At 70.8% G+C, this 455912-nt stretch carries 395 protein-coding genes, 8 tRNA genes, 3 rRNA genes, 9 pseudogenes and 2 riboswitches (1 of these 417 only partly in view); of the genes and pseudogenes, 210 read left to right on the top strand and 205 right to left on the bottom strand.

Going from position 1 to position 455912, the window contains the following annotated elements; translation table 11 throughout:
• Positions 1–132: 132 nt before the first annotated feature.
• Complete coding sequence (yaaA, locus tag OHA58_RS25515) at positions 133–939, top strand: peroxide stress protein YaaA (RefSeq protein WP_405481628.1); 807 nt, start codon at positions 133–135, stop codon at positions 937–939.
• Between the two features lie 89 nt (positions 940–1028).
• Positions 1029–1649 carry a bifunctional 4-hydroxy-2-oxoglutarate aldolase/2-dehydro-3-deoxy-phosphogluconate aldolase gene (eda, locus tag OHA58_RS25510; protein WP_405481626.1) on the top strand — a complete coding sequence of 207 codons (621 nt, stop codon included), beginning with the start codon at positions 1029–1031 and terminating at the stop codon, positions 1647–1649.
• Between the two features lie 48 nt (positions 1650–1697).
• Here the strand turns inward: eda and OHA58_RS25505 are convergent, their stop codons facing one another.
• The 4 genes from OHA58_RS25505 to OHA58_RS25490 all read right to left on the bottom strand — a co-directional run bounded on the left by OHA58_RS25505 (position 1698) and on the right by OHA58_RS25490 (position 5709).
• The gene (locus OHA58_RS25505) at positions 1698–2927 is read right to left on the bottom strand and encodes a bifunctional RNase H/acid phosphatase (protein ID WP_405481625.1); all 1230 of its coding nucleotides are present in this window, start codon (positions 2925–2927) and stop codon (positions 1698–1700) included.
• 8 nt (positions 2928–2935) lie between these two features.
• Positions 2936–3679: a zinc ribbon domain-containing protein gene (locus OHA58_RS25500; RefSeq protein ID WP_405485171.1), complete on the bottom strand. Its 744-nt coding sequence runs from the start codon at positions 3677–3679 to the stop codon at positions 2936–2938.
• Positions 3676–4542 carry a Nif3-like dinuclear metal center hexameric protein gene (locus OHA58_RS25495; RefSeq protein WP_405481623.1) on the bottom strand — a complete coding sequence of 289 codons (867 nt, stop codon included), beginning with the start codon at positions 4540–4542 and terminating at the stop codon, positions 3676–3678. Before OHA58_RS25495 ends, OHA58_RS25500 begins: the two co-directional genes overlap by 4 nt.
• A gap of 105 nt (positions 4543–4647) precedes the next feature.
• A complete protein-coding gene (locus OHA58_RS25490; protein WP_405481621.1) occupies positions 4648–5709 on the bottom strand; it encodes an ABC transporter substrate-binding protein in 1062 nt (353 codons plus the stop codon).
• A gap of 700 nt (positions 5710–6409) precedes the next feature.
• Here OHA58_RS25490 and OHA58_RS25485 point away from each other — a divergent pair.
• Together OHA58_RS25485 and OHA58_RS25480 are read left to right on the top strand one after the other, a co-directional pair.
• Complete coding sequence (locus OHA58_RS25485) at positions 6410–7540, top strand: hypothetical protein (protein WP_405485169.1); 1131 nt, start codon at positions 6410–6412, stop codon at positions 7538–7540.
• Positions 7541–7585: 45 nt separating this feature from the next.
• Complete coding sequence (locus OHA58_RS25480; RefSeq protein ID WP_405481620.1) at positions 7586–7744, top strand: hypothetical protein; 159 nt, start codon at positions 7586–7588, stop codon at positions 7742–7744.
• A 55-nt stretch (positions 7745–7799) separates the two neighbouring features.
• On the opposite strand, the gene OHA58_RS25475 is transcribed toward OHA58_RS25480, so the two are convergent.
• Genes OHA58_RS25475 through OHA58_RS25465 form a run of 3 tightly spaced genes read right to left on the bottom strand, consistent with a single transcriptional unit; the run spans position 7800 to position 10765 of the window.
• Positions 7800–8768, bottom strand: a complete 969-nt coding sequence (locus OHA58_RS25475; RefSeq protein ID WP_405481618.1) for a 3-oxoacyl-ACP reductase — start codon at positions 8766–8768, stop codon at positions 7800–7802.
• 19 nt (positions 8769–8787) lie between these two features.
• A complete protein-coding gene (locus tag OHA58_RS25470) occupies positions 8788–9864 on the bottom strand; it encodes a Zn-dependent alcohol dehydrogenase (RefSeq protein ID WP_405481617.1) in 1077 nt (358 codons plus the stop codon).
• Between the two features lie 46 nt (positions 9865–9910).
• Positions 9911–10765, bottom strand: a complete 855-nt coding sequence (locus tag OHA58_RS25465) for a MaoC/PaaZ C-terminal domain-containing protein (RefSeq protein ID WP_326713252.1) — start codon at positions 10763–10765, stop codon at positions 9911–9913.
• A gap of 299 nt (positions 10766–11064) precedes the next feature.
• On the opposite strand from OHA58_RS25465, the gene OHA58_RS25460 reads away from it, so the two are divergent.
• Genes OHA58_RS25460 through OHA58_RS25445 form a run of 4 tightly spaced genes read left to right on the top strand, consistent with a single transcriptional unit; the run spans position 11065 to position 14722 of the window.
• Positions 11065–12036, top strand: coding sequence for an ATP-binding cassette domain-containing protein (locus OHA58_RS25460; RefSeq protein ID WP_405481614.1), 972 nt, complete (start codon positions 11065–11067; stop codon positions 12034–12036).
• On the top strand, positions 12033–12749 hold the full coding sequence (locus OHA58_RS25455; RefSeq protein ID WP_405481613.1) for an ABC transporter permease: 717 nt from the start codon (positions 12033–12035) through the stop codon (positions 12747–12749). The genes OHA58_RS25460 and OHA58_RS25455 overlap by 4 nt, the downstream gene beginning before the upstream one ends.
• A gap of 18 nt (positions 12750–12767) precedes the next feature.
• On the top strand, positions 12768–14051 hold the full coding sequence (locus OHA58_RS25450; protein WP_405481611.1) for a sensor histidine kinase: 1284 nt from the start codon (positions 12768–12770) through the stop codon (positions 14049–14051).
• 38 nt (positions 14052–14089) lie between these two features.
• A complete protein-coding gene (locus OHA58_RS25445; RefSeq protein ID WP_405485167.1) occupies positions 14090–14722 on the top strand; it encodes a response regulator in 633 nt (210 codons plus the stop codon).
• A gap of 15 nt (positions 14723–14737) precedes the next feature.
• Here the strand turns inward: OHA58_RS25445 and OHA58_RS25440 are convergent, their stop codons facing one another.
• The 9 genes and pseudogenes from OHA58_RS25440 to OHA58_RS25400 all read right to left on the bottom strand — a co-directional run bounded on the left by OHA58_RS25440 (position 14738) and on the right by OHA58_RS25400 (position 26017).
• Positions 14738–16177: a DHA2 family efflux MFS transporter permease subunit gene (locus OHA58_RS25440; RefSeq protein ID WP_405481609.1), complete on the bottom strand. Its 1440-nt coding sequence runs from the start codon at positions 16175–16177 to the stop codon at positions 14738–14740.
• A gap of 84 nt (positions 16178–16261) precedes the next feature.
• Positions 16262–17452 (bottom strand): lipid-transfer protein, encoded by a 1191-nt coding sequence (locus OHA58_RS25435; RefSeq protein WP_405481607.1) that lies wholly within the window; start codon positions 17450–17452, stop codon positions 16262–16264.
• A 60-nt stretch (positions 17453–17512) separates the two neighbouring features.
• Positions 17513–18694 (bottom strand): acyl-CoA dehydrogenase family protein, encoded by a 1182-nt coding sequence (locus tag OHA58_RS25430; RefSeq protein ID WP_405481605.1) that lies wholly within the window; start codon positions 18692–18694, stop codon positions 17513–17515.
• A 2-nt stretch (positions 18695–18696) separates the two neighbouring features.
• Positions 18697–19905 carry a CaiB/BaiF CoA transferase family protein gene (locus tag OHA58_RS25425; RefSeq protein WP_405481603.1) on the bottom strand — a complete coding sequence of 403 codons (1209 nt, stop codon included), beginning with the start codon at positions 19903–19905 and terminating at the stop codon, positions 18697–18699.
• Positions 19898–21583 carry an acyl-CoA dehydrogenase family protein gene (locus OHA58_RS25420; RefSeq protein WP_405481601.1) on the bottom strand — a complete coding sequence of 562 codons (1686 nt, stop codon included), beginning with the start codon at positions 21581–21583 and terminating at the stop codon, positions 19898–19900. The genes OHA58_RS25425 and OHA58_RS25420 overlap by 8 nt, the downstream gene beginning before the upstream one ends.
• A gap of 17 nt (positions 21584–21600) precedes the next feature.
• The gene (locus OHA58_RS25415; RefSeq protein ID WP_405485432.1) at positions 21601–21939 is read right to left on the bottom strand and encodes a hypothetical protein; all 339 of its coding nucleotides are present in this window, start codon (positions 21937–21939) and stop codon (positions 21601–21603) included.
• A gap of 248 nt (positions 21940–22187) precedes the next feature.
• Positions 22188–22655 (bottom strand): annotated as a pseudogene (locus OHA58_RS25410) (MFS transporter); the annotation flags it as partial.
• A 207-nt stretch (positions 22656–22862) separates the two neighbouring features.
• Complete coding sequence (locus tag OHA58_RS25405) at positions 22863–23777, bottom strand: LysR family transcriptional regulator (protein WP_376262794.1); 915 nt, start codon at positions 23775–23777, stop codon at positions 22863–22865.
• A 50-nt stretch (positions 23778–23827) separates the two neighbouring features.
• Positions 23828–26017: an acyl-CoA dehydrogenase gene (locus OHA58_RS25400; protein ID WP_405481599.1), complete on the bottom strand. Its 2190-nt coding sequence runs from the start codon at positions 26015–26017 to the stop codon at positions 23828–23830.
• Positions 26018–26238: 221 nt separating this feature from the next.
• Between OHA58_RS25400 and OHA58_RS25395 the strand changes: the two genes are divergently transcribed.
• Complete coding sequence (locus tag OHA58_RS25395; RefSeq protein ID WP_405481598.1) at positions 26239–27996, top strand: MFS transporter; 1758 nt, start codon at positions 26239–26241, stop codon at positions 27994–27996.
• Here the strand turns inward: OHA58_RS25395 and pepE are convergent.
• Both pepE and OHA58_RS25385 read right to left on the bottom strand, forming a co-directional pair.
• Positions 27959–28687: a dipeptidase PepE gene (pepE, locus tag OHA58_RS25390; RefSeq protein WP_405481597.1), complete on the bottom strand. Its 729-nt coding sequence runs from the start codon at positions 28685–28687 to the stop codon at positions 27959–27961. The genes OHA58_RS25395 and pepE overlap by 38 nt on opposite strands.
• Before the next feature lie 121 nt (positions 28688–28808).
• Positions 28809–29630 (bottom strand): IclR family transcriptional regulator, encoded by an 822-nt coding sequence (locus OHA58_RS25385; protein ID WP_405481596.1) that lies wholly within the window; start codon positions 29628–29630, stop codon positions 28809–28811.
• Positions 29631–29778: 148 nt separating this feature from the next.
• On the opposite strand from OHA58_RS25385, the gene OHA58_RS25380 reads away from it, so the two are divergent.
• The 7 genes from OHA58_RS25380 to OHA58_RS25350 all read left to right on the top strand — a co-directional run bounded on the left by OHA58_RS25380 (position 29779) and on the right by OHA58_RS25350 (position 37508).
• Entirely contained in the window at positions 29779–30762 is a 984-nt protein-coding gene (locus OHA58_RS25380) for a DUF1177 domain-containing protein (protein WP_405481595.1), read from the top strand.
• Positions 30759–32126, top strand: coding sequence for a cytosine permease (locus OHA58_RS25375; RefSeq protein ID WP_405481593.1), 1368 nt, complete (start codon positions 30759–30761; stop codon positions 32124–32126). Before OHA58_RS25380 ends, OHA58_RS25375 begins: the two co-directional genes overlap by 4 nt.
• Positions 32123–33448, top strand: coding sequence for a M20/M25/M40 family metallo-hydrolase (locus OHA58_RS25370; RefSeq protein ID WP_405481592.1), 1326 nt, complete (start codon positions 32123–32125; stop codon positions 33446–33448). The genes OHA58_RS25375 and OHA58_RS25370 overlap by 4 nt, the downstream gene beginning before the upstream one ends.
• Before the next feature lie 127 nt (positions 33449–33575).
• A complete protein-coding gene (locus OHA58_RS25365; RefSeq protein ID WP_116502337.1) occupies positions 33576–34226 on the top strand; it encodes a class I SAM-dependent methyltransferase in 651 nt (216 codons plus the stop codon).
• 127 nt (positions 34227–34353) lie between these two features.
• Positions 34354–35367, top strand: coding sequence for an N-acetylmuramoyl-L-alanine amidase (locus tag OHA58_RS25360; RefSeq protein WP_405481590.1), 1014 nt, complete (start codon positions 34354–34356; stop codon positions 35365–35367).
• A gap of 148 nt (positions 35368–35515) precedes the next feature.
• Positions 35516–36385, top strand: a complete 870-nt coding sequence (locus tag OHA58_RS25355) for a hypothetical protein (protein WP_405481589.1) — start codon at positions 35516–35518, stop codon at positions 36383–36385.
• A 112-nt stretch (positions 36386–36497) separates the two neighbouring features.
• Positions 36498–37508, top strand: coding sequence for an LLM class F420-dependent oxidoreductase (locus tag OHA58_RS25350; protein ID WP_405481587.1), 1011 nt, complete (start codon positions 36498–36500; stop codon positions 37506–37508).
• A gap of 44 nt (positions 37509–37552) precedes the next feature.
• Here the strand turns inward: OHA58_RS25350 and OHA58_RS25345 are convergent, their stop codons facing one another.
• On the bottom strand, positions 37553–38125 hold the full coding sequence (locus tag OHA58_RS25345; RefSeq protein WP_405481585.1) for a hypothetical protein: 573 nt from the start codon (positions 38123–38125) through the stop codon (positions 37553–37555).
• Positions 38126–38244: 119 nt separating this feature from the next.
• On the opposite strand from OHA58_RS25345, the gene OHA58_RS25340 reads away from it, so the two are divergent.
• The gene (locus tag OHA58_RS25340; protein WP_405481583.1) at positions 38245–38538 is read left to right on the top strand and encodes a hypothetical protein; all 294 of its coding nucleotides are present in this window, start codon (positions 38245–38247) and stop codon (positions 38536–38538) included.
• On the opposite strand, the gene OHA58_RS25335 is transcribed toward OHA58_RS25340, so the two are convergent.
• The 3 genes from OHA58_RS25335 to OHA58_RS25325 are packed head-to-tail and all read right to left on the bottom strand — an operon-like array spanning position 38535 to position 41736.
• Positions 38535–39620 carry a prenyltransferase gene (locus OHA58_RS25335; RefSeq protein WP_405481581.1) on the bottom strand — a complete coding sequence of 362 codons (1086 nt, stop codon included), beginning with the start codon at positions 39618–39620 and terminating at the stop codon, positions 38535–38537. The two genes, OHA58_RS25340 and OHA58_RS25335, sit on opposite strands and share 4 nt — an antisense overlap.
• Complete coding sequence (locus OHA58_RS25330) at positions 39617–40348, bottom strand: class I SAM-dependent methyltransferase (protein ID WP_266564762.1); 732 nt, start codon at positions 40346–40348, stop codon at positions 39617–39619. Before OHA58_RS25330 ends, OHA58_RS25335 begins: the two co-directional genes overlap by 4 nt.
• A complete protein-coding gene (locus OHA58_RS25325) occupies positions 40342–41736 on the bottom strand; it encodes a glycosyltransferase family 4 protein (RefSeq protein ID WP_405481580.1) in 1395 nt (464 codons plus the stop codon). The genes OHA58_RS25330 and OHA58_RS25325 overlap by 7 nt, the downstream gene beginning before the upstream one ends.
• Before the next feature lie 236 nt (positions 41737–41972).
• Here OHA58_RS25325 and OHA58_RS25320 point away from each other — a divergent pair, with 236 nt between their 5' ends.
• Positions 41973–42593, top strand: coding sequence for a TetR family transcriptional regulator (locus OHA58_RS25320; protein WP_116502331.1), 621 nt, complete (start codon positions 41973–41975; stop codon positions 42591–42593).
• A 67-nt stretch (positions 42594–42660) separates the two neighbouring features.
• A riboswitch (TPP riboswitch) is annotated at positions 42661–42837 on the bottom strand.
• A 61-nt stretch (positions 42838–42898) separates the two neighbouring features.
• On the opposite strand, the gene OHA58_RS25315 is transcribed toward OHA58_RS25320, so the two are convergent.
• Both OHA58_RS25315 and OHA58_RS25310 read right to left on the bottom strand, forming a co-directional pair.
• Positions 42899–43132 (bottom strand): ferredoxin, encoded by a 234-nt coding sequence (locus OHA58_RS25315; protein WP_116502330.1) that lies wholly within the window; start codon positions 43130–43132, stop codon positions 42899–42901.
• Complete coding sequence (locus OHA58_RS25310; protein ID WP_405481579.1) at positions 43132–44613, bottom strand: aldehyde dehydrogenase; 1482 nt, start codon at positions 44611–44613, stop codon at positions 43132–43134. The genes OHA58_RS25315 and OHA58_RS25310 overlap by 1 nt, the downstream gene beginning before the upstream one ends.
• Before the next feature lie 191 nt (positions 44614–44804).
• Here OHA58_RS25310 and OHA58_RS25305 point away from each other — a divergent pair, with 191 nt between their 5' ends.
• The 11 genes from OHA58_RS25305 to OHA58_RS25255 all read left to right on the top strand — a co-directional run bounded on the left by OHA58_RS25305 (position 44805) and on the right by OHA58_RS25255 (position 55916).
• Positions 44805–45203, top strand: a complete 399-nt coding sequence (locus OHA58_RS25305) for a hypothetical protein (RefSeq protein ID WP_405481578.1) — start codon at positions 44805–44807, stop codon at positions 45201–45203.
• Between the two features lie 133 nt (positions 45204–45336).
• Positions 45337–46443 (top strand): trypsin-like serine peptidase, encoded by a 1107-nt coding sequence (locus OHA58_RS25300; protein WP_405481576.1) that lies wholly within the window; start codon positions 45337–45339, stop codon positions 46441–46443.
• A gap of 125 nt (positions 46444–46568) precedes the next feature.
• Positions 46569–47606 (top strand): MBL fold metallo-hydrolase, encoded by a 1038-nt coding sequence (locus OHA58_RS25295; RefSeq protein ID WP_405481574.1) that lies wholly within the window; start codon positions 46569–46571, stop codon positions 47604–47606.
• Between the two features lie 156 nt (positions 47607–47762).
• A complete protein-coding gene (locus OHA58_RS25290) occupies positions 47763–48026 on the top strand; it encodes a hypothetical protein (RefSeq protein ID WP_405481573.1) in 264 nt (87 codons plus the stop codon).
• Positions 48027–48038: 12 nt separating this feature from the next.
• Positions 48039–49193: an SPFH domain-containing protein gene (locus tag OHA58_RS25285; protein ID WP_405481571.1), complete on the top strand. Its 1155-nt coding sequence runs from the start codon at positions 48039–48041 to the stop codon at positions 49191–49193.
• A 150-nt stretch (positions 49194–49343) separates the two neighbouring features.
• Positions 49344–49413, top strand: a riboswitch (cobalamin riboswitch).
• A gap of 137 nt (positions 49414–49550) precedes the next feature.
• Positions 49551–50759 carry a prenyltransferase/squalene oxidase repeat-containing protein gene (locus tag OHA58_RS25280; RefSeq protein WP_405481570.1) on the top strand — a complete coding sequence of 403 codons (1209 nt, stop codon included), beginning with the start codon at positions 49551–49553 and terminating at the stop codon, positions 50757–50759.
• Positions 50756–51427, top strand: a complete 672-nt coding sequence (locus tag OHA58_RS25275; RefSeq protein ID WP_405481568.1) for an SCO2322 family protein — start codon at positions 50756–50758, stop codon at positions 51425–51427. The genes OHA58_RS25280 and OHA58_RS25275 overlap by 4 nt, the downstream gene beginning before the upstream one ends.
• A 22-nt stretch (positions 51428–51449) precedes the next feature.
• The gene (locus OHA58_RS25270; protein WP_405481567.1) at positions 51450–52652 is read left to right on the top strand and encodes an energy-coupling factor transporter transmembrane component T; all 1203 of its coding nucleotides are present in this window, start codon (positions 51450–51452) and stop codon (positions 52650–52652) included.
• Positions 52649–54337 (top strand): ABC transporter ATP-binding protein, encoded by a 1689-nt coding sequence (locus OHA58_RS25265; RefSeq protein ID WP_405481566.1) that lies wholly within the window; start codon positions 52649–52651, stop codon positions 54335–54337. The genes OHA58_RS25270 and OHA58_RS25265 overlap by 4 nt, the downstream gene beginning before the upstream one ends.
• Positions 54334–55179: an ECF transporter S component gene (locus OHA58_RS25260; protein WP_405481564.1), complete on the top strand. Its 846-nt coding sequence runs from the start codon at positions 54334–54336 to the stop codon at positions 55177–55179. Before OHA58_RS25265 ends, OHA58_RS25260 begins: the two co-directional genes overlap by 4 nt.
• Before the next feature lie 329 nt (positions 55180–55508).
• Positions 55509–55916, top strand: a complete 408-nt coding sequence (locus OHA58_RS25255) for a transglycosylase SLT domain-containing protein (protein ID WP_405481563.1) — start codon at positions 55509–55511, stop codon at positions 55914–55916.
• Positions 55917–56017: 101 nt separating this feature from the next.
• Here OHA58_RS25255 and OHA58_RS25250 read toward each other — a convergent pair whose 3' ends face one another.
• Complete coding sequence (locus OHA58_RS25250; protein ID WP_375985985.1) at positions 56018–57187, bottom strand: steroid 3-ketoacyl-CoA thiolase; 1170 nt, start codon at positions 57185–57187, stop codon at positions 56018–56020.
• A 222-nt stretch (positions 57188–57409) separates the two neighbouring features.
• Between OHA58_RS25250 and OHA58_RS25245 the strand changes: the two genes are divergently transcribed.
• The gene (locus OHA58_RS25245) at positions 57410–58654 is read left to right on the top strand and encodes a cytochrome P450 (RefSeq protein ID WP_405481561.1); all 1245 of its coding nucleotides are present in this window, start codon (positions 57410–57412) and stop codon (positions 58652–58654) included.
• Between the two features lie 96 nt (positions 58655–58750).
• On the opposite strand, the gene OHA58_RS25240 is transcribed toward OHA58_RS25245, so the two are convergent.
• Positions 58751–59740, bottom strand: a complete 990-nt coding sequence (locus tag OHA58_RS25240) for a lytic transglycosylase domain-containing protein (RefSeq protein WP_405481560.1) — start codon at positions 59738–59740, stop codon at positions 58751–58753.
• Here OHA58_RS25240 and OHA58_RS25235 point away from each other — a divergent pair.
• Positions 59738–60178 (top strand): annotated as a pseudogene (locus OHA58_RS25235) (helix-turn-helix domain-containing protein); the annotation flags it as partial. The gene OHA58_RS25240 and the pseudogene OHA58_RS25235 overlap by 3 nt on opposite strands.
• An 8-nt stretch (positions 60179–60186) precedes the next feature.
• Here the strand turns inward: OHA58_RS25235 and OHA58_RS25230 are convergent.
• Positions 60187–62235: a bifunctional glycosyltransferase 87/phosphatase PAP2 family protein gene (locus OHA58_RS25230; protein WP_405481558.1), complete on the bottom strand. Its 2049-nt coding sequence runs from the start codon at positions 62233–62235 to the stop codon at positions 60187–60189.
• A gap of 369 nt (positions 62236–62604) precedes the next feature.
• On the opposite strand from OHA58_RS25230, the gene proP reads away from it, so the two are divergent.
• From proP to OHA58_RS25210, 4 genes are all read left to right on the top strand, one after another.
• The gene (proP, locus tag OHA58_RS25225) at positions 62605–64020 is read left to right on the top strand and encodes a glycine betaine/L-proline transporter ProP (RefSeq protein WP_405481556.1); all 1416 of its coding nucleotides are present in this window, start codon (positions 62605–62607) and stop codon (positions 64018–64020) included.
• 84 nt (positions 64021–64104) lie between these two features.
• A complete protein-coding gene (locus OHA58_RS25220; protein WP_405481554.1) occupies positions 64105–64329 on the top strand; it encodes a DUF2330 domain-containing protein in 225 nt (74 codons plus the stop codon).
• Between the two features lie 240 nt (positions 64330–64569).
• Positions 64570–65043, top strand: a complete 474-nt coding sequence (locus OHA58_RS25215; protein WP_405485165.1) for a DUF2330 domain-containing protein — start codon at positions 64570–64572, stop codon at positions 65041–65043.
• A 142-nt stretch (positions 65044–65185) separates the two neighbouring features.
• Positions 65186–65866 carry an O-methyltransferase gene (locus tag OHA58_RS25210; RefSeq protein WP_405481553.1) on the top strand — a complete coding sequence of 227 codons (681 nt, stop codon included), beginning with the start codon at positions 65186–65188 and terminating at the stop codon, positions 65864–65866.
• 30 nt (positions 65867–65896) lie between these two features.
• On the opposite strand, the gene OHA58_RS25205 is transcribed toward OHA58_RS25210, so the two are convergent.
• Positions 65897–66292 (bottom strand): hypothetical protein, encoded by a 396-nt coding sequence (locus OHA58_RS25205; RefSeq protein WP_405481551.1) that lies wholly within the window; start codon positions 66290–66292, stop codon positions 65897–65899.
• A gap of 107 nt (positions 66293–66399) precedes the next feature.
• On the opposite strand from OHA58_RS25205, the gene OHA58_RS25200 reads away from it, so the two are divergent.
• Positions 66400–66813 carry a DUF1992 domain-containing protein gene (locus OHA58_RS25200; protein WP_405481549.1) on the top strand — a complete coding sequence of 138 codons (414 nt, stop codon included), beginning with the start codon at positions 66400–66402 and terminating at the stop codon, positions 66811–66813.
• A gap of 37 nt (positions 66814–66850) precedes the next feature.
• Complete coding sequence (locus OHA58_RS25195) at positions 66851–67165, top strand: antibiotic biosynthesis monooxygenase family protein (RefSeq protein ID WP_405481548.1); 315 nt, start codon at positions 66851–66853, stop codon at positions 67163–67165.
• 12 nt (positions 67166–67177) lie between these two features.
• On the opposite strand, the gene OHA58_RS25190 is transcribed toward OHA58_RS25195, so the two are convergent.
• Positions 67178–67684 (bottom strand): DinB family protein, encoded by a 507-nt coding sequence (locus OHA58_RS25190; protein ID WP_405485163.1) that lies wholly within the window; start codon positions 67682–67684, stop codon positions 67178–67180.
• 194 nt (positions 67685–67878) lie between these two features.
• On the opposite strand from OHA58_RS25190, the gene OHA58_RS25185 reads away from it, so the two are divergent.
• A complete protein-coding gene (locus OHA58_RS25185; RefSeq protein ID WP_405481546.1) occupies positions 67879–68376 on the top strand; it encodes a GNAT family N-acetyltransferase in 498 nt (165 codons plus the stop codon).
• Positions 68377–68410: 34 nt separating this feature from the next.
• Here the strand turns inward: OHA58_RS25185 and OHA58_RS25180 are convergent, their stop codons facing one another.
• The 3 genes from OHA58_RS25180 to OHA58_RS25170 form a co-directional block, all read right to left on the bottom strand.
• Positions 68411–70489, bottom strand: a complete 2079-nt coding sequence (locus tag OHA58_RS25180) for a DHA2 family efflux MFS transporter permease subunit (protein ID WP_405481544.1) — start codon at positions 70487–70489, stop codon at positions 68411–68413.
• Positions 70490–70710: 221 nt separating this feature from the next.
• Positions 70711–71382 carry an HAD-IA family hydrolase gene (locus OHA58_RS25175; protein ID WP_405485161.1) on the bottom strand — a complete coding sequence of 224 codons (672 nt, stop codon included), beginning with the start codon at positions 71380–71382 and terminating at the stop codon, positions 70711–70713.
• A 134-nt stretch (positions 71383–71516) separates the two neighbouring features.
• Positions 71517–72095, bottom strand: coding sequence for a TMEM165/GDT1 family protein (locus tag OHA58_RS25170; RefSeq protein WP_405481543.1), 579 nt, complete (start codon positions 72093–72095; stop codon positions 71517–71519).
• Positions 72096–72567: 472 nt separating this feature from the next.
• Here OHA58_RS25170 and OHA58_RS25165 point away from each other — a divergent pair, with 472 nt between their 5' ends.
• The 4 genes from OHA58_RS25165 to OHA58_RS25150 all read left to right on the top strand — a co-directional run bounded on the left by OHA58_RS25165 (position 72568) and on the right by OHA58_RS25150 (position 77597).
• A complete protein-coding gene (locus OHA58_RS25165) occupies positions 72568–73215 on the top strand; it encodes an HNH endonuclease family protein (protein WP_405481542.1) in 648 nt (215 codons plus the stop codon).
• Positions 73216–73311: 96 nt separating this feature from the next.
• Positions 73312–74991 carry an alkaline phosphatase D family protein gene (locus tag OHA58_RS25160; protein ID WP_405481541.1) on the top strand — a complete coding sequence of 560 codons (1680 nt, stop codon included), beginning with the start codon at positions 73312–73314 and terminating at the stop codon, positions 74989–74991.
• A gap of 122 nt (positions 74992–75113) precedes the next feature.
• Positions 75114–77075, top strand: coding sequence for an FAD/NAD(P)-binding protein (locus tag OHA58_RS25155; protein WP_405485159.1), 1962 nt, complete (start codon positions 75114–75116; stop codon positions 77073–77075).
• A gap of 57 nt (positions 77076–77132) precedes the next feature.
• Positions 77133–77597 carry a DoxX family protein gene (locus OHA58_RS25150; protein ID WP_405481540.1) on the top strand — a complete coding sequence of 155 codons (465 nt, stop codon included), beginning with the start codon at positions 77133–77135 and terminating at the stop codon, positions 77595–77597.
• Positions 77598–77659: 62 nt separating this feature from the next.
• Here the strand turns inward: OHA58_RS25150 and OHA58_RS25145 are convergent, their stop codons facing one another.
• Complete coding sequence (locus tag OHA58_RS25145) at positions 77660–77929, bottom strand: hypothetical protein (RefSeq protein WP_405481538.1); 270 nt, start codon at positions 77927–77929, stop codon at positions 77660–77662.
• Between the two features lie 423 nt (positions 77930–78352).
• Between OHA58_RS25145 and OHA58_RS25140 the strand changes: the two genes are divergently transcribed.
• Positions 78353–78976 carry a DedA family protein gene (locus OHA58_RS25140; RefSeq protein ID WP_405481537.1) on the top strand — a complete coding sequence of 208 codons (624 nt, stop codon included), beginning with the start codon at positions 78353–78355 and terminating at the stop codon, positions 78974–78976.
• 36 nt (positions 78977–79012) lie between these two features.
• On the opposite strand, the gene OHA58_RS25135 is transcribed toward OHA58_RS25140, so the two are convergent.
• The gene (locus OHA58_RS25135; RefSeq protein WP_405481535.1) at positions 79013–79255 is read right to left on the bottom strand and encodes a DUF2277 domain-containing protein; all 243 of its coding nucleotides are present in this window, start codon (positions 79253–79255) and stop codon (positions 79013–79015) included.
• 130 nt (positions 79256–79385) lie between these two features.
• Here OHA58_RS25135 and OHA58_RS25130 point away from each other — a divergent pair, with 130 nt between their 5' ends.
• On the top strand, positions 79386–79730 hold the full coding sequence (locus tag OHA58_RS25130) for a hypothetical protein (RefSeq protein ID WP_405481534.1): 345 nt from the start codon (positions 79386–79388) through the stop codon (positions 79728–79730).
• 58 nt (positions 79731–79788) lie between these two features.
• On the opposite strand, the gene OHA58_RS25125 is transcribed toward OHA58_RS25130, so the two are convergent.
• Positions 79789–79953 (bottom strand): hypothetical protein, encoded by a 165-nt coding sequence (locus tag OHA58_RS25125; RefSeq protein ID WP_165914432.1) that lies wholly within the window; start codon positions 79951–79953, stop codon positions 79789–79791.
• A 218-nt stretch (positions 79954–80171) separates the two neighbouring features.
• Between OHA58_RS25125 and OHA58_RS25120 the strand changes: the two genes are divergently transcribed.
• On the top strand, positions 80172–80810 hold the full coding sequence (locus OHA58_RS25120; protein WP_405481532.1) for a PASTA domain-containing protein: 639 nt from the start codon (positions 80172–80174) through the stop codon (positions 80808–80810).
• A 563-nt stretch (positions 80811–81373) separates the two neighbouring features.
• Positions 81374–81583 (top strand): hypothetical protein, encoded by a 210-nt coding sequence (locus OHA58_RS25115; RefSeq protein WP_405481530.1) that lies wholly within the window; start codon positions 81374–81376, stop codon positions 81581–81583.
• 765 nt (positions 81584–82348) lie between these two features.
• Here OHA58_RS25115 and OHA58_RS25110 read toward each other — a convergent pair.
• Entirely contained in the window at positions 82349–83107 is a 759-nt protein-coding gene (locus OHA58_RS25110) for a GntR family transcriptional regulator (RefSeq protein WP_405481529.1), read from the bottom strand.
• 79 nt (positions 83108–83186) lie between these two features.
• Here OHA58_RS25110 and OHA58_RS25105 point away from each other — a divergent pair, with 79 nt between their 5' ends.
• From OHA58_RS25105 to OHA58_RS25090, 4 genes are all read left to right on the top strand, one after another.
• Positions 83187–83468, top strand: coding sequence for a hypothetical protein (locus tag OHA58_RS25105; protein ID WP_405481527.1), 282 nt, complete (start codon positions 83187–83189; stop codon positions 83466–83468).
• A 519-nt stretch (positions 83469–83987) separates the two neighbouring features.
• On the top strand, positions 83988–84731 hold the full coding sequence (locus tag OHA58_RS25100) for a GntR family transcriptional regulator (protein ID WP_405481526.1): 744 nt from the start codon (positions 83988–83990) through the stop codon (positions 84729–84731).
• A gap of 2766 nt (positions 84732–87497) precedes the next feature.
• Positions 87498–88154 carry a YeeE/YedE thiosulfate transporter family protein gene (locus tag OHA58_RS25095; RefSeq protein WP_405481524.1) on the top strand — a complete coding sequence of 219 codons (657 nt, stop codon included), beginning with the start codon at positions 87498–87500 and terminating at the stop codon, positions 88152–88154.
• Positions 88154–88570 (top strand): YeeE/YedE thiosulfate transporter family protein, encoded by a 417-nt coding sequence (locus OHA58_RS25090; protein WP_405481522.1) that lies wholly within the window; start codon positions 88154–88156, stop codon positions 88568–88570. The genes OHA58_RS25095 and OHA58_RS25090 overlap by 1 nt, the downstream gene beginning before the upstream one ends.
• A 698-nt stretch (positions 88571–89268) precedes the next feature.
• On the opposite strand, the gene OHA58_RS25085 is transcribed toward OHA58_RS25090, so the two are convergent.
• Positions 89269–90711 (bottom strand): calcium-binding protein, encoded by a 1443-nt coding sequence (locus tag OHA58_RS25085; protein ID WP_405481521.1) that lies wholly within the window; start codon positions 90709–90711, stop codon positions 89269–89271.
• Between the two features lie 451 nt (positions 90712–91162).
• Here OHA58_RS25085 and OHA58_RS25080 point away from each other — a divergent pair.
• Positions 91163–91465, top strand: a pseudogene (locus OHA58_RS25080) (DUF664 domain-containing protein); the annotation flags it as partial.
• 209 nt (positions 91466–91674) lie between these two features.
• On the opposite strand, the gene OHA58_RS25075 reads toward OHA58_RS25080, so the two are convergent.
• Together OHA58_RS25075 and OHA58_RS25070 are read right to left on the bottom strand one after the other, a co-directional pair.
• The gene (locus OHA58_RS25075; protein WP_405481520.1) at positions 91675–92139 is read right to left on the bottom strand and encodes a hypothetical protein; all 465 of its coding nucleotides are present in this window, start codon (positions 92137–92139) and stop codon (positions 91675–91677) included.
• A 496-nt stretch (positions 92140–92635) separates the two neighbouring features.
• Positions 92636–93103 carry an NUDIX hydrolase gene (locus OHA58_RS25070; RefSeq protein ID WP_405481518.1) on the bottom strand — a complete coding sequence of 156 codons (468 nt, stop codon included), beginning with the start codon at positions 93101–93103 and terminating at the stop codon, positions 92636–92638.
• A gap of 18 nt (positions 93104–93121) precedes the next feature.
• Here OHA58_RS25070 and OHA58_RS25065 point away from each other — a divergent pair, with 18 nt between their 5' ends.
• The 12 genes and pseudogenes from OHA58_RS25065 (at position 93122) to OHA58_RS25010 (ending at position 100432) form a co-directional block, all read left to right on the top strand.
• Positions 93122–93901 carry a GntR family transcriptional regulator gene (locus tag OHA58_RS25065; RefSeq protein WP_405481517.1) on the top strand — a complete coding sequence of 260 codons (780 nt, stop codon included), beginning with the start codon at positions 93122–93124 and terminating at the stop codon, positions 93899–93901.
• A 138-nt stretch (positions 93902–94039) separates the two neighbouring features.
• Positions 94040–94395, top strand: a pseudogene (locus OHA58_RS25060) (hypothetical protein).
• Positions 94396–94397: 2 nt separating this feature from the next.
• On the top strand, positions 94398–95753 hold the full coding sequence (locus OHA58_RS25055) for an FtsK/SpoIIIE domain-containing protein (protein ID WP_405481515.1): 1356 nt from the start codon (positions 94398–94400) through the stop codon (positions 95751–95753).
• An 86-nt stretch (positions 95754–95839) separates the two neighbouring features.
• Entirely contained in the window at positions 95840–96502 is a 663-nt protein-coding gene (locus tag OHA58_RS25050) for a DUF2637 domain-containing protein (RefSeq protein WP_405481514.1), read from the top strand.
• 23 nt (positions 96503–96525) lie between these two features.
• On the top strand, positions 96526–96708 hold the full coding sequence (locus tag OHA58_RS25045) for a hypothetical protein (protein WP_356007501.1): 183 nt from the start codon (positions 96526–96528) through the stop codon (positions 96706–96708).
• A gap of 5 nt (positions 96709–96713) precedes the next feature.
• On the top strand, positions 96714–96905 hold the full coding sequence (locus OHA58_RS25040) for a mobile element transfer protein (protein WP_405481512.1): 192 nt from the start codon (positions 96714–96716) through the stop codon (positions 96903–96905).
• Between the two features lie 14 nt (positions 96906–96919).
• Positions 96920–97075, top strand: a complete 156-nt coding sequence (locus OHA58_RS25035; protein ID WP_376538747.1) for a hypothetical protein — start codon at positions 96920–96922, stop codon at positions 97073–97075.
• 23 nt (positions 97076–97098) lie between these two features.
• Entirely contained in the window at positions 97099–97425 is a 327-nt protein-coding gene (locus OHA58_RS25030) for a SpdD-like protein (protein WP_405481510.1), read from the top strand.
• An 88-nt stretch (positions 97426–97513) separates the two neighbouring features.
• Complete coding sequence (locus tag OHA58_RS25025) at positions 97514–97702, top strand: hypothetical protein (RefSeq protein ID WP_405481509.1); 189 nt, start codon at positions 97514–97516, stop codon at positions 97700–97702.
• Entirely contained in the window at positions 97699–99090 is a 1392-nt protein-coding gene (repSA, locus tag OHA58_RS25020) for a replication initiator protein RepSA (protein ID WP_405481507.1), read from the top strand. The genes OHA58_RS25025 and repSA overlap by 4 nt, the downstream gene beginning before the upstream one ends.
• Entirely contained in the window at positions 99087–99299 is a 213-nt protein-coding gene (locus tag OHA58_RS25015) for a helix-turn-helix domain-containing protein (protein WP_405481506.1), read from the top strand. The genes repSA and OHA58_RS25015 overlap by 4 nt, the downstream gene beginning before the upstream one ends.
• Complete coding sequence (locus OHA58_RS25010) at positions 99299–100432, top strand: tyrosine-type recombinase/integrase (protein WP_405481504.1); 1134 nt, start codon at positions 99299–99301, stop codon at positions 100430–100432. The genes OHA58_RS25015 and OHA58_RS25010 overlap by 1 nt, the downstream gene beginning before the upstream one ends.
• A gap of 92 nt (positions 100433–100524) precedes the next feature.
• On the opposite strand, the gene OHA58_RS25005 is transcribed toward OHA58_RS25010, so the two are convergent.
• A tRNA-Val gene (locus tag OHA58_RS25005) sits at positions 100525–100599 on the bottom strand.
• 215 nt (positions 100600–100814) lie between these two features.
• On the opposite strand from OHA58_RS25005, the gene OHA58_RS25000 reads away from it, so the two are divergent.
• The 7 genes from OHA58_RS25000 (at position 100815) to OHA58_RS24970 (ending at position 107048) form a co-directional block, all read left to right on the top strand.
• Positions 100815–102155, top strand: a complete 1341-nt coding sequence (locus OHA58_RS25000; RefSeq protein WP_405481503.1) for a hypothetical protein — start codon at positions 100815–100817, stop codon at positions 102153–102155.
• 193 nt (positions 102156–102348) lie between these two features.
• Entirely contained in the window at positions 102349–103017 is a 669-nt protein-coding gene (locus OHA58_RS24995) for a DUF4383 domain-containing protein (RefSeq protein WP_405481501.1), read from the top strand.
• A 36-nt stretch (positions 103018–103053) separates the two neighbouring features.
• Positions 103054–103845, top strand: coding sequence for a FadR/GntR family transcriptional regulator (locus OHA58_RS24990; protein ID WP_405481500.1), 792 nt, complete (start codon positions 103054–103056; stop codon positions 103843–103845).
• Positions 103846–103890: 45 nt separating this feature from the next.
• Entirely contained in the window at positions 103891–105036 is a 1146-nt protein-coding gene (gene dgoD / locus OHA58_RS24985; RefSeq protein ID WP_405481498.1) for a galactonate dehydratase, read from the top strand.
• Between the two features lie 100 nt (positions 105037–105136).
• On the top strand, positions 105137–105757 hold the full coding sequence (locus OHA58_RS24980) for a bifunctional 4-hydroxy-2-oxoglutarate aldolase/2-dehydro-3-deoxy-phosphogluconate aldolase (RefSeq protein WP_405481496.1): 621 nt from the start codon (positions 105137–105139) through the stop codon (positions 105755–105757).
• On the top strand, positions 105754–106794 hold the full coding sequence (locus OHA58_RS24975) for a sugar kinase (protein WP_405481495.1): 1041 nt from the start codon (positions 105754–105756) through the stop codon (positions 106792–106794). The genes OHA58_RS24980 and OHA58_RS24975 overlap by 4 nt, the downstream gene beginning before the upstream one ends.
• Before the next feature lie 32 nt (positions 106795–106826).
• Positions 106827–107048, top strand: coding sequence for a zinc ribbon domain-containing protein (locus tag OHA58_RS24970; protein ID WP_375985923.1), 222 nt, complete (start codon positions 106827–106829; stop codon positions 107046–107048).
• 72 nt (positions 107049–107120) lie between these two features.
• On the opposite strand, the gene OHA58_RS24965 is transcribed toward OHA58_RS24970, so the two are convergent.
• The 3 genes from OHA58_RS24965 to OHA58_RS24955 form a co-directional block, all read right to left on the bottom strand.
• The gene (locus tag OHA58_RS24965) at positions 107121–107873 is read right to left on the bottom strand and encodes an HAD family hydrolase (protein WP_405485157.1); all 753 of its coding nucleotides are present in this window, start codon (positions 107871–107873) and stop codon (positions 107121–107123) included.
• 77 nt (positions 107874–107950) lie between these two features.
• Positions 107951–110485 carry a phosphoribosyltransferase gene (locus OHA58_RS24960; protein ID WP_405481494.1) on the bottom strand — a complete coding sequence of 845 codons (2535 nt, stop codon included), beginning with the start codon at positions 110483–110485 and terminating at the stop codon, positions 107951–107953.
• A 26-nt stretch (positions 110486–110511) separates the two neighbouring features.
• Positions 110512–111678, bottom strand: coding sequence for an HpcH/HpaI aldolase/citrate lyase family protein (locus tag OHA58_RS24955; protein WP_405481493.1), 1167 nt, complete (start codon positions 111676–111678; stop codon positions 110512–110514).
• Between the two features lie 187 nt (positions 111679–111865).
• Between OHA58_RS24955 and OHA58_RS24950 the strand changes: the two genes are divergently transcribed.
• Positions 111866–112849 carry a TerD family protein gene (locus OHA58_RS24950; protein ID WP_405481492.1) on the top strand — a complete coding sequence of 328 codons (984 nt, stop codon included), beginning with the start codon at positions 111866–111868 and terminating at the stop codon, positions 112847–112849.
• Positions 112850–112927: 78 nt separating this feature from the next.
• Here the strand turns inward: OHA58_RS24950 and OHA58_RS24945 are convergent, their stop codons facing one another.
• The 6 genes from OHA58_RS24945 to OHA58_RS24920 form a co-directional block, all read right to left on the bottom strand.
• Positions 112928–113668 (bottom strand): Tellurium resistance, encoded by a 741-nt coding sequence (locus OHA58_RS24945; RefSeq protein ID WP_116502289.1) that lies wholly within the window; start codon positions 113666–113668, stop codon positions 112928–112930.
• Between the two features lie 99 nt (positions 113669–113767).
• Positions 113768–114916 carry a DUF475 domain-containing protein gene (locus OHA58_RS24940; RefSeq protein WP_405481490.1) on the bottom strand — a complete coding sequence of 383 codons (1149 nt, stop codon included), beginning with the start codon at positions 114914–114916 and terminating at the stop codon, positions 113768–113770.
• A 73-nt stretch (positions 114917–114989) separates the two neighbouring features.
• Positions 114990–115565: a TerD family protein gene (locus OHA58_RS24935; RefSeq protein ID WP_100591940.1), complete on the bottom strand. Its 576-nt coding sequence runs from the start codon at positions 115563–115565 to the stop codon at positions 114990–114992.
• Positions 115566–115663: 98 nt separating this feature from the next.
• Positions 115664–116239: a TerD family protein gene (locus tag OHA58_RS24930; protein ID WP_405481488.1), complete on the bottom strand. Its 576-nt coding sequence runs from the start codon at positions 116237–116239 to the stop codon at positions 115664–115666.
• Positions 116240–116419: 180 nt separating this feature from the next.
• Positions 116420–116878, bottom strand: a complete 459-nt coding sequence (locus OHA58_RS24925) for a peroxiredoxin (protein ID WP_100591938.1) — start codon at positions 116876–116878, stop codon at positions 116420–116422.
• A gap of 188 nt (positions 116879–117066) precedes the next feature.
• A complete protein-coding gene (locus OHA58_RS24920) occupies positions 117067–117498 on the bottom strand; it encodes a DUF3052 domain-containing protein (protein WP_405481486.1) in 432 nt (143 codons plus the stop codon).
• A 437-nt stretch (positions 117499–117935) separates the two neighbouring features.
• Between OHA58_RS24920 and aceE the strand changes: the two genes are divergently transcribed.
• Positions 117936–120683, top strand: coding sequence for a pyruvate dehydrogenase (acetyl-transferring), homodimeric type (gene aceE, locus OHA58_RS24915; protein WP_405481485.1), 2748 nt, complete (start codon positions 117936–117938; stop codon positions 120681–120683).
• A 79-nt stretch (positions 120684–120762) separates the two neighbouring features.
• Here aceE and OHA58_RS24910 read toward each other — a convergent pair whose 3' ends face one another.
• Both OHA58_RS24910 and OHA58_RS24905 read right to left on the bottom strand, forming a co-directional pair.
• Positions 120763–121134, bottom strand: a complete 372-nt coding sequence (locus OHA58_RS24910) for a peptidase inhibitor family I36 protein (protein WP_405481484.1) — start codon at positions 121132–121134, stop codon at positions 120763–120765.
• Between the two features lie 271 nt (positions 121135–121405).
• Positions 121406–123016 carry an MFS transporter gene (locus tag OHA58_RS24905; protein ID WP_405481483.1) on the bottom strand — a complete coding sequence of 537 codons (1611 nt, stop codon included), beginning with the start codon at positions 123014–123016 and terminating at the stop codon, positions 121406–121408.
• 115 nt (positions 123017–123131) lie between these two features.
• Between OHA58_RS24905 and OHA58_RS24900 the strand changes: the two genes are divergently transcribed.
• The 7 genes from OHA58_RS24900 (at position 123132) to OHA58_RS24870 (ending at position 130835) form a co-directional block, all read left to right on the top strand.
• Entirely contained in the window at positions 123132–123776 is a 645-nt protein-coding gene (locus OHA58_RS24900; protein WP_405481482.1) for a TetR family transcriptional regulator, read from the top strand.
• A gap of 160 nt (positions 123777–123936) precedes the next feature.
• The gene (locus OHA58_RS24895; RefSeq protein WP_405481481.1) at positions 123937–125145 is read left to right on the top strand and encodes an alpha/beta hydrolase; all 1209 of its coding nucleotides are present in this window, start codon (positions 123937–123939) and stop codon (positions 125143–125145) included.
• A 76-nt stretch (positions 125146–125221) separates the two neighbouring features.
• Entirely contained in the window at positions 125222–126079 is an 858-nt protein-coding gene (locus OHA58_RS24890; protein ID WP_405481479.1) for a DUF4429 domain-containing protein, read from the top strand.
• A gap of 166 nt (positions 126080–126245) precedes the next feature.
• Positions 126246–127610 (top strand): sensor histidine kinase, encoded by a 1365-nt coding sequence (locus OHA58_RS24885; RefSeq protein ID WP_405481478.1) that lies wholly within the window; start codon positions 126246–126248, stop codon positions 127608–127610.
• Positions 127611–127626: 16 nt separating this feature from the next.
• A complete protein-coding gene (locus tag OHA58_RS24880) occupies positions 127627–128304 on the top strand; it encodes a response regulator transcription factor (protein ID WP_116502281.1) in 678 nt (225 codons plus the stop codon).
• A 186-nt stretch (positions 128305–128490) separates the two neighbouring features.
• Positions 128491–129621 carry an alpha/beta hydrolase gene (locus OHA58_RS24875; protein ID WP_405481477.1) on the top strand — a complete coding sequence of 377 codons (1131 nt, stop codon included), beginning with the start codon at positions 128491–128493 and terminating at the stop codon, positions 129619–129621.
• Positions 129618–130835: an acyltransferase gene (locus OHA58_RS24870; RefSeq protein WP_405481476.1), complete on the top strand. Its 1218-nt coding sequence runs from the start codon at positions 129618–129620 to the stop codon at positions 130833–130835. Before OHA58_RS24875 ends, OHA58_RS24870 begins: the two co-directional genes overlap by 4 nt.
• A gap of 69 nt (positions 130836–130904) precedes the next feature.
• Here the strand turns inward: OHA58_RS24870 and OHA58_RS24865 are convergent, their stop codons facing one another.
• Positions 130905–131951, bottom strand: coding sequence for an aldo/keto reductase (locus tag OHA58_RS24865; RefSeq protein ID WP_405481474.1), 1047 nt, complete (start codon positions 131949–131951; stop codon positions 130905–130907).
• A 5-nt stretch (positions 131952–131956) separates the two neighbouring features.
• Positions 131957–132418: a MerR family transcriptional regulator gene (locus OHA58_RS24860; RefSeq protein WP_405481473.1), complete on the bottom strand. Its 462-nt coding sequence runs from the start codon at positions 132416–132418 to the stop codon at positions 131957–131959.
• 155 nt (positions 132419–132573) lie between these two features.
• On the opposite strand from OHA58_RS24860, the gene OHA58_RS24855 reads away from it, so the two are divergent.
• Entirely contained in the window at positions 132574–133383 is an 810-nt protein-coding gene (locus tag OHA58_RS24855) for a serine hydrolase domain-containing protein (RefSeq protein WP_405481471.1), read from the top strand.
• Between the two features lie 57 nt (positions 133384–133440).
• On the opposite strand, the gene OHA58_RS24850 is transcribed toward OHA58_RS24855, so the two are convergent.
• Complete coding sequence (locus tag OHA58_RS24850; protein WP_405485155.1) at positions 133441–134097, bottom strand: pirin family protein; 657 nt, start codon at positions 134095–134097, stop codon at positions 133441–133443.
• Between the two features lie 97 nt (positions 134098–134194).
• On the opposite strand from OHA58_RS24850, the gene OHA58_RS24845 reads away from it, so the two are divergent.
• From OHA58_RS24845 to OHA58_RS24825, 5 genes are all read left to right on the top strand, one after another.
• A complete protein-coding gene (locus OHA58_RS24845) occupies positions 134195–135409 on the top strand; it encodes a CdaR family transcriptional regulator (protein WP_116502275.1) in 1215 nt (404 codons plus the stop codon).
• 89 nt (positions 135410–135498) lie between these two features.
• On the top strand, positions 135499–136437 hold the full coding sequence (locus OHA58_RS24840; protein ID WP_227300322.1) for an ACP S-malonyltransferase: 939 nt from the start codon (positions 135499–135501) through the stop codon (positions 136435–136437).
• Between the two features lie 17 nt (positions 136438–136454).
• Positions 136455–137486 carry a ketoacyl-ACP synthase III gene (locus tag OHA58_RS24835; RefSeq protein ID WP_405481470.1) on the top strand — a complete coding sequence of 344 codons (1032 nt, stop codon included), beginning with the start codon at positions 136455–136457 and terminating at the stop codon, positions 137484–137486.
• A gap of 70 nt (positions 137487–137556) precedes the next feature.
• A complete protein-coding gene (locus tag OHA58_RS24830; RefSeq protein ID WP_100591921.1) occupies positions 137557–137805 on the top strand; it encodes an acyl carrier protein in 249 nt (82 codons plus the stop codon).
• An 83-nt stretch (positions 137806–137888) separates the two neighbouring features.
• A complete protein-coding gene (locus OHA58_RS24825; protein WP_405481469.1) occupies positions 137889–139160 on the top strand; it encodes a beta-ketoacyl-[acyl-carrier-protein] synthase family protein in 1272 nt (423 codons plus the stop codon).
• Positions 139161–139248: 88 nt separating this feature from the next.
• Here the strand turns inward: OHA58_RS24825 and OHA58_RS24820 are convergent, their stop codons facing one another.
• The gene (locus tag OHA58_RS24820) at positions 139249–139743 is read right to left on the bottom strand and encodes a DUF3145 domain-containing protein (RefSeq protein WP_116502271.1); all 495 of its coding nucleotides are present in this window, start codon (positions 139741–139743) and stop codon (positions 139249–139251) included.
• 380 nt (positions 139744–140123) lie between these two features.
• Between OHA58_RS24820 and OHA58_RS24815 the strand changes: the two genes are divergently transcribed.
• Both OHA58_RS24815 and OHA58_RS24810 read left to right on the top strand, forming a co-directional pair.
• Positions 140124–141044 (top strand): SGNH/GDSL hydrolase family protein, encoded by a 921-nt coding sequence (locus tag OHA58_RS24815; RefSeq protein ID WP_405481468.1) that lies wholly within the window; start codon positions 140124–140126, stop codon positions 141042–141044.
• Positions 141045–141075: 31 nt separating this feature from the next.
• The gene (locus OHA58_RS24810) at positions 141076–142068 is read left to right on the top strand and encodes an aldose epimerase family protein (protein WP_405481466.1); all 993 of its coding nucleotides are present in this window, start codon (positions 141076–141078) and stop codon (positions 142066–142068) included.
• A 114-nt stretch (positions 142069–142182) separates the two neighbouring features.
• Here OHA58_RS24810 and OHA58_RS24805 read toward each other — a convergent pair whose 3' ends face one another.
• The gene (locus OHA58_RS24805) at positions 142183–144627 is read right to left on the bottom strand and encodes a glycoside hydrolase family 3 protein (RefSeq protein ID WP_405481465.1); all 2445 of its coding nucleotides are present in this window, start codon (positions 144625–144627) and stop codon (positions 142183–142185) included.
• 93 nt (positions 144628–144720) lie between these two features.
• Between OHA58_RS24805 and OHA58_RS24800 the strand changes: the two genes are divergently transcribed.
• A complete protein-coding gene (locus tag OHA58_RS24800) occupies positions 144721–145356 on the top strand; it encodes a TetR/AcrR family transcriptional regulator (RefSeq protein ID WP_405481464.1) in 636 nt (211 codons plus the stop codon).
• A 19-nt stretch (positions 145357–145375) separates the two neighbouring features.
• Here OHA58_RS24800 and OHA58_RS24795 read toward each other — a convergent pair whose 3' ends face one another.
• From OHA58_RS24795 to OHA58_RS24775, 5 genes are all read right to left on the bottom strand, one after another.
• Positions 145376–145705, bottom strand: coding sequence for a YrdB family protein (locus OHA58_RS24795; RefSeq protein ID WP_405481463.1), 330 nt, complete (start codon positions 145703–145705; stop codon positions 145376–145378).
• A 19-nt stretch (positions 145706–145724) separates the two neighbouring features.
• Positions 145725–146534 carry an NAD(P)-dependent oxidoreductase gene (locus tag OHA58_RS24790; RefSeq protein ID WP_405481461.1) on the bottom strand — a complete coding sequence of 270 codons (810 nt, stop codon included), beginning with the start codon at positions 146532–146534 and terminating at the stop codon, positions 145725–145727.
• A gap of 35 nt (positions 146535–146569) precedes the next feature.
• A complete protein-coding gene (locus OHA58_RS24785) occupies positions 146570–147352 on the bottom strand; it encodes an EI24 domain-containing protein (RefSeq protein ID WP_405481459.1) in 783 nt (260 codons plus the stop codon).
• A gap of 66 nt (positions 147353–147418) precedes the next feature.
• Positions 147419–147841: an organic hydroperoxide resistance protein gene (locus tag OHA58_RS24780; RefSeq protein WP_100591911.1), complete on the bottom strand. Its 423-nt coding sequence runs from the start codon at positions 147839–147841 to the stop codon at positions 147419–147421.
• Positions 147842–147924: 83 nt separating this feature from the next.
• Positions 147925–148956, bottom strand: coding sequence for an NADP-dependent oxidoreductase (locus OHA58_RS24775; RefSeq protein WP_405481458.1), 1032 nt, complete (start codon positions 148954–148956; stop codon positions 147925–147927).
• Between the two features lie 71 nt (positions 148957–149027).
• Between OHA58_RS24775 and OHA58_RS24770 the strand changes: the two genes are divergently transcribed.
• Complete coding sequence (locus tag OHA58_RS24770) at positions 149028–149534, top strand: MarR family winged helix-turn-helix transcriptional regulator (RefSeq protein WP_405481457.1); 507 nt, start codon at positions 149028–149030, stop codon at positions 149532–149534.
• Positions 149535–149612: 78 nt separating this feature from the next.
• Here the strand turns inward: OHA58_RS24770 and OHA58_RS24765 are convergent, their stop codons facing one another.
• On the bottom strand, positions 149613–150293 hold the full coding sequence (locus tag OHA58_RS24765) for a hypothetical protein (RefSeq protein ID WP_405481456.1): 681 nt from the start codon (positions 150291–150293) through the stop codon (positions 149613–149615).
• A gap of 226 nt (positions 150294–150519) precedes the next feature.
• On the opposite strand from OHA58_RS24765, the gene OHA58_RS24760 reads away from it, so the two are divergent.
• The 11 genes and pseudogenes from OHA58_RS24760 to OHA58_RS24710 all read left to right on the top strand — a co-directional run bounded on the left by OHA58_RS24760 (position 150520) and on the right by OHA58_RS24710 (position 161893).
• Positions 150520–151683: a mandelate racemase/muconate lactonizing enzyme family protein gene (locus OHA58_RS24760; protein WP_405481455.1), complete on the top strand. Its 1164-nt coding sequence runs from the start codon at positions 150520–150522 to the stop codon at positions 151681–151683.
• Positions 151680–152696 (top strand): zinc-binding dehydrogenase, encoded by a 1017-nt coding sequence (locus OHA58_RS24755; RefSeq protein WP_405481454.1) that lies wholly within the window; start codon positions 151680–151682, stop codon positions 152694–152696. Before OHA58_RS24760 ends, OHA58_RS24755 begins: the two co-directional genes overlap by 4 nt.
• Before the next feature lie 114 nt (positions 152697–152810).
• Positions 152811–153803 (top strand): hypothetical protein, encoded by a 993-nt coding sequence (locus tag OHA58_RS24750; protein WP_405481452.1) that lies wholly within the window; start codon positions 152811–152813, stop codon positions 153801–153803.
• Between the two features lie 11 nt (positions 153804–153814).
• Entirely contained in the window at positions 153815–154930 is a 1116-nt protein-coding gene (gene chvE / locus OHA58_RS24745) for a multiple monosaccharide ABC transporter substrate-binding protein (RefSeq protein WP_405485153.1), read from the top strand.
• Positions 154931–155001: 71 nt separating this feature from the next.
• On the top strand, positions 155002–156528 hold the full coding sequence (gene mmsA, locus OHA58_RS24740) for a multiple monosaccharide ABC transporter ATP-binding protein (RefSeq protein WP_405485151.1): 1527 nt from the start codon (positions 155002–155004) through the stop codon (positions 156526–156528).
• 5 nt (positions 156529–156533) lie between these two features.
• Positions 156534–157775 (top strand): multiple monosaccharide ABC transporter permease, encoded by a 1242-nt coding sequence (gene mmsB / locus OHA58_RS24735; RefSeq protein WP_405481451.1) that lies wholly within the window; start codon positions 156534–156536, stop codon positions 157773–157775.
• A 58-nt stretch (positions 157776–157833) separates the two neighbouring features.
• Entirely contained in the window at positions 157834–159000 is a 1167-nt protein-coding gene (locus OHA58_RS24730; protein WP_405481450.1) for an aldose epimerase family protein, read from the top strand.
• 108 nt (positions 159001–159108) lie between these two features.
• Positions 159109–159593 (top strand): annotated as a pseudogene (locus tag OHA58_RS24725) (beta-galactosidase); the annotation flags it as partial.
• 25 nt (positions 159594–159618) lie between these two features.
• Positions 159619–160488: pseudogene (locus OHA58_RS24720) on the top strand (RHS repeat-associated core domain-containing protein); the annotation flags it as partial.
• 74 nt (positions 160489–160562) lie between these two features.
• Positions 160563–161285: a hypothetical protein gene (locus OHA58_RS24715; protein ID WP_405481449.1), complete on the top strand. Its 723-nt coding sequence runs from the start codon at positions 160563–160565 to the stop codon at positions 161283–161285.
• A complete protein-coding gene (locus OHA58_RS24710; RefSeq protein WP_405481448.1) occupies positions 161282–161893 on the top strand; it encodes a DUF4291 domain-containing protein in 612 nt (203 codons plus the stop codon). Before OHA58_RS24715 ends, OHA58_RS24710 begins: the two co-directional genes overlap by 4 nt.
• Positions 161894–161918: 25 nt before the next feature.
• Here the strand turns inward: OHA58_RS24710 and OHA58_RS24705 are convergent, their stop codons facing one another.
• The 7 genes from OHA58_RS24705 to OHA58_RS24675 form a co-directional block, all read right to left on the bottom strand.
• Positions 161919–163427 carry an alpha-N-arabinofuranosidase gene (locus tag OHA58_RS24705; RefSeq protein WP_405481447.1) on the bottom strand — a complete coding sequence of 503 codons (1509 nt, stop codon included), beginning with the start codon at positions 163425–163427 and terminating at the stop codon, positions 161919–161921.
• 38 nt (positions 163428–163465) lie between these two features.
• Positions 163466–164446, bottom strand: a complete 981-nt coding sequence (locus OHA58_RS24700) for an arabinan endo-1,5-alpha-L-arabinosidase (RefSeq protein WP_405481446.1) — start codon at positions 164444–164446, stop codon at positions 163466–163468.
• Positions 164443–165312: a carbohydrate ABC transporter permease gene (locus OHA58_RS24695; RefSeq protein ID WP_405481445.1), complete on the bottom strand. Its 870-nt coding sequence runs from the start codon at positions 165310–165312 to the stop codon at positions 164443–164445. Before OHA58_RS24695 ends, OHA58_RS24700 begins: the two co-directional genes overlap by 4 nt.
• Positions 165309–166250, bottom strand: coding sequence for a carbohydrate ABC transporter permease (locus OHA58_RS24690; RefSeq protein WP_405481443.1), 942 nt, complete (start codon positions 166248–166250; stop codon positions 165309–165311). The genes OHA58_RS24695 and OHA58_RS24690 overlap by 4 nt, the downstream gene beginning before the upstream one ends.
• Positions 166247–167602, bottom strand: a complete 1356-nt coding sequence (locus OHA58_RS24685; RefSeq protein ID WP_405481442.1) for an extracellular solute-binding protein — start codon at positions 167600–167602, stop codon at positions 166247–166249. Before OHA58_RS24685 ends, OHA58_RS24690 begins: the two co-directional genes overlap by 4 nt.
• Before the next feature lie 156 nt (positions 167603–167758).
• Positions 167759–168607: an SMP-30/gluconolactonase/LRE family protein gene (locus OHA58_RS24680; protein ID WP_405481440.1), complete on the bottom strand. Its 849-nt coding sequence runs from the start codon at positions 168605–168607 to the stop codon at positions 167759–167761.
• Positions 168604–169380 (bottom strand): IclR family transcriptional regulator, encoded by a 777-nt coding sequence (locus tag OHA58_RS24675; protein WP_405481439.1) that lies wholly within the window; start codon positions 169378–169380, stop codon positions 168604–168606. The genes OHA58_RS24680 and OHA58_RS24675 overlap by 4 nt, the downstream gene beginning before the upstream one ends.
• Positions 169381–169569: 189 nt before the next feature.
• Between OHA58_RS24675 and OHA58_RS24670 the strand changes: the two genes are divergently transcribed.
• Positions 169570–170325 (top strand): SDR family oxidoreductase, encoded by a 756-nt coding sequence (locus OHA58_RS24670; protein WP_405481437.1) that lies wholly within the window; start codon positions 169570–169572, stop codon positions 170323–170325.
• A gap of 49 nt (positions 170326–170374) precedes the next feature.
• Entirely contained in the window at positions 170375–171310 is a 936-nt protein-coding gene (locus OHA58_RS24665) for an RNA polymerase sigma-70 factor (RefSeq protein WP_405481436.1), read from the top strand.
• A gap of 8 nt (positions 171311–171318) precedes the next feature.
• On the opposite strand, the gene OHA58_RS24660 is transcribed toward OHA58_RS24665, so the two are convergent.
• Both OHA58_RS24660 and OHA58_RS24655 read right to left on the bottom strand, forming a co-directional pair.
• A complete protein-coding gene (locus tag OHA58_RS24660; RefSeq protein WP_405481434.1) occupies positions 171319–172608 on the bottom strand; it encodes a helix-turn-helix domain-containing protein in 1290 nt (429 codons plus the stop codon).
• Between the two features lie 3 nt (positions 172609–172611).
• Positions 172612–172764: a hypothetical protein gene (locus OHA58_RS24655; RefSeq protein WP_165914430.1), complete on the bottom strand. Its 153-nt coding sequence runs from the start codon at positions 172762–172764 to the stop codon at positions 172612–172614.
• A 198-nt stretch (positions 172765–172962) separates the two neighbouring features.
• Between OHA58_RS24655 and OHA58_RS24650 the strand changes: the two genes are divergently transcribed.
• The 9 genes from OHA58_RS24650 to OHA58_RS24610 all read left to right on the top strand — a co-directional run bounded on the left by OHA58_RS24650 (position 172963) and on the right by OHA58_RS24610 (position 184139).
• Positions 172963–174027, top strand: coding sequence for a DUF3068 domain-containing protein (locus tag OHA58_RS24650; protein ID WP_405481433.1), 1065 nt, complete (start codon positions 172963–172965; stop codon positions 174025–174027).
• Between the two features lie 271 nt (positions 174028–174298).
• Complete coding sequence (locus tag OHA58_RS24645) at positions 174299–175450, top strand: glycosyltransferase family 4 protein (protein WP_405481432.1); 1152 nt, start codon at positions 174299–174301, stop codon at positions 175448–175450.
• Entirely contained in the window at positions 175447–176196 is a 750-nt protein-coding gene (locus OHA58_RS24640; protein ID WP_405481431.1) for a class I SAM-dependent methyltransferase, read from the top strand. The genes OHA58_RS24645 and OHA58_RS24640 overlap by 4 nt, the downstream gene beginning before the upstream one ends.
• Entirely contained in the window at positions 176193–180299 is a 4107-nt protein-coding gene (locus tag OHA58_RS24635; protein WP_405481429.1) for an alpha-(1->3)-arabinofuranosyltransferase family protein, read from the top strand. Before OHA58_RS24640 ends, OHA58_RS24635 begins: the two co-directional genes overlap by 4 nt.
• The gene (locus OHA58_RS24630; RefSeq protein WP_405481427.1) at positions 180296–181618 is read left to right on the top strand and encodes a condensation protein; all 1323 of its coding nucleotides are present in this window, start codon (positions 180296–180298) and stop codon (positions 181616–181618) included. The genes OHA58_RS24635 and OHA58_RS24630 overlap by 4 nt, the downstream gene beginning before the upstream one ends.
• Positions 181615–182346: a class I SAM-dependent methyltransferase gene (locus OHA58_RS24625; RefSeq protein ID WP_405481425.1), complete on the top strand. Its 732-nt coding sequence runs from the start codon at positions 181615–181617 to the stop codon at positions 182344–182346. The genes OHA58_RS24630 and OHA58_RS24625 overlap by 4 nt, the downstream gene beginning before the upstream one ends.
• A 14-nt stretch (positions 182347–182360) precedes the next feature.
• Positions 182361–183290, top strand: coding sequence for a hypothetical protein (locus OHA58_RS24620; RefSeq protein WP_382476060.1), 930 nt, complete (start codon positions 182361–182363; stop codon positions 183288–183290).
• Positions 183277–183507: a Trm112 family protein gene (locus tag OHA58_RS24615; RefSeq protein WP_100591888.1), complete on the top strand. Its 231-nt coding sequence runs from the start codon at positions 183277–183279 to the stop codon at positions 183505–183507. The genes OHA58_RS24620 and OHA58_RS24615 overlap by 14 nt, the downstream gene beginning before the upstream one ends.
• A 32-nt stretch (positions 183508–183539) precedes the next feature.
• On the top strand, positions 183540–184139 hold the full coding sequence (locus OHA58_RS24610) for a hypothetical protein (RefSeq protein WP_405481423.1): 600 nt from the start codon (positions 183540–183542) through the stop codon (positions 184137–184139).
• On the opposite strand, the gene OHA58_RS24605 is transcribed toward OHA58_RS24610, so the two are convergent.
• A complete protein-coding gene (locus OHA58_RS24605) occupies positions 184129–185031 on the bottom strand; it encodes a RimK family alpha-L-glutamate ligase (protein ID WP_405481422.1) in 903 nt (300 codons plus the stop codon). The genes OHA58_RS24610 and OHA58_RS24605 overlap by 11 nt on opposite strands.
• A gap of 71 nt (positions 185032–185102) precedes the next feature.
• Positions 185103–185813, bottom strand: coding sequence for a FadR/GntR family transcriptional regulator (locus tag OHA58_RS24600; RefSeq protein ID WP_382997973.1), 711 nt, complete (start codon positions 185811–185813; stop codon positions 185103–185105).
• A 168-nt stretch (positions 185814–185981) separates the two neighbouring features.
• Between OHA58_RS24600 and OHA58_RS24595 the strand changes: the two genes are divergently transcribed.
• Both OHA58_RS24595 and OHA58_RS24590 read left to right on the top strand, forming a co-directional pair.
• Positions 185982–187439 (top strand): acyl-CoA synthetase, encoded by a 1458-nt coding sequence (locus OHA58_RS24595; protein WP_405481421.1) that lies wholly within the window; start codon positions 185982–185984, stop codon positions 187437–187439.
• The gene (locus OHA58_RS24590) at positions 187432–188784 is read left to right on the top strand and encodes a carboxyl transferase domain-containing protein (protein WP_405481419.1); all 1353 of its coding nucleotides are present in this window, start codon (positions 187432–187434) and stop codon (positions 188782–188784) included. The genes OHA58_RS24595 and OHA58_RS24590 overlap by 8 nt, the downstream gene beginning before the upstream one ends.
• Positions 188785–189162: 378 nt before the next feature.
• Here OHA58_RS24590 and OHA58_RS24585 read toward each other — a convergent pair whose 3' ends face one another.
• Positions 189163–190035, bottom strand: coding sequence for an LLM class flavin-dependent oxidoreductase (locus tag OHA58_RS24585; RefSeq protein WP_405481418.1), 873 nt, complete (start codon positions 190033–190035; stop codon positions 189163–189165).
• A 387-nt stretch (positions 190036–190422) separates the two neighbouring features.
• The gene (locus OHA58_RS24580; RefSeq protein ID WP_405481416.1) at positions 190423–194097 is read right to left on the bottom strand and encodes a S8 family serine peptidase; all 3675 of its coding nucleotides are present in this window, start codon (positions 194095–194097) and stop codon (positions 190423–190425) included.
• A gap of 279 nt (positions 194098–194376) precedes the next feature.
• On the opposite strand from OHA58_RS24580, the gene OHA58_RS24575 reads away from it, so the two are divergent.
• Together OHA58_RS24575 and OHA58_RS24570 are read left to right on the top strand one after the other, a co-directional pair.
• Entirely contained in the window at positions 194377–194676 is a 300-nt protein-coding gene (locus tag OHA58_RS24575) for a CU044_2847 family protein (RefSeq protein ID WP_405481414.1), read from the top strand.
• A 113-nt stretch (positions 194677–194789) separates the two neighbouring features.
• The gene (locus OHA58_RS24570; protein WP_405481413.1) at positions 194790–195059 is read left to right on the top strand and encodes a hypothetical protein; all 270 of its coding nucleotides are present in this window, start codon (positions 194790–194792) and stop codon (positions 195057–195059) included.
• Here OHA58_RS24570 and OHA58_RS24565 read toward each other — a convergent pair.
• Positions 195011–195421 (bottom strand): hypothetical protein, encoded by a 411-nt coding sequence (locus OHA58_RS24565; protein ID WP_405481412.1) that lies wholly within the window; start codon positions 195419–195421, stop codon positions 195011–195013. The two genes, OHA58_RS24570 and OHA58_RS24565, sit on opposite strands and share 49 nt — an antisense overlap.
• Before the next feature lie 22 nt (positions 195422–195443).
• On the opposite strand from OHA58_RS24565, the gene OHA58_RS24560 reads away from it, so the two are divergent.
• A complete protein-coding gene (locus tag OHA58_RS24560) occupies positions 195444–195710 on the top strand; it encodes a hypothetical protein (protein WP_405481410.1) in 267 nt (88 codons plus the stop codon).
• 97 nt (positions 195711–195807) lie between these two features.
• On the opposite strand, the gene OHA58_RS24555 is transcribed toward OHA58_RS24560, so the two are convergent.
• Positions 195808–197085 (bottom strand): MFS transporter, encoded by a 1278-nt coding sequence (locus tag OHA58_RS24555; protein ID WP_405485148.1) that lies wholly within the window; start codon positions 197083–197085, stop codon positions 195808–195810.
• Between the two features lie 206 nt (positions 197086–197291).
• Between OHA58_RS24555 and OHA58_RS24550 the strand changes: the two genes are divergently transcribed.
• Positions 197292–198329 (top strand): rod shape-determining protein, encoded by a 1038-nt coding sequence (locus OHA58_RS24550; RefSeq protein ID WP_405481409.1) that lies wholly within the window; start codon positions 197292–197294, stop codon positions 198327–198329.
• A gap of 92 nt (positions 198330–198421) precedes the next feature.
• On the opposite strand, the pseudogene OHA58_RS24545 reads toward OHA58_RS24550, so the two are convergent.
• From OHA58_RS24545 to OHA58_RS24520, 6 genes and pseudogenes are all read right to left on the bottom strand, one after another.
• A pseudogene (locus tag OHA58_RS24545) lies at positions 198422–198595 on the bottom strand (hypothetical protein); the annotation flags it as partial.
• 1114 nt (positions 198596–199709) lie between these two features.
• On the bottom strand, positions 199710–200630 hold the full coding sequence (locus OHA58_RS24540; RefSeq protein WP_405481402.1) for a hypothetical protein: 921 nt from the start codon (positions 200628–200630) through the stop codon (positions 199710–199712).
• 619 nt (positions 200631–201249) lie between these two features.
• Positions 201250–201816: a hypothetical protein gene (locus OHA58_RS24535; RefSeq protein WP_405481400.1), complete on the bottom strand. Its 567-nt coding sequence runs from the start codon at positions 201814–201816 to the stop codon at positions 201250–201252.
• Positions 201817–202662: 846 nt separating this feature from the next.
• Positions 202663–202739 (bottom strand) — tRNA-Ile (locus OHA58_RS24530).
• A 185-nt stretch (positions 202740–202924) separates the two neighbouring features.
• Positions 202925–202997 (bottom strand) — tRNA-Asn (locus OHA58_RS24525).
• A gap of 5 nt (positions 202998–203002) precedes the next feature.
• Positions 203003–203075, bottom strand: a tRNA-Asn gene (locus OHA58_RS24520).
• Between the two features lie 136 nt (positions 203076–203211).
• Here OHA58_RS24520 and OHA58_RS24515 point away from each other — a divergent pair.
• The 4 genes from OHA58_RS24515 (at position 203212) to OHA58_RS24500 (ending at position 208842) form a co-directional block, all read left to right on the top strand.
• Positions 203212–203520, top strand: coding sequence for a YtxH domain-containing protein (locus tag OHA58_RS24515; protein WP_405481399.1), 309 nt, complete (start codon positions 203212–203214; stop codon positions 203518–203520).
• Between the two features lie 85 nt (positions 203521–203605).
• Entirely contained in the window at positions 203606–205045 is a 1440-nt protein-coding gene (locus tag OHA58_RS24510; RefSeq protein ID WP_405481397.1) for an FGGY family carbohydrate kinase, read from the top strand.
• 135 nt (positions 205046–205180) lie between these two features.
• Positions 205181–206914, top strand: coding sequence for an ABC transporter ATP-binding protein (locus tag OHA58_RS24505; protein WP_405485146.1), 1734 nt, complete (start codon positions 205181–205183; stop codon positions 206912–206914).
• The gene (locus OHA58_RS24500) at positions 206914–208842 is read left to right on the top strand and encodes an ABC transporter ATP-binding protein (protein ID WP_405481395.1); all 1929 of its coding nucleotides are present in this window, start codon (positions 206914–206916) and stop codon (positions 208840–208842) included. The genes OHA58_RS24505 and OHA58_RS24500 overlap by 1 nt, the downstream gene beginning before the upstream one ends.
• 88 nt (positions 208843–208930) lie before the next feature.
• Here OHA58_RS24500 and OHA58_RS24495 read toward each other — a convergent pair whose 3' ends face one another.
• The 3 genes from OHA58_RS24495 to OHA58_RS24485 form a co-directional block, all read right to left on the bottom strand.
• Complete coding sequence (locus tag OHA58_RS24495) at positions 208931–210316, bottom strand: sigma-70 family RNA polymerase sigma factor (protein ID WP_405481394.1); 1386 nt, start codon at positions 210314–210316, stop codon at positions 208931–208933.
• Between the two features lie 162 nt (positions 210317–210478).
• The gene (gene dnaG / locus OHA58_RS24490; RefSeq protein ID WP_405481393.1) at positions 210479–212377 is read right to left on the bottom strand and encodes a DNA primase; all 1899 of its coding nucleotides are present in this window, start codon (positions 212375–212377) and stop codon (positions 210479–210481) included.
• 34 nt (positions 212378–212411) lie between these two features.
• Complete coding sequence (locus OHA58_RS24485) at positions 212412–213686, bottom strand: NAD(P)/FAD-dependent oxidoreductase (protein WP_405481392.1); 1275 nt, start codon at positions 213684–213686, stop codon at positions 212412–212414.
• 145 nt (positions 213687–213831) lie between these two features.
• On the opposite strand from OHA58_RS24485, the gene OHA58_RS24480 reads away from it, so the two are divergent.
• Positions 213832–214146, top strand: a complete 315-nt coding sequence (locus OHA58_RS24480; RefSeq protein ID WP_405481391.1) for a winged helix-turn-helix domain-containing protein — start codon at positions 213832–213834, stop codon at positions 214144–214146.
• Here the strand turns inward: OHA58_RS24480 and OHA58_RS24475 are convergent.
• Both OHA58_RS24475 and OHA58_RS24470 read right to left on the bottom strand, forming a co-directional pair.
• Positions 214127–215533: a deoxyguanosinetriphosphate triphosphohydrolase gene (locus OHA58_RS24475; protein ID WP_405481390.1), complete on the bottom strand. Its 1407-nt coding sequence runs from the start codon at positions 215531–215533 to the stop codon at positions 214127–214129. The genes OHA58_RS24480 and OHA58_RS24475 overlap by 20 nt on opposite strands.
• Positions 215534–215566: 33 nt before the next feature.
• Entirely contained in the window at positions 215567–216478 is a 912-nt protein-coding gene (locus OHA58_RS24470; protein ID WP_405481389.1) for a sirohydrochlorin chelatase, read from the bottom strand.
• A gap of 240 nt (positions 216479–216718) precedes the next feature.
• Here OHA58_RS24470 and OHA58_RS24465 point away from each other — a divergent pair, with 240 nt between their 5' ends.
• The 3 genes from OHA58_RS24465 (at position 216719) to OHA58_RS24455 (ending at position 220575) form a co-directional block, all read left to right on the top strand.
• A complete protein-coding gene (locus OHA58_RS24465) occupies positions 216719–217333 on the top strand; it encodes a vancomycin high temperature exclusion protein (RefSeq protein WP_405481387.1) in 615 nt (204 codons plus the stop codon).
• A gap of 501 nt (positions 217334–217834) precedes the next feature.
• Positions 217835–219946, top strand: a complete 2112-nt coding sequence (locus tag OHA58_RS24460; protein ID WP_405481386.1) for a molybdopterin oxidoreductase family protein — start codon at positions 217835–217837, stop codon at positions 219944–219946.
• A gap of 77 nt (positions 219947–220023) precedes the next feature.
• Positions 220024–220575 carry a DoxX family protein gene (locus OHA58_RS24455; protein ID WP_405481384.1) on the top strand — a complete coding sequence of 184 codons (552 nt, stop codon included), beginning with the start codon at positions 220024–220026 and terminating at the stop codon, positions 220573–220575.
• Between the two features lie 174 nt (positions 220576–220749).
• Here OHA58_RS24455 and cutA read toward each other — a convergent pair whose 3' ends face one another.
• On the bottom strand, positions 220750–221076 hold the full coding sequence (gene cutA / locus OHA58_RS24450; RefSeq protein WP_405481382.1) for a divalent-cation tolerance protein CutA: 327 nt from the start codon (positions 221074–221076) through the stop codon (positions 220750–220752).
• Positions 221077–221242: 166 nt separating this feature from the next.
• Here cutA and OHA58_RS24445 point away from each other — a divergent pair, with 166 nt between their 5' ends.
• Positions 221243–222883: a M4 family metallopeptidase gene (locus tag OHA58_RS24445; protein WP_405481380.1), complete on the top strand. Its 1641-nt coding sequence runs from the start codon at positions 221243–221245 to the stop codon at positions 222881–222883.
• Positions 222884–222947: 64 nt separating this feature from the next.
• Here OHA58_RS24445 and OHA58_RS24440 read toward each other — a convergent pair whose 3' ends face one another.
• Positions 222948–223586 carry an NADPH-dependent FMN reductase gene (locus OHA58_RS24440; RefSeq protein ID WP_405481379.1) on the bottom strand — a complete coding sequence of 213 codons (639 nt, stop codon included), beginning with the start codon at positions 223584–223586 and terminating at the stop codon, positions 222948–222950.
• A gap of 291 nt (positions 223587–223877) precedes the next feature.
• Between OHA58_RS24440 and OHA58_RS24435 the strand changes: the two genes are divergently transcribed.
• From OHA58_RS24435 to OHA58_RS24405, 7 genes are all read left to right on the top strand, one after another.
• On the top strand, positions 223878–224390 hold the full coding sequence (locus tag OHA58_RS24435; RefSeq protein WP_405481378.1) for a hypothetical protein: 513 nt from the start codon (positions 223878–223880) through the stop codon (positions 224388–224390).
• A 136-nt stretch (positions 224391–224526) separates the two neighbouring features.
• On the top strand, positions 224527–225171 hold the full coding sequence (locus OHA58_RS24430) for a class F sortase (protein ID WP_405481377.1): 645 nt from the start codon (positions 224527–224529) through the stop codon (positions 225169–225171).
• Positions 225172–225269: 98 nt separating this feature from the next.
• A complete protein-coding gene (locus tag OHA58_RS24425; protein ID WP_405481376.1) occupies positions 225270–226493 on the top strand; it encodes an NAD(P)/FAD-dependent oxidoreductase in 1224 nt (407 codons plus the stop codon).
• A gap of 1 nt (position 226494) precedes the next feature.
• The gene (gene nirB, locus OHA58_RS24420) at positions 226495–229041 is read left to right on the top strand and encodes a nitrite reductase large subunit NirB (protein WP_405481375.1); all 2547 of its coding nucleotides are present in this window, start codon (positions 226495–226497) and stop codon (positions 229039–229041) included.
• Positions 229038–229400 carry a nitrite reductase small subunit NirD gene (gene nirD / locus OHA58_RS24415; RefSeq protein WP_405481374.1) on the top strand — a complete coding sequence of 121 codons (363 nt, stop codon included), beginning with the start codon at positions 229038–229040 and terminating at the stop codon, positions 229398–229400. Before nirB ends, nirD begins: the two co-directional genes overlap by 4 nt.
• A 54-nt stretch (positions 229401–229454) precedes the next feature.
• Entirely contained in the window at positions 229455–230039 is a 585-nt protein-coding gene (locus OHA58_RS24410) for a TetR/AcrR family transcriptional regulator (protein WP_405481372.1), read from the top strand.
• A 117-nt stretch (positions 230040–230156) separates the two neighbouring features.
• The gene (locus OHA58_RS24405) at positions 230157–230924 is read left to right on the top strand and encodes an SDR family NAD(P)-dependent oxidoreductase (protein ID WP_405481370.1); all 768 of its coding nucleotides are present in this window, start codon (positions 230157–230159) and stop codon (positions 230922–230924) included.
• A 22-nt stretch (positions 230925–230946) separates the two neighbouring features.
• Here OHA58_RS24405 and OHA58_RS24400 read toward each other — a convergent pair whose 3' ends face one another.
• From OHA58_RS24400 to OHA58_RS24390, 3 genes are all read right to left on the bottom strand, one after another.
• Complete coding sequence (locus tag OHA58_RS24400; RefSeq protein WP_405481369.1) at positions 230947–231816, bottom strand: carbohydrate ABC transporter permease; 870 nt, start codon at positions 231814–231816, stop codon at positions 230947–230949.
• Positions 231783–232652, bottom strand: coding sequence for a carbohydrate ABC transporter permease (locus tag OHA58_RS24395; protein WP_405485144.1), 870 nt, complete (start codon positions 232650–232652; stop codon positions 231783–231785). The genes OHA58_RS24400 and OHA58_RS24395 overlap by 34 nt, the downstream gene beginning before the upstream one ends.
• Before the next feature lie 110 nt (positions 232653–232762).
• Entirely contained in the window at positions 232763–234013 is a 1251-nt protein-coding gene (locus OHA58_RS24390) for an ABC transporter substrate-binding protein (RefSeq protein WP_405481368.1), read from the bottom strand.
• Between the two features lie 212 nt (positions 234014–234225).
• Between OHA58_RS24390 and OHA58_RS24385 the strand changes: the two genes are divergently transcribed.
• A complete protein-coding gene (locus OHA58_RS24385) occupies positions 234226–234783 on the top strand; it encodes a hypothetical protein (protein WP_405481367.1) in 558 nt (185 codons plus the stop codon).
• Between the two features lie 54 nt (positions 234784–234837).
• On the opposite strand, the gene OHA58_RS24380 is transcribed toward OHA58_RS24385, so the two are convergent.
• From OHA58_RS24380 to OHA58_RS24365, 4 genes are all read right to left on the bottom strand, one after another.
• A complete protein-coding gene (locus OHA58_RS24380) occupies positions 234838–235752 on the bottom strand; it encodes an oxidoreductase (protein WP_405481366.1) in 915 nt (304 codons plus the stop codon).
• Between the two features lie 106 nt (positions 235753–235858).
• The gene (locus OHA58_RS24375; RefSeq protein ID WP_405481364.1) at positions 235859–238243 is read right to left on the bottom strand and encodes a discoidin domain-containing protein; all 2385 of its coding nucleotides are present in this window, start codon (positions 238241–238243) and stop codon (positions 235859–235861) included.
• A 234-nt stretch (positions 238244–238477) separates the two neighbouring features.
• A complete protein-coding gene (ppdK, locus tag OHA58_RS24370) occupies positions 238478–241195 on the bottom strand; it encodes a pyruvate, phosphate dikinase (protein WP_266564457.1) in 2718 nt (905 codons plus the stop codon).
• A 394-nt stretch (positions 241196–241589) separates the two neighbouring features.
• Positions 241590–242843, bottom strand: a complete 1254-nt coding sequence (locus OHA58_RS24365) for an ROK family protein (RefSeq protein WP_405481363.1) — start codon at positions 242841–242843, stop codon at positions 241590–241592.
• A 108-nt stretch (positions 242844–242951) separates the two neighbouring features.
• Here OHA58_RS24365 and OHA58_RS24360 point away from each other — a divergent pair, with 108 nt between their 5' ends.
• Both OHA58_RS24360 and OHA58_RS24355 read left to right on the top strand, forming a co-directional pair.
• Positions 242952–244427 (top strand): MGH1-like glycoside hydrolase domain-containing protein, encoded by a 1476-nt coding sequence (locus OHA58_RS24360; protein WP_405481361.1) that lies wholly within the window; start codon positions 242952–242954, stop codon positions 244425–244427.
• Complete coding sequence (locus OHA58_RS24355; RefSeq protein WP_405481360.1) at positions 244424–246394, top strand: glycogen debranching N-terminal domain-containing protein; 1971 nt, start codon at positions 244424–244426, stop codon at positions 246392–246394. The genes OHA58_RS24360 and OHA58_RS24355 overlap by 4 nt, the downstream gene beginning before the upstream one ends.
• A gap of 143 nt (positions 246395–246537) precedes the next feature.
• On the opposite strand, the gene dusB is transcribed toward OHA58_RS24355, so the two are convergent.
• A complete protein-coding gene (gene dusB / locus OHA58_RS24350) occupies positions 246538–247668 on the bottom strand; it encodes a tRNA dihydrouridine synthase DusB (RefSeq protein WP_405481359.1) in 1131 nt (376 codons plus the stop codon).
• A gap of 102 nt (positions 247669–247770) precedes the next feature.
• Here dusB and OHA58_RS24345 point away from each other — a divergent pair, with 102 nt between their 5' ends.
• The gene (locus OHA58_RS24345; protein WP_405481358.1) at positions 247771–249240 is read left to right on the top strand and encodes an MFS transporter; all 1470 of its coding nucleotides are present in this window, start codon (positions 247771–247773) and stop codon (positions 249238–249240) included.
• On the opposite strand, the gene OHA58_RS24340 is transcribed toward OHA58_RS24345, so the two are convergent.
• Positions 249210–250106: a helix-turn-helix transcriptional regulator gene (locus OHA58_RS24340; protein ID WP_405485142.1), complete on the bottom strand. Its 897-nt coding sequence runs from the start codon at positions 250104–250106 to the stop codon at positions 249210–249212. The genes OHA58_RS24345 and OHA58_RS24340 overlap by 31 nt on opposite strands.
• A 158-nt stretch (positions 250107–250264) precedes the next feature.
• Between OHA58_RS24340 and OHA58_RS24335 the strand changes: the two genes are divergently transcribed.
• The 3 genes from OHA58_RS24335 to OHA58_RS24325 all read left to right on the top strand — a co-directional run bounded on the left by OHA58_RS24335 (position 250265) and on the right by OHA58_RS24325 (position 253557).
• Positions 250265–251707, top strand: a complete 1443-nt coding sequence (locus OHA58_RS24335) for an MFS transporter (RefSeq protein ID WP_405481356.1) — start codon at positions 250265–250267, stop codon at positions 251705–251707.
• 209 nt (positions 251708–251916) lie between these two features.
• A complete protein-coding gene (locus OHA58_RS24330; protein WP_405481355.1) occupies positions 251917–252942 on the top strand; it encodes an aldo/keto reductase in 1026 nt (341 codons plus the stop codon).
• 24 nt (positions 252943–252966) lie between these two features.
• Positions 252967–253557, top strand: a complete 591-nt coding sequence (locus OHA58_RS24325) for a TetR family transcriptional regulator (RefSeq protein WP_375990187.1) — start codon at positions 252967–252969, stop codon at positions 253555–253557.
• A gap of 140 nt (positions 253558–253697) precedes the next feature.
• Here OHA58_RS24325 and rrf read toward each other — a convergent pair.
• The 5 genes from rrf to OHA58_RS24300 form a co-directional block, all read right to left on the bottom strand.
• Positions 253698–253814: ribosomal RNA gene (gene rrf, locus OHA58_RS24320) — 5S ribosomal RNA — on the bottom strand.
• A 90-nt stretch (positions 253815–253904) separates the two neighbouring features.
• Positions 253905–257028 (bottom strand): 23S ribosomal RNA (locus tag OHA58_RS24315).
• A 319-nt stretch (positions 257029–257347) separates the two neighbouring features.
• A 16S ribosomal RNA gene (locus tag OHA58_RS24310) occupies positions 257348–258875 on the bottom strand.
• The 16S, 23S and 5S rRNA genes sit together here, the layout of an rRNA operon.
• Before the next feature lie 686 nt (positions 258876–259561).
• Positions 259562–259780 (bottom strand): hypothetical protein, encoded by a 219-nt coding sequence (locus OHA58_RS24305; RefSeq protein ID WP_100594289.1) that lies wholly within the window; start codon positions 259778–259780, stop codon positions 259562–259564.
• Between the two features lie 197 nt (positions 259781–259977).
• Positions 259978–261360 (bottom strand): glycine--tRNA ligase, encoded by a 1383-nt coding sequence (locus OHA58_RS24300; protein ID WP_405481353.1) that lies wholly within the window; start codon positions 261358–261360, stop codon positions 259978–259980.
• A 197-nt stretch (positions 261361–261557) separates the two neighbouring features.
• On the opposite strand from OHA58_RS24300, the gene OHA58_RS24295 reads away from it, so the two are divergent.
• Genes OHA58_RS24295 through OHA58_RS24280 form a run of 4 tightly spaced genes read left to right on the top strand, consistent with a single transcriptional unit; the run spans position 261558 to position 264679 of the window.
• Positions 261558–262514, top strand: coding sequence for a metal ABC transporter substrate-binding protein (locus OHA58_RS24295; RefSeq protein WP_405481352.1), 957 nt, complete (start codon positions 261558–261560; stop codon positions 262512–262514).
• Positions 262515–262531: 17 nt separating this feature from the next.
• Positions 262532–263314, top strand: coding sequence for a metal ABC transporter ATP-binding protein (locus OHA58_RS24290; RefSeq protein ID WP_405481350.1), 783 nt, complete (start codon positions 262532–262534; stop codon positions 263312–263314).
• 1 nt (position 263315) lies between these two features.
• Positions 263316–264212 (top strand): metal ABC transporter permease, encoded by an 897-nt coding sequence (locus OHA58_RS24285; RefSeq protein WP_405481348.1) that lies wholly within the window; start codon positions 263316–263318, stop codon positions 264210–264212.
• 17 nt (positions 264213–264229) lie between these two features.
• Entirely contained in the window at positions 264230–264679 is a 450-nt protein-coding gene (locus OHA58_RS24280; RefSeq protein WP_405485140.1) for a Fur family transcriptional regulator, read from the top strand.
• Positions 264680–264803: 124 nt separating this feature from the next.
• Here the strand turns inward: OHA58_RS24280 and OHA58_RS24275 are convergent, their stop codons facing one another.
• The 5 genes from OHA58_RS24275 to OHA58_RS24255 form a co-directional block, all read right to left on the bottom strand.
• On the bottom strand, positions 264804–265637 hold the full coding sequence (locus tag OHA58_RS24275) for an isoprenyl transferase (protein WP_405481347.1): 834 nt from the start codon (positions 265635–265637) through the stop codon (positions 264804–264806).
• 23 nt (positions 265638–265660) lie between these two features.
• Positions 265661–266410, bottom strand: a complete 750-nt coding sequence (gene recO, locus OHA58_RS24270; RefSeq protein WP_405481346.1) for a DNA repair protein RecO — start codon at positions 266408–266410, stop codon at positions 265661–265663.
• Complete coding sequence (locus tag OHA58_RS24265; RefSeq protein ID WP_405481345.1) at positions 266407–266562, bottom strand: hypothetical protein; 156 nt, start codon at positions 266560–266562, stop codon at positions 266407–266409. The genes recO and OHA58_RS24265 overlap by 4 nt, the downstream gene beginning before the upstream one ends.
• 58 nt (positions 266563–266620) lie before the next feature.
• Positions 266621–266836 carry a hypothetical protein gene (locus OHA58_RS24260; protein WP_389532941.1) on the bottom strand — a complete coding sequence of 72 codons (216 nt, stop codon included), beginning with the start codon at positions 266834–266836 and terminating at the stop codon, positions 266621–266623.
• Positions 266837–267241: 405 nt separating this feature from the next.
• Entirely contained in the window at positions 267242–267985 is a 744-nt protein-coding gene (locus OHA58_RS24255; RefSeq protein ID WP_405481343.1) for a FadR/GntR family transcriptional regulator, read from the bottom strand.
• A gap of 194 nt (positions 267986–268179) precedes the next feature.
• Here OHA58_RS24255 and OHA58_RS24250 point away from each other — a divergent pair, with 194 nt between their 5' ends.
• The 5 genes from OHA58_RS24250 to OHA58_RS24230 all read left to right on the top strand — a co-directional run bounded on the left by OHA58_RS24250 (position 268180) and on the right by OHA58_RS24230 (position 274792).
• Positions 268180–269802 (top strand): ABC transporter substrate-binding protein, encoded by a 1623-nt coding sequence (locus tag OHA58_RS24250; RefSeq protein WP_405481342.1) that lies wholly within the window; start codon positions 268180–268182, stop codon positions 269800–269802.
• A 30-nt stretch (positions 269803–269832) separates the two neighbouring features.
• Positions 269833–270792, top strand: coding sequence for an ABC transporter permease (locus OHA58_RS24245; protein WP_405485138.1), 960 nt, complete (start codon positions 269833–269835; stop codon positions 270790–270792).
• 75 nt (positions 270793–270867) lie between these two features.
• Positions 270868–272859 (top strand): dipeptide/oligopeptide/nickel ABC transporter permease/ATP-binding protein, encoded by a 1992-nt coding sequence (locus OHA58_RS24240; protein WP_405481341.1) that lies wholly within the window; start codon positions 270868–270870, stop codon positions 272857–272859.
• A complete protein-coding gene (locus OHA58_RS24235; RefSeq protein WP_405481339.1) occupies positions 272856–273860 on the top strand; it encodes an oligopeptide/dipeptide ABC transporter ATP-binding protein in 1005 nt (334 codons plus the stop codon). The genes OHA58_RS24240 and OHA58_RS24235 overlap by 4 nt, the downstream gene beginning before the upstream one ends.
• A complete protein-coding gene (locus OHA58_RS24230; protein WP_405481337.1) occupies positions 273857–274792 on the top strand; it encodes a dihydrodipicolinate synthase family protein in 936 nt (311 codons plus the stop codon). The genes OHA58_RS24235 and OHA58_RS24230 overlap by 4 nt, the downstream gene beginning before the upstream one ends.
• A 136-nt stretch (positions 274793–274928) precedes the next feature.
• On the opposite strand, the gene OHA58_RS24225 is transcribed toward OHA58_RS24230, so the two are convergent.
• The 5 genes from OHA58_RS24225 to leuA form a co-directional block, all read right to left on the bottom strand.
• Positions 274929–275609, bottom strand: coding sequence for a response regulator transcription factor (locus OHA58_RS24225; protein WP_326713087.1), 681 nt, complete (start codon positions 275607–275609; stop codon positions 274929–274931).
• Positions 275606–276832, bottom strand: a complete 1227-nt coding sequence (locus OHA58_RS24220) for a sensor histidine kinase (RefSeq protein ID WP_405481335.1) — start codon at positions 276830–276832, stop codon at positions 275606–275608. The genes OHA58_RS24225 and OHA58_RS24220 overlap by 4 nt, the downstream gene beginning before the upstream one ends.
• Positions 276833–276909: 77 nt before the next feature.
• A complete protein-coding gene (locus tag OHA58_RS24215; RefSeq protein WP_405481333.1) occupies positions 276910–279000 on the bottom strand; it encodes an MMPL family transporter in 2091 nt (696 codons plus the stop codon).
• Between the two features lie 177 nt (positions 279001–279177).
• Positions 279178–279849 (bottom strand): TerB family tellurite resistance protein, encoded by a 672-nt coding sequence (locus OHA58_RS24210; protein ID WP_405481332.1) that lies wholly within the window; start codon positions 279847–279849, stop codon positions 279178–279180.
• A 226-nt stretch (positions 279850–280075) separates the two neighbouring features.
• Entirely contained in the window at positions 280076–281794 is a 1719-nt protein-coding gene (gene leuA, locus OHA58_RS24205; RefSeq protein WP_405481331.1) for a 2-isopropylmalate synthase, read from the bottom strand.
• Positions 281795–282086: 292 nt separating this feature from the next.
• Between leuA and OHA58_RS24200 the strand changes: the two genes are divergently transcribed.
• The 4 genes from OHA58_RS24200 (at position 282087) to OHA58_RS24185 (ending at position 286144) form a co-directional block, all read left to right on the top strand.
• Positions 282087–283160 carry a M4 family metallopeptidase gene (locus OHA58_RS24200; RefSeq protein WP_405481329.1) on the top strand — a complete coding sequence of 358 codons (1074 nt, stop codon included), beginning with the start codon at positions 282087–282089 and terminating at the stop codon, positions 283158–283160.
• A 67-nt stretch (positions 283161–283227) separates the two neighbouring features.
• Entirely contained in the window at positions 283228–283494 is a 267-nt protein-coding gene (locus OHA58_RS24195) for a protealysin inhibitor emfourin (RefSeq protein ID WP_405481327.1), read from the top strand.
• Positions 283495–283559: 65 nt separating this feature from the next.
• Positions 283560–284900, top strand: a complete 1341-nt coding sequence (locus OHA58_RS24190) for a GH1 family beta-glucosidase (RefSeq protein WP_116513055.1) — start codon at positions 283560–283562, stop codon at positions 284898–284900.
• Positions 284897–286144 carry an MFS transporter gene (locus OHA58_RS24185; RefSeq protein WP_405481326.1) on the top strand — a complete coding sequence of 416 codons (1248 nt, stop codon included), beginning with the start codon at positions 284897–284899 and terminating at the stop codon, positions 286142–286144. The genes OHA58_RS24190 and OHA58_RS24185 overlap by 4 nt, the downstream gene beginning before the upstream one ends.
• A gap of 23 nt (positions 286145–286167) precedes the next feature.
• On the opposite strand, the gene OHA58_RS24180 is transcribed toward OHA58_RS24185, so the two are convergent.
• Complete coding sequence (locus tag OHA58_RS24180) at positions 286168–287022, bottom strand: NAD-dependent epimerase/dehydratase family protein (RefSeq protein ID WP_405485136.1); 855 nt, start codon at positions 287020–287022, stop codon at positions 286168–286170.
• Between the two features lie 128 nt (positions 287023–287150).
• On the opposite strand from OHA58_RS24180, the gene OHA58_RS24175 reads away from it, so the two are divergent.
• Positions 287151–287981, top strand: a complete 831-nt coding sequence (locus tag OHA58_RS24175) for a helix-turn-helix transcriptional regulator (RefSeq protein ID WP_405481325.1) — start codon at positions 287151–287153, stop codon at positions 287979–287981.
• A 136-nt stretch (positions 287982–288117) separates the two neighbouring features.
• On the opposite strand, the gene era is transcribed toward OHA58_RS24175, so the two are convergent.
• The gene (era, locus tag OHA58_RS24170; RefSeq protein WP_199841793.1) at positions 288118–289080 is read right to left on the bottom strand and encodes a GTPase Era; all 963 of its coding nucleotides are present in this window, start codon (positions 289078–289080) and stop codon (positions 288118–288120) included.
• A gap of 181 nt (positions 289081–289261) precedes the next feature.
• Here era and OHA58_RS24165 point away from each other — a divergent pair, with 181 nt between their 5' ends.
• Complete coding sequence (locus OHA58_RS24165) at positions 289262–290569, top strand: ammonium transporter (protein ID WP_405485134.1); 1308 nt, start codon at positions 289262–289264, stop codon at positions 290567–290569.
• Positions 290566–290904 carry a P-II family nitrogen regulator gene (locus tag OHA58_RS24160; RefSeq protein WP_405481324.1) on the top strand — a complete coding sequence of 113 codons (339 nt, stop codon included), beginning with the start codon at positions 290566–290568 and terminating at the stop codon, positions 290902–290904. The genes OHA58_RS24165 and OHA58_RS24160 overlap by 4 nt, the downstream gene beginning before the upstream one ends.
• A 76-nt stretch (positions 290905–290980) precedes the next feature.
• Here the strand turns inward: OHA58_RS24160 and OHA58_RS24155 are convergent, their stop codons facing one another.
• The 6 genes from OHA58_RS24155 to OHA58_RS24130 all read right to left on the bottom strand — a co-directional run bounded on the left by OHA58_RS24155 (position 290981) and on the right by OHA58_RS24130 (position 295771).
• A complete protein-coding gene (locus OHA58_RS24155) occupies positions 290981–291331 on the bottom strand; it encodes a cytidine deaminase (RefSeq protein ID WP_405481322.1) in 351 nt (116 codons plus the stop codon).
• 32 nt (positions 291332–291363) lie between these two features.
• Entirely contained in the window at positions 291364–291717 is a 354-nt protein-coding gene (locus tag OHA58_RS24150; protein ID WP_405481320.1) for an MmcQ/YjbR family DNA-binding protein, read from the bottom strand.
• A gap of 4 nt (positions 291718–291721) precedes the next feature.
• Positions 291722–293005 carry a hemolysin family protein gene (locus tag OHA58_RS24145; RefSeq protein ID WP_405481319.1) on the bottom strand — a complete coding sequence of 428 codons (1284 nt, stop codon included), beginning with the start codon at positions 293003–293005 and terminating at the stop codon, positions 291722–291724.
• The gene (gene ybeY / locus OHA58_RS24140; protein WP_100594262.1) at positions 293002–293499 is read right to left on the bottom strand and encodes an rRNA maturation RNase YbeY; all 498 of its coding nucleotides are present in this window, start codon (positions 293497–293499) and stop codon (positions 293002–293004) included. The genes OHA58_RS24145 and ybeY overlap by 4 nt, the downstream gene beginning before the upstream one ends.
• Before the next feature lie 10 nt (positions 293500–293509).
• Positions 293510–294547, bottom strand: coding sequence for a PhoH family protein (locus tag OHA58_RS24135; protein WP_405481317.1), 1038 nt, complete (start codon positions 294545–294547; stop codon positions 293510–293512).
• Between the two features lie 132 nt (positions 294548–294679).
• Positions 294680–295771 (bottom strand): carbohydrate kinase family protein, encoded by a 1092-nt coding sequence (locus OHA58_RS24130; RefSeq protein ID WP_405481315.1) that lies wholly within the window; start codon positions 295769–295771, stop codon positions 294680–294682.
• Positions 295772–296120: 349 nt separating this feature from the next.
• Between OHA58_RS24130 and OHA58_RS24125 the strand changes: the two genes are divergently transcribed.
• On the top strand, positions 296121–297497 hold the full coding sequence (locus OHA58_RS24125; RefSeq protein ID WP_405481313.1) for an MFS transporter: 1377 nt from the start codon (positions 296121–296123) through the stop codon (positions 297495–297497).
• On the opposite strand, the gene OHA58_RS24120 is transcribed toward OHA58_RS24125, so the two are convergent.
• The 9 genes from OHA58_RS24120 to hrcA all read right to left on the bottom strand — a co-directional run bounded on the left by OHA58_RS24120 (position 297458) and on the right by hrcA (position 307717).
• Positions 297458–298462: an adenosine deaminase gene (locus OHA58_RS24120; protein WP_405481312.1), complete on the bottom strand. Its 1005-nt coding sequence runs from the start codon at positions 298460–298462 to the stop codon at positions 297458–297460. The two genes, OHA58_RS24125 and OHA58_RS24120, sit on opposite strands and share 40 nt — an antisense overlap.
• A 21-nt stretch (positions 298463–298483) precedes the next feature.
• A complete protein-coding gene (locus OHA58_RS24115) occupies positions 298484–299392 on the bottom strand; it encodes a ribonuclease Z (RefSeq protein WP_405481310.1) in 909 nt (302 codons plus the stop codon).
• Positions 299393–299412: 20 nt separating this feature from the next.
• A complete protein-coding gene (locus OHA58_RS24110; protein WP_383094788.1) occupies positions 299413–299766 on the bottom strand; it encodes a histidine triad nucleotide-binding protein in 354 nt (117 codons plus the stop codon).
• 77 nt (positions 299767–299843) lie between these two features.
• Positions 299844–303140, bottom strand: a complete 3297-nt coding sequence (locus OHA58_RS24105) for a S41 family peptidase (protein ID WP_405481309.1) — start codon at positions 303138–303140, stop codon at positions 299844–299846.
• A 106-nt stretch (positions 303141–303246) separates the two neighbouring features.
• A complete protein-coding gene (locus OHA58_RS24100; protein ID WP_405481308.1) occupies positions 303247–303639 on the bottom strand; it encodes a VOC family protein in 393 nt (130 codons plus the stop codon).
• Positions 303640–303659: 20 nt separating this feature from the next.
• Complete coding sequence (locus OHA58_RS24095) at positions 303660–304403, bottom strand: 16S rRNA (uracil(1498)-N(3))-methyltransferase (protein WP_405481306.1); 744 nt, start codon at positions 304401–304403, stop codon at positions 303660–303662.
• Positions 304400–305473, bottom strand: a complete 1074-nt coding sequence (locus OHA58_RS24090; RefSeq protein WP_405481305.1) for a nitronate monooxygenase — start codon at positions 305471–305473, stop codon at positions 304400–304402. Before OHA58_RS24090 ends, OHA58_RS24095 begins: the two co-directional genes overlap by 4 nt.
• A 90-nt stretch (positions 305474–305563) precedes the next feature.
• Entirely contained in the window at positions 305564–306700 is a 1137-nt protein-coding gene (dnaJ, locus tag OHA58_RS24085) for a molecular chaperone DnaJ (protein ID WP_116513037.1), read from the bottom strand.
• Complete coding sequence (gene hrcA, locus OHA58_RS24080; RefSeq protein ID WP_100594252.1) at positions 306701–307717, bottom strand: heat-inducible transcriptional repressor HrcA; 1017 nt, start codon at positions 307715–307717, stop codon at positions 306701–306703.
• A gap of 121 nt (positions 307718–307838) precedes the next feature.
• Between hrcA and OHA58_RS24075 the strand changes: the two genes are divergently transcribed.
• Positions 307839–308570, top strand: a complete 732-nt coding sequence (locus tag OHA58_RS24075) for an MBL fold metallo-hydrolase (RefSeq protein ID WP_405481303.1) — start codon at positions 307839–307841, stop codon at positions 308568–308570.
• Positions 308571–308604: 34 nt separating this feature from the next.
• Positions 308605–309498 carry a DUF3097 domain-containing protein gene (locus tag OHA58_RS24070; RefSeq protein WP_405481302.1) on the top strand — a complete coding sequence of 298 codons (894 nt, stop codon included), beginning with the start codon at positions 308605–308607 and terminating at the stop codon, positions 309496–309498.
• A 30-nt stretch (positions 309499–309528) separates the two neighbouring features.
• Here the strand turns inward: OHA58_RS24070 and hemW are convergent, their stop codons facing one another.
• The gene (gene hemW / locus OHA58_RS24065) at positions 309529–310761 is read right to left on the bottom strand and encodes a radical SAM family heme chaperone HemW (protein WP_405481301.1); all 1233 of its coding nucleotides are present in this window, start codon (positions 310759–310761) and stop codon (positions 309529–309531) included.
• A gap of 54 nt (positions 310762–310815) precedes the next feature.
• Positions 310816–312771, bottom strand: a complete 1956-nt coding sequence (locus OHA58_RS24060) for a SpoIIE family protein phosphatase (protein WP_405481300.1) — start codon at positions 312769–312771, stop codon at positions 310816–310818.
• Between the two features lie 102 nt (positions 312772–312873).
• Between OHA58_RS24060 and OHA58_RS24055 the strand changes: the two are divergent.
• Positions 312874–313557, top strand: a pseudogene (locus OHA58_RS24055) (HAMP domain-containing protein); the annotation flags it as partial.
• Positions 313558–313645: 88 nt separating this feature from the next.
• On the opposite strand, the gene OHA58_RS24050 reads toward OHA58_RS24055, so the two are convergent.
• Together OHA58_RS24050 and lepA are read right to left on the bottom strand one after the other, a co-directional pair.
• Positions 313646–315535 (bottom strand): AMP-dependent synthetase/ligase, encoded by a 1890-nt coding sequence (locus OHA58_RS24050; protein WP_405481299.1) that lies wholly within the window; start codon positions 315533–315535, stop codon positions 313646–313648.
• 263 nt (positions 315536–315798) lie between these two features.
• Positions 315799–317658: a translation elongation factor 4 gene (gene lepA / locus OHA58_RS24045; protein WP_266670433.1), complete on the bottom strand. Its 1860-nt coding sequence runs from the start codon at positions 317656–317658 to the stop codon at positions 315799–315801.
• Positions 317659–317878: 220 nt separating this feature from the next.
• On the opposite strand from lepA, the gene rpsT reads away from it, so the two are divergent.
• On the top strand, positions 317879–318145 hold the full coding sequence (rpsT, locus tag OHA58_RS24040; RefSeq protein ID WP_100594244.1) for a 30S ribosomal protein S20: 267 nt from the start codon (positions 317879–317881) through the stop codon (positions 318143–318145).
• Between the two features lie 257 nt (positions 318146–318402).
• Here rpsT and holA read toward each other — a convergent pair whose 3' ends face one another.
• Positions 318403–319389, bottom strand: coding sequence for a DNA polymerase III subunit delta (gene holA / locus OHA58_RS24035; RefSeq protein ID WP_405481296.1), 987 nt, complete (start codon positions 319387–319389; stop codon positions 318403–318405).
• A gap of 57 nt (positions 319390–319446) precedes the next feature.
• Here holA and OHA58_RS24030 point away from each other — a divergent pair, with 57 nt between their 5' ends.
• Entirely contained in the window at positions 319447–319692 is a 246-nt protein-coding gene (locus tag OHA58_RS24030; protein ID WP_405481295.1) for a hypothetical protein, read from the top strand.
• Between the two features lie 228 nt (positions 319693–319920).
• On the opposite strand, the gene OHA58_RS24025 is transcribed toward OHA58_RS24030, so the two are convergent.
• The 6 genes from OHA58_RS24025 to leuS all read right to left on the bottom strand — a co-directional run bounded on the left by OHA58_RS24025 (position 319921) and on the right by leuS (position 329919).
• Complete coding sequence (locus tag OHA58_RS24025) at positions 319921–320802, bottom strand: YceI family protein (RefSeq protein WP_405481293.1); 882 nt, start codon at positions 320800–320802, stop codon at positions 319921–319923.
• A 222-nt stretch (positions 320803–321024) separates the two neighbouring features.
• Complete coding sequence (locus OHA58_RS24020; RefSeq protein ID WP_405481291.1) at positions 321025–323655, bottom strand: ComEC/Rec2 family competence protein; 2631 nt, start codon at positions 323653–323655, stop codon at positions 321025–321027.
• Entirely contained in the window at positions 323652–324515 is an 864-nt protein-coding gene (locus OHA58_RS24015) for a helix-hairpin-helix domain-containing protein (RefSeq protein ID WP_405481289.1), read from the bottom strand. Before OHA58_RS24015 ends, OHA58_RS24020 begins: the two co-directional genes overlap by 4 nt.
• Before the next feature lie 679 nt (positions 324516–325194).
• A complete protein-coding gene (locus OHA58_RS24010) occupies positions 325195–326040 on the bottom strand; it encodes a DegV family protein (protein WP_405481288.1) in 846 nt (281 codons plus the stop codon).
• A gap of 63 nt (positions 326041–326103) precedes the next feature.
• A complete protein-coding gene (locus OHA58_RS24005) occupies positions 326104–326850 on the bottom strand; it encodes a hypothetical protein (protein ID WP_405481287.1) in 747 nt (248 codons plus the stop codon).
• Between the two features lie 174 nt (positions 326851–327024).
• On the bottom strand, positions 327025–329919 hold the full coding sequence (gene leuS, locus OHA58_RS24000; RefSeq protein ID WP_405481286.1) for a leucine--tRNA ligase: 2895 nt from the start codon (positions 329917–329919) through the stop codon (positions 327025–327027).
• Positions 329920–330349: 430 nt separating this feature from the next.
• Between leuS and OHA58_RS23995 the strand changes: the two genes are divergently transcribed.
• Entirely contained in the window at positions 330350–331663 is a 1314-nt protein-coding gene (locus tag OHA58_RS23995) for a cytochrome b/b6 domain-containing protein (RefSeq protein WP_405481284.1), read from the top strand.
• Positions 331660–333249, top strand: a complete 1590-nt coding sequence (locus OHA58_RS23990; RefSeq protein WP_405481283.1) for an NADH-ubiquinone oxidoreductase-F iron-sulfur binding region domain-containing protein — start codon at positions 331660–331662, stop codon at positions 333247–333249. The genes OHA58_RS23995 and OHA58_RS23990 overlap by 4 nt, the downstream gene beginning before the upstream one ends.
• Before the next feature lie 88 nt (positions 333250–333337).
• On the opposite strand, the gene OHA58_RS23985 is transcribed toward OHA58_RS23990, so the two are convergent.
• The 10 genes from OHA58_RS23985 to OHA58_RS23940 form a co-directional block, all read right to left on the bottom strand.
• A tRNA-Ala gene (locus OHA58_RS23985) sits at positions 333338–333410 on the bottom strand.
• A 135-nt stretch (positions 333411–333545) separates the two neighbouring features.
• Positions 333546–333779: a hypothetical protein gene (locus tag OHA58_RS23980; protein WP_116513021.1), complete on the bottom strand. Its 234-nt coding sequence runs from the start codon at positions 333777–333779 to the stop codon at positions 333546–333548.
• A 3-nt stretch (positions 333780–333782) separates the two neighbouring features.
• Positions 333783–334007, bottom strand: a complete 225-nt coding sequence (locus OHA58_RS23975; protein ID WP_405481281.1) for a hypothetical protein — start codon at positions 334005–334007, stop codon at positions 333783–333785.
• Positions 334008–334307: 300 nt separating this feature from the next.
• A tRNA-Ala gene (locus tag OHA58_RS23970) sits at positions 334308–334380 on the bottom strand.
• Positions 334381–334477: 97 nt separating this feature from the next.
• The gene (locus OHA58_RS23965; RefSeq protein ID WP_405481280.1) at positions 334478–335155 is read right to left on the bottom strand and encodes a histidine phosphatase family protein; all 678 of its coding nucleotides are present in this window, start codon (positions 335153–335155) and stop codon (positions 334478–334480) included.
• Positions 335152–335610 (bottom strand): ribosome silencing factor, encoded by a 459-nt coding sequence (gene rsfS, locus OHA58_RS23960; protein ID WP_372565968.1) that lies wholly within the window; start codon positions 335608–335610, stop codon positions 335152–335154. The genes OHA58_RS23965 and rsfS overlap by 4 nt, the downstream gene beginning before the upstream one ends.
• Before the next feature lie 124 nt (positions 335611–335734).
• Complete coding sequence (locus tag OHA58_RS23955; RefSeq protein ID WP_405481277.1) at positions 335735–337432, bottom strand: LytR C-terminal domain-containing protein; 1698 nt, start codon at positions 337430–337432, stop codon at positions 335735–335737.
• Positions 337433–337448: 16 nt separating this feature from the next.
• A complete protein-coding gene (nadD, locus tag OHA58_RS23950) occupies positions 337449–338111 on the bottom strand; it encodes a nicotinate-nucleotide adenylyltransferase (protein WP_405481275.1) in 663 nt (220 codons plus the stop codon).
• Between the two features lie 47 nt (positions 338112–338158).
• Positions 338159–338323: a hypothetical protein gene (locus OHA58_RS23945; RefSeq protein WP_405481273.1), complete on the bottom strand. Its 165-nt coding sequence runs from the start codon at positions 338321–338323 to the stop codon at positions 338159–338161.
• Positions 338324–338476: 153 nt separating this feature from the next.
• Complete coding sequence (locus OHA58_RS23940; protein ID WP_227294630.1) at positions 338477–338641, bottom strand: hypothetical protein; 165 nt, start codon at positions 338639–338641, stop codon at positions 338477–338479.
• Positions 338642–338748: 107 nt separating this feature from the next.
• On the opposite strand from OHA58_RS23940, the gene OHA58_RS23935 reads away from it, so the two are divergent.
• Positions 338749–339840 (top strand): M48 family metallopeptidase, encoded by a 1092-nt coding sequence (locus OHA58_RS23935; RefSeq protein WP_405481271.1) that lies wholly within the window; start codon positions 338749–338751, stop codon positions 339838–339840.
• A gap of 9 nt (positions 339841–339849) precedes the next feature.
• On the opposite strand, the gene OHA58_RS23930 is transcribed toward OHA58_RS23935, so the two are convergent.
• The 5 genes from OHA58_RS23930 to proB all read right to left on the bottom strand — a co-directional run bounded on the left by OHA58_RS23930 (position 339850) and on the right by proB (position 344786).
• Positions 339850–340923: a hypothetical protein gene (locus OHA58_RS23930; RefSeq protein WP_405481269.1), complete on the bottom strand. Its 1074-nt coding sequence runs from the start codon at positions 340921–340923 to the stop codon at positions 339850–339852.
• A gap of 101 nt (positions 340924–341024) precedes the next feature.
• Positions 341025–341618 (bottom strand): hypothetical protein, encoded by a 594-nt coding sequence (locus tag OHA58_RS23925; protein WP_405481267.1) that lies wholly within the window; start codon positions 341616–341618, stop codon positions 341025–341027.
• Positions 341619–341696: 78 nt separating this feature from the next.
• Positions 341697–342980, bottom strand: a complete 1284-nt coding sequence (locus OHA58_RS23920) for a glutamate-5-semialdehyde dehydrogenase (protein ID WP_227294634.1) — start codon at positions 342978–342980, stop codon at positions 341697–341699.
• Positions 342981–343042: 62 nt separating this feature from the next.
• The gene (locus OHA58_RS23915; protein WP_116513011.1) at positions 343043–343504 is read right to left on the bottom strand and encodes a hypothetical protein; all 462 of its coding nucleotides are present in this window, start codon (positions 343502–343504) and stop codon (positions 343043–343045) included.
• A 175-nt stretch (positions 343505–343679) separates the two neighbouring features.
• Complete coding sequence (gene proB, locus OHA58_RS23910; protein ID WP_405481265.1) at positions 343680–344786, bottom strand: glutamate 5-kinase; 1107 nt, start codon at positions 344784–344786, stop codon at positions 343680–343682.
• A 368-nt stretch (positions 344787–345154) separates the two neighbouring features.
• Between proB and OHA58_RS23905 the strand changes: the two genes are divergently transcribed.
• Positions 345155–347263 (top strand): hypothetical protein, encoded by a 2109-nt coding sequence (locus OHA58_RS23905; protein ID WP_405481263.1) that lies wholly within the window; start codon positions 345155–345157, stop codon positions 347261–347263.
• Positions 347264–347380: 117 nt separating this feature from the next.
• Here the strand turns inward: OHA58_RS23905 and obgE are convergent, their stop codons facing one another.
• From obgE to OHA58_RS23870, 7 genes are all read right to left on the bottom strand, one after another.
• The gene (obgE, locus tag OHA58_RS23900) at positions 347381–348817 is read right to left on the bottom strand and encodes a GTPase ObgE (RefSeq protein ID WP_405481261.1); all 1437 of its coding nucleotides are present in this window, start codon (positions 348815–348817) and stop codon (positions 347381–347383) included.
• A 190-nt stretch (positions 348818–349007) separates the two neighbouring features.
• Complete coding sequence (rpmA, locus tag OHA58_RS23895; protein WP_161306244.1) at positions 349008–349262, bottom strand: 50S ribosomal protein L27; 255 nt, start codon at positions 349260–349262, stop codon at positions 349008–349010.
• 14 nt (positions 349263–349276) lie between these two features.
• The gene (gene rplU / locus OHA58_RS23890; RefSeq protein ID WP_055566950.1) at positions 349277–349597 is read right to left on the bottom strand and encodes a 50S ribosomal protein L21; all 321 of its coding nucleotides are present in this window, start codon (positions 349595–349597) and stop codon (positions 349277–349279) included.
• A gap of 215 nt (positions 349598–349812) precedes the next feature.
• On the bottom strand, positions 349813–351165 hold the full coding sequence (locus tag OHA58_RS23885; RefSeq protein WP_405481258.1) for a phospholipase D-like domain-containing protein: 1353 nt from the start codon (positions 351163–351165) through the stop codon (positions 349813–349815).
• 219 nt (positions 351166–351384) lie between these two features.
• Positions 351385–355299 carry an Rne/Rng family ribonuclease gene (locus tag OHA58_RS23880; RefSeq protein ID WP_405481256.1) on the bottom strand — a complete coding sequence of 1305 codons (3915 nt, stop codon included), beginning with the start codon at positions 355297–355299 and terminating at the stop codon, positions 351385–351387.
• Positions 355300–355536: 237 nt separating this feature from the next.
• A complete protein-coding gene (locus OHA58_RS23875) occupies positions 355537–356343 on the bottom strand; it encodes a TIGR03936 family radical SAM-associated protein (RefSeq protein ID WP_405481254.1) in 807 nt (268 codons plus the stop codon).
• Positions 356344–356389: 46 nt separating this feature from the next.
• Complete coding sequence (locus OHA58_RS23870; protein ID WP_405481252.1) at positions 356390–357850, bottom strand: hypothetical protein; 1461 nt, start codon at positions 357848–357850, stop codon at positions 356390–356392.
• A 146-nt stretch (positions 357851–357996) separates the two neighbouring features.
• Here OHA58_RS23870 and OHA58_RS23865 point away from each other — a divergent pair, with 146 nt between their 5' ends.
• A complete protein-coding gene (locus tag OHA58_RS23865) occupies positions 357997–361128 on the top strand; it encodes a phosphocholine-specific phospholipase C (RefSeq protein WP_405481250.1) in 3132 nt (1043 codons plus the stop codon).
• 61 nt (positions 361129–361189) lie between these two features.
• On the opposite strand, the gene OHA58_RS23860 is transcribed toward OHA58_RS23865, so the two are convergent.
• The 10 genes from OHA58_RS23860 to OHA58_RS23815 form a co-directional block, all read right to left on the bottom strand.
• Positions 361190–363127, bottom strand: a complete 1938-nt coding sequence (locus OHA58_RS23860; protein ID WP_405481248.1) for a TIGR03960 family B12-binding radical SAM protein — start codon at positions 363125–363127, stop codon at positions 361190–361192.
• A gap of 49 nt (positions 363128–363176) precedes the next feature.
• A complete protein-coding gene (locus tag OHA58_RS23855) occupies positions 363177–364673 on the bottom strand; it encodes a CHAD domain-containing protein (RefSeq protein WP_405481246.1) in 1497 nt (498 codons plus the stop codon).
• 61 nt (positions 364674–364734) lie between these two features.
• Positions 364735–365931 carry a rod shape-determining protein RodA gene (gene rodA / locus OHA58_RS23850; RefSeq protein ID WP_405481244.1) on the bottom strand — a complete coding sequence of 399 codons (1197 nt, stop codon included), beginning with the start codon at positions 365929–365931 and terminating at the stop codon, positions 364735–364737.
• Positions 365932–365937: 6 nt separating this feature from the next.
• Complete coding sequence (mrdA, locus tag OHA58_RS23845; protein WP_405481242.1) at positions 365938–368118, bottom strand: penicillin-binding protein 2; 2181 nt, start codon at positions 368116–368118, stop codon at positions 365938–365940.
• A gap of 46 nt (positions 368119–368164) precedes the next feature.
• Positions 368165–368839 (bottom strand): rod shape-determining protein MreD, encoded by a 675-nt coding sequence (mreD, locus tag OHA58_RS23840; RefSeq protein ID WP_405481240.1) that lies wholly within the window; start codon positions 368837–368839, stop codon positions 368165–368167.
• A gap of 12 nt (positions 368840–368851) precedes the next feature.
• The gene (gene mreC / locus OHA58_RS23835; protein ID WP_405481238.1) at positions 368852–369799 is read right to left on the bottom strand and encodes a rod shape-determining protein MreC; all 948 of its coding nucleotides are present in this window, start codon (positions 369797–369799) and stop codon (positions 368852–368854) included.
• A gap of 145 nt (positions 369800–369944) precedes the next feature.
• The gene (locus tag OHA58_RS23830; RefSeq protein ID WP_059131610.1) at positions 369945–370964 is read right to left on the bottom strand and encodes a rod shape-determining protein; all 1020 of its coding nucleotides are present in this window, start codon (positions 370962–370964) and stop codon (positions 369945–369947) included.
• 315 nt (positions 370965–371279) lie between these two features.
• Positions 371280–371693 (bottom strand): nucleoside-diphosphate kinase, encoded by a 414-nt coding sequence (ndk, locus tag OHA58_RS23825; protein WP_100594213.1) that lies wholly within the window; start codon positions 371691–371693, stop codon positions 371280–371282.
• A gap of 49 nt (positions 371694–371742) precedes the next feature.
• Positions 371743–372096 (bottom strand): DUF4233 domain-containing protein, encoded by a 354-nt coding sequence (locus tag OHA58_RS23820; protein ID WP_116512996.1) that lies wholly within the window; start codon positions 372094–372096, stop codon positions 371743–371745.
• 6 nt (positions 372097–372102) lie between these two features.
• Positions 372103–373614: a bifunctional folylpolyglutamate synthase/dihydrofolate synthase gene (locus OHA58_RS23815; RefSeq protein WP_405481237.1), complete on the bottom strand. Its 1512-nt coding sequence runs from the start codon at positions 373612–373614 to the stop codon at positions 372103–372105.
• Between the two features lie 133 nt (positions 373615–373747).
• On the opposite strand from OHA58_RS23815, the gene OHA58_RS23810 reads away from it, so the two are divergent.
• Positions 373748–374746, top strand: a complete 999-nt coding sequence (locus OHA58_RS23810) for a rod shape-determining protein (protein WP_405485132.1) — start codon at positions 373748–373750, stop codon at positions 374744–374746.
• A 117-nt stretch (positions 374747–374863) separates the two neighbouring features.
• The gene (locus OHA58_RS23805; RefSeq protein ID WP_405481235.1) at positions 374864–375496 is read left to right on the top strand and encodes a hypothetical protein; all 633 of its coding nucleotides are present in this window, start codon (positions 374864–374866) and stop codon (positions 375494–375496) included.
• 143 nt (positions 375497–375639) lie between these two features.
• On the opposite strand, the gene OHA58_RS23800 is transcribed toward OHA58_RS23805, so the two are convergent.
• The gene (locus OHA58_RS23800) at positions 375640–378270 is read right to left on the bottom strand and encodes a valine--tRNA ligase (protein ID WP_405481233.1); all 2631 of its coding nucleotides are present in this window, start codon (positions 378268–378270) and stop codon (positions 375640–375642) included.
• Between the two features lie 185 nt (positions 378271–378455).
• On the opposite strand from OHA58_RS23800, the gene OHA58_RS23795 reads away from it, so the two are divergent.
• Positions 378456–379430, top strand: coding sequence for a hypothetical protein (locus OHA58_RS23795; RefSeq protein ID WP_405481231.1), 975 nt, complete (start codon positions 378456–378458; stop codon positions 379428–379430).
• Positions 379431–379511: 81 nt separating this feature from the next.
• Here OHA58_RS23795 and clpX read toward each other — a convergent pair whose 3' ends face one another.
• The 5 genes from clpX to OHA58_RS23770 all read right to left on the bottom strand — a co-directional run bounded on the left by clpX (position 379512) and on the right by OHA58_RS23770 (position 384181).
• A complete protein-coding gene (gene clpX / locus OHA58_RS23790; RefSeq protein WP_116512991.1) occupies positions 379512–380798 on the bottom strand; it encodes an ATP-dependent Clp protease ATP-binding subunit ClpX in 1287 nt (428 codons plus the stop codon).
• 155 nt (positions 380799–380953) lie between these two features.
• Positions 380954–381613 carry an ATP-dependent Clp protease proteolytic subunit gene (locus tag OHA58_RS23785; RefSeq protein WP_227294656.1) on the bottom strand — a complete coding sequence of 220 codons (660 nt, stop codon included), beginning with the start codon at positions 381611–381613 and terminating at the stop codon, positions 380954–380956.
• A gap of 53 nt (positions 381614–381666) precedes the next feature.
• Positions 381667–382275, bottom strand: a complete 609-nt coding sequence (locus OHA58_RS23780) for an ATP-dependent Clp protease proteolytic subunit (RefSeq protein ID WP_356278867.1) — start codon at positions 382273–382275, stop codon at positions 381667–381669.
• Between the two features lie 284 nt (positions 382276–382559).
• Positions 382560–383954, bottom strand: a complete 1395-nt coding sequence (tig, locus tag OHA58_RS23775; RefSeq protein ID WP_389531966.1) for a trigger factor — start codon at positions 383952–383954, stop codon at positions 382560–382562.
• A gap of 150 nt (positions 383955–384104) precedes the next feature.
• Positions 384105–384181: transfer RNA gene (locus OHA58_RS23770), tRNA-Pro, on the bottom strand.
• Between the two features lie 141 nt (positions 384182–384322).
• Between OHA58_RS23770 and OHA58_RS23765 the strand changes: the two genes are divergently transcribed.
• Positions 384323–384393: transfer RNA gene (locus tag OHA58_RS23765), tRNA-Gly, on the top strand.
• Between the two features lie 99 nt (positions 384394–384492).
• Here the strand turns inward: OHA58_RS23765 and OHA58_RS23760 are convergent.
• Positions 384493–384687, bottom strand: coding sequence for a hypothetical protein (locus OHA58_RS23760; protein WP_100594330.1), 195 nt, complete (start codon positions 384685–384687; stop codon positions 384493–384495).
• A gap of 536 nt (positions 384688–385223) precedes the next feature.
• Between OHA58_RS23760 and OHA58_RS23755 the strand changes: the two genes are divergently transcribed.
• Positions 385224–386372 (top strand): acyltransferase family protein, encoded by a 1149-nt coding sequence (locus OHA58_RS23755; protein WP_405481229.1) that lies wholly within the window; start codon positions 385224–385226, stop codon positions 386370–386372.
• A gap of 81 nt (positions 386373–386453) precedes the next feature.
• Here OHA58_RS23755 and OHA58_RS23750 read toward each other — a convergent pair whose 3' ends face one another.
• On the bottom strand, positions 386454–386900 hold the full coding sequence (locus OHA58_RS23750) for an HD domain-containing protein (RefSeq protein ID WP_405481228.1): 447 nt from the start codon (positions 386898–386900) through the stop codon (positions 386454–386456).
• A 10-nt stretch (positions 386901–386910) separates the two neighbouring features.
• Positions 386911–387072: pseudogene (locus OHA58_RS23745) on the bottom strand (ABC transporter permease); the annotation flags it as partial.
• Positions 387073–387284: 212 nt separating this feature from the next.
• Between OHA58_RS23745 and OHA58_RS23740 the strand changes: the two are divergent.
• Complete coding sequence (locus OHA58_RS23740) at positions 387285–388466, top strand: cation:proton antiporter (protein WP_405481226.1); 1182 nt, start codon at positions 387285–387287, stop codon at positions 388464–388466.
• 221 nt (positions 388467–388687) lie between these two features.
• Here OHA58_RS23740 and OHA58_RS23735 read toward each other — a convergent pair whose 3' ends face one another.
• Positions 388688–389836, bottom strand: coding sequence for a PP2C family protein-serine/threonine phosphatase (locus tag OHA58_RS23735; protein WP_405481225.1), 1149 nt, complete (start codon positions 389834–389836; stop codon positions 388688–388690).
• 137 nt (positions 389837–389973) lie between these two features.
• On the opposite strand from OHA58_RS23735, the gene OHA58_RS23730 reads away from it, so the two are divergent.
• Positions 389974–391212, top strand: coding sequence for a GNAT family N-acetyltransferase (locus tag OHA58_RS23730; protein WP_405481223.1), 1239 nt, complete (start codon positions 389974–389976; stop codon positions 391210–391212).
• A gap of 22 nt (positions 391213–391234) precedes the next feature.
• On the opposite strand, the gene OHA58_RS23725 is transcribed toward OHA58_RS23730, so the two are convergent.
• Positions 391235–392047, bottom strand: a complete 813-nt coding sequence (locus tag OHA58_RS23725; protein ID WP_405481222.1) for an Fpg/Nei family DNA glycosylase — start codon at positions 392045–392047, stop codon at positions 391235–391237.
• A 147-nt stretch (positions 392048–392194) separates the two neighbouring features.
• A complete protein-coding gene (locus tag OHA58_RS23720; RefSeq protein WP_116512982.1) occupies positions 392195–392680 on the bottom strand; it encodes a ribose-5-phosphate isomerase in 486 nt (161 codons plus the stop codon).
• A gap of 174 nt (positions 392681–392854) precedes the next feature.
• Between OHA58_RS23720 and OHA58_RS23715 the strand changes: the two genes are divergently transcribed.
• On the top strand, positions 392855–394318 hold the full coding sequence (locus OHA58_RS23715; protein WP_405481220.1) for an amino acid permease: 1464 nt from the start codon (positions 392855–392857) through the stop codon (positions 394316–394318).
• A 78-nt stretch (positions 394319–394396) separates the two neighbouring features.
• A complete protein-coding gene (locus OHA58_RS23710) occupies positions 394397–395737 on the top strand; it encodes an FAD-binding oxidoreductase (RefSeq protein ID WP_405481218.1) in 1341 nt (446 codons plus the stop codon).
• A 16-nt stretch (positions 395738–395753) separates the two neighbouring features.
• On the opposite strand, the gene OHA58_RS23705 is transcribed toward OHA58_RS23710, so the two are convergent.
• Complete coding sequence (locus OHA58_RS23705; RefSeq protein WP_326713012.1) at positions 395754–396332, bottom strand: biotin transporter BioY; 579 nt, start codon at positions 396330–396332, stop codon at positions 395754–395756.
• A gap of 265 nt (positions 396333–396597) precedes the next feature.
• Between OHA58_RS23705 and OHA58_RS23700 the strand changes: the two genes are divergently transcribed.
• The 4 genes from OHA58_RS23700 to OHA58_RS23685 all read left to right on the top strand — a co-directional run bounded on the left by OHA58_RS23700 (position 396598) and on the right by OHA58_RS23685 (position 400635).
• Entirely contained in the window at positions 396598–397971 is a 1374-nt protein-coding gene (locus OHA58_RS23700) for an amino acid permease (protein WP_405481216.1), read from the top strand.
• 116 nt (positions 397972–398087) lie between these two features.
• Positions 398088–399506, top strand: coding sequence for an amino acid permease (locus tag OHA58_RS23695; protein WP_405481214.1), 1419 nt, complete (start codon positions 398088–398090; stop codon positions 399504–399506).
• 145 nt (positions 399507–399651) lie between these two features.
• On the top strand, positions 399652–400293 hold the full coding sequence (locus tag OHA58_RS23690) for a superoxide dismutase (protein ID WP_405481213.1): 642 nt from the start codon (positions 399652–399654) through the stop codon (positions 400291–400293).
• Between the two features lie 132 nt (positions 400294–400425).
• Positions 400426–400635 (top strand): hypothetical protein, encoded by a 210-nt coding sequence (locus OHA58_RS23685; RefSeq protein WP_405481212.1) that lies wholly within the window; start codon positions 400426–400428, stop codon positions 400633–400635.
• Here OHA58_RS23685 and OHA58_RS23680 read toward each other — a convergent pair.
• Positions 400632–401264, bottom strand: a complete 633-nt coding sequence (locus OHA58_RS23680) for a DsbA family protein (RefSeq protein WP_329057845.1) — start codon at positions 401262–401264, stop codon at positions 400632–400634. The genes OHA58_RS23685 and OHA58_RS23680 overlap by 4 nt on opposite strands.
• Before the next feature lie 153 nt (positions 401265–401417).
• Between OHA58_RS23680 and pepN (OHA58_RS23675) the strand changes: the two genes are divergently transcribed.
• Together pepN (OHA58_RS23675) and OHA58_RS23670 are read left to right on the top strand one after the other, a co-directional pair.
• Positions 401418–404000, top strand: coding sequence for an aminopeptidase N (gene pepN, locus OHA58_RS23675; protein WP_405481211.1), 2583 nt, complete (start codon positions 401418–401420; stop codon positions 403998–404000).
• Between the two features lie 189 nt (positions 404001–404189).
• Positions 404190–405320 (top strand): hypothetical protein, encoded by a 1131-nt coding sequence (locus OHA58_RS23670; RefSeq protein WP_405481210.1) that lies wholly within the window; start codon positions 404190–404192, stop codon positions 405318–405320.
• 42 nt (positions 405321–405362) lie between these two features.
• Here OHA58_RS23670 and OHA58_RS23665 read toward each other — a convergent pair whose 3' ends face one another.
• The 3 genes from OHA58_RS23665 to OHA58_RS23655 form a co-directional block, all read right to left on the bottom strand.
• A complete protein-coding gene (locus OHA58_RS23665; protein WP_405481208.1) occupies positions 405363–406511 on the bottom strand; it encodes a serine hydrolase domain-containing protein in 1149 nt (382 codons plus the stop codon).
• A gap of 143 nt (positions 406512–406654) precedes the next feature.
• Positions 406655–408457 carry a TIGR03767 family metallophosphoesterase gene (locus OHA58_RS23660; protein ID WP_405481207.1) on the bottom strand — a complete coding sequence of 601 codons (1803 nt, stop codon included), beginning with the start codon at positions 408455–408457 and terminating at the stop codon, positions 406655–406657.
• 213 nt (positions 408458–408670) lie between these two features.
• Positions 408671–409126: an NUDIX hydrolase gene (locus tag OHA58_RS23655; RefSeq protein WP_405481205.1), complete on the bottom strand. Its 456-nt coding sequence runs from the start codon at positions 409124–409126 to the stop codon at positions 408671–408673.
• Positions 409127–409402: 276 nt separating this feature from the next.
• Between OHA58_RS23655 and OHA58_RS23650 the strand changes: the two genes are divergently transcribed.
• Entirely contained in the window at positions 409403–412720 is a 3318-nt protein-coding gene (locus tag OHA58_RS23650; RefSeq protein ID WP_405481204.1) for a S8 family serine peptidase, read from the top strand.
• Between the two features lie 69 nt (positions 412721–412789).
• Here the strand turns inward: OHA58_RS23650 and OHA58_RS23645 are convergent, their stop codons facing one another.
• Together OHA58_RS23645 and OHA58_RS23640 are read right to left on the bottom strand one after the other, a co-directional pair.
• Positions 412790–413527, bottom strand: coding sequence for a hypothetical protein (locus tag OHA58_RS23645; protein WP_405481202.1), 738 nt, complete (start codon positions 413525–413527; stop codon positions 412790–412792).
• Position 413528: 1 nt separating this feature from the next.
• Entirely contained in the window at positions 413529–414050 is a 522-nt protein-coding gene (locus OHA58_RS23640) for a sigma-70 family RNA polymerase sigma factor (protein WP_405481200.1), read from the bottom strand.
• A 195-nt stretch (positions 414051–414245) separates the two neighbouring features.
• Here OHA58_RS23640 and OHA58_RS23635 point away from each other — a divergent pair, with 195 nt between their 5' ends.
• Positions 414246–415265 carry an aspartate-semialdehyde dehydrogenase gene (locus tag OHA58_RS23635; protein ID WP_405481199.1) on the top strand — a complete coding sequence of 340 codons (1020 nt, stop codon included), beginning with the start codon at positions 414246–414248 and terminating at the stop codon, positions 415263–415265.
• On the opposite strand, the gene OHA58_RS23630 is transcribed toward OHA58_RS23635, so the two are convergent.
• On the bottom strand, positions 415252–415758 hold the full coding sequence (locus tag OHA58_RS23630) for a DUF1203 domain-containing protein (protein ID WP_405481197.1): 507 nt from the start codon (positions 415756–415758) through the stop codon (positions 415252–415254). The genes OHA58_RS23635 and OHA58_RS23630 overlap by 14 nt on opposite strands.
• Before the next feature lie 124 nt (positions 415759–415882).
• On the opposite strand from OHA58_RS23630, the gene pepN (OHA58_RS23625) reads away from it, so the two are divergent.
• Entirely contained in the window at positions 415883–418453 is a 2571-nt protein-coding gene (gene pepN, locus OHA58_RS23625) for an aminopeptidase N (protein WP_405481195.1), read from the top strand.
• A 73-nt stretch (positions 418454–418526) separates the two neighbouring features.
• Here the strand turns inward: pepN (OHA58_RS23625) and alc are convergent, their stop codons facing one another.
• The 4 genes from alc to OHA58_RS23605 form a co-directional block, all read right to left on the bottom strand.
• Positions 418527–419675: an allantoicase gene (gene alc, locus OHA58_RS23620; protein ID WP_405481193.1), complete on the bottom strand. Its 1149-nt coding sequence runs from the start codon at positions 419673–419675 to the stop codon at positions 418527–418529.
• A gap of 87 nt (positions 419676–419762) precedes the next feature.
• On the bottom strand, positions 419763–420668 hold the full coding sequence (locus OHA58_RS23615; RefSeq protein WP_405481192.1) for a LysR family transcriptional regulator: 906 nt from the start codon (positions 420666–420668) through the stop codon (positions 419763–419765).
• Between the two features lie 4 nt (positions 420669–420672).
• Positions 420673–421638, bottom strand: a complete 966-nt coding sequence (locus OHA58_RS23610) for a DMT family transporter (protein WP_405481191.1) — start codon at positions 421636–421638, stop codon at positions 420673–420675.
• 40 nt (positions 421639–421678) lie between these two features.
• Positions 421679–422665: an EamA family transporter gene (locus tag OHA58_RS23605; protein WP_405481190.1), complete on the bottom strand. Its 987-nt coding sequence runs from the start codon at positions 422663–422665 to the stop codon at positions 421679–421681.
• 156 nt (positions 422666–422821) lie between these two features.
• Here OHA58_RS23605 and OHA58_RS23600 point away from each other — a divergent pair, with 156 nt between their 5' ends.
• Complete coding sequence (locus tag OHA58_RS23600) at positions 422822–423322, top strand: MarR family winged helix-turn-helix transcriptional regulator (RefSeq protein WP_405481189.1); 501 nt, start codon at positions 422822–422824, stop codon at positions 423320–423322.
• A 42-nt stretch (positions 423323–423364) separates the two neighbouring features.
• Here the strand turns inward: OHA58_RS23600 and OHA58_RS23595 are convergent, their stop codons facing one another.
• Positions 423365–424825 (bottom strand): FAD-dependent monooxygenase, encoded by a 1461-nt coding sequence (locus OHA58_RS23595; RefSeq protein ID WP_405481188.1) that lies wholly within the window; start codon positions 424823–424825, stop codon positions 423365–423367.
• 137 nt (positions 424826–424962) lie between these two features.
• On the opposite strand from OHA58_RS23595, the gene OHA58_RS23590 reads away from it, so the two are divergent.
• Positions 424963–425535: a TetR family transcriptional regulator gene (locus OHA58_RS23590; RefSeq protein WP_405481186.1), complete on the top strand. Its 573-nt coding sequence runs from the start codon at positions 424963–424965 to the stop codon at positions 425533–425535.
• A gap of 135 nt (positions 425536–425670) precedes the next feature.
• Here the strand turns inward: OHA58_RS23590 and OHA58_RS23585 are convergent, their stop codons facing one another.
• Genes OHA58_RS23585 through OHA58_RS23575 form a run of 3 tightly spaced genes read right to left on the bottom strand, consistent with a single transcriptional unit; the run spans position 425671 to position 428276 of the window.
• Positions 425671–425910, bottom strand: a complete 240-nt coding sequence (locus OHA58_RS23585) for a hypothetical protein (RefSeq protein WP_405481185.1) — start codon at positions 425908–425910, stop codon at positions 425671–425673.
• 20 nt (positions 425911–425930) lie between these two features.
• The gene (malQ, locus tag OHA58_RS23580; RefSeq protein ID WP_405481183.1) at positions 425931–428030 is read right to left on the bottom strand and encodes a 4-alpha-glucanotransferase; all 2100 of its coding nucleotides are present in this window, start codon (positions 428028–428030) and stop codon (positions 425931–425933) included.
• Positions 428031–428276, bottom strand: coding sequence for a hypothetical protein (locus OHA58_RS23575; protein WP_100594170.1), 246 nt, complete (start codon positions 428274–428276; stop codon positions 428031–428033).
• 319 nt (positions 428277–428595) lie between these two features.
• On the opposite strand from OHA58_RS23575, the gene OHA58_RS23570 reads away from it, so the two are divergent.
• The 6 genes from OHA58_RS23570 (at position 428596) to OHA58_RS23545 (ending at position 435916) form a co-directional block, all read left to right on the top strand.
• Positions 428596–431577: a beta-N-acetylglucosaminidase domain-containing protein gene (locus tag OHA58_RS23570; protein WP_405481182.1), complete on the top strand. Its 2982-nt coding sequence runs from the start codon at positions 428596–428598 to the stop codon at positions 431575–431577.
• Positions 431578–431663: 86 nt separating this feature from the next.
• The gene (locus tag OHA58_RS23565; protein WP_405481180.1) at positions 431664–432287 is read left to right on the top strand and encodes an RNA polymerase sigma factor; all 624 of its coding nucleotides are present in this window, start codon (positions 431664–431666) and stop codon (positions 432285–432287) included.
• Complete coding sequence (locus OHA58_RS23560) at positions 432284–433147, top strand: zf-HC2 domain-containing protein (RefSeq protein ID WP_405481178.1); 864 nt, start codon at positions 432284–432286, stop codon at positions 433145–433147. The genes OHA58_RS23565 and OHA58_RS23560 overlap by 4 nt, the downstream gene beginning before the upstream one ends.
• 5 nt (positions 433148–433152) lie before the next feature.
• The gene (locus OHA58_RS23555) at positions 433153–433947 is read left to right on the top strand and encodes an ABC transporter ATP-binding protein (RefSeq protein ID WP_405481177.1); all 795 of its coding nucleotides are present in this window, start codon (positions 433153–433155) and stop codon (positions 433945–433947) included.
• On the top strand, positions 433944–435317 hold the full coding sequence (locus OHA58_RS23550; protein ID WP_405481175.1) for a hypothetical protein: 1374 nt from the start codon (positions 433944–433946) through the stop codon (positions 435315–435317). Before OHA58_RS23555 ends, OHA58_RS23550 begins: the two co-directional genes overlap by 4 nt.
• On the top strand, positions 435314–435916 hold the full coding sequence (locus OHA58_RS23545) for a hypothetical protein (RefSeq protein WP_405481173.1): 603 nt from the start codon (positions 435314–435316) through the stop codon (positions 435914–435916). The genes OHA58_RS23550 and OHA58_RS23545 overlap by 4 nt, the downstream gene beginning before the upstream one ends.
• A gap of 224 nt (positions 435917–436140) precedes the next feature.
• On the opposite strand, the gene OHA58_RS23540 is transcribed toward OHA58_RS23545, so the two are convergent.
• Both OHA58_RS23540 and OHA58_RS23535 read right to left on the bottom strand, forming a co-directional pair.
• Positions 436141–436320: a DUF397 domain-containing protein gene (locus OHA58_RS23540; RefSeq protein ID WP_405481171.1), complete on the bottom strand. Its 180-nt coding sequence runs from the start codon at positions 436318–436320 to the stop codon at positions 436141–436143.
• A 3-nt stretch (positions 436321–436323) separates the two neighbouring features.
• Positions 436324–437202, bottom strand: coding sequence for a helix-turn-helix domain-containing protein (locus tag OHA58_RS23535; protein WP_405481170.1), 879 nt, complete (start codon positions 437200–437202; stop codon positions 436324–436326).
• A 219-nt stretch (positions 437203–437421) separates the two neighbouring features.
• Here OHA58_RS23535 and OHA58_RS23530 point away from each other — a divergent pair, with 219 nt between their 5' ends.
• Positions 437422–437901, top strand: coding sequence for an ATP-binding protein (locus OHA58_RS23530; protein WP_405481168.1), 480 nt, complete (start codon positions 437422–437424; stop codon positions 437899–437901).
• Positions 437902–437920: 19 nt separating this feature from the next.
• Entirely contained in the window at positions 437921–438274 is a 354-nt protein-coding gene (locus OHA58_RS23525; protein WP_405481166.1) for a hypothetical protein, read from the top strand.
• 234 nt (positions 438275–438508) lie between these two features.
• Here OHA58_RS23525 and OHA58_RS23520 read toward each other — a convergent pair whose 3' ends face one another.
• Positions 438509–439570: a mechanosensitive ion channel family protein gene (locus OHA58_RS23520; protein WP_405481164.1), complete on the bottom strand. Its 1062-nt coding sequence runs from the start codon at positions 439568–439570 to the stop codon at positions 438509–438511.
• A gap of 259 nt (positions 439571–439829) precedes the next feature.
• Here OHA58_RS23520 and OHA58_RS23515 point away from each other — a divergent pair, with 259 nt between their 5' ends.
• From OHA58_RS23515 to OHA58_RS23445, 15 genes are all read left to right on the top strand, one after another.
• Positions 439830–440366, top strand: coding sequence for an HNH endonuclease (locus tag OHA58_RS23515; protein ID WP_100594167.1), 537 nt, complete (start codon positions 439830–439832; stop codon positions 440364–440366).
• Positions 440367–440613: 247 nt separating this feature from the next.
• A complete protein-coding gene (locus OHA58_RS23510) occupies positions 440614–441792 on the top strand; it encodes an ROK family protein (protein WP_405481162.1) in 1179 nt (392 codons plus the stop codon).
• 70 nt (positions 441793–441862) lie between these two features.
• Positions 441863–443200: an ABC transporter substrate-binding protein gene (locus tag OHA58_RS23505; protein WP_405481160.1), complete on the top strand. Its 1338-nt coding sequence runs from the start codon at positions 441863–441865 to the stop codon at positions 443198–443200.
• Between the two features lie 17 nt (positions 443201–443217).
• The gene (locus OHA58_RS23500) at positions 443218–444153 is read left to right on the top strand and encodes a carbohydrate ABC transporter permease (protein WP_100594160.1); all 936 of its coding nucleotides are present in this window, start codon (positions 443218–443220) and stop codon (positions 444151–444153) included.
• Between the two features lie 5 nt (positions 444154–444158).
• A complete protein-coding gene (locus OHA58_RS23495; RefSeq protein WP_405481158.1) occupies positions 444159–445076 on the top strand; it encodes a carbohydrate ABC transporter permease in 918 nt (305 codons plus the stop codon).
• Between the two features lie 8 nt (positions 445077–445084).
• A complete protein-coding gene (locus OHA58_RS23490) occupies positions 445085–446350 on the top strand; it encodes a 6-phospho-beta-glucosidase (RefSeq protein ID WP_405481157.1) in 1266 nt (421 codons plus the stop codon).
• Positions 446341–447315, top strand: a complete 975-nt coding sequence (locus OHA58_RS23485) for an N-acetylglucosamine kinase (RefSeq protein WP_405481156.1) — start codon at positions 446341–446343, stop codon at positions 447313–447315. Before OHA58_RS23490 ends, OHA58_RS23485 begins: the two co-directional genes overlap by 10 nt.
• Before the next feature lie 111 nt (positions 447316–447426).
• Positions 447427–447891, top strand: a complete 465-nt coding sequence (locus tag OHA58_RS23480; protein ID WP_405481154.1) for a DUF3995 domain-containing protein — start codon at positions 447427–447429, stop codon at positions 447889–447891.
• Positions 447881–448393: an RNA polymerase sigma factor gene (locus tag OHA58_RS23475; protein WP_405481152.1), complete on the top strand. Its 513-nt coding sequence runs from the start codon at positions 447881–447883 to the stop codon at positions 448391–448393. Before OHA58_RS23480 ends, OHA58_RS23475 begins: the two co-directional genes overlap by 11 nt.
• Complete coding sequence (locus OHA58_RS23470) at positions 448390–448875, top strand: hypothetical protein (RefSeq protein ID WP_405481151.1); 486 nt, start codon at positions 448390–448392, stop codon at positions 448873–448875. Before OHA58_RS23475 ends, OHA58_RS23470 begins: the two co-directional genes overlap by 4 nt.
• Positions 448876–449110: 235 nt before the next feature.
• The gene (locus OHA58_RS23465; RefSeq protein ID WP_405481149.1) at positions 449111–450553 is read left to right on the top strand and encodes a hypothetical protein; all 1443 of its coding nucleotides are present in this window, start codon (positions 449111–449113) and stop codon (positions 450551–450553) included.
• Positions 450554–450570: 17 nt separating this feature from the next.
• Positions 450571–451575, top strand: a complete 1005-nt coding sequence (locus OHA58_RS23460) for a glutamate ABC transporter substrate-binding protein (RefSeq protein WP_405481148.1) — start codon at positions 450571–450573, stop codon at positions 451573–451575.
• A gap of 83 nt (positions 451576–451658) precedes the next feature.
• Entirely contained in the window at positions 451659–452975 is a 1317-nt protein-coding gene (locus OHA58_RS23455) for a hypothetical protein (RefSeq protein ID WP_405481147.1), read from the top strand.
• Positions 452972–455548: a tetratricopeptide repeat protein gene (locus tag OHA58_RS23450; protein ID WP_405481146.1), complete on the top strand. Its 2577-nt coding sequence runs from the start codon at positions 452972–452974 to the stop codon at positions 455546–455548. The genes OHA58_RS23455 and OHA58_RS23450 overlap by 4 nt, the downstream gene beginning before the upstream one ends.
• A gap of 13 nt (positions 455549–455561) precedes the next feature.
• A protein-coding gene (locus OHA58_RS23445) for a PP2C family serine/threonine-protein phosphatase (protein ID WP_405485129.1) crosses the window boundary here: on the top strand, positions 455562–455912 show its beginning. The gene runs 969 nt beyond the window's last position; 351 of the gene's 1320 nt are visible here — the first part of the coding sequence; its start codon is at positions 455562–455564; the stop codon falls past the right edge of the window.

Below are 455912 nucleotides of genomic sequence, written 5' to 3'. Positions count from 1 at the left end.
GACCGCGGCCCCCAGGACTGCGGCGCCCTGGGATCCGCGGTGCCCCGTGTTCCCCGGCACCCTCTTCTCTTCCGTACGCTTTCGCTGGGGCCGCACCCCCTGTTCCGCATCACTGTCCCGAGGAGTCCGATCGTGCTCGTGCTGCTGCCGCCGTCCGAAGGCAAGGCCCCGTCGGGCCGCGGCGCCCCGCTGAAGCCTGAGTCGCTGTCCCTGGCGGGGCTCGCCGGGGCGCGGCAGGCCGTGCTCGACGAGCTGGTCGAGCTGTGTGCCGCCGACGAGGACAAGGCGCGCGAGGTGCTCGGCCTCAGCGAGGGGCTGCGCGGCGAGATCGCGAAGAACGTGGAGCTGCGCACCGCGGGCGCGCGCCCGGCCGGTGAGATCTACACGGGGGTCCTCTACGACGCGCTCGGTCTCGCCACCCTGGACGCGGCGGCGAAGCGCCGGGCGACGCGTTCGCTGCTGGTCTTCTCGGGTCTGTGGGGCGCGGTGCGGGTGAGCGACCGGATTCCGTCGTACCGCTGCTCGATGGGTGTGAAGCTGCCGGGGCTCGGGGCGCTCGGCGCGCACTGGCGCAAGCCGATGGCCGAGGCGCTTCCCGAGGCGGCCGGGGACGGGCTCGTGCTCGACCTGAGGTCGTCCGCGTACACGGGTGCGTGGAAGCCGAAGGGGGAGGTCGCGGGGCGTACGGCGACGGTGCGGGTGCTGCACGCGCAGACGGATCCGGTGACCGGTGTGGAGAAGCGTTCGGTCGTGTCGCACTTCAACAAGGCGACGAAGGGCCGGATCGTGCGCACGCTCCTGGAGACCGGCACCACGCCCGCGGACCCGGCCGAGCTGGTCGAGGCGCTGCGGGATCTCGGCCATGTGGTGGAGGCGCAGGCGCCCGCGAAGGCGGGGACTGCGTGGGCGCTCGACGTGGTGGTGACGCAGATCCACTGAGTACCGGTCCCGGAGCACCAGTCCCGAGCGCATTGCAGCATGCGCAACGCCCTTTGCGCATGCTGCGCAGCGCGGGGCAGGATGGCCCCATGACTGATTCCTCCGTGCTCGATCTCGCCCCTGTCGTACCCGTCGTCGTCGTGGAGGACGTCGCCGACGCCGTGCCGCTCGCGCGGGCGCTCGTCGCGGGCGGTCTGCGGGCGATCGAGGTGACGCTGCGGACGCCGGCCGCGCTGGACGCGATCCGCGCCATCGCGGACGAGGTGCCGGACGCCGTCGTCGGCGCGGGCACGGTCATCTCACCGCAGAACGTCACCGACTCCGTCGCCGCCGGCGCGCGCTTCCTGGTCAGCCCCGGCTGGACCGACACGCTGCTCGACGCGATGAAGAAGTCCGGTGTGCCGTTCCTGCCGGGCGTCTCCACGACGTCGGAGGTCGTGGCGCTCCTGGAGCGCGGGGTGAGCGAGATGAAGTTCTTCCCCGCGGAGGCCGCGGGCGGTGTGCCGTACCTGAAGTCGCTGGCCGGTCCGCTGCCGCAGGCGCGGTTCTGCCCGACCGGCGGTGTCTCCCTCGGCTCGGCGCCCTCGTACCTGGCGCTCAAGAACGTCGGCTGTGTGGGCGGCAGTTGGATGCTTCCCGCGGACGCGGTCGCGGCGAAGGACTGGGCGCGGATCGAGACGCTGGCCCGCGAAGCGGCCGGCCTCAAGTAGCCCGGGCGTCAGCGCGGCAGTCCGGACGTCAGCGCGGTAGCCCGGACGTCAGCGCAGGTGCGCCGTCTCGTTGAGAAGGCGCACGCTCGCGTTGCCGTCCCCGTAGTACGCGACCGCCGAGAGCGACGCCGCCGAGAGTTCCATCCGGAACAGTGACTCCGGCGGCGCGCCGAGCGCGAGCCGTACGAGCGTCTTGATCGGCGTGACGTGCGTGACCAGGAGGACCGTGCGTCCCGCGTACTGCCCGACGAGCCGGTCCCGCGTCGCGGCGACCCGGCGGGCGACCGCCGCGAAGCTCTCGCCGCCCCCGGTCGGCTCCGCCTTCGACGAGGCCAGCCAGGCGTTCATGTCGTCAGGGAAGCGCTCGCGGACCTCCCCGAAGGTCAGCCCCTCCCACGCCCCGAAGTCCGTCTCGCGCAGGCCCTCTTCGATGTGGACGTCGAGCCCGAGGCGGGCCGCGACGGTCCGCGCCGTCTCCTGGCACCGCTTGAGCGGCGACGAGACGATCGCCTGGACGGTGCCGCGGGCGGCGAGCGCTGCGGCGACCCGCTCGGCCTGCGCGCGCCCCGCCGCGGACAGCTCGGGGTCGGCTCCGCCGGAACCGGAGAACCGCTTCTCGGGCGTGAGCGCGGTCTCGCCGTGCCGCAGGAGTACGAAGGTGGCGGGCGCCCCGAGATCGGGCGCCGCCGACCAGCCCTGGGACGCGGTGCTCGCCACGTTCCCCGCGGCCCGCACGTCCGCGTTCCCGCGCGCTCCCGCGAGCGCGGCCCGCGCCTTCGCCGCCCCGGCCGCCGCGTCCCCGGGCGGACCCGAAGGCTTCGGAGTATCGAGCTCGGCGGTCGAGCGCGAGGCCTCCCACTGCTTGCCCTGCTTGCCCGCGTCCATCGCCTCGTTGGCGAGCCGGTCCGCGTGCTTGTTCCGCTCGCGCGGGATCCACTCGTACGTCACCTGCGACGCCGGCAGCACGGTCGCCGCCTCGGCGGCGAGGGGCTTCATGTCGGGGTGCTTGATCTTCCAGCGGCCCGACATCTGCTCGACGACGAGCTTGGAGTCCATCCGGACGTGCACCGACGCCTGCGGGTCGAGGGCGTGCGCGGCGCGCAGGCCGGCCACGAGTCCCCGGTACTCGGCGACGTTGTTCGTGGCGACGCCGATGTACTCGGCGGCCTCCGCGAGGGTCTCCCCCGTCGCCGCGTCGATGACGACCGAGCCGTAGCCCGCGGGCCCCGGGTTGCCCCGGGAACCGCCGTCGGCCTCGACGATGAACTCCCGCACCACGAAGGCTCCTACAGGCCGGACTCGGACGTGCGCACCAGGATCCGGTGGCAGTTCTCGCAGCGCACCACGGAGTCGGGCGCCGCGGCCCGCACCTCGTTCAGCTCGGTGATGTTCAGCTCCATGTGGCAGCCCTCGCAGCGGCGCTGGTAGAGGCGGGCCGCACCGACGCCGCCCTCCTTGACGCGCAGCTTGTCGTAGAGCTTCAGCAGGTCCTCGGGGACGGAGCCGGCGACGATCCCGCGCTCCTTCGTGGCCGTGGCCGTCTCGCCGTCGAGCTCCTCGAAGGAGGCGTCGCGGCGGGCCGTCGCGGCGTCGATCTTGCCCTGGACGGAGGCGACCCGGCCGGTGAGCTCCTCGAAGCGCTCCTGCGCGGACTCGCGGCGCTCCATGACCTCGAGGACGACGTCCTCCAGGTCACCCTGGCGCTTGGCGAGCGAGGCGATCTCGCGCTGGAGGTTCTCCAGGTCCTTGGGGGACGTGACGGCGCCGGAGTCCAGGCGCTGCTGGTCACGGGCGGCGCGCTGGCGGACCTGGTCGACGTCCTGCTCGGCCTTGGTCTGCTCGCGGGCGCAGTCACTCTCCTCGGTCTGCGCGGCGACGTGCAGGTCGCGCAGCTGCGTGAGGTCCTTGTTCAGCGACTCGATCTCGGCGTGCTCGGGCAGCGACTTGCGCTTGTGCGCGAGCTGCTGGAGGCGGGTGTCCAGAGCCTGGATGTCGAGGAGTCGGATCTGGTCGGCGGGCGCGGCGTTCAGTTGGGGGCTCCAGTTGGGATCGGTGTGGCATTGGACGCCGCGTGGGCGGTCCAGGGGTCGGTGACCGTCTTCGAGACGTGGACGCGAAGTCCCCATCCGTTGCGGTCGGAGATCTCGTCGAGCTGGGCTGCGGCCAGCTCGCACCAGGGCTGCTCGGTGGCCCAGTGGGCGGCGTCGAGCAGCGCCGGCGGGCGATGTTCGCGATCCTCCATGAACTCGGAGGCCGGGTGGTGGCGCAGGTCCGCGGTGAGGAAGGCGTCGACGCCCGCGGCGCGCACGTCGGCGAAGAGGCTGTCGCCGGAGCCGCCGCTGACGGCGATCGTGCGGATCGTCGCGTCGAGGTCGCCGGAGATGCGGATGCCCTGCGCGGTGGCGGGCAGCCGGTCGGCGGCAAGGCCGGCCAGTTCGCGCAGGGTGACGGGGGGTTCGAGTTCGCAGATCCGGCCGAGTCCGCGGCGGCCCGCGGGGTCGGTCGGGTCCGGTACGAGGGGGCCGGTGACGCGGAGGTCGAGGGCTCCCGCGAGCGCGTCGGAGACGCCCGGGTCGGCACGGTCGGCGTTGGTGTGCGCGACGTGCAGAGCGACGTCGTTCTTGATCAGGGTGTGGACGACGCGGCCCTTGAAGGTGGTGGCGGCGACGGTCGTGGTGCCGCGCAGATAGAGCGGGTGGTGCGTGACCAGGAGGTCCGCGCCCAGCATCAGCGCCTCGTCGACGGTCTCCTGGACGGGGTCCACGGCGAACAGGACCCGGGAGACCTCGGCGTCGGGGTCGCCGGCGACCGTGCCGACCGCGTCCCACGACTCGGCCCGCTCGGGGGGCCACAGCTTCTCGAGCGCGGCGATGACTTCAGACAGACGGGGCACGGTGAAAGGCTACCTTCCCTCCATGCCCCGTCGGCCCTGGCGCACGTACGGCCGCGGCCGGGGGCGGTACGGGCTCACGTACCGCTACCGGCCAGCGACAGTCGGCTACTTGACGAGGTAGCGGTGCAGGTCGTCGAGGACCTGGTTCGCGGCCGTGACGCCGAGCCCCAGGTACCAGGTCTCGTCCGGGACGTCCTTGGCCTGTCCGCTCTTCACCGCGCCGAGCTTCTTCCACAGCGGGTTGCCCTCGGCGGTGGCGCGGTCGGTCTTCTTCGCGTCCCCGTAGACACCGGTGAAGATCCAGTCGGCGTCGGCCTGGTCGATCTTCTCCGGGCTGACCTCCGTGGCGAGGTCCACGACCTGCTGATTCTTGGGGCGCGGGATGCCGGCGTCGTCGAGGATCGTGCCGATGAAGGACGCCTTCGCGTAGAGGCGGATCATGCCGGGCATGTAGCGCAGCATCGTGACGGTGGGCTTCTTCTCGCCGATGTCGTCGCCGAGCTTCTTCGCCTTCTTCTCGTACGCGGCGAGGTTCGCCTTGGCCTCGGCGGTCTTGTCGAGGGCGGACGCGTTGAGGAGGTAGTTCTCCTTCCACGTGAAGCCGGGGCGGATGGAGAAGACCGTCGGGGCGATCTTGGAGAGCTGCGGGTAGAGCTTGGCGGCGCGCAGCTCGCTGCCGAGGATCAGGTCGGGGTGGAGATTGGCGATCGCCTCGAGGTTGAGGGAGTTGATCGTGCCGACGTCCTTGGGGGTGCCCGCCGTCTTCTTCAGGTAGGACGGGACGCCGTCGTCGCCCTCGGTGGGGGCGTAGCCGACGGGCTTGACGCCGAGGGACGCGACATTGTCGAGCTCGCCGACGTCGAGAACGACGACCCGCTTGGGCTGCGCCTTTATCTCGGTCTTGCCCATGGCGTGCTCGATGGTGCGCGGGAACTGGCCGGCCTTGGCGGTCGTGCCCATCTTCGCGGTCTGCGAGGCCGCCTTGGCGAAGTCCTCGCCGCCCTGGGCGACGGCCTTGGAGCCGCTGCCGTTGTCGGACTTGCCGGAGCCGGCGGACGAGCCGGAGCCCGAGTCGCCCGACCCGCAGGCCGCGAGCGACAGGGCGGCGGCCACGGCGAGGGCTACGGCGGCGGTGCCGCGGGTGCGAGGGCTTGTTCGCAGGGCCATGGGTGTTCCAGCTCCGAACTTCGTGGCGTCAAGGCCGCCTTAGGTGTGGTTAGGCAAACCTAACATCAGGCACTTCCGGACGTGCCAGCACATCCGACCCACCCCTTTCAGGCAGATACGGACATGGCCACCCTTTGGTGTGAAGCCTGAGCCGCGAGTGCCACGGCAGCGCGTGCGAAAACTAGCTTCGGCTCGGACGAACCGGAGGTGAGTGATCCCCATGACGGCCTTGGCGATCGAGCCCACGACGGAGCCGGACAGCGGACCGGGCCCGGCGCGCGGACCGGCCCCGGACAGCGGAAACGATCCGGAGAACGGAAAGGACCCGGACCCGGAGCCGGGCGGGGCCCCGGAGCGGGAGGACGGGCAGGCGCGGGAGAGCGAGCGCGCCACCGAGTACGGGCGGGCGCCGGAGAGTCGGCCCGCCACGGAGTACGGGCCGGCCGGGGACACCGGCCCCCAGCCAGGCGGCACCCTGGGACCGGCGTACGCGCCGGCCCCGGACACCGGCCCATCCCCAGTGAGCGCGCAGCCCTCTGGCCCCGGCCGAGCCCCGGTGAGCCCGCAACCCCCTGGCCCCGCTCCAGCCCCAGTGAGCGCGCAGCCCTCTAGTCCCGGCCAAGCCCCCGTGAGCCCGCAACCCCCTGGCCCCGCTCCAGCCCCAGTGAGCGCGCAGACCCCCGATCCCGGCTCAGCCCCGGTGAGCGCCCCCGAGCCCGCTCCCCCCACCCCCCGCCCCGCCTGTGTCATCACCGCCGACGGGGCCTACGCCGCGCGGCTCGCGTCCGACGGCACGTCCTGGTTTCCGGAGCGGTGGACCCTGGACGGGCCCGAGCCGTACGCGGTGCCGTTGCCGGGGAACCAGCCGGAGGAGCCCGGGACCGAGGTCGTCCCGATGGGCGACGGGCGCGTCCTCATCCGGCGCATGGTGGACGGCCGGCACTCCTTCTCGCTGCTGTACCCGACGGGCCCGCGAACGGGCGAGGTGCCTCTCGGGGCGGTGAGCGGCGGGGAGTTGACGATGCTTCCGCCGGCGCCGGGCGGCAGATGCGCGTACGCCATCGCCGTGGGCGAGCGGTCGACGGGCGTGTGGATGGTGGCGGGCGGGGCGTTCGGGCCCGAGTTCCTGGCCGAGGTCCCGGGGCGCTGTTCGGGCGGGGTGTGGCTGGACCGTGCGGGCCGGATGCTGGCGCTCGACCGGTCCCTCGACGGGGGTCCTGTCAAGACTGTCGCGGTGGACCTGGGGCGGGGCGGCGAGGTCACGCCGCTGCTCCAGATCGCGGAGTCCAGCGCGGACCGGCTGGTGCTCGCCGATCCGGACAGCGGGCTGCTCCTGATCCGCTCGGACGCGCCGTCGCCCGGCCATGAGCGGCTCGGCTGGGGCGTGTTGGGCTCGACGCTGCCGGTGCGCTTCCCGGAGTGTCTGCGCCTGACCGACTGCGCGGTGACGCCGTTCGCGATCCAGCCGGGTCAGACGCTGATGCCGGAGAGCTGTGCGGTGGCGCTGCGGATCGACGGCGCCGCGGGCACCTGGCTGGGCCTGTGGCGGCCCGCCGAGCGCCAGATGCATCAACTCGCCGCCCCGCAGGGCTGGCTGGCGGGCACGGGCCTTTGGACGCGCGACGGTGAGCTGCAACTCCCGTACGCCACCGAGTCGGTGCCCTGTGGGGTCGCGCGCACGTCGGTCCCGGAACCCGTCGAGGAACGGGCCCCGCAGACGGTGCCCGAGCCGCCCTCGGCGGCCCGTCCCGTCCCGCTCCAGCAGGCTCCTCTCGCCGGTCTCATGCGACGCGCGGCAACCGCCGGGACACGGACGGCACCCGCCGGTTAGACTCGCCCGGCTGTTTGAAGGATCTTGTTACGGGGTGAGTTTTCGATGGCCGAGACGATGAACGCGGAGATGACCACGACGGAGTCCAGGGAGGCGGCGGACCGGTCCGCCGGTCCCGGCCGGCACCGTGGTGGCGTGTCCTCGCGCGATGAGAACGCGGTGCCGCACGGGCGGCACCGAAAGGTCCAGTCCGAGCAGGGCTGAACGGCATGACGGAGGGGCCCGGAACCACATGGTTCCGGGCCCCTCCGTCATGGGGTCAGGCGTGTTTGAGGCCGAGCACCTCGGCCGCGGCGAACGTCTCGTTCGGCGGCCGGTCCGCGTAGTGCGGGGTGAGCAGCGCGTCCAGCTCCTCGTAACTGAACGCGTCCTTCGCGGTGTCGAACTTGGCGGAGACCTTGGGGCGTTCGACGACGGCGACCATGCCGCCGTGCACGACGAGCAGCTGGCCGTTGACGTTCCCGGCGGCCGGGGACGCGAGGTAGCCGACGAGCGGGGCAACGTGTTCGGGTGCCAGCGGGTCGAGCTCGCCGGCGCCGGGCTCCGCACCCCTCTTGATCGGATAAACGGCCGCGAAGACGTCCTCGGTCATACGGGTGCGGGCGCGGGGGCAGATGACGTTGGACGTGACGCCGTACTTGCCGAGGGCGAGGGCCGTGGAGGTCGTCAGGCCGACGATGCCGCCCTTCGCCGCCGCGTAGTTGGGCTGTCCGGCCGAGCCGGCGAGGAACGCCTCGGACGAGGTGTTGACGATGCGGCCGTAGACCGGTGCGCCCGCCGCCTTGGAGCGTGCGCGCCAGTGGACGGACGCGAAGTGGGTCGTGTTGAAGTGGCCCTTGAGGTGGACGCGGATGACCGTGTCCCACTCGTCCTCGCTCATCGAGAAGATCATGCGGTCGCGCAGGATGCCCGCGTTGTTGACGAGGATGTCGAGTTTTCCGTACGTGTCGACGGCCAACTGGACGAGTGTGCGGGCCTGTTCGTGGTCGGCGACGTCGCCGAGGTGGGCGACGGCCTGCCCGCCCGCGGCCCGGATCTCGGCGGCGACCTCCTCGGCCGGGGTGGCGTCGGCGCCGCCGGAGCCGTCGCGGCCCGGCTGTCCGAAGTCGTTGACGACGACGCTCGCGCCGAGCCGGGCGAGTTCGAGCGCCTCCGCCCGGCCGAGGCCGCGGCCCGCGCCGGTGACGATCGCGGACAGGCCCTGAAGCGGCAGTGACTCTGAAGCCATCGGGGATCGGGGTCCTCTCTCAGATTTCGATGCAGGTGCGCAGCGCGGTGCCCGACCGCATCTGGTCGAGGGCTTCGTTGATCTCGGCGAGCTGCACGCGGTGCGTGATGAGGCTCTCCAGGTCGATGCGGCCGGCCCGCCACAGGGAGATGGCCCGCTCGTAGGAGGTCAGGACGTCGCCGCCGCCGTACATGGACGGCAGGATCTTCTTCTCGTCGAAGAACAGCTCGAACATGTTGAGCTGGAGGAAGTCGTCGAGGGCGCCCGCGCCGACGATGCACAGGGTGCCGCCGCGCCGCGTCGTCTCGTAGGCGGTGCGGGCCGTGGCGGACTTGCCGACGACCTCGAAGACGTAGTCGAAGCCCTCGCCCGCGGTGATGCGCTGCTTGGCGTCGCCGAGGGCGTCGGGTGCGACGGCCTCGGTGGCGCCGAACCCGAGGGCAGCCTCGCGGCGTGAGGCGACGGGGTCGACGGCGACGATCTGCGCGGCGCCCTTGAGCCGGGCGCCCTGGATCGCGGAGATGCCGACGCCGCCGCAGCCGATGACGGCGACGGACGAACCGGCTGCCACATCCGCGGTGTTGATGGCGGCGCCGAGCCCGGTGGTGACGCCGCAGCCGATGAGGGCCGCGATGTCGAAGGGCACGTCGTCGGGGATGGGCACGGCGCAGCCCGCGTCGACGACGACCTCCTCGGTGAAGGTGCCGGTGCCGGCGAAGCCGAAGACGTCACCGCCGGGGCGCTTGAAGTTGGGGGTGCCGGCGTTCATGAACCCGGCGAGGCAGAGCTGGGTCTGGCCGCGTTTGCACGCCGGACAGGCGCCGCAGGCCGGGAGCCAGCAGACGAGGACGCGGTCGCCGGGCTTGACGTTCGTGACGCCGTCGCCGACGTCGAGGATCTCGCCTGCGCCCTCGTGGCCGGGGATGAAGGGGGCGGGCTGCGGCAGCACGCCGTTCATCGCGGACACGTCGGAGTGGCACAGTCCGGTGGCCCTGACCCGGATCTTCACCTTGCCGGGGCCGAAGCCCACCGCCTCGACGTCGTCGAGTACCTCGAGTTTGTCCTGGCCTATCTCGTGCAGTACGGCTGCGCGCATGGCGTGCGGCTCCTCTCCCGAAGGGTCCCGATGGGTCTCGAAGGGGTCAGGCGTGTTCGACGATGGTGTCGGCGAGTACGGGTGCCTCGTCCCGCTCGACGGCGGTGACCGTGACCTGGATCCGGCCCTCGGAGCGCCACATCCGGATCCGCAGCGTCTCGCCCGGGAAGACGACTCCGGTGAACCGCGTCGCGTAGGACCGCACGCGGGACACGTCGCCGTCGAGGAGCGTGTCGACGACGGCCTTGAGCGTCATGCCGTACGAGCACAGGCCGTGCAGGATGGGCCTGTCGAAGCCGGCGAGCTTGGCGAACTCCGGGTCGGCGTGCAGGGGGTTCCAGTCGCCGGAGAGCCGGTACAGGAGTGCCTGGTCCTCGCGGACGGGGCGGTCGACGGTGCGGTCGGGTTCGCCGGTGGGTGCTTCGAGGCGGGTGGACGGTCCGCGGTCGCCGCCGAAGCCGCCCTCGCCGCGGACGAAGATCTGCGCGTCGCTGGTCCACAGGGGGCCGTCCGCGTCGGCGACCTCGGTGCGCAGGACGAGGATGGCGGCCTTGCCCTTGTCGTAGACGGCGGCGACACGTGAGGTGGAGGTCGCGCTGCCCTTGACGGGGATGGGGCGGTGCAGTTCGACGGTCTGCCCGCCGTGCAGGACGTGGGCGAGGTTGACGTCGATGCCGGGGGCGGAGAGGCCGCCGACGACGCCCATTCCGGCGCCGGCGACGGTGGCGAAGCTGGGCAGGACGTGCAGCCGGGACTCGAGGGTGTAGCGCAGCTCGTCGGGGTCGGTGGCCGGGGTGCCCGCGCCGAGGCCGAGGTGGTAGAGCTGGATGTCCTTGTGGTCCCAGGTGATCTCGGCGGACCGGGGTTCGGCGGCTACGGCCTTGGCGGCGTCGATCGGCATCAGACAGAGACTCCTTGTGCGGGAAAGACCTCGGTGCGGCCGTCCGCACCGTCGGTCGCACCGAGGTCGTTGCTGGGCCGGAGGAACTCTGGTGGAACGCCACGCGCCCGTTCTAGAACGCGTTCCAGTCCGGCGATCCCATGTATAGCCAAGACCGCGGCAGTTGTGAAGACTCCTGACGCCATGTCAGATCCGGTGCGCGTGCGGCCGGGCGGGCGGGCGGCCGTGACATTTGTACTGCCCGGCTCCGTACAACCGGCATCTGCCGCGCCCGGCCCCCGGCCCATAGCGTCCCTGTCATGACGAAGACAGACGGGACACCGGTGGCCGTGTCCTTCACGGGGGCGGTCAAGACATTCGGCGCGGTGCGCGCCGTCGACGGGGTCGATCTGGAGATACGGCGCGGCGAGACCGTCGCGCTGCTCGGCCGCAACGGCGCGGGCAAGTCCTCCACGATCGCCCTCCTGCTCGGCCTGGACACCCCGGACGAGGGCACGGTCTCGCTCTTCGGCACCACGCCCGAGCAGGCGGTGCGTGCCGGTCAGGTCGGCGCGATGCTCCAGGAGGGCCGCGCGGTCCCCCGGGTCACGGTCCGTGAGCTGGTCTCCTTCGTGGCGGGCCGCTACCCGGCGCCGATGCCCGTCGCCGACGCGCTCGCGCTGGCCGGCATCGAGGAGCTCGCGCAGCGGCGCGTCGACAAGCTGTCCGGCGGACAGACCCAGCGGGTCCGCTTCGCCGTGGCCCTGGCCGGGAACCCGGCCCTGCTCGTGCTCGACGAGCCGACGGCCGCCCTGGACGTGGAGGCACGGCACGCGTTCTGGACGTCGATGCGGGCCTATGCGCGCCGCGGCCACACGGTCCTCTTCTCCACGCACTACCTAGAAGAGGCCGACGCCCACGCCGACCGGATCGTGGTCATCGACCACGGCAGGGTCGTCGCGGTGGGCTCCGGCGAGGAGCTGAAGCGGGCCGCGGGCGGCAGCCTCGTCTCGTTCGACCTGGCCGGGCGCGGCACGGAGGGCCTGTCGCTGCTGCCCGGAGTGACGGCCGTGGAGATCCGGGGGGACCGGGCCAGGCTGCGTACGGACGACTCGGACGCGACGGTGATCGCGCTGGCCGGGCTGGACGCGATCCGGGGCCTCGAGGTCGCGCCGGCCTCGCTCGACGACGCGTTCATGGCGCTGACCAGTGGTTCCGACGGCCGTCCGGGCAGCGGCTCCGACAACCGCACCGGCAGCGGTTTCGACACGGATCTGGAGACGGTTCGATGATCGACTATCTGAGGCTCGAAGTGCGCAGGACCCTGCGCGACACCGGGTTCGTGATCTTCGGGGTCGGGATGCCGGTGATGATGTACCTGCTGTTCACCAACCTCGGCGAGAACGACCCCGAGTGGAAGACGATCTCCATGGTCGGGATGGCCGCGTACGGCGCGGTGGGCTCGGCCCTCAGCACCGGCGGCGGGGTCGCCGAGGACAAGACGATCGGGTGGCTGCGGCAGCTGCGGGTCACCCCGATGACGCCGCGCCAGGTGGTGGCGGGCCGGGCCCTGACGGGGTCCGTGACGGTGCTGCCGTCGATCGCGGCGGTGCTCCTCGCGGGCGGACTGGTCAACGGGGTGCGGCTGGACGTGTGGCAGTGGGCCGCCGTCGCACTGCTGCTGTGGCTCGGCTCGATCCCCTTCACCCTGCTCGGTCTCGGCAACGGCTACCGGCTGACCGCGCAGACCACGGGTGTCGCGAACATGGTGTGCAATCTGGGGCTCTCCGTCCTCGGCGGTCTGTGGTTCCCGATCGCGCTCTTCCCCGGGTGGCTGCAGTCCGTGTCGTCGTACACACCGACGAACCGGTTCGCGCAGCTCGGTACGGCGGTGGCCGACGGGCACGCGCCGTCGGCCGCCGCGGTCGCGGTGCTCGCCGCCTGGCTGCTGGCCTTCGGTTCGTACGCTGTGGTGTCGTACCGCAGGGCCGCGCGGACCGTCTGAACGGGGAGCTGGGGAACCATGTCCTGGAAGCACCGAGTCACCTGCCGGATGGTCGAGCTGCGGGACGCCCGCCAGGAGTGGAAGGCGGACCGGGACGTGTGGAAGGCACAGTGGCGGGCCCGGGACAAGGGCGCGAAGAACAGCGGGGCGGCTGCGGAGGGCGGGCCCATGGGTCCGCCGCCGAACGGATTCGCGCTGCTGCCCTGGCTCCTGATGGGGCTCGGCGCCTTCTCGAACCTCCTCCAGGGCAAGACGGCCAACCCCTGGATCGGCGGCATCGGCCTGTTCGTCTTCAACAGCCTCTACGTCTCGGTCGTGTTCCAAGCCTTCGACAAGAGGCGGCGCGAGGCCCGCTACACGCTCCTGGCGCTGATCGCGATGGGCCTGCTCACCTGCGGGCTCGCCATCGCCTACGGCGGCAGCTGGCTGATGTTCTTCCCGCTGCTCGGCCTCGCGGCGGGCGCGGTCGTGCGGGGCCGCCGCCTCGGCCAGGTCGCCCTCGGCCTGAGCGCGCTCGCCGGGACCATCGGCGGTCTCAAGGAGGGCTGGGACGCGCTCAACATCGCCTACGGCACGTTCCTGTCCACGATGGTGACCGCCGCGATCCTCTCCCTGGCCGAGGCGGTACGTGAACTGCGCGCCGCCCGCGAGGAGTTGGCGCACCGCGCGGTGGAGCAGGAGCGGCTGCGGTTCTCCCGCGACCTGCACGACCTGCTCGGGCACACGCTGTCCGTGATCGTGGTGAAGTCGGAGGCGGCCCGCCGGCTCGCGCACCGCGACCTCGACGCGGCGCTCACACAGGTGTCGGACATCGAGTCCGTCGGCCGGCAGGCGCTGACCGAGATCCGCGAGGCGGTCACCGGCTACCGCGAGGGCAGTCTCACCACCGAGCTCGACCGCGCCCGCTCGGCGCTCACGGCGGCCGGGATCGAGCCCGTCGTACGCCAGTCGGGCCCGCCGCTGGCGGCGCAGACGGAGGCGCTGCTCGGCTGGGTGGTGCGGGAGGCGGTCACGAACGCGGTGCGCCACAGCGGGGCGGCGCGCTGCGAGATCTCCGTGGACGGCACCCCGGAGCGCGTGCGGCTCCGGGTCCACGACAACGGGCGCGGCGCCGCCGCCGAGCCCCCGGAGCCGGGCATCGGCGGTACGGGCCTGCGGGGCCTGACCGAACGCCTCGGCGCGGCAGGCGGCTCCCTGGAGGCGGGCCCGGCCGCGCGCGGCTTCACGGTGACGGCGGAACTCCCGGTCCTGCCGGGCGAAGTGGAGTCGGACGCGATGCTGGAGCCGGAACGCGCAGGGTGACGGCGCGCGGGGCGCTCTACCCTGGGCCCGTGAACGAGATGCCCCAGGACCACCGGCCCGCGAAGTCCGTACGAGTGCTCCTCGCCGAGGACCAGGGCATGATGCGGGGCGCTCTCGCGCTGCTGCTCGGCCTGGAGGAGGACATCGAGGTCGTCGCGCAGGTCGCGAGGGGTGACGCGATCGTCGGGGCGGCGCTGGAGACACGGCCCGACGTGGCGCTGCTCGACATCGAACTGCCAGGCCGCAGCGGCCTGGACGCGGCGGCCGACCTGCGCGAGGAGTGCCCGGACTGTCGGGTCCTGATCCTGACGACGTTCGGCAGGCCGGGCTATCTGCGCCGGGCGATGGAGGCGGGCGCGGCCGGATTCCTGGTCAAGGACGGTCCGGTGGAGGATCTCGCGGAGGCGGTCCGGCGGGTCCTGCGCGGCGAGACGGTCATCGACCCGGCGCTCGCGGCGGCCGCGCTGAGTGCGGGCCCGAACCCGCTGACGGCCCGCGAGTGCGATGTCCTGAAGGCGTCGGTGGACGGCGCGACGGTCTCCGACATCGCGGGCAAGCTGCATCTGTCGGAGTCGACGGTGCGCAACTATCTGTCCTCGGCCATCGGCAAGACAGGGACCCGTAACCGCATGGAGGCGATGCGGGAGGCGCGCCGGCAGGGGTGGCTGTGACGGCCTCCCGGTCCCTCAGCTCGCCGTCTGCCGGGCCTCCTTCGCGCGCGGCATCCACGTCACCAGCAGGACCACCGCCACCAGCAGGATCCCCGCACCCCACTGGAACGCCGCCGCGTACCCGTCGGTGAGGTCCTCGGCCCCGGTTCCCCCGCCGGAGCGGTCGGCCGCCACGGTCGACAGGATCGCGAGGCCCAGCGAACCGCCCAGTGTCCGCGAGGTGTTGACGAGTCCGGACACCAGACCGGCGTCCCCGGGCGCGGCCCCCGATGTGGCGAGTGAGGCCAGGGGCGTCATCGCGAGCCCGGCGCCCGCCATCATCACCATGCCCGGCAGCATGATCGCGGTGACGTAACTGCCGTGCGGGCCCATCGTCGACTGCCAGGTGAACCCGGCGGTCGTGACGAGTACGCCGGACACCGCGACGGCCCGCGCGCCCGCGCGGCGCATCAGGCGCGGGGCGAACTTGGATCCGGCGACGACGGCGAGCGAACTGGGCACGAGGGCGAGGCCGGCCTCGATCGGGGTGTAGCCGAGGACGTTCTGCGCGTAGAGGGTCATGAAGAACCACATCGCGAAGCTGCCCATGCCGCACACGAACATCGCCGCGTTGGCCGCCGCGACCGCGCGGACCCGGAACAGGCCGAGCGGCATCAGCGGCAGCCGCGTGCGCGCCTCGACGGCGAGGAACGTCACGATCAGCGCCAGGGCGACGCCGAGCGGCACCAGGGTCGCGGCGGCGCCCCAGCCCTCGGCCTCGGTCTGCACGACGCCGTAGGCGAGGGTCGCGGTGCCCGCCGTGACGAGGACGGCGCCCGGCAGGTCGAGGCGCCGCTCGCCGCCCGCCTTCGACTCCTGGATCCAGCGGGCGACGGCCGTGAACACCAGGGCGCCCAGGGGGACGTTGATGAGCAGCACCCAGCGCCAGTCGAGGCCCTCGGTGAGCACGCCGCCGACGAGGCCGCCGGCCGCGCCGCCGCCCGCCCCGACGGCGGTCCAGGTCGCGATGGCCCGGGCGCGGGCGGCGCCCTCCGGGACGGCGGACGTCAGGATGGTGAGCGTCGACGGCGCGAGGACCGCGGCACCGAGCCCCTGGACGGCCCGGGCGGCGAGGAGCTGCCAGCCCTCCTGCGCAAGGCCGCCCGCGAGGGAGGCGAGCGTGAAGAGCCCGAGCCCCACGAGGAACATCCGCTTGCGCCCGAACAGGTCGCCGGCCCGGCCGCCGAGCAGCATGAACCCGGCGAACGCGATCGAGTAGGCGTTGACCACCCATTGCAGCCCGGTGGCACTGAGCCCCAGGTCCGCTCGCATGGACGGCAGGGCGACATTGACGACGGAGACGTCGAGGACGACGAGGAACTGTCCGGCGCAGGCGGCGGCCACGACGAGCCAGGTGGGCGGCGCGGCCTTGCGGGCTATCGCGGTGTCGACAGGGGCTTCAAGCATGAGTGTCATGGTCTCAGGCCGCTGTCGGTCCGTACATCAGGATTTCGGCGCATCCGGCGCTGGTCCGCGAGGACTAGGACCTGTCCCCATGGCCTAGGACCTGCGCAGCATCGTGACCACGGCGGCGCCGCCGAGTCCGATGTTGTGGGCGAGTCCGACGCGGGCGTCCGGGACCTGTCGCGCACCGGCCTCGCCCCTCAACTGCCAGGTGAGTTCCGCCGCTTGGGCGATGCCGGTGGCGCCGAGCGGGTGACCCTTGGAGATGAGGCCGCCCGACGGGTTCACGACCCAGCGTCCGCCGTACGTCGTCGCGCCGTCCTCGACGAGCTTGCCGGAGGCTCCCGGCGCGCACATGCCGAGCGCTTCGTAGGTGAGGAGTTCGTTGACGGAGAAGCAGTCGTGCAGCTCGATCACGTCGATGTCCTCGATGCCGAGCCCGGACGCCTCGTAGACGCGGGTGGCGGCGGCGCGTGACATGGGCTGTCCGACGACGTCGATGCAGGAGCCGGAGGCGAAGGACTCCCCCGTGTCGGTCGTCATGGCCTGAGCGGCGATCTCGACGGCCTTGTCGCCGAGGTCGTGGCGTTCGACGAACCGCTCCGACACGACGACGGCCGCCGCCGCGCCGTCCGAGGTGGGTGAGCACTGGAGCTTGGTGAGCGGCGCGTGGATGGTCTTCGCGGCGAGGATCTCGTCGACGGTGTACGGGTCCTGGAACTGGGCGTACGGGTTGTTCACGGAGTGCCGGTGGTTCTTGGCCCCGACGGCGGCGAGCTGGGCCTCGGTCGTGCCGTACTTCTCCATGTGCTCGCGGGCCGCGTCGCCGAAGATCTGGGCGGTGGGCGGGGACATCTCGAAGCCGTGCTTCGCGGCCATGATGCCGTAATGCCGGGCGACGGGGGATGTCTTGAAGTCTCCCCCGTCGGCTCCCCCGCCGAGCGCGCCGCGCTGCATCTTCTCGAAGCCGAGCGCCAGCACGCAGTCGTTGATGCCGCCCTCGACGAACTGCCGGGCGAGCATCAGCGCGCTCGATCCCGTGGCGCAGTTGTTGTTGACGTTGTAGACGGGGACGCCGGTCAGGCCGAGTTCGTAGACCGCGCGCTGCCCGGCCGTCGAGGCCTGGAAGCAGTAGCCGACGGGGACCTGCTCCACGTCCTCGTACCCCACACCGGCGTCCGCGAGGGCGGCCGCGCCCGCCTCCTTCACCATGTCCCAGTACTGCCAGTCACGACTCTCGGGCTTCTCGAACTTGGTCATTCCGACGCCGACTATGTACGACCTCATGGCTGTGGAACCCTCCTGCCACTATCTGACGATGTGTCAGATAGTGGCAGGAGCAGCCTCTTAACGGAAGGCCGCGTGACCCGTGAGCGCCTGACCGAGTGCGAGCGTGTGCATCTCGGTCGTGCCCTCGTACGTGAGCACGGACTCCAGGTTGTTGGCGTGACGGATCACCGGGTACTCCAGCGAGATGCCGTTGGCGCCGAGGATCGTGCGGGCGGTACGGCAGATCTGAATGGCCTCACGGACGTTGTTCAGCTTGCCGAAGCTGATCTGCGCCGGGTGGACACCGGCGGGCGAGTCCTTCAGGTCGGCCAGGCGCAGCGCCGTCAGCGTCGCCTTGTGCAGTTCGAGCGCCATGTCGACCAGCTTCTGCTGCGTGAGCTGGAACGCGGCGATCGGCTTGCCGAACTGCTCGCGCTGGCCCGCGTAGTCGGCGGCCGCCTGCCAGGCCGAGCGCGCGGCGCCGGTGACGCCCCACACGATGCCGTAGCGCGCCTCGTTCAGGCACGTCAGCGGCGCGCCCACGCCCCGCGCCTCGGGCAGCAGGGCGGACGCGGGCAGGCGCACGCCGTCGAGGACCAGCTCGCTGGTCACACTCGCCCGCAGCGACATCTTGTGCTTGATCAGCGGTGCCGAGAAGCCGGGGGTGTCGGTGGGCACGACGAAGCCGCGCACGCCGTCCTCGGTCTGCGCCCACACGACGGCGACGGCCGCGACCGAGCCGTTCGTGATCCACATCTTGCGGCCGTCGAGGATCCAGTCGCCGCCCTCACGCCGGGCGCGCGTCGTCATGGACGACGGGTCGGAGCCGTGGTCGGGCTCGGTCAGGCCGAAGCAGCCGATGGCCTCGCCCGCCGCCATGCGCGGCAGCCACTCCTGCTTCTGCTCCTCGGAGCCGAAGCGGTGGATCGCGAACATGGCCAGCGAACCCTGCACGGACACGAAGGAGCGCAGACCGGAGTCCGTCGCCTCCAGCTCACGGCACGCGATGCCGTACGCGCGGGCCGACATGCCGGCGCACCCGTAGCCCTCCAGGTGCATGCCGAGCAGGCCCATCTTGCCGAATTCGCGGGCGAGTTCGGGCAGGGCGGGCAGCTCCCCGCTCTCGAACCACTCGGCGATGTGCGGCTCGACCTTGTCGTCGAGGTACTGGCGGACCGTGTCGCGCACGGCCCGCTCCTCGTCGGTGAAGAGCGCTTCGAGGTTCAGCGGGTCGACGGGGTCGAGGGCGGCGAACGGCATGATCAGGCTCCTTGAGGGTGGTCGAGCAGGCGGTCGATGGCGGACTCGTCGTAGCCGAGTTCGGTGAGTATGTCCCGGCTGTGCAGGCCGAGGGTGGGCGGGGCGGTGCGCACCGCGGGGCGCTCGCCGCGGAAGGTGACGGGGAACGCGACCTGCTGGAGCGGGCCCACCTCGGGGTGGTCGACCTTCTGCACCATGCCGAGCGCCTCGGTCTGCGGGCAGTCGTAGACCTCGTCGAGGGTGCGGATCGGCGCGACGGGGACGCCGCGCGGCTTCAGCAGGGCGCACCAGTTGGCCACGGTGTCGTCGACGAGGACGGACTCCAGCTTGGCGTTGAGGGCCGTGCGGTGCGTGACGCGGGCGCGGTTGGTGGCGAAGCGCGGGTCGTCGGCCCACTCCGGGTGGCCGAGCGCCTCGCTCAGCTTGCGGAAGAGGCCGTCGCTGCCGACGGCGATCACGAAGTGCCCGTCGGACGCCGGGTAGGCCTGGTACGGGACGAGGCTCGGATGGCCGGAGCCGAGGCGGGTGGGGCGTTCCCCGGTGGCGAAGTAGCCGGTCGCCCAGTTGATGTGCAGGGCGAGCTGGGACTCGTACAGGGAGGTCGTGACGTACTGGCCGTGGCCCGTGCGCTCGCGTTCGACGAGTGCCGCGTTGACGCCGATGAGGCCGAAGAGGGCGGCGCCCAGGTCACCCATCGCGTAGCCGGCCTTCACAGGCGGTCCGTCGGGTTCGCCGGTCAGGGACATCAGGCCGGCCGACGCCTGGGCCACCATGTCGTAGCCGGGCTCGTCGCGCAGCGGGCCCGTGTCGCCGAACGCGGAGATGTGCAGGATGACCAACCGCGGGTAGCGCTCGCTGAGTTCGCGGTAGTCGAAGACGCGGGCGAGCGAGCTGCCGGGGCGGAAGTTCTCCACCATCACGTCCGCGTCGGCGAGCATGCGGTGGACGGCCTCCTGCCCCTCGGGGGACTTGAGGTCGAGGGTGACGGAGCGCTTGTTGCGGTTGGCGGCCAGGTAGTAGGTCGCGTCGGGGCCGTTGAAGGGCGGGCCCCAGGCGCGCGTCGGGTCGCCGCCGTCGGGGTGCTCGACCTTGATGACGTCGGCGCCGAGGTCGGCGAGCGACATGGTGACGTAGGGCCCGGCGAGGATCTTGGACAGGTCCACGACCTTCATACCGGCCAGCGGTGCGGCGGGGCGGGGCTGCTCAGCCATGTGCGGCGGGCTCCTTCACAGTGTTCTCCTTCGCCGGGGTCTCCTGCGCCGGGGTGGGCGCGACCCGTCCACCCTCGGCCAGTTCGGCCAGGTGGTCCAGTGCGGCGCGGGGCGGGGTGTCCGGGTCGTCGAGGAGCGCGGTGCAGGTGCGGGCGACGAGGAGGGCGCGGCCGTTGCCGGTGGTCTCCGTCTCGTGGGCGGCCTGGTCGTACAGGAGGGTCTCCATGACGGCGCGCGTGAGCTCGTCGGCGTACCGGCCGATCCTCATCTCCTGCTCGTCGGCGGGGAGTTCGAGGAGGGCGTCGCCCTTCTTGTGCAGCAGCTCCCAGCGGCCCCGCGTCTCGGCGCGGCCACCGTACGTGTCGGCGAGGGTGCGGTGGGCCCCCTGGCGGCACATGCAGCGCAGCACGTCGAGCGCGATGACGTTCGAGGAGCCCTCCCAGATGGAGCCGAGGTGCGCGTCGCGCACGAGCCGGGGGTTGACCCAGTCCTCGATGTAGCCGTTGCCGCCGCGGATCTCCATGGCCTCGCCGGTGACGGAGCGGGCGCGCTTGCACAGGGTGTGCTTGGCGAGGGGGGTGAGGACACGGACCAGGTCGCGGGCACTCTGGTCGCCCTCGTCGGCGGCGGTGAGCCGGACCGCCGCCTCCAGGACGAGCGCGAGCGCCCCCTCCGTGTCGATGATCATCGGCAGGAGCGTGGCCCGCATCAGGGGCTGCTCGAAGAGCGGCCTGCCGAAGACGCGGCGTACGCGGGTGTGGTCGACGGACTCGCGGACGGCGCGGCGCATCAGGGCCGTGGCGCGCATGGCGTTGGACAGGCGGGAGACGTTGAGCATCTCGGCCATCTGCCGGAATCCGTCGGTGAGTTGGCCGACCGGGGTCGCGTATGCCTCTTCGAGGGTGACCTCGCCGCTCGCGATGGACTTCGAGCCGAGCTTGTCCTTGAGGCGGTCGATGCGGATCGCGTTGCGGGTGCCGTCGGGGCCCAGGCGCGGGACGAGGAACATGCCGAGGCCGCGGGTGCCCTCGCCCTGGCCGGGCACGCGGGCGAGGGTGAGGATCACGTCGGCGCCCGGGTTGGACGCGAACCACTTCTTGCCGGTCAGGGTCCAGTGCGTGCCCTGGTCGGTGGCGACGGTCTCCGTCAGGCCAACGTCGGTGCCGCCCTGCTTCTCCGTCATGAACATCGCGCCGGTGGCCCGCAGTCCGGGGTCGGTGGAGGAGAGCGCGGCGATCTCGGCCGCGTACCGCTCGGGGTCGAACAGGCGCAGGATGCGGGCGGCCGAGTCCGTCATCGACAGGGGGCAGGCCATGCCGAACTCGGACTGCACGTAGAGGTAGGACAGGGCGTACTTGACGGTGTGCGGGACCTTGGACGGCCAGCCGTGGACACCGGGACGGTGCGACATCGCGGCGAGCCCGAACTCCTCGTAGGCGATGGCGGCGGCGCGGTCGTGGGCCGGGTGGTACTCGATCTCGTCGACGCGGTCGCCGCCGGGGGCGTACTGGACGAGGCGGGGCGGGTTGGCGTCGGCGAGTGCGGCCTGCCGGTCGAGGTCGCCGGCCGCGAGCGCGCCGAGTTCGGTCAGGAGCGGCTCGACGCGGGCGCGGTCGTCGGCGGACAGGACACGGTCGAGCAAGGGGCGCAGAGCGGGGTCGCGGTCGGCGTAGTTCATCGGGGGATCACTCCGGGTCAGGCGTGGGAGGCGGTGCGGGTGGTGACGGCGGCCGGCTCCGGCGCAGCGGCGGTGCGGGCGAGCAGCGGCAGGACACCGACGAGGGTCACGAGGGTGTAGCCGAGGCCGAGCGCGACGACGGGCCAGATCGAGCCGGTGGCGTTGAGCAGGTACTGGGAGACGATCGGCGCGGTCCCGGCGAACAGCGTCGTGCACAGCTGGTACGAGAGGGACATGCCCGTGTAGCGGACCTCGACGGGGAAGACCCGCGCGAGGATGCCGGCGAGCGCCGCGTAGTACATGGCGTGCGGGAAGGTGGCGAGGCCCATGCCGAGCGGGCGGGCCTGTACCTGCACGCCTGCGCGCCGTTGCAGGTTGTCGCAGTCAGCGGGCGCGAGTTTCGTCGTGGCTGGTCGCGCAGTTCCCCGCGCCCCTGAGATGCGCACTTCGTGCGCCATCCCAGGGGCACGCGATGGGGCAGCGGCGCCTGGCGCGCGTGAGCGGTCACCCGCATCTCCGGGCTCTCGGCGAGCTTCAGCCGGAGCGTGGCGAGGAGGTTGCCGACCGGCGAGCCCTGCTGGGCGAACGCCCCGTACAGGAACTTGCGCTTGGGCGGGGCGTACTCGGTGGCGATGAGGACGGCGCCGCCCCACTCGCCGCCCATCGCGACGCCCTGGATCATGCGCAGCAGCACGAGGAGGACGGGCGCGGCGGCGCCGATCTGGGCGTAGCCCGGGAGCAGCCCGACGCAGAAGGTGGCGGCGCCCATCATGGTGAGCGTGGTGACGCGGGCCTTCTTGCGGCCGTAGCGGTCGCCGAAGTGCCCGAAGATCAGGCCGCCGAGGGGGCGGGCCAGGAAGCCGACCCAGAAGGTGGCGAAGGCGGCGAGGCTGCCTACGGCCGGCGAGGCCTCGGCGAAGAAGATCTTGCCGAGGACCAGAGCGGATGCGGAGCCGTAGATGTAGAAGTCGAACCACTCGATGGTGGTCCCGACGAAGGCGGTGACACCGGCGCGGCGGGCGTCACGGGCCTGGGTTGCGCTGACCCCGGGGACTGGGGCGTCGTGCTGCATGACGAGCGTCCTCTCGTAGCGGCATCCCGCTGGGGAGGGGACGGGCCGGAGGGGGCGGGGCCACCGAGCGGCCGGGGCCCGTCCACGCTCCACGCCCGGCGCTCATCGCTCCGTCGCGAGACGTGGATCACTCTGCACCCGCTCATTAGGATGTGTCCAAGACCAATACCGGGCTCCAGTCAGACGTCATCCGTCAAGATGGGAGCGTCACGCGCCGGCGTCGGGCGCGTCCGGGGGCGTCGGCAGGACGTCCTCCGCCACGCGCAGGACCGCCTGGAGCGGTGCCGAGCGGTTTCCGGTGCGCCAGCCGAGGGCGATGGGGAGCACCGGCACGTCGTCCCCGACCAGCGGGCGGAACACGACGTGTTCCAGATGGATGGCGCGTGCGGACGCCACGACCACCGCGAGCCCGACGCCCGCCCCGACGAGCGCGAGCATGTTGTACGAGTCCGGCGCCTCCTGCGCGATCCGCGGCGCGAACCCGGCGTCGTGGCAGGCCTGCACCATGGCCTCGCGCACGGCCGAGCCACGGGCGACGGGGAACGTCACGAACGGCTCGTGCGCCAGCTCGGCGAAGTGGACCTCGTCCTGCCGGGCGAGCGGATGGCTGTCGGGCAGCGCGAGGACGAGGCGCTCCATCCGCACGACGCGCGCGGTGATCCCGCGCCGCACCGGGAGCGCCACGAACCCCACGTCGAGGGACCCGTCCGCGATCCTCCCGAGCGCCTCGCCGGTATAGGTCTGGCCCTCCAACACCAGCTCGATACCGGGAAGTTCGGAGTTGACGGCGCGGGTGAGCAGCGGCAGCGCGGAGTAGCTGCTGGCCCCGGCGAACCCGACGGTGACCCGCCCCACCTCCCCGAGGTGCGCGGCCTGCACGGTCCTGCGCACCGCCGAGGCCTCGGCGAGCAGATGCCGGGCGGGCCCGAGCAGCGCGTGCCCGGCGGCGGTGAGCCGCACGGTCCGGGTGGTGCGGTCGAACAGCTTGACGCCCAGATCCCGCTCGAGCAGCTTGATCTGCTGGCTGAGCGGCGACTGCGCGATGTGCAGCCGTTCCGCTGCGCGGCCGAAGTGCAGCTCCTCGGCGACGGCGACGAATCCTGAGAGGTGTCTGAGCTCCACGCGGCGACGATACGGCCCATGGGCGGCCCGGACGCCGGCGAGCCCGGGCCTCAGTCGCGAGGCAGCCCCAGGATCCGTTCCGCCACCACGTTCAGCTGCACCTGCGTCGTGCCGCCGGCGATCGTCAGGCAGCGCGACATCAGGAACCCGTGCAGCGCCCGCTCCCCCGCCCCCTCGCCGAGTGCGCCCTCGGGGCCGAGGAGCTCCAGCGCGAGTTCGGCGACCTTCTGCTGGTGCGGCGTCTGCACCAGTTTCCGTACCGACGCCCCCGGGCCGGGCTCCGCGCCGGCCACCTGCCGCATCGTCGTGCGCAGCCCGATGCAGGCCAGGGCGTGCGCCTCCGTGGCGAGCGCGCCGATCCGCGCCCGGTACGCGCCGTCGAGTGTTCCGGCGCGGGCGATCAGTGCCTCCAGGCCCGTGTCGAAGGTCAACTGGTCGGCCATGTGGACCCGTTCGTTGCCGAGCGTGTTCCGGGCGACGCGCCAGCCGTCGTCCACCTGCCCCACCACGGCGTCCTCGGGGAGCAGCACGTCGTCGAAGTACACCTCGTTGAAGAGCGAGTCCCCGGTGATCTCCTTCAGGGGCCGTACGTCGATGCCCTCGGTCCGCTTCATGTCGACGACGAAATAGGTGAGCCCCTTGTGCTTGGGGGCGTCCGGGTCGGTGCGGGCGAGCAGGATCCCGTGGTCGGCCCACTGGGCGGCGCTCGTCCACACCTTCTGCCCGTTGACGCGCCAGCGCCCGTCCTCGGTGCGCTCGGCCTTCGTCCGGAGTGAGGCCAGGTCGGAGCCGGCGCCGGGTTCGGAGAACAGCTGGCACCACAGGACGTCGCCGCGCAGGGTGGGCAGGAGGTAGCGGTCCCGCTGCTCCGGGGTGCCGTAGGCGAGGAGCGAGGGGACGACCCAGGTCCCGATACCGAGGTCGCTGACGCGGACGCCCGCGGCGGCGAGCTCCTGCTGGACGGCGAGCTGCTGGACGGGGCCCGCGCCGAGGCCGTACGGCTGCGGCAGGTGCGGCGCGGCGTAGCCGGTGGGTGCGAGGGCGCGGCGGGCCGCGGCCGGGTCGAGGCCGCGTATCCCCTCGACGGCCTCGCGGGCCCGCGCCCGGAACGCCTCCGCCTCCGCGGGCAGCTCCAGGCGCAGCTCGCGCCGCGCCCCGCCCTCCGCGAGCCGCACCGCCCGCAGCCGGTGCGCGTCCCCCGCGCCCAGCAGCTGCCGCGCGACGACGGCCCGCCGCAGATACAGATGCGCGTCGTGCTCCCAGGTGAACCCGATCCCGCCGAGGACCTGCACACAGTCCTTGGCGCAGGAGTACGCGGCATCGAGCGCGGCCCCGGCGGCGAGAGAGACGGCCAGCTCACGCGCCGCGACACCGTCCGGCCCGTCAGCGGCTCCCTCCGCCGCCCGTGCCGCGTCCCACACCAGCGCCCGCGCCTGCTCGACCCGCACCAGCATGTCCGCGCACAGGTGCTTGATGCCCTGGAACTGCCCGATCGGCCGGCCGAACTGTTCCCGGACCTTCGCGTACTCCGCCGCCGTGTGCAGCGCCCACGCCGCGACGCCGCACGCGTCGGCCGCGAGGACGACGGAGGCCAGGTCACGGACGGTGGCCGTGTCGACTGCGAGGATCCGGGCGGCCGGCACCAGGGCGCCCCGGGCGGTGATCTCCGCGGTGGGGCGTGTGGGGTCGGCGCTCTCGTGGACGCGGCTACTGAGTCCGGCGGTGCCCGTGTCGACGGCGACCCACACGGTCCCGGTCGCGGACTCGGCGGCCAGGAGGAGCAGGTCGGCGTCGCCCCCGGACAGGACGGGCGGCGCCGCCCCGTCGAGGACGAGCCCGTCGGACACGGTGACGGCGGTCAGCGTTCCCGTACCGAGGGCGACGGCGCCGATGCGGTCTCCGGACGCGAGGGACGCGGCGAGGCCGGCGGCCCCCGCGTGGCGCAGGACCAGCGAGGCGGCGGCGTTGGCCGCGAAGGGGCCGGGCAGCGCGGCCCGTCCCGCCTCTTCGAGGACGACCGCCAGGTCGACGAGGTCGCCGCCCCCGCCGCCGCACTCCTCGGGGAGATGGAGGCCGAGCAGCCCCTGGCCGGCGAGTCCGTCCCAGTGGGCGGGGCGGCCCACGGGGGCCGCGGGGGCGTCGAGCAGTTTGCGCACTTCCTCGGGCGGTACGGCGCGCGCGAGCCAGCCGCGCACGGCGTCCGACAGCTCCTCTTGCTCCTGCGTGATCGCGATGCCCATGCGGCGCACGGTAGAACACGTTTCAATCTGACGGAAGGTCAGAAGCAGATTCCGCGAGACCCGGGCGCGTAATCAAAAGGTAAAGACCGTCAAGACTTCCCCTTGTACGACGCCCGTCGGAATAGTCGCCCCAGGTAACGGGTTCAGCTTGCACGTACCCGACGCGCGAAACCCGCCGCCCGCGCGACGCCTGAACTCTCTGCCTCCGGAGGCACTACGTAATGACGCAGACGACCCAACGGCCGACCGCGCAACGCGGAATACGCGGAGTCGTCCCCGTACTCGCCTTCGCCGGCATCACCGTCGCGGTGATGCAGACGCTTCTCGTACCGGTCATCAAGGACCTCCCGGTCCTGCTCGGCACCGCCCCCTCCAACGCGACCTGGGTCATGACCTCGACCCTTCTCGCGGGCGCCGTCGCCACGCCGATCATGGGCCGCCTCGGCGACCTCTACGGCAAGCGCCGGATGCTCCTCACGAGCCTCGCGGTCATGGTCGTCGGCTCGCTCGTCGCGGGCTTCACCAGCGATCTCCTCGTGATGATCGTGGGCCGCGCCCTCCAGGGCTTCGCCATGGGCGCCATCCCCCTCGGCATCGGCCTGATGCGCGACGAGCTGCCGCGCGAGAAGCTCGGGTCCGCGATGGCCCTGATGAGCTCCTCCATCGGCGTCGGCGGCGGACTCGCGCTCCCACTGGCGGCCCTCGTGGCCCAGCACGCCGACTGGCACGCCCTCTTCTTCGGCGCGGCGGGCCTCGGCGTCGTCTCGATCCTGCTCACCCTGTTCTTCGTCCCGGAGAGCTCCGTCAAGGCCGAGGGCAGTTTCGACGTCCTCGGTGCGCTCGGCCTGTCCGCCGGACTCGTCCTCTTCCTGCTGCCGATCACCAAGGGCAGTGACTGGGGCTGGACCGACCCGATGACGCTCGGCCTGTTCGGCGCGGCCTTCGTCGTGCTCGTGCTGTGGGGCGTGATGGAGCTGAAGCTCAAGGCCCCGCTCGTGGACCTGCGCACCACGGCCCGGCGCGAGGTGCTCCTCACCAACCTCGCCTCGATCATGGTCGGTGTCGCGTTCTACGCGATCTCGCTCGTCCTGCCGCAGCTCCTCCAGCTACCGAAGGCGACCGGCTACGGCCTCGGCCAGTCGATGGTCGTCGCGGGTCTGTGCGTGGCGCCGCTCGGCCTCACGATGATGTTCACGGCCCCCGTGTACGCGCGCCTCTCGGCGAAGTACGGCCCGAAGACCACCCTGATCCTCGGCATGCTGATCATCGCGATCGGCTACGGCGCCGGCCTCGGCCTGATGAGCGCCGCCTGGCAGACCATCGTCATCTCGGTGGTCGTGGGCGCCGGCATCGGACTCGCGTACTCCTCGCTGCCCGCCCTGATCATCGGCGCCGTCGACGCGTCCGAGACGGGTGCGGCCAACGGCCTCAACACCCTGATGCGGTCCATCGGCACCTCGGTGTCGAGCGCCGTGATCGGCATGGTCCTCGCCAACACGGCGAACCACGTCGGCGGCGCGGCCGTGCCCACCATGCACGGTTTCCGCGTCTCGTTCCTGATCGCCACCGCCGCGGTCGCGATGGGTGTCCTGCTCGCCGTCTTCCTGCCGAAGCAGCGCCAGGCGACCAAGCCGCAGCTGCGCGCCAGCAGCGAGGAGGACGCGGCGCTGGAGCGCGCCGAGGAGGAGCTTGGGGGATTCCGCGGCCAGGTCCTCGACGCGGCGGGCCTGCCCGTCGCCCGGGCCAAGGTCACGCTGATCGACCGGCGCGGCCGCCAGGCGGGCGCCGCGCTCACGGACCACGAGGGCCGTTACGCCCTGGAGGTCCCGGCCGGCGGCTCGTACGTACTGGCCGCCACCGCCTCCGGGCACGCGCCGCGGGCCTCCGCGGCGACGCACCACGGCGAGGACCGGCCGGTCGACGTCGACCTGGCCCTTGAGCTCATCGCACAGGAGAGTCGAACCGCGGCTCGCAGCTGAGCAGTTCGGAGACATCGGAGCCGACCGGCAGCTCCTTCGGGGACGCGTCGCGGGTGAAGAGGCGGGCAGCACGCTCGCCCTGAACCGCGGCGCGTTCGCCGTTCACCCGCAGCCAGGACCCCTCGCGCAGGCCGAGCACCGGCACGTCGTTCTCCTCGAGGAACTCGGTGAGGCGCTCCTCGCGGGTCTCGCCCTTGTGCGTGGAGGCCGGGTCCGGGTCCAGGTAGTGCGGGTTGATCTGGAAGGGCACGAGGCCGAGCGCCTCGAACGACGGGGGCTGCACGATGGGCATGTCGTTGCTCGTGCGCAGGCTGGGCGCCGCCATGTTCGTGCCGGCGCTCGCACCCATATAGGGCAGGCCACCGCCGACCGCCTTGATCAGGGCGTCGCGCAGGCCGGTGCGGTACAGCGCGCTCAGCAGCCGGAAGGAGTTGCCGCCCCCGACGAACACGGCGTCGGCGGCGGTGAGTTCGGCCACCGGGTCGTCGCCCTCGTGCACACCGCGCACGCCGATCCCGGCGCCTTCGAGCGCGCCGCGCACCCGGCCCGTGTACGTGTCGTGGTCCGCGAGGGCGTACGGCACGAACGCGAGACGGGCCTTCGGGGGCAGGAAGCCGCTGACGGTGTCCAGGGCGTGGGCGAGGTAACCGCGGCCGTACTGGGTGGAGTTGGAGAGCAGCAGCAGGTTCAAGGGAGTAACTCCTCGGGGGTGGCTCGGCACTTCAGGGCCGGGGGGCAGGGCTGGAGGGCTTCAGGGCCGGGGGGGGCAAGGCTGGAGGGCCTCAGGACCGGGGGCTTCAGAACTGGGGTCTTCAGGACTGCGGGGCGCGCGGCTTGCGCGTGCGCTGCGGGGGATGGGTGAGCCGCTTCTCCAGGAGGCGGGCCGCCTTGCGCAGGGCGTCGAGCCGGCCCTCGGGCCCGTCGGCGAAGCGCTCCTTGGCGCCGCCGAGGCTGAGGCTGCCGTAGGGCTCGCGGCCCAGGAAGACCGGCACGGCGACCGTCGCGATCCCGGCGTCGTACTCGCCGACCGTCCAGGCGTAACCCTGGGCACGCACCTGCACCAGCTCCCGCTCCAGCTCGTCCGGGTCGGTGACCGTGCGGTCGGTGAAGCGGGCCATGGGCCGGCCGCGGAAGAGCCGGTGGCGCTGCTCGTCGGGCAGGAACGCGTAGAACGACTTGGCTGTGGCTCCGGCGTGCGCCGGATACAGCTCGCCGACCAGCGGGTAGTAGCGCAGCGGCCCGGACTCGCCCTCGACGGCCGCGACGCAGCGCATGTGGAAGCTGTCCGGCAGACAGAACAGGACCGTGTCGCCGGTCGCCCGGCCCAGCTCCTCCAGGACGGGCGCGGCGAGCAGTTCGAGCGAGCCCGAGCGCTCCCAGAGCCGGCCGAGCCGGAGCACGGCGGGCCCGATGCGGTAGCGCCGGGTGGCCGGGTCGGAGACCAGGAAGCCACGTCCGGCGAGCGTCGAGAGCAGCCGCTGGGCGACCGAGGTGTCCCAGCCGAACTCCGCCGCCACCTCGGTCACGCCCCAGTCGGGCCGCGTCCGCTCGAAGGCGAGCAGCACCAGCAGGGCGCGGTCGACGGTCTGCAGCGCGCCGGTGGGCGTCCGCCGGTCCAGCGGGATCTCACTCATCGCCACACCTCTCAAGATCTGCGCATCTCACCATTCAGACCTGAATTGCAGATAACGGGAAACAGTTGCCGACAACGCTAACCGATCCCGAATCTGCTGTCAGCACCACCCGACCTGGAGTGAGTGTCGGGAGCGAGAGAGGCCGCCCATGCTGAAGTACGTCCTTGACATCGTCGAACTCCTCGACGACCCCAACGCCGACGGCAAACGCGCCGTGGAGTACCTCGACTCGGTGGCGGGCCCGGAGGGCTCCGGCGCCGAGGTCACCACCGTCACCGGCGAGCGCGGCTCGACCGACTTCGTGCTGGTACGGATCCCGGGCAGCACGGGACGTACGAGCGGCGGTTCGTCCCGCACGCTCGGCGTGGTCGGCCGCCTCGGCGGCGTCGGCGCCCGGCCCGAGATGACGGGCCTGGTCTCCGACGCGGACGGCGCCGCCGCCGCGCTCGCCACCGCGGCCAAGCTGCTCGACATGCGCCGCAAGGGCGACGTGCTGCCGGGTGACGTCATCGTCGCCACGCACATCTGCCCGGACGCGCCCACCGCGCCGCACGACCCGGTCCCCTTCATGGACTCCCCGGTCGACATCGCCACGATGAACCGGCACGAGGTCACCGGCGAGATGGAGGCCGTGCTCTCCATCGACACCACCAAGGGGAACCGGATCATCAACCACAAGGGCCTGGCCCTGTCCCCCACCGTCAAGGAGGGGTGGGTGCTGCGGGTCAGCGAGGCGCTCGGCGAGCTGCTCGCGGTCGTCACGGGTGAGCCCTTGGTCACATATCCGGTGACCACGCAGGACATCACGCCGTACGGTAACGGCGTACATCACATCAATTCGATTCTTCAGCCGGCCACGGCGACCCCCGCTCCGGTCGTCGGCCTCGCGGTCACCTCGGCCGCCGCGGTCCCCGGCTGCCAGACCGGCGCGAGCCATGAGACCGACATCGCCAGTGCCGCACGCTTCGCCGTCGAGACGGCCAAGGCGTACGGGGGCGGCCGCCTCGACTTCCACGACGAGGCGGAGTTCGACAACCTCCTGAGCCGCTACGGCTCCCTGTCCCACCTTCAGACGCTCGGCCGCGAGAACCGCGAGAGCCGTGTCAGCCGTACGCCCCAGGAGTCCTCATGACCACCACCGGCACCGAGACCAAGCAGCTCGGCAGTGACGACTACTCGCTCTCCCGCGTGCCGCGCGAGAAGCGCCTCGGCTTCTGGACGATGCTGCTGCAGTGGCTCGCGCAGTCGGGATCCATCTCGCAGTTCACGCTGGGCGCCACCATCGGCGTCGGCATGACATTCGCCGACGCGTTCCTCGCCTTCACGCTCGGCGCGGTCATCCTCGAAGTGGTGATCTTCGCGATCGGCCTGGCCGGCATGCGCGAGGGTCTCGCGACCCCGATGCTGACCCGCTGGATCGGCTTCGGCCGCAACGGCTCCGCGCTGGTCAGCTTCGTCATCGCGGTCAGCCTCGTCGGCTGGTTCGGCGTGCAGAACACGATCTTCGGCAACAGCGTGTCCGCGCTCGTCGGCGGCCCGGCGTGGATGTGGTGCGTGGCCGCGGGCCTCGCCATCACCGTCCTGGTCATCTTCGGCTTCCGCTACATGGCGCTCTTCGCGAAGATCGTCACGCCGCTGTTCTTCGCCCTGGTCGCCTGGTCGGTCGCGAGCACCCTGATGGACCACTCCATCGGCGACCTGATCAGCTCCCCCGCGCCCGGCCAGACGATCCCGCTGGCCGTCGCGGCCACCGCCATCGCGGGCGGCTACATGACGGGCGCGATCGTCTCGCCCGAGATGACCCGCTACAACCGCAAGGGCTCGCACGTCTTCCTGCAGAGCGCCTCGTCGATGATCCTCTCCGAGTACATCGTCGGCCTCACGGGCGTGCTGCTCGGCCACCTGGTGAAGTCCAACGAGGTCTCGCACATCGTGCTCTCCACCTCGGGCGCCATCGGTGTGATCGTGGTCCTGATGGGCACTGCGAAGATCAACGACTGGAACCTGTACGGCTCCTCGCTCGGCGTCGTCAACTTCTTCCAGGTCGTCTTCGGCAAGCGCCTGCACCGCGGCGCCGTCACCATCGTGCTCGGCCTCGCCGGCACCCTGCTCTCGGCCGTCGGCATCATGACCCACTTCACCGAGTTCCTGTCCGTGCTCGGCGTCGCCATCCCGCCCATCGGCGGCATCATCGTGGCCGAGTACTGGGTCGTACGGCGCATGCGCAAGCCGCTCGACGAGACCCGCGAGGCCGGAACACTGCCCGCGTCGTCGCCGACCTGGGTGCCCCTGTCGATCGTGATCTGGATCGCCGCGTTCTGCGTCGGCAAGTACGTGACCGTCGGCATCCCGGCGCTCAACTCGCTCGCCACCGCCTTCGTCCTGTACTCCGCCCTCGGCCTCCTCGGCCTCGTGCGGCCGTACGGCACCTCCACCCTGGACGACGAGGACACCGTCCCCGCCGCCCCCGAAGCGACCCCCGTGGGAGCGGCATGAACACCCCCAGCGCCCCGACCCCCGCATCCGAAGAGGCCCAGGCCGAGGTCGTCGGACTGTGCGCGGAGCTGATCCGCTTCGACACGTCCAACCCGACGAGCGACGAGCGCGCCTGCGCCGACTGGGTCGTGGCCCGCCTCGCCGAGGCCGGCATTGAATCGACCCTCCTCGAGAGCGCGCCGGGCCGGGCGAACGTCATCGCCCGTATTCCCGGCGCGGACAGCACCCGCGGCGCCCTCCTCGTGCACGGCCACCTCGACGTCGTGCCCGCCGACGCCGCCGAGTGGCAGGTGCCGCCCTTCTCCGGCGAGATCCGCGACGGCTACCTGTGGGGCCGCGGCGCGATCGACATGAAGGACACGGTGGCCGTGATGCTGGCCACCGCCCGCCACTTCGCCCGCACCGGCACCCGCCCCTCGCGGGAGATCGTCCTCGCGTTCCTCGCCGACGAGGAGGCGGGCGGCAAGTTCGGCGCGCACTGGCTCGTCGAGCACCACCCGGAGCTCTTCGCGGGCGTCACCGAGGCGATCGGCGAGGGCGGCGGCTTCTCGTACGCACTCGACGACACACAGCGCATCTACCCGATCGAGAACGCCCAGCGCGGCATGGCCTGGATGGAGCTCACGGCGACGGGCCGGGCCGGCCACGGCTCGTCCCCCAACGACGAGAACGCGGTCACCGACCTCTCCGAGTCCCTCACCCGCATCGGCCGCCACACGTTCCCCATCCGCCTCATCGAGCCCGTACGGGCGCTGCTGGCCGAGGCCGCCGAACTCAAGGGCGTGAAGATCGACTTCGAGGCCGACGACCTCGACGCCGAACTCGCCAAACTGGGCCCGGTCGCCGACTTCATGCAGGTGGTGCTCCGCAACTCCGCGAACCCCACCATGTTCACCGCCGGCTACCAGACCAACGTCATCCCCGGTAAGGCCACCGCCCGCGTCGACGGCCGCTTCCTGCCCGGCCACGAGCAGGAACTCGTCGACACCATCGACGAGTTGCTCCTGCCGTCCGTGCGGCGCGAGTGGGTCAACCACGACATCGCCATGGAGACGACGTTCGACGGCCCGCTCGTCGACGCCATGTGCGAGGCGGTGCGTGCTGAGGACCCCGACGGCCACCCGGTCCCGTACTGCAACCCGGGCGGCACCGACGCCAAGGCCTTCACCAAGCTGGACATCCGCTGCTTCGGTTTCAAGGGCCTCAAGCTGCCGCACGACCTGGACTACGGCCGCCTCTTCCACGGCGTCGACGAGCGCGTCCCGCTGGAAGGCCTGCGGTTCGGCGTCCGCGTCATGACCCGCCTCTGGCAGAGCTGCTGACTTCCGGCTCAGCCCTCCGATCGCCCCTGACCCGGGCTCACCCCCCGTACGCCCCCGCCGCACCCAGCGACGGGGGCGTACGGCAGCATGGGCGGACCACATATACGTACGACCTACAGGGGAACCCATGAGCGCGGCGCCCAAGCCGGAGATCCTCGCCGCCTTCGAGGCCGCCAAGGGGTTCATGCCTCTCGGCGAAGGGCTGGCGCTCTACGCGGCCGCCGCCGAGGCCGCCACGCTCGGGCTCCCGCTCCTGGAGGTCGGCACGTACTGCGGGCGCTCCACGATCCTGCTCGCCGACGCGGCCCGCCAGGCCGGGGTGAGCGCGCTCACCGTGGACCACCACCGCGGCAGCGAGGAGCAGCAGCCGGGCTGGGACTACCACGACCCGGAGACCGTCGACCCGGTCGTCGGCCGCATGGACACCCTCCCCACGTTCCGGCGCACGCTGCACGCGGCCGGTCTGGAGGACCACGTCATCGCCCTGGTGGGCCGCTCCCCGCAGGTCGCCGCCGTCTGGGGCGGCCCCCTCGGCCTCGTCTTCATCGACGGCGGCCACACCGACGAGCACGCCACCGCCGACTACGAGGGCTGGGCCCCGCACGTCGCCGAGGGCGGCCTCCTCCTCATCCACGACGTGTTCCCGGTCAAGATCGACGAGTGGACGGGCCAGGCCCCGTACCGCGTCTACCTCAGGGCCCTGGAATCCGGCGCGTTCACCGAGGTCTCGGCCACCGACTCCCTCCGCGTCCTGCGCCGAACAGGCCCCGGGATCTGACAGGAGCCTGTGTCCGAGCCCCGGACCAGCGCGCGACGCCTGGCACGCACGCTCGCGGCATTGCCGAAACGCCACGCCCTGGTCCGACCGGGGCTCGGACACAGGCTCCGACCGTTAGGCTCACCCCGTGTCATACGTAGGTCCGGACAGCGACGGTTTCTTCGACGGCGACGGGGACGGCCCCCGGCGGCCGCGCCGGTTCAGCGGCGGTCCGCTGACCGTGGCGCTCGCCGCGCTCGTGCCCACGGCTCTCGCCGGGTGGCTGATCTGGCAGGTGGTGGGCGGCCCGGGCGAGAACGAGCCCGCGAAGACGCTGCCCGCCGCGAGCCAGTCGTCGACGGCGGGGGCGGACAGGACGTCCCCCTCCCCGTCGAAGTCCGACGACGGCAAGAAGGGCGACGGGTCGCCGAGCGCCACCCCGTCGAAGTCGAAGCCGCCCGCCTCCTCCTCGAAGCCCGCCGGATCCGGCCCCCTCAAGGGCAAGGTCGTCGTCATCGACCCGGGTCACAATCCGGGCAACTTCCAGCACACCGCGGAGATCAACCGGCTCGTCGACATCGGGACGAACCGCAAGGAATGCGATACGACGGGCACGTCGACCAACGCCGGTTACACCGAGGCCCAGTTCACCCTCGACGTCTCGCGCCGGCTGCGCACCCTGCTCCAACAGCAGGGCGCCACCGTCGAGTTGACCCAGAACGGCGACCGCTCCTGGGGCCCGTGCGTGGACGAGCGCGCCCGGATCGGCAACAAGGCGCACGCGGACGCGGTGATCTCCGTGCACGCCGACGGCTCCACGGCGGGCAACCGCGGCTTCCATGTGATCCTTCCCGCATCCGTGAACGCGGGTTCCGCCAACACCACGGCGATCGCGGGCCCCTCGCGCGACCTCGGCGAACGCGTCGCGGGCAACTTCCTGCGCGCCACGGGCTCGGCCCCCTCCAACTACATCGGCGGCGGCACCGGCCTCGACGTGCGCAAGGACCTGGGAGGCCTCAACCTCTCCACCGTGCCGAAGGTGTTCATCGAGTGCGGCAACATGCGCGACGCGAAGGACGCGGCCCTGCTGACGAGCGGCGCGTGGCGGCAGAAAGCGGCGCAGGGGATGTCTGACGGAATCGTGAGTTTCCTGCGCGGGTAGTTCTCACCCTGCGGATCGCGGCAGACACCCCCGCCGCGCGGACGATAGTGTCTCCCTACGATGGGGCCACCCCCGCGCTTCGCACGGCACAGCAGCGACAGCGACGCCTCCGCCGACGACCGGACGACTGACGAAGGACCGACCTGAAGTGAATATCCGCTCCCTCACTCGAGGCGACGGCGTGGTGATCGGAGCAGCGGTGTTGCTGTTCATCGCCTCGTTCCTCGACATCTATTCGATCGACGGGATCTCCAACAGCGCAGACCTCCCGAACGCGTGGGGGAGCGCACCGCTCCTGTTCAGCGTCTTCCTCGCGGGCATCTTCGCCGCGGTGTTGATCGTCGTCGCCCGGGGGCTGCCCACCGTGCCGAAGGTCGCCGGTCTCGACCTCGGCCAGTTCGGTATCGCTCTCGCCGTCTTCTCGGCGTGGAGTGCGCTCGGGAACATCTTCGACCCGGCCGGTGGCTTCAACAACACCGGCGGCAGCTCGGACAGCGGACTGAACGCCGGCACTGGCGCCATCCTCGGCCTGATCGCCGCTCTCGTGCTCGCCGGTGCCGCTGTCGCGACGCCGCTCGTGCCCGCGCTGAAGGGTGCCCTCGTCGGCGCCCCGCGTCCGCAGGCCCCGCAGCCGTACGGCGCACAGCCTGCCGGTGCCTACGGCTACCCGGGTGCCCAGCAGCCGGGCCAGCCCTACGGCGCCCAGCCCGGTCAGCCGGGTCAGCCGGGTCAGCCGGGTCATCCCGGTCAGCCTTACGGTGCCGCCGCCCAGCCGCAGCAGACGGCGCCCGCGCCGCAGGCCGCGCAGGCCCCGGCCGGCGACTTCTCGCCGTTCTGGTTCGCGGTGCCGGTGCCGCGTCCGCTGTACGCCGAGGACGGCTCCCCGACGCCGATCGCCGAGCTGGCGCCCGGCACGTGGTACCTGGCCGTCGAGCAGCGCGGCCCCGGCCTGGTGGCCCAGACGCAGGACGGCCGCCGCGGCGTCCTCCAGGACACGACGGGGATCCAGCGCGGCTGATGTCGCCCGGCCTTTCCGTCACGGCCCCTCACCCGTCTTCCGGGTGGGGGGCCGTTGTCGTACAGTCGCCCCCGAACCACTAACTGACACTGCGTCAGAAATGGGAGCGGCCATGCGACTCGGACTCGCGCTCGGCTACTGGGGCCGCGGTCCCGACCCGCGCCACCTCGAACTCGCCCAGGAGGCCGAGCGGTTGGGTTACGACTCGGTGTGGACCGCCGAGTCCTGGGGCAGCGACGCGTTCACGCCGCTGACCTGGATCGCGGCGCACACCTCACGTATCCGCCTGGGTACGGCGATCGCGCAGATGGCGGCCCGCTCCCCCACGACGACGGCGATGCACGCGCTCACCCTCGACCATCTGTCCGGCGGCCGCATGATGCTGGGGCTCGGCCTGTCGGGGCCGCAGGTGGTGGAGGGCTGGTACGGGCGGCCGTTCCCGAGGTCGCCGCTCACCGCGACGCGCGAGTACGTCGACGTGGTGCGGCAGGTGCTGCGGCGCGAGGGCCCGGTCGAGACGGACGGCCGCTTCCACGCGCACCCGTATCGCGGCGAGGACGCCACCGGCCTCGGCAAGCCGCTGAAGCCGATCACGCATCCCCTGCGCGCCGACCTGCCGGTCCTGCTCGGCGCCGAGGGCCCGAAGAACATCGCGCAGACGACCCGCATCGCGGACGGCTGGCTCCCGCTGTACTGGTCGCCGACGCGCACGGACGCGTACGAGGCCTCCCTCACCGACCTCCCCGAGGACTTCGTGATCGCGCCCATGGCCCGCGTCACGGTCTGCGACGACGTCGCCGAGGGGCTGCTGCCGGTGAAGGCGATGCTGGGCTTCTACATCGGCGGCATGGGCCACGCGAAGAGCAACTTCCACGCGGACCTGATGGCGCGCATGGGGTACGCGGACGAGGCCCGCCGGGTCCAGGAGCTCTTCCTCGCGGGACGGCGCGAGGAGGCCGTGCTGGCCGTGCCGGACGCCTTCGCCGACGAGATCTCACTGGTCGGCCCGCGCGGGCGCATCGCCGAACGGCTGGAGCTGTGGCGCAAGGGCCCGGTCACCGACCTGCTCGTCCTGGCCCCGGACCCGCACACACTGCGGGTCCTGGCCGAGCTCAACTCGTAGCGGGAGAAGTCCGGTTGGAGGGCGGGCGCTAGGACCGGCGGGGGCTAGGAGCCCGAGGACAGTTCCTTGGCCGACGGCACCTTGTCCTTCACCTCGGCGCCCGCGCTCTTGCCCGCGTCCTTCACCGAGTTGATGGTGTCGTCGAAGGAGTTGACGGCGGCGCCGTCGCCCTTGCGCAGCTTGGACGGCAGGTCCTTCAGCTTCTCGATGCCCGCCGTGAGCGGCGCGACGGCCTTGGAGAGCAGCGGATCACCCTTCGCGTTCTTCACGGCCGCCTTCAGCCTGTTGTACGTGAACGCGCCCGCGACACCCGCCTTGACGAGGGCGAGCTTCCGCCCGTGGGCGCCCTTCTTGAACTTGCCCTTGCGGTACGGCTTCACGATCCACTGGTAGGTCGCGCCGGCCGCGAGCCCCGCGTTGGCGACGAAGCGCGTCTTGGCGAACTTCTGCTTCTCGGCGGAGCTGCTGGCGCTCGGTTCAGCCACCGCCGCGGCCACAGTGCGCGACGGCTTGGCCTTCGTGTCGTTGCTGCTGCACGCCGTCCCGCCCACGAGGAGCGCGGCGCTGACGGTGAGCGCGACGACGGCGCGGCGCAGGGGCAGGGTGGAACCGGTCACGACAAACCTCCAGGGCACGGTGGATCCGCTCCCTGGCAGCGTCCCCCGGCCCCTACGACTGCGCGACCCGGGCGGGCCCGTACGGGTTTCACCCGCTGTGGAGCGGTAACCAGTGCTTCATGTCTCCCAGCCAAGCAACGCGAGGCACCAACCAAGCCGCGATGATCGTGATGGTCGTCGCAGACATCCTGGCCGCCATCCTCGGCCTGTGGATCCTGATGTACCTGCTGGAAGCCAACCGCGCCAACTCCCTGGTGCAGTTCATCCACGACGCGGCCCTGTGGCTCGCCGGCTGGTCGCACGACCTGTTCACGTTCGACGACGAATGGGCGCGGGTGGTCGCGGGCTACGGCCTGGCGGCGCTGGTGTACCTGTTCGTCGGGCACGCCGTCGCGGGCCGGCTGCGCCGCTAATGAGCGGGGCTTCCCTCGCAGCAGTCCGGTTCGAAGCCCGCCGGGAGGCGGCCGCCGAACACCGAGCAGGTGGCCTCGTCGCCGCCGAGCGCGGCGACGGCGAGCAGCACCGAACCGGCCGTCCACGCGGTCAGCTCCCTCGGCCAGACCGCCCGGTCGTCGAAGACGTAGCCGGTCCAGTAGAGGCCCGACTCCGGGTCGCGCAGGTGCTGGATCGACTGGAGGATCTCCAGAGCGCGGTCGGACTCGCCCACTGCCCACAGGGCGAGGGCGAGTTCGGCGCTCTCGCCGCCGGTGACCCACGGGTTGGGGACGACGCAGCGCACACCGAGTCCGGGGACGACGAAGCGGTCCCAGGACGCCTGGATGCGCTCCTCGGCCTCTGAGCCGGTGAGGGCGCCGCCGAGGACGGGGTAGTACCAGTCCATCGAGTAGCGGTCCTTGTCGAGGAACCGCTCGGGGTGGCGGCGGATCGCGTGCCGCAGGCTGCCGGCCGCCAACTCCCAGTCGGGCTGGGGCTCTTCGCGCTGTTCGGCGATCGCGAGGGCGCACCGCAGCGCGTGGTGCACGGACGAACTGCCGGTCAGGAGCGCCTCGTCGACGGGCGTCCCGTCCGGCTCGCGCTTCCAGCCGATCTGCCCGCCGGGCTGCTGGAGCCGCAGCACGAACTCCATGGCCGCGTACACGGTGGGCCATATCCGGTCGAGGAAGGCGTCGTCGCCGGTGGAGAGGTAGTGGTGCCAGGCGCCCACGGCGACGTAGGCGACGAAGTTGGTCTCGCGCCCGTGGTCGGTGACGTCACCGGCGTCGCCGTCGGCGTAGGCCGCGTACCAGGAGCCGTCCTCGTTCTGGTGGCGTGCGAGCCAGTCGTAGGCGCGTTGGGCGGCTTCGTGCTCGCCGGCCGCGTCGAGGGCCATCGCGGCCTCGGTGTGGTCCCACGGGTCCAGGTGGTGGCCGCGGAACCACGGTATGGCGCCGTCCTCGCGCTGCACGGCGAGGAGTCCGCGGACGGTCGCGGCGGCCTGCTCGGCGGTCAGTACGCCGGGCAGGACGAGGTGTTCGGTCTTCTCCGGGCTCGTCACGCCTCGGCCTTGGGCAGGTGCGGCTTGGTGGCGTAGGCGACGAAGCTCTTGCCGACGACCGGGTTGAGGAGCTGCTCGGTGACGCGGGTGAGCGCCGGCTTCTTCATGATGTCCCAGACCAGGAGCTTGTGGTACGCCCGCACGGGCAGCGCCTTGTCGTTGTCGACGCCGAAGGCGCACTTGAGCCACCAGTACGGCGAGTGCAGGGCGTGCGCGTGGTGGGTGCCGTACGGCTTGAGGCCCGCCTCGCGCATCTTGGCGAGGAGTTCGTCCGCCTTGTAGATGCGGATGTGGCCGCCCTCGACCTCGTGGTAGGCGTCGCTGAGGGTCCAGCAGACCTTCTCGGGGCCGTAGCGGGGCACGGTCACGGCGATGCGGCCGCCCGGCTTGAGGACGCGGACCATCTCGGCGAGCACGCCCTTGTCGTCGGGGATGTGCTCCATCACCTCGGAGATGATCACGACGTCGAACGAGGCGTCCGGGAAGGGGAGGTTGAGGGCGTCGCCCTCCATGGCCGTGGCCGTGGCGCCGGCGGGGGCCTCACCGGCCTCCTTCATCGCGGCGAACCACTTGGCGACCTCGCGGATCTCCTCGCCGTTCTGGTCGAGGGCGACCACCTGGGCCCCGCGCCGGTAGCACTCGAACGCGTGCCGCCCGGCTCCGCAGCCGAGGTCGAGGACGCGGTCGCCTGCGGCGAGCGGGAAGCGGGTGAAGTCGACGGTCAGCACGTGGCCCTGCTTTCGCGGTCGGATCCTGCACGTTCGAGGGGGGTGGTGGCCGCGGCGCCGATGGTCCGGGCCGCCGAGCGGGCGATGGACTCGCGGTAGAGCTCGGCGGTGCCGAGCGCCGCGCGGGCCCAGGTGAAGTTCCTCAGGACGCGTTCGCGTCCGGCGGCGCCGAGCCGCGCCCGCAGCTGCGGGTCGTCCAGGAGTCTGCCGAGCGCGGTGGCCAGCGCGCCCGCGTCGCCGGTGGGCACCGCGAGGCAGGTCTCCCCGTCGGGCCCGGCGACCTCGGGGATCGCTCCGCCGGTGGTGGCGACCAGGGGGGTGCCAGTGGCCATGGCCTCCGCCGCGGGCAGCGAGAAGCCCTCGTACAGGGAGGGCACACAGGCGACCTCCGCCGACCGTATGAGGTCGACGAGTTCGGCGTCGGTGATGCCCTTGACGAAGGACACGGCGCCTTCGAGGCCGTACTTCTCGATGGCCGCGGCGACGGGCCCGTCCTCGGCGCGCTTGCCGACGACGACGAGGTGGGCGGCCGGGTTCTCGGTGCGGACCTTGGCGAGGGCCTCGACGAGGAAGACGAGTCCCTTGAGGGGGACGTCGGCGCTGGACGTCGTCACGATGCGGCCGGGCACCTCGGCGACCGAGGGGTCCGGCGAGAAGAGGCCGGTGTCGGCGCCGATGTGCACGACGCGGATCCGGTCCTGGCGTACGCCGAGGTGGTCGACGATCTCCTGGCGCGAGGTCCCGGAGACGGTGAGCACGGACGGCAGGCGGCGGGCGACGCGCTTCTGCATCCGCGTGAACGCGTACCAGCGGCGTACGGACGCGCGGCGCTTCCAGTCGGGCGCTGCGTCGATCTCCAGCTGCCGGTCGACGGTGATGGGGTGGTGGATCGTGGTGACGAGGGGGGCGCCGAGCGCGGCGGGCCCGCCCAACAGGCCGTAGCCCAGCGTCTGGTTGTCGTGCACGATGTCGAACTCGCCGCGCCGCGCCCGCAGATGGCGCCGGGCGCGCAGCGAGAACGTGAGGGGTTCGGGGAAGCCGCCGGTCCACATCGTGCCGACCTCGAGCGCGTCGACCCAGTCGCGGTACTCGTCGCGCTTGGGGGTGCGGAACGGGTCGGGGCTGCGGTAGAGGTCGAGGCTGGGCAGCTCGGTGAGCCTGAGCCCCTTCAGGTCGTCGCCCTCGTCGAGGACGGGGTAGGGCTGGGATCCGATGACCTCGACCTGGTGCCCGAGCCGGGCGAGTTCGCGGGACAGATGACGTACGTAGACGCCCTGTCCGCCGCAGAACGGGTTCCCCTTGTACGTAAGGAGAGCGATACGCAACGGACGGTCACCGTCGGCGGAGGAACCGGCCCGAGGGCCCGCCTCCATGGCCTCAGCGGTCACTCGTGGCCCCCTTCTCGCGGCACGTTCACGCGAGACTACGCGTGGGCGGTAATCTAGAACAAGTTTCAGAGTTGCCGGCTCTTTGATCGTTCAAGGAGCACAGAATCTACCGGCAGGTAGCCTCGCTGTAACGCTCGGATCAGGTGATTCGCGCCACGACGGAGCCCCCGCTCCCCTGCCATGATGAGCCTCTCGAAAGCACCGGATTACGGCTTGACAGCCACGGAACGGGACACATGACAGCGGAAGCGAAGACAGCACATCCGGCGTCGCCGCCCCTCACCGAGCGCCAGGAGGCGCGCCGCCGCCGCATCCTGCACGCGAGCGCCCAGCTGGCCAGCCGCGGCGGCTTCGACGCCGTGCAGATGCGCGAGGTCGCCGAGTCCTCACAGGTCGCTCTCGGCACGCTGTACCGGTACTTCCCGTCCAAGGTGCATCTCCTCGTGGCCACGATGCAGGACCAGCTCCAGCACATGCACGCGACGGTCCGCAAGCGCCCGCCCTCGTCCGACCTGCCCTCGGAGCGGGTCGCGGAGACCTTGATGCGGGCCTTCCGCGCGCTCCAGCGCGAGCCGCACCTCGCCGACGCGATGGTGCGCGCCCTCACCTTCGCCGACCGCAGCGTGAGCCCCGAGGTCGACCAGGTCTCCCGGCAGACGACGGCGATCATCCTGGACGCGATGGAGCTGGACGACCCGACCCCGCAGCAGCTCTCCGCGGTCCGCGTCATCGAGCACACCTGGCACTCGGCGCTCATCACCTGGCTGTCGGGGCGCGCGTCGATCGCACAGGTGAAGATAGACATCGAGACGGTGTGCCGGCTGATCGACCTCACCACGCCGGACGCCCGTAAGTAGGCGGCCCCGCGGAGTACCGGTGCCCCGGGGCGTGAGCGGCACCGGGGCACAGAAGAGAGCACGGAAAAGACCTACGAGACGGGTTCCCTGCGCCGGCATGGTCCGGATCAGGTATTGGGGGTCGCCTTCCGGCTCTGCTACTGCCTTCAGGCCTCTCAGCCCTACCGTCGACGTCGGCCACGGCGGATGCCGTTTGCGTCGCGCCACAGTCGGCTACTCCGGTGGGACTCCCTCACTCGCCTCATAGGCCAATACCAGAATAGACCGCCCACACCGTGACGCAACCCTTCAAAGGGGACTTTTCTTCAGTCTTCCGGCGGGAAGACCGGCTCCCCACTGCCCAGCAGCGTGATCATGACGGCTTCCACGGGGCAGCCCTCCGCCGCGGCCAGGATCTTCTCGTTGGCGTCGGCCTCCGCCTCGAGGGGCCGGGACTGCCTGCCGGAGTCGAGACGGAAGGCGCCCGGGGCGTGGTGAACGCACTGGGCCGAGCCGATGCAGACGCCCCGGTCGACCTCGACGTGCCAGCGGTCCCCCATCACGCCTCCCAGCCGGCCGGCAGATGGATCATCTTGTGCTCCAGGAAGGCGCTGAACCCCTCGGGCCCGAACTCCCGGCCGAGACCGGAGTTCTTGTAGCCGCCGAACGGGCCGAGCATGTCGAGGCTGAAGGTGTTCACGTTGTACGTGCCGGTGCGCACCTGCCGCGCGACGTCGATGCCGTGCGCGACGTCAGCCGTCCACACGCTGCCGCTGAGCCCGTAGTCGGAGTCGTTGGCGATCTTCACCGCCTCGGCCTCGTCGCCGTACGGGAGCAGGCAGATGACCGGGCCGAAGATCTCCTCGCGGGCGATGCGCATCGAATTGTCGACGTCGCCGAAGAGGGTCGGCTCCACGTACCAGCCGCGGTCGAGCCCGGCGGGACGGCCGCCGCCGGTGAGGATCTTGGCGCCTTCCTCCTGGCCGATGCGGATGTAGTCGAGGGAGCGGCGCTGCTGGCGTTCGGCGACCAGCGGGCCGACCTGGGTCGCCGGGTCGAGCGGGTCGCCGACGACGAGCGCGGCCGCCGCCTCCGTGAGTGCTCCGGCGAACTCGTCGTAGCGCGAGCGGGGCAGGAGGATGCGGGTCTGGGCGACGCAGGCCTGGCCGTTGTTCATCCAGGCGGACTGGACGAGGCCGGGGACGGTCGTCGCGAGGTCCGCGTCCGGCAGGACGACCGCCGCGGACTTGCCGCCGAGTTCGAGGGTGACGTGGGTGAGGTTGCGCGAGGCGACCTCCATGACGCGCCTGCCCGCGGCCACGGATCCGGTGAAGGAGACCTTGTCGACGCCGGGGTGCCCGACGAGGTACTCGCTGACCTCGCGGTCCGCGGGAAGGATGGACAGGACCCCGTCCGGCAGCCCCGCCTCCTTCGCGATCTCGCCGAGCAGATACGCGTCGAGCGGCGATTCCGGCGACGGCTTGAGGACGACGGTGCAGCCGGCGAGCAGCGCGGGCGCCAGCTTGGCCGCGGCCACGAACTGCGGGACGTTCCACGGGACCACGGCCGCCACGACGCCGACCGGCTCGCGGCGCACGAGGATCTTCCCGAGCGCGCCGTCGCGCGTCTCCTCGTACGTGAAGTTCTTCGCGACGGTGATCGCGGAGTCCCACACCATCATCGCGCCGAGGGCCTGCGCGAGGACGCTCCACGAGTACGGGGAGCCGTTCTCCGAGGAGATGAGGCGGGCGATCTCCTCGTGCCGTACGGCGATCGCGTCCTTGATGCGGGTGACGACCGCGATCCGCTCGTCGAGGGAGGCCCGTGGCCAGGGCCCCTCGTCGAAGGCTTTGCGGGCGGCGGCGACGGCCCGGTCCACATCGGCGGGCGCGGCGTGCGGCACGCGCCCGAAGACCTCGCCGGTGTGCGGGGAGATCACCTCGATGACGTCCGTGCCGACGGGATCGGTCAACTCCCCGCCGATGAACAGCTGTCCATGCTCCACGAACTCTTCCGCGAGCCGTTCCTCATGCCCGGCCATGGCCGACCGCCTTCCGCGGGACGTTTTCTGACGCAGTATCAGAACCTTAGAAACTGATACCAGTTCCAGTTCCAGTAGTCCACGGGCGGGCAGCATGCGGGCCGGCGAGGCATCACCGATCCCACACCGGGCAAACACATTTGGTCACATTCTCCCGGCTACCATGATCATCCTCAGGGGAGGGGTGGGGGATGAACAAGGACACGGGCGAGCACCCGTTAGACAGCACTGACCGACGGGCCCGCAGGCCGCTGCGCAGCCGTGGCGCGCGGATCGCCGTCGTCGTCGCCGTCGCGGCCGTGACCGCGGGCGGCACCGCGTCCGCGCTCGCCGCACGCGCGGACGAACCGGCCGTGACCGTACGGGAGGCGGGGCCTCCGCCCACCCGGGACGCCATGATCCGGCAGTGGCGCACCCTTCTCTCCCAGCACGGACGGAAGTTGCCCGACACCTCGTCGATGGACACGGCGCAGATCCGCGAGGGCTGGGAGCAGGCCCGCACGCGCTACGCCGAACCGGACGACGCCATGGGCGTGAGCGTCTGCGACACGTCCGTGACGCACCAACTCCTCGACCCTGCCTGCTGGTAGCGGCGGCCGACCTCTCCCCACCCCCAAGAACCCGCTGGGCGATCTCGCTCAGCGCTGACATGCGCATGCCATCACGCCATCACGCACGCGCATGGTCACCACATCACCATCACCCTCACCCAGAAGGAACTGCATGAACATCCAGCGCATAGCCGCGACCGCGGCCTGTGCCGCCGCTCTCGTGGGCGGCCTCCTCAGCCCCACCGCGGCGGCCGCGACCGGTCAGCACCAAGGCCTGCCGGGCGTGGACGTCCACACTGTCAAGGAATCCGCGGCACAGATCGACGCGCACTGGACCCCGGAGCGGATGAAGCGGGCCCTCGCCCACCCGGAGCCCCTGCTCAAGACCGACGCCCGCCGCAAGGGCTCGTCACGCGCGCCCCAGCAGCAGGACCGCCACGCCACCGCCACCGCGGACGCCGTCCAGCCCAAGGCCGTCTCCGGCCGTACGGCACCGAGTTCGGCCACCACCCTGGCCGCCGCCGCCACCGAGATCTCCGTCGCGCAGGAGGTCCCGTACTCGACCTCGTTCCCGAACGTCATGGTCGGCAAGCTGTTCTTCGACAAGCCGAACGGCGACCCCTTCAGCTGCACCGCCTCCGTGATCGTCTCCAACAACAAGCGCACCCTGTGGACCGCGGGCCACTGCGTGCACCTGGGCGACGGCAGCGGTGACGCCGGCTGGTCGAAGAACGTCGAGTTCGTCCCCGGCTACAAGGACGGGCAGGAGCCCTGGGGCCGCTGGTACGGGGACAAGATGTTCGCGCCCAACGCCTGGACGGCGAGCCACGACTCGGAGAACGCCGACCTGGCGGCGATCGTGCTCAAGTCCGATGCCACGTACGGCAATCTGCAGGACAACGTGGGCGGCCTCGGCTATGTCTTCGGCTCGGTGACCGACTACTCGGACGCCGCCACCTACGGCTACCCGGGCGACGGCTACCACCGCACGGACATGACCGGTCAGCGGATGATGTTCTGCTACGGCAACACCGAGGACGCCGACCCGTGGTGGCCCACGGACGACCGTCTGAAGATGGACTGCGACATGGGCCACGGCGCCAGCGGCGGCCCCATGTTCATCGGTGCCCTGAACTACAACCCGCAGATCGTCGGCGCCAACAGCCACTACGAGTCGGACGCGACGACGGGTGAGCGGCTCAACGACGACCTGTTCTCCTCGCTCCACGACGACCAGGCCGTGGCCGTGATCAACCAGGCGAACACGATCACCTCCTGACCCACCCGATGTGCCCGGCGCCCGTTCCCAGGGCGCCGGGCACATCGGTCACCTCGGGCGACCATTGGAACAAGTTCTATTACAGTGACGGGAGTTCGAGGTCGTCGTACGAGAGGTGGGGCCCGATGACGCAGGTGACCGATCACGGCGGAGGCGTCTGGTCCCTTCGGGTGCCCATCCCCGACAACCCGCTCGGCTTCACCCTGGTCCACCTCCTCGACACCGACCGCGGGCCCGTCCTCATCGACACGGGCTGGGACGACCCGGAGTCCTGGGACGCGCTCAGCGAGGGCCTCACCGCGTGCGGAACGAGCGTCGGCGAGGTGACGGGAGTCCTGATCACCCATCACCACCCCGACCACCACGGCCTGTCCGCCAAGGTGCGCGAGGCGTCCGGCGCCTGGATCGCCATGCACGAGGCGGACGCGGCCGTGGTGCGCCGCACGCGCGAGAACCCGCCGTCGCGCTGGTACGCGTTCATGGCGGCGAAGCTCGCGGCGGCCGGCGCACCCGAGGACCACGTGGCCCCGCTGATCGCGGCCCGTGACGAGGGCCGCCCCCGCAAGCTCCCCGGCCTCGACCCCGCGCTGCCCGACCGCACCATCACCCCCGGCGACCTGCTCGACCTGCCGGGCCGCCGCCTGCGCGCGATCTGGACGCCCGGCCACACCCCTGGCCATGTCTGCCTGCACCTGGAGGAGGACCACCCCGCCGGACTCGCGGGCAACGGCCGCCTCTTCTCCGGCGACCATCTGCTCCCCGGGATCACCCCGCACATCGGCCTGTACGAGGACCCGGACGACGCCACGGTCACCGATCCGCTCGGCGACTACCTGGACTCGCTGGAGCGCGTCGGCCGCCTGGCCCCCGCCGAGGTGCTCCCGGCCCACCAGCACACGTTCACCGACGCCCCCGCCCGCGTACGGGAGCTGCTCGACCACCACGAGGAGCGCCTGACCGGCCTGCTCACCCTGCTCGCCACCCCGCTCACCCCCTGGCAGCTCGCCGAGCGGATGGAGTGGAACCGGCCCTGGGCGCAGATCCCGTTCGGGTCGCGCACCATCGCCGTCTCGGAGGCCGAGGCCCATCTGCGCCGGCTTGTGAAGCTGGGGCGCGCGGAGGCCGTGGCCGGGAGCGACCCCGTGACGTACGTGGCCGTCTGACCCGGCTGCTTGACCCCGCCTTTACCCGCCTTGCGTGATCTTTACCGGGCGTACGAAGGGGCCGGTCCGACAAGGCTTCCGGCGCATAGTCCGCCGGTCCCAACCGGCGTAATGTCAGTCACCTCAGAACCGGAAACAACAAGGGGGCGGCCACCGATGGCGCCGGACGAGGCCGTGGTCGGCTGTACGGGGAAGCTGGTCATCGGCACGCGCGGATCGGAGGGCCCGGGCGAGGTACTGGTGAGGGTCAGGGGCGGTAGCGAGACGTTCTTCGCGTGGTCCGACGAGCCCCTGCAACGCGGGACGACCGTCCTCGTGATCGAGTCCCGCGGCACCCGCCAGGTCGTCGTCATGGCCTGGACCGATCCGTCGCTGGACGAGCCCGACGACGGCTCCGGCAGCACGGGTGGCTCCCGCTAAGGAGACTCAAGGATGTTCGGATATCGCGTTCCCGCTCCCGATGAGGCGATGCTGATCTCGGGTGGCAGGCGGGGACTTGGGGGAGCGCCGTTCCGGGTCGTGACCGGTCACGGAAAGTTCGTCCTGCCCATATTCCGCAAGACCCGTTTTCTCTCGCTGGCCATGTCTGAGGCCGAGGTCGTCGAGAAGTGCGTGACCCGGCAGGGCATCGCCCTGACCGTGCGCGCCGTCATCGCGTTCAAGGTCGGCAACGACACGGAGAGCATCGTCAACGCCGGCCAGCGGTTCCTGTCCGACCAGGATCAGATGTCGATCCTGACCGGCCGGATCTTCGCCGGTCACCTGCGCTCCATCATCGGCTCGATGACGGTCGAGGAGATCGTCACGGAGCGGCAGAAGCTCGCCGCCGAGGTGCTCGACACCTCGAAGGCCGAGATGGCCAAGATCGGACTGACCGTGGACTCGCTCCAGATCCAGTCCATCGACGACGGCAACACGGGCTACATCGACGCGATGTCCGCCCCGCACAAGGCGGCCATCCAGCGGCAGGCCCAGATCGCCCAGGCGGCGGCCACCCAGGCCTCGACCCAGGCGCAGCAGGAGGCCCAGCGCAACCAGGCCGAGTACGCCCGGCACACCGCCGTCGTCCAGGCCGAGTACAAGGCCGAGGTGGACCGCGCGCAGGCGGCGGCCGCACAGGCCGGGCCGCTGGCCCAGGCGCACGCCGAGCAGGAGGTCCTCGCGGCGCGCACCGAACTGGCCGAGCGGGCCGCCGAACTGCGCCAGCAGCAGCTGGTGGCCGAGGTCGTGAAGCCCGCGGAGGCGGACGCCGAGCGGATCCGCGTGATGGCCATCGCCGAGGCCGAGCGGATGAAGATCCAGGCCGCGGCGGCTGCGTCGTACGACCGGGTCGCGCTCGACCGGATGCTGATCGACCAGCTGCCGCAGATCGTGAAGGAAGCGGCCGGCGGTCTCGCGGGCGCCAACGTCAACGTGCTCAACGGCGCGGACGGCCTCGGTGAGATCGCGGCCGGCCTCGTCGGCCAGGGTCTGACCATCCTGGACTCGGTCCGTCGCAACCTCGGCACGCCGGACCCCGACGCCAAGAAGGCCGGCGGCGAGCTGGAGCGCCGCCAGGGCGACAACGGGTCCATCGACATTCGCTAGCCCACGGCGGCGTCGGGAGACATCACGTCCACGAGCCGGGCCGGCTTCCCCCACGGGGGGCCGGCCCGGCTTCGTGATCCCTGCCTCACGCCCCGAGAGCGGCCCCCTACGGGCCGGTACAGTGGGCGGGTCGTCATCATGCGCGCACGGGGGGAAGCCGGTGCGAATCCGGCGCTGACCCCGCAACCGTGAACCACATAGGTGGTGAGCCGGACTGCCCCGTGCGGCGCGTGACCGGCTCGTGTCATCGGCCCCCGCCGGTGGCCGGCACCGTCGAGGCATACGGAGCCGGAGCCGCCCGGTGCCCGCGTGTGCCGTGCCGCCCGGCTCCCCGCAGGGAGAGGCACCCGCCCCACCATGAACATTCGCCGCAGCGCCGCGCTCGTGGCGGCCACCGCCGTCATCGGCATGGCCACCGCCCCGGCCGCCCTCGCGGACGACTCCGCGCCCTCCGCGTCCCCTTCGGTGGCGATCCCCTCCGGGCTCTACGGGAAGGCCGACCCGACGTACGACGGTGTCTGGCGCCAGTCACTCTCGCTGCTCGCCCAGCACACTGCCGGTGTGAAGCCCGCGGCGAAGGCCGTGGACTGGCTGACCGGGCAGCAGTGCGCGAACGGCGGGTTCGCCGCGTTCCGCGCCGACGCGGGCAAGGCGTGCGACGCCAAGACGCCTCTCGACTCCAACAGCACGGGCGCCGCGGTGCAGGCGCTCGCCGCGCTCGGCGGGCACGACGCCGAGGTCGGCAAGGCCGTGAAGTGGCTGGAGTCCGTCCGGGGCGACGACGGTGGCTGGGGCTACAACCCGGGCGGCGCGAGCGACGCGAACTCCACGTCCGTGGTGATCGGCGCGCTCGCCGCGGCGGGCGAGAAGGTGACGTCGGCGCAGGCCGCGCTCGTCAAGCTGTCCATCCCGTGCGGCAAGGACGGCGGGGGCGCGTTCGCGTACCAGCCGGACAAGAAGGGGAAGCTCGCGGCCAACGCGGACGCGACGGCGGCCGGTGTGCTCGGCGGGCTCGGCAAGGGCCTCGCCGCGGACGGCGCGAAGCAGGCCGGGGCCCCGTCCTGCAAAGGCTCGGGCACCCCCGACGCGGCGCAGGCCGCCCAGAACGGCTCCGCCTACCTGACCGAGGCGCTGGCCAAGGACCACCACCTCATGTCGTCGATGCCGGGCGCCAAGGACCAGCCGGACTACGGCAACACGGCCGACGCGGTCACCGCGCTCTCGGCTGCGGGCCACGGCGACCAGGCCGCCCCCGCGCTGAGCTGGCTTGAGAAGAACGCCACGCAGTGGGCCGCGCAGAGCGGTCCCGCCGCCTACGCCCAGCTCGTCCTCGCCTCGCACGCGGCCGGCGCCGACCCCCGTGACTTCGGCGGCACCGACCTCGTGAAGGCCCTGAACGCGACCGGTCCCGCGCCCTCCTCCACGAAGGCCGCGGCCGACGAGAAGAAGGACGAGAAGAAGGACGGCGGCGGTATCAGCGTCTGGTACGTCGTCGCCGTCGCGGCCGTCGCCGGCATCGGCATCGGGTTCCTGTTCAGCGGCGGCCGCAAGAAGCAGCAGCTGTGACCACGTACCGCCGCCGCGGTCCGGCCGTCACCGTCCTGGGACTGCTGGGCGTGCTGTGCGCGCTCCTTGCGGGGGCGGGCCAGGCGCAGGCCACCGGCTATCGCTACTGGTCGTTCTGGGACCGCGACGGCTCCGCGTGGGTGTACGCCTCGCAGGGCCCGTCGACGGCCCGCCCGTCGGACGGCGACGTACAGGGGTTCCGGTTCTCCGTGAGCGAGGACTCGCAGGACTCGGCGAAGCCGCGAGGGGCCGCGTCCTTCGACTCCATCTGCGCGGATACTCCGGCGCGGGGCGGCGAGAAGCGGGTCGCGCTCGTCATCGACTTCGGCACGGCGCAGGACGCGCCGTCCGGTGAGACGCCGCCGAAGCCGCGTACGGCGTGTGCGCGCGTCGCGGACGACGCGACCAGCGCGGAGGCGCTCGCCGCCGTCGCCAAGCCGCTGCGCTACAACAACCAGGCGCTGCTGTGCTCCATCGCCGGCTACCCGAAGACGGGCTGCGGCGAGCAGGTGTCTTCTTCCAAGGACACCGAGTCCAAGGACACCGAGAAGGACAGCGCGGTGGCGTCCGACGGCGGTGGCCCCTCCGTCGGTCTGATCGCGGGCGGCGCCGCTGTCGTCGTGCTCGGCGCGGCCGCGGTCTGGCAGACCCGCCGCCGGCGCGGCTGACGGACGCGGACACGACGACACGATGAGCAGCACCGGCGCAGGCCCACCGCACCCCGCCCCGCGTCCGCGCCTCGCGCGTGGCCCGGGGACGGGGCCGTCCGCGCGCCGTCGTCCCCTCGCCGCGCCCCGGGCCCACCGCTCGAACGCGCTGCATCCCGGCGCCTGGTGGCTCTGGGCGCTCGGGCTCGGCACGGCGGCGTCGCGGACGACGAATCCGCTGCTGCTCGCGCTGCTCATCGGGGTGGCCGGGTATGTGGTGGCCGCGCGGCGCACGTCGGCGCCGTGGGCGCGCTCGTACGGGGCGTTCGTGAAGCTGGGGCTCGCGGTGATCGGGATCCGGCTGCTGTTCGCGGTGTTCCTCGGGTCGCCGATCCCGGGCACGCACCTGCTCGTCACTCTGCCCGAGGTGCCGCTTCCCGAGTGGGCGCAGGGGGTGCGGATCGGGGGCCGGGTCACGGTCGAGGGCCTGGTGTTCGCGCTGTACGACGGCCTGAAGCTGGCCGCGCTGCTGATCTGTGTGGGCGCGGCGAACGCCCTCGCGAGCCCGGCCCGCCTCCTCAAGTCCCTGCCGGGCGCGCTGTACGAGGCCGGGGTCGCCGTCGTCGTCGCGATGACGTTCGCGCCGAACCTGATCGCCGACGTACGGCGGCTGCGGGCCGCGCGCCGGCTGCGCGGCCGGCCCGACAAGGGGCTTAGGGGCCTGGCGCAGGTCGGTCTGCCGGTCCTTGAGGGCGCCCTTGAGCGGTCGGTGGCGCTGGCCGCCGCGATGGACGCGCGCGGGTACGGACGTACGGCCGAGGTCCCGGCCGCCGTGCGCCGGGTCACCGCGGTGCTGACGCTGGGCGGCCTGGTCGGGGTGTGCGCGGGTACGTACGGGCTGCTGACCGCGGACGGCGCGCGGTACGGGCTGCCCGTGCTGCTCGCCGGGGTGGCGGCCGCGCTCGGCGGGCTCTGGCTCGGCGGGCGCCGCTCGGTCCGCACCCGGTACCGGCCCGACGTGTGGGGCGTACGGGCGTGGCTCGTCGCCGCGTCGGGGGCGGCCGTCGCCGCCGTGATGATCCGGGCCGGTTCCTACGATCCCTCGGCCCTGGCGCCCGGCGTCGTGCCGCTGGCCGCGCCGACGCTGCCGCTGTGGCCCGCGGCCGGGGTGCTGCTCGGGCTGATTCCCGCGTTCGTGGCGCCCGCGCCGCCGCTCGCCGAAACACCCTCGAAGGAGGCTTCATGATCCGGTTCGAGGACGTCTCGGTGACGTACGACGGGGCCGCGACACCCACGGTGCGCAACATCGGACTCGACGTACCCGAAGGCGAGTTGGTGCTGCTCGTGGGGCCGTCCGGCGTCGGCAAGTCGACGCTGCTCGGTGCGGTGAGCGGGCTCGTGCCGCACTTCACCGGGGGCACGCTGAGCGGGCGCGTCACGGTCGCGGGGCGCGACACCCGTACGCACAAGCCGCGCGAACTCGCCGACGTGGTGGGCACGGTGGGGCAGGACCCGCTCTCCCACTTCGTCACCGACACGGTCGAGGACGAGCTCGCGTACGGCATGGAGTCGCTCGGCCTCGCGCCCGACGTGATGCGGCGCCGCGTCGAGGAGACCCTCGACCTGCTCGGCCTCGCCGACCTGCGCGACCGTCCCATCGCGACGCTGTCCGGCGGGCAGCAGCAGCGCGTCGCCATCGGCTCCGTCCTCACCCCGCATCCAAGGGTCCTGGTCCTCGACGAGCCGACGTCCGCGCTCGACCCGGCCGCCGCGGAGGAGGTCCTCGCGGTGCTGCAGCGCCTCGTGCACGACCTCGGCACGACGGTCCTGATGGCCGAGCACCGGCTCGAGCGGGTCGTGCAGTACGCGGACCAGGTCGCGCTCCTCGCAGGTCCCGGCGAACCCGTGCTGCTCGGCGCCCCCGCCGAGATCATGGCCGTGTCGCCGGTGTTCCCGCCGGTCGTGGACCTGGGCCGCCTCGCGGGCTGGTCACCGCTGCCGCTGACGGTGCGGGACGCACGGCGCAGGTCCGGGGAGTTGCGGGAGCGCCTGGCGGGGCACGAGCCGCGCGAGCCTCATGAGCAGCCGCAGGCCGCCGCCTCCCCCGCCTCCCGCCGGTCGCTGCTGCGTTCCGGCAGGCAGCCCGAGGTGCCCGCCGTCGCCGAGGTCGCGGGGCTCGCGGTGCGGCGGGGGCGTGTCGAGGCGTTGCGGCACGTCGACCTCTCGGTCGGGCCCGGCGAGATCGTCGCCCTGATGGGCCGCAACGGCGCCGGGAAGTCCACCCTCCTGTCCACCCTGGTCGGCCTGGTCCGCCCGTCGTCCGGCACGGCCCTGGTGGGCGGCGCGGTCCCGCACCGCACGGGCCCGCGCGAGCTGATCCGCCGGGTCGGCCTGGTCCCGCAGGAACCGCGGGACCTCCTGTACGCGGACACGGTGGCCGCCGAGTGCGCGGCCGCCGACCACGACGCGGGCGCGGATCCGGGCACCTGCCGCGAGCTGGTCTCGCGGCTCCTGCCCGGCATCGCGGACGACACCCACCCCCGTGACCTCTCGGAGGGCCAGCGCCTCACCCTCGCCCTGGCGATCGTGCTGACGGCCCGCCCTCCGCTGCTCCTGCTCGACGAGCCGACGCGCGGTCTCGACTACGCGGCGAAGGCCCGCCTGGTCACGGTCCTGCGCGGCCTCGCGGCCGACGGGCACGCCGTCGTCCTGGCCACGCACGACGTGGAACTGGCCGCCGAGCTGTCCCACCGCGTCGCCGTCCTGGCCGACGGCGAGATCGTGGCGAACGGTCCCACCTCCGAGGTGGTCGTGGCCTCCCCCGCCTTCTCCCCCCAGGTCGCCAAGGTGCTGGCCCCGGGCAAGTGGCTCACGGTGGCCCAGGTCCGCGAGGCCCTTGAGGCCGCGGGACCGACGCAGGACGGGGCATGAAGACCGCACCCGGGACCGGGCGCCCCGACCGCCAGGCCCGCGCCGTGCGCCTCGGCCCTCGCTCCGTGGTGGCCCTGCTCCTCGTCAGCGCCGTAGGGGTGGCCGCCTTCGGGTGGCCGCTGCTCGCGGGCCCTTCGTCGCAGGTCAGCGCGCATGCGCAGGACGCGCCCTGGCTGTTCGCGGGGCTGCTCGTCCTGCTGGTGGGCGTGGTGGCGGCCGCCGTGTCCGAGGGCGGGGTCGGGCCCAAGGCGGTGGCGATGCTCGGGGTCCTTGCCGCGACGGGCGCGGCGCTGCGGCCGATCGGGGCGGGGACCGCCGGGATCGAGCCGATGTTCTTCCTGATGGTGCTGAGCGGGCGCGTCCTCGGGCCCGGCTTCGGGTTCGTGCTGGGGTCCGTGACCATGTTCGCGTCCGCGCTGCTCACCGGCGGGGTCGGTCCGTGGATGCCGTTCCAGATGCTGTCGATGGGCTGGTTCACGATGGGCGCGGGCCTGCTGCCAGGACCGGACCGGCTGCGCGGCCGCGCCGAGGTGCTGATGCTGGCGGCGTACGGGTTCCTGGCCGCGTTCGCGTACGGCACCGTCATGAACCTGGCCGGCTGGCCGTTCCTGGACTCGCTGTCGTCGAGTGTCGCGTTCCAGGCGGGCGCCCCGCTGCACGAGAACCTGGTCCGCTTCCTCGCCTACTGCCTGGCCACGTCGCTGGGCTGGGACCTGGGCCGGGCGGCCCTGACCGTCGTCCTCACCGTCACCGTCGGCCCGGCGCTCCTGAGGGCGCTGCGGCGGGCCACGCGCCGGGCCGCGTTCGAAGCCCCCGTCACATTCGAGGCCACCGAGCCGTAGGGGTTCACGCGCGCTGCGTCACCGAAACGTGCCCGCGCCGTGAAGCACCCCACATGACCCAGGTCACCTACGAGGCGTGGCCGTAGACGCGATCTCTTGACGCGTCCCCACCAAAACAGCCCCCGACCTGGGTAATGAGAGCCAGGTCACGCGAGGGACATTTCCACCACATGCGACCTCAACTAGTAAAAGGGGCAATTGCCACGGGGGTCCGGGCCTGTTTCTCTGGAGGAGTCGCAAGGCGCCGACGGCCCCCACCAGGGCCCCGGCGCCTCTGTACGCCGCAGGGCGTGCGAAGCGGCCCCTGACCCCGACGGAAGGTTCACGCTTTGTCCGCCACCATCCTCCGCCGCATCGCCGCTCCGAAGAAGGCCCTCGCCGGTGTCGCCCTGGCTGCCGCCACGGCCGGCATGGTCATGGCCGCCGCCCCGGCGTCGAACGCCGCTGCCACCTCTTCGCCGAAGGCGATCGCCCAGCAGAAGATGAGCGCCGCACAGTTCGCGTGCTTCGACAAGATCGTGTCCCACGAGAGCGGCTGGAACCCCCACGCGACGAACGCGTCGTCCGGCGCCTACGGCCTGGTCCAGGCCCTGCCCGCCAACAAGATGGCCGCGGCCGGCGGCGACTGGAAGAGCAACCCCGAGACCCAGATCAAGTGGGGCCTCAACTACATGAACGAGCGCTACGGCAGCCCCTGTGCCGCCTGGACCCACTGGCAGTCCGCCGGCTCGTACTGAGCCCGGCCGGCCCACAGCTGACCCGAGAAGGCGGCATCCTCCCCCCGTGGGAGGGTGCCGCCTTCGTCGTGCGTTCCGGCCAGCCCCGGCGCGGGCCCCCGCTACAGCCGCTGGATGATCGTGCCCGTCGCCACCGCGCCGCCCGCGCACATCGTGATGAGCGCGAACTCCTTGTCCTGGCGCTCCAGTTCGTGCAGGGCGGTGGTGATGAGCCGGGCGCCGGTGGCGCCGACGGGGTGGCCGAGGGCGATGGCCCCGCCGTTCACGTTGACCTTCTCGAGGTCCTGCTCGAAGACCTGCGCCCAGCTGAGCACGACGGACGCGAACGCCTCGTTGATCTCGACGAGGTCGATGTCCTTGAGCGACATGCCCGCCTTGCCGAGCACGGCGCGCGTGGCGTCGATCGGCCCGTCCAGATGGAAGTGCGGGTCGGCGCCGACGAGCGCCTGGGCGACGATCCGGGCCCGCGGCTTGAGCTTCAGGGCACGCGCCATCCGCTTGGACGCCCACATGATCGCCGAGGCGCCGTCGGATATCTGCGAGGAGTTCCCCGCAGTGTGCACGGCGGTCGGCATGACCGGCTTGAGCCCGCCGAGCCCCTCCATGGTCGTGTCGCGCAGGCCCTCGTCCCGGTCCACGAGCCGCCACATGCCCTGCCCGGCGGCCTGCTCGTCCTCGTTCGTGGGCACCTGCACGGCGAACGTCTCGCGCTTGAAGCGCTCCTCGGCCCAGGCGGTCGCGGCACGCTCCTGCGAGATGAGGCCGAGCGAGTCGACGTTCTCGCGGGTCAGTCCGCGGTGGCGCGCGATGCGCTCGGCGGCCTCGAACTGGTTGGGCAGGTCGACGTTCCACTCCTCGGGGAACGGCTTGCCGGGCCCGTGCTTGGAGCCGGAGCCGAGCGGCACCCGCGACATCGCCTCGACCCCGCAGCTGATGCCGATGTCGATGACACCGGCGGCGATCATGTTGGCGGTCATGTGCGCGGCCTGCTGCGAGGAGCCGCACTGACAGTCGACGGTCGTCGCCGCCGTCTCGTAGGGCAGGCCCATGGTGAGCCAGGCCGTGCGCGCCGGATTCATGGACTGTTCGCCCGCGTGGGTCACCGTGCCGCCCACGATCTGCTCGACGCAGTCGGCGTGAATGCCGGTCCTGCCGAGCAGTTCCCGGTACGTCTCGCCGAGGAGATACGCGGGATGAAGATTGGCGAGCGCGCCTCCGCGCTTGCCGATGGGCGTACGTACGGCTTCGACGATGACGGGTTCCGCGGCCATGAGCTCGTCCTCTCCACACATTCCCGGACCGAACCAGAAGACGTAAGAACTAGAACGCGTACCAGTTCTCCGTGCAGTCTCGACGGTGCTACTCCCGGTACGCAAGGGTCGTGCACGTACCGCGCGCGTAATCGGGCGTACCACGGGTCTTGCCACTTGTAGAACCCGTTACTACCGTGCCAACAAGCTGACGCCCCGTCAGACCGTCACCGGGAGTTGCCCATGCCGTGCCCAGCGCTGCCCGAAGGGTTCGACTTCACCGACCCCGACCTCCTCCAACACCGTGTCCCTTTCCCCGAGTTCGCCCAGCTGCGGCAGACGGAACCGATCCGGTGGATCGCCCAGCCGACCGGCATCTCCGGCTTCGGCGACTCGGGCTACTGGGCCGTGACCCGGCACGCGGACGTCAAGTACGTCTCCACGCGCCCGGAGCTCTTCTCCTCGAACCTCAACACCGCCGTCATCCGCTTCAACGAGTCGATCAGCCGTGACCAGATCGAGGTCCAGAAGCTGATCATGCTCAACATGGACCCGCCGGAGCACACCCGGGTCCGGCAGATCGTCCAGCGCGGCTTCACGCCCCGCGCCATCCGCTCGCTCGAGGACGCCCTGCGCAACCGTGCGGGCTCCATCGTCGAGACGGCGCTCGCGAACGCCGCGCCCGACGGCTCCTTCGACTTCGTCACGAACGTCGCCGTCGAACTCCCGCTCCAGGCCATCGCCGAGCTGATCGGCGTCCCTCAGGACGACCGCACCAAGATCTTCGACTGGTCCAACAAGATGGCCGCGTACGACGACCCGGAGTACGCGATCACCGAGGAGGTCGGCGCCGAGGCGGCCATGGAGATCGTCAGCTACGCGATGAACCTGGCCGCCGCCCGCAAGGAGTGCCCGGCCAAGGACATCGTGAGCCAGCTGGTGGCGGCCGAGGACGAGGGGAACCTCTCCTCGGACGAGTTCGGCTTCTTCGTGATCCTGCTCGCCGTGGCCGGCAACGAGACGACGCGCAACGCCATCACCCACGGCATGCACGCCTTCCTGACCAACCCCGACCAGTGGGAGCTGTTCAAGCGGGAGCGCCCGGAGACGACGGCGGAGGAGATCGTCCGCTGGGCGACCCCCGTGGTCTCCTTCCAGCGCACCGCGACCCAGGACACCGAGCTCGGCGGCGCCCAGATCAAGAAGGGCGACCGGGTCGGCATCTTCTACTCGTCGGCCAACCACGACCCCGAGGTCTTCGACCGCCCCGACGAGTTCGACATCACCCGCGACCCGAATCCGCACCTCGGATTCGGCGGCGGAGGCCCGCACTTCTGCCTCGGCAAGTCGCTGGCCACGCTCGAGATCAACCTCATCTTCAACGCCGTGGCCGACGCCATGCCCGATCTGCGCCTGACCGGCGACCCGCGCAGGCTCCGCTCGGCCTGGCTCAACGGCGTCAAGGAACTCCAGGTCAGCACCGGCTGACCGCGGGCGGCCGCACGCCGGCCCAGGGAGGCAGGGGCCATCCCCTACGCCACGCCCCTGCCTCCCTGCCTCCCTGCCTCCCTGCACCGCGCTGCTTTACGCGCCCGGTTCCGGGCACTCCGACGGCGAGGGACTGGGTGTCGGGGAAGGCGAGGGGGACTCGCCCGGGTCGGGCGACGGGGACGTCGTGTCCGTGGGGCAGCCCGTCGGCGGGGTGGGGCTGCCGGGGCCGGAGGGGGTGCCAGGGTCCTGCGGCGACGGGGGGGCGCTCGGGTCGGGTGACTGGGTGGGCGGGTCCGACGGGTCACCGCTCGGGTCCGGGCCGGGGCTGGGGTCCGGGCTGCCGCCGTCCGAGGGCCCGGAAGGGGTCGGATCGGGCCCGATGATGATCCCTCCGCCCCCGCCCCCGCCCTTGCCGGGGCCTTTGCCGCCGCCGACCGGGCTGGTCGCCGGGGTGTCGCCGCCCGCGCCGGGGCTCTTCGGGATCACACCCTTGCCGTCGGGCACGGTGTGCACGCCCTCCCGGTAGAACTCCATCCAGTACAGGACCAGTTGGAGATAATCGCGCGAGTAGTTGTAGCTGAGGACGGCACGTTCGAGGCCGGACGGCCGGCCTACGTCCCGGCTGCCGGCACACAGGTAGTGGCCCGCCGCCAGCGCCGCGTCGAAGATGTTGTTGGGGTTCCTCTCCCCGTCGCCGTTGCCGTCGGCGCCCGAGCGCCGCCACGTCCCCGGCAGGAACTGCATCGGGCCGACGGCCCGGTCGTAGACCGTGTCACCGTCCCAGGCACCGCCGTCCGAGTCCCTGATCAGGGCGAACCCCTGGCCGTTGAGGGCGGGTCCGGTGATACGTCCCAGGGTCGTGCCGTGCGCGTCGACGGCGCCGCCGCGCGCCTGGCCCGACTCGACCTTGCCGATGGCGGCGAGCAGCTCCCAGGGCAGATTGCAGCCCGCGTCGGTACGGGCGATCGCCGACTCGGCCCTGCGGTACGCGGCCAGGACGGTGGCCGGGATGCCGGACTGGGCGCGGATCTGGGCGGGCGGGTAGACGTGCGGGGGCGCGTCCGGGCTGTTCAGGGGCGGCATGGCCTCACCGTGCCCACCGCGCGGGCCTGCGACTCGATCCGCTGGGCCCGCCGGCTCCTGGACCTCGTCGACGAACAGGTCATCGCCGACGCCCCCGCGGTGCGCTGCGCGGACCATCTCACGACGCTGTGGCTGCTGTCGGACCCGGCGCTCCTCGACCGGCTCGCCGCCCGCGAACTCGCCCCGCTGTCCAAACTGACCGGCAGCCGCCGGGCGCGGCTGATCGACACGCTGCGGGTGTGGCTGACCACGCGGGGCACGGCCGACCACGTCGGCGACATCCTGGGTGTGCACGCCCAGACGGTCCGTTACCGGCTGCGCAATCTGGACGCGCACTTCGGGGACCGGCTCACCGACCCGGAGCACCGCTTCGCCACGGAGGCGGCGCTGCGGGCCCGGCATCTTCAGGGTCACCGGCACCAGTCGGAAGACGCCTGACCCGCGACTCAGGACCGGTTGTGTTCGGCCGGCAGCCGCGCGTGGTCGGGCTCGGCCTTCGGCTGCTCGGGGACGGTCCCGCCGGTGAGACGGGCGCGCGGGCCGCTCAGCAGGTAGGTGAGTCCGAAGCCCGCGCCGACGACCGTCGCTCCGCCCACGGCGTCGAGTACCCAGTGGTTACCGGTCGCGACGATCGCAGAGATGGTGAACAGGGGATGCAGCAGCGCGATCGCCTTCATCCACCACTTCGGGGCGAGGATCGCGATGACGAGCCCGCACCACAGGGACCAGCCGAAGTGCAGTGAGGGCATGGCCGCGTACTGGTTGGTGAGCGCGGTCAGTGTGCCGTAGTCCGGCTTGGAGAAGTCCTGGACGCCGTGCAGCGTGTCGATGAAGCCGAGCGCCGGCATCAGCCGCGGCGGCGCCAGCGGGTAGAACCAGAAGCCGATCAGGGCGAGCACCGTGGCGAAGCCGAGCGCCGAGCGGGCCCAGCGGTACTGGGCGGGCCTGCGGACGTAGAGAATGGCGAGGACGCTCAGCGGCACGATGAAGTGGAACGACTCGTAGTAGAAGTTGAAGAACGACTTGAGCCACGGGACCTGCGCCACCGCGTGGTTGACCCAGTGCTCGATGTCGATGTGGAGGAACTTCTCCAGGGAGTGGACCTGCGTGCCGTGCGCCTCGGCGGTGGCCCGGCCCCCGGAGTTCGTACCGCCCGTCGCGGCGAGCCTGACCTGCTGGTACGCGTAGTAGCCGACGCGGATCAGCAGCATTTCGAGCAGCAGGTTCGGGCGGGTCAGGACCCGGCGCCAGAACGGCATGAGCGGGACCCGGGACCAGCGCGCCGGGACGGGCGTCGCGTACTCGGTGGGAGTGGGCGCCCGGTACTCGGGCGCGGTGCGGGACAGGAACGGGACGAGCGTGGCCGCGGCGATGGCGGCGATCAGCACGACGTTGTCGCGCAGCGGATCCGCGAGCATCGTGCCCGGCAGCAGCATCCTCGCGGGGAGCGTCATCACGAGGACGACCGCGACCGGCCACACGTACCGGTCGGACGCCTTCTTGCCGACGCGGCCGACCACGGCGAGGAGCACCCACAGGAGCTGGTGCTGCCAGGTCGTCGGCGACACGGCGACGGCGACGCAGCCGGTGAGGGCGACGGCGAGCAGGAGCTGTCCGTCCTGCGCGTAGCGCACCGCGCGCCGCAGTCCGAGCACCGCGACGGCGGAGCCCAGGACCAGGAAGAGCCCGATCTCGAGGGGGCCCGCCAGGCCGAAGCGCAGGAGCGCGCCGTGCAGCGACTGGTTGGCGAGCCCGTCGGGGCTCGAGCCGAGGCCCGCTCCCGCGACGTGGTGCACCCAGTACGTCCACGAGTCGTGCGGCATCGCGGCCCACGCGAGGAGCGTGCACGCCGCGAACGTGACGCCCGAGGAGACGGCGGCGCGACGTCGCCCGGTGAACCACAGGAGCGGCGCGAAGAGGAGGACGGTCGGCTGGAGCGCGGCGCCGATGCCGATGAGCAGACCCGAGCTCTTCTCGCCGCGGGCGGCGAAGCAGCCGAGCAGGACGAGAAGGACCGGGATGATGCTGGTCTGGCCGAGATGGAGGGTGTTGCGCACCGGCAGCGACAGCATCAGGAGGCTGATCGCGACGGGGGCGGCGAGCAGCGAGGTGCGCCGGGTGACGGGCTTGGGCAGGGCGCGGGCGGCGACGAGACCGAGAACGACGACGAGGCCGAGCGTGCCGAAGGTCCAGGCCCAGCCGAGCGCCTGTTCGGCGCCCCGGGCCAGAGGCTTCAGCACCAGTCCCCCGAACGGGGTACCGGTGAACCGGTCGGCGTCGTAGAGGGAGCCCGTCACGTGGAGGACACCTTCAGGACCGATCCAGGTCTCCAGGTCCGTGAGCCGCTCACCGCTGGGGGTGCTCAGGACGGCCACGACCTGCCGCACCGCGAGCACCGCGGCGATCAGCCAGAGGCCCGCCCGGACCATGCCCAACCGCGCTGTCGCGGCCCCCGCCACCAAGGCTTTGCCCGGTCCATGCTCCACGTTTGCCACGCGCCGTCGGCCCTCCCGCCATACGTACCGTCCCCAGAGGCTCGCACCACCCCCGGGGTGAGACGCAGGCAACCCCTGCTTCACCTGCCTGTCCACCGGCATTTGACCGGATGACGATGATGCGGGGTCTGCGTGGTTGCGGTCGAGGGCCGCGACATAGGTCACAGATTTGTCCGTTTGCGACGCGCCGAGGCCGGGGCGTCATGCCAGGCCGGACCCGCTTTTCCCACGCTTCGTAACGATTCGCACACTACCCGTAATGATCGCGGATGCCCCTATGGTCGGTTTCTGGCCGCCCCGCCGTGGGCGGCTTCGTCCGTCCCCACGCGGACATGTCCCTGTCCCCGTCGAAAGCAGGCGAGCAGACCCTTGTCGAGTGCTCCGACCGTCGCACCCAGGACCACCGCCCCCGCGAAGGGCGCCTCCCCCGACGTCACCGTCACCGATCCAGCGCTGGTCAAGCGCGCGGTCAAGGCGGCGGCGCTCGGCAATGCGATGGAGTGGTTCGACTTCGGTGTCTACAGCTACATCGCCGTCACCCTCGGCAAGGTCTTCTTCCCGTCGGGCAACCCCACCGCCCAGCTCCTGTCGACGTTCGGCGCCTTCGCCGCGGCGTTCCTCGTCCGTCCGATCGGCGGCATGGTCTTCGGACCGCTCGGCGACCGCGTCGGCCGGCAGAAGGTCCTCGCCGTCACCATGATCATGATGGCGGCGGGCACGTTCGCGATCGGCCTGATCCCGTCGTACGCGACGATCGGCGTCTGGGCGCCGATCCTGCTGCTCCTGGCCCGTCTGGTGCAGGGCTTCTCGACCGGCGGTGAGTACGGCGGCGCGTCCACCTTCATCGCCGAGTACGCGCCCGACAAGAAGCGCGGCTTCTTCGGCAGCTGGCTGGAATTCGGCACCCTCGCCGGATACATCGGCGGCGCGGGCCTCGTCACCCTGATGACGGCGATGCTCTCCTCGGACGACCTGCTCTCCTGGGGCTGGCGCATCCCGTTCCTGATCGCGGGCCCGATGGGCATCATCGGCCTCTATCTGCGGATGCGGCTCGAAGAGACTCCCGCGTTCGCCGCGGCCGCGGCGGCCGCCGAGAAGTCGGAGAAGTCCCGCCCCAAGGTGCGGGTGCGCGAAATGGTGACCGGACAGTGGAAGGCGATGCTCCTCTGCATCGGGCTCGTCCTCGTCTTCAACGTCACCGACTACATGCTGCTCTCGTACATGCCGAGCTACCTGACCGGCCAGCTCCACTACAACGAGACGCACGGACTCCTGCTGATCCTCGGCGTGATGGCGCTGATGATGATCGTCCAGCCCTTCGCGGGCAAGCTGACCGACAGCCTCGGCCGCCGCCCCGTGATCGCGGCGGGCTGCGTCGGCTTCTTCGCCCTCTCGATCCCGGCCGTGCTCCTCATCCGCCAGGGCGACCTGTGGGCGGTATCCCTGGGCCTGGGCGCGCTCGGCCTGCTCCTCGTCTGCTTCACCTCGGCGATGCCGTCCGCACTGCCCGCGCTCTTCCCGACCCGGGTGCGCTACGGCTCCCTGTCGATCGGCTTCAACGTCTCCGTCTCGGTCTTCGGCGGCACGACCCCGCTCGTCGTCACGGCGCTCGTCGGGGCGACCGGGAACATGATGATGCCCGCGTACTACATGATGGGCGCGGCCGTCGTCGGCGGTGTCGCGGTGTGGTTCATGACCGAGTCGGCCCGCCGCCCGCTGCCGGGCTCGCTGCCCGCGGTCGAGCCCTGCGACCTGCCGCAGCCCGTGACCGCTACAGCCGCGTAACACCCGGAACCGCGCTCCCCCGCGCCCCGTCTGCTCCTTCGCCGCACACGGCACGGAACACAGGGCGCGACATCGGGGGCCGGCATGGGAACCGCACCACCACTGACCATGAGGGCCAGGGGCGCTACTGACCGCCCTGACCCTCGTGGTCAGTGGTGGTGCGGATGCGGGGCGATGGTGCCGCCCGCGGGCACGGACCTCACCGTGTACGACGAGACGTCCGCGGTGCGCTGGGACGGGCACGGCGAGCAGATCGTGATGAGCGTCTCTGGCTGGCTAAGTGACCCCCAGTGTTGCTCAGAGATGTAAGCCAATCGTCTTCGCGCCCTGGTACCGACGGACGAATCCGTCGGCCCGCGTGGCACGTCCCTCCGGACGCTGACCGATCAGGCACACAGGTCCTGACCGGGGAGGATGCCCGACGTCGCCTGGGCGCCGGGCGTGCACGTCACGCTCTGCCACAGGATCGCTACGGTCGGCTAATCCGACTGGTGAGCCCATCGGCTCGACCAGAACGGCTTCCAGCTCCCCGACCGCCTCGACACTGCGCTGCGCCCGTACGTCGACCAGGGCTGGGAGTACGTGGCGATCCGCCTCGCGCCCGCCGACGGCGACAGCGTGCTCGGCGGCGCCCTCGACCCGCTCCACCTCACCTTCGCCAGCGACCGCCTCGTCTACCCGATGCGGCTGTCGAAGCTCGCCCGCACCGAACAGCATCTGCGCCTGTACGTGCTCGCCGCCCACCGCATGGAGCCGCGTTCCACGATCGGCGGCGGCACACCGAAGGTCACGTACGCGGGCCCGATCCCGGCGAAGTCCGGCGGACCACTGCCCGAATTCGCCGGCGGCGAGCGGTACTTGACCGCGCTCACCCAGGATTTCCCCAGCCGTCGCGCATCTACGACGACCACGAGCTGCGGCGCACCGCGAGCGACGCCACGCACCGCACCGTCGTGTGGGACGACGAACTCCTCACCGCCGGGGGCGTCCCGGTATGGCTGCTCACCGTTCCGCTGCCCCTGACCCTGCTCCTGATGGCGGCCGCCGTCCTGTGGTTCCGCCGGCGCTCCCGTCGGCCGGTGCCGCCCCCGCCGCCCGTGCACGCCCCGCCGCCGTTGGGCTGAATCCCACCCGGGCCGCCGCAGCGTGAGCCCATGATGGGGCCATGGCTGAGCACGCATCCGAAGACCAGTGGACCGCCGTCGACGACTACCTGACCGGCCTCCTCGCTCCCGGCGACGAGGCCCTGACGGCGGCCCTCGCGGACAGCGAGGCGGCGGGCCTCCCGCACATCGCCGTCGCCCCGAACCAGGGCAAGTTCCTCCACCTGATCGCACAGATCCAGGGCGCCCGCCGCGTCCTGGAGATCGGCACGCTCGGCGGGTACAGCACGATCTGGCTGGCCCGCGCCCTCCCCGCCGACGGCGTCCTCGTCACCCTCGAGTACGACCCCCGGCACGCCGAGGTGGCCCGCGGCAACCTCGCCCGCGCCGGCCTCGACAAGATCGCCGAGGTGCGGGTAGGCCCCGCCCTCGACTCGCTGCCCGGCGTCGCGGCCGACCACCCCGACCCCTTCGACCTCGTCTTCATCGACGCCGACAAGGCCAACAACCCGCACTACGTCGAGTGGGCGCTGCGCCTGACCCGCCCCGGCAGCGTGATCATCGTCGACAACGTGGTGCGCGGCGGCCACGTGACGGACGACTCCGGCGCGGCCCCCGACATCCGCGGCACCCGCGCCGCGCTCCAGATGATCGCCGACCACCCGAAGCTGGACGGGACGGCGGTCCAGACGGTGGGCGTCAAGGGCTACGACGGATTCGCGCTGGCCCGCGTACTCCCGTAGCGCCCGTTCCCGGTACTGCCTGACGGACCGTCACAACTCGTGGTAGAAACCCACGTTCACGCTGCGGGGCGCATTGCGGTCCAGGACCACGACCTCGCCGGACGCACCCGGAGCGAGAGCCGCAGCCCCTCCGTACACGAGGGGCTGCGGCTCCCCGCCGGTCAGCGTGAGACGCACCTCGGACGAGGGCTCGTCGTGCGAGCCGCGCAGCCAGAAGACGGACCAGGCGCCGTCCTGTCCGCACCGGAATTCGAGATGGACGCGCGAGACGAACAGCCAGTCGTCGGGCGTCGCCAGCCGGCACACGTTCCGGTCGCGCCCCACGCGCAGCACGGCTCCCGGCTCGCTCGGCGCGTCGGCCATCAGCATCCCGGCCGTCGCCCCCGCGTCCGCCCCCGCGACGGAGGCCATGGTCAGCTCCAGCACCCGCACAGCTCCTTCGGTCTTTGACGGCCCTTCGGCACCGGGTCCGCCGACGCCGCATCCTAAGTTGTCCCCTGCCCGTGCGGGATGCCCTCTGGGACAATGGCCCCATGACCGAACGCAAGCCACCCGCCGTCAGCTTCGAGTCATGGGTCGACAAGCAGATCCGCGACGCGGAGCGCGCAGAAGACTTCTCCCACCTCCCCGGAGCCGGCAAGCCGCTGCCGAGCACGGCCGACACGACGTACGACGAGAACTGGTGGATCAAGCAGAAGATGGCCCGCGAGGGCTTCTCCGTGCTGCCCCCGTCACTCGCCCTGCGCAAGGAGGCCGAGGACGCGCTCGCCGAGGCGGCACAGGCCCCTTCCGAACGGATCGTCCGCAAAATCGTCACCGACATCAACGACAAGATCCGCGACATGATGTTCAAGCCCCCGCCGGGCCCGCCCCTCGGCCTGAAGCCGTACGACGTCGAGGAGATCGTCCGCGACTGGCAGGAGCGGCGCGGGGCACCGGGGTCCTGACGCCGATCTCACGCGGTGGTGAGCGAGGATGGGCGCCATGAGCATCGTGAAGATCAACGTCCTGACCGTCCCGGCGGAACAGCGGGAGACCCTGGAGAAGCGCTTCGCCTCGCGCGCGGGCGCGGTGGAGAACTCGGACGGCTTCGAGTGGTTCGAGCTGCTCCGCCCCATCGAGGGGACTGACGATTACCTGGTGTACACGCGGTGGCGTGACGAGGCGTCGTTCACCGCGTGGATGGAGGGCTCCATGAAGGAGGCCCACCAGGGCGGCGCGGACCGCCCGAAGCCTGCGGCCAGCGGGTCCTCGGTGTGGTCGTTCGAGGTCGTGCAGCAGGCTTCGCCCAAGTCGTAGTGGAGTAGTGGACTAGAGGCGATCCGCCTCGCCGTCCTCGGTGAGCACCAACCAGCGCCGCCCGTCGATGAGTTCGCGGGCGGCGTCCAGGTGCCCGGCGTGGCAGGCGGTCTCCGTGATGACGTGCAGCAGGACGTCCCGGTGGCTGTGCAGGTGCGGCGGCCCGAAGAGGTGGTGCGGCCACCAGGCCAGGGGCGCGTCCGCGGGCGTGGCGGCGATGATCCCGTCCGCGCGGTCCGTCTCGCGGCGGTACCGCTCCAGGACGTCGGCCGCCGGCAGCTCCGGGGCGACCTGCCAGGCGTCCTCAATGGCGTCGAGGCTGTCGATGACTGCCTGATCACCCGTCAGGACGGCCTGGAACCAGAAGCGTTCGACGTCGAGCGCCAGGTGCTGGACCAGCCCCAGACACGTCCAGCCGGACGGCAGCACGGGCCGCCGCAGCGCCTCGGGGCCGAGCCCGTCGATGATGCCCAGGATGTGGCGGCGCTGGCCGCGCAGGGCGTCGAGCAGCGCCTTGATCTCGCCGGTCTCGGGGCTGGTTTCGGCGCTGGTTTCGGCGCTGGTTTCGGCGCTGCTCTCGGCACCGGTCTCACCAGGGGTCTCGTCGGTCGCAGATACGTCGGTCACAGGTACCGAGGATGTCCGAACCCCGGGTGCCTGTACAGGTCGAAACCACTTGCGCCCGGCGCCGCACCTTCGCCGACAATGCCCCCATGACTTCGCCGTGGACCGTCACCCCTGAGCCGTTCGACTCCGCCGTCGCCGCGGAGCTGTGGCGCGCGTACTACACGGAGGTCAGCGACCGCTGGTACCTGCTGCACGAGGGGCGCACCACCGACCCCGACGAGCTGGAGCGCGAGGTCGCCGCCGACACGGGTGCCTATCTCGCGGCGCCGGGCGGGGTGTTGCTGGTCGCGCGGTACCGGGGCGAGCCCGCCGGGACCGCGGGCGTGCGGATGATCGACGCCTCGACCGGCGAGCTGAAGCGCGTCTTCGTACGGCCCGAAATGCGCGGGAAGGGCGGCGGCTCCGTGCTGCTCGCGCAGGTCGAGAGCGCCGCGCGGGATCTCGGCGCCGAGCGGGTCGTCCTCGACACCCGGGGCGACCTGGTGGAGGCCCGGATGCTGTACGCGCGCCACGGCTACCAGGAGACGTCCCCGCACAACGACGAGGAGTACGCCGAGCACTGGTTCACCAAGAAGCTCGCCTGAGGAGCGAAAGCCTGACGCACATGGGCAGGCAGCGTCAGGCGCCGGCCGCCAGTCCGTCGTGCGGGCGCTCCGCGTCGGACCCGCACAGCTCCGCGTTGAGCTCCTCCACGAGTTTCACCAGGTCCGTCGGCCGGTCCGGGGCCCACCAGTCGCCCAGCAGTTCGGCGAGCGACTCCTCGCGGGACGCGGACAGCCGGGCGGCGACCTCGCGGCCCTCGTCGGTGAGGACGAGGTCGACGCCCACGCGCGTGGCGAGGCGCCTCCCCTCCACCTGCCGGGTCGCCGCGATGATCACGGGCAGCGGTACGGCGCTGTGTTCGGCGAGTGCCGACGGCTCCGCCCACCCGTAGCGCTTGATGCGCAGCAGGAGCCAGCTCGAGGCGGGCAGCAGGTCGTAGCCGGCCCGTTCGGTGATCTTCTCGTAGATCTCGCGGCGCCCCTCCCGGGTACCGAGCACCGACAGGGCCCGGCACACTTCGTCGTGCGATGAGCGCTGTACGGGGTTGCTGGCCAGGGTCTCTGTCCCGTCCGGGGCGGTGACCGAGCCGCGCAGCTTGTCCTCGCGCAGGAACCAGGCCAGCACGAAGGCGACGAGGGCGACCGGGGCGGCGTAGAGGAAGACGTCCGTGATGGACGACGAGAAGGCGTGCAGGACCGGTCCGCGTACGGCGGGCGGCAGGCCCCCGATGCCTCTCGGGTCCGACTGGAGCGCGCTCACGTCGACGCCTGGAGGCAGGCTGCGGCCGGCGAGGGCATCCGTGAGTTTGTCGCCGAGTCGGCTCGCGAAGATCGTGCCGAAGATCGCGACGCCGAATGAGGCGCCGATGGAGCGGAAGAACGTCGCGCCGGAGGTGGCGACACCCAGGTCCTCGTACGAGACGGCGTTCTGCACGATCAGGACGAGTACCTGCATGACGAGTCCGAGACCCAGGCCGAAGACGAAGAAGTAGGCGCTCATCTCGCCGGTCGAGCTGTTCTCGTCGAGCTGGTGCAGGAGGAGCAGGCCGAGGGCGGTGACGCCGGTGCCGACGACGGGGAAGACCTTCCAGCGGCCGGTACGGCTGACGATCTGGCCGGACGCCGTCGAGGAGAGCAGCAGTCCGATGACCATCGGCAGCATGTGCACGCCCGACATCGTCGGCGAGACGCCCTGGACGACCTGGAGGAAGGTCGGCAGATACGTCATCGCGCCGAACATGGCGAAGCCGACGACGAAGCTGATCACCGCGGAGAGCGTGAACGTACGGATGCGGAACAGCTTCAGCGGCAGGACCGGCTCGGCGGCCCGTTGCTCCACCTGGACGAACACGACCGCGAGGCCGACGCCGAGTACCGCGAGGCCGATGATCTGCGCCGAGTCCCAGTCCCAGGTCGTCCCGCCGAGCGAGGCGACCAGGACCAGGCAGGTCGCCACGGAGGCGATCAGGAACGTGCCGAGGTAGTCGATCGTGTGCTTGGCGGAGCGTACGGGGATGTGGAGCGTGGTCGCGATGACGACGAGCGCGACGACGCCGATCGGCAGGTTGACGTAGAAGACCCAGCGCCAGCTGAGGTGTTCGGTGAACAGCCCGCCGAGCAGCGGGCCCAGCACGCTCGTCGCGCCGAAGACCGCGCCGAACAGACCCTGGTACCTGCCCCGGTCACGCGGCGGCACGATGTCGCCGACGATCGCCATGGACAGGACCATCAGGCCACCGCCGCCCACTCCCTGGAGTGCGCGGAAGCCGATCAGCTGCGGCATGTTCTGCGCCATGCCGCACAGCGCCGAGCTGATCAGGAAGATCACGATGGCGATCTGGAAGAGCTTCTTGCGGCCGTACTGGTCACCGAGCTTGCCCCACAGGGGCGTGGCGGCCGTCGACGCCAGCAGGTACGCGGTCACGACCCAGGACAGGTGTTCAAGGCCGCCGAGGTCGCTCACGATGGTCGGCAGCGCCGTCGAGACGATCGTCTGGTCGAGCGCCGCGAGGAGCATGCCGAGCAGCAGCGCACCGATCGAGACCATCACGCTGCGGGGCGCGTGGCCGCCGCCGATCGTGGATCCTGTGCGGTCAACGCCCGGGCCTGCCGTCAGGTCCGTACGGGGAAGGCCCCCGCTAGCGTCCTGGGTCATGGACACCTCCTGAGACACCACGCCGGACACGGCCGGCGGGGGCTCTGCCATCTACCAGAATGGTCGGTGCGTCCAGGTTTGGCCTGTTGAGGCCGGGGACTCAGGAGGGATACGGCGGCGCGGGCCCGGGAGGGGTGCGGGTTGGGCCCGGCGGACGGTGCGGCGCTAGGCTCGCCGATACAGGGCTGCGGGACTCGCCTCGCCTGTATATGGGGTGCGGGTCAGCCGATGTGCAGCAGGATCTCGCCGGCGGCGCCCGCCTCGACCCGTACCTGCGTCAGGTCGTCCACGACCACCGTGGGGCCGTGCGCGCCCGCGCGGGGGCCGACGCCGACGACGCGCATCCCGGCGGCTCGGCCGGCCGCGATCCCGGCCTCCGAGTCCTCGAAGACGACGCAGTCCGCGGGGTCGATGCCGAGCTCGGCGGCGCCCTTGAGGAACCCCTCGGGGTCGGGCTTGCTGGCGCCGACGCTCTCGGCGGTGATGCGCAGGTCGGGCTGGGTGAGGCCGGCGGCGGCCATGCGGCGGGTGGACAGGGCCACGTCGGCCGAGGTCACCAGGGCGTGCGCGAGGCCACCGTCACGCAGGGAGGCCATGAATGCGGCGGCGCCCGGCACGGGGACGACGCCGTCGATGTCGGCGGTCTCCTCGGCGAGCATGCGCGCGTTCTCGGCATAGTTCTCGGCCATGGGGCGGTCGGGCAGGAGGAGCGCCATGGACGCGTAGCCCTGGCGACCGTGGACGACCTTCATGACCTCGACGGCGTCGAGCCCGTGGAGGTCTGCCCAGCGCTGCCAGCAGCGTTCGACCACCGCGTCGGAGTTGACCAGCGTGCCGTCCATGTCGAGCAGAAGGGCGCGGGCGGACAGAACAGTGGTGGCCGTCATCGGCAGGGTCCTCCAGGCGTAGGAACAAGGTGACCCCGCCCACCGGTCAGGGTGAGTGGGCGGGAGCCACTTTGTTCCTCAACTGTACAAAACGGGGTGGCGACTACGCCAGCGGCCCTGGTCAGGGCCGGATCCACGGCTTACACCACCGCTTCGTAGAGGCTCCAGACGCCCATGCCCAGCATCAGGACCGCGGCGATCTTCGTGATGAGCGCCAGTGGCACCCGCTTCATCAGGGCCTTGCCGCCGACGATGCCGAGGCCCCCGACGGCCCACAGTGCGAGGACGGCGCCGAGGCCGACGGAGAGCGGGTCGTCGTAGCGGGCGGCGAGGTTCGCCGTCATGATCTGCGTCAGGTCACCGAACTCCGCGACCAGGATGAGCATGAAGCCCGCGCCGGAGACCTTCCAGAAGCTCTGGTCCTTGGGGTTGCGGACCTCTTCCTCCTCCTCGTCCTTCTTCATCAGGAGGACGGCCGCGCCACCGAGGAACAGCACACCGGTCAGGGCGTGCACGAGCTGCTGCGGCAGCAGGGTCAGGATGCTGCCCGCCGCGACGGCGAGCGCGACATGGACGGCGAAGGCGGCGGCGACACCGGCGAAGACGTACGAGGCGCGGTAGCGGGTGCCGAGGACGAGTCCGGCGAGCGCGGTCTTGTCGGGGAGTTCGGCGAGGAAGACGATGCCGAAGACGACCGCCATGACGCTGATGCTGATCAAGATTCCTCAATCGGTCGGGCTGCCCCGCCGAGAGTTCCGTAAGTCCTGTACGACACCTCGGCACGGCAGCGCTCAGGTGCGTACACGGGTGTGCACGCAGGTGAATCACTGCTTTGCCGAAGGTCTCGCTGGCCGGACCGGGTGTACGGGTCCTGCCTCCGGGCGCCGGCTCAGAACGAGCTGAGCAGTATGTCGACGGTCCGGCGAAGAGCTACTCCCCTTCTGCGCCGCCCATCGTACGCGAACTGCTGAGCGAATCGGCATGACCCGCGTCACGCCCGAACGCGCCACCCCGGTACCACCGGCCCGCACCCGAAGTCCCGCCCGCTCCACCAGAAGTCACGTCCGCCCTCTTGATGTGTACGCGTCGTTGACGCGACCCTGTCACTCGGCGCACATCTCCCGGAAACCCCGGAGCGCCAGCATGGCCGGGCCCGCTCGGCCAACTTCCCCCCACTTCAAGGGAGTTCACATGCGCATGTTCTACGCGCGTCGACGCGCCGCCGCACTCGGCGCCGTCACCGCCGTCGTCTCCGCCCTCACTCTGCTGAACGGCCCGGCCGCGCAGGCCTCTCCCCCCACCCCGGTCAGCGGGGCCACCGCCCGCACGTACCTCTCCGAGCTCACGGTCAAGGCCGAGGGCTCCTCCGACGGCTACAGCCGCGACCTCTTCCCGCACTGGATCACCCAGTCCGGCGCCTGCAACACCCGCGAGGTCGTCCTCAAGCGCGACGGCACGAACGTCACGCAGGACTCCAGCTGCGCGGCCACGTCCGGCAGTTGGTACTCGGAGTACGACGGCGCGACCTGGAGCGCGGCGGCCGACGTCGACATCGACCACATCGTCCCGCTCTCCGAGGCCTGGAAGTCCGGCGCCAACGCCTGGACGACCGCCCAGCGCCAGGGCTTCGCCAACGACCTCACGCGGCCCCAGCTCATCGCCGTCACCGACAACGTCAATCAGTCCAAGGGCGACCAGGACCCGGCCAAGTGGATGCCGTCGCGCGCCGCGTACAAGTGCACCTATGTCCGCATGTGGGTGCAGGTGAAGCACTACTACAACCTCACGGTGGACTCCGCCGAGAAGAGCGCGCTGACGTCGTACCTCAGCGGCTGCTGAACTCTCGTGCCGCGGATCTGAATTCCGGCCTGCCGGAACCTCCCCGCCGGCCTCCGTCGTTCCGTACCGTACGGGGCGACTGAGGAGGCTGATCACGTGGCACGGCTGCGACTTGGACCGCTGCTGAGATACGTGGACGAGTCGTCGGCGACCGTCTGGGTCGAGGCGAGCCGTCCGTGCACCGCCGAAGTGCGCTGCGCGGACGGCTCGTCAGGCCGTGCCCGCACGTTCCAGATCTGCGGCCACCACTACGCGCTGGTCCCGGTGACGGGCCTCACGCCGGGCAGCGCGACGGCCTACGAGGTGCTGCTCGACGGCGCCCCCGTCTGGCCGCTCGCCGACTCGCCCTTTCCGCCGAGCACGATCCGCACGCCCGCGTACGACGACGCGGCACGCCCCGTCCGTATCGCGTTCGGCTCGTGCCGGTGGGCCGCGCCGCCCGCCGACGAACACGATCCCGTCGGCCCCGACGCCCTGGGTACGCTGGCCACCGAGCTCGCCTCCGCACCTGATGCCGGGCGCCGCCCCGATGTACTGCTCCTGCTCGGCGACCAGGTCTACGCGGACGAGACCTCACCGGCCACCCGCCGCTATCTCGCCGCCCGCCGCGACCTGCGCGACGCCCCGGGCAACCAGGTCGCGGACTACGAGGAGTACACCCGGCTCTACTACGAGTCTTGGCTCGACCCCGATGTGCGCTGGCTGCTGTCCACGGTCCCCAGCTGCATGATCTTCGACGACCACGACGTCATGGACGACTGGAACACCAGCGCCTCCTGGCTCGCGGAGATACGGGCCACCCACTGGTGGAACGAGCGGATTCTCAGCGGCCTCATGTCGTACTGGGTCCATCAGCACCTGGGCAATCTGGCACCCGCCGAACTGGCCGCCGACACCGTGTACGCGGCGGTGCGCGCGGACCCCGACGGGACGGACGAGCTCAGGGAGTTCGCCGCCCGCGCCGACGCCGACGCGACCTCCGCCCGCTGGAGCTACCGGCGCGACTTCGGCCGCATACGGCTCCTGATGGTCGACACGCGGGCCGCCCGCGTCCTGGCCGAGACGGACCGGTCGATGCTCGACCCGTCGGAGGCGGCATGGCTGCGGGAGCAGGCGCTGGAGGGGACGGGGGCGTCACCGGACGGCACCTCGGGGGCGTACGACCACCTCCTGATCGGGACCTCGCTGCCCTGGCTGCTGCCGCATCTCGTGCACGACGCCGAGGGGTGGAACGCCGCGCTGTGCCGGGGTGAGCGCGGTGCGCGCTGGGCCCGGTTCGGCGAAAAGCTCCGCAGGCGGGCCGACTTGGAGCACTGGGCCGCGTTCCCCGCGTCGTTCGACGCGCTGACGGCGCTGATCGCCGAGGCGGGCGGCGGTGAGGGCGCACCGTCGACGGTGTGCGTACTCTCCGGCGACGTCCACCACGCATACGTAGCCGAACCCGCCTGGCCCGAGGGCGCAGCGGCCCCGGCCGCGCGCGTCCTCCAGCTGACCTGCTCGCCGGTGCACAACTCGATCCCCGGCTCGATAAAGGTCGGATTCCGCTTCGGCTGGAGCCGCTTCGGCCGCGCTCTCGGACGGCGCTTCGCCCGACACGGCCGCCTCGCCGCTCCCCCGGTCTCCTGGCGCAAGACGGGCGGACCCTGGTTCGGCAACCAGCTGATGACGCTGACCCTGCGCGGGCGCACGGCACGGCTACGCCTCCAGCAGGCGCAGGCGGCGCCGGGCGAAAAGGCCGGGCTGCGGGAGGCGGCGGACACCGTGCTGAGTGAATGACCGTACTGAGTGAATGTCGTGAATGACCGTGCGTGACCAGGGCTGTCGCCCACGGGGCCGCCGGGTGAAGATACGGCGCACACCCGGACTCCGCTCTTCCCTTGACAGGGCGACCCGGCATGATGAGCGGACGTTCCGCTTCCAGCAGCCCCACATGCCCCTGGAGTCCCTCTTTGTCCGCAGTGTGCTCGGCGCCGGCCGCAGCGATAGTCGGCGCGGGCCCGCGCGGCACCAGTGTCCTCGAACGACTCTGTGCCTCCGCCGGCGAGCTCCTGCCGCCCGGCGCCCGCCTCACCGTCCACGTCGTCGATCCGGCGCCGCCGGGAGCCGGCAGCGTCTGGCGGACCTCGCAGGCGCCCGAACTCCTGATGAACACCGTCGCCTCACAGGTCACGCTGTTCACCGACGACAGCGTGGACTGCTCGGGCCCGATACTCCGGGGGCCGAGCCTGCACGAGTGGGCCCAGCGCCAGGACCTCACCCTCGGCCCCGACGACTACCCGACCCGCGCCCTCTACGGCCGGTACCTGGAGTGGGTGTTCGCCGAAACCGTGGGCTGCGCGCCCGACGCGGTACGCGTCGAGGTCCATCGCGCGCGAGCCGTGCGCCTCGACGACGCGGACGACGGCCGCCAGACCCTCGTACTCGACAACGGGCGCGAACTGACCGGCCTGTCCGCCGTCGTCCTCGCCCAGGGCCATCTGCCCACCGCCGCGAGCCCCGCCCAGACGCGCCTCACCGAGTACGCGCGGCAGCACGGCCTGCGCCACATCCAGCCCGCGAACCCGGCCGACCTGGACCTCTCCCCCATCTCCCCGGGCGAACCCGTGCTGCTGAGGGGCCTCGGCCTCAACTTCTTCGACCACATGGCGCTGCTCACCGAGGGCCGCGGCGGACGCTACCGCCGCACATCCTCGGGGGAGTTGCGGTACAAGCCCTCGGGCCGCGAGCCGCGCCTGTACGCCGGTTCGCGCCGCGGCATCCCGTACCAGGCGCGCGGCGACAACGCCAAGGGCCCGTACGGGCGCCACGAACCCGCCGTTCTCACCCCCGAGGTCATAGCCCGCTTCCGCAAGCGCGCGGACTCGGGGGACGCGCCGGACTTCCTGGGCGAGATCTGGCCACTCGTCGCGAAGGAGGTGGAGACCGTCTATTACGAGACCCTGCTGCGCCGCGCGGGAGCGGGGGACGCCGGTTTCCGCGAAGGTTTCCTCGCCGCGCCGCACCAGAGCTCCGAAGAGGCCGACGTCCTGTACGAGTTCGGGATTCCGGAGGTTCTCCGCTGGTCCTGGGACCATGTCTCCCGGCCGCACGCGGAGCTCTCCTTCGGCTCGCCCGCCGCGTGGCGGACCTGGCTCCTGGCCCATCTGCGTGAGGACGCGGCGCACGCCGCGCTCGGCAACGCGGACGGTCCCGTGAAGGCCGCCCTGGACGTGCTGCGCGACCTGCGCAACGAACTGCGCCAGGCCGTCGACCACGGCGGGATCGGCGGCGCATCGCGCCGCGACCACCTCGACCGCTGGTACACCCCGCTCAACGCCTTCCTGTCGATCGGCCCGCCCCGGCGGCGCATCGAGGAGATGACCGCGCTCGTCGAGTCCGGCCTCCTGACCGTGGTCGGGCCGCGCCTGGACGTGCGGGCCGAGGACGGCGCGTTCGTCGCGCACTCGCCCGATGTGCCCGGATCATCCGTGAGAGCCACCACACTCGTCGAGGCGCGGCTGCCGGAGACGGACGTGTCGCGCACCGGCGACCAACTGCTCGCCGGGCTCCTGAAGACGGGCCACGCCCGGCCGCACACGCTCGACGGTTACGCGACGGGTGGGGTGGACGTAACACCGCGCCCGTACCGTCTGATCAACCGTCAAGGAAGGCCGCACGCAAGGCGGTTCGCGATCGGTGTGCCCACGGAGGGGGTGCACTGGGTGACCGCGGCGGGGGCCCGGCCGGGGGTCGATTCGGTGACCCTTTCGGACGCGGACGCGGTCGCGCGAGCGGCTCTGCGGACGGCTGCCGGGGAGCGCGCGGAACCCGGCGCGGAGCAGCACTCCTGGCCAAATGTTGAACTTGCAAGCGTTGATTAGGGTCCCCTAACCTTTGGCCTCCATCGGTTCGTCCCCAACCGACACAAGGAGTCCCCCATGACTGGACGTCTCAACAGCGCCCAGCCCTACGCCCTCGGCCTGTTCCGCATCATCGTGGGCCTGCTCTTCGCCTGCCACGGCGCCGCCTCGCTCTTCGGCGTCCTCGGCGGAGCGATGGGCGGCGGCACCGTCCCCGCCGGCACCTGGCCCGGCTGGTACGCGGCCGTCATCCAGCTCGTCGGCGGCGCCCTCGTCGCCCTCGGCCTCGGCACCCGCGCCGCGGCCTTCATAGCCTCCGGCTCGATGGCCTACGCATACTTCAAGGTCCACCAGCCGGAGGCCCTGTGGCCGCTCCAGAACGGCGGCGAACCGTCCGCAATGTTCTGCTGGGCCATGCTGCTCCTGGTCTTCACCGGCTCCGGCGCACTCGGCCTCGACCGGCTGTTCACCGCCCGCGGCGAGAGCGCGGAGCGCCCGGCCGCCTCGGCGTCCGCCGGGGAGCGGGAGCCCGCCGCGGCTTGATGGTGTGACTGCTTGAGGGGGGTGCCGGTGCGCGCCGCGTGCCGGTATCCCCTCCCCGCCGCTCACCTCCCCCGGTGAACCGGCACCTCGACCGTCACCGGCTCGACCGACACCCGTTCGAACGGCATCGTCTCGACCGGCGCTCGTTCGACCGGCACTCGTTCGACCGCCGCCGGTTCGAACGGCACCGTGAAGCACGCGATCCGGGCGCCCGCTCCGCCCGGCATCCCGTGCAGCACGACGGACCGCGCCTCGCCAGGCCTGAACTCCCAGCCCTGCCGCGCGGTCGCCGCCCCCGCACCGTGCGCGTCCGTGGTGAACCCCGTACCCACCCAGATGCACCGTCGCGCTGCCGGCCCTCCCCCTAGGCCGTCCCGCCGCCATCGGTCCCGCTGCCTGCCGCCCCGCTGCCTGCCCCCCGCTACCTGCCGCCCCGCTGCCTGCCGCGAGCACGGCCGCCGCCACTGCTCCCGCCACGATTCCTGCCACCATCGTCCGCTCCTCCAGCTTTCGGCCACCCGCTCCGGGCCGGCTCTCCCGCCCCGTCGTTCGTACGGGGTTACCGGGGCATAGCGCGCGCGACGCGGCACCCGGGTGAACCTGACCTCGAGAACACCTGAGCCCCTGGTGGCCCTCCAGCCACAACTGAGGCGTACGCTGTACAGCTGTCATCAGCCGCCCCTGCCGCTCCCCGCGACACCGCGGCGTCAGTCGCCGACCGGGGAATTCACGAACACGGATCACGGGGGGTCGCGGTGCTGGAGAGTGTGGGGTCGCTGACCGGCGGTCCGTGGATCTACGCGGTGGTGGCCCTCTCGGTACTGCTCGACGTGTTCCTCCCCGTCCTGCCGAGCGGTGTCCTGATCATCACCGCGGCCACCGCCGCGGCGGCCGGCACGGGGGCGGCGGCCGGACAGGTGACGCACGAGGTGCCGTCCATCCTGGCGCTGATCCTCTCGGCGGCCACAGCGTCGGTACTGGGTGACCTGGTCGCGTACCGCATCGCCTGGCGCGGCGGCGAACGCCTCGATCGCGCGATCGCCCGCTCCCGCCGCCTGACCAGCGCGCAGGAACGTCTCGGCGGGGCACTGGCGCGCTCCAGCGGCGGCATCCTCGTGGTCATCGCCCGCTTCGCCCCGGCGGGCCGCTCGATCGTCTCGTTCGCGGCGGGCACGGCTCATCGCCGGGTCCGCGAGTTCCTGCCGTGGTCCGCCCTCGCGGGCGTGGCCTGGGCGGGCTACAGCGTGGCCCTCGGCTACTTCGGCGGCCAGTGGCTCGGCGCGAGCTGGCTGGCCACGGGGGTGTCGCTGCTCGCGCTGTTCGCGGCGGGGGCGGGGGCGGCGTTCCTCATGCGGCGACCGACGGAACGGGCGAGCTGACCCACCCCAGGCCCACGCCGGGGCCCGGCCCGTCCCCTAAGCGGCGGACTCCGGGGCCAACTGGCGTCCCTGGCCACGGATTTCGAGCCCGTCGAGCAGCTCGGCGGTCGCCTGGGCGACGACGTCCACGGCCCGGTCGAACACCTCCTTGTTGTGCGCGGCGGGCGCCCGGAAGCCGGACACCTTGCGTACGTATTGCAGGGCTGCGGCCCGGACCTCCTCCTCGGTGGCCTCTTCGGGGAGGACGGGCGGGCGAAGGGTCTTGATGCTGCGGCACATGCCTCCAGTCTCGCGCGCTCCCCCACCCCCGCGCACGCCTTCGGAAAGAACGTACGTTCGAAACACACGTACGAATGAACACGCCCCTCATCGCTCGCCTCAAGAAATCGAACAGGCGTAGCATTGCCGCGTGGCAGCGACCTATGACTTCCCGAGTGACCTCCTGGCGGGCCAGGAGGAGCTGCACCAGGTCAGGGCGGAGCTCCTGACCCTCCTGAAGCGGCTTCCCTGGTCGGTGGACCCCCTCGACGGGTTCAGCGACGACCACGGCTGGCGCAAGCGCGAGCGCCCCGCATCCCCCGGCTGGACCCCGGACGAACAGGCCGAGGTCGAAAAGCTCCGTCAACGGGAGCGCGAGCTGGCGGTCTTCGTGACGTGCCACCGCTACTGGAAGGACGTATCGGGCCCGGACACGGTGGACGCCCGCATGCACCTCAAGCGGGCCCACGAGGCGGACATCCCCACCCTGGAGTAACCGAACTCCGGCCGCCCCCTCATGCGGGGCGACGCTCAAGCCTCATGCGGGGCGACGCTCAAGCGGCCTCACGCATGGCGGCGGCCCACTCGACCACGAGCGCCTCGTACTCCACCCGTTCCTCCGCGCTCAACCGCCCCCCGGCGCGCAGCCAAAGGGCACGTATCTGCTCGTTCACCTCGGCGGCAGGCCGCACGGTCGCGGGTTCGGAAGTCGTGGCCATAACGTGAAGCCTACGTCCACGCACGTGAAGGCCACGTGAAACCCCCTCGGAGTGACGGAAGTTACGGCGTCAAGCACACCGCCCGCCGACAACACACCCACTCCACACGGACATTCCATCCTCCTCTGGGCCCACATAACGGAAGACCCCTTCACGCCCCCTTCACATGTCGCATAATGCCCTTTCTGCATACACACCACCCCAGGGGGGACTACGACATGGGCACGCGCACGACCGTCGCCGCACTCGCCGGCACCGCACTTCTCGCACTCACGGGCTGCGGAGCCGCAACGGTCAGCGACAAACCGGCAGCACCTCAGACCACGCCCGGAACCCCCACCCCGGCCACCACCGCCACCCCGAGCAAGGCCACCGCCACCGAGACGGCAAGCCTGCCGAGCATGACCGGCAAGGGCCTCCAGTACGCCCAGGACCAGGCACAGGCCGCGGGCTTCTACGGACTCACATCCCACGACGCCCTCGGCCGAGGCCGCATGCAGGCGTTCGACCGCAACTGGAAGGTGTGCTCGCAGACCCCGGCGGCCGGGAAGCACGCCACGGACACCAAGATCGACTTCGCCACGGTCAAGCTGGAGGAGGAGTGCCCGTCGAAGGACGCGGGCACGCCGCAGCCGGCCGGGTCGACAATGCCCGACTTCCAGGGCAAGTCGGTAAAGGCAGCGCGCGAGGCCCTCGACAGCGGCTACAGCATCACGGTGAACGACGCGACCGGCCAGAACCGCATCGTGTTCATGGAGTCCAACTGGCAAATCTGCACCCAGAACCCGACGCCAGGCACCAAACTCGACGGCCGGCCGGTGAAGTTCAACGCCGTGAAGTTCAACGAGCCCTGCTGACACAGACCACTGACAAGACCGCGGCCGCTGGGGTGCGGAATCGTCGGGATATGGCCGTTCCTTCTCACCGCCCCCACTTCCTTGCTGGCGGCAGGGGTCGTCGGGGCGGATTGGGGTGTGGAGGCGCCCGTCTGGTATCTGGGCGTTGATGTCAGCCCTGGATGTCAAAGACCCCCGGCCGAAAACGGCCGGGGGTCTTCTCCCAGGTGGGCGCGGACGGTTTCGAACCGCCGACATCTGCCTTGTAAGGGCGGACGTGGCCGGTGGCGAGAGTGCTCAGGTCAATCCGGCTGTAGCGGCAGCCCAGGTGAACGGCGTATCTCGACTGCGCCGAGCCGTCATTGACCGTGGTTGACCGCACGATGTGGCACGGCTGTGGCACGCGGCCTTCTGATCCGTAGCTCTATGTGGATCGGTCATCGGCGGTCGTATCGGCCACGCATCGGTCCGGTGCGGCTGCCACCGCCAGATACTGGTCGTTGCGGTTGCTGTATTTCGCTGCTGTACAGCCGGAGCCCAACAAGCCTTGCCAAAAGACTCATCGTCCGGCTTCGATCGCAGCCATGACCAACGGCGCAACCGTCAGCCTCGCCGACGACCAGATTCTCAGCAACCAGATCCTCCGCGGCATCAAGATCCTGCGTGACCATCTGGGCTGCTCGCTCCATGAGGCTCTGGACGCCTTTGCCGCCCGGTACGAAGTGTTGAGGGTAGAGCGGCCAGAGGCCTTCGCGTGTGGTCATGACGAGTACTGGGCCGGCTTCTACTCGTGAGGCTCCATGCCCATCCCCGGCCTTCCGCAAGCGATCGCAACTCGGACTGTGGCAGGTGACCTCTTCGTCCCGAAGCAACTTGGTCGTGCGCTCCACCTTGGGTCGGTGTGTCTCTCACCTGCTGTGACGCTCCGCAGATTTGCGCGGCTGTTCGCTGCTATGCGTCGGCGTTGTCACGCACTTAGACACTCACCCGGGTTCGCTAGGAGGACTCGCCACTCTGTCCGTAGGCCATGGCTGCGCGGCACGCATCTAGATGTTCAGTGCAACCGAAGTACTCCTTGGGTCGCTTGAACAGCCCCGCTCTCTTGGTCACTCGGTAGCTAGGCAGTTCAGTGCAACCCTTCACGTCGCATGAGGGCCCACGGTCCGCGTCAGGGATTCGGTACCAGTCCATAGAGATCACATCGCGCGTTCTGATGCTGGCAGCACTCAGGTCAGCATCAGTGCCGTAGAGGATCCGTTGGGTGCGGATCATCTGGCCGTTGATGAGTTCGCGGTGCTGCTCCATGCGGGGACCCTACTGAAGACGGCTGCCCTCATGGGCCCACTCGGCGATAGGCAACCTGACCCAACCCGGTGGAGAGAAACACCCCAACTTGCCTGACGTCCATCCCTGGATGGAAACCCGTATGCGCCTGAGGCCCTGAACTGGGCGTTCGACCCCAGTCCGCCACAGCAGAGCCGTCACTGTTGGTCGCCATTGGTCGCCATTGGTCACCCTCGGGCAACCTCGCACGGCCCAGGGACGGCCCGGGAACGATCTCACTGACGCCCGATGGGAACCTCGTAGACGATCTCGCACAGGGCAGCGGGCACGACGATGTCGGCCGTCTCGACGGGCCGCCCTTGATCGCTGTAGTACGTGCGCCGGATGTGCGTCACGAGGGCGGACTTCTGAATGCCGAGGAGTGACGCCTCCTCGGCGCTCGCCTGGCGCGGCTCCGGCTGCTCGACGGCGTGGCTGACGGTGACGCCGATCGCCGCCATCCGATTCACGACTCCCGCCCCCGCATGTGGCCCACCTTCGGGGAGAACGACGAGCGTCCCGGCGGTGAGGTCGTACGGCTCCCAACTCGTGGACAGTTGCACGGGCCTGCCGTCGGCCAGGAACTCGTAAACAGTACGGACGCACAGATCACCCTCAGAGACGCCAAGTCGCCCCGCGATCTCGGCGGGCGCCGGCACCTTGGCTTCGGTACGACTCTCCCAGTCGCCCTGCTTGCCAGCGGCCCTCATGTCCGCGCGGAACGGGGAGCCGTCGGGCTGCTCACGCGCTGAAGATCGGACGACACGCACGCGCTGACGTAGTGCGGCGACATACGTTCCGGATCCCGCACGGCCTTCCAGTACTCCCTGGGAGATCAGCAACTCCTGGGCCCGGCGGATCACGTTCTCACCGACGCCGCACTCTTCGGCGATCTGGGCGCGGGAGGGAAGCCGGTCCCCCGGCGCCCATTCCTGGTCCGCGATCCGACGTCGGAGCACGTCAGCGATGCGGAGGTACGGCGGCTGCTCAGACATATGGAAAATCTAGTCCACTAGCTCTAATCTAGTTAACTAGCTTTACCGAGAGTGATTGACGAGTGACGGGGGCGGAGCTGTGTCTGCTGCTTCGGGTGCAGGCGCCGAAAACATCGCCGCCCGACTGACCGCGCTCGGACTTACTCCCCGCGTGACAGAGCACGCCCGTCACCTGGTGATCGAAGCGGAGGTACCGGATTCGCTCCCCGCCGAGAAGTGGCGGGTGGCCCTGGAAGCAATGGCGGAGGCCGACCGATTCGGGCTCCTGGCCAACAGCCTCAACGGCCGCACGTTATGGGCCGCCGTACATACAGAGACCCCCGCGACGGGTGAGGTCCGGGGGCCTGGCAGTCAGCGATAGGAGCTGATCAGCGTGTTCAACCGTAGCTGCAGTACCGGTTACCGCACCGGTGCCTGGCCCATCCCGCCTATGGCCTTCGCACCGGCAGCGACCGTCTGATGCCGCCCGGCTGGCCCTCTGGCATCACGCACGAAGCGACCGTTCCCTACAGGTCGCCAGCGTGCTGGATCGGCACCCACGGTGCGTGTACGCAATCCTCACCGACCGCCCCGGCGATCGACTCACCTCTGATCTATGAGACGTGCAGTTGTGCTTGCCATTCGAGGATCGACGGGGGCAGCGCGAAGGAGGTGACCCGGTGAGGGCGTGGGCACCGAGGGGCGTGATGCCTGCTCCTGTCGAGATCACCGTGGCCACCGTCCGACGCGGTGACGTCATCGAGATCGGCAGCACCCCGCACCGCGTAGCCGATCTGGTTCAACTCCCCGGAGGAGCTAAGCAACTCCGGTTCGAGTCTGGGGAGCTCCTGACCATGCACTCGCGGAGTCGGCTGATCGCCCTCCGAGTACTGAGAAGGCGGTGACTGACACCGTGCCCTCCCGTCGCCAAGTCATCGCCGACGACATGCGAAGTCAGATCACGACCGGCCAACTCAAAGCAGGCGAACGCCTCCCGTCCGAGACAAGACTCGCCTCCCGGTACGGGGTGAGTACGTCGACGCTGCGGAACGCTCTGGCACTCCTCCAGAGCGAAGGCCTCATCGAGAAGACCCACGGCAAGGGGAACTTCGTCGCCCTCACGTCCCGCCGTCTCACGTACGTCGGCGGTGGTCGAAAACCCCTTGAGGCCAGCCCAATCGACTCGGGGCTTCGGGTCACCGTCCACGCCACCCACCTCCAGGCGCAAGGACATCTGATCCCTCTTCTGCGGGTGCCGGCCAACACCGAACTCACTCAGTTCCTCTGCGTCCGCAACGAGGGGACCTCCCCACACAGCCTTGCCCGGATCTACGTGCCGCGCGATCTGCAGGAGAAGAACCTGCCCTGCGAGCCGCCTTCGTGCGCGAACTTCGAGGCGAGACTGGCGGGTCCCTGCCCACCACTGGCAGAGATCCGAGAACGCCTGACAGCACGCCTGCCGACGCCCGAGGAAGTGGAAATCCTTCAGATCAGTTCCACCCTCGCCGTCCTCGACATCACTCGCGTAGCGATCGACGGAACGGGTCGCGTGGTCGAGGCAGCGCTCCTGGTCCTCCCCAGCCACCGCACAGACGCGTACTTCATCACCCACCCCGTGCCCGTAGAGAGGAAGAGGGAACGATGATGTCACCGAACGAACTGCGACTCCTCCCCTGGTCGGACCCTGAGGGCAGGGCCTGCTACTTGAGCACTGACGACGCCAATGGCTACTTGTCCCGTCTGGCCGACAACACCGAAGCCATCCAGCTGGGGATGGCTGCCGAACTTCTGGAGCAGGCATCAGACTTACTCGCCGCGGAGAAGGTGGCATCGGGCGACTTGCGCGCCGTGGCGACGGACCTCGCGGGAGCTCTGAGGACAACTCTCAGAGTTGCTGCAAGCCGGGGCCAGCGCTTGTCGCAGCCGGACACCGGAGACCCAGAGCGAGGCGATGAAGGCCCCCGGCTGCCGGCATCGGCATTCGTCTAGCCAACCCACGCACGGACGACGGAGAGCATCGGGAGCAGCCCGGGCTCTCCGTCAACTGCTGTCTTGCCCCACCGGTCGACGAAGAGGCCGCCGACCAGGTGCTTAGACGGCGCTTGGCGTGTTTGCCTGGGACCCGTCCCTGACCTGGGCAGTTACGTCTTCCTTCGGCCGCATGTCTCCTGCAGTCGACACGGCCAATGGGTGGCCTGTGGGCCTCAGATTTACGGCCGGGTCGTGGGGGAGCAAGAGTTTCACAGCAATCGGTCTGCCAAGCGTCTCGTCGAAGGCCCGCCAGACCTCCCCCATCGCGCCCCGCCCGATGGTGTCTCGCAGCCGGTATCGGGCCCGCCATCAGCACTTGTTCTTCATCCTCATGCCCAGAGACGTCTTGATCGCCGCAAGCCATGACTCACCGTGGGCGCGGATCAAGGTGTGGGGTGCCGCAGCGGCCCCAGCGTGCCGGCCCTGCAACCTCGTCTTTCCGGGCGGCGCAGAGCCCAGCTGCTACGGGCAGCCCTGCCGGGGATGAGGATGCGCACATGGTTAGCGGACGAGTCGTGATGGCTTTGAGCCGCTCTATTCACAAGAGAGCTGGATTGGTGACCGTCTCTCGCCACCAGTGACATTCCAGGGGCACAGCGCGCTGGAAGGAGTGACCCGATCATGAGGGTCGAGGCGCTCGCTCTCCTGGGGAGGTACGCGGGCGCCGACCGCAGGAGCGGGCTGGTTCCCCCCGTGCTGGCCCGCTCCTGCGCGCATACGGCAGCCCGGGCGTCCACGTGGCAGTGGCACCCGGGCTGCCGTCATCGGCGAATCCCTCAAAGGCCATCGGGTGGCACCGGCGGCCAGAATGGCCCTCTCGCACGCGTCCACGACAGCCTGCCCGGCATTCACGCCGGCGACAAGCGACTGTCAGTTCTACATCCGGAGCATCATCGCGCTCGGGCATTCTTGGGTGCGCCGGGCGCGCAGAAAGTGGATGAGGCCATCAGAAGAAGCGCATGCTGTCATGCGGAGCGCCTATGCCGTTCGCCGCGAGACGCGGGTGTAGGTGCTGGCTCCGCACTCGGTGTCACTTGGCACCCCGGAGTTCTGAAATCCGGGTTCTCATGGCCCAATAACCAACGCCTTGGACTCATGGGACCCAAAGCGAGCACACCCAGATGATTACCTCATGCCGGGCTTTTCACCCAATCAATGAGCCGAGCCCACCAGCCGCCCCTCGATCGGCCCGGCGGGCCCCCTGTGTACCCAGGAGTGTGCGTGCGTCGCGACGGCCCGCCCTGTCGGGCTGGCATCGATTCCGATCGAGTCGTCACCTCCGCTGGGCGTGCACCCTTGCGTTCCGCAGGGGGCTCACACATGCACCGCTGAGCCGTTGGCACACCCATGAGCACTTGGTCCACATGCCTCCCGCACCCCTCATAGGTCAACTTTCGGCACGTCCGACAGGCAGCACGTTGACACATGACTACTCTCCCTTAGCTCTTCGTTTGATATCCACGATATTCACGCGATCACCACAAGGAACTCCAGGATTTACACTCCCCTCCATAAACAGCTGGCTTGCACCGGTGTGGGCCGCGATCGCGAAGTCGAATCACGATCCAAATAGTCTCGCTAACGGGCCCAAATGTCCGGATATGAGAGGCAAGAACCGCATATCCGTCGCGGAGAATATCTCGCTAAGTAGTGCCAAGTGATCCGTTTAGGAAAATTCCCTGAGTTGCTCGGGACGCCGAAACAATGGTTGCATCGCGCGCGGTCGATGAATGGAGGCATAGCGCCCTATTGTCACTGCCCGTCACCGCATTGCTTTTCAGACCGTCGACCGTGCCCAGCGAGGGCAGCAATCGAGAACGGCAACCGCTCTCCCCGAACGGGTGGTGCGCCGGTCAGGAGGGAGCAACGTGAGTTGCTCGCACGCCGCAGGATGCCCCCTTTTCCCCCTACTTAGGGCGAGCTTGCAAGGTTGGCGCGACCACTACTGCGACAGCGCGGATCGATGGCTCGGCTGTGCGCGCTACCAGATGTCACTCACCGGCGAGCGCGTACCGATCAGCCTGCTGCCCAACGGAGCCCGCGCGCGGCACCTCGAAGCCCCGGCCGAGGTGGACCGATCCGGCGCCACCAGCCCGATCGCGGTCCCCCAACAGCCCCCGCCGCCACGGCCCGCTCCGGGGTCACCGGAGACCGCGTCCTGGCCCCAGCCACATGAGCAGTCAGGACCTGGAACCGCAACACCGGAAGCCATGGCCCAGTTCGGGGCAACACCTCCGCCAGCAGCTGTCTGGCATCACCAACCGTCACCGCCCTCACAGGTTGCCCGACCTTCGGACAACCTCGCTCAACACACGCGGCAAGCGCCCAGCTCGAAGCGCGGCTGGTGGGCTCGATTCGCCGATTGGATGAGAGGACCCGCATGAGTACCTACTGGCCCTGGTGGGCGGGCGCTATCGGACTCGCTCTGGTCACCATCAACCACACCCTCATCACCGATCGGTCTCTCGGGGTGTCGGCCGCATGGGATCGCGTATTGCACTGGCGTCGCGAACGCCAGCTCGAACGGATGGACGAGGAGTTCACCGACGATCAAGCTCTCGCTGAGGCACTTGCCGCAGCTACAGCGGAGCACTTCGGCACCGGCACCGGCGCGTCTACCGTGCCGCAGGATCCGTACGGGAAGTCGCAGCCGCTCGAAGCCGATGCCGAATCGGCAGGGAGTGAGCGCCCGCCAGCCACGAGCCTGCGCCCGGCCCCGCTGGTCACTCAGGCTGCCCTGCTGATGTCGATCTTCCTCGGTGGATTCATCGCCGCGGTCACCTCCGGGCGGTTCCACCTCCGCTACGACATGGGCCCGGCTTTTCGGCACCTGGTCACCGCCGATTCGATCACCATGATCGCCGTGCTGTTCGTGGGAGGTGTGCTGGTCGGCTTCGGCACTCGGCTGGCCGGTGGGTGCAGCTCCGGCCACGGACTCAGCGGCTGCGGTCGGCTACGCCCGGTCAGCATTGTCGCGACTGCCGTGTTCTTCGGCACCGCCGTCGCGGTGTCGTTCCTCCTGTGGAAGGTGATCTGATGCGCACCCGGGGCGCGATTCTGCTGGCCAGCATCATCACCGGACTGGCCCTCGGTTATACCGTCACCAACATCGGCTTCGGTGACTACGCTGAGCTGAACCGCATGTTCACCTTCCAGGACCTGCGCATGTTCCTCTCGTTCGCGGGTGCTGTGGTGATCATCGTGTGCGCGTTCGCTCTGCTGCGGGTCCGCCGCACCCCAGGGCGCATCCACGTCGGCGTGATCCCCGGCGCGGTGTTGTTCGGTACAGGCTGGGCGATCTCAGGTGGGTGCCCTGCAATCCCGATCATCCAGGTCGCCAGCGGATACCTGCCTGCCCTGGTCACGATCGTCGGCGTCATCGTCGGTATCCGGCTGTGCCGCTGGGCCAACGCCCGATACTTCCATCTCGACCGCGGCTCCTGCGGGCTGTAACCAAGCACGCTCACCGACTCGAGCCATGAAGGTTGGGGCTCTCGCTTTGACGATCTCCCCGACGGCCTGCGCCAGCCCATGCACACCAGGGACTGGGCAGCGCGGAGCCCGGCTGCTAGCCAGCCCTGGGCATGCCGTGACGAGCGGTTCCGGACACCGCTTCGGTGTCCGGAACCAACGGGTCAGAACATGTGCCGCGCGCATCAGCACGCTTCCCCCTTCGGGTGGCCTCCTCCACGGCGCGGGGTACCTGCGGCAGGATTCGAACCTGCGACACCCGCTTTAGGAGTTCGATCCGAGCCTGCTCGGGCGGTTGTCGTCGACTGGTGCGACGGCCGGACAGGGGTGCTGGTGTACGCCTCCGTCCGGCGTCGTTGATGTCAGCCGTGGATGTCAGAAGACTTCAGATCCGTAGCTCTATGGGGATCGCCCATCGAGGGTCATACCGGGCGTGCGACGGGCCTGTATGGACGGTGTCGAGCGGGGGCGGCTGCTGTGGTTGCTGTACTTCACTGCTGTACCGCCACCAGTAGTCAACTCCGTCCTTGCCGGGCTGGTCTCGCAGGTCCCCTGGTGCATGTTGGGGACGCTTGCGCTGACCCGAGCCCAACACCTGCAGGCATGAGGGACGGAGGTGTGGTCACGCCTCCGTAACCCACGATTCTGCAAGGTCACCAGGGCTTGGTGTTGGTGGCATTTCAGCAGTTAGTTGCGCCGAGTTGTCCACGGCTGGGGTTCAAGCAAGCGTTGTTGCCCGGGCCGCCGTCGTTGGTGTTGCTGTCCTGCTGGCCGTTAAGGGAGTCGTTGCCGGCTTCGCCGAAGCTGTTGTCGTTGCCGGTGCCGCCGAGGATGGCATCGTTGCCGGCATCTCCGTGGAGAGTGTCGTCGCCGGCGTTGCCGTTGATGGTGTCGTTGCCGTTGCCGCCTTCGATGCGTTCGTTGCCGTCACCGCCGCTGAGAGCGTCGTTGCCGTCGCCGCCGCACAGCAGGTCGTTGCCGCCGAGGCCGTTGATGACGTCGTTACCGCCGAGACCGAAGATCGCATCGGGTCCGGAGGTTCCGTTGAGCACGTCCGAGCGGCTGGTACCGGTGATGACGTTGAACCCTCGAGGGTTGGCCGGGGTGACGTTCGCACAGGTGGGCGGGGTCGCCGTGTAGGAGAAGGTGAGTGTCGGGAGCTCGGTAGCGTCGGTGGTTGCAGCCGCACCGGACACGGCGGACGACGCGAACGACGATCCCGCACCACCGCCTCCGGCGTTGCCGGCGCCACCGCCACCGAAGTAGCCGCCGCCACCACCACCTCCTTGTAGGTTCCCGGCGCCGCCGGCACCGGCGACCCCAGAAGACCCGTTGCCTGAGGGGTGAATGCCGCCGCCGCCGCCGGTGGAGCCGCCGCCACCGCCGCCACCACTGGTGGCGCCGCCGCCACCTCCACCGCCGGCGGTGGAGAGGCTGGCACTGCCGCCGGCGCCCGGAGCGGACCCTGCTACGAATCCTGCGCCACCGGCGCCACCAGGGCTGTTGAAGCCGCCCCCGGCGTTGCCTGATCCTCCGGGAGACTCGCCACTGCCTCCGGGGCCGCTGCCGTGGCCTCCGCCTCCGAATGCCGCCGCTCCTCCGCCACTGGCAACGAGTAGACGCGGCTCCTGGGAGGTGTTGTACAGGCTCGTACAGGTGGTGCCCGCTGCGACGGCGCAGGTTTGTACGCTAGTGGCACCTCCGCCCCCGCTGCCATTGGTGGTGCTACCGCCACCGCCGTTGTAGCCGCCGGTGTTGTTGAAGACCCCGCCTGCGCCTCCGACCTCGATGTACAGGGGTTGCCCAGAGGCAACGTTGAGGGCGGTGGCCGTAACGGTACCGCCGTTTCCGCCGGCACCGGCGAGCTCGCCGCCTGGGGCGCCGGTGGCGGTGATGTTGTTGAGTTGGGTAATGCCGGTGGGTGGGGTGAAGGTGAATTCGCCGCCGGTGTTGCCGCTGATGGCGTAGGTGCAGGTGATGATGTTGCCGTTCTGGATGGCGGTGATTCCCGTGGTGCTGTTATCGGCTGTGTTGGTGCCGCAGTAGGGGGTCTGCGCGTAAGCGACCGTGGCCAGAGCTGGAGTGACGCCGACGGAAGCCAGTACCACCGCCGCGGCTGCCACGATGGTGCGGTGGAGGCGGGCACCAGCCCGCCCGAAAGTTGAGGCGCCGGTCCTGGGTGCAACGTTCTCGCGTGGCATAGCGACAGACCTTTCTCGGGCCTTCTGCCACACCTGGTGCGTGGCACTAGACGGTTCCGGCCCACAGCTGTTGCAGCCACCTTGGCTCACAGAGCCCCAGCCACCGCGAAGCCAAGCATGACGATCCGTCAGAATTACCCGGACGGCCTCGCCTTCCTGGGCTTCACCTCACAGCCTGAGACGCCGACCGCCCACCACCATCCACTCCCGTCCCGTACGCCGTCGACCCACACGCTGTGGAGCGGGCGTGGTTCCTGGCGTCGAGGTGGCGGCTCGGGTGCCCACCCGTAGTCGGCGGGGTCCAGGTGATGGTTGCGCACGTCTGGCGTGCAGCCCACAGATCGATGAGGGAGGCGAACGGGACACTGGTTCGATGACTGAATCACACGCGAAGGCGGATCTCCGTCTATATCTGCAGGATGCCCGTGACGCGCTGTTGTGGAAGCTGGATGGCTTGTCGGAGTACGACATCCGGCGTCCCATGACTCCGACAGGCACCAATCTGCTGGGACTGGTCAAGCACCTGACCGGCGCCGAAGCAGCGTATTTCGGCGAGACCTTCGGCCGGCCGGTTGAGGGGCCGCCGCTCTGGATCGTGGGGGCTGCCGAGCCGAACACTGACCTATGGGCGACCGCCGCAGAGACGCGGGAGCAGATCGTCGACAGTAATCACCGCTTTAGGAGCGAGGTGGGGCGTCACAGGCGTGACCTGTGGATTTCCCAGCGTAGGTAGGGGCCGGTGGGACTACCCCCTGTGCACCCGCGTTCCCCGTGAGTCCCCGTTCGTTCTGGCACGAGAGTGGCACGGGCGGGGCTCTTTTCCGGCGAAGGTATAGCCGCGGTCGCTCAGACGGCCTGAGCGGAGGTCCTGCGCAGTGGTGATCTTCAGTCCCCGGAAGAACCGAAGAATCCGACATGGGTAGGTTGGCTGTCGGTGTAGAGGACCACGTAGACGCCCGTCCAGCGCATCCTGTCTTCACCGAGCAATGTCGTGTCCTCGCCCCTAAGAGGCCTGGTACGCAGGGCCTCGTATGCCCGAGCCATCGCGCCTTCGTACTGCTCCACGCTTGGGCGATCCGTGCCAAAGTGGTGCACAAGTCGGGCGGTGGGGAGCGGGCGGAGCGTGAAGTAGTCCGAGGGCTCGGTCGTCTTGACTATGCGCTGCACGTCCAGAATGGAATGCGTGCCCCCCTCGCCCATGAACTCCTCATCGGCGTAGAGCTCGTCAAGGCTCCCATACTCCTCGCCGCCGCCGAACAGCTCCTCGAAGACCTCGTCGTGTAGGGCCTTGAGTGTCGTCTCGACGCTTCCTCTGTAGGGAGTGACGTAATCCCACCCACTAGCGCCCATGCCCCGCCCTCTTTCCCGCAGTTGCCGAGTAACGGAGCCTCACGCTAGCGCCTAGCTCCGACACTCGATGAGCGATGCGTACTATCCGCCAGCCCACCACCCTCCCTAGCTCCCATCCCGTCCGCCGTCGACCCACACACCGTGGAGCGGGCGTGGTTCAGGGCGTCAAGGTGGAGCGCGCCACTGTACGAACGACCTTGACGCCCTGGGCCGCGTCTGCTCGGCTCTGCCTGGGTCGACGGTGGACGGGATGGGAGCCCACAACCCTCGCCATCCACGGGCCCGCAGTCGGGAACGGCGCCCCCTCCATCCCGGTGCCGGCCGATCCCCCGCCGGAGGCATCATCTTGTGCCTGCGGATAACGACCCGTCCTTGCCCGCATGCACGCAGCGCGCCGCCGGGCGCGGCCAGCCGGGGCGGAGACAGGAGGCAGGCCGCGCCGTCGAGGCGGCGCGCGCCGGCGCCGTGCGCGGGCCTTGATGAAGTAGGGAAAGTTCTATCGCGCGGGTGTCAGGTGCTTGCCGTCGTGACTCCGAACGTGAGGGCCCGCCCCGTCGAGGGCGTCCAGGAGCCGGATCGCGTAGACCTCGGACATCCGCTCGGCGACCTCTTCGGGCGTGAGCCAGTCGACCGCTGTCGATTCGCTCGACGTGCGCTCGGTGCCCCCGGAGGGCTTGCAGCGGAAGACCAGGGCCACGATGCCGCGGGTTGTGTTCTTGTAGACCCCGGTGAGCTCGTCCACCTCGACGTTGATGCCCGTTTCTTCCCAGACTTCGCGCTGGACGCCGGCCTCGGGGGTCTCGTCGAGTTCGAGCACGCCACCAGGCAGTTCCCAAGTGCCGTTGTCCGCACGGCGGATCGCCAGGAGTCGGCCGTCCTCGCGGACTACCACTCCGGCCACCGACACGGAGTGCAGTGGCGTTGACTGGCCTTCCTGGGCGCTGTTACTCATGTACAGGAGCATAGGAGGAAGAGAAGGACTATGGGAACTGCGGTAGGAGAGGGGAGGGCTGTACCTCGGTACGTGCAGATCGCTGAAGACGTCGTTCAGCAGATCAGGGCAGGAGTCCTCAAGCCCGGCGACATGGTGCCGAGTGAGTCGGAGCTCGTGGAGCGCTACGGCGTCTCCGGCGGGACGATTCGTAAGGCCATGGTCGAGGTGCGGGCCAGTGGGCTCGTCGAGACCCGGCACGGCAAGGGTTCGATCGTGAAGGATCGGCCCCCGGTACGGCTCCGCCCGTCGGACCGCTTCCGGCGTTCGCATCGGCAGGGCGGCAAGGCCGCGTATCTGGCGGAGTCCGCACAGTCCGGCGCCGCCGCCAAGGTGAGCGTGCTCTACATCGGGCCCATGGAGGCCCCCGCGGATGCAGCCGAGCGGCTGGGCGTAGCGGCCGGCACCCAGGTGCTCGCCCGGCGGCGCCTCTACTTCCGTAACGGCACACCCGTCGAGACGGCTACGTCGTACCTCCCGTGGGACGTCGTGAAGGACATCCCCGAGCTGTTCGCCGAGAACCCCGGCGGTGGTGGCATCTATGCCCGACTCGAAGACCACGGGCACGAGTTCGCCGAGTTCGTCGAGACGCTACAAGCGCGCCCGGCCTCCAAGGCGGAGTCATCGGAGCTGGCGCTCAGCCCCGGCGCCCCGGTGATTCATCTGATCCGTGAGGCCCTGACGACCGAGGGTCGCGTGGTCGAGGTCTGCGACACCCTCATGGCCGCTGACCAGTTCGTTTTCAGCTACCGGATTCCTGCCGCCGACTGACGCCCGCTCAACTCCCCGCAGCCCGCCGTGACTTATCTGTCGCGGCGGGTGACTCATGTATAGGAGTGATGCACTCTTCTTCATGTCACTCATGTACATGAGTGACGGAGTCCAGCCTCTATAGAGGAGTGATCCGCTGTGCGTCAGATCCCCGTCGACACCTCCACCGCCACCGTGATGGTGGCCAAGTCCCCGCAGCCCAAGGTCAAGAACCGCAGACCGGCGAACTCGCCCAGGACGTCGAGACCGGCGCGACCCTGTTCGTCGTGGATGTGATGTTCGCGGTCAACGACGAGGTCGAGATCCTCTCCGTGACTGTCCCGGAGCCGGGCATCACCGGTGAGCTTCAGATGGGCACCCCGGTCGGCCTCACGGGGCTGATCGCCCGGCCGTGGGAGAACGACTTCGGCAACGGCAAGCGGCACGGCATCTCGTTCCGCGCGGTGGCCGTGACCTCGCTCGTCGCGGGTGCTTCGAAGCCGAAGGCGGCCTGATCATGACCGGCTACACGGTCGCCCTCCTGGTGGTCGTCGCTGCCGCAGTGCTCCTGCGGTGGCGGCGCCCCGCCTGGTACTGGATGTCCTTCGGGGTCACCCTCGCCGCGCTGCGGGTCGCCGTCCGCTACACCTCGGTCATGGACGCCTGCGGCCTGACGGTCCCGCCCTCGCGCTGGCGCCTAATGCTGGCCCGGCTGGCGAACCGCCCGGTCCCCAACTCCCGCGCCCCGCGCATCCTGCGCATCCGTCCGACCCGGACTGGCCTGGTCTTACGGCTCAAGCTGAGGCCCGGGCAGGACGCCTTCGATGTCGCCGCAGCTACCGACCGGTTCCGCCACTCGTTCGCCATGTACGGCGTCACTTCCCGTGAACTGTGCTCGGGTGTCGTCGAGTTGAGGATGACCGGTTACGACGTGCTCAAGCGGGTGCAGATGCCCGCGAAGACCGATCCAGCGCCGATGCGCATCCCGGTCGCCCTGCGCGAGGACGGCGCCGTGCACTACCGCGACTACCGTGCCGTCCCGCACGCGCTCACCCTCGGCGCCACCGAGTCAGGCAAGTCCGTCTACCAGCGCAACCTCGTGACCGGGCTCGCGGCCCGGGATGTGGCTCTGGTCGGCATCGACTGCAAGCAGGGCGTTGAACTCTTCCCGCTGGCCCGCCGCTTCTCCGCGCTGGCCGACAACGCCGACACCGCCGCCGACCTCCTCGACGCGCTCGTGGCGCACATGGGGGACGTCTACCAGCTCATCCGCGCTCACCAGCGCATCACCGCGGACACCCCGGATGCCGAGATCGCCTCCGACATCTGGGACCTGCCCGAGGACCTGCGCCCGGTCCCGATCGTGGTCCTGGTCGATGAGGTCGCCGAACTCGCCCTGTTCGCGAACAAGGCTGAGGAGAAGCGCCGGGATCAGATCATCACGTCCTTGGCCCGTCTGGCTCAGCTCGGCCGGGCTGCCGGGATCTATCTGGAGATCTGCGGGCAGCGCTTCGGCTCCGAACTCGGCAAGGGCATCACGATGCTCCGCGCCCAGCTCACCGGCCGCACAGCGCACCGTGTCAATGACGAGTCCTCGGCGAACATGGCCTTCGGCGACATCGCCCCGGACGCGGTCCTCGCCGCGGTCCAGATCCCCACCGATGCCCCCGGCATCGCCGTCACGGGCGACTCGTCCGGCGGCTGGGCCCGTATCCGCGCCCCGCACACCTCGCTGCGCCAGGCCGTGAACATCTGCAACCGGCACGCGGACCGCGCCCCGGATCTGCCCGAACTCGCCGCCTTCCGGCCCACGCTGCCGCATCTGGCCACGGTTCCCGCCCCGGCTGCCGAGACGGTCCCCTCCGCGGCCTAGCTCCCCCCTCGCCCCGGTCGGCGCGACCGCCTTCGCGCCAGGTCCTTACCCGAGCCATGCCCGAACTCCCCGAAGGAGGTGAAGACATGAACCGCTCGATCCGCCCGGACGCCGTCCTCGTACAGGCCGGGATCGCTGGGGCCCTGTCCTTCGCCCACCTGCACGACCTCGCCGCCGCTGCCGGACAGGACGGATGGAAGGCGTGGGCCTACCCGATCAGCGTCGACCTGCTGCTCGTCGCCGCATGGCGCCGACTCCGTAGCGACGGTCCGTCCCGGCTCGCCTGGTGCTGGTTCGTGATCGCCCTGGTGGCCTCCCTCGGCGCCAACGTCGCCACCGCCGGATTCCTCGACCTCGCGCACCCTCCGGCCTGGCTGCGCTTTGGCGTCGCCGGATGGCCCGCACTCGCCTTCCTCGGCGGCACGCTCCTGGCCCACACCACCCACGCGGTCGAGGACCCGGGACCGGTTGTGCCGGCCGAATCCGCCCCGGCCGTGGCGACCGAACGCGTCGCCTCGACTCCGGAGCCGGAACCCGTTCCCGCCGTCGTGCCCGATCCGGCTCCGGCTCTGCCCGCCGCTGACCCGGCGCCCGCACCGCCGGTTCCCGCCCCGCTGGTCGACCACGCCCGCAAGGTCGCCGACGAACACCGCACCCGCACCGGCACCCCGATCGACACCGACACCCTGCGCGCCCGCCTCGGCGTCCCCGCACCGATGGCCGACGCCATCGCCGCCCAACTCACTTGAACAGAACCGGAAGGAAGCCCCGGATGACCAACAACCCGGCCGACCTGACGAGCGCTGACTACCTCGACGGCGCACAGGAGATGCACGCCGCCGGACGCCCCTACCTGGCCCACCTCCTCGCCGAGGAAGCCGCACAGCGCACCACCGACCCGGCCACCGCACACAGCATCCGCGCACAGTTCCCCGACCCCACCCGGAAGGACTGATCGACATGCCTGCCCGCGACTTCTTCCACTCCATGATGCAGATCGGCCCCGTCCAGATCGGCACCCACCGCGACCGCCACGGCCACACCAAGTACGCCGCCGTGTGCAGCGCCGACCGCTGCGGCTGGTCCTCCGACTACTCCAGCCAGTCCGCCGCCCAGCTCGCCGCCCGCACCCACCGCTGCAAGGTCCGCTGAAGGAGGCCACTGCCATGGACGTCCCGCTCTGGCTCGCCCTGATCGTCGTCGGCTACCTCGGCATCAAGCTCATCCGCCCGCCCTGGTGGCTCGTGGCCGTGCTCCTCCTCGGCGGCTACTTCCTCGCCGACAGCGTCTTCGGCCCCCTCATCGGTACCGCCGTCAAGTAACCGACCTCGAAAGGAGATCCACCATGCTCCGCCCGAAGATCCCGACCATGCCCCAGCCGACCGGCCTCGTCGCCCACCCCGCCGTCGTCGAGCCGACCACAGTCATCCAACAGGTCCCGGCGGCCCCCGCGCCCATGCCCGTCGCTCCGGCCCCGGTCTCGACCCGGCCAACCGTCCAGCTCACGCCCGGCACCGTGGTCGCCCTCGTCGGCGGCGGTACGACCGTGGTCCTGGTCGTCGGCGCCGTCCTGGTCTCGATGCTCCTCGCGATCGCCATCACCGGCGCCTCGCTCGCCATCTGCGCGCTCGTCATCCGCTCGCTCATCAGCGCAGACACCAAGCGTCGCTGACCGGCCCCGGAGCGGCCTCTACCGCCAAGTTTCGTCCGCTCCGGGAGCCGTGCCCCTACCGATCTCTCCACCGGAAGGAACACCCATCATGACCGACCGCACCCTCCCCGCGCCCCGGATCTGCCCGGCCTGCGACGGCTTCGCCTCCGCCGCGATCACCCTCGGCGGCCGTGACCACCGCGGACACCTGCGCACCATCACCGCGCACTGCTCGGCCTGCCACGGCATCGGCACCCTGACCGCCCGTGTCGCCGCTCTGGCCGGGGGCCGCGCATGACCGACACCGCGACCTTCGCGGGCCTGGACCCGGTCACCCTCGGCGATCTGCTGAGCGTGGCCGGGTCGGACGGCTTCGACCGCTGGCAAGACCAGATCCGCCGCACCGGCGGCTGCGCCGACCCGATCCACCTCACCGGCTGGTCCCTCACCAAGGACAAGACCACCGGACAGACCGTGCACCACTACAGCACCGAGGGTGAGCCGGGTGGGCGGCTGCGCATCGCCTGCGGCAACCGCCGCGCCTCCCGCTGCCCCTCCTGCGCCTGGACGTACGCCGGAGACACCTACCACCTCATCCGCGCCGGACTCGCGGGCGACGACCGCCGCGACATCCCTGGCACCGTTCGGGATCATCCGCGCGTCTTCGCCACCCTCACCGCCCCGTCCTTCGGCCCGGTCCACAACCGGCCCCCCTCCAGCCGCTGCCGCTGCGGCGTCCTCCACGGCCCGGACGACTCGGCGCTCGGCACCGCCCTCGACCCCGCAACGTACGACTACGCCGCCGCGGTCCTCTTCAACAACCACGCGGGCGAGCTGTGGATGCGCTTCACCAACCGGCTGCGCTGCGAGATCGCCGCCCGCGCCGGACTCTCACAGCGCGAACTCAAGGAAGCTGCCCGCCTCTCGTATGGCAAGGTCGCGGAGTTCCAAAAGCGCGGCGCGATCCACTTCCACGCCGTGATCCGCCTCGACGGACCCGACGGGCCTGAGACTGCGCCCCCGTCGTGGGCCAGCGTCGACCTCCTCGCCGACGCGATCCGCGCCGCCGCTGCGCATTCGTACACCTCGGTCTCTGTGCCGGCCGTTTCAGACCAGCCCGCCCGCACCTTCCGCTGGGGCAAACAGCTCGACGTACGCCCGGTCAAAGCCTTCAGAGACGGCTCCGACATCACCGAGCAAGCCGTTGCCTCGTACGTCGCCAAGTACGCCACCAAGGCCGCGGAGAACACTGGCACCCTCGACCGCCGGATCGGTGAACTCGCCGAACTCGACCGCCACGGCGTCCCCGACCACGCCCGCCGCCTGATCACCGCATGCCGCGACCTCGACGGCCTCTACCCGGACCGCCGCCTCTGGGGATGGGCCCACATGCTCGGCTTCCGCGGCCACTTCTCCACCAAATCCCGCCGCTACTCGACCACCCTCGGCGAACTCCGCCAGGCCCGCGCCGACTTCCGCGCCACACAAGAGCGCGACGCCCTCGGCCTCGACGAACGCGAGCCGGACACCGTCCTCGTCCTCGCCGACTGGCAGTACGCCGGACACGGCCACACCCCCGGCGAGTCCGCGCTCGCCGCCACGATCGCCCGGGGCCTCCAGCTCAACCGCGACACCGCACGCGAAGCCCTACACGACCAGCTCGCCATGGAAGGGGCCGCAGCATGAAGGACCGTTACCTCAGCGTTGACCAGGTGGCCGAACTGCTCGGGACCTCGTCGCGTTTCCCCCGCCGCCTCGTAGCCGAGCGACGCATCACCTTCGTGAAGGTCGGCCGTCATGTCCGCATCCCGGAGAGTGCCGTGGACGCGTACATCACGGAGCACACCGTGGAGCCGATCAGCTGCCGTACCTCGCGCCTCAAGGCGGTGGCCTGATGCCCAACGACAAGGGACGCCGTCGCCGCTTCGGATCCGTGCGCAAGCTGACCTCGGGGCGCTTCCAGGCCCGCTACCGGGGCCCTGACGGTCTGATGCGCACGGCTGACAAGACTTTCGCCACGCAGACCGACGCGGACCGCTGGCTCGTCAAGCAAGAGGCAAAGATCCTTGATGGCGACTGGAAGAACCCTGACGTCAAGATCGCTTTCGGCGACTTCGCGGAGGCATGGTTCAAGGACCGCGACTACGCGGCCACCACACGGGAGCGCAACGCTGTCGTACTCAACCGATACATCCTGCCAACGTTCAGCGCGGTCCCCCTGCGGGAGATCACCACCCCACAGGTACGACGCTGGCGTACAGACCTCCTCGACGCGGGCGTCGGCGCGGCCTCCATCGCCAAGGCGTACCAAGTCGTCCGCGCGATCCTGCACACGGCCGTCGACGACGGACTGATCGAGCGCAACCCGTGCCGGATCAAAGGCGCCGGATCAGTCACGCACACCGAGCGGCCGTTCCTCTCCGTTCCGGAGGTGTACCGCCTGGCCGACGCTGTTCCGCCTCACTGCCGCGCGCTGATCCTCCTCGCGGCGTTCTGCGCGCTCCGCTTCGGCGAGCTGGCGGCCCTCCAGCGCCGTGACATCGACCTGGAGGCCCGTACCGTCTCCGTCCGCCGCGCCTACGCCGAGACGCGCGCCAACGGCCTCACCGTCAAGGCTCCCAAGAGCGCGGCCGGTGTCCGTACCGTCGCCTTCCCGGCCTCCCTTGCCGAGGAGTTGGCGCACCACCTGGCCGAGTACGCCGATGCCGGCCGAACCGGGCTCGTCTTCGTCGGGGCCCGCGGTGGTGTCCTGCGCCGGAACAACTTCCGGCGGATCTGGCTCCGCGCGCTCGCCGCGACCGGCCTGGGCGACGTCCACTTTCACGACCTCCGGCACACCGGCAACACCCTCGCCGCGACGGGCGGCGCCTCCACGCGCGAGTTGATGCACCGCATGGGGCACTCGTCCGTGCGGGCAGCGCTGATCTATCAGCACCTCGTCAACGGTCGTGACCATGTGATCGCCGACTACGTGGACGGTCAGATCAGGAAGGTGAAGCGGCCCCCGCACGGCCCATCTGGCACGTAAGTGGCACGGCGCCGAAGAGTGGCCGCGAACGACTAAGACCCAGGTCCCCGGATTCGCACCGGTTGACCTGGGCCTTACTCATGTCCCGAGACTGGTGGGCGCGGACGGTTTCGAACCGCCGACATCTGCCTTGTAAGGGCAGCGCTCTACCACTGAGCTACGCGCCCGGGATGATTCGACAGCCTACCTTGCCCGTGGTGGTACCCCGCAAACCCGTATCGTCCGGCAAAGTCCCAGGGCCCAGGGCGAACTATCCGGCCCGTGTGTTCGTCATTAACCGGTGGGAGAATGACAGCGGGCAGGGCGGATGAGTGCACGGGCGAGGGCAGCACGGGAGAGGGTAGTGACGGCGACACCACCGATGCGGCCGTATGCGTCGTCCATGCGAGCGCGCGCCGCGCTTCGCGATCTGCTCGGGCTCGTCCTGCTTCCGCTGCCTCTCATCGCCGTAGCTGTCGCTGCGGCACCGGCCGCGTTCGCCGGGGGCGGCACCCGGCGCTGGTTCGGGCGTGGGGAGGGCCAGCGGGCGGAGGCGCAGGCCGCCAAGGACGCCGCCGCGGCCGCGTTCTACGAACTCGACACCGCCCAGCGCGATCTGCGGATCTCCATCGAGACCATCACGGCCGTCGACGACTCTCCCGCCGCGCGCCGCACCGTTTCCGACTTCGAGGCTCTCGGCCGGCGGATCGACGAGGCCAGCCTGCAGTACATCACCGCCGTGGACGCGCACGACCTCGACCGGGACGACCTGGAGGCGTCGGTCGCTTCGCGGGCGCGCGCCGAGCTGAGCCGGGCCAAGGACGAGCTGACCAAGGTGAAGCTGGACCTCGACCGGTTCTCGCAGGGCCTCGGGCCGCTGCTCGGGAAGGCCGAGACGCAGCTGGCGCGGCTGGCCCCCGCCGTCGAGCGGGCCCGGCAGGCGCTCCTCGCGGCGAGCAACTCCCTGGACGCCGTGCGCGGCGCCGGGCTCAAGGCCGACGATCTCGCCGCCCGCCTCGCCGCCCTCGGGCCCGAGCTCACCCGGCTCAACCAGGGCGCGGGCCAGCATGGTGTGCCGGAGACCCTGGAGCGCGCCGAGCGGGTTGCCCGGGACGCCGAGGCCGTGCGGGCCGAGGCGCAGCGGCTGCCGGAGCGCGCCGCCGAGATCGACCGCCGCCTCGTGTCGCTGCGGACGCGCGCGCAGGCTCTGACCACGCGGGCCGGGCAGGTCGAGCCCATCCTGAGCGAGCTGCGCAGACGGTTCACGGCCCCCTGCTGGCAGGACCTCCAGCATGTGCCGGAGCGCGCCGCGGAGAACGTAAGGCAGGCGGAGCTGAAGCTCGGCGAGGCGCGTGCGGCGCGGGACGAGCAGCGGTGGCCGGACGCGACGTCGCGCCTGTCGACGGTCCGGGCCCTGCTGAATACGACGGACGAGGACGTGTCCGCCGCCTCCGACCGGCTGCACCGGCTGAACGCCGTGGCGAAGGACCCGCAGCAGGAGATCGACCGGACCCGGTTCGCCATCCGGGACGCGCAGCGGCTCGCCATGTCGGGACGCAGCACACCCGAGCCGCGGCACGCCCGCCCCCTCGACGACTCCGTGGCCCGCCTCGACCGCGCCGTCGCCGCTCTTGAGGGGCGCCACCCCGATTACTGGCATTTCCTCACGGAGACGGGGGCCGTCCGGCAGACGGTCGCCCGCGTCGTCGCCCAGATAAGAGAGGAGCGGGGGGCCCACTCCTGAGCCGCACTCTCGTGAGCCGCATCCTCCCAAGCCGCCCGTCCTGAGCCGGCCCCTGAGCCGCACCCTCCCGAGCCGCCCCTCCTGAGCTGGGCTCCTGAGCTGCCCGCCCATACCTGACCCCCGAGCCGTCCCTGTTGGCGCCCTCGGGGCGACGGGCGGATCCTTGAGGTACGTACGTGCAAGGGAGGCGACCATGGCCACGCATGTACGCGAAGTCCGCCCAGCCCGGTTCCGGCACTCGCGCGTCGTCCTCGACGATCATCTGCCCGTCGACCACGGACTCAGCATGGTCTACCGGATAGGCGCGGGCCTGATGGGGCTCGTGCTGGTCGCCTTCGGCATTCTGGGGCTCATCGATCACATCGGATTCTTCGACACCGGCGGTGACAGAGTCGCCGGCCTGAACACGAACGGTGCCCTCAGCGTCCTGTCCATCTGCGTCGGCCTGATCCTTTTCGCCGGCATGGTCATGGGACGGAACATCGCCTCGACGATCAACATGACCTTCGGCATCCTGTTCATCCTCAGCGGCTTCGTGAATCTCGCCCTTCTCCAGACCGACTACAACTTCCTCGCGTTCCAGATCCAGAACGTGCTGTTCAGCTTCGTGGTCGGTGTGATGCTGATGGCCTTCGGGATGTACGGGCGCGTCAGCGGAACGCTGCCGCACGACAACCCGTACTGGCGTGCGCGCCACCCGGAAGCCGCCGCCCGCGAGGACCGCGTACACGCCGCCCGGCAGCCGCACCCCACCCCCGAGGTCACCAGAGCCGCCGGGGCCACCGAGGTCTCCGGCGCCACCGAGACCACAAAGATCACGAAGATCGCGAAGATCACTGATGGGTCCGGGCGCCGAGAATAATTGATAAATAACCGGCTCACGTGCCAGGCTGCCCCCATGACGCGCAAGGACAGGGGCAGCTCGCGCACGGACGGCCCGAGCCGGGACGGCGCGCCGGGGGTCTCGTACACCGGACGCGGCGTCCACCGGATCGCCGTGGAGGCGCTCGCGCGGCGGATCTTCGACGGGACGTACTCGGAGGGGGATCTCCTCGATCTGCCGGGGCTCATGGCCGAACTGGACATCAGCCAGACCGTGCTGCGCGAGGCGATCAAGGTGCTGACCACCAAGGGTCTGCTGGACGCCCGGCAGAAGCGGGGGACGTTCGTACGCCCGCGAGACGACTGGAACCTCCTCGACAGCGACGTACTGCGCTGGACGATCGACTCCGGCGCGCCCGGCGCCTTCTTCACCGACCTCCTTGAGCTCCGCCGCGCCGTCGAGCCGGCCGCGGCCGCGCTCGCCGCGTTGCACCGCACGGACGCGGATCTCGCCGCCCTCGACGCCGCACTGAGCGCGATGGCCGCCGCCGAGCAGACGCCCGGCATGACCGACGCCGTCATGACCGAAGGCGTCATGACCGAAGGCGACCCCGTTCTCGCCGTACGCGCCGACGCCTCCTTCCACACGGCGCTCCTCACCGCCTCCGGCAACCCCTTCTTCGCGCAGATGCGCCGCGTCATCATCCCGGCCCTGGTCGTACGGGACCGGCTCGTGCACGCCGGACGGCACGAACACCCGCTGCCCGCCCATGCCCGGGTCGCCGACCGCGTGCGCGCGCGGGACCAGGACGGCGCGTTCGCCGCGATGCTCGACGTGATCGAACTGTCCAAGCGCGGACACCCCTGACACCGGCCCCGCCCCACCCCCGTAACACCCGAGAGGAACCCGTACGTGAAGATCGCCCGCATCGAGACCTTCCTCGCTCCGCCCCGCTGGATGTTCGTCCGCGTGGAGACCGACGAAGGGGTCGTCGGCTGGGGTGAGCCCGTCGTCGAGGGGCGCGCGGAGCCGGTGCGGGCCGCCGTCGAGGTACTCGCCGAATATCTGGTCGGCCAGGACCCGCTGCGCATCGAGGACCACTGGCAGGTCATGACCAAGGGCGGCTTCTACCGCGGCGGGCCGGTCCTGTCGTCCGCCGTCGCCGGGCTCGACCAGGCGCTGTGGGACATCAAGGGCAAGACGTACGGGCAGCCGGTGCACCAGTTGCTCGGCGGGCCGGTGCGCGAGCGGATCCGCGCGTACGCCTGGGTGGGCGGGGACGAGCCGAGCGAGGTCAGGGACGCGGTGAGCGCCCAGGTCGAGGCCGGGTTCACGGCGGTGAAGATGAACGGCAGCGGGCGCATGACGCCGCTCGCCACGCGCGAGGAGGTCCGCGCGTGCCTGTTGCGCGCGGAGACGGCCCGTGAAGTCCTCGGTGACGAACGGGACTTCGCGCTCGACTTCCATGGCCGCGTCTCCCCCGCGAACGCCCGCCGGCTGCTCCCGCTGCTCGCCGAGTACGCGCCCCTGTTCGTCGAGGAGCCCGTCCTCTGCGAACACATGCACGCCGTCCCCGACCTGGTGAACGCCTCCAACATCCCGATCGCGCTCGGCGAACGGCTCTTCACCCGACGGGAGTTCCTCGCCCCGCTCCAGGCCGGCGTCGCCGTGGTGCAGCCCGATATCTCACACGCGGGCGGCATCTCCGAGCTGCGCCGCATCGCCGCGCTCGCCGAGATGTACGGGGCCCACATCGCGCCGCACTGCCCGCTCGGTCCCGTGGCCCTCGCCGCGAGCCTCCAAGTCGCCTTCACCACACCGAACTTCCTGATTCAGGAGCAGTCGATCGGCATCCACTACAACAAGGACGCCGAACTCCTCGACTACGTCGCCGACCGCGAGCCGTTCCGCTTCGTCGGGGGATCGCTGGTGCGCACCGAACGGCCCGGCCTCGGCGTGGACATCGACGAGGCGGCCGTACGCGCCGCCGACGCCAAGGGTCACGCCTGGCGCAACCCCGTGTGGCGGTACGAGGACGGCTCGTTCGCCGAGTGGTGACCCGAGTCGAGTATCTAAGCTTACAAAGCACCCTTAAGCGCACTTAAGAGCCCCTAAACGCCCCGAAACGCCCCTTTGAAAGGAATCGAGGAAGAGCACCATGGACTTCACTACCGCACTGCGCGCCGAGCGCCTCGTGGCGATCGTCCGGGGAAGCGATCCCGACGCGTCGTTCCGTACGGTCATGGCCCTGGCCGAGGCCGGAATCCCGCTGGTGGAGGTGTCGCTCAGCGGCCGTGACGCCCTCACGGTGATCCGCAGGGCGCGGGACGAGCTCGGCGACGACGTCTGGCTGGGCGCGGGCACGGTCCTGACCGCCGAGGACGCCCGCGAAGCGGCCGCGGCCGGGGCGAACCTCATCGTGACGCCAGGGCTCGGCCCCGGGGTCGACGAGTCCCTGCGGCAGGGCCTGCCCGTGCTCGCCGGGGTGCTCACCCCGACCGACGTCATCGCGGCCGAGGCGTCGGGGGCGACGGCCCTGAAGATCTTCCCGGCGTCGGCGATGGGCGGCCCGTCGTATCTGAAGGCGCTGCGAGGGCCGTTCCCCCGGACGCCGTTCGTGCCGGTGGGCGGGGTCGACGCGGCGGCGGCGACCGCCTATCTGGAGAGCGGCGCCATCGCGGTCGGGGTCGGCTCGCCGCTCATCGGCGACGCGGCGGACGGCGGGGACCTGGGTCAGCTGCGCAAGCGGGCGGCCGAGTTCAAGGCGGTGTGCGGATGACGGCGCCGGGACCGGCTTCGGGGCCGAGCCCTTTCCCGGCCGCCTCCCCCGTTGCCTCCCCCATCACGTCCCCCGACGCCTCCCCCGACGCCTCCCCCGTCGACGTGCTCACCTTCGGCGAGACGATGGTCGCGCTGCGCGGCCACGGGCCGTTCAAGCTGGGCGGCTCGATGGACCTGTCCGTCGCGGGAGCCGAGTCGAACGTCGCCATCGGGCTCACCCGGCTCGGCCACAGCGTCCGCTGGGCGGGCGCGGTCGGCGCCGACGAGGCGGGCGAACTGGTCCTGCGCACGTTGCGCGCCGAAGGCGTCGACACGTCCTGCGTCACCCGTGACACCGGCGCCCCTACGGGCCTGATCCTGTTCGAGCCGCGGCTGCCCGAGGTGACGCGGGTCCAGTACTACCGTGCAGGCTCGGCGGGTTCGCGGCTCGACGCCGACCGCGTCGAGCGGGCCTTCGCGGCCGGTCCGCCGCCCCGCGTCCTGCATCTGACGGGGATCACGCCCGCGCTCGGCACCTCCGCGCGCGACGCGTGCCGGCGCGCCCTGCACCTCGCCCGCGAACACGGCGTTCCGGTCAGTCTGGACGCCAACTATCGCTCTCGGTTGTGGAGTTCGGAGGAGGCCGCTGCCGAACTGCGCGACTGGATCCCGTACGTGGACGTCCTCATCGCCTCCGACGACGAGCTGCCGCTGTGCGCGCCGCCCGGGCCGGACGCGGTCAAGACCCTCCTCGGTCTCGGGGTGCGCGAGGTCGTCGTCAAGCTCGGCGCCGACGGGGCGGTCGCCCACTCGGCCGGCGGTGAGCTACGTGTCCCGGCCCGGCCGGTGCGCGCGGTGGACGCCGTCGGGGCCGGTGACGCCTTCGTCGCCGGCTATCTCTCCGCGCTCCTCGACGGCGAGGACATAGCCGTCCGCCTCGACCGCGCCGTGACGACGGGCGCCTTCGCGGTCGCGCAGCCGGGCGACTGGGAGGGGGCCCCCACGCGGGCGGAACTCGGGCTGCTCGGGGCGGGCCAGGGGACCGTCGTGCGCTGACGTCCGCCGGGCGTGGCCGCTAACCTGTGCCCATGCCACGCTACGAGTACCGCTGCCGGACCTGCGGCGACACGTTCGAACTGAGCCGCCCCATGGCCGAGTCCTCGGCCCCCGCGGACTGCCCCGCGGGCCACGACGACACGGTGAAGCTGCTGTCGACGGTCGCCGTGGGCGGCACCGCATCGACCTCCGCCCCGGCCCGCCCCGCGGGCGGCGGAGGCGGGGGCTGCTGCGGCGGGGGCTGCTGCGGGTGACCTCCGGCGGTTGAGTCCACGGAGGGTGAGTGCATGGGGGCCTAACCCGTACGTACGGCGTGCGGGTGGCCCCTACGGGTACGTGCGGGGGTTCCGGACCTCCCCGATCAGCTCCCGCAGGATCGTCTCGCCCGCCGCGACACCCCGGTCCTCCAGGGCCGTGACGTGGGGTGCCGTCCAGCCCACGTCCGCCAGCTCGCCGTGGCCGGGGCGCCAGGCGTGGTCGGCCGCGAGGAGCAGGTCCGCGTCGAGCAGGGAGTCGCCGGCCGCCAGCGTGAGGTCGGCGCCCGAGCGGCGGGCCACCTCACGCATGGCCGCACTCTTGGTGAGCGGCTTCGGGACGGCGTAGATCTTGCGGCCCTGGAGGGAGACCGTCCAGCCGCGGCTCTCCGCCCACACGGCGAGTTCCTTGACCCAGCCCTCCGGGAGCAGGGACCGCTCGACCACGAGATACGCGAAGAGGTCCTCGGCTACGCGTTCCTTCAGGAGCCACGCCGGGTCGGCCGTCCGCACCAGATGCGCCCGCACCTCGTCGAGCGGCGCGCACTGGGCGCCGAGCCGCTCGCCCACAGCGGCACGCCAGTCCGGGTCGGACACCCCGTCCACCAGCAGGTGCCCGCCATTGGCGCAGATCGCGAACTGCGGTGCGGGGCCCGGGAGATGGATGCGACCGTACTGCTCGCGGGTGCGGGTCGTGGTCGGGACGAAGAGTGCGCTGCGGCCGAGTTCGCCGAGCAGCGCGGCCGCGTCCTCGGTGACGTAGGAGAGGGGCTTGCCCTCGTAGACCTCGACGCACAGCAGGCGCGGCGCCTGGGCGTCGGGCATGGTCAGGCCGAGGGCTGCGGCGGAGTAGATCAGGGTGCGGTCGAGGTCGCTGGCGACCAGGGTGACGGGCGTCGCGCTCACTTCGCGCCCACCGCCTTGCCGTCCGCGCCGGTGGCGCCCCGCGTGTACTTCGGGTGGATCAACCCGACGCAGGTGTAAGGGAGTTCGGCGACCTCCTCGACGGGCACCCCGCGCTGCTCGGCGAGCAGGCGTACGTGGTCGAGATCCGCGCCGGCGCCCGTGCGGGCGAGTATCTTCCACGGGACGCGGCGCAGCAGCACGCGGGTCGTCTCGCCGACGCCGGGCTTCACGAGGTTCACGTCGTGGATCTCGTACTCCTCGCTGATGCGCTCAACAGCCGCCCAGCCCTCCCAGGTGGGCGCGCGGTCGGCGGAGAGCATCTCCTTGACCTGGGCGTCCACGGCGTCGGCGACCTCGTCGAAGCGGGCCTCGACCGTGTCGAGGAAGTGCGTGGAGACGTCCGCCTCGGCGAGCTCGCGGTAGAACTTGCCGCCGTGGAAGTCGTTCGGCCCGACGAGGTCGGCGCGCAGCACCGTACGCGATATCAGGCCGGAGACCGTCGAGTTGAGGCACGCGGACGGGATGAGGAAGTCCTCACGGGTGCCGTAGGTGCGCACGCAGGAACCAGGGTCGGCGAGCACCGCGATCTCCGGGTCGAAACCAGGGCCTCCCTCATTTTGCTGATGGGCCTCAAGCGCTTCCGCCAGTTCGCGGGTGATCGCGCCCTTGCCGGTCCAGCCGTCGACGAAGACGACGTCGGCCGGGTCGTGGTGGGCGGCGAGCCAGCGCAGCGCGTTCGCGTCGATGCCGCGGCCGCGCACGATCGAGACGGCGTAGTGCGGCAGGTCGAGGCCGCGCCGCGCCTGCGCCCACCGGCGCATCAGCACGCCGACGGGCGTCCCGGCGCGGGCGAGCGAGACGAGTACGGGGCGCGGGGACCGCTCCGCGAGCACGGTCTCGGTCACGACGCCGACGGCCTGCGCGATCCGCGCGGCGGACACCTCCAGGGCGGACTGGAACAGCGCCTGGTACTCGGCGCTCGGCTGGTACTCGACGGGCAGCGACTCGGCGTAGTGCGCGCCACCGCCCTGTATCGCCTCCTCGCGCTCCTCGGTCGGGGCCTCCAGCTCGACGTCCGAGAGGTCCTGGAGCAGCCAGCCGACCTCGTCGGGCGCGTACGAGGAGAAAGCGGGGCCGCGGAGGGGCTCGGGGAGCGTGGGGGGCACGAGGGGCCTTTCGGGGGCGGCCTTTGCGGGGGTGGCCCTCTCGGGGGCAGCCCTTCCGGGGGCAGCCCTATCAGGGACGTACGAGGGCACGACGGCGAGCAGCACGCGCGGGGTGTGCTCGGCCAGACGCGCCAACAGGCCGTCGGGAGCATGCAGTTGAGGTGTGTCCGCAGTGGAGTCGACGACGGCGACGATCGCGTCGAAGTCGCCGCCCGCGACGTTGTACGCGTACCGCTCGCCCGGCCCGTCGGCCGGGTCGTCGTGGGCGGGGAAGACGAGGCGGGTGCGGATCGCGTAGCCGGGGTCGTCGACGGCGAGGACCGGCGAACGAGTCGTGGTGGAGTAGCGCACCTGCGCCTGCGTACCCTTCTCGACCTCGCGGGCCAGGGCGAGCGGCGCGTACATCAGCTCCTCGAAGCCGAGGACGAGCACGCGGCGGGCGTCCCCCAGGGGAGCGACGAGGCGGGCGGCCATCGCGGGCAGCGCCGCGTCGAGCGCCGCGCGGTGCTCCGGCGTGAAGCCGTGCCGGCCCCCGTCGGGCACAGACGCGGGCCAGCCGAGATCCACACGCGTCACGCTGCCGGGCTCGGCGCGCGACTCGCTGCCCGGCTCGCTGCGCGGCTCGGTGTGCGCCGTCGGGACCTCGGCGAGGGACTCGTGGTGGGCGACCAGGGCCTGACCCTTGGCGAGGACGTCGTCGGGGAGCTTGACGGTGCCGGACGCGGACGCGACCAGGTCGACGCGGGCGCCGATCTCACGGGCGAAGTCGGCCAGGCGGTCCCGGTCGTCGGGCGAGCGCATGTCGACGAGGGCGACGATGACGTAGTGCTCGCGCGGGTAGCGCTCGTGCAGGGCGCGGATCGTGTTCAGGACCGTATTGCCCGTGGAGAACTCGTCGTCGACGAGGACGAGCGCACCGTCCCCCGCGAGGAGGCGGGGGTCCTCGGGCAGCAGCAGATGCGAGGTGGCGTGCGAGTGGGACTCCTCGAAGCCGCCCGCGCGGGCCACCCCGTCGACGGGGCGCCGCGTCGAGTGCAGATAAGGCGCGAGGCCCAGGCCGTCGGCTACGGAGTGCCCGAGGCCCGTCGCCGTCTCGGCGTATCCGAGCACGACGGCCCGCCGCGCCGCGTTGTCGCCGAGCAGCTCGCGCACCCGTAGACCGAGGTCGTAACCGGCGCGCCAGACCACGGCCGGCGACTGCGGCACGTGTTTGCCCAGGACGTTCGACACGAGCAGATGGGCCCGCTTGGGATTGCGGCGCAGGGCAAGGCCCAGCAGCCCGGATATCTCCTCGTCACCGACGAGCTCGACTCCGAGCCGCTGTGCGACCCATGTCCCCGACCAGACCACTTCGCCCCTTTTCATTGCTTTCATCATGACTCGCGCGCTCATCACGCGGGCAGGCCGGCATTGAGCAGCTCCACGAAGCCGACGTCCTCATGAGCGACGCCGAAGGCCTCCGCCCGCTGAAGAGTCCGCTCGGCCCAGGCCCGGTGCGGCTTCACTTCATTCATCTTGTTCGTGTACGCGGATCTGAGGACGCCGCCACCGCCCCGCTCGGGCCGCAGAATGTCCTGGGCGTCCCCGTACTCCTCGTGACTGACCACGGACAGTGCGTGCACGGGCATCACGTGCGAGGGATGGATGCAGGTCTTGCCGAGCAGCCCGTTGGCCCGGTCCAGCTCGATCTCGCGCAGCAGGCCGTCCATGTCGTGCTCGATGAGCGCCTGTCGCAGCTCGACGGCCCGGCTCTCCAGGAAGGGGCTGCGGCGCAGCTGCGGCTTGAACATCCGCTCCTGGTGCCGGAAGTACTCCCAGACAGGGCCGGTCACGGTGAAGCCGGTGCCGTCGGCGCGGCCGAGCAGATTGACCACGTCCCCGATCACGGAGGCCACGACCTGGACGTCGTACGCGGTCATGTCCGGCGGCCTGCGCAGTCCGTACGCGGAGCAGAAGTCGGTCACGCCGAGGCGCAGGGCCAGGACGCGGTCGCGGTACTTGTCGACGGTGCGGGCGATCCCGGCGAGGGTGTCACCCCGCGTCTCCAGATGCAGGAGCTCGGGCGACTCCAGGACGGGCATCGCGAAGAGGCGCCGCCCGGTGGCCGCCTCCGCGGCGGAGAGCGCCTCCAGGAACGGCACGCCCCGCTCCTCGGTGAATTTCGGCAGTACGAATCCGGACAGCAGCCGCACGGCGGGGCCGAGACGGCGCACGAGGTCGGTGATCTGCCCGGCGGCGCGGACGCGGATGAACAGCAGCGGAGGCTGTGCGTCCGGTCGGGCCGCGAGGTCGGTGAACTGCCTGACCAGGTTCTCCTCGGCGTCCGCGACCTCGGCGTCGTCGATCGAGTCCTCCAGGCACAGCACCATCGAGACGACGCCCCGGCCCGCCTGCTTGAGGACGTCGTCGGCGAGGCGCGGCCGCGTGGCCGGGCTGTAGAGCGTGGCACCGAGGGCCGCCGCGAGCATGCGGGGCGACGAGTCCGCGGTGAAGTCACCGGGCTCCCGGTAGAACAGGCGCTGCCGCACCTCAGGGGCGATATGCCCGAAATGACGCATGAGACTCCCCCGTCGTGCCGCTCAGGCCCGAATTTAAGTGGCCGGTAATAGTACGTAGGGACCCATGTCAAGGGTTCCCACCGGGCATGAAATTCAGGTAACCCACCCATGTCGAGTATGTCGCTCGGCCCCGCCATCTCGGGCCCCCGCGTTGTCCTGGCCAGGACAGGGAAGGCAGGATGACCGCATGACGCACGCGATGCTGAAGGGGTCGAACGTCCCTCTCGAAACCACGGCGGTCCGCGCCGTGCTGCGCTGGACCAGCGGCCAGGGCGTGCCCGACGTCGACGCCTCGGCCCTGCTCCTCGGCCCCGACGGTCGCGTACGGTCCGACGAGGACTTCGTCTTCTACAACCAGCCCCGGCACCCCTCAGGCAAGGTCTGGCGGCTCGGCAAGAAGCGCGTCACCGACGGACTCACCGACACGATCCAGTCGGACCTGGCCGGCCTCGGCCCCGAGGTCGGCCGCGTCCTCCTCGTGGCCTCGGCGGACGACGTCCCCTTCGACCGCGTACCCGCCCTGCGGATCCTCCTGTACGACGCCGCGGCCGCCGAGGGCGAGCCCCTCGCCCACTTCGACGTGAAGCCGGAGACGGGCGCCGAGACGGCACTGATCTGCGGCGAGCTGTACCGGCGCGGCGAGGGCTGGAAGTTCCGGGCCCTGGGCGAGGGCTACTCGAACGGCCTGGTCGGCCTGGCCACGGACTTCGGCATCTCGGTGGACGAGTCGGAGCCGGCGACGGATCTTCCGGCGTCGTCCCCGCCGGGCCCGATGCCGGCCGCCGAACCGTCCTTCCCGCCACCGGCCCCCGACACCTCGTTCACGGGATCGGGGTCGGGGTCGGCGTCGGGGTCGGGGTCCGGGTCGGGGTCCGGGTCGGGGTCCGGTTGGGGATCCGGGTCGGATTCGGGTTCGGGTTCGGGTTCGGGTTACGGGTATCCGCAGGCGCCCGCGCCGCAGCCCCTCGCTGCGTCGCTCCCCCAGGCCGCGCCCCAGCCCGTCTCCCAGCCGTCGTACGGGTATCCGCCGGCGGCGCCCACGCAGCCCGCGCCGCTCGCCATGCCGGTGCCGACGACGCAGCCCGCGTACGGCTATCCGCAGCCGGTGCAGCCGCTGCCCGACCCGAACTTCGCCCTGCCGCCGCAGGGCCCGCAGTTCATCTCCCGCTGAGACCGCGACCGGCCCCGGGCGACTCGGGGCCGGACAGGGGCCGGACAGGGCGGCGGGGCAGAGGCCCCCGCGTCGGGCCTAACGCTCCCCGACCTTGGACTTGTACCCCCGGCCCCACTGAAGTCCCCACCCGTACAGCCGGTCCAGCTCGGCCTGGAACCCGTACACGAACTTCACCTCGCGTCGCACGATCAGCTCGCCCTTGACGTTCTCGATCGTGACGACGGCGCAGGAGCGGGCCTGTGGGGCGCGCTCGTCGAGGCTGATCTCGACGCGTGGTCCGTTGCTCGGGTAGAGCGTGACGTGGGCGTGCGTACGGTCGAACGCCGGTGTCTGGTCGTAGATGTAGACGAAGACAAGCAGTCGCTTGATGGACTCGCGGTGATCGAGATTGACGTAGATCGTCTCACCCGACGCCGAGCCGAACCGGTCGTCCCCGCTGAGCTTCACGTACGGCGGCGCGTTGAGCGCGCCGAAGAAGCTGCCGAGCGGCTGCACCACGCCCTTCTCCCCGTCGGTCAGTTCGTAGAGACAGCCGAGGTCAAGGTCCACATTGACCATGCTCTGCGTATGGGCCTGCACCACATCGGGCTTGAACAGCTTGAAGGGGTGCCGCAGCAGGCTCTCGCGCTCCGGGCCGCCGATGTCCGAGGTCCGCATCCGCCAGGACAGGTTGATGCGCAGATTTCCGGTGGCCGCCCCCTGTTTGGTGAGCGAGACAACCGGGTGCCGCTTGGTGAGTTCGATGGAGTTCGATGCGGCGCTGCCCGACTCGAACTCCGCCGCACGCCCCCGCCACAGTCCGTCCCAGAAGGACATTTCGCCCCCAAGTGCCCATGTTTCATGGTCCAGTTACGCCGACGGGGCGGCCGGTGAGGAGTTCTCCTCGCAGACCGCCCCGCTCACAGCGTTCCAGGATCAGAGCCCGGACGAAACCTCAGCCTTCTCGCCCGAGGCCGTCACTTTTCCCTCGGCGGCCGCGATTCGCGAGTTGCGACGCACCGACGACCAGAACGACCAGGCGATCAGGATGACGCCGACCAGGCCCGTGATGACCTCGTTGATCTCGTACTGAATCGTGACCAAGAGGATCACGGCGAGGGCGCCGATCGCGTAGTGCGCGCCGTGCTCCAGGTACACGTAGTCGTCCAGGGTGCCCTGGCGGACCAGGTAGACCGTGAGCGAACGGACATACATGGCACCGATACCGAGGCCGAGCGCCATCAGCACGATGTCGTTGGTGATGGCGAAGGCGCCGATGACGCCGTCGAAGGAGAACGAAGCGTCCAGGACCTCGAGGTAGAGGAACATGAAGAACGCGGCCTTGCCCGCCATCACTATGGCCGGCGCGGCCTTGCCGCTCTTCCTGGCCTCTTCCTCGACCTCGTGCTCGCGCTCCTCTTCCTCCTCCAGGCGGTTCTCGAAGTACCCGGAGAGACCGCCCACGATGAGATAGGTGATCAGACCGGCGATGCCGGCGATGAGCACTGTCTCGGCCTTGTCCACATGGACGCCACCGTGCTGGTGGGCGTGCGTGGCCACGGTGAACGAGGAGATCAGGAGCACGATCATCGCGATGCAGACCGACAGCATGTCGACCTTGCCGAGCTTGGCGAGCGGACGCTCGATCCAGCGCAGCCACTGGACGTCCCGCTCCTCGAAGATGAAGTCGAGGAAGATCATCAACAGGAACATGCCACCGAACGCGGCGATCGACGGATGCGCGTCGGTCACCAGCTGCTGGTACTTGTCCTTGTCGTTGAGCGCGAGCTTGACCGCCTCGATGGGGCCGAGCTTGGCGCTGACCGCGACGATCACGACGGGGAAGACCAGTCGCATACCGAAGACGGCGATCAGCACACCGACCGTGAGGAAGATCTTCTGCCAGAAGGCATTCATCTTCTTCAGGATTCCGGCATTGATCACCGCGTTGTCGAAGGACAACGAGATCTCGAGGACGGCAAGGATCGCGACGACCCCGAATGCCGTCCATCCGTCATAGAACACCGCCGCGACCAGGCCGAGCGCAGTAATTGCGAACGACCAGCCGAAGGTTTTCAAAACCACTGGCTACCCCATCAAGTGAGTACGGGTCTCCCCCGCGCCGGTAGGACGGGGCTCCCCCGCTCCGCGCACGGCTTTACGAAACATTGACCCCGAAGTCTAGAGCGATGCCGCGGAGGCCCGACGCGTACCCCTGCCCAACGGCGCGGAACTTCCATTCGCCGCCGTACCGGTACACCTCGCCGAAGATCATCGCGGTCTCCGTGGACGCGTCCTCGCTCAGGTCGTAGCGGGCGAGTTCCTGACCGTCCGCCTGATTGACCACGCGGATGAACGCGTTGCTGACCTGGCCGAACGTCTGTCCTCGGTTGTCCGCGTCATGGATCGAGACCGGAAAGACGATCTTGTCGCAGAACGCCGGCACCTTGGACAGGTCGATCAGAATCGACTCGTCGTCGCCCTCACCCTCACCGGTGAGGTTGTCACCGGTGTGCTCGACGGAGCCGTCCGGGCTGGTGAGCTGGTTGTAGAAGATGAACCACTCGTCGCCGAGCACCCGGCCGTCCTTGCACAGCAGCGCGCTGGCGTCGAGGTCGAAGTCGGCTCCGGTGGTGGAACGCGCGTCCCAGCCGAGTCCGATCAGCACCTGCGTGAGGTTCGGTGCGGCCTTGGAGAGGGAGACATTGCCCCCCTTGGCGAGCGTGACGCCCATGATCGTGGTCCTCCCCGGTGTGATGTCGCTTGAGTTGTCGAGCGCGTCCGGCGCCGCACTCGCGTGCGGCGCCGGACGGTCATGCGGTCGTGCTCGGCTCAGACGTTGACGCCGAAGTCCTGCGCGATGCCGCGCAGACCGGAGGCGTAACCCTGGCCGATGGCGCGGAACTTCCACTCCGCGCCGTTCCTGTACAGCTCGCCGAAGACCATGGCGGTCTCCGTCGAGGCGTCCTCGGAGAGGTCGTACCGGGCGATCTCCGCCTCGCCCGCCTGGTTCACGACGCGGATGAACGCGTTGCGCACCTGGCCGAACGACTGCTGACGGTTCTCGGCGTCGTAGATGGAGACCGGGAACACGATCTTGTCCACATCGGCCGGGACGCCGGCGAGGTTGACCTTGATCTGCTCGTCGTCACCCTCACCTTCACCCGTGATGTTGTCGCCGGTGTGCTCGACCGAGCCGTCCGGGCTCTTCAGATTGTTGAAGAACACGAAGTTGGCGTCACTGCTGACCTTGCCCTCCGCGTTCGTCAGGATGGCGCTGGCGTCAAGGTCGAAGTCCGTACCGGTGGTGGTACGGACGTCCCACCCGAGGCCGATGATGACCGCGGTCAGGCCAGGAGCCTCCTTGGTCAGCGATACGTTGCCGCCCTTGCTGAGACTGACTCCCACGAGTCCTCCCATTGGTGTCGGGGGCGGGGAGCCCCGTCGTGCATTGGTATCGGATCAACGTCTGGATCCTAGTGACCGGTTCCCGGCAGCCACAGGCTCCGCACCCGAAGAATCCCAGGGTGTCATCCCCGGGACATCCCCGAGAGATGCGCGAACCACTCCCGTGTGACCCCTGAGGGGTCAGAGGGTGTCGATCGCCTTGACGTACTCATTGAGGTCGCGGGCGTCCGGCAGGCCGTTGACGACGGTCCAGCGGACCACGCCCTCCTTGTCGATGATGAAGGTGCCGCGCACCGCGCAGCCCTTCTCCTCGTCGAAGACGCCGTACGCGCGCGAGGCCTCGCCGTGCGGCCAGAAGTCCGACAGGAGCGGGTACTCGAGGCCCTCCTGCTCGGCGAAGACGCGCAGGCTGAACGGCGAGTCGTTCGACACGGCGAGCAGCTGGACGTCGTCGTTGACGAACTTCGGCAGCTCGTCGCGCAGGGCGCACAGCTCGCCGGTGCAGACGCCGGTGAAGGCGAACGGGTAGAAGAGCAGCACCACGTTCTTCTCACCCCGGAAGTCCGAGAGCCGCACGGTCTCGCCGTGCTGCGTCTTGAGCTCGAAATCCGGAGCCTTCGTGCCGACCTCGATCGTCATGGTCAAGCTTTCCTTCCGTGGAGCCGTTCGGGTGAGGCCCAGCCTAGGCGCCGAGGGCGGTACCCCGGCGTGGGGCCCCGGCGCGGGACCCCACGTGGCCACGTGGCCCGGGCAAGCGTGCGGCCCCCGTCGACGCGTCATGGCGTCGGCGGGGGCCGCACGGAGTGTCTGCTGGGGTCTTTCGTCGGCTAGCGCTTCTTGGCGGCCGCCTTCGGCGTGACAAGGCGGCTACCGGCCCAGTCCTTGCCCACGCTGATGCTCTTGGTCTGCGAGAGCCCGGCAGTGGTGGCGGCCTCGCCGATCTCGCTCGGCTCGACGTAACCGTCACGCCCGGTCTTCGGCGTCAGGAGAAGGATGGAACCGCCTTCTTCCATGTACGCGATGGCATCCACCAGAGCGTCAGTAAGGTCCCCGTCGTCCTCGCGGAACCAGAGCACCACGGCGTCAGCCACGTCGTCGTAGTCCTCGTCGACGAGCTCGGAGCCGATGGCCTGTTCAATAGCCTCGCGGAGCTCCTGATCGACGTCGTCGTCGTAGCCGATCTCCTGGACCACCTGGTCGGGCTGGAACCCAAGCCTTACGGCAAGGTTCGTCTCCGCGTGGTCCGCGGTCGCGCTCACGGATTGCCTCCTGATCATGTTTACGAAGTTGTCTGCGGCTTCGCGCGAGCGCGAAGCGTTGGCCGTAGTCCACACGGGCGGGGCGGATCGCGCAAGTACCCGGCCCCCGAGACCGCCGAAACGGTGACGTTCCAGGCGGTGTCACCGCATCTTCAGTCAAGGATCCCCGCAGGCCGGTGATGTATGCCACACCGTTCTGTCGGATTTGCCCACCCTGCGGATGACGGTCGTCCACCTCAGCCGAACGGCCTCACGAAACTGGTGAACCACATGAGCGTATCGTTGCGATTTGGCCGCACCCGCCCGGGGAACCCCGGGGAATCACTCCGATTACCCCGCGGTAGAGATGACGATTGTGCCCCCGAGGTACACGATGGGGAGCGGCGCAGCCCCATTGCACCCCAATTGCACATCTCGACCGACAGTGAAGGAACAGCGTGGTTTCCGGATCCGATCGCAATCCGATCATCATTGGCGGCCTCCCCAGCCAGGTCCCGGACTTCGATCCCGAAGAGACCCGGGAATGGCTCGACTCCCTCGACGCCGCCGTCGACGAGCGCGGGCGCGAGCGGGCCCGCTACCTGATGCTCCGGCTGATCGAGCGCGCCCGCGAGAAGCGTGTGGCCGTGCCCGAGATGCGCAGCACGGACTACATCAACACGATCGCGACCAAGGACGAGCCCTTCTTCCCCGGCAACGAGGAGATCGAGCGCAAGGTCCTGAACGCGACCCGCTGGAATGCCGCGGTGATGGTCTCCCGCGCCCAGCGCCCCGGCATCGGAGTGGGCGGCCACATCGCCACCTTCGCCTCCTCCGCCTCGCTCTACGACGTGGGTTTCAACCACTTCTTCCGCGGCAAGGACGACGGCAAGGGCGGCGACCAGATCTTCTTCCAGGGCCATGCGTCGCCGGGCATCTACGCCCGCGCGTATCTCCTGGACCGCCTCACCGAGGGCCAGCTCGACTCCTTCCGCCAGGAGAAGTCGAAGGCTCCGTACGGCCTGTCGTCGTACCCGCACCCCCGGCTGATGCCGGACTTCTGGGAGTTCCCCACCGTCTCCATGGGCCTCGGCCCGCTGGGCGCGATCTTCCAGGCGCGGATGAACCGCTACATGCAGGCCCGCGACATCGCCGACACCTCCGCGTCGCACGTCTGGGCTTTCCTCGGCGACGGCGAGATGGACGAGCCCGAGTCGCTCGGCCAGCTGTCGATCGCGGCCCGTGAGGGCCTCGACAACCTGACCTTCGTGGTGAACTGCAACCTGCAGCGTCTCGACGGCCCGGTGCGCGGCAACGGCAAGATCATCCAGGAACTGGAGTCGCAGTTCCGCGGCGCCGGCTGGAACGTCATCAAGCTGGTCTGGGACCGCAGTTGGGACCCGCTGCTCGCGCAGGACCGCGACGGCGTCCTGGTGAACAAGCTGAACACCACGCCCGACGGCCAGTTCCAGACGTATGCCACCGAGCCCGGCTCGTACATCCGCGACCACTTCTTCGGCGGCGACCACCGGCTGCGCGCGATGGTCGAGAACATGACCGACGACCAGATCCTGCACCTGGGGCGCGGCGGCCACGACCACAAGAAGATCTTCGCGGCCTTCCAGGCGGCCAAGGAGCACAAGGGCCAGCCGACGGTCATCCTGGCGCAGACGGTCAAGGGCTGGACCCTCGGCCCCAACTTCGAGGGCCGCAACGCGACCCACCAGATGAAGAAGCTGACGGTCGACGACCTCAAGGGCTTCCGCGACCGGCTGCACCTGCCGATCACCGACAAGCAGCTCGAGGACGGCGCCCCGCCGTACTACCACCCGGGCCGCGACTCGGAGGAGATCCAGTACATGCACGACCGCCGGCACGCGCTCGGCGGCTATGTGCCGACCCGTGTCGTGCGGTCCAAGCCGCTGGCGCTCCCCGACGACAAGACGTACGCGAGTGTGAAGAAGGGCTCCGGCCAGCAGTCGATCGCCACCACCATGGCGTTCGTCCGGCTGCTCAAGGACCTCATGCGGGACAAGGAGATCGGCCGCCGCTTCGTGCTGATCGCGCCGGACGAGTACCGCACGTTCGGCATGGATTCGTTCTTCCCGAGCGCGAAGATCTACAACCCGCTCGGCCAGCAGTACGAGTCCGTGGACCGCGACCTGCTGCTCGCGTACAAGGAGTCGCCGACGGGCCAGATGCTGCACGACGGCATCTCCGAGGCGGGCTGCACGGCCTCGCTGATCGCCGCGGGATCGGCGTACGCGACGCATGGTGAGCCGCTGATCCCGGTCTACGTCTTCTACTCGATGTTCGGTTTCCAGCGCACTGGTGACCAGTTCTGGCAGATGGCCGACCAGCTGGCGCGCGGTTTCGTGCTGGGCGCGACCGCCGGCCGGACGACCCTGACCGGTGAGGGTCTGCAGCACGCGGACGGTCACTCGCAGCTGCTCGCCTCGACCAACCCGGCCTGTGTCGCCTACGACCCGGCCTTCGGCTTCGAGATCGCGCACATCGTGCAGGACGGTCTGCGACGGATGTACGGCGCCACCGCTGAGCACCCGCACGGCGAGGACATCTTCTACTACCTCACCGTCTACAACGAGCCGCTGCAGCATCCGGCCGAGCCCGCCGATGTCGACGTGGAGGGCATCCTCAAGGGCATCCACCGCTTCAGCCCGGGCACTTCGGGCACCATCCCGGCGCAGATCCTCGCCTCGGGTGTCGCGGTGCCGTGGGCCCTGGAGGCGCAGCAGATCCTCGCCACGGAGTGGAACGTCAAGGCGGACGTCTGGTCGGCGACCTCCTGGAACGAACTGCGCCGCGAGGCCGTCGAGGTGGAGCGGCACAATCTGCTGCACCCCGACGAGGACCAGCGCGTCCCCTATGTCACGCAGAAGCTGTCCGGCTCGGAGGGCCCGTTCGTCGCGGTCTCCGACTGGATGCGGTCCGTGCCCGACCAGATCTCCCGCTGGGTGCCGGGCACGTACCAGTCGCTCGGCGCGGACGGCTTCGGCTTCGCGGACACGCGCGGCGCGGCCCGGCGCTTCTTCCACATCGACGCCCAGTCGATCGTGGTGGGTGTGCTCACGGAGCTGGCCCGGGAGGGCAAGGTCGACCGCTCGGTCCTGAAGCAGGCGATCGACCGTTACCAGCTCCTCGACGTCACGGCGGCCGACCCCGGCCCTGCGGGCGGCGACGCGTAGGGGCCTGGTCCCGACGGTCGTAGAGGTTCGAGGTGCGGTGCGGCCACGGGGGCCGCACCGCACCTCGCTTTCTTTCATCTCAGCGCTCCCAGACCTTGAACGCCCTTACCCGGTAAGGGGATTGGGGCGCCCATGTGCCGCTGCCGGGATAGGTCTGGAACTCCCCCGTCTCGGCGCACTCGGCGGACTGATAGGCCGTGACCGGCCGTCCGGTGCGATTGGCGAGAGCCTGCGCGCTGCCCCCCTCCGGCAGCGCGATGCAGCTCTCGATGTCGATCCCGGACAGCTCGTACGCCTGCCGGTGCCCCTTGAACTCCGGCTTCTCCCACAGGCACAGCTCCCCCGCCGCGCAGTCCCCCGATGTCGGCGGGGCGGCGGCGCCCGCATGAACCGGTGTCAGCAGGACGGCCGCCAGCGCGGCCGCGGCCGTCATCGGCAGCGTCGTACCCATCGCGGCGCGCATCCTCGTACCCATATCGATCAACCCCCGTGTCGTGCCGGTCACTTGTCTGCACTCTGAACCGGCGGGCGATCGGACGGGAAGAGCTGACGGAGCAGATCACTCGGATAAGCGAAATGCCCCCAGGATTTCCCTGAGGGCACTTCGGGGTGCGTGCGAGGGTGGTTCGGGGGTGGTCTGCGGGTTTCCCCCGAGGGGCGGCTTTCCCGATGGATGCTGCCCCCGACGAGGGTGTTCTCCGAGGGGCTTCCCCCGATGCGCGCTAGATGTGTGCGGCCCCCGCGCCCGCCTCCGCGTTCGCCCCGCGCTTGGTCAGCAGCGCGACGAAGATCGCCACGACGGCGACGCCCGCGGCGACCAGGCAGGCCAGGCTCATGCCGGAGATGAAGGTGTCGTGCGCGACCGAGGTGATCTTCTCGGCGAGCGCGGCCGGGGTGCCCTTCGGGACCGGGCCCACGCCGACCTGGACCGCCTCGGACGCCTGGTCCAGCTGGGCAGGCGTGAGCGGCGGAAGCTTGGCGTCGGTCCAGTTGCCCGCGAGGTCGTTGTCCACCTTCGAGGCCATCACGGCGCCGAGCACAGCGGTGCCGAGGCTTCCGCCGATCTGCATGGCGGCCTGCTGGAGGCCGCCCGCGACGCCGGAGAGCTCCATCGGGGCGTTGCCCACGATGACCTCGGTGGCGCCCACCATGACGGGAGCCAGGCCCAGGCCGAGGAGGGCGAACCACAGCGACATGGCGCCGCTGCCCGTGCCCGACTCCAGCGTGGACATGCCGTACATGGCGACGGCGGTGAGCAGCATGCCGCCCGCGAGCGGGATACGCGGACCCACCTTCGTGATCATCGCGCCGGCCAGCGGCGAGCCCACGATCATCATTCCGGTCAGCGGCAGGAGGTGCAGACCGGAGTCGACAGGGCTCATGCCGTGCACGTTCTGCAGATAGAAGGTGACGAAGAAGAGCCCGCCCATGAAGGCGATGGCCATGAGCACCATCAGGACCACACCGGCCGACAGCGGCACCGAGCGGAACAGAGCCAGCGGGATCAGCGGCTCCTTGATGCGCGTCTCCCAGATCGCGAAGAGCGCGAAGCACAGCACGGAGGCCGCCAGGAACGTCCAGGTCAGGCCGTCGCCCCAACCCCACGTCGGGGCCTTGATGAGCGCCCAGACCAGGCAGAACATCGCGCCGGAGAGCAGCACGATGCCGAGGATGTCGAAGGATCGCGGCGCGTTCTCGGCGCGGTGGTCCTTGAGGATCAGGAGCCCGAGGACGAGGGCGATGACGCCGACGGGGACGTTGATGAAGAAGACGGACTGCCAGCTGACGTGCTGGACGAGCAGCCCACCGAGGATCGGGCCGCCCGCGGTCGAGGCGCCGATCACCATGCCCCAGATGCCGATCGCCATGTTCAGCTTCTCTGCGGGGAAGGTGGCCCGCAGGAGGCCGAGCGCGGCCGGCATCAGGAGCGCGCCGAACAGGCCCTGGAACACCCGGAAGGTGACCACCAGGGCGATGCTGTCCGACAGGCCGATGGCCCCCGAGGCCGCAGCGAACCCGATCACGCCGATGAGGAAGGTCTGCCGGTGACCGAACCGGTCGCCGAGCTTGCCCGCGGTGATCAGCGTGACCGCGAGGGCGAGGAAGTAGCCGTTGGTGATCCACTGGACGTCGGCGAAGCTCGCGCCGAGGTCCTTCTGGATGGCCGGGTTGGCGATGGCCACGATGGTGCCGTCGAGGGCGACCATCATCACGCCGATCGCGACGGAGAACAGCGTCAGCCAGGGGTGGCCGCGAAGCCCCTTGGCCGGGGCCGGAACGGACACGGGCTCCGGAGCCTTGTCCGCCTTGTCGACGGTGGTCTGACTAGTCATGCGTTCGAGGCTAATGACAGCGACTGACAGTTGACAAACCAATTCACAAGTCGGTAACTGTCACGTTGCTCACAGGTAAGCTGAGCTGGGCAAACAGACGCAAAGAGGGGCGCGAGTGAAGACGCAGGAAGCGCGTTCAGGACTACGGGAACGCAAGAAGCAGCGCACCCGCGACGCCCTGCTGCGCTCCGCGCTGGAGCTCTTCACTACAAAGGGGTACGACCACACGACGGTTGACGAAATCGCGGAGGCTGTCGACGTCTCGCAGCGCACCTTCTTCCGGTACTTCACCAGCAAGGAGGAGACCGCGTTCGCGGTCCAGGACATGGTGGAGTCCCGCTTCGTCACCCTCCTGCGCGAACGCCCTGCGGCCGACAGCCCGTTCGAGGCCCTGCGCGGTGCCGTGCTCGATGCATGGGACACCCTCGGCGAGCCCATCGAGGAGGTCGTTCCGGTCGAACTCCACATGCGCACCTACCAGATGATCGAATCCACCCCCTCCTTGATCGCCGTCCACCTGCGCCGCTCCACGGAGCTGGAGGAGGAGATCGCGCGCGTGATCGCCGAGCGCGAGGGCCTCGACGTGGAGACGGACCTGCGCCCCCGCGTGACAGTGGCCGCGTTCAGTGGCGTGATGCGCATGGCCGGGCGGCTGTGGGGCGCCGGCGAGGACATCAGCGTCGAGTCGATCCGCGAGGTCACGGAGTCATATCTCGACCAACTGGGGCCGGTGTTGGCGGGGAAGTGGCGCACAGAGTGACCGACCGTGCACTCCCGCGCGCGAGGGGCGTAATCGGCACCTACAGAGTGTGACGCCACCACCCAAGCTAGGTCCGTTTTGCCCTAATTGCCCTACTGGAAACGTGATCTGCCTCACCGATTTCGTGGGTTGGTCCGCGGTTCTCCTAGGGTGTCCCGCAGTGACTTCCTTCGACTCATCCCCGCAACTCAGCGTCTGGCGCGCACTGCTCGCACTGGCCGTCGTGTTCGTCATGCTGGCGACCACCGGCTGGACCGCCGTGCGCCACAAGGGCGTCACCTCGCCGGTCAACGCCGCCATCACGGCGTGGGAACACGGCCACCTCAACGGGCGCGCCCTGCCGGACCCGGACGGCTCGCCCGCCCGCCTCGCGCAGTTCTTCGCCTCACTCACCAGCCAACAGCGCACCCGGATCGCCACCCACTACCCGCTCGCCGTCGGCAACATGAACGGCGCGCCGGTGGAACTGCGCTACCGCGCCAACCGCATCGCCCTCGACCAGGCACGCAAGGTGGCGCGGAAGAGCACGCACGACAACCGGCTCTCCGCCGCGGGACAGCACGACGCCGGCCAGCGCATGAACCGGTACGCGTCGCTGATGCGCCCCGACCGCAAGATCCTCGCCTTCGACCCCCTGGGCACCGGCCGCGTCGCCGAGGTCTTCGGGGACCTCGACAAGGCCCAGCGCGTCTCGGTCGTGGTCCCCGGAGTCGACACCAACCTCCTCACGTTCCAGCGGACCGTCCGCAAGTACTCGGCGCCCGTCGGCATGGCTCGCTCCCTGTACAACGCGGAGCGCACCGCCGGACCCGGCACACGGACCGCCGTGATCGCCTGGGCCGACTACACGACGCCCGCAGGTCTCGGCGTCGACGCGGCCACCGCGATGCGCGCGGAGGAGGGCGCCACCCGGCTCAACGCCCTGGTGCGCGCCCTGCCGGGCCGCACCCCCGTGGCCCTGTACTGCCACAGTTACGGCTCCGTGGTGTGCGGTGTCGCCGCACGCAAGCTGCCCTCCCGAGTGAGCGACATAGCGGTGGCCGGCAGCCCCGGCATGCGCGCCGGGAAGGCCTCGAAACTGGGTACCCACGCGCGCGTGTGGGCGATGCGGGACAGCGACGACTGGATCCAGGACGTGCCGTATCTGGAGGTCGGCGGGATCGGCCACGGCGCCGACCCCGTCTCCCGGGGCTTCGGCGCCCGGGTCCTGTCGGCAGCCGGCGCACGTGGGCACACCGGCTATTTCGAGCCCGGTACGGAGAGCCTCAGCAACTTCGCCGACATCGGCGTCGGTTCGTACCGCACCCTGCGATGTGCGACCGGGCATGACACCTGTCGTGACGGATCTTCCGGCGCCGCGTCTGCCTGACGCGCGTAGAAATCGGTGAAACAGGGGCACGACGCAACAGGGGACGGAGGCGCGCGTGCCGCATACGATGAGCCGCATGGGTGACGTACTGGCCGGATTTCATGCCGCCTGGGAGTTCGAGTCCGACTCCGTGCTCATCCGCTTCGAACGGGGAATCCGCACGCCGAAGCTGCTGAATGCACTCGGTGAGCGCCGCATCCCCTATGAGGCGATCACGGCGGTGACACTCACTCCCGGCAAGCGTGGGACCGTCGTCCTGCGCGCCGTGCCGAGACCGGGCGCCGATCCGCTGATGGACGCGGCCGCGGGACAGCTCAAGGAGGGGTGCGACCCCTACCGGCTGGTCCTGCCCGCCGAGCGCGAGACACTCGCCGAGTACTACGCGGACGAGCTGCGCGGCGTGCTGGCCCTGAACGACGGCGGACCAGCGGGCCGCTATCTGGTGGCGGCACCCGAGGCGCCGCTGCACTTCAAGGCCTACGACGGCAAGGCCTCCTTCGACGGCAAGTCCGTGGCTTTCCGATGGTTCTGGACCGGGGCGTCGTCCGCGAAGTGGAAGGCCGGCGACAAGAGCTTTCCCGTCTCGGATCTGAGCGGCGTCGAATGGCGCTCGCCCGAGGTCTTCGAGGGCCATCTCCGACTTTTGCGCCGCGACACGTCCGAGCAGCCCGCCCAGGCCGACCAGGACCCGGCCGCCGTGATCTTCGGTCTCGGGTACGGGCCCGTGCACGAGTCGCTGCCCTTCGCCGCGTCCATCCTCGCCGCCGTACGGGCCGGGGTCTCGGCCGTGCCCGCGTCCGGCGCCTCCCCTGCCCGGCGTGACCCCGCGGACATCGCCGACCGCATCCGTCACCTGGGCGAGCTGCACCAAGCGGGCCTCGTCACCGACGCCGAGTTCTCGACGAAGAAGGCCGAGCTGCTGGCGGAGCTGTAGGGCGGCCCCGGCATGGGGTGCGGCTCCGGGTGCGGCCGGGCGCAGGTGGCCTCGTCGAGGTTCGGTGTCCGTCGACGGGCCCTTCATGTCATACCTGGGTACGGGGTCCGGTGAGCTCCTCGGTATGACGGCGCCGCGGGTGGTTGTTGCCTACGCTGAGCAGGCCATGAGCACCACATCGACTGCACCTGACCAGGAGCCCCGCCCGCCGGACGGCAAGGCCGCACCGCCGGCGGGCCTGCGTCGCGTGTTCGCCACCGTCCTCGGCGGGCTGCTGGCGGCCGGGGCGTCGCTCGCCGCTCCCGCGGGACCGGCCGAGCCTCTGCTCGGCCGGTCGTCGAGGCGTTGGGTGCGGCTGGTCCCCTATGTGATCGCATTGGGCTTCGTCGCCTCACTGATCCCGGTCACCACCCAGGTCCTGTCGAACGACTACGGGGTCCCCGGTGGTCTCGCCGGCGCCCTGGCGGTCGCACAGGCCGCTCCCCTGATGCTCGCCGTCAGTCGGCCGCTGCTCGCGTGGGGCATCGTGATCGTCGCGGACATCGTCGGGGCGATCGTCATCCAGGCTTCGGCCTCCCATCACGCCGCGCCCTGGACCCCCATGGTCATCGTGGGATATCTGGCCCTGTGCTTCGTCCTGTCCCTGCGGGAGGGCAGACGCACGGTCCTGGGGGTCTGGCTGGTCACGGTGGCGTCCGGACTCGTCCTCGACATGTTCCGTCCCTCGGACAGCCAGGCCACGAGCGTGCTGATGATCGTGCTGAGCGGTGGGGTGCTGCTGTTCGGGGCATTGCTGCGCGAGCGCGGGGAAGCGCAGCGCAGACTCGTCGAGCAGGAGACGATCAACGAGGCCGAGCGTTCCCGGCGCACCCTTCTTGAGGAACGTGCGCGTATCGCGCGGGAGTTGCACGACGTGGTGGCTCATCACATGTCGGTGATCACGGTGCAGGCGGACTCCGCTCCGTACCGGCTTCAGGGCCTGACGCCCGAGGCGTGCGAGGAGTTCGGCTCGATAGCGGCGGGTGCCAGGGAGTCGCTCGCTGAGATGCGGCGACTCCTCGCGGTGCTGCGCAGCGAGGACGCGACGGGTGGTGAGCGTGCGCCCCAGCCGGGTCTCGGCCGACTTCAGCAACTGGTGGAGGCCACGGTACGGGGCGGTGTCCCGGCGGAGTTGTCGATGCCCGAGCTGGCCCTGGTCGGGGAGCTGACCGATGTACCGCCCGCGGTGGACCTCTCGGCATACCGCATCGTGCAGGAGGCCCTGGCCAATGTCGTGCGGCACGCTCCCGGTGCCCGTACGCAGATCTCCGTCTCCAAGGACGAGGACGCCCTGCTGGTGATCGTGGTCAACGGCCCGGCGGGCGAGCGTACGTCGCCCGTGGAGACGACCGGCACGGGACACGGTCTCATCGGGATGCACGAGCGCGTACGGTTGGTCGGCGGCACACTCGACGTGGGCCCGCTGCCCGGGGGAGGCTTCCGCGTCGCGGCCCGACTCCCACTGGCCGAGTCCGACTCCCCCTCGTCGTAAAGGAATTCGGCACCGCATGACCATCCGCGTGATCATTGTCGACGACCAGGCCATGGTGCGAGCGGGGTTCGCTGCGCTGCTGGCCGCGCAGAGCGACATCGACGTCGTGGGCGAGGCTCCGGACGGCAAGCAGGGCGTCGAGGTCAGCCGGACCACACATCCCGATGTCGTCCTCATGGACGTGCGGATGCCCGAGATGGACGGGATCGCCGCGACCCGCGCGCTCCTCGACCCTCCACCGGGCGTGATCCACCGCCCCAAGGTCCTGATGCTCACCACGTTCGACGTGGACGACTATGTGTACGAGGCGCTGCGCGCGGGCGCTTCGGGTTTCCTCCTCAAGGACGCCCCGCCGGCCGATCTCATCGCTGCGGTGCGCGTGGTGGCCGCCGGAGAGGCGCTGCTCGCCCCGACGGTCACGCGCCGGCTCATCGAGGACATCGCGAGGCAGCGCCCGTCCGGCCGCAGGGACCGCTCGCCGGAGCTGAACTGTCTGACGCCACGCGAGACCGAGGTCCTGGAACTCATCGCCCGGGGCCTGTCCAACCAGGAGATCGCGGAAAAGCTGGTGCTCGCGGAGCAGACCGTGAAGACCCATATCGGCCGCGTGCTCGCGAAGTTGGGGCTGCGGGACCGGGCGCAGGCCGTGATTTTCGCCTACGAGACCGGCCTCGTCACGCCCGGCGACCAATAGGCCCAGGCTCCGGTATCACCTGCCGCGCCCAGGTCAGCGCGGGTCTTCACGGCGCACCCCCTACCTGAGTAGCACCTCCGAATACCCGGGTATCACCCGAGAGTTGGCTCCCCGGTGTGACGTGGAGCCGGGCGTCGTCTCCCTACCTTCCCCTCGTCACGCCACCAGACGGAGGGGAGACGGGCGATGCGCCTGCGCTCATGGAAACAACGCGGCCGTAGGACACTGGTCGCCGCCGCGCTCACGACGACTGTCGTGGCGGGCACGACGGGCTGGGCCGTCGGCAGCGAGCAGAGCCCCCTCACCGGACCGCCGCCCGGCGCGGCATCCTGGCGTGCGGACCATGCGCTCGGTGTCGGGCTGCCCGATCCGGCGACCGCGAAGCCCGCCCAGGTGACAGCGTTCTTCCGCGGGTTGGACGACGCCGAGCGACAGGAGTTGATCGAGCGGCATCCGACCGTGGTCGGCAATCTGGACGGCGTTCCGGCGGACCTTCGCTACGAGGCCAACACCCGTGCGCTGAAAACCGAGCGCGACCGAGTCCGGGCGCGTGCGGAGGACGCGTCGCTCACGGCGCAGGACCACGCGCAGGCCCGCTTCCTCGTCACGCGATACACCGAACTTCTGGAGCCTGGGCGGCAGATACTGGCCTTCGACCCGCGAGGCCGCGGCCAAGTGGCCGAGGTATTCGGAGACTTGGCGGACGCCAATCATGTTTCCGTCGTCGTACCCGGCTCGGACATCGACCTGAGCTCGTTCGACCGTGCCAAGGATCCGTACGGCACTCCGGCGGGGATGGCCCGCTCGCTGTACGAGGCGTCAGGCGGCCGCACTGCGGTCGTGGCGTGGGTGGGGTACACGACGCCTGTCGGCCTGGGACCCGACGCCGCCACCGGCCGGCTCGCCGAGGCGGGCGCGCCGAGGCTGACCCGCTTCGTCCAGGGCCTGACGGCCTCGGGCGCGCCGCGTCCCGCAGTGTTCTGCCACAGCTACGGATCGGTGGTCTGTGGACTCTCCGCCGCCCGGCTGCCCGCGTCCGACCTCGTGGTGCTCGGCTCCCCGGGTCTGCGCGCGGACACGGTGGCCGATCTGCGCACCAAGGCCCGGGTCTGGGCCGCGCGAGACGACAGCGACTGGATCGGCCGCGTGCCGAACGTCGAGTTGTTCGGCCTGGGCCACGGCACCGACCCCACCGCCCCCTCCTTCGGCGCCCGCCGCATTCCGGCCCACCACGCCGAGGGCCACACCGGCTACTTCGCGCCGGGCACGGACTCGCTGCGAGCCTTCACCCGCATCGCCACCGGAGCCACCTCATGAGTATCGCGACCTTGCGCAGGACCGCGTCCGCCATCGACGCGAAGACACCGGCCCACCGGGACCGGGCGATAGACGGACTGCGCGCGCTTGCGCTGCTCGCCGTGCCGATGGGCCACTGGCTCCTCGGCGGCTTCTCCCTCGACGGCCAGGGCGCGCTGCACAACGCGAGCCCGCTGTCCTCCTTCGGATTCCTCGCCCCGATCAGCTGGGTGCTGCAGATGCTCGGCATCTTCTTCCTGGTGGGGGGATACGCATCCGTTCTGTCGTACCGGCGGACGCTGGAGGCGGGCGGGTCGACGAGCGCCTGGCTGCGTGGCCGGCTGGCTCGCCTGGGCCGCCCGGTCCTCGGGGTGACGGCCGTATGCGCCGCGCTGATCCCCGCGTTGTACACGCTGGGGGTGCCGGAGAAGACCCTCCACACAGGATCGACGCTGGTGATACAGCCGCTGTGGTTCGTGGGCATCTACACGGTGATCACCGCGCTCACGCCGTACTGCGTACGCGCCGCCCGAAAACTGGGGGCGTGGGCGGCGGCGCCGCTGCTCGGGTCCGTAGCCGTGATCGACTTCCTGCGCTACGGGCCGTATGCGGACGCCATGCCGTCCTGGCTGAGCCTGCTCAATCTGCTCCCCGGCTGGATGTTCGCCTACCAACTGGGCGTCTGCTGGGGCGAGAAGAGGATCGGCAGGCGTGGCGCGTGGGCGCTGCTGATCGGCGGCGCGGCCCTGTTCGCGACGCTGCTCCTCGCGTTCCACTACCCGGAGTCGATGGTGGGCGTGCCGGGCGAGGCGCGGACGAACTCCCATCCGCCGTCCTTGCTCGTGCTCGCACTGGCGGCCGCGCAGAGCGGTGCGGCGATGCTCCTGCGGGACCGGATCGGCAGGCTGCTGCGGCGGCCCGCGCTGTGGGCGCCGGTCGTCGTCATCAATCTCTCGGCGATGACGATCCTTTGCTGGCATCAGACCGCGCTGCTGACAGCGGCGATACCCGGTTCCTTCGCCGGCGCGATACCGGGGCTGACGACGAGTCCGGACTCGCTGGGCTGGATAGCGGCGAGGATCGCGTGGCTTCCGGTCTTCGCGGGGCTGCTCGTGCTGATCGGCAGGTACACGCGGGGCTTCGAGGCTCCCTGGAAGCGGGCGACTCATGCACGGCGGGCGCTGGCCGGGCTGCTGGCAGCGGGGTTCGCCGTGTTCGCCCTGGGGCTCGCGTGAGGTGCCGGCCGGTCGCCGCCGGGGCAGGAGATGCCCCCGGCGACGGACCTGGCAGGTGGCTCCGGGTTGTTACTCGCGCCCCGCCGAGGTGAAGGTCATGTCGGCATAGCGGTTGCCCGCGACCTGGGAAGCGATGGGGGCGACCAGGGCGAGTTCGTCGTCGGTGAGGGTGATGCGGGTGGCCGCGGCGTTCTCCTCGATGCGGCTGCGCTTGCGGGTGCCGGGGATCGGGACGACGGGGAGTCCGAAGGCCTGCGACTGCTGCTGCACCCAGGCCAGGGCGATCTGGCCGAGGGAGGCGCCATGTGCCTCGGCGACCTGGCGCACCGGCGCGAGCAGAGCCGCGTTGGCGGCGGCGTTGTCGCCGGTGAAGCGGGGCTGCTGGCGGCGGAAGTCGTCCGGATCGAGCTCCTTGTCGGCGCTGACGAAGGAACCGGTGAGGAAGCCTCGCCCGAGCGGCGAGTACGGCACGAGGGCCACGCCCAGTTCGGCGGCGGTCGGCACGACCTCCTTCTCGATGTCGCGGCTGAACAGCGACCACTCGGACTGGAGGGCGGCGATCGGGTGGACTGCCTGGGCGGCGCGCAGTTCGCCGCCGGTGACCTCGCTGAGGCCGAGGTGCTTGACCTTGCCGGCGGCGACGAGTTCGGCCATCACGCCGACGGTCTCCTCGATCGGCACGTGCACATCGCGGCGGTGCATGTAGTAGAGGTCGATGGTGTCGACGCCGAGACGCTGGAGGCTGGCGTCGATGCAGGCGCGGATGTACGCGGGATCGTTGTTGATGATGCGCTTCGTGGGGTCGCTCGGGTCCACGCCCAGGGCGAACTTGGTGGCCAGCACCACCTCGTCACGGTGCACCTTGAGGAAGGGAGCAAGGAACTTCTCGTTCTCGCCGGCGGCATAGGCGTCGGCGGTGTCGTACAAGGTGACGCCGAGTTCCAGGCCCCGCTCCAGGGTGGCCCGCGCCTCGTCGGCGTCCGTCGGACCGTAGGCCCAGCTCATGCCCATGCAGCCGAGGCCCTGCACGCCCACCAAGGGCCCGTTGTTTCCCAACTCCACAGTGGAAATCCGCTGCGGCTCCCCCGTGTGCTGCGTCTGCTCCGTGCTGCTCATGCGGTTCAGGCCCTCTCCGACGCCCGCCGGGCGCCCGCATAGAAGTCGATCTTGAAATCGAGTACGGACAAGGTGTCCTGGAGTTCGGCGATCCGGGACAACACGTCCCTGCGCGTCGATTCGAGAAGCTCGCGGCGCTCCTCGAACGTGTTTTCACCGACCCGCACGAGTTCGGCGTAGCGGACCATGTGTGCCACCGGCATCCCGGTCAGCCGCAGCTTGCCGACCAAGGCGAGCCAGTCGAGATCGCGGTTGCTGTAGCGGCGCTGGCCCGTGTGCGAGCGGTCGACGTGGGGCATGAGCCCGATCCGCTCGTACCAGCGCAGCGTGTGGGCGGTCAGTCCGGTGAAGGCCACGACCTCGCTGATCGTGTAGTGGTCCTGGCCGTCCGGGCGCGGGTGAGCGGTGGGGCCCGATGCGCAGACGTCGGCCTTGCTGGGTGCGGGGGTGGTCTCCATCACCGTCATGCCCCCACGCTAGAACGTTGAAGTGCACTCCAAGCAAGCACATCGGGGAGGAATTCCGGACGGCGTCCGCCGATGTGATTCGGCCCGCGCGACGGTTCGGCCCGGCCCATGGGCGCAGAGGGGGTGTCCTCGCGGGGCCCGTTAGGCTCGTGGCCATGCAGAGCCTTGCGATGATCGAGAACTGGCGGGTCCCGACCGCCGCCGCAGCCGTCGTCCGCGCGGACGGCACGGTCCTCGGGGCGCACGGCCCGACGGCCCATCGTTTCCCGCTGGCCTCGGTCACCAAGCCGCTCGCCGCCTACGCGGCCCTCGTCGCCTACGAAGAGGGCGCGATCGAGTTCGACGACCCGGCCGGCCCCGAGGGTTCCACGGTGCGCCACCTCCTCGCGCACACCTCCGGGCTCGCCTTCGACGAGCACCGGGCGACATCGGCGCCCGGCACACGGCGGCTGTACTCGAATGCGGGGTTCGAGGTGCTCGGGGACCACATCGCGAAGGCGACGGAGATCCCGTTCGCGGAGTATCTCCATCAAGCGGTTCTCGAGCCCCTCGGGATGAGCTCGACCACCCTGGAGGGCTCGCCCGCCAAGGACGGGGTGTCGACGGTGGACGACCTGGCACGATTCGCCGCCGAGGTGCAGGCTCCCCGCCTGCTCGATCCGCGCACCGTCGCCGAGGCGATGACCGTGCAGTACCCGGGCCTCAAGGGCGTACTTCCGGGGTACGGGCACCAGAACCCGAACGACTGGGGGCTCGGGTTCGAGATCAGGGACTCCAAGTCGCCGCACTGGACGGGCAGTTCGTCGTCGCCGCGGACGTTCGGGCACTTCGGGCAGTCGGGCACGTTCCTGTGGGTCGACCCCGACGCGGGTGTCGCATGTGTGGCGCTGACCGATCGGGCCTTCGGGCCGTGGGCGGCCGAGGTGTGGCCCCCCTTCACGGACGCGGTGCTCGCCGAGGTGTGAGGGGTCGGGCGTGAGGGGTCACGCCCGAGGGGCGCGCGGCCGTTCGCAAGGATGACCTCAGCGGGCGGCCATCTCCCACAGCAGCAGTTCCGCCGATCCTGACGCCACGGCCTCGAGATCGGATTCCCCGGCGATCCTGACCGAGTCGCCCGGACCCAACTCCTCACCGCCGAGCACCACTTCACCGCGGACGACATGGACGTACACCTGGGCTGCGTCCGGGACGGCGGCTCGCTCCCCCGGTCCGAGGCGGCGCACATGCAGCAGGGAGCCGGCCTCGGGCACGTCGTAGGGGGTGGAGTCGGCGATGCCGTGCACGACCTCGTAGACCGGGTCGCCGCCCGGCTCCAGGGGCGCGAGCCACATCTGGACGAAGACGAGCGGGTCGGGGCCGTCGTTGCGCTCGACATGGCGCACTCCGCCGCCCGCGCTGAGGCGCTGCACATCACCGGGTGCGACCACGGACTCGTGCCCCGTCGAATCGCGGTGGGTGAGCCGGCCCGAGACGACCCAGGTGACGATCTCGGTGTGGCTGTGCGGATGCTCGTCGAAGCCCGCGCCCGGCGCGAGGCGCTCCTCGTTGCAGGCCAGGATCGACCCGAAGCGCAGGTTGTCGGGGTCGTAGTGGGGCCCGAAGGAGAAGGCGTGGAACGACTCGATTCCGGCGTCCGGCTCGCCGCCGGGGTACCGGTCGCCGGAGCGACGTACATCCATCACGCCGTACACGGTAGACCCCCGAACGGAAACGTCCGCGCGGCCACCTTGCACCCTCCACTCCGCTGAGCCGTCCCGATAAGGCAGTCTTGTCCCCGTGCCCGAACCCTCAGCGAACGAAGCCCCGGACCATCGCGACCGCCGTGCGAACCCCCACCCGCACTCCGCGACCCTGAAGCGCCTGGAGAAGTCGTCCGGGAGCCTCGCCGCGCAGGCCATCACGCGCATGGACGAGACGCTGCCGTGGTACCGGGCGATGCCACCGGAGAACCGCTCCTGGATCGGGCTGGTCGCGCAGGCCGGGATCGCGGCCTTCACCGAGTGGTTCCGGCACCCGGACGCCCCTCAGGCGATCTCGACCGACGTGTTCGGCACCGCGCCGCGCGAGCTGACCCGGGCCATCACGCTGCGCCAGACCGTGGAGATGGTCCGCACGACCATCGAGGTCATGGAGTCCGCGATCGACGAGGTGGCGGCGCCCGGCGACGAGTCGATCCTGCGTGAGGCGCTGCTCGTCTACGCACGGGAGATCGCCTTCGCGACCGCCCAGGTCTACGCGCAGGCGGCCGAGGCGCGAGGCGCGTGGGACGCCCGCCTGGAGTCCCTGGTGGTCAACGCGGTTCTCTCGGGCGAGGCCGACGAGGGTGCCGTCAGCAGGGCCGCGGCGCTCGGGTGGAACTCGCCGGAGCACGTGTGCGTGGTGCTCGGCACCGCTCCAGAAGGGGACAGTGAGCTGACGGTCGAGGCGATCCGGCGGGCCGCCCGGCACGCCAAGCTCCAGGTCCTGACCGGGGTACTCGGGGACCGTCTCGTGGTCATCGCGGGCGGCAACAACAATCCGCTCCAGGTCGCGAAGTCGCTGATCGGCCCGTACGCGGCGGGTCCTGTGGTGGCCGGCCCCGTGGTGCCGGACCTGCTCGCCGCCACCAGGTCGGCGCAGGCCGCGGCCGCCGGGCTCAAGGCGTGCGGGGCGTGGCAGGACGCTCCGCGCCCCGTTCTGGCGGATGATCTCCTTCCGGAGCGGGCGATCGCGAGCGACCCTGCCGCGCGCGAGCAGTTGGTGGAGGAGATCTACAGACCGCTCGAGGAGGCCGGCTCGGCTCTTCTGGAGACGCTCAGCGTCTATCTGGAACAGGCGAGCAGCCTCGAAGGAGCGGCCCGGATGCTCTTCGTCCACCCGAACACCGTCCGCTACCGGCTCCGACGTGTGACAGACGTCACCGGCTGGTCACCCTCCGATGTCAGGTCGGCGTTCACGCTGCGGATCGCGCTGATCCTGGGGCGCCTGGCCGACGCGGATCCTCAGTCGTAGCCTTTTGTCGGGGGTCTACAATTCCCCCTTCGGTTCTTCGTCCCTGTCCCCACGGGCGGCCGTGGCCGTCCACAAGAGAGAGTGTGAGAGTGCTCGTACTCGTCGCTCCCGGCCAAGGCGCTCAGACGCCCGGCTTCCTGACTCCCTGGCTCGACCTCCCCGGTGCCGCAGACCGCGTCGCCGCGTGGTCGGACGCCATCGGGCTCGACCTTGCCCACTACGGCACGCAGGCCGACGCGGACGCGATCCGTGACACGGCCGTCGCTCAGCCTCTGCTCGTCGCGGCCGGACTCCTGTCGGCCGCTGCACTCGGCGACATCGCTCCTGACGCCGTCGCGGGCCACAGTGTCGGCGAGATCACCGCGGCGGCCTTCGCCGGGGTTCTCGACGACACCGCCGCCCTCCAACTCGTGCGCAAGCGCGGCCTGGCCATGGCCGATGCGGCCGCCGTGACCAAGACCGGTATGTCCGCCCTGCTCGGCGGCGACCCGGAGGTCACCGTCGCGCACCTGGAGAAGCTGGGTCTGACCCCGGCGAACGTGAACGGCGCCGGCCAGATCGTGGCCGCGGGCACCCTTGAGGAACTCGCCGCGCTCGAGGCCGACAAGCCCGAGGGCGTACGCCGGGTCGTGCCGCTGACGGTGGCCGGCGCGTTCCACACCCGCCACATGGCTCCCGCGGTGGCGAAGCTGGAAGAGGCCGCCCAGGCCCTGACGCCCGCCGACCCCACGGTCGCGTACGTGTCGAACAAGGACGGCCGGACGGTCGCCACCGGTGCCGAGGTCGTCTCGCGCCTGGTCGGCCAGGTGGCCAACCCGGTCCGCTGGGACCTGTGCATGGAGACCTTCAAGGAGCTCGGCGTGACCGCGCTCGTCGAGGTGTGCCCGGGCGGCACCCTCACCGGTCTCGCCAAGCGCGCCCTGCCCGGTGTGAAGACCCTCGCCCTCAAGACCCCCGACGACCTCGACGCAGCCCGCGCCCTGATCGCCGAGCACTCCTCCGCCGCGGCGGACACGCAGACGGCCTGACAAGGAGCCCCGAGAGCATGTCGAAGATCAAGCCCAGTCAGGGCGCCCCGTACGCGCGCATCATGGGCGTCGGCGGCTACCGGCCGACGCGGGTCGTGCCGAACGAGGTGATCCTCGAGAAGATCGACTCGTCCGACGAGTGGATCCGCTCCCGTTCGGGCATCGCGACGCGCCACTGGGCCTCCGACTCGGAGACCGTGGCCGCGATGTCGATCGAGGCTTCCGGCAAGGCCATCGCGGACGCCGGGATCAGCGCGGAGCAGATCGGCGCCGTGGTCGTGTCGACCGTGTCGCACTTCAAGCAGACCCCGGCCATCGCCACCGAGATCGCGGACAAGCTCGGCACCGCCAAGGCGGCCGCGTTCGACATCTCCGCCGGGTGCGCGGGCTTCGGCTACGGCCTGACCCTCGCCAAGGGCATGATCGTCGAGGGCAGCGCCGAGTATGTGCTGGTGATCGGCGTGGAGCGGCTGAGCGACCTGACCGACCTGGAGGACCGCGCGACGGCCTTCCTGTTCGGTGACGGCGCCGGCGCCGTCGTCGTGGGCCCCTCGCAGGAGCCGCACATCGGCCCCACCGTCTGGGGTTCCGAGGGCGACAAGTCCGAGACGATCAAGCAGACCGTGCCGTGGGACGAGTTCCGCGTCGGTGATGTGTCGAAGCTGCCGCTCGACAGCAAGGGCGACATCAAGTTCCCTGCGATCACGCAGGAGGGCCAGGCGGTGTTCCGCTGGGCCGTGTTCGAGATGGCGAAGGTCGCCCAGCAGGCGCTGGACGCGGCCGGGATCAGCGCGGACGACCTGGACGTCTTCATTCCGCACCAGGCAAACATGCGGATCATCGACTCGATGGTGAAGACTCTGAAACTGCCGGAGCATGTCACGGTCGCCCGTGACATCGAGACCACCGGCAACACCTCGGCCGCCTCGATTCCGCTCGCGATGGAGCGGCTTCTGGCGACCGGGAAGGCGAAGAGCGGCGACACCGCCCTCGTCATCGGCTTCGGGGCGGGTCTCGTCTACGCCGCCACGGTCGTTACCCTCCCCTAGGCAGACCGTCCGGATCACTCCGGGCGGAAACGCCGCCACACCCTCTGGATACATAAGAAGGAGCGCCAACATGGCCGCCACTCAGGAAGAGATCGTCGCCGGTCTCGCGGAGATCGTGAACGAGATCGCCGGCATCCCGGTCGAGGACGTCCAGCTGGACAAGTCCTTCACCGACGACCTGGACGTCGACTCGCTGTCCATGGTCGAGGTCGTCGTCGCCGCCGAAGAGCGCTTCGACGTCAAGATCCCGGACGACGACGTCAAGAACCTCAAGACCGTCGGTGACGCCACCGACTACATCGTCAAGCACCAGGCCTGATCAACAGCTCGCCTAGTGCTGCCGCTCCGCCACCCGGCGGTGGCGCCGCTGAATCCCTCGCATCCGTTGGAGAAAGAATTCCTGTGAGCCCGACCAATCGCACCGTGGTCGTCACCGGTATCGGCGCAACCACACCGCTGGGTGGCGACGCGACGTCCACCTGGGAGGGTCTGGTCGCCGGTCGTTCCGGTGTCCGTCCCCTCGAACAGGAGTGGGCCGCCGACCAAGCGGTCCGCATCGCGGCGCAGATCGCCGTGGAACCGAGCGAGATCATCCCGCGCCCGCAGGCCCGTCGCCTGGACCGCTCGGCGCAGTTCGCGCTGATCGCGGCCAAGGAGGCCTGGGCCGACGCCGGTTACACCGACAAGGCCGGTGAGGACCCCGCCGTCGACCCCGACCGGCTCGGCGCGGTCATCGCCTCCGGCATCGGCGGCGTGACGACGCTCCTCGACCAGTACGACGTGCTGAAGGAGAAGGGCGTACGCCGCGTCTCCCCGCACACCGTCCCGATGCTCATGCCGAACGGTCCCTCGGCCAACGTCGGCCTGGCCGTGAACGCCCGCGCGGGTGTGCACACCCCGGTCTCCGCCTGCGCGTCCGGCGCCGAGGCCATCGGCTACGCGATCGAGATGATCCGCACGGGCCGTGCAGACGTCGTGGTCGCCGGTGGCACCGAGGCCGCCATCCACCCGCTGCCCATCGCCGCCTTCGGCAACATGATGGCGATGTCCAAGAACAACGACGACCCGCAGGGCGCCTCGCGCCCCTACGACGTCGGCCGGGACGGCTTCGTCCTCGGTGAGGGCGCCGGTGTCCTGATCCTCGAGTCCGCCGAGCACGCCGCCAAGCGCGGTGCCCGCGTCTACGCGGAGGCGGTCGGCCAGGGCATCTCCGCCGACAGCCACGACATCGTCCAGCCGGAGCCGGGCGGCCGCGGCATCTCGCAAGCCCTGCAGAACCTGCTCGACAACACCGACCTGGACCCGGCCGAGATCGTGCACGTGAACGCGCACGCGACCTCGACGCCGGCCGGTGACGTGGCCGAGCTCAAGGCGCTGCGCAAGGTCTTCGGCGACGACACCGACCACATGGCGGTCTCCGCCACCAAGTCGATGACGGGCCACCTCCTCGGCGGCGCCGGCGGTATCGAGTCGGTCGCGTCGGTGCTCGCCCTGTACCACCGGGTGGCTCCGCCGACGATCAACGTCGAGAACCTCGACCCGGAGGCGGAGGCTGCCGCCGACATCGTCCGCGGTGAGGCTCGCAAGCTGCCCGTCGATGGCCGCATCGCCGCGCTGAACGACTCGTTCGGCTTCGGCGGACACAACGTCGTGCTGGCGTTCCGCTCGGTCTGACCCCCGCGTACACGTACGTAGCGGAAGGGGCCCCCACCATCACGGTGGGGGCCCCTTCGGCAACTGCGAACCACTACGTCTGAACGCCTCACACCACCTGGTGCAGCCACCGCACCGGAGCGCCCTCGCCCGCGTAGCGGAAGGATTCCAGTTCGTCGTCCCAGGGCTTGCCGAGGAGCTTGGCGAGTTCGGCCTCCAGGTCCGTCTCGCCGCCCTTGGAGCGGGCGAGCGCGGCGCGCAGCCGGTCCTCGGGGATGAGGATGTCGCCGTGGATGCCGGTGACGGCGTGGAAGATGCCCAGTTCGGGGGTGGCGCTGTAGCGCTCGCCCTCGGCCGTCGCGCAGGGTTCCGCCGTCACCTCGAAGCGCAGGAGCTGCCAGCCGCGCAGCGCGGACGCCAGCTTGGAGGCGGTGCCCGCCTCACCGCGCCAGGAGAACTCGGATCTCCAGGTTCCCGGCGCCGCCGGCTGGCGGATCCAGTCGAGGTTGATACGCGCGCCGAGCACGCCCGCGACTGCCCATTCGACGTGCGGGCACAGCGCGCGCGGTGCGGAGTGCACGTACAGAACTCCACGTGTCGTCACCGGGACCTCCAGTGTGGGACGAGGTTCGCCTTCCCCGGCGGCCTCGCGCCCGTGCCGAGCAGTTTTCCCCAAAGACCAGTTGAACCAGGGGAACCAGGAAAAAATGGGACAGATGTGACGTGATGTAATTTAGCGGAAGCTGTGCTGCGGGGTTTCACCGGGTCGGCCGACCGCCCTGTCGCTGCCGTGACAGCAGTGGCCGGACCGCCACGGGGCGAGGCTACCGTGTGGCGGCGCAAGGAGTGTGACGTACCGTCGGTCCCGGTGCCCTCAAACGCCGACGTTTCACCCGCGGGGACTCAACCGCGGCGGGGTGCACGGCGTCACGTTCGACGACAGAGGCGCCGGCAGCGGCCAGATGCGGTGAGAAAGGACAAGGGATGCGGATCCGAAGCCACCGGTCAGCTGCCGTCCGGGCCGCCGTCGCCGGTGTGACGGCGGTTCTGCTCGGTGCCGCGGGCCTCGCCGCGTGCGACGCGATCGGCGGCAACTCCCCAGGGCCGAAGGGCAGTACGGCCGGTACGAAGCCGTCCCCGAAGCCCACCCCCGCGTGGGACACGAGCCCGCGCTCCGTTGCCGCCGTGGGCGACTCCATCACGCGCGGCTTCGACGCCTGCTCGGTCCTCACGGACTGCCCGGAGGTGTCGTGGGCGACCGGTTCCGACACCGGGGTGCGCAGTCTCGCGGTCCGGCTCCTGGGGAAGGACCGAGCGGCCACGCACAGTTGGAACTACGCGCGCACCGGCGCCCGGATGGCTGACCTTCCCGCGCAGATGGAGCAGGCGGCCGCGGTGTCGCCGGGCCTGGTGACGGTGATGGCGGGGGCCAACGACGCGTGCCGGCCGACACCCGCCTCGATGACGCCGGTCGACACGTTCCGCGCCGACTTCGAGGACGCGATGCGCACGCTGCGGCGCGAGGTGCCCAAGGCGCAGGTGTATGTGTCGAGCGTGCCGGACCTCAAGCGCCTGTGGTCGGCGGGCCGGACGAACCCGCTGGGCAAGCAGGTGTGGAAGCTCGGCATCTGTTCGTCGATGCTGGCCGACCCGGACGACCTCGCCGCGGCGGCGACGCGGCGCCGGGCGTCGGTACAGGACCGGGTGGTGGCGTACAACGAGGTGCTCCAGGACGTGTGCGCGAAGGACCGGCGGTGCCGGTACGACGGCGGGGCGGTCTTCGACTACCGGTTCGACGGGCGGCAGCTGAGTCACTGGGACTGGTTCCACCCCAGCAAGGACGGCCAGTCGCGGCTCGCGGCGATGGCGTACCGCCGGGTGACGGCCAAGGAGCCGATCACCTGAGCCGGGGGCTCCCGGGCGCAGGGTCTCGATCATGCGCAGCGAACTCTTCGGCACGCTCCCCGACGGCACGCCCGTCCACCGCTGGACCCTCGAACGCGACGGGGTGCGGGTGCGCGTCCTGACGTACGGCGGGATCGTGCAGTCGGCGGAGGTTCCCGACCGGGCCGGTGCCACGGCGGATGTGACACTCGGGTTTCCCTCGCTGGACGGGTACCTCGCCCATCCGGGCCCTTTCCTCGGCGCGCTGGTCGGCCGGTACGCGAACCGGATCGCGGGCGGCCGCTTCCCGCTCGACGGCCGGATCTACCACCTGGCGCAGAACAACGGGACGAACGCGCTGCACGGCGGCGAGCGCGGCTTCGACAAGCGCGTGTGGGACGCGGACCAGCTGGAGCACGGTGTGCGCCTGCACCGGGTGAGCCCGCACGGCGAGGAGGGCTTCCCGGGGCGCATGGAGGTCTCGGCGACGTACACGCTCGACGAGGGCGGGGCACTGCGGATCGCGTACGAGGCGGTGACCGACGCGCCGACCGTCGTGAACCTGACGAACCACTCGTACTGGAATCTGGGCGGCGCGGGCTCGGGTGACGCGGCGGGCGGGCACGAGGTGCGGATCGCGGCCTCGCGGTTCACCGCGGCGGACGGGGACCTGGTCCCGACCGGGGAGTTCACCGACGTGGCGGGGACGGCCCTCGACTTCCGGGAGCCGCGGAAGCCGGGGCTCGGCCACGACCGCAACTACGTGCTCGACAAGGGGGTCACCGAGGCGCCGGTGGAGGTCGCCGAGCTGCACGACCCGGCGTCGGGGCGGACGCTGACCGTCGCGACGACCGAGCCGGGGCTCCAGCTGTACACAGCCGACCACTTCGACGAGACGCTGCCGTTCGCGCCCGGCGCCGGGATCGCCCTGGAGACCCAGCACTTCCCGGACTCCCCCAACCGGCCCCGGTTCCCGTCGACGGAACTGAGGCCGGGTCAGGTGTTCCGGTCGGAGACGGTGTACGGGTTCGGCACCCGCGCCTGAACCGCCGGAACCGGAACCGGAACCGGAGCCGGAGCCGGAACCCGTACCCCCACCAGCCCTGACACCGGCACCGGCACCCGCACCCGCACCCGCACCCGCACCCGGCGAATCCGCTCAGACCTTGGCCCTCGCGCTCACGCGACGGTCCGCGACCGAGCGGCCCGCCTCGACCTCGTACGCACCCGGCTGGTGTGCCCACGCGCCGGCGTTCTCGTCCCAGATCTCGAAGGCGCGGCGCGGCAGCGGGACGGTGACCTCGACGCTCTCGCCGGGTGCCGCCTCGACGCCCGCGAAGCCGGCCAGCCAGCGGGCCGGGCGGGCGGGGTCGGCCTGTTCGGGCGCCAGATAGACCTGGACCACCTCGCGACCGGACCGCTCACCGGAGTTGCGCACCCGGATCACGGCCGTCGCGCCCGCGTCCCGCACCTCGATCGCCTCGTACGTCCAGTCGGTGTAGCCGAGGCCGTGGCCGAAGGCGTACGACGGGGTGGCGCCCGACCTCTCCCAGGCGCGGTAGCCGATGAACACACCCTCGGTGTAGGCCAGCCGGCCGTCGGTGGGGGCGACCTCGGTGACGGGTGCGTCGTCGAACGTGCCCCAGGTGGTGGGGAGCCGGCCGCCGGGCTCCTCGGCTCCGGTGAGGACGTCGGCGAGGGCGTCACCGCCCTCCTGGCCGGGGAACCAGCTCAGGAGCACGGCCGCGACGTCCTCGCGCCACGGGAGTTCCACCGGGGAGCCGGAGTTCACGACCACGACGGTGTTCGGGTTGGCGGCGGCGACGGCGCGCACGAGGTCGTCCTGGCGGCCCGGCAGGCGCAGGTCCTTGCGGTCGAAGCCCTCGGACTCGACGCGTTCGGTGGTGGCCACCACGACGACCGCGGTGTCGGCGGAGCGCGCGGCCTCGACGGCTTCGGCGATCAGCTCGTCGGGGTCGCGCTGCGGCTCGCGGTGGACCAGCGAGAACGCGATGGCCTGGAGCGGGGCGCCCTCGGGCTTGAAGACGACGTAGCGCAGGGATACGTCGACGGGTTCGCCGGCGACGAGGTCGACGTCCCCGCGGCCGACGGGGCTGCCGAAGAACGCCGCGAACGGGTCGGCGGCGGAGGCGAGCGGCTGCTCCCCGTCGAAGAGGACCTGTCCGGCGACGGTGAGGGTGAAACCGCCGATGCCCTGGGTGCCGAAGGTGTGCGGCCCGGAGGCCCGCGGGGTGAAGGTGCCGGTGATCTCGACGGTGTGCAGGATGTCGTGGGTGACGCCGTCGGGCAGGTCGGCGCCGATCCACTGGATGCGGCCGCCGGGCACGGAAGCGGTGCCGAGGACGTCGCCGGCGGCGTCCAGGCAGCGGGCGCGCAGCTCGAACCCGGCGCCCGCGGCGGCGAGTTCCTCGTTCGGGTCGGCGCCGATCGCGTAGGTGAGCGTGCCCTCGGGGAGCGCGGCGGTCAGTCCGTCGAGCGGGGAGACGACGTGGGCGGGGAAGACGGTGGCGGAGCCGCCGCCGAGGACGCGGGCGTCGCGTGCGGCGGCGCCGATGAGGGCGACATTGCCGCCCGAACGCAGCGGAAGGGCACCGGAGTTGCGTACGAGGACGAAGGCGCGGCGGGCGATCTCGCGGGCGAGTGCCTCGCCATCGATCTCGGCAGGGGTCTCGGTGTCGGTGACCTCGGGGGCGGCGCCTTCGAGGATGCCGACGCGGGCGGCGAGGCGCAGCACGTTGCGCACGGCCTCGTCGACGGTGGACTCCTCGACCTCTCCGGCACGGACGGCGGCGGCGAGCGCGGGCCCGTACACCGTCTCCGGGCCGGGCATGGCCACGTCCAGGCCGCCCTCGATGTCGCCGGTGGTGGAGCGGGCGGCCATCCAGTCGGAGACGTTGAAGCCGTCGAAGCCCCATTCGCCGCGCAGCACCTCGTTCACGAGGTAGCGGTGTTCGGTCATCGTCGTGCCGTTGACCGTGTTGTAGGCGGTCATGATGCCCCAGGGGTGCGCGTTCTCGACGATCGCCTCGAAAGGGGCGAGGTAGAGCTCGCGCAGGGCGCGGGCGCTGACCACGTTGTCCACGGTGAAGCGGTCGGTCTCGGCGTCGTTGGCGACGAAGTGCTTGACGGTGGTGCCGACTCCGCCGGACTGCACGCCGCGTACGTAGCCGGTGCCGATCGCGCCGGTCAGGTACGGGTCCTCGCTGTACGCCTCGAAGTGCCGGCCTCCGACGGGCGTGCGGTGCAGGTTGACGGTCGGGGCGAGCAGCACGTGCACGCCCTTGCGCCGGGCCTCCTGGGCGAGCAACTGCCCGGCCCTGCGCGCGAGTTCGGGGTCCCAGGTGGCGGCGAGCGCGGTCGGTGACGGAAGGGCGATCGAGGGGTCGTCGGCGGTCCAGCGGATGCCGCGGACGCCGATCGGGCCGTCCGACATCACGAGGGACGCGAGGCCGATGCCGGGCACGGCGGGCAGGGACCACATGTCCTGCCCGGCGAGAAGGCCCGCTTTGGTGTCGAGGTCGAGCTTGCCGAGCGCGGCCTCGACGACCGCCTCGCGTGCCTGGTCCTGCTGGGTGTCCGCCACGACGGCGCCTCCTCGTTGAAGTCCGGCCTTGTCCGTCATCCTGCACCCGTTACCTGTAGATCGGTAGGTTTCGTTATCTCGCCGTTATAAACGATGTCGTACGGTGACGGCATGGGTACGAGAACCGCCAGGAGCGAGGAACGGCGCGCGGAGATCCTCCGTGCCGCCCTGGAGGTGATCGCCGAGCGCGGGTACCGCGGCGCGACACTGGGGGCGGTGGCCGAGCGCGTCGGGCTCACACAGCAAGGGCTGCTGCACTACTTCCGCACCAAGGAGGCGCTGCTCGTCGCGGTCCTGGAGGAGCGCGACCAGTGGGACGCGGTGCCGGACGGCCGGTGGCGCCCCGACCTGCTCGCCTCGCTGGTCGAGTACAACGCGATGCGGCCCGGCATCGTGCAGACGTTCTCCGCGCTGCTCGGCGAGAGCGTCACGGAGGACCACCCGGCGCGGCCCTACTTCACACAGCGGTACGGGAACGTGCGGGAGAGCATGGCCGCCGTGCTGCGCACCGAGTACGGGGAGCGGCTGCCCGGCGGCCTCACACCCGAGCGGGCGGCGCCGCTGCTCGTGGCGGTGATGGACGGGCTGCAGTACCAGTGGCTGCTGGACCCCGAGTCGGTGGACATGCCGGGCGCGTTCCGCGACTTCCTGGCCCTCATCGAAGGCGACCCGGGCGACAGGGGCAGCAGGGGCGACACAGGGGACACAGGGGACGCAGCCCTCGGGTGAACTCCCGTGTGCGCGGCGGCTACTGGCGCCAGACGACCGCGAGCGTCTTGCTCACCACGCACACCAGGACGTAGGCGATGGCCCAGCCGACGGCCCCGGCCAGCAGGAGCGCGGCCGCGCCCGCCCCGAACCACACCAGCTCGAAGGCGACCCGGCCCGCGCCCCGTGTCTTGTACGACGCCTTCTGGGACCCGAACAGCGCCCACAGCGTGATCATCACCGCGATGACCCCGAGGCCGAGTAGCCAGGCGAGCGGGACGGAGACGTCGCGTGTGAACCCCCAGCGCCCGACGGCCCCGAGAGCGGCCAGTTCGATCAGGAAGAGCACACCCAGGTTCGCCGTCTTCATGGGCGCAGTATGACCCGGCCTACCGCTCACGGATACGGGTGACGGCCCGCGCGATGTCCTCGTGGGCGAGGGACGGGTCCGCCGCGGCCTCCTTGAAGTGACCCAACACGGCTTCCATCGCCGGGAGTTCGGTGGTCCCGGTGGCCAGGGCGATGTCCTTGACGGCGAGGTCCGAGCCGAAGTGCACGCCCTCGGCGAAGGCGCGGGCGACGGCTCCGCCGAGTGGGCCCGCGGCCAGGGCGCCCTTCGCGACGTCCTCGGGCAGGCCGAGCGCGTCCGCGAGCGCCATGGCCTCGGCGACCAGGCCGACGCTGCCGATGACGGCGGTGTTGACGACGAGTTTGAGTGCGGCGCCGGAGCCGGGCGCGCCGGTGCGGGTGACCGTCCCGAGGTGGGCGAGTACGCCTTCGATCCGGTCCGCGTCGCCGCCCGCGAGGATGCCGAGCTCGCCCGCCTCGGCCTTGTCGGTGCTGCCCATGACCGGGGCGTCGACGAGGGTCACCCCGTCACCGAGGCGGGCCGCCAGCTGCCGTACGGCCTCGGGCCCGATGGTCGACATCTCCGCCCAGCAGGTGCCGGGCCGCAGCTCGGGCGCGATGGCGTCGGCGACCTCGGACACGGCGTCCGGGGTGGCGAGCATCGTGATGACCACATCCGCGTCGCGCACGGCGTCGGCGGGGCTGTCGGCGAGTACGGCGCCCCGTTCGACGAGCGGGGCGGCTTTCGCCGGAGTGCGGTTCCAGACGGTCAGCGGGTGTCCGGCGTCGAGGAGATGACGGGCCATGGGCGCACCCATGTGACCGAGGCCGAGGAAGGCGATCTTTTCCATGCTCCGACGCTAGCCCTTGTCCGCGGCCCCCGGCGTCAGCGCGTGGCCGGTTCCCCGGACTCCGGGGCCGCTTCCGGGGCCGTCTCGCCGAGCAGGTCACGGGCCATCAGCGTCGCGCCCGCCACCGCGCCCGGCATCAGGAACACCGCCACGAACGGCACCAGGAACGCGACCGCGAGCGGGGTGCCGAAGCCCCAGGCGAGGCCCTTGCGGGCGTGCAGCAGGGCGAGGCGCTCGCGCAGATCGACTCCGCGGCGCTGGAGCGCGACCGCGGTGAGCTCCTCGGTGAGGAAGAAGCCGGTGACGAAGAAGCCGATCACCGGGACGACGGTCTGGCCGACGAGCGGGACGAAGCCGAGGGCGAAGAGCAGGATGGCCCAATCGGCGGCGCGCACCAGGGTGCGCAGGCTGTCGCGGGCCGAGATCCACAGTTCGCGCCAGAGCGGGAGGCCCGACTCGGGGGCGTGGCCGCCCTCGGCGAGGTCGACCTGTTCCGACAGGGACTCGTAGAAGGGCTGGCCGATCAGGAGGGTGACGGCGGTGAAGGTGAGGACGGCGAGGAGCAGGGCCAGGGCGAAGAGCACGGCCGTCAGGAAGCCGCGGAACAGGCCGGCCCACGGCGAGGTCCAGTCGTCGGCGAAGGGGGTCGCCCAGGTGACGAAGTCGTCGCCCCACCGGGTCAGGCAGACCAGCGCGGCGGCGTACAGGAACAGGGTGATCAGGCCGGGCAGCAGCCCCAGGCCGAACTGCTTGCCGTGCTGGTTGACCCAGCGCTGGCCCTTCATCAAGTAGCCGAAGCCCGCCCCGAGATCATGCATGGGGACACCCTATGGGGACCGGCCCGCACCCCTTGCGCGGGGTACGGGCCGGACCGGGCACGGCGGTCACACGGAGAGCGTCACCGTGATGTTGCCGCGGGTGGCCTTGGAGTACGGGCACACCTGGTGGGCCTTCTCGACCAGGGACTTGGCGGTGGCCTCGTCCACGTTCGGGATCTTGGCGGCGATCTCGACGATGAGGCCGAAACCCTCGTCGTTCTTGCCGATGCCCACGTGCGCGGTGACGGTCGAGCCGGAGATGTCGGCGTTCTCCTGGCGGGCGACCACGGCGAGTGCGCCCTGGAAGCAGGCGCTGTAGCCGGCGGCGAACAGCTGCTCCGGGTTGGTGCCGGCGCCGCTGCCGCCCTGCTCCTTGGGCGGGTTCACTACGACGTCGAGCTTGCCGTCGTCCGTGGAGACGCGGCCGTCACGGCCGTTCTCCGCGGTGGCCACGGCGGTATAGACGACGTCCGACTGCTGGATGGGCATCCCGTACTCCCTCATTCGATCTCGCTTGATCCGGTAGGCGGAAAGAGATTACCGAATCCCGGAAGGAACGAGGGTGACCGGGGTCACTCCCCCAGCTTGACGACCATCTTTCCGATGTTGTCGCCGCGCAGAACCCCGAGGAACGCCTCCAGGTTGTTCTCGATGCCCTCGACGACGGTCTCGCGGTACTTGAGCTCGCCGGAGCGGATCCAGGCGCCGACCTGCTGCACGAACTGCGGCTGGAGGTCGTAGTGGTCGCCGACGAGGAAGCCCTCGATGCGGCCACGGGTCTGGATCAGGCGGGCCAGGTTGCGCGGGCCGGGGGCGGCCTCGGTGTTGTTGTAGACCGAGATCGCGCCGCAGATCGCGATGCGCCCGTCCCGGTTGAGCTGACCGATCGCCGCTTCGAGGTGGTCGCCGCCGACGTTGTCGAAGTAGACGTCGATGCCGTCGGGGGCCGCCTTCTTGAGCTGCTCGAAGACGGAGCCGTCCTTGTAGTTGAACGCCGCGTCGAAGCCGTACTCCTCGATGAGGAGCTTGACCTTCTCGGCCGAGCCGGCCGAGCCGACGACGCGGCCTGCGCCGAGGAGCTTGGCGATCTGGCCGACCTGGCTGCCGACGGCACCGGCCGCGCCGGAGACGAAGACCGTGTCGCCCTCCTTGAAGGAGAGGGTGCGCAGGAGACCCGCGTACGCGGTGAGGCCCGTCATGCCGAGGACACCGAGGTACGCCGACAGGGGCGCGGCCTCCGGGTCGACCTTCACGGCCTGCTTGGCGTCGAACGTGGCGTACTCGCGCCAGCCGTTGAAGTGCAGCACGTGGTCACCGACGGCCACACCCTCGTCGTTCGAGGCGACGACCACGCCGACCGCGCCGCCCTGCATCGCCTTGCCGAGCTCGTACGGGGCGACGTACGACTTGGCGGCGCTCATGCGGCCGCGCATGTACGGGTCCACGGACACATACAGGTTCTTGACGAGCACCTGGCCGGGGCCGGGCTGGGGGATCTCCACCTCGGCGAGCTGGAAGTCCTCGGGCTTGGGCCAGCCGACCGGGCGGCTGGTCAGGTGCCACTCGCGGCTGGTGGCGGGGATCTGAGGGGTGTCGACAGACATGGCGGGGCGCCTCCTGATTGCTTCACTTACTGAAACAACCATGCTCCTCGATATTTCATAGTGTCAAGTAAATGGGTACTCTGGAGTACATGGCCGCAAGCAGCTCCGCCCCAAAACCCGTGACAGACGACCCCGTGGCAACCGATCCCGCAACAGCCGACCCGGTGACCGCCGACCTGGTCGAGCTGATCGGCACGCTGGTCTCGCGTCACTACAAGGAGTACGAGCAGGCCGCCGGGGGCCAGGGGCTCACCACGGCGCAGGCGCGCGTCCTCGACCTGCTCTCCCGCGAGCCGATGCCCATGCGGCGCATAGCCCAGCAGGTGAACTGCGAGCCGTCGAACATCACCGGACTCATCGACCGCCTGGAAGCGCGCGGCCTCGTCGAGCGCCGCCCCGACCCGGCCGACCGGCGCGTGAAACTGGCCGCGCCGACGGAAGAGGGCGTGCGGATGGCGCGCGGCGTGCAGGGGAACCTGGGCTTCGCTCGCGGGGCCATCGCCTCGCTGACCGGCGAGGAGCGGAACGCACTGCGCAGGCTCCTCGCCAAGATGATGGGCGGCGACGCCACGGCCTGACGCCGGCCGTGGCTTCCTGCGACAAGCCGTGGCTTCCGGCAGGGGCAGGAAAACGAGGCCGGCCGCAAGGCGCAGCCCTTAGGTGCACCACCACAGGAAGCGGTCGCACGTCTTCGTCGGGGTGGGCTGCGGCGGGGGCGGTGTCGTGGTGGGTCCGGGAGCGGGCGTGCCGGGGCCGGCCGGGGTGTCCGGGGTCGGGGTGGCGGCGGGCACCGAGGTGGCGCGCCCTCCGGTCCCTTCTTTCGTCTCCCCCGTCTTCTTGCCCTTGTCGTCCTTCGCGTCCTTGGACTCCGACGCGGACGGGGAGGGGGATGCCGAGGCGCTCGACGCCTGCGGGTCCGCCTCGGCATCGGCGGCGCCGGTCGGGGTGGCGGCCGCCGAGGACGCGGCGGCCTCGGCCTCCTGGTCGGCGGCCTCCTCGGCCGACGTGGACGAGCCCCGCCCGTCGCCGTCCGCCGACGACTCGGTGCCGAGTTCAGCGAAACTGAGGCCGCCCGCGGCGAGCGCGAGCCCCGCGGCGGCGATCACTATCTTGTTGCGCCGACGCCGATGGGCCCTGCGGGCGCCGCGCTCACGGCGTTCCCTGCGGGAGCGGCGGGTGTGTGTGGGTTCGTCGGCGTAGGAGGCGCCGGCGTTCTCGGCCGGCTCCTGCGCCGCGAGCGCCTCCGCGTGCTCGCGGCAGGCTTCGGCGGGCGTGCCGCACCCAGGGCAGGCGAGGGCGCCGTTGAGGTGCCTTCGGCACGGGTGGCAGTAATCCATGACGCATGGAGGCTAGGCGCCGCGCCGGTAACGGAAAAAGCCGGTGCTGTGAATGTTCTGTGCGGAACCGCGTGTTCCAAAGAATTGACCCTCCATACGGCTTCTGTGCACGGCGTACCGGGCGACCCGGTGCGCGAACCATTGACACCCCGCGCGCACCTCCTTACTGTCACGCCAAGATTTCGAACGCATGACGAAATATCGAACGTCGCAGGGGGCAACTGCCGTGCGCATCACGGGAATCAGCACACACGTGGTCGGGACGCCTTGGCGCAACCTGACCTACGTCCAGGTGCACACCGACGAGGGGATCACCGGGGTCGGCGAGACCCGGATGCTGGGCCACACCGACGCGCTCGTCGGCTATCTGAAGGAGGCTCAGGCCAATCACATCGTCGGCTCCGACCCGTTCGCGGCCGAGGACCTCGTACGGCGCATGAAGTACGGGGACTACGGGCGGGCCGGAGAAATCGTGATGTCCGGCATCGCGGTCGTCGAGATGGCCTGCTGGGACATCAAGGGCAAGGCGCTCGGCGTGCCGGTGTGGCAGTTGCTCGGCGGCAAGGTGACGGACCGGGTCAAGGCGTACGCGAACGGCTGGTACACCACCGAGCGCACCCCGGAGGCCTACCACAAGGCGGCGCGGGCCGTGATGGAGCGCGGCTACCGGGCGCTGAAGATCGACCCGTTCGGGACGGGACACTACGAACTGGACCACGAACAGAGCCTGTACGCCGTGTCGTTGATCGAGGCGGTGCGCGACGCGATCGGGCCCGACGCCGAGCTGATGCTGGAGATGCACGGCCGGTTCTCGCCCTCCACCGCCATCCGGCTGGCGCGCGATCTCGCTCCCTTCAAGCCCGCGTGGCTGGAGGAGCCGGTGCCGCCGGAGAACCTCAAGGCGTTGGAGAAGGTGGCCGCGAAGGTGGACATCCCGGTCGCCACGGGTGAGCGGATCCATGACCGGATCGAGTTCCGCGAGCTGTTCGAGAGCCAGGCCGCGGACATCATCCAGCCGGACGTCGGCCACATCGGCGGCATCTGGGAGACGCGGAAGCTGGCGGCGACGGCAGAATCCCACTACGTGCTGGTCGCGCCGCACAACGTGGGCGGTCCCGTGCTCACCGCGGCCTCGCTCCAGGTCGGCTTCACCACACCGAACTTCAAGGTCCTTGAGCACTTCAACGACTTCGCGGACGCGGACATCAAGAAGGTGGTGAAGGGCGCGCCGCAGGTCGATCCGGAGACCGGATGCTTCGAGCTGTCGCACGAGCCGGGGCTCGGGGTCGAGCTGGACGTGGACGCGGCGGCCGAGTTCCCACAGCAGCAGGCCCGGTTCGACCTGTGGGCGGAGGGCTGGGAGCAGCGCCGGCCGGAGCGGACGCGGTGAGCGTCGCGGTCGTCGTCGAGGCGCCGGACACGTACCGGATCGTCCCTCACGAGCCGACGCCGCCGGGTGCCGGCGAGGCGCTGGTCCGCGTCCACGCCGTGGGCATCTGCGGCAGCGACCGCGAGGTGTACCGGGGCAACCGGCCCGAGGGGTACGTGCGGTACCCGCTCACTCCGGGCCACGAGTGGTCCGGCACCGTCGAGGCCGTCGGGCCGGGCGCCCCGGAGTCGCTCGTCGGCAGGAAGGTCGTCGGCGAGGGCTTCCGCAACTGCCAGGTCTGCGCACGGTGTCACGCCGGCGAGACCACGCTGTGCACGGCCGGGTACGAGGAGACCGGGTTCACGCAGCCCGGCGCCATGGCCGCCACACTCACCCTGCCCGCCCGGCTCCTGCACGTCCTGCCGGACGACGCCGATCTGACGGCGGCCGCGCTGCTCGAACCCGCGGCCTGCGTCGCCGCGGCCGCGCTCAAGGCGGACGCGCGGCCTGGCGAACGGGTCGCCGTCGTCGGCGCGGGCACCCTGGGCATCCTCGCCGTGCAGTTCCTCGCGGCGAACTCCCCCGCCGAGCTCCTCACCGTCGACACCCGGGCCGAACGGGCCGCCCTGGCACGGAAGTTCGGCGCGACGGACTTCCGTACGCCCGGCCAGGAGCTGCCCGGCGACTTCGATGTGGTGATCGAGACCGCCGGGTCCGCGGACTCGGCCCGTACCGCGGCGTCGCTGCTGCGGCGCGGGGGGCGGCTCGTCCTCACCGGGCTCCCGGCATCCGGTGCGGCGGGGCTCGATCCGACCGGACTCGTCGTGCGGCAGCTGGAGGTGCGGACCGTGTTCGGGGCGCCGCCGGCCGCCTGGGCGCACGCCGTGCGGGTCTTCGGCGCGGGGCTCCTGGATCCGCTGCCGCTGGTGACGCACGAGTTGCCGCTGGATCAATTCCCGTACGCCATCGAGCTGGTGGGATCCGGCGACCCCAAGGTGGGCAAGGTGCTGCTGCTCCCCCAGGGCCTCTCGTAAGCCATAGCTCCTGCCGCCCGGCACGTTCCGGGCGGGCCCGCACCCACCGATCCGAACCTCGTTCGAAATACCGAACACGAAATACCGAACAACACCGAACGTGAAGGACTGCCCGTGACCGACTCCCCTTCTCCCCGCCGCCCCGGCGAACCCGCCCTCGCGGCCCTGGGCCTGTCCGCCCCCTCCATCGACGACAGCGACACCTCCCCGCACGCCTTCCCCGACGGCGGCACCTGGCGCACCGAGATCCCCTCGGTCGAGGGGCCCGAGGCGCTGGCCGTCGTCCTCAAGGAGGCCTCGCGCCTCGACGTGCCGGTCCACCGGATCAGCCAGGGCAGCGGCGTGTGGATGCTCACCGACGCCGAGATCACCGAGATGGTCGAGTCCGCCGCCGAGCGGGACATCGAGCTGTGCCTGTTCACCGGCCCGCGCGGCACCTGGGACACCGGCGCCTCCGTGCGCACCGACTCGCACGGCGCCGGCCTGCGGGCCCGCGGCCACGACGCCGTCGCCGGATGCGTGGAAGACGCGGTCCGGGCCACGGAGTTGGGCGTGAAGTGCCTGCTCGTCGCCGACGAGGGTGTGCTGTGGACGCTGCACCGGGCGCGCGAGCAGGGGGTGATCCCCGGTGACACCACGCTCAAGGTCTCCGCGCTCATCGGCCCGGTCAACCCGGCCTCCTACGCCGTCTTCGAGCGGCTCGGCGCCGACTCGCTCAACGTGCCGAGCGACCTCACCCTCGCCCACCTCACCGAGATCCGCCGGGTCTCCGCCGCGCCCATGGACCTGTACGTCGAGGCGCCCGACGACCTCGGCGGCTATGTACGGATGTACGAGATCGCGGAGCTGATCCGCCGCGGGGCGCCGCTGTACCTGAAGTTCGGGCTCGCGAAAGCCCCCGGCATCTACCCGTACGGCGCCCACCTGCGCGACGTCACTCTCGACACCGCCCGTGAGCGCGTGCGCCGCGGCCGCCTCGCCCTCGACCTGCTGGCCCGGCACGGCGCGGACGGCGGCATGTCGCCGCTGGGCTCGCGGCTGCCGGGCGCTCTCGACCGTTTCCCGCTGACCTCCCCGGCTCCCCACGACGCGACCGACAAGGACTGATGACCATGACCATGCCTGTGCGCAACCGCAGAAGTGCCGTTTCCGCCGTGGCGGGAGCCGCCGCTCTCGCCCTCGCCCTGACCGCCTGCGGGCAGAGCGGTGAGGGCGGCAGCAAGGAAGCCAAGGACAAGAAGGAGATGACCGTCGGCATCGCCATGCCGACCAAGTCGTCCGAGCGCTGGATAGCCGACGGCAAGAACATGGTCACCACGCTGCACAAGGCCGGCTACAAGACGACCCTCCAGTACGGCGAGGACGACGTCGACCAGCAGGTCCAGCAGCTCGAGGGCATGATCACGCAGGGCGTGGACGCGCTGGTCATCGCCGCGATCAACGGCGACGCGCTCTCCAACGTCCTCAAGGAGGCCCATGACGCGGACATCCCCGTCATCTCCTACGACCGGCTCCTGCTCAACTCCCCCTACGTCGACTACTACGCCTCCTTCGACAACGAGAAGGTCGGCCGGCTCCAGGGCACCTACATCACCGAGAAGCTGGGCCTGAAGGACGGCTCCAAGAAGGGGCCCTTCAACATCGAGCTGTTCGCGGGCTCGAACGACGACAACAACACCAAGTACTTCTTCAACGGCGCCATGAAGGTGCTCCAGCCCTACATCGACAAGAAGCAGCTCGTGGTCAGGTCCGGCCAGACGGCGCTCAACAAGGTCACGACGCTGCGCTGGGACGGCGGCACCGCGCAGAAGCGCATGGACGACCTGCTCACGTCGTCGTACTCCTCGGCCAAGGTGGACGCCGTCCTCTCCCCGTACGACGGCATCTCGATCGGCATCCTGTCCGCGCTCAAGTCCGACGACTACGGCTCCGCGAGCAAGCCGCTGCCCGTCGTCACCGGGCAGGACGCCGAGGTCGCCTCGGTGAAGTCGATCGTCGCGGGCCAGCAGACCCAGACCGTCTACAAGGACACCAGGGAGCTCGCCAAGGTCGCGTCCAGCATGGTCGACGCGGTGCTGAAGGGGAAGAAGCCGCAGGTCAACGACACCACGTCGTACAACAACGGCAAGAAGGTCGTGCCGTCCTATCTGCTCCAGCCGGTGAGCGTCGACAAGAGCAACTACCAGAAGGAGCTCATCGACACCGGCTACATCAAGGCGAGCGACCTCAAGTAGCCCGCCCACACCACCGGTTCACACCACCGGTTCACACGGAGCAGAAAGGCACGACCATGGCGGGACCCGTCCTGGAAATGCGCTCGATCGTCAAGACCTTCCCCGGCGTCAAGGCGCTCGCGGACGTCTCCCTGAGCGTCCGCGCGGGCGAGGTCCACGCCGTCTGCGGGGAGAACGGCGCCGGGAAGTCGACACTGATGAAGGTCCTCAGCGGCGTTCACCCGCACGGCAGTTACGAGGGGGAGATCCTCTTCGAGGGCGAGCCGTGCCGGTTCAAGGACATCGGGGCGAGCGAGAAGCGCGGCATCGTGATCATCCACCAGGAGCTCGCCCTGGTGCCGTACCTCTCGCTCGCCGAGAACATCTTCCTCGGCAACGAGCACGCCACGCGGGGCGTGATCAGCTGGGGCGAGACCCTCAAGCACGCCACGGACCTGCTGCGGCGGGTCGGTCTGAACGAGCACCCGCAGACCCGCGTCGCCGACATCGGCGTCGGGAAGCAGCAACTGGTCGAGATCGCCAAGGCCCTGTCGAAGGAGGTGAAGCTGCTCATCCTCGACGAGCCGACGGCCGCGCTCAACGACGAGGACAGCGGCAAACTCCTCGATCTGATCCTGGAGTTGAAGGGCCAGGGCATCACCTCGATCATCATCTCGCACAAGCTCAACGAGATCGCCCGGGTCGCGGACTCCGTGACGGTCATCCGCGACGGGCACTCCATCGAGACGCTCGACGTCAAGGCCGCGGAGACGACCGAGGAGCGGATCATCCGTGCCATGGTCGGCCGCGACCTCGACCACCGCTTTCCGGAGCGCACCCCGCACCCGCAGGACCTCACCGCGGCGCCGGCCCTCGAGATCCGCGACTGGACCGTCTTCCACCCCATCGACCAGCAGCGCAAGGTCGTCGACTCGGTGTCCCTGAACGTGCGCCGCGGGGAGATCGTCGGCATCGCGGGGCTGATGGGCGCGGGCCGCACGGAACTCGCGATGAGCGTGTTCGGCCGGGCCTACGGGAAGTACGCGGGCGGCAGTGTCCTCAAGGACGGCACCGAGATCCGCACCCGCACCGTCCCCGAGGCGGTCGGGCACGGCATCGCGTACGTCACCGAGGACCGCAAGCACTACGGCCTCAACCTCATCGACTCCGTCAACCGCAACATCTCGCTGAGCGCGCTGCGCAAGGTCGCCCGGCGCGGGGTCGTCGACGAGCACGAGGAGCGGAAGGTCTCCGAGGGCTTCCGCACGTCCATGAACATCAAGGCGCCCAACGTCTCCGAACCCGTGGGCCGGCTCTCCGGCGGCAACCAGCAGAAGGTCGTCCTCAGTAAGTGGATCTTCGCGGGGCCCGATGTGCTGATCCTCGACGAGCCGACCCGCGGCATCGACGTGGGTGCGAAGTACGAGATCTACACGGTGATCGACCAACTGGCCGCCGAGGGCAAGGCCGTCGTCTTCATCTCCTCCGAACTGCCCGAGCTGCTCGGCATGTGCGACCGGATCTACACGATGTCGGCCGGACGGCTCACCGGCGAGGTCCCGCGAGCGGAGGCCACCCAGGAAGTACTGATGCGGCACATGACCAAGGACAAGAGGTAGGACCGATGAGCACGAACCTGAAGGCCGAGTCGCCGGCCGGCATCCCCGCCCCCAAGGACTCCGGGGACGGGAGCGGCCTCGGCCGGCTGATCATCGACGGCATGCGCCGCAACATGCGGCAGTACGGGATGCTCTTCGCCCTCGGCCTGATCGTGATCCTTTTCGAGGTCTGGACGGGCGGCGACCTGCTGCTGCCGCGCAACGTCTCGAACCTGGTGCTCCAGAACAGCTACATCCTGATCCTGGCGATCGGCATGATGATCGTCATCATCGCGGGCCACATCGACCTGTCGGTCGGCTCCATCACCGCGTTCACGGGGGCGCTCGCCGCGGTGCTCATGGTCACGCACCACTGGTCGTGGCCGGTGGCCGCGCTCGTGGTCCTCGCCGTCGGCGCGCTCGCGGGGGCCATGCAGGGCTTCTTCATCGCCTACCTCGGCATACCGTCGTTCATCGTGACCCTGGCGGGCATGCTGCTCTTCCGCGGTCTGACGGAGATCTTCCTCAAGGGGCAGACGCTCGGCCCGTTCCCCGAAGGGCTGCAGAAGGTTGCCAACGGCTTCCTGCCCGAGGTCGGCCCCGACACCAACTACCACAACCTCACCCTGCTCCTCGGCCTGGGACTCATCGCCCTCGTCGTGTGGCAGGAGGTGCGCGACCGCAAGCGCCAGCAGGAGTACGCGCTCGACGTACTGCCCGCGAAGCTGTTCGCGCTGAAGCTCACCGCGCTGGTCGCCGCCGTCCTCGTCTTCACCCTGCTGCTCGCCAGCTACAAGGGCGCGCCCGTGGTGCTGATCGTCCTGGCCGTGCTCCTCGTCGCCTTCGGCTATGTGATGCGCAACGCGGTGATCGGCCGCCATGTGTACGCGATCGGCGGCAACCTGCCGGCGGCGAAGCTCTCCGGCGTCCGGGACAAGAAGGTCACCTTCGCGGTCTTCCTCAACATGGGGATGCTGGCGGCACTCGCGGGCCTGGTCTTCGCGGCCCGCTTCAACGCCGCGTCGCCGAAGGCGGGCGTCAACTTCGAACTCGAGGCGATCGCCGCCTCGTTCATCGGCGGCGCGTCGATGAGCGGCGGCGTCGGCACGGTGCTCGGCGCCATCATCGGCGGCACCGTCCTCGGCGTCCTGAACAACGGCATGAACCTCGTCGGCGTCGGCACCGACTGGCAGCAGGTCATCAAGGGCCTGGTCCTGCTCGCGGCGGTCGGCTTCGACGTGTGGAACAAGCGCAAGGTCGGTTCGTAAGTCAGCTCGGCCCCGTCGGCCCAAGCCCGGCGGGGCCCACCCTTTGAGGGAGCCGCACATGGAACTGAGCAGACGCACTCTCCTCGCATCGGCCGCCGCTGCCGGTGCAGCAGCCACCGCGCTGGGCGGAACAGCCCACGCCTCAGGCTCCGCCTCAGCCTCGGGAGGCAGGAGGCCCGTGAAGGAGCTCTTCGGAAAGCTCGCCGACGGCACGAGGATCTACCGCTGGTCCCTGGAGAACGGCGGCACCCGCCTGAAGGTCCTCTCCTACGGCGGCATCATCCAGTCCCTGGAGATACCGGACCGCCACGGCCGGTACGTGAACGTCTCCCTCGGCTACGACACCATCGAGGACTACGTCGCCGGCACCACGTTCTTCGGCTCCACGATCGGCCGCTACGGCAACCGCATCGCGAACGGCCGGTTCACCCTCGACGGCACGACGTACCAGCTCTCCGTGAACGACGGGGCCAACTCCCTGCACGGCGGGGCGAAGGGCTTCAACACGCGGGTGTGGGACGTGGAGGACTTCACCTCCGGCTCCGACGTCGGCCTGAAGCTGCACTACACGTCGGTCGACGGCGAGATGGGCTACCCAGGCACGCTCAAGGTGACGGTCACCTACACCCTCGGGGCGAGCGGCGACTGGCGCATCGACTACGAGGCGACGACGAACAAGGCGACCGTCGTGAACCTGACGAACCACACTTACTACAACCTCGCGGGCGAGGGCAGCGGCGGCATCTACGACCACGAACTCACCCTCGCCGCCTCCCGTTACACGCCCACCGATTCGGGACTCATCCCGACCGGTGAGCGGGCGAAGGTCGCGGGCACCCCGTTCGACTTCCGCTCCGCGAAGCCGATCGGCCGCGATATCCGCACCGCGCACCCACAGCTGGTCACGGCCAAGGGCTTCGACCACAACTGGGTCCTCGACAAGGGGATCACGGCGCGGCCCGTGCACTTCGCGACGCTGCGCGACCCGTCCTCCGGCCGCACTCTGGAGATCGCCACGGATCAGCCGGGCGTCCAGTTCTACTCGGGCAACTTCCTCGACGGCACGCTCACCGGCCCCTCCGGGCACACCTACCGGCAGGGCGACGGCCTGTGCCTGGAGACGCAGCACTTCCCGGACTCGCCGAACCGTCCGACGTTCCCGTCGACGGTGCTGCGCCCGGGCGAGACGTACCGGACGACGACGGTGCACTCGTTCAGCGCCTGACCGACCCCCACCACATCCCCCGGCCTCGCCCGTGACGACCACGGGCGAGGCCGGTGTCATTCCTCCACCCCTTCGCACTTACCTCACCGAGCCCTATGGAGACGTAAGTTGCAACTCAGCAGACGTACGTTCACTGCGCTCACCGCCACGACCGCGGCGAGCCTCGCCCTGCCGCTGCCGACGGCGGGCGCGGCCACTCCCGACGACGCGACCACCCCCGTCCCCGTACCCGAGGCCGACGGGCGGACGGGCGGACGCATACCGTCGCCTTCGACAAGTACTCGCTGCTCATGGACGGCAGCCGGGTCGTCCTGTGGTCGGGCGAGGTGCACCCGTTCCGGCTGCCGAGCCCGTCGCTGTGGCGTGACGTGCTGCAGAAGCTGCGCGCGCACGGCTACAAAAGCATCAGCATCTACGTCGCGTGGAACTTCCACTCCCCAGCCCCCGGCGCCTACGACTTCACGGGCGTGCGCGACCTCGGCCGCTTCCTGGAGACGGCCGCCGAGGAGGGTCTCTACGTCATCGCGCGCCCCAGCCCTTACATCAACGCGGCGGTCGACGCGGGCGGGTTCCCCAGCTGGCTGACGGCCACCCTTCCCCCGCACCACGACCCGGCTGGGCCGGGTCACCGCCGTGCACGCCGAGGAGTGGACCGAGACCTACGCCTACGACACCGCGGGGAACCAGACCCGGGCCGACTGGCCCGCCGCGCTCCCCGGCCATGACGCGACGGGCGACCGCACGTACATCGGAACCCGCATCACGCGGGCCGGCAGCGTCCGCTATGAGCACGACGCCCTCGGACGGATCACACTGCGCCAGAAGACCCGCCTCTCCCGCAAGCCGGACACCTGGCGCTACGCGTGGGATGCGGAGGACCGGCTGACTCAGGTCACCACCCCGGACGGTTCAACCTGGCGCTACACGTACGACCCACTGGGCCGTCGCACTGCCAAGTTCCGCCTCGGCCCCGACGACGAAACAGTTGTCGAGCGCACCGACTTCACCTGGGACGGCACGACGCTGTGCGAGCAGACGACGCGCTCGGCCGGCCTGCCGAACCCGATCACCCTCACCTGGGACCACCAGGGTCCCCGGCCGATTGCCCAGACCGAGCGGATCGCGGCTACCGACACCCCGCAAGGCGAGATCGACTCCCGGTTCTTCGCCATCGTCACGGACCTGGTCGGCTCTCCCCGCGAACTCGTCGACGAACAGCGCGACATCGCCTGGCGCACGCGCACCATGTTGTGGGGCACCACCACGTGGAACACCGGTGCCACCACCTACACCCCCCTCCGCTTCCCCGGCCAGTACAGCGACCCCGAAACCGGCCTCCACTACAACTACTTCCGCCACTACGATCCGGAGACCGCCCGCTATCTCACCGCCGACCCGCTCGGCTTGGGACCTGCGCCCAACCCCGTGGTCTACGTGGACAACCCGCACACGCGGATGGACCTGTTGGGTCTCGCGGGCTGCGACAAGGACACGATCACCGTGTACCGCAAGCAGAGCGACCACCCGGGCAGTCAGCGCATCCCATCGGCGAGAACGGCGAGGTGACCATCACCGGGAAGGGCAAGCTCTATGTGAACATGAGCGACGACATCACCCACACCATTGAATTCCGCGGCGAGGGAGGCCAGATCGTCAGTTTCGACATCCCCAGGGAGTACCGGGACTCGATCCGCGATTCCGCTCTACCGCAAAGGAACTCCTGCATGATCCACAGCGAGGAGAGCGTAGCCGCCGAGCGGGAACGTACCCGAATGCGACCCGCGATCGAGTCGGCTCCGCCGGCTCTGGCCGAATTCACGGTAGATGTCATCGGATCCACCGCGGAGTACGCGGAGCGCGTACGCCATGTCGTCGCCGCAGCACTGGACTTGGCTTGCACGGCGGAGTTCGATGACGAAGATCTGCCGACGGACGGATTTCCGGACTGGTTCGCCCGGGTCTCCGGGCAGGGCGAAATCGCCGATCAGGAATTCGCCCGGGACGGCCGTACCGCTTTCCTGACCAGGAGCGGAAAAGCGAAGCCCTGGTCCCTGCAGAACTGGATATACCGATTCGACCCGGACGAGGAATCCCGCGGTTGGGAGTTCTGGGACGTCGTCCAGGTGGGCCCGGCCGAGGTCCGGGTCTGGGTGGACAGTTGGGGAGAGTCCTTCTTCGGTTCACTCGACCTGCTGTGGGTGCTGTACACGGCGGGCGCCGCACGGGTCGAGGGGCCGACGGTCCAGGGACCCGATGTGTGGGCGGCCGAGGTGTCCGGCCGGTGACGGAGGTCCGGCCGTGGCAGCCTCGCATCGTGCGGGCGGCCTACACGGATTCCTCGCTCAGTGTGTACCAGGCGTATCCACGGGAGATCGCCGAACCGGCGTTGCGCGCAGGAACGTTCGTGACTCCGTTCAAACGGGAGCGCATGACGTGGATCAAGCCGTCGTTCCTGTGGATGATGTACCGCTCGGGCTGGGCCGAGAAACCGAACCAGGAGCGCATCCTTCGCATCGACATCGATCGTGCCGGGTTCGAGTGGGCCCTGGCCCACGCGGCCCTGAGCCACTTCCAGCCGGGGGTGCACACCGACCGGGACCTGTGGCGTGCGGACGTCGCCGGGTCCCCGGTGCGGGTGCAGTGGGATCCGGACCGTTCGGTCCGCCTGGAGCCCGAGCCGTGGCGCGCCATTCAGGTCGGCCTGTCCGGTGAGGCCGTGGAGCGCTATGTGGACCGCTGGATCGTGCACATCGCCGATGTCACGGATCTGGCCCACTCGACCCACGCCGCCGTGCGCGAAGGACGTCTCGACGACGCACTGCGCGAGCTGCCGGCGGAGCGCCCCTACCCGCTCGCGGAAGCGCTCCGCGAGCGGGTAGGGGCGGACAGCTGACGGACCGACACGGTCCCTCGACGACTCAGCCCAGCCGGATCACGTTCCACGACAGCGGTTCGAGGGTCGCCTTGAGGGTGCCGTCCTCCAGCACGGTCCCCGTCACCTGATGCGGCGCCACCCGCTCAGGCTCCGCGAGCGTGTTGCGGGCGTCCGGGTCCGGGTCCGCGAGCACCGAGTGCTCGACGATCGACGTCAACTCCAGTCGGTTCAGGGCGATTTCGAGCGGCAGCACTTCCGTCTGGCTGCGGTTCACAGCGAACACGGTGACCGTTCCGTCGTCCGCCCGGACCGCCGTCGCGTGCAGCAGGTCCGCGGTGCCGTGGCGCTTCGTGTCGTACGTCGGCCCTGACACGCGTACGTCGAGGACCTCGCCGCGCCCGTACCGCGACGCCGCCGCGAACGGGAAGAACGTCGTCTGGCGCCAGGCGGGGCCGCCGGGCTCGGTCATGATCGGGGCGATGACGTTGACGAGTTGGGCCAGGCAGGCCACCGTAACGCGGTCCGCGTGGCGGAGCAGGGCGATCAGGAGCGAACCGAAGACGACCGCGTCGGTGACCGAGTAGACGTCCTCCAGGAGGCGGGGGGCCTGAGGCCAGTCGAGGGCGGAGACCTCGGCGTCCGTGCGCGACATGTACCAGACGTTCCACTCGTCGAAGGAGAGGTTGATCTTCTTCTTCGACTTGAGGCGAGCGCCCACGTGGTCGCACGTCGCGACGACGTTCTCGATGAACGACTCCATGTCCACAGCCGACGCGAGGAAGGAGTCCCGGTCGCCGTCGTGCTCCTCGTAGTACGCGTGGAGCGAGATGTAATCGACCAGGTCGTAGGTCTCCTGCAGTACCTTCGCCTCCCACTCGGCGAACGTGTCCATGCCCTGGCCCGAACTGCCGCAGGCGACCAGCTCGACGTCCTTGTCGATCTGGCGCATCGCACGCGCCGTCTCGGCGGCGAGCCGCCCGTACTCCTCGGCCGTCTTGTGGCCGGTCTGCCACGGTCCGTCCATCTCGTTGCCCAGGCACCAGAGCCTGATGCCGAAGGGGTCCTTGTCGCCGTGGGCGATGCGGCGGTCCGACAGCTCCGTGCCCGCCGGGTGGTTGGCGTACTCCTGGAGTTCGATGGCCTCCGCGACGCCGCGCGTGCCGAGGTTCACCGCCATCATCGGTTCGGCCTGCGGGCCGACCTTCTTCAGGAACGCGATGTACTCGGACAGGCCGAAGCGGTTCGACTCCGTCGTGCGCCAGGCCAGGTCGAGGCGGCGCGGGCGCTCCTCGGCGGGGCCGACCGAGTCCTCCCACTTGTAGCCGGAGACGAAGTTGCCACCGGGATAGCGGATGGCGGTGACGCCGAGTTCGCGGACCAGTTCCAGGACGTCCTGGCGCAGGCCCGTCTCATCGGCGGTGGGGTGGTCCGGCTCGAAGATGCCGGTGTAGACACAGCGGCCCAGGTGCTCCACGAAGGAGCCGAAGAGCCGGGGGTCGACCGTGCCGACCGTGAAGGCGGGGTCGAGGGCGAAGCGTGCGGTGCGGGACATGTCTCCCTCAGGGTTCGGGATTACGTACATTGATCGAGTCAGCGGACGGTCGGCCAGCCGTCCTTGCCCCAGCTCAGCTCGTTGAGGCCGAGCTTGGGGGTGCCGGAGTCGCCGGCGTCGTAGTAGTGGTACGCGAGTACGTCACGCCCCTTGTCGCGGAAGACGGACTCGCCTCCCGTGCCGACGAACCGGCCGTGCCCGGCGAGGAGCAGCGTGCCGCCGCCCTCCAGGAGCGGGGTGCCGTCCTCGTCCACGTACGGGCCCGTGACCGACGTCGAGCGGCCGACCCGGATCTTGTACGTGGAGTTCACGCCGGAGCAGCACGCGTCGTACGAGGCGAAGAGGTAGTAGTGGCGGCCGTGGTGGACGACGGCCGGGCCCTCGACCGCGTACGGGGAGTCGGGGCGGGTCGCCAGGTGGTGGACGGTCGCGCCCTCGATCGCCTTGCCGGTCCGCGGGCTCAGCTCGACCATTCGGATGCCGGACCAGTACGAGCCGAAGCTCATCCAGAGTTTCCCGTCGGCCCGGACGATCGCCGGGTCGATGGCGTTCCAGGTGTCGGTGGTCCCGGAGCTGAACACCTTGCCGTGGTCCGTCCACGTACCCGGGAGACCCGATGCGGAGGTGGCGACGCCGATCGCCGAGTGGTTCGTGCCCCAGGACGAGACCGCGTAGTAGAGCCAGTACGCGCCGTCGCGGTAGGAGATGTCAGGGGCCCACGGGTCGCCGGTGTCGTTGTACTCGTACCACCAACTCGGCGGCACGGCGAAGGCGTTGCCCTCGTCGGTCCAGTGGACGCGGTCCTTCGAGAGGCGGGCGCCGATGACGCCGCCGGTCGAATAGGCCACGTACTGGCCTGACTTGAGCTTGATGACGGTCGGGTCGTGGACGATCTGCTGGCCGGTGATCGCCTGCGGGTCCGGGTAGGCGGCGTCAGCCTGCGCCGTGGCGGGGAGCAGGGCGAGAAGGGCGGCGGCCGCCACGGCTGCCAGGGGTCTGCCCGCTGTGCGCGCGGTCACTGTCCCGCCAATCCCGTGTGGGCCACGCCCGCCACGATCTGGCGCTGGAAGAAGACGAAGACGACGATCAGGGGCAGGCCCGCCATCAGACCGCCGGCCATCAGCTGGGCCCACTGGATCCCGTACGAGTTCATGACGGTCGCGATGCCGTTCGGCATGGTCATCAGGTCGGGGTTGTTGGTGACCATGTACGGCCACAGGAAGTTGTTCCACGACGCGATGAAGGTGAAGATGCCCACCGCCGCGAGCGAGGGGCGGGCGAGCGGCACGACGATGGTGAAGAAGACCCGCCACCGTCCGGCGCCGTCGATGAACGCGGCCTCCTCCAGCTCCTTGGGGATGCCCTGGAAGAACTTGTAGAGGATGTAGACCATCGCGGCCGGCGCGCACTGCGGCAGGATCATGCCCCAGTACGTGTCGACCATCCCCATCTGCTGGACGGTGGTGAACAGGGGCACGCCGAGGACCGCCGGGGAGACCATGAGTCCGGCCATGACGACGCCCATCAGGACGTTCTTGCCGCGGAACTCGGTGCGGGCGAAGCCGTAGCCGGCGAGCGCGCTCACCGTCAGCACGGTCGCGGTCACACAGACCGACACCACAAGGGAGTTGACGAACCAGTCGGTGATGTTGCCGGTCTCGAAGAGCGCCTTCCAGGCCTGGCCCGTCCACTCCTTCGGCAGCCAGTGCGGCGGCACCTCGACGGCCTCGGTCTCCGACTTCAGCGAGGTGAACAGGGCCCAGGCGAGCGGCGCCAGGAAGACGGCGGAGACGGCGACACCGAGCAGGGTGAGCACGATCTGGCTCGGCGACCAGACGGTGCGCGTACGGGACTTGGCCGGTATCTGCGCGGCGTCGGTGGTCATCGGCCGCCCTCCTCACGGTTGCGCAGCAGCCACATCCGCGCGAGGGCGACGGCCGCGATGATCACGAAGAAGATGATGGAGATGGCGGAGGCGTAGCCCACGCGGTAGCTGGTGAAGCCCTCTTCGAGGGTGTACTGGACGAAGGAGCGTGTGCTGTTCTCCGGCCCCGGCCCGAAGTCCATCATCACGACGGCCTGGTCGAAGAGCTGCAGCGAGGCAAGGATCTGCAGCGTGATGACCAGGCCCGTGATGTTGCGGAGCATCGGCAGCGTGATGTGGACCATGCGGTGCCAGGCGTTCGCGCCGTCCAGCTTCGCGGCCTCGTAGAGGTGGCCGGGGATGCCCTGGAGAGCGGCCAGATAGAGCAGGAACGCGAACCCGACCGTCCACCACAGCGTCTCGATGACGATGGCGAGCATGGCGTAGGACTTGTCGGTGAGCCAGGGCGTGTCGAGGCCGAAGACGTAATTGACCATGCCCGTACCGGGGTTGAACAGCCACTGCCACAGGTTGCCCGCGACGGTGGACGGCAGCAGGAACGGCATGAAGAAACACAGCCGCCACAGCCACTTTCCGCGCTCGATGTGGTGGGCGAGCATCGCGAGGAGGAAGGCGAGGACCGTGATGCAGGGGACGACGAGCAGCGTGAAGTAGGCGCTGCGGCCGAGCGAGTCCCACATCATCGAGTCGTGCAGGGCCTCGCGGTAGTTGTCGAGGCCGATGAAGCTCGCGGCGTCGCCGGAGATGTTGGCGTCCGTGAAGCTGAGGTAGACGCCGCGCACCAGCGGCCAGATCACGAACAGGACGAAGAGAAGAAGGAACGGGGTCACGAACCAGCCGCCGTGCTGGAAGCCCTGTTTGCGGCGGACGGTGGCGCTGTACGCGGCGGTCCTTGCCCGCGCCGGGGCGATGACGGTCTCAGCACTGGTCGTCGTCATGCGACCGCACCTCCTTGCGCGGCAGTGTGCCCGTCCATCGGGTTCTTCATGGCGAGGAGCTTGGCGAGCTGCTTCTTCATGCGGGCGGCGGCCGCGGCCGGCTTGGCGGAGCCCACGGTCGAGGAGACGACGGTCGGGCCGACTTCCTGGGCGAGGATGCCGGTGGAGCCCGCGAACCACACCTTCGGCTCGTTGGCCTGGTGGTCCATGGCGCCGGCGTACTCGTGCTGCGGCTCGAGCTTCCTGTACGCGGCCGTGGACAGGGTCGGCGTGTAGGCGGGGATGTGGCCGCCGGCCGCCCACTGCCGGGCGTGCTTGACGACGTACGCGGCGAGTTGGTGCGCGCCCTCGTTGGTGGCGCCGCCGCGGCCAGCCTGGTGCGGCAGCACGAAGGAGTGCGACTCGGCGTGGGTGGCCTGCTTGCCGAAGACGGGCGGCAGCGGGGTCGCGCCGTACTCCAGCTTCGCGCCGGAGAAGACCGGCACGGACCAGTTGCCCTCCCAGGTGAAGGGGGTGCCGTTGACGAACTGTTCGGCGCCGACGGATCCCATGCCCGGGTTGGCGTACCCGTCGGCGACGTGCTGACGCAGGAACTCAAGGACCTGGGTGGCCTTGTCGGTGTCGAAGGTGACCTCGGTGTTGTCGGCGTTGAACCAGGTGCCGCCGAGCTGGGTGTAGAAGGCGACGAAGAACCACCACTGGAAGTTCTGGTCGTTGACCCACAGGCCGATGGTCTGAAGCCCCTTCCTGGTGGCCTTCTTGGCCTCCTTCAGCATGTCGAACCACTCGCCGGTGGACGTGACGGGCACGAGCCTGCCGTCGTCGCCGATCAGGCCCGTCTTCTTCAGGACGTCCTTGCGGTAGAAGCAGAGCTGGACGTGGATGTCGAGCGGGAGGGCGTAGAGCGTGCCGTCGATGACGGCGCGCTTCCACAGCTTGGGGTTGAAGTCCGCTTCCCGCACGCCGTACTTGGCGAGCAGGTCCATGTCCCAGGGGTCCAGGAGACGGCCCGGCGAGAAGCCGGTGACGCGGCCCAGGTGCATGACGCCGAGGTCGGGCGCCCGATTGCCGGCGGCCGCCATGGCGAGTTTGGTGTAGAAGGGGTTGCCCCACTGGAGGGTCGAGTCCTTCACGTCGATGCCGGGGTTCGCCTTACGGAAGGCGTCCAGCATCGCGATCATGTTGCTTCCGTCGCCGCCGCTGAAGAGGTTCCAGTAGCGCACACGGGTGTCCGCGCCGGAGGCGAGCGCGTCGGCGCCGGTACCGAGCGCCGCGAAGCCCATACTGCCCGCCACGGTCAACCCGCCGATTCCGGCGAGGAGTTGCCTGCGGTTCAGGCCAGGTCGTCCCATGCCCTGCCCTTACTGTTCGAGATATCGAATGATGCTCGTAACTTCGAACGGGACCGTAGATTCGGGATGCGGCGACGTCAATGGGTTGCGCAATACAAAGGTGCGGGACCCCCACCCGCGTGGGGGTCCCGCACCTGTCGGGCACTCGCTCCGGGCTCAGCCCTCGAACGCGGGTTGCGCCAGCCCATGGCCCATGTCGCGCAGGACGAGCAGCGAACCGGCGTACGGGGACGGGGCGTCGAGGCCGACGCGGGCCGACGTGACGTACAGGTCGGTGAGGTCCGCGCCGCCGAAGGCGCACGCGGTGGGGCGCTTCACGGGCAGCTCCACGACGCGGTCGAGCGCGCCGGACGGGGTGTAGCGGCGCAGCGCCGAGCCGTCCCAGAGGGCAACCCACACACACCCGTCGGCGTCGACGGTCAGCCCGTCGGGGTGGCCCGCACCCGCCTCGACGACCGCGAACTCCCGCCGCCGCAAGGCCTGTTGGCCATCGACGTCGAAGACGTCGATGCGCCGCGTCGGGGTGTCGACGTAGTACATGAGCGTGCCGTCGGGGCTCCAGCCGGTGCCGTTGCTGACCGTGACGTCGCCGAGGATCTCGGTGGCGGTCCCGTCGGCGGCGATCCGCACGAGGTTTCCGCCGCCCGGCGTCTCGTCGTACGCCATGCTGCCCGCCCAGAGCGAGCCGTCCGGGGCGATCGCCGCGTCGTTGCCGCGCCGCCCGGGCACGGGATCGCGGTGCAGCCACCGGAAGTCGGTGCCGCCGGGGCCGTACAGGCCGATGCCGTCACGGAGGTTGACGACGAGTCCCGCGCCGCCGGCCCGGGGCTTGGCGGCGCCCACGTGCTGCTCGGTGGCCATGACCGTGCGGCGCCCGGTCGCGGGGTCGTACGTGTGGACCCGGCTGCCGAGGATGTCGACCCAGATCAGCCGGCCGGTCTCCGCGTCCCAGGTGGGGCCCTCCCCGAGCGTGGCCTCCGCGCGGACGGCCACCTCCGGCCTCATCGGCCGGCCCTCCGGTACCCGAGCCGCTCCGACAGGTCGGCGGCGCCCTTCACGGCGAGCTGCGCCAGCTCGTCCTCGCGGGGCGCGCTCCAGCGGATCATCGGCACCGACACGGAGAGCGCGGCGACGACCCGTCCGGAGCGGTCGCGCACGGGGGCGGCGACGCAGCTGACGTCCGGGTTGGACTCGCGGCTCTCGACGGCGACGCCGCGCTCCCGGATGCCGGCGAGGGCCTCGCGCAGGAGGGCCGGGTCGGTGATGCTGTTCTCCGTCATCGCCGCCAGCTCGGCGTCGTCGGGGACGCGGGCCGCCAGTTCGGGCTGCGGCAGGGAGGCGAGGAGCATCTTGCCGACGGACGTGCAGTGCGCGGGCAGCCGGCGCCCCGCGGCGGAGACCATCCGCACGGCGTGGGTGCTGTCGACCTTCGCGATGTAGATGACGTCGGTGTCCTCGAGGATCGCCACGTGCACGGTCTCGTCGCAGGTCTCGGCGACCTCGCGGGCGACCTGCTGGCCCTCGGCGGCGAGGTCGAGCTGCTCCGCGTACCGGCTGCCGAGCTGGTAGGGGCGCACGCCCAGGCGGTAGCGGCCGGGCTCGCCCGGGGCGGTCACGAGGTAGGAGCGGGCGGTCAGCGTCGTCACCAGCTCGTGCACGGTGGTGCGCGGCAGCTGGAGCTTGCGGACGATGTCCGGGGCGGACAGAGTGCCGTCCCCGTCCAGGAACAGCTCGAGTATGTCGAGAGCCCGGGTCACGGCGGGTACGAGACGCCCCACGGCCGGCCCCCTCTCTGATGTTCGAAATTTCAACAGTCGGTCGGTATCACGAACATAGGCTACTCACAGCCGTGTTGAGCGGGCAATGGGCCCGGAGGTGCCTCCGTGCACCGGGACGCTGCCTTGTGACGGCGCTCACACGCCCCGTACGCGTGTCACAGCGGAGGGGGCCTGATCGTCTTAGGGGGCATGACGAACACGGAGCAGACCTCGGAAGAGACCTCGGTACTCATCACCGGCGCCAACAAGGGACTTGGCCTGGAAACGGCCCGACGGCTCGGGGAACTGGGCTGGACGGTCTTCCTCGGCTCGCGTGACGAGGGCCGCGGGCGGGCGGCCGCCGACAAGCTGGCCGCCGGTGGCGCGGACGTGGTGATGGTCCCGCTGGACGTGACCTCGGACGAGTCGGTGGCCGCGGCCGTACGACTCGTCCGCGAGCGCACCGACCGGCTGGCCGTACTCGTCAACAACGCCGGAGCGCCGGGGAAGGGGACCGCGCCCGCGGACGCGACGGCCGACGACATCCATTCCGTCTACGACACCAATGTGTACGGACCGATCAGGGTCACGCAGGCGTTCCTTCCCCTGCTTCGGGCGGCACAGAACCCGCGGGTTGTGATGGTGTCGAGCGCCGGCGGTTCCTTCGCGACCGTGACCGACCCGGAGCAGCCCTTCTCGAAGATCCACGAGCTCGGATACAGCTCGTCGAAGGCGGCGCTGAACATGCTCACCGTCCGGTACGCGCAGGCGCTCCCGGGGATCAAGTTCAACGCCGTCACTCCCGGCGAAGTCGCCAACCGCACGTTCGCCGCCACCGACATGAACGGTCACACCGGCGCGCTGACCGTGACCGAGGGCACCGACTCGATCGTCCGGCTCGCGCTGCTCGACGCCGACGGGCCGACCGGAACGTTCACCGACCGCCTCGGTCCCGTCGCATGGTGATGATCTACGGGTGCGGGCTTTCCGCCACCGAGGCCAGGGAGGAACTTGCGTGAGACGGGTCGAGGAGTTCGAGGAGTTCGAGGAGCTGCGGCCGCTGCTGTTCTCGATCGCCTACCGGATATTGGGCAGCGTGAGCGAGGCCGAGGACGCGGTGCAGGAGACATGGCTGCGCTTCGCGGCGTCCACGACACAGCCCAGGTCGGCCAAGGCGTTCCTGTCGGCGACGGTCACGCGGATCTCGATCGACGTGCTGGGCTCGGCCCGGGTGCGGCGGGAGGCGTACGTCGGGCCGTGGTTCCCCGAGCCGCTGCTGAGCGACCCGTATGAGGATCCGGCGCGCTCGGCGGAGCTGGCCGACTCGGTGTCCATGGCGGCGCTGCTGCTCCTGGAGCGGCTCAGCCCGCTGGAGCGGGCGGTGTTCGTGCTGCGGGAGGTGTTCGCCTTCGGATTCCCCGAGATCGCCTCGGCCGTCGACCGCTCGGAGGCCGCGTGCCGCCAGCTCGCGGTGCGGGCGCGGCGCCACATGGACGCGGGCCGGCCCCGGTTCGAGGCCGACCGCCAGGAGCGGGAGCAACTGGCGGCGCGGTTCTTCGACGCGCTGCGGGAGGGCGACGTCGACGGCCTGCAAGAGCTGCTCGCCGCCGATGTGTCCCTGGTCGGCGACGGCGGCGGCAACGCCCCGCAGCTCGCCAGGCCCGTCGCGGGCGCGAGCAACGTGGCCCGGCTGCTGGCCTCGGTCTTCCCCGTGATGTTCCGGATCGACGTGACGTCCGAGCCGCACGAGATGAACGGTCAGCCGGGCGCGATCCTGCGCGACCGGGACGGCAGGGTCCTCAACACCCTCACCCTCGACGTGCTCGACGGGCAGATCCAGACGATCCGCCTGGTGATCAACCCCGACAAGCTCGGGCACCTGGGCCCGGTGTCGGACCCGTGGGCGGTCGACCGCGAGGTGCGGCAGGCCCGCCGGCGGCCGAAGGACTGACGGGCCGGTCACGGCCCGCCGTGCAGATCCCTCAACCGCCGTGCCCGCAGCACCAGTTCGAGCTCGAAGCGGCGGTCCGGGTCGTCGATCTCGTCGCCCCACAGCTCGCGGATCTGGCGCAGCCGGTAGCGGACGGTCTGCGGGTGGACGCCGAGCCGGGCGGCCACCTCGGGTGCGCCGCCGCGCGTCTCCAGCCAGGCGAGAAGGGTGTCGGCCATGCGGCGGGCGTGGGTGGGGCCGCAGTGGGCGAGGGGCGCGAGCGCGCGGCGCGACAGGTCGTCGATGAGCTCCTCGGGCTGGAGCAGCACGAGGGCCTGGGTGTGTTCGGTGCAGTGGAGCACCTCGCCCGCCGGGAGCAGCCCGCGCGCCACGAGCCGGACCGCGGCCTCGGCCCAGCGCAGGGACTTCGCCGCGTCGGGCAGCGGCACGGGCGGGCCGATCGCGCCGGACCAGCCGGCCATGGCGCGGCGCAGGAGTTCGGGGCGGCCCGCCGCGTCGGGGTCGGGCACGACCATGCGGGGCTGCTCGGTCTCCATGTCGAGGAGCACGCCCTGTCCGACGGCGGGCGCGACGGCCTCGCGCGCGGGGCGCAGGAGGACTCCGACGGAGACCCGGCCGGGCAGGGGCCAGCCGATCCGCGCGGCCCGCTCGGCGAGGGCCCGCGCGGGGTCGGGCGGGGCGGCGCCGCGTTCGGGGTGGTCGGTGTGCTCGGTCTGCTCGGCGAGCAGCAGGTCGATGAGTTTGCGCTGGAGGCGCAGGCGTTCGCCGGCCTGCCGGGCGGCGGCCTCGGCATAGCCGCGTACGGACTGGTCGACGAGTCCGTCGAGGTACTCGAAGCCCGACTCGGCGAGTTCGTACATGGCGGGTGGCGGGATGAGGGCCCGCTGGCCGAGTTCGGCGAGGCGGCGCCACGCCAGGCGTACGCCGAGCCGGTACATGGCCTGGAGGGCGTCGAGGCTGCGGCCGTGCAGGCTCTGGCCGCGGCCGAACTCCTGGAAGACGGCCGGATGGGAGCGCGGCCGGTCCTCCGCGTCGGCGAGCTGGAGCTGCACGAAGCCCTCGATGGCTCTGCGGATGCCGACGAGCGCCATGGGCTCGCCGGACTCGTCGAGCACGAGGGGTAAGTGGGGGTATTCGCGGCGGATCTCCCGAAGGATGTCCTCCGCGAGGGCGGGCGCCTCGGCCATGGCGAGCCCGGCGAACCGTTTCACCTGGAGCCGGGGCACATCGCGCCAGGCCGAGCGCTCGGGCCGCACTGCGCTGTGGGCGGCGGGGCCGCCGGACGGAACGGGGGACACCCCTCAGCGCTCCCGGCCGGCCGTCTCGTACGTCACGAGCGGCACGTTCGGCTGGTCGGGGGTGGCGTTCAGAAGGGCGACGACGCCCAGGGAGGCGCCGAGGGCGAGCACGGCACCTGCCGCGACGGTCAGGGCGGCGGCGAGCAGTCGGTTCATCGCAGGGTCAGCCTCTCGTTCTGGAGGTCGAATCCCCACCCGTGCGCAGCGCGTGCCGGGCCCCGTTCCGGCAAGTGCCCAGTCTCTGCAATGCATTGACACTCCGTCAAGGGTGCGCCTACGGTTCCCGGCCCTAGGCCCCTGCCTATCCGCGTTGCGCCCGCACCAGAGCTCCCTCCCCCACCCCAGGAGTGCCGGATGCGTCGTTCAGCCCACCCGTCTCCCGACCACCACCCCTCAACGAGGCCCTTCGGGCCGCCCCGGCCGAATCCTTTCTCCCTGCTCACGCTGGGTCTCGGCGCGTTCCTGCTCGCCCTGGCCCCGCTGCTCGCGTGGTACGTCGAGCCGCGCGCCGAACGCACCCCCGTCGACGTCGACACGACGACCGTATTCACCGGAACCGGAAGCTACTTCGACACCGGCGCGGTGAAGACCGTGCACGGCAGGAGGATCACCGTCACGCGCCAGGTGCGCGGCGATGTGGCCGCGTCCGAGAAGAGCGGCCGGGCGGTGTGGGACGTGTCCACGTCCGTCGACACCGACGCGTCGCTGCCCGCGGCGGACCCGCACGACGCGCTCCAGTGGACCCTGGAGCGCTGGGTCACCGACCGCAGGACCAACGCGCCGGTGCACTGCTGCGGTGAGCAGCCGTCCTTCGAGGGCGAGGCCTACCTCAAGTTCCCCTTCGACGTACACAAGCGCGCCTACCGCTGGTGGGACAACACGCTCGGCGCGACGGTCACGCTCTCCTACCGGGGCACGAAGAAGATCCAGGGCTACGAGGGCTACCGCTTCACCGGCACGGTCCCCGCCACGAGGACCGGGTCGCGTCTGGTGCCCGGGACGATCGTGGGACAGCCGAAGCGGAATCAGGTGCTTGCCGAGGAGTGGTACGCGAACCACGGCATCGAACTGGTCGCCGACCCGAAGACGGGCCGGATCGTCTACGCGGCGATCGGCCCGCACAAGACGCTGCGCGCGCCCGGTTCGGCGAAGGACGCGGTGGTGCTCCTGGACAGCGAGCGCATCGCGTTCACCCCGGCCACGCAGCGGCAGCAGGTGGCTCTCGCCGACGACGACAGCGGCCGGCTCCGGCTCCTCGGCACGACGCTCCCGCTCGGGGCGGGCACGGCCGGCCTGGTGCTCGCGGCACTGGGTGCCGTGTTCGTCGTACGGGGCAGGGGCGGACGGGGCGGTACGGGCGGGAGGGGGCCGTCGAATCCCGATTCGTCCCCAACAGTGCTGGAACCCTCCACGATGTGATGAGACGTCAGCTCCGGAAAGCTGAGAATTTGTCACCTCGGTGAGTAGCCGCCTCGAACAGCTCGGCGAAAACTGTCCCACCCCACCCCCCGCACAGTTCACGCACGGCCCCCGCACAGCCCCGGCACAGCTCCTTCGTAACCGCCGCCCCGGCACCCCGTTCCGCAGCCTGAGCCAGTCCCAGTAACGGCGTCCGCAAAGGCGTCGTCCCTGAACGCTCCGCGCACGTCCCCCCACACCGTTCCGCACCCCGAGACGAGTTGGAGCACCCATGCCCCAGCACGTGCCCACCCCCCTGCGCACGCCCCACCCGGGCGACGCGCGTCCCCACCCGGCGCTTCCCCCACCGCCGCGCCGGATCGTCTTCCTCGCCCACCGCGACCTCGGCAATCCGGCCGCGGGCGGCTCCGAACTACTCGTCGACCGGCTGGCCGACGGGCTGACCCGCCTGGGCCACGAGGTGACGCTGCTGTGCGGCGGGCCCGCCGCGTTCCGCGACTACCGCGTCGTGTCGGCGGGCGGCGACCTCGGCCACTACCTGCGGGCGCGCTCCGCGTTCGCCCGCCAGGTCGGCGACTGCGACCTGCTCGTGGAGGTGTGCAACGGCATGCCGTATCTGGCGCCGCTGTGGCACCGCGGCCCGACGCTGCGCCTGGTCAACCACGTCCACACCGATCTGTGGCGCATGCGCTTCGGCGGGCCGCTCGCGCCGGCCGCGCGGCTCGGGCGAAGACTGGAGCACTGGGCGCTGTCCGGCGCCGAGCGCCGCGGTCTGCTGGTGGCCGTCTCGCCGTCGACGGCTACCGCGCTGCGGGCACTCGGCGTCGAACGCGAGCGCATCCGCGTCGTCCACAACGGCGTCGAGGAGCCGGGCCCGCGCGCGGACCGCTCCCGTGAGCCGCTGTTCCTCGCCATGGGCCGGCTCGTCGAGTACAAGCGGATCGATCTGCTGCTGCGCCTGTGGGAACGGGTGCGGCCGGTCACCGGCGGCCGGCTCCTCATTGTCGGCGACGGGCCCGAGCGGGACCGGCTGGAACAACTCGCGGGCCCCGGCGTCGAGTTCATGGGTCATGTCTCGGAGGCCGAGAAGAACCGGCTGCTGTGCGAGGCGTGGCTGCTGCTGCACCCCTCCGCCGTGGAGGGGTGGGGCCTGGTCGTCACGGAGGCGGCTGCGCGCGGGACCCCGGCGATCGGTTTCGACGTACCGGGTCTGCGTGACTCCGTCGAGGACGGCGTCACCGGTCTTCTCGCACGCGGCGAGTCGTCGTTCGCGGCGGCCTGGTGCGCGCTGGCCCTGTCCGGACAGCGGCGCCGGCTGATGGGCAAGGCCGCCGAGGAGCGCGCCGCGACCTTCCGCTGGGCTCACACGGTGCGGCAGTTCAGAGCCGTGGCCGCCGAGGCGGTGAGGAGCCCCGCGCCATGACGCACTCGACACGGACCACCCCGCCCGACCCGTCGCTTCGCCGCTCGCTCGCCCTGTTCCGCGCGTTCCTGCGCGAACAGCAGGACCCCGAGGCCTGCTACTCCCTGCTGGCCCGCGACGCCGCCGACCAGGTCGAGGCGGTCTGCGGGGGCCTTGCGGGGAAGGTCGTCGTCGATGTGGGCGGCGGGTCCGGCTACTTCACGCGGGAGTTCCGGCGGCGCGGCGCGCACGGCTTCCTCTTCGAGCCCGACGCGCAGGAGCTGGGCGCGCGGCCGGCCGCGCCCGCTGTCGTCGCGGACGGCTATCTGCTGCCGCTCGCGGAGGGCGCGGCCGATGTCACGTTCTCCTCGAACGTCCTGGAGCACGTGGCCGACCCGCAGACGTTCCTCAGCGAGCTGGTCCGGGTGACCCGGCCCGGCGGGATCGTCTATCTCTCGTTCACCAACTGGCTCTCCCCGTGGGGCGGTCACGAGTGGGCGCCCTGGCACTACCTGGGCGCCGACCGGGCCAGCGCCCGCTATCAGCGGCGCACGGGCAGGCCGCCCAAGCACACGCTCGGCGAGAACCTCTTCGCGCATCACATCGGCCCGACGCTGCGCCAGGTCAGGGCCCGCGACGACATCACCGTCGTCTCCGCGCGCTCCCGCTACTGGCCCTTCCTCGCGGCGACCGTCGCGAAGGTGCCGGGGGTGCGCGAGTTCGCCACCTGGAACCTCCTCCTCATCCTCCGGCGGTGTTCTCCATGACGAGCACGGTCCAGGCGCCGCCCCCGGCGGCGGCCCGCCCCGCCCCCTCCCGGCCAGGACACGGGCGGGGGCCGCGCTCGCGGCGCTGGCTGCTGGCCTTCTGGGCGACGCTGTTCGTGCTGTTCGTGGCGGTGTCGCCCGGACGCATGACGTTCGACACGAAGCTGGGTGTCGCACTCGACCCGTGGAAGTTCCTCACGGACCTGGGCGACCTGTGGCACGACCGGGCGGGCTTCGGCGGGATCTTCGACCAGTACGTGGGCTACTCGTTCCCGATGCTGCCCTATTACGGGCTCGCGCGGCTGACGCATCTGCCGGTGTGGCTGGCCGAGCGGCTGTGGCTGTCGGTCATCGTGACGGTGGCGTTCTGGGGTGCCCTGCGCCTCGCGGAGCGCCTGAGGATCGGCAGCCCGCGGACCCGGCTGCTCGGCGCGGTGGCCTACGCGCTGTGGCCGGCGTTCACGATCGTCGTCGGCTCGACGTCGGCGGCCGCCCTGCCGGGCGCGTTTCTGCCGTGGGTGCTGCTGCCCCTCACGAACGACCGCACGAGCGCGCGCGTCGCGGCGACGCGCTCGGCGCTCCTCATCCCGTTCATGGGCGGGGTGAACGCGGCGGCCACTCTCGCCTCCCTCCTCCCGGTGGGTCTCTATCTCCTCTCCCGCCCGGCCGGCCCGCGCCGCCGCAAGCTGATCGCGTGGTGGACCCCGTCGGTGATCCTCGCGACGGCCTGGTGGATCCTGCCGCTGCTCCTCCTGGGCGTGTACGGCGAGAACTTCCTTCCGTACGTGGAGACTTCACAGACCACGACCGGCACCATGTCGGCCGCCGAGTCCCTGCGCGGCGCCGGGAACTGGGTGGCGTACCTGCACTTCGGCGAGGCCTGGCTGCCGGCGGGCTGGACGGTCGCGACGGCGGCCGTGACCGTCGCCGGGTCGGCGCTCGCGGCGGCCTTCGGGCTCGCGGGGCTCGCCCGCCGCGATCTGCCGGAACGCCGCTGGCTCGTCCTAACGGTCCTCACGGTCGCACTGATCACCCTCGCGGGCTACGGCGGCGCGCTCGGCGCACCCTTCCACTCCACGGTGCAGTCCTGGCTGAACGGCGGCCTGGTCCCGTTCCGCAACATCTACAAGTTCCAGACCGGCCTCGGGCTCGCCCTGGCCTTCGGGCTGATGCATGTGACGGCGGTCGCGGCCGAGGCGCGCGGCGCCCGCCCCCTGCGCCACCGCCGGTACGCGCCCCTCCTGGCGGCGGTGCTGATCCTGCCGGGTCTCGCCTGGCCGTACCTCAACGGCTCGATCCTGCAACCGGGTTCGTTCCGCTCCCTGCCCGCGTACTGGGACACGACGGCGCACTGGCTGAAGAAGTACTCGCCCGACTCGCGCGCCCTCGTCGTGCCCGCCACCGCGCACGGCATCTACACCTGGGGCTCCCCCATCGACCAGCCCCTCGACGTCCTCGCCGACTCGCGCTGGGCGCAGCGCGACTACGTCCCGTTCGGCACGCCCGGCAACCGCCGCGCCCTCGACGCCGTCGAGCAGGCCCTGACCACCGGCGGTGAAGTCCCCGGCCTCCAGGACTACTTGAGCCGGGCGGGCCTGCACTTCGTCGTCGTACGGGGCGACCTCGACCCCGACCAGCTGGGCTACGTACCGACCGCGACCGTCAAGCGCACCCTGGAGGAGTCCGGGTACCGGCGCGTCACCGGGTTCGGGCCCGTCACGACCGGCGGGCGCATCGCCGAGGGCACCCCGCTCCAGGTCGAGGGGCTCTATCCGCGCCGGCGGGCGGTGGAGATCTACGCGCCCGGCTCCGCGCGGCGCCCCGGCCAAGCCGCCCTGCTCCCGGTCTCCGGCACGGCGGAGGTCAGCGGCGGCCCCGAGTCGCTCCTGCCGCTGTCCGCCGACCCGGCGATGCGCGGCAGGCCCACCGTCCTGGCCGGCGACAACCACCCGGGCATCGGTACGCCCGCGCTGCGCACGGCCGGTGACGGCCTTCGCCGCGCCGACACCCGCTTCGGCCTGGTCGGCTCCAACACCTCGTACACGTACACGCCGACCGAGCGGAACTCCCCGGGCAGCACGCAGGATCCGGGGGCGAAGCCACGGCAGATCCTGCCGGGCGAGGGGATCCGTCATCAGACGACCGCCGTGCTGCGCGGCGCCGCGCAGGTCACGGCGTCGTCGAGCGGGAACTGGCTGTTCCACCTGCCGCAGTACGACCCGGTGAACGCGTTCGACGGGAACCCGGACACGGCGTGGGCGGAGGGCACACCGGGCACGCCCGACGGGCAGTGGCTGCGGATCGCGTTCTCTTCGAAGACACCCGTGCCCGGCACGCTCCAGGTGACTCCCCTGCCGCAGGAGGGAGTCAGGGCCGCGCCGACCCGGATCCGCGTACAGACAGAAACGGGCTCAGCCACCTCGGCCCTTCAGGCGAACGGCAAGCGCCAGAGCGTCAAGGCGTCGGCGGGCAACACCAGTTGGCTGCGGATCACGATCCTGGGCGCGCAGGCGGGGCACACGGGTCTCGCGGGCGCGGGCTTCTCGGACGTCGACATCCCGGGCGTCCAGGTGAGCCGGCTGCTTCGGCTGCCCCAGGACTCCACGGACGCGCAGCAGTTCAGTTTCCACGCGACCACCGAGGAGCCGAACCTCGGGCGCCGGTTCACGACCGCCGAAGGCGGCACGTACACCCTCAAGGCGAGCGCGCGGCCCGCTCCGGGCGACGCGTTCGACAAGCTCCTCTACGAGGTGGCGCCCGATCAGCGCCGCCGCATCACGGCCACCGCGGACTCCACGTCCGCGCTCGGCGGCGACCTGTCGGCGCGCAATCTCACGGACGGCGACCTGACCACGGCATGGATCGCGGGCGACCGGCCCACCATCCATCTGCGCTGGCCGGACAAGCAGCCGGTGGGGGAAGTCGTACTCGCCGCCGCCGGCGGCCTGTCCACCCGCCCCGAGAAGATCGAGATCAGCTCGCCGGACGGGGCGGCCGTGGCGGGCGTCGACGAGAACGGCGTGGCCCGCTTCGACCCGATCACCACGGACCGCCTGGACATCACCGTCACCGCGACGGCTCCCCTCACCGTCCACAACCCGGTGGCGGACGCCGATCTGCAACTGCCGGTGGGGCTGACGGAGGCGTACCTCCCGGCGCTCGACCAGTACCGCACCCCGCAGCCGTCGCCCACCCGCAAGTTCAGCCTGCCGTGCGGCAAGGGCCCGGACGTCACGGTCGACGGCACACGCCACCGGACCGGTGCGAAGGGAACGGTCAGGGACCTCGTGGAGCGCCGCCCGATCGACGTGACGCTGTGCGGGCAGGCCCCTGTGTCGCTGGCGCTCCCCGCCGGCACCCACACCCTGGAGACACCGCAGGACAAGGGCCCCCTCCGCCTCACCGACGCCACCCTCACCCGCACCGACGCACCCTCCACCACCCCGCCCGCCGGCCGCGCCCTGCGCATCCGCGACTGGCTCGGCGACCGCAGGGAGGTGACCGTCGGCACCGGCCCCGCCACCTATCTGACGACGTACGAGAACGTCAACGACGGCTGGAAGGCGACCCTCGACGGCAAGGAGCTGACCCCCTTGCGCCTGGACGGCTGGCAGCAGGGCTTCCTCGTCCCCCAGGGCGCGGGCGGCACCGTGAAGCTGAGCTACGAACCGGCGCGGACGTACGAGGCGGGCCTGTTCGGCGGGGCCGCGGGCGTGCTCGCGCTGGCCGGGATCGCCCTCTTCCGGCGGCGCGCCGCGACCACAGATGTGACGCCGCCCGCCCCGCCGCCCGGGCTGCTGCTCGGCACGGTGGCGCTCACCCTGGTCGGCGCGGTGATCGCGGGTCCGCTCGCGCTGCTCGTCCCGGCGCTCGCGCTCGTGGCGTGGCGGCGGCACGCGCTCCTCGTCCCGATCGCGTTCCTGGCGATGGCGGGTGCGGGGGTCGCCGCCGCGGTGGGAGCCGGGGAGCCGTCCCGGGCGTCCGCGGGCGCCTTCGGGCCGGTGGCCCAACTCCTCGCGCTGGTCGCCCTGTTCGCGGCGCTGGCGACCACCCGTAGGCCGCCGGACACCGCGGCCGGCCCGTCGCAGGAAGGCGAAGCATGAGCATTCCGGCCCCGCCCGCGCCGCGGCGCGTCCCGTTCCCCGTGGTCGACGAGGTCGCCCGGCACTGTCTCCAGGACGAGGAGCCGGAGACCGTCCACATCGAGGTCCACCTGCCGGGCACCCCGGACCCCGCCCGGCTGACGGCCGCCTTCGCCGAGGCGCTGCACCGCCATCCGCGCATCCTGATGCGGGAGGCGGCGGGCCCCTGGTACCGGCGGCGCTACGAGTGGGAGCTGACCCGCGGACCCGATGTGGACGTGGTCACCTTCCCGCCGCCGGGACCGGACGCGCTGGGGGACGCCCGGACGCGCGCGCTGACGCACGCCCCGCCGCTGACCGCGTCGCCGCCGATCCGTCTGGAGGTGGTGCGGGAGCGGGAGGACGGTGCCGCGGTCCTCTTCCTCACCATCAACCACACCGCTCTGGACGGCCCGGCCTGTCTGCGCGTCCTCGCGACGGCGGCCGAGATCTACGGGGGCCATGACGACGCCCCCGGCGCGCCTCCGCCACACCGGGCGCCGCCCGGGGCGCCGGGGCCCGCCCTGCGCGGGCCCTCGCCGTGGACCCCGCCCGCCCGCGTCGCCCCCGGCACCCCCGACACCTCACCCGCCCTCTCACCCGGCGTCTCACCCGGCGTCTCACCCGGAAACGGACTCCTGGTCGCGGACCTGCCCGTGCCGCACCGGCCCGCCGGCGCCCCGTACACCGTCAACGACCAGCTCATGGCCGCCACCGCCCTGATGATCACGCACTGGAACAGGGAGCACGGCGCGCGCCCGCGCCCGGTGCGCATCACGATGCCGGTGGACGACCGGCCCCGGGGCGCGGACATGCCCATCGGCAACGGCACCCGGCTCGTCGAAGTCACCTTCGAACCCCAGGAGTTGACCTCCACGGGCATTCCGCTCCTGCTGCACCGCACCTCGGTGCGCACCCGCGCGCTCAAGGCCCTCGACCGGCCCCAGCTCGGTCACGGCGCCGCCCTCCTCACCGCTCCGCTCGCCCCGGTCGCCTGGCGCGCCGCGGTCACCCGCGGGCTGCGCAGGGCAGCCGCACCCTGGACGTCGACCACGCTGCTCAGCAACATCGGCCGCGTCCCCTACCCGCTCGACTTCGGCGACGCGGGCCGCGCCCACGCCGTCTGGTTCTCGGCCCCCGCGCGCATGCCGCGCGGCCTGACCGTGACGACCGCTTCCACGGCGGGCCGGCTGCACCTCGCCCTGCGCTGGTCACGCACCCTGCTCGGACCGGGCGACGGCGACCGGCTGCGGGACCTGTTCGAGCACTACCTGCACGCGACGCAGGAGGCGACGCCATGACCACCACGTCCGCCCCGCCCGGGCTGCGGGACTTCTACGAGGACCCGGCAACCCCGGTCGCCTCCGGCGAACAGCGCTCCCACCGCCAGGCCCGCGCGCTGGCCGCCGCGCTCGGCCGGCCCGCGCCCTTCCCCGCCACCGTCGTCGACATCGGCTGCGGCGACGGACAGGCCGCGGCCACCGCGGCGCCGCTCCTCGCGGGCCACCGCATCGTCGGCGTCGACTGGTCGCAGGACGCCCTCAAGCGGGCCAGGGCCCGTATCCCGGACGTGGTCCGCGGTGAACTCACCGCGAGCGGGCTGCCGTTCGCGGCGGGATCCGCCGATGCCGTCCTGTTCAGCGAGGTGATCGAGCACCTCGTCGACCCCGATGCCGCCCTCGACGAGATCCGCCGGATCCTGCGCCCCGGCGGCCATCTCATGCTGTCCACGCCGAACCTCGCCGCCTGGTACAACCGCGCGCTGCTGCTCGCCGGAGTGCAGCCCGTCTTCTCCGAGGTCAGCCTGCGCGCCGTGCACGGCCGCCCGGGCAGCGAGGTCGTGGGCCATCTGCGGCTGTACACGGCCCGCGCACTGCGCTCGTTCGTCGCCGCGGCGGGCTTCGACGTCGTACGGGTCACGGGCGCGCCCTTCCACGGGGTGCCGCGCCCGCTGCGCCCCCTGGACCGGCTCGCCTGCGCGGCGCCGTCCCTCTCCTCGATCCTCCTGCTGCACGCCAGGAAGTCGTGAGCGGGATGACCGCAATGTGGTGGGGCGTCGGCGCGGCGCTGCTCGCGAACGTCCTCTACAGCACCGGGTTCGTCCTGGAGAAGCGGGCACTCGCCGCGCTGCCTCAGGTGAGCGTGCGCCGCCCGGCCCACCTGGTGCGCCTCGTCGCCGGCAGCCCCCTGTGGCTCGGCGGCTCCCTGGCCCTGGCCGCCGGGTTCGGGGCACAGCTCGCGGTCTACAGAACGCTTCCCATCGCCGCCGCGCAGGCCATCTTCGTCTCCGGCCTCGTCCTCCTGCTGCTCCTGTCCTCGGCGCTCCTCGGGGAGCGCACGACGGGCCGGGAGCGGTACGCGATCGGAGCGATCCTCGCCGCGCTCCTGATGGTCGTACTGTCCCTGCGCCAGGGCAGCGACACGGTCAGCAAGGGCGCACCCGCCGCGCTGATCCTCGGGGTGTGCGTGCCGACGCTCGCGGCGGGGCTCCTCCTGTACGGCCTCGCCGAGCGCAGAACGCGCCGCCGGCACCGCCTCCCGACGACCGGCGTCGAGTACGGGGTCGCGGTGGGCCTGCTCTACGGCGTGAGCTCGCTGGCCATCAAGGGGGTGGCGGGGTATCTGACCACGGACCGGCTCGGCGCGGCCGCGCTGCACCTGCTGACCTCTCCGTACCCCTATCTCCTGCTGTGCACGGGCGGGTTCGGGCTCGTCATGTCGCAGGCGGCGCTCCAGCGGTGCCGCGCCTCCCTGATCGTGCCGGTGTGCTCGACGGTCACGTGCCTGTTCACGGCCGTGCTCGGCACGCTCGCGTTCGGCGAGTCACTGCCGCGCGAGCCGGTGCCCCTGGCGCTGCGCCTGACCGGCACGGTCCTCGCCGTGTCCGTACTGCTCCTCATGCCGAAGCACGACGACCAGCCGCCCCCACCGCCCTCGCCCGCCAAGGAGTTGGCCCACCGTGAAGCCCGATGACCCGCTGCTGAGGATCCTGGCCTGCCCGCTCGACAAGGGCCCGCTGCACCTCCTCCCGCCCGAGGAGGACGCCCTCTTGTCGGGCGAGGCGCTCTACAACCCCCGGCTGCGGCGCCGCTACCCGATCGTCGACGGCATCCCCCAGCTCCTGCCCTCGTCGGGCGAGCAGGTCCCGGAGGACGAGCACGAGCGGCTGCTCGACCGGATGTCGCCCTGACGGCGCGGCCGCCGTGCGCGACCATGGACCGCATGTCAGCGCGACGCGGGCCCGCCCCCACCGGTGAGCCCTTCACGGTCACCGACTTCCAGCTGGTCCTGCTGCGCCGCATGGCGGACCACAACCCGGAGCTTGTGGAGGACGCGCGCCGGGAACTCGGCGCGTCGGTGGCGCAGATGCGGGAGGCGAACCGCCGCTACCAGGCCAGGCGCCATGTGAGGGGCCCGCTCACCACGCGGTCCCTGTACCGCTCACTCCTCGGCACCCCCGAACAGACCGTCACCCGGCAGATCGGGGACCTGACCTGCGAGGCCCTCCAATGGCGAGTGCCTCTCTGGCCCGGTCTGCTCTTCGAGGCGCTGGCCGGCCCGAACGGCGCGGTGTGGAACGAGTGGCTGGTCCGGGCCCCCGGCGCGCCCGCGCCCACGCTCCGCACCCTCGACGACCTCGTCCCCTGGTCCTGCACCGTGGACGAGGTGTCCGAGGCGTTCCCGCCCGCCCGCCCGCTGGAGGGCTCGGCGCCCACGCGCTGGGGCCTCGCCTTCGCGGCGCCGGACGCGGAGGGGACGCTTCGGGAGGTCAGGGCGGAGTTCACCTACGGGCTGCTCCAGCGCTGGACGCTCACCGGCTGACGCCGGCGGCCACCTCGATGATCGCGTCGGCCACGACCGGCAGGGAGCCGGGGTGGACCGTGCCGAGAAACAGGTTGGGTTCGACGAGCTCCAGCTCCATGACGCACGGCTTCCCGTCGTCGCCGTCGACCAGGTCGACGCGCGCGTAGAGCAGCTCGGGGGCGCCCGGCACGGCGGCCAGCGCCCGCTCCGCCACGTCGAGTTCGGCGGCCGTGGGCTCCCAGGGCTCCAGCGCCGGGTGGGGCGTCTTGTGCGCGTCGTAGGCCACACCCTCGGCGAGGACGGCGCCCTTGCGGATGGCGTGCAGGAAGCGTCCGCCGCAGAAGACGAGGGCGCGCTCGCCGGTGACGTCGATGTCCGTGACGTAGGGCTGGATCATCGCGGTGAGGCCCGCGTCGTGCATGCGGGCCAGCTGGCGCAGGGCGGTGTCGCTCTCGGCGGGCCGGTAGCGCGCGGCGAGCCGGGCGCCCGCACTCGCGGTCGGCTTGATCACGTACTCGCGGTCGGCGGGCAGCTCAGGGGTGTCGCCCGGCGCGAAGTAGCGGGTGGGGACGACGGGCACCCCGCGTCCGGCCAGTTCGCCCAGGTACCGCTTGTCGGTGTTCCAGCGCACGACCTCCGCCGGGTTGGCGAGCCGGGTGAGCGCCCCGCACCGCTCGGCCCACGCGACGAACTCGGCGGTGCGCCAGCTGTAGTCCCAGGTGGAGCGGATGACGGCGAGGTCGAACGAGGCCCAGTCGGCCTCGGGGTCGTCCCAGAACACGGTCTCGGCCTCGGCGCCCCGCTCACTCAGCGCCTTCACGAGCGGCGGCAGGTCCCCGTCGATCTCGATGCCGGGCCGGCTGGTCACCAGAGCGATCCGGCTCGTGCTGCCGTCGGGGGCGTCTGCCACGGGAACTCCATGCGTCGGTGCGGTCGTACGAAGAGCGCTCCGCAGGCTAACAACCCCCTGGCAGGTACCGGCTACTCGCCCTCGTCCGGGTCCCAGTCCAGGAGCCGCACCTTCGCCACGGTCCGTACATGGCGGCGCATCGCCGCCGCGGCCTGTGCGGGGCGGCCCGTCTCGATCGCTTCGAGGATCGCCCGGTGCTGGGCGAGGGAGCGGGCGGGGCGGCGCGGCTGGCGCAGGGACTCGGTGCGGGACTCGGTGACCTGGTCGGCGATGGACCGCATGAACTCGGCGAGGAGCGCGCTGTGGGCCGCCGCGGTGACGGCCGCGTGGAAGAGCCGGTCGCCCTCGACGCCGTGGCCGCCCTCCTCGATGTCCGCGGCCATGCGGTCGAGCGCCTTGTGCAGGGCGGCGAGGTCCTCGTCGGTGCGGCGTTCGGCGGCCAGCTCGGCGAGCTTGGTCTCCAGGGCCTCGCGGGCCTCCAGGACGTCGGGCAGCCGGCGCCTGCGCTCCACCATGTGCTCGACGGGCTCCGCGTCGAGGCTGTCGCGCATGAGGTACGTGCCGCCGCCGTGCCGGGCCTCCACCAGGCCCTGGACCTCCAGGACGACGATTGCCTGCTTCACGGAGGCGCGGCTCACGCCGAGGCGGGCTGCCAGGTCGCGCTCGGGCGGGAGGCGGTCACCGGCGCGCAGGCCGCCCTCGGCGACGTAGGCGCGCAGCCGGTCGAGGACCTGCTCGTACAGGCGCGGCCTGGCCGTCATCGGCCGCAGTGCGTCGGTCATGGGGCCCTCCTCCCTGGGGTTCCGCAGCGTAACAGCGGACCGAAGAAATGGCCCAGTGGCAGAACCAATCTTCCCGCGCATCCTTGACGTACAGGCGACGCCACCCCCACATTGGTTCAGCCACTTGGCCACTGCCGTCACTGTCGACCGCCGCTAGGAGCGCCACCCGTGTCCCTGCTCTTCCCCGCCCTGGCCCACGACCCCGACCGCCCCGCCCTGCGCTTCGGCGACCGCTCCCTCACCTACGGGGAGCTGGCCTCGGCGGCCGGAGCCCTGGCCGCGCGCCTCGACGGCGCGAGCCGGGCCGCCGTGTGGGCGACGCCCACCCTGGAGACCGCCGTCGGCGTCGTCGCGGCGCTGCTCGCGGGCGTGCCCGCCGTGCCGCTCAACCCGAAGTCCGGCAGCGCCGAACTGGCGCACATCGTGGCCGACAGCGCCCCGGACGTCGTGCTCGCCGCGCCGGGGACCGAACTCCCGGACGCGCTCGGCAACTTGACGTTCGTCGGCACGGACATCGACACGACTGCCGCGTCGGGCCCGGCCCGCGAGTGGCCCGAGCCGGACGCGTCGGCGCCCGCGTTCGTCGTCTACACCTCCGGCACGACGGGCCCGCCCAAGGGCGCGGTCCTGCCGCGCCGCGCGGTCACCTCGACCCTGGACGCGCTCCAGGACGCCTGGGAGTGGACCGGCGACGACGTCCTGGTGCACGGCCTGCCGCTGTTCCATGTGCACGGCCTGATCCTGGGGATCCTCGGCCCGCTGCGCCGCGGCGGATCGGTGCGCCACCTGGGCCGGTTCAGCACGGAGGGTGTGGCGCGCGAGCTCGGCAGCGGGGCGACCATGCTGTTCGGGGTGCCGACGATGTACCACCGCATCGCCGAGGCACTGCCCGCCGAGCCGGAGCTGGTGAAGGCCCTGTCCGGGGCGCGGCTCCTGGTGTCCGGTTCCGCGGCGCTGCCCGTGCACGACCACGAGCGGATCGCCGCCGCGACGGGCCGCCGCGTCATCGAGCGGTACGGGATGACGGAGACCCTGATGAACACGAGCGTGCGGGCGGACGGCGAGGCGCGGGCGGGCACGGTCGGCGTGCCGCTGCCGGGCGTCTCGGTGCGGCTCGTGGAGGACGACGGCGTCACGGAGATCCCGGCCGGCGACCCGGAGGCGGTCGGCGAGATCCAGGTCAGGGGCCCGAACCTCTTCACCGAGTACCTGAACCGCCCCGACGCGACGGCCGGCGCGTTCGCCGAGGGCGGCTGGTTCCGCACCGGCGACATGGCGGTCCGCGACCCGGACGGCTATGTCCGCATCGTGGGCCGCAAGGCCACCGACCTCATCAAGAGCGGCGGCTACAAGATCGGCGCGGGCGAGATCGAGAACGCGCTCCTGGAGCACCCCGGGGTGAGCGAGGCCGCCGTCACCGGCGAGCCCGACGACGACCTCGGCGAGCGCATCGTGGCCTGGATCGTCCCGGCCGACGCCGAACACCCCCCGGCCGCCGACGAGTTGGCCTCCCATGTCGCCGACCGCCTCGCGCCGCACAAGCGCCCGCGCGTGGTGCGCTATCTGGAGGCGCTGCCCCGCAACGACATGGGCAAGATCATGAAGCGGGCGCTCCCCCGTGGCTGACACCGTGCGGCTCTCCGCCCGCGAGGCCCTTGCGGCCGTCACCGACCCCGGCACCTTCACCGAACTGCCCGCCCCCGACGGCACGTACGCGCCCGACGGGCCGCTCTCCTGGGACGGCTACGACGCAGCGCGGGCACGGGCCACCGCCCGCACCGGCGAGGCCGAGTCCGTCGTGTGCGGGACGGCGTCGGTCGGCGGGACCAGGGCCGTACTGGTCTCCTTCGAGTTCGGCTTCCTCGGCGGCTCGCTCGGCGAGCGCACCGGCGACCGCATAGAGGCCGCGTACACGTTCGCCCGCGCGCACCGGCTCCCCGTCGTGCCCCTGGTCGCGACCGGCGGCAGCCGGATGCAGGAGGGTATGCGGGCGCTGGTCCAACTCCAGCGCGTGGCACGGCAGTCGGCGCTCACACGGGAGGCCGGCCTGGCGCAGGTGGCGGTCCTGCGCGACCCGACGACGGGCGGCGGCTGGGCGACGCTCGGCGCGGGCGCCGATGTGATCCTGGCGCTCGAGTCGGCACAGGTGGGCTTCGCGGGCTCGCGGGTGAGGCCGGCGGACGCGGACCCGGCGGCGTACTCGGCGCACGGCCAGTTCGCGGCCGGCGCGGTCGACGCGGTGGTGCGCCAGGACGACCTGGCGGGGACCCTCGCCGGATGGCTGCGGCTGCTCACGCGCCCGTCCGACGACCCCGCCCCGGTCCCGTACGCGCTCGGCCGCGGCGATCTGCCCGCCACGGGCCGCGACGCCGTCCGCCGCGCCCGATCCCCCGAACGGCCGCGCGCGGACGCCTACTTGGATGCCTACTTCACGTCCCGGGTCACGGTCGCCGGCGACCGCTGCGGCGGCACCGACGACGGTGTGCTGTGCGGCTTCGGGGAGAGCGCGCGGGACGGCAGGACGGTCGCGTACGCCGCACAGCTCGGTACGGCGACCCGGCCGGCCGGCTACCGGACGGCGGCGCGCCTGGTGCGGCTCGCCGGGCGGCTAGGCGTGCCCGTGCTGACACTGGTGGACACGCCGGGCGCGGCCAACGACGCGAAGGCGGAGCGGTCCGGGGCGGGCGCCGCCATCGCGGACCTGTTCACGGCGCTCGCCGCGTCGCCGGTCCCGGTCACCACGCTGGTCGTGGGCGAGGGCGGCTCGGGCGGAGCGCTCGCCCTGGCCGCACCGGAGAACACGTGGGCGACGCCGGACAGCTACTTCTCCGTCATCGCGCCCGAACTCGCCGCCGCGATCCTCAAGCGCGACCCGGACGAGACGGACGCGACGGCCGACCAACTCCATCTCATACCACAGGACTTGGTGGAGCTGGGCGTGGTGCGCGGCATCGCGGGGACGGCGCCGTGAGCAACCCCACACGGCATGACGGGGCATCACGAGGCCTCGCAAATACGAACAGGGGAGCAGTTGTTCCCTGGAACAGGTGATCGTGTCGCCAGGAATTGCATGAGGCGTCGGTGACCAACGATGCTTACGGTGCGCAAGCAACGGGCTGCAGACCGTAATTGTGAACCGGTCCATGTCCCATACGTGGCCGGGAAGTTGGTCCCACACATGCAACACCGCTAGGAGAACGCGCCACCATGAACCTGATCACCGACATCCTCGCCGGCCTCGCCCACTTCGTCGGCTGGCTCGTCTGACGCCGGACCGCGCAGGTCACGCGGAGTCAACCGCGGCGGCGCCGTCTCCCCCGGTCCCACGGGGAGGCGGCGCCGCCGCGCGTCACGCCCCGCACACCGCGGCCGCGTCCGTGAGGGCACGCAGCCGCGGAAGGATCTCGCCGGCGACGCGGGCCGGCTCGCCGGGACCCGTACAGCCGTAGAGGACGAACTCGTCGATGCCGAGCTGCCGGTAGGCGAACAGCCGCCGCGCCACCTCGTCGTACGTCCCGACGACCGCGTCCCCCGCCGGTCCGCTCCTGCCGTCGTCCAGGATCCGGTCCGCCGCGTCCCGCGCCTCGGACGCCTCGGCGCGGCCCACCAGACGCAGGCGGAGCCCGTACCGCAGCCGCGGATTCCGGTCCCGCGAGCGGGTGACGCGCTCCGCGACGACGGCCGGCGGCGCGCTCCTCACCAGCCGCACATCGGCCCGCCGGGCCGCGATGCCGTCGGCGTCCGGGGATTCACCCCCGAAGTAGAGCGGCACCGGATGCTCGACGGCCGGGTCGCTCAGCTGGGCGCCCTCGACCTGCACATGCTCCCCCTGGAAGTCGATGCGCCTGCCGTCGAGCAGGTCGCGCACGACGGCCATCACCTCGTCGGTGCGCCCGTAGCGCTGGTCGTGGGTCAGCCCGGCGCCGTGCGCGCCGACATCGAGCCTGAGACGGCCGCCCGCGAACCGGCGGAACGCGTCCGCCTGTTGGGCGATGACGGTGGGTCCCGCGCTGCCGGCGGGCAGCGCGACGAGGAAGCCGATCCGCTCGGTGCGTCGACAGAGTCCGGACGCGAGCGCCCACGGGTCGGGGCCGCCGGCCGGCATCGAGAGCGAGTCGAACCCGGCGCGCTCCGCGGCCAGGGCCGTGGGGGCCAGCGAGTCGATGTCGGCCGGCCGCCGGGCCGGCAGGTACCAGTGCAGCAGAGGGTGGTTCTCGGGCATGACGACACCTCGGGAATCGCGCGGGGGCGTGGACTACTGCGGGAACGGACGCGGGGCCGCCGGAGCGGCTCGAAGGACACGGGACGCGGGCGGGCCGGGCGAGGAATACCTCCCGAATACCTCCCCGGAGCGCCTCAGGAAAGGGCGTCGGTACCGGAAGCGGCCGGACAGAGCATCGTCGACACACGCTGAAGATCCACGTGGCGGCGCGAGACGAGCACGCGCGAGACGAGTACCGGAGCCATGCACGCATCCTGTCCGCGGCCACAGCGCCCCACAAGTGCGTTCCCGCATTCCGGACAGCCGCGTATCACTGGATGGAACACGAAGGCCCGGCGGGGCAGCTGCCGCGCCGGGTCTTCATGCAGAACATCGGTACAGGGAGGGCTACTTCACCCCCACCGCCCGGATGATCTCCTGGGTGACCTTGCCGCCCCGGTCGTCGCTCGCCGAGGCGCGCAGGGACACGTACTCCGCGTCGCCCGGCACCTTCAGCGTGCCCTTCCAGGACGCGCCGTGCCCGTCGAGCGCGACCTTCGTCCAGGTCTTGCCGTCGTCGTACGAGACCTCGAGGGTGCCGCCGCCGATCTTCCCGGTGTCCCGGGCGCCCTTGACGTACTCGGAGCTGATCCCGACGGAGACCCGGTGTCCGCCACTGACATTGCCCGCGAGGTCGGTGTCGACGTCGAAGCCGAGGTTGAGCAGCGGCAGGAACGTGAACCGGTCGTCAGGGGTCTCGGCGGACTTGAACGTCCACTCGGAGTGGCCCTTCGTGGCCAGCTTCCAGCGCGCGGGGTCGAGCGTCGTGTCGGTGACGACCTTGTAGGTGTGCTCGGCCGGGTCGGCGTCCCACACGTACACGCCGGAACTCTTCTTGCGGTCCTTGAGCACCCCGTCGACGTACACCTCGGAGGTCTGCGTCTGGGAGGGGTCGCTCCACACGTCGCCGAAGCCGGTGTGGTCGGGGCCGGAGTCGCCCCAGCCCGGCACGTTGAACTGGAGGTCGTTGCCGGCGCGCTGCTGGCCCCAGCCGAGACCGGTGCCGAGCCACGGGTGCCAGACCGGCTTGAACCAGTCGAGCTCGGAGTGCTTGCCGCCCTTGTACGTGACGAGGCCGCTGCGCTGCTCCAGGTCGGTCGGGCCCGTCTGGACGGACTCGTGCCACTTCTGGCCGGTGCCGGTGGAGACGTAGTCGGTGCGCTCGGCCGGGTAGTCGATCTTCTCCAGGAAGCCGAGGCCGATGCGGAAGGTGTCGGTGATGGAGTAGCGGAACTCGCCGCCCGCCTGGGGCTTCACGGCGTGGAACTTGGTGTCCAGGACGGCCAGTTCGGACTTGCCGGGCCGGTAGGTCAGGTCGCCGCTCGGGACGGCTCCCTTGTGCTCGTCGGTGAGGTCGTACACCCAGGGCGTGTTGCGGGTGCCGGTCATCGTGATGCTGCGGCCCGCCTTCGCGGCCGCGGCGAGCTTCGCGCCGTCCGCGGCGTCGACCGTGGCGATCTGGAGCGGCCGGTCGGTGTCGTCGTCCGTGCCGAACCAGGCGTTGAGCCGGCCCGCGGCGCCGTCGGTGACGAACAGCGCCTTGGCGCCCGCGTCCTGCGCGGCCTGGGCGAGCTCCGCCGGGGAGAGCGCGTCGGTGCGGCGCACGAGGACGGCCTTGCCGTGCACGTTCTTGCCCGTGTAGTCGGCGGGCGCGCCGGCCCCGGCGTCCACGACCGCGAGCTTGCTGCGGCCCTCGGTCAGGGTGCCGCCGCTCTGGACGACGGCCTCACGAAGGCCGTCCACCTGGAGCGTGGGCTTCCCGAGGCGCCACACGGTGCGGTACTCGAAGGACCCATCGGTGACCTTGCGGGTGGGCGCCGCGAAGATGCTGTCGTACTTGATGGGCAGCTGGACCGCGCTCATGTAGTCGGCGCCGCCCGCCTTCCGGTCGGCCTCCATGACGAGCTGGCGGGTCTGAGCGGTCCGGCCGACGTCGGCCTTGACCTCCTTCAACTGCCGTCCGTCGAGGGTGATCTCGCGGTCCCGGTCAAGCTTGATCTCGGGGTCGGCGAGGTAGCCGAGTCCGAGGGAGTCCTTGCCGTGGCTGCCGCGCACGTCGAGGTAGGACTCGACGTAGTACGAGCCGGGCTTCAGGCGCAGCTGGAGGGTGCCGGAGTCACCGACCGTGGCGGGGAACGGATCGGTGTTCCCGACGAGCTGCTGCACGCCGAGATACGCGGCCGTCGCGGCGCCGTCGCGGTCCTTCACATGGACGGTGAGCGTGTACCGCTCCTCTTCCTTGACCAGGCCGAACGCCGTGTGGGCGACGGGCTTCCCGGCCACGGACGCGACGATGCGCCCGCTGGTGTTCCCGACGGCGGCCTTGGCGCCGTCACCGGTCACGGTCGTGGAGGCGGTGCCGTGCGCCGGCACGGTCAGCTTGCTGTCGGCGAGCGAGACGACGCCGTCGGCCGCGCCCTCCGCGGCCAGCGTCAGCTCCACCGCGCTGTCGGAGGAGTTGCTGTAGGTGACCGTCTTCGTGACCGGCTTGTTGCTCTCGTACGGCCACTTGTAGTAGCCGAGGTCGGCGCTGCCGGTCGCGGTGACGTCCGCGGTCACGGCGTCGGGCACGCTGACGCGTCCCGAACCCAGGTCGTAGGCGGAGTCGGCGAGTTCCTCGGACGTCGACATCAGCCCGTCCTTGAGCTGCGCGCCCGTCCAGTCGGGGTGCTTCTCGGCGAGCAGGGCCGCGACACCGGCGACGTGCGGCGTCGCCATCGACGTACCGCTCATGGTGGTGTACGGGCCGCTGCCGGAGACCAGCGAGGAGCGGGCGGCGAGGATGTCGACGCCGGGCGCGGACAGGTCGGGCTTGAGCCCGTTGTCCCCGAAGCGGGGGCCCTTGCTGGTGAAGTAGGCGGCCTGGTCGGAGGAGTCGACGGCGCCGATGGTGAGCGCGGAGTCGGCGGCGCCGGGCGAGCCGATGGAGCCGGGGGCGCCGGAGTTGCCCGCGGCGATGACGAAGAGGGCGCCGGTCTCCTTGGACAGGGAGTTCACGGCGGCGGCCATCGGGTCGGTGCCGTCGCTGGCCTCGGACGAACCGAGGCTCATCGAGACGACCTTGGCGTGGATGTCCTTGGCGGCCCACTCCATACCGGCGATGATCTGCGACTCGCTGCCGGATCCCTCGTTGCTGAGGACCTTGCCGACGGCGAGGGTCGCGCCGGGGGCGACGCCCTTCTCCTTGCCGTCGGAGGCGGCGCCGCTGCCGCCCACGGTCGAGGTCACGTGGGTGCCGTGGCCGTTGCCGTCCGCGACCTCCTGGCCCTCGATGAAGGACTTGGACTCGGTGACGCGGGACGCGAGGTCGGGGTGCGTGGCGTCGTAGCCGGTGTCGAGGACGGCGACCTTGACGCCCTTGCCGGTGAGCCCGGCCTCCCAGGCCTTCGGGGTGCCGATCTGCTCGTTGCTCTCGGCCATGTCGGCCTTGACGCGGCCGTCGAGCCAGATCTTGCCGATGCCGTCGGCGAAGTCCTTGCCTTCGGGGGCGGTCACGGCGTTCCAGAACGTGCGGCCCTTGCCGGCGTCCACGGCGGCGCCGCCGATGCTGGCGAGAGCGCGGGTCCGGTCGGCGCCCTTCGGGGTGCGCGCCGCGGAACGGGCACTCTTCCCGCTGTACGACACGATGAGCGGAGTCGTGTCGGCCTTGGCGTCGGACAGGCCCTGGCGTATCAGCTCACTCACGTCGAAGAGCCTGGCGTCCAGCGTCCCGGCCGCCAGGTAGGGGCGCGCCTCGTCGGGTACGACGCTGATCCTGCCGTCGATCACCTGGGTCCTGACGGCGCCGGTCGCGCCCTTCGCGCGGTCGACGGTGACGGCCTTCTTGGTGCCGCCGAGGTCGGTGACAGTCACCTTGTCGCCGGTCACCAGGGTCACTGTGTGAGCGGCGCGGGCGGCGGGCGTGGTGGCGTGGGCCGCCGGGGTGGTGACGTCTCGGGCCACGGCCTGCCCGCCGGGAAGCAGCGCGAGCGCGAGCCCGGCCGACAGCAGGGCCGCGCTCCGTCTCGCAGGTCCTCTGGTCATCGTTGCCTCTCTTCGTAAGCCTCGGGTGGGGGTGTTACCCGAGCACTGCGAAGAGTGTGAAGTGCCCACTGTTACGGCGACATTGACGGGACCTGGCGGGAAGTTGCCCTGGCGCCTTCCCGCCAGGGAGCGATCGGGACTCGATCCGGCCGCCATCCGGACGCGATCCGGCCGCCATCCCAGTGCCGGCGTCCGGGTGCGGCTGACAGCCCCAACACCCCTCGGCCACACTGGCGTTGGGCATGTACCACACGTTTCGACCGGTTTCACGGGGGCGGCATGGACGGTTTGGTGGAGTACGAGACCCCCGGGGTACGGCTCGTCTCGCGCGGGGGCCTTCCCACGGCGCAGGCGGTCGGCACGTTCGAGTCGGCGCTCGACGGGGCGCGCTCGGCGGCAGAGTCGGCGCTGCGGGTCTTTCGCGAGGGGCCGCTCAAGCCGGACGGCGTGGAGATCGAGTTCGGCGTGAAGATGTCCGCCGAGGCGGGCGCGGTGATCGCCAAGGGCACGGCAGAGGGCCATCTGGTGGTGAAGCTCAGCTGGTCGGCGACGGACCGCGCGGCCACGGACGGCGCGTGAACAGCGCGCCGGCACGCCAGGATCGAGTGCGGGCGCCAGATCGGGGCCGGCCTCGTGGTGACCGGCCGCAAGGTCGTGACCTGCGCCCATGTGATCGCGGACAGCGGCCCGCCGTGCCCGTCACGGTCACGTTCCCGCACGAGGCGGGCGCGGTGGCCGTGCCGGCGCGGGTCGTGTCGCACGGCGGCTGGGGCGGCCACCCCACCGACCCCGGCGACCTCGCCGTCCTCGAACTCGACGAGGACGCGCCGGTCGACCCGGCCGCCTTCGCCCCCGCCGACGCCGCGTTCGGCGAGCCGCCGCGCAAGCTCGTCGCGTACGGCTTCCCGCGCGGCTACGACGAGGGACACTCGCCGAATACCGAGCCACCACCGCCCAGTTGATCGGCGGCGAGTGGATCCAGCTGGAGGCGTGGAACGGACACGGTCAGCCCCTGGAGGCCGGGTTCAGCGGCGCCGCGGTCGCGCGCGCCGGCACCGGTGAGGTCGTCGGGATGGTCACGGCCACCGGCGGCCGCGGCGTGCGCAACGGCCGGATGCTGCCCACCCACGTCATGGCCCGCTACTGGCCCGAGCTCGGCGAGCGCCTCCCCACCCCGGCCCGCGAGGACGCGGACCGGGACCGGCTGCGCGTCCTCGTCGCGAAGGCGGCGCGCGCGGGCCTCGACTGCTCGCCGCAGCGCCATCGAACTGCGCGCCCTGCGCACGGCCCGGCCCACCCGCGACGCGGACCTCCTGATCCGCACGCTCAACTCCACCGGCCGCCCGGTGTCCGTGGTCAGCGACGTGTCACCGCACGTCGTCTCGGCCCACCTCCAAAACCGTGCCCTCGCCGTCCGCGCGGGCGTCCACGGCCGCTCCGAAGACCCCCGCCTCCTCATGCCGAACCCGGACGCCCTGCACCGCGCCCTGCACCAGCCGGGCTCCCCACCCCGCACGGCGTACTCATCGGCTCGTCCCCCCGCGGAGCTGAGGGCGGCCCGGACGATAGGCCTCCCCCTCATCGGCTACGCCCCGAACTCCCTGCACCGCTGACGCTCCGGCTCCGGAAGCCCCAGGCGCTACCCCGGCGGATCAAGGGAGTTCGTCACGAACCGGGGACGCCCCGAGCGCCCTCACGCCGTAGGCCTCCTCACGCCGTAGGCCTCCTGGCGTCGTAGCTCAGGAACTTGCGCCATTTCAGGGCGAGGAGCAGGACCGCCACCACGCAGGCCGTGCCGCCGCCCGTAATCGCCAGTGCGGGGGACGCGAGGTCGGCCGTCGAGCCTGCGACGAAGTCGCCGAGGCGGGGGCCGCCCGCCACGACCACGATGAAGACGCCCTGGAGGCGGCCGCGCATCTCGTCGGGGGCGGCGACCTGGAGCATCGTGCCGCGGAAGACCATCGAGACCGTGTCCGCGCAGCCGGCGAGCGCGAGGAAGAAGAGGCCGAGCCAGAGGTTCCTGGTGAGGCCGAAGACGGCGATGGCGAGGCCCCACCCGCACACGGCGATCACGATCGCCAGGCCGTGCCGGTGCACGCGGCCGAGCCAGCCGGAGAACACTCCGCCCAGCAGCGCGCCCACCGCGGGAGCGGCGACGAGCAGGCCGGTGGTCCGGGCGTCGCCGCCGTACCAGAGCAGCGCGACGGCCGGGTACAGCGCCCGCGGATACGCGAGGACCATCGCGCACATGTCCGTGAAGAAGGTCATCCGGAGGTTGGGCCGCCCGGCCAGGAACCGCAGGCCGTCCACCACGGAGGCCCGCTTGCGCCGCTCCCCCGCCGCCCCGTCCGGCAGCATCGCCGGCAGCCGCCACATCGCGTACAGAGCCGCCGAGAAGGCGACGGCGTCGATCAGGTACGCCGTCTGGTAGCCCCACAGGCCGACCACGACGCCGCCCAGCATGGGGCCGATGAGGGTGCCGGCCGTGGTCGTCATGGAGCCAAGCGCGTTCGCCGCCGGCAGGTGTTCCGGCGGCAGCAGGCGCGGAATCATCGACGTGCGCGCCGGGGAGTTGAGCGCCCCGCACACCGCCTGGAGGGACACGACCGCGTAGAGCAGCCACACCCGGTGATAGCCGGCAAGCGCCGCGACGGCCAGTGCCACGGACAGCGCGCACGAGCCGGACGCGCTGTACAGGCCGAGCTTGCGCCGGTCCATCGTGTCCGCGATGGCACCCCCGTAGAGGCCGAAGACGACCAGCGGGACCAGCGAGAACAGGCCGACGAGGCCCACGGAGAAGCTGGAGCGCGTGATGTCGTACACCTGGAGGGACACCGCGAGCGCGGTCATCGCCTGGCCCGTCCAGGACACGGTGTTGCCGACCCACAGGCGCCGGTAGTCGACGGAGATACGCAGCGGGGTGAGATCGGCGAGAATCCGGCGGCGACCACCCGGCGCGGGATCCTTCACCTGTGCCGAGGCGGGCATCGCGGGGGTCTCGGAAGCGTCTGCCTGGTCCGGCGAGGAGGGGGTGCTGGTCACACGGGATGCTAACAACGCCCGGCAAGACCACCCGTCCGGCGGAACCCCGCCCGGCTCATTCCAGCGCGCGCCCGGAGCCGCCCCGCCGCAGGATTCCAGAAGGGCCGTTATTTGACGACCCGTCACGGTCTGCGCTCTCGGGAGGATCTGCCATGACCGTCAGTCTGGAGCAGTTGCGCCGCTGCCATCTCGCCGTCGACCTGGGGGCCGCGCGGACCCGGGTGTTCGTGAAGGGCGCGGGCCTCGTCGTCGACGAGCCGAGCGCCGCCGCCGTCAACACCCGCACCGGCGCGCTGATCGCGGTCGGTGAGCTCGCCGAGAAGATGACGGGCCGCACCCCCGACTACATCCGCGTCATGCGCCCCGTCTCCGGCGGCACCGTCGTCGACATCGACATGGCCCAGCGCATGCTGCGCCACCTCATCGGCGAGAAGCTGCGCCGCGCGCTGCGCCGCAAGCCCCGGCTGCGCGCCGCCGCCTGCACGCCGCACGACGCCGATCCGCTCGCGCAGCGCGCCACCGTCGAGACGCTGGTCGGGCTCGGGGCGCGCCGCGTCGAACTCGTCGACACCCTCATCGCCGCCGCCGTCGGCTGCGGCCTGCCCGTGGAGCGCCCCGAAGGCACGATGATCATCGTGTGCGGCGCGGCCACGACGCAGATCGCCGTCCTGTCCCTGGGCTCGATCGTGACCGCCGAGCGCATCCCGGTCGGCGGCGACGCCATCGACCACGCGGTGGTCCAGCACCTGCGCCAGCACCACGAACTGATGCTCCCGTCGCAGTCCGTACGTCCCCTGCAGCTCGCCCTCAGCGGCAACGGCCTCACCTCGCACGGTCCGGAGTCGACGGAGATCCACGGCCGGGACGTGGCGACGGGCCTGGCCCGCTCGGTGCACGTCGACACGGCGGCCGTGCGCCACGCGATCCACACCCCGCTGACCGCCGTCCTCGACGGCATCGGCAAGGTCCTGCGGGACTGCCCGCCCGACCTGGTGGCCGACCTCGCGGACCGCGGCATCATGATGGTCGGCGGCAGCGCGCTGCTGCCCGGTTTCGACCAGATGCTGCGCGACGCCACGGGAGTGCCGGTCCACATCGCCGAACGCCCGGACATCTGCGCGGTCCTCGGCCTCGGCGCGATGCTGGAGGGCAAGGTCCAGCCCCTCACCCTCGCCCCGGTGGCCGGCTGATTCCGGCGACCGGGTTCGACGCGGCGCGGGGACGTCCTTTGATGTTGCGTGTCGCGGGTCTCGGTCACGCCGTCCGTGCACAGCAGGAGTTGATCCCCCGGCGCGAAGTCGACCTGATGCGGGCGAGCCGGTTCACCGCCGTGCGCACCGAGCCCCGGGGCCGGTGCGCAGGCGGGCGAGCCGAAGTCGACCTGATGCGGGCGAGCTCGGGCAGTCCACGGAGGCGTCGCGACGCACGAACATCGGGGCAGGCCCGAGCAAACCATCGGGAGCCTCCGATGGCCGGCACGGGGCGGCTCACCTCCGCACACGCGGAGAGTCATGGCTGAGGAGGCTGGGAGACTCGCTTGCCCTTGGCGAGTCCACGATGTTCATGGTGCCGCGTAGTGGTGGGCCGGCCCTCCCCGCCACTTCACCCATGTCTCGTCATCGAGGAGAGCGCTGTGCACCGTCACGCCGGCCTGACAGAGGAATTCGACGAGGTCGGCATCACTCCGGGCGATCCCGGCGACGTGCCCCTGGATTGCTACCCGCCGGCCCCCGGTGGGGGTGGGCGGGTGCACGACTATCGGTGTGGATTCCATACGGCGAACGGTGCTATGGACCGGCTGATCCCGCGCGCGTGGGCTCCGGTGGGAACCTTGCGCTGTTCGCGTGACTGGACACATCAATAGTGACGCGAGGCCGCGCCGCGACCGGTGCCGGGGAACGGCCTGTCCGGGGGCCTGGCGGACTGCGGCGGCGTCCGGCCGTCCCGGTCGCACGCCCCCATGCACCTTGCGCACCAAGCGAGTTCGCCTACGGATACAGCTCCCGGGACCGCCTCATCACTTGGTGGCCCGCCAGGCCGCTTGCACCGCTCAGTTCGGCCGGCCGAGCCCCTGTGTGTGACGGATGCAAGGGCTCGCCGGGCACTTCCGCTCAGCCGATCGGCTGACTGTGTCCCCTCGATGCGCGGGTGCTGCCGGTGTGGCGTCGGCGGCGGACCACCACAACCAGACCGGCTTCGGTGTTGCTCCGCTGGGCAGGTGGTCGATGTCCAGGCGGATCACTGTTCCGTGGACGATGGGGGGTGCCGTCGGCAGCTCTTTGCCCCGGCCGTAGGTGTGGCACAGGGTCCGTTCCGGTGAGGTGTGGGCATCGGGCCGCAACCAGTCCGAACGGGCGGTCAGGCAGGAGTAGAACTTGTCCCGGAAGCATGACAGTTATTCCAGCGGATCCCGTCGGGCGTCGTGATACAGCAGGCTCGTCCTCACGGCCTTCGTGCTGGACGTGTGTGTTCCTTGGTCGGAGCACATGTTCAGCCGAAGGCCGCCCCCGTGGAGAGGGCAGCCATTCGGCCGGCTCCGCACGACTCGTCGTTCGTGCCCGGACACACCGTCATGAACGGCTGAATCGTCGCAGTGGCCCCGCCGGACCGGACAGCTTCGAGAGAAGCGCCTGAGACGTTGCCGTGAGGCGGTTTTCGTCACGCCTTCCCGAGTCCGAACTTCGTGAGGTGTCGAATGGCAAGGCGGGCTGCCAATGCTGTTCGAGGCGCCCTGTCGAACCCTGCTCGCAGATCTCGGACTGAATCGAAGACGGGCGACGAGCGAACTCCGCTGTCGAATACTGATCCTGCGAGACCAACTGATTCGCCACGAGGTAGATGAGCGTGGCGACCGCGTCCTGATCCACGACAACCGTACGACCACGGCTCACCGGCGCCGCCGGTTCCGAACTCCTTGCATGCCTTCTCGGTGCGATCGGGACGGCCTGCCCTCGCCGCCCGACCTCGCCGGCCAGCGGAACACCGGATGCGCTCACCCTTGAGGGAATGGGGCGAATTCCGAGGGAGTCTCTGCGTTCTTCGATGTAGTCGAACTGTTGGTAGAATCCGGACAGTTGAGACGTATTCTTCGCGAATCCCTCGGCGATCTGCTCTCTGTCGCGCAGGAGTTCGCGATGCATTTCCCCGTACGCGCTGCCCAGCTTGATGGAGTCCTCGCCGCGATCACTCAGGCCGCTCGCGTAGGGGGCGGCAATGGCCAGCGCTGCCAGGCCCGACAGCCCGGAGATGAGAACCTGCGCCGTCAGCATCGAGGACTCGGCGACCAGAGGCCAGGCCAGAAGGCCGGTGAGGAGGCTGACGCCTCCGGCGGCGACGCCGTAGAGGCGCTCCTTGCGTACCAGGCGGACGGCTTCGCGCGGCATCCTTCTTGCCCAGTACTCGGAGCTTTCGATGGTCTCTTCAAGTCTTTGCGAGATTGCCGCGGCGGCCGGAGTCTTCGATTTTCTGAGCGAGCTGTGCGGCATTTTCATGCATCCCTCGAGTCCAAAGGGGCGGATTCGGCGTCACGGATCGACGGAGCAAGGAGGTCCGCGGCCTGGTGAACGCTCAGCCCGTGCACGGCCGGCAATCCCACCCACTGCGGTGTTCGGGTGGTCGGCCATGGTGCCGTTTCGTATACCCCCGTCCGTATACGGAATGTGCAACATGACCGACGATGGCCGACGTGACGTTGACAGTTGACTTTCCGAAGATCCGAACGTAAGTGCGGGCATGCAGCTCACCCGCGCTTACGGCTACCTGAAGACTCTGCACGTTTCCGGCGAGCAAGTCGGCATGGAACGGTGCGAAGCCTTTCAGAATGCCGGACCCCTGCGAGGCACCCCCATTCGGAAGCTTCGGGCTCGATCGAGGCCCTCTCTCAGGCCTCGATCGAGCCAGAAGAACTGGACATACCTCGGCGCGCCTTCGACGAAGCGCGACATGCCCATGGGAGCGCCCGAAATCACCTTCATGCGGGCACGGACGTGAGGTGTTCCGTACAAGCATTAAGCCATCTCGGGCGCGGCGTGCCCGGCTGGGATAAACTCTCGTTGACTGCCCCGGCCCGATTCCGACGGGCCGGGGCCTCAACTATTCCTGCGGCAGGTACTACCAGTCGCCGCCGTCGTTGCCGCCGCCGTAGCCGCCGCCGTGGCCGCCGCCGTAGCCGCCGCCGCCACGGTGGCCGCGGAAGTTGTCGACCACACGGAAGCTGCCTACGACGCCGTGCTTGACCCAAACGCCGCCACGGACCTGGTGGGGGGAGACGCTGTTGCTGGTGCTCCACGGTCCGACCGTGGCAACAGGAGACCCGTTGTCGCAGGTCGCACCGCGGAAGACCTCAACAGCCTTCCAGCTGTCGTTGCGGACGTTGAAGCTGTTCGCACCCAGACCGCTGACCACGGTGATGCAGCCGTCCGAGCCGGCCGAGTAGGACCGCTCGTTGATGTGGATCCGACCCTCGTACCTGTAGTGGTTGTTGTTGCCGTTGTCCTTCTCCTTGCCCTGGCCGGAGTCGCCACCGAGGGGCGCCGCCGCGGGAGCAGCCGCCTGACGAACAGCCGGAGCAGCCGGGGCCGCCTCCGTGCCGGCAGCAGCGGCGTAGTTGATGCCGGTGGCGGCAAGGGCTGCAGCGCCCGCGATGGCGGCGGTGACAGCAATGGAACGCTTGCTCATGTCAGTTTCTTCCTTCTCGGAGAGATCGGCCGGACAGCCGCTCTGTGAAAGAAGATACAGAAATCACCCCATTCGTCACTTATCAGACGTGCTGAAAATGCGAAAAATAAGCCGTGTGGCCGTATGCCCGCGGAGGCGCCCCGTCGACTGAGGCGTCCGCGTCGACCCCCAATTACCCCGTCCTGCACGGCAGTTGACGCCTCGTGAGCCCTACCCGGTGACTCGCTGACAACTGCTCAAAATTTTCTGATGCCGTGTCGCAGGTTCCGTGTGGCGCGCCGTCGCTCGCGTCGCCGGCCGGTCGGAGCGAGGCTCGCCGACGCCATGTCGACCCGCTGGACCGCGTTCGAGGGCCACCCACGTAGACCTACGGCGCGCGCGACGCCCCGTCCGGGCAAGTGCAGCGCCTCGGCGGCGAACCCGTTGCGGGGCCGCCGGGAAGCCGCGGCGAAGCAGGGCAGCCGGCGCGTGGGCCGACGGAGCGGAAGGGGCGGAAAGGCAGGAAGGGTAGGAAGGGGAGGATCAATCAGATCACCGCGCGCGCACCAGCCTGGTGCACCCGTGAACGCACCCTCGCCAACGTGAAGGGGGAGACGGCCCCGCCCAAGGCCTGGAGCCCCAGCCCTCTCGCCGTGAGGCGCCGGGGGCCCATCGTCATTGATGACCCGCTAGACCGGCTCGCGCTTCCCCCAAGCCGGGTGACGCAGGTTGCACCCAACGGCTTGATCGCCGGTTCTTCGGGCCGGCAGCGGGCGGCTGACGGTCCACCTGACGGGTAATCACGTCCGCCGAACGACGGACGCTCCGGTGTGTCGCAGGTTAAAACGTTCCTGCATCGGAAACCCTTGGTGGGGCGGGTGGGACTCGAACCCACGGCCGACGGATTATGAGTCCGCTGCTCTAACCGGCTGAGCTACCGCCCCGTTTCGGCGTGGCGCGTACATGTGTGCGCGCCGTCTGCCGCAGCATAGCCGCTCATACGATCTCCTGCTCCGGATGGTCGGCCTTGCTCGGGGTAGAGGACTCCGCGCGCCCGCGTACGGTTCCACCTGGCGAAGAAGACGACACGAAAAGACCCCCGGGAGTTCCCAGGGGTCTTGTCCGTCAGCTCTCCCGACTGGACTCGAACCAGTAACCTGCCGGTTAACAGCCGGCTGCTCTGCCAATTGAGCTACAGGAGATCGAGCTCCCCCGACTGGACTCGAACCAGTAACCTGCCGATTAACAGTCGGCTGCTCTGCCAATTGAGCTACAGGGGAATGTCTCGTGCATCGAACGCACCTACCTTGGCACTCGCCAGGGGGCGTGCGCTCGCTGCGACACATACATTAGCGCAAGCAGGGGGGTGCTCCGCCAATCGGTTCCCCCGGTGATCACAAGGGAAGGGTGGCAGCCATGCGCTACCGGCTCACATTCATCGCCGGTCTGGCCCTGGGGTACGTGCTCGGGACCCGGGCCGGACGCGAGCGGTACGAGCAGCTGAAGAAGTCCGCCCGCGAGTTCGCGCAGAACCCTGCCGTCCGGAACACGGCGGAGTCGGCGGCCCAGCAGACGCGTCAGATCGCGGGCAAGGCGCTGCACTCGGTGAGCGAGAAGGTCGAGAGCCGGGTCCCCGATTCGGTGGCCGGCCGGGTGCGCTCGCTGCGGGAGCGCGGCCAGGGCGGCGAAGGCTTCGAGGACGACTGGGGCACCAGCAACACCTGAGCCCCACGGCCCTGGCGAAAGCGGGTCTCCGGCCCGGCCCCGGCCCGCGGGACGGGGCCGGGCCGGAGTGCGGCAGAATTCAGTCATGGGGATAGTCGCCGGGCTGGACAGTTCGCCCGATTTCACTCGGATCGTGGTCTGTGACGCGGACTCCGGTGCCGTGCTCAAGCAGGGCTATGCCCCGCACCCGCTCGAATCCGGCGAGGGCGGTGGCCGTCCCGCCGATGTCGATCCACAGGCGTGGCTCCTCTCGCTCGGCGAGGCCGCGGGCGGCGGGCTGCTCGAAGGCGTGCAGGCCATCGGGGTCTCCGCGCAGCAGAACGCGCTGGTGCCGCTCGACTCGCAGGGCAACACCGTGCGGCCCGCGATGCCCGGGGGCGACAAGCGGACGCAGGCCGCGGCCGCGGATCTCATCGACCGGCTCGGCGGGCGTGAGGCGTGGGCGCAGGCCGTCGGGTGTGTGCCGCAGGCCATGCATCCGGTGACGAAGCTGCGGTGGCTGGCGAGGAACGAGCCGGAGGCCGCGCAGCGGGTCGCGCTCGTGCTCCAGGCCCACGACTGGCTGGTGTGGCAGCTCCTCGGCCGGCCCTCGCGGCGGACCACCGACCGGGGCGGGGCCTCGGGCACCGGCTACTGGTCGGCGGCGAGCGGCTCGTACCGTCCTGACCTGGTCGAGCTGGCGCTCGGGCACCAGGTGATGCTGCCGGAGGTGCTCGGTCCGGGGGACGCGGCGGGCACCACTCCGGAGGGGCTGATCATCTCGGCCGGTACGGGCGAGACGATGGCCGCGGCGTTCGGGCTCGGGGTGCGCCAGGGCGACGCCGTGGTGTCGCTCGGCGCTTCGGGGTCGGTCATGGCGGTGCACCACGAAGCGCTGGTCGATCCGTCCGGGATGATCACCTCGCTCGCCGACGCGACCGGCATGCATCTGCCCGTCGTCCATACGCTCAATGCGGTGCGGGCCCTTCGCGGTACGGCCGACATGCTCGGGCTCTCCGGGATCGAGGAGCTGTCCGACCTGGCGATGAAGTCGACTCCCGGGTCGCACGGCCTGGTCATGCTGCCGTATCTGGAGGGCGAGAAGACGCCGAATCTGCCGCACACCGCGGGCACCCTGAGCGGGCTGCGGCGGGAGTCGATGAAGCCGGAGCATCTCGCGCGGGCCGCGTTCGAGGGCATGCTGTGCGGGCTCGGGGACGCCATGGACGTACTGCGCGCGCGGGGGGTCGAGGTGCGGCGGATTTTCCTGCTCGGGGCGGCGGCCGAGCTCCCGGCGGTGCAGGCCGCGGCGCCGATGCTGTTCGGGACGCAGGTCGTGGTGCCTCAGCCCGCGGACTACGCGGCGCTCGGTGCGGCGCGGCAGGCCGCCTGGGCGCTGAACGGGCAGCTGCCGCAGTGGCAGGGCGCGGCGGCGCAGGTTCTGGAGCCGGGCGAGGAGCTGCCCGTCGGGCAGGCGGTGCGGCAGCAGTTCACCGCCGTACGGGAGCAGACGCACCCCGGAGCATTCGATTCCGCGGGGGCGTGACCGTTTCGTCCCGCTCCACGTGGGTTTCTTGGCGGGCTCTTGGCTAAATCGGTTGAGGTAACGCGGGTGGAGTGTCGGACGATGGGGGTCGTGCACCACTGACCCCTCATGACGGCCGACTTCGAGAGACCGAGCGTGCTCATACGACTCCTGCGGACCTACCTCGGTCCGTACAAGAAACCCATCGGCGTGCTGGTGCTCCTGCAGTTCCTGCAGACCTGCGCCTCGCTCTATCTGCCCACCCTCAACGCGGACATCATTGACAACGGTGTCGTGAAGGGGGACACGGGCTACATCCTGACGTTCGGCGCCATCATGATCGCGATCACCGTGGTCCAGATGGTCTGCAACATCGGCGCCGTGTTCTACGGCGCCCGCACCGCGTCCGCGCTCGGACGGGACCTCCGGGCCTCCGTGTTCGACCGCGTGCAGTCCTTCTCTGCGCGCGAGATGGGCCAGTTCGGGGCGCCGTCCCTGATCACCCGCACGACGAACGACGTGCAACAGGTCCAGATGCTCACGCTCATGACGTTCACGCTGATGGTGTCGGCGCCGATCATGTGCGTCGGCGGCATCGTCATGGCGCTGGGCCAGGACGTGCCCCTGTCGGGCGTCCTGCTCGCCGTGGTCCCGGTCCTCGGGATCAGCGTCAGCCTGATCGTGCGCCGCCTGCGGCCGCTGTTCCGCACCATGCAGGTACGGCTCGACACGGTGAACCGGGTGCTGCGCGAGCAGATCACCGGCAACCGCGTCATCCGCGCCTTCGTGCGCGACGACTACGAGAAGGAGCGCTTCCGCGAGGCCAACGCCGATCTGACCGAGGTCTCCCTCGGCACCGGCAAGCTCCTCGCGCTGATGTTCCCGATCGTCATGACCGTGGTGAACATCTCATCGATCGCCGTCGTCTGGTTCGGCGCGCACCGCATCGACAGCGGCGGCATGCAGATCGGCGCGCTCACCGCGTTCCTCGCCTATCTGATGCAGATCGTGATGAGCGTCATGATGGCCACCTTCATGTTCATGATGGTGCCGCGCGCCGAGGTCTGCGCCGAGCGCATCCAGGAGGTCCTGGCCACCGAGTCCAGCGTCGTGCCGCCGTCCTCGCCGGTGCGGGAGCTGCGCAGCCACGGCCACCTGGAGATCCGGGACGCGGGCTTCCGCTACCCGGGCGCCGAGGAGCCCGTACTCAAGGCCATCCAGGTCACCGCGCGCCCCGGCGAGACGACCGCCGTCATCGGCTCGACCGGCAGCGGCAAGTCCACCCTCCTCGGCCTGGTGCCGCGCCTGTTCGACGCGACCGACGGCGAGGTCCTGGTGAACGGCGTCGACGTGCGCACCATCGAGCCGGCGCTCCTCGCCAGGACCGTCGGGCTCGTGCCGCAGAAGCCGTACCTCTTCGCGGGGACGGTCGCGACGAATCTGCGGTACGGCAATCCGGACGCGACCGACGAAGAGCTGTGGCACGCCCTGGAGGTGGCGCAGGCCAAGGACTTCGTGGAGAAGCTGGAGAACGGGCTCGACTCCCCGATCTCGCAGGGCGGCACCAACGTGTCCGGCGGTCAGCGACAGCGGCTCGCGATCGCGCGGACGCTGGTGCAGCGGCCCGAGATCTATCTCTTCGACGACTCGTTCTCCGCGCTCGACTACGCGACGGACGCCGCGCTGCGGGCCGCGCTGGGTCACGAGACCTCCGAGGCGACCGTCGTGATCGTGGCCCAGCGGGTCTCCACCATCCGCGACGCGGACCGCATCGTGGTCCTCGACGAGGGCCATGTCGTGGGCACGGGCACCCATCACGAGCTGATGGACGGCAATGAGACGTACCGGGAGATCGTTCTCTCCCAGCTGACGGAAGCGGAGGCGGCCTGATGGCGGGGCCAGGCGGGCGGATGATGGCCGGGGGCGGCCCCGACCAGCGTTCGATGGACTTCAAGGGCTCGGGCAAGCGGCTCATCAGGCAGTTCAAGCCCGAGAAGACGACGATGTACGCGATGGTCGCGTGCGCCGTCCTGAGTGTGGGCCTGTCGGTGCTGGGCCCGAAGATCCTGGGCCGGGCGACCGACCTGGTCTTCGCGGGCATCATCGGGCGTGAGATGCCCGCCGGGAGCAGCAAGGCGCAGGTCATCGAGGGGATGCGGGCCAAGGGTGACTCCGGGGTCGCCGACATGCTCTCCGGGATCGACTTCACGCCCGGCCAGGGCATCGACTTCGGGGCCGTGGGCTCCGTGCTCGGGATCGCCCTGTGTACGTTCCTGGGGGCCGGGCTGCTGATGGCCGTGGCGACGCGGCTGTCCAACCGGGCGCTCAACAAGACCGTCTTCCGGATGCGCGAGGACATCCAGGCGAAGCTGTCGCGCCTTCCGCTGTCGTACTTCGACAAGCGGCAGCGCGGTGAGGTCCTCAGCCGCGCCACGAACGACATCGACAACATCGGGCAGACGCTCCAGCAGACGATGGGCCAGCTCATCAACTCGCTGCTCACCATCATCGGCGTGCTGGTGATGATGTTCTGGATCTCGCCGCTGCTCGCGCTGGTGGCGCTGGTGACGGTGCCGCTGTCGTTCCTGATCGCGACGCGGGTCGGCAAGCGGTCGCAGCCGCAGTTCGTGCAGCAGTGGAAGACCACCGGCAAGCTGAACGCGCACATCGAGGAGATGTACACCGGCCACAACCTGGTGAAGGTCTTCGGGCGTCAGGAGGAGTCGGCGAAGGCGTTCGCCGAGCAGAACGACGCGCTCTACGAGGCCGGGTTCAAGGCGCAGTTCAACAGCGGGATGATGCAGCCGCTGATGTTCTTCGTGTCGAACCTGAACTATGTGCTGGTCGCCGTGGTGGGTGGCCTGCGGGTCGCCTCGGGTTCGCTGTCGATCGGTGACGTCCAGGCGTTCATCCAGTACTCGCGGCAGTTCTCCATGCCGCTGACGCAGGTCGCCTCGATGGCGAACCTGGTGCAGTCGGGCGTCGCCTCGGCCGAGCGGATCTTCGAACTGCTCGACGCGGACGAACAGGAGGCCGACCCGGTGCCGGGCGAGAAGCCCGATCTGCTGCGCGGGCTCGTCGAGTTCGAGAACGTGTCCTTCCGCTACGAGCAGGACAAGCCGCTCATCGAGGACCTGTCGCTCGCCGTGGAGCCGGGGCACACCGTCGCCATCGTCGGCCCGACCGGCGCCGGCAAGACGACGCTGGTCAATCTGCTGCTCCGCTTCTACGAGGTCACCGGCGGGCGCATCACCCTCGACGGGGTCGACGTGGCGAAGATGTCGCGCGACGAACTCCGTTCCGGGATCGGCATGGTGCTCCAGGACACGTGGCTGTTCGGCGGCACGATCGCGGACAACATCGCGTACGGCGCGGCGAAGGACGTCACCCGGGAGCAGATCGAGGAGGCGGCGCGGGCCGCCCACGCGGACCGGTTCATCCGGACGCTGCCCGAGGGCTACGACACCGTGATCGACGACGAGGGGTCGGGGGTCAGCGCCGGTGAGAAGCAGCTCATCACCATCGCGCGCGCGTTCCTTTCGGACCCGGTGATACTCGTCCTCGACGAGGCGACCTCCTCCGTCGATACCCGGACCGAGGTGCTGATCCAGAAGGCGATGGCCCGGCTCGCGCATGGGCGTACGTCGTTCGTGATCGCGCATCGGCTCTCCACGATTCGGGATGCCGACACGATTCTGGTGATGGAGAACGGCTCGATCGTGGAGCAGGGCACGCATGACGCGTTGCGCGCCGCGGGTGGGGCGTATGAGCGGTTGTACGAGGCGCAGTTCGCGCAGGCCGTGGTTGAGGTGGAGTAGGCGCCGTTGAGGTCGCGGGGAGCTGTACGTGCCGGTTGTTTGTGGCTGAGCGCGCAGTTCCCCGCGCCCCTTTCAGGGGCGATCTCCCTCAGTCCAGATAACCCCTCAGCTGGTCCGCGAAAGCGTGGTCCCTCAGTTTGTTGAGGGTTTTGGACTCGATCTGGCGGATGCGTTCCCGGGTCACCCCGAATATGCGGCCGATCTCCTCCAGTGTGCGGGGGCGGCCGTCTGCCAGGCCGTAGCGGAGCTGGACCACCTTGCGTTCGCGTTCGCCCAGGGTGGAGAGGACCGCCTCCAGGTGTTCGCGCAGGAGGAGGAACGCGGCCGACTCGACGGGGGACGTCGCGTCGCCGTCCTCGATCAGGTCGCCCAGCGCGACGTCGTCCTCCTCGCCCACGGGCGCGTGCAGCGACACCGGTTCCTGGGCCAGGCGCAGGACTTCGCTGACCCGCTCCGGCGGCAGCTCGAGGTGGGCGGCGACCTCTTCGGGCGTGGGTTCGTAGCCGCGTTCCTGGAGCATGCGGCGCTGGACGCGCACGACCCGGTTGATCAGCTCGACGACGTGCACCGGCACGCGGATCGTGCGGGCCTGGTCGGCGAGGGCGCGTGACATCGCCTGCCGGATCCACCAGGTCGCGTACGTCGAGAACTTGTAGCCGCGGGCGTAGTCGAACTTCTCGACCGCCCTGATCAGGCCGAGGTTTCCCTCCTGGACCAGGTCCAGCATGGTCAGGCCGCGGCCCACGTAGCGCTTGGCGACCGAGACGACGAGGCGCAGGTTGGCCTCGATGAGGCGGCGCTTGGCCATCCGGCCCATCACGACGAGTTTGTCGAGGTCGAGGGCGAGCTGGGAGTCCGGGTCGGGGGTGCCCGTCAGCTTCTCCTCGGCGAAGAGACCGGCCTCGACCCTGCGGGCCAGGTCGACCTCCTCCGCGGCCGTGAGCAGCGGGATCCGTCCGATCTCGCGCAGGTACTGGCGGAACAGGTCCGAGGAGGGGCCGCCGGTGTCGGTGCGGCCGCGCGAGGGCGGGGGCTCGGGAGTCTCGGCGTCCACGGTGTCGAGCAGGAGGGCGACGGGCGGGCGGGGGCCGGCTTCCCGCGGTTCCGGATCCGACTCCGCCTCCGGCAGCTCGGCCGTATCGGCCGGTTGTGAGGTGTCGGCGGGATCGCCGGGCGGGTCGGAGTCCGGATGGTTCTCCGGTCCCCTCTGCTGGGGGACGGCCGGGAGTGCCTCCGCGTCCGTGTCCGGCGCGGGGGCGCCCTGGGCGCTCTGGCGCGCGGCACCGGTCTGGCTGAGGGTCTGGGTCTGCACGGGGGCGACCTCCAAGGTGATCGCTGCTGAGGCGTGCGGCAGGGGTACACCGGGATCGGCGACGGCGGCCACACCGCTGTCCGTCCCGTACGCGTTAGGCGGAACCGCGGGGGTGTCGGACCCGTTGTCGGGGTTCCGGCCGCGCTCCGAGGACTCAGGCACCGGACCCAGTGTGCTGTACGACACAACGTCGCCACGAGGGGCGTGCGGTGACTTTTTGAGTCCGGTGCGTGACCGCTCGGTTACCGTGCACGACGCCTGCCCCTGCGGGGCGGGACGAAACCGGCCGGGCGGACCTCGTCCCGGGCCGTCGGCGCGCAGCGGTCAGAGCGCCTGCGCGCCGAGGTCCTGCAGTGCCCTGTCGTAGCGCTGGAGGACCATCAGCTCCTCCTGGACGGCGGACAGGCGCGCCGGGTCGCTGTGCGTGCCCAGACGGGTCAGGGAGCCCTGTACGTCCCGGATGCGCCGGTCGACGGCGCGGCGGCGCACGGCGACGAGCTGCTGGCCCGCGTAGACCTCGTCGACGGATCTGCGCAGGATGGCCTCGACGGCGAGCTCGGTGACCATGGCGCGCACCGCGTCGTCGGGGGCCGCCTCCCGTACCCGTACGAGATATGCCTGCGGGTCCTGGGTGCCGAGGTCGGCGCCGCCCGCCTCGATGATCGCCTCGCGCACCGCGGCGTACGGGGCGGCGGTGAACTCGTCCACGCCGTACGCGTCGAAGGCCGGGGAGACCAACTCGGGCCGCTGGAGGGCGAGTTTGAGCAGCTCGCGCTCGGTGGCGTACACGGGGTTGCGCAGGGTGAGGGCGGGGCCCGCGGCGGACGCGCGGGTCGCCGCGGCCTCGTAGGGCTGCTGCGGGCGGGCCGGGGCGGGGCCGCGGCCGCCGCGGTCACGGGCCCAGCGGGCGAGCTGCGAGACGCGCTTGACGACGAACTGGGTGTCGAGGATGCCGAGCATGCCGGCGAGCTGGACGGCGACCTCGTGCTGCGCGCCGCTGTTCTTGATCCGGGCGACGACGGGGGCTGCCTCGTCGAGCGCGGCTGCGCGGCCTGCGGGGGTCTCCAGGTCGTAGCGGGAGACGATGTGGCGCAGGGCGAACTCGAAGAGCGGGGTGCGGGGTTCGACCAGGTCGGCGACCGCCTCGTCGCCCTTGGCCAGGCGCAGGTCGCAGGGGTCCATGCCGTCGGGGGCGACGGCGATGTACGTCTCGGCGGCGAACTTCTGGTCGTCCTCGAAGGCGCGCAGGGCGGCCTTCTGGCCCGCCGAGTCGCCGTCGAAGGTGAAGATCACGCGGGCGCTGCCGTTGTCCATGAGGAGGCGGCGCAGGATCTTGATGTGGTCGCTGCCGAAGGCAGTGCCGCAGGTCGCGATGGCGGTCGTGATGCCGGCCAGGTGGCAGGCCATGACGTCCGTGTAGCCCTCGACGACGACCGCGCGGCTCGACTTGGCGATCTCCTTCTTGGCGAGGTCGATGCCGTAGAGGACCTGGGACTTCCGGTAGATCGGCGTCTCGGGCGTGTTCAGGTACTTCGGGCCGTTGTCGTCCTCGCGCAGGCGGCGGGCGCCGAAGCCGACGACCTCGCCGCCGATGTCGCGGATGGGCCACATGAGGCGGCCGCGGAAGCGGTCGATGGGCCCGCGGCGGCCCTCCTGGGAGATCCCGGAGGTGATGAGCTCCTTGTCGGTGAAGCCCTTGCCGCGCAGGAAGCGCGTGAGGTGGTCCCAGCCGGCCGGGCTGTAGCCGACGCCGAAGTGCGCGGCGGCGGCCTGGTCGAAGCCGCGCTCGGCGAGGAACTTGCGGCCGATCTCCGCCTCGGCGCTCTCCAGCTGGTCCATGTAGAACTGGGCGGCCACCTTGTGCGCCTCGACCAGGCGGATGCGCTCACCGCGCTGGTGCGAGGGGTTGTAGCCGCCCTCCTCGTACCGCAGGGTGATGCCTGCCTGGCCGGCGAGGCGCTCGACGACCTCGGAGAAGGAGAGGTGGTCGACCTTCATCACGAACGTGATGGTGTCGCCGCCCTCCTGGCAGCCGAAGCAGTGGAAGAGGCCCTTGCTGGGGCTGACCTGGAAGGACGGCGACTTCTCGTCGTGGAAGGGGCACAGGCCCTTCAGGTTCCCGCCGCCCGCGTTGCGCAGTTGCAGGTACTCGGACACCACGGCGTCGATCGGGACCGCGTCCCGGACCGCCTTCACGTCCTCGTCATTGATCCTGCCTGCCACGCAAGGATTCTACGGTGACCCGCCGACACTCACGTCACCCGTCCTCCCCCTCGAGGAGCGCCGTGAGCGAGACGGACGGATCCGACAGGCGTTCCGCCCCGGGCCTGACCCCGGTGCGGATGAGGGCCTGGATGGTTTCCGTGACGTCCCACACGTTCACGTTCATCCCGGCGAGCACCCGCCCGTCCTTGAGCCAGAACGCGATGAACTGCCGCTTGCCCGCGTCCCCGCGGATGACGACCTGGTCGTACGAGCCCGGGGGCGCCCAGCCCGAGTACTCGAGGCCGACGTCGTACTGGTCGGAGAAGAAGTACGGCACACGGTCGTACGTCACCTCCTGGCCCAGCATGGCGCGGGCGGCGGCCGGGCCGCCGTTGAGCGCGTTGGCCCAGTGCTCGACGCGCAGCCGGGTCCCGAAGAGGGGGTGCTGCACGGCCGCCACGTCGCCGGCCGCGTAGATGTCCGGGTCGGAGGTGCGCAGCGAGGCGTCCACGGCGATGCCGCCGCCGTGCGACCGGTCGGCGAGTTCGATCCCGGCGGACTCGGCGAGCGAGGTGCGCGGGGCGGCGCCGATCGCGGCGAGCACGTCGTGGGCCGGGTGCTCATCGCCGTCGTCGGTGAGGGCGGCGAGGACCATGCCGTCCTGGCCGGTGATGCCGGTGAGGCGGGTCCCGAAGTGGAAGCGGACGCCGTGCTCGGCGTGCAGGTCGGCGAACATCTGGCCGATCTCGGGGCCGAGGACCGCGTGCAGCGGGGTCGCCTCGGGCTCGACGACGGTGACCTCGGCGCCGTACTCGCGGGCCGCCGCGGCGACCTCCAGGCCGATCCAGCCCGCGCCCGCGATCACGATGTGGCCGTTGTCCCGGCCGAGGGAGGCGAGGACGCCCTTGAGGCGCTCCGCGTGGGCGAGGCGGCGCAGGTGGTGCACGCCGGCGAGCTCGGTGCCCGGGATGTCCATGCGGCGCGGCTCGGCGCCGGTGACCAGGAGCAGCTTGTCGTAGTGGACGACCGTGCCGTCGCCCAGCCGGACGTTCTTCACGGCCGGGTCGACCGCGACGACGGTCTGGCCGAGGTGCAGCTCGATGTCGTTCTGTGCGTACCAGGCCGGTTCGTGGACGAAGACGCTGTCCCGTTCCTCCTTGCCCTGGAGATAGCCCTTGGACAGGGGTGGGCGTTCGTACGGATGATCTCCCTCGTCCCCGATGAGGATCACTCTGCCGTTGAAGCCCTCGGAGCGCAGCGTCTCGGCCGCTTTCGCTCCGGCGAGCCCGCCTCCGACAATGACGAACGTCTGATCCGCGTCGACCACGTGATGCCTCCTCTTTGCCATGGCGCCATATGCGAGCGTCCCGCACGGAGCGTGATGCGGGAAGGGGGCATGGCCCGAACAGGGCATCTTTTCGTCACGCCCAGTGGTCGATGGCCAGTTTCGTTTCGCGACGAGGACGACGACCGTGCACAGGAGCGCGACCCGTACGAACCCCGCGCCGGGGTGGCCGGCGCGGGCGCGCGAGAAGGGGACGGGCGGCGCGGCGGCCCTGCCGGTGGGTCAGCTGATCGGGCCGACCCGGGCGCCGGCGCTCGACGCCCTCGAACATCCGCGTACGACAACGCAGTTGGCCTGGCTGCTGCGGCTCACCGCATCCACGGCGAGCCGGCCCGCCACGGTCCTGCGGGAGGCGGGCCTCGTCGGTTCGCAGCGGCGCGGCAACACCGTCCTGCACCGCCGCACCCCGCTGGGCGACGCCCTCATGGACGGGGCCCTGTGAGCCGCGCGTGCAGCTCGCGGGCCGAGGCGTCGGTGAGGGAGGCGATCTGGTCGACGATCACGCGCTTGCGGGCGCGGTCGTCGCCCGCCGCGTCGAACAGGGCGCGGAACTGCGGGTCGAGACCGTCGGGCGCGCGGCGGGTGAGCGCCTCGGCGAGCTCCGCCACGACGATGCGCTGGTCGGCGCGGAGCCGCTCCTGCTGCGGGCGCTGCATCACGTACCGGTCGGCGACCGCCTTGAGGACGGCGCATTCGTACCGGGCCTCGCGCGGCACCACCAGTTCGGCCTCGTAACGCGTGAGGCGGCCCGTGCCGTGGCGGGCGCGGGTGGCGCCCTCCGCGGCGAGGCAGAAGCGGCCGATGAGCTGGCTCGTCGCGTCCTTGAGGCGGGCCTGGGCGACGGCCGTGCCGTCGTAGCCGTGCGGCCACCACTGCTGGTCGAGGAGCCGGTCGAGCGCCGCCGCGAGCTCTTCGGGGTCCGTGTCCGCCGGTACGTAACGGCCGATCGCGACCGCGTAGATGTCACGGCGCTCGGGCTCCGCTTGCAGCATGTTCGGGTCGAGGTGGCCGGCGTGCAGCCCGTCCTCCAGGTCGTGCACCGAGTACGCGACATCGTCCGACCAGTCCATGACCTGCGCCTCGAAGCAGGTCCTGCGCTCGGGTGACTCCTTGCGGATCCAGTCGAACACCGGGCGGTCGTCCTCGTACACACCGAACTTGGGCGAGGCCGGGTCGGTGGGGTGGCCGCCGCGGGGCCACGGGTACTTCGTCGCGGCGTCGAGCGCGGCGCGCGTGAGGTTCAGTCCTACGCTGACCAGCCCGTCCGTGTCGGCGCTGTGGACGAAGCGCTTGGGTTCGATACGCGTCAGCAGGCGCAGCGACTGCGCGTTCCCCTCGAAGCCGCCGCAGTCCTGCGCCACCTCGTTCAGCGCCTGTTCGCCGTTGTGCCCGAAGGGCGGGTGGCCCATGTCGTGCGAGAGGCAGGCCGTCTCGACGAGGTCCGGGTCGCAGCCGAGTGCCGCGCCGAGCTCCCGGCCCACCTGCGCGCATTCCAGGGAGTGCGTCAGCCGGGTGCGGGGGCTTGCGTCCCAGGCGCGGTTCATCGTGCCCGGGGTGACGACCTGGGTCTTGCCCGCGAGGCGGCGCAGAGCCGAGGAGTGCAGGACGCGGGCGCGGTCGCGCTGGAAGGCGGTGCGGCCGGGACGTTTGTCGGGCTCGGGTGCCCAGCGCTCCACCGAGGCGGCGTCGTAGCCGGACGGGTCGATGGCGTGGGTCGGCGCGGTCGGAGCGGTTGGGGCGGTCGGCGCGGTTGGGGCGGTCGGCGCGGTCGGGTTCTTTGTTGTGGGTGTTTCGTGTTTCGCTGCGGGTGTCTCGTGCGTGCCTTCCATGGACTGACAGTAAGGGCATGCGGTGACAAACGGTCAGGCCGACGTGAGCTGCCGCTGTACGGGGGCGGTCGCCTGGGAGGCGAGGGTCCCGTCGTAGCGGTGGAGGAGGAGGCGGGCCATCGCCGTGTGCGCGCCGAGCGGGGCGGCGGCTATCCAGGGGGCGGCCTGCGCGCACTGGGTGGCGAAGCGGCCCGGCGCCGTGAAGTACGCGGCGACGGCGGCGCGGTGCCTTCCTCTGACGGCGAGGGCGCGCAGCGCGGCCGGGACGGTGGGGGCGGCGGCACTCGCGTAGGCGGGCACGACCGGGACGCCCAGCCGGTCGGCCAGGAGCGCGGCCGTGCGGGCCGTGTCGACGGCCGAGTCGGGGTCGCGGGAGCCCGCCGCCGCGAGGACCACACCGCTGGTCCTGCGCGTGCGGGCGTCGGGGCGCGGGTCCCAGCCGGCCTCCACCAGGCGGGCGTACAGCGTTTCCACCAGGAGCGGGTGGGGGCCCAGCGGCGGGGCGACGCGGGCCGTCAGGTGCGGGGCCGTGGCCAGGGCTGCCGGGATGTCCTGCTTGACGTGGTAGCCGCGCGACAGGAGCAGCGGGGCGAGGACGGCCCGGCCGGGGGCGAGGCCCGCGAGGGTGTCGGTCAGGAGCGGTTCGTTCAGCTCTATGTGGCCGAGGTGGACGGGGAGTCCCGGGCGTTCCTCGCGCACCTTGTCGAGCAGGGCGTGGACCGTGGCGAGCGCCCTCGGGTCGCGGCTGCCGTGCGCCACGACGACCAGAGCGGGCGGCGCGGGCGGGGTGGGCGGTGCCTGCAGGGGTGTGCGGCGGCTGCCGTCGAGCCGGACGTGGCTGAGCTGGGTGCCGAGCTGGCTGGTGATCCTGGTCATGAGTTGCGCCGTACTGTCGAGGTGGGCCGTGCCGGTGGGCTCGTCGCGCTGAGGTTTCGACGCCGTCATGAATTGATCCTGGACGGGGGAGGTTGCGGCGTCGTTGCGGGGCGGTGACGGGTCGCTTCCCCGGGGCTCACCGGGTGTTCGGGCGGATGTGAGGTGGTCGGGGTCTCCGCTTGCCGCGTGAACCGGCCGGCGGAAACGTGCGTCCAGTCGTGCGACGACGTTTTCGAGCAGGGGTGGTCAGTGGTGCGGATCCGGTTGCCGCGTACGCGGCGGGGGTGGCGGCGGTTCGTACAGGGCGCGATGGCCTTGTGTGTGCTGGCGCTGTTGCCGGCGACGTGGCTGTTCGTCGTGACCGGGGACCGGCTGCGTACGGTCGACGATGCGCCGCGCACCGATGTCGCCGTGGTGTTCGGGGCCGGGCTGTGGGAGGGCGAGCCGTCGCCCTATCTCGCGCACCGGCTCGACGCGGCGGCCCAGCTCTACCGCGACGGGCGGATCCGGGTGGTTCTCGTGACCGGCGACAACAGCCGCGAGGACTACGACGAGCCCGACGCGATGCGGGCCTATCTGACCCGGCACGGGGTGCCCGGCAAGGCTGTCGTCAGCGACTACGCCGGGTTCGACACCTGGGACTCGTGCGTGCGGGCCAAGAAGATCTTCGGGGTCGACCGGGCCGTGCTGATCAGCCAGGACTTCCACATCCGGCGCGCGGTCGCCCTGTGCGAGGCCGCGGGCGTCTCGTCGTACGGCGTCGGTGTCGACGACCGGCACGACGTGACCTGGTATTACGGCGGGGCCCGTGAGGTGTTCGCGGCGGGTAAGGCCGTGGTCGATTCCGTGTTCCGGCCCGATCCCCGGTTCCTCGGGGACAAGGAGGAGGGGGTTCGGGAGGCTCTGGGGGCGCGGTCTCGCTGAGTGTTGCTCCGGGGGTGGGGCCTCGCTGAGTTGCTCTGGGGGCGCGGTCTCGCTGAGTGTTGCTCCGGGGGTGCCGCCTCGCTGAGTGTTGCTCCGGGGGTGCCGCCTCGCTGATGCGCCTCGTGTGTGGTGGGGCGGGGCCGCGGGGGTGTGTCCGTCCTCGCCATCGCGGCGCCTCCGCCCTGTGTCCCTTGACCGGCGCCCGCACCTCCGTGCTCCGGGCGGACACACCCCCCACGTCCCCTCGCGCCGGTTTCGCGGCTGATCCGCCGTTGTTGTCACCGGCCCACCAGGTACGGGCGTCCCCTCGCCGCGGTTTCGCGGCTCATCCGCCGTTGTTCTCACTCACCGGCCCACCGGGTACGGGCGTCCCACTCGCGGCGGTTTCGCGCTCATCCGCCGTTGTTCTCACCGGCCCGCCGGTGACGCTAAGAGGGCGTCGTGTCTTGCGTGTAATCGGGCATGGGCTGTCGCGTAACAGCGTGCGCGCAGGGTGGGCCCATGCTCACTGTCACGCCCACCCACTGCCCCTACTGCTCCCTCCAGTGCGGGATGAATCTCGTCCCTACTGCCTCTGGTTCTGTCGAGGTCGAGGAGCGTGCCGGGTTTCCCGTCAACCGGGGCGCCCTGTGCGGGAAGGGGCGTACGGCCGCTGCCGTGCTGGCCCCCGGCGTGCGGCTGACCGGGCCGCTGGTCCGCAGGGGCGGCGCGCTGGAGCCGGCCTCGTGGGACGAGGCGCTCGGCCTGGTCGCCGAGGGGCTTTCCCGTACGCGTTCGGCTCATGGCCCGGACGCGTGCGGGGTCTTCGGCGGGGGCGGGCTCACCAACGAGAAGGCGTACGGGCTCGGGAAGTTCGCCCGGGTCGTGCTCGGGACCTCCCAGATCGACTACAACGGTCGGTTCTGCATGTCGTCCGCCGCGGCGGGGCAGCTCGCCGCGTTCGGGCTCGACCGCGGGCTGCCGTTCCCCCTGGAGGACATTCCGCGTACGGGATGTGTGGTCCTCGTCGGGTCGAACATGGCCGAGACCATGCCCCCCGCAGTCCGCTATCTGAACGAACTGCGGGAGAACGGCGGCACGCTGGTCGTCATCGACCCCCGCCGCACGCGCACCGCCGAGCTCGCCGACCTCCATCTCGCGCCCCGGCCCGGGACCGATCTCGCCCTGGCCCTCGGGATGCTGCATCTGGTGGTGACCGAAGGACGGGTCGACGAGGAGTTCGTGCGCGCCCGGACGCGGGGCTGGGAGGACGCGCGGGCCGCCGTGATGGCGCACTGGCCCGAGTACGTGGAGCGCGTGACCGGGGTCTCCGTGCCTCAACTGCGCGAGGCCGTGCGGATGTTCTGCGAGCCCGAGGCCGCCATGGTGCTCACCGCGCGCGGGCCCGAGCAGCAGTCCAAGGGCACCGACACCGTGGGCGCCTGGATCAACCTGTGCCTCGCGACCGGGCGCGCCGGGCGGCCCCTTTCCGGGTACGGGTGCCTGACCGGGCAGGGCAACGGGCAGGGCGGGCGCGAGCACGGGCAGAAGGCCGACCAGCTGCCCGGGTACCGCAAACTGACCGACCCGGCGGCGCGTGCGCATGTGGCCGGTGTGTGGGGTGTGGACCCCGACTCCCTTCCCGGCCCCGGCCGTTCCGCGTACGAGCTGCTCGACGCGCTGGGGCAGGATGTACGGGCGCTGCTGGTCATGGGGTCGAATCCGGTGGTGTCGGCTCCTCGTGCCGCCCATGTGGAGGGCAGGCTGCGGTCGCTCGACTTTCTGGCCGTGGCCGATGTGGTGCTTTCCGAAACCGCCGCTCTTGCCGATGTGGTGCTTCCCGTTACCCAGTGGGCCGAGGAGACGGGGACCGTGACCAGTCTGGAGGGGCGCGTGCTGCTGCGGCGTCGGGCGCTCTCGCCTCCGGACGGGGTGCGGAGCGATCTGGAGGTGCTGCGTGAGCTGGCCGGGCGGCTGGGGGTGGAGAAGGGGTTCCCGGCCGATCCGGAGGAGGTCTTCGAGGAGCTGCGGCGAGCCTCGGAGGGGGGAGCCGCTGATTACGCGGGGATCTCCTATCGGCGGCTCGTCGAGGAGGACGGGGTGTTCTGGCCCTGCCCGGAAGAGGAACATCCCGGGACGCCCCGGCTCTTTCTGGAACGGTTCGCCACCGAGGACGGGCGGGCCCGCTTCGTCGCCGTCTCGCATCGTGCGGCCGCCGAGGAGCCGGACGCCGAGTTCCCGGTCCATCTGACGACGGGGCGCGTCGTGTCGCAGTACCAGTCGGGTGCGCAGACCCGGCGCGTGGCCGAGCTCAACGCCGCCGCGCCCGGCCCCTTCGTGGAGCTGCATCCGCGGCTCGCCGCGCGGATCGGGGTGGCTGAGGGCGAGCCGGTCGCCGTCGTCTCCCGGCGCGGGCGGGCCGAGGCGCCCGCCCGGATCACCGCGGGCATCCGGCCCGACACGGTGTTCATGCCGTTTCACTGGCCGGGCGCCGGGCGCGCCAATAACCTGACCAACCCCGCTCTCGATCCGACGTCCCGGATGCCGGAGTTCAAGGTGTGCGCGGTACGGGTCGAGGCGGCCGGTATCGACTCCGGCTCCGGTGACCGCTCGGACGGTGTCGTTCACGTTTGAAACATCGTGGGCGGGCGGTTAGCTTGGTCATAGCTTGAAAGTTCAAGCATGTCCCTTCCGAGTCAGGAGAACCCCACGTGACCTCTCTCGCGAACCAGCTCGGGCCGCTCCGCGCGCCCGGCTCCCCCGCCCCCGCCGCGCCCGCCCACGCCTATGACCTCGGTCTTCTCGTTCTGCGCCTCGCCCTCGGCCTGACCATGGCCGCGCATGGTGCGCAGAAGCTCTTCGGCTGGTTCGGCGGGGGCGGGATCGACGGCACCGGGCAGTTCTTCGCCGCCTCCGGCTACCCGTCACCGAAGGCGTTCGCCGCGGTCGCCGGGCTCAGCGAGACCCTCGGCGGGCTCGGCCTCGTGCTCGGCCTGCTCACCCCGCTGGCCGCCGCGGCCGTGGCCGGCACCCTGGTCAACGCCATCGCCGTGAAGTGGGGCGGCGGATTCTTCGCGCCGCAGGGCATCGAGTACGAGCTCCTGATCGCACTCGGCGCGGTGGCGCTCGCACTGACCGGCCCCGGGCGCATCGCCGTCGACCGCTTCCTGCCGGGGCTGCGGTCCCACCGCCTCGGATACGGCATCGGCGCCGTGGCGCTCGGTGTGGTGGTGGCCGGGATCACTCTGCTGCTGCGTAAGTGAGGCCGTTAATCGGTGAAGACGTGAATCGGTGAGCTGGTGAGCCGGTTGGTGTTCAGGCGGTTGGCCGGTTGGTGTTCAGGCGGCTAGCCGGTGAGCCGGTTGGTTGTGAGCCGGTGAGTCATGGTGGCCCGGGTGCTGACGCGCTCGGGCCGTCGGGCTTTCCGGCTCATGTCATCACGCCCCGCCCGTCTCCCCCTCGATCCACGCGAGGTACGCAGCACTCCCCCGTACCACCGGTGTCGCAATGATCTCCGGGGTGTCGTAGTCGTGCGCCTCCAACAGCCATGACTCCAGGGCCCCGTAGCCGTCGGCCGTCGTCTTGAGGAGCACCTGCCATTCCTGGGCGGTCTCCGTGTTGCCCTGCCAGCGGTAGACCGAGGTGACCGGGCCCGCGATCTGGGCGCAGGCCGCCAGGCGTGCTTCGACCGCTCCCGCGGCCAGGGCGCGGGCCTTGGCCTCGCCGTCGGTCGTGGTGAGGACCGTCAGGGCCAGTGCGTTCATGTCCGTTCCTTTCGCGGGCCGTGCGCTCCTGATTCTCCAGGTGAACACCTATTTCACAGCTCCGCCACAGAGGCTCTATGGACATGACATGTCATGGACCCTTAAATCTGAGGCGTCATCAGTGTGACCCCCCTCAGCGCGCCCGCGCGCCGTCACTAGGAGCCCGATGAGACCTGCCCGGACCACATCGCGACTCACCACCGCCGGCATAGCCACGGCGGCCGCCACCCTGCTGGCCGCCGCCCTCGCCCCCACCGCGGGCGCCGACACCGCCCCGCCCACCCGGGCCGACGCCGTCCGGAACGCCACGGCCGCGCTGCACGCGGTGGCCGGGGACCTCGGGCTCACCTCGGCCCAGGGCACCTCCGTGCGGGACGTCGTCGTCGACCCGGACGGCACCCAGCACGTGCGCTACAACCGCACCTTCCGCAAGCTCCCCGTTCTCGGCGGCGACTTCGTCGTCCACCTGAACCGCGACGGCGGCTACCGCTCGGCGAACCGCGCGGTCCGCGGCGACCTCGCCGTGCCGAGCGTGACGCCGGCGCTCCCCGCTCCGAAGGCCGCCGACCTCGCCGCCGCCGCGCTGCGTGCCGCCAACCCGGGCGAGCTCCTGCGCAAGGTCGTCGCCAAGCCCGCGCTCGTCGTGGACGCGCTGCACGGCGCGCCGAAGCTGGCCTGGCGCACCGACGCCGCCGGCAAGGACTCGCTCGGCAACCCGGTCGCCCGTGTCGTCCTCACCGACGCCACCACCGGCAAGCAGATCGACGCCTGGGACAGCATCGAGACCGCGACCGGCGACGGGAAGTCCCTCTACTCGGGCACGGTGCCGCTGGAGACGACCCAGTCCGGGTCGACGTACCAGCTCAAGGACGCGACGCGGGGCGGCACCTACTCGGGTGACGCGCAGAACAAGACCGACGGCTGCATCCTGACCATCTGCTGGAGCCGCGCTCCCGCGGTGGTGTTCACCGACACCGACAACCACTGGGGCACCGGCACGAACGCCGACCGCTCGTCGGCCGCCGTGGACGCCCAGTACGGGACCGACACGACGTGGGACTACTACAAGAACGTCCACGGCCGTAACGGCATCGCCGGCGACGGCAAGGGCTCGTACAACCGCGTCCACTACGGCAGCAACTACAACAACGCCTTCTGGGACGACAGCTGCTTCTGCATGACGTACGGCGACGGTGACGGCTCGACGTTCGGGCCGCTCGTGGCGCTCGACGTCGCCGGGCACGAGATGTCGCACGGTGTCACGTCGAAGACGGCGGGGCTCACCTACTCGGGCGAGTCCGGCGGCCTGAACGAGGCGACGTCCGACATCTTCGGCACGCTCGTCGAGTTCTACGCGAACAACGCGTCCGACCCGGGTGACTGGCTCATCGGCGAGAAGATCGTGAAGCCCGGCTTCGGCCAGCCGGCGCTGCGCTTCATGGACAAGCCCAGCAAGGACGGCAACTCCGCCGACTGCTGGAGCTCGTCGGTCGGCAACCTCGACGTGCACTACTCGTCCGGGGTCGCCAACCACTTCGCGTACCTGCTCGCCGAGGGCAGCGGGCCGAAGGTCATCGGCGGCGTCCAGCACAACAGCCCGACGTGCAACGGCTCGACGCTGAGCGGCATCGGCAAGGACAAGCTCGGCAAGATCTGGTACCGGGCCCTGACCGTCTACATGACGTCCTCGACGAACTACGCGGGCGCCCGCACGGCGACCCTCAGCGCGGCGAAGGACCTGTACGGCGCCGGCAGCGCGGAGTACGCCGCCGTGGCCGCGACCTGGTCTGCCGTGTCCGTGGGCTGACATCGCGCATGGGTAAGGGAGGCCCCCGTAGCCGTCGGCTGCGGGGGCCTTCGGCTGCCCGGTCTCAACTGCCGTACGGGCGCACCTCCTTCGCCTCCCGCAGTGCCTTCGCCCACCACGCCAGCTGGTCGAGCATCGACTTCGCCGCGGCGGCCGGCGCCGCGGGGTCGCGGTGGGCGCCGGACGCGTCGAAGTGGCTGCCCGCGTTGGCGAAGGAGACGGTGTCCCTGACCGTGACGGCGTGCAGCTCGGCGAAGACGGTGCGCAGGTGCTCGACCGCGCGCAGGCCGCCGGAGATCCCGCCGTAGGAGACGAAGCCGACGGGCTTGGCCTGCCATTCGGCGTGGTGCCAGTCGATGACGTTCTTGAGGGACGCCGGGTAGGAGTGGTTGTACTCGGGGGTGAGGACGACGAAGGCGTCGGCCGCGGCCAGCTTCGGGGTGACCTTGGCGAGCTCGGCCCGTACCTCGTTGGACGGGTCGTAGGAGAGCGCGGTGGGCAGGTCGGCGGCGGCTACGTCGATCACGTCGACGGCGAAGTCGGGGCGCTCCCCGAGCAGGGACATGAGCCAGTCGGCGACGACCGGGCCGAAGCGGCCCTCGCGGTTGCTGCCGATGACGACGGCGACCCGTACGGGGGTCTCGGTAGGGGCGGAAACGGGGGCGGAAACGGGGGCGGCGGAAGGTGCGGCTGTGGTGTTCATGGGGGCAAGCCTCGTACCTGAAGTTTGGTTGAGGTCAAGCGGGCGCCACGGGGTCCGGTCACCCGTTCACCGGCGCCGGCTCTCCTCGCGGGTTCTTTTCTTCGACACACCGGTGACCTGCCGGAATGTCCCTGCCGGGGTGTCAGATGACGCCCTTTCACCAGTTTTCTGATGGTGCATCAGGAGGCGTTCCGGGGCTAGTGCCACTTACCTCGGTAGGGCAGGGGCGTGACCGACGCAGCGGCACTTGGGGGTGCCGCGGGCCGTGCCCCCTCGGAGGAGCACGACACGATGCGCACATCCCGCCTGCTGACCGCTGCCGCGCTCGCCGCGGCCGCCGCGGCACTGACCGCCGCGCCCGCGTACGCCGACTCGGGCGGCCTCGCGGTGTACCCGGCGAACGCCGCCGCGGGCGCCACGGTCACCGTCAACACCACCGCGTGCGGCACGGCCCGCACCGCCGCCGGGGACGCGAGCGCGGTCGGCGCGGGCACCTTCGTGCTCGCCCCGGGCACGCACGCGAAGGACGCCGAGGGGCGGTTCCAGGTGCCTGCGTCGGCGCAGCCCGGAACGTACGAGATCGTCGCGAAGTGCTCCGGCGGCGGGCAGGTGACGGGCGACCTGATCGTCGCGCTCGCCTCCTCGTCGGACCAGGTCCATCCGAAGGGCCATGTGGAGACGGGGGTCGGCGGCGCACTCGGCACCGACCCCGTGAAGACCGCGGCGGGAGTGGCAGCGCTTGCCGTCGCCGCCGCGGGCGGTACCTGGCTCCTGCATCGCCGGGCGAGAGGCGAAGGGATCTGACGGGGGCCGGACGGACGACCTCCGATGTCCCTCCGGCCCCCTGGTACCGCTTGTCCTCTCCTCCCCCGGCCTCGCACCCCCCTCGCGCGGCCGGGGGAGGAAGGCGACCGCCACCCACTTCGACCCGGAGAAGCCGATGCCGCAGGCGCCCCGCCGAAGAGTCAGCAGCGGACTCATAGCCGCGGTCACCGCTCTCGCCCTGTGTCTGGGCGCCTGGCTGCTGCACCAGGGCACCGAGACGCAAGGACCGCCACAGCCGTCCGCCGCGCAGGCCGCCTCCGCGCACCCCGGCACCGGCCACGAGCCGCCCGGCGCGGCCCCCCTCTCCTCCTCGCCGCCCGACCGCATCCGCATCCCCTCGATCCGGGTGGACGCGCCGCTCATGGGACTCGGCCTGACCCCGCAGGGCAGCCTGGACGTCCCGCCGCCGCAGGAGAAGAACCTGGCCGGCTGGTACGAGGCCGGGACCGCGCCCGGCGTCCGCGGCACGGCGGTCGTGGCCGGCCACGTCGACAACGCCGACGGTCCCGCCGTCTTCTACGACCTGGGTGCCCTCACCAAGGGCCGCACCATCGAGGTCGACCGCCGCGACGGCTCCGTCGCCGTGTTCACCGTCGACGCCGTCGAGGTCTACGACGCCAGCGCCTTCCCCGATCAGAAGGTGTACGGCGCCGCGGACCGGCCCGAGCTGCGCGTCATCACATGTGGCGGCGGCTACTCGAAGCAGACCGGCTACCGGGGCAACGTCGTGGTGTTCGCACATCTGACAGGCAGCCGCTGAGCCCTCACACCGACGCCCCTCGCGCGCTGAGCGCAGCGTTCCCCGTGGGAAACGGGAGGGATGCGGCCGGGTAACACCGGCCCCGCAGGCTGCCGTGCATGACCTTTTCGACGGACACCGGGCGCGTGGTGGTGATCGGCACCGGCCTCGCCGGTACCCGGCTCGCCCGGCGCCTTGGCTCGGCCGCCGTACTCATCGGTGAGGAGGCGCACGCCCCGTACAACAGGGTGCTGCTCGCCGAGGTCCTCGCGGGCAGCTACGGCGCCGACGTCATCGCGCTGCCCCGCCACACCGGAACCCACCTGCGGACCCGCGCCGTCCGCATCGACCGCGCCGAGCGTGTGGTGCGCTGCGAGGACGGCTCCGACGTCCCCTACGACACCCTCGTGCTCGCCACCGGATCGAACCCGGTCCTGCCGCCCCTGCGCGGCCTGTTCGCGCCGGGCGCGGCGGAGCTGCCGGGCGGGGTGCACGCCTTCCGCACCATGGACGACTGCCTGGCCCTGTCGCGGGCGGTGGCTCCCGGCGTGCGCGCCGTCGTCGTCGGCGGCGGGCTCCTCGGGGTGTCCGCGGCCCGTGCGCTAGCCCTTCGCGGCGCCCAGGTGGTGCTCACACAGCAGTCCGAGCGCCTGATGGAGCGCCAGCTCGACCCGCGGTCCTCGCACCTGGTGCACGAGCACCTCACCGCGCTCGGCGTCGAGGTGCACACGCAGTGCCGGGTGCGGGGCGTGGGCGTCGTCGACGGGGCGGTCCGCCGCGTCGAGCTCGCCGACGGCTATGTCCTCGGCACGGATCTGACGGTCCTCGCGTGCGGGGTGCGCCCCCGGACCGGTCTCGCGGCGGCTGCCGGGCTCGACGTGAGCGAGGGGATCGTCGTCGACGACGAGCTGCGCACGTCGGACCCCCGCGTCCGCGCGATCGGGGACTGCGCCCAGCACGCGGGCCGCGTCTACGGGCTCGCGACCCCGGCCGTCGAACAGGCCGACGCACTCGCCGAGAACCTGCTGTCCGGGCGGCGGCGCCCCTACGCGGGCACCCGCACCCTCACCCGGCTGACCCTGCCGCACGAGGCCGGGCCGCTCGACCTCGCGGCGTTCGGCGAGCCCGAGGCGCTGCCCGGTGACGACGTCGTGCAGCTCGCCGACGCCACCCGCGGCACGTACCGCAAGGTCGTCGTCCGCGGTGACCGGCTCGTCGGCGGGGTCCTGGTCGGCGAGCTCGGCACGGTCGGGGCGCTGGCCCGGGCCTGGGAGGCGGACGACCCGCTGCCCGACGACGGCGCACCCCTGCTCCACCTGCTCACTCACGACGGAGGCCTCTGAGATGCCCACCATGCCCACACTCGTACTCGTCGGCCACGGCATGGTCGGCCAGCGCTTCCTGGAGGCCCTGGCCGAGCGCGGGCTCACGGACACGCACCGCGTCGTCGTGCTGTGCGAGGAGCCGCGCCCCGCCTACGACCGGGTCCAGCTCACCTCGTACTTCTCGGGCCGCACCCCGGACGAACTCTCGCTCACGGACGCCGCATTCATCGCGCGGCACGGCATCGAGCTGCACCTCGGGGACCCGGCCGAGCACATCGACCGCGCAACGCGGACGGTCACGGCGCGCTCAGGTCTCCAGGTCACGTACGACACGCTCGTCCTCGCGACCGGCTCCTACCCGTTCGTGCCGCCCGTGCCCGGCAAGGACGCGACGGGCTGTTTCGTGTACCGCACGATCGAGGACCTCCTCGCGATCGAGGAGTACGCGAAGCGGTGCGCCACGACCGGCGCGGTGGTGGGCGGCGGGCTGCTCGGCCTGGAGGCGGCCGGCGCCCTGCGCGGCCTCGGCCTCGACACGCACGTCGTGGAGTTCGCGCCGCGTCTGATGCCGGTGCAGGTCGACGAGGGCGGCGGCGCTGCCCTCCTGCGCACCATCACGGGCATGGGCCTGAGCGTCCACACGGGCGTCGGCACGCAGGAGATCCTGACCGGCGGCGAGGGCGGCGCGGTGCGCGCCATGAAGCTGTCGGACGGCTCGGAGCTTGCGACGGACCTGGTGGTGTTCTCGGCGGGCGTACGGCCGCGCGACCAGCTCGCCCGCGACATGGGGCTCACGGTCGGTGAGCGCGGCGGCATCACCGTCGACGAGCGGTGCCGCACCAGCGACCCGGCCGTCTACGCGATCGGCGAGTGCGCGCAGGCCGTGGACGGCCGCGTGTACGGCCTGGTCGCGCCGGGCTACGAGATGGCGCAGACGGTGGCCGCCTCGATCGCCTCGCAGGACGGGCAGTTCACCGGTGCCGATCTGTCGACGAAGCTGAAGCTGCTCGGCGTTGACGTGGCCTCCTTCGGCGACGCGCATGGCACCGCCGAAGGCTGCCTCGACGTCGTCTACTCGGACTCGCGCTCGGGCACGTACAAGAAGCTCGTCGTGGGCCCGGAGGGGGAGCTGCTCGGCGGGATCCTGGTCGGGGACGCGGAGGCGTACGGGACGCTGCGCGCGCTGACCGGTTCGGTGCCGCCCGTGGCGCCCGAGCAGCTGGTGCTGCCCGCCGGTGCGGGGGCGCCGGTGGCGCTCGGCCCGGAGGCACTGCCCGGCGACGCGGTGATCTGCTCCTGCCACAACGTCACCAAGGAGGCGATCCAGGCGCACGCCACGCTGCCCGAGGTGAAGAAGTGCACCAAGGCCGGTACGGGCTGCGGCAGTTGCGTGAAGCTGATCGGCCAACTCCTCCCGCAGAGCGGCGACAAGGGCCTGTGCGGCTGCTTCCCGCACACCCGCGCCGAGCTGTACGAGATCGTCCGGGTCAAGCGGATCGCGTCGTACGCGGAGCTGCTCGACGCGCACGGGCGTGACGGCGCGCGCGGCGGCGAGGGCTGCGAGGTGTGCAAGCCGGCGGTCGGCTCGATCATCGCCTCGCTCGCCCCGACGATCGGCGCCGAGGGCCATGTCCTCGACGGCGAGCAGGCGGCGCTCCAGGACACGAACGACCACTTCCTCGCCAACCTCCAGAAGAACGGCTCCTATTCGGTCGTGCCCCGCATCCCCGGCGGCGAGGTCACCCCGGAGAAACTGATCGTGATCGGTGAGGTGGCGCGCGACTTCGGGCTCTACACAAAGATCACCGGGGGTCAGCGGATCGACCTGTTCGGCGCGCGGGTCGAGCAACTGCCGCTGATCTGGGCGCGGTTGGTGGACGCCGGTTTCGAGTCGGGCCACGCGTACGGCAAGGCGCTGCGGACGGTGAAGTCGTGCGTGGGGCAGACGTGGTGCCGCTACGGCGTCCAGGACTCGGTGCGCATGGCGATCGACCTGGAGCTGCGCTACCGCGGTCTGCGGGCCCCGCACAAGCTGAAGTCGGCCGTGTCGGGCTGCGGGCGCGAGTGCGCGGAGGCCCAGTCGAAGGACTTCGGGGTGATCGCCACGGCCAACGGCTGGAACCTGTACGTGGGCGGCAACGGCGGCGCGACCCCACGCCACGCGGACCTCCTCGCGCAGGACCTGTCCGACGCCGAGCTGATCCGGCTGATCGACCGGTTCCTGATGTTCTACATCCGCACGGCCGACCGTCTGGAGCGTACGGCGGGCTGGCTGGAGCGGATCGAGGGCGGCCTCGATCACGTACGGGACGTCGTCGTGCACGACTCCCTCGGTCTCTGCGACGAGCTGGAGGCCCTGATGGCCGACCACGTCGCGCACTACCGCGACGAGTGGGCCGACACCATCAACGACCCGGAGCGCCTGGAGCGCTTCGTGTCCTTCGTGAACGCGCCCGACGCGCCGGACCCGCTGGTGCGGTTCGTCCCGGAGCGCGACCAGATCAAGCCCGACCTGCCCCTGCTGTCCATCGGCTCCCGCCCACTGGAAGGATCGGTGACGTCATGACCGTCGCTCCCGAGAAGACCGCCGTGATGGTGCAACTCCGCCTGGAAGACGCCTGGTTCACGGTCTGCGAACTTGCCCGGCTGACCCCGGGCCGCGGGGTCGCGGCGCTGCTCCCCGACGGCCTGCAGGCCGCCGTGTTCCTGGACCGCACGGGCCGCCTCTACGCGGTCGGCAACCGTGACCCGTTCACGGGCGCCGCGGTCCTCTCGCGCGGCCTGATCGGCTCGGCCGAGGGCCGCCCGTTCGTCGCGTCGCCGCTGCTCAAGCAGCGCTTCGACCTCGAAAGCGGCGCATGCCTCGACGACGAGGCGTACGCGGTCGCCACGTACGCCGTGCAGACCACGCCGAGCATCACCTGACCCACGCCGAGCATTTCTTGACCGATCGTTCCGCTTACGCCTAGTCTCCTTACCGTGGCCAGGACCAAGGAATTCGATCCGGACGCCGCGCTCCAGTCAGCCCTAGAGCTGTTCTGGCGGCGCGGCTACGAGGCGACGTCGATGGCGGACCTCGTCGGCCATCTCGGCATCGGCCGCGCCAGCATCTACGCGACCTTCGGCAACAAGCACGAGCTGTACCTGAAGGCGATGGACCGGTACGCCGAGTCCACCGATACGGTCGTCCTCGCCGACCTGTCGGCCGGCGGCCCCGCACTGCCGGCCGTGCGCGCGCTCGTCCGGCGCTTCGCCGCCGAGGCGACGACCGACGAACGGCGCCTGACCGGCTGCTTCGTCACCAACACGGCGACGGAGCTGGCCCCGCACGACACGGCGGCGGCGCGCCGCGTGGAGCGCAGCTGGGAGCACATCGAGACGCTGCTGCGCGCCACGCTCACGCGAGCTCGGGCCCAGGGCGAGCTGCCCGCCGACCGCGACCCACGAGCGCTGGCCCGTCTGCTGCTCGTCCTCATGCAGGGCATGCGCGTCGTCGGGAAGGCGTCACCGGACCCGGCGCGCGTACGGGACGCGGCCGAGCAGGCACTCGGCCTCCTGGACTGAGGGGCAACTCCCCCGGCACACCCGTCGGGCTCTTCCCCATGCCCTGATATTGAACCGATCGTTCTGGAAATACCGCGTCACCACCGCCCTCTGCTTCCACCACCCAAGGAGTCACGCATGTCCCGCAGTCGCTTCGCCGGTAAGAGCGTCCTCGTCACCGGTGCCGGAACCGGGCTCGGGCGGGCCATCGCGCTCGCCTTCGCCGCCGAGGGCGCGCGCGTCGTCGTCGCCGGGCGGACCCGCGCCACCCTCGACGCGACGGTGGACCTCATCGAGGCGGCGGGCGGCACGGCCGTCGCGCACACCGCCGACGTGAGCCGGGCCGGGGACCTCCAGGAGCTGGTGGGCGCCACCGTCGAGCGGTTCGGGTCGCTCGACGTCGCCGTGAACAACGCGGGCGTCTTCCGCGGCGCGGGCCCCGTCGCCGAACTCGCCGCCGACGACTGGCAGACGCTGCTCGACATCAACGTCACCGGCGTACTTCTCGCCCTCCAGGCCGAGGTCGCGCAGATGCGGACGCAGGAGCGCGGCGGCGCGATCGTCAACATCTCCTCCAACCTCGGCCCTCACAAGTCCCGTGCGGGCGTGACCGGTTACGCCGTGTCGAAGGCGGCCGTCTCCGCGCTGACCAGGGGCGCCGCCCTCGACCACATCGGTGACGGGGTCCGTGTCAACGCGGTCAGCCCGGGTCCCTCCGCGACCGACATGTCCCTGCTCCCCGGCGAGACCGAGGCCGAGCGGGCCGTCCGCATGAAGGAGGCGACGCCGCTCGGCCGGGTCACGGCGACGGACGAGGTCGCCGCCGCCGTCCTGTACCTGGCGTCCGAGGACGCCGCGTCCGTGGTCGGCGCCGACCTGGTGATCGACGGCGGCGCGGCGGCATAGCCCGTAGCGAGAGGGGGGTGGGTCAGTCGTCGATGCCCGAGCGCTCCACCCCCGCCACGATCCACCGCTGGAAGAACAGGAACACCACGAGCAGCGGCACGATCGAGACGGCCGCCGCGATGAACAGCTCGTGGAGCCGCACCACTTGGGACGTGGTGAAGGACGAGAGAGCCACCTGGACGGTCCATGCGTTGCGGTCCTGGCCGATGACCAGGGGCCACAGGAAGGAGTTCCACGCGCCGATGAAGACGATCGTGCCGACGGCCGCGAAGACGGGCCGGGAGTTGGGCACGACCACCCGCCAGTACGTACGCCAGTAGCCGAGCCCGTCGACGCGCGCCGCGTCCTCCAGCTCCCCGGGAAATCCCAGGAAGTACTGCCGGAAGACGAAGCAGGCGAACGCGGAGAACAGGGTCGGGACGATCAGTCCGCGCAGTGTCGAGATCCAGCCCAGCGACGAGACGAGCACGAAGCTGGGCACGAAGGTGACCGCGGCCGGGACCATCAGGGTGCCGAGGATCGCGTAGAAGACCTTGTTCGCGTGCCGGTACGGGATGCGGGCCAGGCCGTAGCCGGCGAGCGAGGCGAGGAGGAGGGTGCCGAGTGTCGTCGCGACGGCGATGAGCGCGGAGTTGAGCAGGGAGCGGGCGTAGGGGACGGACGTGTCGTCGAAGAGCTCCTTGACGTTCCCCCAGTGCAGCGAGGACGGGAAGAACGTCCACTCGGGCGAGGTGATGTCGCTCTCGGCGGCGAGCCCGTTGCGTACAAGGAGATAGAAGGGGATCAGGAACAGGAGCGCGAGCGCGATCAGCAGGGCGAGGCGCAGGGCGCGGCCCGCCCTGACCCGGGAGTCGTCCCTCACTGCGTCTCCTTCCGGCCCAGGCCGAACCATTTGGCCTGCCCCACCGTCACCACCGCGATGATCAGAGCGAGCAGCACCGCGCCCGCGCTGCCGAGCCCGAGGTTCTGCCCCTGGCCGAGCGCCGTGTAGTAGAGGTAGACGAGCGGGGGCCTGGCGTACGGCGGATAGCCGCGGGCGTCCGAGAGCAGGTTGTAGAACTCGTCGAAGGCCTGGAAGGCGTTGACGACGAGGAGCAGGACGACCGCCACTGAGGTGGCCCGCAGCTGCGGGAACGTGATGTGCCGGAAGACCTGCCAGCCGGGCCGCGCCCCGTCGACGGCCGCCGCCTCGTAGAGGGTGGGGCTGATGCGCTGGAGCCCCGCGAGGAACAGCACCATGTAGAAGCCGGCCTGGAGCCAGAGCCGTACGGTGACGATGACGGCCCAGTACCAGGGCGGGTCGGTCGTCGACAGCCAGGCGATCTGGTCGCCGCCGAACCAGCCGAGGACGGTGTTGGCGAGCCCGAACCGCACCCCGTTGAAGATCGACATCTTCCAGATCAGGGCGGCCACCACGTAACTGCAGGCGGCGGGCAGGAAGAAGACCGAGCGGAAGAACGCCTGGGCGCGGCGCAGGCGGTTCACCATGAGGGCGAGGGCGAGCGACAGCGCGTAGGTCGCGGGCACGATGAAGAGCGAGAAGACGAGGAAGGTCCACAGGCTGTCGGTGAACGCCTCGTTCCTCAGCATCGCCGTGTAGTTGCCGAGGCCGACGAAGTCGCTCGGGGTGACGGTGTTGTGGGCGTCGAAGAAGCTGAGGTAGACGCTCCAGCCGAGCGGGATGTACGTGAAGACGCCGAGGCCGAGGAGGAAGGGCCCGACGAAGATCCAGAACCAGAGGGTGCGGTTCTGGACGCCGGCCCACTTCCGTGCCGTGCCGCCCTGCCGGCGGCCTCTCTGCCGAGGGATCGCCTGGCGGCGGCCCTCTTGCCGGAGGCTCACTTCTTCTTCACGCGGTCGAGCTCGGCCGACACCTTCCGCACGACCTTCTTCAGCTCGCCGTCCGGGCTCGCGCCGTCCTTGATGATGCGGCTGAGGGCGTCCTGGTAGGCGGTCTGGCTGGCCGGTGTCCAGCGGAGAGGCTGGGCGTAGCCGTGGTCGGTCGTGAAGCGGACGGCGTCGGCCGCCGCGCCCTTCCTGAGCTTCCCGGCCTTCTTCGCCAGCGAGATCCGGGCCGGGATGTGGAAGCCGTACGAGAGGGCGAAGTCCTCCTGGTACTCGGTGCGGTCGATCCACAGCCACTTGAGGTAGTCCTTCGCGGCCTGCTGGTGCTTGCCACGGGTGGAGACCGCCGCGCCGTACGCGCCGACCGGCACCGACGGCTCGCCCTCGGCGCCGTCCTTCGGGAAGGGCAGCACGCCGAAGTCGTCGCCGAGTGCCTTCTGCACGGTGGGCAGCGCCCACAGGCCCGACCACTGCATGGCGGTCAGGCCCTGGACGAACGCCGACGGGTCGGACCAGTCGGAGGGTGCGCCCAGGAGCAGCGACTTGTCGGCGTACAGCTGGTGGATCTTGCCGAGGGCGCGGGCGGCGGCCGGGTCGTCGAAGCCGACCTTGCCGTCCTCGGTGACGAGTTCGAGGCCGGCCGCGTACAGAGGCGTGCCGCCGAGGACGCCCGCGCCTCCGTCGTTGCCGAGGAAGAGGCCCTTCGTCTTCTTCGAGGTGAGCTTCTTCGCGGCGTCCACGAGCTCGTCGAGCGTCCTCGGCGGCTCGACGCCCGCGTCGGCGAGCAGGCTCTTGCGGTAGTAGAGCATCTGCATGTCGATGACCTGCGGGATCGCCCAGATCCTGCCGTCGTACGTCTTCGGGGCGAGGACCGCCGGGTTGAAGTCGTCCTTGACCCCCTCGAACAGGCCGGTGAGGTCGGCGATCTGCTTGCCCTGGATCTGGTCGAGGGTGGGCCCGTTGACCTCGAAGACGTCGGGGCCCGAGTCGGTGAGAAGGGCGGCGGCGGTCTGCTCGTCGTAGTTGCCGGGCCGCCACTGGACGGTGACGTGCGCCTTGTCGTACGCGGCGGCGTACTTCTTCACGGCCTGCTCGGTGCCCTGCTCGCCGTACTGGTGGTACCACTGCGAGAGCTCCGGCCCGCCGCCCGAGCCTCCGTCGTCCCGGCCGGTGTTGGAGCCGCACGCCGTGAGCAGCCCCAGCGCGGCGCCGGTCCCGAGCAGTCCCCTGCGGCTGATGGTCATTGATCGTCCCCCTGCTGTTCGTACGCCCGCTTCTTTCGGCGTACACGGATTCCGACGGCCCAACGATCAACCATGCAGCGGGATTACGACAGAGGGACTACAGCCGTATGTCGGCGCCTCCCGTCAGCACGGCGTCAACGTGCGCGGCGGGCGGATCAGCGACGCGTCAAGAGTGCTGACCTGGGGCGCCGCACGGGCTTACGGTGCGCTGCATGGGACGCGATACGAGGACGGGATCCCGCGGGCGGGCGGCGGCACCGGCTGGGGCGGACGCGGTGGTGCGGGACCGGCGGTGGGCCGCCGATCTGCGGGCGGCGGTGTTCTGCGCGCTCACGCTGTTCTGCCTGATCCTGGTGATCGACACGGCCAACGGCACGCTGAGCGCGGCGCGGGTCGGGCTGTGGGCGGCGCTCTCGGTGCTGCTGCACGCCGTGCTGCATCCGCCGCTGGTCAGCGCGGGGCCCGGCTGGCTCGCCGTGCGCGGCGTCTGGGGCACGCGGCGGGTCTGCACGGACCTGCTGACGTCGGTGCGCCACAGCGACGGGGTGACGCCGCGGCTCGTGCTGCGCGACGCGCTCGGCGGCCGCGTGGAACTGGACCCGAAGGTGCTCACCGACAACCCCGTCCTGTGGCACCGCCTGGAGACGGGCGCGCGCCGGGCCCGCGCGAACGGACTGCTCCGCTGCGGTATGCCGGTCATCGACCGCCTCGCGGCCCGCATCGACGGCGACGCGGCCCGCGCGGTCTTCGACGCCTCTGAACTCGACTAGCCGGTCGGCCGGACCAGCCGGCCCGGCGGCTTGAAGTACCCCCTGGAACGTCCTCTAGAACGTCACGCCCGTCAGCTGTTCCGACGCCGCCCACAGCCGCTCCCCCGCCGCGTCGTCGAGGGTCCGCCGGGCCCGCCACGACTTCGCGGGCGCCCCGCGCCACATCATCAGGGACGGGCCGGTGAACGAGTCCGGGAGCACCCCGGGAGCCGTCGCCGCGTAGAGCGTGGGCAGCGCGCCGGCCTCGGCGGACTGGGCGATGACCCGGTTGCCCAGCTCGATGACCCGCTCGACGGCCTTGCGGCCCTCCATGCGCACGCCCTGCGTCGCGAGGTTCGTGGAGGCGTACCCGGGGTGCGCGGACGCCGCGACGACGTCGGACCCGCGCGCCGCCAGCTTGCGCGCCAGCTCGTGGATGAACAGCAGGTTCGCCGTCTTGGAGCGGCCGTACGCGATCCAGCGCCGGTAGCGGTGCTCGCTGTTGAGGTCCGCGATGTCGACGTCGGCGAGGGCGTGGAAGCCGCTGGAGACGCTGACGACGCGGGCGCCGGGTGTGTCGAGGAGCCGGGGCAGGAGCAGGCCGGTCAGCGCGAAGTGGCCGAGGTGGTTGACGCCGAACTGCGTCTCGAAGCCGTCTGCGGTCCGCCCCTGGGGCAGCGCCATCACGCCCGCGTTGTTGATCAGCAGGTCGAGCCGCTCGCCGCTGCCGTGAGACCCGGCGAACTTGCGCACGGACGACAGGTCACCCAGGTCGAGCTGCCCGAACTCGGCCTGCGCGCCCGGCACTTCGGAGCGCAGCCGCTCCAACGCGGCCGTGCCCCGCGCCTCGCTGCGGCAGGCGAGGACGACGCGGGCGCCCTTGCGGGCCAGCTCGCGTGCCGTGATGTAGCCGATGCCGCTGTTGGCGCCGGTGACCACGGCCGTGCGGCCGCTCTGGTCGGGGATGTCGCTCGCGTTCCAGCCGGTCATGGCTGTGCTCCCTGGACGAGGGGTACGGGGGTGCCCGACTGTACTTACCGGCCAGTAGATGCGGAACCCCGCACCCCCGTTTCCCCCGTACCCTTCACCCCTGTGCTCAGCCCCGCACTTCGAACCGGTAGAGCGAGTACCCGTACGTCGTCTGCCGCTTCACACCCAGCATCCGTACGCGCCGCGCCTCCACGGCGTCGAGGTCGACCGTGTCCACCCCGGCCGTGGTGCGGTCGCGGCGCGCGGCGACGGTGCTCCAGGACGAGCCGGTGGCGTCGGCGGAGACCTGGAGGTCGTAGTCCCGCCCGGCGGCCGTCTCCCAGTCGAGGACGATCCGCCGCACGGTCCGCGTCTGTTCCAGGTCGACCTCGATCCACTCGCCGTCCGTGTACTTCGACGCCCAGCGGGTGCCCGGGTCGCCGTCGGTGGCGTTGGGCGCGGTGAGCGTGGCCGTCTCGGCGGACGACGCGGTGGTGGGGCGGCCGAGCGCCAGGTCGGGGATGTCGTACACCTGGAGGCTCCACACCGAGTAGCGCGTGCTCGCGTGCTCCCGGCCGCGCAGGCGTACATGGCGGGCGGTGGTCGCCGGGAAGCCGAGTTCGTCCCAGCCCGCGCGGTCGCGGCCCGTGCGCTCGGCGACGGTGCGCCACGCGACGCCGTCGTCGGAGACCTCGACGGCGTACGCGGTGCCGTGATCCTGCCCCCATTCGACGCGCACGCGCTGTACGGGCCGGCTCTGCCCGAGGTCGACGGCCAGCCAGGGAGCCCGCTCGCGGCCGCTGGTCCACCGGGTGACCGGGCTGCCGTCGGTGGCGTACGCGGGGCGGGACCCCGCGGCCGTGGAGGAGGCGGTGGCCGGCGCGTCCAGGGAGATCTGGTCGGGTTCGGCGAGGGTGGGCGTGAGGGTGGTGAGCCCGGGTCCGGCGATCCCGCGCCTCAGCTCGGCGGTGAAGTCCCGGTAGCTCAGGCCCGCTCCGGACCCGCTCCACATCTTCTGAGCGAGCGTCCCGAAGGTCTTCTCGACCAGACCGTGGACGGCCTGCTGGGTGTACGTGGCGTGCACGAGGTCGTTCCACACGGCGGACATGGCGCCGCGCAGCTTCGGGTCGTGCGGCTGGAGGCTCTGACCCCCTGGGAAGACGTGCGGGGCCCAGCTCTCGTAGAGATACGGGCCGTCGAGGCCGCGCGGGTGGTAGTACGTCGCGAACGGGACGATGTACAGGAGCCCGTCGTTCGTGTTGACGATCTCGTAGCCGTCGGCCGTGGCCGCCTTGGGGCCGTACCAGCCGTTGTTCCAGCTGTGGATGGTGACGTCGCGGTCGTAGCCGGACGTGCCGGAGGGCGCCATCTCGGTGAGGCTGCCCCAGGCGCGGGGGTGTTTGCCGAGGGTGCGCAGGTGGGCGGCCATGGCGTTGAAGTAGCCGCGGTACTGCTCCTCGGGGCCGGTGTACTCGTCGGCGCCGTAGTGGATCTCGGGGCTGCGGAACCAGGGCGCGAACTCGTCGAAGACCTTCTTCATGAAGGCCGTCGTCTCCGGTTTGGCGAGGTCGAGGTGGTCGGAGTTGCCGCCCTTCAGGCCGAGTTCGGGGCGGAAGCGCACGAAGGAGCGGGCGTGTGCGGGCGCGTCGATCTCCGGGGTGAGCTGGACGGCGTGGGCGGCGGCGGTGTCCTCGAAGGAGTCCCAGTCCTCCCGCGAGTACGAGCCGTCGGATGCGGCGAGCCCGGCCCATTCGGGCTTGTCGCTGCGCAGCCGGAACGCGTCGTAGGCCTTGGACCAGTCGCCGCCGGCCGGGCTGATCTCGTTGTCGTTGAGATGCAGTTGCAGGTCGTTGAGCTTGAACCAGCCCATCAGGCGCAGCTGGTCGCGGACGAAGCCCGGGGTGAAGTAGCGGCGGCCCGCGTCCAGCATGAAGCCGCGCAGCCGGTAGTCGGGCCAGTCGTGGGCGGTGCCGGTGGGCAGTTCGCGGCGCCCGTCTGAGCGCAGGAGGATCTGCAGGACCGAGCGGGTGCCGTAGTAGAGGCCGGTGCGGGTGGGTGCGGTGACCGTGACGACGGATGCGGTGACGGTGAGGGTGTAGCCCTCCTCGGTGTACCGGTCGCCGCCGGGCGCGTGCCGGTCGGCCGGGTCGAGGACGAGCCGCAGGCCGCCCCGCACTCCGCGGCCGGCACGGGGCGCGCCGGGCCTGATGCCGGTGACCTCTTCGATCTCGTCGGCGAACTGCCGGGCAAGCGTGAGGAGTTCACCCGGTTCGGCGGTCTGCACGGCGATCGGTGCGCCTGCTTCGAGGCGGTACCGTCCCGTGGATCCGGCCCAGGCCTGGAGGGCGGGGATGACGACGGGGCGCTCGTTGACCGCGCTCCTGCCGGCGGCCCGCGCGGCGGCGGGCCCGAGCCCGATCGGCAGGGCGGTGGCTGCCGAGGTCACCGCGAGGGCGGTGACGAACGAGCGGCGTGACAGACGCGGTGAAGTCGTACCGTTACTCGGAGGCATGCATTGGACTACACCACTTGCCTTCCGGGCCTCACAAGGGAACGGACATCACAGAACTCCCAAGAGCGCCCGCCCCCGCGCACACGACTTCCAAGAGCGCCCGCCCCCGCGCACACGAAAGGGCGGCACCCCCCGCACAAGGGGTACCGCCCTCTCCTTCGGTGCACCGGAGCCGCTGCCTTTCGTGAGGGTCGGGCACCCAGACAACGGCTCCGGAGTCTTGCTGACCGGTTCCTACCGGTGGTCGCTGCCCGTCGACGTCGACGCGGCGCGGCCGGCCTCAAGGCGGGCGACCGGGATACGGAACGGCGAGCAGGAGACGTAGTCCAGGCCGACCTCGTGGAAGAAGTGGACCGACTCCGGGTCACCGCCGTGCTCGCCGCAGACGCCGAGCTTGAGGTCGGGTCGCGTGGCGCGGCCGGCCTCCACGGCGTTGCGTACGAGGCTGCCGACGCCGTCCTTGTCGATGGTCTCGAACGGCGAGACCCCGAAGATGCCCTTCTCCAGGTACGCCGTGAAGAAGGAGGCCTCCACGTCGTCGCGGGAGAAGCCCCAGACGGTCTGCGTCAGGTCGTTCGTGCCGAAGGAGAAGAACTCCGCGGCCTCGGCGATCTGCCCGGCCGTCAGCGCGGCGCGCGGCAGCTCGATCATCGTGCCGAGCGCCAGCTTCAGCTCGACGCCGGTCTGCTCCTGCACCTCGGCGATGACCTGCTCGGCCTCCTCGCGGACGATCTCCAGCTCCTGGACGGTGCCGACGAGCGGAATCATGATCTCGGCGCGCGGGTCGCCCTTGGCGTTCTTGCGCTCGGCGGCGGCCTCGGCGATGGCCCGTACCTGCATGGCGAACAGGCCCGGGATCACGAGGCCGAGACGGACACCGCGCAGGCCCAGCATCGGGTTCTGCTCGTGCAGGCGGTGCACGGCCTGGAGGAGGCGCAGGTCGTTCTCGTTGGAGTCCTGGCGGGACTCGGCGAGCGCGACGCGCACCGACAGCTCGGTGATGTCGGGCAGGAACTCGTGCAGCGGCGGGTCGAGCAGGCGCACCGTCACCGGGAGCCCGTCCATCGCCTCGAACAGCTCGACGAAGTCCTTCTTCTGGAGCGGAAGGAGCTCCTTGAGGGCCTCCTCGCGCTCCGTGTCCGTGTCGGCGAGGATCAGGTGCTCGACCATCTCGCGGCGCTCACCGAGGAACATGTGCTCGGTGCGGCACAGGCCGATGCCCTGCGCGCCGAAGCGGCGGGCGCGCAGCGCGTCCTCGGCGTTGTCCGCGTTGGCGCGCACCCGCAGCCGGCGGACGCGGTCCGCGTACGCCATGATCCGGTGCACGGCGCCGACGAGCTCGTCGGCGTCGTCGGCGCCGGCGTGCATGCGGCCCTCGAAGTACTCGACGACCGGGGACGGGACGACCGGCACCTCACCGAGGTAGACCTTGCCGGTGGAGCCGTCGATGGAGACGACGTCGCCCTCCTCGATGACCTGCCCGCCGACCGTCATCCGGCGGCGCTTGGTGTCGACCTCGAGGTCCTCGGCGCCGCAGACACAGGTCTTGCCCATGCCGCGGGCGACGACGGCGGCGTGCGACGTCTTGCCGCCGCGCGAGGTGAGGATGCCCTCGGCGGCGATCATGCCGTCGAGGTCGTCGGGGTTGGTCTCGCGGCGGATCAGGATGACCTTCTCACCCGAACGCGACCACTTGACGGCGGTGTACGAGTCGAAGACGGCCTTGCCGACCGCGGCGCCCGGCGAGGCGGCGATGCCGCGGCCGATCTTCTCGACCTTCGCGTTCTCGTCGAAGCGCGGGAACATCAGCTGCGCGAGCTGGGCGCCCGTGACGCGCTGGAGCGCCTCGGCCTCGTCGATGAGGCCCTGGTCGACGAGCTGCGTCGCGATGCGGAAGGCAGCACCGGCGGTGCGCTTGCCGACGCGGGTCTGCAGCATCCACAGCTGGCCGCGCTCGATCGTGAACTCGATGTCGCAGAGATCCCTGTAGTGGGTCTCGAGCGTCTCCATGATCTGCATGAGCTGGTCGTACGACTTCTTGTCGATCGACTCGAGCTCGGCGAGCGGCACGGTGTTGCGGATACCCGCGACGACGTCCTCGCCCTGCGCGTTCTGGAGGTAGTCGCCGTACACGCCCTGGTGGCCGGAGGCGGGGTCGCGGGTGAAGGCGACGCCGGTGCCGGAGTCGGGGCCGAGGTTGCCGAAGACCATGGAACAGATGTTGACCGCGGTGCCGAGGTTGCCGGGGATGCGCTCCTGACGGCGGTAGAGCTTGGCGCGGTCGGTGTTCCAGGAGTCGAAGACCGCGTGGATGGCGAGGTCCATCTGCTCGCGCGGGTCCTGCGGGAAGTCCCGGCCGGCCTCGGTCTTCACGATCTTCTTGAAGCGGGTGACCAGCTTCTTGAGGTCGGAGGCGTCGAGGTCGGTGTCGACCGTGACCTTCTTGGCGGCCTTGGCCTTGTCGAGGGCGTCCTCGAAGAGCTCTCCGTCGACGTCCAGGACGGTCTTGCCGAACATCTGGATGAGGCGCCGGTACGAGTCCCAGGCGAACCGCTCGTCGCCGGACTGCTTGACCAGGCCGAGGACGGACTTGTCGGAGAGTCCGATGTTGAGGACGGTGTCCATCATGCCGGGCATGGAGAACTTCGCGCCCGAACGGACCGACACCAGAAGGGGGTTGTCGGCCTGGCCGAGCTTCTTGCCCATCTTCTGCTCAAGGGCGTCGAGGTGCGCACTCACCTCGTCACGCAGTGCCACCGGCTCATCGCCACTGTCGAGGTAGACCTTGCAAGCCTCAGTCGTGATGACGAACCCGGGAGGAACCGGCAGACCGAGATTGGTCATCTCGGCGAGGTTCGCGCCCTTCCCGCCCAGGAGGTCCTTGAGGTCCTTGTTTCCCTCGGTGAAGTCGTAAACGAACTTCACTACGTGGGGATCTTTGTTTTCCGACACGGGTCTCGACTCCTCGATGACTCGGTGGCTGCCCTGACGGCGAGGAACATACCCATATCGAAGGCATCTGGGTACGTCCACTTGTGCGTCATACGGCCGTAACCACCCGTCCGCCGCTAGATCGAAAGTAACTAATGGATAGCGACACTCGAAGGCTTGTCTTCATTTCTTGAACACACAACCCCCGTAGACCCCGGATATCGCTCAAGTGAGCACGCTGATCACTCATGTGAGTTCAAGTCGTAAATGATCGAACGGTGGCACTCAGTGCCATGCCTTAGAAACGTACAACCGGCCTCAACATGCTCATCTGAGCGCGACCCCTATCAGGGGTGGCGAGAATCACGCCGTTTCCGGACCCGTCGATGTCAGCATCCGGACGGAAAACGGGCGTTCACAGGCCGAGCGCAGCGAGCCGCTCCTCCGCCCGGTCCGGTGCGTAGAGGTGCTCCACGACCAGCGCACCCGCCCCGACCAGGGCAGACCGCTCACCGAGCCGCGCGGTGACCACGTCCAGATGAGCGGTGGAGCGCGGCAGGGCCCGCTGGTAGAGCAGTTCGCGTACGCCCGTGAGGAAGGGGGTTCCGGCCAGATCCCCCGCGATCATCAGAACCCCCGGGTTGAGCAGCGTCACCACCGTCGCCAGAACCTCGCCCACACTGCGCCCGGCCTCCCGTGCCAGGCGCACCGCTTCGGGGTGCCCGTCGGCGAGCAGCTCCCGCACATCCGATCCCGACTCCGCCGGCACCCCGGCCTCCGTGAGCCGCCGCGCAAGGGCGCGCCCGCTGGCCACCGCGGCCAGGCACCCGTACGAGCCGCACCGGCACAGCGTGCCCGCACCCTCGGGCACCCGGATATGCCCTATGTCGCCCGCTCCCCCGTCGATGCCCCGGTAGATCTGGCCGCCGACGACGACGCCCGCGCCGATGCCGGTAGACACCTTGACGAGGGCGAACGCCGCGCAGTCCGGGTGACCGGTGCGCTGCTCGCCGTAGGCCATCAGGTTGGCGTCGTTGTCGACGAGAACCGGGACGCCGGCCGCGTCACCTGGGCCACCCGCGCCACCCGAGCCTCCCGTCTGCTCGGCGAAGGCGCGGCCCAGGTAGCCCCTGATGTCGTAGCCGTCCCAGCCCGGCATGATCGGCGGCTGCACGACGCGGCCCGTGGCGGTGTCGACGGGACCCGGCACCCCGAGCCCGATGCCGCACACCGCGTCCGCGCTCCGGCCCGCCTCCTTCAGGAGCCCGGCGAACCAGCCGCCGAGCGCGCCGAGCACCCGCTCCGGCCCCTCGTCGACGGAGAGGGCGCCGGAGCGCTCGGCGAGCAGTTCCCCGGTGAGGGTGAGGACGGCGGCGCGCGCGTGCCGGGTGTCGAGGGAGACGGCGAGGACGACCGCGTGGGCGTCGTCGAACTCCAGGCGCAGGGAGGGCCGCCCGCCCGTCGGCGACCCTGCCGGACCGCCCGCGCCCTCACGCAGCCAGCCCGCCCGGAAGAGCCGGTCGAGGCGCTGGCCGACGGTGGCCCTGGAGAGCCCGGTGGCCGCCTGGAGCGCGCCGCGCGTGATCGCCCGGCCGCTGCGCACGAGGTGCAGCAGGTCCCCGGCGCTCGCCTGGCTCCGCGGCCGCTCTCTCGTCCGGTCCCCGGCCATTCGCACCCCTTGCGTTCGTCAACTGCGCGTTACATATTGGGTTTTGCTGGTTAAGTAGACGTAACTCTATGCTGGATACGGCTTAACTGACAGACCGTGGGAGTTCGTGTGGACCGCACAACCCGGCGGACCGGTGCGGCTCTGCGCCGCGCCCCCGATACCGCCGCCGCTCCCCCGCGCGAGCGCGAGCGGGCCGCGCTGCACGATCGGGCCGCGCGGGTCCTGGAGACGAACTGGACGGGCACGTCCACGGTCCCCTCCCGCACCCTCTATCCGCATCAGTGGTCATGGGACTCCGCGTTCGTCGCCATCGGGTCACGCCATGTGTCGCCGCTGCGCGCCCAGTTGGAGCTGGAGACGCTGTTCGCCGCCCAGTGGGGCGACGGCCGGGTGCCGCACATCGTGTTCAACCCCTCCGTCCCTCTCGACGCCTACTTTCCCAGCCCCGACTTCTGGCGCTCCTCCACTTCGGGCCGGGCGGCCGGTGCGCCGCGCGCCGTGCAGACCTCCGGCATCGTGCAGCCGCCGGTGCACGCGCTGGCCGCGTGGCTCGTGCACCGCGCCGACCCCGGGCTGTCCCGGTCCCGCTCGTTCCTGGCCCGCATCCATCCGAAGCTCGCGGCCTGGCACCGCTATCTCCTGCACCGCAGGGACCTGGGCGGCGGCGGGCTCGCCTCGGTGATCCACCCCTGGGAGCAGGGCATGGACAACAGCCCCTGCTGGGACGCCCCGCTGAGCCGGATCGCCCCGACCCCCGCGCGCGCGTTCCGCCGCGCCGACCTGGAGCACGGCGCGCCCGACGACCGGCCCACCGACCTCGACTACGGCCGGTACGTGCGCCTCGCGACGGACTACCGGGACGGCCAGTACGCCGACGGACAGGGCGAGTTCGCCGTGGAGGACCCCTCCTTCAACGCCCTCCTGATCGCCTCCGAGCACGCCCTCGCCCGCATCGCCTGCGAGCTCGGCGCCACGGGCACGGCCCGCCACGACCGCGCCGAACGCCTCACGGCAGCGCTGGTCGAGCGCCTGTGGGACCCGGCGACGGGCATGTTCTTCTGCCGCGACCTGCGCGCGACCGACAGCCCCCACACATCCCGCGCACCGGGACACGACATGTCCCGGACGACCACCAGGCAGACGTCACCCCCGGCCCTGATCCCGGAGTACGGAGTCTCGGGCCTGATCCCGCTGATCCTGCCGACGCTCCCCCGGCACGTGACCGCCGGCCTGCTGCGCACCGCCCGCGGCCCCCGCTTCGGCCTCGGCACGGCGGTGCGGCTCGTGCCGAGTTACGACCTGACGGGACCGGCCTTCGACCCGCACCGCTACTGGCGCGGACCGGCCTGGTTCAACACGAACTGGCTGATCGAGCGCGGCCTGCGCCTCCACGGCGAGCACGACGAGGCCGAACGCCTGCGCACCGCGCTGCTCGGCACCGCGCTCGACACGGCCTTCGCCGAATACGTGGATCCGTACACGGGACGCGGCTGCGGCGCGCGCGGCTTCGCCTGGAGCGCCGCGCTCGCCCTGGATCTGCTGCAGGAGCCGCGGGAGCGGCACGAGGGAGGGACCTGGGGATGACGGATCGACAGCATCAACTGCTCGTGCGGGGTGCCACGTTCGCGGCGATCGGCCCGAGCGGTGACATCAGCGGCGTACGCGGATCGGGCTCGCCCGACGGCCTGTTCGTGCGCGACGGCCGGCACCTCAGCCGCTGGCAGCTCACCGCGGACGGCGCTGCGCCCGAGGTGCTCACGCCCGCCGGACCGCCGGGCGGGGACGCGGCCGGGCGGACCGGCGCCGGCGAGGGCGTGGCGCGCTGTGTGCTCGTGCCGCGCGGCGGCCGCCTGGAACCGCCCGCGTACACGCTCTTCCGCGAACAGGCCGTGGCGGACAGTGCGTTCGTCGAAACCCTGCGGGTCGTCTCCAACCGCGCGGTGCCGACGACGGTACGGCTCGCGCTGACCGTCGACGCCGACTTCACCGACCAGTTCGAGCTGCGCGCCGACCACCGCACGTACACGAAGACCGGCGCCGTCCGCTCCCGGTCGGCGCTGGAGGACGGCGTCCGTTTCGGCTACCGGCGGGGCGAGTGGCGCTCGTCGACCACGGTGACCGCGGAACCCGCGCCCGACGCCGTCGAGGAGACCGGCACCGGCGCCCGACGCCTCGTGTGGGCCCTCGAACTGGCCGGTCACGGAACGGCCGACCTGAGCCTGCGCGTCGCGGCCCGCCCGCACGGCGCCCCCGGCACCCCGGTCCCCGCGTCCCCCGCCGACGCGGCGGCCGAACTCGCCGCGCGCACCGAGGAGTTCACGCGGGACATCAACCTGCCCGCCGCCTGGCCCGGTCTCGCCGCGGCGTGCACCAGGGGCCTCGCCGACCTGGCCGTGCTCCAGGTGCCGGCCACCGGCCCGGACGGCGAGCGGCTGAGCGTGCCGGGCGCGGGCGTCCCCTGGTTCCTCACACTCCTCGGCCGGGACGCCCTCCTGACCTCCCTGTTCGCCCTCCCGTACCGGCCGGGCCTGGCCGCCGCGACGCTCCCGGTGCTCGCCGCGACGCAGGCCACGGAGTCCACCGAGGACGCCGTCGCCCAGCCCGGCAAGATCGTCCACGAGGTGCGGCACGGCGAGCTGGCGCACTTCGGACAGGTCCCCTTCGCCCGCTACTACGGCTCGGTCGACGCGACTCCCCTGTTCCTCGTCCTGCTCGGCGCGTACACGGACCGCACCGGCGACGTGTCGACGGCCCGCCGCCTCGAACCGCACGCGCGGGCCGCCGTCAGCTGGATGCTCGACCACGGCGGCCTCACCTCACGCGGCTACCTCGTCTACCGCGCCGACCGCGGCGGCCTCGCCAACCAGAACTGGAAGGACTCACCGGGCGCCATCTGTTCGGCCGACGGCAGCCGCCCCACGGGCCCCGTGACGGCGGCGGGCGCCCAGGGCTACGCGTACGACGCCCTGCGCCGCACCGCCGCGCTCGCCCGCACGGCCTGGGACGACCCGGTGTACGCGGACCTCCTGGAGCAGGCGGCGACCGATCTGCGGGACCGTTTCCAGCGGGACTTCTGGATGGCGGACCGCGCGTTCCCGGCGCTCGCCCTGGACGGCGACGGGCGGCACGTCGACGCGCTGGCGTCCGACGCGGGCCATCTCCTGTGGTCGGGCCTGCTCGACAAGGAGTACGGGGAGGTGGTCGGCCGGCGTCTCCTGGAGCCCGACTTCTTCTCCGGCTGGGGGGTGCGCACGCTCGCTGCCGGTCAGGCCGCGTACCACCCGCTCTCCTACCACCGGGGTTCGGTGTGGCCGCACGACAACGCCCTGATCGCGCTCGGGCTCGCCCGCTACGGGCTGCACGACGAGGCGCGGACGGTGGCGCACGCGCTGGTGGAGGCGGCCGCGGCCTCCGGCCACCGGCTGCCCGAGGTGCTCGCCGGGTACGCGCGGGAGGCGTACCCGGCGCCCGTCCCGTACCCGCACGCGTGCGAGCGCGAGTCACGCTCGGCGGCGGCGCCGCTCGCGCTGCTGAGCGCGGTGGGAGGTTGAGCGTCTGCGCCCCTGACGGGCAGGCGCCCCCAAAGGGGCGCGGGGCAGCGTCCATATGCGGCTCCGCCGCGCTAGCGCGACCAGCCCCCACGGGGAGTCGGACGGCGAACGTCAGAACCCGTCAGCCACAGCACCGGAACCGGTCACCCGCCGGAGGTATCCAGCTCCGCGTCCTCACTGACGCCCGCGCAGTCCCACGGGTCCTTGAGCCAGCCGTCCGGCAGAACCACCCGGTTGTTGCCGGACGTACGGCCGCGAGGCCCGTCCGCTCCCACGGGCCACGCCTGGTCGAGGTCCAGCTCGTCGAGCCCCGCGCGCAGCTCGGCGAGCGACGACGTGACGGCGAGCCGCTTGCGCATCTCGGAGCCGACCGAGAAGCCCTTCAGGTACCAGGCCACGTGCTTACGGAAGTCGATGACACCGCGTGCCTCGTCGCCGATCCACTCGCCGAGCAGCCCTGCGTGCCGCACCATCGCGTCGGCGACCTTGCGCAGGTCGGGCGCGGCGGGCGCGCCCGTGCCCTCGAAGGCGGCGACGAGATCCCCGAACAGCCACGGCCGGCCCAGGCAGCCACGCCCCACCACGACACCGTCACAGCCGGTCTCGCGCATCATCCGCACCGCGTCGTCGGCGCACCAGATGTCGCCGTTGCCGAGGACGGGGATCTCCGGAACGTGCTCCTTCAGACGGGCGATGGCGTCCCAGTCGGCGGTACCGCCGTAGTGCTGTGCCGCGGTGCGCCCGTGCAGGGCGATCGCCGTGACGCCCTCCTCGACGGCGATCCGGCCCGCGTCGAGGAACGTGATGTGGTCGTCGTCGATGCCCTTGCGCATCTTCATCGTGACCGGCAGGTCCCCGGCCCCGCTGACGGCCTCCTTCAGGATGGCCCGCAGCAGATTCCGCTTGTACGGGAGCGCGGAGCCGCCGCCCTTGCGCGTCACCTTCGGGACCGGGCAGCCGAAGTTCAGGTCGATGTGATCGGCGAGATCCTCTTCGGCAATCATCCGGACGGCCTTGCCGACCGTCGCCGGATCGACGCCGTACAGCTGGATCGACCGGGGCTGCTCGCTCGCGTCGAAACGGATGAGCTGCATGGTCTTCTCGTTGCGCTCGACCAGCGCCCGCGTCGTGATCATCTCGCTCACGAAGAGGCCCTTGCCGCCGGAATACTCCCGGCACAGGGTGCGGAAGGGCGCGTTCGTGATCCCGGCCATGGGCGCGAGGACCACGGGCGGCTGCACGAGGTGCGGACCGATGGTGAGCTGCTGGGGCATCGGGCGGGCTCTCCGAAAACGTGGGGCGACGGGCAGGGGCGGTTCTCCATTGTCCCCCACCTGGCGGGCGGCCCCGCCCGCGGTCGGGCTACCGTCGATTTCATGCCCCCTCCACTGACCCACCGCCGGCGGATGCTCGTCCTCGCGATCTGCTGCATGAGCCTGCTGATCGTCAGCCTCGACAACACCGTCCTGAACGTCGCGCTGCCGAGCATGCAGAAGGAGTTCGGCGCGAGCGTCTCCGGCATGCAGTGGACCATCGACGCGTACACGCTGGTCCTCGCCTCGCTCCTGATGCTGGCGGGCTCGACGGCCGACCGGATCGGGCGCCGCCGGATATTCAAGGCCGGCCTGGTGATCTTCACGGTGGGCTCGGTGCTGTGCTCCGTGGCGCCCAACCTGGAGTCCCTCATCGCGTTCCGCATGGTCCAGGCGGTCGGCGGCTCGATGCTCAACCCCGTCGCCATGTCGATCATCACCAACACGTTCACCGAGCCCCGCGAACGCGCCCGGGCCATCGGCGTCTGGGGCGGCGTCGTCGGCATCTCCATGGCCGCGGGCCCCATCGTGGGCGGCGTCCTCGTCGACTCGGTCGGCTGGCGTTCCATCTTCTGGATCAACCTGCCGGTGGGCCTCGCCGCCCTCCTGCTGACCATGCGCTACGTCCCCGAGTCCCGCGCCCCCAAGCCGCGCCGCCCCGACCCGGTCGGCCAGCTCCTCGTCATGACGCTCCTCGGCTCCCTCACCTACGCGATCATCGAGGCCCCCGCCGCGGGCTGGACGTCCCCCGTCATCGTGACGTTCGCGTTGCTCGCCCTCGCGGCCCTCGTCGGCCTGATCGCCTACGAGCCACGCCGCGCCGAACCCCTCATCGACCTGCGCTTCTTCCGCTCGGCACCCTTCAGCGGCGCCACGGTGATCGCGATCAGCGCGTTCGCCTCGCTCGGCGGCTTCCTGTTCCTGTCGACGCTCTACCTGCAGAACGTACGCGGCCTCGACGCCCTCGACGCCGGTCTGTGGATGCTGCCGATGGCGGCCATGACCCTGGTGTGCGCCCCGGTCTCCGGCCGCATCGTCGGCAGCCGCGGCCCCAGGATCCCGCTGCTCGTCGCGGGCATCGCGATGACGGCGAGCGGCGTCCTGTTCGCCGCGTTCGAGGCGGAGACGTCGAACGTGACCCGCTTCATCGGCTACGTCCTGTTCGGCCTCGGCTTCGGCTTCGTCAACGCCCCCATCACCAACACCGCCGTCTCGGGCATGCCCCGCGCGCAGGCCGGCGTCGCCGCCGCGGTCGCCTCCACCAGCCGGCAGATCGGCCAGACCCTCGGCGTCGCCGTCATCGGCGCGGTCCTCGCGTCGGGCATCGCGTCGGGCGTCGGCACGTCCTCGTACGCGACCACGTTCGTCGACGCGAGCCGCGGCGGCTGGTGGATCATCGTGGGCTGCGGCGTCGCCGTCCTCCTGGTCGGCCTCCTCACCAGCGGCCGCTGGGCACGCGCCACCGCCCAGCGCACGGCCCGCTGCCTGGAACAGCCGGAAATTCAGGAGGCCACGGCGGGCGCCAGCTCCTGAAGCCGGTCGAGCCGCTCCCGGGACTCCTCGTCGGCTGGCGTGTACGTCACCAGACGGGCGCCCTGGTCCGGGCCGAGCCACAGATCGGTGTGGACCAGGGACAGCGGCCCGACGTGCGCGTTGCGGAAGTACTTCGTCTTGCTGCGCGTGCCCACCACCTCGTGCAGCTGCCACGCCTCACGGAACTCCGGCGACTCGTCCTCGAGCCGCTTGAGCAGCAACTCCCAGGCGGGCTCGCCCAGATGACCGACCATCGACCCGCGGAACTTGGCCGCCATCAGCCGGATCGTGTCCTCCAGGAACACGAACGACTTCCGCCACTGCTCGTTCGTGCAGATCAGCACCATGCAGTTGCGGTCCTCGGGCGCCACCGTGTCCAGATCGCACAGCAGCCGCCCGTACGTGCGGTTGTACGCGAGGATGTCGTACCGGCTGTTCTGGATGCACGCGGGCAGCGGCTCCAGCTTCTCCAGCATCAGCCGCAGCGCCGGCGTGACCGTCTGGCAGCTCGCCGCGGGCGACGGATCAACGGCCCCGGCGAGCTGGAAGAGATGCGCGCGCTCACTCGCGTCGAGGAGCAGCGTGCGGGCCAGCGCGTCCAGGACCTGCACCGACACCTGAATGTCCCGCGCCTGCTCGAGCCACGTGTACCAGGTGACCCCGACCGCGGACAGCTGCGCGATCTCCTCACGCCGCAGTCCGGGGGTACGCCGGCGCCGGCCACGCGGCAGCCCGACCTGCTCGGGGGTGATGCGGGCGCGACGGCTGCGCAGAAAGTCGGCGAGCTCATGCCGCCGGATCTCGGACTCCCGCTTGAGCGACTCGCGCGGGGACCCACCGGCCTGCCCCTGCCCCTGCCCCTGCATCTGCGCCTGCGCCTGCGCCTGCGCCACAGTCGTCGTCGTCCGCGCCATCGTGGTCATGCCTCCAGCCTGCCGCGCCACGGAGCCTGTTGCCAGGTAGTCCTTCTACCAGGATAAGAACACTCTGGTACCAGTCTGAGCGCCGGACGACGCTGGTACCCATGACCGGAACCGGGACCCGTTCCCTCTCTGTCTCCACCACAGCCCGCACCGCCACTGCCCCACCGGCACTCGGCGGACTCGGGCTCTTCACCGTGCTGGTCGGCGCGGCGCTCCCCCTCATCGACTTCTTCATCGTCAACGTCGCCCTGCCCACCATCGGCCACGACCTGGCCGCGGGCGAGGCACTCCTCGAACTAGTCGTCGCGGGCTACGGACTCGCGTACGCCGTCCTGCTCGTCCTCGGCGGACGGCTCGGCGACCTCTTCGGCCGGCGCAGGCTGTTCCTCGGCGGCATGATCGCCTTCGGCCTGACCTCACTGGCCTGCGGCCTCGCCCCCGACGCCTGGACCCTCGTGGCCGCGCGCGTCGCGCAGGGCGCCGCGTCGGCCGCGATGCTCCCGCAGGTCCTCGCCACCATCCAGTCGACGACGACGGGCCGGCGCCGGGCGAAGGCCATGGGCCTGTACGGGGCCACGGCGGGCCTCTCCATGGTCGTCGGCCAGATCCTGGGCGGCGTCCTCGTCGCAGCGGACGTCTTCGGGACCGGCTGGCGGTCGGTGTTCCTGGTGAACGTGCCCGTCGTCCTGGTCGGCCTCTTCCTGGCAGCCCGCGCCGTCCCCGAAACCCGCTCCCCGCACCCCGAACCGGTCGACGGCCCCGGCACGGTACTCCTCGCCGCGTCCCTGCTCACGCTCCTCGCGCCCCTGACCGAGGGCAGGGCGGCCGGCTGGCCCCTGTGGACATGGCTCTCACTCGCGGTCTTCCCCTTCATCGCGTATGCCTTCTACCAGGTGGAACGCCGGGCAGACCGGCACGGCCGCACCCCACTGGTCCCGCCCAGCCTCTTCGCCCTGGTCTCACTGCGCCGCGGCCTGATCATGATCGTGCCGTTCTCCATCGGGTTCAGCGGCTTCATGTTCGTGATCGCGGTGGCGCTCCAGCAGGGCGAACACCTCGGCCCCGTACCCGCGGGCCTGGCTCTCGCGCCGATGGCCGCGGTCTTCTTCGCCGTATCCCTCGCGGGCCCGCGCCTCATCGCCCGGTACGGCACACGGATCGTCACCGCGGGCGGCATCATCCAGGGGGCCGGCGTGGCCCTCATCGCCCTCGCGGCCTGGCGAACCTGGCCCGACCTGGGCGTCCTCGAACTGATGCCGGGCGCCGCACTCGCGGGCGCGGGCCAGGCACTCCAACTCCCCATACTCTTCCGGCTCATCCTGTCCGAGGTGCCGACGACGCGGGCGGGAGTGGGCAGCGGCGTCATGATCACCACGCAGCAGTCGGCCCTGGCCCTCGGCGTAGCCACCCTCGGCTCCCTCTTCCTCACCCTGACCCCGAGCCTGGGCATGCGAGACGCACTGGTGACAACCCTGCTGGTGCAACTGACGGGCATAGCCCTGACAACAGCACTGAGCTTGAGGCTGCCACGGGCGGTGAGCTGAGCCTGGGGGCTGGTCTGGGCCGCCCGCGATGGCCGGGGCTGACATTGGGCTGACCGGGGGCTGACCGGCACTCGCTCCTACCCCTCGCATCACAGGCGACAGGTGACAGATGACAGCTGACAGATATTGAAATCTGTCAGCTGTCATGTCATCGTGGATAGGGAGACACAGAACCATCGAACTGGCGGCACCGATCTAAGGAGCGCCTGATGTCCCCCACCTCCCCCACCCTCCACCCCCGCCCTCTAGGCTCCACCGGTCTCGAGGTCTCCGCCATCGGGCTCGGCTGCATGGGGATGTCCGCGCTCTACGGCGAGGCAGACCGGGGCGAGTCCATCGCCACCATCCACGCGGCCCTCGACGCCGGCATCACCCTGCTCGACACCGGGGACTTCTACGCGATGGGGCACAACGAGATGCTCATCGGGGAGGCCCTGCGCACCGCCCCCGCCGCACACCGCGAGAAGGCGCTGACCAGCGTGAAGTTCGGCGCTCTGCGAGACCCGGACGGCGGCTGGTCCAGCTACGACGGCCGGCCTGCCGCGGTGAAGAACTTCGCCGCGTACTCGCTCCAGCGCCTCGGCGTCGACCACATCGACGTATACCGGATCGCCCGTGTCGACCCCGGCGTACCGATCGAGGAGACCGTCGGCGCCATCGCAGAGCTCGTCGAGAAGGGACACGTCAGGCACATCGGCCTGAGCGAGGCCGGCGCCGACACGATCCGGCGGGCCGCCGCCACCGCCCCCATCTCCGATCTGCAGATCGAGTACTCGCTGATCTCCCGCGGCATCGAGGAGGCGATCCTGCCGGTCACCCGCGAGCTGGGCATCGGCATCACGGCGTACGGGGTCCTGTCGCGCGGCCTGATCTCCGGGCACTTCGGCCGGGACCGCAAGCTCGCCGCGAACGACTTCCGCGGGATGAGCCCGCGCTTCCAGGGCGAGAACCTCCAGCACAACCTCGACCTCGTCGAGTCGCTGCGCAAGATCGCCGAACAGAAGGGCGCCAGCGTCGCGCAGGTCGCCATCGCCTGGGTGCTCAGCCGTGGCGACGACATCGTGCCCCTGGTCGGCGCCCGTCGCAGGGACCGGCTGACGGAGGCGCTCGGCGCTCTCGACATCAACCTGGACTCGGAGGACCTCGCCGCGATCGAGGAGGCCATTCCGGCCGGTGCCGCCGCGGGTGACCGCTATCCCGAGGCACAGATGGCACACCTCGACAGCGAGCGCTGATCACCGCCCGGTACGGTCGGCATCATGGCAACCGAGACCCTGACCACCGAGCGCATCCTCGAGGCGACCGAGGAGGTACTGCGCCGACATGGTCCCGCCAAGGCGAACGTCGTCGACGTGGCCCGCGCGCTCGGCGTCAGTCACGGCAGCGTCTACCGGCATTTCGGTACGAAGGCACAGTTGCGCGAGGCGGTCACGAAGCGCTGGCTCGACCGCACCACGAACGAACTGCAACTGCTCATGACAGACGGCTCGCTGACGGCGCCCGCCATGTTGCGCCAATGGCTCGCGACGCTGTTCGCGGCCAAGCGCCGCAAGGCGGGCGACGATCCGCAGCTCTTCGCCACGTACCAAGTACTGATCACTGAGAACAGCCGGGTGGTCGAACTCCACGTCGGTGAGCTGATCATGCAGCTCGACCACATCATTCAAGACGGCATCGCCAAGGGGCAGTTCAGCCTTCCTCACCCCGACCCCGCTCTGACGGCCCGCGCGGTATTCGACGCGACCAACCGTTTCCACGATCCGGCGTACGCGGGTGAGTGGCAGAAGGCCGGCATCGACGAGGAGTTCAGGGCCCTCACGGATCTCGTCCTCCGCGGCCTGAATTCCTGACCGTCCCCCCGCACAGTATTCGGCCGGGCCCTGAAAAGGGTTCCGGCCGAAAAAGGGGGGACCGCCCTGGGACCGACCCTGAACGCAGAAAACCCCCGTAACAGGATTCTCATCCGTTACGGGGGTTTTCTTCAAAAATAGTTCGGCGGCGTCCTACTCTCCCACAGGGTCCCCCCTGCAGTACCATCGGCGCTGTGAGGCTTAGCTTCCGGGTTCGGAATGTAACCGGGCGTTTCCCTCACGCTATGACCACCGAAACACTATGAAACTGTCAACCGCACCAAAGTCGTGGCCCGACAATGGGGTTGTTCGTGGTTTCAGAACCAACACAGTGGACGCGAGCAACTGAGGACAAGCCCTCGGCCTATTAGTACCAGTCACCTCCACCCGTTACCGGGCTTCCAGATCTGGCCTATCAACCCAGTCGTCTACTGGGAGCCTTAACCCCTCAAAGGGGGTGGGAATACTCATCTCGAAGCAGGCTTCCCGCTTAGATGCTTTCAGCGGTTATCCTTTCCGAACGTAGCCAACCAGCCATGCCCTTGGCAGGACAACTGGCACACCAGAGGTTCGTCCGTCCCGGTCCTCTCGTACTAGGGACAGCCCTTCTCAATATTCCTACGCGCACAGCGGATAGGGACCGAACTGTCTCACGACGTTCTAAACCCAGCTCGCGTACCGCTTTAATGGGCGAACAGCCCAACCCTTGGGACCGACTCCAGCCCCAGGATGCGACGAGCCGACATCGAGGTGCCAAACCATCCCGTCGATATGGACTCTTGGGGAAGATCAGCCTGTTATCCCCGGGGTACCTTTTATCCGTTGAGCGACGGCGCTTCCACAAGCCACCGCCGGATCACTAGTCCCGACTTTCGTCCCTGCTCGACCCGTCGGTCTCACAGTCAAGCTCCCTTGTGCACTTACACTCAACACCTGATTACCAACCAGGCTGAGGGAACCTTTGGGCGCCTCCGTTACTCTTTAGGAGGCAACCGCCCCAGTTAAACTACCCATCAGACACTGTCCCTGATCCGGATCACGGACCCAGGTTAGACATCCAGCACGACCAGAGTGGTATTTCAACGACGACTCCCCCTGAACTGGCGTCCAGAGTTCAAAGTCTCCCACCTATCCTACACAAGCCGAACCGAACACCAATATCAAACTGTAGTAAAGGTCCCGGGGTCTTTCCGTCCTGCTGCGCGAAACGAGCATCTTTACTCGTAGTGCAATTTCACCGGGCCTATGGTTGAGACAGTCGAGAAGTCGTTACGCCATTCGTGCAGGTCGGAACTTACCCGACAAGGAATTTCGCTACCTTAGGATGGTTATAGTTACCACCGCCGTTTACTGGCGCTTAAGTTCTCAGCTTCGCACACCCGAAAGTGCACTAACCGGTCCCCTTAACGTTCCAGCACCGGGCAGGCGTCAGTCCGTATACATCGCCTTACGGCTTCGCACGGACCTGTGTTTTTAGTAAACAGTCGCTTCTCGCTGGTCTCTGCGGCCACCCCCAGCTCATGAAGTAAATTCAATCACCGGTGATGGCCCCCCTTCTCCCGAAGTTACGGGGGCATTTTGCCGAGTTCCTTAACCATAGTTCACCCGAACGCCTCGGTATTCTCTACCTGACCACCTGAGTCGGTTTAGGGTACGGGCCGCCATGAAACTCGCTAGAGGCTTTTCTCGACAGCATAGGATCATCCACTTCACCACAATCGGCTCGGCATCAGGTCTCAGGCTCATGCTGTCCGGATTTACCTAGACAGCGCCCTACACCCTTACCCCGGGACAACCACCGCCCGGGCTGGACTACCTTCCTGCGTCACCCCATCACTCACCTACTACAAGTCTGGTCCGTCGGCTCCACCACTTTCCTTTCCCCGAAGGGTCCGGAACGGCTTCACGGACTTAGCATCGCCTGATTCAATGTTTGACGCTTCACAGCGGGTACCGGAATATCAACCGGTTATCCATCGACTACGCCTGTCGGCCTCGCCTTAGGTCCCGACTTACCCTGGGCAGATCAGCTTGACCCAGGAACCCTTAGTCAATCGGCGCACACGTTTCTCACGTGTGTATCGCTACTCATGCCTGCATTCTCACTCGTGAACCGTCCACAACTCGCTTCCGCGGCTGCTTCACCCGGCACACGACGCTCCCCTACCCATCCATACTCCCGTTGGGGATATGTGTATGAATGACACGACTTCGGCGGTACGCTTGAGCCCCGCTACATTGTCGGCGCGGAATCACTAGACCAGTGAGCTATTACGCACTCTTTCAAGGGTGGCTGCTTCTAAGCCAACCTCCTGGTTGTCTGTGCGACTCCACATCCTTTCCCACTTAGCGTACGCTTAGGGGCCTTAGTCGATGCTCTGGGCTGTTTCCCTCTCGACCATGGAGCTTATCCCCCACAGTCTCACTGCCGTGCTCTCACTTACCGGCATTCGGAGTTTGGCTAAGGTCAGTAACCCGGTAGGGCCCATCGCCTATCCAGTGCTCTACCTCCGGCAAGAAACACACGACGCTGCACCTAAATGCATTTCGGGGAGAACCAGCTATCACGGAGTTTGATTGGCCTTTCACCCCTAACCACAGGTCATCCCCCAGGTTTTCAACCCTGGTGGGTTCGGTCCTCCACGAAGTCTTACCTCCGCTTCAACCTGCCCATGGCTAGATCACTCCGCTTCGGGTCTTGAGCGCGCTACTGAATCGCCCTATTCGGACTCGCTTTCGCTACGGCTTCCCCACACGGGTTAACCTCGCAACGCACCGCAAACTCGCAGGCTCATTCTTCAAAAGGCACGCAGTCACGACTGTATGTGCAAGCACATACAGCGACGCTCCCACGGCTTGTAGGCACACGGTTTCAGGTACTATTTCACTCCGCTCCCGCGGTACTTTTCACCATTCCCTCACGGTACTATCCGCTATCGGTCACCAGGGAATATTTAGGCTTAGCGGGTGGTCCCGCCAGATTCACACGGGATTTCTCGGGCCCCGTGCTACTTGGGTGTCTCTCAAACGAGCCGCTGATGTTTCGACTACGGGGGTCTTACCCTCTACGCCGGACCTTTCGCATGTCCTTCGCCTACATCAACGGTTTCTGACTCGTCTCACAGCCGGCAGACTGTGAAAGAGAGATCCCACAACCCCACATGCGCAACCCCTGCCGGGTATCACACGCATATGGTTTGGCCTCATCCAGTTTCGCTCGCCACTACTCCCGGAATCACGGTTGTTTTCTCTTCCTGCGGGTACTGAGATGTTTCACTTCCCCGCGTTCCCTCCACATACCCTATGTGTTCAGGTATGGGTGACAGCCCATGACGACTGCCGGGTTTCCCCATTCGGAAACCCCCGGATCAAAGCCTGGTTGACGGCTCCCCGGGGACTATCGTGGCCTCCCACGTCCTTCATCGGTTCCTGGTGCCAAGGCATCCACCGTGCGCCCTTAAAAACTTGGCCACAGATGCTCGCGTCCACTGTGCAGTTCTCAAACAACGACCAACCACCCATCACCCCGAACCAACAGATCCGAGTGCACTGGGGTCGGCACTGAAGGCGACCGTTTCGGCCGTACCTTCAGACACCCAACAGCGTGCCCGACCCGGTTCCGCCCGGAGATCATGCTTTCCACGCCCCGAAGAGCAGTACTCACAGCCTCCGACCCGTAAACCCGGTCGAATAGTCAACGTTCCACCCTTGAGCAACCACCGTCGAACATTTGCCGACGAAATGGCTCTTGGACCACCAGACAATGTCTGGCAGTCAAAGTGCTCCTTAGAAAGGAGGTGATCCAGCCGCACCTTCCGGTACGGCTACCTTGTTACGACTTCGTCCCAATCGCCAGTCCCACCTTCGACAGCTCCCTCCCCACAAGGGGGTTGGGCCACCGGCTTCGGGTGTTACCGACTTTCGTGACGTGACGGGCGGTGTGTACAAGGCCCGGGAACGTATTCACCGCAGCAATGCTGATCTGCGATTACTAGCAACTCCGACTTCATGGGGTCGAGTTGCAGACCCCAATCCGAACTGAGACAGGCTTTTTGAGATTCGCTCCGCCTCGCGGCATCGCAGCTCATTGTACCTGCCATTGTAGCACGTGTGCAGCCCAAGACATAAGGGGCATGATGACTTGACGTCGTCCCCACCTTCCTCCGAGTTGACCCCGGCAGTCTCCTGTGAGTCCCCATCACCCCGAAGGGCATGCTGGCAACACAGAACAAGGGTTGCGCTCGTTGCGGGACTTAACCCAACATCTCACGACACGAGCTGACGACAGCCATGCACCACCTGTATACCGACCACAAGGGGGGCACCATCTCTGATGCTTTCCGGTATATGTCAAGCCTTGGTAAGGTTCTTCGCGTTGCGTCGAATTAAGCCACATGCTCCGCTGCTTGTGCGGGCCCCCGTCAATTCCTTTGAGTTTTAGCCTTGCGGCCGTACTCCCCAGGCGGGGAACTTAATGCGTTAGCTGCGGCACCGACGACGTGGAATGTCGCCAACACCTAGTTCCCACCGTTTACGGCGTGGACTACCAGGGTATCTAATCCTGTTCGCTCCCCACGCTTTCGCTCCTCAGCGTCAGTAATGGCCCAGAGATCCGCCTTCGCCACCGGTGTTCCTCCTGATATCTGCGCATTTCACCGCTACACCAGGAATTCCGATCTCCCCTACCACACTCTAGCCTGCCCGTATCGACTGCAGACCCGGGGTTAAGCCCCGGGCTTTCACAACCGACGTGACAAGCCGCCTACGAGCTCTTTACGCCCAATAATTCCGGACAACGCTTGCGCCCTACGTATTACCGCGGCTGCTGGCACGTAGTTAGCCGGCGCTTCTTCTGCAGGTACCGTCACTTTCGCTTCTTCCCTGCTGAAAGAGGTTTACAACCCGAAGGCCGTCATCCCTCACGCGGCGTCGCTGCATCAGGCTTTCGCCCATTGTGCAATATTCCCCACTGCTGCCTCCCGTAGGAGTCTGGGCCGTGTCTCAGTCCCAGTGTGGCCGGTCGCCCTCTCAGGCCGGCTACCCGTCGTCGCCTTGGTGAGCTTCTACCTCACCAACAAGCTGATAGGCCGCGGGCTCATCCTGCACCGCCGGAGCTTTCAACCCCCTCCCATGCGAGAGGGGGTGTTATCCGGTATTAGACCCCGTTTCCAGGGCTTGTCCCAGAGTGCAGGGCAGATTGCCCACGTGTTACTCACCCGTTCGCCACTAATCCACCCCGAAGGGCTTCATCGTTCGACTTGCATGTGTTAAGCACGCCGCCAGCGTTCGTCCTGAGCCAGGATCAAACTCTCCGTGAATGTTTCCGGGTAATCCCGGTGAACACCACGAGAGCGGAACCGTCGGGAGGAATAATCCCCACGATTCACTGCGTCCTCGCTAGTGCGCCTCACCCCGGTGTGGGAGTGAGGACTTTTTCAAAGGAACCTCCAACCCACCAAAGGTGGGCCGGGGTTGTCAATCTGGCGTTGACTTTTGGCACGCTGTTGAGTTCTCAAGGAACGGACGCTTCCTTTGTACTCACCCGAGAGACTCTCTCAGGCTTTCCTCCGGGCAGTTTCCCTTCGGTCTTGCGTTTCCGACTCTATCAGACTCTTTCGTGTCCGATTTCCTCGGTGCCTTTCAGGTTTCCGCTCCGGCCTTTCGGCTTTTCGCGTTTCCCTTTCCGGCGGTTCCGACTCTATCAGATCCTTTCGGGCCTGATTACCAGTCAGCGGCCCCCGCGTTAGCGGAGATTGATGCTGTGTCTTCGCGGCTGTTGGGCCGTTCCGACGTCCCAAACTTTAGCGGATTCCCCCGGCGGCGCCTAATCGGGCCATCGAGTCCACCGCGAATTGAATTCGGGCGTGCCGAATTCACTCCCGGTGGGAGATCGTGCTGCTTGTTTGGGTGCCGCTTGAGCGGCGGAGGTGCTGTCGCGGGGCCGACTGGCCGGGTGACAACTCGGAGGACTCTAGAGATCTCCGGGCCCCGTGTCAATTCGGCCCTACTGGGGCCCCTGGGCCGACGGGTCCACCGTCGCCTGGTGCTCCTGGGCGAGGTGCTCCTCGGCCTTGAGCCAGGGCAGGAACTGGGCGGGTTTTCGCCAGCCGCAGGTGTCGCATCTGATGGTGCGGCGCGGGCCCGAGCGCTGTACCCGCACCGTGTGCTCCCGGCCGTGCTGGTCCCAGCGGCTGACCTTGCTCGTGGTGGTGTTCGGCAGCATGACGCCTCCTTCGCGGCCCCTGTGAGCGCGCGTTCCGCAAGGAGTGTGCAGCAAGAGCAATATCAACAGGGGGGTTTCTGTGGTGCGTTGTGCGTCTCGCCGGCGTCCGCGGCCGCCCGGGGACGACGGAAGCGGCCCAGGAGCGCGATGTGCACGCTCCTGGGCCGCTTCTGTGGTGCCCGGTCCCCGAGGGGTGATCAGCAGCCGACGAGGCGCGTCGCCAGGTAGCCCTCGATCTGGTCGAGGGAGACACGCTCCTGCTTCATGGTGTCGCGCTCGCGAACCGTGACGGCGTTGTCGTCGAGGGTGTCGAAGTCGACGGTGACGCAGTACGGCGTACCGATCTCGTCCTGGCGGCGGTAGCGGCGGCCGATGGCGCCCGCGTCGTCGAAGTCGATGTTCCAGTTCTGGCGCAGCGCGGTGGCGAGTCCCTTGGCCTTCGGGGACAGCTCCGGGTTGCGGGACAGGGGCAGGACCGCGACCTTGACCGGGGCGAGGCGGTGATCGAAGCGCATGACGGTGCGCTTCTCCATCTTGCCCTTGGCGTTGGGCGCCTCGTCCTCGACGTAGGCGTCGAGCATGAAGGCGAGCATGGAGCGGCCGACACCCGCGGCGGGCTCGATGACGTACGGGGTGTAGCGCTCGCCGGCTTCCTGGTCGAAGTAGGAGAGGTCCTGGCCGGAGGCCTTGGAGTGCGCGGAGAGGTCGTAGTCCGTGCGGTTGGCGACGCCCTCGAGCTCGCCCCACTCGTTTCCGCCGAAGCGGAAGCGGTACTCGATGTCAGCGGTGCGCTTGGAGTAGTGGGAGAGCTTCTCCGCCGGGTGCTCGAACCAGCGCATGTTCTCCTCGCGCATGCCGAGGCCGGTGTACCAGTTCCAGCGCTGCTCCATCCAGTACTCCTGCCACTTCTCGTCCTCGCCCGGCTTGACGAAGAATTCCATCTCCATCTGCTCGAACTCGCGGGTGCGGAAGATGAAGTTGCCGGGCGTGATCTCGTTGCGGAAGCTCTTGCCCATCTGGGCGATGCCGAACGGCGGCTTGCGGCGCGAGGTCTGCTGGACGCTGGCGAAGTTGGTGAAGATGCCCTGGGCGGTCTCGGGGCGCAGGTAGGCGATGGAGCCGCTGTCCTGCGTGGGGCCGAGGTGCGTGGAGAGCAGGCCCGAGAACTGCTTGGGCTCGGTGAAGGTGCCCTTGTTGCCGCAGTTGGGGCAGTTGAGGTCGGCGAGGCCGTTCTCCGGCAGCTTGCCGTGCTTGGCCTCGTACGCCTCTTCAAGGTGGTCCGCGCGGTACCGCTTGTGGCAGGAGGTGCACTCGGTGAGCGGGTCGGTGAACGTGGCGACGTGACCGGAGGCCTGCCAGACCTCGGTCGCCAGGATCACCGACGAGTCGATGCCGACGACGTCCTCGCGCGAGGTGACCATGTAGCGCCACCACTGGCGCTTGAGGTTTTCCTTCAGCTCTACGCCCAGCGGCCCGTAGTCCCAGGCGGCACGCTGGCCGCCGTAGATCTCGCTGCACGGGTAGACGAAGCCACGGCGCTTGCTGAGGCTGACGATGGTGTCGATCTTGTCGGCGGCCACGGTGCTCTCTTCATTACGACGACGACGAAGCTGCTGCTTCAGAGCGAATGCGAATGCTTCAGGTTACCGGCGGCGTGGGGCTCCGGATCAAATCGGTTGGGGGTCCGGAGCCCGGGCTGGGGTGGGATGCCCGTTTCGGTGTGATCGCGGCGACAGCTTGTTGACAATCGTTTCCAGATTTGTTGAAAATGAGTGTCATGAACGTACGACGCCTCATACCCACCGCCGCTGTCGCCTCCGCCACCGTGCTCGGCATCACGGCCCTGTCAGCCTGCTCCGCCTCCTCGGGTGACAGCAGGAACAGCGACGGCAAGCTCGCGGTGGTGGCGTCGTTCTATCCGATGCAGTACCTCGCGGAGCAGATCGGCGGGGACCACGTCGCCGTCACCAATCTGACCAAGCCCGGCCAGGAGCCGCACGACCTGGAGATCAGCGCCAAGCAGACCGCGCAGCTCCAGGACGCGGGTGTCGCCCTCTATCTCAAGGGCCTCCAGCCGGCCGTCGACGACGCGATACAGCAGTCCGGGATCAAGACCAAGGTCGATGCCGCCTCCCTGACGCATCTGGAGAAGCACGGCACCGAGGTCGGCGGGCACGCCGAGGAGCACGACCACGAGCACGGCGGCGAGGGCGGCCGGGATCCGCACATCTGGCTGGACCCGGTGAAGTACGCCGAGGTCGCCGAGGGTGTGGGCAAGGCCTTCGAGAAGGCCGACCCGGATCACGCGGCGGCGTACAAGAAGAACACCGCGGCGCTGGTCGGCAAGCTCGACGGGCTGAACACGCGGTTCGAGGACGGGCTGAAGAACACCGATTCGAAGGTGTTCATCACGACCCACGCGGCCTTCGGCTATCTCGCCGAGCGGTACGGGCTCACCGAGGAGGCCATCAGCGGTCTCGACCCGGAGAGCGAGCCCAGCGCGGCGCGTGTGAAGGACCTCCAGAACATGGCGAAGGCCGACGGAGCGACCACGGTCTTCTACGAGACCCTCGTCAGCGACAGGACGGCGAAGACCGTCGCGGGCGACGCGGGCCTCAAGACCGATGTGCTCGACCCGCTCGAGGGCATCACCGACAAGTCCAAGGGCGACGACTACATCCAGGTCATGGAGTCGAACCTGAAGGCCCTGCAGACGGCGCTCGGCGCCAAGTGACCACGGAGGACAGCGGCATGGACGCATCGGTGAAGGCCGGCGAGCCCGTCATAGCCCTGCGCAGCGTGACGGCCGAGCTCGGCTCGCGTCCCGTGCTGCGCGGCATCGACCTGACCGTGCGCCGCGGTGAGGTCGTGGCCCTGCTCGGCGCCAACGGTTCGGGCAAGTCGACGGCCGTGCGCACCGTGATCGGCCAGGTGCCCGTCAGCGGCGGCGAGGTCGAGATCTTCGGTACGCCGCGTCGGCGGTTCCGGGACTGGGCGCGGGTCGGTTACGTGCCGCAGCGGACGACCGCCGCGGGCGGGGTGCCGGCCACGGTCACCGAGGTCGTGTCCTCGGGGCGGCTGTCGCGGGCGCGCTTCGGTCTGCTGCGCAAGGCGGACCGTGAGGCGGTGCGCCGGGCGCTGGACCTGGTCGGGATGGCCGACCGTGCCAAGGACTCGGTGGACGCGCTCTCCGGCGGCCAGCACCAGCGCGTCCTCATCGCGCGCGCCCTGGCCTGCGAGCCCGAGCTGCTGATCATGGACGAGCCGATGGCGGGCGTCGACCTGGCGAGCCAGGAGATCCTCGCGAAGACGCTGCGGGCGCAGGTCGAGGCCGGCGCGTCCGTGCTGCTCGTCCTGCATGAGCTGGGCCCGCTGGAGCCGCTGATCGACCGTGCGGTCGTGCTGCGCGACGGCTGCGTCCTGCACGACGGGCCGCCCCCGGAGGCGGTCGGCCAGCACGCGCTGCCGGGCCACGACCACGTCCACCCGCACACCTCGGATCTCACCCCCGTACGCACAGGACTGCTGAGCTGACATGGAATTCCTCGACTCCGCCTTCATGCAGCGGGCCCTGCTCGCCGCGGTCCTGGTGGGCATCACCGCCCCCGCGATCGGCATCTATCTCGTCCAGCGCCGGCAGGCCCTGATGGGTGACGGCATCGGCCATGTCGCGATGACGGGCGTCGGCCTCGGCTTCCTGCTGTCCACGTCGCCCGTGTGGATGGCGATGGCCGTCTCCGTGGTCGGCGTGGTGATCATGGAGCTGATCCGCTGGTACGGGAAGACGCGCGGCGACATCGCGCTCGCGATGCTCTTCTACGGGGGTATGGCGGGCGGCGTGATGCTGATCAACCTCGCCCCGGGCGGTTCCACGGCGAACCTGCAGAGTTATCTCTTCGGCTCGCTGTCGACGGTCTCGCAGAGCGACCTCGTGTCGATCTGCGTCCTCGCCGGATTCGTCGCCGTGGTCACGATCGGTCTGCGCCGGCAGCTGTTCGCGATCAGCCAGGACGAGGAGTTCGCCCGGGTCACCGGCTTGCCGGTGCGCGTCCTGAACCTGCTCGTCGCGGTGACCGCGGCGGCGACCGTCACCGTCGCGATGCGCGTCGTGGGTCTGCTCCTGGTGTCCGCGCTGATGGTGGTCCCGGTGGCAGCGGCGCAGCAGCTGACGCGGAGCTTCGCGGCGACGTTCGCGATCGCCGTCGCCATCGGCGTCACCACTACGCTGGGCGGCACCATCACCAACTACTACGTCGAGATCCCGCCCGGCGCGACGATCGTGCTGCTGACCATCGCGGCGTTCATCGTCTTCAGCCTGATCGCCACTCCGCTGGCCAGGCGCAGGGCGCGGGCGGCGGCGAGCGCGGCCGGTGACCCGGCGGAGTGCGCGATTCCAGGCCGGATCCCCGGTCAGGCCGGGGCCGAGGTCTGACCCGGGCACCGTGCGGCCTGGCACAATGGGCCGCCGGCAGTAAATCCGAGGAGGCAACAGTGGGAGCCCCGGTTCGAGGCAGGTCGACCCGCCAGCGTGCGGCCGTGGCGGCGGCGCTCGACGAGGTGGACGAGTTCCGCAGTGCCCAGGAGCTCCACGACGTCCTCAAGCACAAGGGTGACTCGGTGGGTCTGACGACCGTCTACCGCACCCTGCAGTCCCTCGCCGACGCGGGCGAGGTCGATGTACTGCGCACGTCGGACGGCGAGGCGGTGTACCGGCGGTGCTCGTCCGGTGAGCACCACCATCACCTGGTGTGCCGGGTGTGCGGCAAGGCCGTCGAGGTCGAGGGGCCGGCCGTGGAGAAGTGGGCCGAGGCGATCGCCGCGGAGCACGGGTACGTGAATGTGGCGCACACGGTGGAGATCTTTGGTACTTGCGCGGAGTGCGCTGCCACTTCTGACTGAGCCCTGTCGCGGGCTGCGCCCGCGTCCCGTGGTCGTCTGCCTGGTCGGGCTGTTTCGCGGTCTACAGACCCCGGTCCGTCCTCGCGCAGTTCCCCGCGCCCCTTCGGGGGCGCGGGGCCTTGGGCTACTTGCCGCTGTTCTCCAGTTGCTGGAGGACCTCGTTCGGGGTGGCGCCGCCGAAGCGGCGGTCTCGGGAGGCGTATTCGACGCAGGCGCGCCACAGGTCGCGGCGGTCGAAGTCGGGCCACAGGACGTCCTGGAAGACCATTTCGGCGTAAGCGCTCTGCCACAGCAGGTAGTTGGAGGTGCGCTGCTCGCCGCTGGGGCGCAGGAACAGGTCGACGTCCGGCATGTCCGGGTAGTAGAGGTACTTCGCGAAGGTCTTCTCGCTGACCTTCGACGGGTCGAGGCGGCCCGCCTTCACGTCCTCGGCGATGGCCTGCGCGGCGTCGGCGATCTCGGCGCGGCCGCCGTAGTTCATGCAGAAGTAGAGGGTCAGCTTGTCGTTGCCCTTGGTCTGCTCCTGGGAGATCTCCAGCTCATGGGCGACCGATTTCCACAGCTTGGGCATGCGGCCCACCCAGCGCACCCGTACGCCCAGCTCGTCGAGCTGGTCGCGGGTCTTGCGGATGAAGTCGCGGTTGAAGTTCATGAGGAAGCGGACCTCGTCGGGTGAGCGCTTCCAGTTCTCCGTGGAGAAGGCATAGAGCGAGATCGCTCCGACGCCCATCTCGATCGCGCCCTGGAGGACGTCCATGACCCGCTCGGCGCCGACCTTGTGGCCCTCTGTGCGCGGCAGCCCGCGCTCCTTCGCCCACCGGCCGTTGCCGTCCATCACGATGGCGACGTGCTCCGGCACCAGCTCGCCGGGGATCTTCGGCGGCCGCGCGCCCGTCGGGTGCGGTTCGGGCGTCTTGTACTCACGGCGGGACCGTCCGAGGATTCCGCGACGTGCCATGTGGGCTCTCCCCTAGCTCAGTTCTAGCTTTTCTCTACGTAACGCAGGGAGCGCAGTCCGCGCTCCAGGTGCCAGTGCAGATACGCCGACACCAGTCCACTGCCCTCTCTCACGTAGCGTGCCTCGCACGCGTCCGCCGTCTCCCAGTCGCCGGTCAGCAGCGCACCGAGGAGGACGAGGGCCTGCGGTGAGGGTACGACGCTGCCCGGTACCCGGCAGTCGACGCAAACCGAGCCGCCCGCGCCGACGGAGAAGAAGCGGTTGGGGCCCGGGAGGCCGCACTTGGCGCAGTCGCCGAAACTCGGGGCGTAGCCGTTCACGGCGAGGGAGCGCAGCAGGAAGGCGTCGAGGACGAGGTGGGGTTCGTGCTCGCCTCTGGAGAGGGTCCGCAGTCCGCCCACCAGGAGCAGGTACTGCTGGACGGCCGGCTCGCCCTCGTGGTCGGTGAAGCGCTCGGCGGTCTCCAGCATGGCGGTGCCGGCAGTGTAGCGGGCGTAGTCGCTGACGATACCGCCGCCGTAGGGGGCGATGGTCTCGCTCTGGGTGCACAGGGGCAGCCCGCGCCCGATCAGCTCGCTGCCCCGCGCGAAGAACTGCACGTCGACGTGGGAGAAGGGTTCGAGCCGGGCGCCGAACTTGGACTTGGTGCGCCGCACACCGCGCGCCACGGCGCGCACGCGCCCGTGATTGCGGGTGAGCAGCGTGATGATGCGGTCCGCTTCACCCAGCTTCTGGGTGCGCAGCACGATGCCGTCGTCGCGGAACAGGCTCATCGCACGCCCCCGCGGGGTTCCGGCCGGGGGTACGGCCCGCGGCGCAGCCGCACATGGGCGCAGTGCCCCCCGGGAGAAAACAGCATGATGCGGTCCGCTTCACCCAGCTTCTGGGTGCGCAGCACGATGCCGTCATCGCGGAACAGGCTCATGGGCCCATTCTCGCTTACGCCGCAGGGGTGGAGTCGGGGGACCTGTGAAGGGGTGGGGTCAGGGGACCTCGCCGCGGCTCCTGGCGTTCGCATAGGCGGTTGCCGCCCGCAGCCGCTCGGAGGTCGTCGCCACCCGCAGCGTGTCCGGGGCGCAGTCCCATTCGCGGCCGCCTCCGAAGGGCCGGAGCTGAACGTACGGACCCTCGTGCCCCATGACCCGGCCCACCTGTCCGGTGCTGATGTCGACGGCGTAAGAACCGATTGGCGGCTTCATCGGCGTTGGCTCCTGTCCATACGGTCCGTGCGTTTCCCGGCGGGCGGCGGCGTCAACCGAAACAACGGCCCCATTCCACGAGCAGACACGGGACGTGGCGCTGAATCGTCAGCGGGGTGACGCGAGAGGCAATTCCCGACCTCCGCTGCGGGTATTCGCCCAGCTCTTCCCGCGCCCGGGACCACGTGCCCGAACCGCCGTTCCGCCCACGTCAGGTGGCTCCCCGCCGCCGTCGAATTTCACGCTTCCCGCACCGGCGGGTACGCGTGCCAATTAGAGTGGGAAGGACCTCTGGGCTCTATGTAACGAGGGCGAATTCGAACACCCCATTCGGAACGGGGGATGCTCGATGCTGTTTGAATCCGGGGGAATGCGCGCGCGTAACTCCACAGAAATCCAGCGCGCTCACTCGACGCCTCTCGTCTCCTGTTCCGCGCGCGCCTCGATGCCCCGGAAGTGATGCGCCATGGCCCGCTGCGCGCCGGCCGCGTCCTGGGCGCGCAGGGCCGTGACGATGTCGCGGTGGCGGCTGACGGTGACGTCGGGGTCGGGGTCGCTGGACCAGGAGCGCGCGCCGGCGACGCGGTCGAAGACGTTCCAGAACGCGCCGAGGAGCTGCGGGATCAGCTCGTTGCCCAGCGAGCGGTAGAGGGTTTCGTGGAAGTCCCTGTCGAGGTCGGCGAAGGGTTCGTCGACCTGGCCCGCGGCGGCCATCTTCCGGACGATGTCGTCGAGCCGGTCGAGGATCTCGGGCGGGAGCGGGGCCGCGGCGACCCTGCGGATCAGGCCTTCCTCGAGGATCTCGCGGACCTGGAGGATCTCGGCGAGGGCGTGCGCGTCGGAGGCGGGCCGCAGCAGGGTGCGGAAGGTGAGGCCGTCGGCGAGCGGGGTGAGGGAGGCCTGGCCGACGTAGGTGCCGTAGCCGTGTCTGATCTCGACGATGTCGAGTGCCTGGAGGGCTTTGAGGGACTCGCGTACGGAGTTTCTGCTGACGCCGAGCGACTCCATCAACTCGGCTTCGGTGGGCAGCAGTTCGCCGGGCCGCAGCCCTGCGTCCAGGATGAGCTGTGTGACCGCGCGCTGTACCTGCTGGCTGACGCGGCGGTGCCGTATCGCCGGGTTCCTGGGCTCCTCAGACATGCGCCGCATCGTAGGCGCAGCAGACGTCCCACGTCCCATGTCGGGACCAAACTTCTTCCCGCCCGGCGCCCGGAGCTCTCCGGGCTTCCCTCCGGGCTTCTCTGCGCGATCTCTTGACCGGCCCTCGCGGCGCTCTTATGGTCACGTCGCTACCAAGACGTAGGACGTTGGATCTCCCGCGCATCTCCCTCTCTGGAGGCACCATGAGCGACCACGAGCCGACCGGCCGCCGATCCTTCCTCAAGTACACAGGCGCCCTCGGCGCGGCCGCTGCCATCTCCACCTCCCTGTCGGCCTGTTCGTCCGGGCCGAAGTCCACCAACGACACGGGCGGCGGCAAGGGCGACGGATCCTCACTGACCGCCGTCATCGGGTACGGCAACGACGGAAGCTGGGACCCGACGCAGACCGCGTCGGCCTTCGCCATGGCCGGCAACCAGCACATCTACGAGGGCCTCCTCGACACCGACCCGATCACGCGCGAGCCGTACGCGGCGCTCGCCACGAAGGTGCCGACGGACGCCGAACTGGCCACCACCTCCTGGAAGTTCACCCTGCGCGAGGGTGCCAAGTGGCACGACGGGAAGCCCGTCACGGCGGACGACGTGGTGTTCGTCTTCGACCGGATCCTCGACCCGGGCACGCAGTCGCTCGCCAAGGGCTTCTTCGAGAGCTGGCTCAAGGAGGTCAGGAAGACGGGTGACAACTCCGTCGAGCTCGTCCTCAAGTTCCCGTTCCCGGACGGCGCCGCGCGGCTGACCCTCGCCAAGATCATGCCGAAGCACGTGTTCTCGAAGCCGGGCGCGTGGGACGACGCGACCAAGGGCAAGGCGGTGGGCTCGGGCCCGTACAAGCAGACCTCGCACCAGCCGAAGACGAACACCACCTTCGAGGCGTTCGCGGACTACAACGGGCCGCGCAAGGCGTCGTTCAAGAAGATGAACTGGCTGACCATCGTGGACGCCGCACCCCGCGTCGCGAAGATCTCCGGTGCCAGCGCGGACGCGCAGATCGCGGACAACATCCCGTACGCCAACATCGCGCAGCTGAAGAAGGGCGGCCTCACCGTCGAGGGCGGGGCCGGGATGAACAACCTCTTCCTGATGTTCAACACCGCGCACAAGCCGTTCGACGACGTGCGGGTGCGTCAGGCCCTGCACTACGCCATCGACAGGCAGAAGATGATCGAGGTGGCGCTCAAGGGGTACGGGAAGGGCGCGAGTTCGTTCCTGAACGAGGGCAACCCCGACCACCGGCCGGCGAAGACGGTGTACGAGTACGACCCCGAGAAGGCGAAGAAGCTCCTCAAGGACGCCGGGGTCAGCGGGCTCTCGGTCTCCCTGATGTCCGTCAACGTGTCGTGGATCATGGACTGTCTGCCGACGATCAAGGCGTCGTGGGACGCGATCGGCGTGAAGACCACGCTCGACCCGCAGGAGACCACGGCCGTCTTCACGAAGATGGACCAGAAGAAGGACTACCAGATCGTGGCGGCCGCCTCGAACCCCAACCAGTTCGGGCTCGACGCCGACCTGATCATGCATTACAACTACGGCCCGTCGAACCTGTGGATGGGCTACGCGCGCTGGGCGGGCAGCTCCGACGCCAAGAACCTCTTCAAGCTGATGGACCAGGCCACACGCGAGCCGGATCCGGCGAAGAAGAAGACGATGATCCAGGAGTACATCGACATCGTCGCCGAGCAGGCCGTGCTCTACCCGGTCGTGCACAACGAGCTGATGACGGCCTGGGACCCGAAGAAGATCACCGGTGTGCAGGCGCAGCCCTATCCCGGGATCAACGTGCTCAAGGCCAAGCCCGCGTAACGCGGCTTTCTCGCAAGGGAGTTCGTGCCCGTGGTCGTGATCGCCAGAATTCTGGGCCGCCGCCTGGTCCTGCTCGTGCCGTTGCTGCTCGGCATCGTCCTGTTCGTGTTTCTCGTGATGCGGTTCTCGGACAGCGATCCGGCGTCGGCGTTCTTCCAGGGCGCCAATCCGACGCCGCAGCAGCTGCACGACTTCCGGGAGCGCAACGGGCTGCTCGATCCGCTGCCCGTGCGGTACTTCCACTTCGTGGGCGATCTCGTCCGGGGCGACATGGGCGTCAGCGCCCTGACCCGGCAGCCGGTGGTCGACCAGGTGACCACCGCGCTGCCGCTGACGCTGCAACTGACGTTCCTCGGCCTCGCGGTCGCGGTCGTCGTGTCCCTGGTGCTCGGTGTCACGGCGGCCATCCACCGCGACCGGCTCCTCGACCAGATCATCCGCGTCGTGTCGCTGACGGGCGTGGCGGCGCCCGGGTTCTGGCTGGCGCTGCTGATGATCCAGTATCTGGCGGTCGGGCAGGGCTGGTTCCCGACCGGCGGCTACATCAACCCGGCGGACTCCTTCACCGGCTGGCTCAAGTGCATGACGCTCCCGGCGCTCTCGCTGTCCCTGCCGGTCGCGGCGCAGCTGACGCGCATCGTGCGTACGGCGGTGGTCGAGGAGCTGGACAAGGACTACGTCCGTACGGCGATCGGCAGCGGTCTTCCGCCGGTCGTCGTGGTGGGGCGCAACGTGCTGCGCAACGCCCTGATCAATCCGCTGACCGTGCTCGGACTGAGGGTCGGCTATCTGCTGGGCGGGGCGGTCGTCACGGAGACGATCTTCTCCCTGCCGGGGATGGGGAAGCTGATGATCGACGCGGTGAAGAACGGTGACCCGGCGGTCGTCCAGGGGGTCGTCCTGACGACGGCCGTCGGGTTCGTCGTCGTCAACCTCGCCATCGACATCCTGTATCTGATGGTCAACCCGCGGCTCAGGGGGGCGTCGTGACTGCGTCGCTCTGCCGGTTTCACGCCTCGGGGCTCCGCCCCGGACCCCGCTCCTCAAACGCCGGAGGGGCTGAAAATGCTGACCCCAACCCGTAAAACCCTCGCCGAGGCGCTGTCCCGCCCCGGTGTCCGGCTGCGCTCCCTGCGCCGGCTGCCCGTCCTGTCCCGGATCGCGGTCGCCGTCGTCGCGGTCGTCGTCCTCATGGCGCTGTTCGCGCCGCTGCTCGCACCGCACGACCCGCTCGACCAGCAGTCGCAGACCGACGGCACCGGGCACCCGTCGGGCAGTCATTGGATGGGCCAGGACAGCCTGGGCCGCGACATCCTCAGCCGGCTGATGTACGGGGCGCGCTGGTCGCTGGCCATCGGGCTCGGCGCGACGCTGCTCGCGCTGGTGGTGGGCGCGGCGCTCGGCGCGATCGCGGCGACGTCGCGCAAGGCGGTCGACGAGACGCTGATGCGCTGTCTCGACGTCGTGATGGCGTTCCCCGGGATCGCTCTCGCGGCGGTCCTCGTCGCCGTGTTCGGCGGCGGCATCCCCGTACTGATCTGCGCGATCGCGTTCCTGTTCACTCCGCCCGTCGCCCGTGTCGTACGGGCCAACGTGCTCGACCAGTACGGCGAGGACTATGTGACGGCCGAGCGGGTCATCGGGGCGCGCACGCCGCACATCGTGCTGCGGCACGTGGCGGTCAACTGCGCGGCGCCGGTCCTGGTGTTCTGCACGGTGCAGGTCGCGGAGGCCATCGTCTTCGAGGCGTCGCTGTCGTTCATCGGGGCGGGGGTCCGGCCGCCCGACCCGTCGTGGGGCAGTGTCATCGCGGACGGCAAGAACATGGTCCTCATCGGCGGCTGGTGGGCGACCGTCTTCCCCGGCCTGCTGATGCTGCTCACGGTGCTCGCGCTCAACATCCTGTCCGAGGGTGTGTCCGACGCGTGGGCCGCGCCCGCCGCGCGTGACGTGTCCGGCGCGGAGGCGGACCGCCTCGAAGCGCCGAAGCCCGGCAGCGGCAAGGTTCTCGAACTGCCCGGCCTCACCGAGGCCGCCGCCCGGCTGAGGTCCCGCGCCCGGCCCCTGCCCGAGGGCGACCCCGTCCTCCAGGTCACCGATCTCGCGATCGGCTTCGACGCGCGGCACGGCGGCGTGGACATCGTCGACGGCATCACGTTCGACGTACGCCCCGGTGAAGTGCTCGGCCTGGTCGGCGAGTCGGGGTGCGGCAAGTCGCTGACCGCGCTGACCGTGATGGGGCTCGAACCCAAGGGCGCGCGGATCCGCGGCCGGGTCACCTTCGACGGCCAGGAGCTGATCGGCCGCGCGATGGGCGCCAGGCGCCGGCTCCTCGGCCACGACATGGCGATGATCTACCAGGACGCCCTGTCGTCCCTGAACCCGGCGATGACCGTGCGCTCCCAGCTCAAGCAGGTCGTCCGCCGCGGTGGCCGGCGCACCCCGGCCGAGCTGCTCTCCCTCGTCGGCCTCGACCCCGAGCGCACCCTGCGCAGCTATCCGCACGAGCTGTCGGGCGGCCAGCGCCAGCGCGTCCTGATCGCGATGGCCCTGTCGCGCAGCCCGAAGCTGATCGTCGCCGACGAGCCGACGACCGCGCTCGACGTGACCGTGCAGGCGCAGGTCATCGAGCTGCTGCTGCGGCTGCGCGAGGAGCTGGGCTTCGCGCTGATCCTCGTCTCGCACGACCTGGCGCTCGTCGCCGACGTCACGGACCGGGTGGTCGTGATGTACGGCGGGCAGATCGTGGAGACGGGCGTGACGGCGGACCTCGTCGAGGCGCCCACCCACCACTACACGCGCGGGCTGCTCGGCTCGGTCCTGTCGCTGGAGACGGCGGCGGACCGGCTGACGCAGATCAGGGGCGTCGTGCCGTCGCCGGCCGACTTCCCGGCGGGCTGCCGGTTCGCCGACCGGTGCCCGATGGCGAGCGAGGTGTGCCGGACGACGGCGCCCGACCTGCTCGGCGGCCGGCGGCACGCGTCGGCCTGTCACCATCCGGCGGTGGTCCCGCCGCCCACGGTTCCGGCTCCCCGGGGAAGCGAGGCTCTCAAGTGACGGATCCCGTGGTCGAGTTGAAGGATGCCCACGTGGTGCACCGGGCCCGCTCCGGCGGCCTGTTCGCCCGTGACCGGGTGTACGCCCTCACCGGCGCCGACCTGTCCGTGGCGCCCGGCGAGACGGTCGGCGTGGTCGGCGAGTCGGGCTGCGGCAAGTCGACGCTCGCCAAGGTCCTCGTGGGGGTGCAGCGCCCGACGTCCGGCACGGTCGTCGTGGACGGCCACGACCTGTGGACCATGAAGCCGGGCGAGCGGCGCGCCACCGTCGGCGAGGGCGTCGGCATGATCTTCCAGGATCCGTCGACGGCCCTGAACCGGCGTCTGACCGTCCGCCAGATCCTGCGCGACCCCCTCGACGTCCACCGCCGTGGCACACCGGCCGCGCGGGAGGACCGCGTACGGGAGCTGATGTCCCTGGTCGGGCTGCCGGGCGCGCTCGCCGGGGCGCTGCCCGGGCAGTTGTCGGGCGGGCAGCGCCAGCGCGTGGCGATCGCCCGCGCGCTCGCCCTCGAACCCGCGCTGGTCGTGGCGGACGAGCCGACGAGCGCGCTCGACGTGTCGGTGCGGGCGCAGATCCTGAATCTGCTGCTCGACCTGAAGGAACGCCTCGGTCTCGCCCTCGTGTTCGTCTCGCACGACATCCAGACGGTGCGGCGCATGAGCGACCGTGTGATCACGATGTATCTGGGCCGGATCGTGGAGGAGTCGCCGTCGCACGACGTGCTCGACCGGGCCAGGCACCCGTACACCCGCGCGCTGTTCTCGGCGACACCCGGGCTGCTCGACCCGATCGACCCGATCCCGCTGGTCGGCCCGGTACCGTCGGCGACGCGTCCGCCGAGCGGCTGCCCGTTCCGTACGCGGTGCTGGAAGGCCGACGCGGTGTGCGCGGAGGCGATGCCGGAGTTCGAGCCGGGCGGTGAGGGGCACCGGTTCCGCTGTCACCATCCCGTGCGCGAGGGCCAGTCCACGCACGAACTCGTCCAGGAGGTTTCATGACCCTGCCGTCCCCGCTGTCCGGAGTCGTCCCGCCCGTCTGCACTCCCCTGACCCCGGACAACGAGGTGGACGTCGCATCCCTCGTACGCCTTGTCGACCACCTCGTCGCGGGGGGTGTCGACGGGCTCTTCGTGCTCGGCTCCTCCAGCGAGGCGGCCTTCCTGCCCGACCGGCACCGCAAGGTGGTCGTCGACACCGTCGTGGGTCATGTCGCAGGTCAGCTGCCCGTCCTGGCCGGGGCGATCGACATGGCGACCCTGCGCGTCCTCGACCACGCCCGTACGGCGGCGGAGGCCGGCGCGGACGGGATCGTCGCCACGGCGCCCTTCTACACGCGCACCCACCCGGCCGAGATCGCCCGCCACTTCCGGCTCCTGGCCCAGCGGTGCGGGCTGCCCGTCTTCGCCTACGACCTGCCGGTGTCGGTGCACTCCAAGCTGGGCGCCGACCTCGTCCTCGACCTGGCCGCCGACGGGACGCTCGCCGGCCTCAAGGACTCCAGCGGTGACGAGGGCGCGTTCCGCGAGGTCGTCGTCGGCGCGCGCTCCCGCGCCGACATCACGGGGTTCAGCGTCCTGACCGGGTCCGAGCTGACCGTGGACTCGGCGCTCGCGATGGGCGCGGACGGGGTGGTGCCGGGCCTCGGGAACGTCGATCCGGCCGGATACGCGCGGCTGTACGCGTACTGCCGGGCCGGTGACCGGGAGCGGGCGCGGGTCGAGCAGGAGCGGCTGTGTGCGCTGTTCCGGATGGTGCGGGTGGGGGATCCGGCGCGGATGGGCGGGAGTTCGTCCGCGCTCGGGGCCTTCAAGGCGGCGCTTCATCTGCGGGGGGTGATCGACTGTCCGGTGACGGCTGCTCCGCAGGTTCCGTTGTCGGTGGGGGAGGTTGAGCGGGTGGGGAAGTTTTTGGCGGGGGCCGGGTTGCTGTAGGGGCCTTCTTCTCCCCCAGCCCGCCCCTTCCCGAAGTTCTGGGGCTCTGCCCCAGGCCCCGCTCCTCAAACTCCCCCAGACTCCGTCCGGGGGGACCCCCAGGGGCTGAATTGGGGCGGCCGGTCTGCTGTGAAAGTCAGGCGCCCCCCGGTTCGATCAGGCCCGACTCGTACGCCACGATCACCAGTTGGGCCCTGTCGCGCGCGCCCAGCTTGCCCATGATGCGGCTCACGTGCGTCTTCGCCGTGAGGGGGCTGAGGCCTAGGACCTCGGCGGCCTCCGTGTTGGTGAGGCCGCGCGCCACGAGGGTCAGGACCTGGCGCTCGCGGTCGGTGAGCGCGGCGAGGCCGGGCGGGACGGGCCCGGGTTCGGCCGGGGCGCGCAGGACGCGGGCGATCAGGCGGGCCGTGGGGCCGGGCGACAGCAGGGACTCGCCGGCGGCCACGGTGCGGATGGCGTCGAGGAGTTCGGCCGGCTTGGTGTCCTTGACGAGGAACCCGGACGCGCCCGCCCGCAGCGCCTCGACGACGTGTTCGTCGGTGTCGTACGTCGTCAGCATCAGGACCTTGACGCCCGCGAGGTCCTCGTCGGCGGCGAGCAGGCGGGTCGCCTCGATGCCGTCGAGGTCGGGCATGCGGATGTCCATGACGATCAGGTCGGCACGGCGCGTGCGGGCCTGTTCCACGGCCTCGCGGCCGGTACCGGCCTGGCCGACGACCTCCATGTCGGGCGCGGACTCGACGAGCATCGCGAACGCGGCCCGTACGAGGGTCTGGTCGTCGGCGAGGAGTACGCGCACGGGCTGGGCCCCGGTCACTGTGCCACCCCGGTCGGCAGGACCGCCGCGACTTCGAATCCGCCCTGGGCGCGCGGCCCGGCGTCGAGCGTGCCGCCCACGCTGCGGGCCCGCTCGCGCATGCCGAGCAGGCCGAAGCCCGCGGGCCGGTCGGGCTCGGGCGAGGACGAGGACGAGGACGAGGATGGGGACGAGGGCAGTGGTGTGCCGTCGTCGGCGACGCGCAGGTGGAGGGCGTCGCCCCGGCTGCGGATGCCGACGCGGACGGTGAGTCCGGGGCCGCCGTGCCGGACGGCGTTCGTGAGTGCTTCCTGGACGATGCGGTAGGCCGCGGCGCCCACGGCGGGCGGCGCCTCCACGTTCTCGACGGACAGGTCGACGGTGGCTCCGGCGGTGCGGGCGGCCTCGGCGAGGTCGGGCAGCCCGTCGAGCCCGGGGAGCGGGCCGCGGCTGTCGTCGGGGCCGGCGCGCAGCACTTCGAGGGTGGCGCGCAGTTCGCCGCGGGCGGTGCGGCAGGTCTCGGCGATGTCGTCGAGCGCCTTGGCGACGGCGGCGCGGTCCAAGCGGTCCGGGTCGGCGTGCAGGACGTGGGCGGCCACCGATGTCTGGACGCCGACGAGGGTGATGCTGTGGGCGAGCAGGTCGTGCAGGTCGCGGGCGACGCGCAGCCGCTCCTCCGCGACCCGGCGCCGCGCCTCCTCCTCGCGGGTGCGTTCGGCCCGCTCGGCGCGCTCCACGACCGAGGCGACGTACTGGCGGTGGACGCGGACGATGACGCCGACCAGCAGGAACGCGACGATCCAGCCGGAGATCCGCAGCGCCTCCTTGCCCTCGGTCATGCCCTCGCCGAACTTGACGCCGAGCATGATGCCGAGGACGCCGGCGCCGAGGAACAGGGTGCGCAGGGGGCGTCCTGTCGCGGCGATCGTGTAGAGGGCGGTCATGGAGACGACCATCGGCGCCGTGTGGTTGTAGTCGAGCGCGTGGTACGGCGCTACGCAGACGACGAGGCCGAGGAACGCCCGCACCGGCGCCCGCCGCCTGAACGCCGACGGGACGTGCGCGGCCATGAGCATCGCCCAGCCGAGCGCGTCGGGGTGACGGCCGTTGCCGCTCGTCGTCAGGGCGATCACGACGGCGGCGACCGCCGCGGCGGCGGCCAGGAGTGTGTCCTCACGCAGGGTCCGGGCGGCGCTGACGTCGCGCCGGCCGAGGCCCGGGACCAGGATGTGTTTGACGTCCACCGGTTCATCTTCCGTCAGGAGGGCGCGGAGGACGCCCCTCCGGGGAGAGAGGGGCGCCGTATGGTCCGCGGGGGCGGTCAGGGTGTGGGCGCGAGGGTGCGCTCCGGTTCCTCCGCCGGTGGCTGGGGCTGCGGCTTCCTGGACAGCGGCCCGGGCCACCACACCGTACGGCCGAGGGCCATGCTCGCCGACGTCACCAGGTACGTACGGACGAGGAACGTGTCCAGGAGCACGCCGACCGCGATGACGAAGCCCATCTCGACGAGCGACACCAGCGGCATGTTGGTGAGGACCGAGAAGGTCGCGGCGAGGACGAGTCCCGCCGAGGCGATCACCCCTCCCGTGGTGCGCAGCGCGGTCAGCGCGGCGGCTCCGGGTTCGGCGCCCGCGAGGGACTCCTCGCGCATGCGGTGCATCAGGAAGATGCCGTAGTCGACGCCGAGGGCGACGAGGAACACGAAGGTCAGCAGGCCGAGTCCGGGGTCGGTGCCCTGGAAGCCGAACAGCGGCCCGAAGACGAGTCCGGCGATGCCGAGCGAGGCGCCCCACACGGCGACGACCGCACCGAGCAGGATCAGCGGCGCCACGAGGCTGCGCAGCAGCACGACGAGGATCAGCAGGACGGCGGCCAGGACGATCGGCACGACGACCTTGCGGTCACGGGAGTTGGTGTCCTTCAGGTCGAGCTGCTGGGCGCTCTGTCCGCCGACGTACGAGCCCTTGCCGTCGAGCCGGTCGCGCAGGGTCTCGATGGTGGTGGTCTCGCCCGTGGACTGGGGCGGGGCGGAGGCGGTGACGGAGATCTCCGTCCAGCCGTGACCGCTGCGCACGCGCTCGGCGGCGGCGACCCCGGGCACGTCGCGCGCGGTGGCGAGCGTCTCGGCGGCGCGGCCCGTCGGGGTGATCACGCTGATGGGCTGGGTGCCGCGCTCGGGGTAGGCGGCGGCGAGGGTCTGCATCGCGACGACGGAGTCCGGCTTGTCGGTGAAGGTGTCCTCCTGCTTGAGGCTGCCGGGCAGGCTGAACACGCCGAGCGCGAGCGCCCCGAGGAGCAGGGCGCCGGAGGCGAGGACGGTCAGCGGCCTGCGCCCGGCCGAGCTGCCCATCGCCGCGAACAGGGACCTGCGGGCCTTGGGCGTGGAGCCGTACGCCGGGACGAGCGGCCAGAACACGCGCCTTCCGAGCAGGACGAGGACGGCGGGCAGCAGCGTCAGCATGGCGACGAGCGCGCACAGGACGCCCACGGCGCCGAGCGGTCCCATGCCGCGGCTGCTGTTGAGGTCGGCGGCGAGCAGGCAGAACAGGCCGACGGCGACGGTCCCCGACGAGGCGAGGACGGCGGGCCCGCAGCCGCGCAGGGCGGCCCGCATCGCGTCGTAGGGCCGCTCGATGCGGCGCAGTTCCTCGCGGTAGCGGGAGACGAGGAGCAGCGCGTAGTCGGTGCCCGCGCCGAAGACGAGGATCGTCATCACGCCGGAGCTCTGGCCGCTGACGGTGGTGCCGAACGCCTGGTGGAGCCCGTAGGCGACGCCCATCGACAGGAAGTCGGCGATGCCCGCGACGACGAGCGGCACGAGCCACAGGAAGGGGCTGCGGTAGATGAGGATGAGCAGGATCGCGACGACGGCGACGGTCGTGTAGAGCAGGGGGCCGTCGAGCGAGCCGTAGACCTCGCTCGCGTCGGTGGCGAGCGCTCCTGCTCCGCCGGTGTCGACGCTCAGGCCGCCGGTGTCGTGGGCGATGTCGCGCACGTCGTTGACGAAGGCGTCGCGGGCCTTCTCGTCGTGTCCCGGGGTGGTGCTGGCGACCGGGTACATGAGGGTGGCGCCGTCGCGGGACGGTACGCCCTTCGGGACTGCGGTGAGGTCGAAGGTCCGGTCGACGCGGGCGACCTGGGCGGCTGCCGTGGTGCGGTCGGCGGCGGTGAGTCCGCCGTCGCGGTGGTAGACGAGGACGAGTTCGGTGCTCTCGCCGCCCGGCAGTTCGTCCTGGATCTTCGCCACCTGCGTGGAGTCGGCGCTCGCCGGCAGATAGTCGACGGCCCGGTCGTGCTGGACGTCGCTCAGCTTGCCGGCGAAGGGCCCGGCGATCGCGAGCACGACGATCCACAGGCCGAGCAGCGTCCAGGGCACGGCTGCCCGGCGCCTCTTTGTCGGTACGCCCCCCATCGGTGGGCCTCCCTCGCATCACGGTGTCCGGTGTCGCCGTCCGGTCGGACAGGACGTCTCCAGACTCCCGTCGGGGAGGCCTCGGTTCGTCGGGCGTGAGGGCGAGGTGCGGGGTACTGCCGGGGGTGCGTGCGGCGGCTCGTTACTCCCTGGGGAGTACGGGCCCGCCGTACGGCGTCACGACGGGGTGCGGGCCGCTTCCAGGAGCTGGGACACCTCGTCGGTGCACATGGTGAGGGCGGCGCCCGCGGTGCTGAGTACGTCGCGTTCGGCGGGCGTGTAGGGCCCGTCGGCGAGCGCGATTCTGGCGCCCTGGAGGAGGATCGACTCGCGTCCGGCGGGGGCGAGGTGCGGGGCGAGCGGGTCGAGGGCCTCGTGGAGTTCGATGGCGAGTCCGGCGCCGGGCCCGCAGTGTTCGGGGACGCGGCCCGCGTCGGTGAGCAACGCCTCGACGAGCGCGGCGAGTTGGACGTCCGTGCAGTCGTCGAATCCGGCGCCGCGCAGCGTCGCGACGGCGGTCTCGAGGGCCGTACGGGAGGAGACTCCGCCCGCGGAGAGGACCGCGAGGACGACGGTGTGGACGGCGTCGCGGAGCATCGCGGAGAAGCGGTGCGTGGTGGGGTGGTCGAGGACGTCGACGGCGAACCGGTCCTCGCAGGCGGCGCATTCGACGACGGGGCCGGTGGCGCCGCGCGGGACGAGCGGGATGCCGAGGAGCACGAAGCGGCGACGGCCCGTGCGGCGGCGGTAGTTGCGGTCACCGCCGCAGCCGGGACAGAAGAACTCCCCGTCGCCGACGGTGGTCCATGCGGTGCGGACGCCGATGAGACGCGACAGGGGACGCGCCACTGGAAGCGATGCTTGACCAGCAAGCCCGTTACGGTCGGTTCGTCCCCAAATCGGCAGCACGTCGCACACCTCCGTCGACCCCCAGGCCACATCGCCTGGTTGGGCGTGATGTTAGCCACATTGTTGATACGGCGTCATCACCTTGTACGGGACCGTGGCCGGTATACGACGCGGCCCCGCCCGCCACGAGGGCGGACGGGGCCGGTGAAGGTGCCGGTGACCTGGGTCAGCGTGCGGAGCGGTTGACCGCGGAGACCACGGCCTTCAGCGACGCGCGTGTCGTATTCGCGTCGATGCCGATGCCCCACAGAACCTTGTCGCCGATCGCGCACTCGATGTACGAGGCGGCCTGCGCGGAGGCGCCCTCGCTCATCGTGTGCTCCTGGTAGTCCAGCAGGCGGGCGTCGATGCCGACGGCCTGCAGGGCGTCGAAGAACGCCGAGATCGGGCCGTTGCCCGTACCGGTCAGGACGGTGGCCTCGCCGTCGACGTCGGCCGAGACGGTCAGGGTGTCGACGCCGTCCGTGTCGGTCGTGGTCTGGCCGGTCCTGACCTGGATGCGGCCCCAGGGGTTCTCGGCGTTGGGCAGGTACTCGTCCTGGAAGATCGCCCAGATGTCGCTCGGGGTGACCTCGCCGCCCTCGGCGTCGGTCTTCGCCTGGATGATCTTCGAGAACTCGATCTGCATGCGGCGCGGCAGGTCCAGCTTGTGGTCGTTCTTCAGGACGTACGCGATACCGCCCTTGCCGGACTGCGAGTTGACGCGGATGACGGCCTCGTAGGAGCGGCCGACGTCCTTCGGGTCGATGGGCAGGTACGGGACCGCCCACTCGATGTCGTCGACGGACTTGCCGGCGGCCTCGGCCCGCGCGTCCATCGCCTCGAAGCCCTTCTTGATGGCGTCCTGGTGGGAGCCGGAGAAGGACGTGTAGACCAGGTCGCCCGCGTAGGGGTGGCGCGGGTGGACCTCCATCTGGTTGCAGTACTCGGCGGTGCGGCGGATCTCGTCGATGTCGGAGAAGTCGATCTGCGGGTCGACACCCTGCGAGAACAGGTTCATGCCCAGCGTGACCAGGTCGACGTTGCCGGTGCGCTCACCCTGGCCGAACAGGCAGCCCTCGATGCGGTCGGCGCCGGCCATCAGGGCCAGCTCGGCGGCGGCGACGGCCGTGCCGCGGTCGTTGTGCGGGTGCACGGACAGGCAGACGTACTCGCGGTTCGACAGGTTGCGGTGCATCCACTCGAAGCGGTCCGCGTGCGTGGACGGCGTCGAACGCTCCACCGTGGCGGGCAGGTTGAGGATGATCTCGCGACCGGGACCCGGCTTGTAGACCTCCATGACCGCCTCGCAGACCTCCAGCGCGAAGTCCAGCTCGGTGTCGGTGAAGATCTCGGGGCTGTACTGGTAGCCGAAGGTCGTCTCGGGGCCGAGGATCTTCTCCGCGTAGTCCATGACGTGCTGCGTGCCGTCGATGGCGATCTGCTTGATCTGCTCCTTGGAGCCGCGGAAGACGATCTCGCGGAAGGTCGGCGCCGTCGCGTTGTACAGGTGCACCGTCGCGCGCTTGGCGCCCTTCAGGGACTGGACCGTGCGCTCGATGAGCTCCTCGCGCGCCTGCGTCAGCACGGAGATCGTCACGTCGTCCGGGATCGCGCCTTCTTCGATGATCGACCGTACGAACGCGAAGTCGGTCTCGCCGGAGGCGGGGAAGCCGACCTCGATCTCCTTGTAGCCCATGCGGACCAGGAGGTCGAACATCTCGCGCTTGCGTGCCGGGGACATCGGGTCGATCAGCGCCTGGTTGCCGTCGCGCAGGTCGGTGGAGAGCCAGCGGGGGGCGGCGGTGACGCGCTTGCCGGGCCATGTGCGGTCGGGGATGTCGACCTGCTCGTACTGTCCGTACTTGTGGACCGGCATGGAAGTGGGGCGCTGGAAGTTCGGCATGTGCGGGGGCTCCTCGGGTGTGTCCGGAAGGACGGCCGACGGTCTAAGCGCAACACCGAACTCCGCGGGGAGGGGGTCGGCCTCGACTACAGGCCCTCGCCGCGGCAGCTAAGGAGAAGCAGCCCGTAACGCATGATGCGTCGCAGCCTAGCCCAGCTGTGGGAGGGACGCGGGTGTGTATCAGTATGCGGGATCGGCGTCAGGTAACGGGCAAGAGGTGATCAATACCTCTATTTCGTTAATCCTGGCTGCGGGTAGTGACAGTGAGGTCACGCAGTGCCACATTGCCGCCATGACTGCGAACCGTACGGGCTTCGAGCCCGTCTTCTGCACCATCGTGCCGCCCCACATCCTCGACAAGGCCGCCCGGTCCGGCGACCCAGCGCTCTCGGCACCGGCCCGCCGCACTCTGGAACGCGACGCCCTGGAGCGCACGCGCCGCCGCCTGACCACCGTGATCGGCGCGCCCTCGGTGGCCGCGCCCGCGGACGCCGTCGAGCACAAGCCGCACCGCACGGTCTTCGACGCGGGCCACCGCACCGAGCTGCCGGGCACGAAGGTCCGCGGCGAGGGCGACGAGCCCGGCAAGGACGCGACCGTCAACCGCGCGTACGCGGGCCTCGGCGCGACCTTCGAGCTGTACCTGGAGAAGTTCGCCCGCGACTCCATCGACGGCAGCGGTCTGCCGCTGACCGCGTCCGTGCACTTCGACAACGAGTACAACAACGCGTTCTGGAACGGCGAGCAGATGGTGTTCGGCGACGGGGACGGCGAGATCTTCCTCGACTTCACCATCGCGGTCGACGTGATCGGCCACGAGCTGACGCACGGCGTCACCCAGTACACGGCGAACCTCACCTACTTCGGGCAGCCGGGCGCCCTGAACGAGTCGGTCTCGGACGTCTTCGGCTCCCTGATCAAGCAGTACTCGCTCGGCCAGAGCGCCGCCGACGCCGACTGGCTGATCGGCGCGGGCCTCCTCGCGCCGCGCGTCACGGGCAAGGCGCTGCGCTCCATGAAGGCGCCCGGCACGGCGTACGACGACGACGTGCTCGGCAAGGACCCGCAGCCCGCCGACATGGACCACTTCGTGCGGACGAGCAGCGACAACGGCGGCGTGCACATCAACTCCGGCATCCCGAACCACGCCTTCTACCTGCTGGCCGTGGCGCTCGGCGGCAACGCGTGGGAGCGGGCCGGGCAGATCTGGTACGACGTCCTGACCGGCGGCGAGCTGGCGCAGGACGCGTCCTTCGCGGACTTCGCGAAGCTGACGGTGAAGGCGGCGCGCACCCGCTTCAAGGACGGCGAGGAGCTGGAATCCGTCCAGAAGGCCTGGTCGCAGGTCGGCGTGCCGACGGAGTAGGGCCGGCTCACAGGGCTCGGCGGCCGCCCGACTGGGCAGCGGGCGGCCGCTGGAGTAGACAGGTCTCATGCGTATTCAGGTCATCCGTACGGGAGGGTTCGCCGGGATCGAGCGGCGGGCCGAGGTGGACACCGCGGGCCGTGCCGACGCCCACGAGTGGCACGCCCTGGCCGAGCAGGCGCTGGCCGCGGGCCGGGGCACGCCGCCGGTGGGGGTGCCGGACGGGTTCAGCTACACGATCACGGTGGACGGGAAGACCGTGTACTGCGCGGACCCGCGGCTCACGGACGAGCAGCGGGGGCTGATCTCGCGGGTCCTGAAGGAAGGGGCGTAGCCGCCTTTCGGGGGAGTAACGACCTTTTCCTGCAAGGGCGTTGACTTCCGTTACCGCCGGTACGCATGATCGCGCGCATGGCAGCGAGCGAACCGGTACCTCAGTTCCCGCACGACTTCCTGTGGGGCGTGTCCACGTCGGCCCACCAGATCGAGGGCGCCACCGACGCGCGCCTCCCCTCGGTGTGGGACGCGTTCACGGCACAGCCGGGGCGGGTGAAGGACGGCTCGACGGCCGCCGTCGCCTGCGACCACTACCACCGCTACGGCGAGGACGTGGCGCTGATCGCCGGCCTCGGGGTCGGGGCGTACCGCTTCTCCGTCTCCTGGCCGCGGGTCATGTCGCCGGGCGGCCTCGACTTCTACGACCGGCTCGTCGACGCACTGTGCGCGGCGGGCGTACAGCCCGTGCCGACGCTCTTCCACTGGGACACCCCGCTGTCCGTGGAGGAGGCGGGCGGCTGGCTGAAGCGGGACACGGCGTCGCTCTTCGCGGACTACGCGGCCGAGGTCGCGGACCGTATCGGCGACCGCGTACAGAAGTGGATCACCCTCAACGAGCCCGCCGAGCACACTCTCCTCGGCCACGCGCTCGGCCAGCACGCGCCCGGCAGGCAGCTCCTGTTCGACGCGCTGCCGGTGGCCCACCACCAGCTCCTCGCCCACGGCCTCGCCGTACGGGCGCTGCGCGCGGCAGGCGCCACGGACATCGGGATCGCGAACTCGCACGGCCCGACCTGGCCCGCCTCCGACGACCCCGCCGACCGCGAGGCCGCGGACTTCTACGACGTGCTCCTCAACCGGCTCTTCGCCGACCCGCTGCTCCTCGGCGCCTACCCGGAGGGCATCGGCGACCTGATGCCGGGCGATGTGGACGCCGACCTGAAGGTGATCGCGGAGCCCGTCGACTGGTACGGGATCAACTTCTACCAGCCGACCAAGGTGGGCGCGCCGCTCACCTCCGGCGAGGCGACGGAGTTCTCCGGCCTCACCCTGCCGCCCGAACTCCCCTTCTCCCCGAGGGAGATCGAGGGATACCCGGTCACGGACTTCGGCTGGCCGGTGGTCCCCGAAGCGCTCACCGAGCTCCTCCTCGCCTTCCGCGACCGCTACGGCGACCGCCTCCCGCCCCTGGTCATCACCGAGAACGGCTGCAGTTACGAGGGTGTGGACGACCAGGAGCGGATCGCGTACCTGGACGGCCATCTGCGGGCCCTGCACCGCGCTCTGGAGGCAGGGGTCGACGTGCGCGGCTACTTCGTGTGGTCGCTGATGGACAACTTCGAGTGGGCGGAGGGCTACGCGCGCCGCTTCGGTCTCGTCCACGTCGACTACACGACCCTGGAGCGCACGCCGAAGGCGTCGTACCACTGGCTGCGGGACGTGCTGCGGGCGCAGCGCGCATGACGGCCGCCGTCGCGGCGCTCGACGAGCCCGTCGAGCGGGTCGGGCGCGGCTGGACGGCCGCGCTGTCGCTGGCCAACGGGGCGATCTGGGTCGGCTGGTACGGGCCCCTGCAGATCCTGCTCGCCCTCCAGGCCGAGGACTTCGCGCCCGGCACCGGCATGTCCAAGGAGACGCTGCTCGCGTGGGTGACCGGGGTGGGCGCCGTGGTGTCGCTGGCCGCGAACCCCTTCTTCGGCGCGCTCTCGGACCGTACGGTGTCGCGGTTCGGGCGGCGTACGCCGTGGATCGTGGCGGGCGCGGGCGGCGGCGCGTGCGCGCTGCTCCTGCTGGCGGGGGCCGGGTCGGTGTGGACGATGGCGGCCGGCTGGTGCCTGGTGCAGCTGACGCTGAACGCGGCGTTCGCGGCGGTGACGGCGGCCGTGCCCGACCGGGTGCCGCGGCTCCAGCGCGGCGCGGTGGGCGGCTGGCTGGGGGCCGCGCAGATCCTGGGCGTGGTCGTCGGCACGGGGCTCGCGACGGTCGTGGGCGGGGTCGGCGCCGGGTACACGGCGTGCGCGGTGTTCGCCCTGGTGGGCGTCCTGCCGTACGTGCTGCGCCATCCGGACCTGCGGCTCGCCCCGGCGGACCGGCCGCCGTGGGCCTGGCGGACCTTCCTGGCCGGGTTCTGGCTGAGCCCCCGCCGCTACCCCGACCTCGGGTGGGCCTGGCTGACCCGCTTCCTGATCAACCTCAGCAACGCGCTGGTGCTCCTGTACCTCCTCTACTACCTGCGCGACCGCCTCCACTACGGCGACCCCGACCAGGGCGTGCTGATCCTGACGGCGGTCAACGGCGTGACCCTGCTGTGCACCGTCGTCGTGGCCGGGGTCGCCTCCGACCGGGTGGGGCGCCGCAAGCCCTTCGTGATCTGGTCGGGCGTCCTGATGGCCCTGGCGACGGCCGCGCTGTCCGGCTGGCAGACCTGGCCCGGCGCGATCGTCGCGGCGGCGGTCCTCGGCGTCGGCTTCGGCGTCTTCACCTCGGTCGACTTCGCGCTGATGACGGACGTCCTGCCCAAGGCCGTGGACCGGGGCAAGGATCTGGGCGTCATCAACGTCGCCAACTCCCTGCCCCAGGTCGCCGCGCCCGCGCTCGCCGCGCCGATCGTGACGTACCTCGGCGGCTACCGCGTCCTGTACCTGGTCGCGGCCGTGATCGGGCTCGCGGGGGCGCTCCTGGTGCGGCGGATCCGGTCAGTGGCCTGACCGGTGGGCTCTACCGGTGGGCTCTACAGCGCGCCGGCGTCCAGGGCCGTCCACACGGACGGGAAGAACGGGCGGAAGCCCAGTTCGCGGCGGATGCGGGCCGTCGACATGACGCCGGCCCAGGGGTCCGGGTCCACCTTGTCGTACGCCTCCGGCGGCACCGGCACGCCGTTGAGCTGGAGCACGTCGACCAAGGTGACCGGGGCGTCGTCGGCGATGTTGTAGACGCCGTGCGCGCCCGGCGCGTACAGCAGCCGTTGCAGCCCCTGGGCGACGTCCGCGTGGTGGCCCATGTGCAGGCGCTGCATGGCCGGCCAGTTCGACGCCAGCTGCGTCACGTCGGCCAGGTGCGAATCCCCGTCTCCGTACACGAAGGGCAGCCGGGCGATGCGGAGGTCGTCGAGACCGTCCATCGCCCGCAGCGCGCGCTCCGCCTCCCACTTCGACTCGGGGTAGGCGCCCCACAGGTGGCCGCCCGGCACCGTCTCGTCGTCCTCGACCAGCGGCCTGCCGCGCCCGCTGCCGTACACCAGACCCGTGCTGACCTGCACGAACCGCCGCACGCCCGAGGCCACAGAGGCCCGGGCCAGCTCGATGGCGGCGTCCCTGTTGACCGCTCGCGCCTCCTCGTCGGGCACTCCGCGGAAGGCCGCGGCAACGTTCACCACGGCGTCCGCCCCGGCCGTCGCCTTGCCGAGCACGTCCGCGTCCCGCAGGTCGCCGACCACCACGTCCGCGCCCAGTGCGGCGAACCGCTCGCCGCGTGCCGCGTCCCGTACGAGCACCCGCACCTGGTCGCCCGGCGCCGTGTTCTGCAGCAGTCGCGGCACGAACCGCTGCCCGACCTTGCCCGTCGCACCTGTCACCAGTGTCAGCATGGCCGCCTCCTCGTGTTTCGTAGCCATGCCTGAAGCCTGCGCGCGTGGCGGGCGCGGCGGGAGAGACGCGGCTATCCGGGGACTGGCGCTCCCTGGTTACGAGACCGGTTCCGAGCGATCCTGAAGAGGTGAACCGAGCCGAACTCGCCGACTTCCTGCGCCGCTCCCGCGCCCGCCTGGCGCCCTCCGACGTGGGCCTGACTGCAGGCCCGCGGCGCCGCACGCCGGGGCTGCGCCGCGAGGAGGTGGCACAGCTCGCCGGGATGTCCACGGACTACTACACGCGCCTGGAGCAGCGCCGCGGCTCCCATCCGTCGCGGCAGATGCTGACGGCGCTGGCCCGTGCGCTGCGGCTCGACGACGCCGAGCGCGACCACCTGTTCCATCTGGCGGGCGAGGAGCCGCCCCGTCCCGGCCGTTCCTCGGGGCATGTGCGGCCGGGGCTGCTGCTGATTCTGGACCGGCTGCACGATCTGCCGGCGTCGGTGATCAGCGACTGGGGCGAGATGCTCGCCCAGAACACGATGTCGGTGGCCCTGACCGGCGACCACACCGGCAGGAACGTGATCCGCGACTGGTTCACGAACCCGGCGACGCGGCCCATGTTCCCGCCCGAGAACCACGAGGCGCACGCCCGCGCCCACGTGGCGAGCCTGCGGAAGGTCGCCGCGGCCCGCCCCGACGACCCGGGGCCGGCCGCCCTCGTGGCCGAACTGCGCGCCGGGTCACGGGAGTTCGAGGAACTGTGGCAGTCGCACGACGTCGTGGTGCGCCGCCCCTCACCGAAGCGCTTCCTGCACCCCGTGGTCGGCGCCCTCGACCTCGACTGCGAGGTACTGCTCAGCGACGGCCACGACCAGCAGCTCGTCGTGCACTCGGCACGACCGGGCACGGAGGCGTACGAACGCCTGGAGCTGCTGAGGGTCGTGGGCCTCCAGGACCTGAGTCCCACGCTATAAGGGCGCATTCAGCCCCGGCTCGCGCACAATCAGCCCCTTGGGGGTCCCCCCGGACGGAGTCTGGGGGAGCTTGAGGAGCGGGGTCCGGGGCGGAGCCCTGAGGCACCAGCCACAAGGGCCCGCACAGAACGCCCGCCTAGAACCCCAGCTTGCGCAGCTGCCTCGGGTCGCGCTGCCAGTCCTTCGCGACCTTCACGTGCAGATCCAAGAAGACGGGGGTGCCGAGGAGTGCCTCGATCTGCTTGCGGGACTTGATGCCTACGTCCTTGAGGCGCTTGCCCTTCGGGCCGATGATGATGCCCTTCTGGCTGGGGCGCTCGATGTAGACGAAGGCGTGGATGTCGAGGAGCGGCCTGTCCGCCGGGCGGTCCTCGCGCGGCAGCATCTCCTCGACGACGACGGCGATGGAGTGCGGCAGCTCGTCGCGCACGCCCTCCAGCGCGGCCTCGCGGATCAGCTCCGCCACCATGACCTGCTCGGGCTCGTCCGTGAGGTCGCCCTCCGGATAGAGCGCGGGGCCCTCCGGCAGCAGCGGGACGAGCAGGTCGGCGAGCAGGCCGACCTGCTTGTCGCCGACGGCCGAGACGGGCACGATCTCCGCCCACTCGAAGCCGAGCTCCTTGCCGAGCTGGTCGATGGCGATGAGCTGCTCGGCGAGCTGCTTGCTGTCGACCAGGTCGGTCTTGGTGACGATCGCGACCTTCGGCGTCTTCTTGATGGAGGCGAGCTCCTTGGCGATGAAGCGGTCGCCGGGGCCGAGCTTCTCGTTCGCGGGCAGGCAGAAGCCGATGACGTCGACCTCGGCCCACGTCGTGCGCACGACGTCGTTGAGCCGCTGGCCCAGCAGCGTGCGCGGCTTGTGCAGGCCCGGGGTGTCCACCAGGATCAGCTGGGCGTCGGGCCGGTGCACGATGCCGCGCACCGTGTGCCGCGTGGTCTGCGGCTGGTCCGCGGTGATCGCGACCTTCTTGCCGACCAGAGCATTCGTGAGGGTGGACTTGCCCGCGTTGGGGCGGCCGACGAAGCAGGCGAAGCCGGCCCGGTGGGACGCTTCCCCGGACGGCTCGGATGACTGGGTACGAACGCTCATGGCGCCCATTGTCCCTGATCCACCGCGCCCTGCCGCACCTGCGGGGCAAGGCGGTCCGTCGTGAGGCTCCGGAAACCCCCGCGCAACACGAAACACCGCGGAAACGCGCGGGTCAGCGAACGGAAACGCGCGACGGTGAGGCTCGTCGTCCGCCCCCACGCCCGAGGAGACTCCCGTGCAGACCGAGAACGTGCCGCTGGCCGCCGCCGGCAGCCTCGACACCGGCGACACCGCGTGGCTGCTGGCCGCGACCGCGCTCGTCCTCCTGATGACGCCGGGCCTGGCCCTCTTCTACGGCGGCATGGTCCGCACGAAGAGCGTCCTGAACATGCTGCTGATGTCGTTCGTGTCGATCGCGCTGGTCACCGTCGTGTGGCTGGTCGCCGGCTACTCGCTCGCGTTCGGCGACGACGTGTTCGCGGGCCTCATCGGCGGTCTGGAGCACGCGGGCATGGCGGGCATCGGCCCGCACAGCCTGACCGGCACGGTCCCCACGTTCCTGTTCTCCACCTTCCAGCTCACCTTCGCGTTCCTGACGGCCGCGCTGATCAGCGGCGCGGTCGCGGACCGCACGAAGTTCGCGGCCTGGCTGGTGTTCGTACCGGTGTGGACGCTGCTCGTATACGTTCCCGTGGCGCACTGGGTGTGGGGTCCCGGCGGCTGGATCTCGCAGTCGCTCGGCGGGCTCGACTTCGCGGGCGGCCTCGTCGTGGAGATCGCCTCGGGCGCGTCCGGTCTGGCCCTGTGCCTGATCCTGGGCCCGCGTCTCGGCTTCAAGAAGGAATCGATGCGCCCGCACAACCTGCCGATGGTGATGACGGGCGCGGGTCTGCTCTGGTTCGGCTGGCTCGGCTTCAACGGCGGCTCGGCGCTCGCCGCGAACGGCCTGGCGGCCGCGTCCGTCCTCAACACGCTGATCGCGGGCTGCACCGGCCTGCTCGGCTGGCTCTTCGTGGAGCACAAGCGCGACGGTCACCCCACGACGTTCGGCGCGGCGTCCGGCGCGGTCGCCGGCCTGGTCGCGATCACCCCGGCGTGCGGCGTGGTCGGCGTGCTGGGGGCCTGCGTGGTGGGTCTGGTGGCGGGCGTCGTCTGCTCGTACGCCGTCGCGTGGAAGTTCCGCTTCGACTACGACGACTCGCTGGACGTCGTCGGTGTGCACTTCGTCGGCGGTGTCGTCGGCACCCTGCTGATCGGCCTGTTCGCGACGGCCACGATGACCGGCGGCAAGGAGGGCCTGTTCTACGGGGGCGGGTTCGGGCAGCTCGGCAGGCAGGCCGTCGCCGTGCTCACTGTCGCGGCGTACACGTTCCTGGTGACGTACGGGATCGGCAGGACGATCGACCGGGCGATGGGCTTCCGGGCCTCCGCCGACGAGGAACTGACGGGCCTCGACCAGACGGTGCACGCGGAGACCGCCTACGATCACGGCGTCCATGCCGGACACACCGCCCAGCACACCGCCCACTCCGCCCCGCCGAAGGAGCCCTCCGCATGAAGCTCGTGACCGCGATCGTCAAGCCGTTCCGCCTGGACGAGGTGAAGACCGCGCTCCAGGAGCTCGGTGTGCAGGGTCTGACCGTCACGGAGGCCAGCGGGTACGGGCGCCAGCGCGGCCACACCGAGGTCTACCGCGGGGCCGAGTACCGGATCGACCTCGTCCCCAAGATCCGGATCGAGGTCGTCGTCGAGGACGCGGACCTCGACCCGGTCATCGACGCGATCGTGCGCGCGGCGCAGACCGGGAAGATCGGCGACGGCAAGGTGTGGGCGGTCCCGGTGGAGACCGTCGTCCGCGTACGGACGGGCGAGCGGGGGCCGGACGCGGTGTAGCCCGGCCGCACCTGGGGGCAAGCCCCCAGACCCCCGATCGCCCTTCGGGCTCGTCCTCAATCGCCGGACGGGCTGGTCATGCCCCCACGGTCACCCGCACCGCCCCATCGGCTCCCGCCAGCAGCACCGGCGTACCGGCCCCGCCGAGGTCGCGTACCGCCGCGAGGTCCTCGTCCGCCACCGCGTCCGCGCCCGAGACGACCGCCGCCGCCTCCAGGGACTCCGCACCCGACGCCACCGCCATGGCAACCGCGGTCCGCAGGGCGGAGAGCTTCAGCGAGTCCAGGGCGACGGTCCCGGCCACGTACGTACGCCCCGTCTCGTCGCGCACGGCGGCCCCCTCGGGCACACCGTTGCGGGCCCGGGCGCTACGCGCCAGGGTGACGATCTTTCGGTCCTCGGGGGTGAGGTCGTTGCTCTCAGTCATGAGGTGAGCATAAGGAACGGCCCGGCTCCCGGTCAGGCCCGGTCGAGCTTGAGGCGCTCGGCCCTCGGCAGGCCGGCCACCACGAGGTCGTACGAGTCCTCCACGAGCTCGCGGACCATCCTGTCCGGGAGCTCGCCGACGGTCACCGTGTTCCAGTGCCGCTTGTTCATGTGCCAGCCGGGCACGACCGCGTCGTGCTCGGCGCGCAGGCGCACCGCGTCCTCGGGGTCGCACTTGAGGTTGACGGTGAGGGGCCGCGCGTCCAGGTTCGTCAGGGCGAAGAGCTTGCCCAGGACCTTGAAGACGGACGTGTCGGGGTTGAACGGGAACTCCTCGACGGCCGCGTTGAACGACAGACACAAGGCGCGCAGCTCCTGCGGCGTCACGACGTCACTCCCCCTCTTCGCCCACCGGCTCCACGAGCACGGTCACGATCTTGTTGCGCCGGCCCGCGGCGGACTCCGCGGTGAGCCGCAGCGCTCGCCCGTCGGGCAGTTCGACGACGGACGAGGCCTCCGCGATCGGCACGCGGCCGAGCGCCTTGGCGAGGAGCCCGCCGACGGTCTCCACGTCCTCGTCGTCGTACTCCTCGATGCCGTACAGCTCGCCGAGGTCGCCGATGTCGAGGCGGGCCGTCACGCGGAAGCGTTCGTCGCCGAGGTCCTGCACGGGCGGGAGTTCACGGTCGTACTCGTCGGTGATCTCGCCGACGATCTCCTCGAGGATGTCCTCGATGGTGACGATGCCCGCGGTGCCGCCGTACTCGTCGATCACGACGGCGACGTGGTTGCGCAACTGCTGCATCTCGCGCAGGAGGTCGCCCGCGTTCTTCGTGTCGGGCACGAACGTGGCGGGCCGCATCGCGGTCGAGACGAGCTCGCTCTCGGCGTCCCGGCTGATGTGCGTCTTGCGGGCCAGGTCCTTGAGATACACGATGCCGACGACGTCGTCCTCGCTCTCGCCGGTGACCGGGATGCGGGAGAACCCGGACCGCAGCGCCAGCGTGAGCGCCTGCCGGATCGTCTTGTACCGCTCGATGGCGACCAAGTCGGTGCGGGGGACCATGACTTCGCGGACCAGGGTGTCCCCCAGCTCGAAGACGGAGTGCACCATGCGGCGCTCCTCGTCCTCGATGAGGGACTCCTTCTCGGCGAGGTCGACCATGGCGCGCAGCTCCGCCTCGGAGGCGAAGGGCCCGCGCCGGAACCCCTTTCCGGGGGTCAGGGCGTTGCCGATGAGGATGAGCAGCGGCGGAATGGGCCCCATGATCCGGGCCAGCGGCAGCAGCACGTACGCGGCGGCCGTGGCCGTGTTCAGCGGGTGCTGGCGCCCGATGGTGCGGGGCGAGACGCCGACGGCCACGTACGAGACGAGGACCATCACGCCGATGGCGACGGCCAGCGCCTCCCAGGTCGCGTCGAACTCCTGGAGACAGGCGTACGTGACCAGCGAGGCGGCGGCCATCTCGCAGGCGACCCTGACCAGCAGGGCCACGTTCAGATAGCGGGTCGGGTCGGCGGCCACCTGGGCGAGCCGGTCGCTGCCGCGCCGCCCGGACCGGACGGCCTCCTCGGCGCGGAAGCTGGAGGTGCGGGCAATGCCGGCCTCGGCGCAGGCCGCCAGCCAGGCGACCACGACGAGGGCGACGGCGCCCGCGACGAGCGAAAGACTCATGACACGGTGGGCGCGGGCGACGGACCGGTCAGGCCCTTGTCACCCCGCCACCCGTCCACGATGGCCGCCTGGAGCCCGAACATCTCGGCCTTCTCGTCGGGCTCCTCGTGGTCGTAACCGAGCAGGTGCAGCACCCCGTGAACGGTGAGCAACTGGAGCTCCTCGTCCATGGAGTGCTGCGTGTCGGCGTCCTCGCCCTGCTTCTTCGCCACCTCCGGGCACAGCACGATGTCGCCGAGCAGACCCTGCGGGGGCTCCTCGTCGTCCTTCGACGGCGGCCGCAGCTCGTCCATCGGGAACGACATGACATCGGTGGGCCCCGGCAGGTCCATCCACTGCACGTGCAACTGCTCCATGGCGTCGGCGTCCACGACGATCACCGAGAGCTCGGAGAGCGGGTGGATGCGCATCCGCGCGAGCGCGTAGCGGGCGATGTCGAGGATCGCCTGCTCGTCGACCTCGGTTCCGGACTCGTTGTTGACGTCGATCGACATGCGGTGCTTGCTACTTCCCTCTGCCGCGGCCCTGGTGCGAGCCGTTCTCGGTGCCGTGCTGGCTGTCGTACTTCTCGTACGCGTCGACGATACGGCCGACGAGCTTGTGCCGGACGACATCCTGGGACGTGAGCCGCGAGAAGTGGACGTCGTCGAGGCCCTCCAGGATGTCCTGGACCTGCCGCAGACCGCTCTTCGTGCCGCTCGGCAGGTCGACCTGTGTCACGTCACCGGTGACGACGATCTTCGAGTCGAAGCCGAGGCGCGTGAGGAACATCTTCATCTGCTCGGCGCTCGTGTTCTGCGCCTCGTCCAGGATGATGAAGGCGTCGTTCAGCGTGCGGCCTCGCATGTAGGCCAGCGGTGCCACCTCGATGGTGCCCGCGGCCATCAGGCGGGGGATGGAGTCCGGGTCGAGCATGTCGTGCAGCGCGTCGTACAGGGGGCGCAGATAGGGGTCGATCTTCTCGTAGAGCGTGCCCGGCAGGAATCCGAGCCGCTCCCCCGCCTCCACGGCAGGCCGCGTCAGGATGATGCGGTTGACCTGCTTGGACTGCAGGGCCTGCACGGCCTTGGCCATCGCGAGATAGGTCTTGCCCGTACCGGCGGGGCCGATCCCGAAGACGACGGTGTGCTTGTCGATGGCGTCGACGTAGCGCTTCTGGTTGAGGGTCTTCGGACGGATGGTCCGGCCCCGCGACGAGAGAATGTTCTGAGTGAGAACCTCGGCCGGGGTCTCCTGGCCGTCCCCCTCCCCGTTCTCGCTCGCCTTGAGCATGGCGATCGAGCGTTCCACTGCGTCCTCCGTCATCGGCTGTCCGGTGCGGAGCACCAGCATCATCTCGTCGAACACGCGCTGAATGAGGGCGACTTCCGTCGCGTCGCCCACAGCGCTGATCTCATTGCCCCGGACATGAATGTCGGCCGCCGGGAAGGCCTTCTCGATCACGCGAAGGAGCGCGTCACCGGATCCGAGGACGGTCACCATGGGATGGTTCGCCGGGACCGTGAAATGCGCTCGCGCCTGAGCGGTGGGTGTCTGAGTCATGGGCCGGCACTGAAGGCCTGCTCATCCTCCTCGTGCGGGGGCTCGCGCCCGCGTCGACAGCCTTGCACTGCCCAGGGTACGACGGTGCACCGACAACGCCGTAGGCCTTTTCCGCGGGCCTGGGGCCTCTCGCTAGACGCCCCGCCCGAAGCCGATCGTCGGCACCGCCCGCCGCAGGGGCCACGGCCGGCTCGCCTCGGGCAGCAGCGCCTCCAGGAAGGCGTACCGGCGCAGGGCCGCGGGCTCCTGGTCGTCGTAGGCCTGCACGTGCCGCCACCAGGCAGCTACTTCCGACCAGCCGGGCGCGGACAGCGATCCGCCGAACTCCTGCACGGACAAGGCGGCGGTGAGCCCGGCGAAGGCGAGCCGGTCGGCCAGCGGCCACCCCGCGAGCGTCCCGGTCACGAACCCGGCGACGAACACGTCCCCTGCGCCGGTGGGGTCCAGGGCGGCGACCTCGATGGCGGGCACGGAGGCGGTCTCCCCGCTCCGGGCGTCCACGGCGTAGGCGCCCTCGGCACCCAGGGTGACCACGGCCAGCGGCACGTATTCGGCCAGGGCGTGCGCGGCGGCCCGGGGGCAGGACGTACGGGTGTAGCGCATGGCTTCCTCGGCGTTCGGCAGGAATGCCTCGCAGCGCGACAGGTCGTCGAGGGAACTCAGGTCCCAGCGGCCCGTGTCGTCCCAGCCCACGTCACCGAAGATCCGCGTCCCGCGGCCCGCGGCCGTGGCGATCCAGGGCTCGCTCGTCCCGGGGGCCAGCGACGCGACGGCGGCGCGTGCCTGCGGAGGACACTCGGGGGCGGGCTCCTCCGGCGGCGGCTCGTGACCATGGCTGACCATGGTCCGCTCGCCCTCGTACGCCATGGAGACGGTGACGGGCGAGTGCCAGCCGGCGACGGTCCGCGACGACGTCAGGTCGATGCCCTCACCCTGCTCCAGACTGTCCCAGCAGTACTCGCCGTAGTGGTCGTCCCCGAAGGCGGCGGCCAGCGACGTCCGCAGCCCGAGCCGCGCGAGGGCGGTGGCCATGTTGGCGACACCGCCGGGGCTGGACCCCATGCCGCGCGCCCAGGACTCGGTCCCCCGCACGGGGGCGCTGTCCAGCCCCGTGAAGATGATGTCGAGGAAGACGGTCCCCGTCAGATAGACGTCGCACGGCGGATCGGCGGGGGTGCGCAGCCGAGCGAGCGGATCCACATGCGCCGGGTCGTTGGAGTTCACGGTGGGCTCCCCAGTGTGGTGAGGGTCCGCACAGTGTGCCTGATACTCCCCGGACAACGCGCGTAGCACGGCGTACGGAACGGGAGCCGGTGCCCCCCGGAGCGGGGCCGCAGCCACGGCTCGGCACCCCGGAAAAACAGGCTTGTCTACCCCCACTCCTACCCTCCAAACAGAACGTGGCCCAGATCACACCGGCCCGGCTGTTTTCACCCTCCCCGCGCTTGATACAAATTGGCCGCGCCCCCTCGTATCGCGAGCCCCGGCGCACCCCCAATCCCCTTGCCTGTTCAGGCATCCCCGTAATTCCGCATGCCCTGATCCCCGTACACCGCCACGCCTTGGAACGCCCGTGTCCCGCCGCACTCCCCGGCCCCTTGTCGCCCTCTTCACGGCCGGTTATCTGGCCCCGTATCTGCTGCCCACCGTCGTGGGCCGCCTCGGCGACAGCCTCCATCTCCCCCCGGCGCAGGCGGGCCTCATCGGCAGTGCGCTGCTGATGAGTTCGGCCGCGGCGGGCTTCACCTTCGCCGGCCGTGTGGACCGCATGGGCCCCCGCACCCTCGCGAGAGCGGGCCTGCTGCTCGCGGCGCTGGGATACAGCGCGGCCGCGGCGACGTCCTTCGTACCGCTGGTGGTCATCGGCGCGATGGCCGGAGGCTTCGGCTCGGGCACGGCGACGACGGTCGCCGCGACGGGAATCGCCGGGCAGCGCGACCCGCACCGGGCGTCGACGCTGGGCCTGCTCAGCGTCTCGGCGCTGGCGGGCGCCCTGTATCTGACGATGCCTCACCTGGGCGCCGGTCACGCGCTGCCGTTCGCGGCGATCGCGCTGACGGCGCTGGCGACGTGGCCGGCGACCTCCGGCCTGGAGAGCGGCACCGCCGGGCTCCCCACCCCGGCCGGGCAGCCCAGGCCCGCCGGCCCTCTCCCCTTCCGCCGTTCGGGCCTGGTCCTGGCCGCCGCGATGCTCTGCTGGTCGATGGCGCAGAACTCCCTATGGGGCGTCAGCAGCCGCATCGGCACGGACCAGGCGGGCCTGACGGAGATCACCGTCGGCGCGGTCTTCGCGGTGGCGCTCGGCACGGCGCTCGTGGGCGTGCTCGGCGCGGGGGCGCTCGGATCCCGGCTCGGCCGCGCCGCCCCGATCGGCGCGGGCACGGCACTGATCGCGTGCTGCATCGTGGTGAGCGCCCGCGCGGACGACCTCGCGTCGTTCGCGACCGGTGAGATCGCGTGGAACACGCTGTACCCGGTGGTCCTGTCGTATCTGATCGGCCTGGCCGCGTCCCTGGACCCGCGCGGCCGCTGGGCGGTCCTCGTCGGCTCGGCGGCGTCACTCGGCACGGCCTGCGGGCCGCTCACCGGCAGCGTCCTGTCACAGACGGCGGGCTACCCGGCGATGGGCACGACGCTCGCCGTGGCGCTGCTCGTCCTGGCACTGCCGCTCACGGCGGTGGCGCTGCACACGGGCGGCACCCCGCTGCTGCGGCCCGGCACGGTCCGCAGGAGGGGCGGCGCCCCCGCCGCTCTGGTGGCCGGTGTGACGGGCGCCCCGGCGGGCGCGGTCCCGCAGATGGGCGCGCCGGAGCAGCCGGTCGTGGAGATCACGGTGAGCACGCCCCAACCGGCCCCGACGCAGGAGGAGTTCTCCACGGCGGGACCGCGGGGCGGTTCGGCGGGGCTCGGTCAGTCGTCGAACGCGAACGCGTCGACCTCGGCGAGGTAGCGCGAGCGCAGCTCCTCGTCGTCGTCGAGGAACGACGCGACGAACGAGTTACGGGCGAGCTCGCGCAGCCGCTCGTGGTCGAGCGCGAGCGCCTCGTGGACCGCGTGGAAGGTGTCTCCGACGTACCCGCCGAAGTAGGACGGGTCGTCGGAGTTCACCGTGCAGAGCAGACCGGCGTCCATCATCCGCGCCAGCGGGTGGTCCTCCAGTACGTCGATGGCGCGCAGCCGCACGTTCGACAGCGGACACAGCGTCAGGGGCACCCGGTCCCGCACGAGCCGCTCGACGAGCGCCGGGTCCTCGACGCAGCGGAGCCCGTGGTCGATGCGCTCGACGCCGAGCACGTCGAGCGCCTCCCATACGTACGAGGGGTCGCCCTCCTCGCCCGCGTGGGCGACCTTGCGCAGCCCGAGCGCGCCCGCGGCCTCGTACACCTCGCGGAACTTGGAGGCGGGGTTGCCGACCTCGGCGGAGTCGAGGCCGACGCCCACGATCCGGTCGAGGTAGGGCTTCGCGGACTCCAGGGTCTGCATCGCCGACTCGGCGGACTGGTCGCGCAGGAAGCACATGATGAGCCGGGTGGAGACGCCGTGGCGCTCCACGCTCTTCGACAGGGCGGCGCTCAGGCCCTCGACGACGGTCCCGATCGGCACGCCGCGGGCGGTGTGGGCCTGCGGGTCGAAGAAGATCTCGGCGTGCCGCACGCCCTGCTCGGCGGCGCGCGCGAGGTAGGCGTCGGCGAGCTGCTCGAAGTCCTCCTCGGTGCGCAGGACGGCCATCAGGCCGTAGTACAGGTCGAGGAAGGACTGCAGGTCTTCGAAGAGGTAGGCCTTGCGGAGGGCCTCGGTGTCGGCGAACGGCAGGTCGACGCCGTTGCGGGCCGCGAGTTCGAAGGCGAGCTCGGGTTCGAGGGTGCCTTCGATGTGCAGATGGAGTTCGGCTTTGGGGAGCGAAGCGAGGGACATCAGAGCATGGTACGCCCGGTATTAGATGCGTTTGGGCACCTGTACGCGGTCGAGGTCCCGCGCCACGGTGAGCTCTCCGGTGAAGCCGGCGGCGCGGGCCTGGCGCTCGAACTCCTCGGGGTCGGAGTAACGCTGGCTGAAGTGCGTGAGCACGAGATGCCGCACCCCGCCCTCGGCCGCGACGCGCGCGGCCTGCCCGACGGTCAAGTGGCCGTGGTCGGACGCCAGTTGGTGGTCCCCGTCGAGGAAGGTCGACTCGATGACGAGCATGTCGCACCCCTCGGCGAGCTCGTTCACCCCGTCGCAGAGCCGGGTGTCCATGACGAACGCGAACCGCTGCCCGCGCCGCACCTCGCTCACGTCGTCGAGGGTGACGCCGCGCAGGGACCCGTCGCGCTGGAGGAGCCCCACGTCGGGCCCGGAGATGCCGTGTTCGGCGAGCAGTCCGGGCAGCATGCGGCGCCCGTCGGGCTCCACGAGGCGGTAGCCGTAGGACTCGACGGGGTGGGAGAGGCGGCGCGCGTCCAGCGTGTACGAGGGCGTCCGGGCGAGGACGCCGCCGTCACCGCTCACCGGTTCCTCGGCGAGCGCGACGCTCTCGCGGTACGCGGTGGCGTACCGCAGCCGGTCGAAGAAACGCTGCCCGGAGCGCGGGTAGTGCGCGGTGACGGGGTGCGGCACCCGGTCCAGGTTGATGCGCTGGATGACCCCGGCGAGGCCGAGGGAGTGGTCGCCGTGGAAGTGGGTGACGCACAGCCGGTTGAGGTCGTGCGCGGCGACGCCGGCCCGCAGCATCTGGCGCTGCGTGCCCTCGCCGGGATCGAAGAGGATGCCCTCCCCGTCCCAGCGCAGCAGGTAGCCATTGTGGTTGCGGTGCCTCGTCGGCACCTGGCTCGCGGTGCCGAGCACCACCAATTCCCGTACGGACACGGTGCGTTGACCGATCTCCGCTAGCCGGGGGGCCACTGGAGGCCGCGGCCCCCGAGGACATGGGCGTGGGCGTGGAAGACGGTCTGTCCGGCGCCGCCGCCGGTGTTGAACACGACGCGGTAGCTGTCGAGCTTCTCCTCGGCGGCGACCTCGCCCGCCTCGCGCAGCACGTCGGCGGCGATCTGCGGCTCGGCGGCGGCCAGCGCCGCGACGTCGTGGTGGTGGACGCGCGGGATGACGAGGATGTGGGTCGGCGCCTGCGGGTTGATGTCCCGGAAGGCGACGGTGGTCTCGGTCTCCCGTACCAGCGTGGCCGGGACCTCCCCCGCGACGATCTTGCAGAACAGGCAGTCGGCCTGCGGCTCTCCGGCCACGATCACGTCTCCTCACACCGTCCGGTCACTACGCCGGGAATGCTATCCGGCCTGCCGCCACCCGCGACGCCTGCCTCCTACGACCGGCCCTGCGCCCGCCCGCGCGGCTCCGGGAGTTCGGGTGCCGTCCGCGCGGGGTTCTCGGCGAGCGCCGCGAGGGCGATGCGCACGGCCTCGTCGAGCTGTGGGTCGCGCCCGGCCGCGTGGTCCTGCGGGGCGGCGACCACTTCGACATCGGGGTCCACGCCGTGGTTCTCCAGCCCCCACTCGTAGCCGTCCAGCCAGGTCGCGTACTTCGGCTGGGTCACCAGCGTCCCGTCGACGAGCCGGTAGCGGCTGTCGATGCCGATGACGCCGCCCCAGGTGCGTACGCCCACGACCGGGCCGATGCCGAGCGCCTTGATCGCCGCGTTGACGATGTCGCCGTCGGAGCCGGAGAACTCGTTGGCGACGGCCACCACGGGGCCGCGGGGCGCGTCCATCGGGTAGCTGAAGGGGCGGGAGCCGCGCGGCAGGTCCCAGCCGACGACCCGCCGGGCCAGCTTCTCGACGACGAGCTGCGAGGTGTGTCCGCCGCGGTTCTCGCGCACGTCGACGATCAACCCGTCGCGCGCCACCTCGACCCGCAGGTCGCGGTGGATCTGGGCCCAGCCGGGGGCCTGCATGTCGGGCACGTGGAGATAGCCGAGGCGGCCGCCCGACTGCTCGTGGACGTGGGCGCGGCGGTCGGCGACCCAGGCGTGGTAGCGCAGCGGCTCCTCGTCGGCGACGGGGACGACGACCGCGTGGCGCGGGTCGCCGCCGCCTGCTGGGGAGACGGTCAGCTCGACGGGCTTGCCCGCCGTCCCTACGAGGAGCGGTCCCGGACCGGTGACGGGGTCGACGGGGCGTCCGGCCACCGCGACGATCGCGTCACCCGCGCGCACGGCCACCCCGGGCGCGGCGAGCGGTGCGTGGGCGCGTGGGTCGGACGTCTCGGTGGGCAGGACGCGGTCGATGCGCCAGCTGCCGTCCTCGTGGCGGGAGATGTCCGCGCCGAGGAGGCCCTGCCGCCGGTCGCCGCCGCTCCAGGAGCCGCCCGGTGTGACGTAGGCGTGGGAGGTGCCGAGTTCGCCCTGGACCTCCCACAGGAGGTCGACGAGGTCGTCGTGGGTGGCGACGCGGTCGAGGACGGGCCGGTAGCGCTCCAGGACGCCGTCCCAGTCGACGCCGTCCATGTCCGCGCGCCAGAAGTTGTCCCGCATGAGGCGGCCCGCCTCGTCGTACATCTGCCGCCACTCGGCGACGGGGTCGACGTCCTGGCGGACCCGGCTCAGGTCGACGGTGATGTTGGTGTCGCTGTCGTCGTCGGAGGAGGCGCGCCGGTCGCTCGGTACGACCTTGAGCTTGCCGTCGGTCCACAGCAGGACGCGCTTGCCGTCGCCGCTGACGGCCAGGTGGTCGGCGTCGGAGGCGAGGTGCTCGATGCGCTGCTGGGCGAGGTCGTAGCGTTCGAGCTCGCTCTTGGGGTCGGGGTCGTCGGGGGTGGCCCGGGACGCGCCGAGTACGCCCTGGAGCGGGTGCCGCAGCCACAGGACGCCGTCCTTGGCGGCCCGCAGGGTCGTGTAGCGGGCCGCCTCCACGGGGAACGCGACGATGCGGTCGGCGAGCCCTTCGAGGTCGATACGGGTGGTGGGGGTGCCTTCGCTGTCGGGGGTCTCTGCGGCGGGGCTGTCCGGGGTGTCGAAGGGACGGCCGTGGCGCTGGGGGCCGAACGGGGACGGCGTCGCCGCGGCGAGCGTGATCAGGTGCGGCCGCGAGCCCCCGACGAACGCGAGGTCGAAGACGTGCTCGTCGTAGACCGGGTCGAAGGAGCGCGCGGAGAGGAACGCGAGGTGTTTGCCGTCGAGGGTGAACGCGGGCGCGTAGTCCCGGAACCGCAGCGGCGTCGCCTCCGTCACCGACAGGTCTGCGGTGTTGGCGAGCTTGAGCTGGCGCAGGGGCGAGGGGCCGGGGTGCGACCAGGCGAGCCACGCCGAGTCCGGCGAGAAGACGAGGCCGCTCACGTCGCCGTCCTCGCTGTGGTCGACCTCCCTGACCTCGCCGCTCTCGCGCTCGACGAGCAGCACACGCCCGTCGTGCGAGGCGACGGCGGCCCGGCTGCCGTCGGGCGCCATCGCGAGGTTCAGTACGCGGCCGAGCTGCCCGGCGGCGAGCCTGCGCGGGGTGGCGCCGGGCGCGATGCCGGTGGCGGGCGCGAACTCCAGGGCGTCGTCGCCCTCGGCGTCCGTCACCCACACCACGTGTTCCTCGCCCTCGACGCGGAAGGTGCGCGGGAGGCGGGCCCGTACGCCGGGCCGGGCGGCCAGCGCGCGGGCGGGCCCGGAGCGGTGGGTGACCCAGTGGACCGCGCCTCGCACGGCGACGGCGCTGCCGCGCGCGGTGTGGTCGGGCGCCGCCGCGCCGAACCAGCGGGCGGCGCTGACGGGGTGGGGCTGGAGGTCGACGCGCTGCCCGCCGAGGCGGACGTCCAGGCGGCGCGGCGCGGCGTCCTCCGCACTGGCCGCGGATTCGACGGAGTCCACGATCCACAGTTCACCGGCCGACGCGTACACGACGCGTGTGCCGTCGCTCGACGCGTGCCGGGCGTAGAAGCCTCCCCCACTCTCGGCTTCGCTCGAGCGGGAGGTGCCCCCATGCGGCGTGTGCCGGCGCAGTGAACTGCCGTCGGCGAGGGACGAGTACAGGGCGCCGACGCCTTCGTGGTCGGACAGGAAGGCGACCCGGTCTCCCACCCACATCGGGTACTCGATGTTCCCGTCGAGCTCCTCGTGGAGGCGGACGAACTCGCCGTCGCCCGCCCGGTCGATCCACAGCTTCCCTGCGGTGCCGCCCCGGTAGCGCTTCCACCAGGCGGCCTCGCGGCCCATCGGTGCGGACAGCAGGACGACCTGCCCGCCGGGCCCGGTCACGACGTCGCCCACGGGCCCGTACGGGAGCGTGGTGGCGGGTCCGCCGTCGAGTGGTACGGCCCTCGCCCAGCTGCGGCGCAGGGACGCCTGGCCCTGGGTGCTGAGCGCGAGGACCTGCCCGTCGGGGGTCCAGCCGCGCACCGTCGTCCTCGAACTGCCCCAGTACGTAAGGCGTTTCGAGGGTCCGCCGTCGACCGGGGCGATGTGCACCTCGGGGGCGCCGTCGCGGGTGGACGTCCAGGCGACGGTGGTGCCGTCGGGCGAGATCCGGGGGTGGCTGACGGGGACGTTGTCGGCGCTGACGCGCCAGGCGCGCCCGCCGTCGAGAGGGGCGACCCAGACGTCGTCCTCGGCGGTGAAGGCGGCCAACTCGCCGTGCAGATGCGGGAACCGGAGATATCCAGAGTGCGCTGTCCGTGTCACCCGATCACCCTAGGCACGCGCACCGTGCCCGGTCAGTGCTTTCGTCACTTGCCCACGGCGATACGGCTTGTTTCGGCGCCCTGCGGGACCGAAGATCGCTGCGCGGTCAGCCGCGCATCAGCAGCCACTCCTGGAGCTCCACGATGTTGCCCTCGGGGTCCTTGAGGTGTGCGACCCGCATCCGGTCGGTCATCGGCGCGGGCCCCTGGAGGATCTCGGCGCCGCGCGCGACGATCTGTTCGCAGTACTGGTCCAGGTCGTCGACCCGCAGCACGACGAGGGAGCGGTACCCGTCCGGGGCGTCCGTCAGCTCACCGAGGACCCGCGCCATCAGCGCCCGGTCCTCCAGCGCGATGCCCGCGGAGCCCGCCGCGGGGCTGAACTTCTCGTACGGGCCGTCCTGCGCGCCCGACTGCGGCTTGAGGCCGAGCACGTCCGCGTAGAAGTGGTAACAGGCACGGAAGTCGGTGACGAGGAGTCTGACCTGGGCGAGTTCCACGCGTTCCCCTCGGGGGTTGATCAGGACCAGCGGCCGGTGCGGCCGAGGAGCAGCGCCGTCGCGGCGGTCCCCGCGGTCGACGTACGCAGAACGCTACGCCCGAGCCGGTACGGACGCGCGCCCGCCTCGGCGAACGCGGCGAGCTCGTCGGGCGAGACGCCGCCCTCCGGGCCGACCACGAGGACGATGTCCCCGGCCGTGGGCAGCTCGGTGGTGGCGAGGGCGCCGCTGTCGCAGTCGCGGTCCTCGTGCAGGACAGCCGCGAAGTCCGCCCCGGCGAGAAGTGCCGCCACCTGCTTGGTCGTCGCGGCGTCCGCGACGTCCGGGAAGCGCACCCGGCGGGACTGCTTGCCCGCCTCGCGCGCGGTGGCCCGCCACTTGCCGAGCGCCTTGGCGCCGCGGTCGCCCTTCCACTGCGTGATGCAGCGGGCGGCCTGCCACGGCACGATCGCGTCGACACCGGTCTCCGTCATGGTCTCGACGGCGAGTTCGCCCCGGTCGCCCTTGGGCAGGGCCTGGACGACGGTGATCCTGGGCGCCTGCGCGGGCTCCTCCTGGACGGGGCCCGCCGTGACGACGAGCCGGTCCTTGCCCTCGGCGGCCTCCACGACCGCCTCGGTCCAGCGCCCGCGCCCGTCGGTCAGGACGACGTCCTCACCGGCCCGCAGCCGCTTCACGGAGACCGCGTGCCGCCCCTCGGCCCCGTCGAGCACGAACGTTTTGGCGGACGGCACCTCGTCGACGACGAACACCGGCGCCGTCATGCGGCACCCCGCGCGCCCAACGCGTCCCTCGTCTCGGCGAGTTCGGCCGCGAGCACCTCGACGAGCTGGCCGGCGGGCAGCTCACGGGCGAGCCGGTGGCCCTGCCCCGCCCACAGCGCCATCCCCTGCGGGTCCCCCGCCTTGGCGGCGGCCTTGCGCAGCGTCGACGTCATGTGGTGGATCTGCGGGTAGGCGGCGGGCGCGTACGGGCCGTGCTCGCGCATGAACCGGTTCACGAGGCCGCGCGCCGGGCGCCCGGAGAACGCCCGGGTCAGCTCGGTCCGCACGAACAGCGGGTTGGTCATGGCCTGCTTGTGCAGCAGGTTGGCGCCGGACTCGGGGCAGACCAGGAAGGCCGTGCCGAACTGTCCTGCGTCGGCGCCCGCGGCGAGCACGGCGGCGAGCTGCCCGCCGCGCATGAGGCCGCCGGTGGCGATGATCGGGAGCTGCACGGCCTCACGGACCTGGGCGATCAGCGCGATGAGTCCGATGCCGGAGCCGTCTGCCTCCGGGTTGTCCCGGTGGGTGCCCTGGTGGCCGCCCGCCTCGATGCCCTGGACACACACCGCGTCGGCGCCGGCCCGCTGGGCGGCCTGCGCCTCCTCCGGGGTGGTCACGGTGACGGCGGTGAGGGTGCCGACGCGGGCGAGGGAGTCGAGGACGTCGCGGCTCGGGCAGCCGAACGTGAAGGTGACGACCGGTACCGGGTCGTCGAGGAGGATCGCGAGCTTCGCGTCGAAGCCGTCGTCGCGGCCGCTGTCCGGGTCGCCGAGCTGCGTCTCGTACCAGGCGGCCTCACCGGAGAGCTGGCTGGCGTAGACGGCGACGGCCGCGGGGTCCGCGTACTCGGGCTGCGGCATGAAGAGATTGACGCCGAACGGCTGATTCGTCAGCCCCCGTACCTGCTTGATCTCCTGGTACATCCCGTCGGCGGTTTTGTACCCGGCGGCGAGGAATCCGAGCCCGCCGGCCTCCGACACGGCGGCGGCGAGCTGCGGACAGGAGGCGCCGCCCGCCATGGGTGCCTGCACGATCGGATAGTGACAGAGATCGGTCAGCGTGGGGGACATGACCGCATCGTGCCACGTCCCCCGCACCGGACCGAATCGGCCCTTCCGTCCGGCATGTGCCAGGCGGGGTGCGGGGGACGTCAGGCTCCGTCAGCGCCCGTTGAACGCATCCTTCAGCCGCGAGAACAGCCCCTGCTGCCCAGGCTGGAACTGCCCGGTGGGCCGCTCCTCACCCCGCAGCTTCGACAGCTCACGCAGCACCCGCTCCTGCTCGGCGTCCAGCTTCGTCGGCGTCAGGACCTCGACGTGCACGATGAGGTCGCCTCGGCCGCCGCCGCGCAGGTGCGTGATGCCGCGCCCGTGCAGCGGGACCGACTGACCGGACTGCGTGCCCGGCCGGATGTCGATCTCCTCGAGGCCGTCGAGCGTCTCGAGCGGCACCTTGGTGCCGAGCGCCGCGGCCGTCATCGGAATGGTGACGGTGCAGTGCAGATCGTCGCCGCGCCGCTGGAAGACGGGGTGCGGCAGCTCGTGGATCTCGACGTACAGGTCACCGGCGGGGCCGCCGCCGGGGCCGACCTCACCCTCGCCCGCGAGCTGGATCCGCGTGCCGTTGTCGACACCGGCCGGGATCTTCACGGTGAGCGTGCGCCGCGAGCGGATGCGGCCGTCACCGGCGCACTCCGGGCACGGCGTCGGCACGACCGTGCCGAAGCCCTGGCACTGCGGGCACGGCCGCGAGGTCATGACCTGGCCCAGGAAGGACCGCGTGACCTGGGACACCTCGCCGCGACCGCGGCACATGTCACAGGTCTGCGCGGACGTGCCGGGCGCGGCACCCTCGCCGCTGCAGGTCGTACAGACGATGGCCGTGTCGACCTGGATGTCCTTGGTGGTCCCGAAGGCGGCCTCGTCCAGCTCGATCTCGAGCCGGATCATGGCGTCCTGGCCGCGGCGCGTGCGCGACCGGGGACCACGCTGGGACGCCGTTCCGAAGAACGCGTCCATGATGTCGGAGAAGTTCCCGAAGCCACCGGCGCCGAAGCCGCCGGCCCCGCCTCCGCCCGCCTGCGAGAGGGGGTCGCCGCCGAGGTCGTAGACCTGCTTCTTCTGCGGGTCCGACAACACCTCGTAGGCGGCGTTGATCTCCTTGAACCGCTCCTGTGTCTTCGGGTCCGGATTCACGTCCGGGTGAAGCTCACGGGCCAGCCTGCGGAAGGCCTTCTTGATCTCGTCCTGGGAAGCGTCGCGGCGCACGCCGAGTACGGCGTAGTAGTCCGTGGCCACTTACGACTCCGCCAGGATCTGTCCGACGTAACGTGCCACTGCGCGTACTGCTCCCATCGTTCCCGGATAGTCCATGCGGGTCGGTCCGACCACGCCGAGCTTGGCGACTGCCTCGCTGCCCGAACCGTAGCCGACCGAGACCACGGAGGTTGAGCTGAGTCCCTCATGGGCGTTCTCATGACCGATCCGTACGGCCATGCCCGAATCGTTGACCTCACCAAGGAGCTTGAGGAGCACGACCTGCTCCTCAAGGGCCTCGAGAACGGGCCGGATGGTGAGGGGAAAGTCATGTCCGAAGCGTGTGAGATTGGCGGTGCCGCCGATCATCAGCCGCTCCTCTGTCTCCTCGACGAGCGTCTCCAGCAAAGTGGAGAGCACCGTCGAGACCGTGCCGCGGTCCTCCGCGTCGAAGGACTCCGGCAGGTCCTGCACCAGCTGCGGCACGTCCGCGAAGCGGCGTCCCGCGACCCTGCTGTTGAGCCGGGCCCGCAGATCGGCGAGAGAGGTCTCGCCGAACGGCGCCGGGCAGTCGATCATCCGCTGCTCGACCCGCCCCGTGTCCGTGATCAGTACGAGCATCAGACGGGCGGCGGCGAGCGAGAGCAGTTCCACGTGGCGCACGGTGGACCGCGTCAGGGACGGGTACTGCACCACGGCGACCTGCCGCGTCAGCTGCGCGAGCAGCCGCACGGTCCGGCCGACGACGTCGTCGAGGTCGACGGCGCCGTCGAGGAAGTTCTGGATGGCGCGGCGCTCGGGCCCCGTCATCGGCTTGACCGCCGTCAGCTTGTCCACGAACAGGCGGTAGCCCTTGTCGGTCGGGATCCGCCCGGCGCTCGTGTGGGGCTGGGCGATGAAGCCCTCCTCCTCGAGCGCCGCCATGTCGTTGCGCACCGTCGCCGGTGAGACGCCGAGGCTGTGCCGCTCGGTGAGCGCCTTGGAGCCGACCGGCTCCTCGGTCCCCACGTAGTCCTGGACGATGGCGCGCAGCACTTCGAGCCTGCGTTCACTGAGCATTCGCGCGCACCTCCAGCTGTGTCGTCCGCGGCTGGCACTCGGTGTGGCCGAGTGCCAATGGTCTCCGGGTCAGTGTACGGCCGGTGGGTACGGGCCCGGCAAGGGCGCTAGCGTCGGACCCATGGACGACCTGGACTGGAATGCGGTGGGCTGGGAGGAGCTGTCCGCTCGGGCGGGGCGGGTCCGGCTGCCGGGCTGGGACTGCACGACGGGCCTTGTGGTGGGCGACAGGGCGGCGTTGCTCGTCGACACGGGTTCATCACTTCGTGAGGGTGCGGCGCTGCGGGCGGACACCCGGCGCCTCATCGGCCCGCACGCGCGCGTGACGCATATCGCGCTGACGCACCCGCATTTCGACCACGTTCTCGGCACGGCCGCGTTCGCCGGTGTCGAGGTGTACGGCGCCGCGGGCATCGACACGGTGTTCACGCGGGGCCGCGACGAGCTGCGGGCGTCCGCGGTGGCGCACGGCCTGCCGCACGAGGAGGCGGCCGAGGCCACCGACGTGCTCGTCGTGCCGCACCACCGGGTGTGCGGGGAGTGGACGCTCGATCTGGGCGGCGGACTCCAGGTACTGCTCGCGAACGTGGGCCCGGCGCACAGCGGGCACGACCTGGCGGTCCTGGTGCCGGGCACGCCCGAGGTCGTCTTCTGCGGCGATCTGGTCGAGGAGTCGGGCGAACCGCAGGCGGGCCGTGACGCGATGCCGAGCCGCTGGCCGGCCGCCCTGGACCGGCTGCTGGAACTGGGCGGTGAAGGTGCCGTGTACGTCCCCGGGCACGGAGCCGCGGTGAATGCGGAGTTTGTCCGTGCGCAGCGTGCCGCGCTGGCGGCGCGTTTCGGCGTGTCGTAACCGTACGGCCGTTCGTACTTCTATCGTCTGCGGAATGCTCCCACCCGTCTCCCGCCACCGCCCCTCCAACGAGGGCCCTTCGGGCCCGCAGAGCCGTCTGTACTCCCCCGACTTCACCCCGCCCTGGAAGAAGCAGCAGGCCGCCCCCGAGGTGGCGGCGGACGTGGATCTCGTGGTCGAGGAGGTCACGACCGGGTTCTGCGGGGCGGTCGTCCGCTGCGAGAAGACGGCCCAGGGCCCGACAGTGACCCTGGAGGACCGCTTCGGCAAGCACCGGGTGTTCCCCATGGACCCGCGCGGCTTCCTGCTCGAAGGCCGGGTCGTCACCCTCGTACGTCCTGTGTCTGCCGCGCCCGTGCGTCCCACGCGCACGGCCTCCGGGTCGGTCGCGGTGCCCGGGGCGCGGGCGCGGGTCGCGCGGGCCGGGCGCATCTATGTGGAGGGCCGGCACGACGCGGAGCTGGTGGAGCGGGTCTGGGGCGACGACCTGCGCATCGAGGGCGTGGTCGTGGAGTACCTGGAGGGCGTCGACGACCTGCCCGCGATCGTCGCCGAATTCGCCCCGGGGCCCGACGCGCGGCTCGGTGTCCTCGTCGACCATCTGGTGCCCGGCTCGAAGGAGTCACGGATCGCGGCGCAGGTCACCGGCGAGCACGCGCTGGTCGTCGGCCACCCCTACATCGACGTGTGGGAGGCCGTGAAGCCGTCGGCCGTGGGCATCCGGGCGTGGCCCCGGGTGCCGCGCGGCCAGGACTGGAAGACGGGCGTGTGCCGGGCGCTCGGCTGGCCGGAGAACACCGGCGCAGCCTGGCAGCACATCCTGTCGCGGGTGCACAGCTACCGCGATCTGGAGCCCGAACTCCTGGGCAGGGTCGAGGAGTTGATCGATTTCGTGACGCTGCCCGCGGACCTCTCCCAGGAGTGTTAGGGGCCCGCCCCAGAACTGTTGGGGCCCGCCTCAGTCGACAAGGTCGCGGACGACCGCGTCGGCGAGGAGGCGGCCGCGCAGGGTGAGGACGGCGCGCCCGGACTCGTACGGGGCCGCTTCGAGCAGGCCGTCGGACAGGGCCCGGCCGGCGGCGGCGCGGCCCGCCGGCTTCAGGAGCGACAGGGGGCAGCCCTCGAGGAGGCGCAGCTCCAGCAGGATTCGCTCGACGCGCCGGTCCTCGTCCGACAGGAGCTCGCGCCCCGCGCCGGGCGAGCGCCCCTCCGCGAGGCGCCCGGCGTAGGCGCCCGGGTGCTTCACGTTCCACCAGCGCACCCCGCCGACGTGGCTGTGGGCGCCGGGGCCCGCGCCCCACCAGTCGGCGCCGCGCCAGTACAGCTCGTTGTGCAGGCAGCGCCCGGCGTCGGTGGTGGCCCAGTTCGACACCTCGTACCAGTCGAAGCCCGCCCCGCCGAGGACCTCGTCCGCGATCAGGTAGCGGTCCGCGTGGACGTCGTCGTCCGTCATCGGGACCTCGCCGCGGCGGATGCGCCGGGCGAGCTGGGTGCCCTCCTCGACGATCAGCGCGTACGCCGACACATGGTCGGGCCCGGCGCCGATGGCCGCCTCCAGCGAGGCCCGCCAGTCGTCGTCGCTCTCGCCGGGGGTGCCGTAGATCAGGTCGAGGTTGACGTGGTCGAAGCCCGCGGCGCGCGCCTCGGCGACGCAGGCCTCGGGGCGGCCGGGGGTGTGGGTGCGGTCGAGGATCTTCAGGACGTGCTGCTTGGCGCTCTGCATGCCGAAGGAGATCCGGTTGAAGCCGCCTTCGCGGAGGGTCTCCAGGTAGGCGGGTCCGACGGACTCGGGGTTGGCCTCCGTCGTCACCTCGGCGTCGGGCGCGAGCCCGAACTCGTCGCGGATCGCCCCGAGCATCCGTACGAGGTCGTCTGCCGCGAGGAGCGTCGGGGTGCCGCCGCCGACGAAGACGGTGCGCACCTGGCGCGGGTCGTCGCCGAGGACCTTGCGGGCGAGGCGCACCTCGTCGACGAGGGTGTCCGCGTAGTTGTCGCGGGAGGCGAGCACACCGCCGGAGCCGCGCAGCTCGGTCGCGGTGTACGTGTTGAAGTCGCAGTAGCCGCAGCGCGTGGCGCAGTACGGGACGTGCAGATAGAACCCGAGGGGCCGGCCCGCCGCCCCGGCCAGGGCGGAGGCGGGCAGCGCGCCGTCGTCGGGGACGGGCTCACCGTCGGGGAGTGCGGAAGGCATGGACCTATTGTCCCGCAGCCGTGAGGTTGTCCCGCCGGTCGCTGCTCCGGGGGGTCAGCGGGCCTGGAGGACCAGGAGGGCGAGGTCGTCGTCCGGCGGGCTTTCGGAGAATTCGTGGACCAGGCGTCTGATCCGCTCGGCGAGCAGGGGTGCGGTGAGGCCCGTGCAGCCGGCGAGGGCGTGGGAGAGGCCGTCGCCGTCGTCGAACTGGCGGTGCCCGTCCCGGCGCTCCGTCACCCCGTCCGTGACGCACAGGAGGGTGTCGCCGTCGTGGAGTACGAGGCTCTCGCTGGTGTAGCCGGGGTCGTCGACGACCCCGAGGAGCACCTGGGGCTCGGCGGCGGACACGACCAGGCCGTCGGGCCGCAGCAGGAGCGGCAGCGGGTGTCCGGCGGAGGCCAGGGTGCAGCGCATCCCGTCCTCGGTGGCCACCAGCTCCCCGTAGAGCAGGGAGAGGAAGCGGGGCGCGCCCTCGGGTGTGAGGCCCTGGCCGCCCTCGGCTGCGAGGGCGCGGGCCGCGGCGTCGGCCGCCTCCGTGGCGTCGTCGAGGAGGAGCCGGTTGAGGCGGTCGAGGACCTCGGCGACCTGGTACCCCTCGCGGGCGAGCAGCCGCAGCCAGGGCCGGGCGAGGCCGATGACGACGGCCGCCTCCGGGCCCTTGCCCTGTACGTCGCCGAGCGCGAAGCACCAGCGGCCGTCACCGGCGGGGAACACGTCGTAGAAGTCGCCGCCCGGGCCGCCCGCGTCGCGCGGCTCGTAGACGAGCGCGGACTCGATGCCGGGGATCTGGGCGACGGCGGAGGGCAGCAGTCCGCGCTGGAGGATGCGGCTGATGGTGGCCTGGCGGGCGTAGCGGCGGGCGGCGCTGACGGCGAGGGCGACGCGGCGGGCGAAGTCCTCGACGAGGCCGGTGACCTCGTCGGGGAAGCGGGTCAGGCCGGCCCGTCCGATGAGGAGGGTGCCCACCGCGCGGCCGCCCGCGCTGAGGCGGTAGGCGAGCGCGGCGCCGGCCGGGTCGCCACCGAGGGACTCGAAGGGCCACGGCACGGGGACGGCCGCGCTGCGCGCCGCGTCGGTGGGCTGCGGCGGGTCCTTCTCCAGGATCTTGCGGAGCTCCTCCATGCGGTTCTCGCTGGTGTGCCAGACGCGGGCGAGGCGGGGCGTGGCGAGGGCGCCGGTGCCGCGGCCCGCCCGGTCGGCGGCGCCCCGGTCCGGCCTGCCGTCCTCGTCGTCGAGCCAGACGGCGCACCAGTCGGCGAGGCGCGGCACCAGCATCTGTCCGGCGAGTGAGGCGACCTGGTCCTCGTCGAGCTGTCCGGCCAGCAGGTCGGATGCCTCGGCGAGGAAGGAGAGCGCGCCGCGGTTGACCCAGTCCTGGTCGTGCGGGAAGCGGCGCGGCGTGGGAGCCAGTATGTCGGCGGCGCGCAGCCCGCGCTGAAAGGTGGTTCTTGCACCGGGGTACGCCTCGGGGTCACCGCCCCGCGGCCCGGCGCCGTCGACGGGGAGGCGGGCCCAGACGGTCTTGGTGCCGGGCTGGTACGTGATCCCCCAGGCGTCGGAGAGGGAGGCCACGAGGCGCAGGCCGCGCCCGCACTCGGGGGTGTCGGGGCCCATGTCGGTGCGGTCGCTGCGGACGGCGCGGGCCGGGTGGTGGTCGGAGACCTCGATGACGAGGGCGGTGGGCGCGCACCCGCCGTCCAGGTCGTCGGGGTGGCCGGTTTCGAGACGGCACAGCAGCTCGACATTGGTGCCCGCGTGGACGACGGCGTTCGTGACGAGTTCGCTGAGTACGACCACGGCGTCGTCGGTGAGCCGGTCGCCGCCGCCGGCCGTGGCGGTCAGGCCGAGCTCGGCCCAGTCGGCGAGAGCGCCCCGTACGAAGCGGCGGGCGGCCGCGGGGGCCAGCGGGTTTCCGGGCAGCGAGGTCCGCACGGCGGCCGGTGCTCCCGGGGGACGGGAGGGCTCGTCGGTGGCGTAGGTGGTCTCCCGTTGCAGCGGAATGGACCCCACGGTGCGGCTCCTGAGCAGTTCGGGCAAAGACGCCTCAGGCGACACGGACAGAGTGACAGACTGGCCCCGCCCATAAGCACCGAGTCATCGAAGTGGGCCACCATGAGTGAGAACAGTGCTACGCGTGCTCCGGATCCGGGCCGGATCGAGCACTGAACTGCGTGCGCTTCTCGCCGCGATGACGTCGGCGCGGGACGGCGGCTTCACCAAGGCCCCGGAGACCGGGGAGGGCCTGGCGGCCGAACTCGGCGCGATGTTCCACCAGATCATGGACCGCAGCCGGCACTACAACGCCGAACTGGCGTGTGTGCGGCGGGAGATCGTGCGGCACGAGCGGGTCGGGGCGAGCCCGGGGCAGGGCTCGTGGGCGTCGCGGGTGAACGACGTGAACACGATCATCGGCGCTCTGGTGGCACCGGCGGCGAACGCGACGCGGGTCCTGGACGCGGTGGCGGGCGGCGACCTCACGCAGCGGGTCGACCTGCACGACGGGAACCGTCAGCTCCGGGGGACCTGCGCCGCCTCGGCCGCGCCGTGAACAAAATGGTCGACCAACTCTCCCTGTTCACGGGTGAGGTGACGCGGGTGGCGCGCGAGGTCGGCACCGAGGCCCGGCTCGGCGGATTCGCCAAGGCGCAGGGGCTGTCCGGGAGTTGGCGGGACGTGACCGAGGCGGTCAGCACGATGGCGTCCCGCCTGACCGCGCTGGTGCGGGACATCGCGCTGGTGCGGGACATTGCGCCGGTGACGACGACGGTGGCGCGGGGCGATCTGACGCGTACGGTCAGATGGAGGAGCTGTTACGGGAGATGCGCCGCGGCCGCACACCGTAGTGGCGGACCGCGACGCATCCCTCAAGCGGTGACGCGGGGCGTCACTTCTCGCGTGAACCCGCGTACATCTCGTCGATCAGGTGCCCGTACTCGCGCTCGACGACCGGCCGCTTCAGCTTCAGGCTCGGGGTCAGCTCGCCGTGCTCGATGTCGAGGTCGCGCGGCAGGAGCTTGAACTTCTTGATGGTCTGCCACTTCTGGAGGCCCTGGTTGAGCTCCTTGACGTAGCCGTCGACGAGTTCGACCGTGGCGGGCGCGGCGACCACCTCCGCGTACGACTTGCCCGCCAGGCCGTTCTCCTTGGCCCAGTCCAGGATGGACGGCTCGTCGAGGGCGATGAGCGCGGTGCAGAAGTTCCGGTCGGCGCCGTGCACCAGGATGTTCGAGACGTACGGGCACACGGCCTTGAACTGGCCCTCGACCTCGGCGGGCGCGATGTACTTGCCGCCCGAGGTCTTGATCAGGTCCTTCTTGCGGTCGGTGATCTTGAGGTAGCCGTCGGGCGACAGCTCACCGATGTCGCCGGTGTGGAACCAGCCGTCGGACTCCAGGACCTCGGTCGTCTTCTCGGGCAGCCCGTGGTAGCCCTGCATGACGCCGGGGCCGCGCAGCAGGATCTCGCCGTCGTCCGCGATCCGCACCTCCGTGCCGGGCAGCGGCTTGCCGACCGTGCCGGTGCGGTACGCCTCGCCGGGGTTGACGAAGGACGCTGCGGAGGTCTCCGTGAGGCCGTAGCCCTCCAGGATGTGCACACCCGCGCCGGCGAAGAAGTAGCCGATCTCGGGGGCAAGCGCGGCGGAGCCGGAGACGCAGGCGCGCAGCCGGCCGCCGAACGCCTCACGCAGCTTGGAGTAGACGAGCGCGTCGGCGACCTTGTGCTTGGCGCCGAGAGAGAACGGCACGCTGGCGGTCCCGGTCCTGCGGAAGTTGTCCTGGCTGACCTTCGCGTACTCGCGGGCGACCTCGGCCGCCCACTGGAAGATCTTGTACTTGGCGCCGCCGCCCGCCCGCGCCTTGGCCGCGACCCCGTTGTAGACCTTCTCGAAGATGCGCGGGACGGCCGCCATGTACGTCGGCTGCACGACGGGCAGGTTCTCGATGATCTTGTCGACGCGGCCGTCGACGGCGGTGACGTGCCCGACCTCGATCTGCCCGGAGGTGAGGACCTTGCCGAAGACGTGCGCGAGGGGCAGCCACAGGTACTGCACGTCGTCCGGGCCGACCAGGCCGGTCGCGGCGATGGCCTTCGCCATGTACGACCAGTTGTCCTGCGGGAGGCGCACACCCTTGGGGCGGCCGGTGGTGCCGGAGGTGTAGATCAGCGTCGCGAGCTGGTCCGCGGTGATCGCGCCGACCTTCTCCTTGATCAGGTGCGGGTTCTTCTCCAGGTGGGCGGCGCCGCGCTTCTCCAGGTCGGCGAGCGTGAGCACCCAGCCCTCGGGGTCCGCGGCGTCCGGCTCGACCCCGGCTTCGTCGATGACGACGACATGGGCGAGGTCCGGCAGCTCGGCCCGGCGCTCGCGGGCCTTGGCCAGCTGCGCCGCGTCCTCGGCGATCAGGACCTTGCTGTCCGAGTCCGCGAGGATGAACGCCGACTCCTCGGCGTTGGTCTGCGGGTACACGGTGGTCGTCGCGGCGCCCGCGCACAGGATGCCGAGGTCGGCCAGGATCCACTCGACCCGCGTGGAGGAGGCGAGCGCGACCCGCTCCTCCGGCTGCACGCCCAGCTCGATCAGGCCGGCCGCGATCGCGTAGACCCGCGTCGAGGCCTGCGCCCAGCTCAGCGACTTCCACTCCTCGGGGCCCTCACCGGAGGCCGATGGCACCGGGTAGCGGTAGGCCTCGGTATCCGGCGTGGCCGCCACGCGCTCCAGGAAGAGGGCCGCCACGGACGGCGGACGGTTCTCGATCAGGGTCTGTGTGTCGCTCACGACGTCCTCCGGGGGCCCGCGGCAGCGCGGCGAGACTGGGCGCGGCTGGCTGTTGGCGGCTGTTGTTTAACTGGCGAGTAACTACCGAGCAGTGATCAGAGTAGAGCGCGGTCGCCCGGTGCGTAAGGGGCCGCAGCCTGTCATTTCTTGTCGACAGCCGCTGTACACACGGCCCCCACAAAAGGCCCGCACAACAATGCCGGGAATTCAAGAGGCCCGCCGCACTGACGCGCGACGGGCCCCGGACAGCTGTGACGACCGGCCTACTTCTTCTTCGTGCCGCTGTCGTCGCTGGAGAGCACGGCGATGAAGGCTTCCTGCGGCACCTCGACGGAGCCGACCATCTTCATGCGCTTCTTGCCCTCCTTCTGCTTCTCGAGCAGCTTGCGCTTACGGGAGATGTCACCGCCGTAGCACTTGGCGAGGACGTCCTTGCGGATCGCGCGGATCGTCTCGCGGGCGATGACCCGGGAGCCGATGGCGGCCTGGATCGGCACCTCGAAGGCCTGCCGCGGGATGAGCTCGCGCAGCTTGGCGACCAGCCGCACGCCGTACGCGTACGCCGCGTCCTTGTGCGTGACCGCGGAGAAGGCGTCGACCTTGTCGCCGTGCAGCAGGATGTCGACCTTGACCAGGCTGGAGTCCTGCTCGCCGGTGGGCTCGTAGTCCAGGGACGCGTAGCCGCGCGTCTTGGACTTCAGCTGGTCGAAGAAGTCGAAGACGATCTCCGCGAGCGGCAGCGTGTAGCGGATCTCGACGCGGTCCTCGGAGAGGTAGTCCATGCCGAGCAGCGTGCCGCGACGGGTCTGGCAGAGCTCCATGATCGAGCCGATGAACTCGCTGGGGGCGAGGATCGTGGCGCGCACGACGGGCTCGAAGACCTTGTCGATCTTGCCTTCGGGGAACTCGCTCGGGTTGGTGACCGTGTGCTCGCTGCCGTCCTCCATGGCCACGCGGTAGACCACGTTGGGCGCGGTGGCGATGAGGTCGAGCCCGAACTCGCGTTCCAGGCGCTCACGGATCACGTCGAGGTGGAGCAGGCCGAGGAAGCCGACGCGGAAGCCGAAGCCGAGGGCGGCCGAGGTCTCCGGCTCGTAGACGAGCGCGGCGTCGTTGAGCTGCAGCTTGTCGAGGGCCTCGCGCAGGTCCGGGTACTCCGAGCCGTCCAGCGGATAGAGGCCCGAGAAGACCATCGGCTTCGGGTCCTTGTAGCCGCCGAGGGCCACGGTGGCGCCGTTGTGCAGGGAGGTGATCGTGTCACCGACCTTGGACTGACGGACGTCCTTCACGCCGGTGATGATGTAGCCCACCTCACCGACGCCGATGCCGTCGGCCGGGGTCATCTCCGGAGAGGAGACACCGATCTCGAGCAGCTCGTGCGTGGCGCCGGTGGACATCATCCGGATGCGCTCGCGCTTGTTGAGCTGGCCGTCGACGACTCGTACGTAGGTGACGACGCCGCGGTAGGAGTCATAGACCGAGTCGAAGATCATCGCGCGGGCGGGCGCGTCAGCGACGCCGACCGGGGCCGGGATCTCGGCCACGACCTTGTCGAGCAGCGCCTCGACGCCCATGCCGGTCTTCGCGGAGACCTTCAGCACGTCGTCCGGGTCGCAGCCGATGAGGTTCGCGAGCTCCTCGGAGAACTTCTCGGGCTGGGCGGCCGGCAGGTCGATCTTGTTGAGAACCGGGATGATCTTGAGGTCGTTCTCCATCGCCAGATAGAGGTTGGCGAGAGTCTGCGCCTCGATGCCCTGGGCCGCGTCGACCAGCAGGACCGTGCCCTCACAGGCCGCGAGGGACCGTGAGACCTCGTACGTGAAGTCCACGTGCCCCGGGGTGTCGATCATGTTGAGGATGTGAGTGTTGCCCGGGTCCTCGCTCGGGGCCCAGGGCAGACGCACCGCCTGGGACTTGATCGTGATGCCGCGCTCGCGCTCGATGTCCATCCGGTCGAGGTACTGAGCACGCATCTGCCGCTGCTCGACCACACCGGTCAGCTGGAGCATCCGGTCGGCGAGCGTGGACTTGCCGTGGTCGATGTGCGCGATGATGCAGAAATTGCGGATCAGAGCCGGGGCGGTACGGCTCGGCTCGGGCACATTGTTAGGGGTCGCGGGCACGCAGGGTCCTGTCTCTTGAGGCGCCTGTCGCCTCGGGTCGGATCGATACGTAGGTTCCATGGTCCCACGGACGCGGGACTGCGCCCGGTTTGGGCCGCTCGGAGCACGGCTGGTAACGTTGACAGCTGTGTCTCTTGCCCTCTCAGCACGAGGCACCTCAAGAGAAATCACCGGCACGTGGGCGTGAGCTCGCGTGCCTGAACCTGAAAAGGCTCATTTCGTGGCGAACATCAAGTCCCAGATCAAGCGGATCAAGACCAACGAGAAGGCTCGTCAGCGCAACAAGGCTGTCAAGTCCTCCCTGAAGACCGCGATCCGCAAGGCCCGCGAGGCCGTTGCCGCCGGTGACACCCAGAAGGCCGAGGAGCTCACGCGCGAGGCTTCGCGCAAGCTCGACAAGGCCGTCTCCAAGGGCGTCATCCACAAGAACCAGGCCGCCAACAAGAAGTCGGCGCTTGCTTCCAAGGCTTCTTCCCTCAAGGGCTGAGTACCCACTCCCTCACGGGACGGGCACTCCTTTGATGTGATCGCCGGACGGACCCGAGCGGGCCCTCTCTCTCCGCTCCCGGCCGGCACCCCGGATCTGCACGCGACTGCGTTCGCCACGCGGGTGCGGATCCATCGAGCTTGAACCTGAAACCCCGCACAGCGGTCCTTCCCCAGGACGGCTGGCGGGGTTTTGGCGTGCAGGCGGGGTTTTTGGCGTTCCGCGGATACGTGTCCCAGGACCCGCCGTCGGACGGCTCAGCCGCGGCGGGAGCGGGCGGCCCTTGCGATGGTGACCACGGCCTTCTCCAGGGCGTACTCGGGATCGTCCCCGCCGCCCTTGACGCCCGCGTCGGCCTCGGCGACGGCCCGCAGCGCGGCGGCCACGCCGTCCGGTGTCCAGCCCCGCATCTGCTGACGCACCCGGTCGATCTTCCACGGCGGCATCCCCAGCTCGCGGGCGAGATCAGCGGGCCGGCCACCGCGTGCCGACGACAGCTTGCCGATGGCGCGGACCCCCTGGGCGAGCGCGCTGGTGATCAGCACCGGCGCCACCCCCGTCGACAACGACCACCGCAGCGCCTCGAGCGCCTCCGCGGCGCGGCCCTCGACGGCCCGGTCGGCGACGGTGAAGCTGGAGGCCTCCGCCCGGCCCGTGTAGTACCGCGCGACGACCGCCTCGTCGATCGTGCCCTCGACGTCCGCGCCGAGCTGCGTCACGGCGGACGCCAGCTCCCGCAGGTCACTGCCGATCGAGTCGACCAGGGCCTGGCACGCCTCCGGCGTCGCGGAACGGCCGGTCGCCCGGAACTCGCTGCGCACGAACGCCAGCCGGTCCGCCGGCTTGGTCATCTTGGGGCAGGCGACCTCGCGGGACCCCGCCTTGCGGGCCGCGTCGAGCAGCCCCTTGCCCTTGGCGCCGCCTGCGTGCAGCAGCACCAGCGTGATCTCCTCGGCGGGAGCCGCGAAGTAGCCCTTCACGTCCTTGATCGTGTCGGCCGAAAGATCCTGCGCATTGCGTACGACCACGACCTTGCGCTCGGCGAAGAGCGACGGGCTGGTCAGCTCGGCGAGCGTGCCGGGCTGGAGCTGGTCGGAGTTAAGGTCACGCACATCGGTGTCCGCGTCGGCGGCTCGGGCGGCCGCCACCACCTGCTGCACGGCGCGGTCGAGCAGCAGGTCCTCCTGCCCCACAGCGAGGGTGACAGGGGCGAGCACGTCGTCTGTTGAAGTCTTCCTGGCCATCGCGGTCAAGCATCCCACGCGGCACTGACAACCCCCGCCGTGCCGGAGAATGGGCGGGTGACCGATGCACGACATGTACTGGTGCTGCCCGACCGCGACACCGCGGAGGAGGTGGCCGAGGAGCTTCCCGGCCGGTTCGGCGTCACCGAGGAGCCCCAGCTCGTACGGGACGCTCTGGCCGGTGAGGACGACGCCGAGGACGCCCAGTGGCTCGTGGTGATCGAGGACCCCACCGGCCGCCTCGACGCCGCCTCACTCGACGAATTCGCCGCGGAGCACGAGGGCTGGCTCGAAGCGCCTTAGACCGACCGGCAAATGGGGGTGGGTGAAGGAGCGGGGCTGGGTGCGTGCAGTTGCAAGGCGGAGGATTGAGGCATGGCGGAGCCATGGTGATTGACGACAACGCCGATGGGGGTCCCCCCTGCTCGAGCGAAGCCGAGAGCTTGGGGGAGTGCGTGCCCAGCCCCGCGACGCCGCCCCCATTTGCCGGTCGGTCTTAGCCGCGGCGGCCATGGCCGGGCTGCGGGGGCGTCAGCTCTTGGGGACGATCTGGATGTCGAGCTCGATCGTCACGCTGGAGCCGATCGCCGCGATCCCGCGGGCCAGCATCGTCTGCCAGTTGACCGTGAAGTCGTCGCGGTGCAACTCCGTGGTGGCGCGGCAGGCCGCACGGGTCTCCCCCTCCATGCCGTTGCCCAGACCCAGGTACTCCGCGTCGAGCGTGACCGTGCGCGTCACACCGTGCAGGGAGAGAGCGCCGGTGATCGCCCAGCGGCTGCCGCCCTTGTGCACGAACCGCTCGCTGTAGAACTCGAGCGTCGGGAATTGGTCCACGTCGAGGAAGTCGGCCGACCTGAGGTGGTCGTCGCGCATCTTCACGTTCGTGTCGATGGACGACGCGTCGATGACCACGTGCATCGCGGACTGCCCGACCCGCTCGGCGATGTGCAGCGCCCCCGCGAACGTGTTGAACCGGCCGTGGATCCGGGCCAGTCCGATGTGCCGCGCCGTGAACCCGACCGACGAGTGCGCCGGCTCGATCTCCCAGTCCCCGGCGTCGGGCAGGGCGGGCGGCTGGGCGACCTGGAGCATGACGTCACCGAGAGAGGAGTGCGTGCTGTCGCCGACCGTGGCGCTCCCCCGGTACGGCGTGTAGCCCTCCGCCGTGACCGCGAGCCGGTAGTCACCGGCGGGCACGGCCGCGACGAACGAACCGAACGGGTCGGCACCGCCACTCACGACCGTGCGCCCCATGGCGTCGCTCACCGCGAACTCGGCGCCGCGCACCGGCTCGTTGACGGGGTCGAGTACCCGGCAGCTGACGAACCCCGCACCGGGCGGCACGCTCACCCCCACGAGAGGACTTGTTCGTTGAGCCCGGTTCGTACGGTTTCCCAGCCAGCGGCCGAACATGTGCGAGACACCCCAGTGAAGCTTGACACCACCATCAACGAAGATGCATTCGACCACCGTTGTGGCATTCGAGGCAACACGGGCCCACATCGCGGGAATGCCAGGGACTGTTACCCCCTATATAGAGATGCCTGAATTAGTCATTCCGCTTACCGTTTCGCCAGCCCAGAGGCATTTCTACCAGCCGGTAACAGTGCGTTCGGCTCGGGTGCGTGGCACCCGTCACGACCCGCCCGCCACCACACCGAGCCCCGCGCCCTCCCCCTCCCCGGAACGGGCCGACCCGGATCCGTCCTGCCCGGACCCGGTGACCGCCAACGCCCCGTCCCGGTCCGTCCGGAGGACCGCCGCTCCCCCGGCCCGCAACTCCGCGACCGTACGCGCCGACGGATGCCCATATTGGTTGTTCTCACCGCAAGAGATCAGGGCGAGCCGGGGCGCGAGCCGGCGCAGAAGTACCGGATCCTGGTAGGCCGAGCCGTGGTGGGCGACCTTGAGAACGTCCACGGGTGGCAGCGCCGCCGCCACGGGGGATCTCAACAGGGCACGCTGCGCCGGTGGTTCGAGGTCACCCATGAGCAGCAGGGTGAGGCCCGCGGTACGGACCAGCAGGGTGACACTCGCGTCGTTCGGACCGTCCGGGTCCGGGGCGGGTCGCGGCGGCGGCCACAGCACCTGCCATGCGAGCCGGCCCGTCCGCCGCTGCTCCCCCGCGACGGCCCGGGTCATCGTGATGTGCCGCGCCTCCGCCAACCCCCTGACAAAACGCACCTGTTCAGGCGGCTCGTCGAACCCCGTCGTCTCGATCGCCCCCACCTCACGCCCACGCAGCACCCCGGGCAGACCCGCGACATGATCCGCGTGGAAGTGGGTCAGCAGGACGAGCGGGACCCGGGTGATCCCGAGCGAGCGCAGGCAGCGGTCGACCAGCGCCGGATCCGGCCCCGCGTCGACCACCACCCCGGCCCCCGTGCCCGCCGCGAGCACCAGCGCGTCCCCCTGCCCCACATCGCACATCACCATCCGCCACCCCGGCGGGGGCCACCCCGTGATCACCCGGGTCAGGGGCCTCGGCTGCATGACCACGAGAACCAGGAGCAGCACACATATCCCCATGGCCAACGGAGACTTGAGCACCTGACGGCCCACGAGGACCACGCCCAGAGTGACCGCGGCGAGCAACAGCCCGCCCCTCGGGCCACCGGGCCAGTCCACGCCCCCGCCGGGCAGTGCGGCCCCCGCGCGTGCGATGTCCGCGATCCATCCGGCGGGCCAGCTCGCGCACCAGGCAAAGGCCTTCGCGACCGGCATCGCCAGCGGCGCGGCGGCCAGCGCGGCGAACCCCAGCACCGTCGCCGGCGCGACCGCGAACTCCGCGAGCAGATTGCAGGGCACCGCCACCAGGCTCACCCGTGACGCGATGACCGCGACGACCGGCGCACACACTGCCTGCGCCGCGCCGGCCGCGGCGAGCGCCTCCGCCAGGCGCGGCGGACACCTGCGCCGTCGCAGTGCCGCACTCCAGCGCGGGGCCAGGGTCAGCAGCGCACCGGTGGCCAGGACGGACAGCAGGAACCCGTAACTCCGGGCCAGCCAGGGGTCGTACAGCACCAGCAGCAGTACGACCGTGGCCAAGGCCGGGATCAGGGACCTGCGTCGCCCGGTGCCGATGGCGAGCAGCGCGACGGACCCGCAGGCCGCCGCCCTGAGCACGCTCGGCTCCGGCCTGCACACGATCACGAAGCCGAGGGTGAGCGCGCCGCCGAGCACAGCGGTTGCCCGGAGCGGGATCCCCAGCCTCGGCGCGAGGCCACGGCGCTCGGACCGGTGTGCGGTGCCGGGCGGGCCGATGAGCAGAGCGAGCAGGATCGTGAAGTTCGCCCCGCTGACCGCCGTCAGGTGCAGCAGGTCAGTGGCCTCGAACGCCTCGTGCAGCTCGGGCGGGACACGTGAGGTGTCCCCGACGACAAGCCCGGGAAGCAACGCGCGCGCATCCCCCGGGAGCCCCTCGGTCGCCTCCCGCAGCCCACCCCTCAGCTTCCCCGCGAACCGCTGAGCCGTCGAGGGCGCGCCGACGACCCGTGGGCTCTCGTCCCGCCCGACGCGGAGCAGGGCCGCGACCCGACCTCCGCCGGCCGACGCGGGTGCCAGCCCTCCGTGCACGACCAGCCGCGTGCTGGGCAGGAGCGACAGCCACGGCGTCCTCCCCGCGGCGGCGCGATCCACGTCGACGAGGACCAGAACCGGTGTACGCACCCGCGTCCCGGCACCGCCCGAGGATCCGCCCTGCGCGGCGTCGCCGACCTTCAGCACATCGGCGGCGATGACGACGGAGGAGGGAGCCGGGTGGTCCCCCTTCACGCGGGAGCGCGTCAGCCGCGGGTCGGCCGTCACCTCCAACTCGACTGTCACCCGGGCGAATTGCCGGGCAAGCCCGGGAACAGGCCCGCGCGTCAGATCCGCGCCGTGCAAGGCGGCCGAGGCCGCGGACGCGGCAACGCACAGCAGCACGGCGGCCACGGACATACGAGGCCAGAGCGAGAACACTCTGCGGGGAGGGCGGGGTGGCGGTGACCGTAATTCCGGAGGCGGGGGCTGTAGTGGCGGACGTGGCGGCTCCGTCCTCCCTGACCGCCCCCGCGTCGCCCCTCCCAGTAACAACACTCCGGCCACCGCCGCGCAGGTCAGCGCCAGAGCCGTCACCCAGACCGCCGGAGCGTCCAGGGTCACCGCTGCCGTGGCCCACGCCGCGAGTGCCGGAGGGACGAGACGGAGGTCTGCCGGACCCTCCTGCCGAGGGTTCGAGTCACCCAAGGAGGAGTCCGAGGCCGGTGCAACTCCCGTGCTCCTCATGGCCGTACGAGATTCTGGAGGTCGGAGAAACGCCGGTCGCCGATGCCGTTGACCTCGCGCAGCTCGTCGACGGAACGGAACCCCCCGTGCTCGGTGCGGTAGTCGATGATGTGCTGGGCCAGCACGGGTCCGACGCCCGGCAATGTGTCGAGTTGCTCTGCGGTAGCGGTGTTGAGACCGATCGGCCCCACAGGCGCGGCCCCCGTCCCGGCAGAACCCGCAGAACCCGCCGAACCTCCCGAGCCGATCCCTCCCGGCGCCGCTGGTGCGCCCACGACCACCTGCTCACCGTCCGCCAGCAGTCGTGCCCGGTTGATTCCCGTGGGGTCCACGCCCGGGCGGATCCCTCCGGCGGCGCGCAACGCGTCGGCGACCCTGGATCCGGCCGGCAGCCGCTGGATCCCGGGACTCCGCACCTTCCCGCTGACGTCCACGACGATCCCCGCCCCCGACGCCCCGGCCGCCCCATCCGTACCGCCCGCAGCCGACGCCCCGGCCGGGGCGGGTGCCGACGGCCCGGCATCCGGCTCCTGACCGGCGACGGACGAACCCGCCACTTCCTCGGGCACCGCCGATCGGACCACCTCGGGCACGCTCACCGGCTGAGCCCGTCCGGTCCAGAAGTGGTGCACGGCGAAGCCCGCCGCCACGGCCAGGACCACGACCAGAGCGATCACGCTCCGCCGCTCCAGCCCGCACCGCGTCTGCATCCACAGCGGCAGCCGCTCCCGCACGGCAAGCCCAGCCCGCTCCCGCCACGAGGCCGTATCCCTCTCCGCCTCGCCCGCCGGACCGTCCCACTCCTCCCTGAACTCCTCCCTGAACTCCTCCCTGAACTCCTCCCTGAACTCCCCCGGCACCGCACCCACCCCGACCCCGCCCTCGTCGGCACCGGCGTCGGCACCGGCATCGGCATCGGCATCGGCATCGGCATCGGCCCGAGCCCACCGAGGAGGACGTGAAGAGACCGTCCCGGCCCACGGTGGAAGAGGCGGACGCACCGGCGGCACCCACTCGGCCGGATCAGGCGGACTCGGCACACCCTGCGGACCAGGCGGACCGGGCGGACCGGGCGGACCGGGCGAGAGACTCGGCGCACCAGGCAAACCCCGTGAACCCGGCGGCCCACCCCGCCCCTCGGCGAATAACGCCTCCGCCCGCAACCTCAACGCCTCGGCCGACGCCTGCCGATAGCGCCGCCGCACCCGCCTACGCCGCTGCCACGTCCCCGACGCCGCCCCGGCGCCGGACGCCACCCCCGACGCCACATCCCCCGCGGCCGCGTCAAGCGGCTCTGAACGTACCGACGTCTCTGAACGTACCGACGTCTCTGAACGTACTGATGTCCCTGAAAGTGCTGATCCAAGTGCCATGCCACGAACGCTAGGCACTCCGCCGAAACCGCGGTGATCTTGCTCAATTCCCGGGGACAACCCGGCAGTTGTGGATAACTCCGTCACCCACAAGCTCAGCCCAACTCACGGACCACGCCCCCCGGCTCAGAGCACGGCACCACACCGCATCGCACTGCCCCTCACCTCACCGAGGCGAAACAACCGCCCCCAGCAACCCCGGCCCCGTGTGCGCCCCGATCACCGCGCCGACCTCGCTGACATGAAGGTCCATGAGCCCCGGCACCCGCTCCCGCAGCCGGTCCGCGAACGTCGCCGCCCTGTCCGGCGCGGCGAGATGGTGCACCGCGATGTCGACCTCGCTCGTTCCCGCGCGCTCGGCGACGATCTCCTGGAGCCGGGCGATCGCCTTCGACGACGTGCGCACTTTTTCCAGCAGTTCGATACGACCGCCTTCGAGCTGCAACAGCGGTTTCACGGCGAGCGCCGAGCCGAGCAGGGCCTGGGCGGTGCCGATACGGCCACCGCGGCGGAGGTAGTCCAGGGTGTCGACGTAGAAGTACGCGGACGTGGCTGCGGCGCGTTTCTCCGCCGCGGTCACGGCCTCGTCGACCGTGCCGCCGCCGTCGGCCACTTCGGCGGCGGTGAGCGCGCAGAAGCCGAGGGCCATCGCGACCATGCCGGTGTCCACGACTCTGACCGGCACCGGCGCCTCGCGCGCGGCGAGTACCGCGGCGTCGTAGGTGCCGGAGAGTTCGGACGACAGATGGAGCGAGACGACGCTGGTGGCACCCTCTTCGGCCAGCTTGCGATAAGTGGCGGCGAAGATCTCGGGGCTGGGCCGGGACGTGGTCACCGGCCGGCGCTTCTGCAGGGCTTCGGCGAGCGAGCGGGTGGAGATCTCGGCGCCCTCTTCGAGGGCCCGGTCGCCAAGGACCACGGTCAGGGGGACCGCGATGATGCCGTGGCGCTCCATCGTCCGCTGCGGCAGGTAGGCCGTTGAATCCGTGACGATCGCGACATGGCGGGACATGAGCTGGAGATTACCTGCCCGGGCCGGTGGACGGCAGCCCGGCCCCGGTGGCCCGGTCACACGTCAAGTCGTGCTCTCCGGGCGGGCTTTCTTCTGCCAAGGATAGGCCGGGCGCGGGTCGGTGGGCGAGAGCGCGGGCCGGCCGGGCTCCTCGGCCCGCCCGCCGTGCGGAGTCCCTGGCCAGGTCTGATGCGCGGCAGGGCGCTCCGGGGCCGATGCCTCGGGCCACGAGGGCGATGTCTGCGCGGGCTCGGGCGACGGTTCGGTCGTCCAGTGCCGCAGCGCGCCCGCCTCGATGTCGATCTGGGCGCTCAGGGAATCCAGGTCGTCGTCGGCGATCCGGTGGGCGCGGTCCCTGGCCGCCCGGCGCAGGGAGTCGGCCGAGGCGGTGATCTGCTCCGTCCGCTTGCGCAGATCGGGCAGGAGCTCGGCGAGATGCGCCTTGTCCGGCTCGGTCTCAAGACGCTTGAGGTCGTCGTCCAGCTCGTGCCCGTGCACGCTGAGCCGGCCGAAGAGGTCCAGCGACTCCTTGAGCGAGGCGTCCTCGGCCACGCGCGCGTGGAGCGCGTCCTGCGTGGACCTCATCGACGTACGCAGCTTGAGCCGCAGTTGCGCGAGCTCGCCGGCCGCGCCCGGCTGCACGAAGGTCCGCGCCTTGAGCGTCGTGTCCTCGACGGACCGGCGGGCCTGCGCGACCGTGCGGTCCACTCCCCGCTTGGCGGCGCCGACGACCTTCACCGTCACGTACGCGCCCAGGGCCAGGAACAGTACGAACATGAGCGCCACGATCGCGATCACGGCCTCTCCCATGACGCTCCTCCCGACAAGGTCGGCGGTCCGTCCGCCTCTTCCACCGTAAACGGAAAAGGCAGGCCGGAGGTTCCAGCGGAACCCCCAACCTGCCCGTAGGGAACAACCCTGATTTGGCTGTACCGAGTGGTCGCCCAGCACCGGCCACCGCTCACGCGAGGCCGATGTCACCGCTCACGCGGGAACGATGTTCACCAGCTTCGGCGCCCGCACGATGACCTTGCGGATGCCCGCGCCGTCCAGCGCGGCGACGACGCGCTCGTCGGCCAGGGCCACCTTCTCCAGCTCCTCGTCGGAGATCGACGGGGACACCTCCAGGCGCGCCTTGACCTTGCCCTTGATCTGCACGACGCAGGTCACGGACTCGTCCACGACGTACGCGGGGTCGGCGACGGGGAAGTCCTGGTGGACGACGGAGTCGGTGTGGCCCAGCTTGCGCCACAGCTCCTCGGCGATGTGCGGGGCCAGCGGCGCGACCAGCAGCGCCAGGCGCTCGGCCACGCTGCGCGACAGCGGGCCGCCCACCTTGGTCAGGTGGTTGTTCAGCTCGGTGACCTTGGCGATGGCGGTGTTGAACCGCATGCCCTCCAGGTCCTGGCGGACGCCGTCGATCGCCTTGTGCAGGGCACGCAGCGTGGTCTCGTCGATGGCGGAGTCCTCGGTGTCGACGACGGTGACCTCGCCGCTCGCCTCGTCGACGATGTTGCGCCACAGTCGCTGCAGCAGACGGAACTGGCCCACTACCGCGCGCGTGTCCCACGGCCGCGAGACGTCCAGGGGGCCCATCGCCATCTCGTACAGACGCAGGGTGTCCGCGCCGTACTCGGCGCAGATCTCGTCCGGCGTGACGGCGTTCTTCAGGGACTTGCCCATCTTGCCCAGCAGGCGGGAGACCTTTTCGCCCTCGTAGTAGTACGCGCCGTCGCGCTCCTCGACCTCGGCGGCGGGCACCGCGATGCCGCGGCTGTCGCGGTACACGTAGGCCTGGATCATGCCCTGGTTGTACAGCTTGTGGAACGGCTCGGCCGACGAGACGTGGCCCAGGTCGAACAGCATCTTCGACCAGAAGCGGGCGTACAGCAGGTGCAGGACTGCGTGCTCGGCGCCGCCCACGTACAGGTCGACGCCACCGGTCGGCTGACCCTCACGGGGGCCCATCCAGTACTGCTCGATGGCCGGGTCGACCAGCTTCTCGCTGTTGTGCGGGTCCAGGTAGCGCAGCTCGTACCAGCACGAACCCGCCCAGTTGGGCATGGTGTTGGTCTCGCGGCGGTACTTCTTGGGTCCGTCGCCCAGGTCCAGCGTGACGTGGACCCAGTCGCCGTTGCGGGACAGCGGTGTCTCGGGCTGGGTGTCGGCGTCGTCCGGGTCGAACGTGCGGGGGCTGTAGTCGTCGACCTCCGGCAGCTCCAGCGGCAGCATCGACTCGGGCAGCGAGTGGGCGACACCGTCCTCGTCGTAGACGATCGGGAAGGGCTCGCCCCAGTAGCGCTGGCGGCTGAACAGCCAGTCACGCAGGCGGAAGTTGACGGTGCCTCGGCCGATGCCGGTGCGCTCCAGCCACTCCGTCATGCGCGCCTTGGCGTCGGTGACGCCCAGGCCGTCGATGGAGATCTGCTCGCTCGCGGAGTTGACCAGCCGCGCCTCGTAGGAGGCGAACGCGTCGTCCCATGTGGCGGTGTCGGTGCCGCGGTCGTCCGAGGGCTCCACGACGCAGCGCATCGGCAGCTCGAAGGCGCGCGCGAACGCGAAGTCGCGGGTGTCGTGGGCGGGGACGGCCATGATCGCGCCGGTGCCGTAGCCCATCAGGACGTAGTCGGCGATGAAGACGGGAACCTGCTCGCCGCTGACCGGGTTGGTCGCGTACGCGCCGGTGAAGACGCCGGTCTTGTCCTTGGCCTCGGCCTGGCGCTCGACATCGGACTTCGAGGCCGCCTGCTTGCGGTAGGCGGCGACGGCCTCGGCGGGCGTCGCGTGGCCGCCCGTCCAGACGTCGTGCGTGCCCTCGGGCCAGGCGGCGGGGACGATCCGGTCCACCAGGTCGTGCTCGGGCGCCAGGACCATGTACGTGGCGCCGAACAGGGTGTCCTGACGGGTGGTGAAGACGGTGATGGCCTCGTCGCCGACGGGGAAGTCGACGCGGGCGCCCTCGGAGCGGCCGATCCAGTTCCGCTGCTGCAGCTTGATCGCCTCGGGCCAGTCCAGGGCGTCCAGGTCGTCCAGCAGGCGGTCCGCGTAGGCGGTGATGCGCATGTTCCACTGGCGCAGCTTGGCCTTGAAGACGGGGTAGTTGCCGCGCTCGGAGCGGCCGTCGGACGTGACCTCCTCGTTGGCCAGGACGGTGCCCAGGCCGGGGCACCAGTTGACGGGCGCCTCGGAGGCGTAGGCCAGCCGGTACTCGCTCAGTACGTCGGCCCGCTCGGCGGCGTTCAGCTCGTGCCACGCGCGCGTGGAGTCCGGTACGGCGCGTTCACCGCTCTCGAACTGCGCGATCAGCTGGTCGATCGGACGGGCCTTCTTCGCCTCGTCGTCGTACCAGGAGTTGAAGATCTGGACGAAGATCCACTGGGTCCACTTGTAGTACTCGGGGTCGATCGTGGCGAACGACCGGCGCTTGTCGTGGCCCAGACCCAGCCGGCGCAGCTGGGACTTCATGTTGACCATGTTGGCTTCGGTGGACGTGCGCGGGTGGGTGCCCGTCTGCACGGCGTACTGCTCGGCGGGCAGGCCGAAGGCGTCGAAGCCCAGGGTGTGCAGGACGTTGTGCCCGTTCATGCGCTGGAAGCGCGCGAAGACGTCCGTGGCGATGTAGCCCAGCGGGTGGCCGACGTGCAGGCCCGCACCCGAGGGGTATGGGAACATGTCCATGACGAACTTCTTCGGCTTGGCGGCCAGCGCCCTGTCCGCCTCGGTCCCGCCCGCCAGGTCACCGCTCGGGTTCGGCGCCTCGTACGTGCCGTCGGCGTCCCAGAAGTCCTGCCAGCGTGCCTCGATGTCGGCGGCCATCGCCGCCGTGTAGCGGTGCGGCGCGGCCACCTCGGAAGCGGCAGCGGAATTCGTCTCGCTCATGATCCTCAAAGCTCCATCGATCGTCTCTGCTTACGGAACTGACCGCGCTGGCCAAACAAAAATGCCCCTCGCACAGGAGGGGGCGCCGCGCCGATTCCGATCCGCGATTCGTCAGCGGTCGGGACTGATCAGCGCGGCTCGCTAAGCAGAAGGCGTACGGCACGCATGGCGTCAGGGTACCGCAGGGCCCACACGGGCCGCGACGGGCTTACCGGGGAGGCCCGCGGGACGGCCGCGGAAGGGCCGGAGGAGGCCTTCGGAAGGTGCATGGGCCAAGGGTTACCCCGCGTACCGACCCCTATCGGGGCAACACAAAGTCCACACCTCCGATAGATAACAACGAGATAACTCAAACCCCGTACTGGCTGGTATGGGTCGACCTAGAGTGCGGCAGCGGGACCACTTTGCCGAACCATTCGGAGTCGCCCCCATGAACCCTCCACTGAACTCCCCGTTGAACTCCCCGACGAACGGGCAGCCGCTGAATCCGTTCCCCCAGCTTCGAAATACCCGGCGCCCCCGGCGCAGGATCCGCCCGTCCCCCGCACCCAGCCGGACGGCACGAGGGGCCCTGTGCGCGGCGGCGCTGCTGCTGATACCCCTCGTGGTCCTCGTCGGGAGCGACGCCTTCCGCGCCGCGCTCGACTTCACCACCGGGGTGCTGTCCCTGGTCTCCCTGACGGCGTCCGTCGTCTGGGGCCTGGTCGCCTCCGACCGGCTGTTCCTGACCTCGCGCCAGCGCCTGCTCTCCCAGGGCGTGCACCGGGCCACGGCGGTCGCCTCGATCGGCTTCCTGCTGCTGCACGTCACGGTCAAGCTGGCCCTCGACCATGTGTCCGTGGTCGGCGCGCTGATCCCCTTCGGGCTCGGCGTGACCGGCAGCGCGGGCCTGATCGGCCTCGGCTCGCTCGCCGGGCTCCTGATGGTCACCACCGGCGTCACCGGCGCGCTGCGCAAGGCCTTCGCCTCCCCGGCCCAGATCGCCTCCCGCTGGCGCGCCCTGCACATGCTGGCCTACCCCGCCTGGTGCTCCGCGCTGATCCACGGCCTGTACGCGGGCCGGCAGCCGAAGACCTACGTGGTGGTCCTGTACTGCCTGTGCCTGGTCGCTGTGGGCGGTGCGGTCGCCCTGCGCGCGGCGCCGGGACCGATCAAGCGCAAGGTCGCCGCCCGCGTCCTCGCGCTCCTCGACGGCGACGGCAGGACTCAGGGCACCCGCCGTAGGGACGTCACCGAATCCCCGCTGCCCGGCAGCGCCGGCCGCCCCGCGCCGTCCGACCCCCGCTTCGACGTGGACCGCGAGCCCCCGCCGCGGCCGCGCGACAACCCGCTCCAGATGCCGTCCCCCGGCATGCCACCGCTGTACGAGGCTCCGGCGCGCCCCGCGTTCGAGCCGCGCCCCGCCACCGCGGGCATCGGCTTCTCGGCCGCCTACCGGGCGGTCTCGACCCCGGCGGACCCGCTCTTCGGCGCCCCGCCCCCCGGGGACCCGCTGACCCTCCTGGACCTCCAGCCCACCGAGGCCCTCCCGTTCGTCGACCCCGAGCCCCCCGAGCGCTGGCCGGCCCCGTCCCCGCCGCCCCCCGCGCCGGCACCCCCCTCGGCGTACGACCCCACTCTCGACACCCCCTACGGCGGCATCCCGAGCTTCGAGGAAGAGTCCGCCACCGAAACGCTGCCCGGCCCGTTCCAGGCCCCCGCCGCGGGTGAGCCCTGGAACACGCCGCCCGGAGGCATTCAGTGAACACCGCGCTGCCCGACGTCCCCGAAGTCCGCGTCGTCGGTCTCCCCCAGCTCACCTCGGGCTTCGACCTGGTCGAGCGACTCGACCTCGACATGCATCTGAAAGTGCACGGCCCGCTCGAACCGATGGGCGGTGAGCAACTGGCCGCGCTGGCCGGGCAGATATCGCTGCGCGGCCGCGGCGGCGCGGGGTTCCCCTTCGCCAAGAAGCTGCGCGCCGTCGCCCAGTCCGCGATACGCCGCGGGGTGCGCCCCGTCGTCGTGGTCAACGGCAGCGAGGACGAACCCGCCTGCCGCAAGGACACGGTGCTGATCAACCGCGCCCCGCATCTCATCCTCGACGGCGCGCTCCTGGTCGCCGAGGCGCTCGGCGCCCGCACCCTCGTGGTGGGCGTGACCCGCGACTCCACCGAGGCGTCCATGCAGGCCGCGCTCCTCGAAAGGGGACTGTCCAACCGCCGTGGCGCCCCGCTACGCGCGCGCGTGCAGCGCAACCCCGTACGCATGGTCACCGGGGAGTCCTCCGCGCTGATCCGCTCGGCGGACGGCGGACCCCCGGTGCCTCCGGGCCGCAAGGTGCGCGCCTCCGACTCCGGGGTGGGCGGCGCGCCCACCCTGCTGTCGAACGCCGAGACGTTCGCCCAGCTCGCCGTCGCGGCCCGCACCGGGCCCGAGCGCTACTGCCGCACGGGCCTGCGCGACGAGCCCGGCACGATCCTGCTGACCCTCTCCGGAGCCGTCGCCCGCCCGATGGTCCTCGAAGTGCCGGCGGGGGTGCCCCTGCGGTACGTGCTCCAGCTCGCGGGCGCCCCGCCGATGCCCCAGGGCGTGCTCACGGGCGGCTATCACGGCAAGTGGCTCGACGCCTTCGCGGCGCAGGAGGCGGTGGTCTCCCGCGCCTCCCTGGAGGCCGCCGGTGGCGCGCTCGGCGCGGGCGCGATCCTGCCGATCGGCCCGGACACCTGCCCGCTCGGCGAGGCGCTGCGGGTTGCGCAGTGGCTGGCCTCGGAGAGCGCGGGCCAGTGCGGGCCCTGTTATCTGGGTCTGCCGGCGGCGGCGCGCGGCCTGGAGGACGTACTGAACGGCGGCGGCCCCACCGCCCTCGAAGCCCTCCAGCAGGTCACCAGGGCGGTGAAGCGGCGCGGCGCGTGCAAGCACCCGGACGGTTCGGCGGCGTTCCTGGAGTCGACGGTCTCGGCGTTCACGGACGATCTGGCCGCGCACGTCCTGGGCGGCGGCTGCGGGCGCCCGGTGCAGGGCGTACTGCCCCTGCACACGGAGGCGCCGCAGGGCGAGTCCCCCAGCGGCCGGCGGCTCGCGGTGGACTGGACGCTGTGCGAGGGCCACGGCCTGTGCGCGGACATCGTGCCGGAGCTGATCCAGCTGGGCCCCGACGGCTATCCCTCGGTGGCGGAGGCCCCGGTGGCGCGCTATTCGGAGGCGCGGGCCGTACGGGCCGTGCGCCGGTGCCCCGCGCTGGCGCTGCGTATCGAGGAGGACCCGGCGGCGGTTCCGGCCCGTCCGGCCCTGCCGCCCGCGCTCCCGCCGGGCCGGGGACGCAGGGCGCTGGGCAGCGGGCGCGGCTGACCCCGCGAACGCGCCCCGCGGGGCTGCGTGACGGCATACGAAAGCGGGCCACCCTGTTCGGGTGGCCCGTCTTCATGTCCATCTGCTGTGGAGCTAAGGAGAATTGAACTCCTGACCTCCTGCATGCCATGCAGGCGCTCTACCAACTGAGCTATAGCCCCTTGCGGCCACGCGGCGGAGCCGCATGTTCACCGTGTCGCCCGGTTTCCCCGGCGGCGACGCCAACATTACCGGGCACCCGGTGCATCACCAAATCGTTTCCACCTCGGTCCGATTTGCCCGAATTTACGCCACCCTCAGGCCGTGGCGAACGAATAGAACCGCTTGAGCGTGCAGTGCTCGTCGAGCAGCCGGCCGTAGATCGGCTCGCCCTCCAGCTCCCGATATGTCTCGATCGGGTCGCCCTTTATGATCAGCGCCCGCGCGCACTCCTCGCACCAGTACTGGTAGTCGGGGTTGACCGGCTCCATGTCCCTGACGATGGGCGTGCCGCTGCCGCACCAGTCGCACGTCCTCCTGTGTGCACCCATCGATCAGCTCCAGCTGTGGCCGCAGGCCGTGCACACGTACGAGATCCCGCCGTTGTCGCCGAGCATCTGCGCGACGTGGAAGGAGCCGCAGGACGGACAGTCGAGGAAAGAGGAAGAAGAGGGGGAAGGAGAAGGGGAAGTCATGTGCTGCCCGCAATGGGCTGCTTCGGCCGGTCTCACTGTCACGCCGAGGGGGCGGTCGGCCGCCTCGGTGATGCGCGCGGGCATCGCGTTCTCCCTCCCGTCGGGCCGTCTTCGCCGATCGGACGCGGCCCTCTACCGGCCGTCCGATTCTGCCACGGCCGGAGCGTCACGGTCAGCGACGCATGAGTACCGGTCCGGACACGGCGCCGAGTTCGCCCGCTCCGGCCAGCACTTACGCACACACCCACACACGAGGACCACATCCGCAGACCTATACGCCCCTGGGACACCAAGCGCCTCAAGGCAGTTGGGAAAACTGTGCCGGGTAACAAAAAATCCCGCCCTTACCCGGACGGGATCTTTGAGAAGCAGACGCTTCGACTGTGGAGCTAAGGAGAATTGAACTCCTGACCTCCTGCATGCCATGCAGGCGCTCTACCAACTGAGCTATAGCCCCTTGCGTTCTCCCCGCTCTGCGCGGCTGCGAACAAGAAGAACTTTAGCCTGCGACCTGCCGGAAAGTGAAATCCGGCCGTCCGGCCCCTGTCGGGGGCTCAGTCGTCGTCGCCGAGCACAGGCTCCGGGAGCGTGCCCGCGTTGTGCTCGAGCAGCCGCCAGCCGCGTGCCCCCTGGCCGAGGACGGACCAGCAGCAGTTGGAGAGTCCGCCGAGACCTTCCCAGTGGTGGGACTCGAGACCGAGGAGGCGCCCGATGGTGGTGCGGATCGTGCCGCCGTGGCTGACCACGACGAGCGTGCCGTCCTGCGGCAGCTTCTCCGCGTGGCTGAGCACGACGGGGGCTGCCCGGTCGGCGACCTCCGTCTCGAGCTCGCCGCCGCCGCGGCGCACCGGCTCGCCGCGCTTCCACGCGGCGTACTGGTCGCCGTAACGGCCGATGATCTCGTCGTGCGTGAGGCCCTGCCACTCACCGGCGTAGGTCTCGCGCAGGTCCTCGTCGTGCGTGACGTCGAGGCCCGTGAGCGCGGCCAGCTCGGCGGCCGTGGCGGCGGCCCTGCTGAGGTCGGACGCGACGATGGCGTCCGGCTTCAGCGAGGCGAGCAGCCGGGCGGCCCGGCGAGCCTGGGCGACGCCGGTCTCGGTCAGGCCGATGTCCGTGGAGCCCTGGAAGCGGCGCTCCAGGTTCCAGGCGGTCTGGCCGTGCCGCCACAGGATGACGCGCCGTCCGCGGGCCGGTCCCCCGGCCGCGTCGGCGCCGGCCCCCGCCGCGGTCAACGCAGCTCTCCGCCCAGCTCGCGAAGCTCCTCGGCCTCCTCCGCGGCCTGCGTCCGCTGGGCGTACTCCGCGGCCTTGCCACGGGTGGCCTTGGCGTCCTCGGGAAGCTCCAGCTCGGGGCAGTCCTTCCACAGGCGCTCGAGGGCGTAGAAGACGCGCTCCTCGCTGTGCTGGACGTGAACGACGATGTCGACGTAGTCGAGGAGGATCCAGCGGGCGTCGCGGTCGCCCTCGCGGCGGACCGGCTTGGCGCCGAGCTCCTTGTTCAGGCGCTCCTCGATCTCGTCGACGATCGACTTGACCTGGCGGTCGTTGGGCGCGGAGGCCAGCAGGAAGGCGTCGGTGATCGACAGCACATCGCTGACGTCGTACGCGATGATGTCGTGCGCGAGCTTGTCGGCAGCCGCCTGTGCGGCGGTGGTGATGAGCTCGAGGGAACGGTCAGTGGCGGTCACTACAAGGCTTTCCGTCGGCGGGCAGTAATCCCCTGAAGGGATACCCCAAGGGTCTCACGGACCGCCGACGGCCCTTACTGGATTCTCCGGGCCCCGGGGCCGCGCCCCCCGGGGCCGGGCCCGCCTACTGTCCGCCCGTGTAGTTCTGGCCGAGGACCACGGACACGTCCGCGTTCGCCACGGTCTTCCCCTTGCGCACCGCGCTCGTCGGCAAGCCCAGGGTCTTGGCGACCTCGACGGCGTCCTGCTTGCGGTCGGCGTCCTGGTACGTGACCTGCGACGCGGCCTGGGCCGCGGTGCCCGTCCCGGCGTCGACGAAGGTGTAGCCGCCGTTCACGAGCGTGACCCTGGCCTTCTCCGTGCGGGCCTTCACGCCGGTGGCGTTCTTGATGCCGACGCGTACGGAGGCGTCCTTGCCCGGGTTCTTGACGGTGCCGCCGAGGACGTCCTTGACGACGCTGTCGGTGGCCTGCTCGGACAGGGTGCCGTCCTGCTGCACGGGCAGCAGCGCGGTCTTGTAGTCGCCGCCCTTGGCCCGGTCGGCGAGCTTGGCGAGGAACGCGCCGAGGTCCTTCTCGCCCAGCGACGGGTCGAGGATCTGGGCGAGGGACTGGACGGTGACGGTGGCGGCGTGCGGGTCGGACGACAGCTTGCGCAGCACGCCCTGCATGACCTGGCCGAACCGCATGAGCTGAGCGGTCTCGGACTCGCCCGGAGCGCGGTAGGTGGCGTACGCGACGGCCATGGGGCCGCTCAGCGTCTGCTGACTGCCCTTCTTGACCAGCGGGGACGTCGCCTTCTTCCCGGACTTGGCGGCCGGGTCGGGGACGTCGGCGTTCGTGTCGATGTCGATGTTGCCGACGAGTTCGACGAGGTTGTTGAGGTACGGGGTGTCGAGCCGCCACGTGCCCTCGACGTCCGTGCCGAGGACGGTGTCGATGGCGTCGCGCGTGCCGGAGGACCCGTCGCCGTCGACGGACTTGCCGAGCGTCGTCGCGCTGCCCTCGTCGTCCGTCAGGGCAAGGGAGTTGGGGAGCAGGACGGTGGTGCCCTGCTTGGTGGTGGTGTTGTTGACGAGCAGCGCCGTGGAGGTGCCGCCGCCCTTGGTGTTGTGCAGATGGACGACGATCACGTCGCGGTTCTGCGGGCCCGCGGTGTCTGCGGCGCCCTTGCCGGAGTCGGCGGAGCCGAAGCCGGGCAGCTTGCCCGCGTACCAGAGGTAGCCGACGCCGCCGGTCACGCAGAGCACGAGGACGACGACGAGGGCGACGACCCGGCTGCGGCCGCGGCGGCGTGCCTCCTCGCGGCGCTCGGTGCGCGACTCGGTGAACTTCAGCCAGTCGATGACGTCTTCGGAGTTCTCGTCCGGCTCCTCGACGAAAGAGAACTGCTCGGTGCGGTACTCGGGCGCCCCGTCGCGCTCGCGCGCCGCGGGCTCGGTCCGGGGAGCGGCCTGCGCCGGGATGTGGGCGGTCGCGGTCTGCTCCTCGACCCGCTGCTGCTGCCCCGTTCCCGCGGCAGCCCCGTAGGGGTCGTAGGAAGGGGGCGGCCCCTGCTGCGCGGGCGCACCCGCCCCGTAGGGGTCGTACGTGTCGTACGAGGGCACCGGCGGCTGCTGGCCGGTGGCGTACGGGTCGTAGCCGTAGCCCTGGTTCCCCTGGCTTGGGGGCTGCTGCGGATACTCGTACTGCGCAGGCTGCTGGGGCACCTGCCGGTACACGGGCTGCCCGTACTCGTCGTAGCCGACGAGCTCGTACTGGTCGGACGTGTTGGACGCGTCCCCCGAGTAACTGCCCGAGTAACCGTCGTATCGGTCGTTCACCGGTGCCCCTCTCGGCTCACTCGCCGCGGTACAGCTCGCGCTTGTCGATGTAGCGCACCACACCGTCCGGGACCAAGTACCAGACGGGGTCGCCCTTGGCGACCCTCGCACGGCAGTCCGTGGACGAGATGGCGAGGGCCGGCACCTCGACGAGCGAGACACCGCCCTCCGGCAGACCGGGGTCGGTCAGCGGGTGGCCCGGCCGGGTGACCCCGATGAAGTGCGCCAGGGAGAACAGTTCTTCCGTGTACCGCCAGGTGAGGATCTGGCCCAGGGCGTCGGCGCCCGTGATGAAGAAGAGGTCCGTGTCCGGATTGAGCGCGCGCAGATCGCGCAGCGTGTCCGTGGTGTACGTCGGCCCGCCGCGGTCGATGTCGATGCGGCTCACCGAGAACTGCGGGTTCTCGGCGGTCGCGATGACCGTCATCAGATAGCGGTCCTCGGCCGGGGTGACCAGGCGGTCCGTCTTCTGCCACGGCTGCCCGGTCGGCACGAACACGACCTCGTCGAGGTGGAACTGTGCGGCGACCTCGCTGGCCGCCACGAGGTGTCCGTGGTGGATCGGGTCAAACGTTCCGCCCATGACGCCGAGACGCCGCTTGGCGGTGCTGATCCGGGCCCGGTCCGGGCCGCCCGCCGGGCCGTTGACCGGGCCGGTAGGCATGTCCTGCTCTCCCATGCGTGCAGAGCCTACTGGCCCGGTCGGGGTGCCTTCGCCGTCAGGGCCTAGCGGTCCCGGTTGAAGCGGGTGACGATCCACAGCATCAGCAGCAGGAGGAACAGGGCGCCGCCGCCGGTGAGGTAGGGGCTGAGGCTCGGGTGGTTGCCGCCGTCCTCGCCGCCCTCGGCGGCGAGGGTGGCCAGCTGGGCAGCGGTGCTGTGGAGGCTCATCGTCAGCAGGACCTATCCGGGTGAGACGGGATGGGGAGTCGGGCTCTGGGTGGTGACATGAGGTCTGGATAAAGACTTCCCGCTCATCGTATGCGGGGGTGTCCTCGGCGATCACGCCGACTCTGCCGTATGCGTGTCCGCCCCGCAGCCGCGTCAGTCGTCGCGCTTGTAGCCGCGCAGCAGGAACCAGCCCAGGAACACGCTGCCGAGGACGCCCACGACGATCACGGTGCGCAGGAGATTGCCGGCGCCCTGCTGGTCGGAGGCGGCGGCGCTGACCACCTGGGTGAGCCAGGCGGCGTCGGGTGTGTGCTCCATGGCGTTTAGCTCCTTCGGTGTGCTGCCCCGCCACGGTATCTCCGCCTACTGTGGAGACCTCCTCGGGGGCACAACCGAACACGACGGCACACGAACATGGGGGACGCATGCCCGACGTCAACGACGGCAACGACGACCAGCGCGAGCACGTACCGAGCAGGCAGCGCCGGCGCTTCGAGGGGATCTCCTCGCGGGCGTACGAGCACCCGGCGGACCGATCGGCCCTGGTGGCGCTGCGCAAGCTCAGCGGTTTCGACACGGTGTTCAAGGCGCTCAGCGGACTGCTGCCCGAGCGGAGTCTGCGCCTGCTGTTCCTGTCGGACTCGGTCCGGGTCTCCGACGAGCAGTTCGCGCACCTCAACGACATGCTGCGGGACGCCTGTTACATCCTGGACCTGGAGAAGGTCCCGCCGATGTACGTCACCCAGGACCCCCAGCCGAACGCGATGTGCATCGGCCTGGACGAGCCGATCATCGTCGTCACGACCGGCCTGGTGGAGCTGCTCGACGAGGAGGAGATGCGGGCGGTCGTCGGCCACGAGGTGGGCCACGCGCTGTCCGGCCACTCGGTCTACCGGACGATACTGCTGTTCCTGACCAGCCTGGCGCTCCGCGTCGCGTGGATCCCGCTCGGCAACTTCGCGATCATGGCGATCGTCACGGCGCTGCGCGAGTGGTTCCGCAAGTCGGAGCTGTCGGCGGACCGCGCCGGCCTGCTGGTCGGCCAGGACCTCAAGGCGTCGATGCGCGGCCTGATGAAGATCGCGGGCGGCAACCATCTGCACGAGATGAACGTGGACGCGTTCCTCAAGCAGGCCGAGGAGTACGAGGCCGGGGGCGACCTGCGCGACTCCGTGCTGAAGATCCTCAACGTGATGCCGCGCACGCACCCCTTCACCACGGTCCGCGCGGCCGAGCTGAAGAAGTGGGCCGCGACCCGCGACTACCAGCGGATCATGGACGGCCACTACCCGCGCCGCACCGAGGACAAGGACACCTCGGTCACCGACTCGTTCCGGCAGTCGGCCTCGCACTACGCGGACAACATGCGCAACTCCAAGGACCCGCTGATGAAGCTGGTCACGGACATCGCGGGCGGCGCGGGCGACCTGGGCGGCAAGCTGCGCGGCAGGTTCGGCGGCGGCGGAAACGGCGGCGCGAACACGGGCAACCACGGGACTCCGGACGACGGCGAGTAGGTCCCGGGCTCAGAGCGAAGGCTGGGCGCCGGGCGCGAGGGCACCGCACAGCGAGGTGGTGCCGCCCGTGGCGAACGGGTCGGTGACGGCCGGGCCGCCCTCCTTCGGTGTCTGCCCCGCGAGCAGCGGGTGCAGATGCGCGGTCGAGTCGACGGAGCAGGACAGCGGCCCGGCCTGCACATAGCTGACGAGCACCTCGGCCTGGTGCATGCGCAGGTCGTCCCGGTCGAAGCGGAAGTGCAGCTCGCGGCGGACGGTGAACAGGGACGCCTTCGCGTCGGATCCGGCGCCGGCCGGGCGCAGCGCGTAGACGAAGGTGTGGTCGGAGGCGACCTCCAGGGTGTCCGCGTCGGACTCCGTGGCGCGCAGGGTGCCGTGGACGCGGATCCCGGTGTCGGCGAGCGCGGCCTGCTTCGGGTCGAAGCGGACGACCCAGCCGGTGGCCTCGTGCCGTCCGTCGGCGGCGGGCCGGTCGAAGCTCCGGTCGAACTGGTCGAGCTGCTGCGGGTCGAGCAGGATCCGCACGGGCCGCACCGCCTTCCCGGTGAGCACGTCGGGGTCGAGCGAGGACTCGACGAGGTAGTCCTTGGCGGTGGTCAGGGCGGCGAAGACCTGACTCTCGGAGAAGTGCGAGGTGTGCCGGGCCGGTGGGAGGGCGATGCCCTCGGCGGCCGTCCCGAACTGGGCGGCGGGACTGTGCTCGTAGAGCTCGGACACCGAGACCGCGCCGGGCACCCGGCCCGGCGGCGAGAGCGGGATGACGGTCATCCGCAGCGGTTCGGGCCGGCGGGCCGCGGTGACGCCCTGGTAGGGGTTGCGTACGCCCATGTAGATCGCGGTGCCGAACGCGATGACGATCAGGATGACGAGGATGACGGCCTGCCGGGTGAAGCCGCGGCGCAGTCCGGGGCGCCGGCGTACGGCGGGCGCGTGGTCGGTGATGCGCTCCTGCGCGGAGAACTCCTGGAGCCGGGCAGCTCGGATGAACGACTCGTCGAAGACGACGGATCGGTACTCGTCCTCGCCACCACCGCCGGGAGCGCTCTCGGGGGTCCCCTCCGGTGGGTCTCCTGGCTCGCCCATACCTTCAGGGTAGGTCTGCGGGGGGTCCGATAAACGCCCTGGTACGCGACAACTTCCGACAGGGTCTCAACCCTGTGCTGACGGGGTGTACCCGTCCGTGGTCAGGGGATCCGCGGGGTCGCGGGGACCGGTGACTGGGAGTAGTCGGCGGAGGCGCTGGGGGCGGACGGGAAGCCCTTCTCCAGCTCGGTCGTCGCGGGCGGCGGCACCCGGTCCTGGCGGCCGCCCGACGAGGCGCCGCGGTAGACGGCGGTGAAGGCGAGCGCGACCATGCCGATGCCCATGACGAGGGCGAGCAGCCAGGCGACGGGGCGGCGCCAGCGCACCTTCGCGGCGTACGCGCCGGGGCGCGGGTAGCCGTCCTCGTCGACATCGGGGTCGTAGAGGTCGTCGGCGTCCGGGCCGTGGCCGTAACCGCCTCGCGGGTCGGGGTCGTACCCGTCGTCGTAGAGGTCGTCGTCGACCGCGGAGCCACGCGTGCGGGCCCTTCGTGCCTCGGCTTCCTGGGCCTCGGCGCGCGCCTGCGCCGCGGCGAGCAGCCGCTCGACCGCGGTCGGTTCATGGACCTCGGCGGCCTGCACGAAGTCCTCGTCGAAGACCACGGAGGCGAACTCTTCGTCCGCACCCCCGCGGTCGCGGTCGTCGTCGGGCTCCCAGCCGTCAGGGAACGGCGTGCCCCCCACGTCCTCCGGCACGCGTCCAGAGTAGACCTGGGGGGTCGTTTTGGGCAGTCGGTGCGGGAATTCCCTTTGTTCCCGTCCGTATGCCCACGGCTACCGGATGTGGCCGTCGCCCGTGACGATGTACTTGGTGCTCGTCAGCTCCGGAAGGCCCATGGGGCCCCGGGCGTGGAGCTTCTGGGTGGAGATGCCGATCTCGGCGCCGAAGCCGAACTGGCCGCCGTCCGTGAAGCGTGTCGAGGCGTTCACGGCGACCGTCGTGGAGTCGACCAGTTGGGTGAAGCGGCGGGCCGCCTGCTGCGAGGTGGTGACGATGGCCTCGGTGTGGCCGGACGACCAGAGGCGGATGTGCTCCACGGCGGCGTCCAGGGAGTGCACGACGGCGGCCGCGATGTCGTACGAGAGGTACTCGGTCTCCCAGTCCTCCGGGGTCGCCTCGACGACGGTGGCCTTGGAGCCCTCGGCGTACGCCAGGACGCGCTCGTCGGCGTGCACGGTGACGCCGGCCTCGGCGAGGGCCGCGAGGGCGCGGGGCACGAAGGCGTCGGCGATGTCCTGGTGGACGAGGAGGGTCTCGGCGGCGTTGCAGACGCTGGGGCGCTGCGCCTTGGAGTTGATCAGGATGTCGACGGCCATGTCGAGGTCGGCGTGGGCGTCGACGTAGACGTGGCAGTTGCCGGTGCCGGTCTCGATGACGGGGACGATCGAGTTCTCGACGACGTTCTTGATGAGGGAGGCGCCGCCGCGCGGGATGAGGACGTCGACCAGGCCGCGGGCCCGCATCAGCTCGGTGACGGAGTCGCGGCCCTCGCCGGGCACGAGCTGGATGGCGTCCGCGGGCAGCCCGGAGCCGCCGACGGCGTCGCGCAGCACCCGCACGAGGGCGGTGTTGGACTCGTACGCGGACGAACTGCCGCGCAGGAGAACGGCGTTGCCCGACTTGAGGCAGAGGGCGGCGGCGTCCACGGTCACGTTCGGGCGGGCCTCGTAGATGATGCCGACGACGCCGAGCGGGACACGGACCTGGCGCAGGTCGATGCCGTTCGGGAGGGTGTTGCCGCGGACGACGGTGCCGACCGGGTCGGGCAGGGCGACGACGTCGCGCACGTCGGCGGCGATGGCGCGGACCCGCTCGGGCGTGAGCGTGAGGCGGTCGATGATCGACTCGCTCGTGCCGGCCTCGCGGGCGCGGGCGATGTCCTTGGCGTTCGCCTCGACGATCTCGGCCGTGCGCACTTCGAGGGCATCGGCGATCGCGGCGAGGGCATCGTCCTTCGCGGCCCGCGGCAGCGGGGCGATCACACCGGCCGCGGACCGGGCGCGGTAGGCGGCCTGGGTGACGGGGGTCATCGAGTCGTACGGCGAGAGCGAGGTCATATCGGCAGGGTAATGGGCGCGGCGGGGCCGTCCGGCGGCTGTTCCGAACCCTGAGATGTGACCTAAAACGGGTGTACGCCGACCGGGGTGGCCGGCAGGGGCCCGTACCCCTCGGCGATGCGCTGGTGGTACGTGTCGCGGTCGATGACCTCGAGGCCGACGATCTCCCACGGCGGGAGCTGGGAACTCTGGCGGTGCTCGCCCCACAGGCGCAGCGCCACGGCGGCCGCGTCGTGCAGGTCTCGGGCCTCTTCCCAGTAGCGGATCTCGGCGTGGTCGACGGCGTACCGGCTCGTCAGCAGAAAGGGGTGGTCATGCGCCAGTTGTTCGAGTCCCCGCCGCACCTCCGCGAGGGGCGCGTCGGCGCCGGAGACGCTGAGAGTGACATGCCAGAGGCGGGGGCCTTCCTCCGTCACGACGCTCTCCTCCTGCCCGCTGCCCTGGTACGACTCGCCGGCCGCGACGCTGGTCAGTGCCCGCTCCGCCGACCCTCGGGACGTCGCCCCCGGGCGCGCTCGTCTCACGACGGCCTCCTTTGCGCAATGGTCGTGCGGAACTTCCTGAAACAAAGTTGAGCAGGCCAAGCGCCGTCGTGGGGCGGTTTTGGGGAAGGTCCCCCGCCGGAGGCCCGCCTTTCGGCCGTTTACCCGGTTTACGACCGGTGCGGACGCCGGATCTTCACGAGTGCGCCGGGGGCGGTCAGGCGTGCAGCAGCACGAGGTCGTCCCGGTGGACGACCTCACGCTCGTACGCGGGCCCCAGCTCGCGGGCCAGCTCGCGGGTGGAGCGGCCGATGAGCTGCGGGATCTCCTTGGCGTCGAAGTTCACCAGGCCGCGCGCGACCGCCCGCCCCGTGGCGTCGCGCAGCTCGACCGGGTCGCCCGCGCTGAACTCGCCGTCGACGGCCGCGATGCCCGCGGGAAGGAGGGACTTGCGGCCCTCCACGACGGCCCTCACCGCCCCGTCGTCGAGCGTGAGCGCGCCCTGCGGCGTGGAGGCGTGCTGGAGCCACAGGAGGCGGTCGGCGCTGCGTCGGCCCGTGCGGTGGAAGTACGTGCCCGTGTCGCGGGCGGCGAGCGCGTCGGCCGCGTGCACCGCGCTGGTGAGGACCACGGGGATGCCCGCGGCCGCGGCGATCCCGGCCGCCTCGACCTTGGTGACCATGCCGCCGGTGCCGACGCCCGCCTTGCCCGCGCTGCCGATCTTGACGTGCGCGATGTCGGCGGGGCCGCGGACCTCGGAGATACGCGAGCTGCCGGGCTTGGCGGGGTCGCCGTCGTAGAGGCCGTCGACGTCGGAGAGGAGGACGAGGAGGTCGGCGTGGACGAGGTGGGCGACCAGGGCGGCGAGCCGGTCGTTGTCGCCGAAGCGGATCTCGTCCGTGGCCACGGTGTCGTTCTCGTTCACGACGGGCAGGGCGCCCATCGCGAGGAGCTGGTCGAGGGTGCGTGACGCGTTGCGGTGGTGGGCGCGGCGGGCCATGTCGTCGCTGGTGAGCAGAACCTGGCCGACGCGGACGCCGTAGCGCGCGAAGGAGGCGGTGTAGCGGGCCACCAGGAGACCCTGGCCGACGCTCGCGGCCGCCTGCTGCCGGGCGAGGTCCTTGGGGCGCCGGCGCAGGCCGAGCGGCGCGAGCCCGGCGGCGATGGCGCCGGACGAGACGAGCACGATCTCCTTCTCGCCGCCGCTGCGGACCTTGGCGAGTACGTCGACGAGGGCGTCGACCCGGTCGGCGTCGAGGCCGCCCTGTGCGGTGGTGAGCGAGGAGGATCCGACCTTGACCACGATCCTGCGGGCTTCCGCCACGCCCTGCCTCATGTCCTGCCCTGCCGCTGACACGTGCGTTCCCCATCGGTGCTGACCGGCCGTGGGCCTCGTCCCGGCCACGGCCCAGGTCCTGCAATCTACGTGAGCGACACGGCGCGGCGCCTCCGGGTTCCGAGGGGCGGACGGCAGGCTCACGCGAAAGGAATCCCACCGGAGGCGGCGAAAGGAATCGTTGCCCAGAGATCGTGGTGCCTTTGCCCCTTTATCCGGTGATTGCTGTCACGAAGGATTGCTAGCGAGGGCGCGAAAGTCATACGGTCAGTGGTCGGCCTTCGTCGAAGAATGCCGCGCACCCCCCGCAAATCTTTCCCCCCGCCACCCGACCCCCCTGCCAGGAGCCCCGCCCAGTGCCCTCCGCCGGCCTTGCCCCCCGCCGCGTCGTGCAGCTCTCCGCGCTCTTCGCGATGTTCGCGCTCTACACGGCCCAGCTCGTCAGCGCGCTGATCCCGTACGTCCCGGTGTTCGTCGCCGCGAGCGCCGCGGGTCTCGCGCTCGACACGTATCTCCAGTACAAGCAGCCCGGCCTGCTCTCCCTCCTCGGCAAGATCCGCTTCGATGTCACCGTCCGGCAGCTGCTGCGCGACATGCTGATCCTGGTCGGTCTCCTGCGCATCGACGGCATCGAGCCGCTGGCCGAGCAGTCCCCCCTCACCATCGCGCTGCTCGCCTTCTACGCCCTGCACTTCGTGTGCCAGGCCGTGGCCGTGCTGGTGCGGCGCACGCGCGCGCTGCCCATCGTGACGCGGAACATCGACGCGTCCGAGCTGCGGCTCTCCGCGGCCCCGCCGCGCATCCTGGCCCGCCGCCAGGGCCACCGCCTGCTCAGCTTCGCCGCCCCCGGCACCGTCGGCCTGCTGATCACCGCGGCCACCACCGACGCGCTCTGGGGCGGCATCGGCCTCGCCGTCTCGATCGTGCTGCTCGGCGGCGGCACGGTCTACCTCGCGACCTGGCTGCTCCCGAAGAAGCGCGCCCTGAGCGAGCAGAAGGTCATGGCCTGGCTCGACCAGTGGCTGGCCGACTACGAGCCGACCGTCGCGATGTACTTCTCGGGCGGCACGTCGTCCGCGTACCAGGCGAACATGTGGCTCTCCACGCTCTCCGAGGTCGACGGCAAGCCGCTGATCGTGCTGCGCGAGCGGTTCATGGTCCAGAAGATCGACGCGACCGACGTGCCGATCATCTGCTTCCCCAAGGTCGCCACGATGTTCTCCCTGGAGAACTCGACGCTGAAGATGGTGCTGCACCCGGCGAACGCCGCGAAGACCTCCCAGGTCCTGCGCATCCCGACGATCAAGCACGCCTTCATCAACCACGGCGAGAGCGACAAGCTGTCCTCCTGCAACCCGTACGCGAAAGCGTACGACGAGGTGTGGGTGGCCGGGCCCGCGGCCCGCGAGCGCTACCAGCTCGCCGACATCGGCGTCGAGGACAAGGACGTCGTGGAGGTGGGCCGACCGCAGCTGTCGCCCATCAAGCGCGCCACCGGCGCGTCCCAGGGCCCCCGTGGCGGAGCCACAGATGAACGCTTCACGACGGTCCTTTACGCCCCCACCTGGGAGGGCTGGGACGGCAACCCGGGCAACACGTCGGTGCTTCTCGCCGGCGAGAACATCGTCAAGCACCTGCTCGCCGACGACTCCGTACGCCTCCTCTACAAGCCGCACCCGATGACCGGTTCGGTCGACCCGCGCGCGGGCGTCGCGAACGAGCGCATCAAGGCGATGGTCCGCGAGGCGGCCGCGAAGCGCTCCGGTGCCCGGCCCGGCCCCGAGGCCGCCGCCGAGCTGGCCCGCCGCGCGGCGGAGCTGGACAGGCTGACGTCGACCGCGTTCCGCGCCAGCGCGGACGAGATGGAGCGCATGATGCTCCAGGGCGCGCCCGACGGGGGCCGGCAGTCCGCCGTCGCCGAGGCGACCGCCGCGTGGGAGGCCGCTTACTGGGCGTCCTTCCCGGAGTGGGAGCACCTGGTCATCACGGACGCCCGCCCGGCGATCTTCACCTGCTTCAACCAGGCCGACGTCCTCATCAGCGATGTCTCCTCGGTCGTCTCGGACTGGCTGACGAGCGAGAAGCCGTACGCCGTCGCGAACACCTCGGGCATGTCCGAGGGTGATTTCCGCGCCGGATTCCCGACGGTGAGCGCGGCGACGATCCTGACGCCCGCGGCAACGGAGGTACCCGCCCTTCTCGCGGCCGTACGCGCCCCGGAGACGGATTCCCACGCGGAGGCCCGCGCGGAGCTCAAGGAGCACCTCCTGGGCCCCTCCGATCCGCCGTCCCTGGACCGCTTCAACGACGCGGTGCGCGCGCTGTGCGACCAGGCCGACGAGCGCCGCGTCCGCATGGAGTCCCGCCTCGCGGCGGAGATCCCGGGCCAGCGCGACACGGACACGGACGAGTTCGCCGAGGCCCTGGATTCCGACTCGGAGTCCGGCGACCCAGTCACGGCGTAGCGCTTGGCGCGCAGGCTGAACACTGAAGCTCGGCGCGCAGGCTGAACATGAAGAAGGCCCCCGGGAGAATCTCCCGGGGGCCTTCTTCATGAGCTGGGCCAGAACGCCCGACTGCGCCTAGAACGGCTTGAACTCGTCGTACTCCTGCTCCGCGTCGTCCCGCTCCGACTGCTTGTCGCGGCGGCGCTGGGCCGCGGGGCGCGGCTCCTCGAGGCGGTGGTCCTCGCCTCGGCGGCCGAGCATCTCGGCGCCTGCCATGACCGTGGGCTCCCAGTCGAAGACGACCGCGTTGTCCTCGGGGCCGATGGCCACGCCGTCGCCCGTGACCGCGCCGGCCTTCATGAGGGCGTCCTCGACGCCGAGGCGGTTGAGGCGGTCGGCGAGGTAGCCGACGGCCTCGTCGTTGTTGAAGTCGGTCTGGCGCACCCAGCGCTCCGGCTTCTCCCCGCGCACGCGGAAGAGGCCGTCCTCCTCCTGCGCGACCGTGAAGCCCGAGTCGTCGACCGCCTTCGGACGGATGACGATGCGGGTCGCCTCCTCCTTGGGCTTGGCGGCGCGCGCCGCGGCGACCATCTCGGCGAGGGCGAAGGACAGCTCCTTGAGGCCCTTGTGGGCCACGGCCGACACCTCGAAGACGCGGTAGCCGCGGGCCTCCAGGTCCGGGCGGACCAGGTCCGCGAGGTCCTGGCCGTCCGGCACGTCGATCTTGTTGAGGACGACGAGGCGCGGGCGCTTGTCGAGGCCGCCGTACTGCTTGAGCTCCTCCTCGATGATGTCGAGGTCGGAGACCGGGTCACGGTCCGATTCGAGGGTGGCCGTGTCGAGTACGTGGACCAGGACCGAGCAGCGCTCGACATGGCGCAGGAACTCCAGGCCGAGGCCCTTGCCCTGGCTGGCGCCCGGGATGAGGCCCGGCACGTCGGCGATGGTGTAGACGGTCGAGCCGGCCGTCACGACGCCGAGGTTCGGGACGAGCGTCGTGAACGGGTAGTCGGCGATCTTCGGCTTCGCGGCCGACAGGACCGAGATGAGGGAAGACTTTCCGGCGCTCGGGTAGCCGACGAGCGCGATGTCCGCGACCGTCTTGAGCTCGAGGACGATGTCCTGGAGGTCACCGGGCACACCGAGGAGCGCGAAGCCGGGCGCCTTGCGGCGGGCCGAGGCCAGCGCCGCGTTGCCGAGGCCGCCGCGGCCGCCCTGGGCGGCGACGTACGTCGTGCCCTGGCCGACGAGGTCGGCCAGCACGTTGCCCGCCTTGTCGAGGATGACAGTGCCGTCCGGCACGGGCAGGACGAGGTCCTGGCCGTCCTTGCCGGAGCGGTTCCCGCCCTCGCCCGGCTTGCCGTTCGTGGCCTTGCGGTGGGGTGAGTGGTGGTAGTCGAGGAGCGTCGTCACCGACTGGTCGACGACCAGGATGACGTCGCCGCCACGGCCGCCGTTGCCGCCGTCCGGGCCGCCGAGCGGCTTGAACTTCTCACGGTGAACGGAGGCACAGCCGTGGCCTCCGTTACCCGCGGCGACATGCAGTTCGACGCGGTCCACGAAGGTGGTCATGGTTCAGTGCCTCCTGGGGTTCCCCCGGCGAAAGGCCGGAGGAGTACGAAATGTCTTTGCTCGTCGTTCATTGGAAACACGCGAAGGGCGGACCTGCTTCCCGATCCGGAAGCCGAAGCTTCTGGCCGGGCAAGCAAGGTCCGCCCTCGCGAAAACGCTCTACGGAGCCTGAGTCCTAGGAACTAGGGGTTCAGGCGACCGGAACGATGTTCACGACCTTGCGGCCGCGGTGCGTACCGAACTCCACCGCACCGGCGTCAAGGGCGAACAGCGTGTCGTCCTTGCCACGGCCGACGCCGTTGCCCGGGTGGAAGTGGGTGCCGCGCTGGCGGACCAGGATCTCACCGGCGTTGACGGTCTGACCGCCGAAGCGCTTCACACCGAGCCGCTGAGCATTGGAATCGCGCCCGTTCCGAGTGGACGATGCGCCCTTCTTGTGTGCCATCTTGTCTCAGTCCCTTACTTCGCAGCCGTGGGGATGCCGGTGATCTTGATCGCCGTGTACTGCTGGCGGTGACCCTGACGACGGCGGTAGCCGGTCTTGTTCTTGTACCGAAGGATGTCGATCTTGGCACCCTTGTGGTGGTCCACGACCTCGGCCTGCACCTTGATGCCGGCCAGCACCCACGGGTCGCTGGTAACAGCGTCGCCGTCGACAACGAGCAGCGTAGAGAGCTCTACGGTGTCGCCAACCTTGGCAGTGGAAATCTTGTCAACCTCAACGATGTCGTCGACAGCAACCTTGTGCTGGCGACCACCGCTGCGCACGATGGCGTACACGCGGATCTCTCTCTCGCTCGGAACGAAACCCCTGAAGCCAGCCGCTCACACGTGCCCGAAGGCCCATGATGTTCCGGATTGGACGAGCGGCCTCCCCCGGCGGACCGGGAGGTGAGGTGCTCAGGGGTGCGGCGCTCAACAGACGCCGACGGTCCAGGTTACGGGTCACCCGCCGAAAGGGTCAAACCAGCCCCCTTCCGCCGGGTGCGCGCGGGCTACGCGGGCGGGTTCTCACCGTCCTGCGGCAGCGGCTTCACGCCCTTGCACAGGTCCGTGGCGTCGGCCGTGCCGGGCCAGGCGACGTTCCACACCCGGTTGAAGTGGTCGCGGTAGGCGTCGTGCACGGAGTCGTCGTCGACCTTGACGATCGCCTCGTCGTTCTCGCGCAGCGCGGGGCCCGTGTAGTTCTGCGACCCGGTGAAGGTGATCTTGTTCCGCTTGCCGTCGTACATGCCGTCAATGAGCAGGTACTTCGAGTGGATGATGTACGGGGTCGTGAGCTTCTTGCCGGGGTTCAGCGGGTCCCGGTCGTCGTTGAGGCAGCGCAGCGCGGGACCGCCGGTGGCGTGCAGTCCCTCCCAGGTGCCCTTCGTGCCGCCCAGGCTCTTGGCGCTGTCGGTCTCCGCGTACATGAGGCTGACGGTGCAGCCCTGCTTCTTCAGCGAGACCAGCTTGTCGGCTATCTGCTTGCGGGTGACCTTGAAGATCGCGGCCCGGATGACGGTCTTCTTCGCGACGCCGGTCACCGGGTCCTTGTAGGAGCAGGCAACGTTGTTGAGGACCGAGTACATCGTGTCGGACTCGTTGACCGTGCCGGCCCGCGGGAAGAAATACGCCTTGTACAGACCGTTGCTGACGGTCCGGTAGTCCCACGTCGACCAGCTCTTGACGGTCATGTCGGTGAAGTAGTCCGAGTAAGCCTCGTACATCACGCTGTTGTTGGGCAGCATCAGCGCGTCGTTGTAGAACTTCGTGTGCGCCGACGGCGTCGAGTTCGAAGTGGTCTGTACGACGACGTTGGTCGCGCCCTCGACCGCGGAGAACAGCCAGAACTTGTTGTGCATGATCGACTGGCCGTACTTGGGGTCGCCCAGGCAGGACTTGTGCGCCGGGCAGAGCGTCACGAAGGACGGGTTCGTCCTGCTGGTGCCCAGGGCGGTCTTCAGCGTCGCGTACGACGTGTTGGTGGGGCGGTCGCTGACGCTGGACTCGTCGAGCAGGATCTGCACGTTCACGCCGCGGTTCTTGGCGGCCACGAGCGCGTCGACGACCGACGCCTCCCACACGTGGTAGACCGCGACCTTGATCACCGAACCGGGCAGCGCCGAGTTCGTCAGCTGTATCAGCCGGGTGCGGATCGCGTACTGCTGGTCCGTGGTGCCGTGCGGGTCGTTGAAGATCGGCCCCTCGGTCCACGTGGGGGTGTCCGCGGCGGCGGTCCCCACGGACGCGGTGGCCTGGATCCCGGCCGCCGAGAGGACCGTGGCGATTGCCACGGCCTGTCTGCCGCCCTTGACCGGCTTCACGGCACGGTGACGGCCCGTGCCTCTCAGGCGCGCGTGCGCCATTACTACCCCTCCCCAGTTCCACGGGCCGCGCGTTCTCCCCAACGCGCGGTCGCGTGATCGTTCATGTTCACTCGTGCGACTCCATGAGTTTTACAGGTAGTTGGCCGGTCTCCAAGAGCAGGGTGCGGTCCAGTCGGAGTTACGTGAGCTGTGACACGCCGACGCCCCCGTTCCGCGTAGTGCGGCTCGGGGGCGTCGGATCCGGATCTACCGCGTTGCTCAGGCCTCGTCGGCCGCGGCGGAGACGGACGGCTGAGCCTGCTGCTCGGCCGCCACGGTCTTCTTCGCGGTCGCCTTCTTGGCGGCGGTCTTGGTCGCCGCCTTCTTGGCCGTCGTCTTCTTCGCGGCCGTCTTCTTGGCCGCGGTCTTCTTGGTGGCGGCCTTCTTCGCCGTCGCCTTCTTGGCCGTCTTACGGGCCGTCTTCTTGGCGGCGGGCGCCTCCTCGGCGACCTCGGGCTCGGCCTGCTCCGGCTCGGCCTGCGCCTCCGTGGCCGACGGGACGACCACAACGGCCGTCTCCTCGGACGCGGTGGGCGCGGTGGCCTTGCGGACGGCGCGGCGACGCGGGCGGGCCGGAGCCGCGCTCTCGACGGGCGCCTCGGCCTTCTCCTCGGCCTCAGCGGCCTTGGGCTCCTCGGCCACGACGGGCTCCGGCTCGGGCTTGGCGGGCGCCGTGACGGTCACCTCGGCCTCGGCGGCGGCCTTCGGCGAACCGGCCGGGGCCGTCGCCTTACGGGTCGCCCGGCGGCGCGTACGCCCCTTGGGAGCGGCCTCCTCGACCGGGGCGGGCTCCGCCACGGCCGGCTCGGCCACGACGGGCTCCGCCTCGACCTGCGTGGCCTCAGCCCGGGGAGCCTCGACCTGCGGGGCCTCCACCTTCGGAGCCTCCGCCTCGGCGGCCTCCTTCGGGGCTGCCTCGCCCTTGGGCGCGCCGGCCGGAGCCGACGCCCTGCGGGTCGCACGACGGCGCGAACGGCCACCACGAGCCGCGGCCTCCGCCTCGGCGGGGCTGCTGTACAGCTCCTCGTCGGGCACGAACTCGGGCTCGGCCAGCGCGACCGGGGCCGCGACCTCGGCGGCGACCTCTGCCTCGGTCTCCACCTCCGTCTCCAGCGCCGCCTGCTCGTGGTCGTGCTCCGCGCCGTTGCCGCCACGGCCGCGCTTCTTGCGCTTGCCGCCGCCACCGGCGGACGTGGGCTGCTCCATGTGGACGATGACACCGCGCCCGTTGCAGTGGACGCAGGTCTCGGAGAAGGACTCCAGGAGGCCCTGGCCCACGCGCTTACGGGTCATCTGGACCAGGCCGAGCGAGGTGACCTCGGCCACCTGATGCTTGGTCCGGTCACGGCCCAGGCACTCGAGGAGCCGGCGCAGGACCAGGTCCCTGTTGGACTCCAGGACCATGTCGATGAAGTCGATGACGACGATGCCGCCGAGGTCACGCAGGCGCAGCTGGCGCACGATCTCCTCGGCCGCTTCGAGGTTGTTCCTCGTCACGGTCTCTTCGAGGTTGCCGCCCTGGCCGGTGAACTTGCCGGTGTTGACGTCGACGACGATCATCGCCTCGGTCTTGTCGATCACCAGCGAGCCGCCGCTGGGCAGCCAGACCTTGCGGTCGAGCGCCTTGGCGAGCTGCTCGTCGATCCGGTACGTCGCGAAGACGTCGACCTCGGAGGTCCACTTCGAGAGGCGGTCGCCCAGGTCGGGCGCCACGTGGTTGACGTATCCGTGGATGGTGTCCCACGCCTCGTCACCGCTGACGATGACCTTGGAGAAGTCCTCGTTGAAGATGTCGCGCACGACGCGGACGGTCATGTCCGGCTCGCCGTACAGCAGGCTCGGCGAGCTCGTCGAGATCTGCTTCGACTTCTTCTGGATCTCCTCCCACTGAGCCTGCAGACGCTCGACGTCGCGGCTCAGCTCCTCCTCGCTCGCGCCCTCGGCGGCGGTGCGCACGATGACGCCCGCGTCCTCGGGGACGATCTTCTTGAGGATGGTCTTCAGACGCGCACGCTCGGTGTCGGGCAGCTTGCGGCTGATGCCGGTCATCGACCCCTCGGGGACGTAGACCAGGTAGCGGCCGGGCAGCGAGACCTGGCTGGTCAGGCGGGCGCCCTTGTGGCCGATCGGGTCCTTGGTGACCTGCACGAGGACGGACTGGCCGGACTTGAGCGCGGTCTCGATGCGGCGCGGCCCGTTGGCCATGCCGAGCGCCTCGAAGTTGACCTCACCGGCGTAGAGCACGGCGTTGCGGCCCTTGCCGATGTCGATGAAGGCGGCCTCCATGGACGGCAGCACGTTCTGGACCTTGCCCAGGTACACGTTGCCGACGTACGAGGTCGACTGCTCCTTGTTGACGTAGTGCTCGACGAGGATGTCGTCCTCGAGCACGCCGATCTGGGTGCGCTCGCCGTGCTGGCGGACGACCATGACGCGCTCGACGGCCTCGCGGCGGGCCAGGAACTCGGCCTCGGTGATGATCGGCACACGACGGCGGCCCTGCTCGCGGCCCTCGCGGCGGCGCTGCTTCTTCGCCTCGAGACGCGTCGAGCCCTTGATGGACTGCACCTCGTCGGCGCCGGTGCCCCGCTCCTCCTGCTTACGGGGCTCGCGGACCTTCACGACCGTGCGCTCGGGGTCGCTGTCGCCCGGCTCGCCGTCGGTGGAGGCATCACCCGCGCGGCGACGACGGCGACGGCGGCGACGGCTGCTGCTGGAGCCGGACGGGCCCGACTCCTCGCGCTCGTCGGCCTCGTCGGCCTCATCGCTCTCGTCGGTGTGCTCGGCGCCCTCGTCGGTGGGCTCGGTCTCTTCGTCGGTCTGCTCGTCGGACTCGGCGTCCGCGGAGTCACCGCGACGGCGACGGCGGCCACCACGGCGCCGGCGGCGCGTGGGGCGGTCGCCCTGCTCGTCGTGGTCCTCGTGGTCCTGGTCGCCCTCGGCCTCCTCGGCCTCCTCCGCCTCGGCAGGCTCCTCGACGGCGGCAGGCCGCTGCGGCTCGGCGGCCGGGGCGGCGGGCTGCTCCTCGGCGGCGCGGCCACGGCGGCGGCGACGGCGCGGCGTCTCCTCCGCGACCACATCGGCCACGGTCACGGCCTCGACAGGAGCCTCGGCCTCGACCGGCTCCTCCTCCACCACGGCCTCGGCGGCGGCCGCTGCGGCGGCGGCGCGCTCCGGGGTCTGGAACATCGGCTCGGCGAAGACCGGCGCCTGGAAGACGGCGACGGACGGCCGCGCGGGACGGCGCGAGCCCTTCGTGGCCTTGGTCTCGTCGGCGGCGGGCTCGGCGGCGGCGCGCGAGGCGGCCTTCTTGGCGGAGCGCTGCGCGGGCTCGGAGAAGCCGACCGCGGCCTTGCGGGTGGCGCGGCGGCGGGGGCGGCGCCCGCCTTCGGCGTCCTCGTCGGACGCGGCGGCGGGGGCCTCGGTCTTGGGAGCCTCCGACTTCGGGGCCTCCGACTTCGGGGCCTTCGACTTCGGGGTCTCCGTCGCGGCGGGCTCGGCGGCGGCCACGGGCTCGGCCTGCTCGGGCGCGCCGGCGGGGGCGGTGGAGCGGCGGGTGGCGCGGCGGCGGCCGCGCCCGGCGGGGGCGGCCTCCGGCTCGGCGGCAGGCTCTTCCGCGGCCACGGCGGGCGCGGCGGCGGGCTCGGTCACCGCGGGGGCCTCGGCCTGCTCGGGGGTAGCGGCGGGGGCGGAGACGCGGCGCGTGGCACGGCGGCGGGTACGCCCGGCGGGCGCGGCCTCCGGCTCGGGGGCGGTCTCTTCCGCGGCGACGGCGGGCGCGGCGGCAGCGGGCTCGGCCTCGGCGCTCTCTGCTGCGTCGGGAGTCTTGGGTGCGCCGGCGGGCGCGGAGGCGCGGCGGGTGGCACGCCGGCGCGGGCGCCCGGCGGGTGCGGCGTCCTGCGCGGGCGCCTCGGCGGCGGGCGCGGCTGCCTCGGTCTCTTCGGCCTCGTCGGCCTCGTCGGCGACGGGGTCGGCGGCGGCCTTCACGGCCGGGGCGGTGTCGGCACCCGTGGGCGGGCCCGCGGGGCGCGAGGCCGCACGGCGCCGGCGGCGCGGCGGCAGGGTGTCGCTGGGGCTGTTGTTGTCGGTTCCCACGGACGAAGACGTCTCAGTGGGTTCGGTCGGCTCGAGCATGCGGGTGGATCTCCCGTCAGGCTCCCGGGCGCCGCGCCTGGTCCGGTGACGTCCGCGGCTCGCGCGTTCATGCGCGGTGCCGCCGTCCGGGGCGCGGGCGCCGCACGGGAGCTCTCTGTCTGTTCTCGCCGGTTCCGTACGCCATGTGTGCGTACGGCCTGGCGAAAGTCCTTGGGTTCGTGCGCTGCCCGACCCAGGTGGCTCCCGAGTACGAGGGCGGCGCTTCGACGACCGTCCTTACGCGGAACCTGGCACCGGCGCCGTCGCGGCGGCAGCTGCGGCGCTCCCCCCGCTTGCGGGAGGTGCGGCCTCGACTGCCTCGCGGTCGGGCGCGAGCGGGTCGGTCACCGTGCCGGTCTCTTCATCGAAAAGCCCCTGCGCCAGCCTGGTCACCGCTGCGGGGACCGGCGGCGCCAGGTCGGCCACAGCTCGGAGACCGGACAGAACGTCGTCGGGTCGAACGGCAGGCGTCACGTGCCGAACAACCAGGCGCAGTATCGCACAGGCCTTGTCGGTCGGCCTATCAGCCTGGGCGTCGTTCGCCTGCGGGGCCTCGGCGGCCTCGAGGCTCACGACGGCGGCGCGGGCGTCGAACGTCCGCATCCCGTTCTTGGTCCTTCGCTGGACCTCGACGGCCTCCGCCGCGACGAACGCGTCCGCGGCGGCCTTGGCCTCAGCGGCTTCGACGCCGTCGAGCCGCAGCTCCCAGACGGATGCGGTGAGCCGGTCGGCGAGGCCCGAGGTGCGGGACTCGACGGCCTCGATGATGTCGAGCCCCGTGGGGAGCGACTCGTCGAGGAGCTCGCGCAGCGTGTCCGGATCGCGCGCTTCGGTGAGCGCGATCTCCAGATACTCGGCTTCGCTGCCCGTGCCGGTGGGTGCGGCATTGGCGTACGACACCTTCGGGTGCGGCGTGAACCCCGCCGAGTACGCCATGGGCACCTCGGCGCGGCGCAGCGCACGCTCGAAGGCGCGCTGGAAGTCACGGTGGCTGGTGAACCGGAGGCGGCCGCGCTTGGTGTAGCGCAGTCGGATGCGCTGCACCGCGGGTGCGGGCGGCGGGCCTTCGGGCTGTCGCTTGCCCAGTGTTCTAGTCCTTCGTGAGTGGGGTCGTACTGCTACCTAGAGTACGTGCCTGAGGCGGGCCAGGTTCCCGCCGGTCCCTGACCAGCGGTTCGGGCTCCGCCCGTTTTGCTCCGAAGAGTGCCCGGCGGACGTCGGCCCTGGCCTGGCGCACGCTCTCGCGCGCCACCGTGAGGGCCTGGCGCGCGGCGCGCCCCGCGTCCTTGACCGCCCGGGCCGCGGGCCGCCATATGGAGTCCCGGACGAGGTGTCCCAGCGGGGTGCACACGGAGCGGTACGCCCAGCGCACCGGGTCCACGAAGATCCACCGCAGGAGCTGGCCGAGGACCCGTCCGACGGCCCGCGACACGTGTCCGGCGACACGCCACGCGTGCCCGAGCGCGTCGCCGGTCTCCCGTACGAGGACGACGACCGCCCGCCCGACGGGCACGAGTACCCAGCGCCAGAAGGCGACGGCGGGCACGACGAAGATCCACCGTACGAGGGTGACGGCGACGGTCCAGACCCCACGCCCGAACCATGCGACGCCGGCCCACATGCCACGCCCGAGCCACGCGAGCCCGGACCACGCGCCTCGGCCGAGCCACGCCAGGCCCGCGCCCAGCGCTCGGCCGGCGAGGGCGAGATGGGCCCCAACCAGCTTGAAAAGAAAGGCAGTTGCGCGTCCGGCGGGTGCGAGTGCGCGGGTGTGGAGCCAGACCCAGGGCCAGACGAAGAGGGCCTTGGCGAGCCAGATGACGGCGGTCGCCGTGCCGCGCGCGAGGAGAGCGATGCCACGGCCGAGTGGGGTCAGGGTGTGTGCGTAGAGCCACACCGCGGGGACGACGACGAGGGCGCGCAGCAGTGCGGCGAGGCCTGCTCCCAGTGCGCGGCCCGCCGCCGCGAGGCCCCGCGCCAGCCACGCGATCCCGTGCCCGGCCGGTGTCATCACCCGGAGGTACCACCAGGCGGCCGAGGCCACGACGCCCTTCCGCCACACCCACAGCGCGACGGCCCGCACCCCGCGGCCGACCGGCGCGAGGACGTAGCGCCACAGCGCGACCCACGGCCAGACGAAGAGCGCTTTGCCGGTCCAGGTCAGCGCGACGGCGAGCCCCCGGCCGACCGGAACCAGCACGCGCCTCCACAACGCCGCCCACGGCCACACGAACAGCGCCCGGCCCAGCCACGCCAGCGCGGCGCCCACGCCCCGCGCCACCGGAGCCAGTACGCGTACCCAGAGCCACACCCATGGCGCCACGAACACCGCGCGCAGCAGCCGTCCGGTCCCGCGGGCCAGGGGCACCAGGACGCGACGCCACACGACGCGACCGCCGGCGGCGACGGCGTCCCAGGTCAGGCGGATCGGTACGACGAGGACCAGGACGACGATGCGCACCGGAATGCGGATCGCGGCCACGAGGCAGCCCTCGGGCGGCTGTTCAGCGGCCGCGGGCTCTGCGGGCGTCGGGTGCTTCTCCCAGTCCATGCCTTCTCAGACGCCCGAGCGCGGCATACGGATGCGCGTCATGGGAACTTCACGCACACCTCTGGCCACGGCCACTTCTGTCTCGTATTCATAACGGGTCTGGGCCAAATAGGCCGCTTGCAGAAGGACGTTGGAGGACACCCCCGATGAGCACTGGCTCACCGCACCCCGAGGACAGACCCGAACTCTCCCGCCGCACCCTCATCGGCGGCGCCGCGGCCGCCGGTGTGCTGGCCGCGCTGCCGCTGAGCCTGCGCACCGCGCTCGCCGCGCCGGGCAGGCCCGGCACGCTGGAAGACATCCAGCACGTCGTGGTGTTCATGCAGGAGAACCGGTCGTTCGACCACTACTTCGGCACGATGCAGGGGATACGGGGGTTCGGTGACCGCGCCGCCGTGCGCGGGATCAACGGCAGGCCCGTGTTCCACCAGCCCGACCCGTCGCGCGCCGAGGGCTGGCTCGCGCCGTTCGCGATGAACGCCGCGCACACCAGCGCCTACCAGCAGGGCGCCGCCGCCTTCGGGTTCGGCGACTCGATGAACGCCCGCAACGACGGAATAGCCGACGGCTACGTCACCCGGCGCGGCAGCGGCTGGCTCGGCCAGGGCTACTACGAGCCCGCCGACATGCCCTTCTACAACGCGCTCGCCTCGGTCTTCACCATCTGCGACCACTACTACTGCTCGACCGAGACCAGCACCAACCCCAACCGCGAGCACCTGATGACCGGCACCAGCGGCGGCACGGTGCGCGACATCGCCGTCGTCGACAACCAGGAGCCCGGCTTCGAGTGGACGACCTACGCGGAGCGCCTCGAAGCGGCGGGCGTCAGCTGGAAGACGTACCAGGCGCAGGAGAACTTCGACGACAACGCGCTCGCCTGGTTCAACACCTTCCGCGCTGCCAGGCCCGGTGAGTCGCTGTACGAGCGCGGCATGAAGAAGGTCGGCAACCCGGCGCAGACGAACGACCCGTGGGCGATGGGGGACGCGCTGGTCGCCGCGTTCGCCGAGGACGTGAAGAACGACACGCTGCCGCAGGTCTCCTGGCTCGTCGCGCCGGCCGCGCTGTCCGAGCACGCCAGCTACGCGCCGCCGCACGGCGAGGATCTGACGGCGCGTCTGCTGTCCGCGCTCGCCGACAACCCCGAGGTCTTCGCCAAGACTGCGTTCATCCTGAACTACGACGAGCACGGCGGTTTCTACGACCACCTCGTCGCGCCCGTGCCGCCGGTCGCCGAGGGCCGCGGCCGGTCGACCGTGACGCCCGACGGCGAGGTCGTGGTGCGGGTCAGCAAGGGCGGCTCGACCTTCTACCGGCCCGTCAACCAGCAGGGCCAGTACCGCCTGAAGGGTGCCGACGGGTCGCTGACCTGGTCCGACACGCTGCCCGCCGGTGAGACGAAGGCCGCGGGGCCCTTCCCGCTCGGGCTCGGCATGCGCGTACCGATGATCGTCGTGTCGCCGTGGACGCGCGGCGGCGCCGTGGCGTCGACGGTGTGCGACCACACGTCCGTCATCCAGTTCCTGGAGAAGCGCTTCGGGGTGCGCGAGCCCAACATCAGCCCCTGGCGCCGCGAGATCACCGGTGACCTGACCGACGTCTTCGACTTCTCCGGCAAGAACCCGTCGTGGCCCACGCTGCCCGACACCAGCGGCAACCGCCAGAAGGTCACCGACACCGGCAAGCTGCCCGCGCCCACCGTGCCCAAGCCGCAGCTCCTGCCCGAGCAGCAGCGCGGCAGCCGCACCGCCCGCCCCACCCCGTACGACCTGCGGGTCACGCCCCGCGTGCGCGGCGGCAAGGTCACTCTGGACCTCGCCAACCACGGCCGCCAGGGCGCCGTCCTCGCGGTGTACCCCGAGCCCGGCACCGCGCCCAAGCACTACACGCTGAGCCCCAAGGCCAAGCTGTCCGACGTGTGGAACCCCGGCGAGAACGGCTTCGACCTGCGCGTCCACGGGCCGAACGGCGCCCTGTGGCATCTGCGCGGCGACGCGGCGGGCACGTACGAGGCGCACCTGGACCTCACCGACGACGGCCGCGGCGCCGAGATCGAGCTGACCAACCACGCCCGCACCGCCCACATCTTCCTCGTCGGCGACCTCGCCTACGGCGGCGGCACCCGCGAGGTCCGCGTCGCGGCCGGCGCGAGCCGCACCACCCGGATCACGATCCCCGGCGAGGGCTGGTACGACCTGGCCGTCACCGTCCGCGACGAGCCCGGCTTCCTGCGCCGGTACGCGGGCCGGGTCCCCGGCAAGCTCGAAGGCGTCACCGACCCCGCGATGGGGCTGCCCGACGCGCTCGGCGTCACGGTGTCCCTGGAGGCGGCGTCGACCACGATCGACGAGGCGATCCTGGTCCCCGGCAAGGCCGCCCGCGTGCGCGCACGGTTCGACGCGACGGCCGCGGTGTCCGCGATCGAGGCGCACCCGGTGGTGCCCAAGGGCTGGGCGGTGAAGGCGGTTTCGGCGCCGCCCGCCTCGCTCGCGGCCGGCGCGTCGGCGACCGCCGAGTGGGAGGTGCAGGTCCCCGGCGAGCTGTCGGGCACGGCCGCGTACCGGCTGCTCGTGACGGCGCGGGCCCGCTCCGGCGAACGGTTCGTCCTGGCCGACGGCGAGGTCTCGGCGCGTACCGCCCCGTCCATGGCGGGCCATCTGCTCGGCGAGGACTTCGAGTCGGTGGCGGACTCGCTGGAGCCGGTGTCGGGGGTCGTCGGCTGGACGGCGAAGGCCCCGAAGGGCTGGTCCGTGGTGAACGCGGCCGGTATGCCGCAGGGCACCGCCCGCCTCCAGGGCTGGACGTTCCACACCAAGCGGGCCTGGTCACCGGCGGGTCAGGACCGGGGCGGCTTCGGCCGTGCGCTCGGCGTCGTCGCGGTCGCCGACCCGGACGACTGGGACGACACGGGATCGCCGTCGTCGAAGGGCAGGTTCGACTCGACGCTGGTCTCCCCCGCGGTCCCGGTCCCGTCCGGCACGTCGAAGCTGTACGTGGCCTTCGACTCGCACTACCGCCAGGAGTCCCCGCAGAAGGCGGCGGTGACGGCGCTCTTCGACACGGGCGAGGAGACGCGTCTCCTCCACTACAGCGCCGACACGACGGGCAACGACAACGCGGGCCAGGACGCCGAGAACACCTTCGTGACGAAGGAACTCCCGGTCCCGGCGGGCGCGAAGACGGTCACCCTGAAGTTCCGCATGTACGACGCGGGCAACAACTGGTACTGGGCGGTCGACCACGTCCGCGTGGACGACAAGCCGATTACGGCCTGACACGAGTGAGGGGCCGGGACACCGCCATCGGCGTCCCGGCCCCTCAACCCACGTCGTCGGGCTACTTGTTGACCACGGTCAGCGGCAGCAGCTTCTTGCCCGTCGGGCCGACCTGGATCTCGGTCTGCATCGCCGGGCACACGCCGCAGTCGAAGCACGGCGTCCAGCGGCAGTCCTCGACCTCGGTCTCGTCGAGCGAGTCCTGCCAGTCCTCCCAGAGCCAGTCCTTGTCGAGACCGGAGTCCAGGTGGTCCCAGGGCAGGACCTCCTCGTACGTGCGCTCACGCGTCGTGTACCAGTCGACGTCGACACCGAACTCGGGCAGCGTCTTCTCGGCGCAGGCCATCCAGCGGTCGTAGCTGAAGTGCTCGCGCCAGCCGTCGAAGCGGCCGCCGTCCTCGTAGACCGCGCGGATGACGGAGCCGATGCGGCGGTCGCCGCGGGAGAGCAGGCCCTCGACGATGCCGGGCTTGCCGTCGTGGTAGCGGAAGCCGATGGAGCGGCCGTACTTCTTGTCGCCGCGGATCTTGTCGCGCAGCTTCGTGAGGCGGGCGTCCGTCTCCTCCGACGACAGCTGCGGGGCCCACTGGAAGGGGGTGTGGGGCTTGGGCACGAAGCCGCCGATGGAGACCGTGCAGCGGATGTCGTTCTGGCCGGAGACCTCGCGGCCCTTCTGGATCACGTTCATCGCCATGTCGGCGATCTGGAGGACGTCCTCGTCGGTCTCGGTGGGCAGGCCGCACATGAAGTACAGCTTCACCTGACGCCAGCCGTTGCCGTACGCCGTGGCGACGGTCCGGATGAGGTCCTCTTCCGAGACCATCTTGTTGATGACCTTGCGCATGCGCTCGGAGCCGCCCTCGGGGGCGAAGGTCAGGCCGGAACGGCGGCCGTTGCGCGTGAGCTCGTTGGCCAGGTCGACGTTGAACGCGTCCACACGGGTGGACGGCAGCGACAGGCCGATCTTGTCCTCGGTGTACCGGTCGGCGAGGCCCTTCGCGATGTCACCGATCTCGGAGTGGTCCGCGGAGGAGAGGGAGAGGAGGCCGACCTCCTCGAAGCCCGTCGCCTTGAGACCCTTCTCGACCATGTCGCCGATGCCGGTGATGCTTCGCTCCCGCACGGGGCGCGTGATCATGCCGGCCTGGCAGAAACGGCAGCCGCGGGTGCAGCCGCGGAAGATCTCGACGGACATCCGCTCGTGGACGGTCTCGGCGAGCGGGACGAGGGGCTGCTTCGGGTACGGCCACTCGTCGAGGTCCATGACGGTGTGCTTGCTGACGCGCCACGGCACGCCGGACCTGTTCGGCACGACGCGGCCGATGCGGCCGTCCGGCAGGTACTCGACGTCGTAGAACCCGGGGACGTAGACACCGCCCGTCTTCGCGAGGCGGAACAGCACCTCCTCGCGGCCGCCGGGGCACCCCTCGGCCTTCCAGGCGCGGATGATCTCCGTCATGTCGAGGACGGCCTGCTCGCCGTCACCGATGACGGCGCAGTCGATGAACTCGGCGATCGGCTCGGGGTTGAAGGCCGCGTGGCCGCCCGCGAGGACGATCGGGTCGTCGATCGTGCGGTCCTTGGCCGCCAGCGGGATGCCGGCGAGGTCCAGGGCCGTGAGCATGTTCGTGTAGCCGAGCTCGGTGGAGAAGGAGAGCCCGAACACGTCGAACGCCTTGAGCGGCCGGTGCGAGTCCACGGTGAACTGCGGCACCTTGTGCTCGCGCATCAGCGCTTCCATGTCCGGCCAGACGCTGTACGTGCGCTCGGCGAGGACGCCCTCGCGCTCGTTCAGCACCTCGTAGAGGATCATGACGCCCTGGTTCGGGAGCCCGACCTCGTAGGCGTCCGGGTACATGAGCGCCCAGCGGACGTCGGAGCTCTCCCACGGCTTGACGGTGGAATTGAGCTCACCGCCCACGTACTGGATCGGCTTCTGCACATGCGGGAGCAAAGCTTCGAGCTGTGGAAAAACCGACTCTGCGGCTTCGGCAGGCATACCCGGGACCTTCGTGAGCTGACATGGATGACTGTCAAGCGTAACTCGGTCAGGAGACAGCCTTCGCCCACAGCGGTGGCAGCTCCGCCTCGGCCCGCTCGGCGCGCGCCTCCTCGCGCCCGTACAGCAGCCCGTACGTGAAGGAGCTCTCCCCCGCCGCGTGGGCCTGCGCCGCCAGGTCGCGCAGCGCCTCGCGCGCCATCACGCTGTCCTGGTGCTCGCCGAGCAGGGTCTGGAGCGCCTTCGCGTGCCTGCCGACCTCCTTCGCCTGGTCGCCGAGCGCGGGCGCGGCGACCTCGGCCGCGTACCGGGTGCGCTTGGCGGCCTTGCGGGCGCCGTGCAGGGCGAGGTCGCGCGCATGGCCGGGATCCTCGGCGAGCGCCTCCTCGACATGTCCCGCGAGCCGCTTGTAGTCCCGTCGCACGGCCTTGGCCAGGGCGTTCTCCGGCTGCTCGGCCCGCAGCGGGGGCGCGTCGACGAGTGCGTCGAGGGCGGCGAGGAGCGCGAGGTAACGCTTGCCGTCGAGTACGGCGATCAGATGGCGGCGCGAGCCGGAGCGCCGGGCCCGCGACCAGGTCCGCAGCCGGGTGCGGACGGGGCCTGTGGACAGCTCGCGCGGCAGTGCGTCGAGGGCCGCGGTCAGCCGCTCGGTCAGGACCTCCTGGTCGCGGTCGATCCCGAGCTCACCGGCGATCCACTTCAGCTCGTCGCCGATCGGATCCGTCACGGCCCGGTCGAGGATCTTCCCGTACGAGCGCAGGGCGCTGCGCAGCCGGCGGGTGGCGACGCGCATCTGGTGCACCGCGTCGGGCAGATCGCGCCGGACGGCGGGGTCGAGGTCGACGATCGCGTCGCGCTGGTCCCTGAGGTAGGCGAGGACGTGGTCGGCGGGGGTCTCGGGGTCGTCGGCGGGCCGGGGCGGGCGCGGGCCGATGCCGGTCTCCGTGAGCGCCCGCGCGAGCTTCGACGTGGAGGCCGAGCGGCTCGCGCCCGCCTTGCGGAGCTTCTTCTCGACCTTGCCGAGGAACGCCGGGTCGCCGCCGTCCGCCAGCTCGACCTCGATCTCGGTCCAGGCGGCGGCGCCGGCCCCGCCGGTGAGCCGCTCGGCCCGTACGCCGTCGACGCTGACCTCGGCGAGGAGCGCGCCGTCGGCGCCGGTGAGATCGCGGACGTCGCGCGAGGAGCGCAGCCGCATCAGGGGTACGAGATCGGCCTCGCGCACCCGGGAGCGCACGAGGCCGGTGAGGTCGCGGGGCACGTCGTCGGAGAGCGGGGCCCGGATCTCGTCCCGTACGCCCTCGGCGAGGGAGACGGGGAGCTTGAGGTGCCAGCCCGCGTCGGCGCCGCCGGTGCGGCGCCGCAGGGTGATCGCGGCGGCCGCGAGGCGCTGGTCGGCGGTGTCGTAGTAGACGGCGTCGAGGTCGACGACGCCTTTGTCGATGACGGCCGAGACCCCGGCGACACGGCTCAGATCCGGCAGCCCGAAGCCTTCGTCGGCCACGGGCGCGTCGTACTTCCGCTCGATCTCGCGCTTGGTCTCCGTCATGAACCGAATTTAGTCGCGAATCCGGATTCTGGGCAGACCCCCTGGCAGACCAGGCTCTTCCCTACGCCGACATGGGCCTTTGCACGCGGATCGACTGGAGGAGCCCGATCGCCACCCAGACGGCGAACATGGACGATCCTCCGTACGACACGAACGGCAGGGGCAGGCCCGCCACCGGCATGATGCCGAGCGTCATGCCGACGTTCTCGAAGGCCTGGAAGGCGAACCAGGCGATGATCCCGGCGGCGACGATCGTGCCGTAGAGCTCGGTCGTCTCGCGGGCGATGCGGCAGGCGCGCCACAGGACGACGCCGAGCAGGAGCAGGATCAGCCCGGCTCCGGCGAAGCCGAGTTCCTCGCCGGCGACGGTGAAAACGAAGTCGGTCTGCTGCTCGGGGACGAACTGGCCGGTGGTCTGGGAGCCGTGGAAGAGGCCGGTGCCGGTGAGGCCGCCCGAGCCGATCGCGATACGGGCCTGGTTGGTGTTGTAGCCGACGCCGGCTGGGTCGAGCGCCGGGTTGGCGAACGCGGCGAAGCGGTTGATCTGGTACTCGTCGAGGATGTGCAGCCGCCAGACGGAGATCGCGCCGAGCACACCCGCGCCGAGCAGGCCGAACACCCAGCGGTTGGAGGCGCCGGAGGCGAGCAGCACACCGAGCACGATGATGGCCGCGACCATGATCGTGCCGAGGTCGGGCATGAGCAGCACGACGAGCATCGGGACGGCAGCGAGGCCCAGCGCCTGCAGTACCGTGCGATGGTCGGGGTACTGCTTGTCGCCCGCGTCGACCCGTGAGGCCAGCAGCATCGCCATGCCCAGGATGATCGTGATCTTGGCGAACTCGGCGGGCTGGAGCGACACTCCGCCCGCGGACAGCCAGTTGCGCTGTCCGTTGATCGTGTCGCCGAGCGGGGTCAGCACCAGCAGCATCAGGAAGACCGAGGCGCCGTAGAGGATCGGCACGGCCGTGCGCAGGGTGCGGTGGCCGAGCCAGATCGTGCCGATCATCAGGGCCAAGCCGATGCCGGTGTTCATGAGGTGCCGGAACAGGAAGAAGTACGGGTCGCCCTGGTTGATCACGGTGCGGTTGCGGGTCGCCGAGTAGACGAGCGCCGAGCCGATGAGGGACAGGGCGAGCGACGACAGGAGGATCGGCCAGTCGAGGCGGCGCAGCAGCGAGTCCCTGGCCATGAGCCGGGCGAGGGTGGAGCGCTCGGGGCCGTACCCGGAGACGGAGAAGCCGTTGGTGCCAGCCATGGTGCGTCAGTCCCGCCTTCCGGTGACCGGGGTGCCGATGACCGCCGCCAGTTCCTGCTCGGGGGACGGGCTCGGCTCGGCGGGCTTATAGGGCTTGATGGTCGGTGCGTCGATCGAGCCGTCCCGCTGGATTTTCGGCAGGTTCTTTTCCGGCTCGGGCAGCAGGGCCTTCTTCTTGTCGATCGTGCCGTCGGCGGAGACGCCGTACAGCGCGTTGTAGATCTTGCGGACGGCCTCACCGGAGGCTCCGGAGCCCGTACCGGCCTGGGAGATCGTCATGATGACCGAGTAGTCCTTGGAGTACGTGGCCAGCCATGACGTGGTCTGCTTGCCGTAGACCTCGGCGGTGCCGGTCTTGGCGTGCAGCGGGATCTTGTCCTGGGGCCAGCCGCCGAACTTCCAGGCGGCGGTACCGCGGGTGACGACGCCGGCGAGGGCGTCGTCCATGCCCTTGAGGGTCGCCTTGGTGATCGGGAGCTTGGCCTTGACCTGGGGCTTGATCTCCCTGACCGTCTTGCCGTCGGCGCTGATGATCGCCTTGCCGATGGTCGGGACGTACTCGGTGCCGCCGTTGGCGAGGGCCCCGTAGATCATGGCCTCCTGAATCGGCGTGAGGAGGGTGTCGCCCTGGCCGATGGAGTAGTTGATCGAGTCGCCCTCGCGCATCTTGTTGCCCTCGAGGCAGTTCTCGTAGGCGATCTTCTCGACGTAGGTGCCGTCCTTCTTGCCGGTCTTGCACCAGCTGTCCTTGTTGGCCTCCCAGAAGGCTTTCTTCCACTGGCGGTCGGGGACGCGGCCCGTGACCTCGTTGGGAAGGTCGATGCCGGTGGTCTTGCCGAGGCCGAACTGGTGGGCGGCCTTGTAGAAGTAGTCCTTGGGGGTCCCCTTCGGGTTGATGCCGCCGTCCTTCTTCCACTCCCGGTCGGCGAGGCCGTAGAAGACGGTGTCGCAGGAGACTTCCAGCGCGCGGCCGAGAGAGATGGGGCCGAAGTTCTCCCCCTCGAAGTTCTTGAAAACCTGGCCGCCGACCGAGTAGGAGCTGGTGCAGGGGTAGTCGCCGTCCCACTTGTAGCCGGCTTCGGCCGCGGCGGCCGTGGAGATCACCTTGAACGTCGAACCGGGCGCGGACTGACCCTGAATGGCCCTGTTGAGCAGCGGGTAGTCGGAGCCCTTGCCGGTGAGCTGCTTGTAGTCCTTGGCGGAGATGCCGCCGATCCAGACGTTCGGGTCGTACGACGGTGCGGACGCCATGGAGACGATCCGGCCGGTCTTGGCCTCCATGACGATGACCGCGCCGGAGTCGGCCTTGTAGTTCTCGCCGGTGATCTTGTCGAACTGCTGGCGGGCGGCCTTCATCGCCTCGTTGAGCTCGCGCTCGGCGACGCCCTGCACGCGGGCGTCGATCGAGGTGACGACGTTGGCGCCGGGCTCGGCCTGGTCGCTCTTGGCGCGCCCGATGACGCGGCCGAGGTTGTCGACCTCGTAGCGGGTGACGCCGGCCTTGCCGCGCAGCTCCTTGTCGTAGGTGCGCTCGAGGCCGGAGCGGCCGACCTGGTCGGAGCGCAGGTACGGCGACGAGGTGTCCTTGGCCTTCTCGATCTCGGCGTCAGTGACGGGCGAGAGGTAGCCGAGGACCTGCGCGGTGTTGGAGTCGCCCGGTCCCGCGTAGCGGCGTACGGCCTCGGGCTCGGCGGTGATGCCGGGGAAGTCCTCGGAGCGCTCGCGGATCTGGAGGGCCTGCTTGGGCGTGGCCTCGTCCGTGATCGGGATGGGCTGGTAGGGCGAGCCGTTCCAGCAGGGCTGCGGCGTCTTGGCGTCGCAGAGGCGGACCTTCTCCGTGACGTCCCTGGACTTCATCCCGAGGACGTCGGCGAGCTTGGCGAGAACGGCCTTGCCGTCGTCGGGCATCTTCATCAGGTCCGTGCGGGACGCGGAGACGACCAGGCGGGTCTCGTTGTCGGCGATCGGCACACCGCGGGCGTCCAGGATCGAGCCGCGCACGGCGGGGCTGACGACCTGTTGGACGTGGTTGCCGGAGGCCTCCTTGGCGTACTCGGCGCCGTTGCGGATCTGGAGGTACCAGAGGCGGCCGCCGAGGGTGAGCAGGAGGGACAGGACCAGGATCTGGAGGATGACGAGCCGGATCTGGACGCGTGGGGTCCGCCCGGTCTCGGGAATGTTGGTCATGCTGCCTCCCCCTCTCAGTGCGTGTACGCGGTGATGTGCGCGGCGGTCACAGGCGCTTGACCCCCTTGATGCGGCCGGCCCGCGCGGTGCGCGTCCTGGCGGCCTTCACGCGGAGTCCGCCGCGCTGGTTGCCGATGCGCAGGCCGGTGCCGGAGGAGAGCCAGCCGGCGGTGACGTCGGTCGCCTTGCCGGCGCCGGGCGAGGAATCGGCGAGCGGATCGTTCTCGGCGCGTCTGGCCAGGGCGATGATGAACGGCACGGTGAACGGCGCGAGGAGCAGATCGTAGAGCGCGGCCGTGAACAGCAGGCTGCCGATGCCCACATGGCGGGCGGCGGTGTCGCCGACGAGGGCTCCGACGACCGCGTAGAGCAGGGTCGAGCCGATGGCCGCGGCGACGACCACGACCATCGGGCCGAAGGCCGACCTGAGTTGGCCGTTGTCCGGCTTGGCGAGGCCGACGAGGTAGCCGACGACGCACAGCACGAGGGCGTAGCGCCCGGCGGCGTGGTCGGCGGGCGGCGCCAGGTCGGCGAGCAGACCCGCGCCGAACCCGATGAACGCGCCGCCGACATTGCCGTACACGAGGGCGAGGCCGACGACGGTCAGGAGCACGAGGTCCGGCACGGCGCCGGGCAGTTGGAGACGGGCGAGTACGCACACCTGGACGACCAGGGCGACGATCACCAGGGTGGTGGAGAGCAGCAACCGGTTGAAGCGCATGGGATCCAGCTCCTACTGCTCGTCGATGCCGTTGGCGTCGGCCGGGGGCCCGGACGGCGTGGCCGTGACGGTGACGGTGGGCGTCGGCTTGGGCTTGGCCGGCTTGGTCGGCAGCACCTCGTCGCGCGGATCGGTGCGCGGAGCCTGCACGACCACGCCCACGACGTCGAGCTTGGTGAATCCGACGTACGGCTTCACATAGATCGTCCGGGTCAGGTCGCCGCCGGCCGGATCGACGCGCACCACCTGCCCCACGGGCACGCCGGGCACGAACGGCTTGTCGGCCTGGGACCCGAAGGTCACCAGACGGTCGCCCTTCTTGACCTTGGCCTTGCCGTTGAGCAGTTGCACGCGCAGCGGCCGGTCGCCCTGTCCGGAGGCGAAGCCGAGCTCGTCGGTGCGCTCCATGCGGGTGCCGACGGTGAAGTCGGGGTCGTTGGCGAGCAGGACGGTCGCGGTGTTGGGTCCTACGGTGGTCACGCGCCCCACGAGCCCGTCCCCGTTCAGAACGGTCATGTCCCGCTTGAGGCCGTCGTTGGCGCCGGAGTCGATGGTGACGGTCCAGGAGAACCCCTGGGCTGCTCCTATGGCGATGACCTGGGCCCCCTTGATGCCGTACTGCCCTGCGCCCGCCGTCTTCAGCATGGAGTCGAGCTGGCGGATCTTGCTTCGGTTGCGGTCGTCGCTGCCGAGCTTCGCCTTCAAGGCGGCGTTCTCGCGCTCCAGTTCGCTGACGCGGTTGTGCCGCTCACCGGAGTCCTTGACAGCAGCTATGGCGTTGCCGATCGGGTCGACTGCGCTGGAGACGCCGTTCTCCACGGGGCCGAAGACCGTGGCGGCGGCCCGGCGGGCACCGTCGACCGGCGAGTCCTCCCCACCGCGGATGTCCACCGTGATCAGTGCGAACGCGATGGCGATCAGCAGCACCAGGAGCAGCCGGCTCTCTCGTGTGTCCCTCACGTGCGGCGGCCGTGCCTTCCTCAATCGGATTCTGCGGAAACCCTGAGGCACCGCAGGTTATGGGGAATTCTTACGCCTTGCCTATATATCAACGATCCGCCGTACGAAGTGTCAGGCACTCGTACGGCGGACGTCTCGCGTCAGGTCATCTGCGCGGTTGGGCGTCCAGCACCTGCTGGAGTGCCTCGAACTCCTCGACGCACTTGCCGGAGCCGAGCGCCACGCTGTCGAGGGGGTCCTCGGCGATGTGGATCGGCATGCCCGTCTCACGGCGCAGCCGCTCGTCGAGGCCGCGCAGCAGGGCGCCGCCGCCAGTGAGCACGATGCCCCGGTCCATGACGTCGCCCGACAGCTCGGGCGGGCACTTGTCCAGGGTCGTCTTGACGGCGTCGACGATCGCGTTGACCGGTTCCTCGATCGCCTTGCGCACCTCGGCGGCCGAGATGACGACGGTCTTCGGGAGCCCGGACACGAGGTCGCGCCCGCGGATTTCGGTGTGTTCGTCGGAGTCGAGGTCGTACGCGGAGCCAATCGTGATCTTGATCTGCTCGGCAGTCCGCTCACCAAGAAGCAGCGAGTACTCCTTCTTGATGTGCTGAATGATCGCGTTGTCCAGCTCGTCCCCGGCGACCCGGATGGACTGTGCTGTGACGATTCCGCCGAGCGAGATCACCGCGACCTCGGTGGTGCCGCCGCCGATGTCGACCACCATGTTGCCCGTGGCCTCGTGGACCGGGAGGCCGGAGCCGATGGCCGCGGCCATGGGCTCCTCGATGATGTGCACCTGGCGGGCACCGGCCTGCGAGGAGGCCTCGATGACCGCGCGGCGCTCGACACCAGTGATGCCGGAGGGCACACACACCACGACACGGGGGCGAGCGAGGTAGCGCCGCTTGTGGATCTTCAGGATGAAGTAGCGGAGCATGCGCTCGGTGATCTCGAAGTCGGCGATCACGCCGTCCTTCAGCGGTCGCACGGCGACGATGTTGCCCGGCGTGCGGCCGATCATCTTCTTGGCTTCGGCGCCGACAGCGAGGATGCCGCCGGTGTTGGTGTTGATCGCGACGACGGACGGCTCGTTGAGTACGATCCCGCGACCCCTGACGTACACCAGCGTGTTGGCGGTCCCGAGGTCGACAGCCATGTCACGGCCGATGAACGACATTGAGTTCCCCATCAGGATTCGTCTGGCCTTCCCAAGTGGAGCGTTTGATGGCTTGTTAGGTAGGCGAGGTGGGTGCGAGTGGCGTGGAGGCTTACATCGTAGTCTCGCCTGCACGAACACGGCGCGAGGGTCTTCGCCATTGTCAGCAGATGAATCCCCGCTCCGCTAATGGGGACGTGCCGACGGAGTGTCGCGTTCCCCCAATGGGGGCGCATATGCCAAAAGGCGGCCGAATTTCTTCGGCCGCCCCTGTTCAGCGGCGCTTCGCGACTGACGCAGCGTCAGAAAAAGAACTTTCCGGTCTCACGGACCGGACTACACCTGTCCAGGGAAGAAGATCTTCAGCTCGCGCTCGGCCGACTCCTCCGAGTCCGAGGCGTGGATCAGGTTCTCGCGGACGATGGTGCCGAAGTCGCCACGGATGGAGCCCGGAGCGGCGGCGATCGGGTCGGTCGGGCCGGCCAGCTGACGCACACCCTCGATGACCCGCTCACCCTCGACGACGAGAGCCACCACGGGCCCGGACGCCATGAAGGCGACCAGCGGCTCGTAGAAGGGCTTGCCCTTGTGCTCGCCGTAGTGCTGCTCCAGGGTGTCCTGGTCCAGGTTCCGCAGCTCCAGCGCGCTGATCGTCCAGCCGGCCTTGCGCTCGATCCGGCCGATGATCTCGCCGACGAGACCGCGGCGGACGGCGTCGGGCTTGAGAAGGACAAGAGTGCGCTGACTCATGGTGCGGCTCCAAAATCTTCGTGGGATGTCCGCACGATACCGGGCACGGCTACGCGGTGTTACCTCCGGCCTCGGCCTGGGCGGCCCACCTGGCCTTGGCCTCGTCGATCCTGCGGCCGAAGTGGACGGAGGCCCACCAGAGCCCGGCGAAGCAGAGGCCCAGGATGAACATCATCGGCACGACGAACCCGCTGGCGACGAGCGCCGCTTGAAGCACCCACCCCAACTCGATGCCGCCGCGCCGCCCGAGCGCCCCGCACAGCAGCACGGACAGCAGCATGGCGACACCGCACACGCCCCACACGACCCCGCCCGAGAGGTCGGGGTCCTTCATGGCGACGAGTCCGGCGAAGCCGATGACGAAGAACTCACCGATCAGGGTCGATGAACACAGCACGCGCACAGCGGATCAGCCCTTCCCCAACAGCAGCCGGGCCTCGCCGACAGTGATCACGGAGCCGGTGACGAGCACACCGCCGCCGGAGAACTCGCCCTCTTCCTCGGCCAGCGTGATGGCGGCCTCGAGAGCGTCGTCGAGGCGGGGCTCGACCTGCACGCGCTCGTCCCCGAAGACCTCGACCGCGATGGCGGCGAGCTCGTCGGCGTCCATCGCGCGATGGCTGGAGTTCTGCGTGACGACGACCTCGGCGAAGATCGGCTCGAAGGCCTCCAGCACCCCGCGCACGTTCTTGTCGCCGCTCGCTCCCACGACTCCCACCAGCCGGCTGAAGTCGAAGACCTCGCTGATGGCCTCGGCGGCGACGCGGGCGCCGGCCGGGTTGTGCGCGGCGTCGAGCACCACGGTCGGCGAGCGCCTCACGACCTCGAGCCGGCCGGGCGACGTGGCACCGGCGAAGGCCTGGCGGACGGTGTCCACATCGAGCAGCCGGGCCTGCTCGGCCCCGATCCCGAAGAAGGCCTCGACGGCGGCCAGCGCGACAGCCGCGTTGTGCGCCTGGTGGGCGCCGTGCAGCGGGAGGAAGATGCCGTCGTACTCGCCGCCGAGCCCGCGCAGGGTCAACAGCTGCCCGCCCACGGCGACCTGCCGGGAGACGACGCCGAACTCGAGCCCTTCCCGGGCCACGGTGGCGTCCACGTCGACGGCCTTCTTCAGGAGCACCTGAGCGGCGTCGACGGGCTGCTGCGCCATGATCACCGTGGCGCCCTGCTTGATGATCCCGGCCTTCTCCTGGGCGATCTCGCCAGAGGTGGAGCCCAGCCGGTCCGTGTGGTCCAGATCGATGGGCGTCACGACGGCCACCGAAGCGTCGATCACATTGGTGGCATCCCAGCTGCCGCCCATTCCGACCTCGACGACGGCGGCATCGACCGGCGCGTCGGCGAAGGCGGCGTACGCCATCCCCGTGAGCACCTCGAAAAAGGAAAGCCGGAATTCCTCTTTCTGGTCGACCATCTCCACATACGGGGCAATGTCCCGATAGGTCTCGATGAACCGCTCGTAGTCGATCGGCGCACCGTCGAGACTGATGCGCTCGGTGATCGACTGGACGTGAGGCGACGTATAACGCCCGGTGCGCAGCTCGAAAGCGCCGAGAAGGGCCTCGATCATGCGGGCCGTGGACGTCTTGCCGTTCGTCCCCGTGATGTGGATCGAGGGATAGGCGCGCTGCGGGTCACCGAGCACGTCCATCAGAGCGGCGATACGCGAGACGGACGGCTCCAGCTTGGTCTCGCCCCACCGCCCCGCGAGCTCGGTCTCGACCTCTCGCAGGGCCTCGGCCACCTGGGGATCCTGCGGCCGCCCGGGCACGCCGTCCCCCTGCGGAGCACCTCCCTGCGTCCGGAGGGTACGGCTGCCGGCCTCGATCAGTGCCAGATCGGGGTCACGCTCGGTCTCGGCGTCCACGATGTCGTCGAAGCCGTCGGATTCGCCGCTGTCACGCGGGGGGAGCTCACTCACACAAGCCAGTCTACGGAGAACCACCGACACGGCCCGGCCCGCACCCCACCCGGCAGGTCGGGGACTTTCGGCCCGTCCGTTTCGGGACCTTGGTCCATCCGGACCGCGGCATCACCCTGCAAACTTGGCGATCATGGACATAGGCATCGATCTCGGCACCGCCAACACTCTTCTCTACGTACGCGGCAAGGGGATCGTGCTCAATGAGCCGTCTGTGGTGGCGCTGAAACAGAACAAGACGACCGTCGCCGTCGGCACGGAAGCCAAGGAGACGCTCGGCCGCACCCCGGGCTCCATCACCGCGATCCGCCCCCTCCGCGACGGCGTGATCAGCGACTACGAGGCGGCGGAGGAGATGCTCCGCCACTTCGTGCGCAAGGCGGTCCCGGGCCGCCGCCCCAGGACCCGCATGGTCATCTGCGTCCCGAGCGGGGTCACGCCGGTGGAGCGCCGGGCGATCGTCCACGCGGCACGACGAGCCGGAGCCCGGGCGGTCCACGTCATAGAGGAACCCATGGCCGCGGCGATAGGCGCGGGCCTCCCGGTGGCCGAGGCGCGCGGCTCGATGGTCGTGGACATAGGCGGCGGCACCACGGAGGTGGCGGTGATCTCGCTGGGCGGCATCGTCACCGCACAGTCCCTGCGCGTCGGGGGCGACCGCATGGACGAGGCGATCACGGACCACGTACGCAAGGAACACGGCCTGCTGATCGGCGAACGCACCGCAGAGGCGGTCAAACTGGCCATCGGCTCAGCGGCCCCGGCCGAGGAACTCTCCGAAACGGGCACCTTCACGGTGCGAGGCCGTCAAAGGCTGGCCGGCCTCCCCCACACCGCAACCCTCACCACCCAAGAGGTCCGGGAAGCCCTCAACTCCCCCGTCGAAGCGATCGTCTCGGCGCTCAGGGCGACCCTCGAGGAGTGCCCGCCGGAGCTCTCCGGCGACGTCATGGAGCACGGCATCGTGCTGACGGGCGGCGGCGCGCTGCTTCCGGGCCTGGACCTGCGCATGACGGAGGCGACAGGCATCCCCGTCTTCCCCGCAGAGGCCCCACTGGACAGCGTGGCGCTGGGCTGCGGCAAGTGCGTGGAGGACTTCGACTCGCTCCAGCGCCTGCTGAAGGCCGCGTAAGTGGCCTGAACCCAAGGGTGCGTGGGGGCCGGAAAGGGCTGACCCGAACCGGGGACGCCGGAAGACCCCCCGGCGCGGTGCGCCCCCGGCCCCGTACGGAGAAGGTCCAATCGGACCATGTGGTACGCACACAACCCCGGCCGCCGCGCACGCCAGCTCCTGGGCGACGGCGCCGCCCTGCTGTGGACGGCGCTCTGGGCAGCGGTGGCACTGGCCGTGCACCGGCTGGTACAGCCGGCGTCCCAACCAGCCCCTCACCGCCCCCGCATCCCGCTCCTCGGCAGCTCGGTGGACGGAGCGCTGCGGGGCGTGGCGCACGCGGGCGACCGGATCGTGAGCGCGGCACCGGCTCCGCAGGGCCCCGCGGCCGCACAGGCCCTCGCGGTCCTGGGCGCGGTGGCGCTCTTCGTGATCCCGGTCGGCCTGATGCTCACGGTGTGGCTGCCCCGCCGCATCCGCTGGACGCGCCAGGCGGCGGCAGCGCAGGAGCTGGCGGCGACGGAGGACGGCCGTGAACTACTGGCGCTGAGGGCGCTGTTGCGTCCTCTGGACGAACTGGCGGCGACGGCGGGCCTGCTCCCGGCCGCGCCCGACGAGACCCCGGACCTGGACCTGGACCCGGACTTGGACCCGGACGTCGCCCCGGCCCCCGGCCCGGGCTCGCTGGCGAAGGGCTGGCGAGAGGCGGACCCGGTGGTGCTGGACGCGTTGGCGGACGCGGAGCTGCAACGCCTGGGGCTACGAACGTAAAGCCCCCCGCCACCCGGAGAAACCCGAAGGCCCCCCGGAACCATGAGGATTCCAGGGGGCCTTCACCGCACATCACGCACATCACGTACGTCGGTCCACATCACGTACGTCGGTCGCGTCGCACGTCGGAGGCGTCAGCCACGTCAGGCCTGAGGCAACCGCTCCAACTGCTGCTGGATGCGGGCGATGTCCTCGTCCGCCTTGGCGAGGCGCCCACGGATCTTGTCGACGACGGCATCCGGCGCCTTGGCGAGGAACGCCTCGTTGCCGAGCTTGCCCGTGGCCTGGGCCTTCTCCTTCTCGGCGGCGGCCAGATCCTTGGCGAGCCGCTTCCGCTCGGCCGCCACATCGATCGTGCCGGACAGGTCGAGCGCGACCTGCGCACCGCCGACCGGCAGAGTGGCGGTCGCCGAGAAGTCGTCACCCTCGGGCTGCAGCCGCAGAAGCTGCCGGATGGCGGCCTCGTGCGGAGCGAGCGCGGTCCCGTCGAGGTCGAGCCGGGCCGGCACGCGCTGACCGGGCTGAAGACCCTGGTCGGCACGGAAGCGCCGGACCTCGGTGATGACCTGCTGGAGCGTCTCGATCTCGCTCTCGGCGGCAGCGTCACGGAAGCCGCTGTCGCTCGGCCACTCGGCGATCACGAGGCTCTCGCCACCGGTCAGCGTCGTCCAGAGCGTCTCGGTGACGAACGGGACGATCGGGTGCAGCAGACGCAGCGTCACATCGAGGACCTCGCCCAGGACGCGGCCCGAGACCTTCGCCTGCTCGCCCCCCTCGAAGAACGTCGTCTTCGACAGCTCGACGTACCAGTCGAAGACCTCGTCCCACGCGAAGTGATAGAGGGCGTCGGAGAGCTTGGCGAACTGGAAGTCGTCGTAGAAGGCGTCGACTTCGGCGACGGTCTTGTTGAGCCGGGACAGGATCCAGCGGTCGGTCGCCGTCATCTCCTCCGGCGCCGGCAGCGGGCCCTCGACCGTCGCGCCGTTCATCAGCGCGAAGCGCGTGGCGTTCCAGATCTTGTTGGCGAAGTTGCGGGAGGCCTGGACCCAGTCCTCGCCGATCGGCACGTCGGCACCCGGGTTGGCGCCGCGGGCCAGCGTGAACCGCACCGCGTCCGACCCGTACGCGTTCATCCAGTCGATCGGATCGACCGCGTTCGGGTTCGACTTCGACATCTTCTTGCCGAACTCGTCGCGGACGAGACCGGTGAGGGCGACGGTCTTGAACGGGACCTGGTCCTCCATGGAGTACAGGCCGAACATCATCATCCGGACGACCCAGAAGAAGATGATGTCGTGGCCGGTCAGCAGGACGTCGGTCGAGTAGAACTTCTCGAGGTCCGGGGTCTTCTCCGGCCAGCCGAGCGTGGAGAACGGCCACAGGCCGGACGAGAACCAGGTGTCGAGGACGTCCTCGTCCTGGGTCCAGCCCTCGGCCTCCGTGCCGGGGATCGGGTCGTCGGGGCCGACGCACACGACCTCTCCGTTCGGCCCGTACCAGACGGGGATCCGGTGGCCCCACCACAACTGGCGTGAGATGCACCAGTCGTTGAGGTTGTCGACCCAGTCGAAGTACCGCTTCTCCATGTCCTTCGGGTGGAGCGCGACGCGCCCGTCGCGGACCGCGTCACCGGCGGCCTGGGCGAGCGTGTCGACCTTGACCCACCACTGGAGGGACAGGCGCGGCTCGACGGTGGTCTTGCAGCGCGAGCAGTGGCCGACGGAGTGGACGTACGGACGCTTCTCGGCGACGACACGGCCCTGCTCGTGCAGGGCGGCGACGATCGCGGAGCGCGCCTCGAAGCGGTCGAGACCCTGGAAGGGACCGTGCACGGTGATGACACCGCGCTCGTCCATGATCGTCATGGACTCCAGGCCGTGCCGCTGGCCGATCGCGAAGTCGTTCGGGTCGTGGGCGGGCGTCACCTTGACGGCGCCGGTGCCGAACTCGGGGTCGACGTGCGTGTCGGCGACGACCGGGATGGTCCGGTCGGTGAGCGGGAGCTTGATGCGCCTGCCGATCAGGTGCGCGTACCGCTCGTCGTCGGGGTGCACCGCGACGGCGGTGTCACCGAGCATGGTCTCGACGCGGGTCGTGGCGACGACCACCGTCTCGTCGCCCTCGCCGTACTTGAGCGAGACGAGCTCGCCGTCGTCGTCCTGATAGTCGACCTCGATGTCCGAGATCGCCGTCAGACAGCGCGGGCACCAGTTGATGATGCGCTCGGCGCGGTAGATGAGCCCGTCGTCGTACAGGTTCTTGAAGATGGTCTGGACGGCCTTCGACAGGCCCTCGTCCATCGTGAAGCGCTCACGTGACCAGTCGAGGCCCGCGCCGAGGCGGCGCAGCTGGTCGAGGATCCGGCCGCCGTACTCGTCCTTCCACTGCCACACGCGGTCGGTGAACACCTGGCGGCCCAGGTCCTGGCGGGACTTGCCCTCCTCGGCGAGCTGCTGCTCGACCTTGTTCTGGGTCGCGATGCCGGCGTGGTCCATGCCGGGCAGCCACAGCGTCTCGTAGCCCTGCATGCGCTTGCGGCGCGTGAGGGCGTCCATGAGCGTGACCTGGAAGGCGTGGCCCAGGTGGAGCGCGCCCGTGACGTTCGGCGGAGGGATGACGATCGTGTACGGCTCCTTCTCGCTGTTCGCGTCAGCGGTGAAGTAACCCCGGTCTACCCAGCGCTCGTACAGCGCCCCCTCTACCTCGGCCGGCGCGTACTGGGTCGGCAGTTCGGTGGTGGGCGCTGGATTCTGCTGCTGAGTGTTCTCGGTCACGGGCCCAGTTTAGGGGCGCGGCAGGGGTGCCCCGAAACCGGATTCCCGTGCGACGCGGCGGCCGCCCCGGCCGTCTGGCACAACCTTTCAACAACATGGCACCGATCCGACCCTGGGTTCCCCACACACGGTCACCTTCCGCCAGGATGTTCGGAACGCATAAGCATCGGGAGGGAACCCCAGAAATGAGCTACAACCAGCCGGGCCCGTACGGCGGGCAGCAGCCTCAGCAGCCCGGACCCTACGGCCAGCCGCAGCCGGGCCCCTACGGGCAGCAGCCCCCGGCCGCGCCCCAGCCCGGCTACGGCTACCCGCAGCAGGCCCCGCAGGGCGTGCCGCCGCAGCAGCCCCCGTACGGCCAGTCGCAGCAGCCGTACGGCCAGCCTGGCGGCTACAGCCAGCCCCAGCAGCCGGGCCCCTACGGCCAGCAGCCCCAGGCCCCCTACGGCCAGGTCCCCCCGCCCCCCGGCCCGCCCCAGGGCGGCAAGAAGAAGACGGGCCTGATCATCGGCGCGGTGGCCGTGGTCGCGGCGATCGGCGTGGGCGCGTACTTCATGTTCGGCGGTGGCGGCTCGTCCGTGGCGGACGACGGCCCTCACAAGCTGACGACGCCGGCGACGGTGCTCGGGGAGTACAAGAAGTCGGCGAGCGGCGACGACTCCAGCATGAGCGACAAGGACGTCAAGGACGCCGAGAAGAACGGCGTCAAGAACGCCCAGGGCGTCGGCGCGGACTACGAGGCCGGCGACGCCAAGACGAACCCTCTCGCGGCCAAGTACCTGAAGTTCATGGGCGTGTACGGCGAGATCTCCGACCCGGAGAAGGTCGTCGACGGGATGTTCGCCGAGATGAAGAAGAACTCTTCGACGGACAACTCCGACACCGGTGAGCTGGTCGGCGACCCGCAGAGCTTCGACTCCGACGGCGCGGTGATGAAGTGCCAGGAGACGAAGATCAAGAACGACACGCCCAGCAGCGGCGAGACCACCTCCGCTCCCAAGGAGATGTCGATGCCGGTCTGCATCTGGGGTGACCACAGCACGCTCGGCATCGTCATCCCCGTCGACCTCGCGACGGCCATGACGGGCAAGGGCGCGGATCTGCAGAGCGCCGCAGACACGTCGACCAAGCTCCGCGGCGAGGTCCGCGTCAAGTCCTGACCTCGCTCCGCACCTCAGGCACGGCATGAAAGAAGGGCCCCGGTCACCCGACCGGGGCCCTTCCCATGTCTCACGTGTGCGCTACGCCGACTTCTGCTCTCCGCTGCCCGAACCGCGGACGTCGCGGGGGATCAGCGTCGGGTTCACGTTCGAGTGGACGGCCTCCGCCGTGATGACGACGCGGGCCACGTCCTTGCGGGAGGGGACCTCGTACATCACGGACTGGAGGACTTCCTCCATGATCGCGCGCAGGCCGCGCGCGCCGGTGCGGCGCAGGATGGCCTGGTCGGCGATGGCCTCCAGGGCCTCGCGCTCGAAGTCCAGCTCCACGCCGTCGAGTTCGAAGAGGCGCTGGTACTGCTTCACCAGGGCGTTGCGCGGCTCCAGGAGGATCTGGAGGAGCGCCTCGCGGTCCAGGTTGTGGACCGAGGTGATGACGGGGAGACGGCCGATGAACTCGGGGATCATCCCGAACTTCACCAGGTCCTCCGGCATGACCTCCTGGAACTGGTCCTTCTCCTCCAGCTCGCGCTTGGAGTGGATCGTCGCGCCGAAGCCGATGCCCTTGGCACCCGCCCGCGACTCGATGATCTTCTCCAGGCCTGCGAACGCGCCGCCCACGATGAACAGCACGTTCGTCGTGTCGATCTGGATGAACTCCTGGTGCGGGTGCTTGCGGCCGCCCTGGGGCGGGACCGAGGCCGTGGTGCCTTCCAGGATCTTGAGCAGGGCCTGCTGGACGCCCTCACCGGACACATCACGCGTGATCGACGGGTTCTCGCTCTTACGGGCGACCTTGTCGATCTCGTCGATGTAGATGATCCCGGTCTCGGCCTTCTTGACGTCGTAGTCGGCCGCCTGGATCAGTTTCAGGAGGATGTTCTCGACGTCCTCGCCCACATAGCCGGCCTCCGTGAGCGCCGTCGCGTCGGCGATGGCGAACGGAACGTTCAGCATGCGGGCCAGGGTCTGGGCCAGGAGGGTCTTGCCCGAGCCCGTGGGGCCCAGGAGCAGGATGTTGGACTTCGACAGCTCGATCGCGTCGTCGCGTCCCTGGGCTCCGCCGTTCTCACCGGCCTGGACCCGCTTGTAATGGTTGTACACAGCGACCGAGAGGGCTTTCTTCGCGGCCTCCTGGCCGACGACATAGCCTTCGAGGAACTCGTAGATCTCGCGAGGCTTGGGAAGTTCTTCCCAGCGGACCTCGCTCGTCTCCGCGAGCTCTTCCTCGATGATCTCGTTGCAGAGGTCGATGCACTCGTCGCAGATGTACACACCGGGGCCTGCGATGAGCTTCTTGACCTGCTTCTGGCTCTTTCCGCAGAACGAGCACTTGAGCAGATCGCCGCCGTCACCGATGCGTGCCACGAGGTGCTTCCCCTTCGCCTGGGAGACGCTCGCGTAAGCGACTCCTGGTGCCTGTATCCGACGGTACCTTGCCGGGGCCCCCGTTCGGGCCCCCCTTGGCACGGTTCACTTCGACGTGAAGCGTGCCAAGGAGCGGCAGACGATACAGCGCTGCGTCACGCGGCCGCGGAGTTGTTCATCTTCCGGGTGGAGATGATCTGGTCGATCAGGCCGTACGCCAGGGCGTCCTCGGCCGTCAGGATCTTGTCGCGCTCGATGTCGTCGCGGATCTTCTCGATCGGCGTCGTGGAGTGCTTGGCCAGCATCTCCTCGAGCTGCTCACGCATCCGGAGGATCTCGTTCGCGGCGATCTCCAGGTCGGAGAGCTGCTCGCGGCCGGTGCCGCCGGAGGGCTGGTGGATCAGGACGCGGGCGTTCGGCAGCGCCATGCGCTTGCCCGGCGTACCGGCCGCGAGGAGCACGGCGGCCGCGGAGGACGCCTGGCCCATGCAGACCGTCTGGATGTCCGGCTTCACGAACTGCATCGTGTCGTAGATGGCCGTGAGCGCCGTGAAGGAGCCGCCGGGGCTGTTGATGTAGATGGAGATGTCGCGGTCCGGGTCCATCGACTCCAGGCACAGGAGCTGCGCCATGACGTCGTTGGCGGACGCGTCGTCGATCTGCACGCCGAGGAAGATCACGCGCTCCTCGAAGAGCTTCGCGTACGGGTCGTACTCACGCACGCCCTGCGAGGTGCGCTCGACGAAGCGCGGGATCACGTAGCGGTTGTCGACCTGCGGGCCGGTGTACAGACCGCTGCCGGGGATGTTGTTCATGGTCGGTGTTCCGTCCTTGTGAGGTGGGCTTGGATGACCGCGTAACCGGGGTTTCAGGCCCCGGTGCCGCCGCCGCCCGGAACACCCGTAGCGGCACTGATGATCTCGTCGATGAGGCCGTATGCCTTGGCCTCTTCGGCGGTGTACCAGCGGTCGCGGTCACCGTCACGGATGATCGTCTCGACGGTCTGCCCGGAGTGCCGGGCGGTGATCTCCGCCATGCGCTTCTTGGTGCGCAGCAGGTACTCGGCCTGGATCTTGACGTCCGAGGCCGTACCGCCGATGCCGGCGGAGCCCTGGTGCATCAGGATGTCCGTGTTCGGAAGCGCGAAGCGCTTGCCCGGAGTACCGCCGGTCAGCAGGAACTGGCCCATGGAGGCGGCCATGCCCATGCCGATGGTGACGACGTCGTTCTGGATGTACTGCATGGTGTCGTAGACCGCCATGCCGGCCGTCACCGAACCGCCGGGGCTGTTGATGTAGAGGTAGATGTCCTTGTCCTGGTCGGCAGCGGCCAGGAGGAGCATCTGGGCAGTGATCTTGTTGGCGATCTCGTCGTCGACCTGCTGGCCCAGGAAGATGATGCGGTCGTTGAGCAGTCGGCTGTAGACCTGGTCGCCGAGGCCACCACCGAGGGACGGCTCACCGGCGGCAGAAGGCATCAGATTCGTCACGTATCCACCTGCTCGTCTCTGACGGCAACGCGCCGTCTCGCGTCTTATCCGGAGGGCCGGGGACCCGCACCTGCACACTGCCGTTCGGCAGCGGCTGCGGGGACTCATCTGCCCTCGTATTCATGGACCCTAACGCGCGGGTCCCTTCGGTGAATCCCGCAAGGGGAACTGTTCGCTGTGAGCGCATGTTGCGCCCCGCCCCGCAGGTACGACTGGGCCCCGGGACGATGTCGTCCCGGGGCCCAGCTACGCAGAACAGATCAGACCGAGGCTCAGGCCTCGTTCTTGTCCTCGGCCTCGGCCTCGGCGGAGGCGTCCGCCTCGACGGTCTCGCCGGCGGCAGCCGACTCGTCCTCGTCGTCCTCGAGGTCGACGATCTCGCCGTTCGTGTCCTTGACCGTGGCGGCCTCGACGACGACCGCGAGGGCCTTGCCGCGGGCGACCTCGCCGACCAGCATCGGGACCTGGCCGCCTTCGACGACGGCCTGGGCGAACTGGTCGGGGGACATGCCGGAGGACTGCGCGCGCCGCATGAGGTGCTCGGTGAGCTCCTCCTGGTTGACGTTCAGCTTCTCCTTGTTGACGAGCTCGTCGAGGACGAACTGCGTCTTGATGCCCTTGACGGCCTGCTCGGCGGTCTCGGCGTCGAACTCCTCGACCGTCTTGCCCTGGATCTCGAGGTACTTCTCGAGGTCGAGGCCCATCTGGCCGAGCTGGTGGTGCTCGAGGTTGTGCTTGCGGGTCTTGACCTCGTCCTCGAGCAGCTTCTCGGGAACGGGGACCTCGACCAGCTCGAGCAGCTTCTCCAGTACGCGCTCCTGGGCCTGCGTGGCCTGGTCGTACTGCTTCATGTTCTCGAGGCGCTTGCGGCTGTCGGCCTTCAGCTCGTCGAGGGTGTCGAACTCGGAGGCGAGCTGCGCGAACTCGTCGTCCAGGGACGGCAGTTCACGAGCGGCGACCTGGGTGACCTTGACGGTGACCTCGGCCTCCTTGCCCTCGGCGGAGCCGCCCTTGAGCTCGGAGGTGAAGGTGGCCTCGCCACCGGCCTCCAGGCCCTTCACGGCCTCGTCGATGCCCTCGAGGAGCTCGCCCGAGCCGATCGTGTACGAGACGCCGGACGCAACGCCGTCCTCGAGCACCTCGCCGTCGACCTTGGCCTCGAGGTCGATCGTGACGACGTCGCCGTCCTCGGCGGCACGCTCGACCGGGGAGGTGGAGGCGAAGCGCTCGCGGAGCTGCTCCACCGACTTGTCCACGTCCTCGTCGCTGACCTCGATGGCGTCGACCTCGACCTCGATGCCGGAGTAGTCCGGAATCTCGATCTCGGGACGGATGTCGACCTCGGCGGTGAAGTTCAGCGTCTCGCCGTCCTTCAGCTCCGTGATGTCGACCTCGGGCTGGCCCAGCACGTTGAGCTCGGCCTCGTTGACCGCTTCGGTGTAGAACTTCGGAAGCGCGTCGTTGACGGCCTCCTCAAGCACCGCGCCGCGGCCGAACCGCTGGTCGATGACGCGGGCAGGGATCTTGCCCTTGCGGAAGCCCTTCACTGTGACCTGCTGGTTGATCTTCTTGTACGCCGCGTCGAGGCTGTCCTTGAGCTCCTCGAAGGGCACCTCGATGCTGAGCCGAACCCGGGTCGGGTTCAGGGTCTCCACGGCGCTCTTCACGGTTCGGTCTCCTTGGGGGCTGACTTCTGGGTTCCTGCCCGGTTAAGAGACACACGGGCACGCAGCTTGCATAGTAACGGCAAGCCGGAGTCGACCCACAACGCGATCTTGAGGAGGCGTTTACCGCTTGAGACGCTGCTGTTGCGACGCTGGTCGGGGTGGCGGGATTTGAACCCACGGCCTTCCGCTCCCAAAGCGGACGCGCTACCAAGCTGCGCCACACCCCGTCGGTGCGACACGTAGGGTACATGCACTCGGCCGATGCGGCTCCCGCATTACGAGCGGTGTGAATGCGGTGTGCGACGAGGGGGTCCGACCCGCTACGATGCTTCCCGTTGCCGCGGTCACCGACCTGCGGCGCAAGCTGTGCGGGCGTAGCTCAATGGTAGAGCCCTAGTCTTCCAAACTAGCTACGCGGGTTCGATTCCCGTCGCCCGCTCTTGTGGCCCCGGGCCCGGTTCTCACGAACCGGGCCCGGGGTTTTTCACGTCCTGGGCCGGACAGTCTCCCGAGCAGTCAGAACTGGATCGACGAGCAGTCAGAACTGGATCGAGTTGATCGTGTCCGCTATCGAGTTCAGGAACCTCTGGATGTCGTCGGCCATTCCGGTCGAGGCCAGGAAGAACCCGAACAGGACCGCCACGACGGCAGGCCCGGCCTTGATCGACCCTCCCCGGATCAGCACCACGAGAATGATCGCCAACAGCAGTACGACTGACAGCGAAATGGCCACACTGATCACACCCTAGGTCGGTCCGCTCTCCCGGCCCGGGGGGTACGACCCCGCACACCCCCGCCAGAACCATCGTGCCACCAACACGGCCCCCGCATGCGGCGGGTGACGCATCGTCGGCCACTCCCGTGCGGCGGCGCGCCGGCCGCGCACCCTTGGGGCACATGATCAGCGCGCGCCCCCCGGGCAATTTCGCGGGTTCCCGTGGCCGGTAATTCGGCCTGATCGTTTCCATGCACACACAGCACGTCCACATCGTGGGCACGCGGGATCACACATGTGTTGTTCGCCGCGAATTCGAATTGTCGCGGGGGCCACACCCAGGGGCGGTCGAGTCCGGCCGATATGCACTATTTAATCAGGATGAGAGTGGTCATAACGGACTCATATGGATGCCTCCCGAAGTCCCTCCGGAAGACCTGCGAAAACTTCGCCATCGCTATGCCGACTTCTCCGAATCGGGGGTACTCGCGCGGTAAGGAGGATTTGACGTGAGGGTTTTACGAAATACCGCGGGCGCCGCTAAGGTGCCTCAGATGTTCCGCGCTGCCCCCACCCGAGCCCCGCTCCCTGCGGCACAGACGGCCCCCGCCCATCAGCCACCGAATACGGCAGCCGCTCCCCCCACACCGGCCGCCAAGCCCGCGAAACAGCGGGACGCGTTCTTCGACAACGCCAAGTACCTGGCCATCGTGCTGGTCGCGATGGGCCACTCCTGGGAACCGCTGACGGATCACAGCCGCGTCGCCGAGGCGCTCTACATGACCGTCTACACGTTCCACATGCCGGCGTTCATCGTGATCTCCGGCTACTTCTCCCGCAGCTTCGACATGCGGCCCGACCGGCTCCGGCGGCTCATCACCGGGGTCGCGGTGCCGTACGTGATCTTCGAGGTCGCGTACACCTTCTTCAAGCGCTGGGCGGACAACGATCCGACGCAGCCGTTCAGCCTGCTCGACCCCTGGTATCTGACCTGGTTCCTGGTCGCCCTGTTCGTGTGGCGGCTCACCACCCCGCTGTGGAAGATCGTCCGCTGGCCGGTGCCGCTCGCCGTCGCCATCGCCGTACTCGCCTCCGTCTCCCCCGACATCGGCGACGACCTCGATCTCCAGCGCGTCCTGCAGTTCCTCCCCTTCTTCGTGGTCGGCCTGTTCCTGAAGCCCGAGCACTTCCAGCTGGTGCGCCGGCGTGAGGTACGGATCCTGTCCGTGCCGATCTTCGCGGCGGCCCTGCTGCTGGCCTACTGGGCCGCTCCGCGGATGACGTCGGCGTGGTTCTACCACCGCGACAGCGCGCAGGAGCTGGGCGCGCCGTGGTGGGCCGGAGCCGTGATGACGCTCGCGCTCTTCGGCTGCTCGGTCGTCCTCACCGCGTGCTTCTTCGCGTGGGTGCCGCGGCGGAAGATGTGGTTCACCGTGCTGGGCGCGGGGACGCTGTACGGCTACCTGCTGCACGGCTTCATCGCGAAGGGCTCGCGGTTCTGGGGCTGGTTCGACGACTACGCCTGGCTGCACAAGCCGCTGGGCGAGGTGTTCGTGACGGTCGTCGCGGCCTCCCTGATCACGGTCCTCTGTACTCCCCCGGTCCAGCGGATGTTCCGGTTCGCGATGGAGCCGAAGATGGAGTGGGCGTTCAAGAAGGACGCGGCTCAGGTGGCGCGGGATCGCGGGCGGGCCCGCGCCTGAGGGTGCCGTCGCTGTTCGTCAGGTGCGGGTGCGTGGGGGCTTGTCACTCAGTTCCCCGCGCCCCGTACAGGGGCGCGTTGCCTACGCGGCCTCGTTGATACCCAGTAGCGATCTCATCCCCGCGTACTTCCTTGTCAGGCGCTCTCTCGTCGGTGCGTCCAGAACCGCCAGGCGGGCGGGGTCCGCATTGTGGGCCAGGTCCGACTCCTTCACCAGCAGCGCGCCCGGAGTGGCCAGAATTCGCTGCGCGTAGGCCTCTTGAGGCTCTCCGGGGCGCTTGGTGAGGGCGAGGACGACGGCCTTCGTGCGGTCCGTGAGGTCCGCCGCGGCCAGCCACTCCGGCGAGAGCGCGTCGTCCTCGATCGCGTCGTGCAGCCAGGCCGCCGCGATCTGCTCGTCGTCGCCGCCCCGGGCGCGTACACCTTCGGCGACCGCCTCCAGGTGTTCCGCGTAGGGGCGTCCGGCCTTGTCCGTCTGGGTGGCGTGGGCCCTGCGCGCCAGGGCCTCCACCTCGGCGAGGGTCAGCATGCGGCCGACCCTAAGGCCTGCGCAGGGCCGCCCGGGCCGGGAGCGCGGTCGCGGCCAGGCCGAGGACCAGGACGGACCCGGCGAAGGAGCCGTACACGAGCGGCGGGATATACGGGGACCGCCCCGTCAGGCCGTTCATCATCGGCACCAGGGTGGCGACGGCGATGCCCGAGGGCCTCGGCGGCGCGGCGCCGGTCGGGGTGGTGTCCCGCGAGGCGCCGCCGGCGAAACGGGGGTGGGGAGAACCGCATCCCGCGTCACGAAAATGGTTTGGTAAGCTAACTATTGACGTGTTCTTGACCTTCTCTTGACCTGAGCCAGCCATTCGACCAAGCCAAGAACGGAAGGAACGGACCCATCGGACATGCAGACACCCTGATAGCCATGGGCGGCGCCTTTCTCGCCGCCGCCGTCCTCGCCCGCCTCGGCGGACGCATCGGACTCCCCACCATCCCCCTGTTCATCCTGGCCGGGATCCTCCTCGGCCCCCACACCCCCGGCATCGTGCTGGTCGCCGACCCGCACGACCTGGAGATGCTCTCCGCGCTCGGCCTGGTCCTGCTGCTCTTCTACCTCGGCCTCGAATTCCATCTGGACGACCTCAAGACCGGCGGCCGCAAGATGGCTGTCGCAGGAGGGACGTACCTCGCGCTGAACGTCGGCGCGGGCCTCGGCTTCGGATTCGCCCTCGGCTGGGGCACCTCCGAGGCTCTGGTCCTCGCCGGGGTCCTCGGCATCTCCTCGTCGGCGATCGTCACGAAAGTGCTTGTCGACACCGGCCGCCTCGGCAATCCGGAGACCAAGCCGATCCTCGGGATCATCGTCGTCGAGGACATCTTCCTGGCCCTCTACCTGGCCGCGCTCCAGCCGATCCTGTCCGGCGCGGACAGCCTGGCCTCGGCGGTCATGGACGGCGGCAAGGCCTTCGGCTTCCTCCTGCTGCTCGCGCTCGCGGCGCGCTTCGGCACCCGCATCGTGGGCCGTCTCTTCCACACCAAGGACGACGAGCTCCTCGTCATCTCCTTCCTCGGCGCGGCCGTGTTCGTCGCCGGGGTCTCCGAGTGGTTCGGGGTCGCGGACGCGATCGGCGCGTTCATGGTCGGCCTGATGCTCGGCTCCACCACCTCGGGCGAGCGCATCCGCAAGCTCGTGCACCCCTTGCGGGACGCGTTCGGCGCGATCTTCTTCTTCGCGTTCGGCCTCTCCATCGACCCGGGCGACCTGCCGACGGTGCTGTGGCCGGTCCTCGCGGCCGTCACCGTGACGCTGGTGATGAACGTGCTGGCGGGACTCGGCGCGGCGCGCGTGTACGGGTTCGGGCCCGGCCCCGCCGCGAACATCTCCACGACGCTGCTCGCCCGGGGCGAGTTCGCCCTGATCCTCGCCACGATGGCGGCGGGCGCGGGCCTGGACGAGCGGCTGTCGCCGTTCATCGCGGGCTACGTGCTCCTGCTCGCGGTCCTCGGACCGATGGCGGCGGGCCGCTCGGAGCGGCTCGCGCGTCGCCTTCCAGGGGGGCGGGGGAATGGGGCGCCCCTCGAGGAACGGGTGGGCGCCGGGGTGTGACGGATGCGCGCCGTGGGGGCGAGCTCTCGTTGCCGGGTGCGGGTCTTCTGTGGCTGGTCGCGCAGTTCCCCGAGCCCCTGAGATGCGCACTTCGTGCGCCCGTCTCAGAGGTGCTTGATGAGGCTGCGGCGAAGCCGCATGCCTTCAGGGGCGCGGGGAACTGCGCGACCGGCCACGACGTACGCCGCACCCGGCAAGGGATCCGCACCCCGGCGGAGCCGTCACGCGTCCCGGCAGATCAGCAGCAGCGCGCGGTCGTCGTTGACGTCCTTGGCCACCGCCTCGATCAGGTGCCAGGCCGCGCCGTGGAACCCGCCCGACACGTAGCGGTCCGCCTCGCCGGTGAGGCGGTCGATGCCCTCGGTGATGTCGCGTTCGGACGTCTCTACCAGGCCGTCCGTGAAGAGCATCAGGACGTCGCCGGGGCGCAGGGAGCCCTTGGTGGAGTCGAACTGCGCGCCGTCGTAGACGCCGAGGAGCGGGCCCTCCGCGGCCTTCTCCTCCCAGCGTCCGCTGCCCGCGCTGAGCTGGAGGCCCGGCGGGTGGCCCGCGGAGAAGAGTTCGTAGTCGCCCGACTCCAGGTCGAGGACGAGGTGGATGGACGTGGCGAAGCCCTCGTCCCAGTCCTGGCGGAGCAGATAGCCGTTGGCGGCGGGCAGGAAGGCGTGCGGCGGCAGGGAGCCGAGGAGTCCGCCGAAGGCTCCGGACAGGAGCAGCGCCCGCGACCCCGCGTCCATGCCCTTGCCCGATACGTCGGTGAGGACCGCCTCCAGCGTGCGGCCGCCGTTCGTACGGGCCGCGACGACGAAGTCGCCGGAGAAGGACTGGCCGCCGGCCGGGCGCAGCGCCATCTCGCGGTGCCAGCCCCTGGGCAGCTGCGGCAACTTGCTCTGTACGCGGATGCGTTCACGCAGGTCGAACAGCATCGTGCCGCCGCGCCGCCAGGGCACGCCGACCCGGCTGCGGAACTGGGCTATGAGCAGGCCGAAGAAACCGCAGGCGGCCACGACAAGGACGGTGCCGGGCGTGACCCGGGCGGCACCCTCCGAGTACGGGCCGAGCTTGACCGACTCCACGATGAGCGCCGCGGCGGCGGCCGCGTACAGGCCGAGGAGGCTGGCCGGGCGCAGCAGCAGACCCCCCGCCACGATCGGCAGGACGAGCGCTGTCGGGGAACACCAGACCGAGTTGAGGAGGGTGCCGCAGGCGATGACCGGGACCGTGAGGAGCAGGCCCACCATCGCGACCCAGTCGGAACCGTCGCCCCGGAAGTAGTCGACACCCGATTTGCGCAGGCCGATGCGGGCCCGGTGCAGTCTCATCTTCATCCGGGCCGTAAACGTCTCGGCTTGCGCGCGTCGTCCTGCCATTGCTCGTGGACCTTATCCATCGGCCCAGGGGCTTCGCACGGGAGGTCCCACTTGTCCCTCTTCCAGGCGGCCCGGGCGCCTTCCCCGGGCGGGGAAAATCTCTCGCTTCGTCCACGGTGTCCTGGTAGGGATGGCTCATGACGATGGACGTACGGGTGCTGCGCCAGGACGACTGGCACGAGTGGTACGCGAAGCTGGAGCTGGCCTTCGGAGGAGTTCCCGAAGCGCCCGAAGAACGCGCGCTGTGGGACGACCTCACCGAGTTCGACCGGTCCATCGGCGTGTGGGACGGCGACCGGTGCGTGGGAACGGCGGGGGCGTTCACGTTCCGGGTGACGGTGCCGGGCGGGGCCCAGGTCCCGGCGGCGGGCGTCACGATGGTGTCCGTCGCGGCGACGGACCGGCGGCGCGGGGTCCTGACGTCGATGATGCGGCGCCAGCTCGACGACGTACGGTCCTGGGGCGAGCCGCTCGCCGTGCTCACCGCGTCCGAGCCCGCGATCTACGGCCGCTTCGGGTACGGGACCGCGACGCGGCAGGCGAGCGTGGAGATCGACTCGACGCGGGTGCGGATCAACGCTCTGGCGGGCACGGACGGCGTACGGCTGCGGTTCGCCGACGTCGCCGAGGCCGCCGCCGCGTGCGAGGGCGTGTACGTGCGGACGATCGGCACCCGGCCCGGCATGCTCGCCCGCAGGCCCGGCTGGGAGCGGCTGCCGCTGCTCGACGCGCCGTCGGAGCGCGAGGGCGCGTCGCCGATGCAGTGCGTGCTGGCCGAGCGGGACGGCGAGACGGTCGGCTACGTCCGGTTCCACAACAAGCCCGAGTGGGACGCGGCCGGGCCGAAGGGCCGGATCACGCTGCGGCACATCGACGCGCTCGACCCGGCGGCGTACGCGGCACTGTGGCGCTTCCTCCTGGACATCGACCTGACGTCGACCGTCCAGGCGCGCAACCGGCCGGTCGACGATCCGCTGTTCTCCCTCGTCAGCGACATCCGGCGGTGCCAGGTGCGGCTGCGGGACTCGATGCACGTACGGCTCGTGGACCTCGGAGCCGCGCTGGAGGCCCGCACGTATCAGGCGCCGGTCGACGTCGTCCTGGACGTGACGGACGAGTTCTGTCCGTGGAACGCGGGGCGGTGGCGGCTGACCGGGGACGCGAAGGGGGCGTCCTGCAAGCGCACGGGGGACAGCGAGGACACAGCCGACCTTGCCCTGTCCGTACGGGAGTTGGCGGCGGCCTACCTCGGTGACACGTCGCTCTCGGCGCTGGCGGCGGCCGGCCGAGTGCGGGAGCTGCGTCCTGGCGCGGTCGACGAGGCGGCGCTCGCGTTCGGGTCGACCGTGGCGCCGTGGCTGCCGCACGGGTTCTGACGCAGCGGGTGACGGGTGCCGGTCAGCGTGGGGGCTGGCACCTCGGGCACCAGAAGAGGTTGCGGGCCGCGAGGGACGCCGTGCGGATCTCCGTGCCGCACAGATGGCAGGGCATCGTGGCCCGCCGGTAGACGTACACCTCGCCGCCGTGGTCGTCGACGCGCGGCGGGCGGCCCATCGCCTCGGGGGTGTGCTCCGGGCGGACGGTGTCGATGCGGTTGTGCCGGACGCCCTCGCGCATCAGCGCCACCAGGTCCGTCCAGATCGCCGTCCACTCGTCGGGCGTGAGGTCCTTGCCCGGGGTGTACGGGTCGATGCCGTGCCGGAAGAGGACCTCGGCGCGGTAGACGTTGCCGACGCCCCCGATGATCTTCTGGTCCATGAGCAGCGCGGCGACGGTGGTGCGGCTGCGGGAGATACGGCGCCAGGCCCGGTCCGGGTCGTCGCCGTTCCTGAGCGGGTCGGGGCCGAGGCGGTCGTGTATCGCCTGCTTCTCGGCGTCCGTGATCAGGGCGCAGGTCGTGGGGCCGCGCAGGTCGGAGTAGTGCGTGTCGCTCAGCAGCCGCAGGCGGACGGTGTCCGTGGGCGGCGGGGCGGGGGTCTCTCCGAGGGTGTACTTGCCGAAGAGGCCCAGGTGGATGTGGATCCAGCCGGTTTCCGCGAAGCCCAGGAAGAGGTGTTTGCCATGGGCGTCCACCGCGTCGACGACCAGGCCGTCCAGGAGGGCGGCGCTGTCGGAGAACTTGCCCTGCGGGCTGCGGACGCGTACCGGCCAGCCGGCGAAGCGCTCCGCGTGGTCCTGGGCCAGGCGGTGGATGGTGTGGCCCTCTGGCAACGGTCTCTTTCTCCTCGGGTTGGGTGGGGGCGGACGTTGGGGGGTTTTCTCCCCCAGCCCGCCCCTTCCCGAAAGTCCTGGGGCTCTGCCCCAGACCCCGCTCCTCAAACGCCGGAGGGGCTCAGTTGAGGGGCTGAAACGATGAGGTCAGCCCTGCGGGTGGTGGGCCGGGATCGGGGGGAGGTCGCCCGTCTCCTCGTAGCGCGACAGCATCTCGATGCGGCGCGTGTGACGCTCCTCGCCCGAGTACGGGGTGGAGAGGAAGATCTCGACGAACTTCGTCGCCTCTTCCTGCGTGTGCATGCGGCCGCCGATGGAGACCACGTTCGCGTCGTTGTGCTCACGGCCCAGCGCAGCGGTCTGCTCGCTCCAGGCGAGGGCCGCACGGACGCCCTTCACCTTGTTCGCGGCGATCTGCTCGCCGTTGCCGGAGCCGCCGATCACGATGCCGAGGGCGTCCGGGTCCGCCGCCGTGCGCTCCGCGGCACGGAGGCAGAACGGAGGGTAGTCGTCCTGGGCGTCATAGATGTGGGGCCCGCAGTCGACGGGCTCGTGGCCATGGGCCTTGAGCCATTCGACGAGGTGGTTCTTGAGTTCGTAGCCGGCATGATCCGAGCCGAGGTACACGCGCATGGATCCGAGTGTGGCACGTCCCACCCGGGCACGGCGCGGTCGGGTCGTTGTCGCCGTTCGTTTACGGGCAAACGTCTCGGAGTCGAAAATCACGATCCGGAGTCAGGTCTTCCGTCCGGTACATCCCTGGGTTTGAATGCGTGGGCTCGTGACCCGAGACTTAAGGATTCGTCCATGACCTCGCAACCCTCCCTTGCGAAGGCCGACCAGGCGCCCCACAATCCTGGAGATTCACAGCCTGACAACGGTCAGACCGGAAATAACGGTCCCGACCAGCTGAAGGCCGGACTCAAGAACCGGCACCTGTCGATGATCGCCATCGGCGGTGTGATCGGTGCCGGACTCTTCGTCGGCTCCGGTTCGGGCATCGCCAAGGCCGGACCCGCCATCCTCATCTCGTACGCCCTCGTCGGCCTCATGGTCGTCATGGTGATGCGGATGCTCGGCGAGATGGCCGCCGCACGGCCCTCGTCCGGCTCCTTCTCCGCCTACGCCGACCAGGCGCTCGGCCGCTGGGCCGGCTTCTCCATCGGCTGGCTGTACTGGTTCTTCTGGGTCGTCGTCCTCGCGGTCGAGGCCACCGCCGGTGCCGTGATCCTCAACGGCTGGATACCGGCCGTGCCGCAGTGGGGCTGGGCCCTGATCGTGATGGTCGTCCTGACCGCGACGAACCTGGCCTCGGTCGCCTCGTACGGCGAGTTCGAGTTCTGGTTCGCCGGGATCAAGGTCGTCGCGATCGGCGCGTTCGTGATCATCGGCATGCTCGCCGTGTTCGGTGTGCTGCCGGGTTCGGACAACCCGGGCGCGGGATTCGCGCATCTCACGGACGCGGGCGGATTCATGCCCAACGGCGCCGGGTCGATCCTCACCGGCGTCCTCATGGTCGTCTTCTCCTTCATGGGCAGCGAGATCGTCACGCTGGCCGCAGGCGAGTCCGAGGACCCGCAGCGTGCCGTCACCAAGGCCACGAACAGCGTGATCTGGCGTATCGGCGTCTTCTACCTCGGCTCGATCTTCATCGTCCTGACGCTGCTGCCGTGGAACGACAAGTCGATCGCCAAGGACGGCTCGTACGTCGCGGCCCTGAACTCGATCGGCATCCCCCACGCCGGTCAGATCATGAACGTCATCGTGCTGACGGCCGTGCTCTCGTGCCTGAACTCCGGGCTCTACACCGCCTCCCGCATGGCCTTCTCGCTCGGCCAGCGCGGTGACGCGCCGAAGGCGTTCGCGAAGACCAGCAAGCGGGGCGTGCCGCAGGCCGCGATCCTCGGCTCGGTCGTCTTCGGGTTCGTCGCCGTCTGGTTCAACTACCAGTGGCCGGACACCGTCTTCAACTTCCTGCTGAACTCCTCCGGCGCCATCGCCCTCTTCGTCTGGCTCGTCATCTGCTTCACGCAGCTGAAGATGCGCGGCATCATCCTGCGCGAGCAGCCCGAGAAGCTCGTCGTGAAGATGTGGCTCTTCCCCTATCTGACGTGGGCCACGATCGCGATGATCTCGTTCGTGCTCGTCTACATGCTCACCGACGACGCGGGCCGCGAGCAGGTCGTCCTGTCGCTGCTCGTGGCGGCCCTGGTGGTCGGGTTCGCGCTGGTGCGTGAGCAGGTGCAGAAGCGGAAGAAGGTCTCCGCCTGACCCGTCCGGGCATTCCCGGAAAGGTCTCAGCAGAAAAGCTGACGGCGGGTGTCAGGTAATGCGGGCAGAGTCTGCCGCATGAACTCCGACGACATCCGTACACAGCAGCTCGTCCTGCGGCCCGGCGACGCCGGGTACGACGAGGAACTGGCCGGTTTCCAGACCGGTTTCGCCCAGCGGCCCGACGTCATCTTCGCGGCAACCTCCGCCGATGACGTCGAGGCCGCTGTCGCGTACGCGGCCGGTGCCGGCCTGCCCGTCGGCGTGCAGGCCACCGGGCACGGGCTGCCCGGAGACTCCGTGGGCGGGGTGCTGATCTCCACGCGGCGCATGGACGAGGTCGTGGTGGACGCGGCGGCGCGCACGGTGCGGGTCTCCGCGGGGACCCGCTGGGGCCAGGTCGTAGAGGCGGCCGCCCCGCACGGCCTCGCCCCGCTGAACGGCTCGGCGCCGGGCGTGGGCGCGGTGTCGTACACGCTGGGCGGTGGACTCGGCATCCTGGCGCGGGAGTTCGGTTACGCGGCCGATCACGTCCGGTCGGCCGACGTCGTCACGGCGGACGCACGCCGTCGCACGGTCTCCGCCGATGCCGAGCCGGAGCTCTTCCGCGGCCTGCTCGGCGGCGGCGCGAATCTGGGCGTCGTCACGGGTCTGGAGATCGCTCTGGTGCCGGTCGCGCGGCTGTACGGGGGCTCGCTCGCCTACGACGGCGCGAAGGCCGGCGCGGGGGCCGTGCTGCGGGCGTACACGGACTGGGCGCGGACCGTACCGGATGCGCTGACGTCGTCCCTCTCGGCCCTCGTTTACCCGGACATCCCCGCGCTCCCGCCGCACCTGCGCGGCCGGTACGTGATCTCCGTACGCGTCGCCTTCACCGGGAGCGCGGACGAGGGCGAGCGGCTCGTGGCGCCCCTGCGGGCGGCGCTCGGACCGGCCCTGACGGACAGCCTGCGCGAGATGCCGTACGCCGAGAGCCACACCATCCACAGCGACCCGGACTTCCCGCACGCCTACTACGGGGACAGTGCGGTACTGCGGGAGCCGGCCGTGGAGGGCGTGTCCGAACTCCTCGCGCTGTGCGGGCCGGACGCCTCTTCCATGAACGTCGTGCAGGTCAACCACCTGGGCGGGGCCCTGTCGAGGCCCGCCGCGAACTCCGTGCCGTACCGGGACGCGGGGTGGCTGGTGCGGATCCTGTCGCCGCTGGACGGGACGGACCGTGAGGCCGTCCGCGATCGTCACGCCCTCGCGTTCAAGCAGGTCGAGGAGCAGCGGATGGGCCGGTCCCTGAACTTCGCGTTCGGCGGCGGCGACCGTACGGAGGGGCTGTACGACGCGCAGACGCGGAAGAGGCTCGCCGATGTGAAGGCCGCGTACGACCCGGCGAACCTCTTCCGGAGGAACTACAACGTGCGCTGAGCGCCCGTATCGAGGACTACTTGTTGGCGAACTTCCAGGCGGTGGGCAGCACGCCCATCGCCAGGGCCGCCTTCACGGCGTCGCCGATGAGGAACGGGGTGAGGCCCGCGGCGACCGCCTGCGTGAAGGTCATGCCGGTGGCGGCGGCGAGGTAGGGCACGCCGACCGCGTAGATGATCGCGGAGCCGAGGACCATCGTGCCCGCGGTGCGCAGGACGGAACGGTCGCCGCCGCGCCGCGCGAGCGCGCCCACGACGGTGGAGGCGAGCAGCATGCCGATGACGTAGCCGAAGGAGGCACCGCCCGCACCGGAGGTGCCCTGGGCGAACCACGGCATGCCGGCCATGCCGACGAGCGCGTACACGGCGAGGGAGAGGAAGCCGCGGCGGGCGCCGAGCGCGGTGCCGACGAGGAGCGCGGCGAAGGTCTGCCCGGTGACCGGGACCGGGGAGCCCGGCACGGGCACGGCGATCTGGGCCGCGATGCCGGTGAGGGCGGCGCCGCCGAGCACGAGCGCGATGTCGCGGGTGCGCGAAGCGGGGAGCAGGTCGGCCAGGACCTTGCCGGGGCGGGTGGAGACGGCAGCCGTACTCATCGGGACTCCGCGGGGGTGAGGGCAGGTTGGGACACCGTGACGCTATCCCAGGGGCCGATCCACGATCACGGTCACTGCTCGACAAAGCGGAACGGCGGCTGTTGGTGGGCTCCTCACAAAGGGCGGCACTCAAGCGCGACTTGGCGTGATGCTCGTCACTGAGGCCAGCGCCGAATCGGCCCGTTTTGCGTCCGGGGGCGGCCCGCGGGGAGACTGTAGGTTCCTGCCAAACCCGTGCGAGCCCCGAAAGCGGTCCGAACTCCCCATGCACGACCAGCTCCCGTCCGAATCCGAACCTCTCGGCGGCGGGCTCAAACAGCGCCATCTGACGATGCTGGGCCTCGGCGGTGTCATCGGCGCCGGCCTCTTCGTCGGCTCGGGCGCCGGGATCGCGGTCGCGGGGCCCGGCATCGTCGTCTCGTATCTGATCGCGGGCACGCTCGCGATGTGCGTGATGCGGATGCTGGGCGAGATGTCGGCCGCGATGCCGGCGTCGGGTTCGTTCTCCGTGCACGCGGAGCGGGCGCTCGGCCGCTGGGCCGGGTTCAGCGTCGGCTGGCTCTACTGGTTCCTGCTCGTCGTCGTCCTGGCCGTGGAGGCGACGGGCGCGGCGCAGATCGCGAACGGCTGGGCGCCGGGCGTGCCCCAGTGGGCGTGGGTGCTGGTGTTCATGCTGGTCTTCACCGGGGCGAACCTGGCGGCCGTGAAGAACTTCGGCGAGTTCGAGTTCTGGTTCGCCGCCCTGAAGGTGTTCGCGATCGTCGCGTTCCTGATCCTCGGCACGCTCGCGGTCTTCGGGGTCCTCCCCGACACGAATCCCGTCGGCCTCACCAACCTCACCGGGCAGGGCGGCTTCCTGCCGCACGGCTGGCAGGGCGTCATCTCCGGTGTGCTCGCCGTCGTGTTCGCGTTCGGCGGCCTGGAGGTCGTGACGATCGCGGCCGCCGAGTCCGACGACCCGGTGCGCGCGGTCTCGCGGGCGGTGCGCAGCGCGGTCTTCCGCATCCTGTTCTTCTACGTCGGCTCGATGCTGGTCATCGTGACGGTGCTGCCGTGGACGGCACAGAAGGCGGGCATCAGCCCGTACGTCACGGTCCTCGACGCGATCGGGGTGCCGTCCGCGGGCCAGATCATGAACATCGTGGTGTTCGTGGCGCTCCTCTCGGCGCTCAACGCGAACCTCTACGGCTCGTCGCGCATGGTCTTCTCGCTGGCCGAGCGCGGCGAGGCGCCCCGCGCGCTGCTGAAGGTGAGCGGCGGGGGCGTGCCGCGCCGGGCGGTGCTCGCGTCGGTCGCATTCGGGTTCATGTCGGTGCTGCTCAATCTGGAGTGGCCGGAATCCGTCTTCCTCTACATGCTCAACTCGGTCGGCGCGGTGCTGCTGTTCGTGTGGGCGCTGATCGCGGCGTCGCAGCTGCGGCTGCGGCGGCTCGTCGAACGGGAGGCGCCCGAGCGGCTCGTGCTGCGGATGTGGGGCTTCCCCTGGCTGACGTGGGTGACGCTCGCCGCGATGGCGGCCGTCATCGGGCTGATGCTGACCGACGACACGGCCCGTCCGCAGCTGTTGTGGTCGACCGGCGCGACCGCGCTCGTCGTGGCCGTCGCGGGGGTGCGGGAACTGCGCGCGCGGCGTGCCTGAACCTTCACGATGTGTGAGCGTCGTGTCCGTATACCGGTCAGCTGTTCCCTGTACCCGGTGCCGCTGCTCAGACTGTGGGCCTTTCCCCCGTCTCAGCTAATGAACAGGGCACATCCATGTCTCGGACGTCCGCGCAGTCGCCCGTCGACGCGCAGCCGATCGATCAGTCGCCGGCCGAGCCGTCGCTGTCAGGCGGTCTCAAGCAGCGTCACCTCTCGATGATCGCGCTCGGCGGTGTGATCGGTGCGGGCCTCTTCGTGGGCTCCGGAACCGCGATCGCAGCCGCCGGCCCGTCGATCATCCTCGCCTACACGATCTCGGGCGCGCTCGTGATGCTCGTGATGCGCATGCTCGGTGAGATGGCGGCGGCGTATCCCGCCTCCGGCTCGTTCTCCGTGCACGCGGAGAGGGGCATCGGCCCGTGGGCCGGGTTCACGGCGGGCTGGTCGTTCTGGTTCCTGCTGTGCGTGGCGGTGGGGCTCGAGGGGATCGGCGCGGCGCAGATCATGCACGGCTGGGTCCCCGGCGTGCCGGAGTGGGCCTGGGTCGCGCTGTTCATGCTCCTGTTCACCGCCACCAACGTGTCAGCCGTGAAGAACTTCGGCGAGTTCGAGTTCTGGTTCGCGACGCTCAAGGTCGCCGCGATCGTCGCGTTCCTGGTGATCGGCGTACTGGCGATCGCGGGCCTGCTGCCGGGCACCGACGCGCCGGGCACCGAGAATCTGACCGGCCACGGCGGCTTCATGCCCAATGGCACCGAGGGGCTCATCGCCGGACTGCTCGCCTCCGTCTTCGCGTACGGCGGCCTGGAGACGGTGACCATCGCCGCGGCCGAGTCCGAGCACCCGGTGCAGGGCGTCGCGAAGGCGGTCCGTACGGCGATGTGGCGCATCGCGCTCTTCTACGTCGGCTCGATGATCGTGGTCGTCGCGCTCATCCCGTGGTCCGCCAAGGCGCTGATCGACCCCGACAAGGGTTCCTACGTCGCCACGCTGGAGTACCTGGACCTGCCGGCCGCCGGCCTCATCATGAAGATCGTCGTCTTCGTCGCGCTGCTCTCGGCGATGAACGCCAACATCTACGGCGCCTCGCGCATGGCCGGTTCGCTGGTCGCACGCGGCCAGGGCACGAAGATCATCGGGAAGATCCAGGGCGGGGTTCCACGCATCGCCGTCCTGCTGTCCACGGTGTTCGGCTTCGTCTGCGTCCTGCTCAGCTACTGGCGGCCGGACGACATCTTCCAGTGGCTACTGAAGACGATCGGCGCCATCATCCTCGTCGTCTGGTTCTTCATCGCCGCCTCGCAACTGCGGCTGCGCCGCAAGCTGGAGCGCGAGGCGCCGGAGCGGCTCGTCGTGAAGATGTGGGCCTTCCCGTACCTGACCTGGGTGGCCCTGGCCGGTATGGCCGCCATCTTCTTCCTCATGGCGCGCGAGGAGGGCACCCGCGAACAGCTCTACTACGCGGGCGGCCTGACCGTGATCCTCGCGGCCGTGGGTTACGCACGCCAGAAGGCCGCCGAGAAGAAGCAGTAGCGCTCCCCCGTTCCGAAGCAACGCGAAGGACCCCCGGGCCATTTGGCCGGGGGTCCTTCGCGTTGCGCCGCGCACTCCTGCTGCTAGCCTGCACTTGCACATAAGTTGCAATAAGCTCTGCAGTACGCAGCCGGAGGGCTCGGACATGGCCATTTACACGCTTCCTGAACTCCCGTACGACTACGCGGCGCTCGAACCGGTCATCAACCCGCAGATCATCGAGCTCCACCACGACAAGCACCACGCGGCGTATGTGAAGGGGGCGAACGACACCCTGGAGCAGCTGGAGGAGGCCCGCGACAAGGAGTCGTGGGGCGCCATCAACGGCCTGGAGAAGAACCTCGCGTTCCACCTCTCGGGCCACATCCTGCACAGCATTTACTGGCACAACATGTCCGGCGACGGCGGCGGCGAGCCGCTGGCCACGGACGGCGTGGGCGACCTCGCGGACGCCATCACCGCCTCCTTCGGCTCCTTCGCCGGGTTCAAGGCCCAGCTGACCAAGGCCGCCGCGACGACGCAGGGCTCCGGCTGGGGCGTCCTCGCGTACGAGCCGGTGAGCGGGCGCCTCGTCGTCGAGCAGATCTATGACCACCAGGGCAACGTCGGCCAGGGCTCGGTCCCGATCCTGGTCTTCGACGCGTGGGAGCACGCGTTTTACCTCCAGTACAAGAACCAGAAGGTCGACTTCATCGAGGCCATGTGGCGCGTAGTCAACTGGCAGGACGTCGCCAAGCGGTACGCGGCCGCGAAGGACCGGGCGTTCAACCTGCTGGTCGCCCCCTGAGCCCCTGAAGCGTCCCGCCTCGTGATCGTCTTCTCAACCTTCGCGGCGGCGGGCGGAAAGACGGAAGACCCCCGCGAGGACGTGACTCGCGGGGGCCTTCCGGTTTACGGGCTTCCGGTGCACCGTGGGCCCATGACGGACCCCTCCAAGCGCTGCGTCAACTGCAAGGACGAGCTTCAGCTCTTCCGTCGGCTCGAGCCCAAGGAGCTCAAGTACGTCGCCACCTGGGCCAAGAAGGGCGAGGCGAACAACTACCGGCGCTGCGCCAACGGCACGTGCCGGCGCGTGCAGCATCACTTCCGGTACTGGGACGGCCGCACCCTCCCCGAGACATTCGCCTAGTCGAAGACCGGCCCCTGCGTGCGCGTGCGCTTGATCTCGTAGAAGCCGGGGACCGAGGCGACCAGGAGCGTGCCGTCCCAGAGCCTCGCGGCCTCCTCGCCCTTGGGGGCCGGGGTGACGACGGGGCCGAAGAACGCGATCTGCTCGCCGTTCGCGCCGGGTACGGCGATGACGGGCGTGCCGACGTCCTGGCCGACCTTGTCGATGCCCTCCTTGTGGGAGGCGCGCAGCTCGGCCTCGTACTTCGTGCCGTCCCAGTGGTCGAGGAGGGAGGCGGGCAGGCCGACCTCGTCGAGGGCGGCGGCGACGGCTTCCTTCGTGGGGCCCTCGCCGCCGTTGTGGATGCGCGTGCCGAGCGCGGTGTAGAGGTCGCCGAGCACCTCGGGGCCGTGCTCCTCCTGCGCGGCGATGACGACGCGGACCGGGCCCCAGGCCTTCGTCTCCAGGAGCTCGCGGTACTCGTCGGGCAGGTCGTCGAGCTTGTCCTCGTTCAGGACGGCGAGGCTCATCAGGTGCCAGCTGACCTTTATGTCGCGGACCTTCTCCACTTCGAGGACCCACCGTGAGGTCATCCAGGCCCAGGGGCACAGGGGGTCGAACCAGAAGTCGACGGGGGTCTTCTCGGACATGGTTCTCCTCATGTAATCCGTGGCGTTGACTCTCCTCGCCAACGTCCCGCACGGGCGTCCCATTCCCGGCTGTCCGCCGTCAGGGGCACATGGCAGGATCGGTCCTGTTCGCACCACAAGTGCAGCCAGTCGAGTCACAAGGGAGTGCCGCCCGTGCCCGGAGAGAATCTTTCCCGCGACGAGGCCCGCGAGCGGGCGGGCCTGCTGTCCGTCGACGGGTACGAGGTCCAGCTCGATCTGCGGTCCGCGGTCGGCGAGACCGAGGGCGAGGGTCCCCGGACGTTCCGCTCGGTGACCACGATCCGGTTCCGGGCCACCGAGCCCGGCGCCGCCACCTTCGTGGACCTGATCGCGCCGTCCGTGAACGCGGTGACGCTGAACGGCGAGGACCTCGACACGGCGGCCGTCTTCGACGGCACGCGGATCGCGCTCGACGGCCTGGCCGCGGAGAACGAGCTGGTGGTCGACGCCCAGTGCGCCTACAGCCGCACCGGCGAGGGCATGCACCGCTTCGTCGACCCCGAGGACGGCGAGATCTATCTCTACACGCAGTACGAGCCCGCGGACGCGCGGCGCGTGTACGCCAACTTCGAGCAGCCCGACCTCAAGGCGCCCTACCGCTTCAGCGTGCAGGCCCCCGAGGGCTGGACGGTGTGGTCGAACGGCGTGGGTGAACTGGCCGACGGTGTATGGAAGTTCGCCGAGACGAAGCCGATCTCGACGTACATCACCACGATCGTCGCGGGCCCGTACCACTACGTGACGGACTCCTACGAGCGCGTCTTGGAGGACGGTACGAAGCTGGAGATCCCGCTCGGCGCGATGTGCCGCAAGGGGCTCGCGAAGCACTTCGACGCGGACGACGTGTTCCTGGTGACGAAGCAGGGGCTCGACTTCTTCCACGACCACTTCGACTACCCGTACCCCTTCGGGAAGTACGACCAGGCGTTCGTGCCGGAGTACAACCTCGGCGCGATGGAGAACCCGGGCTGTGTCACGTTCCGCGAGGAGTTCATCTTCCGCGGCAAGGTGACGCAGGCGTCGTACGAGCGGCGCGCGAATGTCATCCTGCACGAGATGGCGCACATGTGGTTCGGCGACCTCGTGACCATGCAGTGGTGGGACGACCTGTGGCTCAAGGAGTCCTTCGCGGACTTCATGGGGACGTTCTCGATGGTCGAGGCGACGCGCTTCACCAACGGCTGGATCACCTTCGCCAACAACCGCAAGGCGTGGGCGTACCGCGCCGACCAGCTGCCCTCCACGCACCCGGTCACGGCCGACATCCGCGACCTGGAGGACGCCAAGCTCAACTTCGACGGGATCACGTACGCGAAGGGCGCGAGCGTCCTGAAGCAGCTCGTCGCCTACGCGGGGCGCGAGGCGTTCCTCGAAGGGGCCCGGCGCTACTTCAAGCGGAACGCGTACGGGAACACGCAGCTCGGCGATCTGCTGTCCGTCCTGGAGGAGACCAGCGGGCGCGACATGGCCACGTGGTCGCGGGCATGGCTGCAGACCGCGGGCGTCAACTCCCTCACCCCGCAGGTGACGTTGAGCGCCGACGGGCACATCACCGAGCTGGCCGTCGTCCAGGAGGCCGCCGATTCCCACCCCACACTGCGGCCGCACCGCGTCGCCGTGGGCCTCTACCAGCGCGACGGCGCGGGCGGGTCGCTCGTGCGGTACGCGCGCGCCGAGGTCGACGTGGACGGGCCGCGGACCGTGGTGGACGAGCTGGCCGGCGCCGAGGCGCCCGAGCTGGTCCTCGTCAACGACGACGACCTCACGTACTGCAAGATCCGCTTCGACGAGAACTCGCTGGCCACCCTGCGCGAGCACCTCGGTGACATCACGGACCCGCTGGCGCGCGCCCTGTGCTGGTCGGCGCTGTGGAGCCTGACACGGGACGGGCTCATGCCCGCGCGCGACTTCATCGGCCTCGTGCTGCGGTTCGCCGGGCGCGAGAGCGACATCGGCGTCCTCCAGATGCTGCACACCTGGGCGAACTCGGCGGTCACGCACTACGCGGCGCCCGAGTGGCGCGCGGAGGGCAGCCGGCAGCTCGCCGAGGGCGCGCTGCGGGAGCTGCGGTTCGCCGAGCCGGCCAGCCAGAACCAGCTGACGTGGGCGCGGTTCTTCGCCTCCGTCGCCTCCGCCGAGGCCGACCTCCAGCTGCTGCGCGGCCTGCTCGAAGGCACCGCGAAGATCGACGGGCTCGATGTCGACCAGGAGCTGCGCTGGTCGTTCGTGAATGCGCTCGCCTCCACGGGCGAGGCCGACGAGTCGGTGATCGACGCGGAGCTGGCGCGTGACGACACCGCGTCCGGCAAGCGGCACCAGGTGCGCTGCCTCGCGGCGCGCCCGTCCGCGGCGGTGAAGGCACAGGCCTGGGCGCAGGTCGTCGAGTCGGACGCGCTGTCGAACGCGCTGGTCGAGGCGACGATCGCGGGCTTCCAGCAGCCGGCGCAGCGCGAGCTGACCGCGCCGTACGCGGAGCGGTACTTCGCGGCGATCGAGCGCGTCTGGGCGGAGCGGTCCATCCAGATCGGCATGGACGTGGTGAAGGGCCTGTTCCCCTCGCTCCAGGACTCGCAGGGCACGCTCGACGCGACCGACGCGTGGCTGGCGGCGCACGAGGGCTCGGCGCCCGCGCTGCGCCGTCTCGTCCTCGAGGCGCGTGACGACCTGGCCCGTGCCCTGCGCGCGCAGGCGTGCGACGCGGCTGCCGGGAAGTAGCCGGGACCAGCACAACGGCGCGGCTACGGCCGGGAGTTACCGAACGCGGGCACTTCCGGCCGTAACCCGTCGCCCCGCCTGCCCTTCTCGGCAGTCGAACGCCCGTACTTTAGGGCAGGCTTGTCCCTTTTTGTCGACAGGCGTGTAACAGCGGTTAGGGGCCCGGTCGGCGCCGGGAATGGCCAGGTCATGAACCACAACACCCCGCTGTCCCCCCGCCCCCTCCAGCACCTCGACGACTGCCGGCAGCGCGTGCTGAGCGCCGCCCAGCTCAAGGCGCACGGGGTCAACTCCGCGGCCCTGAACGAGCAGTGCCGGCCGGGCGGCCCCTGGCAGCAGCTCCTGCCCGGCGTGTATCTGCTCCACCCCGGCCGGCCCACCGCCGACGAGCGACTGCACGCGGTCCTCCTGTACGCGGGCCGCCCCCAGACCCGTACCGCTGTCGCCGTGCCCACGCAGACCACCCCCGACGAGCCGCACCCCCCGCAGGCCGCGCCCCAGGCCCCGTACGCCAACGCGATGGTCACGGGTCTTGCCGCACTGGCCCTGCACCGCTTCGTCTCCGTTCCGCCGCTGCTCTCCCTCGACCGGATCGACGTCATGGTGCCGCGCACACGGCGGCTGCGCTCGACCGGTCTCGCCCGGCTCGTGCGCAGTCACGGGATGCCCACGCCGCAGCGGATCGCGGGGGTGCCGGTGGCGCCGGTGCCGCGCGCCCTCGCGGACGCCGTTGCCCAGCTCGACGACGCGGGCGCGGTGCGGCGTGTGCTCACCGAGGCCGTCCGCGGCGGTCACTGCGAACCCGCCGCCGTGGTGCGGGAGTTGAACCAGGCCAGGCTCCTCACCCGCCCGCACGTCATCGACGCCGTGGACTCGCTGCTCGCCGAGGGGCGCGCCATCGCCGAGGACCGGCTGTACGAGATGGTGCGCGAGTACGGCCTGCCCGACCCGCTGTGGAGCGTGGACCTGCGCCTGCCCGGCGGGCCGCACCTCGGCGGTGTCGACGCGTACTGGCCCGACCAGGCCGTCGCCGTGGAGCTGGACACTTCCCCAAGCTCTCGGCTTCGCTCGAGCAGGGGAGGCCCCAACGCCCCCCGGCACGGGCTGCGCCCCGAGCTCCAGGAGGAGAGCGACGGCCTGGAGTGGTCCGAGTACGCCCGCAAGCGCGAGCACCTGGAGCGCCTCGGGATCACCGTCGTCCACATCACGCCGCGCAAGCTGCGCGAGTCCCTCGAACAGCAGGCGACGGTGGTACGGACCGCGCTGATGGCGTCCGTGGACCGGGAACCGGCGGCGTATGTGATGGTGCTGCCCCACTGAGCACCGCCGGAACCCAGCCGCTCAACTATGCGGCGACTGCGGCTACTTCGGGCAGAACTCGGCCTCGATGACGGCCTGGCTGTCGCCCGTCCAGTCGCCGTTGAAGTTGAACGAGAGGGTGTGGCGGCCGTCGGGCGTGGTCACGGAGTCCGTGTTGGAGCCGTGGATGCCGCCGCTGTGGCCCCAGAGTTCCTTGCCGCAGCTGAGCTTCTGCCGCATGAGGGCGAGACCGTAGCCGAGGCCCGGCTCGTCCTTCGAGATGGGCACGGTCTTCTTCATCTCGGCGAGCTGTGCGGCGGGCAGCAGCCGGCCGCGCAGGAGCGCCGAGTAGAAGCGGTTCAGGTCCGCCGAGTCGGAGACCATCTCGCCGGCCGACGAGGCGAGGGTCGGGTTGAGTTCGGTGACGTCGTACGTCTTCTTGTCCGGGTCGTCGGGGAACTTGCTGTAGGCGCGGCCCGCCGGGCGCGGCACGGTGACGGCGGTGCCGGGCAGGCTGGTGGCGCGCAGGTGGAGGGGCTCGATGATGCGGTGGCGGATCTCGTCCGCGTAGGAGTGGCCGGTGACCTCCTTCACGACCATGCCGGCCAGCACGTAGTTGGTGTTGGAGTAGTTCCAGGACGTGCCGGGCGCGAAGTCGGGCTTGTGGGCCATGGCGACCGACACGAGCTTGCCGGGTGCCCAGGTGTCGTAGCGGTGCTTCAGGAAGCCGTCGCGCCCGAAGACGGTCTGCTGGAAGTCCTTGTCCGCCGTGTAGTTGTAGATCCCGCTGGTGTGGTTGAGGAGCTGGCGGACGGTGATCTTCCGGCCGTCGTGGCCGTGTCCGGTGACGACGCCGGGCAGCCAGTGGTCGACGGTGTCGTCCAGGCTCAGCCTGCCCTCGGCCTCCAGCTGGAGGAGGACGGTCGCGACGAAGGTCTTGGTGATGCTGCCGACGCGATAGCGGTCCCGGTCGCCGCGCGGGGTGTTCGTCCGCAGGTCGCCGAGGCCCGAAGTGCCCTTCCAGGTGCCGTACTTGTCCGTCGCCTGCCCCGTCACCCCGGGCACGCCCGCCGCGACTGCGGCGTCCATGGCCTGCTGCGTCGCCCGGTGTCCGTCCCTGGCCGGCGCGTCGGCGAGAGCGGGGGTCGCGAGCGCCCCCGCCGTCACCGACACCACTACGGCCACACCCACCAGGCCGGTACGCACTGACATCCCGTGTCTCCTTCGCCGACGTTCGACAGCTGTGTGCTGCGGTCGACCTGGGGGACTCAGGGGTCATGGGACGGGGTTGAGGGCCGTGATCGGGTTGGGCGGGATCAAGCCGATCTCAGGCCTTGCGTCCAGGGCCTTGCCTCTCAGGCCTTGCGCAGGACGAGTTCCGTGTTGCGGTCGCCGGGGGTGCCGGAGAGGGTGGCGCGGGATCCGGGGGCGTTGAAGGAGAGTTCGCGGTAGAGGGCCGCGAGGCCGGTCTGGGTGAGGTCGGTGAAGTCGGTGCGGTGCGGGGCCGCGGACTCGATGAGCGTGGTGAACAGGGAGACCGTGCCGTCGTGGTTGTCGGTGATCTCGATGACGCGGGCCAGCTGCGGGAAGTCGACGTGGGACGCGGTCGAGATCTCCCAGAAGGAGCGGCCTTCGGGGCCCGCGTGCGGGGTGATGTCGTTCTTGTGACTGTGGCCGTTGACCCAGGCCAGGACATTGCTGTGACGGCCGAGGAGGGCGAGGAGCTCGTCGCCGCCGTGCCGGGCCTCACGGGGGTGGTGCGGGTCCTGGCGGAGGTTGCGCATGGTCTTGCTGGTGTGGTGACTGAAGACGAGGACGTGGGAGCCCCCGTTCTTCTCGTTGTCCTTGAGCGTGCGCTCCAGCCAGTTGAGCTGGGCTGTGCCGAGGGAGCCCTCGTAGTGGCCGCCGGGGTCCGTCGTGTCGAGGCTGATGCCGAGGATGTCGTCCGAGACGCGGAAGGCGTAGTACTGGGTGCCGGCGTCGACGTTGGCCTGCGTGTAGCCGTGGCCGTGCGGGCCCGGGCCCGTGTGCGCGGGGTCGAGGTGGGCCTTGAGGTACTCGGCCGGGGTGAAGGGGGCGCGGGACTCGTCCGGGGTGACCGAACGCATGTGGCGGGCCTGGGACTTGAGGAGGTCCTTGAAGGCCTGGCCCTTGGGGTCGCCGCCCTTCTTGACGTTGTCCCAGATCGCCTTGCCGGCGGAGTCCGGCAGCTCCATCAGCTTCCGCCCGCCCACCGCGAACTCGGTGAAGAAGGAGTCGCCGGGCGCGTAGCAGCCGCCGGGCAGCGCGTCGTGGTTGCCGACGGTCGAGTACCAGGGCAGGTTGAGCCCCGGGCTGCGCAGCTCACCGATCGCGGCGTCCAGAAAGCCGTGGATGCGGGGGAAGCCGAGCTGCTTGTCGGCGTCGCGCAGGGCGGTGTCCGGGTGCCAGTACAGCTTGAGGCCGCTGTCCTGCACGCCTTCGTAGCGGCGCGGGTCGCCGGTGTTCGGGGTGATGCGCCCGCCGCTCATCGCCTTCAGGAACCAGTCCAGCTCCGACTTGGCGTTGTTGTCGGTGTTGTCGCCGGTCGTCATGACGAAGTGCAGGGGCGACGCGGTGACGGGCGCCCCGCGCAGTGCGTTGACCCGCTCCACGAGGGAGACCGCCCCGGCGACCGAGAGGGACTCCTGGGGGCGCCAGGCGCTGGCGGTCTGGGAGCGCAGGTACTCGTAGCGCAGCGGGTGCTGTACGTCGACCAGGTGCAGGTCGGTGAACTGGACGAACGCGGCGAGCGCGGTGCGCCGGCCCTCGCGCCCCGACTTGGCGGACGCGAGGTCGCCGCGGACGACGCGCTGCCAGGCGGGGCCGTCGCCGAGGCGCCGGTAGCCCGCGCCGGCCGGGGCGGCGGCGACGGAGCCGAGGGTGGTGCCGCGCGTGTAGGGCGCGAGCGGGGCGGCGGGGGCCCGGCGGGACACGGCGGCCGGGACGGGGCCTGCGGGCGCGGGGCCCGCGACGGCGCTGCCCGTGCCGGGGCCGAGTGCGTAGCCGATCCCGGCCGTCAGGGAGACGGCTCCGGACGCGGCGAGGAAGGTGCGGCGGTCGAGCGCCGAGGCGATGGAGGCGGCCTTGGCGGCGGTGGCGGATGCAGCGGTGTCGGCGACAGAGCGTATGCGCGGCATGGCGCGGTCTCCCCGAGTGCGAACGCGTCGGCAGTGGTCGCGGGGCGCTCGCCGTGGCAGAACTACCCGCTCGTACTGGATCGTTGACATCGGGGATGACCTGCACGTTAACGAGGCCGCAACGGGCAGCGCCGATCACGCCACGTGGATCACCGGCCACCCTGCGCGGTCACGTACGCCTCGTGTGCCGTAGAGGAGCCGGTCACTCCGTGTTCACTTTTCGGGGAAGAGGCGGCCCGACGTGGGCCTGTCGCGCCACAGTTCGAGGCCTACGTCGACGAGTTCGACGCGGGCGAGGCGGGGCACGTCGTCGAGGGTGTGCCAGGCGGCCATGTCGGTGGAGCCGTTCACCTCGTGGCGCAGTTCGCCGCCGGTGATGCGGCCCTCGTAGACGAGGCGCAGTCCGTGGAAGTCGGCGACGGCGCCCAGTTTGCGCGGGTAGCGGCGCAGGACGGAGTGGACGCCGAGCAGGGTGACGGGCTCGACCGCGTAGCCGGTCTCCTCGTCGAGTTCGCGGATCACGGTGTCGTACGGGTCCTCGCCGTGGTCCATGCCGCCTCCCGGCAGCGTCCAGCGTCTGGTGCCGTCGCCGGCCACCCAGCGGGCGAGCAGCACCTGCCCGTCCCGTACGCAGACTGCGTAGGCCGCGACCCTCAGTTCCCTGTGCACACGGTGACGTTATGCGGTCCGCGGTGGGTCGGGGTGGTGAACGTGCGGGTCGGCGACGCGGCGGGCGGGACTCCTTGCGGGGCGCGTGTGCCGTGCCCCGCTGTGCACGTTTCCCCGTATGCGCCGCTTTGTCCGCGATGACGTATGGCGGAAGTACGCCATGACCTGATCACGTCACGGGCAACTCTCCCCAAACAGGCGCCACTTACGTAAAGCTGACCGGTCATCCGGCACCGAATTCCGGACCCTTTCCGACCTTTACGTACAGGGATGCTGATGACCCTCGATCCCCAGCGCGCACCGATATCCGGAGCGAGACGGGCGGCCCGGCTCGCGGCCGCGGCCGGCCTCGTCGCAGCGCTCACCGCCGCCGGGCCGATACCCCTGGCCTACTCCGCGGACGCGGACACCACCCCGTCGACAGACGCACCCGTCAAGTCGGCCGGTGACAAGCTCGGTTCGTCCGACGCGCAGCTCCTCGACCAGGCCGAGGCGGCCGGCGAGAAGAACGTGACCATGATGGTCGCGACCGCCCCCGGCGCGACCGAGCAGGTCGCGCACCAGCTCGACGCCGTCAAGGGCGGCTCGGTCGGCCGGACCTACGACAAGCTCGGCTACGTACGCGCCACCGTGCCGACCGCCAAGGCGGACGCCGCGATCAAGGCGGCCGAGAAGCTCTCCTCCGTGCAGGGCATCGACCTGCGCCACGAGATCGAGCTCGACGACCCGACCCCGGCCGGCGACACCGCCAAGGGCGCGCGGGACGCCGCCGAGGGCACGTCCGCCGCCCCGGGCAAGAACACCCCGGCGAAGAACCCGTACAACCCGTCCTTCGAGACGGGCGCCGTCGACTTCGTGAAGGACAACCCGAAGGCCGACGGCCGCGGCGTCACGATCGGCATCCTCGACTCCGGTGTGGACCTCGGTCACCCGGCGCTCCAGAAGACCACCACCGGCGAGCGCAAGATCGTCGACTGGGTCACCTCGACCGACCCGATCGTCGACGGCGACGCCACCTGGCGCGCGATGGTCACCAACGTGAGCGGCCCGACGTTCACGTTCGGCGGCCGGACCTTCAAGGCCGCGGCCGGCTCGTACCAGGTCTCGACGTTCAAGGAGTCCGCCACCACCGGCGGCGACGCCAAGGGCGACCTGAACCGCGACGGCGACACCACCGACTCCTGGGCCGTCCTCTACGACGCCAAGGCCGGCACCGTCACCGTCGACCTGAACAACAACGCCGACTTCACCGACGACACCCCGATGAAGCCGTACAAGGACGGCTACCAGATCGGGTACTTCGGCAAGGACAACCCGGCGACCGACGTCGTCGAGCGCATCCCGTTCGTCGTGGAGATCCGCAAGGACGTCCCGATGGACCCGTACGGCGGCGACTGGGTCGGCAAGAAGGCCGACTTCGTCAACATCGGCGTCATCGAGTCCGAGCACGGCACGCACGTCGCCGGCATCACCTCCGCCAACGGCCTGTTCGGCGGGAAGATGAGCGGTGCCGCGCCCGGCGCGAAGCTCGTCTCCTCGCGCGCCTGCACCTGGTCCGGCGGCTGCACCAACGTCGCGCTCACCGAGGGCATGATCGACCTCGTCACCAAGCGCGGTGTCGACATCGTCAACATGTCGATCGGCGGCCTGCCCGCCCTCAACGACGGCGCCAACGCGCGCGCCTTGCTCTACAAGCGCCTCATCGACACCTACGGCGTCCAGCTCGTGATCTCCGCGGGCAACTCGGGCCCCGGCGCCAACACCATCGGCGACCCCGGCCTCGCCGACAAGGTCATCTCCGTCGGCGCGTCCATCTCCAAGGCGACCTGGGCCTCCAACTACGGTTCCGGCGTCGAGAAGTCGTACGCGATGATGCCGTTCTCGTCGCGCGGCCCGCGTGAGGACGGCGGCTTCACGCCGACCATCACCGCGCCCGGCGCCGCGATCAACACGACGCAGACCTGGCTGCCGGGCTCCCCGGTCGCCGAGGCGGGCTACAACCTGCCGGCCGGCTACTCGATGCTCCAGGGCACCTCGATGGCCTCCCCGCAGGCCGCGGGCGCCTCGGCCCTGCTGCTCTCCGCCGCCAAGCAGAAGCACATAGCGCTCACCCCGGCGAAGCTGCGCACCGCGCTCACCTCGACCGCGAAGCACATCAGCGGCGAGCAGGCGTACGCCGAGGGCTCCGGCCTCATCGACATCGTCGACGCGTGGGACTCCATCAAGGACGGCGCGAGCGCCCACACCTACACGGTGAAGGCCCCGGTCGACACCGCGATCGACTACGCGCTCAAGGACCCGGGCTTCGGCACGGGCATCTACGACCGCGAGGGCGGCCTCAAGGCCGGCCAGAAGAAGACCTACGACGTCACGGTCACCCGCACGTCGGGCCCGGACCGTGCGGTCCGCCACGAGCTGTCCCTCAAGAACAACTCGGGCTCCACGTTCCGCATCCTCGGCGACGACACGGTCTCGCTGCCGCTGAACAAGCCGGTCACGGTCAAGGTCCAGGCGGCGCCGAAGAGCGCCGGTCTGCGCAGCGCCATCCTTCAGGTGGACGACCCGCGCACCGAGGGCGTCGACCAGCAGGTCATGGCGACCGTCGTCGTCGCGACGCCGCTCGCGAAGCCGTCGTACACGTTCTCGGACTCCGGCTCCGTGCAGCGCAACAGCACGAAGTCGTACTTCCTGACGGTCCCCGAGGGCGCCAAGTCCCTGGAGGTCGCGATGAGCGGCCTGGCCGACAAGAGCCAGACCCGCTTCATCTCGATCCACCCCTACGGCGTCCCGGTCGACGACACGTCGACGCCGAGCTGCTACCCGAACTACAACCCGGCCAACACCTGCCGTCCCGACCTGCGGTCGTACGCCGACCCGCAGGCCGGCGTCTGGGAGATCGAGGTCGAGGCGCGCCGTACGTCGCCGCAGCTCGACAACCCGTACAAGCTCGATGTCGCCGTGCTCGGCGCGGCCTTCGACCCGGCCGTGCAGGCCGTCCCCGAGGCCAAGGTCGGCACCCCGGCCGCCGTCTCCTGGAAGGTGACGAACAACTTCGCCGCCCTCGACGGCAAGCTCAAGGGCGGTTCGCTCGGCTCGTCGAAGACGGCGCGTCCGTCCCTCAAGGAGGGTGAGACGCAGACCTCCACGGTCGTCGTCCCCGCGGGCGCCGAGCGTCTGGACGTCGCCATCGGCGGCGTCTCCGACAACGCCGCCGACCTGGACCTGACGGTCTACGACCAGGACGGCAACCAGGTCGGGCAGTCCGCCGACGGCGACTCCGAGGAGGCCGTCAGCATCAGCAGGCCGGCCGCCGGCACGTACACGGTCGAGGTCGTGGGCTACGCCGTGCCGTCCGGTTCGACGGAGTACGACTACCGCGACGTGTTCTTCTCCCCGACGCTCGGCCAGGTCAAGGTCGACGAGGCGAAGTCCGTGAAGCTCGGCAACGGTGACTCGACCCAGGTCACCGCCGAGGTCGTCGCCGCAGCGGCCGCGCCGGAGGGCCGCGAGTTCTTCGGCGAGGTGCAGCTCCTGGACGGGCGCGGCACGGTCGCCGGGCTCGGCAGCGTGAAGATCGAGAAGGTCACGCCGTAACGGTGACCGGATGACAGCGGGGGCGGGTGTCCGTACGGGCGCCCGCCCCTCGTCGTCACCGGCCCGGGCTCACACGCCGGGGCCGTTGCCCCCGTCGCACTTCAGGCCGCGGGAGCCCGGGAGCGCTTTGACGATCATGTCGCGCAGGGGCTTGATCTCCTTGCCCGTGGCCCAGTTGTCCGGGTGATAGCCGCCCTTGGGAATGGTGATCAGCGTGCGATCGCCCTTCTTCAGGTGGGGGTCGATGTCACGGTCCATCCGGAACCTGACCTGCCCAGGTCCGGAGGCCGGCTTGTAGTAGCGGATCACGGTCAGCGTGATGCGGTCGCTCTTGCCGCCTGGCTCGGGAGTGACCCGGTCGACCGTGCCCTCCACCATGAGCCGGGAGCACGCCACGAAGCCCTCCGGGGTGAGATCCGCGTTCTCGTTGCCGCTCTTGCTGTCGCTCACGGACTTGTCCGACGCTCCGGAGGCCGTCTGGTCCCCGGGCTGCGCCCCGAGCCACATCATGACGCTCGCGACCCCGAGCGCACCCGCGGTGGCGAGCGTGCCGAGGGCCAGGCGCAGGCCCCGGCGGGGCCGCGTCACGGGCACGAGCGGGGGTCCGGACGCCTTTACGGGTTCCGGCGCGGGCGCCACCCGGGCCGCCGCCAGCGCGTCCCCGATCCCCCGCAGCTGCTCTCCCAGCAGCGCGACATCCGCCTCGGCCGCCGCGTGCGCGGCCGCCGTCTCCGGGTCGTCCCTGTCCTCCGGCGGAAGCGGCTCCCCCGTGAGCACCAGCATCAGTACGCGGTCCTCGTGCTCCATGTCACACCACCTCCCCTTCGCGCAGCCGCGCCCGCAGCATCCGTACCGCCGTGTGCAGCCTGCTCTTGACCGTGCCCTCCGGGATGCCCAGCTCGTCGGCTATCGCCCGGACCGGAAGATCCGCGTAGAAGCGCAGCACGACCACTTGGCGCTGGGTGTCCGGCAGCTCGTCGAGGCCCTGCGCCACCGCCAGCGACAGGACGCGCGACTCGGCGCCGTCTTCCGCGCGCTGCTCCTGGCGCAGCGAGGCGAGGCGCTCGCCGAGCCGTTCCTGGCGGCGGCGCGCCCGGTGCCAGTCCATCGCCAGGTTCGAGGCGACGACGGCGGCCCACGCCGACACGTCGCGCGGTGCCTCGTCGCCCCGCGCGGCCCGTTCAAGCAGCCGCAGCCGCACCTGCTGCACGCCGTCCTGAAGGTCGCCGTGCGGTACCCCGCCCAGCGACAGGACGGCCCTCACCCGGTCCTCCTGCACGGCATCCAGCGGATCGGCCGCCTCCGCGCGGCGCGTTCTTCTGCGCAGCAATGCCCCTCCCCTCCCCCTGGCTCTCCCACGTTTCCCCTAGGACGCCGGGACCGGGCGAAACGTTCGCACCGTGAGACGGGGATGAATGTGGCGTCCCGCACCTCGGACAATGGATTGGACAAGGCGGCCGGGGACAGACGCATCATGGAGCGGCACCCCCGCTGTTCTGTTCGTGTACGTACGGAGGAAAACCCTGTGAAGGTCGGAATCGTCGGAGCCACCGGTCAGGTCGGCACGGTCGTGCGCAAGATCCTCGTCGAGCGGGACTTCCCGGTCGACGAGCTGCGCCTGTTCGCCTCGGCCCGCTCGGCCGGGACGGTCATCGACGGTGTGACGGTGGAGGACGCCTCGACGGCCGACTACACGGGCCTCGACATCGTCATCTTCTCCGCAGGTGGCAGCACCTCCAAGGCGCTCGCCGAGAAGGTCGCGGCCCAGGGCGCGGTCGTGATCGACAACTCGTCGGCCTGGCGCAAGGACCCCGAGGTCCCGCTGGTCGTCTCCGAGGTCAACCCGCACGCGATCGCGAACCGCCCCAAGGGCATCATCGCCAACCCGAACTGCACGACGATGGCCGCGATGCCGGTCCTGCGTCCGCTGCACGAGGAGGCCGGCCTCGAAGCGCTGGTCGTCGCCACCTACCAGGCGGTCTCCGGCTCCGGTCTCGCGGGCGTCGCCGAGCTGCACGGCCAGGCGCAGAAGGTCGTCGCCGAGGCGGACAAGCTCACGCACGACGGCTCCGCGGTCGAGTTCCCCGAGCCCCAGGTCTACAAGCGCCCCATCGCGTTCAACGTGCTGCCGCTGGCCGGCGCGATCGTCGACGACGGTCTGAACGAGACGGACGAGGAGCAGAAGCTCCGCAACGAGTCCCGCAAGATCCTCGAGATCCCGGGCCTCAAGGTCTCCGGCACCTGCGTGCGCGTGCCGGTCTTCTCCGGCCACTCGCTCCAGATCAACGCCCGCTTCGCCCGTCCGCTCTCCGTCGAGCGCGCCACGGAGCTCCTGTCCGGCGCCCCCGGCGTCGAGCTCTCCGACATCCCGACGCCGCTCCAGGCCGCGGGTCAGGACGCCTCGTACGTGGGCCGCATCCGCGGTGACGAGACCGTGGAGAACGGTCTGTCACTGTTCGTCTCGAACGACAACCTCCGCAAGGGCGCCGCGCTGAACGCGGTGCAGATCGCGGAGCTGGTGGCGGCCGAACTCAAGGGCGCCTGACCTCGAACTGGAAGCAGCCGTACTCGACGGCTCTGACATGCACCAGGGCCACCTCCGGGTCGGCGAACGCCTCCGCAAGAGCCTGATCGAACCCCTCGTCGGCCGCCTCCGGGATCTCCAGGAGGCGGCCGCCGGCAATATGGCCCTCGGCGTTGTAGCGCCGCAGGGTGCGCAGCGCGCCGGGGCGGGCGAAGGGGTACCCCCGCACGTCGCCCGGCCCCTCGCACTCCTCGGCGTGGATGAAGACCGGGCCCTGTTCGTCGTAGGCGCCCGGACGGGCCCAGGTCTCGGCGGCCCAGCGCCGCAGCGGCGCGTACGAGACGAGCGCGATCCGCTCGCCGGGCTCGACAGAGCGCAGACAGCAGCGCAGCGGGGACCCGACGGCCGCGTCGTCGGCGGCGGTGAATGCGACACAGGGGCGCCCCGCGTCGTCGGTGTCCCGCAGCTCCTTGAGGACGGCCGGTGCGATGGGCTGTGCGGTGTACGTGGTCATGTGCCCCAGGCTCGTCCCGCGCGCGCGGGTTCACCGGCGGAAAACGGACATCGCGCTCTCCGCTTCCCTCGTGGAAGGATGACCGGAACGTCAAAAACGTAGACCGGATCTAGGAGATGACCGCGTGCCTGGCACCAATCTGACCCGTGAAGAGGCGCAGCAGCGGGCGAAACTGCTCGATGTCGAGTCGTACGAGATCGATCTTGACCTCTCGGGAGCGCAGGAGGGCGGCACCTACCGGTCCGTGACCAGCGTGCGGTTCGAGAGCGCCGAGGCGGGCGCTCACACGTTCATCGACCTGGTCGCCCCGGCGGTCCACGAGGTCGTCCTGAACGGGCATTCGCTCGATGTCGCCGCCGTGTTCCGCGACTCGCGGATCGAGCTCAAGCACCTGGAGGCGGGGCCGAACGAGCTGCGGGTCGTCGCCGACTGCGCGTACACCAACACGGGTGAGGGTCTGCACCGCTTCGTCGACCCGGTCGACCAGCAGGCCTATCTGTACACGCAGTTCGAGGTACCGGACGCGCGCCGCGTCTTCGCCTCCTTCGAGCAGCCGGACCTCAAGGCGACCTTCCAGTTCACCGTGAAGGCGCCGACGGGCTGGACGGTCATCTCCAACTCCCCGTCCCCGGAGCCGAAGGACGACGTCTGGCACTTCGAGCCGACGCCGCGCATCTCCACGTACATCACGGCCCTGATCGTCGGCCCGTACCACTCGGTGCACTCCTCGTACGAGGGCGCGAACGGGCAGTCCGTGCCGCTCGGCATCTACTGCCGGCCTTCGCTCGCCGAGTTCCTCGACTCGGACGCGATCTTCGAGGTCACGCGGCAGGGCTTCGACTGGTTCCAGGAGAAGTTCGACTACGCGTACCCGTTCGCCAAGTACGACCAGCTCTTCGTGCCGGAGTTCAACGCGGGCGCGATGGAGAACGCGGGCGCGGTCACCATCCGCGACCAGTACGTGTTCCGTTCGAAGGTGACGGACGCGGCGTACGAGGTGCGTGCGGAGACGATCCTGCACGAGCTGGCCCACATGTGGTTCGGCGACCTCGTGACGATGGAGTGGTGGAACGACCTCTGGCTGAACGAGTCGTTCGCCACGTACACGTCCATCGCCTGCCAGGCGTACGCCCCCGGCAGCCGCTGGCCGCACTCGTGGACGACGTTCGCCAACTCCATGAAGACGTGGGCGTACCGGCAGGACCAGCTGCCCTCGACGCACCCGATCATGGCCGAGATCCGCGACCTCGACGACGTCCTCGTCAACTTCGACGGCATCACGTACGCCAAGGGCGCCAGCGTCCTCAAGCAGCTCGTCGCGTACGTCGGCATGGACGAGTTCTTCCAGGGCGTGCAGGCGTACTTCAAGCGCCACGCGTACGGGAACACGCGCCTGTCCGACCTGCTCGGCGCGCTGGAGGAGACCAGCGGGCGCGACCTGACGGCGTGGGCGAAGGCCTGGCTCCAGACGGCCGGTATCAACGTCCTGCGCCCGGAGATCGAGACGGACGCGAACGGCGTCATCACGTCCTTCGCCATCCGGCAGGAGGCGCCCGCGCTTCCCGCCGGCGCCAAGGGCGAGCCGACGCTGCGCCCGCACCGCATCGCGATCGGCCTCTACGACCTGTCCGACGAGAGCGGCAAGCTGGTGCGCGTCGACCGCATCGAGCTGGACGTCACGGCCACCGAGCTGACCCAGGTCCCGCAGCTGGCCGGCAAGCGGCGCCCGGCCGTGATCCTCCTCAACGACGACGACCTGTCGTACGCGAAGGTCCGCCTCGACGAGGAGTCGCTCGCGTTCGTCACCGAGCACCTCGGCGACTTCGAGTCGTCCCTGCCGCGCGCCCTGTGCTGGGCGTCGGCGTGGGACATGACGCGCGACGCCGAACTGCCCACCAGCGCCTACCTGGAGCTGGTCCTGTCGGGCATCGGCAAGGAGTCGGACATCGGCGTCGTGCAGTCCCTGCACCGCCAGGTGAAGCTGGCCATCGACCTGTACGCGGCCCCCGCGGGACGCGACGCGGCGCTGGCGACCTGGACCGAGGCGACGCTGGCGCACCTGCGGGCCGCGGAGGCGGGCAGCGACCACCAGCTCGCGTGGGCCCGCGCGTTCGCGGCGACGGCCCGCACGCCGGAGCAGCTCGACCTGCTCGAGTCGCTCCTCGAAGGCACGCAGACCGTCGAGGGCCTGGCCGTCGACACGGAGCTGCGCTGGGCGTTCGTGGAGCGGCTCGCGGCGGTCGGCCGCTACGACGAGGCGGAGATCGCGGCGGAGTACGAGCGGGACCGGACCGCGGCGGGCGAGCGCCACGCGGCGACGGCCCGCGCGGCGCGCCCCACCGCCGAGGCGAAGGCGGAGGCCTGGGCGTCGGTCGTCGAGTCCGACAAGCTCCCGAACGCGGTCCAGGAAGCGGTCATCGCCGGCTTCGTCCAGACCGACCAGCGTGACCTGCTCGCCCCGTACACGGAGAAGTACTTCGCCGCGGTCAAGGGCGTCTGGGAGTCCCGCTCCCACGAAATGGCCCAGCAGGTGGCGATCGGCCTCTACCCGGCGATCCAGGTCTCGCAGCCCACCCTGGACGCAACGGACACCTGGCTCACCGCAGCCGAACCGAACGCGGCCCTGCGCCGCCTGGTCTCGGAATCCCGAGCGGGCGTGGAGCGCGCGCTGCGGGCGCAGGGGGCTGACGCGTAGCACTCGCAGGCACAGCGCAAGGCGCCCGGCACCGGATTCCTCCGGTGCCGGGCGCCTTCGCGTGTGCGAGCGATCAGCCGTTCAACTCGGCGTAACGGGTGCGCAGTTGGTCACGGCCCGCTTCCGTCAGGGAGCCGTGCAGGCGCATGCGGGCGACGCCGCCGTCCGGGAAGGCGTCGAGGCGTACGTGGGTGGCTACGGCCTGGGCGGGGAGTTTGAAGCGGTGGAGGGTGTCGGGCTGGAGGCGGGTGCGGGGGATGATGTCGAACCATTCGCCCGTGTCGCCGTTGCGGCCGCTCAGGGCGATCCAGCCGGCCGAGTTCCCCTTCAGGTACGCCGTGTCGATCTCCACCGCGCGGATCGCGCCCTGCGCGGCGAGGCGGAACCGTACCCAGTCGTTCGTGCCGTGCACCCGGCGCCTGCGGTTCTCCCAGCCGTCGTCCATCTTGCGGGACGTGCCGGGCAGGATGATCTGCGTGGGCGACGAGTAGAACTTGTCCGACGCGTCCTCGTACGTACCGCCGTTGAGGACCGAGATCAGGTCGAACGTGCCGAGCAGGTCGAGCCACTCGGGGTCGGGGACCACCTCGCCGTGCACGCGCAGGCGGGCCACGCCGCCGTCGGGGTGCTGGCAGAGGCGGAGGTGGGTGTAGCGGCGCTCGGAGGTGATCGTGAAGCCGTTCGCCGCGTGGCCGCGTACCGGGGTCGGTGCGATCAGCTCCTCCCACTTCACGTCGGCGGCGAGCAGGTCCTCGGGGCTCGGGGAGCCCTCCACGCACGCCGCCTGGACGCTGATGCGCTGCGGGTAGTTGCCGCGGAAGTGCGCGGTGTCCACGACGATGCCGCGGATCACGCCGGGCGCGCCGAGCCGGACGATCGCCCAGTCGTGGTCCTCGGGCGCGGGGAAGGGGGATTCGGCGGTGCCGCGGCGGCGGCGGGTCTCCCAGCCGTCCATGATCTTGCCCTTGTGCCCGAAGTGCTCCGGGTCGAACACCGCGGGCTCGCGGACGAGGAGGTTCTCGCGCTGGGCGAAGAACTCGTCGTTCGCGGCGATGACTCCTGCGCCCAGGCGCCGGTCGGCGAGGTCCACCAGCTCCGCGTAGCTCTCGGTGTCGCCGAAGTGGCGGTAGTCGGCGTACGGGTCGCCGCCGGAGTAGGGGGCGGCGTCGTTGGCGTGGGGGTCCTCGGGGGCTTCGAGCGGCGTGGCGTCAGATGTCGTCATACGTCCACTGTCGGACCGCCGAGCCCTTAGGTCCATCGAAACTTTTCGACATGTACGTTCAGGTGAACTGAACGGTCGGTCCGGGCGTCAGCGCTCCGCCGCGGCGTCCCTCAGGGCCTCCAGCACCCTCGACACCGCCGGCGCCTCCTCCGACCCCCTGCGCACCGCCGCCACCACGTGCCTGACCGGCCGGTCCTCGCCCAGCGCGCACATCACGACGCCCTCCCGGCCCGCCGCCGCCATGCGCGGGACCAGGGCGATGCCCATCCCCGCCTCGACCATCGCCAGGATCGCCGTCCAGCCGGCCGCGCTGTGCGCCTGCTCCGGCACGAACCCGGCGGCCTCGCACGCGGCCCGCGTGATCTCCGACCAGGGCCCCGAACCGCCGAAGATCCAGTGCTCGCCGGCCAGTTCGGCCAGGCGCGGGCCCGCCGCTCCCGCCAGCGGGTGCCCGGCAGGCAGGGCTACGTCGAGCGGGTCGGCGAGCAGCGGCACCCGCGTGAACTTGGGGTCGCGCGCGGTGGGCGCGTGCGCGGCGAGCGACAGGGCCAGGTCCACGTCACCGGCCGAGAGCAGCTCGTACGCCTCCGCCGCCTCCGCCTCGCGCACCCGGACCGCGATCCCGGGGTGGGCGGTGCGCAGGGCGCGTACGGCGGGCACCACCAGGGCGGGCACGGCGGTGGAGAACGCGGCGACCCGCACCTCCCCGGACTCGCCCTGCAGATACGCGCCCAACTCCGCGTCGGCGCGCTCCAGTTGGGCGAACACGGCTTCGGCGTGCCGCAGGACGAGGTGGGCGGCGTCGGTGAGGCGTACGCGCCGACCGTGCGCCTCCAGGAGCGGCACGCCGAGCTGTCTGGCCAGGTTGGTCAGCTGCTGCGACACGGCCGACGGGGTCATGAGCAGCGCCTGCGCGGTGGCCGTGACGGTCCCCCGGTCCCGCAGTGCCCGCAGGATCGCGAGCTTCTTGATGTCCCAGTCGGTGGCGCGCATGGGGTCAACGTATCCGGGACCCGCTCCGGGTCGCGGAGCCGAGGGCCACCCCCGCCAGGATCAGCGCCATGCACGCGATCTGCAGCCGGCCCATGGCCTCGCCGAGGACCGCGTACGAGAGCAGGGCCACGCACACCGGCTGGAGGTAGTAGATGACGCCGGCGCGGGCCGCGCCGATCTGGGCGATCGCCTTGTTCCAGGCGAAGAACGCGACGGCGGACGACACCACACCCACGTACAGGAGCGGCGAGACGGTCGCCGCCGTCGGCTCGAAGCCGCCCTGGACGGCGAGGCTGACGAGGAACACCGGCAGCAGCATCAGCGCGCCGAGCACGAACGTCGCGAAGAGGAACGCGGGCCCGCCGATCTCCGCCGGCCGGCGCCGCAGCAGCGCGCTGTACGAGCCGAAGCAGACCGCCGCCGCGACCACCCACAGGTCGCCCGCCGTGAAGTCCGGCGCCAGGGAGCCCTTGCTGACCAGGAGCAGCACACCCGCGCACGCCACGACCGTGCCGGTCACCCGGCGGGCCCCGAGCCGCGCGCCGCCGAGGCGTTCGTACGCCGCCATCAGGACCGGCGACGCGGCCATGATCATGCCCATGTTTCCGGCGGACGTCGTCATCGCCGCCTGGTTGACGAGCGTGTTGTAGACGGTCACGCCGAGCAGCGCGGCGAGCAGCAGGAAGCGCAGGTGGGCGCGGAGCAGTGCCCTCTGCCGCCAGGCGGAGCGCGCCGCGAACGGCGCCACCGCGGCGATGGCGATGATCCAGCGCCAGAACGCGTGCTGGATCGGGGGCACGCTGTCGTGCAGCGCGCGGGAGGTGACGAAGCTGCCCGACCAGACCACCGTGGCGAGTACCGCGAGCGCGAGGCCGGCGCCGAGCCCGTTGCCCGCGCGGCGCCCTCCCGCCCCTGCGTCCCCCGCTGCGACCTTCTCGGCGCCGGTGGTCGTCCGGTCCAGGACTGCCATCCCGTATCCCCTCCTGAGCTGTGATCTCTCTACGACCCGACTACCGTCGCAGCTCCCCACCCGTCAGGTCCATCGAAACTTTTTGGTCCTTCTCTTCAGCAAAACTGAAAGGTTGGGGCTGCGGAGCGGGGGAAGCGGCGGCCCGGGGCGGGCGCTGGCCCAGCAGCGTCGCGCCGAACGCCAGCGCCATGCCCACCAGCTGCACCGGAGTCAGCGCCTGCCCGAGCGCCGCCCAGCCGATCACCGCCGCAGTCAGCGGCGAGAGCGGGCCGAGGAACGTGACCTGCGTCGCGGTCAGGCGGCCGATGCCGCGGAACCACAGCCAGTACGCGACCGCCGTGTTGGCGAGCGCCAGGTACGCGTAGCCCGCGACGGCCCGGCCGTCCAGCGCCGGGGGCGCGCCCTCGACGAGGAAGGCGAGCGGGGCGATGAGGAGGCCGCCGGCCGTGAGCTGCCAGCCGGTGAGCGCCAGGGGGCCCACCCCTTCCGGGCGGCCCCACCGCTTGGTGAGGACCGTTCCCGTCGACATCGACGCCGTGGAGGCCAGCGCCGCCAGCGCGCCGACCGGGTCGAGCGCCCCCGCCGCCTTGAGGACGACGAGGCTGACGCCGAGCGCGGCCGCGATGCCGGTCAACAGCGTGCGCCGCGTGGGGCGTTCACCGAGCAGGAGCGTCGCGAGGCCCGCGACGAAGAGGGGGCCGATCGAGCCGACCACCGCCGCCATGCCGCCGGGGAGGCGGTACGCGGAGAGGAAGAGGAGAGGGAAGAACGCGCCGATGTTCAGCGCGCCGAGGACCAGGGACTTCCACCACCAGGCGCCGCGCGGCAGCGTGCGCGCCAGCGCCAGCAGGAGGAGGCCTGCGGGCAGCGCCCGCATCAGCCCGGTGAACAGCGGGCGGTCGGGTGGCAGGAACTCCGTGGTGACCGCGTAGGTCGAGCCCCAGGAGATCGGGGCCAGCGCGGTCAGTGCGATCACGGCGCCGTTGCGCTTGTTCGCCTTCTCGACGCTGTGCTTGTTCGTCTTCATCGGGCGCCCCCCGCGGTGAAATGGGTTGGAAAAGAAGTAGCTTCGCGGCAAGTAGCTTAGCCGTAAGCTACTTGCCGTCAAGCCACTTCCTTCAGAGTTACTTTCCAGTGAGCTACCTTCTTGCGACCTACCGGAACCGGGTCGCATACTCGCCCCATGAGCAGCAGCAAGGACGCCGTCGACGCGATCGTCGACCAGTGGGCCGAGGTCAGGCCCGACCTCGACACCACGGCGATGGAGGTCTTCGGCCGGGTCTACCGGATCTCGCGCGCGATGGGCGACCGCATCGACAAGACGTACGCGCGCTACGGCATCGCGCGGGGCGAGTTCGACGTCCTCGCCACGCTGCGCCGCTCCGGCGACCCGTTCACGCTCTCGCCGCGTCAGCTCTCGGCGACGCTGATGCTGACGACCGGCGGCATGACCGGGCGGCTCGACAAGCTGGAGCGGCGCGGGCTGCTGCGCCGCTCGCCCGACCCGCACGACCGCCGCGGCCTCCAGGTGACGCTCACCGACGAGGGCCGTGCGCTGGTCGACGAGGCGGTCGGCGCCGGTCTCGCCGTGCAGACCGAGGCGCTCGCCTCGCTCGACAAGGAGCAGGCCGGCCAACTCGCCGACCTGCTCCGTCAGTTGATGGCGGGCACGCAGCCCTCCTGATACCGGACCGACCCCCCGGATGCCCCGATCCCGGCCGGCCGCCTACGCCCGGAACGAGTACGAGTCGATGCTGTCCGGGACACCGGCAGAGATGACGCCCCCGTCCGCCGGCTCGTCGTCCGACGCCCAGGCGACGTAGCCGTCGGGGCGCACCAGGAGTGACGTGCGGCGGTCACTGGCCCAGTGCGTGACGGCGTAGCGGTCGTCGCCCTTGTCGTGTGCACCCTCGGGGACGATCAGGACGAACGTGCCCTGGCGCAGGGCTTCGTAGAGCCGGCCCTCCTTGAGCGTGACGTCGGGGACGCGGGTGCCGACGAGGCGGTGCGCACCGCGCGGGGCCGGGTAGGCGACGCCGATGCCGGTGAGCTGGCCGAGCAAGCGGGTGCGCGCGGGGCGGACGCGGCCGAGGAACGTGGTGAGGGCGGCGCGGGCCGCGAGTGTCCAGGGCCGGTTGGCCATGGCGAGCCTGACGATGCCGCCGCTGCTGCGCAGGACGGCCTTCCCGACGGGGTGGCGCTCGGCCTCGTAGGTGTCCAACAGGGCCACTCCCGCACGGCCGTTGACGACTGCGGCGAGCTTCCAGCCGAGGTTGGCGGCGTCCTGGAGTCCGGTGTTCATGCCCTGGCCGCCGGCCGGGGTGTGGACGTGCGCGGCGTCGCCGGCGAGCAGGACGCGGCCGACGCGGTAGGCGGGCGCCTGGCGCTCGTCGCTGTGGAAGCGGGACATCCAGCGGGCCTCGTGCATCCCGTAGTCGCGGCCGAGGGCGCGGCGGGTGACCTCCTTGATCTCGTCGAGGTCGAGGGGCGCGGACTCGGGGACGTTGCGCGCGCGGTTCCAGCCGATGACGCGGTAGTAGCCGTCACCGAAGGGCGCGATGAAGGCGAAGGCGTCGCCGACGGCGTTGACCGTGAGGACGTTCTCGGGCTCCTCGGCGAGCTTCACGTCGGCGAGGACGACGGAGCGGATGACGGACTTGCCGGGGAAGGGGAGCCCGACGCTCTCGCGTACGGCGCTGCGCATGCCGTCCGTGCCGACGACGTACGCGGCCCGCATCGTCGTCGACTCACCGTCCCCTGTGCGGACTTGGAGCGTCACACCGTCCGCGTCCTGGGTGAGGCCGGTGACCTCGGTCTCGTACGAGAACTTCACGCCCGCGTCGGTGGCGCGCTGCTGGAGGGCGGCCTCGACCTCGTACTGCGGCAGGACCAGGAGGTGCTGGAAGCGGGAGGGGAGGTCGCTCAGGTCGACGGCGAGGCGGCCGAAGAGACTCAGCCTGTCGAGGGCCTGGCCCTTGGCCTCGATGCCGTCGGCGAGGCCGCGGGCGTCGAGCTGCTCCAGGGTGCGGGCGTGCAGGACGAAGGCCCGGGAGAGGTTGCTGATCCTGTGGGGGCGCTTCTCGACGACGGTGACGGGGACGCCCGCGGCGGCGAGGTCGCCGGCGAGGAGCAGGCCGGTGGGGCCGGAGCCGACGACGATCACGGTGCGAGGAGTGGTGCCGTTCATGGTGGCCTCCTGGTGCCTGCGAGCTCAGGTCGGGTGTACCCGGTCACTCATTGCCAACGCTTGTTGGTCAACGTCTGTTGGCAAACCTAGGGGCGCGGCCCTGGACTGTCAACAGGTGTTGGCCTACGTTTGTTGGCATGACAGGAACCACCCAGCAGGCACGCCGCTCGGACGCCACCCGCACCGCGATCCTCGCGGCGGCCCGCGAACGCTTCGCCGCCGACGGGTACGAGCGGGCCACGATCCGCGCCATCGCCAAGGACGCGGCGATCGACCCGTCGATGGTGATGCGCTACTACGGCAACAAGGAGGGGCTCTTCGCCGCGGCCATCGACCTGGACCTGCGGCTGCCCGACCCCGAGGAGATCGCGGTCGACGACATAGGCCGGACCCTCGTGCGGCACTTCCTCGACCTGTGGGAGGAGAACGAGGTGCTCACCGCGCTGCTGCGCGTGGGCGTCACCAATGCCGCGGGCGCCGAGCGCATGCAGGACATCTTCAAGAGGCAGACGCTGCCGCTCGCCCTGCGCGTCTGCCCCGACCCCGCCGAGGCCCCGGTGCGGGCCGCGCTCTGCGCGTCACAGGTCCTCGGTCTCGCGCTCACCCGCTACGTGCTGCGCTTCGGCCCCGCCGTCGGGCTCGGCCGCGACGAGATGGTGGAGTGGCTGGCGCCGACCCTCCAGCGCTATCTGACGGCCGAGCGGCCGTAGAACGCCCGGCCGAGCGCATGTGGAACGCCCATGGAACACCTCGTAGAACATCCCGAGGAACGCACCGAGGGCGCCCTCGGTGCGCGGTGCACACGAGGACGCCCTCGGCAAAGACGTCAATGAGAGGTGCGGCGGTCAGCCCTGCTTCTGCGGCTTGCGGGACTTGTCACCGACGATCACTAGGCCGGCGATCACCAGGAACAGCACGATCGGCGCCACGACATAGAGGCCAAGGGTCTCGATGACCGAGAGGCCCTGACCGGGGTCGTCGCCGTCGTCGCGCGCCAGCGCGAGCGCGGGGGACGACATGAGCAGCATCATCAGCGTCGTACCGGCAGCCAGGGCGCCGGCGCGCAGGGCGTTCTTCTTGTCCACGGTGCAAACGTAGCGAACACCTAAACGGGCCGCGCGCCCGGGGGTGCCGTACGGGGCAGTCCGGACCGCAGGACCTCGATCAGCGCGTGCGCCCTCGGCGAGGCCGTGAGCTCCTCGAAGGTGACCGGACGGCCGGTGGGGTCGGCGATCGGGAGCCGCCAGTTCGGGTACTCGTCCCAGGTCCCCGGCAGGTTCTGCGGGCGCCGGTCGCCGACCGCGTCGGGCAGCCAGACGCCGACCATGCGGGCCGGGGTGAGCAGCAGGAAACGGTGGACGGCGCGGATCTCCTCCTCCTCGCCCGGGCACTGTCCCCCGCCGCCGGGCAGCAGTCCGAGCCGCGCGAACAGGGCGGTCCACTCGGCGACTTCCGCCGTGGCCTCGGCCTGCTCCCGCGCGAGCGGCCGCCCGAGGAGGCCGAGGCTGTCGCGCAGCCGCACATGGTCGCCGGTCAGCCGGGCCGCGGTGGACGGCAGGTCGTGGGTGGTGGCGGTGGCCACGCAGTCCGTCCGCCACCGCTCCGGCGGCACCGGGCGGCCCGTGCCGTCCCAGTCCCGCTCGAACCACAGCACGGACGTGCCGAGCACCCCGCGCGCGTCCAGGGCCTCCCGGACGCCGGGCTCGACCGTGCCGAGGTCCTCGCCTATCACCAGGGCGTCGGCGCGGTCGGCCTCCAGGGCGAGTACGGCGAGCATCGCCTCCGCGTCGTAGCGGACGTACGCACCCTCGGTCGGCGGCTGCCCGGCCGGCACCCACCACAGCCGGAACAGGCCCATGACGTGGTCGATGCGGACCGCCCCCGCGTGGGCGAGCAGGCCGCGCAGGATCGCGCGGTACGGGGCGTAGCCGGCGGCGGCGAGCCGGTCGGGGCGCCAGGGCGGCAGACCCCAGTCCTGGCCGCGGGAGTTGAAGGCGTCCGGGGGCGCGCCGACGGACATGCCCGCGGCGAAGACGTGCTGCTGGGCCCAGGCGTCGGCACCTTCCGGGTGTACGCCCACGGCCAGGTCGTGGACGAGTCCGACGGGCATGCCCGCGTCGCGCGCGGAGCGCTGGGCGGTGGCCAGTTGGGCGTCGGTGAGCCAGGCGAGGTGGCTGTGGAAGTCGACGCGGTCCATCAACTCGGCGCGGGCTTCGGCGGTTTCGCGCGATCCGGGGTCGCGCAGGGGCTCGGGCCAGGTGTGCCAGTCGGGGCCGTGCCGCTCGGCGAGCGCGCACCAGGTGGCGTGGTGGTCCAGGTCCGCGCCCTGCTCGGCGAGGAAGTCCCAGTAGGCGGCGCGGCGGCCGGGACCGAGCGGGACGCGCAGGACGTGTTCGAGGGCGCGGCGCTTGAGGTCCCACACGGCGTCGCGGTCGATCAGGGCGCCCTTGTGCAGGACGCCGTCGCGCAGCCGGGCGGCCTCCGCGAGCAGCTCGCGCACGCGGTCGCGGTCGGCGTCGGGCAGATAGGCGTACTCGGGGATGTCCTCGACGCGCAGGTGTACCGGGTCGGGGAAGCGGCGCGACGACGGGCGGTACGGGGAGGGGTCCGAGGGTCCTTCCCCGCGGGGTACGGCCGCGTGCAGCGGGTTGACCTGCACGAACCCGGCGCCGGCGGTGCGGCCCGCCCAGGCTGCGAGGTCGGCCAGGTCACCGAGGTCGCCCATGCCCCAGGACTTCGCCGACAGGAGGGAGTACAGCTGCACGAGCAGCCCGTACGTGCGCTCGCCCGGGGTGCGCACGCGCGGCGGGGCGACGATCAGGTGGGCCTCGGCCGCGGCGCCGTCGGGGGCGGTGGCCCGCAGCCGGTGGACGCCGAGGGGAACGGACCCGGACGGTCGCCAGCCGTCGACGCGTTCACCCTGCTCGGTGGCCAGCTGGAGCGTCACGCCTTCGGGTAATTCCCGCGCCCAGGCCGGGACGGGTTCACCGGCCCACAGGACGACCGTCGGGGGCAGCAGCCGCGCCGCGGCCTCCGCCTCGCGCGCGGCCAGCGCGTCCCGTACGGACTCCGGGGTGCGCGCGTCGACACCGAGGGCGGCAAGGACGGCGACGAGCGCGGCGTCCGGGGCCTCGACCGTGCGGCCGGGGGACGGCGAGTAGGACGGGGCGACCCCGTGCAGCGCGGCGAGCCGGGCCAGTGTCACCTAGACCCCCGAGGCGTCCAGGCCCGCGACCGGACCCGAGGGGGTCGGCTCGCTCGTGAGGGGCGCTACGTCGATGAGGGCGGGCTCGCTGGTCAGCGGCTCCGTGTCGGCGAGGGGCGGTTCGCTGGTGAGGGGCAGTTCGGCGCCGAACGCGAACTCGTCCGGCAGCGGCAGGGCGGGGGCGGGCAGGATGACGTCCGCCTGTTTGGACAGGGCCGAGAGCAGAAGGTGCGCTGATGCGGCCATGAAGGCCTCCTTTTCGCGGTTCTTCGCGGGTCTTGTCGTCGATCTTTTCGTGGGTGACGGTCTCGGCAGCTCTACCCAGCGAGCGCGGCCGCAGACATGAACGGCCCGACAACGTGTTACTGGTCACATTCTGTTCCATGGGCGGGACTCGGCCGGTGAGCGGCGCGAATCACCCCCTTCCGCCACTCCCGGCCGGGCAATTGCGGCACAACGGCCACTCCCGTTGACACTCCGACCCGGTCAGTGGTGGGCTCGGTTGCCATCCTGGGACACCTATGACCGGTCCCACCACCGAGCCGAGACCAACGAGGAGTGAGCCGTGCAGCTCCGGCGCCACAGGAAGGGGGCGGCGGCGATCGCTGCCGCCGTCATCGCCAGTGCGCTCGGGGGAGCCTCCGGAGCGGTGGCGGCCCCTCCCGGGCACCCGCTCTCCACGGGTGACCGGGACAGCGAGACGGGGACGCCCGCGGTGTGGCCCCGGCCGCAGTCCCTGCGTACCGCCTCCGGCGCGGAGTCCGTGACCGTGACCGACGAGGTCGTCCTCGTCACCGGCCGGGGCGCCGACCGGTACGCGGTGGACGCGCTGCGCACCGTGCTGCGCGGGGCGGGAGCCCGGCACATCACCGAGGTCGACGACGAGAGCTCCCTGCCCGCGGCTCCCGCGCTCGTGGTGCGGATCGGCTCCGTGGCCGCCGGGACCGCGGCCGGTGACGGCTGGGGAGCGGCCGACGCGCGCCCGGGCCGGGGACAGGGCCTGGAGACGGCGCTCGGCGCTCTCGGGGCGTCCGCCCGCAAGGACCTGCCGTCCGGCGGGTACCGGCTCGCCGTCGGGCGGACCGACGGCCGGGACACCGTCGCCGTGGAAGGCGTCGGCGACGACGGCCTGTTCCACGCCGTGCAGACGTTCCGGCAGCTGGTGAGCGGGCGCAAGGTCGCCGGGGTCGTCGTGCGCGACTGGCCGGGTACGGCCGTGCGCGGCATGACGGAGGGGTTCTACGGGACCCCGTGGACCCGTGAACAGCGGCTCGACCAGCTGGACTTCATGGGGCGCACCAAGCAGAACCGCTATCTGTACGCGCCGGGCGACGACCTGTACCGGCAGGCGCGCTGGCGCGAGACGTATCCGGCCGCCCAGCGCGCGGACTTCCGGGCGCTTGCCGAGCGGGCGCGCGCCAACCACGTGACGCTGAGCTGGGCCGTGGCGCCCGGGCAGGCGATGTGCATGTCGTCGGACGACGACGTCAGGGCCCTGAACCGCAAGCTGGACGCCATGTGGGCACTCGGTGTGCGGGCGTTCCAGCTGCAGTTCCAGGACGTGTCGTACAGCGAGTGGCACTGCGAGGCGGACGCGAGGACGTTCGGCTCGGGGCCGAAGGCGGCGGCGCGGGCGCAGGCGCGCGTGGCGAACGCGGTGGCGCGGCACCTCGCCGCGCGGCACCCGGGCGCGGGGCCGCTGTCGCTGATGCCGACCGAGTTCTACCAGGACGGGTCGACGGAGTACCGCGGGGCGCTCGCGGGCCGGCTCGACGACTCCGTCGAGGTGGCGTGGACGGGCGTCGGCGTGGTCCCGCGCACGATCACCGGGCGCGAACTGGCGGGCGCGCGGGCCGCGTTCGGGTCCGCACATGACCTCGTCACGATGGACAACTACCCGGTCAACGACTACGCGCAGGACCGCATCTTCCTCGGGCCCTACACGGGCCGTGAGCCGGCCGTGGCGACGGGTTCGGCGGCGCTGCTCGCCAACGCGATGGAACAGCCCGCGGCCTCCCGCATCCCGCTGTTCACGACGGCGGACTACGCGTGGAACCCGCGCGACTACCGCCCGCAGGAGTCCTGGAAGGCCGCGATCGACGACCTGGCGGGCGGTGACGCGCCCACCCGTGAGGCGCTCGGCGCGCTGGCGGGCAACGACGCGTCGTCCGTGCTCGGCGAGGACGAGTCCGCGTATCTGAAGCCGGTCGTCTCCGGCTTCTGGGACTCCCGTACGACGCTGGTCACCGACCGCGCGCGGTACGAGGCCGGGGCGAAGAAGCTGCGGGACGCGTTCACCGTGATGCGGCGGACGCCGGAGCGACTCAGGTCGACGCCGGTGGACGCCGAAGTGCGGCCCTGGAGCGACCAGTTGGCGCGCTACGGGGAGGCCGGGGAGACGGCCGTCGACATGCTGAACGCGCAGGCCCGCGGTGACGGGGCGGCGGCGTGGCGGGCGGCGCGGCTCCTGGAGCGTCAGCGCGCCGGTCTGGAGTCCCGTCAGGTCACCGTCGGCAAGGGCGTCCTTGACCCGTTCCTCGACCGGGCGCAGAAGGCGTACGCGGCGTGGGCGGGGACCGGTCGCGCCGACGCGACGCGCGACGGAGAGGCGAAGCTGCCGCGGGCGCGGCGGCTCACGGCGGTGACGGTCCTGGCCGACCCCGGCACCCATGGCACGTTGCAGATCCACATGCCGGGCCAGGGCTGGAAGTCCGTGGGCACGCTCGCGGACAGCGGCTTCACCGAGCCGAACCTGGGGCCGAAGGACGTACGGGCGGACGCGATCCGCGTGACCGGCGCCAAGAAGGGCGCCGTGCGCCACGTCGTCCCCTGGTACGCGGACTCCCCCGACGCCTCGTTCGAGCTGGCCCGCACGGAGCTGGACGCGGAGATCGGCGGCGGCGCACGGCGGGTCACGGCACGCCTGACATCGCAGCGGCCGGGCTCCGTGGAGGGGCGCCTTCGCGCGGAAGGCCCGCACGGCATCAAGGTGGAGCTGCCCGCCCAGGCGACGCTCCCGCGCGGCACGCAGGTGAGCGCCCCGGTCGACATCACCGTCCCGGACGGCACCCCGGCGGGCACGTACGACGTCCCGGTCAGCTTCGCAGGCACGACGCGCACGGTGTCGGTACGGGCGTATCCCCCCACGGCGGGCCCGGACCTGGCCCGGTCCGGGAAGCCGTCGTCCTCGGCCGACGAGACCGCGGACTTCCCGGCGTCCGCCGCCAACGACGAGGACCCGGAGACCCGCTGGTCGTCACGCGCCGAGGACGGCGCGTGGTGGCAGGTCGAACTGGCGAAGCCGGTGCGGCTCGGCCAGGTGGTGCTGCACTGGCAGGACGCGTACGCGAAGGGCTACCGGATCCAGACGTCCGCCGACGGGAAGTCGTGGCGCACGGCCGCGACCGTGAAGGACGGCCACGGGGGCCGCGAGTCGGTCCGCATGGACGCCCGCGACACCCGCTTCGTACGGGTCCAGGGAGACAAGCGGGCCACGCAGTACGGCTATTCGCTGTGGTCGGTGGAGGCGTACGCGGTCGCGGACTGATCGGTTTTCTTCCCCGCTCACGCGTCCTCGCGTGAACCGGCGACCGCGACCGGAGCGATAGACGGGGTGTGAGACTGTTCCGCCCCATGGGGGGCCACCGAGACGATCAGGGGGACGCGGCGCTGCTGCGGGCCGTCGCCGCCGGGGACTCCGCCGCGATGGCCGCGCTCTACGACCGGCACGCCGGGTGGCTCTACGCCCGGCTGACCCGGCGGTGCGCGGACCCGGAAGTCGTACGCGAGGTACTGCAGGACACCTTTGTGACGGTGTGGCGGTCGGCCGCGTCGCACCGGGGCGAGGAGGCCGGCGGCTGGCTGTGGGTCATCGCGGCACGACGCCTGGTCGACTCGCTGCGGATCCAGGAGCGCCGTACGCGGCTGGAGGAGAGCGGTTCCAGGGGCCAGGACCCGACCGCCGCAACGTGGGAACAGCCCTCCGCCCAGGCTGCCCCGTCGGCCGAGGAACACGTCCTGGCCGGTCTGGAGTACGGAGACATGGGCACCGCCCTGGACCGTCTCTCTCCGGAGTTGCGCCAGGTGCTGCAGGCCACGGTCGTCGACGGCCTGACCACCCGCGAGACCGCTCGGCTGCTCGGCATACCCGAGGGCACCGTCAAGACCCGCGCGATGCGGGCCCGCCGCGAACTGCGCGCGGCACTGGCCGCGTTGGGGGCGGCCGATGCACTGGAACCGATGGGAGGCGCCGTATGAGCGACTGGCATGTGAACGCGTCCACCGCCGAACGCTACGTGGACGGCACTCTCGCGGAGCCGGACTGCTGGTCCGTGGAACAGCACGTGGAGGGCTGCGCATCCTGCGCGGGCCGTGTGTCGCGGGCGGTGGGGGCCGGGCCGGCGGGCGTGCTGCTCGGTGACGTACGGGCGTCGCTGCTCGCGCGGGTACAGGGGAAAGCCGTGGCGCCCGCGCAGGCCCGGCTGCCGACCCGGCTGTGGTGGGCGGTGGGGCCTGCGCTGCGCGGGGCCTGGGCGCTCGCGCTGGTCGTCGTCGCGGCGGGGGCGGTGGGGCTCGCGCGCGGGGCGGACTTCGCCGGGGCGCGGTCGCTGCTGCTCGCGCTCGCGCCGGTGATCCCGGTGGCCGGGGTCGCCGTGTCGTACGGGCGGCACACCGACCCGCTGCACGAGATCGCCGCCTCGACACCGCGTGGCGGGCTGCGGCTGCTGCTGGTGCGCACGGTGGCCGTGCTGGCGGTAAGCCTGCCGGTGCTCGCCGTCGCGGGCCTGCTGCTGCCGGGCACCTCGGTGACGGCGCCCGGTCCCGCGACCTGGCTGCTGCCGGGCCTCGCACTCACCCTCGCCGTGCTCGCGCTCGGCGGCTACGTCGGCTGCCGCGCCGCCGCGGCCCTGGTCGGCGGCGGCTGGCTGCTCGCGGTGGCGCTGCCCTGCCTGGGCGAGTCCGCGTCGGCGCAATCCCTCGCCGCACGCCTCGGCGAACAGCTCTCGCTCTACCTCGACGGACGCACGGCACAGACGAGTTGGGCGGCGGCACTCGTGCTGTGCGCCGCCGTCGTCGCCGTACGCAGAAACGTGTACGACCGCTGGGAGACGATGTGACCACGATGGCCCAACCGACTACCGGTACCGGCGCCGTACAGGTGTCGGGCCTGACCGTTCGCCACCGCCGCACCACCGCTCTGGACGACGTGGACCTGGACTTCGGGACCGGCGTGCACGGACTGCTCGGGCCCAACGGCGCGGGCAAGACCTCCCTGATCCGGGTCCTGGCGACGGTGGCCCGGCCCACGGGCGGCCGGGTGGAGCTGTTCGGCGGCGACCTGACGACACCGCGCACCCTGCGTGACGCCCGCCGCCGGCTCGGCTATCTTCCCCAGGACTTCGGCTACTACCCCGGCTTCACGGTGCGCGAGTTCGTGGCGTACGTGGCGTGGCTGAAGGAGCTGCCCGCGGACACGACCCCGGCGGCGGTCGAGCGGGCCGTGGCCCGGGTCGGCCTTGCGGACCGGATCGACGCGAAGATCAAGACTCTGTCGGGCGGCATGGTGCGGCGCGTGGGCATCGCGCAGGCCGTCGTCAACGCGCCGCGGCTGCTCCTGCTCGACGAGCCGACGGCGGGCCTCGACCCCGAACAGCGCGTCGAATTCCGTTCCCTGCTGAAGGAGTTGGGCGAGGAAGCGACCGTCATCGTCTCGACACACCTGGTGGAGGACGTCGCCGCGGCCTGTACGGACGTGACGCTGATCGAACGCGGCCGGGTCGCCTATCGCGGCACCCCGCAGTCACTGGCCGCGCTGGGCCGCGACGGCGAGGAGAGCGACGGCAACGCCACCGAGCGCGGCTACACCGCAGCCCTGCGCGCCCACCGCACCCACCTGACGGGCGGGGGCCAGGCATGACCGCACTTCTCGACCGCCCGGCCACCGACGCGCCGCCCCGGCCCCGCCGCGCACCACACCCCTTCCGCGCGGAGCTGCTGCGCGGCCTCGCCCCGTGGGCCGGCCTCGCACTGTTCCTGACACTCGCCTGGGCGCTCATCGCCAAGTCGGCTGGCTGGCAAGGTAGTTGGAGTGAGACCACGATCGCACTCCGCATGACCGGCGTCATGCTGGGCAGCCCGCTCGCGCTCGCGGCGGGCTGCTGGCAGGGCGCACGGGAGCGGCGGCGGCGCACCGACGAGCTGCGCGCCTCGACGGCCCGAAGCCCGCTGGCCCAGTTCGTGACGGCAGCCCTGCCCCTCGCGCTGTGGGCACTGGCCGTGTACGCCGTGACCGTCGGGGCGGCCCTGCTGGCGAGCGCGCCCTACGCCTCACCGGGCGGCCTCGCGCCGACCGCGTTCCTCTCCGCCGGCGCCGTACTGGTGGCCTGCGCCCTGACCGGCCATGTGGTGGGCGCACGCGTGCCGTGGCGGCTGACGGCACCGGTGCTGGCGGTGGCCGCGTACGGGACGTTCGGCCTGTCCATGAGTGCGTCGGGAGTGGCCGGCCTCCTGGGCCCCATACCGGGATACGCCCCCGAATTCGAGCTGCTCGCCTGGTGGCACCCGCTGCTCACGGCCGGATGGTTCCTCGCGCTCGCCGCGGCGGCGGTACTGGCCCACGCGGCGCGCCGCCGCTGGACGGCTCTGATCGCGCTCGCTGTCGCCGTGCCGACAGCGCTCGTGCTGGCGGGGACGGGCGACACCATGGCCCACCGCGACCCGCGCGCCAGGCATCAGGTCTGCACCACGACGACCACGCCGCAGGTCTGCGTCAACGCCACCCGCGCCGCGCTGCTGCCCGAGGTAACGAAGGCGCTGTCGGGCCTCACCGGCCGCCTGAAGGGCGTAGGAAATCTCCCGACGCGCTTCGAGGACCTGCCCCGCCGGACGCACGCCGACGAGGCGGAGCTGCCGATGCTCACGCCGTACGGCTGGACCGTGGTGCGCGGGAAGATCGCCGACCACGACCAGTACGCATGGGAGGCGATGGTGCAGATGGTGGAGGCCGACTGCGCGAACCCGGAGAGCCCGGCCCGGATCGGGATGGTGGACCGCGCCGTGGTGCGGTATCTCGCGCCGACGGACCTCCAGGACTCGATGCGCGCGCACGACCTCGAGTCCGCCCGCACCGCGGACAACCAGGCGGAACTGCGGCACCTCGCGGCCGAGCAGAAGGCCTACGACCACCTGCGGACCATGAGCACGGCCGACCGCCGCGCCTGGCTGACCCGCTACTTCGCGCCCACCGACCGCTGTGCCCGTACGGAGAGCGAGGTACCGGCGCTGTGACCCCATTCGCCCTCTACACTCGCTCCCGCGCCCTCCCCACCACCCTCGCCGCGTTCGCCGCGGCGACGCTCTTCACCCTCTGGGCGGCGACCCGCCCCGAGACCTATGTGGACCCGCAGCGGCGCATCCCGCTCCTCGCCCTGGCCCCCCTGCTCGCCACGTCAGCGATCGGCGTGAGCCTGCACCAGTACGCGCAGGAACTGGACCGCACCGCCGCCCGCCCCTGGTGGCGGCTGCGCCTGGCCCACCTGCTCGCCCTGACCGCGCTCGCCGCGCTGCTGCTCGCCGTGGTCGTGCCGGGCCACACCCAGGAGTTCGGCGCGGTGGCGATGGTCCGCAACGTCCTCGGGGCCACCGGCATCACGGCGGCCGCGGCGGTACTGCTGGGAGCCCGGCTGAGCTGGCTGCCGACGCTGCTCTACTTCGGGTCGGTCTACCTGTCGTACTCGGCACCGCACCTGAGGACCGCCACGGCATGGACCTGGTCGATGCAGCCGGGGCCGCAACGGGGGGCGTGGGCGGTGGCGATGGCCGTGTTCGTCGTGGGCGGGGCGCTGTACGCGGCTGTGGGCACGCGCAGGGAGCGGGAACGCTCGTAGCGCGCGGCGTGCGGTTCGCGCGGGTAGCCCGGGGCCGGTGAACCGGTCGACCCGGCCGCCCTCCTGGGGCCCAGCGCGCCGCCCACATGGCCCGGATGCGCGAACTGACCGCGCCCACGAGTGACCAAAAGGCCCGGATCGTTGTCAGGCGGAAATGCCCTCGATCCGGGCCAGTACCTCGTCCGCGCTGCAAGGGCACGAGCCGGCTCAAACCGGGGACGACGTCAGCGCAGGAAGGCCGTGAAGTCGGCCCAAGCGGTGGGGGTCAGGCGGAGTATCGGGCTGTTGGGGTCTGGGTCCTTGGAGTCGCGGACAGCGACGGTTCCGGGGATGTTGCGGGCGACTTCTACGCATTCGCCGGCGGAAGTGCTGTAGCTGGACTTCCTGAAGGTGAACTCGGGCATGGGTCACATCTCCTGACGGATGCTGTCGATGAGCTTGACGGCGTCGTGCTGGGCGAGGCTCAGGCGTGCCGTTCGGTCGAAACGCTGGCTGTACTCGGCGCTGTCGGACTCATTCTCCACCCACACGGTAGAGGCGAAGGTGTCCACGTGGACAACGTCCACCGCCTCACTCTCGGCGAACGAGATGATGTTGAACGTGCCGCCGACGCACGGATGTCCACCCGCATGGAACGGGAGGACTTGGAGGCGGACGTTCGGGAGTTTCGCCACATCCAGCAGATGTTCCAGCTGAGCGCGCATGACTGGCGAACCGCCGACGAGTTGCCGCAGCGCCGCCTCCCAGACAACGGCATATACCTGGAGCGGCCGATCGCCGTCCAGACGCTCCTGGCGACGCATGCGAACCTCGACGATGCGCTCGATCTCGTCAGGGTCCTCCCACATGCCATCGCTGACAGCAAGGGAGCGGGCGTACTCGGCCGTCTGGAACAGGCCAGGAACCAGGGCGAGTTGCAGAGTGCGGACCCGACTTGCGGCATCCTCCATGGCGATGTACTCCGCGAGCGCGCCCGCGTTTGGCGCGTGTTGCCACCACCCCTTCGCCTTACGCCGCTCGCGGTCCAGCTTCGCCAACTCCAGGAGGCGGACGACGGACTTACGGTCGGTCACGCCGTAGAACTCGCACAGAACTCGGATGTCCGGGTCGCGCATCGGGACCCAGCCGCGTTCCATCTTCACGACCTTCGAGTTGGTCGCATTGATGGCCTCGGCGGCCTGCTGCTGAGTCTTACCGGAGAGGTCGCGCAGGCGCAGTAGCTCACTGCCCAGCCTTCGCCCAAGGGCCGTTGACACTCGATTGCCGAGTTGAGCCGATCGATTCACGGCCCCAGTGTCGCCCCTCCGGCGCCAACTCGTCGAAGACCTTCACTCTTTGGAGACAATTGTCTCCGAGCCTGTTGCATCCGTCTCAATCAGCTCGCTACGGTCAGTACTCAACCACCCACCCAGCGCAGCCAGTTGGCGGAAGTGCACCGCTCTGCCACCCGCAGGAGCGGCACAGCCACCGCCAACTCGCCGACCACACAAGGAGACGCGAGCTCCATGGCCGAACCCGAGCCCGAACCTCAAGCCGTACCCCGGCCTCCTTTACGCGAAGACGTGCTCGACTACACCCCGACCTCGCGCAGCGTCCCCCTCGCCCGCCGCCGAACCGCAAGGCTCGTGGCCGAGTGGGGTCACCCCGCCCGCGCGGGAGACACGGCACTCGTACTGTCCGAGCTGATGACGAACGCCCTCCTGCACCGCAGCCTCCGCGACCGCCTCATCCGCGTGCGGGTCTCCCTGACTGCCGCCACGCTCTGTGTCGAGGTCAGCGACCCCAGGGGCGAACGCCTGCCTAGATCGCGCCCCGCGGACGGGACGGATCAGTTCGGACGGGGACTGCTCCTTGTCGGGGCGCTGGCCGACCGGTGGGGGTGCGAGCCGCGAAACGGCCCCGGCAAGACCGTGTACGCGGAGTGGGGGCTCAGTGGCGGGACGTATCCGCTCGCGACCGAGAGGAGTGACAGGAGTGGCGCTTGACGAGCAGAAGGGGCGACCGATGACTGTGCCGTACACGGACGGGGACGCTCCGCTGATTCCGCGGCCCGAACTCACCCTTCCGGCGCTGCGTCAGGCCGTGGCGACCGTCGCGCCGTCCCGCCTTCCGGAGTTCTTCGAGGACCTTCAGCGGGCCTTCGTACGGGCCGGGGACGAGGACAGCGTGGTCCCGATCCGGATGTTCCACCGGCAGTGGGGCGTCGTCGTCGAGATCGAACGCTACCCAGAGACGGCTCGTCGTCTGCACGCCGCCGAGCAGGCGGTGAACAGCCCGGACCCGGAGATGCGCGACCGGGCCATCCGCGAGGCGGGCGACATCGTGCGTGCCGCCCATCGCGAGGTAGCCGGTGGCTGACTGGCGCCGGGAGTGCTTCCGCGACGACGTGCTCGACGGCTTCCCTGGTGAGGCGCGAGCCGATGCCGAACGCCTCGCCCTCTGGAAGGACCCCTCTACACGGGGCCGGACCCCGGGATGCGCTCGAATACCTGACAGATGTACGAGGGGAGCGGATCGTGCTGGTCCAGGTCACCTGGTTCGGCTGATCCGGGACCGAGCAGCCCCGCCCCCTTGCCTGTCCGCGTGACGCGCCTACTTCGACAGATTCGGCGGCTGGATCGGGGACGCCGCGAGCGACTGCGGGGACGTGCTCGACGCGTACGCGGACGGTGCCGAGACCCCGGCCGTCGGGTCGGCGGTGGCCTCGTCGGCGGCCTGCAGGGGCAGTCGGCCCACGATGCGGATCCCGGCCTGGTCGAAGGCCAGCTTGATGCGCCAGCGCAGCTCGCGCTGCACGGTGAGGGACTTGCCGGGCATGGTCTTCGCCGAGACGCCCACGACCATGGAGTCGAGGAGCACGCTGTCCAGGCCGAGGACCTCGACCGGGCCCCACAGCATCTCGTTCCAGGGCTCGTCCTTGCTCATGGCGACGCCGACCTCGGTCAGGGTCTCCTTGACCTTGACCAGGTCCTCGTCCGAGCGGACGGTGACGTCGACGCTCGCGGTGGCCCAGCCCTGCGAGAGGTTGCCGATGCGCTTGACCTCGCCGTTGCGGACGTACCAGATCTCGCCGTCGGCGCCCCGCAGCTTCGTGACGCGGAGGCCGACCTCGACCACCTCGCCCGAGGCGACGCCCGCGTCGATGCTGTCCCCGACGCCGTACTGGTCCTCGAGGATCATGAAGACGCCGGACAGGAAGTCCGTGACGAGGTTGCGGGCACCGAAGCCGATCGCCACACCCGCGACGCCCGCCGAGGCGAGCAGCGGGGCCAGATTGATCTGGAACGTGCCCAGGATCATCAGGGCGGCTGTGCCAAGAATCACGAAGGAGGCGACCGAGCGCAGCACGCTGCCGATCGCCTGCGAGCGCTGTCGGCGGCGCTCCACATTGACCAGCAGCCCCCCGAGCGCTGTGCCGTCGACGGCCTGCGCCGTGCGGTTCATGCGCTCTATGAGCTTGGTGATGGCACGCCGGATGGCCACTCTCAGGACCACGGCGACGACGACGATGAGCAGGATGCGCAGGCCTATACCCAGCCAGGTGGACCAGTTCTGCTCGACCCAGCTGGCGGCGTTCGTGGCCTGCTCCTGGGCGTCCTTGAATGTGGTCGGGTCCGAGGATGGGTCGGACGCCGACAGGACGGACAAGATCACGGCAGAAACCTCCAGGCATAGCGGCCGCCCGCGAAAGGCGAAGTTACGGGCAGACCCACCACACTAACGGGGCATTGTGTGTGGATCGTTGTCTTGTTCGAGGGAGAGCCGGTCCTCACCTGGGGATGTAGGGGGTGTGGTCGAAAACACTCCCAGCCCGTTACCGGGACATGGTGGCGCTTGTGCAGGCCATGAGGGGAAACTGACTACAGATCGTCCCGGCGCGAGCCACGCGCCGCCGGCGTACAAGGAGGCATCCGTGCCGCATGTCCTGGTCCTCAACGCGTCGTACGAGCCACTCGGCGTCGTACCGCTCCGCCGCGCGCTCGTTCTGGTCCTCGAGAACAAGGCCATGTGCCTCGAGGAGTCCGGCGCCTATATGCACAGCGCAACCTGTACTGTCCCTGCACCCAGCGTGGTCCGCCTCAAGCGGTTCGTCCGGGTCCCTTACAGGGGGCCCGTTCCTCTGACCCGGCGGGCGCTGTTCGCCAGGGACGGCGGGCGGTGCATGTACTGCGGTGGCGTCGCAACCAGCGTCGACCACGTCATTCCCAAGAGCCGCGGCGGCCAGCACGCGTGGGAGAACGTGGTCGCTTCCTGCCGTCGCTGCAACCACGTCAAGGCCGACCGTCACCTGGTCGAGATCGGCTGGCGCCTGCGGCACAAGCCGGCCCCTCCGACCGGGCTCGCCTGGCGCATCATCGGGACCGGGCATAGGGATCCGCGCTGGCTGCCGTACTTGCAGCCGTTCGGCGCGGACGAGGCCCTGGCCCGGATCGAAGGCATTTCCGCCTGACAACGATCCGGGTCTTCGCGTATCCGGAGTCTTCGCGTATCCGGTTCTCGCGTTTGCGGGCTCGCGTCACCAGGTGGCCGTACGTCTCCCGGCGTACGGCCACCACGCGTGCGCGGCGGACCCTGACGGCGTGGGTAACGACTTGGTTGCCCGAGGGCCGTCGGCTATTGACGCCCTCTTCACCCACGGCTTACGTTCCTCGCACCCAATAGGAAACCTTCCTAACAGTGCTGCGAGGAGACAGGTCATGGCCGGTACGGCCCCGGGAACCCCCGGCACCCCGAGCGTCCTGCGCGCCATGAACGACCGCGCGGCCCTCGACCTCCTCGTCGCGCACGGCCCGCTGACCCGCACCCGGATCGGGGAGCTGACCGGCCTGTCCAAGCCCACCACCTCCCAGCTGCTCAGTCGGCTGGAAGCGGTGGGCCTCGTGCGCACCACGGGCAGCCAGACCGGCCGTCCCGGGCCGAACGCCCTCCTGTACGAGATCCACCCCGGCGCCGCCCACATCGTGGCCGTCTCCGCGGACCCCACCGGGATCACCGCCGTGGTCGCCGACATCGCCGGCGCCGAGCGCGGCCGCTGCCGTATCGAGGCCATCGCCGTCGCCGACGACGTACGCAACCGCACCGCCCAACTCGTCGCCGAGGCCTTCGACGGCGCCCTGCGGCTGGCCGGGCTCGGCCACGACGACATCACGGCCACCGTGATCGGCACCCCCGGCGCCATCGACCCGCACACCGGCCAGCTCCGGTACGCCCCGCACCTGCCGGGCTGGCACTCGCGCACCCTGCTCGCCGAGCTCGCCGAGGTCCTCGGCACCCCGGTCTCCATCGAGAACGACGTCAATCTCGCCGCCATCGCCGAGCAGTACGAGGGCGCGGCGCAGGACCACGACGACTTCGTGCTGGCCTACGTCGACGAGGGTGTCGGCGCGGCGATCGTGCTCGGCGGCGTGCTCCTGCGGGGCGCGACCGGCGGCGCGGGCGAGATCGGCTACATGCCGCTGCCCGGCGCCCCGCTGGCGCGCGGCGGCGAGGAGGAGATCGCCGGCGAGGACGCGGGGGGCGGCTTCCAGAGCCTGGTCGCCGCGCCCGCCGTGCGGCTGCTCGCCGGGGGCGCCAAGGACCTCGGCGAGGCCCTCGCCGACCCCGCCGTGCTCGACGAGGTGGCCCGCCGCCTGGCCACCGGGCTCGCCGCCGTCGTCGCCGTCGTCGACCCAGAACTCGTCGTCCTGTCGGGACAGGTGGCCCAGGCCGGCGGCGAGGCGCTGCGCGTCCGCGTCGAAGCCGAACTCACCGGGCTCGCCCTGCCGCGACCCCAGCTGCGTATCAGCGATCTCGACGACGACCCGATCCTCACCGGCGCCCTGCGCTCGGCGCTCACCCAGGCCCGCGACATCGTCTTCGACACCAGCAACGCCTGACCCCACCCCCTCTCCCTCCCCCACCTCTCGCAACTTCCCCCAACTCCCGTACAGGTAAAGGACGTTCGCCATGCCGCGATGGCGTATACCCCTGCGTGCGCCGGTGGCGCTCGCCGCGGCCGGACTGCTGCTGTCCGGCTGCGCCAACCCGAGCGTCGGCAGCGCCGACGACGACCCGGCGAAGCCCGTGACGCTGAAGTTCTGGCACGGCTGGTCGGCCCCCGGCGAGGTGAAGGCGATCAATGACTCGATCGCCCGCTTCGAGAAGCTCCACCCGAACATCAGGGTGCAGTCCACCGGGAACGTCACGGACGCCACCATCAACCAGGCACTGCGGGCCGGCGGCGACGAGGCACCCGACGTGGTGACCTCGTTCACCACCAACAACGTGGGTCAGTACTGCGACTCCGGCATGTGGGCGGACCTCGACCCGTTCATGCGGAAGAGCGGCCTGGACAAGGCGAAGGTCTTCCCCAAGACCCTGCTGGACTACACGAGTTACGACGGCAACCAGTGCGCCCTGCCGCTGCTCGCCGACGCGTACGGGATGTACTACAACAAGGACGCGTTCAAGGAGGCGGGCATCAGCCGGCCGCCGCGGACCATGTCCGAGCTCGAGGCCGACGCCAAGAAGCTCACGAAGCGCTCGGGCGGCTCCTACAAGCGCGTCGGCTTCATGCCGAACTTCCGCCTGTACCAGAACAGCCCCGACCGGCTCTTCGCCCAGTGGGGCCCCACCTACTTCGACGCCAAGGGCGATTCGCGGCTCGCGAAGGACCCGGCGACGTACAAGTTCTTCGACACCGCCCACAAGCTCGTCGAGGCGCAGGGCGGCTACAACGCCCTGGAGCGCTTCCGCACGTCCTTCGGTGACGAGATGTCCACGCAGAACGCGTTCATGAACGGCAAGCTCGCGATGCACCTCGACGGCGAGTGGCGCGGCCTGATGATGAACGAGGCCAAGGTCGGCTTCGACTGGGGCGTGGCACCGCTGCCGGTCCCCGACGACCAGGCCGGGACGTACGGGCGCGGCTATCTCACCGGCACCGTCGCGGGCATCGCGCACAGCAGCAGGCATCAGAACGCGGCCTGGGAGCTGGTGAGGTTCCTGACCGCCGACACCGATCAGGTCGTCAGTTTCGCCAACGCGATCCACAACGTGCCGTCCACGTTCGCCGCCCTCAAGTCGCCGAAGCTGGACGCCGATCCGACGTTCCGCACCTTCCTGGACATCGCGCAGAACAAGTACAGCCAGGTCATGCCGCCCTCCACCAACGGCGGCATGTACGTCACCTCGCTGCAGGACTTCTCGTACTCGGTCGAGGCGGGCAAGGTCCACGACCTCAAGAAGGGGCTGCGCGAGCTCGACCGGCAGATCGACGCCGACACCCTTCAGTCGAAGAGCTGAGGAGCGGGAGTCCCATCATGGCCCTGACACTGTCCAATCCCGCGCGGCGCAGACTGCGTACGCTCGGCTTCCTCTCCCCCTGGCTGATCGGCTTCAGCGTCTTCTTCGCGTACCCGCTGATCGCCACCGTCTACTTCTCGTTCATGCACTACAACCAGATCCAGAAGCCCGACTTCGTGGGGCTGCGGAACTGGAAGTACGTCTTCGAGCAGATGCCGCTGTTCGGTCCCGCCCTGTGGAACACGCTGTGGCTGGTCGTCGTGATGGTAGCCCTGCGGGTGGTCTTCGGGCTCTCCCTCGGGCTGCTCATCACGAAGATCAAGACCGGCGCCGGCTTCTTCCGTACGGCCTTCTACCTGCCCTACCTGGCCCCGCCGGTGGCCGCGACCGTCGCCTTCGTCTTCCTGCTCAACCCGTCGACGGGACCGGTCAACGAGGTCCTCGCGCACCTCGGCATCACCGGACCGAACTGGTTCAACGACGCCGCCTGGGCCAAGCCGTCCCTGGTGATGCTCTCGCTGTGGGGCATCGGCGACCTGATGGTGATCTTCATGGCCGCGCTGCTCGACGTACCCAGGGAGCAGTACGAGGCCGCGGAGCTGGACGGCGCGGGCGCCTGGTCGAAGTTCCGGTACGTGACCTGGCCGTCGATCACTCCGATCGTCATGTTCGCCGTCGTCACCGGCGTCGTACAGACGATGCAGTACTACACGCAGGCCCTGGTCGCCGGAAAGATCGCCTCCGGCGTCTCCATCGGCCCCGGCAGCGTCATCCAGCCCGGCTACCCGGACCACTCGACGCTCACCGTCCCGCAGCTCGTCTACTCGATGGGCTTCCAGAACTTCAACACCGGCGCGGCGTGCGTCCTCTCGCTCGTGCTCTTCGCCATCGCCATGGCCGTGACCATGCTGCTCATGCGCAAGCGCTCGGGCCTGCTCGCGGCGGAGGACTGATCAAGATGACGTCTACGACACTCAGCCCCACCCCCACCCCGACCGCTGCTCCCGCCGGCGCCTCGCGTCAGCGCGGCCCCGCCGCCGCACGCGCCCGCCGCAAGCGCGTCCTGCACTGGATCGCCGTGCACTGCGTCGCGATCGCCGTCGCGCTGCTGTTCATCCTGCCGTTCGTGTTCGTCTTCCTGACGTCCGTGATGAGCGACAGCCAGGCGATGAGCGGCGACCTGTGGCCGGACTCCTGGCACTGGGAGAACTACAAGGCCGTCTTCGAGACCGACGGCTTCCTCGACTGGTGGAAGAACTCCCTGCTCTATGCGGGCCTCGGGACGCTGTTCACCGTGTGCTCGGCGATCCCCGTCGCGTACGCACTCGCCAAGTTCCGCTTCCGCGGCCGCCGGACGGCGATGATCCTCGTCATCTCGACGATGATGCTGCCCCCGCAGGTCATCGTGATCCCGATGTACCTGGTGTGGGCCCAGCAGTTCCATCTGTCGGGCACGCTGTGGCCGCTGATCATCCCGATGGCGTTCGGCGACGCGTACTCGATCTTCCTGCTCCGTCAGTTCCTCCTGACGATCCCGAAGGAGTACATCGAGTCGGCGAAGGTCGACGGCTGCGGTGAGCTGCGGACCCTGCTGAAGATCATCGTGCCGATGGCCAAGCCCGGCATCGCCGCTATCGCGCTGTTCCAGTTCTTCTACTGCTGGAACGACTACTTCGGGCCGCAGATCTACGCGGCCCAGAACCCGGCGTCCTGGACGCTGTCGTACGGCCTCGAATCCTTCAAGTCCGCACACAGCGTCAACTGGAACCTGACGATGGCCGCGACACTCCTCGTGATGGCGCCGGTCTGCATCGTCTTCTTCTTCGCACAGAAGGCCTTCGTCGAAGGCGTCACCCTCACCGGAGTAAAGGGCTGAGAACCGATATGAAGCTCGCTGTGGTCGGCGGAGGCTCGACCTACACACCCGAACTCATCGACGGATTCGCGCGACTGAGGGACACCCTGCCGATCGAGGAGCTCGTGCTCGTCGACCCGGCGGCCGACCGCCTGGAACTGGTCGGCGGGCTCGCCCGGCGGATCTTCGCCAAGCAGGGGCACCCCGGCGTCATCCGTACGACGAGCGATGTGGACGCCGGTGTCGCCGACGCCGACGCGGTCCTGCTCCAGCTGCGCGTCGGCGGTCAGGCCGCCCGCAACCAGGACGAGACCTGGCCGCTGGAGTGCGGCTGCGTCGGCCAGGAGACGACCGGTGCGGGCGGTCTCGCGAAGGCGCTCCGCACGGTGCCGGTGGTCCTCGACATCGCCGAGCGGGTGCGCCGTGCGAACCCGAACGCCTGGATCATCGACTTCACCAACCCGGTCGGCATCGTGACCCGCGCGCTGCTCCAGGCCGGGCACAAGGCCGTCGGTCTGTGCAACGTCGCGATCGGCTTCCAGCGGAAGTTCGCGCGGCTGCTCGACGTGACGCCGTCGCAGGTCCACCTCGACCACGTCGGCCTCAACCACCTCACATGGGAGCTGGGTGTCCGTCTCGGCGGCCCGGACGGCGAGAACGTGCTGCCGCGCCTGATCGGCGAGCACGGCGACGCCATCGCCGAGGACCTGCACATGCCGCGCGTGATCGTGGACCGCCTCGGGGTCGTGCCCTCCTACTACCTGCGCTACTACTACCAGCACGACGCGGTCGTGCGGGAGATGCGCACGAAGCCGTCGCGCGCCTCTCAAGTGGCCGCGATGGAACGGGAGTTGCTGGAGATGTACGGCGACCCGGCGCTCGACGAGAAGCCGGAGCTGCTCGCCAGGCGGGGCGGCGCCTTCTACAGCGAGGCGGCCGTCGACCTGGCGGCGTCGCTCCTTGGGGGCGGTGGCTCCCCGTACCAGGTCGTCAACACCTACAACAACGGCACGCTGCCGTTCCTGCCCGACGACGCCGTGATCGAGGTACAGGCGGCGGTCGACGGCAAGGGCGCGACGCCGCTGGCCGTGCCGGCGCTCGACCCGATGTACGCGGGCCTCATCGCGAACGTCACCGCTTACGAGGACCTGGCACTCGAAGCCGCTCTGCGCGGCGGCCGCGACCGCGTCTTCAAGGCGCTGCTCGCGCACCCGCTGGTGGGCCAGATCGAGTACGCCGAGCAGCTCACGGACGAGCTGATCGCGCACAACCGGGAGCACCTCGCGTGGGCATGAACGTCCTTGCCATCGATGCAGGGAACAGCAAGACCGACGTCGCGGTGGTCGCGGCCGACGGCACCGTCGTCGGCGCGGCCCGCGGCGGCGGGTTCCAGCCGCCCAAGGTGGGCGTCGAGGCCGCCGTCGACATGCTCGCCGAGGCCGTCGACCGTGCGCTCGCCGAGGCGGGCACGAACACGGTGGGACACGTCTCCGCGTGTCTCGCCAACGCCGATCTCCCCGTCGAGGAACGGGAGTTGGCGGCAGAGCTGCGCGCTCGCGGCTGGGCCGCCTCCGTCGACGTACGCAACGACACCTTCGCCGTCCTGCGCGCCGGGCTCCTCCAGGACTCCGAGCCGCGCGGCGTCGCTGTCGTGTGCGGCGCCGGCATCAACTGCGCCGGAATGCTGCCCGACGGGCGCACCGCCCGCTTCCCCGCGATCGGCAAGATCTCCGGCGACTGGGGCGGTGGCGGCGGCCTCGCCGAGGAGGCCCTCTGGTACGCGGCGCGCGCCGAGGACGGCCGTGGCGATGCGACCGCCCTGATGCGCTCCCTGCCCGCGCACTTCGGGCTGCCCTCCATGTACGCGCTGATCGAGGCGCTGCACCTGGGCCGCATCCCGATGGAGCGACGGCACGAGCTGACGCCGGTGCTCTTCGCGACGGCAGCGGACGGCGACCCGGTGGCCCGCGCCCTGATCGACCGCATGGGCGACGAGGTCGTGGCCATGTCCGTGGTGGCCCTGGACCGGCTCGGCCTGCTCGACGAGGAGACCCCCGTGCTCCTGGGCGGCTCGGTGCTCGCCGCGCGCCATCCCCAACTCGACGACCGGATACGGGAGATGCTCACCGCGCGCGCCCCGAAGGCGGTACCGCGCGTGGTCACCGCCCGGCCCGTCCTGGGTGCGGCACTGCTCGGCCTCGACGCCGTGGGGGCGGACGAGGACGTGCACGCGCGCGTGCGGGCGCACTTCAGGGGCTGAACGGGGCCCGGCCCACGGTCCCGGCCGCCGGAAAAGTCACGGGGAACGTTTCGCCGGGACGCGTCCTCTGGAGGGTGTCGGTCACTCATCGCACCCTCCGGAGGACGCCCCATGCCCACCGACCGCACCGCCCGCCGCGCCGCCACGCTCATCGCCTCCGTACTGAGCTGCGACGCCGTGCTGCACCTCTGCTGGTCCACCGGGTCGACCTGGCCCGCGCACGACGTGCGAAGCCTGTCGTACGCCGTCCTGGGCGCGGACGTGCCCTTCACGCCGCCCGTCCTGCTGCCGCTCGCCACCGCCCTGTTCACGGCGAGCGGCGTCGTCGTGGCCCGCGCGCGCCTCGACCGCCCGCACGCCCTGCTGCGCCTCGGCACGTGGGCCGTCGCCGCCGGGCTTTCGCTGCGCGGTCTCGCGGGGGTCTACTGGCTCTTCACCAAGGACCCCGGCACGGCGTTCTACTGGCTCAACCTGGGCGCGTACACGCCGCTGTGCGCGGGGCTCGCGGTGGCCGCCGTCAGGGTCGCCCGGCCGGAGCCCGTGGCGCGCAGGGAAGATGCCGTACGTGTCCGATGACGACGACAGGGCCGGGACCGTGCGTCTCGTGCGGGCCGCCCAGCGCGGCGACACCCTCGCCATGGCGCGGCTCCTCGACGAACTCGCGCCCTACGTAGGGCGCATCTGCGGTCCCATCGCACTCGACCAGGGGGCGGACGCGGCTCAGGAGGCGCTGGTCGCCGTGTTCCGCTCGCTGCGCTCGCTCAAGGACCCGGCCGCCGTGCGCGGCTGGGTCCGCGCCATCGCCGTGCGCGAGGCCGTGCGCCTCGCGCGCCGCTCGGCGCGGGCCGTGCCCGCCGACCTGAGCACCCTGCCCGCGCGCGGTGACCCCCAACTCGCCGCCGACATCAGGGACGTACTGGACCGGCTCTCCCCCGAGCACCGCGCGGTGCTCGTCCTGCGCGATGTGGAGGGTCTCGACGAGCGCGCCGCCGCCGAGCTCCTCGGCGTGCGCGTGGGCACCGTCAAGTCCCGGCTGTCCCGGGCCCGTGACACCTTCCGGAAGGCGTGGACCTCATGACACAGCCCCCTCAGCCGCCACACTCCCCTCGGCTGCCGCAGTGGCCCCGGGCGGAGCTCGACCCCGTACGCAGGCTGCGCGCGCTCGCGTCCGGCATCAGCGGCGCCCACGTCACCGAGGGATACGTCGACGCCCCGTACGCTCGCGTGTGCGCCCTTCTGGGCGATCTGGAGGGCGAGTTCGGCCGGATCACGCCCGATATGCGGGGGCTGCGCGTGCTGCGCCGGGACGGGGAGCGCGTGGAGGCGCTGGCCGTCAGCAAGTACGGGATGCGGGCCCGCCTGCGCGGGGTGCACCGGCCGGGCTGGTGCTGGCTGCAGAGCCGGTTCCTGCTGCTCGGTGTGGCGGCGGCGCCCGACGGGGACGGGACCCGCGTCGCGTTCACCGGCGGGGTGCGGGTGCCGGGGCGGGCCGCGCTGCTGCCGCTGGGCGTGCGCCGTGAGGGCCGCCGTAGCCTGGAGCGGCTCACCGTCCTGCTGTGACGGGGCGCGTGGAGGGAACCGATCGGATTCGCCTCACGTGTTCAGGGGCAGGGGCCGCACGACGGCGTGCGCGGGGGCGCTCGAAGTGCGGTGTTCGCACGGCAATACGAACAAGATCCAGTCAATGGCTGTGCGGATGTCAGTCCCTGCGGCAATACTTGCGGCCGTGCACCTTCGCCCGCGCTCCCCGCACGCCGGACGGAAGTGACGGACCGATGACCATGGGGGAGGTCGAGTGAACAACCCGCCGAACGGCAGCGCGGCGCCGCCGGGGACGGTCGGCGCGCCCACGATGCCGTCCGTGCCGCCGCAGGTGCGGCCGCCGCACGCGCAGGGCCCGGAGCCCGCCGCGCCCGCGCGCAGCACCGCGTGGGCGGAGGGCGTCGACCGGGTGCGCGCCGCGGCGACGACGGAGCCGGGGCGCCTGCGCATCATCGGCGCGGTGCTCGCGCTGCTCGTCGTCGCGTTCGGCGCGGTCACGGCCTGGCAGATGACCGACCGCTCGGCCGCCGCGGACGACGTCCTGCACAGCAGCCAGCCCCTGAGCGCCGACGCGGCGGACATCTACCGCTCGCTCGCCGACGCCAACACGGCGGCGTCCAGCGGCTTCCTGGCGGGCGGCCAGGAGCCGGCCGAGACGCGGGACCGGTACGAGAAGGACATCAGGACGGCCGCGGCCAAGCTGGTGACGGCGGCGGCGAACTCGGACCCCGACTCCCCCTCCACGGCGGCCATTTCGAAGCTCAACAAGCTGCTCCCGCAGTACAAGGGCCTCATCGAACGCGCCCGGGCGAACAACCGGCAGGGCTTCCCGCTGGGCGGCGCCTACCTGCGGTACGCGAACGAGACGATGCAGAAGCAGATGCTCCCCGCGGCCGAGGACCTGTACAAGAAGGAGAACGAGCGGCTCCGCTCGGACTACGACAGCGCCACGCCCTACCCCTGGGCCGCGATCGGCCTGGGCGTCGTCGCGCTCGGCGCACTCGCCTGGGCCCAGCGGCGCAACTACCGCCGGACGAACCGCGTGCTCAACCACGGCCTGGTCGCCGCGACGGCCGCGTCCGCAGTCGTCCTCCTCTGGCTCGTCGTCGGCCACAGCGTCGCCCGCGCGGGTCTCGACGAGTCGTACGACCACGGGGTCCGCTCGCTGAACGTGCTGCACGACGCGCGCATCGCCTCCCTCAAGGCGCGGGGCAACGAGAATCTGACGCTGGTCAGCCGCGGCGCCGAGACCGTCGAGGTGAACGGCGTGGCCAAGGACGCCTTCGACGTGGACTACCAGAACCAGATGAAGACGCTCGCCACGAAGCTCGGGGACGCGGCGAGGCTCGCCGACGACAGCACGGGCAAGCGGCCCGTGCAGGCCGCGGGTGACAACATGCGGGTGTGGCAGGACCGCCACAAGGACGCCCGTGAGCAGGACGACGCGGGCAACTACCAGGGGGCGCTCGACAAGGTGATCGGCTCCGCGCAGGACAAGCCGACCCGCGAGTGCTTCGACAACGTCGACAAGGAACTGCAGTCCGCCCTGACGCACGAGCAGGCGGAGTTCAAGCAGGCGGCCACCGACGGGCGCGGCGCGATGACGGGGATCCCGGTGGGCGCCGCCGTACTCTCCGTGCTGGGCGCGGCGGGCGCCGTGCTCGGCATCGGGCGCCGGCTTTCGGAGTACCGGTGAGAGGGGGCGGGACAGCCATGAGCGCACGACGTACGCGGATCAGCCTGCGCGGCTGGGGCGGTGTGGCGGCCATGGCGGTCGCCTGTGCCCTGACCGCGGTCCTCGCGCTGCTGCTCCCCCTGACCCGGGGCGCCGTCGGCGACGGAAGCACGGGCGTCGGCGGCCCCGGTCTGGCCACGGGTGTGCAGGCCAGGGCCGACAACTGCACCGATCCGGAGCGCAGCCTGAATCCGTCCGGCGACGAGTCGGGTGCGGCGGTCAAGGCCATCAAGAAGCGCGGCTACCTCATCGTCGGCGTCGACCAGAACAGCTACCACTGGGGCTACCGCGACCCGAACAAGAAGTCCAGCGAGCTCGAGGGCTTCGACATCGACCTGGCGCACGAGATCGCTCAGAAGATCCTCGGCGACCGCGACCTGATCCGGTTCCGCGCGATCCCGACCAACCAGCGCATCCCGGCGATCCAGCACGGGAACGTCGACATGGTCGTCCGCACAATGACGATCAGCTGCGAGCGGCTCAAGGACGTCGCCTTCTCGACGGCGTACTTCCAGACCGGGCAGCAGGTCCTGGCGCCCAAGACCTCCTCGATCACGGGGTACGACAAGTCGCTCGCGGGCAAGCGGATCTGCACGGCGGCCGGCTCGACCGCCTTCGACCGCCTCGACGCGGACCGGAAGGCGGGCACACTCGCCGCCGGCGCCGACATCTCCACGACGGTGCCGAACCAGCTGGACTGCCTCGTCAGGCTGCAGCTCGGCGAGGTGGACGCCGTGGTGACGGACAGCGCGCTCGCCGCGGGCCAGGCCGCGCAGGACCCGACGGTCGAGCTCAAGGGCACGCCGTTCACCAAGGAGTTCTACGGCGTGGCGATGAAGCGGGGCACGGACGACCTGGTACGCCGGGTCAACCAGGTCCTGGAGGACTTCCGCAAGGACGGCGGCTGGCAGGACTCGTACGACACGTGGCTCAAGGACGGTCTGGGCGCGGCCTCGGGGCCGCCCGCACCGAAGTACAAGTAGCCCCGGCCGGGCGCTACTTGCGGCAACTGCACAGCGGCGGCCGACGGCAGTCGGCGGCAGCGATGTGAACGGAGAGGTGATCGATGGGCGTCACGGGACCCCCCGGTCCGGTGATGGACCGGGACGAGGTGGACCGTGCGCTGGCGCGGCTCGGCGCGGAGCACGAGGCGATCGAGACGTCGCTGTTCGCCCTCCAGGACCACGCGGGCCGCAGACTCCTCGAAGGCGCGCGGCTGACCGGCACCACTCAGGAGCGCTGGGCGGCCGCGGACCAGGCGATCACACTGCTGTGGACGTACTTCGACGCGTACACGGCCGCGCTGCGCTCCGCCCGTGAGATACGGGTGCGGCGCCGCTGGTCGAGCCGTGAGGACCTCGTCGAGCTGACCGAGCTGCTGCGCGGCGAGAGCGTGACCGTCGCCGGCAGCGGCCCCTCCACGCCCGCGTCACTCACCGGCCCCGCCCGGCTCAGCGACCGGTTCACGCTCGCCGACCTGGTCGAGCGGATGAACGACCTGTACGCGAGCTCGCTGGACATGGTGGTCGCCGCCGACGCCGTCTGGTCGGCGCTGCCCGCCCGCATAGACCTCCTCGCCGCCGAGCTGGGCCGCACGCGTCAGCTCGCGCACTCCGTCGGCGTACGCCCGGGTGAGCACCCCTCGGGCGACGACCTGGAGCGGATCACGCACGCGCTGACGCGGCTGCGGGAGGACGTCGTGTCCGATCCGCTGGCGTACTGGCGCTCCGGGAGCGGCAGTTCGGCGCCCGGCGGTGGCCGGCCCGACACGACGGCGTACGACCGCGAGGCGCAGGCGCTGGAGGAGGTGCGCCGGGAGATCGACGCGGTGCTGACCGTGCGGCAGGACGCGGAGGTCCGGCTCGGCAGGCTGCGGGACGTCCTCTCGCGCGCCGACCGCACGCTCGCCGAGGCGCGGTCCGCGCGCGGCGAGGTCCTCGCCAAGATCGCCGCGTTCGAGGTGCCCGCGGTCAGCGGTCCGCCGACGGCGCTCCAGGAGCAGCTGGCGACGGCGGCCGAGTACCGCAGATCCGCCCAGTGGCACCGGCTCTCACCGCTTCTGGAGTCCCTGGAGACGAAGGCCGAGGACGAACTCCTGCGGGCGCGCGAGTCGTTGACGGAGGTCACGCAGCCTTTGGCGGTCCGCGCCGAGCTGCGCGGCCGCCTCGACGCGTACAAGGCGAAGGTGGCGCGGCTCGGGTTCGCCGAGGACCCGCTGCTCGTGGAGCGTTACGACGCGGCCCGGCGGATGCTGTGGAGCGCGCCGTGCGATCTGCGGGCGGCCGAGGACGCGGTCCTGCGGTACCAGCGGGCGGCCGCCGACGTATTGGTCCCGCGGGTGCCCGATCAGGGCGGTCCCGCCGACCGGAGGGGGGAATCATGAGCGAGCAGCGGCAGTGCCAGCGTCCCGGGTGCGCGGGGTCGTACGAGGACGTGGGCGGCGGGGAGCTGTACTGCGACACCTGCGGTCTGGCCCCGGTGGTCTCGCCGACGGGCATGGTGGCGTCGCCGCCGACGGGCATCACGGTCGGCGGCCGTGGCTCCAACAGTTCCAGTGCGCGCAGCAGTTCGCGGTCCTCGCGGGCCAGCTCGCGTTCCTCGTCGCGTTCTTCGCAGTCGCGCCGTTCGGTCTCGGGCCGTCTGTCGCGCTCCCTGTCGGGGCAGTCGACGTCGCGATCGGTGTCGGTGCGCAGTTCGGGCGCCTCGGCCGCGTCTTCGGGGCGCGGGCGCCTCGGCGTCGGCCTGGTCCAGGTGCCGGACGTGCCGCGGCCCGACCCGCGGGCGATGATTCAGGAGAACCCCGAGGTCCCCGAGCGGAAGCGATTCTGCTCGCGCTCGGACTGCGGGGCGCCGGTGGGCCGCGCGCGCGGCGAACGCCCGGGCCGCACGGAGGGGTTCTGCACGAAGTGCGGCCACCCGTACTCGTTCGTGCCGAAGCTGCGCACGGGCGACATCGTGCACGGCCAGTACGAGGTGGTGGGCTGTCTCGCGCACGGCGGGCTCGGCTGGGTCTATCTCGCCGTGGACCGCGCGGTCTCCGACCGCTGGGTCGTCCTCAAGGGCCTCCTCGACACGGGTGACCAGGACGCCATGGCGGCGGCGATCTCGGAGCGGCGCTTCCTCGCCGAGATCGAGCACGCGAACATCGTGCGCATCTACAACTTCGTCGAGCATCTCGACCAGCGCACCGGCTCCATGGACGGCTACATCGTCATGGAGTACGTCGGCGGCAAGTCCCTGAAGGAGATCGCCAACGGGCGCCGCACGCCGGCCGGCAAGCGCGACCCGCTGCCGGTCGAGCAGGCCTGCGCGTACGGGATCGAGGCGTTGGAGGCGCTCGGGCACCTGCACAGCCGCAACCTCCTGTACTGCGACTTCAAGGTCGACAACGCGATCCAGACGGAGGACCAGCTCAAGCTCATCGACATGGGCGCGGTCCGCAGGATGGACGACGACGAGTCGGCGATCTACGGGACCGTGGGCTACCAGGCGCCCGAGGTCGCGGACGTCGGCCCCTCCGTCGCCTCCGACCTGTACACGGTGGCGCGCACGCTGGCCGTCCTGACCTTCGACTTCCAGGGCTACACGAACGTCTTCGCGGACTCCCTGCCCGACCCCGACAGCATCGAGGTCTTCCGCACGTACGAGTCGTTCTACCGGCTCCTCGTACGCGCCACCGACCCCGACCCGGCCCGCCGGTTCGCGTCCGCGCAGGAGATGGCGGAGCAGCTGACCGGCGTCCTGCGCGAGGTGGTGGCCCTCCAGACGGGCCGTCCGCGCCCGGCCCTGTCGACGCTGTTCGGGTCCGAAGTCAAGGTCACGGACACGGAGTTGTTCGCGCAGCTGACGGGCGAGGTGTCGCGGCTCGGGGTCCGGGCGGAGCCGGTGCGGCGGAAGGGGCGGGGCGCACAGCAGGCCGCAGCCGCGCTCCCGCCGACCGGCGTGCCCACCGCGCTCCCGGGCGCCCCGGGCACTCCCGCCTCCCCCGCCTCCCCCGGCTCGCTGGTGAAGCCTCTCAACGCCGCTGCCACCGCGCTCGCGCTCCCCGTGCCGAGGGTCGACCCCGGCGACCCGAACGCCGGGTTCCTCGCGGGACTCATGGCGTCGGCGCCGGGCGAGCTCATCACCGCGCTGCGCGCCGCGCCCGCCGCCTCCGTGGAGCTGCGCCTGCGCGAGCTGCGGGCCCGCCTCGAAATGGGCGAACTGGTCTCCGCTGCCCAGGCGTTGACGGAGCTGGAAGCACAGCACCCGGACGACTGGCGGGTCGTCTGGTACCGCGGGGTCGCGGCGCTCGCGACCGGCGACCACACGAACGCGGCCCTGTCGTTCGACGCGGTCTACGACGCGTTCCCGGGCGAGCCCGCCCCGAAGCTCGCGCTCGGTGTGTGCGCGGAGGTGCTCGGCCAGCTGGACAACGCCGCGGAGTACTACCGCCTCGTCTGGGCCACCGACCCCAGCTATGTGAGCGCCGCGTTCGGCCTGGCCCGGGTGCAGCTCGCCGCGGCCGACCGGCACGGTGCCGTACACACCCTGGAGTCCGTACCGGAGTCGTCGATCCACTACACGGCGGCCCGGGTCGCCGCGGTGCGGTCCAGGCTGCGGCAGCGGATGGCGGAGGCGGCCGTCGCGCACGGGCCGCTGCTCGACGACCTGACGGCCGCGGCGGGCCAGGTCGAGGCGCTGGACGGGTTCGGCCTCGACGCGGTGCGCCGGGAGCAGTTGTCGACCGAGGTCCTTGGCACCGCGCTCGACTGGGTACTCTCCGGTAGTCAAGGTTCCGCTCCGCGCCAGGGACCCGTGAGGACCCTGGTGCTGGGGAACGACCTGGACGAGCGGGGGCTGCGACTCGGCCTCGAGCGCTCGTACCGGACACTGGCCAGGCTCGCTCAGGTTGGCGAGGAGAGGATCGAACTGGTGGAGCGGGCGAACCGTTACCGTCCACGGACGTGGGTGTGAGTTGATGTCGCAGATGCCTCGGCCGACGGCCATGTCGACGTGCCCCAGCTGCGAGGAGCCCCTCGAGTCGGGTGACCGCTTCTGCGGCGCGTGCGGGTACGACCTGTCGGCGGTGCCGGCCCCGCCGGACGACCTGCCGACGGTCACCCTGAGCACGGACGGCGCGGCGCCGGCACAGACGCACGCCGTGGACTGGCCGTCCGCCCCCGAGCTCGACAGCTCCGACACCCCGGCGCCCGTGCATCTGCCCACCGACCTGCCGGGCACCGACTCGGGCGGCTCCGAACTGCCGTCGGCCGTCCGCTTCGACGGGGTTCCCGAGCAGGCCGGTGAGTCCACCGGCGCCGGCGACTACACGCTGCCC

Source organism: Streptomyces sp. NBC_00009 (genome assembly GCF_045040855.1).
GTDB classification, from domain to species: Bacteria; Actinomycetota; Actinomycetes; order Streptomycetales; family Streptomycetaceae; genus Streptomyces; species Streptomyces aureus.
Note: the sequence above shows the minus strand (reverse complement) of the source record. Positions and strands in the feature narration are given on the sequence as shown.

What these genes read in the sequence shown, in the direction of transcription:
- OHA58_RS24850 (WP_405485155.1), bottom strand. Translation starts at nt 134,097, where the DNA reads ATGGATGTACGTCGCTCCGGCGACCGGTACCCCGGCGGCGAGCCGGAC.
- OHA58_RS25305 (WP_405481578.1), top strand. Translation starts at nt 44,805, where the DNA reads ATGAACAAGGACACGGGCGAGCACCCGTTAGACAGCACTGACCGACGG.
- OHA58_RS24830 (WP_100591921.1), top strand. Translation starts at nt 137,557, where the DNA reads ATGGCCGCCACTCAGGAAGAGATCGTCGCCGGTCTCGCGGAGATCGTG.
- OHA58_RS25000 (WP_405481503.1), top strand. Translation starts at nt 100,815, where the DNA reads ATGCGAGCGCGCGCCGCGCTTCGCGATCTGCTCGGGCTCGTCCTGCTT.
- OHA58_RS24470 (WP_405481389.1), bottom strand. Translation starts at nt 216,478, where the DNA reads ATGACGGCGTCGAAACCTCAGCGCGACGAGCCCACCGGCACGGCCCAC.
- OHA58_RS24185 (WP_405481326.1), top strand. Translation starts at nt 284,897, where the DNA reads ATGACGGCCGCCGTCGCGGCGCTCGACGAGCCCGTCGAGCGGGTCGGG.
- OHA58_RS23495 (WP_405481158.1), top strand. Translation starts at nt 444,159, where the DNA reads ATGACGTCTACGACACTCAGCCCCACCCCCACCCCGACCGCTGCTCCC.
- OHA58_RS23710 (WP_405481218.1), top strand. Translation starts at nt 394,397, where the DNA reads ATGAACTCCGACGACATCCGTACACAGCAGCTCGTCCTGCGGCCCGGC.
- OHA58_RS24460 (WP_405481386.1), top strand. Translation starts at nt 217,835, where the DNA reads ATGCTCACTGTCACGCCCACCCACTGCCCCTACTGCTCCCTCCAGTGC.
- OHA58_RS24255 (WP_405481343.1), bottom strand. Translation starts at nt 267,985, where the DNA reads ATGCGGCGCATGTCTGAGGAGCCCAGGAACCCGGCGATACGGCACCGC.
- OHA58_RS23735 (WP_405481225.1), bottom strand. Translation starts at nt 389,836, where the DNA reads ATGGCAGGACGACGCGCGCAAGCCGAGACGTTTACGGCCCGGATGAAG.
- OHA58_RS24965 (WP_405485157.1), bottom strand. Translation starts at nt 107,873, where the DNA reads ATGCCCGACGCCCAGGCGCCGCGCCTGCTGTGCGTCGAGGTCTACGAG.
- OHA58_RS24385 (WP_405481367.1), top strand. Translation starts at nt 234,226, where the DNA reads ATGGGACGCGATACGAGGACGGGATCCCGCGGGCGGGCGGCGGCACCG.
- OHA58_RS23685 (WP_405481212.1), top strand. Translation starts at nt 400,426, where the DNA reads ATGACGGACCCCTCCAAGCGCTGCGTCAACTGCAAGGACGAGCTTCAG.
- OHA58_RS25245 (WP_405481561.1), top strand. Translation starts at nt 57,410, where the DNA reads ATGCCGTGCCCAGCGCTGCCCGAAGGGTTCGACTTCACCGACCCCGAC.
- OHA58_RS23450 (WP_405481146.1), top strand. Translation starts at nt 452,972, where the DNA reads ATGAGCGAGCAGCGGCAGTGCCAGCGTCCCGGGTGCGCGGGGTCGTAC.
- OHA58_RS24875 (WP_405481477.1), top strand. Translation starts at nt 128,491, where the DNA reads ATGCGCCTGCGCTCATGGAAACAACGCGGCCGTAGGACACTGGTCGCC.
- OHA58_RS24435 (WP_405481378.1), top strand. Translation starts at nt 223,878, where the DNA reads ATGCGCACATCCCGCCTGCTGACCGCTGCCGCGCTCGCCGCGGCCGCC.
- OHA58_RS24690 (WP_405481443.1), bottom strand. Translation starts at nt 166,250, where the DNA reads ATGACGACGACCAGTGCTGAGACCGTCATCGCCCCGGCGCGGGCAAGG.
- OHA58_RS24290 (WP_405481350.1), top strand. Translation starts at nt 262,532, where the DNA reads ATGGACGCATCGGTGAAGGCCGGCGAGCCCGTCATAGCCCTGCGCAGC.
- OHA58_RS25380 (WP_405481595.1), top strand. Translation starts at nt 29,779, where the DNA reads ATGCTGAAGTACGTCCTTGACATCGTCGAACTCCTCGACGACCCCAAC.
- OHA58_RS23610 (WP_405481191.1), bottom strand. Translation starts at nt 421,638, where the DNA reads ATGGCAGTCCTGGACCGGACGACCACCGGCGCCGAGAAGGTCGCAGCG.
- OHA58_RS23720 (WP_116512982.1), bottom strand. Translation starts at nt 392,680, where the DNA reads ATGCGCGTGTACCTCGGCTCGGATCATGCCGGCTACGAACTCAAGAAC.
- OHA58_RS23565 (WP_405481180.1), top strand. Translation starts at nt 431,664, where the DNA reads ATGGGGGGCCACCGAGACGATCAGGGGGACGCGGCGCTGCTGCGGGCC.
- OHA58_RS24765 (WP_405481456.1), bottom strand. Translation starts at nt 150,293, where the DNA reads ATGGATTACTGCCACCCGTGCCGAAGGCACCTCAACGGCGCCCTCGCC.
- OHA58_RS25155 (WP_405485159.1), top strand. Translation starts at nt 75,114, where the DNA reads ATGAGCGGACGTTCCGCTTCCAGCAGCCCCACATGCCCCTGGAGTCCC.
- OHA58_RS25200 (WP_405481549.1), top strand. Translation starts at nt 66,400, where the DNA reads ATGACCGAACGCAAGCCACCCGCCGTCAGCTTCGAGTCATGGGTCGAC.
- OHA58_RS24215 (WP_405481333.1), bottom strand. Translation starts at nt 279,000, where the DNA reads ATGGGGGGCGTACCGACAAAGAGGCGCCGGGCAGCCGTGCCCTGGACG.
- OHA58_RS23490 (WP_405481157.1), top strand. Translation starts at nt 445,085, where the DNA reads ATGAAGCTCGCTGTGGTCGGCGGAGGCTCGACCTACACACCCGAACTC.
- OHA58_RS24730 (WP_405481450.1), top strand. Translation starts at nt 157,834, where the DNA reads ATGGAACTGAGCAGACGCACTCTCCTCGCATCGGCCGCCGCTGCCGGT.
- OHA58_RS25265 (WP_405481566.1), top strand. Translation starts at nt 52,649, where the DNA reads ATGATCCGGTTCGAGGACGTCTCGGTGACGTACGACGGGGCCGCGACA.
- OHA58_RS23460 (WP_405481148.1), top strand. Translation starts at nt 450,571, where the DNA reads ATGAGCGCACGACGTACGCGGATCAGCCTGCGCGGCTGGGGCGGTGTG.
- ndk (WP_100594213.1), bottom strand. Translation starts at nt 371,693, where the DNA reads ATGAGTCAGCGCACTCTTGTCCTTCTCAAGCCCGACGCCGTCCGCCGC.
- OHA58_RS24775 (WP_405481458.1), bottom strand. Translation starts at nt 148,956, where the DNA reads ATGTCTGTCGACACCCCTCAGATCCCCGCCACCAGCCGCGAGTGGCAC.
- nirD (WP_405481374.1), top strand. Translation starts at nt 229,038, where the DNA reads ATGACCGTCGCTCCCGAGAAGACCGCCGTGATGGTGCAACTCCGCCTG.
- OHA58_RS23615 (WP_405481192.1), bottom strand. Translation starts at nt 420,668, where the DNA reads ATGCGCGCCACCGACTGGGACATCAAGAAGCTCGCGATCCTGCGGGCA.
- OHA58_RS23630 (WP_405481197.1), bottom strand. Translation starts at nt 415,758, where the DNA reads ATGACCACGTACACCGCACAGCCCATCGCACCGGCCGTCCTCAAGGAG.
- OHA58_RS24575 (WP_405481414.1), top strand. Translation starts at nt 194,377, where the DNA reads ATGGACGGTTTGGTGGAGTACGAGACCCCCGGGGTACGGCTCGTCTCG.
- OHA58_RS25135 (WP_405481535.1), bottom strand. Translation starts at nt 79,255, where the DNA reads ATGTGCCGCAGCATCAAGACCCTTCGCCCGCCCGTCCTCCCCGAAGAG.
- OHA58_RS23700 (WP_405481216.1), top strand. Translation starts at nt 396,598, where the DNA reads ATGCACGACCAGCTCCCGTCCGAATCCGAACCTCTCGGCGGCGGGCTC.
- OHA58_RS25470 (WP_405481617.1), bottom strand. Translation starts at nt 9,864, where the DNA reads ATGCGCGCAGCCGTACTGCACGAGATAGGCCAGGACAAACTCGAGGTA.
- OHA58_RS23480 (WP_405481154.1), top strand. Translation starts at nt 447,427, where the DNA reads ATGCCCACCGACCGCACCGCCCGCCGCGCCGCCACGCTCATCGCCTCC.
- OHA58_RS24950 (WP_405481492.1), top strand. Translation starts at nt 111,866, where the DNA reads ATGACGCACGCGATGCTGAAGGGGTCGAACGTCCCTCTCGAAACCACG.
- OHA58_RS25125 (WP_165914432.1), bottom strand. Translation starts at nt 79,953, where the DNA reads ATGGCCACGACTTCCGAACCCGCGACCGTGCGGCCTGCCGCCGAGGTG.
- OHA58_RS25425 (WP_405481603.1), bottom strand. Translation starts at nt 19,905, where the DNA reads ATGGCTGAGCAGCCCCGCCCCGCCGCACCGCTGGCCGGTATGAAGGTC.
- OHA58_RS24970 (WP_375985923.1), top strand. Translation starts at nt 106,827, where the DNA reads ATGCCACGCTACGAGTACCGCTGCCGGACCTGCGGCGACACGTTCGAA.
- OHA58_RS23740 (WP_405481226.1), top strand. Translation starts at nt 387,285, where the DNA reads ATGGGCGGCGCCTTTCTCGCCGCCGCCGTCCTCGCCCGCCTCGGCGGA.
- OHA58_RS24400 (WP_405481369.1), bottom strand. Translation starts at nt 231,816, where the DNA reads ATGGTTCGGCCTGGGCCGGAAGGAGACGCAGTGAGGGACGACTCCCGG.
- OHA58_RS24620 (WP_382476060.1), top strand. Translation starts at nt 182,361, where the DNA reads ATGTGGTGGGGCGTCGGCGCGGCGCTGCTCGCGAACGTCCTCTACAGC.
- OHA58_RS25460 (WP_405481614.1), top strand. Translation starts at nt 11,065, where the DNA reads ATGACGAAGACAGACGGGACACCGGTGGCCGTGTCCTTCACGGGGGCG.
- OHA58_RS25075 (WP_405481520.1), bottom strand. Translation starts at nt 92,139, where the DNA reads ATGGGCGCTAGTGGGTGGGATTACGTCACTCCCTACAGAGGAAGCGTC.
- OHA58_RS24635 (WP_405481429.1), top strand. Translation starts at nt 176,193, where the DNA reads ATGACGAGCACGGTCCAGGCGCCGCCCCCGGCGGCGGCCCGCCCCGCC.
- OHA58_RS25220 (WP_405481554.1), top strand. Translation starts at nt 64,105, where the DNA reads ATGGGAACCGCACCACCACTGACCATGAGGGCCAGGGGCGCTACTGAC.
- OHA58_RS24800 (WP_405481464.1), top strand. Translation starts at nt 144,721, where the DNA reads ATGTCGTACGGTGACGGCATGGGTACGAGAACCGCCAGGAGCGAGGAA.
- OHA58_RS25195 (WP_405481548.1), top strand. Translation starts at nt 66,851, where the DNA reads ATGAGCATCGTGAAGATCAACGTCCTGACCGTCCCGGCGGAACAGCGG.
- OHA58_RS25490 (WP_405481621.1), bottom strand. Translation starts at nt 5,709, where the DNA reads ATGGCCCTGCGAACAAGCCCTCGCACCCGCGGCACCGCCGCCGTAGCC.
- mreD (WP_405481240.1), bottom strand. Translation starts at nt 368,839, where the DNA reads ATGCGCTTCAACCGGTTGCTGCTCTCCACCACCCTGGTGATCGTCGCC.
- repSA (WP_405481507.1), top strand. Translation starts at nt 97,699, where the DNA reads ATGACCGACACCGCGACCTTCGCGGGCCTGGACCCGGTCACCCTCGGC.
- hemW (WP_405481301.1), bottom strand. Translation starts at nt 310,761, where the DNA reads ATGCCTTCCGCACTCCCCGACGGTGAGCCCGTCCCCGACGACGGCGCG.
- OHA58_RS24585 (WP_405481418.1), bottom strand. Translation starts at nt 190,035, where the DNA reads ATGCCCGAGAACCACCCTCTGCTGCACTGGTACCTGCCGGCCCGGCGG.
- OHA58_RS24020 (WP_405481291.1), bottom strand. Translation starts at nt 323,655, where the DNA reads ATGAGGAGCACGGGAGTTGCACCGGCCTCGGACTCCTCCTTGGGTGAC.
- OHA58_RS25285 (WP_405481571.1), top strand. Translation starts at nt 48,039, where the DNA reads ATGTTCGGATATCGCGTTCCCGCTCCCGATGAGGCGATGCTGATCTCG.
- OHA58_RS24335 (WP_405481356.1), top strand. Translation starts at nt 250,265, where the DNA reads ATGACCGGAACCGGGACCCGTTCCCTCTCTGTCTCCACCACAGCCCGC.
- OHA58_RS23935 (WP_405481271.1), top strand. Translation starts at nt 338,749, where the DNA reads ATGCCCGACGTCAACGACGGCAACGACGACCAGCGCGAGCACGTACCG.
- OHA58_RS24960 (WP_405481494.1), bottom strand. Translation starts at nt 110,485, where the DNA reads ATGAAAAGGGGCGAAGTGGTCTGGTCGGGGACATGGGTCGCACAGCGG.
- OHA58_RS24355 (WP_405481360.1), top strand. Translation starts at nt 244,424, where the DNA reads ATGACGGATCGACAGCATCAACTGCTCGTGCGGGGTGCCACGTTCGCG.
- OHA58_RS23855 (WP_405481246.1), bottom strand. Translation starts at nt 364,673, where the DNA reads ATGACGGAGACCAAGCGCGAGATCGAGCGGAAGTACGACGCGCCCGTG.
- OHA58_RS23550 (WP_405481175.1), top strand. Translation starts at nt 433,944, where the DNA reads ATGACCGCACTTCTCGACCGCCCGGCCACCGACGCGCCGCCCCGGCCC.
- hrcA (WP_100594252.1), bottom strand. Translation starts at nt 307,717, where the DNA reads ATGCTCAGTGAACGCAGGCTCGAAGTGCTGCGCGCCATCGTCCAGGAC.
- leuS (WP_405481286.1), bottom strand. Translation starts at nt 329,919, where the DNA reads ATGAGCGAGACGAATTCCGCTGCCGCTTCCGAGGTGGCCGCGCCGCAC.
- OHA58_RS25210 (WP_405481553.1), top strand. Translation starts at nt 65,186, where the DNA reads ATGGCTGAGCACGCATCCGAAGACCAGTGGACCGCCGTCGACGACTAC.
- OHA58_RS23755 (WP_405481229.1), top strand. Translation starts at nt 385,224, where the DNA reads ATGTTCCGCGCTGCCCCCACCCGAGCCCCGCTCCCTGCGGCACAGACG.
- OHA58_RS24600 (WP_382997973.1), bottom strand. Translation starts at nt 185,813, where the DNA reads ATGACCGACGCACTGCGGCCGATGACGGCCAGGCCGCGCCTGTACGAG.
- OHA58_RS24795 (WP_405481463.1), bottom strand. Translation starts at nt 145,705, where the DNA reads ATGAAGACGGCGAACCTGGGTGTGCTCTTCCTGATCGAACTGGCCGCT.
- OHA58_RS24770 (WP_405481457.1), top strand. Translation starts at nt 149,028, where the DNA reads ATGGGTACTCTGGAGTACATGGCCGCAAGCAGCTCCGCCCCAAAACCC.
- OHA58_RS25280 (WP_405481570.1), top strand. Translation starts at nt 49,551, where the DNA reads ATGAACATTCGCCGCAGCGCCGCGCTCGTGGCGGCCACCGCCGTCATC.
- OHA58_RS24010 (WP_405481288.1), bottom strand. Translation starts at nt 326,040, where the DNA reads ATGTCCCGCCATGTCGCGATCGTCACGGATTCAACGGCCTACCTGCCG.
- OHA58_RS25430 (WP_405481605.1), bottom strand. Translation starts at nt 18,694, where the DNA reads ATGCCGTTCGCCGCCCTCGACCCCGTCGACCCGCTGAACCTCGAAGCG.
- OHA58_RS23530 (WP_405481168.1), top strand. Translation starts at nt 437,422, where the DNA reads ATGGCCGAACCCGAGCCCGAACCTCAAGCCGTACCCCGGCCTCCTTTA.
- OHA58_RS23670 (WP_405481210.1), top strand. Translation starts at nt 404,190, where the DNA reads ATGAACCACAACACCCCGCTGTCCCCCCGCCCCCTCCAGCACCTCGAC.
- OHA58_RS23870 (WP_405481252.1), bottom strand. Translation starts at nt 357,850, where the DNA reads ATGGACTGGGAGAAGCACCCGACGCCCGCAGAGCCCGCGGCCGCTGAA.
- OHA58_RS25465 (WP_326713252.1), bottom strand. Translation starts at nt 10,765, where the DNA reads ATGCCGATCGACGCCGCCAAGGCCGTAGCCGCCGAACCCCGGTCCGCC.
- OHA58_RS25055 (WP_405481515.1), top strand. Translation starts at nt 94,398, where the DNA reads ATGACCGGCTACACGGTCGCCCTCCTGGTGGTCGTCGCTGCCGCAGTG.
- OHA58_RS25445 (WP_405485167.1), top strand. Translation starts at nt 14,090, where the DNA reads ATGCCCCAGGACCACCGGCCCGCGAAGTCCGTACGAGTGCTCCTCGCC.
- OHA58_RS23880 (WP_405481256.1), bottom strand. Translation starts at nt 355,299, where the DNA reads ATGCTCGAGCCGACCGAACCCACTGAGACGTCTTCGTCCGTGGGAACC.
- OHA58_RS25150 (WP_405481540.1), top strand. Translation starts at nt 77,133, where the DNA reads ATGACTGGACGTCTCAACAGCGCCCAGCCCTACGCCCTCGGCCTGTTC.
- OHA58_RS25165 (WP_405481542.1), top strand. Translation starts at nt 72,568, where the DNA reads ATGCGCATGTTCTACGCGCGTCGACGCGCCGCCGCACTCGGCGCCGTC.
- OHA58_RS24975 (WP_405481495.1), top strand. Translation starts at nt 105,754, where the DNA reads ATGACGGCGCCGGGACCGGCTTCGGGGCCGAGCCCTTTCCCGGCCGCC.
- OHA58_RS24155 (WP_405481322.1), bottom strand. Translation starts at nt 291,331, where the DNA reads ATGACTGAGAGCAACGACCTCACCCCCGAGGACCGAAAGATCGTCACC.
- mmsB (WP_405481451.1), top strand. Translation starts at nt 156,534, where the DNA reads ATGAGCACGAACCTGAAGGCCGAGTCGCCGGCCGGCATCCCCGCCCCC.
- OHA58_RS25350 (WP_405481587.1), top strand. Translation starts at nt 36,498, where the DNA reads ATGCGACTCGGACTCGCGCTCGGCTACTGGGGCCGCGGTCCCGACCCG.
- OHA58_RS23600 (WP_405481189.1), top strand. Translation starts at nt 422,822, where the DNA reads ATGAGCAGCAGCAAGGACGCCGTCGACGCGATCGTCGACCAGTGGGCC.
- OHA58_RS24855 (WP_405481471.1), top strand. Translation starts at nt 132,574, where the DNA reads ATGCAGAGCCTTGCGATGATCGAGAACTGGCGGGTCCCGACCGCCGCC.
- OHA58_RS24790 (WP_405481461.1), bottom strand. Translation starts at nt 146,534, where the DNA reads ATGGAAAAGATCGCCTTCCTCGGCCTCGGTCACATGGGTGCGCCCATG.
- OHA58_RS24430 (WP_405481377.1), top strand. Translation starts at nt 224,527, where the DNA reads ATGCCGCAGGCGCCCCGCCGAAGAGTCAGCAGCGGACTCATAGCCGCG.
- OHA58_RS24785 (WP_405481459.1), bottom strand. Translation starts at nt 147,352, where the DNA reads ATGCATGATCTCGGGGCGGGCTTCGGCTACTTGATGAAGGGCCAGCGC.
- OHA58_RS24095 (WP_405481306.1), bottom strand. Translation starts at nt 304,403, where the DNA reads ATGACGGCGCCGGTGTTCGTCGTCGACGAGGTGCCGTCCGCCAAAACG.
- OHA58_RS24240 (WP_405481341.1), top strand. Translation starts at nt 270,868, where the DNA reads ATGCTGACCCCAACCCGTAAAACCCTCGCCGAGGCGCTGTCCCGCCCC.
- OHA58_RS24445 (WP_405481380.1), top strand. Translation starts at nt 221,243, where the DNA reads ATGAGACCTGCCCGGACCACATCGCGACTCACCACCGCCGGCATAGCC.
- OHA58_RS23705 (WP_326713012.1), bottom strand. Translation starts at nt 396,332, where the DNA reads ATGAGTACGGCTGCCGTCTCCACCCGCCCCGGCAAGGTCCTGGCCGAC.
- OHA58_RS24685 (WP_405481442.1), bottom strand. Translation starts at nt 167,602, where the DNA reads ATGGGACGACCTGGCCTGAACCGCAGGCAACTCCTCGCCGGAATCGGC.
- OHA58_RS25480 (WP_405481620.1), top strand. Translation starts at nt 7,586, where the DNA reads ATGGCCGAGACGATGAACGCGGAGATGACCACGACGGAGTCCAGGGAG.
- OHA58_RS24555 (WP_405485148.1), bottom strand. Translation starts at nt 197,085, where the DNA reads ATGCCCGCCTCGGCACAGGTGAAGGATCCCGCGCCGGGTGGTCGCCGC.
- OHA58_RS24325 (WP_375990187.1), top strand. Translation starts at nt 252,967, where the DNA reads ATGGCAACCGAGACCCTGACCACCGAGCGCATCCTCGAGGCGACCGAG.
- OHA58_RS25025 (WP_405481509.1), top strand. Translation starts at nt 97,514, where the DNA reads ATGACCGACCGCACCCTCCCCGCGCCCCGGATCTGCCCGGCCTGCGAC.
- OHA58_RS23680 (WP_329057845.1), bottom strand. Translation starts at nt 401,264, where the DNA reads ATGTCCGAGAAGACCCCCGTCGACTTCTGGTTCGACCCCCTGTGCCCC.
- OHA58_RS24880 (WP_116502281.1), top strand. Translation starts at nt 127,627, where the DNA reads ATGACCATCCGCGTGATCATTGTCGACGACCAGGCCATGGTGCGAGCG.
- OHA58_RS24955 (WP_405481493.1), bottom strand. Translation starts at nt 111,678, where the DNA reads ATGCGTCATTTCGGGCATATCGCCCCTGAGGTGCGGCAGCGCCTGTTC.
- OHA58_RS25440 (WP_405481609.1), bottom strand. Translation starts at nt 16,177, where the DNA reads ATGACACTCATGCTTGAAGCCCCTGTCGACACCGCGATAGCCCGCAAG.
- OHA58_RS23645 (WP_405481202.1), bottom strand. Translation starts at nt 413,527, where the DNA reads ATGGAGCACGAGGACCGCGTACTGATGCTGGTGCTCACGGGGGAGCCG.
- OHA58_RS23555 (WP_405481177.1), top strand. Translation starts at nt 433,153, where the DNA reads ATGGCCCAACCGACTACCGGTACCGGCGCCGTACAGGTGTCGGGCCTG.
- OHA58_RS23780 (WP_356278867.1), bottom strand. Translation starts at nt 382,275, where the DNA reads ATGCCTTCTGCCGCCGGTGAGCCGTCCCTCGGTGGTGGCCTCGGCGAC.
- OHA58_RS25095 (WP_405481524.1), top strand. Translation starts at nt 87,498, where the DNA reads ATGAGTACCTACTGGCCCTGGTGGGCGGGCGCTATCGGACTCGCTCTG.
- OHA58_RS24475 (WP_405481390.1), bottom strand. Translation starts at nt 215,533, where the DNA reads ATGGAAGGCACGCACGAGACACCCGCAGCGAAACACGAAACACCCACA.
- OHA58_RS23730 (WP_405481223.1), top strand. Translation starts at nt 389,974, where the DNA reads ATGACGATGGACGTACGGGTGCTGCGCCAGGACGACTGGCACGAGTGG.
- OHA58_RS24670 (WP_405481437.1), top strand. Translation starts at nt 169,570, where the DNA reads ATGACGAACACGGAGCAGACCTCGGAAGAGACCTCGGTACTCATCACC.
- OHA58_RS24535 (WP_405481400.1), bottom strand. Translation starts at nt 201,816, where the DNA reads ATGAGCAAGCGTTCCATTGCTGTCACCGCCGCCATCGCGGGCGCTGCA.
- OHA58_RS25240 (WP_405481560.1), bottom strand. Translation starts at nt 59,740, where the DNA reads ATGCCGCCCCTGAACAGCCCGGACGCGCCCCCGCACGTCTACCCGCCC.
- OHA58_RS24390 (WP_405481368.1), bottom strand. Translation starts at nt 234,013, where the DNA reads ATGACCATCAGCCGCAGGGGACTGCTCGGGACCGGCGCCGCGCTGGGG.
- OHA58_RS23660 (WP_405481207.1), bottom strand. Translation starts at nt 408,457, where the DNA reads ATGCCGCGCATACGCTCTGTCGCCGACACCGCTGCATCCGCCACCGCC.
- OHA58_RS25395 (WP_405481598.1), top strand. Translation starts at nt 26,239, where the DNA reads ATGACGCAGACGACCCAACGGCCGACCGCGCAACGCGGAATACGCGGA.
- OHA58_RS25115 (WP_405481530.1), top strand. Translation starts at nt 81,374, where the DNA reads ATGACCAACGGCGCAACCGTCAGCCTCGCCGACGACCAGATTCTCAGC.
- OHA58_RS23805 (WP_405481235.1), top strand. Translation starts at nt 374,864, where the DNA reads ATGTGGTACGCACACAACCCCGGCCGCCGCGCACGCCAGCTCCTGGGC.
- OHA58_RS24195 (WP_405481327.1), top strand. Translation starts at nt 283,228, where the DNA reads ATGCGTATTCAGGTCATCCGTACGGGAGGGTTCGCCGGGATCGAGCGG.
- OHA58_RS25270 (WP_405481567.1), top strand. Translation starts at nt 51,450, where the DNA reads ATGAGCAGCACCGGCGCAGGCCCACCGCACCCCGCCCCGCGTCCGCGC.
- OHA58_RS25295 (WP_405481574.1), top strand. Translation starts at nt 46,569, where the DNA reads ATGACGCAGGTGACCGATCACGGCGGAGGCGTCTGGTCCCTTCGGGTG.
- leuA (WP_405481331.1), bottom strand. Translation starts at nt 281,794, where the DNA reads ATGCCGAACTTCCAGCGCCCCACTTCCATGCCGGTCCACAAGTACGGA.
- OHA58_RS24200 (WP_405481329.1), top strand. Translation starts at nt 282,087, where the DNA reads ATGACTGCGAACCGTACGGGCTTCGAGCCCGTCTTCTGCACCATCGTG.
- OHA58_RS24515 (WP_405481399.1), top strand. Translation starts at nt 203,212, where the DNA reads ATGCGCTACCGGCTCACATTCATCGCCGGTCTGGCCCTGGGGTACGTG.
- OHA58_RS24645 (WP_405481432.1), top strand. Translation starts at nt 174,299, where the DNA reads ATGCCCCAGCACGTGCCCACCCCCCTGCGCACGCCCCACCCGGGCGAC.
- OHA58_RS23690 (WP_405481213.1), top strand. Translation starts at nt 399,652, where the DNA reads ATGGCCATTTACACGCTTCCTGAACTCCCGTACGACTACGCGGCGCTC.
- OHA58_RS24075 (WP_405481303.1), top strand. Translation starts at nt 307,839, where the DNA reads ATGGACGACCTGGACTGGAATGCGGTGGGCTGGGAGGAGCTGTCCGCT.
- rodA (WP_405481244.1), bottom strand. Translation starts at nt 365,931, where the DNA reads ATGGCTGGCACCAACGGCTTCTCCGTCTCCGGGTACGGCCCCGAGCGC.
- OHA58_RS24990 (WP_405481500.1), top strand. Translation starts at nt 103,054, where the DNA reads ATGACGCGCAAGGACAGGGGCAGCTCGCGCACGGACGGCCCGAGCCGG.
- ybeY (WP_100594262.1), bottom strand. Translation starts at nt 293,499, where the DNA reads ATGTCGATCGACGTCAACAACGAGTCCGGAACCGAGGTCGACGAGCAG.
- OHA58_RS24885 (WP_405481478.1), top strand. Translation starts at nt 126,246, where the DNA reads ATGAGCACCACATCGACTGCACCTGACCAGGAGCCCCGCCCGCCGGAC.
- OHA58_RS24295 (WP_405481352.1), top strand. Translation starts at nt 261,558, where the DNA reads ATGAACGTACGACGCCTCATACCCACCGCCGCTGTCGCCTCCGCCACC.
- rpmA (WP_161306244.1), bottom strand. Translation starts at nt 349,262, where the DNA reads ATGGCACACAAGAAGGGCGCATCGTCCACTCGGAACGGGCGCGATTCC.
- OHA58_RS25180 (WP_405481544.1), bottom strand. Translation starts at nt 70,489, where the DNA reads ATGACCCAGGACGCTAGCGGGGGCCTTCCCCGTACGGACCTGACGGCA.
- alc (WP_405481193.1), bottom strand. Translation starts at nt 419,675, where the DNA reads ATGACGACATCTGACGCCACGCCGCTCGAAGCCCCCGAGGACCCCCAC.
- OHA58_RS25070 (WP_405481518.1), bottom strand. Translation starts at nt 93,103, where the DNA reads ATGCTCCTGTACATGAGTAACAGCGCCCAGGAAGGCCAGTCAACGCCA.
- OHA58_RS24135 (WP_405481317.1), bottom strand. Translation starts at nt 294,547, where the DNA reads ATGACTCAGACACCCACCGCTCAGGCGCGAGCGCATTTCACGGTCCCG.
- OHA58_RS23930 (WP_405481269.1), bottom strand. Translation starts at nt 340,923, where the DNA reads ATGGGCGAGCCAGGAGACCCACCGGAGGGGACCCCCGAGAGCGCTCCC.
- OHA58_RS25030 (WP_405481510.1), top strand. Translation starts at nt 97,099, where the DNA reads ATGCTCCGCCCGAAGATCCCGACCATGCCCCAGCCGACCGGCCTCGTC.
- OHA58_RS23500 (WP_100594160.1), top strand. Translation starts at nt 443,218, where the DNA reads ATGGCCCTGACACTGTCCAATCCCGCGCGGCGCAGACTGCGTACGCTC.
- OHA58_RS25400 (WP_405481599.1), bottom strand. Translation starts at nt 26,017, where the DNA reads ATGGGCATCGCGATCACGCAGGAGCAAGAGGAGCTGTCGGACGCCGTG.
- OHA58_RS25120 (WP_405481532.1), top strand. Translation starts at nt 80,172, where the DNA reads ATGGGCACGCGCACGACCGTCGCCGCACTCGCCGGCACCGCACTTCTC.
- OHA58_RS25015 (WP_405481506.1), top strand. Translation starts at nt 99,087, where the DNA reads ATGAAGGACCGTTACCTCAGCGTTGACCAGGTGGCCGAACTGCTCGGG.
- OHA58_RS25290 (WP_405481573.1), top strand. Translation starts at nt 47,763, where the DNA reads ATGGCGCCGGACGAGGCCGTGGTCGGCTGTACGGGGAAGCTGGTCATC.
- OHA58_RS24810 (WP_405481466.1), top strand. Translation starts at nt 141,076, where the DNA reads ATGCGCAGCGAACTCTTCGGCACGCTCCCCGACGGCACGCCCGTCCAC.
- OHA58_RS24180 (WP_405485136.1), bottom strand. Translation starts at nt 287,022, where the DNA reads ATGCTGACACTGGTGACAGGTGCGACGGGCAAGGTCGGGCAGCGGTTC.
- OHA58_RS23785 (WP_227294656.1), bottom strand. Translation starts at nt 381,613, where the DNA reads ATGAACAACATCCCCGGCAGCGGTCTGTACACCGGCCCGCAGGTCGAC.
- OHA58_RS25455 (WP_405481613.1), top strand. Translation starts at nt 12,033, where the DNA reads ATGATCGACTATCTGAGGCTCGAAGTGCGCAGGACCCTGCGCGACACC.
- OHA58_RS23665 (WP_405481208.1), bottom strand. Translation starts at nt 406,511, where the DNA reads ATGTCAGTGCGTACCGGCCTGGTGGGTGTGGCCGTAGTGGTGTCGGTG.
- OHA58_RS24265 (WP_405481345.1), bottom strand. Translation starts at nt 266,562, where the DNA reads ATGAGCCTGTTCCGCGATGACGGCATCGTGCTGCGCACCCAGAAGCTG.
- OHA58_RS24610 (WP_405481423.1), top strand. Translation starts at nt 183,540, where the DNA reads ATGTCAGCGCGACGCGGGCCCGCCCCCACCGGTGAGCCCTTCACGGTC.
- era (WP_199841793.1), bottom strand. Translation starts at nt 289,080, where the DNA reads ATGGGCGCCATGAGCGTTCGTACCCAGTCATCCGAGCCGTCCGGGGAA.
- OHA58_RS24285 (WP_405481348.1), top strand. Translation starts at nt 263,316, where the DNA reads ATGGAATTCCTCGACTCCGCCTTCATGCAGCGGGCCCTGCTCGCCGCG.
- OHA58_RS24440 (WP_405481379.1), bottom strand. Translation starts at nt 223,586, where the DNA reads ATGAACACCACAGCCGCACCTTCCGCCGCCCCCGTTTCCGCCCCCGTT.
- OHA58_RS24780 (WP_100591911.1), bottom strand. Translation starts at nt 147,841, where the DNA reads ATGCCCATCCAGCAGTCGGACGTCGTCTATACCGCCGTGGCCACCGCG.
- OHA58_RS25315 (WP_116502330.1), bottom strand. Translation starts at nt 43,132, where the DNA reads ATGGGGGACCGCTGGCACGTCGAGGTCGACCGGGGCGTCTGCATCGGC.
- OHA58_RS24190 (WP_116513055.1), top strand. Translation starts at nt 283,560, where the DNA reads ATGATCGCGCGCATGGCAGCGAGCGAACCGGTACCTCAGTTCCCGCAC.
- OHA58_RS23995 (WP_405481284.1), top strand. Translation starts at nt 330,350, where the DNA reads ATGAACCCTCCACTGAACTCCCCGTTGAACTCCCCGACGAACGGGCAG.
- OHA58_RS23560 (WP_405481178.1), top strand. Translation starts at nt 432,284, where the DNA reads ATGAGCGACTGGCATGTGAACGCGTCCACCGCCGAACGCTACGTGGAC.
- OHA58_RS24935 (WP_100591940.1), bottom strand. Translation starts at nt 115,565, where the DNA reads ATGGGCGTCACGCTCGCCAAGGGGGGCAATGTCTCCCTCTCCAAGGCC.
- OHA58_RS23695 (WP_405481214.1), top strand. Translation starts at nt 398,088, where the DNA reads ATGTCTCGGACGTCCGCGCAGTCGCCCGTCGACGCGCAGCCGATCGAT.
- OHA58_RS24945 (WP_116502289.1), bottom strand. Translation starts at nt 113,668, where the DNA reads ATGTCCTTCTGGGACGGACTGTGGCGGGGGCGTGCGGCGGAGTTCGAG.
- holA (WP_405481296.1), bottom strand. Translation starts at nt 319,389, where the DNA reads ATGGCCAGGAAGACTTCAACAGACGACGTGCTCGCCCCTGTCACCCTC.
- nirB (WP_405481375.1), top strand. Translation starts at nt 226,495, where the DNA reads ATGCCCACCATGCCCACACTCGTACTCGTCGGCCACGGCATGGTCGGC.
- OHA58_RS24365 (WP_405481363.1), bottom strand. Translation starts at nt 242,843, where the DNA reads ATGGCCGGGGACCGGACGAGAGAGCGGCCGCGGAGCCAGGCGAGCGCC.
- OHA58_RS24275 (WP_405481347.1), bottom strand. Translation starts at nt 265,637, where the DNA reads ATGGCACGTCGCGGAATCCTCGGACGGTCCCGCCGTGAGTACAAGACG.
- OHA58_RS24345 (WP_405481358.1), top strand. Translation starts at nt 247,771, where the DNA reads ATGCCCCCTCCACTGACCCACCGCCGGCGGATGCTCGTCCTCGCGATC.
- OHA58_RS23750 (WP_405481228.1), bottom strand. Translation starts at nt 386,900, where the DNA reads ATGCTGACCCTCGCCGAGGTGGAGGCCCTGGCGCGCAGGGCCCACGCC.
- chvE (WP_405485153.1), top strand. Translation starts at nt 153,815, where the DNA reads ATGCCTGTGCGCAACCGCAGAAGTGCCGTTTCCGCCGTGGCGGGAGCC.
- OHA58_RS25300 (WP_405481576.1), top strand. Translation starts at nt 45,337, where the DNA reads ATGAACATCCAGCGCATAGCCGCGACCGCGGCCTGTGCCGCCGCTCTC.
- OHA58_RS23860 (WP_405481248.1), bottom strand. Translation starts at nt 363,127, where the DNA reads ATGCCTGCCGAAGCCGCAGAGTCGGTTTTTCCACAGCTCGAAGCTTTG.
- OHA58_RS24500 (WP_405481395.1), top strand. Translation starts at nt 206,914, where the DNA reads ATGGCGGGGCCAGGCGGGCGGATGATGGCCGGGGGCGGCCCCGACCAG.
- OHA58_RS23650 (WP_405481204.1), top strand. Translation starts at nt 409,403, where the DNA reads ATGACCCTCGATCCCCAGCGCGCACCGATATCCGGAGCGAGACGGGCG.
- OHA58_RS25090 (WP_405481522.1), top strand. Translation starts at nt 88,154, where the DNA reads ATGCGCACCCGGGGCGCGATTCTGCTGGCCAGCATCATCACCGGACTG.
- OHA58_RS23575 (WP_100594170.1), bottom strand. Translation starts at nt 428,276, where the DNA reads ATGGCCGCATCAGCGCACCTTCTGCTCTCGGCCCTGTCCAAACAGGCG.
- OHA58_RS24640 (WP_405481431.1), top strand. Translation starts at nt 175,447, where the DNA reads ATGACGCACTCGACACGGACCACCCCGCCCGACCCGTCGCTTCGCCGC.
- OHA58_RS24025 (WP_405481293.1), bottom strand. Translation starts at nt 320,802, where the DNA reads ATGTTCGGCCGCTGGCTGGGAAACCGTACGAACCGGGCTCAACGAACA.
- OHA58_RS23945 (WP_405481273.1), bottom strand. Translation starts at nt 338,323, where the DNA reads ATGAGCCTCCACAGCACCGCTGCCCAGCTGGCCACCCTCGCCGCCGAG.
- OHA58_RS24650 (WP_405481433.1), top strand. Translation starts at nt 172,963, where the DNA reads ATGCGTCGTTCAGCCCACCCGTCTCCCGACCACCACCCCTCAACGAGG.
- dusB (WP_405481359.1), bottom strand. Translation starts at nt 247,668, where the DNA reads ATGCCCCAGCAGCTCACCATCGGTCCGCACCTCGTGCAGCCGCCCGTG.
- OHA58_RS25435 (WP_405481607.1), bottom strand. Translation starts at nt 17,452, where the DNA reads ATGAGGTCGTACATAGTCGGCGTCGGAATGACCAAGTTCGAGAAGCCC.
- OHA58_RS24580 (WP_405481416.1), bottom strand. Translation starts at nt 194,097, where the DNA reads ATGACCAGAGGACCTGCGAGACGGAGCGCGGCCCTGCTGTCGGCCGGG.
- OHA58_RS23885 (WP_405481258.1), bottom strand. Translation starts at nt 351,165, where the DNA reads ATGGCGCACGCGCGCCTGAGAGGCACGGGCCGTCACCGTGCCGTGAAG.
- OHA58_RS23980 (WP_116513021.1), bottom strand. Translation starts at nt 333,779, where the DNA reads ATGGGTGCACACAGGAGGACGTGCGACTGGTGCGGCAGCGGCACGCCC.
- mrdA (WP_405481242.1), bottom strand. Translation starts at nt 368,118, where the DNA reads ATGACCAACATTCCCGAGACCGGGCGGACCCCACGCGTCCAGATCCGG.
- OHA58_RS24070 (WP_405481302.1), top strand. Translation starts at nt 308,605, where the DNA reads ATGCTCCCACCCGTCTCCCGCCACCGCCCCTCCAACGAGGGCCCTTCG.
- OHA58_RS24980 (WP_405481496.1), top strand. Translation starts at nt 105,137, where the DNA reads ATGGACTTCACTACCGCACTGCGCGCCGAGCGCCTCGTGGCGATCGTC.
- OHA58_RS23505 (WP_405481160.1), top strand. Translation starts at nt 441,863, where the DNA reads ATGCCGCGATGGCGTATACCCCTGCGTGCGCCGGTGGCGCTCGCCGCG.
- OHA58_RS23540 (WP_405481171.1), bottom strand. Translation starts at nt 436,320, where the DNA reads ATGCCCGAGTTCACCTTCAGGAAGTCCAGCTACAGCACTTCCGCCGGC.
- OHA58_RS25260 (WP_405481564.1), top strand. Translation starts at nt 54,334, where the DNA reads ATGAAGACCGCACCCGGGACCGGGCGCCCCGACCGCCAGGCCCGCGCC.
- OHA58_RS24120 (WP_405481312.1), bottom strand. Translation starts at nt 298,462, where the DNA reads ATGTCCCTCGCTTCGCTCCCCAAAGCCGAACTCCATCTGCACATCGAA.
- OHA58_RS23715 (WP_405481220.1), top strand. Translation starts at nt 392,855, where the DNA reads ATGACCTCGCAACCCTCCCTTGCGAAGGCCGACCAGGCGCCCCACAAT.
- OHA58_RS24375 (WP_405481364.1), bottom strand. Translation starts at nt 238,243, where the DNA reads ATGCCTCCGAGTAACGGTACGACTTCACCGCGTCTGTCACGCCGCTCG.
- OHA58_RS25065 (WP_405481517.1), top strand. Translation starts at nt 93,122, where the DNA reads ATGGGAACTGCGGTAGGAGAGGGGAGGGCTGTACCTCGGTACGTGCAG.
- OHA58_RS23605 (WP_405481190.1), bottom strand. Translation starts at nt 422,665, where the DNA reads ATGAAGACGAACAAGCACAGCGTCGAGAAGGCGAACAAGCGCAACGGC.
- OHA58_RS24250 (WP_405481342.1), top strand. Translation starts at nt 268,180, where the DNA reads ATGAGCGACCACGAGCCGACCGGCCGCCGATCCTTCCTCAAGTACACA.
- OHA58_RS24910 (WP_405481484.1), bottom strand. Translation starts at nt 121,134, where the DNA reads ATGGGTACGACGCTGCCGATGACGGCCGCGGCCGCGCTGGCGGCCGTC.
- OHA58_RS24425 (WP_405481376.1), top strand. Translation starts at nt 225,270, where the DNA reads ATGACCTTTTCGACGGACACCGGGCGCGTGGTGGTGATCGGCACCGGC.
- OHA58_RS23510 (WP_405481162.1), top strand. Translation starts at nt 440,614, where the DNA reads ATGGCCGGTACGGCCCCGGGAACCCCCGGCACCCCGAGCGTCCTGCGC.
- OHA58_RS25370 (WP_405481592.1), top strand. Translation starts at nt 32,123, where the DNA reads ATGAACACCCCCAGCGCCCCGACCCCCGCATCCGAAGAGGCCCAGGCC.
- OHA58_RS23595 (WP_405481188.1), bottom strand. Translation starts at nt 424,825, where the DNA reads ATGAACGGCACCACTCCTCGCACCGTGATCGTCGTCGGCTCCGGCCCC.
- OHA58_RS25365 (WP_116502337.1), top strand. Translation starts at nt 33,576, where the DNA reads ATGAGCGCGGCGCCCAAGCCGGAGATCCTCGCCGCCTTCGAGGCCGCC.
- OHA58_RS24870 (WP_405481476.1), top strand. Translation starts at nt 129,618, where the DNA reads ATGAGTATCGCGACCTTGCGCAGGACCGCGTCCGCCATCGACGCGAAG.
- OHA58_RS24925 (WP_100591938.1), bottom strand. Translation starts at nt 116,878, where the DNA reads ATGACGATCGAGGTCGGCACGAAGGCTCCGGATTTCGAGCTCAAGACG.
- OHA58_RS24305 (WP_100594289.1), bottom strand. Translation starts at nt 259,780, where the DNA reads ATGCTGCCGAACACCACCACGAGCAAGGTCAGCCGCTGGGACCAGCAC.
- OHA58_RS24630 (WP_405481427.1), top strand. Translation starts at nt 180,296, where the DNA reads ATGAGCATTCCGGCCCCGCCCGCGCCGCGGCGCGTCCCGTTCCCCGTG.
- OHA58_RS24815 (WP_405481468.1), top strand. Translation starts at nt 140,124, where the DNA reads ATGCGGATCCGAAGCCACCGGTCAGCTGCCGTCCGGGCCGCCGTCGCC.
- OHA58_RS23455 (WP_405481147.1), top strand. Translation starts at nt 451,659, where the DNA reads ATGGGCGTCACGGGACCCCCCGGTCCGGTGATGGACCGGGACGAGGTG.
- OHA58_RS24090 (WP_405481305.1), bottom strand. Translation starts at nt 305,473, where the DNA reads ATGTCCCCCACGCTGACCGATCTCTGTCACTATCCGATCGTGCAGGCA.
- OHA58_RS24330 (WP_405481355.1), top strand. Translation starts at nt 251,917, where the DNA reads ATGTCCCCCACCTCCCCCACCCTCCACCCCCGCCCTCTAGGCTCCACC.
- OHA58_RS24695 (WP_405481445.1), bottom strand. Translation starts at nt 165,312, where the DNA reads ATGACCACCGACGCCGCGCAGATACCGGCCAAGTCCCGTACGCGCACC.
- OHA58_RS25045 (WP_356007501.1), top strand. Translation starts at nt 96,526, where the DNA reads ATGACCAACAACCCGGCCGACCTGACGAGCGCTGACTACCTCGACGGC.
- OHA58_RS23920 (WP_227294634.1), bottom strand. Translation starts at nt 342,980, where the DNA reads ATGACCTCGCTCTCGCCGTACGACTCGATGACCCCCGTCACCCAGGCC.
- OHA58_RS25010 (WP_405481504.1), top strand. Translation starts at nt 99,299, where the DNA reads ATGCCCAACGACAAGGGACGCCGTCGCCGCTTCGGATCCGTGCGCAAG.
- OHA58_RS25420 (WP_405481601.1), bottom strand. Translation starts at nt 21,583, where the DNA reads ATGAACTACGCCGACCGCGACCCCGCTCTGCGCCCCTTGCTCGACCGT.
- OHA58_RS23795 (WP_405481231.1), top strand. Translation starts at nt 378,456, where the DNA reads ATGAGCTACAACCAGCCGGGCCCGTACGGCGGGCAGCAGCCTCAGCAG.
- OHA58_RS24160 (WP_405481324.1), top strand. Translation starts at nt 290,566, where the DNA reads ATGAAGCTCGTGACCGCGATCGTCAAGCCGTTCCGCCTGGACGAGGTG.
- OHA58_RS24230 (WP_405481337.1), top strand. Translation starts at nt 273,857, where the DNA reads ATGACCCTGCCGTCCCCGCTGTCCGGAGTCGTCCCGCCCGTCTGCACT.
- OHA58_RS23810 (WP_405485132.1), top strand. Translation starts at nt 373,748, where the DNA reads ATGGACATAGGCATCGATCTCGGCACCGCCAACACTCTTCTCTACGTA.
- OHA58_RS24835 (WP_405481470.1), top strand. Translation starts at nt 136,455, where the DNA reads ATGTCGAAGATCAAGCCCAGTCAGGGCGCCCCGTACGCGCGCATCATG.
- OHA58_RS24890 (WP_405481479.1), top strand. Translation starts at nt 125,222, where the DNA reads ATGGGTGACGTACTGGCCGGATTTCATGCCGCCTGGGAGTTCGAGTCC.
- OHA58_RS24655 (WP_165914430.1), bottom strand. Translation starts at nt 172,764, where the DNA reads ATGAACCGACTGCTCGCCGCCGCCCTGACCGTCGCGGCAGGTGCCGTG.
- OHA58_RS23940 (WP_227294630.1), bottom strand. Translation starts at nt 338,641, where the DNA reads ATGGAGCACACACCCGACGCCGCCTGGCTCACCCAGGTGGTCAGCGCC.
- recO (WP_405481346.1), bottom strand. Translation starts at nt 266,410, where the DNA reads ATGAGCCTGTTCCGCGACGACGGCATCGTGCTGCGCACCCAGAAGCTG.
- OHA58_RS24465 (WP_405481387.1), top strand. Translation starts at nt 216,719, where the DNA reads ATGGCCTTGTGTGTGCTGGCGCTGTTGCCGGCGACGTGGCTGTTCGTC.
- OHA58_RS23525 (WP_405481166.1), top strand. Translation starts at nt 437,921, where the DNA reads ATGACTGTGCCGTACACGGACGGGGACGCTCCGCTGATTCCGCGGCCC.
- OHA58_RS24005 (WP_405481287.1), bottom strand. Translation starts at nt 326,850, where the DNA reads ATGGGAGAGGCCGTGATCGCGATCGTGGCGCTCATGTTCGTACTGTTC.
- OHA58_RS24905 (WP_405481483.1), bottom strand. Translation starts at nt 123,016, where the DNA reads ATGACTAGTCAGACCACCGTCGACAAGGCGGACAAGGCTCCGGAGCCC.
- OHA58_RS23865 (WP_405481250.1), top strand. Translation starts at nt 357,997, where the DNA reads ATGAGCACTGGCTCACCGCACCCCGAGGACAGACCCGAACTCTCCCGC.
- OHA58_RS24380 (WP_405481366.1), bottom strand. Translation starts at nt 235,752, where the DNA reads ATGACCGGCTGGAACGCGAGCGACATCCCCGACCAGAGCGGCCGCACG.
- OHA58_RS24625 (WP_405481425.1), top strand. Translation starts at nt 181,615, where the DNA reads ATGACCACCACGTCCGCCCCGCCCGGGCTGCGGGACTTCTACGAGGAC.
- OHA58_RS23830 (WP_059131610.1), bottom strand. Translation starts at nt 370,964, where the DNA reads ATGTCGTTCATCGGCCGTGACATGGCTGTCGACCTCGGGACCGCCAAC.
- OHA58_RS24405 (WP_405481370.1), top strand. Translation starts at nt 230,157, where the DNA reads ATGTCCCGCAGTCGCTTCGCCGGTAAGAGCGTCCTCGTCACCGGTGCC.
- OHA58_RS24680 (WP_405481440.1), bottom strand. Translation starts at nt 168,607, where the DNA reads ATGAGGCCGGAGGTGGCCGTCCGCGCGGAGGCCACGCTCGGGGAGGGC.
- OHA58_RS24995 (WP_405481501.1), top strand. Translation starts at nt 102,349, where the DNA reads ATGGCCACGCATGTACGCGAAGTCCGCCCAGCCCGGTTCCGGCACTCG.
- OHA58_RS24705 (WP_405481447.1), bottom strand. Translation starts at nt 163,427, where the DNA reads ATGTCCCGCACCGCACGCTTCGCCCTCGACCCCGCCTTCACGGTCGGC.
- OHA58_RS23590 (WP_405481186.1), top strand. Translation starts at nt 424,963, where the DNA reads ATGACAGGAACCACCCAGCAGGCACGCCGCTCGGACGCCACCCGCACC.
- OHA58_RS25475 (WP_405481618.1), bottom strand. Translation starts at nt 8,768, where the DNA reads ATGGCTTCAGAGTCACTGCCGCTTCAGGGCCTGTCCGCGATCGTCACC.
- OHA58_RS24860 (WP_405481473.1), bottom strand. Translation starts at nt 132,418, where the DNA reads ATGACGGTGATGGAGACCACCCCCGCACCCAGCAAGGCCGACGTCTGC.
- OHA58_RS25450 (WP_405481611.1), top strand. Translation starts at nt 12,768, where the DNA reads ATGTCCTGGAAGCACCGAGTCACCTGCCGGATGGTCGAGCTGCGGGAC.
- eda (WP_405481626.1), top strand. Translation starts at nt 1,029, where the DNA reads ATGACTGATTCCTCCGTGCTCGATCTCGCCCCTGTCGTACCCGTCGTC.
- OHA58_RS23975 (WP_405481281.1), bottom strand. Translation starts at nt 334,007, where the DNA reads ATGCCCGCGCGCATCACCGAGGCGGCCGACCGCCCCCTCGGCGTGACA.
- OHA58_RS23470 (WP_405481151.1), top strand. Translation starts at nt 448,390, where the DNA reads ATGACACAGCCCCCTCAGCCGCCACACTCCCCTCGGCTGCCGCAGTGG.
- OHA58_RS25310 (WP_405481579.1), bottom strand. Translation starts at nt 44,613, where the DNA reads ATGGCCGGGCATGAGGAACGGCTCGCGGAAGAGTTCGTGGAGCATGGA.
- OHA58_RS25250 (WP_375985985.1), bottom strand. Translation starts at nt 57,187, where the DNA reads ATGGCCGCGGAACCCGTCATCGTCGAAGCCGTACGTACGCCCATCGGC.
- OHA58_RS25110 (WP_405481529.1), bottom strand. Translation starts at nt 83,107, where the DNA reads ATGTCTGAGCAGCCGCCGTACCTCCGCATCGCTGACGTGCTCCGACGT.
- OHA58_RS24540 (WP_405481402.1), bottom strand. Translation starts at nt 200,630, where the DNA reads ATGAAAATGCCGCACAGCTCGCTCAGAAAATCGAAGACTCCGGCCGCC.
- OHA58_RS25050 (WP_405481514.1), top strand. Translation starts at nt 95,840, where the DNA reads ATGAACCGCTCGATCCGCCCGGACGCCGTCCTCGTACAGGCCGGGATC.
- OHA58_RS24145 (WP_405481319.1), bottom strand. Translation starts at nt 293,005, where the DNA reads ATGAGTCTTTCGCTCGTCGCGGGCGCCGTCGCCCTCGTCGTGGTCGCC.
- OHA58_RS25185 (WP_405481546.1), top strand. Translation starts at nt 67,879, where the DNA reads ATGACTTCGCCGTGGACCGTCACCCCTGAGCCGTTCGACTCCGCCGTC.
- OHA58_RS24260 (WP_389532941.1), bottom strand. Translation starts at nt 266,836, where the DNA reads ATGAAGCCGCCAATCGGTTCTTACGCCGTCGACATCAGCACCGGACAG.
- OHA58_RS24340 (WP_405485142.1), bottom strand. Translation starts at nt 250,106, where the DNA reads ATGCAGGGGCAGGGGCAGGGGCAGGCCGGTGGGTCCCCGCGCGAGTCG.
- nadD (WP_405481275.1), bottom strand. Translation starts at nt 338,111, where the DNA reads ATGGGAGAGCAGGACATGCCTACCGGCCCGGTCAACGGCCCGGCGGGC.
- OHA58_RS24510 (WP_405481397.1), top strand. Translation starts at nt 203,606, where the DNA reads ATGGGGATAGTCGCCGGGCTGGACAGTTCGCCCGATTTCACTCGGATC.
- OHA58_RS25320 (WP_116502331.1), top strand. Translation starts at nt 41,973, where the DNA reads ATGACAGCGGAAGCGAAGACAGCACATCCGGCGTCGCCGCCCCTCACC.
- OHA58_RS25340 (WP_405481583.1), top strand. Translation starts at nt 38,245, where the DNA reads ATGTCTCCCAGCCAAGCAACGCGAGGCACCAACCAAGCCGCGATGATC.
- OHA58_RS25040 (WP_405481512.1), top strand. Translation starts at nt 96,714, where the DNA reads ATGCCTGCCCGCGACTTCTTCCACTCCATGATGCAGATCGGCCCCGTC.
- OHA58_RS25375 (WP_405481593.1), top strand. Translation starts at nt 30,759, where the DNA reads ATGACCACCACCGGCACCGAGACCAAGCAGCTCGGCAGTGACGACTAC.
- OHA58_RS25035 (WP_376538747.1), top strand. Translation starts at nt 96,920, where the DNA reads ATGGACGTCCCGCTCTGGCTCGCCCTGATCGTCGTCGGCTACCTCGGC.
- OHA58_RS25385 (WP_405481596.1), bottom strand. Translation starts at nt 29,630, where the DNA reads ATGAGTGAGATCCCGCTGGACCGGCGGACGCCCACCGGCGCGCTGCAG.
- OHA58_RS24550 (WP_405481409.1), top strand. Translation starts at nt 197,292, where the DNA reads ATGACCGTCAGTCTGGAGCAGTTGCGCCGCTGCCATCTCGCCGTCGAC.
- obgE (WP_405481261.1), bottom strand. Translation starts at nt 348,817, where the DNA reads ATGACCACCTTCGTGGACCGCGTCGAACTGCATGTCGCCGCGGGTAAC.
- OHA58_RS24865 (WP_405481474.1), bottom strand. Translation starts at nt 131,951, where the DNA reads ATGAGCAGCACGGAGCAGACGCAGCACACGGGGGAGCCGCAGCGGATT.
- cutA (WP_405481382.1), bottom strand. Translation starts at nt 221,076, where the DNA reads ATGAACGCACTGGCCCTGACGGTCCTCACCACGACCGACGGCGAGGCC.